The sequence below is a fragment of the Streptomyces sp. GDS52 genome (assembly GCF_052246875.1).
Lineage (GTDB): Bacteria > Actinomycetota > Actinomycetes > Streptomycetales > Streptomycetaceae > Streptomyces > Streptomyces cathayae.
In genome coordinates, this window is the sequence record NZ_CM125966.1 from 2,897,822 (window position 1) to 3,356,112 (window position 458,291).

At 70.6% G+C, this 458,291-nt stretch carries 406 protein-coding genes, 6 tRNA genes, 3 rRNA genes, 14 pseudogenes and 1 riboswitch (2 of these 430 running past the window's edge); of the genes and pseudogenes, 160 read left to right on the forward strand and 269 right to left on the reverse strand.

Annotated elements, in window-relative coordinates:
* The 4 genes in view from rplW to rpsJ are tightly spaced (at most 18 nt apart) and all read right to left on the reverse strand, a layout consistent with a single transcriptional unit that may run on beyond the window.
* Positions 1-235: the 5' portion of a 50S ribosomal protein L23 gene (gene rplW, locus ACTWJ9_RS13065; RefSeq protein WP_202275738.1), read on the reverse strand. 185 nt of this gene lie to the left of the window's left edge; only the first 235 of its 420 coding nucleotides appear in the window; it begins with the start codon at positions 233-235; its stop codon lies off the left edge, out of view.
* Complete coding sequence (rplD, locus tag ACTWJ9_RS13070) at positions 235-894, reverse strand: 50S ribosomal protein L4 (RefSeq protein WP_109381517.1); 660 nt, start codon at positions 892-894, stop codon at positions 235-237. Before rplD ends, rplW begins: the two co-directional genes overlap by 1 nt.
* A 7-nt stretch (positions 895-901) precedes the next feature.
* Positions 902-1,546: a 50S ribosomal protein L3 gene (gene rplC / locus ACTWJ9_RS13075; protein ID WP_279334426.1), complete on the reverse strand. Its 645-nt coding sequence runs from the start codon at positions 1,544-1,546 to the stop codon at positions 902-904.
* An 18-nt stretch (positions 1,547-1,564) separates the two neighbouring features.
* On the reverse strand, positions 1,565-1,873 hold the full coding sequence (gene rpsJ / locus ACTWJ9_RS13080; RefSeq protein ID WP_003948644.1) for a 30S ribosomal protein S10: 309 nt from the start codon (positions 1,871-1,873) through the stop codon (positions 1,565-1,567).
* A gap of 464 nt (positions 1,874-2,337) precedes the next feature.
* Between rpsJ and ACTWJ9_RS13085 the strand changes: the two genes are divergently transcribed.
* Positions 2,338-4,095: a hypothetical protein gene (locus ACTWJ9_RS13085; protein WP_387036768.1), complete on the forward strand. Its 1,758-nt coding sequence runs from the start codon at positions 2,338-2,340 to the stop codon at positions 4,093-4,095.
* 133 nt (positions 4,096-4,228) lie between these two features.
* Here ACTWJ9_RS13085 and ACTWJ9_RS13090 read toward each other — a convergent pair whose 3' ends face one another.
* Together ACTWJ9_RS13090 and gdhA are read right to left on the reverse strand one after the other, a co-directional pair.
* Positions 4,229-4,561, reverse strand: coding sequence for a cupin domain-containing protein (locus tag ACTWJ9_RS13090; protein ID WP_443295737.1), 333 nt, complete (start codon positions 4,559-4,561; stop codon positions 4,229-4,231).
* A 118-nt stretch (positions 4,562-4,679) separates the two neighbouring features.
* A complete protein-coding gene (gene gdhA / locus ACTWJ9_RS13095; RefSeq protein ID WP_279334429.1) occupies positions 4,680-6,038 on the reverse strand; it encodes an NADP-specific glutamate dehydrogenase in 1,359 nt (452 codons plus the stop codon).
* Between the two features lie 279 nt (positions 6,039-6,317).
* Between gdhA and ACTWJ9_RS13100 the strand changes: the two genes are divergently transcribed.
* A complete protein-coding gene (locus tag ACTWJ9_RS13100; protein WP_443295738.1) occupies positions 6,318-7,781 on the forward strand; it encodes an FAD-binding oxidoreductase in 1,464 nt (487 codons plus the stop codon).
* Between the two features lie 25 nt (positions 7,782-7,806).
* Here the strand turns inward: ACTWJ9_RS13100 and ACTWJ9_RS13105 are convergent, their stop codons facing one another.
* Positions 7,807-8,211: a hypothetical protein gene (locus ACTWJ9_RS13105; RefSeq protein WP_279334431.1), complete on the reverse strand. Its 405-nt coding sequence runs from the start codon at positions 8,209-8,211 to the stop codon at positions 7,807-7,809.
* Positions 8,212-8,335: 124 nt separating this feature from the next.
* On the opposite strand from ACTWJ9_RS13105, the gene ACTWJ9_RS13110 reads away from it, so the two are divergent.
* Complete coding sequence (locus ACTWJ9_RS13110; protein ID WP_279334432.1) at positions 8,336-8,662, forward strand: YrhB domain-containing protein; 327 nt, start codon at positions 8,336-8,338, stop codon at positions 8,660-8,662.
* A gap of 55 nt (positions 8,663-8,717) precedes the next feature.
* Here ACTWJ9_RS13110 and ACTWJ9_RS13115 read toward each other — a convergent pair whose 3' ends face one another.
* Both ACTWJ9_RS13115 and ACTWJ9_RS13120 read right to left on the reverse strand, forming a co-directional pair.
* Positions 8,718-8,927, reverse strand: coding sequence for a DUF397 domain-containing protein (locus ACTWJ9_RS13115; protein ID WP_388704636.1), 210 nt, complete (start codon positions 8,925-8,927; stop codon positions 8,718-8,720).
* Positions 8,924-9,793 carry a helix-turn-helix domain-containing protein gene (locus tag ACTWJ9_RS13120; RefSeq protein ID WP_387036792.1) on the reverse strand — a complete coding sequence of 290 codons (870 nt, stop codon included), beginning with the start codon at positions 9,791-9,793 and terminating at the stop codon, positions 8,924-8,926. The genes ACTWJ9_RS13115 and ACTWJ9_RS13120 overlap by 4 nt, the downstream gene beginning before the upstream one ends.
* Positions 9,794-11,360: 1,567 nt before the next feature.
* Between ACTWJ9_RS13120 and ACTWJ9_RS13125 the strand changes: the two genes are divergently transcribed.
* From ACTWJ9_RS13125 to ACTWJ9_RS13150, 6 genes are all read left to right on the forward strand, one after another.
* Positions 11,361-12,182 (forward strand): SAM-dependent methyltransferase, encoded by an 822-nt coding sequence (locus tag ACTWJ9_RS13125; protein ID WP_443295881.1) that lies wholly within the window; start codon positions 11,361-11,363, stop codon positions 12,180-12,182.
* 165 nt (positions 12,183-12,347) lie between these two features.
* The gene (locus ACTWJ9_RS13130) at positions 12,348-12,905 is read left to right on the forward strand and encodes a hypothetical protein (protein ID WP_443295739.1); all 558 of its coding nucleotides are present in this window, start codon (positions 12,348-12,350) and stop codon (positions 12,903-12,905) included.
* A complete protein-coding gene (locus ACTWJ9_RS13135; protein ID WP_443295740.1) occupies positions 12,902-13,567 on the forward strand; it encodes a hypothetical protein in 666 nt (221 codons plus the stop codon). The genes ACTWJ9_RS13130 and ACTWJ9_RS13135 overlap by 4 nt, the downstream gene beginning before the upstream one ends.
* The gene (locus tag ACTWJ9_RS13140) at positions 13,567-15,516 is read left to right on the forward strand and encodes a putative T7SS-secreted protein (RefSeq protein ID WP_443295741.1); all 1,950 of its coding nucleotides are present in this window, start codon (positions 13,567-13,569) and stop codon (positions 15,514-15,516) included. The genes ACTWJ9_RS13135 and ACTWJ9_RS13140 overlap by 1 nt, the downstream gene beginning before the upstream one ends.
* A 387-nt stretch (positions 15,517-15,903) precedes the next feature.
* Positions 15,904-17,076, forward strand: coding sequence for an ADP-ribosylglycohydrolase family protein (locus ACTWJ9_RS13145; RefSeq protein ID WP_279334441.1), 1,173 nt, complete (start codon positions 15,904-15,906; stop codon positions 17,074-17,076).
* Complete coding sequence (locus tag ACTWJ9_RS13150; RefSeq protein ID WP_279334442.1) at positions 17,073-17,750, forward strand: toxin glutamine deamidase domain-containing protein; 678 nt, start codon at positions 17,073-17,075, stop codon at positions 17,748-17,750. Before ACTWJ9_RS13145 ends, ACTWJ9_RS13150 begins: the two co-directional genes overlap by 4 nt.
* A 182-nt stretch (positions 17,751-17,932) precedes the next feature.
* Here ACTWJ9_RS13150 and ACTWJ9_RS13155 read toward each other — a convergent pair whose 3' ends face one another.
* Positions 17,933-18,586, reverse strand: a complete 654-nt coding sequence (locus ACTWJ9_RS13155) for a response regulator (RefSeq protein ID WP_443295742.1) — start codon at positions 18,584-18,586, stop codon at positions 17,933-17,935.
* Complete coding sequence (locus ACTWJ9_RS13160; RefSeq protein WP_443295743.1) at positions 18,565-19,854, reverse strand: sensor domain-containing protein; 1,290 nt, start codon at positions 19,852-19,854, stop codon at positions 18,565-18,567. The genes ACTWJ9_RS13155 and ACTWJ9_RS13160 overlap by 22 nt, the downstream gene beginning before the upstream one ends.
* Positions 19,855-20,050: 196 nt before the next feature.
* Here ACTWJ9_RS13160 and ACTWJ9_RS13165 point away from each other — a divergent pair, with 196 nt between their 5' ends.
* Together ACTWJ9_RS13165 and ACTWJ9_RS13170 are read left to right on the forward strand one after the other, a co-directional pair.
* Positions 20,051-20,788, forward strand: a complete 738-nt coding sequence (locus ACTWJ9_RS13165) for an ABC transporter ATP-binding protein (protein ID WP_387036784.1) — start codon at positions 20,051-20,053, stop codon at positions 20,786-20,788.
* Positions 20,782-23,242 (forward strand): annotated as a pseudogene (locus tag ACTWJ9_RS13170) (FtsX-like permease family protein). The gene ACTWJ9_RS13165 and the pseudogene ACTWJ9_RS13170 overlap by 7 nt, the downstream one beginning before the upstream one ends.
* Positions 23,243-23,283: 41 nt before the next feature.
* Here ACTWJ9_RS13170 and ACTWJ9_RS13175 read toward each other — a convergent pair.
* From ACTWJ9_RS13175 to ACTWJ9_RS13255, 17 genes are all read right to left on the reverse strand, one after another.
* Positions 23,284-24,171 (reverse strand): hypothetical protein, encoded by an 888-nt coding sequence (locus tag ACTWJ9_RS13175; protein WP_387036788.1) that lies wholly within the window; start codon positions 24,169-24,171, stop codon positions 23,284-23,286.
* 208 nt (positions 24,172-24,379) lie between these two features.
* On the reverse strand, positions 24,380-25,573 hold the full coding sequence (gene tuf / locus ACTWJ9_RS13180; protein WP_279334448.1) for an elongation factor Tu: 1,194 nt from the start codon (positions 25,571-25,573) through the stop codon (positions 24,380-24,382).
* 155 nt (positions 25,574-25,728) lie between these two features.
* A complete protein-coding gene (gene fusA / locus ACTWJ9_RS13185; protein ID WP_279334449.1) occupies positions 25,729-27,855 on the reverse strand; it encodes an elongation factor G in 2,127 nt (708 codons plus the stop codon).
* Positions 27,856-27,894: 39 nt separating this feature from the next.
* The gene (rpsG, locus tag ACTWJ9_RS13190) at positions 27,895-28,365 is read right to left on the reverse strand and encodes a 30S ribosomal protein S7 (protein ID WP_003974303.1); all 471 of its coding nucleotides are present in this window, start codon (positions 28,363-28,365) and stop codon (positions 27,895-27,897) included.
* A 2-nt stretch (positions 28,366-28,367) separates the two neighbouring features.
* The gene (rpsL, locus tag ACTWJ9_RS13195; protein ID WP_003948652.1) at positions 28,368-28,739 is read right to left on the reverse strand and encodes a 30S ribosomal protein S12; all 372 of its coding nucleotides are present in this window, start codon (positions 28,737-28,739) and stop codon (positions 28,368-28,370) included.
* Between the two features lie 343 nt (positions 28,740-29,082).
* Complete coding sequence (locus ACTWJ9_RS13200) at positions 29,083-29,652, reverse strand: DUF1707 and DUF4190 domain-containing protein (RefSeq protein WP_279334450.1); 570 nt, start codon at positions 29,650-29,652, stop codon at positions 29,083-29,085.
* 201 nt (positions 29,653-29,853) lie between these two features.
* On the reverse strand, positions 29,854-33,753 hold the full coding sequence (locus ACTWJ9_RS13205) for a DNA-directed RNA polymerase subunit beta' (protein ID WP_279334451.1): 3,900 nt from the start codon (positions 33,751-33,753) through the stop codon (positions 29,854-29,856).
* A 111-nt stretch (positions 33,754-33,864) separates the two neighbouring features.
* Positions 33,865-37,350, reverse strand: coding sequence for a DNA-directed RNA polymerase subunit beta (gene rpoB, locus ACTWJ9_RS13210; RefSeq protein ID WP_279334452.1), 3,486 nt, complete (start codon positions 37,348-37,350; stop codon positions 33,865-33,867).
* Positions 37,351-37,976: 626 nt separating this feature from the next.
* Positions 37,977-38,360, reverse strand: coding sequence for a 50S ribosomal protein L7/L12 (rplL, locus tag ACTWJ9_RS13215; protein ID WP_279334453.1), 384 nt, complete (start codon positions 38,358-38,360; stop codon positions 37,977-37,979).
* Positions 38,361-38,498: 138 nt separating this feature from the next.
* Positions 38,499-39,029, reverse strand: coding sequence for a 50S ribosomal protein L10 (gene rplJ / locus ACTWJ9_RS13220; protein ID WP_279334454.1), 531 nt, complete (start codon positions 39,027-39,029; stop codon positions 38,499-38,501).
* A gap of 318 nt (positions 39,030-39,347) precedes the next feature.
* Entirely contained in the window at positions 39,348-40,181 is an 834-nt protein-coding gene (locus ACTWJ9_RS13225; RefSeq protein ID WP_279334455.1) for an LppX_LprAFG lipoprotein, read from the reverse strand.
* A gap of 146 nt (positions 40,182-40,327) precedes the next feature.
* A complete protein-coding gene (locus ACTWJ9_RS13230; RefSeq protein WP_443295744.1) occupies positions 40,328-41,299 on the reverse strand; it encodes a hypothetical protein in 972 nt (323 codons plus the stop codon).
* A 169-nt stretch (positions 41,300-41,468) separates the two neighbouring features.
* Entirely contained in the window at positions 41,469-42,194 is a 726-nt protein-coding gene (gene rplA, locus ACTWJ9_RS13235) for a 50S ribosomal protein L1 (protein ID WP_279334457.1), read from the reverse strand.
* An 84-nt stretch (positions 42,195-42,278) separates the two neighbouring features.
* Positions 42,279-42,713: a 50S ribosomal protein L11 gene (gene rplK / locus ACTWJ9_RS13240; RefSeq protein WP_279334458.1), complete on the reverse strand. Its 435-nt coding sequence runs from the start codon at positions 42,711-42,713 to the stop codon at positions 42,279-42,281.
* 207 nt (positions 42,714-42,920) lie between these two features.
* A complete protein-coding gene (nusG, locus tag ACTWJ9_RS13245) occupies positions 42,921-43,757 on the reverse strand; it encodes a transcription termination/antitermination protein NusG (protein ID WP_279334459.1) in 837 nt (278 codons plus the stop codon).
* Between the two features lie 81 nt (positions 43,758-43,838).
* A complete protein-coding gene (secE, locus tag ACTWJ9_RS13250; RefSeq protein WP_279334460.1) occupies positions 43,839-44,126 on the reverse strand; it encodes a preprotein translocase subunit SecE in 288 nt (95 codons plus the stop codon).
* Positions 44,127-44,234: 108 nt separating this feature from the next.
* Positions 44,235-44,307 (reverse strand) — tRNA-Trp (locus ACTWJ9_RS13255).
* A gap of 270 nt (positions 44,308-44,577) precedes the next feature.
* Here ACTWJ9_RS13255 and ACTWJ9_RS13260 point away from each other — a divergent pair.
* Both ACTWJ9_RS13260 and ACTWJ9_RS13265 read left to right on the forward strand, forming a co-directional pair.
* Positions 44,578-45,804: a pyridoxal phosphate-dependent aminotransferase gene (locus ACTWJ9_RS13260; RefSeq protein ID WP_279334461.1), complete on the forward strand. Its 1,227-nt coding sequence runs from the start codon at positions 44,578-44,580 to the stop codon at positions 45,802-45,804.
* A 143-nt stretch (positions 45,805-45,947) separates the two neighbouring features.
* Positions 45,948-46,988, forward strand: a complete 1,041-nt coding sequence (locus ACTWJ9_RS13265) for an adenosine deaminase (protein WP_279334462.1) — start codon at positions 45,948-45,950, stop codon at positions 46,986-46,988.
* Positions 46,989-47,026: 38 nt separating this feature from the next.
* On the opposite strand, the gene ACTWJ9_RS13270 is transcribed toward ACTWJ9_RS13265, so the two are convergent.
* The 9 genes from ACTWJ9_RS13270 to ACTWJ9_RS13310 all read right to left on the reverse strand — a co-directional run bounded on the left by ACTWJ9_RS13270 (position 47,027) and on the right by ACTWJ9_RS13310 (position 52,392).
* Positions 47,027-48,082: a UDP-N-acetylmuramate dehydrogenase gene (locus ACTWJ9_RS13270; protein WP_279334463.1), complete on the reverse strand. Its 1,056-nt coding sequence runs from the start codon at positions 48,080-48,082 to the stop codon at positions 47,027-47,029.
* Between the two features lie 86 nt (positions 48,083-48,168).
* Complete coding sequence (locus ACTWJ9_RS13275) at positions 48,169-48,549, reverse strand: DUF3291 domain-containing protein (RefSeq protein ID WP_279334464.1); 381 nt, start codon at positions 48,547-48,549, stop codon at positions 48,169-48,171.
* Positions 48,550-48,611: 62 nt separating this feature from the next.
* Positions 48,612-50,054 (reverse strand): DHA2 family efflux MFS transporter permease subunit, encoded by a 1,443-nt coding sequence (locus tag ACTWJ9_RS13280; protein WP_443295882.1) that lies wholly within the window; start codon positions 50,052-50,054, stop codon positions 48,612-48,614.
* Positions 50,055-50,153: 99 nt separating this feature from the next.
* Positions 50,154-50,723 (reverse strand): TetR/AcrR family transcriptional regulator, encoded by a 570-nt coding sequence (locus ACTWJ9_RS13285; RefSeq protein ID WP_279334465.1) that lies wholly within the window; start codon positions 50,721-50,723, stop codon positions 50,154-50,156.
* Positions 50,724-50,922: 199 nt separating this feature from the next.
* Positions 50,923-51,357, reverse strand: a complete 435-nt coding sequence (locus tag ACTWJ9_RS13290) for a MaoC family dehydratase (protein WP_279337957.1) — start codon at positions 51,355-51,357, stop codon at positions 50,923-50,925.
* An 8-nt stretch (positions 51,358-51,365) separates the two neighbouring features.
* Entirely contained in the window at positions 51,366-51,818 is a 453-nt protein-coding gene (locus tag ACTWJ9_RS13295; RefSeq protein ID WP_279334466.1) for a MaoC family dehydratase N-terminal domain-containing protein, read from the reverse strand.
* 129 nt (positions 51,819-51,947) lie between these two features.
* Positions 51,948-52,112 carry a 50S ribosomal protein L33 gene (gene rpmG, locus ACTWJ9_RS13300; RefSeq protein ID WP_003948671.1) on the reverse strand — a complete coding sequence of 55 codons (165 nt, stop codon included), beginning with the start codon at positions 52,110-52,112 and terminating at the stop codon, positions 51,948-51,950.
* An 88-nt stretch (positions 52,113-52,200) separates the two neighbouring features.
* Positions 52,201-52,273, reverse strand: a tRNA-Met gene (locus ACTWJ9_RS13305).
* Between the two features lie 46 nt (positions 52,274-52,319).
* Positions 52,320-52,392, reverse strand: a tRNA-Thr gene (locus ACTWJ9_RS13310).
* A 240-nt stretch (positions 52,393-52,632) separates the two neighbouring features.
* Between ACTWJ9_RS13310 and ACTWJ9_RS13315 the strand changes: the two genes are divergently transcribed.
* Positions 52,633-53,910: an amidohydrolase family protein gene (locus ACTWJ9_RS13315; RefSeq protein WP_279334467.1), complete on the forward strand. Its 1,278-nt coding sequence runs from the start codon at positions 52,633-52,635 to the stop codon at positions 53,908-53,910.
* A 94-nt stretch (positions 53,911-54,004) separates the two neighbouring features.
* Entirely contained in the window at positions 54,005-54,661 is a 657-nt protein-coding gene (locus ACTWJ9_RS13320; protein WP_279334468.1) for an NAD(P)H-binding protein, read from the forward strand.
* 33 nt (positions 54,662-54,694) lie between these two features.
* Here ACTWJ9_RS13320 and ACTWJ9_RS13325 read toward each other — a convergent pair whose 3' ends face one another.
* Together ACTWJ9_RS13325 and ACTWJ9_RS13330 are read right to left on the reverse strand one after the other, a co-directional pair.
* Entirely contained in the window at positions 54,695-54,907 is a 213-nt protein-coding gene (locus ACTWJ9_RS13325; RefSeq protein ID WP_279334469.1) for a hypothetical protein, read from the reverse strand.
* A 98-nt stretch (positions 54,908-55,005) separates the two neighbouring features.
* A tRNA-Tyr gene (locus ACTWJ9_RS13330) sits at positions 55,006-55,087 on the reverse strand.
* 253 nt (positions 55,088-55,340) lie between these two features.
* Here ACTWJ9_RS13330 and ACTWJ9_RS13335 point away from each other — a divergent pair.
* Positions 55,341-55,829, forward strand: coding sequence for a YajQ family cyclic di-GMP-binding protein (locus ACTWJ9_RS13335; protein ID WP_279334470.1), 489 nt, complete (start codon positions 55,341-55,343; stop codon positions 55,827-55,829).
* Between the two features lie 158 nt (positions 55,830-55,987).
* On the opposite strand, the gene ACTWJ9_RS13340 is transcribed toward ACTWJ9_RS13335, so the two are convergent.
* The gene (locus tag ACTWJ9_RS13340) at positions 55,988-56,254 is read right to left on the reverse strand and encodes a GlsB/YeaQ/YmgE family stress response membrane protein (protein WP_279334471.1); all 267 of its coding nucleotides are present in this window, start codon (positions 56,252-56,254) and stop codon (positions 55,988-55,990) included.
* A gap of 137 nt (positions 56,255-56,391) precedes the next feature.
* On the opposite strand from ACTWJ9_RS13340, the gene ACTWJ9_RS13345 reads away from it, so the two are divergent.
* Complete coding sequence (locus ACTWJ9_RS13345; protein ID WP_443295745.1) at positions 56,392-57,651, forward strand: APC family permease; 1,260 nt, start codon at positions 56,392-56,394, stop codon at positions 57,649-57,651.
* A gap of 105 nt (positions 57,652-57,756) precedes the next feature.
* Here the strand turns inward: ACTWJ9_RS13345 and ACTWJ9_RS13350 are convergent.
* From ACTWJ9_RS13350 to ACTWJ9_RS13410, 13 genes and pseudogenes are all read right to left on the reverse strand, one after another.
* Positions 57,757-58,319: pseudogene (locus ACTWJ9_RS13350) on the reverse strand (SMI1/KNR4 family protein).
* A gap of 131 nt (positions 58,320-58,450) precedes the next feature.
* A complete protein-coding gene (locus tag ACTWJ9_RS13355; RefSeq protein ID WP_279334473.1) occupies positions 58,451-58,846 on the reverse strand; it encodes a YccF domain-containing protein in 396 nt (131 codons plus the stop codon).
* Positions 58,843-59,706 (reverse strand): zinc metalloprotease HtpX, encoded by an 864-nt coding sequence (gene htpX, locus ACTWJ9_RS13360; protein WP_279334474.1) that lies wholly within the window; start codon positions 59,704-59,706, stop codon positions 58,843-58,845. Before htpX ends, ACTWJ9_RS13355 begins: the two co-directional genes overlap by 4 nt.
* A 249-nt stretch (positions 59,707-59,955) precedes the next feature.
* Complete coding sequence (locus ACTWJ9_RS13365; RefSeq protein WP_279334475.1) at positions 59,956-61,455, reverse strand: NADH-quinone oxidoreductase subunit N; 1,500 nt, start codon at positions 61,453-61,455, stop codon at positions 59,956-59,958.
* Positions 61,452-63,050, reverse strand: a complete 1,599-nt coding sequence (locus tag ACTWJ9_RS13370; RefSeq protein ID WP_279334476.1) for a complex I subunit 4 family protein — start codon at positions 63,048-63,050, stop codon at positions 61,452-61,454. The genes ACTWJ9_RS13365 and ACTWJ9_RS13370 overlap by 4 nt, the downstream gene beginning before the upstream one ends.
* A gap of 6 nt (positions 63,051-63,056) precedes the next feature.
* Positions 63,057-65,051 (reverse strand): NADH-quinone oxidoreductase subunit 5 family protein, encoded by a 1,995-nt coding sequence (locus ACTWJ9_RS13375; protein WP_279334477.1) that lies wholly within the window; start codon positions 65,049-65,051, stop codon positions 63,057-63,059.
* Positions 65,048-65,527 (reverse strand): NADH-quinone oxidoreductase subunit NuoK, encoded by a 480-nt coding sequence (gene nuoK / locus ACTWJ9_RS13380; RefSeq protein WP_279334478.1) that lies wholly within the window; start codon positions 65,525-65,527, stop codon positions 65,048-65,050. The genes ACTWJ9_RS13375 and nuoK (ACTWJ9_RS13380) overlap by 4 nt, the downstream gene beginning before the upstream one ends.
* On the reverse strand, positions 65,527-66,132 hold the full coding sequence (locus ACTWJ9_RS13385; RefSeq protein WP_279334479.1) for an NADH-quinone oxidoreductase subunit J family protein: 606 nt from the start codon (positions 66,130-66,132) through the stop codon (positions 65,527-65,529). The genes nuoK (ACTWJ9_RS13380) and ACTWJ9_RS13385 overlap by 1 nt, the downstream gene beginning before the upstream one ends.
* Positions 66,129-66,764 (reverse strand): NuoI/complex I 23 kDa subunit family protein, encoded by a 636-nt coding sequence (locus ACTWJ9_RS13390; RefSeq protein ID WP_279334480.1) that lies wholly within the window; start codon positions 66,762-66,764, stop codon positions 66,129-66,131. Before ACTWJ9_RS13390 ends, ACTWJ9_RS13385 begins: the two co-directional genes overlap by 4 nt.
* Before the next feature lie 3 nt (positions 66,765-66,767).
* Complete coding sequence (locus tag ACTWJ9_RS13395) at positions 66,768-67,736, reverse strand: complex I subunit 1/NuoH family protein (protein ID WP_387040755.1); 969 nt, start codon at positions 67,734-67,736, stop codon at positions 66,768-66,770.
* Positions 67,736-68,974, reverse strand: coding sequence for an NADH-quinone oxidoreductase subunit C (locus ACTWJ9_RS13400; RefSeq protein ID WP_443295746.1), 1,239 nt, complete (start codon positions 68,972-68,974; stop codon positions 67,736-67,738). The genes ACTWJ9_RS13395 and ACTWJ9_RS13400 overlap by 1 nt, the downstream gene beginning before the upstream one ends.
* Positions 68,971-69,681, reverse strand: coding sequence for an NADH-quinone oxidoreductase subunit B (locus tag ACTWJ9_RS13405; protein ID WP_279334483.1), 711 nt, complete (start codon positions 69,679-69,681; stop codon positions 68,971-68,973). Before ACTWJ9_RS13405 ends, ACTWJ9_RS13400 begins: the two co-directional genes overlap by 4 nt.
* Entirely contained in the window at positions 69,672-70,094 is a 423-nt protein-coding gene (locus tag ACTWJ9_RS13410) for an NADH-quinone oxidoreductase subunit A (protein WP_279334484.1), read from the reverse strand. Before ACTWJ9_RS13410 ends, ACTWJ9_RS13405 begins: the two co-directional genes overlap by 10 nt.
* A gap of 165 nt (positions 70,095-70,259) precedes the next feature.
* Here ACTWJ9_RS13410 and ACTWJ9_RS13415 point away from each other — a divergent pair, with 165 nt between their 5' ends.
* The 5 genes from ACTWJ9_RS13415 (at position 70,260) to ACTWJ9_RS13435 (ending at position 77,287) form a co-directional block, all read left to right on the forward strand.
* The gene (locus ACTWJ9_RS13415) at positions 70,260-71,465 is read left to right on the forward strand and encodes a sensor histidine kinase (RefSeq protein WP_443295747.1); all 1,206 of its coding nucleotides are present in this window, start codon (positions 70,260-70,262) and stop codon (positions 71,463-71,465) included.
* Between the two features lie 164 nt (positions 71,466-71,629).
* Positions 71,630-73,033: a sensor histidine kinase gene (locus ACTWJ9_RS13420; RefSeq protein ID WP_279334486.1), complete on the forward strand. Its 1,404-nt coding sequence runs from the start codon at positions 71,630-71,632 to the stop codon at positions 73,031-73,033.
* Positions 73,034-73,342: 309 nt separating this feature from the next.
* Complete coding sequence (locus tag ACTWJ9_RS13425) at positions 73,343-74,014, forward strand: response regulator transcription factor (RefSeq protein ID WP_279334487.1); 672 nt, start codon at positions 73,343-73,345, stop codon at positions 74,012-74,014.
* Between the two features lie 266 nt (positions 74,015-74,280).
* On the forward strand, positions 74,281-76,212 hold the full coding sequence (locus tag ACTWJ9_RS13430; RefSeq protein WP_279334488.1) for a 2-oxoacid:acceptor oxidoreductase subunit alpha: 1,932 nt from the start codon (positions 74,281-74,283) through the stop codon (positions 76,210-76,212).
* The gene (locus ACTWJ9_RS13435) at positions 76,205-77,287 is read left to right on the forward strand and encodes a 2-oxoacid:ferredoxin oxidoreductase subunit beta (RefSeq protein ID WP_279334489.1); all 1,083 of its coding nucleotides are present in this window, start codon (positions 76,205-76,207) and stop codon (positions 77,285-77,287) included. The genes ACTWJ9_RS13430 and ACTWJ9_RS13435 overlap by 8 nt, the downstream gene beginning before the upstream one ends.
* 59 nt (positions 77,288-77,346) lie before the next feature.
* Here ACTWJ9_RS13435 and ACTWJ9_RS13440 read toward each other — a convergent pair whose 3' ends face one another.
* Complete coding sequence (locus ACTWJ9_RS13440; RefSeq protein WP_279334490.1) at positions 77,347-77,745, reverse strand: winged helix-turn-helix transcriptional regulator; 399 nt, start codon at positions 77,743-77,745, stop codon at positions 77,347-77,349.
* 91 nt (positions 77,746-77,836) lie between these two features.
* On the opposite strand from ACTWJ9_RS13440, the gene ACTWJ9_RS13445 reads away from it, so the two are divergent.
* Together ACTWJ9_RS13445 and rarD are read left to right on the forward strand one after the other, a co-directional pair.
* Positions 77,837-78,691 (forward strand): SDR family oxidoreductase, encoded by an 855-nt coding sequence (locus ACTWJ9_RS13445; protein WP_279334491.1) that lies wholly within the window; start codon positions 77,837-77,839, stop codon positions 78,689-78,691.
* 198 nt (positions 78,692-78,889) lie between these two features.
* Positions 78,890-79,954 (forward strand): EamA family transporter RarD, encoded by a 1,065-nt coding sequence (gene rarD / locus ACTWJ9_RS13450; RefSeq protein ID WP_443295748.1) that lies wholly within the window; start codon positions 78,890-78,892, stop codon positions 79,952-79,954.
* A gap of 44 nt (positions 79,955-79,998) precedes the next feature.
* Here the strand turns inward: rarD and ACTWJ9_RS13455 are convergent, their stop codons facing one another.
* Positions 79,999-81,321 carry a tetratricopeptide repeat protein gene (locus ACTWJ9_RS13455; protein WP_443295749.1) on the reverse strand — a complete coding sequence of 441 codons (1,323 nt, stop codon included), beginning with the start codon at positions 81,319-81,321 and terminating at the stop codon, positions 79,999-80,001.
* 303 nt (positions 81,322-81,624) lie between these two features.
* Between ACTWJ9_RS13455 and ACTWJ9_RS13460 the strand changes: the two genes are divergently transcribed.
* Complete coding sequence (locus ACTWJ9_RS13460; protein ID WP_279334494.1) at positions 81,625-82,827, forward strand: amidase; 1,203 nt, start codon at positions 81,625-81,627, stop codon at positions 82,825-82,827.
* Between the two features lie 57 nt (positions 82,828-82,884).
* On the opposite strand, the gene ACTWJ9_RS13465 is transcribed toward ACTWJ9_RS13460, so the two are convergent.
* A complete protein-coding gene (locus tag ACTWJ9_RS13465; protein WP_279334495.1) occupies positions 82,885-84,117 on the reverse strand; it encodes a LolA family protein in 1,233 nt (410 codons plus the stop codon).
* Positions 84,118-84,364: 247 nt separating this feature from the next.
* Positions 84,365-85,375, reverse strand: coding sequence for a polyprenyl synthetase family protein (locus ACTWJ9_RS13470; RefSeq protein ID WP_279334496.1), 1,011 nt, complete (start codon positions 85,373-85,375; stop codon positions 84,365-84,367).
* 632 nt (positions 85,376-86,007) lie between these two features.
* Positions 86,008-86,171: riboswitch (cyclic di-AMP (ydaO/yuaA leader) on the forward strand.
* Between the two features lie 12 nt (positions 86,172-86,183).
* Between ACTWJ9_RS13470 and ACTWJ9_RS13475 the strand changes: the two genes are divergently transcribed.
* Entirely contained in the window at positions 86,184-86,675 is a 492-nt protein-coding gene (locus ACTWJ9_RS13475; protein ID WP_279337958.1) for a transglycosylase SLT domain-containing protein, read from the forward strand.
* 38 nt (positions 86,676-86,713) lie between these two features.
* Here the strand turns inward: ACTWJ9_RS13475 and ACTWJ9_RS13480 are convergent, their stop codons facing one another.
* Positions 86,714-87,589, reverse strand: coding sequence for an HAD family hydrolase (locus ACTWJ9_RS13480; RefSeq protein ID WP_279334497.1), 876 nt, complete (start codon positions 87,587-87,589; stop codon positions 86,714-86,716).
* Positions 87,590-87,932: 343 nt separating this feature from the next.
* Between ACTWJ9_RS13480 and ACTWJ9_RS13485 the strand changes: the two genes are divergently transcribed.
* The 3 genes from ACTWJ9_RS13485 (at position 87,933) to ACTWJ9_RS13495 (ending at position 91,249) form a co-directional block, all read left to right on the forward strand.
* On the forward strand, positions 87,933-89,006 hold the full coding sequence (locus ACTWJ9_RS13485; RefSeq protein ID WP_279334498.1) for a GNAT family N-acetyltransferase: 1,074 nt from the start codon (positions 87,933-87,935) through the stop codon (positions 89,004-89,006).
* Positions 89,007-89,087: 81 nt separating this feature from the next.
* On the forward strand, positions 89,088-90,440 hold the full coding sequence (locus tag ACTWJ9_RS13490) for a glycosyltransferase (protein ID WP_443295750.1): 1,353 nt from the start codon (positions 89,088-89,090) through the stop codon (positions 90,438-90,440).
* On the forward strand, positions 90,437-91,249 hold the full coding sequence (locus ACTWJ9_RS13495) for a polysaccharide deacetylase family protein (RefSeq protein ID WP_443295751.1): 813 nt from the start codon (positions 90,437-90,439) through the stop codon (positions 91,247-91,249). The genes ACTWJ9_RS13490 and ACTWJ9_RS13495 overlap by 4 nt, the downstream gene beginning before the upstream one ends.
* A 142-nt stretch (positions 91,250-91,391) precedes the next feature.
* Here the strand turns inward: ACTWJ9_RS13495 and ACTWJ9_RS13500 are convergent, their stop codons facing one another.
* The 5 genes from ACTWJ9_RS13500 to ACTWJ9_RS13520 all read right to left on the reverse strand — a co-directional run bounded on the left by ACTWJ9_RS13500 (position 91,392) and on the right by ACTWJ9_RS13520 (position 99,039).
* Positions 91,392-92,585, reverse strand: coding sequence for a glycosyl hydrolase (locus ACTWJ9_RS13500; RefSeq protein ID WP_388704722.1), 1,194 nt, complete (start codon positions 92,583-92,585; stop codon positions 91,392-91,394).
* On the reverse strand, positions 92,582-93,007 hold the full coding sequence (locus ACTWJ9_RS13505; RefSeq protein WP_279334502.1) for a hypothetical protein: 426 nt from the start codon (positions 93,005-93,007) through the stop codon (positions 92,582-92,584). The genes ACTWJ9_RS13500 and ACTWJ9_RS13505 overlap by 4 nt, the downstream gene beginning before the upstream one ends.
* A complete protein-coding gene (locus ACTWJ9_RS13510; RefSeq protein ID WP_443295752.1) occupies positions 93,004-94,914 on the reverse strand; it encodes a glycosyltransferase in 1,911 nt (636 codons plus the stop codon). The genes ACTWJ9_RS13505 and ACTWJ9_RS13510 overlap by 4 nt, the downstream gene beginning before the upstream one ends.
* A 260-nt stretch (positions 94,915-95,174) precedes the next feature.
* Positions 95,175-97,700, reverse strand: a complete 2,526-nt coding sequence (locus ACTWJ9_RS13515; RefSeq protein ID WP_423836089.1) for a lipopolysaccharide biosynthesis protein — start codon at positions 97,698-97,700, stop codon at positions 95,175-95,177.
* Entirely contained in the window at positions 97,693-99,039 is a 1,347-nt protein-coding gene (locus tag ACTWJ9_RS13520; RefSeq protein ID WP_443295753.1) for a DegT/DnrJ/EryC1/StrS family aminotransferase, read from the reverse strand. The genes ACTWJ9_RS13515 and ACTWJ9_RS13520 overlap by 8 nt, the downstream gene beginning before the upstream one ends.
* Before the next feature lie 292 nt (positions 99,040-99,331).
* On the opposite strand from ACTWJ9_RS13520, the gene fahA reads away from it, so the two are divergent.
* Positions 99,332-100,546 carry a fumarylacetoacetase gene (gene fahA / locus ACTWJ9_RS13525; protein ID WP_443295754.1) on the forward strand — a complete coding sequence of 405 codons (1,215 nt, stop codon included), beginning with the start codon at positions 99,332-99,334 and terminating at the stop codon, positions 100,544-100,546.
* Positions 100,547-100,774: 228 nt separating this feature from the next.
* Complete coding sequence (locus ACTWJ9_RS13530; RefSeq protein WP_388704736.1) at positions 100,775-101,713, forward strand: M56 family metallopeptidase; 939 nt, start codon at positions 100,775-100,777, stop codon at positions 101,711-101,713.
* 58 nt (positions 101,714-101,771) lie between these two features.
* On the opposite strand, the gene recQ is transcribed toward ACTWJ9_RS13530, so the two are convergent.
* The 15 genes from recQ to ACTWJ9_RS13605 all read right to left on the reverse strand — a co-directional run bounded on the left by recQ (position 101,772) and on the right by ACTWJ9_RS13605 (position 120,218).
* Complete coding sequence (recQ, locus tag ACTWJ9_RS13535) at positions 101,772-103,784, reverse strand: DNA helicase RecQ (RefSeq protein WP_388704739.1); 2,013 nt, start codon at positions 103,782-103,784, stop codon at positions 101,772-101,774.
* Positions 103,785-104,051: 267 nt separating this feature from the next.
* Complete coding sequence (nuoN, locus tag ACTWJ9_RS13540) at positions 104,052-105,701, reverse strand: NADH-quinone oxidoreductase subunit NuoN (protein ID WP_279334508.1); 1,650 nt, start codon at positions 105,699-105,701, stop codon at positions 104,052-104,054.
* The gene (locus tag ACTWJ9_RS13545; protein WP_279334509.1) at positions 105,698-107,269 is read right to left on the reverse strand and encodes an NADH-quinone oxidoreductase subunit M; all 1,572 of its coding nucleotides are present in this window, start codon (positions 107,267-107,269) and stop codon (positions 105,698-105,700) included. Before ACTWJ9_RS13545 ends, nuoN begins: the two co-directional genes overlap by 4 nt.
* A 5-nt stretch (positions 107,270-107,274) precedes the next feature.
* Positions 107,275-109,248, reverse strand: coding sequence for an NADH-quinone oxidoreductase subunit L (nuoL, locus tag ACTWJ9_RS13550; RefSeq protein WP_387040020.1), 1,974 nt, complete (start codon positions 109,246-109,248; stop codon positions 107,275-107,277).
* A 14-nt stretch (positions 109,249-109,262) separates the two neighbouring features.
* Positions 109,263-109,562, reverse strand: coding sequence for an NADH-quinone oxidoreductase subunit NuoK (nuoK, locus tag ACTWJ9_RS13555; RefSeq protein WP_053760538.1), 300 nt, complete (start codon positions 109,560-109,562; stop codon positions 109,263-109,265).
* Complete coding sequence (locus ACTWJ9_RS13560; protein ID WP_279334511.1) at positions 109,559-110,437, reverse strand: NADH-quinone oxidoreductase subunit J; 879 nt, start codon at positions 110,435-110,437, stop codon at positions 109,559-109,561. Before ACTWJ9_RS13560 ends, nuoK (ACTWJ9_RS13555) begins: the two co-directional genes overlap by 4 nt.
* Positions 110,434-111,084 (reverse strand): NADH-quinone oxidoreductase subunit NuoI, encoded by a 651-nt coding sequence (nuoI, locus tag ACTWJ9_RS13565; protein WP_279334512.1) that lies wholly within the window; start codon positions 111,082-111,084, stop codon positions 110,434-110,436. Before nuoI ends, ACTWJ9_RS13560 begins: the two co-directional genes overlap by 4 nt.
* On the reverse strand, positions 111,077-112,468 hold the full coding sequence (nuoH, locus tag ACTWJ9_RS13570; RefSeq protein ID WP_279334513.1) for an NADH-quinone oxidoreductase subunit NuoH: 1,392 nt from the start codon (positions 112,466-112,468) through the stop codon (positions 111,077-111,079). The genes nuoI and nuoH overlap by 8 nt, the downstream gene beginning before the upstream one ends.
* A complete protein-coding gene (locus tag ACTWJ9_RS13575; RefSeq protein WP_443295755.1) occupies positions 112,465-114,990 on the reverse strand; it encodes an NADH-quinone oxidoreductase subunit G in 2,526 nt (841 codons plus the stop codon). Before ACTWJ9_RS13575 ends, nuoH begins: the two co-directional genes overlap by 4 nt.
* Positions 114,987-116,339 carry an NADH-quinone oxidoreductase subunit NuoF gene (gene nuoF / locus ACTWJ9_RS13580; RefSeq protein ID WP_279334515.1) on the reverse strand — a complete coding sequence of 451 codons (1,353 nt, stop codon included), beginning with the start codon at positions 116,337-116,339 and terminating at the stop codon, positions 114,987-114,989. Before nuoF ends, ACTWJ9_RS13575 begins: the two co-directional genes overlap by 4 nt.
* Positions 116,336-117,196: an NADH-quinone oxidoreductase subunit NuoE gene (nuoE, locus tag ACTWJ9_RS13585; protein ID WP_279334516.1), complete on the reverse strand. Its 861-nt coding sequence runs from the start codon at positions 117,194-117,196 to the stop codon at positions 116,336-116,338. The genes nuoF and nuoE overlap by 4 nt, the downstream gene beginning before the upstream one ends.
* Entirely contained in the window at positions 117,193-118,548 is a 1,356-nt protein-coding gene (locus ACTWJ9_RS13590) for an NADH-quinone oxidoreductase subunit D (RefSeq protein WP_279334517.1), read from the reverse strand. The genes nuoE and ACTWJ9_RS13590 overlap by 4 nt, the downstream gene beginning before the upstream one ends.
* On the reverse strand, positions 118,545-119,294 hold the full coding sequence (locus ACTWJ9_RS13595) for an NADH-quinone oxidoreductase subunit C (protein ID WP_279334518.1): 750 nt from the start codon (positions 119,292-119,294) through the stop codon (positions 118,545-118,547). The genes ACTWJ9_RS13590 and ACTWJ9_RS13595 overlap by 4 nt, the downstream gene beginning before the upstream one ends.
* Complete coding sequence (locus ACTWJ9_RS13600; RefSeq protein WP_279334519.1) at positions 119,291-119,845, reverse strand: NuoB/complex I 20 kDa subunit family protein; 555 nt, start codon at positions 119,843-119,845, stop codon at positions 119,291-119,293. Before ACTWJ9_RS13600 ends, ACTWJ9_RS13595 begins: the two co-directional genes overlap by 4 nt.
* 13 nt (positions 119,846-119,858) lie before the next feature.
* Positions 119,859-120,218, reverse strand: coding sequence for an NADH-quinone oxidoreductase subunit A (locus tag ACTWJ9_RS13605; RefSeq protein ID WP_055570452.1), 360 nt, complete (start codon positions 120,216-120,218; stop codon positions 119,859-119,861).
* Positions 120,219-121,152: 934 nt separating this feature from the next.
* Here ACTWJ9_RS13605 and ACTWJ9_RS13610 point away from each other — a divergent pair.
* Positions 121,153-122,013 (forward strand): C40 family peptidase, encoded by an 861-nt coding sequence (locus ACTWJ9_RS13610; protein ID WP_279334520.1) that lies wholly within the window; start codon positions 121,153-121,155, stop codon positions 122,011-122,013.
* A gap of 323 nt (positions 122,014-122,336) precedes the next feature.
* Here ACTWJ9_RS13610 and ACTWJ9_RS13615 read toward each other — a convergent pair whose 3' ends face one another.
* Positions 122,337-123,620, reverse strand: a complete 1,284-nt coding sequence (locus ACTWJ9_RS13615; RefSeq protein WP_279334521.1) for a geranylgeranyl reductase family protein — start codon at positions 123,618-123,620, stop codon at positions 122,337-122,339.
* Positions 123,621-123,718: 98 nt separating this feature from the next.
* On the opposite strand from ACTWJ9_RS13615, the gene ACTWJ9_RS13620 reads away from it, so the two are divergent.
* Positions 123,719-124,225 (forward strand): GNAT family N-acetyltransferase, encoded by a 507-nt coding sequence (locus ACTWJ9_RS13620; protein ID WP_387042203.1) that lies wholly within the window; start codon positions 123,719-123,721, stop codon positions 124,223-124,225.
* Positions 124,226-124,415: 190 nt separating this feature from the next.
* Complete coding sequence (locus ACTWJ9_RS13625) at positions 124,416-124,712, forward strand: PASTA domain protein (RefSeq protein ID WP_443295883.1); 297 nt, start codon at positions 124,416-124,418, stop codon at positions 124,710-124,712.
* Here the strand turns inward: ACTWJ9_RS13625 and ACTWJ9_RS13630 are convergent.
* The 8 genes and pseudogenes from ACTWJ9_RS13630 to ACTWJ9_RS13665 all read right to left on the reverse strand — a co-directional run bounded on the left by ACTWJ9_RS13630 (position 124,699) and on the right by ACTWJ9_RS13665 (position 132,319).
* Positions 124,699-125,394 carry a demethylmenaquinone methyltransferase gene (locus ACTWJ9_RS13630; RefSeq protein WP_279334524.1) on the reverse strand — a complete coding sequence of 232 codons (696 nt, stop codon included), beginning with the start codon at positions 125,392-125,394 and terminating at the stop codon, positions 124,699-124,701. The genes ACTWJ9_RS13625 and ACTWJ9_RS13630 overlap by 14 nt on opposite strands.
* 120 nt (positions 125,395-125,514) lie before the next feature.
* Complete coding sequence (locus ACTWJ9_RS13635) at positions 125,515-126,114, reverse strand: hypothetical protein (RefSeq protein WP_279334525.1); 600 nt, start codon at positions 126,112-126,114, stop codon at positions 125,515-125,517.
* A gap of 7 nt (positions 126,115-126,121) precedes the next feature.
* A complete protein-coding gene (gene mqnC, locus ACTWJ9_RS13640; RefSeq protein WP_384212770.1) occupies positions 126,122-127,321 on the reverse strand; it encodes a cyclic dehypoxanthinyl futalosine synthase in 1,200 nt (399 codons plus the stop codon).
* Between the two features lie 116 nt (positions 127,322-127,437).
* Positions 127,438-128,166, reverse strand: coding sequence for a prepilin peptidase (locus ACTWJ9_RS13645; RefSeq protein ID WP_279334527.1), 729 nt, complete (start codon positions 128,164-128,166; stop codon positions 127,438-127,440).
* A 942-nt stretch (positions 128,167-129,108) separates the two neighbouring features.
* Positions 129,109-129,348 (reverse strand): hypothetical protein, encoded by a 240-nt coding sequence (locus ACTWJ9_RS13650; RefSeq protein ID WP_279334528.1) that lies wholly within the window; start codon positions 129,346-129,348, stop codon positions 129,109-129,111.
* 781 nt (positions 129,349-130,129) lie between these two features.
* Positions 130,130-130,333, reverse strand: a complete 204-nt coding sequence (locus tag ACTWJ9_RS13655) for a hypothetical protein (protein ID WP_443295756.1) — start codon at positions 130,331-130,333, stop codon at positions 130,130-130,132.
* A gap of 189 nt (positions 130,334-130,522) precedes the next feature.
* Positions 130,523-131,389 (reverse strand): annotated as a pseudogene (locus tag ACTWJ9_RS13660) (serine/threonine-protein kinase); the annotation flags it as partial.
* 81 nt (positions 131,390-131,470) lie between these two features.
* Positions 131,471-132,319 (reverse strand): menaquinone biosynthetic enzyme MqnA/MqnD family protein, encoded by an 849-nt coding sequence (locus ACTWJ9_RS13665; RefSeq protein ID WP_384212759.1) that lies wholly within the window; start codon positions 132,317-132,319, stop codon positions 131,471-131,473.
* A 411-nt stretch (positions 132,320-132,730) separates the two neighbouring features.
* Between ACTWJ9_RS13665 and ACTWJ9_RS13670 the strand changes: the two genes are divergently transcribed.
* The 3 genes and pseudogenes from ACTWJ9_RS13670 to ACTWJ9_RS13680 all read left to right on the forward strand — a co-directional run.
* Entirely contained in the window at positions 132,731-132,934 is a 204-nt protein-coding gene (locus ACTWJ9_RS13670; protein WP_003992177.1) for a cold-shock protein, read from the forward strand.
* 161 nt (positions 132,935-133,095) lie between these two features.
* Positions 133,096-133,212, forward strand: a pseudogene (locus ACTWJ9_RS13675) (SAM-dependent methyltransferase); the annotation flags it as partial.
* Between the two features lie 134 nt (positions 133,213-133,346).
* Positions 133,347-133,543 (forward strand): annotated as a pseudogene (locus ACTWJ9_RS13680) (hypothetical protein); the annotation flags it as partial.
* Here the strand turns inward: ACTWJ9_RS13680 and ACTWJ9_RS13685 are convergent.
* The 8 genes and pseudogenes from ACTWJ9_RS13685 to ACTWJ9_RS13720 all read right to left on the reverse strand — a co-directional run bounded on the left by ACTWJ9_RS13685 (position 133,490) and on the right by ACTWJ9_RS13720 (position 139,701).
* Positions 133,490-134,268, reverse strand: a pseudogene (locus ACTWJ9_RS13685) (TetR/AcrR family transcriptional regulator). The pseudogenes ACTWJ9_RS13680 and ACTWJ9_RS13685 sit on opposite strands and share 54 nt — an antisense overlap.
* 132 nt (positions 134,269-134,400) lie before the next feature.
* Positions 134,401-135,723: a dicarboxylate/amino acid:cation symporter gene (locus ACTWJ9_RS13690; RefSeq protein WP_388704756.1), complete on the reverse strand. Its 1,323-nt coding sequence runs from the start codon at positions 135,721-135,723 to the stop codon at positions 134,401-134,403.
* A 139-nt stretch (positions 135,724-135,862) separates the two neighbouring features.
* The gene (locus tag ACTWJ9_RS13695) at positions 135,863-135,964 is read right to left on the reverse strand and encodes a putative leader peptide (RefSeq protein WP_341483685.1); all 102 of its coding nucleotides are present in this window, start codon (positions 135,962-135,964) and stop codon (positions 135,863-135,865) included.
* 170 nt (positions 135,965-136,134) lie between these two features.
* Positions 136,135-136,467 (reverse strand): DUF4229 domain-containing protein, encoded by a 333-nt coding sequence (locus ACTWJ9_RS13700; RefSeq protein ID WP_279334532.1) that lies wholly within the window; start codon positions 136,465-136,467, stop codon positions 136,135-136,137.
* A gap of 92 nt (positions 136,468-136,559) precedes the next feature.
* Positions 136,560-137,084 carry a GNAT family N-acetyltransferase gene (locus ACTWJ9_RS13705; RefSeq protein WP_279334533.1) on the reverse strand — a complete coding sequence of 175 codons (525 nt, stop codon included), beginning with the start codon at positions 137,082-137,084 and terminating at the stop codon, positions 136,560-136,562.
* A gap of 51 nt (positions 137,085-137,135) precedes the next feature.
* Positions 137,136-138,299 carry an aminofutalosine synthase MqnE gene (gene mqnE, locus ACTWJ9_RS13710; RefSeq protein ID WP_279334534.1) on the reverse strand — a complete coding sequence of 388 codons (1,164 nt, stop codon included), beginning with the start codon at positions 138,297-138,299 and terminating at the stop codon, positions 137,136-137,138.
* A gap of 75 nt (positions 138,300-138,374) precedes the next feature.
* On the reverse strand, positions 138,375-138,833 hold the full coding sequence (locus tag ACTWJ9_RS13715) for an Lrp/AsnC family transcriptional regulator (protein ID WP_279334535.1): 459 nt from the start codon (positions 138,831-138,833) through the stop codon (positions 138,375-138,377).
* Positions 138,834-138,993: 160 nt separating this feature from the next.
* On the reverse strand, positions 138,994-139,701 hold the full coding sequence (locus ACTWJ9_RS13720; protein WP_279334536.1) for a UbiX family flavin prenyltransferase: 708 nt from the start codon (positions 139,699-139,701) through the stop codon (positions 138,994-138,996).
* A gap of 70 nt (positions 139,702-139,771) precedes the next feature.
* Between ACTWJ9_RS13720 and ACTWJ9_RS13725 the strand changes: the two genes are divergently transcribed.
* Entirely contained in the window at positions 139,772-140,377 is a 606-nt protein-coding gene (locus ACTWJ9_RS13725) for a rhomboid family intramembrane serine protease (protein ID WP_388704764.1), read from the forward strand.
* A gap of 36 nt (positions 140,378-140,413) precedes the next feature.
* Here ACTWJ9_RS13725 and ACTWJ9_RS13730 read toward each other — a convergent pair whose 3' ends face one another.
* Both ACTWJ9_RS13730 and ACTWJ9_RS13735 read right to left on the reverse strand, forming a co-directional pair.
* Positions 140,414-140,701, reverse strand: coding sequence for a hypothetical protein (locus ACTWJ9_RS13730; RefSeq protein WP_443295757.1), 288 nt, complete (start codon positions 140,699-140,701; stop codon positions 140,414-140,416).
* Complete coding sequence (locus ACTWJ9_RS13735; protein ID WP_443295758.1) at positions 140,698-141,024, reverse strand: hypothetical protein; 327 nt, start codon at positions 141,022-141,024, stop codon at positions 140,698-140,700. The genes ACTWJ9_RS13730 and ACTWJ9_RS13735 overlap by 4 nt, the downstream gene beginning before the upstream one ends.
* Positions 141,025-141,175: 151 nt before the next feature.
* On the opposite strand from ACTWJ9_RS13735, the gene ACTWJ9_RS13740 reads away from it, so the two are divergent.
* Positions 141,176-141,451 (forward strand): GntR family transcriptional regulator, encoded by a 276-nt coding sequence (locus tag ACTWJ9_RS13740; protein WP_387039542.1) that lies wholly within the window; start codon positions 141,176-141,178, stop codon positions 141,449-141,451.
* 204 nt (positions 141,452-141,655) lie between these two features.
* Here the strand turns inward: ACTWJ9_RS13740 and mqnP are convergent, their stop codons facing one another.
* Positions 141,656-142,561, reverse strand: coding sequence for a menaquinone biosynthesis prenyltransferase MqnP (mqnP, locus tag ACTWJ9_RS13745; protein ID WP_384212409.1), 906 nt, complete (start codon positions 142,559-142,561; stop codon positions 141,656-141,658).
* Positions 142,558-144,009, reverse strand: coding sequence for a menaquinone biosynthesis decarboxylase (locus tag ACTWJ9_RS13750; RefSeq protein WP_279334541.1), 1,452 nt, complete (start codon positions 144,007-144,009; stop codon positions 142,558-142,560). The genes mqnP and ACTWJ9_RS13750 overlap by 4 nt, the downstream gene beginning before the upstream one ends.
* A gap of 87 nt (positions 144,010-144,096) precedes the next feature.
* On the opposite strand from ACTWJ9_RS13750, the gene ACTWJ9_RS13755 reads away from it, so the two are divergent.
* The 6 genes from ACTWJ9_RS13755 (at position 144,097) to ACTWJ9_RS13780 (ending at position 152,015) form a co-directional block, all read left to right on the forward strand.
* Complete coding sequence (locus ACTWJ9_RS13755; RefSeq protein WP_279334542.1) at positions 144,097-144,456, forward strand: PLD nuclease N-terminal domain-containing protein; 360 nt, start codon at positions 144,097-144,099, stop codon at positions 144,454-144,456.
* A 177-nt stretch (positions 144,457-144,633) separates the two neighbouring features.
* Positions 144,634-146,040 carry a condensation domain-containing protein gene (locus tag ACTWJ9_RS13760; protein ID WP_279334543.1) on the forward strand — a complete coding sequence of 469 codons (1,407 nt, stop codon included), beginning with the start codon at positions 144,634-144,636 and terminating at the stop codon, positions 146,038-146,040.
* An 863-nt stretch (positions 146,041-146,903) separates the two neighbouring features.
* Complete coding sequence (locus ACTWJ9_RS13765) at positions 146,904-148,025, forward strand: hypothetical protein (RefSeq protein ID WP_384211572.1); 1,122 nt, start codon at positions 146,904-146,906, stop codon at positions 148,023-148,025.
* Between the two features lie 256 nt (positions 148,026-148,281).
* Positions 148,282-149,457 carry a glutathione-independent formaldehyde dehydrogenase gene (locus ACTWJ9_RS13770; protein WP_384211574.1) on the forward strand — a complete coding sequence of 392 codons (1,176 nt, stop codon included), beginning with the start codon at positions 148,282-148,284 and terminating at the stop codon, positions 149,455-149,457.
* Between the two features lie 447 nt (positions 149,458-149,904).
* Positions 149,905-150,843 carry an SRPBCC family protein gene (locus ACTWJ9_RS13775; RefSeq protein ID WP_384211577.1) on the forward strand — a complete coding sequence of 313 codons (939 nt, stop codon included), beginning with the start codon at positions 149,905-149,907 and terminating at the stop codon, positions 150,841-150,843.
* On the forward strand, positions 150,840-152,015 hold the full coding sequence (locus ACTWJ9_RS13780; protein ID WP_387039534.1) for a zinc-dependent alcohol dehydrogenase: 1,176 nt from the start codon (positions 150,840-150,842) through the stop codon (positions 152,013-152,015). Before ACTWJ9_RS13775 ends, ACTWJ9_RS13780 begins: the two co-directional genes overlap by 4 nt.
* 95 nt (positions 152,016-152,110) lie before the next feature.
* On the opposite strand, the gene ACTWJ9_RS13785 is transcribed toward ACTWJ9_RS13780, so the two are convergent.
* From ACTWJ9_RS13785 to ACTWJ9_RS13830, 10 genes are all read right to left on the reverse strand, one after another.
* Entirely contained in the window at positions 152,111-153,865 is a 1,755-nt protein-coding gene (locus ACTWJ9_RS13785) for an FAD-dependent oxidoreductase (RefSeq protein WP_387039532.1), read from the reverse strand.
* Positions 153,865-154,128: a UBP-type zinc finger domain-containing protein gene (locus ACTWJ9_RS13790; RefSeq protein WP_109377547.1), complete on the reverse strand. Its 264-nt coding sequence runs from the start codon at positions 154,126-154,128 to the stop codon at positions 153,865-153,867. The genes ACTWJ9_RS13785 and ACTWJ9_RS13790 overlap by 1 nt, the downstream gene beginning before the upstream one ends.
* Before the next feature lie 195 nt (positions 154,129-154,323).
* On the reverse strand, positions 154,324-154,533 hold the full coding sequence (locus ACTWJ9_RS13795; RefSeq protein WP_387039552.1) for a hypothetical protein: 210 nt from the start codon (positions 154,531-154,533) through the stop codon (positions 154,324-154,326).
* A 5-nt stretch (positions 154,534-154,538) separates the two neighbouring features.
* Entirely contained in the window at positions 154,539-154,997 is a 459-nt protein-coding gene (gene trxA / locus ACTWJ9_RS13800) for a thioredoxin (protein ID WP_387039530.1), read from the reverse strand.
* Positions 154,994-157,633 carry an ATP-dependent chaperone ClpB gene (clpB, locus tag ACTWJ9_RS13805; protein ID WP_384211589.1) on the reverse strand — a complete coding sequence of 880 codons (2,640 nt, stop codon included), beginning with the start codon at positions 157,631-157,633 and terminating at the stop codon, positions 154,994-154,996. Before clpB ends, trxA begins: the two co-directional genes overlap by 4 nt.
* The gene (locus ACTWJ9_RS13810) at positions 157,624-158,031 is read right to left on the reverse strand and encodes a chaperone modulator CbpM (RefSeq protein ID WP_443295759.1); all 408 of its coding nucleotides are present in this window, start codon (positions 158,029-158,031) and stop codon (positions 157,624-157,626) included. The genes clpB and ACTWJ9_RS13810 overlap by 10 nt, the downstream gene beginning before the upstream one ends.
* Positions 158,028-158,981, reverse strand: coding sequence for a DnaJ C-terminal domain-containing protein (locus ACTWJ9_RS13815; RefSeq protein ID WP_443295760.1), 954 nt, complete (start codon positions 158,979-158,981; stop codon positions 158,028-158,030). Before ACTWJ9_RS13815 ends, ACTWJ9_RS13810 begins: the two co-directional genes overlap by 4 nt.
* A gap of 6 nt (positions 158,982-158,987) precedes the next feature.
* The gene (locus tag ACTWJ9_RS13820; protein ID WP_443295761.1) at positions 158,988-159,599 is read right to left on the reverse strand and encodes a nucleotide exchange factor GrpE; all 612 of its coding nucleotides are present in this window, start codon (positions 159,597-159,599) and stop codon (positions 158,988-158,990) included.
* 8 nt (positions 159,600-159,607) lie between these two features.
* Positions 159,608-161,512, reverse strand: a complete 1,905-nt coding sequence (gene dnaK, locus ACTWJ9_RS13825; RefSeq protein ID WP_387041778.1) for a molecular chaperone DnaK — start codon at positions 161,510-161,512, stop codon at positions 159,608-159,610.
* A 51-nt stretch (positions 161,513-161,563) separates the two neighbouring features.
* On the reverse strand, positions 161,564-162,046 hold the full coding sequence (locus ACTWJ9_RS13830; RefSeq protein ID WP_384213365.1) for a general stress protein: 483 nt from the start codon (positions 162,044-162,046) through the stop codon (positions 161,564-161,566).
* A gap of 222 nt (positions 162,047-162,268) precedes the next feature.
* Between ACTWJ9_RS13830 and ACTWJ9_RS13835 the strand changes: the two genes are divergently transcribed.
* The 4 genes and pseudogenes from ACTWJ9_RS13835 (at position 162,269) to ACTWJ9_RS13850 (ending at position 164,879) form a co-directional block, all read left to right on the forward strand.
* Entirely contained in the window at positions 162,269-164,050 is a 1,782-nt protein-coding gene (locus ACTWJ9_RS13835) for a PucR family transcriptional regulator (RefSeq protein ID WP_443295762.1), read from the forward strand.
* A gap of 72 nt (positions 164,051-164,122) precedes the next feature.
* Positions 164,123-164,323, forward strand: coding sequence for a Scr1 family TA system antitoxin-like transcriptional regulator (locus ACTWJ9_RS13840; protein WP_443295763.1), 201 nt, complete (start codon positions 164,123-164,125; stop codon positions 164,321-164,323).
* A complete protein-coding gene (locus ACTWJ9_RS13845) occupies positions 164,320-164,550 on the forward strand; it encodes a DUF397 domain-containing protein (protein ID WP_387041774.1) in 231 nt (76 codons plus the stop codon). The genes ACTWJ9_RS13840 and ACTWJ9_RS13845 overlap by 4 nt, the downstream gene beginning before the upstream one ends.
* Before the next feature lie 45 nt (positions 164,551-164,595).
* Positions 164,596-164,879: pseudogene (locus ACTWJ9_RS13850) on the forward strand (hypothetical protein).
* On the opposite strand, the gene ACTWJ9_RS13855 reads toward ACTWJ9_RS13850, so the two are convergent.
* From ACTWJ9_RS13855 to ACTWJ9_RS13870, 4 genes are all read right to left on the reverse strand, one after another.
* The gene (locus tag ACTWJ9_RS13855; RefSeq protein WP_387041771.1) at positions 164,880-166,598 is read right to left on the reverse strand and encodes a relaxase/mobilization nuclease domain-containing protein; all 1,719 of its coding nucleotides are present in this window, start codon (positions 166,596-166,598) and stop codon (positions 164,880-164,882) included.
* On the reverse strand, positions 166,595-167,113 hold the full coding sequence (gene mobC, locus ACTWJ9_RS13860; protein ID WP_443295764.1) for a plasmid mobilization relaxosome protein MobC: 519 nt from the start codon (positions 167,111-167,113) through the stop codon (positions 166,595-166,597). Before mobC ends, ACTWJ9_RS13855 begins: the two co-directional genes overlap by 4 nt.
* Positions 167,114-167,434: 321 nt before the next feature.
* Positions 167,435-168,700: a DUF3631 domain-containing protein gene (locus ACTWJ9_RS13865; protein WP_443295765.1), complete on the reverse strand. Its 1,266-nt coding sequence runs from the start codon at positions 168,698-168,700 to the stop codon at positions 167,435-167,437.
* A 736-nt stretch (positions 168,701-169,436) separates the two neighbouring features.
* Positions 169,437-169,673 carry a helix-turn-helix transcriptional regulator gene (locus ACTWJ9_RS13870; RefSeq protein ID WP_202279900.1) on the reverse strand — a complete coding sequence of 79 codons (237 nt, stop codon included), beginning with the start codon at positions 169,671-169,673 and terminating at the stop codon, positions 169,437-169,439.
* A 386-nt stretch (positions 169,674-170,059) separates the two neighbouring features.
* Here ACTWJ9_RS13870 and ACTWJ9_RS13875 point away from each other — a divergent pair, with 386 nt between their 5' ends.
* Both ACTWJ9_RS13875 and ACTWJ9_RS13880 read left to right on the forward strand, forming a co-directional pair.
* Entirely contained in the window at positions 170,060-170,377 is a 318-nt protein-coding gene (locus ACTWJ9_RS13875; protein WP_202279898.1) for a helix-turn-helix domain-containing protein, read from the forward strand.
* Positions 170,340-171,719 carry a tyrosine-type recombinase/integrase gene (locus ACTWJ9_RS13880; protein WP_387040622.1) on the forward strand — a complete coding sequence of 460 codons (1,380 nt, stop codon included), beginning with the start codon at positions 170,340-170,342 and terminating at the stop codon, positions 171,717-171,719. The genes ACTWJ9_RS13875 and ACTWJ9_RS13880 overlap by 38 nt, the downstream gene beginning before the upstream one ends.
* Before the next feature lie 67 nt (positions 171,720-171,786).
* On the opposite strand, the gene ACTWJ9_RS13885 is transcribed toward ACTWJ9_RS13880, so the two are convergent.
* Entirely contained in the window at positions 171,787-172,401 is a 615-nt protein-coding gene (locus tag ACTWJ9_RS13885; RefSeq protein WP_279334544.1) for a hypothetical protein, read from the reverse strand.
* 472 nt (positions 172,402-172,873) lie between these two features.
* Between ACTWJ9_RS13885 and hemL the strand changes: the two genes are divergently transcribed.
* The 7 genes from hemL (at position 172,874) to ccsB (ending at position 180,893) form a co-directional block, all read left to right on the forward strand.
* Positions 172,874-174,190, forward strand: coding sequence for a glutamate-1-semialdehyde 2,1-aminomutase (gene hemL / locus ACTWJ9_RS13890; protein WP_279334545.1), 1,317 nt, complete (start codon positions 172,874-172,876; stop codon positions 174,188-174,190).
* 80 nt (positions 174,191-174,270) lie between these two features.
* Entirely contained in the window at positions 174,271-174,921 is a 651-nt protein-coding gene (locus tag ACTWJ9_RS13895) for a histidine phosphatase family protein (RefSeq protein ID WP_279337960.1), read from the forward strand.
* A gap of 199 nt (positions 174,922-175,120) precedes the next feature.
* Positions 175,121-176,428 carry a hypothetical protein gene (locus ACTWJ9_RS13900; RefSeq protein WP_443295884.1) on the forward strand — a complete coding sequence of 436 codons (1,308 nt, stop codon included), beginning with the start codon at positions 175,121-175,123 and terminating at the stop codon, positions 176,426-176,428.
* 89 nt (positions 176,429-176,517) lie between these two features.
* On the forward strand, positions 176,518-177,147 hold the full coding sequence (locus ACTWJ9_RS13905) for a TlpA family protein disulfide reductase (protein ID WP_279334546.1): 630 nt from the start codon (positions 176,518-176,520) through the stop codon (positions 177,145-177,147).
* Position 177,148: 1 nt separating this feature from the next.
* Complete coding sequence (locus ACTWJ9_RS13910) at positions 177,149-177,943, forward strand: cytochrome c biogenesis CcdA family protein (RefSeq protein WP_387040627.1); 795 nt, start codon at positions 177,149-177,151, stop codon at positions 177,941-177,943.
* A gap of 5 nt (positions 177,944-177,948) precedes the next feature.
* The gene (gene resB / locus ACTWJ9_RS13915) at positions 177,949-179,736 is read left to right on the forward strand and encodes a cytochrome c biogenesis protein ResB (protein ID WP_443295766.1); all 1,788 of its coding nucleotides are present in this window, start codon (positions 177,949-177,951) and stop codon (positions 179,734-179,736) included.
* Positions 179,733-180,893, forward strand: a complete 1,161-nt coding sequence (gene ccsB, locus ACTWJ9_RS13920; RefSeq protein ID WP_387040633.1) for a c-type cytochrome biogenesis protein CcsB — start codon at positions 179,733-179,735, stop codon at positions 180,891-180,893. Before resB ends, ccsB begins: the two co-directional genes overlap by 4 nt.
* 106 nt (positions 180,894-180,999) lie before the next feature.
* On the opposite strand, the gene ACTWJ9_RS13925 is transcribed toward ccsB, so the two are convergent.
* Complete coding sequence (locus ACTWJ9_RS13925) at positions 181,000-181,545, reverse strand: GNAT family N-acetyltransferase (protein ID WP_443295767.1); 546 nt, start codon at positions 181,543-181,545, stop codon at positions 181,000-181,002.
* Between the two features lie 508 nt (positions 181,546-182,053).
* Between ACTWJ9_RS13925 and ACTWJ9_RS13930 the strand changes: the two genes are divergently transcribed.
* On the forward strand, positions 182,054-182,518 hold the full coding sequence (locus ACTWJ9_RS13930) for a hypothetical protein (RefSeq protein ID WP_279334550.1): 465 nt from the start codon (positions 182,054-182,056) through the stop codon (positions 182,516-182,518).
* Complete coding sequence (locus ACTWJ9_RS13935) at positions 182,515-182,832, forward strand: transcriptional regulator (RefSeq protein WP_279334551.1); 318 nt, start codon at positions 182,515-182,517, stop codon at positions 182,830-182,832. Before ACTWJ9_RS13930 ends, ACTWJ9_RS13935 begins: the two co-directional genes overlap by 4 nt.
* Positions 182,833-182,938: 106 nt before the next feature.
* On the opposite strand, the gene ACTWJ9_RS13940 is transcribed toward ACTWJ9_RS13935, so the two are convergent.
* On the reverse strand, positions 182,939-183,604 hold the full coding sequence (locus ACTWJ9_RS13940; RefSeq protein ID WP_387042020.1) for a sigma-70 family RNA polymerase sigma factor: 666 nt from the start codon (positions 183,602-183,604) through the stop codon (positions 182,939-182,941).
* Positions 183,605-183,818: 214 nt separating this feature from the next.
* Positions 183,819-184,514: a hypothetical protein gene (locus ACTWJ9_RS13945; RefSeq protein WP_387042023.1), complete on the reverse strand. Its 696-nt coding sequence runs from the start codon at positions 184,512-184,514 to the stop codon at positions 183,819-183,821.
* Positions 184,515-184,754: 240 nt separating this feature from the next.
* Here ACTWJ9_RS13945 and ACTWJ9_RS13950 point away from each other — a divergent pair, with 240 nt between their 5' ends.
* Positions 184,755-185,396 carry a hypothetical protein gene (locus tag ACTWJ9_RS13950; protein ID WP_443295943.1) on the forward strand — a complete coding sequence of 214 codons (642 nt, stop codon included), beginning with the start codon at positions 184,755-184,757 and terminating at the stop codon, positions 185,394-185,396.
* 115 nt (positions 185,397-185,511) lie between these two features.
* Here ACTWJ9_RS13950 and ACTWJ9_RS13955 read toward each other — a convergent pair.
* The 6 genes and pseudogenes from ACTWJ9_RS13955 to ACTWJ9_RS13980 form a co-directional block, all read right to left on the reverse strand.
* Positions 185,512-185,769 (reverse strand): annotated as a pseudogene (locus ACTWJ9_RS13955) (acyl-CoA dehydrogenase family protein); the annotation flags it as partial.
* A 128-nt stretch (positions 185,770-185,897) separates the two neighbouring features.
* A complete protein-coding gene (locus ACTWJ9_RS13960; RefSeq protein ID WP_423836092.1) occupies positions 185,898-186,203 on the reverse strand; it encodes an acyl-CoA dehydrogenase family protein in 306 nt (101 codons plus the stop codon).
* A 149-nt stretch (positions 186,204-186,352) separates the two neighbouring features.
* Positions 186,353-187,804 carry an ATP-binding protein gene (locus ACTWJ9_RS13965; protein WP_443295768.1) on the reverse strand — a complete coding sequence of 484 codons (1,452 nt, stop codon included), beginning with the start codon at positions 187,802-187,804 and terminating at the stop codon, positions 186,353-186,355.
* Positions 187,805-188,623, reverse strand: a complete 819-nt coding sequence (locus ACTWJ9_RS13970) for a response regulator transcription factor (RefSeq protein ID WP_279334555.1) — start codon at positions 188,621-188,623, stop codon at positions 187,805-187,807.
* A gap of 207 nt (positions 188,624-188,830) precedes the next feature.
* Entirely contained in the window at positions 188,831-189,523 is a 693-nt protein-coding gene (locus ACTWJ9_RS13975) for a CE1759 family FMN reductase (RefSeq protein ID WP_423836159.1), read from the reverse strand.
* 23 nt (positions 189,524-189,546) lie between these two features.
* Positions 189,547-190,632 (reverse strand): LLM class flavin-dependent oxidoreductase, encoded by a 1,086-nt coding sequence (locus tag ACTWJ9_RS13980; protein ID WP_387041036.1) that lies wholly within the window; start codon positions 190,630-190,632, stop codon positions 189,547-189,549.
* A gap of 105 nt (positions 190,633-190,737) precedes the next feature.
* Here ACTWJ9_RS13980 and ACTWJ9_RS13985 point away from each other — a divergent pair, with 105 nt between their 5' ends.
* Entirely contained in the window at positions 190,738-191,073 is a 336-nt protein-coding gene (locus tag ACTWJ9_RS13985) for a YnfA family protein (RefSeq protein WP_387041039.1), read from the forward strand.
* Positions 191,074-191,176: 103 nt separating this feature from the next.
* Complete coding sequence (locus tag ACTWJ9_RS13990; protein WP_279334559.1) at positions 191,177-191,953, forward strand: SDR family NAD(P)-dependent oxidoreductase; 777 nt, start codon at positions 191,177-191,179, stop codon at positions 191,951-191,953.
* A 36-nt stretch (positions 191,954-191,989) separates the two neighbouring features.
* Here ACTWJ9_RS13990 and ACTWJ9_RS13995 read toward each other — a convergent pair whose 3' ends face one another.
* Positions 191,990-193,183 carry an RtcB family protein gene (locus ACTWJ9_RS13995; RefSeq protein ID WP_387041043.1) on the reverse strand — a complete coding sequence of 398 codons (1,194 nt, stop codon included), beginning with the start codon at positions 193,181-193,183 and terminating at the stop codon, positions 191,990-191,992.
* 215 nt (positions 193,184-193,398) lie between these two features.
* Here ACTWJ9_RS13995 and ACTWJ9_RS14000 point away from each other — a divergent pair, with 215 nt between their 5' ends.
* From ACTWJ9_RS14000 to ACTWJ9_RS14010, 3 genes are all read left to right on the forward strand, one after another.
* Complete coding sequence (locus ACTWJ9_RS14000) at positions 193,399-194,325, forward strand: DUF3558 domain-containing protein (RefSeq protein WP_443295769.1); 927 nt, start codon at positions 193,399-193,401, stop codon at positions 194,323-194,325.
* A gap of 143 nt (positions 194,326-194,468) precedes the next feature.
* The gene (locus tag ACTWJ9_RS14005) at positions 194,469-195,371 is read left to right on the forward strand and encodes a DUF3558 family protein (RefSeq protein ID WP_423836093.1); all 903 of its coding nucleotides are present in this window, start codon (positions 194,469-194,471) and stop codon (positions 195,369-195,371) included.
* Between the two features lie 149 nt (positions 195,372-195,520).
* Positions 195,521-196,951, forward strand: coding sequence for a DUF2637 domain-containing protein (locus ACTWJ9_RS14010; protein ID WP_443295770.1), 1,431 nt, complete (start codon positions 195,521-195,523; stop codon positions 196,949-196,951).
* A 108-nt stretch (positions 196,952-197,059) separates the two neighbouring features.
* On the opposite strand, the gene lysS is transcribed toward ACTWJ9_RS14010, so the two are convergent.
* Positions 197,060-198,808: a lysine--tRNA ligase gene (gene lysS, locus ACTWJ9_RS14015; protein WP_279334564.1), complete on the reverse strand. Its 1,749-nt coding sequence runs from the start codon at positions 198,806-198,808 to the stop codon at positions 197,060-197,062.
* A gap of 245 nt (positions 198,809-199,053) precedes the next feature.
* Between lysS and argS the strand changes: the two genes are divergently transcribed.
* The gene (argS, locus tag ACTWJ9_RS14020) at positions 199,054-200,811 is read left to right on the forward strand and encodes an arginine--tRNA ligase (protein ID WP_279334565.1); all 1,758 of its coding nucleotides are present in this window, start codon (positions 199,054-199,056) and stop codon (positions 200,809-200,811) included.
* Positions 200,812-200,953: 142 nt separating this feature from the next.
* On the opposite strand, the gene hemB is transcribed toward argS, so the two are convergent.
* Both hemB and ACTWJ9_RS14030 read right to left on the reverse strand, forming a co-directional pair.
* Complete coding sequence (gene hemB, locus ACTWJ9_RS14025) at positions 200,954-201,949, reverse strand: porphobilinogen synthase (RefSeq protein WP_279334566.1); 996 nt, start codon at positions 201,947-201,949, stop codon at positions 200,954-200,956.
* 63 nt (positions 201,950-202,012) lie between these two features.
* Entirely contained in the window at positions 202,013-202,663 is a 651-nt protein-coding gene (locus ACTWJ9_RS14030; RefSeq protein WP_443295771.1) for a TetR/AcrR family transcriptional regulator, read from the reverse strand.
* Between the two features lie 165 nt (positions 202,664-202,828).
* On the opposite strand from ACTWJ9_RS14030, the gene ACTWJ9_RS14035 reads away from it, so the two are divergent.
* Positions 202,829-204,163, forward strand: a complete 1,335-nt coding sequence (locus tag ACTWJ9_RS14035; protein ID WP_388704806.1) for an NAD-dependent succinate-semialdehyde dehydrogenase — start codon at positions 202,829-202,831, stop codon at positions 204,161-204,163.
* A 102-nt stretch (positions 204,164-204,265) separates the two neighbouring features.
* On the opposite strand, the gene ACTWJ9_RS14040 is transcribed toward ACTWJ9_RS14035, so the two are convergent.
* Entirely contained in the window at positions 204,266-204,886 is a 621-nt protein-coding gene (locus ACTWJ9_RS14040) for a lamin tail domain-containing protein (protein ID WP_443295772.1), read from the reverse strand.
* Between the two features lie 600 nt (positions 204,887-205,486).
* Here ACTWJ9_RS14040 and helR point away from each other — a divergent pair.
* A complete protein-coding gene (gene helR, locus ACTWJ9_RS14045; protein WP_443295773.1) occupies positions 205,487-207,631 on the forward strand; it encodes an RNA polymerase recycling motor ATPase HelR in 2,145 nt (714 codons plus the stop codon).
* Here the strand turns inward: helR and ACTWJ9_RS14050 are convergent.
* Both ACTWJ9_RS14050 and ACTWJ9_RS14055 read right to left on the reverse strand, forming a co-directional pair.
* Positions 207,624-207,809 (reverse strand): type II toxin-antitoxin system HicB family antitoxin, encoded by a 186-nt coding sequence (locus ACTWJ9_RS14050; RefSeq protein ID WP_443295774.1) that lies wholly within the window; start codon positions 207,807-207,809, stop codon positions 207,624-207,626. The genes helR and ACTWJ9_RS14050 overlap by 8 nt on opposite strands.
* A gap of 91 nt (positions 207,810-207,900) precedes the next feature.
* Positions 207,901-208,896 (reverse strand): helix-turn-helix domain-containing protein, encoded by a 996-nt coding sequence (locus tag ACTWJ9_RS14055; RefSeq protein WP_443295775.1) that lies wholly within the window; start codon positions 208,894-208,896, stop codon positions 207,901-207,903.
* Between the two features lie 353 nt (positions 208,897-209,249).
* On the opposite strand from ACTWJ9_RS14055, the gene ACTWJ9_RS14060 reads away from it, so the two are divergent.
* Together ACTWJ9_RS14060 and ACTWJ9_RS14065 are read left to right on the forward strand one after the other, a co-directional pair.
* Positions 209,250-209,777 (forward strand): SMI1/KNR4 family protein, encoded by a 528-nt coding sequence (locus tag ACTWJ9_RS14060; RefSeq protein ID WP_443295776.1) that lies wholly within the window; start codon positions 209,250-209,252, stop codon positions 209,775-209,777.
* A gap of 196 nt (positions 209,778-209,973) precedes the next feature.
* Positions 209,974-210,702: a TSUP family transporter gene (locus tag ACTWJ9_RS14065; RefSeq protein ID WP_443295777.1), complete on the forward strand. Its 729-nt coding sequence runs from the start codon at positions 209,974-209,976 to the stop codon at positions 210,700-210,702.
* Positions 210,703-211,288: 586 nt separating this feature from the next.
* Here the strand turns inward: ACTWJ9_RS14065 and ACTWJ9_RS14070 are convergent.
* From ACTWJ9_RS14070 to ACTWJ9_RS14090, 5 genes are all read right to left on the reverse strand, one after another.
* A complete protein-coding gene (locus tag ACTWJ9_RS14070; RefSeq protein WP_443295778.1) occupies positions 211,289-211,639 on the reverse strand; it encodes a hypothetical protein in 351 nt (116 codons plus the stop codon).
* Entirely contained in the window at positions 211,636-212,094 is a 459-nt protein-coding gene (locus ACTWJ9_RS14075) for an ATP-binding protein (protein WP_443295779.1), read from the reverse strand. The genes ACTWJ9_RS14070 and ACTWJ9_RS14075 overlap by 4 nt, the downstream gene beginning before the upstream one ends.
* Before the next feature lie 120 nt (positions 212,095-212,214).
* Positions 212,215-213,417: an ATP-grasp peptide maturase system methyltransferase gene (gene tgmC, locus ACTWJ9_RS14080; protein WP_443295780.1), complete on the reverse strand. Its 1,203-nt coding sequence runs from the start codon at positions 213,415-213,417 to the stop codon at positions 212,215-212,217.
* Positions 213,414-214,394, reverse strand: coding sequence for an ATP-grasp ribosomal peptide maturase (tgmB, locus tag ACTWJ9_RS14085; protein WP_443295781.1), 981 nt, complete (start codon positions 214,392-214,394; stop codon positions 213,414-213,416). The genes tgmC and tgmB overlap by 4 nt, the downstream gene beginning before the upstream one ends.
* Positions 214,395-214,398: 4 nt before the next feature.
* On the reverse strand, positions 214,399-214,665 hold the full coding sequence (locus ACTWJ9_RS14090) for a putative ATP-grasp-modified RiPP (protein ID WP_443295782.1): 267 nt from the start codon (positions 214,663-214,665) through the stop codon (positions 214,399-214,401).
* Between the two features lie 204 nt (positions 214,666-214,869).
* On the opposite strand from ACTWJ9_RS14090, the gene ACTWJ9_RS14095 reads away from it, so the two are divergent.
* Genes ACTWJ9_RS14095 through ACTWJ9_RS14105 form a run of 3 tightly spaced genes read left to right on the forward strand, consistent with a single transcriptional unit; the run spans position 214,870 to position 216,584 of the window.
* The gene (locus tag ACTWJ9_RS14095; RefSeq protein WP_443295783.1) at positions 214,870-215,700 is read left to right on the forward strand and encodes a helix-turn-helix domain-containing protein; all 831 of its coding nucleotides are present in this window, start codon (positions 214,870-214,872) and stop codon (positions 215,698-215,700) included.
* Positions 215,697-215,912, forward strand: a complete 216-nt coding sequence (locus ACTWJ9_RS14100; RefSeq protein WP_443295784.1) for a DUF397 domain-containing protein — start codon at positions 215,697-215,699, stop codon at positions 215,910-215,912. Before ACTWJ9_RS14095 ends, ACTWJ9_RS14100 begins: the two co-directional genes overlap by 4 nt.
* 60 nt (positions 215,913-215,972) lie before the next feature.
* Entirely contained in the window at positions 215,973-216,584 is a 612-nt protein-coding gene (locus tag ACTWJ9_RS14105; protein WP_443295785.1) for a nucleotidyltransferase family protein, read from the forward strand.
* Between the two features lie 109 nt (positions 216,585-216,693).
* Here the strand turns inward: ACTWJ9_RS14105 and ACTWJ9_RS14110 are convergent, their stop codons facing one another.
* From ACTWJ9_RS14110 to ACTWJ9_RS14130, 5 genes are all read right to left on the reverse strand, one after another.
* Positions 216,694-218,409: a uroporphyrinogen-III synthase gene (locus tag ACTWJ9_RS14110; protein ID WP_279334577.1), complete on the reverse strand. Its 1,716-nt coding sequence runs from the start codon at positions 218,407-218,409 to the stop codon at positions 216,694-216,696.
* Positions 218,406-219,365, reverse strand: coding sequence for a hydroxymethylbilane synthase (gene hemC, locus ACTWJ9_RS14115; protein WP_279334578.1), 960 nt, complete (start codon positions 219,363-219,365; stop codon positions 218,406-218,408). Before hemC ends, ACTWJ9_RS14110 begins: the two co-directional genes overlap by 4 nt.
* Positions 219,362-221,203 carry a glutamyl-tRNA reductase gene (locus tag ACTWJ9_RS14120; RefSeq protein WP_279334579.1) on the reverse strand — a complete coding sequence of 614 codons (1,842 nt, stop codon included), beginning with the start codon at positions 221,201-221,203 and terminating at the stop codon, positions 219,362-219,364. The genes hemC and ACTWJ9_RS14120 overlap by 4 nt, the downstream gene beginning before the upstream one ends.
* A complete protein-coding gene (locus ACTWJ9_RS14125) occupies positions 221,200-222,003 on the reverse strand; it encodes a redox-sensing transcriptional repressor Rex (protein ID WP_279334580.1) in 804 nt (267 codons plus the stop codon). Before ACTWJ9_RS14125 ends, ACTWJ9_RS14120 begins: the two co-directional genes overlap by 4 nt.
* Positions 222,004-222,338: 335 nt before the next feature.
* Positions 222,339-222,617 carry a glutaredoxin family protein gene (locus tag ACTWJ9_RS14130; protein WP_279334581.1) on the reverse strand — a complete coding sequence of 93 codons (279 nt, stop codon included), beginning with the start codon at positions 222,615-222,617 and terminating at the stop codon, positions 222,339-222,341.
* A gap of 217 nt (positions 222,618-222,834) precedes the next feature.
* Here ACTWJ9_RS14130 and ACTWJ9_RS14135 point away from each other — a divergent pair, with 217 nt between their 5' ends.
* The 3 genes from ACTWJ9_RS14135 (at position 222,835) to ACTWJ9_RS14145 (ending at position 226,541) form a co-directional block, all read left to right on the forward strand.
* Entirely contained in the window at positions 222,835-223,746 is a 912-nt protein-coding gene (locus ACTWJ9_RS14135) for an HAD family hydrolase (RefSeq protein WP_279334582.1), read from the forward strand.
* 476 nt (positions 223,747-224,222) lie between these two features.
* Positions 224,223-225,032: an ECF subfamily RNA polymerase sigma factor, BldN family gene (locus ACTWJ9_RS14140; protein ID WP_279334583.1), complete on the forward strand. Its 810-nt coding sequence runs from the start codon at positions 224,223-224,225 to the stop codon at positions 225,030-225,032.
* Between the two features lie 252 nt (positions 225,033-225,284).
* Positions 225,285-226,541 carry a DUF5667 domain-containing protein gene (locus ACTWJ9_RS14145; protein WP_387041561.1) on the forward strand — a complete coding sequence of 419 codons (1,257 nt, stop codon included), beginning with the start codon at positions 225,285-225,287 and terminating at the stop codon, positions 226,539-226,541.
* A gap of 117 nt (positions 226,542-226,658) precedes the next feature.
* Here the strand turns inward: ACTWJ9_RS14145 and ACTWJ9_RS14150 are convergent, their stop codons facing one another.
* From ACTWJ9_RS14150 to ACTWJ9_RS14200, 11 genes are all read right to left on the reverse strand, one after another.
* Entirely contained in the window at positions 226,659-227,798 is a 1,140-nt protein-coding gene (locus ACTWJ9_RS14150) for a lysophospholipid acyltransferase family protein (RefSeq protein ID WP_279334585.1), read from the reverse strand.
* Between the two features lie 14 nt (positions 227,799-227,812).
* Positions 227,813-228,877 (reverse strand): NAD-dependent epimerase/dehydratase family protein, encoded by a 1,065-nt coding sequence (locus ACTWJ9_RS14155; RefSeq protein ID WP_279334586.1) that lies wholly within the window; start codon positions 228,875-228,877, stop codon positions 227,813-227,815.
* 186 nt (positions 228,878-229,063) lie between these two features.
* Positions 229,064-229,162, reverse strand: coding sequence for a 30S ribosomal protein bS22 (locus ACTWJ9_RS14160; protein WP_003948845.1), 99 nt, complete (start codon positions 229,160-229,162; stop codon positions 229,064-229,066).
* A 155-nt stretch (positions 229,163-229,317) separates the two neighbouring features.
* Positions 229,318-229,530 carry a helix-turn-helix domain-containing protein gene (locus ACTWJ9_RS14165; RefSeq protein ID WP_157842153.1) on the reverse strand — a complete coding sequence of 71 codons (213 nt, stop codon included), beginning with the start codon at positions 229,528-229,530 and terminating at the stop codon, positions 229,318-229,320.
* 129 nt (positions 229,531-229,659) lie between these two features.
* The gene (locus tag ACTWJ9_RS14170; RefSeq protein WP_279334587.1) at positions 229,660-230,502 is read right to left on the reverse strand and encodes a phosphatase; all 843 of its coding nucleotides are present in this window, start codon (positions 230,500-230,502) and stop codon (positions 229,660-229,662) included.
* Positions 230,503-230,628: 126 nt separating this feature from the next.
* Positions 230,629-231,801: an acetoin utilization protein AcuC gene (locus ACTWJ9_RS14175; protein WP_279334588.1), complete on the reverse strand. Its 1,173-nt coding sequence runs from the start codon at positions 231,799-231,801 to the stop codon at positions 230,629-230,631.
* Positions 231,752-233,020: an MFS transporter gene (locus tag ACTWJ9_RS14180; RefSeq protein ID WP_443295786.1), complete on the reverse strand. Its 1,269-nt coding sequence runs from the start codon at positions 233,018-233,020 to the stop codon at positions 231,752-231,754. Before ACTWJ9_RS14180 ends, ACTWJ9_RS14175 begins: the two co-directional genes overlap by 50 nt.
* Before the next feature lie 66 nt (positions 233,021-233,086).
* Positions 233,087-233,731, reverse strand: coding sequence for an HAD family hydrolase (locus ACTWJ9_RS14185; protein WP_279334590.1), 645 nt, complete (start codon positions 233,729-233,731; stop codon positions 233,087-233,089).
* 61 nt (positions 233,732-233,792) lie between these two features.
* Positions 233,793-233,909, reverse strand: a 5S ribosomal RNA gene (gene rrf / locus ACTWJ9_RS14190).
* Positions 233,910-233,997: 88 nt separating this feature from the next.
* A 23S ribosomal RNA gene (locus ACTWJ9_RS14195) occupies positions 233,998-237,122 on the reverse strand.
* 305 nt (positions 237,123-237,427) lie between these two features.
* A 16S ribosomal RNA gene (locus ACTWJ9_RS14200) occupies positions 237,428-238,956 on the reverse strand.
* The 16S, 23S and 5S rRNA genes sit together here, the layout of an rRNA operon.
* A gap of 837 nt (positions 238,957-239,793) precedes the next feature.
* Here ACTWJ9_RS14200 and trpS point away from each other — a divergent pair.
* Complete coding sequence (gene trpS, locus ACTWJ9_RS14205; RefSeq protein ID WP_279334591.1) at positions 239,794-240,798, forward strand: tryptophan--tRNA ligase; 1,005 nt, start codon at positions 239,794-239,796, stop codon at positions 240,796-240,798.
* A gap of 52 nt (positions 240,799-240,850) precedes the next feature.
* On the opposite strand, the gene proC is transcribed toward trpS, so the two are convergent.
* From proC to ACTWJ9_RS14230, 5 genes are all read right to left on the reverse strand, one after another.
* Positions 240,851-241,663 carry a pyrroline-5-carboxylate reductase gene (gene proC / locus ACTWJ9_RS14210; protein ID WP_279334592.1) on the reverse strand — a complete coding sequence of 271 codons (813 nt, stop codon included), beginning with the start codon at positions 241,661-241,663 and terminating at the stop codon, positions 240,851-240,853.
* Between the two features lie 152 nt (positions 241,664-241,815).
* On the reverse strand, positions 241,816-242,601 hold the full coding sequence (locus ACTWJ9_RS14215; RefSeq protein WP_387036836.1) for an ABC transporter permease: 786 nt from the start codon (positions 242,599-242,601) through the stop codon (positions 241,816-241,818).
* Positions 242,598-243,401 carry an ABC transporter ATP-binding protein gene (locus ACTWJ9_RS14220; protein ID WP_279334594.1) on the reverse strand — a complete coding sequence of 268 codons (804 nt, stop codon included), beginning with the start codon at positions 243,399-243,401 and terminating at the stop codon, positions 242,598-242,600. Before ACTWJ9_RS14220 ends, ACTWJ9_RS14215 begins: the two co-directional genes overlap by 4 nt.
* A 191-nt stretch (positions 243,402-243,592) precedes the next feature.
* The gene (locus ACTWJ9_RS14225) at positions 243,593-244,105 is read right to left on the reverse strand and encodes an EamA/RhaT family transporter (RefSeq protein ID WP_279334595.1); all 513 of its coding nucleotides are present in this window, start codon (positions 244,103-244,105) and stop codon (positions 243,593-243,595) included.
* Positions 244,106-244,170: 65 nt separating this feature from the next.
* Complete coding sequence (locus ACTWJ9_RS14230) at positions 244,171-244,485, reverse strand: SH3 domain-containing protein (RefSeq protein WP_443295787.1); 315 nt, start codon at positions 244,483-244,485, stop codon at positions 244,171-244,173.
* 182 nt (positions 244,486-244,667) lie between these two features.
* On the opposite strand from ACTWJ9_RS14230, the gene ACTWJ9_RS14235 reads away from it, so the two are divergent.
* Positions 244,668-246,866 carry a serine/threonine-protein kinase gene (locus ACTWJ9_RS14235; RefSeq protein ID WP_279334598.1) on the forward strand — a complete coding sequence of 733 codons (2,199 nt, stop codon included), beginning with the start codon at positions 244,668-244,670 and terminating at the stop codon, positions 246,864-246,866.
* Positions 246,867-246,935: 69 nt separating this feature from the next.
* On the opposite strand, the gene ilvD is transcribed toward ACTWJ9_RS14235, so the two are convergent.
* From ilvD to ACTWJ9_RS14255, 4 genes are all read right to left on the reverse strand, one after another.
* Complete coding sequence (ilvD, locus tag ACTWJ9_RS14240; RefSeq protein WP_279334599.1) at positions 246,936-248,789, reverse strand: dihydroxy-acid dehydratase; 1,854 nt, start codon at positions 248,787-248,789, stop codon at positions 246,936-246,938.
* A 149-nt stretch (positions 248,790-248,938) separates the two neighbouring features.
* Complete coding sequence (locus ACTWJ9_RS14245; protein ID WP_387036830.1) at positions 248,939-249,598, reverse strand: TetR/AcrR family transcriptional regulator; 660 nt, start codon at positions 249,596-249,598, stop codon at positions 248,939-248,941.
* On the reverse strand, positions 249,595-250,473 hold the full coding sequence (locus tag ACTWJ9_RS14250; RefSeq protein WP_387036828.1) for a sugar phosphate isomerase/epimerase family protein: 879 nt from the start codon (positions 250,471-250,473) through the stop codon (positions 249,595-249,597). Before ACTWJ9_RS14250 ends, ACTWJ9_RS14245 begins: the two co-directional genes overlap by 4 nt.
* A 213-nt stretch (positions 250,474-250,686) precedes the next feature.
* The gene (locus ACTWJ9_RS14255; RefSeq protein ID WP_279334602.1) at positions 250,687-251,619 is read right to left on the reverse strand and encodes a Ppx/GppA phosphatase family protein; all 933 of its coding nucleotides are present in this window, start codon (positions 251,617-251,619) and stop codon (positions 250,687-250,689) included.
* 95 nt (positions 251,620-251,714) lie between these two features.
* On the opposite strand from ACTWJ9_RS14255, the gene ACTWJ9_RS14260 reads away from it, so the two are divergent.
* Positions 251,715-252,563 carry a hypothetical protein gene (locus ACTWJ9_RS14260; protein WP_279334603.1) on the forward strand — a complete coding sequence of 283 codons (849 nt, stop codon included), beginning with the start codon at positions 251,715-251,717 and terminating at the stop codon, positions 252,561-252,563.
* Positions 252,564-252,638: 75 nt separating this feature from the next.
* Here ACTWJ9_RS14260 and ACTWJ9_RS14265 read toward each other — a convergent pair whose 3' ends face one another.
* Complete coding sequence (locus ACTWJ9_RS14265; protein ID WP_443295788.1) at positions 252,639-254,531, reverse strand: BACON domain-containing protein; 1,893 nt, start codon at positions 254,529-254,531, stop codon at positions 252,639-252,641.
* 176 nt (positions 254,532-254,707) lie between these two features.
* Between ACTWJ9_RS14265 and radA the strand changes: the two genes are divergently transcribed.
* Positions 254,708-256,117: a DNA repair protein RadA gene (gene radA / locus ACTWJ9_RS14270; protein ID WP_279334605.1), complete on the forward strand. Its 1,410-nt coding sequence runs from the start codon at positions 254,708-254,710 to the stop codon at positions 256,115-256,117.
* Positions 256,118-256,199: 82 nt separating this feature from the next.
* Positions 256,200-257,324 (forward strand): DNA integrity scanning diadenylate cyclase DisA, encoded by a 1,125-nt coding sequence (disA, locus tag ACTWJ9_RS14275; RefSeq protein WP_279334606.1) that lies wholly within the window; start codon positions 256,200-256,202, stop codon positions 257,322-257,324.
* A 69-nt stretch (positions 257,325-257,393) separates the two neighbouring features.
* On the opposite strand, the gene ACTWJ9_RS14280 is transcribed toward disA, so the two are convergent.
* A complete protein-coding gene (locus ACTWJ9_RS14280; RefSeq protein WP_388707568.1) occupies positions 257,394-258,230 on the reverse strand; it encodes a hypothetical protein in 837 nt (278 codons plus the stop codon).
* Between the two features lie 348 nt (positions 258,231-258,578).
* Between ACTWJ9_RS14280 and ACTWJ9_RS14285 the strand changes: the two genes are divergently transcribed.
* The 5 genes from ACTWJ9_RS14285 (at position 258,579) to cseC (ending at position 263,119) form a co-directional block, all read left to right on the forward strand.
* Positions 258,579-259,565, forward strand: coding sequence for an A/G-specific adenine glycosylase (locus tag ACTWJ9_RS14285; RefSeq protein WP_443295789.1), 987 nt, complete (start codon positions 258,579-258,581; stop codon positions 259,563-259,565).
* A gap of 293 nt (positions 259,566-259,858) precedes the next feature.
* Positions 259,859-260,398, forward strand: coding sequence for a SigE family RNA polymerase sigma factor (locus tag ACTWJ9_RS14290; protein ID WP_279334609.1), 540 nt, complete (start codon positions 259,859-259,861; stop codon positions 260,396-260,398).
* A complete protein-coding gene (locus ACTWJ9_RS14295; protein WP_387036820.1) occupies positions 260,386-261,054 on the forward strand; it encodes a hypothetical protein in 669 nt (222 codons plus the stop codon). The genes ACTWJ9_RS14290 and ACTWJ9_RS14295 overlap by 13 nt, the downstream gene beginning before the upstream one ends.
* An 11-nt stretch (positions 261,055-261,065) precedes the next feature.
* Positions 261,066-261,764 (forward strand): two-component system response regulator CseB, encoded by a 699-nt coding sequence (gene cseB / locus ACTWJ9_RS14300; protein ID WP_279334611.1) that lies wholly within the window; start codon positions 261,066-261,068, stop codon positions 261,762-261,764.
* 8 nt (positions 261,765-261,772) lie between these two features.
* Positions 261,773-263,119 (forward strand): two-component system sensor histidine kinase CseC, encoded by a 1,347-nt coding sequence (gene cseC, locus ACTWJ9_RS14305; protein ID WP_387036817.1) that lies wholly within the window; start codon positions 261,773-261,775, stop codon positions 263,117-263,119.
* A gap of 271 nt (positions 263,120-263,390) precedes the next feature.
* Here cseC and ACTWJ9_RS14310 read toward each other — a convergent pair whose 3' ends face one another.
* Positions 263,391-264,137, reverse strand: coding sequence for a M23 family metallopeptidase (locus ACTWJ9_RS14310; RefSeq protein ID WP_443295790.1), 747 nt, complete (start codon positions 264,135-264,137; stop codon positions 263,391-263,393).
* 443 nt (positions 264,138-264,580) lie between these two features.
* Here ACTWJ9_RS14310 and ACTWJ9_RS14315 point away from each other — a divergent pair, with 443 nt between their 5' ends.
* Positions 264,581-265,267: an HAD family acid phosphatase gene (locus ACTWJ9_RS14315; protein WP_279334614.1), complete on the forward strand. Its 687-nt coding sequence runs from the start codon at positions 264,581-264,583 to the stop codon at positions 265,265-265,267.
* A gap of 90 nt (positions 265,268-265,357) precedes the next feature.
* On the opposite strand, the gene ACTWJ9_RS14320 is transcribed toward ACTWJ9_RS14315, so the two are convergent.
* Positions 265,358-267,883 (reverse strand): ATP-dependent Clp protease ATP-binding subunit, encoded by a 2,526-nt coding sequence (locus tag ACTWJ9_RS14320; RefSeq protein ID WP_279334615.1) that lies wholly within the window; start codon positions 267,881-267,883, stop codon positions 265,358-265,360.
* Between the two features lie 430 nt (positions 267,884-268,313).
* Between ACTWJ9_RS14320 and ACTWJ9_RS14325 the strand changes: the two genes are divergently transcribed.
* The gene (locus ACTWJ9_RS14325; RefSeq protein ID WP_279334616.1) at positions 268,314-268,985 is read left to right on the forward strand and encodes an SCO3374 family protein; all 672 of its coding nucleotides are present in this window, start codon (positions 268,314-268,316) and stop codon (positions 268,983-268,985) included.
* Here the strand turns inward: ACTWJ9_RS14325 and ACTWJ9_RS14330 are convergent.
* The 10 genes from ACTWJ9_RS14330 to ACTWJ9_RS14375 all read right to left on the reverse strand — a co-directional run bounded on the left by ACTWJ9_RS14330 (position 268,964) and on the right by ACTWJ9_RS14375 (position 277,410).
* A complete protein-coding gene (locus ACTWJ9_RS14330; RefSeq protein WP_279334617.1) occupies positions 268,964-269,299 on the reverse strand; it encodes a histone-like nucleoid-structuring protein Lsr2 in 336 nt (111 codons plus the stop codon). The two genes, ACTWJ9_RS14325 and ACTWJ9_RS14330, sit on opposite strands and share 22 nt — an antisense overlap.
* Positions 269,300-269,586: 287 nt before the next feature.
* The gene (locus tag ACTWJ9_RS14335; protein ID WP_279334618.1) at positions 269,587-270,120 is read right to left on the reverse strand and encodes an amino-acid N-acetyltransferase; all 534 of its coding nucleotides are present in this window, start codon (positions 270,118-270,120) and stop codon (positions 269,587-269,589) included.
* A gap of 9 nt (positions 270,121-270,129) precedes the next feature.
* On the reverse strand, positions 270,130-270,585 hold the full coding sequence (locus tag ACTWJ9_RS14340; RefSeq protein ID WP_388707553.1) for a BlaI/MecI/CopY family transcriptional regulator: 456 nt from the start codon (positions 270,583-270,585) through the stop codon (positions 270,130-270,132).
* Positions 270,586-270,803: 218 nt separating this feature from the next.
* Positions 270,804-270,983 (reverse strand): hypothetical protein, encoded by a 180-nt coding sequence (locus tag ACTWJ9_RS14345; RefSeq protein WP_387036809.1) that lies wholly within the window; start codon positions 270,981-270,983, stop codon positions 270,804-270,806.
* Positions 270,984-271,047: 64 nt separating this feature from the next.
* Entirely contained in the window at positions 271,048-271,794 is a 747-nt protein-coding gene (locus ACTWJ9_RS14350) for a hypothetical protein (protein ID WP_443295885.1), read from the reverse strand.
* A 123-nt stretch (positions 271,795-271,917) separates the two neighbouring features.
* Entirely contained in the window at positions 271,918-272,715 is a 798-nt protein-coding gene (locus tag ACTWJ9_RS14355) for a type III pantothenate kinase (RefSeq protein ID WP_279334621.1), read from the reverse strand.
* 9 nt (positions 272,716-272,724) lie between these two features.
* Positions 272,725-273,717: a carboxylating nicotinate-nucleotide diphosphorylase gene (gene nadC / locus ACTWJ9_RS14360; protein WP_387036806.1), complete on the reverse strand. Its 993-nt coding sequence runs from the start codon at positions 273,715-273,717 to the stop codon at positions 272,725-272,727.
* Positions 273,718-273,722: 5 nt separating this feature from the next.
* Entirely contained in the window at positions 273,723-275,444 is a 1,722-nt protein-coding gene (locus tag ACTWJ9_RS14365) for an L-aspartate oxidase (protein WP_443295791.1), read from the reverse strand.
* Positions 275,441-276,436, reverse strand: a complete 996-nt coding sequence (gene panC / locus ACTWJ9_RS14370; protein ID WP_279334624.1) for a pantoate--beta-alanine ligase — start codon at positions 276,434-276,436, stop codon at positions 275,441-275,443. The genes ACTWJ9_RS14365 and panC overlap by 4 nt, the downstream gene beginning before the upstream one ends.
* Positions 276,433-277,410 carry a Rossmann-like and DUF2520 domain-containing protein gene (locus ACTWJ9_RS14375; protein WP_279334625.1) on the reverse strand — a complete coding sequence of 326 codons (978 nt, stop codon included), beginning with the start codon at positions 277,408-277,410 and terminating at the stop codon, positions 276,433-276,435. The genes panC and ACTWJ9_RS14375 overlap by 4 nt, the downstream gene beginning before the upstream one ends.
* A 189-nt stretch (positions 277,411-277,599) precedes the next feature.
* Between ACTWJ9_RS14375 and ACTWJ9_RS14380 the strand changes: the two genes are divergently transcribed.
* Complete coding sequence (locus tag ACTWJ9_RS14380; RefSeq protein WP_387036800.1) at positions 277,600-278,823, forward strand: threonine aldolase family protein; 1,224 nt, start codon at positions 277,600-277,602, stop codon at positions 278,821-278,823.
* Between the two features lie 49 nt (positions 278,824-278,872).
* Here the strand turns inward: ACTWJ9_RS14380 and ACTWJ9_RS14385 are convergent, their stop codons facing one another.
* The 3 genes from ACTWJ9_RS14385 to ACTWJ9_RS14395 form a co-directional block, all read right to left on the reverse strand.
* Complete coding sequence (locus ACTWJ9_RS14385; protein ID WP_279334626.1) at positions 278,873-279,505, reverse strand: AAA family ATPase; 633 nt, start codon at positions 279,503-279,505, stop codon at positions 278,873-278,875.
* Positions 279,506-279,536: 31 nt separating this feature from the next.
* On the reverse strand, positions 279,537-280,208 hold the full coding sequence (locus ACTWJ9_RS14390) for a response regulator transcription factor (protein WP_279334627.1): 672 nt from the start codon (positions 280,206-280,208) through the stop codon (positions 279,537-279,539).
* Positions 280,209-280,281: 73 nt separating this feature from the next.
* Positions 280,282-281,484, reverse strand: coding sequence for a sensor histidine kinase (locus tag ACTWJ9_RS14395; protein ID WP_279334628.1), 1,203 nt, complete (start codon positions 281,482-281,484; stop codon positions 280,282-280,284).
* Positions 281,485-281,634: 150 nt separating this feature from the next.
* On the opposite strand from ACTWJ9_RS14395, the gene ACTWJ9_RS14400 reads away from it, so the two are divergent.
* On the forward strand, positions 281,635-282,639 hold the full coding sequence (locus tag ACTWJ9_RS14400) for an SAM-dependent methyltransferase (RefSeq protein ID WP_279334629.1): 1,005 nt from the start codon (positions 281,635-281,637) through the stop codon (positions 282,637-282,639).
* Positions 282,640-282,731: 92 nt separating this feature from the next.
* Here the strand turns inward: ACTWJ9_RS14400 and ACTWJ9_RS14405 are convergent, their stop codons facing one another.
* The gene (locus tag ACTWJ9_RS14405) at positions 282,732-283,883 is read right to left on the reverse strand and encodes an NADH-quinone oxidoreductase subunit D (RefSeq protein ID WP_279334630.1); all 1,152 of its coding nucleotides are present in this window, start codon (positions 283,881-283,883) and stop codon (positions 282,732-282,734) included.
* A 63-nt stretch (positions 283,884-283,946) separates the two neighbouring features.
* On the opposite strand from ACTWJ9_RS14405, the gene ACTWJ9_RS14410 reads away from it, so the two are divergent.
* Positions 283,947-284,468 (forward strand): PH domain-containing protein, encoded by a 522-nt coding sequence (locus tag ACTWJ9_RS14410; RefSeq protein ID WP_279334631.1) that lies wholly within the window; start codon positions 283,947-283,949, stop codon positions 284,466-284,468.
* Complete coding sequence (locus tag ACTWJ9_RS14415; RefSeq protein WP_279334632.1) at positions 284,465-285,799, forward strand: PH domain-containing protein; 1,335 nt, start codon at positions 284,465-284,467, stop codon at positions 285,797-285,799. The genes ACTWJ9_RS14410 and ACTWJ9_RS14415 overlap by 4 nt, the downstream gene beginning before the upstream one ends.
* 30 nt (positions 285,800-285,829) lie before the next feature.
* Here ACTWJ9_RS14415 and ACTWJ9_RS14420 read toward each other — a convergent pair whose 3' ends face one another.
* Positions 285,830-287,212, reverse strand: a complete 1,383-nt coding sequence (locus ACTWJ9_RS14420; protein WP_443295792.1) for a hypothetical protein — start codon at positions 287,210-287,212, stop codon at positions 285,830-285,832.
* Between the two features lie 326 nt (positions 287,213-287,538).
* Between ACTWJ9_RS14420 and folP the strand changes: the two genes are divergently transcribed.
* The 5 genes from folP (at position 287,539) to ACTWJ9_RS14445 (ending at position 290,674) form a co-directional block, all read left to right on the forward strand.
* Entirely contained in the window at positions 287,539-288,453 is a 915-nt protein-coding gene (folP, locus tag ACTWJ9_RS14425) for a dihydropteroate synthase (RefSeq protein WP_443295793.1), read from the forward strand.
* Positions 288,450-288,971, forward strand: coding sequence for a nuclear transport factor 2 family protein (locus ACTWJ9_RS14430; RefSeq protein WP_279334635.1), 522 nt, complete (start codon positions 288,450-288,452; stop codon positions 288,969-288,971). The genes folP and ACTWJ9_RS14430 overlap by 4 nt, the downstream gene beginning before the upstream one ends.
* A 190-nt stretch (positions 288,972-289,161) precedes the next feature.
* Positions 289,162-289,521 carry a dihydroneopterin aldolase gene (folB, locus tag ACTWJ9_RS14435; protein ID WP_279334636.1) on the forward strand — a complete coding sequence of 120 codons (360 nt, stop codon included), beginning with the start codon at positions 289,162-289,164 and terminating at the stop codon, positions 289,519-289,521.
* Entirely contained in the window at positions 289,518-290,129 is a 612-nt protein-coding gene (gene folK / locus ACTWJ9_RS14440; protein ID WP_279334637.1) for a 2-amino-4-hydroxy-6-hydroxymethyldihydropteridine diphosphokinase, read from the forward strand. The genes folB and folK overlap by 4 nt, the downstream gene beginning before the upstream one ends.
* A 53-nt stretch (positions 290,130-290,182) precedes the next feature.
* Complete coding sequence (locus ACTWJ9_RS14445; protein ID WP_279334638.1) at positions 290,183-290,674, forward strand: DUF3180 domain-containing protein; 492 nt, start codon at positions 290,183-290,185, stop codon at positions 290,672-290,674.
* 71 nt (positions 290,675-290,745) lie between these two features.
* On the opposite strand, the gene folE is transcribed toward ACTWJ9_RS14445, so the two are convergent.
* The 6 genes from folE to dacB form a co-directional block, all read right to left on the reverse strand.
* Positions 290,746-291,351, reverse strand: a complete 606-nt coding sequence (folE, locus tag ACTWJ9_RS14450; protein WP_279334639.1) for a GTP cyclohydrolase I FolE — start codon at positions 291,349-291,351, stop codon at positions 290,746-290,748.
* 136 nt (positions 291,352-291,487) lie between these two features.
* The gene (gene ftsH, locus ACTWJ9_RS14455; protein WP_384208303.1) at positions 291,488-293,527 is read right to left on the reverse strand and encodes an ATP-dependent zinc metalloprotease FtsH; all 2,040 of its coding nucleotides are present in this window, start codon (positions 293,525-293,527) and stop codon (positions 291,488-291,490) included.
* A gap of 188 nt (positions 293,528-293,715) precedes the next feature.
* Entirely contained in the window at positions 293,716-294,276 is a 561-nt protein-coding gene (hpt, locus tag ACTWJ9_RS14460; protein WP_279334641.1) for a hypoxanthine phosphoribosyltransferase, read from the reverse strand.
* A 61-nt stretch (positions 294,277-294,337) separates the two neighbouring features.
* A complete protein-coding gene (tilS, locus tag ACTWJ9_RS14465; RefSeq protein ID WP_279334642.1) occupies positions 294,338-295,408 on the reverse strand; it encodes a tRNA lysidine(34) synthetase TilS in 1,071 nt (356 codons plus the stop codon).
* A 257-nt stretch (positions 295,409-295,665) separates the two neighbouring features.
* Positions 295,666-296,823 carry a zinc-dependent metalloprotease gene (locus ACTWJ9_RS14470; RefSeq protein ID WP_279334643.1) on the reverse strand — a complete coding sequence of 386 codons (1,158 nt, stop codon included), beginning with the start codon at positions 296,821-296,823 and terminating at the stop codon, positions 295,666-295,668.
* Positions 296,824-296,893: 70 nt separating this feature from the next.
* The gene (gene dacB, locus ACTWJ9_RS14475) at positions 296,894-298,453 is read right to left on the reverse strand and encodes a D-alanyl-D-alanine carboxypeptidase/D-alanyl-D-alanine endopeptidase (RefSeq protein ID WP_443295794.1); all 1,560 of its coding nucleotides are present in this window, start codon (positions 298,451-298,453) and stop codon (positions 296,894-296,896) included.
* A gap of 127 nt (positions 298,454-298,580) precedes the next feature.
* Here dacB and ACTWJ9_RS14480 point away from each other — a divergent pair, with 127 nt between their 5' ends.
* On the forward strand, positions 298,581-299,072 hold the full coding sequence (locus ACTWJ9_RS14480) for an inorganic diphosphatase (RefSeq protein ID WP_064731883.1): 492 nt from the start codon (positions 298,581-298,583) through the stop codon (positions 299,070-299,072).
* Between the two features lie 155 nt (positions 299,073-299,227).
* Positions 299,228-300,985, forward strand: coding sequence for a threonine/serine ThrE exporter family protein (locus tag ACTWJ9_RS14485; RefSeq protein WP_279334645.1), 1,758 nt, complete (start codon positions 299,228-299,230; stop codon positions 300,983-300,985).
* A 71-nt stretch (positions 300,986-301,056) separates the two neighbouring features.
* On the opposite strand, the gene ACTWJ9_RS14490 is transcribed toward ACTWJ9_RS14485, so the two are convergent.
* On the reverse strand, positions 301,057-302,037 hold the full coding sequence (locus ACTWJ9_RS14490) for a DedA family protein (protein WP_279334646.1): 981 nt from the start codon (positions 302,035-302,037) through the stop codon (positions 301,057-301,059).
* Positions 302,038-302,173: 136 nt separating this feature from the next.
* Here ACTWJ9_RS14490 and ACTWJ9_RS14495 point away from each other — a divergent pair, with 136 nt between their 5' ends.
* The gene (locus tag ACTWJ9_RS14495) at positions 302,174-302,539 is read left to right on the forward strand and encodes a YbjQ family protein (RefSeq protein ID WP_279334647.1); all 366 of its coding nucleotides are present in this window, start codon (positions 302,174-302,176) and stop codon (positions 302,537-302,539) included.
* A gap of 63 nt (positions 302,540-302,602) precedes the next feature.
* On the opposite strand, the gene ACTWJ9_RS14500 is transcribed toward ACTWJ9_RS14495, so the two are convergent.
* Complete coding sequence (locus tag ACTWJ9_RS14500) at positions 302,603-303,373, reverse strand: MerR family transcriptional regulator (protein ID WP_279334648.1); 771 nt, start codon at positions 303,371-303,373, stop codon at positions 302,603-302,605.
* Positions 303,374-303,521: 148 nt separating this feature from the next.
* Between ACTWJ9_RS14500 and ACTWJ9_RS14505 the strand changes: the two genes are divergently transcribed.
* Positions 303,522-304,808: an ion channel protein gene (locus tag ACTWJ9_RS14505; RefSeq protein WP_443295795.1), complete on the forward strand. Its 1,287-nt coding sequence runs from the start codon at positions 303,522-303,524 to the stop codon at positions 304,806-304,808.
* 78 nt (positions 304,809-304,886) lie between these two features.
* Complete coding sequence (locus ACTWJ9_RS14510; RefSeq protein ID WP_443295796.1) at positions 304,887-306,296, forward strand: glutamate decarboxylase; 1,410 nt, start codon at positions 304,887-304,889, stop codon at positions 306,294-306,296.
* Between the two features lie 3 nt (positions 306,297-306,299).
* On the opposite strand, the gene ACTWJ9_RS14515 is transcribed toward ACTWJ9_RS14510, so the two are convergent.
* From ACTWJ9_RS14515 to ACTWJ9_RS14540, 6 genes are all read right to left on the reverse strand, one after another.
* Entirely contained in the window at positions 306,300-307,058 is a 759-nt protein-coding gene (locus ACTWJ9_RS14515) for an ABC transporter permease (protein WP_279337967.1), read from the reverse strand.
* Between the two features lie 5 nt (positions 307,059-307,063).
* A complete protein-coding gene (locus ACTWJ9_RS14520) occupies positions 307,064-308,029 on the reverse strand; it encodes an ATP-binding cassette domain-containing protein (protein ID WP_388707518.1) in 966 nt (321 codons plus the stop codon).
* A gap of 74 nt (positions 308,030-308,103) precedes the next feature.
* Positions 308,104-308,745: a PadR family transcriptional regulator gene (locus ACTWJ9_RS14525; RefSeq protein ID WP_279334652.1), complete on the reverse strand. Its 642-nt coding sequence runs from the start codon at positions 308,743-308,745 to the stop codon at positions 308,104-308,106.
* A 25-nt stretch (positions 308,746-308,770) separates the two neighbouring features.
* Positions 308,771-309,319, reverse strand: a complete 549-nt coding sequence (locus ACTWJ9_RS14530; RefSeq protein WP_384202649.1) for a DinB family protein — start codon at positions 309,317-309,319, stop codon at positions 308,771-308,773.
* Positions 309,320-309,458: 139 nt separating this feature from the next.
* Complete coding sequence (locus ACTWJ9_RS14535) at positions 309,459-310,919, reverse strand: aldehyde dehydrogenase family protein (RefSeq protein WP_279334654.1); 1,461 nt, start codon at positions 310,917-310,919, stop codon at positions 309,459-309,461.
* Positions 310,920-311,010: 91 nt separating this feature from the next.
* Entirely contained in the window at positions 311,011-311,835 is an 825-nt protein-coding gene (locus ACTWJ9_RS14540; protein WP_279337968.1) for a helix-turn-helix domain-containing protein, read from the reverse strand.
* A gap of 383 nt (positions 311,836-312,218) precedes the next feature.
* Between ACTWJ9_RS14540 and ACTWJ9_RS14545 the strand changes: the two genes are divergently transcribed.
* Positions 312,219-312,698, forward strand: a complete 480-nt coding sequence (locus tag ACTWJ9_RS14545; protein WP_443295797.1) for an ATP-binding protein — start codon at positions 312,219-312,221, stop codon at positions 312,696-312,698.
* Between the two features lie 78 nt (positions 312,699-312,776).
* Here the strand turns inward: ACTWJ9_RS14545 and ACTWJ9_RS14550 are convergent, their stop codons facing one another.
* On the reverse strand, positions 312,777-313,076 hold the full coding sequence (locus tag ACTWJ9_RS14550; RefSeq protein WP_279334656.1) for a DUF397 domain-containing protein: 300 nt from the start codon (positions 313,074-313,076) through the stop codon (positions 312,777-312,779).
* Between the two features lie 355 nt (positions 313,077-313,431).
* Here ACTWJ9_RS14550 and ACTWJ9_RS14555 point away from each other — a divergent pair, with 355 nt between their 5' ends.
* Positions 313,432-314,001 (forward strand): hypothetical protein, encoded by a 570-nt coding sequence (locus tag ACTWJ9_RS14555; RefSeq protein WP_443295798.1) that lies wholly within the window; start codon positions 313,432-313,434, stop codon positions 313,999-314,001.
* Positions 314,002-314,095: 94 nt separating this feature from the next.
* Entirely contained in the window at positions 314,096-314,656 is a 561-nt protein-coding gene (locus tag ACTWJ9_RS14560; RefSeq protein WP_443295799.1) for a DUF4232 domain-containing protein, read from the forward strand.
* 307 nt (positions 314,657-314,963) lie between these two features.
* Here ACTWJ9_RS14560 and ACTWJ9_RS14565 read toward each other — a convergent pair whose 3' ends face one another.
* On the reverse strand, positions 314,964-316,103 hold the full coding sequence (locus ACTWJ9_RS14565; RefSeq protein WP_443295800.1) for a DUF2786 domain-containing protein: 1,140 nt from the start codon (positions 316,101-316,103) through the stop codon (positions 314,964-314,966).
* A gap of 109 nt (positions 316,104-316,212) precedes the next feature.
* On the opposite strand from ACTWJ9_RS14565, the gene ACTWJ9_RS14570 reads away from it, so the two are divergent.
* Genes ACTWJ9_RS14570 through ACTWJ9_RS14590 form a run of 5 tightly spaced genes read left to right on the forward strand, consistent with a single transcriptional unit; the run spans position 316,213 to position 319,801 of the window.
* The gene (locus tag ACTWJ9_RS14570) at positions 316,213-316,992 is read left to right on the forward strand and encodes a Clp protease N-terminal domain-containing protein (protein WP_443295801.1); all 780 of its coding nucleotides are present in this window, start codon (positions 316,213-316,215) and stop codon (positions 316,990-316,992) included.
* Positions 316,993-317,049: 57 nt separating this feature from the next.
* The gene (locus ACTWJ9_RS14575) at positions 317,050-318,738 is read left to right on the forward strand and encodes a bifunctional 3'-5' exonuclease/DNA polymerase (RefSeq protein ID WP_443295886.1); all 1,689 of its coding nucleotides are present in this window, start codon (positions 317,050-317,052) and stop codon (positions 318,736-318,738) included.
* A 59-nt stretch (positions 318,739-318,797) separates the two neighbouring features.
* Positions 318,798-319,109: a hypothetical protein gene (locus ACTWJ9_RS14580; protein WP_279334660.1), complete on the forward strand. Its 312-nt coding sequence runs from the start codon at positions 318,798-318,800 to the stop codon at positions 319,107-319,109.
* Between the two features lie 24 nt (positions 319,110-319,133).
* On the forward strand, positions 319,134-319,412 hold the full coding sequence (locus ACTWJ9_RS14585; protein ID WP_279334661.1) for a hypothetical protein: 279 nt from the start codon (positions 319,134-319,136) through the stop codon (positions 319,410-319,412).
* Complete coding sequence (locus ACTWJ9_RS14590; RefSeq protein WP_279334662.1) at positions 319,409-319,801, forward strand: type II toxin-antitoxin system VapC family toxin; 393 nt, start codon at positions 319,409-319,411, stop codon at positions 319,799-319,801. Before ACTWJ9_RS14585 ends, ACTWJ9_RS14590 begins: the two co-directional genes overlap by 4 nt.
* Before the next feature lie 43 nt (positions 319,802-319,844).
* On the opposite strand, the gene ACTWJ9_RS14595 is transcribed toward ACTWJ9_RS14590, so the two are convergent.
* Both ACTWJ9_RS14595 and ACTWJ9_RS14600 read right to left on the reverse strand, forming a co-directional pair.
* Positions 319,845-320,864, reverse strand: a complete 1,020-nt coding sequence (locus ACTWJ9_RS14595; protein ID WP_443295802.1) for a hypothetical protein — start codon at positions 320,862-320,864, stop codon at positions 319,845-319,847.
* 61 nt (positions 320,865-320,925) lie between these two features.
* Positions 320,926-322,251, reverse strand: coding sequence for an RNA-guided endonuclease InsQ/TnpB family protein (locus ACTWJ9_RS14600; RefSeq protein WP_443295803.1), 1,326 nt, complete (start codon positions 322,249-322,251; stop codon positions 320,926-320,928).
* Between the two features lie 59 nt (positions 322,252-322,310).
* Here ACTWJ9_RS14600 and tnpA point away from each other — a divergent pair.
* The 6 genes and pseudogenes from tnpA to ACTWJ9_RS14630 form a co-directional block, all read left to right on the forward strand.
* Positions 322,311-322,652, forward strand: a pseudogene (gene tnpA, locus ACTWJ9_RS14605) (IS200/IS605 family transposase); the annotation flags it as partial.
* A gap of 230 nt (positions 322,653-322,882) precedes the next feature.
* Positions 322,883-323,353, forward strand: coding sequence for a hypothetical protein (locus ACTWJ9_RS14610; protein ID WP_443295804.1), 471 nt, complete (start codon positions 322,883-322,885; stop codon positions 323,351-323,353).
* A gap of 10 nt (positions 323,354-323,363) precedes the next feature.
* A complete protein-coding gene (locus ACTWJ9_RS14615) occupies positions 323,364-324,317 on the forward strand; it encodes an FAD-dependent oxidoreductase (protein ID WP_443295805.1) in 954 nt (317 codons plus the stop codon).
* A gap of 397 nt (positions 324,318-324,714) precedes the next feature.
* Positions 324,715-325,191, forward strand: coding sequence for a hypothetical protein (locus ACTWJ9_RS14620; protein ID WP_443295806.1), 477 nt, complete (start codon positions 324,715-324,717; stop codon positions 325,189-325,191).
* 5 nt (positions 325,192-325,196) lie between these two features.
* Entirely contained in the window at positions 325,197-327,326 is a 2,130-nt protein-coding gene (locus tag ACTWJ9_RS14625; RefSeq protein WP_443295807.1) for a hypothetical protein, read from the forward strand.
* Positions 327,323-327,835 (forward strand): hypothetical protein, encoded by a 513-nt coding sequence (locus ACTWJ9_RS14630; protein ID WP_443295808.1) that lies wholly within the window; start codon positions 327,323-327,325, stop codon positions 327,833-327,835. The genes ACTWJ9_RS14625 and ACTWJ9_RS14630 overlap by 4 nt, the downstream gene beginning before the upstream one ends.
* Positions 327,836-328,133: 298 nt before the next feature.
* Here ACTWJ9_RS14630 and ACTWJ9_RS14635 read toward each other — a convergent pair.
* The 12 genes and pseudogenes from ACTWJ9_RS14635 to bldG form a co-directional block, all read right to left on the reverse strand.
* Positions 328,134-328,305, reverse strand: a pseudogene (locus tag ACTWJ9_RS14635) (IS5/IS1182 family transposase); the annotation flags it as partial.
* Positions 328,306-328,415: 110 nt separating this feature from the next.
* Positions 328,416-328,489, reverse strand: a tRNA-Thr gene (locus ACTWJ9_RS14640).
* Between the two features lie 120 nt (positions 328,490-328,609).
* Positions 328,610-330,205 carry an alpha/beta hydrolase gene (locus ACTWJ9_RS14645; RefSeq protein ID WP_443295809.1) on the reverse strand — a complete coding sequence of 532 codons (1,596 nt, stop codon included), beginning with the start codon at positions 330,203-330,205 and terminating at the stop codon, positions 328,610-328,612.
* Between the two features lie 80 nt (positions 330,206-330,285).
* A complete protein-coding gene (locus ACTWJ9_RS14650) occupies positions 330,286-331,491 on the reverse strand; it encodes a DNA polymerase III subunit delta' (protein ID WP_443295810.1) in 1,206 nt (401 codons plus the stop codon).
* An 89-nt stretch (positions 331,492-331,580) separates the two neighbouring features.
* Positions 331,581-334,700 (reverse strand): dTMP kinase, encoded by a 3,120-nt coding sequence (tmk, locus tag ACTWJ9_RS14655; RefSeq protein ID WP_443295811.1) that lies wholly within the window; start codon positions 334,698-334,700, stop codon positions 331,581-331,583.
* 166 nt (positions 334,701-334,866) lie between these two features.
* Positions 334,867-337,800 (reverse strand): type I DNA topoisomerase, encoded by a 2,934-nt coding sequence (gene topA / locus ACTWJ9_RS14660; protein WP_443295812.1) that lies wholly within the window; start codon positions 337,798-337,800, stop codon positions 334,867-334,869.
* 256 nt (positions 337,801-338,056) lie between these two features.
* On the reverse strand, positions 338,057-338,254 hold the full coding sequence (locus ACTWJ9_RS14665; RefSeq protein ID WP_443295813.1) for a hypothetical protein: 198 nt from the start codon (positions 338,252-338,254) through the stop codon (positions 338,057-338,059).
* 290 nt (positions 338,255-338,544) lie between these two features.
* Entirely contained in the window at positions 338,545-340,110 is a 1,566-nt protein-coding gene (locus tag ACTWJ9_RS14670) for a DUF7059 domain-containing protein (RefSeq protein WP_443295814.1), read from the reverse strand.
* Positions 340,111-340,218: 108 nt separating this feature from the next.
* Entirely contained in the window at positions 340,219-340,791 is a 573-nt protein-coding gene (locus tag ACTWJ9_RS14675; protein ID WP_279334675.1) for a small secreted protein, read from the reverse strand.
* A 166-nt stretch (positions 340,792-340,957) separates the two neighbouring features.
* On the reverse strand, positions 340,958-343,363 hold the full coding sequence (locus ACTWJ9_RS14680; protein ID WP_279334676.1) for a sodium-translocating pyrophosphatase: 2,406 nt from the start codon (positions 343,361-343,363) through the stop codon (positions 340,958-340,960).
* Between the two features lie 353 nt (positions 343,364-343,716).
* Positions 343,717-344,154 (reverse strand): ATP-binding protein, encoded by a 438-nt coding sequence (locus ACTWJ9_RS14685; protein WP_279334677.1) that lies wholly within the window; start codon positions 344,152-344,154, stop codon positions 343,717-343,719.
* A 111-nt stretch (positions 344,155-344,265) separates the two neighbouring features.
* Positions 344,266-344,607 (reverse strand): anti-sigma factor antagonist BldG, encoded by a 342-nt coding sequence (gene bldG / locus ACTWJ9_RS14690; protein ID WP_003991900.1) that lies wholly within the window; start codon positions 344,605-344,607, stop codon positions 344,266-344,268.
* Between the two features lie 79 nt (positions 344,608-344,686).
* Between bldG and ACTWJ9_RS14695 the strand changes: the two genes are divergently transcribed.
* Positions 344,687-347,215 carry a DEAD/DEAH box helicase gene (locus tag ACTWJ9_RS14695; protein WP_279334678.1) on the forward strand — a complete coding sequence of 843 codons (2,529 nt, stop codon included), beginning with the start codon at positions 344,687-344,689 and terminating at the stop codon, positions 347,213-347,215.
* Here ACTWJ9_RS14695 and ACTWJ9_RS14700 read toward each other — a convergent pair.
* The 7 genes from ACTWJ9_RS14700 to ssd all read right to left on the reverse strand — a co-directional run bounded on the left by ACTWJ9_RS14700 (position 347,130) and on the right by ssd (position 352,448).
* Entirely contained in the window at positions 347,130-347,624 is a 495-nt protein-coding gene (locus ACTWJ9_RS14700; RefSeq protein WP_387037805.1) for an Rv3654c family TadE-like protein, read from the reverse strand. The genes ACTWJ9_RS14695 and ACTWJ9_RS14700 overlap by 86 nt on opposite strands.
* Entirely contained in the window at positions 347,621-348,022 is a 402-nt protein-coding gene (locus ACTWJ9_RS14705; protein WP_279334680.1) for a TadE family type IV pilus minor pilin, read from the reverse strand. The genes ACTWJ9_RS14700 and ACTWJ9_RS14705 overlap by 4 nt, the downstream gene beginning before the upstream one ends.
* A complete protein-coding gene (locus ACTWJ9_RS14710) occupies positions 348,009-348,218 on the reverse strand; it encodes a DUF4244 domain-containing protein (RefSeq protein WP_279334681.1) in 210 nt (69 codons plus the stop codon). The genes ACTWJ9_RS14705 and ACTWJ9_RS14710 overlap by 14 nt, the downstream gene beginning before the upstream one ends.
* Before the next feature lie 70 nt (positions 348,219-348,288).
* Complete coding sequence (locus ACTWJ9_RS14715; protein WP_387037808.1) at positions 348,289-349,086, reverse strand: type II secretion system F family protein; 798 nt, start codon at positions 349,084-349,086, stop codon at positions 348,289-348,291.
* Positions 349,083-349,940 (reverse strand): type II secretion system F family protein, encoded by an 858-nt coding sequence (locus tag ACTWJ9_RS14720; protein ID WP_279337971.1) that lies wholly within the window; start codon positions 349,938-349,940, stop codon positions 349,083-349,085. The genes ACTWJ9_RS14715 and ACTWJ9_RS14720 overlap by 4 nt, the downstream gene beginning before the upstream one ends.
* Positions 349,941-350,007: 67 nt before the next feature.
* On the reverse strand, positions 350,008-351,210 hold the full coding sequence (locus ACTWJ9_RS14725; protein WP_443295887.1) for a TadA family conjugal transfer-associated ATPase: 1,203 nt from the start codon (positions 351,208-351,210) through the stop codon (positions 350,008-350,010).
* Positions 351,211-351,341: 131 nt separating this feature from the next.
* Positions 351,342-352,448 (reverse strand): septum site-determining protein Ssd, encoded by a 1,107-nt coding sequence (gene ssd, locus ACTWJ9_RS14730; protein WP_388707472.1) that lies wholly within the window; start codon positions 352,446-352,448, stop codon positions 351,342-351,344.
* A 566-nt stretch (positions 352,449-353,014) separates the two neighbouring features.
* On the opposite strand from ssd, the gene ACTWJ9_RS14735 reads away from it, so the two are divergent.
* A complete protein-coding gene (locus ACTWJ9_RS14735; RefSeq protein ID WP_387037813.1) occupies positions 353,015-353,860 on the forward strand; it encodes an HAD family hydrolase in 846 nt (281 codons plus the stop codon).
* Between the two features lie 378 nt (positions 353,861-354,238).
* Here ACTWJ9_RS14735 and ACTWJ9_RS14740 read toward each other — a convergent pair whose 3' ends face one another.
* Together ACTWJ9_RS14740 and ACTWJ9_RS14745 are read right to left on the reverse strand one after the other, a co-directional pair.
* The gene (locus ACTWJ9_RS14740) at positions 354,239-355,102 is read right to left on the reverse strand and encodes an oxidoreductase (protein WP_279334686.1); all 864 of its coding nucleotides are present in this window, start codon (positions 355,100-355,102) and stop codon (positions 354,239-354,241) included.
* Positions 355,103-355,207: 105 nt separating this feature from the next.
* A complete protein-coding gene (locus ACTWJ9_RS14745; protein ID WP_279334687.1) occupies positions 355,208-356,473 on the reverse strand; it encodes a hypothetical protein in 1,266 nt (421 codons plus the stop codon).
* A 387-nt stretch (positions 356,474-356,860) separates the two neighbouring features.
* Here ACTWJ9_RS14745 and ACTWJ9_RS14750 point away from each other — a divergent pair, with 387 nt between their 5' ends.
* The 6 genes from ACTWJ9_RS14750 (at position 356,861) to ACTWJ9_RS14775 (ending at position 365,313) form a co-directional block, all read left to right on the forward strand.
* Positions 356,861-359,467 carry a SulP family inorganic anion transporter gene (locus ACTWJ9_RS14750; RefSeq protein WP_443295815.1) on the forward strand — a complete coding sequence of 869 codons (2,607 nt, stop codon included), beginning with the start codon at positions 356,861-356,863 and terminating at the stop codon, positions 359,465-359,467.
* A gap of 220 nt (positions 359,468-359,687) precedes the next feature.
* Positions 359,688-361,643, forward strand: coding sequence for an acetate--CoA ligase (acs, locus tag ACTWJ9_RS14755; protein ID WP_279334689.1), 1,956 nt, complete (start codon positions 359,688-359,690; stop codon positions 361,641-361,643).
* Between the two features lie 264 nt (positions 361,644-361,907).
* The gene (gene nhaA / locus ACTWJ9_RS14760; RefSeq protein WP_279334690.1) at positions 361,908-363,344 is read left to right on the forward strand and encodes a Na+/H+ antiporter NhaA; all 1,437 of its coding nucleotides are present in this window, start codon (positions 361,908-361,910) and stop codon (positions 363,342-363,344) included.
* Positions 363,345-363,554: 210 nt separating this feature from the next.
* Entirely contained in the window at positions 363,555-364,049 is a 495-nt protein-coding gene (locus ACTWJ9_RS14765; RefSeq protein WP_279334691.1) for a phage holin family protein, read from the forward strand.
* Positions 364,046-365,008, forward strand: a complete 963-nt coding sequence (locus ACTWJ9_RS14770; protein WP_279334692.1) for an alpha/beta fold hydrolase — start codon at positions 364,046-364,048, stop codon at positions 365,006-365,008. Before ACTWJ9_RS14765 ends, ACTWJ9_RS14770 begins: the two co-directional genes overlap by 4 nt.
* A gap of 122 nt (positions 365,009-365,130) precedes the next feature.
* Positions 365,131-365,313 (forward strand): hypothetical protein, encoded by a 183-nt coding sequence (locus ACTWJ9_RS14775; protein WP_279334693.1) that lies wholly within the window; start codon positions 365,131-365,133, stop codon positions 365,311-365,313.
* 37 nt (positions 365,314-365,350) lie between these two features.
* Here ACTWJ9_RS14775 and ACTWJ9_RS14780 read toward each other — a convergent pair whose 3' ends face one another.
* The 3 genes from ACTWJ9_RS14780 to nth form a co-directional block, all read right to left on the reverse strand.
* Positions 365,351-366,550 carry a MarP family serine protease gene (locus ACTWJ9_RS14780; protein ID WP_279334694.1) on the reverse strand — a complete coding sequence of 400 codons (1,200 nt, stop codon included), beginning with the start codon at positions 366,548-366,550 and terminating at the stop codon, positions 365,351-365,353.
* Positions 366,551-366,668: 118 nt separating this feature from the next.
* A complete protein-coding gene (locus ACTWJ9_RS14785) occupies positions 366,669-367,364 on the reverse strand; it encodes an NUDIX hydrolase (RefSeq protein ID WP_279337972.1) in 696 nt (231 codons plus the stop codon).
* Positions 367,365-367,482: 118 nt separating this feature from the next.
* Positions 367,483-368,430 carry an endonuclease III gene (gene nth / locus ACTWJ9_RS14790; protein WP_279334695.1) on the reverse strand — a complete coding sequence of 316 codons (948 nt, stop codon included), beginning with the start codon at positions 368,428-368,430 and terminating at the stop codon, positions 367,483-367,485.
* Between the two features lie 334 nt (positions 368,431-368,764).
* Here nth and ACTWJ9_RS14795 point away from each other — a divergent pair, with 334 nt between their 5' ends.
* Complete coding sequence (locus ACTWJ9_RS14795; RefSeq protein ID WP_109377225.1) at positions 368,765-369,439, forward strand: Crp/Fnr family transcriptional regulator; 675 nt, start codon at positions 368,765-368,767, stop codon at positions 369,437-369,439.
* A gap of 173 nt (positions 369,440-369,612) precedes the next feature.
* Here ACTWJ9_RS14795 and ACTWJ9_RS14800 read toward each other — a convergent pair whose 3' ends face one another.
* The 4 genes from ACTWJ9_RS14800 to ACTWJ9_RS14815 all read right to left on the reverse strand — a co-directional run bounded on the left by ACTWJ9_RS14800 (position 369,613) and on the right by ACTWJ9_RS14815 (position 372,234).
* Positions 369,613-370,443 carry an MBL fold metallo-hydrolase gene (locus ACTWJ9_RS14800; protein ID WP_279334696.1) on the reverse strand — a complete coding sequence of 277 codons (831 nt, stop codon included), beginning with the start codon at positions 370,441-370,443 and terminating at the stop codon, positions 369,613-369,615.
* Positions 370,440-371,321 (reverse strand): NUDIX hydrolase, encoded by an 882-nt coding sequence (locus ACTWJ9_RS14805; RefSeq protein ID WP_279334697.1) that lies wholly within the window; start codon positions 371,319-371,321, stop codon positions 370,440-370,442. The genes ACTWJ9_RS14800 and ACTWJ9_RS14805 overlap by 4 nt, the downstream gene beginning before the upstream one ends.
* Positions 371,322-371,605: 284 nt before the next feature.
* On the reverse strand, positions 371,606-372,076 hold the full coding sequence (locus ACTWJ9_RS14810) for a RidA family protein (protein ID WP_443295816.1): 471 nt from the start codon (positions 372,074-372,076) through the stop codon (positions 371,606-371,608).
* Entirely contained in the window at positions 372,073-372,234 is a 162-nt protein-coding gene (locus ACTWJ9_RS14815; protein ID WP_019355547.1) for a DUF4177 domain-containing protein, read from the reverse strand. The genes ACTWJ9_RS14810 and ACTWJ9_RS14815 overlap by 4 nt, the downstream gene beginning before the upstream one ends.
* Positions 372,235-372,391: 157 nt before the next feature.
* On the opposite strand from ACTWJ9_RS14815, the gene ACTWJ9_RS14820 reads away from it, so the two are divergent.
* Complete coding sequence (locus tag ACTWJ9_RS14820; protein WP_388707456.1) at positions 372,392-373,369, forward strand: ArsA family ATPase; 978 nt, start codon at positions 372,392-372,394, stop codon at positions 373,367-373,369.
* A 184-nt stretch (positions 373,370-373,553) separates the two neighbouring features.
* Positions 373,554-374,960 carry an ArsA family ATPase gene (locus ACTWJ9_RS14825; protein ID WP_279334700.1) on the forward strand — a complete coding sequence of 469 codons (1,407 nt, stop codon included), beginning with the start codon at positions 373,554-373,556 and terminating at the stop codon, positions 374,958-374,960.
* An 85-nt stretch (positions 374,961-375,045) separates the two neighbouring features.
* Here the strand turns inward: ACTWJ9_RS14825 and wblA are convergent, their stop codons facing one another.
* Entirely contained in the window at positions 375,046-375,384 is a 339-nt protein-coding gene (gene wblA, locus ACTWJ9_RS14830; protein ID WP_181383401.1) for a transcriptional regulator WblA, read from the reverse strand.
* Positions 375,385-375,802: 418 nt separating this feature from the next.
* Here wblA and ACTWJ9_RS14835 point away from each other — a divergent pair, with 418 nt between their 5' ends.
* Positions 375,803-378,127 (forward strand): transglycosylase domain-containing protein, encoded by a 2,325-nt coding sequence (locus tag ACTWJ9_RS14835; RefSeq protein ID WP_443295817.1) that lies wholly within the window; start codon positions 375,803-375,805, stop codon positions 378,125-378,127.
* Positions 378,128-378,257: 130 nt separating this feature from the next.
* Here ACTWJ9_RS14835 and ACTWJ9_RS14840 read toward each other — a convergent pair whose 3' ends face one another.
* On the reverse strand, positions 378,258-378,722 hold the full coding sequence (locus ACTWJ9_RS14840) for a GatB/YqeY domain-containing protein (RefSeq protein WP_279334702.1): 465 nt from the start codon (positions 378,720-378,722) through the stop codon (positions 378,258-378,260).
* Positions 378,723-378,875: 153 nt separating this feature from the next.
* On the opposite strand from ACTWJ9_RS14840, the gene ACTWJ9_RS14845 reads away from it, so the two are divergent.
* The 7 genes from ACTWJ9_RS14845 (at position 378,876) to ACTWJ9_RS14875 (ending at position 391,216) form a co-directional block, all read left to right on the forward strand.
* Positions 378,876-379,802 (forward strand): metallophosphoesterase, encoded by a 927-nt coding sequence (locus ACTWJ9_RS14845; protein WP_387039996.1) that lies wholly within the window; start codon positions 378,876-378,878, stop codon positions 379,800-379,802.
* Between the two features lie 143 nt (positions 379,803-379,945).
* Positions 379,946-380,019 (forward strand) — tRNA-Pro (locus ACTWJ9_RS14850).
* A 576-nt stretch (positions 380,020-380,595) separates the two neighbouring features.
* Positions 380,596-382,509, forward strand: a complete 1,914-nt coding sequence (locus tag ACTWJ9_RS14855) for a hypothetical protein (protein ID WP_443295818.1) — start codon at positions 380,596-380,598, stop codon at positions 382,507-382,509.
* A 945-nt stretch (positions 382,510-383,454) separates the two neighbouring features.
* Positions 383,455-388,836 (forward strand): DEAD/DEAH box helicase, encoded by a 5,382-nt coding sequence (locus tag ACTWJ9_RS14860; RefSeq protein WP_443295819.1) that lies wholly within the window; start codon positions 383,455-383,457, stop codon positions 388,834-388,836.
* A gap of 163 nt (positions 388,837-388,999) precedes the next feature.
* Positions 389,000-389,335 carry a hypothetical protein gene (locus ACTWJ9_RS14865; RefSeq protein ID WP_443295820.1) on the forward strand — a complete coding sequence of 112 codons (336 nt, stop codon included), beginning with the start codon at positions 389,000-389,002 and terminating at the stop codon, positions 389,333-389,335.
* Between the two features lie 437 nt (positions 389,336-389,772).
* On the forward strand, positions 389,773-389,991 hold the full coding sequence (locus ACTWJ9_RS14870) for a hypothetical protein (RefSeq protein WP_443295821.1): 219 nt from the start codon (positions 389,773-389,775) through the stop codon (positions 389,989-389,991).
* Positions 389,984-391,216 carry a helix-turn-helix domain-containing protein gene (locus ACTWJ9_RS14875; RefSeq protein WP_443295822.1) on the forward strand — a complete coding sequence of 411 codons (1,233 nt, stop codon included), beginning with the start codon at positions 389,984-389,986 and terminating at the stop codon, positions 391,214-391,216. The genes ACTWJ9_RS14870 and ACTWJ9_RS14875 overlap by 8 nt, the downstream gene beginning before the upstream one ends.
* Before the next feature lie 242 nt (positions 391,217-391,458).
* Here the strand turns inward: ACTWJ9_RS14875 and ACTWJ9_RS14880 are convergent, their stop codons facing one another.
* The 4 genes from ACTWJ9_RS14880 to ACTWJ9_RS14895 form a co-directional block, all read right to left on the reverse strand.
* On the reverse strand, positions 391,459-393,057 hold the full coding sequence (locus tag ACTWJ9_RS14880; RefSeq protein ID WP_443295823.1) for an IS1634 family transposase: 1,599 nt from the start codon (positions 393,055-393,057) through the stop codon (positions 391,459-391,461).
* Between the two features lie 152 nt (positions 393,058-393,209).
* Positions 393,210-394,715 (reverse strand): LacI family DNA-binding transcriptional regulator, encoded by a 1,506-nt coding sequence (locus tag ACTWJ9_RS14885; RefSeq protein WP_443295824.1) that lies wholly within the window; start codon positions 394,713-394,715, stop codon positions 393,210-393,212.
* A gap of 27 nt (positions 394,716-394,742) precedes the next feature.
* On the reverse strand, positions 394,743-395,117 hold the full coding sequence (locus ACTWJ9_RS14890; protein ID WP_443295825.1) for a helix-turn-helix domain-containing protein: 375 nt from the start codon (positions 395,115-395,117) through the stop codon (positions 394,743-394,745).
* Positions 395,118-395,245: 128 nt separating this feature from the next.
* Entirely contained in the window at positions 395,246-395,800 is a 555-nt protein-coding gene (locus ACTWJ9_RS14895) for a helix-turn-helix domain-containing protein (RefSeq protein WP_202281140.1), read from the reverse strand.
* A 302-nt stretch (positions 395,801-396,102) separates the two neighbouring features.
* On the opposite strand from ACTWJ9_RS14895, the gene ACTWJ9_RS14900 reads away from it, so the two are divergent.
* The 5 genes from ACTWJ9_RS14900 to ACTWJ9_RS14920 all read left to right on the forward strand — a co-directional run bounded on the left by ACTWJ9_RS14900 (position 396,103) and on the right by ACTWJ9_RS14920 (position 402,821).
* The gene (locus tag ACTWJ9_RS14900) at positions 396,103-397,590 is read left to right on the forward strand and encodes a DnaB-like helicase N-terminal domain-containing protein (RefSeq protein WP_055609970.1); all 1,488 of its coding nucleotides are present in this window, start codon (positions 396,103-396,105) and stop codon (positions 397,588-397,590) included.
* 394 nt (positions 397,591-397,984) lie between these two features.
* Entirely contained in the window at positions 397,985-399,202 is a 1,218-nt protein-coding gene (locus tag ACTWJ9_RS14905; RefSeq protein ID WP_443295888.1) for a hypothetical protein, read from the forward strand.
* 47 nt (positions 399,203-399,249) lie between these two features.
* Positions 399,250-399,876, forward strand: a complete 627-nt coding sequence (locus ACTWJ9_RS14910) for a mobilization protein (protein ID WP_443295826.1) — start codon at positions 399,250-399,252, stop codon at positions 399,874-399,876.
* Entirely contained in the window at positions 399,873-401,606 is a 1,734-nt protein-coding gene (locus tag ACTWJ9_RS14915) for a relaxase/mobilization nuclease domain-containing protein (RefSeq protein ID WP_443295827.1), read from the forward strand. Before ACTWJ9_RS14910 ends, ACTWJ9_RS14915 begins: the two co-directional genes overlap by 4 nt.
* Positions 401,607-401,963: 357 nt before the next feature.
* On the forward strand, positions 401,964-402,821 hold the full coding sequence (locus tag ACTWJ9_RS14920; RefSeq protein WP_443295828.1) for a hypothetical protein: 858 nt from the start codon (positions 401,964-401,966) through the stop codon (positions 402,819-402,821).
* Here ACTWJ9_RS14920 and ACTWJ9_RS14925 read toward each other — a convergent pair.
* From ACTWJ9_RS14925 to ACTWJ9_RS14945, 5 genes are all read right to left on the reverse strand, one after another.
* Positions 402,809-403,666 carry an aldo/keto reductase gene (locus tag ACTWJ9_RS14925; protein WP_443295829.1) on the reverse strand — a complete coding sequence of 286 codons (858 nt, stop codon included), beginning with the start codon at positions 403,664-403,666 and terminating at the stop codon, positions 402,809-402,811. The genes ACTWJ9_RS14920 and ACTWJ9_RS14925 overlap by 13 nt on opposite strands.
* Positions 403,600-404,796, reverse strand: coding sequence for a JmjC domain-containing protein (locus tag ACTWJ9_RS14930; protein ID WP_443295830.1), 1,197 nt, complete (start codon positions 404,794-404,796; stop codon positions 403,600-403,602). The genes ACTWJ9_RS14925 and ACTWJ9_RS14930 overlap by 67 nt, the downstream gene beginning before the upstream one ends.
* A gap of 85 nt (positions 404,797-404,881) precedes the next feature.
* Positions 404,882-405,049 carry a hypothetical protein gene (locus ACTWJ9_RS14935; protein WP_198668281.1) on the reverse strand — a complete coding sequence of 56 codons (168 nt, stop codon included), beginning with the start codon at positions 405,047-405,049 and terminating at the stop codon, positions 404,882-404,884.
* Between the two features lie 126 nt (positions 405,050-405,175).
* On the reverse strand, positions 405,176-405,469 hold the full coding sequence (locus ACTWJ9_RS14940; RefSeq protein WP_443295831.1) for a hypothetical protein: 294 nt from the start codon (positions 405,467-405,469) through the stop codon (positions 405,176-405,178).
* Between the two features lie 44 nt (positions 405,470-405,513).
* Positions 405,514-406,005 (reverse strand): ATP-binding protein, encoded by a 492-nt coding sequence (locus ACTWJ9_RS14945; protein ID WP_443295832.1) that lies wholly within the window; start codon positions 406,003-406,005, stop codon positions 405,514-405,516.
* 256 nt (positions 406,006-406,261) lie between these two features.
* Between ACTWJ9_RS14945 and ACTWJ9_RS14950 the strand changes: the two genes are divergently transcribed.
* The 3 genes from ACTWJ9_RS14950 to ACTWJ9_RS14960 all read left to right on the forward strand — a co-directional run bounded on the left by ACTWJ9_RS14950 (position 406,262) and on the right by ACTWJ9_RS14960 (position 410,792).
* The gene (locus ACTWJ9_RS14950) at positions 406,262-407,605 is read left to right on the forward strand and encodes a transcriptional regulator (protein ID WP_443295833.1); all 1,344 of its coding nucleotides are present in this window, start codon (positions 406,262-406,264) and stop codon (positions 407,603-407,605) included.
* Between the two features lie 73 nt (positions 407,606-407,678).
* A complete protein-coding gene (locus ACTWJ9_RS14955; protein WP_443295834.1) occupies positions 407,679-408,854 on the forward strand; it encodes a serine hydrolase domain-containing protein in 1,176 nt (391 codons plus the stop codon).
* 663 nt (positions 408,855-409,517) lie between these two features.
* Entirely contained in the window at positions 409,518-410,792 is a 1,275-nt protein-coding gene (locus ACTWJ9_RS14960; RefSeq protein ID WP_443295835.1) for a DNA cytosine methyltransferase, read from the forward strand.
* Positions 410,793-410,816: 24 nt separating this feature from the next.
* Here the strand turns inward: ACTWJ9_RS14960 and ACTWJ9_RS14965 are convergent, their stop codons facing one another.
* Positions 410,817-411,317: a very short patch repair endonuclease gene (locus ACTWJ9_RS14965; protein ID WP_079060871.1), complete on the reverse strand. Its 501-nt coding sequence runs from the start codon at positions 411,315-411,317 to the stop codon at positions 410,817-410,819.
* Positions 411,314-412,276 carry a NaeI family type II restriction endonuclease gene (locus tag ACTWJ9_RS14970; RefSeq protein WP_386535960.1) on the reverse strand — a complete coding sequence of 321 codons (963 nt, stop codon included), beginning with the start codon at positions 412,274-412,276 and terminating at the stop codon, positions 411,314-411,316. Before ACTWJ9_RS14970 ends, ACTWJ9_RS14965 begins: the two co-directional genes overlap by 4 nt.
* 70 nt (positions 412,277-412,346) lie before the next feature.
* On the opposite strand from ACTWJ9_RS14970, the gene ACTWJ9_RS14975 reads away from it, so the two are divergent.
* On the forward strand, positions 412,347-412,535 hold the full coding sequence (locus ACTWJ9_RS14975) for a hypothetical protein (RefSeq protein ID WP_040906548.1): 189 nt from the start codon (positions 412,347-412,349) through the stop codon (positions 412,533-412,535).
* A gap of 9 nt (positions 412,536-412,544) precedes the next feature.
* On the opposite strand, the gene ACTWJ9_RS14980 is transcribed toward ACTWJ9_RS14975, so the two are convergent.
* The 3 genes from ACTWJ9_RS14980 to ACTWJ9_RS14990 all read right to left on the reverse strand — a co-directional run bounded on the left by ACTWJ9_RS14980 (position 412,545) and on the right by ACTWJ9_RS14990 (position 416,538).
* A complete protein-coding gene (locus ACTWJ9_RS14980) occupies positions 412,545-414,371 on the reverse strand; it encodes a DEAD/DEAH box helicase (RefSeq protein WP_386535956.1) in 1,827 nt (608 codons plus the stop codon).
* The gene (locus tag ACTWJ9_RS14985) at positions 414,372-415,787 is read right to left on the reverse strand and encodes a transcriptional regulator (RefSeq protein WP_443295836.1); all 1,416 of its coding nucleotides are present in this window, start codon (positions 415,785-415,787) and stop codon (positions 414,372-414,374) included.
* Between the two features lie 61 nt (positions 415,788-415,848).
* Positions 415,849-416,538, reverse strand: a complete 690-nt coding sequence (locus ACTWJ9_RS14990) for an HNH endonuclease (protein WP_386535950.1) — start codon at positions 416,536-416,538, stop codon at positions 415,849-415,851.
* Between the two features lie 494 nt (positions 416,539-417,032).
* Here ACTWJ9_RS14990 and ACTWJ9_RS14995 point away from each other — a divergent pair, with 494 nt between their 5' ends.
* On the forward strand, positions 417,033-417,491 hold the full coding sequence (locus tag ACTWJ9_RS14995; protein WP_443295837.1) for a hypothetical protein: 459 nt from the start codon (positions 417,033-417,035) through the stop codon (positions 417,489-417,491).
* A 189-nt stretch (positions 417,492-417,680) separates the two neighbouring features.
* Positions 417,681-417,929 (forward strand): hypothetical protein, encoded by a 249-nt coding sequence (locus ACTWJ9_RS15000; RefSeq protein WP_040906552.1) that lies wholly within the window; start codon positions 417,681-417,683, stop codon positions 417,927-417,929.
* 328 nt (positions 417,930-418,257) lie between these two features.
* On the opposite strand, the pseudogene ACTWJ9_RS15005 reads toward ACTWJ9_RS15000, so the two are convergent.
* A pseudogene (locus ACTWJ9_RS15005) lies at positions 418,258-418,521 on the reverse strand (site-specific integrase); the annotation flags it as partial.
* Between the two features lie 512 nt (positions 418,522-419,033).
* On the opposite strand from ACTWJ9_RS15005, the gene ACTWJ9_RS15010 reads away from it, so the two are divergent.
* Positions 419,034-419,459 (forward strand): hypothetical protein, encoded by a 426-nt coding sequence (locus ACTWJ9_RS15010; RefSeq protein WP_443295838.1) that lies wholly within the window; start codon positions 419,034-419,036, stop codon positions 419,457-419,459.
* A gap of 304 nt (positions 419,460-419,763) precedes the next feature.
* Here the strand turns inward: ACTWJ9_RS15010 and ACTWJ9_RS15015 are convergent, their stop codons facing one another.
* Together ACTWJ9_RS15015 and ACTWJ9_RS15020 are read right to left on the reverse strand one after the other, a co-directional pair.
* Positions 419,764-420,657, reverse strand: coding sequence for a prohibitin family protein (locus tag ACTWJ9_RS15015; RefSeq protein ID WP_443295839.1), 894 nt, complete (start codon positions 420,655-420,657; stop codon positions 419,764-419,766).
* 202 nt (positions 420,658-420,859) lie between these two features.
* Positions 420,860-421,249, reverse strand: coding sequence for an ArsR/SmtB family transcription factor (locus tag ACTWJ9_RS15020; RefSeq protein WP_387040009.1), 390 nt, complete (start codon positions 421,247-421,249; stop codon positions 420,860-420,862).
* 95 nt (positions 421,250-421,344) lie between these two features.
* Between ACTWJ9_RS15020 and ACTWJ9_RS15025 the strand changes: the two genes are divergently transcribed.
* The gene (locus ACTWJ9_RS15025) at positions 421,345-423,330 is read left to right on the forward strand and encodes a heavy metal translocating P-type ATPase (RefSeq protein WP_443295840.1); all 1,986 of its coding nucleotides are present in this window, start codon (positions 421,345-421,347) and stop codon (positions 423,328-423,330) included.
* 211 nt (positions 423,331-423,541) lie between these two features.
* On the opposite strand, the pseudogene ACTWJ9_RS15030 reads toward ACTWJ9_RS15025, so the two are convergent.
* A pseudogene (locus tag ACTWJ9_RS15030) lies at positions 423,542-423,787 on the reverse strand (hypothetical protein); the annotation flags it as partial.
* 152 nt (positions 423,788-423,939) lie between these two features.
* On the opposite strand from ACTWJ9_RS15030, the gene ACTWJ9_RS15035 reads away from it, so the two are divergent.
* Both ACTWJ9_RS15035 and ACTWJ9_RS15040 read left to right on the forward strand, forming a co-directional pair.
* The gene (locus ACTWJ9_RS15035) at positions 423,940-424,161 is read left to right on the forward strand and encodes a hypothetical protein (protein ID WP_279334731.1); all 222 of its coding nucleotides are present in this window, start codon (positions 423,940-423,942) and stop codon (positions 424,159-424,161) included.
* A gap of 1,158 nt (positions 424,162-425,319) precedes the next feature.
* Entirely contained in the window at positions 425,320-426,624 is a 1,305-nt protein-coding gene (locus tag ACTWJ9_RS15040) for a cation:proton antiporter (RefSeq protein WP_279334732.1), read from the forward strand.
* A gap of 139 nt (positions 426,625-426,763) precedes the next feature.
* Here the strand turns inward: ACTWJ9_RS15040 and ACTWJ9_RS15045 are convergent, their stop codons facing one another.
* On the reverse strand, positions 426,764-427,042 hold the full coding sequence (locus ACTWJ9_RS15045; protein ID WP_279334733.1) for a hypothetical protein: 279 nt from the start codon (positions 427,040-427,042) through the stop codon (positions 426,764-426,766).
* Positions 427,043-427,294: 252 nt separating this feature from the next.
* Here ACTWJ9_RS15045 and ACTWJ9_RS15050 point away from each other — a divergent pair, with 252 nt between their 5' ends.
* Positions 427,295-427,429: a hypothetical protein gene (locus ACTWJ9_RS15050; RefSeq protein WP_279334734.1), complete on the forward strand. Its 135-nt coding sequence runs from the start codon at positions 427,295-427,297 to the stop codon at positions 427,427-427,429.
* A gap of 32 nt (positions 427,430-427,461) precedes the next feature.
* Here the strand turns inward: ACTWJ9_RS15050 and ACTWJ9_RS15055 are convergent, their stop codons facing one another.
* From ACTWJ9_RS15055 to ACTWJ9_RS15090, 8 genes are all read right to left on the reverse strand, one after another.
* Positions 427,462-427,914 (reverse strand): DUF5615 family PIN-like protein, encoded by a 453-nt coding sequence (locus ACTWJ9_RS15055; protein ID WP_279334735.1) that lies wholly within the window; start codon positions 427,912-427,914, stop codon positions 427,462-427,464.
* Positions 427,911-428,552: a DUF433 domain-containing protein gene (locus ACTWJ9_RS15060; protein WP_279334736.1), complete on the reverse strand. Its 642-nt coding sequence runs from the start codon at positions 428,550-428,552 to the stop codon at positions 427,911-427,913. Before ACTWJ9_RS15060 ends, ACTWJ9_RS15055 begins: the two co-directional genes overlap by 4 nt.
* Before the next feature lie 365 nt (positions 428,553-428,917).
* Entirely contained in the window at positions 428,918-429,460 is a 543-nt protein-coding gene (locus ACTWJ9_RS15065) for a Pycsar system effector family protein (protein ID WP_279334737.1), read from the reverse strand.
* An 84-nt stretch (positions 429,461-429,544) separates the two neighbouring features.
* Positions 429,545-430,963 carry a DUF4407 domain-containing protein gene (locus ACTWJ9_RS15070; protein ID WP_279334738.1) on the reverse strand — a complete coding sequence of 473 codons (1,419 nt, stop codon included), beginning with the start codon at positions 430,961-430,963 and terminating at the stop codon, positions 429,545-429,547.
* Positions 430,956-432,032: a hypothetical protein gene (locus ACTWJ9_RS15075; protein WP_388703870.1), complete on the reverse strand. Its 1,077-nt coding sequence runs from the start codon at positions 432,030-432,032 to the stop codon at positions 430,956-430,958. Before ACTWJ9_RS15075 ends, ACTWJ9_RS15070 begins: the two co-directional genes overlap by 8 nt.
* Complete coding sequence (locus tag ACTWJ9_RS15080; protein WP_443295841.1) at positions 432,029-434,305, reverse strand: hypothetical protein; 2,277 nt, start codon at positions 434,303-434,305, stop codon at positions 432,029-432,031. The genes ACTWJ9_RS15075 and ACTWJ9_RS15080 overlap by 4 nt, the downstream gene beginning before the upstream one ends.
* A complete protein-coding gene (locus ACTWJ9_RS15085; protein WP_443295842.1) occupies positions 434,298-435,107 on the reverse strand; it encodes a hypothetical protein in 810 nt (269 codons plus the stop codon). Before ACTWJ9_RS15085 ends, ACTWJ9_RS15080 begins: the two co-directional genes overlap by 8 nt.
* Positions 435,108-435,200: 93 nt before the next feature.
* Positions 435,201-435,824: a Crp/Fnr family transcriptional regulator gene (locus ACTWJ9_RS15090; protein ID WP_279334742.1), complete on the reverse strand. Its 624-nt coding sequence runs from the start codon at positions 435,822-435,824 to the stop codon at positions 435,201-435,203.
* Positions 435,825-436,319: 495 nt separating this feature from the next.
* On the opposite strand from ACTWJ9_RS15090, the pseudogene ACTWJ9_RS15095 reads away from it, so the two are divergent.
* The 4 genes and pseudogenes from ACTWJ9_RS15095 to ACTWJ9_RS15110 all read left to right on the forward strand — a co-directional run.
* Positions 436,320-436,466, forward strand: a pseudogene (locus ACTWJ9_RS15095) (sensor histidine kinase); the annotation flags it as partial.
* Between the two features lie 367 nt (positions 436,467-436,833).
* Positions 436,834-437,464 (forward strand): annotated as a pseudogene (locus ACTWJ9_RS15100) (response regulator).
* 277 nt (positions 437,465-437,741) lie between these two features.
* Positions 437,742-438,812, forward strand: a complete 1,071-nt coding sequence (locus ACTWJ9_RS15105) for a hypothetical protein (protein ID WP_443295843.1) — start codon at positions 437,742-437,744, stop codon at positions 438,810-438,812.
* A 492-nt stretch (positions 438,813-439,304) separates the two neighbouring features.
* Positions 439,305-439,604, forward strand: a complete 300-nt coding sequence (locus ACTWJ9_RS15110) for a zinc-ribbon domain-containing protein (protein WP_279334744.1) — start codon at positions 439,305-439,307, stop codon at positions 439,602-439,604.
* 157 nt (positions 439,605-439,761) lie between these two features.
* On the opposite strand, the gene ACTWJ9_RS15115 is transcribed toward ACTWJ9_RS15110, so the two are convergent.
* Positions 439,762-440,715: a M56 family metallopeptidase gene (locus tag ACTWJ9_RS15115; RefSeq protein ID WP_279334745.1), complete on the reverse strand. Its 954-nt coding sequence runs from the start codon at positions 440,713-440,715 to the stop codon at positions 439,762-439,764.
* Between the two features lie 6 nt (positions 440,716-440,721).
* Positions 440,722-441,123: a BlaI/MecI/CopY family transcriptional regulator gene (locus ACTWJ9_RS15120; RefSeq protein WP_279334746.1), complete on the reverse strand. Its 402-nt coding sequence runs from the start codon at positions 441,121-441,123 to the stop codon at positions 440,722-440,724.
* A gap of 135 nt (positions 441,124-441,258) precedes the next feature.
* Here ACTWJ9_RS15120 and ACTWJ9_RS15125 point away from each other — a divergent pair, with 135 nt between their 5' ends.
* Entirely contained in the window at positions 441,259-441,504 is a 246-nt protein-coding gene (locus tag ACTWJ9_RS15125) for a Sec-independent protein translocase subunit TatA/TatB (protein WP_388703885.1), read from the forward strand.
* Positions 441,505-441,519: 15 nt separating this feature from the next.
* Here the strand turns inward: ACTWJ9_RS15125 and ACTWJ9_RS15130 are convergent, their stop codons facing one another.
* Both ACTWJ9_RS15130 and ACTWJ9_RS15135 read right to left on the reverse strand, forming a co-directional pair.
* The gene (locus ACTWJ9_RS15130) at positions 441,520-442,266 is read right to left on the reverse strand and encodes a TIGR03943 family putative permease subunit (protein WP_279337974.1); all 747 of its coding nucleotides are present in this window, start codon (positions 442,264-442,266) and stop codon (positions 441,520-441,522) included.
* Positions 442,267-442,298: 32 nt separating this feature from the next.
* Positions 442,299-443,354, reverse strand: a complete 1,056-nt coding sequence (locus ACTWJ9_RS15135) for a permease (protein WP_388703888.1) — start codon at positions 443,352-443,354, stop codon at positions 442,299-442,301.
* A 209-nt stretch (positions 443,355-443,563) separates the two neighbouring features.
* On the opposite strand from ACTWJ9_RS15135, the gene ACTWJ9_RS15140 reads away from it, so the two are divergent.
* A complete protein-coding gene (locus ACTWJ9_RS15140) occupies positions 443,564-445,594 on the forward strand; it encodes a potassium channel family protein (protein ID WP_387036070.1) in 2,031 nt (676 codons plus the stop codon).
* A 127-nt stretch (positions 445,595-445,721) separates the two neighbouring features.
* Here ACTWJ9_RS15140 and ACTWJ9_RS15145 read toward each other — a convergent pair whose 3' ends face one another.
* Complete coding sequence (locus ACTWJ9_RS15145; RefSeq protein ID WP_279334749.1) at positions 445,722-447,575, reverse strand: S9 family peptidase; 1,854 nt, start codon at positions 447,573-447,575, stop codon at positions 445,722-445,724.
* Between the two features lie 223 nt (positions 447,576-447,798).
* On the opposite strand from ACTWJ9_RS15145, the gene ACTWJ9_RS15150 reads away from it, so the two are divergent.
* Positions 447,799-448,617, forward strand: coding sequence for an SURF1 family protein (locus ACTWJ9_RS15150; RefSeq protein WP_387036007.1), 819 nt, complete (start codon positions 447,799-447,801; stop codon positions 448,615-448,617).
* A 46-nt stretch (positions 448,618-448,663) separates the two neighbouring features.
* Here the strand turns inward: ACTWJ9_RS15150 and ACTWJ9_RS15155 are convergent, their stop codons facing one another.
* The 9 genes from ACTWJ9_RS15155 to ACTWJ9_RS15195 all read right to left on the reverse strand — a co-directional run bounded on the left by ACTWJ9_RS15155 (position 448,664) and on the right by ACTWJ9_RS15195 (position 456,356).
* The gene (locus ACTWJ9_RS15155; RefSeq protein ID WP_443295844.1) at positions 448,664-450,199 is read right to left on the reverse strand and encodes a hypothetical protein; all 1,536 of its coding nucleotides are present in this window, start codon (positions 450,197-450,199) and stop codon (positions 448,664-448,666) included.
* The gene (locus ACTWJ9_RS15160) at positions 450,196-450,870 is read right to left on the reverse strand and encodes a SigE family RNA polymerase sigma factor (RefSeq protein ID WP_387036011.1); all 675 of its coding nucleotides are present in this window, start codon (positions 450,868-450,870) and stop codon (positions 450,196-450,198) included. Before ACTWJ9_RS15160 ends, ACTWJ9_RS15155 begins: the two co-directional genes overlap by 4 nt.
* Before the next feature lie 392 nt (positions 450,871-451,262).
* Complete coding sequence (locus tag ACTWJ9_RS15165) at positions 451,263-452,318, reverse strand: aspartate-semialdehyde dehydrogenase (RefSeq protein ID WP_279334753.1); 1,056 nt, start codon at positions 452,316-452,318, stop codon at positions 451,263-451,265.
* A complete protein-coding gene (locus ACTWJ9_RS15170) occupies positions 452,318-453,595 on the reverse strand; it encodes an aspartate kinase (RefSeq protein WP_279334754.1) in 1,278 nt (425 codons plus the stop codon). The genes ACTWJ9_RS15165 and ACTWJ9_RS15170 overlap by 1 nt, the downstream gene beginning before the upstream one ends.
* Before the next feature lie 248 nt (positions 453,596-453,843).
* A complete protein-coding gene (locus ACTWJ9_RS15175; protein WP_279334755.1) occupies positions 453,844-454,176 on the reverse strand; it encodes a helix-turn-helix domain-containing protein in 333 nt (110 codons plus the stop codon).
* A complete protein-coding gene (locus tag ACTWJ9_RS15180; RefSeq protein WP_279334756.1) occupies positions 454,176-454,553 on the reverse strand; it encodes a signal peptidase I in 378 nt (125 codons plus the stop codon). The genes ACTWJ9_RS15175 and ACTWJ9_RS15180 overlap by 1 nt, the downstream gene beginning before the upstream one ends.
* A gap of 151 nt (positions 454,554-454,704) precedes the next feature.
* Positions 454,705-455,364: a DUF5063 domain-containing protein gene (locus tag ACTWJ9_RS15185; protein WP_279334757.1), complete on the reverse strand. Its 660-nt coding sequence runs from the start codon at positions 455,362-455,364 to the stop codon at positions 454,705-454,707.
* The gene (gene recR / locus ACTWJ9_RS15190; protein WP_109377195.1) at positions 455,357-455,956 is read right to left on the reverse strand and encodes a recombination mediator RecR; all 600 of its coding nucleotides are present in this window, start codon (positions 455,954-455,956) and stop codon (positions 455,357-455,359) included. Before recR ends, ACTWJ9_RS15185 begins: the two co-directional genes overlap by 8 nt.
* 58 nt (positions 455,957-456,014) lie before the next feature.
* Positions 456,015-456,356: a YbaB/EbfC family nucleoid-associated protein gene (locus ACTWJ9_RS15195; RefSeq protein ID WP_279334758.1), complete on the reverse strand. Its 342-nt coding sequence runs from the start codon at positions 456,354-456,356 to the stop codon at positions 456,015-456,017.
* A gap of 290 nt (positions 456,357-456,646) precedes the next feature.
* On the opposite strand from ACTWJ9_RS15195, the gene ACTWJ9_RS15200 reads away from it, so the two are divergent.
* A complete protein-coding gene (locus ACTWJ9_RS15200) occupies positions 456,647-457,393 on the forward strand; it encodes an SLATT domain-containing protein (RefSeq protein ID WP_279334759.1) in 747 nt (248 codons plus the stop codon).
* A gap of 37 nt (positions 457,394-457,430) precedes the next feature.
* On the opposite strand, the gene ACTWJ9_RS15205 is transcribed toward ACTWJ9_RS15200, so the two are convergent.
* Positions 457,431-458,291, reverse strand: the 3' portion of a protein-coding gene (locus ACTWJ9_RS15205) for a serine/threonine-protein kinase (RefSeq protein WP_443295889.1). The gene runs 1,248 nt beyond the window's last position; the window shows 861 of its 2,109 coding nt (coding positions 1,249-2,109); the start codon falls outside the window, past its right edge; its stop codon occupies positions 457,431-457,433.

The window sequence follows — 458,291 nt, forward strand, 5'->3', positions numbered from 1 at the left end:
TCTTGTTGGAGCCCGGAGCGACGATGAACGTGTACTTGTTCTCGTCGATGAGCGCGTAGCTCTTCTCCGACACGACCGGCTTGATCAGGACGTCACGGGGGTCCGTGAACGACTTGCTCACCGGGGTGATGACGGTGTTCTTGCCTTCGGTGGCGTGGCGGCGTGCCTTCTTGAGGCGCGCCTCCTTGGCCTTCTTCGCCGCCTTGGAGGCGACGGAGGGGTGACGGACAGCCATCAGACCTCGCTCCCTTCGTTGTCGTTGGCCTTGTTCGGGCCGGCGACGAAGGACTCGAAAGCGGCCTTGGTGAAGACCACGTCGTCCGAGACGAGAACGTCGTACGTGTTCAGCTGGCCCGGCTCCAGGATGTGCACCTGGGGCAGGTTGCGGGCGGACAGCCACGCGGCCTCGTCGGCGCGGTCGACGACCAGGAGCAGGTTCTTGCGCTCCGAGATCTTGCCGAACAGCGTCTTGGCGGCCTTCGTGGAGGGGGTCTCGCCCTCGATCACGCCGGTGACGACGTGAATGCGGTCGTGGCGGGCCCGGTCGGTGAGGGCGTGGCGCAGGGCCGCGGCCTTCATCTTCTTCGGGGTCCGCTGCGAGTAGTCGCGCGGCTGCGGGCCGTGGACGACGCCACCGCCGGCGAACTGCGGCGCACGGGTCGAACCCTGACGGGCGCGGCCGGTGCCCTTCTGGCGGTACGGCTTCCTGCCGCCACCACGGACTTCACCGCGGGTCTTGGTCTTGTGCGTGCCCTGGCGGGCAGCGGCCAGCTGAGCGACGACGACCTGGTGGATCAGCGGAATGCTGACCTTCTCCACGCCGAAGATCTCCGCGGGGAGCTCGACGGTACCGGCCTTGTCGCCTGCCGGCGAAAGGATGTCAACAGTGCTCATCTTTACCTCAGGCCCCCTTGGCCGCGGTGCGGACCAGGACGAGGCCGCCGTTCGGACCGGGGACCGCGCCCTTGATGAGCAGCAGACCCTTCTCCGCGTCAACGGCGTGGACGGTCAGGTTCTGGGTGGTGACCCGCTCGTTGCCCATGCGGCCCGCCATGCGCTGGCCCTTGAACACACGACCCGGCGTGGCGCAACCGCCGATGGAACCGGGCATGCGGTGCACACGCTTGGCACCGTGCGAGGAGTTGTTGCCCTTGAAGTTGTGGCGCTTCATGACGCCACTGAAGCCCTTGCCCTTGCTCTTCGCGGTCACGTCGACCTTCACGCCGGCCTCGAACACCTCAGCGGTGACTTCCTGGCCCAGCGTGTACTCGGAGGCGTCCGCAGTGCGGAGCTCGACGAGGTGGCGACGGGGGGTGACGTCGGCCTTCGCGAAGTGGCCCTTGAGGGGCTTGTTCACCTTGCGCGGGTCGATCTCACCGAAGGCGATCTGCACGGACTCGTAGCCGTCGACGTCGTTCGTACGGACCTGGGTGACGACGTTGGGCCCGGCCTTGAGGACGGTGACGGGAACAACACGGTTGTTCTCGTCCCACACCTGCGTCATGCCGAGCTTCTCGCCCAGGATGCCCTTGATCTGCTTGCTCATCTCTCAGATCACCGGCCCTCAGAGCTTGATCTCGATGTCGACACCGGCCGGGAGGTCGAGTCGCATCAGAGAGTCAACGGTCTTGGGAGTCGGGTCGAGGATGTCGATGAGGCGCTTGTGCGTGCGCATCTCGAAGTGCTCGCGCGAGTCCTTGTACTTGTGCGGCGACTTGATGACGCAGTACACGTTCTTCTCAGTGGGCAGCGGCACCGGGCCCGCGACCGACGCACCAGTACGCGTCACCGTCTCGACGATCTTCTTCGCCGAGGAATCGATGACCTCGTGGTCGTAGGCCTTGAGCCGGATGCGGATCTTCTGTCCCGCCATGGCTGCTTCGTATTCCTGTCTCTCGTAAACGCTCCGGAACCCGGTGTTCCCGCCCTCCCCTCCGACCCACGCGGTCGGGCGTGTCGCGCTCCCGCTGACACAGATGTCCCTTGTCGGAACTTCCCTGTATGGGGAGTGCGGACCCTTCCGGAACCGCGGCTGGGGGCGAGAGGCCCACCGGGCGCCTGGCCTGCACCCCGCTGACACTTCCCGGAAGATTCCCGTACGTCCGCCCCTGCACCTCTCGGCGCAATGCGTGGGACGACGAGTACTGTGGGACTCGCTTCCGGTCCCCCCGACGGGAGGCGCGCAGCATCGGCACTCGACCGAGCAACCCCGCTAGTTTGCCACAAAGGGCGGGGGGCTGGCCAATCGGGCGGATGAGAATACCCCGGGAGTGGCGCGAGCCAAACACTGATCGCTCGGGGTAGGCGCGGAACCCCTTAACAGTGATCATGACTGCCATGTCGAACACCTCACGGCGCAGTGTCCTCGCCGTCTTCGCCGCCTCCGCCGCCTCCCTCCCGCTGGCCGGCACGGCCACCGCACCGGCCCATGCCGCCGGCGCGGCCTCACCTACCGAGCCGCTCGCGGCTCCGTCGGGGCTGGGTTCTGCCCCCTCCTCCGTCACGACGGCGCCGCTGGACGCCAGCCACTTCATCCGCGAGACACTGCGGTCGCCCCTCACCGCGACCGTGCTGCCGGGCACTCCACGCCGTACCGAGATCACCTCGGGCGGCAGACGCGTCGCCCTCCTGACGCACGGCGCACGGACCGTGCTGCTGCCGGGCCCCGAACGGACGTTCACGGAGAACAAGAGACCCTTCGCGGACCTCTTCGAGCGCACTCTGCCCGACCTCAAGCTCCCCGTGGACAAGCGCTCGTACTGGGGCAGTTCCCCGGGCGGCGGCAGCTGGTCCACCCTCGGTCCCGTCGACTCCGACTACTCGGTGGTCCAGGACACCGGTGTCATCAACCTGACCACCGCCAACGCCAGCCGCCACGCCAGCGTCCGTGACGACGCCATCGCCGACGTGGACGTCCGGTCCGTCGCGCGCTTCGACAAGGTGCCCACCGGAGAGGCATGCTCCTACGCGCTGTCCTTCGGCTACGAGGACCCCCGCAACAACTACCGGGCCCGGCTGTCCTTCGTCACCTCCGGCGCGGTGCAACTGCGGGTGGAGAAGGAGGTCAAGGACGTCGTCACCCAGTTGACGACCTCGGCCCTCACCCTCGCCACGGGCGTGCCCGCGGGCACGGACTGGACGATCCGGGTGCGCCGCGAGGGCAGCCGGATCCGCGTCAAGGCCTGGGCGTCCGCGTCGGCTGAGCCGTCCAAGTGGCTGGTCGACGTGACCGACTCGGACCTCGGCGCCGGACGGGTCGGCCTGCGCGCGCTGGCCAACCAGGGCTGCACCAGCCTGCCGATGAAGCTGCTCGTCAGCCGCTTCCAGGTGACCGAGGCCACCTGGGCCGAACCCCCGACCGTCACGCACGGGGACTGGGTGCGGGTGCTGCCCGAGCCCTTCGACGGGAACTGGACACCGGAACTGGAGAGCACCGTCCGCGCCTGGTCCGGCTCCACCGCGCCGGACGTCCTGGCCTACTCGGCCATGTTCCTGCCCGGCGCCCCCGAGGTGATCTCCGGCTCCGGACCGGCGGAGGGCAAGAAGGTCCTGGGCGCGGCGAAGTACGGCTACGAGAACGCGGGGGGCTACCGCGTCGAGGGCGCCGACTTCCACGAGTACATGGACATCGGCTGGACCTTCCCCGACGGCGCCCACACGGGTCCGCACAGCGCTCAGAAGGGCGCTCTCGACTGCTCGGGCTACACGCGCATGGTGTACGGCTACCACATGGGGGTGCCGATGGCCGCGAAGGAGGACACTTCCGGCACCCGGATACCCCGGCGTTCCCGCGACATGGCCGACTACACCCCGGGGGTGCGCATCGCCCGCACCGACGGGGTGAACCCGCCCGCAGCGGAGCTTCTTCAGCCGGGCGATCTCGTGCTGTTCAACGCGGACTCGGGCGACGACGGCCCTACGGCCACGGCAGACCACGTCGGCATCCACCTCGGCACGGACACGGCCGGCAAGCGCCGCTTCCTGTCCAGCCGCAAGACGATCAACGGCCCCACCATGTCGGACCTGGGGGGCGCTTCCCTCCTGGACGGCACGGGCACTTATGCCCGGACCCTGCACACCGTCCACCGCATCTGACGACCCCTGCCGACGCCTCCGGGCCGCACGCCGTACACGCTCCCCACTCCGGAAGCGTGTACGGGAAGCGGGGCCGGCCGGCGCACCGCTGACTTCCCGCACGCCGTGCGCCGCTGTGCTCCTCGCAGGCTCCTCAGCCCTTTTTGGCGACCGTGAGGATCACCGCCGCGTCCTCCAGTGCCTCCAGGCCGTGGCGGGCCGGTGGGATGGTGAGCAGGTCGCCGGTCCGGCCCTCCCACAAGGTGTCGCCGCTGGTGAGGCGGACGCGACCGCTCAGGACCAGCAGGGTCGCCTCGCCGGGGCTGTCGTGCTCGGCGAGGGAGGTACCGGCGGTCAGGGCGAGGAGGGTCTGGCGCAGGACGTGCTCGTGGCCGCCGTAGACCGTGCTCGCACTGCGGCCGGTGGAGGCGGCGGCAGCGTGTTCGAGGTGCTCGCGGGCGAGGGCGTCGAGGGAGAGCTTCTGCATGCCTCCCAGTCTTCCCGGCCGCACGAGGCGCACACCAGGGCCATGTGGGGTACTCCCCCTCAGCCCGAGCGGGGAAGGGCCCTCGGCCCTTCCCCGCTCGGCACCGACCTCGGCACCGTCAGATGACGCCCTGCGCCAGGACCGCGTCCGCGACCCGCTCGAAGCCGGCGATGTTCGCGCCCGTGACGTAGTCGCCGGGGGAGCCGTAACGCTCGGCGGTCTCGGCACACGTGTTGTGGATGTCGGTCATGATGCGGGCCAGCTCGTTCTCGACCTGGTCGGCCTTCCACGTCGTGCGCGACGCGTTCTGCGTCATCTCCAGCGCGCTGACCGCGACCCCGCCCGCGTTCGCGGCCTTGCCGGGCCCGAAGGCGACTCCGGCCTTCTGGAAGAGCTGTACGGCGTCCGGCGTCGTCGGCATGTTCGCGCCCTCCGACACCGCCTTCACGCCGTTGCGGATGAGTACGGCGGCGGCGTCCGCGTTCAGCTCGTTCTGCGTCGCCGACGGCAGGGCGATGTCGGCCGGGACCTCCCAGACCCGCCCACCGGGCACGAACCGCGCGGAGGCGCCGCGCCGCTCGGCGTACGTGCTCACCCGGCCGCGCTCGACCTCCTTGATCTGGCACAGCAGCTCCAGGTCGATGCCCTTCTCGTCGACCACGTAGCCGCTGGAGTCGGAGCAGGTCACCGGGTTGGCGCCGAGGGCCGTCAGCTTCTGGATGGTGTAGAGCGCGACGTTTCCGGATCCGGAGACGACCGCGGTCTGGCCCTCCAGTTCCTCGCCACGCTCGTGCAGCATCGCCTCCGCGAACAGCACGTTGCCGTATCCGGTCGCCTCCGGCCGTATCAGCGAGCCGCCCCAGCCGGCGCGCTTGCCGGTCAGGACGCCGCCCTCCCAGCGGTTGGTGATCCGCCGGTACTGGCCGAACAGGTAGCCGATCTCGCGGGCGCCGACACCGATGTCGCCCGCCGGTACGTCGGTGTACTCACCGATGTGCCGGTACAGCTCCGTCATGAACGACTGGCAGAAGCGCATGACCTCCGCGTCGCTGCGGCCCTGCGGGTCGAAGTCGCTGCCGCCCTTGCCGCCGCCGATGCCGAGCCCGGTCAGCGCGTTCTTGAAGACCTGCTCGAAACCGAGGAACTTGATGATCCCGAGGTTCACCGAGGGGTGGAAGCGCAGACCGCCCTTGTACGGGCCGAGGGCGCTGTTGTATTCGATCCGGAATCCGCGGTTGACGTGAACGCACCCCTGGTCGTCCTGCCACGGCACCCGGAAGATGATCTGCCGCTCCGGCTCGATGAGCCGCTCGACGAGCCCCGGTTCCGCGTACTCCGGACGCGCCCTGAACACCGGCCCGAGGGTGTCCAGTACCTCGCGCGCGGCCTGGTGGAACTCGGGTTCGGCCGGATTGCGGCGCAGGATCTCGGTACGCAACTGCTCGAGCGAGGAGGTGAAGTCGGGTCGTGAAGTCACGGGGTCCCTTTCTGGCGCGGCTGACACCGGAACGGGCCCGGTGGTGGGCGCGCGGCGCCATTGCCTCGCGCAGGACGGCGACCGCCTCGTGGATTCTCGATACAGCAGTCGACCCTTCAGTGTTACTCATGTGTTAAGCAGAAGGCCAAGGGCCTCGCACAATTGTCCGCCATTCGAGACCCTTCGGACGAAGCGCGGGACGGTCGGCGCGGTGCGCCGAGAACTCACATGGCGGCTCCTCCCGCCAGGCGTGATGCTGAAAGCCGGGAGGTGATCCCCATGGGCGGGAGTCACAGCCACGGCCACAGCGGCACGCCGGTCAAGGGGGAGGAGGGACGGCGCCACAGGCAGGCGGACGTTCCGAACTCCCTGGTGGACGCGTTGGCCTCCAGGGTGCGGGGCCGGATCGTCCGGCCCGGGGAGGCCGACTACGAGCCTGTCCGACAGCTCTGGAACGGCATGATCGACAGGCGTCCGGCGCTGGTGGTCCGGTGCGCGGGCGACGAGGACGTGGTCGCCGCGGTCGACTTCGCCCGCGACAACGAGCTGCTCGTCGCCGTGCGCGGCGGCGGACACGGCGTCGCCGGTCAGGCGGTCTGCGACGGTGGTCTGGTCATCGACCTGTCGGAGATGCGAGGGGTCGATGTCGACCCGGAGCGGCGCAGGGCGGTCGCACAGGGCGGCTGCACGTTGGGGGACATCGACCGGGCGACCCAGCGCCATGGGCTCGCCGCTCCGCTGGGCGTGGTGACGGAGACGGGGGTGGCGGGCCTGACCTTGTCCGGGGGCATGGGCTGGCTCCGACGTAAACACGGGTTGAGCTGCGACAATCTCCTGTCCGTACGGGTGGTCACCGCGGACGGGCGCCTCCTGGTCGCCGACGAGAGCCAGCACCAGGACCTCTTCTGGGCGGTCCGGGGCGGTGGCGGCAACTTCGGCGTCGTCACCTCGTTCGAGTACCGCCTGCACCCCCTCGGGCCGGAGGTCTTCCTCTGCTTCGTGCTCTACCCCGCGGACCGCACCCGGGAGGTGCTGCGAGCCTGCGAGCACTACCTGTCCCGGCATCCGGACGACTTCGCCCCGATCGGAGTCCTCGGGAAGGTCCCGGCGGTGGAGCCCTTCCCGCCCGAGGCGCACGGGAAGGACTTCACCGCCCTGCTCGCGCCGTACCCGGGCGACCCGGTGGAAGGAGAGCGGCTGCTGCGGCCGCTGCGGGAGATCGCCGACCCGATCCTCGACCTCAGCGGCCCCATGCCCTACACCGAGGTCCAGGCGATCCTGGACGAGGACTACCCCGACGGCCTGCACTACTACTGGAAGTCCGTGAACGTGCCCGAACTCGGCGACGAGCTGATCGAGCGGCTCGCCGAGCGCGCCGCCTCGGCGCCTTCGCCCCGGAGCACCATCGACGTCTGGTATCAGGGCGGCGCCATGGCCCGCGTCGGCGAGGAGGAGACCGCCTTCGCCAACCGCGGCGCCCCCTACCTGCTCGGAATCGAGGCGAACTGGGAGGCGGAGGCCGACTCGGCCGAGAACATGACCTGGGTGCGCGGCACCTTCGCCGACCTGAGCTCGTTCTCCACCGGAGGCGTCTACCTCAACTTCCCCGGCTTCCTCGAGGAGGGCGAGCAGCTGCTGCGCGAGGGCTACGGCACGAACTACGAACGCCTCTCGACGGTCAAGGCGAAGTACGACCCCGCGAACCTCTTCCACCTCAACGCCAACATCAAGCCGAAGAGTTGAGGGCGTCCCATGTCGGGGGTGTCCGTCAGTTCAGCCGGCGGCGGATCCACCAGGCGCAGAATCCGGTCAGGGCCAGGGCGAGGCCGAGGTAGATCCCGGTCTCGGCCCATTGCAGGGCCCAGAAGTCACCGGCGGGATGGTACGTCACCTGTTGCTGGTAGCCCTGGGCCCCGAGGTCGGTGATGCAGCGGTCGACGTGCTGCAGGCTGGGGATGTCCGACTCGCCGTACAGGCAGTCGCCGAAGGACGACGGCGGGGAGGACGGCTGACCGGCGGCGTCCAGTGTCCGTTGGGAGGTGATCCAGGCACCGGGTAGATCGGGGTGCACGACGATCTCTCTGGCGCTCTCGTCCTGGATGCTGATGGGGATGCCGGACTCGATCGGCACGGTGGTCCGGTCCGGGGTGACCAGATGGGGCCGGACCCACATCGGCACGGTGATCTGGACGGCGGCGTAAAGGACGGGCGTGGTCGAGGTTTGATGGGCCCCGGGAGAAGGCGGCCCGGGCCAGGGCGCCGAGGGACATGTTCCATACCGCGATGGAGCCGAAGAAATGGTGACCAAGGAGGAGGCAGTAGCAGCTGCCTTCCACTTCGTGAAGAGCGGCCCCTGTCAGGAGCAAGCAGATTCGGTGGTCATGCTCCCGGACACGGCCGTCGAGTTCACCTACGGATGGACCGTGTGCTTCGACCTGAAGGAGCACATCGAGACGGGCGACTTCACGAAGAAGCCATTCAGCCCGGTCGTCGTTGTGCCACATGACGGCACGCCTGCCCACATGGCGCCGACATTCCCCGCGACCGAGCAGTACATGGAGATGCGCGCATCCGGCAGCTGGCCTCCGAAGAGGGGCCATCGAGATGCCGGGACGCCTGGTTGACGGCCTGCCGTCCGTGAGGCCAGGGCGAAGGCGCGGGGAGCGTGCCGTTGGGGTGTCAGCGCTCCGACGCGTACGTCACGAAGCTCGTCCACGCGCCCGGCGCGAGGGCGAGCCGAGGACCTGCCACGTTCTTGGAGTCGCGGACGTGGACGGTGCGGTGCGCTATCGCGATCTCCACGCAGGAGTCGCCCTCGGGGCCGTCGCTGTAACTGCTCTTGAACCATCCCAGTTCGGAGGCCTCACCGGCAGCGGTCTCGTGGATCATTCTTCTCCCAGCAGTTGCTCGATGAAGGCCAGGGACTCCCTCGGACAAAGAGCCTGAGCCCGAATGGTGCTGTACCTCAGTTCAAGGATGCGGAGCTGCTTCAGTTCAGAGGTCGGGCGACCATTGAACGCTCCATCAGAGCGCCCCACTGCCGTACCGTCCCCGAACTTCAGCACCTCGATCTTGCCGCTCAGCCCAGGGTGCTCCCCCGCGCCCGTCGGCATCACCTGAAAAGTGACGTTGCGCCGCTGCGCCACCTCCAGCAGGTGTTCGAGTTGCTGACGCCACACCATTGTGCCCCCAACCCGTCGGCGCAGCGCCACCTCTTCTTGGACGAAGCTGAGCATCGGGGCCGGACTCCGCTCGAAGATCGACTTACGTCCCATGCGCGCGGCCACCAGCTCATCCAACTCTTCGTCCGAGTGGGCGGACTGGGACACCTCGAACAAAGCTCGCGCATGCTCCGGTGTCTGCAACAACCCATGGATGCTGAGTCCGACGTACACGCCCAGCTCGACCGCCCTGGCCTCCAGCTCCGCCAGCGCCCGCACGCTCTTCGGATACCGGACCTTCTTCACGTCCTCCCAGGCCGCCGAGAGCAGCCCGTCCGCTCCCAACACCTCGTCGGCCCTGTCCAGATACTCCGGCTGAGGAATCCGCTTCCCACTCTCGACCTTGTAGACCAGGTCGTCCCCGTACCCGACCGCCGCCCCGAACTCGCCGACCCGCATCCCCCTCGCTTCCCGCCGCAGCTTCAACTGACGGCCCACCGTGGTGATGACCGCGACGCCCCACTCGTCCTCCGGATCCACCTCCCATCCCGGCTCGTCCGCCTCACTCCTGCTTCGTACCGCCTCGCCATCCATCGTCATGCCACACCCCTCCGTCGTCCCGCGCCGTACCGCGACGCCCTACCCATACCAACCGCCCCGACGGCCCGGACAGCACCGGACAACCAACCGACAGTCGCCACACGTAGCCGATCCGTCACAACTCACGATAGATCGCGACAGCCCTCCCTGGTGAACCAAAGGCGCAATTCACACTTTCGAGCGTCACTACGCCATACCGGTCACCCGCGACCGACGACACTCAACGACGACGGACCACCGGCACAGACACAGAAGGCGTCCCGCCGGGCGACACATGGGATCTTCACGGCCCCGGCATTGCAGGGCCGGAGAGACATGCCTCGCGGAAAAGCGTGAGCAGTCGGCAGACATGTGTCACGCAAGCGCTCAAACGAGCGCCGTGAGGGTAGTTGCCGTCGAAATGCTCACGCTTTTGGGACAGTGTGTCCTCCCGGAAAGCGGGCGCGCGACCTTCAGCGTCCAGCCGGTCAGGAATACGGACGGTGCATTCGGCCTCGTCCAGTCCACCCACCACGCTGCGCGCCGCCCCTCCCCCACTTCAGCATGCTGCTGCCTTCCACCTCACGGCCGTGTCCCCGGCCGGGATTTCCGCCTCGTGCTTCACGCGGTCGACGGCACGCTCCGCATCGAGGTGACCGATACCCGCTGCGAACGCCCGCCCGAGCTTCAACCGCCCTCTGCCGAAACCGAGTCGGGCCGCAGCCTGATCCTCCTGGACGCGCTCGCGGACCGCGGCGGCGGCGTCATCCACGAGAACACCCGCCACACCGCCCGCTTCGTGCTGATCGGCAACCACCTCGCCCAACACCAGCAGTTGTCACTGCTCGCGATCGGCCTCGGCTGCCACATCCAGTCGCTGCCCAGCGGCACCCCCGTGGACATCAAGAGCCTCGCCGCCCACTTCCAGGAGGGCACCACCCGCATCTCCGTCGCCCTGCGGGGGCCGGAGACCCACGGCTACCTGCGTCGCGAACGCGTCCGCACACCCTCCGGCCGCATCGTCACCCGCACGATCTCCTGCAACCAGCCGAGGCCCCGGCGCGAGACGGCGGACACCGGCTGCCCCGCCCGGCAACCGCGTTTTACCCCGCGACCCCGGCCGGCGGCGGAGCGCACGCCCCAGCCCGACTGCACCGCCCCCGCACTCCTCCAGCAGGCCACCGACCTCCTCACCGGCCTACGGCGACACAACCCCCGTCCGCCTTCCTCTCCGAAGTGGAACACAAGGCCGCTGAACTGGTCAGAGCGGCCGAAGTACGGTACCTGCACGGCCGCGCGTACGACAGTGACGACCCGAAGGGCGGCGACGTCACCGTTCACGGCGGGATGTTCACGTACCAGATCGTCGTGCGCAGCGAACGCGTCTACGTCGTCCAGGTCACCTACCTGGGCTGGTGCCCCCGCCCCGACGCGCCTATGTCCGGGGCGCCTGATCGCCCCGCACTCTGCCGTCAGCCGCTCCGCCCGCCCGGGGTTCCCGGCGGTCCGCGTCGATCGGGAACTGGCTATCGTGACCACCACTTTCACAGGTCAACTCCCGTGCGCGGCAAGGGTAATCACGATGGAGCAGCAGGACACAGGCTTGGACACCCCCGCGCGGATCGACACCGGCAAGCCGCATCCGGCGCGGATGTACGACTGGTTCCTCGGCGGCAAGGACAACTACCCGGCGGACGAGGAACTGGGCAGGCAGTTGGTGGGGTTCGCGCCGGACATCCCGGTCATGGCGCGGATGAACCGGGCTTTCATGCACCGCGCCACACGCTGGGTGGCCGGCCAGGGCGTGCGCCAGTTCCTCGACATCGGCACCGGCATCCCCACCGAGCCCAACCTCCACCAGGTCGCCCAGGAGATCGCACCCGACGCGCGCGTCGTCTACTGCGACAACGACCCGATCGTGCTGGCCCACTCCGAAGCGCTGCTCCGGGGCACCTCTGAAGGGGGCGTCGACTACGTGCAGGCGGACGCCCGTGACACCGCCGCCATCCTGGAACACGCCCGTAGGACCCTGGACTTCGACCGGCCGATCGCGCTCTCGCTGATCGCACTGCTGCACTTCATCAGCAACGAGGACGGCGCCTACGAACTGGTCGAACACCTCAAGGAAGCCCTGGCTCCAGGAAGTTACCTGATCATTTCCCACCTCACCCCCGATTTCCACCCGGAGGAGGCTTCGCGGAAGGTCACCGACCTGTACAAGGCGGGCGGGCTCACCATGGACATGCGCAGCCGGGAGCGCTTCGCCCGCTTCTTCGAGGGTCTGGAGCCCGTGGCCCCGGGCATCGTGGCCGCCGAGGACTGGCACCCGGAACTCGGAGAGCCGGTTCCCGGCCAGGAAGACGTCCGCAGCGGGGCCTACGTGGCGGTGGCACGCAAGAGCTGACCCCGCCCCGAGCAGGCCCGGCGAGCACCAGATCCGCACCCATGCCCTGCCGCCCGACACGGCACCCGGCGGGACTTCGCCACGGCGGGCCACTGCAGCCGGAGCAGCGAGAGGTCAACTGGGCTGCTGGGGCAGCAGTGGTGGGTGATGTGCCAAGGTTGTGCGATGACAGATTCCGGTGGCGGCACGGGGGTGCCGGTACGGCGTTCCCGACTTGCCGAGTACGCGGAAATGACCGGGCAACCACCAAAGACTTCCCGCCAGTCGGAGGTTTCCAGGAGCGCCACGGCGTCCGAGCGTCCCGGCCTGGTGGAGACGGACCGGGGCGCCGAGCCCTCCGACGCGGAAGTCGCGGCCCGACGACGGGAGTTCACCATGTTGCTGGAGGTCTTCCGTGACACGGCGGTCCTGGTCCCGCTGCGGAGCGGCGGGTGGCTCACCGCCGACTTCGGCGGTGTGCGCTGGATCCTGGCCTTCTCCGACGAATCGGCCTTGGCCCGGTACGCGTCGGCCCGTGACGAGGCCCACCAGGAGTGGACGTATCAGACCGTGCTCGGGGCGCGACTGCTGGACGTGGCGGTGCCGGAGGCCAAAGTTCCCTGCGGCGTGGCCCTGGACGTGGCCGACGGCGCCGAGCACGCGGTGCTGTTTCCGCCGGTGTCGGGAGTGGTGCCCGACGCCTTCGCCGTGGATCACATACATCGGGGGGGTGCGCCTCGATGACGGGAGGCGGCGACGGCAAGGACCTGGCGGCGATCGGTCTCGACGAGATCGCCAAGGGACTGACGCTCGCTCTGGGCGAGCTGAAGGAACTCGGCATGGTCGGCGAGGCCGGCACCGGCCGTGGCTTCGGCGACATCGCGCTGTCCGGGCTCGAACTGGGTGCGGCGGGCCTCACCAGTGCCTTCGACTCCTTCTGCGAGCGGTGGGAGTGGGGCGTGCGTTCCCTGGTCAACGAGGGGAACGGGTTCGCTCTCAAGACCGGGCTGGCGGCCGGCACGTACTACGAGGTCGACCAGTACGTGGAAGGCGCCATGAAGATCGGCGTCAACTCCGTCATGGGCAACCCGTACGCCTCCGAGGAGGAGATCACCGGCAAGGACTGGGGGCAGGTCCTGTCGAGCAACGCGTACACCCACATCAGGGACGCCGACTACAGCAAGGAGTCCTTCGACCGCGCTTGGGAGAACAGTGCCCAGGGGTGGAAGGACGCGGGCCGGGACGTGATGACCTCCGAGAACCTCGGTCTGCCAGGGGCGGGCCCGGAGAGCGTGCGCGAGCGCCTGGGGATTTCGGAAGCCCAGTACGAGCGGATGCTGGACGAGCAGTTCGGCCCTTCGCCCGAGGAGCGCGCCCGTGTGCAGAGTGACGGGAGCGCTGACTGATGGGCGTCCTCGGCGACCTCGGCGACGACCTGGGCAAGCTGAAGGACGGTCTCAACAGCGGCCTGAAGGTCGTCGAACACGGCATCGACGCGGGCAAGAGGATCGTCGGCGAAGGCGTCGACTGGGGCACCGACCGGCTCGGCGAGGGCCTGGACGGGGTCGGCCTGAAAGGTGCCGCGGACGCGGTGGAGGACTGGGGCGACGAGCTCGCCTCCGACCTCGGCGCCACACCGGGCGAACAGCAGCTCGGCCAGACCGAGGAAGCCGACGAACTCGTCCACGGGAACCCCGAAAGGATCCGGAGCAGCGCCAAGCACCTCCGCGACTTCTCCACCGCCTTCGACAAGGTCGGCTCGGGGATGAAGAAGGTCGACTCCTCCAGCTGGCGCGGCGAGGGCGGAGACACCTTCCGCGAGAAGTTCGGCGTCCACCCCGTGAAGTGGCTTCGGGCCGCCGACGCCTGTGAGACGGCCGCGGGCGCACTGGAGTCCTACGCCGACACCGTCACCTGGGCACAGGGGCAGGCGCAGGAAGCGATCGCGCTCTACAAGCGGGGCAAACGCGCCTCCGAGCAGGCCGTCGAGGACCACAACAGACAGGTCGACGCGTACAACGCCAGGATCAAGGCCGAGCAGAGCCCCGGACCGCCGCCCGGGCCGTTCCGCGATCCCGGCGAGGAGACCGTCCGGCAGGCGCGCGAGAAGCTCGCCGAGGCGCGCAAGCAGCGCAACACCGCGGCCTCGGACGCCGAGCGGAGCATCAGAAAAGCCCTGGCCCACGCCCCGGCCGAGCCGCCGCCGCTGGAACGCATCGGCAACAACATGGTCGACGGCTTCATCGCGGGGAACATCGAATCCACCCACCTCGTCGGCGGTGTGGTCAAGGGCACGGCGGGTCTGCTCAACTTCGTCCGCGGCATCAACCCCGCGGACCCCTACAACCTGACCCACCCGGCGGAGTACCTCGAGAACACCTCGATGACGCTCTCCGGCCTGGTCTCCACCGTGGCCCACCCCGACCGGGCGGTGACCGCCGCGGTGGAGGGCTTCAAGAAGGACCCCTCCGAGTTCATCGGCCGCCTGGTTCCCGAACTGCTCGGCACCAAGGGCGCGGGGGTGGCCCGCGGCGGCCTCCGGCTCGCGGTGAAGGAGGGCGTGGAGGGCGGCGTCAAAACCGGTCTCCGGGAGGGTGTGGAGGCCGGGACACGTCCTCGCTCGCCGCTCGACGACGCGGCCGGCACACACCGGCCGGACTCACCGGGCGACGGCTTCGGCTACCGGCCCCAGGTCACGAACGACGGGTGGAGCGGGCTGAGTGCCGAACAACGGCACCAGGTGGCGGCCGCAGAACTGGAACGGGGCGCGCGCTCGTTCGCGGACCCCGACGCGGCCATTTCCTACGGCAGGGACAACTGGAACCGCTACGTGGACGATCTGCCGCCGGAGACGCGCCAGGCGCTCCGGGATTACACGGGTGAGCCGCCTTACCCGGGGGCACCGGGCTATGCGACCTACCGGGAGATGAACGGCTTTCTTCGGGGTGATCCGCAACTGGGCACACCTGAAGTGCTCAACAACATTCGCGAAGTGGACAGGGCCTTGGCCGGGAACCCCCTGCCGGAGGACGTGATGGTCGTGCGCGGCAGCGGTACCGACCATATGCATTTCAAACGTCCGGAAGACCTGATCGGCCGGACGATGAGCGACTCCGGATATATGTCCTCCTCACTGGGCAATCACCCGGTTCCGAGCTTCGAGGGCAAAGAGGCGATCCTGCGCCTGCGTGTCCCGGAGGGCACGCACGCAGCGTGGGTGGAGAGAGTGAGCGACTTCGGTGTCACGGAGCGGGAGCTCCTGCTCGGACGGGACACGAACTACCGCGTGACACGTGCCTTCTTGGACGAGAAGGGACAGGTTCAGATCTACGGCGAAGTCCTGCCGCGTGATTGACTGCCCGCTGTATGACCGACGCAAGTTGCCCGCGCTGAGCACCTCGACGTAGCACCCGATCAGGAAAGACCAACCAGCATGAGCTCCGAACACCCTGACCGCCGGATCAACCCACGCTTCGCCGAGAGCGTCGGCGGCCACATCGTGCCAGGAGGACCACCGCGTTATGCCCTTCATACCGGACGCCCCGTGCAGTACGTGGCATTCGCCGACACCGAGAACCGAGTGCTCGGTTACGTATGGGCGAACGACGAGGACGATGCCGCCGGCGTAGAACTACACAGCGCTGCAGGTCCTGATGCTTCCAACAGCGCTGGCGCTTGGGTGTTGCACCTGCATTCGGCCAAGGAGCGGGGCATCGCGCCAACTCAGGCCCTGACGGAAATCATGACGCAGCCGATCGCCGTCCACGGTCTCCACATCGTGCCGGACTCCCTCTCCCAGGCCGAGAGTCTCGCCGTCCTCGACGAACTCACCGAGCGGGAGTGGCGCAGGGACACCGTCAAGGGTGGATCGACGGCAGCGATCTTCGGTCTCGCCATCGGTGACGCTCTGGGCTATCCCACCGAGTTCCTCGACATCGCCCGGCTCACCAGCCGATACGGCTCCTGGCGACAGCTGGAGCTGCCCGTCCACTCCGGTGTGGCCCGGGTCTCGGACGACACCCAGATGACTCTGGCGGTGATCGAGGCGCTGGCGGACGTCGCGGAGCACGGCGTCTCCTCCCTGACGGCCGCGACCGTCGAGCCGGCCCTGCGGGCACGCTTCGTGGCCTGGCTCCGCTCGCCGGACAACAACCGCGCTCCGGGGCGGACCTGCCTGGACGCGTGCGCGGCCCTGGAACGCGGTGTGCCGTGGCAGGAGGCCACCGTGATGGCCTCCAAGGGGTGCGGGGCGAACATGCGGGTGGCGCCCGTCGGTCTGCTGCCGGGGCTGACGGCGGAACAGCGCGCCGGTACGGCCCAGTTGCAGGCCGCGCTGACCCACGGCCATCCCACCGCGCTCGCAGCCAGCGACCTCACCGCACACGCCGTGTGGCTGCTCACGCACAACTGCCACCCCTCGGAGTTGCTGCCGCGGCTGCGCCACTACGGCCGGTCCGCACGCCGGACGTATCACGGAGACTGGCTCGACGACCTGGCGCAGCGGGCGGGTGCGGCCGACCCCGCCGCATTCATCGCACACGGCTGGGACGAGACCCTGGCGGCTCTCGACACCGTTTCCGCCGCTCTCGACCGGCCCGACCCGGAACGCGACCCCTGCGAGGTGGTCGGCGCGGGCTGGATCGCCGAGGAGGCTCTGGCCACTGCCCTCTACTGCTTCCTGCTCTTCCCCGAGGAACCCGTGGCGGTCGTCCAGCGAGCGGCGTTCTCCTCCGGCGACTCCGACTCCGTCGCCGCACTGGCCGGAGCGTTCGCCGGGGCGTCGGTCGGCGGCTCGGCCTGGCCCGCCGACTGGGTACGCGCGCTCGAGTACGGGGACCGGGTGCGCCCCCTCGTCTCCTTCTGGGACTCGGGCAACCCGAAGAGCTACCGCGGCCCGTCGGGGCGCCGCGCATGAGCCGACCCGTACGGCTGGCCACCGAATGGCTTCAGCAGACGTACAAGGGCCTGGTGGAACTGTCCGGCCCCGACGTCGTGCACGAGACGCCCACCGCGTGGCTGCTCGGCTGCCGGTCCGTGGCGCAGCCCGGTTTCCCCCGCACTCCCATGCTCGCGGCGTCGATCGTCGTGCCCAGGTACAACGGTCTGCCCTACCACCCCGCCCCCGGCGCTCCGCTGGCCGACCTGGAGCCCGCTCCGAGCTGGAAGCTGGCCGACCGGCTGGTTTCCCAGCCGCGCAGGCTCAACGTGCGCGGCCGGGTGGTGGCCCTGCACCACCGGATCGACGGCACCTTGGTGACTCCCCTGCCGTGGGAACCGGGCCACGAGGCTCCGGGGTGGTGGGGCAGGTTGGTCCGGCGCTATTTCCCGGAGTTCGAGCCGAGGGCGGTGAACGACTGGGACGACATCATCCGCGCGGTCGGCACCACGGGGCCGGACTCCCGAGGTCTGGTCTGGGTCCGACGTGAACTCGGCGGCCGGGAGATCACCGGCCATCTCGTCCACGTGCACAACAACGCCGGCCACGTGGTCTTCCTCGACCCGATGACCGCCTCGTCGGCCACGCTGGAGACCACCGGTGTTCGCGAGCTTCGCCTGTTGCGCTCGCTGCCCGGTGACCGGGAGCAATAGACCAGGTCAGGCCCACGTACCGGACACCCTGCGACGGTCCATCGGTCGGGGCCCGCACGAGGGGGCCGAGGCAGCCGCGTACCGACGGCCGCCTCGGCCCCCTCTCAGTCCGTCTGGTGACGGCACGGGGCGGACAGTCCCGTGTCACGGACCGGTTGCCGGATTGCTCACGGTGCGCCGCGTCAGGCCCTCAGATACGCCAGGACCGCCAGCACCCTGCGGTGCGTCTCGGTCGCCGGGGGCAGGTCGAGCTTGGTGAGGATGCTGCCGATGTGCTTGCCCACGGCCGCCTCGGAGACGACGAGTTCACGGGCGATGGCGCCGTTGGACCTGCCCTCCGCGATCAGGGCCAGCACCTGCCGCTCGCGCGGGCTGAGCCGCTCCAGGGGGTCGCGGCGGCGGCGCAGCAACTGGCGTACCACCTCCGGGTCGACGACCGTGCCGCCGTCCGCGACCTCGGCCAGCGCGTCGACGAACTCCTCGACCTGGCCGACGCGGTCCTTCAGCAGGTAGCCGACGCCCGTGCCGTCGCCGGAGTCCAGCAGTTCGGCGGCGTACGCCCGCTGCACGTACTGGCTGAGGACGAGGACGGGCAGAGTGGGGCGCTTCTCCCGCAGCCGTACCGCCGCGTGCAGGCCCTCGTCCTGGAAGCCGGGCGGCATGCGGACGTCCGTGACGACGATGTCCGGGACGTGTTCCTCCACGGCGGCGACGAGCTCCTCCGCGTCGCCCACGGCCGCCACGACCTCGTGGCCGAAGCGGGCGAGCAGGCCGGTCAGCCCGTCCCGGAGCAGCACGCTGTCCTCGGCCAGTACTACGCGAAGCGTTCGGTCCACTCGCAAGGAATCTCCACGCACAACAGGGTCGGGCCGCCCGGCGGACTGGACAGGGAGAGTCTGCCATCCAGTACGGACACCCGGTCGGCGAGTCCGGTCAGTCCACTGCCCGCCCCGGCCTCGGCGCCGCCCCGGCCGTCGTCGCGGACCTGCAGGAAGAGCCGTCCGTCGCGGTGCCCTCCGGTCACCTCCGCGCGGTCGGCTCCGCTGTGCCTGGCGACGTTGGCGAGGGCCTCGCAGACCACGAAGTAGGCGGCGGCCTCGACCGCCCGGGGCAACCGCCCGGACAGCTCCAGGCAGACGTCGACGGGAACGGCGGACCGGTCGGCGGCGTCGGCGACGGCCGCCTCCAGGCCGTAGTCGGCGAGCACCTTGGGGTGGACGCCGTGGATCAGCTCACGCAGTTCCTCCAGCGCCTTGCCCGCCTCCCCGTGGGCCTTGGCCAACTGGTCGGCGAGAGCGCCGGGCGGTGCATCGAGGCGTGCCAGACCGAGGGTCATCGTCAGGGCGACGAGGCGCTGTTGGGCGCCGTCGTGCAGATCGCGTTCGATCCGGCGTCGCTCGGCGTCGAAGGCATCCACCAACCGCACCCGGGAGCGCGTGAGTTCGACGACCCTGGCGCCCAGGTCGCCCTCGCGCGGGGCGATGAGGACCCGGGTGAGTTCGGCCCGCGCGCCCGCCGCCAGGCCCAGCGCGTAGGCGCCCAGGGCGAGGAACAGAAGCCCCAGCACCGCCACGCCGAACGCGGTCGGCCAGGTGGTGACCGTCCACTGCTTGAGCACCTTCGTCTCCTCGCCCTCGCCGACGGTGGCCATCAGCAGCGGGGTGGCGACCGTGGCAAGCGGTAGGGCCAGGGCGGCGGTGACGGCGAGGGCGTCCACCGGCCAGAGCAGGCCGGCGAACAGCAGGGCGTAGCCGAGTTCCTGCCAGGTCGCCCGCTCCCGCAGCCGGGTGGTCAGCCAGGCCCACAGGCCCGCGGCGGTGGGCTGCCGGGGCCGGCCGGGCGCGGGATCACGGTCGACCAGACACAGGCGCCGCCGTTCCACCTGGGCGACGGGGATGCCCGCAAGGGCGGTGAGGACCAGCAGCGGCAGACCCACCACGACGACGGCGAGGACACCGCCGGCGGCAGCCGCGACCACGATCCCCACCAGGGTCGCGGCACCGGCCACCGCCCCGGTCACCAGGTAGACGACCGCGCGCCAGGGCCACGCCGACAGCAGGAAGCTGGGGCCGGACATGGCCTGCCACACGTTCCGAGGGTGCATGCGGATCACCGTAGAACTCCCGTGCGCGGCGAGACCATCGGTCCAGGGGGTGTCCTGGGGGTATGGCAGGCCCTACCCGGTTTCTCGCCCCTGCCGCACTGCGCCGGGGTGATCGCGGACGGTTTCGTGGAGTCACCACGGAGAAGCCGTTCCGCCGAACACGGCGGGAGGCCCGACACCCGACGAGTGGGGACAGATGAACGACGACGCGATCCAGGTGCGCTCCGTCAGCAGGCGGTACGGTTCGGGCGACAGCGCGGTGACGGCCCTCGACGAGGTCTCCCTCGCCTTCCCCAGGGGCACCTTCACCGCCGTGATGGGCCCCTCCGGCTCGGGCAAGTCGACCCTCCTGCAGTGCGCCGCCGGCCTGGAGCGGCCCACGTCGGGATCGGTGGTCGTCGGTGGCACCGAGCTGACCGGGCTGAGCGAGACCAGGCTGACCCTGCTGCGCCGTGAGCGCATCGGGTTCGTGTTCCAGGCGTTCAACCTGCTGCCGTCGCTGACCGCCGAGCAGAACGTGGCGCTCCCCCTGCGCCTGGCCGGCCGTCGCCCCTCCCGGGCCCGGGTGCGCGAGGCGCTTGCGAGGGTCGGCCTCGGCGACCGGGCCCGGCACCGGCCCACAGAGCTGTCGGGCGGTCAACAGCAGCGGGTCGCCCTGGCCCGCGCACTGATCACCCGCCCCGAGGTGCTGTTCGGCGACGAACCGACCGGTGCCCTGGACTCGCAGACCAGCCGCGAGGTGCTGGCACTGCTGCGCGACATGGTCGACCGCGAGGGCCAGACCGTCATCATGGTCACGCACGACCCGGTGGCCGCCTCCTACGCCGACCGCGTGGTCTTCCTCGTCGACGGCCGGGTCCACGGCGAGCTGGCCGGGGCCGGAGCCGACGGCATCACCGCGCACATGACCAAGCTGGAGTCCGTGCCGTGCTGACTGTCGCCCTGCATACCCTGCGCACGCGCTGGGTCACCTTCCTCGGCAGCTTCGTCGCACTGTCGCTCGGCGTCGCCCTGCTCACCGTCATGGGGCTGGTCCTGGCCGCCTCGCTGGACGCTCCGGCCCGCACGCCGGAGCGGTTCGCCGCCGCGCCGGTCGTGGTCCGGGGCCAGGACATTCTGCGGGTGCCGACGCCGGCCGGCGACCGTACGCAGGAACTCGCGCAGCCGCGTGCCGTGCCCGCCCCGACCGTGGCGAAGCTGGAGCGGCTCGGCACCGTCGTCGAGGACCGGTCCTTCCCGGTAAGGGTCCACGGCGGGCCCGGTGACCTGGTGGGCCACCCCTGGTCCACCGCCGCGTTCGCCCCGTACCGGATCGACGCGGGCCACGCGCCGCGCACGGCCGACGAGGTCGTCGTCACCGGCGACTGGGCGGCGCCGGGCGAGCGCGTGCGGACGGACCGGGGCACCCTGCGGATCGTGGGCATCGTACCCGACCGCGGCTTCGAGGACGCCGTCTTCTTCACCGACGCACGCGCCGCCCGACTCTCCCCGTCCAGCGCGCAGTTGGTGGTCGACGCGGAGGTTTCCGCGGTACGGGAGGCGGTGCGGGGCAGCGCGGGTGTGCAGGTGCTCACCGGGGACGACCGACGGTACGCGGACGCCGACCCCGACCGGGACAGCGAGGCGCTGACCGCGATGAACGCCCTGTTCGGCACGGCCGGCGGCGTCACCGCGTTCGTCTCGGTGTTCGTCGTGGCGTCCACGTTCGCCTTCGCGGTCGCCCAGCGACGCCGGGAGTTCGGGCTGCTGCGCACGGCCGGGGCGACGCCGGGTCAGCTCCGCCGGACGGTGTTCGCCGAGGCCCTCCTGGTCGGCGTGCTCGCCTCGGCCTCGGGCTGCGTACTGGGTTCCTACGGTGCGCCGCGGCTGGCGGAGTGGGTGGTCGACTGCGGACTGGCACCGGCCTGGTTCACCATCGGCGACCACACCTGGCCCTGCCACGCGGCCTTCTGGACCGGCCTCGTCGTCGCCCTGTGCGGCGTGGTCGCCGCGTCCTGGCGGGCAGGCCGGACCGGCCCCACCGAGGCCCTGCGCGAGGCGTTCGTGGACGCCGGGGCGATGACCCCGGGCCGGTGGCTGTTCGGTCTCGGGCTGCTGCTGACCGCCCTGGTGACGCTCGGCATCGCCCTGGCCTATGACCCCGGCGACCTGCTGCACCGCAAGACCTATGTGAGCCGGCCGATGCTGCTGATCACCGCGGTCGCGCTGCTCGCACCGGTCGTGGTGCGCCCGCTGATCCGGCTGCTGGCCTGGCTGCCGGCCCGGTTGCCGGGTGCCATGGGCATGCTGGTGGGCGAGAACGCGGCCGCCGGCGTGCGCCGCACCGCGACCGTCGCGGCACCGGTGCTGGTCACGGTCGCTCTCGCGGGCTCGCTGCTCGGTGCCACCACTACGTTGAACGAGGCGAAGGCCACCGAGACCCGCGAACGGACCGCTGCCGTCTTCGTGGTCACCGCGCCGGACGGCACGGGGTTCGACGAGCGGACCGTGAAACGGCTGCGTGCCGTACCCGGGGCGGAGGTGTCGCCGTCCTCGTCGAGCGCGGTGTACGTCCTGGAGGAAGGCGCGGCACTCATCAAGTCCGAGGCACGCGCCGTCACCGGCCCCGAGGCCCTCGTCGCCACCACCAGGCTGCCGCTCGCCGCGGGGAGGGTGTCCGACCTCGACGACGGTTCGATCATCGTCAACGAGGAGTGGGAACGGCACTCGGTGGGCCGCAGCGTGCGGGTGTGGCTCGGGGACGGCACGGAGAGGACACTGCGTATCGCTGCGGTGATGACCACCGGCACCGGCAACAGCGGCGTCTACGTCACCGCGGCCAACGCCCCCGGCGCCCCCGTCGACCGGGTGGACGTCGCCCTCGCCGACGGCGCCGACAGCGGGGCCGTGGCCGCCGGGCTGCGCGAGGCGGTGCGGTCGGCAGACGGTCAGGTGCTCGGCAAGGACGAGTGGGTCGCGGACACCCGTCCGGGGACCAACCGTTCGACCCGGCTCGGCCTTCTGCTGGTCCTCGGCATCGCCCTGCTCTACACCGGCATCTCCCTGGTCAACACGATGGTGATTGGCCACCTCCGACCGGATCCGTGACCTGGCGGTGCTGCGACTGGCCGGGGCCACCCACTGGCAGGTACTGCGGCTGATGTGCGCCGAGTCGCTGCTGGTCGTCGCAGTCGGAGCGCTCCTGGGACTGGCCGTCACCACGCTCAACCTGGCCGGGATGTGGGCGGCCCTGGGCCTGCTCTCGGTACGCCCCACACCCGTGCTGCCGTGGCCGGAGATCGGTGCGGTCGTCGGCGCCTGCGCGTTCCTCGCGGTACTCGCATCGGTCGTCCCGGCCGGCCTGGCCCTACGGCGCCGTGCGGTGGAACTCACGGGCATCCGCTCATGACCACCCGTCTCGACGCGCCGCCGCCGCGCCGCCGAACCGGCTCAGCCCGCCTCGTCGCCCTCGAAGACCTCCGCCGCCGACGTGGCCGTGATCGCCCGGGTGAACCAGACGTCCAACGTGTCCAGGTCACCGCACCCGGCAATACGCTCCAGCTCCTCCGCGGACACCTCGATGCCCCGGCCGTCGAGCAGGCGCAGGATGTCCTCCGTCCGGCCCTCGATCCGGCCCTCGCCCCGGAGCCTCTGAGCAGTCTCCGACTGGAAGAAAGAGAGGTCGACAGCCATCAGATGCCTCCAGAGATCCGCGGCCGGCGTCTTACCGAGGCCTTGTCCGGTGAGTTCGATGAAGGTGCCCGCGGTGTCCTCGTCGTCGGCCGACAAGCCCTTCAGCGCCTTTGCCAGCGCGTTCAGTCTGGCATCGGCGTCCGGATCCCGGCGGTGCAGAGCCGCCGACAGGACCGTGAGCGGAATGTCGCGAGCGGCCTCGTCGGGGCTGGCGATCACCGGCAGACTGTCCGGCCCCAGGACCAGCGGACGCAGGGTGAGCGAGGGCCACTGCGGCGGGCCGATGTCCACCTGCCGGGCGGCCCAGGCCGCGGTGGACCGGTCCGCGCAGACGACGAGGAGGACCGGGGGGATGCCGTACTCGGCGTACAGGTGGGAGAGACAGTACGCCCAGCTCGCGGGCTTGTCGGAGGCCCGTTTCCCCTGGGACTCGACCGCCAGGATGAACTCGCCGTCCTCGGTGTCCATCCTCAGCAGCGTGTCCACCCGGCGCTCCATCGGACGGTTCTCCGTGAGGTCGGTGGGAAGCGGGGAGGCGGAAACAGGCGGCGGAAAGGAAACACCGAGCCCTCTGACGGCACGGGCGAAGAGGCCCGGGTCCTCCTGGAAGATCCGGTGCAGGGCCTCATGGGATGAGCTGAGCATGATCCGAAACTAGGACCGTCTCCCGCTCCACGGCGCGCATATGCCAACCTTTCCCGTGATCAGGTGACATGCCGGACGTGGAGGTTGACACCGCCCGCCAGTCCCCCAGTCCCCTGCGACGCGAAAAGGCCCGCACGACCGAAGTCGTGCGGGCCCTCTCAGGTGCTCGCGGTGGAGCTACCAGGTCGGATCAGCAAGCAGCCGGAGCTTACTTGTTGATCTTGGTGACCTGGCCGGCGCCCACGGTCCGTCCACCCTCACGGATGGCGAACTTCAGGCCCTCTTCCATGGCGATGGGCTGGATGAGCTGCACCGACATCTCGGTGTTGTCACCCGGCATGACCATCTCGGTGCCCTCGGGGAGGGTCACGACGCCGGTCACGTCCGTCGTACGGAAGTAGAACTGCGGGCGGTAGTTGTTGAAGAAGGGGGTGTGACGGCCACCCTCGTCCTTCGACAGGATGTAGGCCTGGGCCTCGAACTCGGTGTGCGGGGTGACCGAACCGGGCTTGATGATGACCTGGCCGCGCTCGACGTCCTCGCGCTTGATGCCGCGGAGCAGCAGACCGACGTTCTCACCGGCCTGGCCCTCGTCGAGCAGCTTCCGGAACATCTCGATACCGGTGACCGTGGTGGTGGTCTTGTCCTGCTTGATACCGATGATGTCGACGGTCTCGTTGACCTTCAGGACACCACGCTCGATACGGCCGGTGACGACCGTACCGCGACCGGTGATCGTGAAGACGTCCTCGACCGGCATGAGGAACGGCTTGTCGACGTCACGCTCGGGCTGCGGGATGGCCTCGTCCACGGCCTTCATGAGCTCGAGGACCGAGTTGCCCCACTCCTTGTCGCCCTCGAGGGCCTTCAGAGCGGAGACCTTGACGACGGGAACGTCGTCGCCCGGGAACTCGTACTCGGAGAGGAGCTCACGGACCTCGAGCTCGACGAGCTCCAGGATCTCCTCGTCGTCCACCATGTCGGCCTTGTTCAGGGCGACGACGATGTACGGAACGCCGACCTGGCGGGCCAGGAGGACGTGCTCCTTGGTCTGCGGCATCGGGCCGTCGGTCGCGGCGACCACGAGGATGGCGCCGTCCATCTGCGCCGCACCCGTGATCATGTTCTTGATGTAGTCCGCGTGACCGGGGCAGTCGACGTGGGCGTAGTGACGCTGCTCGGTCTGGTACTCGACGTGCGAGATCGAGATCGTGATACCACGCTGGCGCTCCTCGGGCGCCTTGTCGATCATGTCGAAGGCCGAGGCCTCGTTCAGGTCCGGGTACGCGTCGTGCAGCACCTTGGTAATGGCGGCCGTGAGGGTCGTCTTACCGTGGTCGATGTGACCGATGGTGCCGATGTTGACGTGCGGCTTAGTCCGCTCGAACTTCGCCTTCGCCACTGGGGTCCTCCTGTGGAGTGGTTCTGTACGCCTTACTCATCGGCGCCAGGTGATCTTTGCTGGAAAGCCCGGGGCCGGGGGCATTCCACCGGTTTTGCGGCGGAATGCCCCGAGCAGGCTCCGGGGTCAAGCCTAAAGCGTGTGAACGGAGTCCGTTACTCGCCCTTGGCCTTCGCGATGATCTCCTCGGCGACGTTCCGCGGAACCTCGGCGTAGGAGTCGAACTGCATCGAGTAGCTTGCGCGACCCGACGTCTTGCTGCGGAGGTCCCCGACGTAGCCGAACATCTCCGAAAGGGGCACGAGGCCCTTCACGACGCGAGCACCGGCCCGCTCCTCCATGGCCTGGATCTGGCCACGGCGGGAGTTGATGTCGCCGATGACCTCACCCATGTAGTCCTCGGGCGTGGTGACCTCGACGGCCATCATCGGCTCGAGGAGCACGGGCGAAGCCTTGCGCGCGGCCTCCTTGAAGGCCTGCGAGCCGGCGATCTTGAACGCGAGCTCGGAGGAGTCCACCTCGTGGTAGCCACCGTCGAGAAGCGTGACGCGGACGCCCGTCATCTCGTAGCCGGCGAGGATACCGAACTGCATGGCCTCCTGCGCACCGGCGTCCACCGAAGGAATGTACTCCTTCGGCACACGGCCACCGGTCACCTTGTTCACGAACTCGTACGAGGTGTCGCCGCCCTCGATGGGCTCGATCGCGATCTGCACCTTGGCGAACTGACCGGTACCACCGGTCTGCTTCTTGTGGGTGTAGTCCACGCGCTCGACGGCCTTGCGGATCGTCTCGCGGTAGGCGACCTGCGGCTTGCCGACGTTGGCCTCGACCTTGAACTCACGGCGCATACGGTCGACCAGCACCTCGAGGTGCAGCTCGCCCATACCGCCGATGATGGTCTGGCCGGTCTCCTCGTCCGAGTGGACCTGGAAGGAGGGGTCCTCCTCGGCCAGGCGCTGGATCGCGACGCCCAGCTTCTCCTGGTCACCCTTCGACTTGGGCTCGATGGCGACCTGGATGACCGGCGCCGGGAAGTCCATGGACTCCAGGATCACCGGGTTCTTGTCGTCGGACAGCGTCTCACCGGTGGTGGTCTGCTTCAGGCCCATGACGGCGACGATGTCGCCGGCGGTCACCGACTCGATCTCCTCACGCTTGTTGGCGTGCATGCGGTAGATCTTGCCGATGCGCTCCTTCTTGCCCTTGACGGAGTTCAGCACGGCGGTGCCGGACACCAGGCGGCCCGAGTAGACCCGGACGTAGGTGAGCTTGCCGAGGTGCGGGTCACTCGCGATCTTGAACGCGAGGGCCGACAGCGGCTCGTCCACGGACGGCTTGCGCGTGATCACGACCTCGGGGTCCTTGACGTCGTGGCCCTCGATGGCCTCGATGTCGAGCGGGGTCGGGAGGTAGCGCACGACCGCGTCGAGCAGGGGCTGAACGCCCTTGTTCTTGAACGCGGTGCCGCAGAACACCGGGGTGATGGTGGTGTCGGTGGACTTGCCGGACGCGATGGTGATGCGACGGATCGCGGCGTGCAGCTGCTCCTGGGTGGGCTCCTGGCCCTCCAGGTACAGCTCCATGATCTCTTCGTCGTTCTCCGCGACGGCCTCGATCAGCTTGCCGTGCCACTCCTCGGCGGCCTCGGTGTGCGTGGCCGGGATGTCGACGACGTCGTACATCTCGCCCTTGGCGGCCTCGGCGGACCACACGAGCGCCTTCATGCGGACCAGGTCCACGACGCCGTTGAAGTCGGCCTCGGCACCGATCGGCAGCTGCATGACCAGCGGCTGCGCACCCAGGCGGTCCTTGATCATGCCGACACAGCGGTGGAAGTCCGCGCCGGTACGGTCCAGCTTGTTGACGAAGCAGATACGCGGCACGCCGTAACGGTCGGCCTGACGCCACACCGTCTCGGACTGCGGCTCGACACCGGCGACACCGTCGAACACGGTCACGGCACCGTCGAGCACTCGCAGGGAACGCTCCACCTCTACGGTGAAGTCGACGTGCCCCGGGGTGTCGATGATGTTGATCGTGTAGTCGTTGTCCTCGAGCGGCCAGTGGCAGGTGGTCGCAGCAGAGGTGATCGTGATGCCACGCTCCTGCTCCTGCTCCATCCAGTCCATCGTGGCGGAACCCTCGTGGGTCTCGCCGATCTTGTACGACACGCCGGTGTAGAACAGGATCCGCTCGGTGGTGGTCGTCTTGCCCGCGTCGATGTGGGCCATGATCCCGATGTTGCGGACCTTGGCCAGGTCAAGTGAAGTGGTAGCCATAAGGCTTCAGTCTTCTCTCGGTCTCGATGTGGGTAGCGACTACCAGCGGTAGTGCGCGAAGGCCTTGTTGGACTCGGCCATCTTGTGCGTGTCCTCGCGCTTCTTCACAGCGGCACCGAGGCCGTTGGAGGCGTCGAGGAGCTCGTTGAGCAGGCGCTCGGTCATGGTCTTCTCGCGACGGGCGCGGGAGTAACCGACCAGCCAGCGCAGCGCCAGGGTGTTGGCACGACCGGGCTTGACCTCGATCGGAACCTGGTACGTGGCGCCACCGACACGGCGGGACTTGACCTCGAGGGTCGGCTTGATGTTCTCGAGAGCGCGCTTCAGCGTGATGACCGGGTCGTTGCCGGTCTTCTCGCGAAGGCCCTCCATGGCGCCGTAGACGATGCGCTCGGCGGTGGAGCGCTTGCCGTTCAGCAGCACCTTGTTGATCAGGGAGGTCACCAGAGGAGAACCGTAGACCGGGTCGATGATGACCGGGCGCTTCGGGGCGGGGCCCTTACGAGGCATTCTTACTTCTCCTTCTTGGCGCCGTAGCGGCTGCGGGCCTGCTTGCGGTTCTTGACACCCTGGGTGTCGAGGGAGCCGCGGATGATCTTGTAGCGAACACCCGGCAGGTCCTTCACACGGCCGCCGCGCACGAGCACGATGGAGTGCTCCTGCAGGTTGTGCCCCTCACCCGGAATGTAAGCAGTGACCTCGATACCGCTGGTCAGACGCACACGCGCGACCTTACGGAGGGCCGAGTTCGGCTTCTTCGGGGTGGTGGTGAACACACGCGTGCAGACGCCGCGACGCTGAGGGGAACCCTCGAGTGCGGGCGTCTTGTTCTTCTCGACCTTGTCCTGCCGGCCCTTACGGACCAGCTGCTGGATCGTAGGCACTACTTCTCCGGTTTCTGTGTGCCGATAGGTACAGCTAACCTGGAACGTCACCGACCCACGCGGTCGGGTGTGTCGAATCCCGCGGACTCCCGGCGCAAGGCAGAAAGAAGCGCATGATCGCGGTGGCCGTTCACAGCCCCCGGCGCGGTCTGACGGCACACGCGGAAGCCAGGGCACACCCCAGGCACAAGGTCTGAGCGTACCTATAGCATTGGCTGCGGTCAAAACAAATGGGCTGTCGCCCCGCCCCCGCGCGCAGCGGGTGAAGCCCGCGAAAGGGAACGATCTTCGAAAGGGCGGCTCCGGCCCCTTTCCGTTCCCCTCACGCGTCGGCCCCCACGCGTCAGCCCGACGCGACACCGAACATGATCAGAAGGAACAGGAAAGCGGCCCAGCCGGCCGTGGACAGCCAGCCGAGCACCAGTCCGGCCACCGCGAGCCCGTCCCCCTGCTCCCCCGTGCGCCGGATCTCCGCACGGGCCATGTGCCCCAGCACCACGGCCGGGATGCCGGTCACCCCGCCCGTCGCCAGGCACAGCACCCCGCACACCATCGACCCGATCGCCTTGTCGTTGGTCTTCTGCCGGGGCAGGAACGTCGCCGGCGCCATGGGGACGTGCTGCTGCACCACCGCGGTCTGCGGCACGGGGCCCTGCGGCAGATCGGCCACCAGCAGCGAGAGATCCGCCACCGTACGGGCCTGATAGGCCCGCGCCACCCGCCGCTCGAGCTCCTGCTGGTCCAGACGGCCCTCCGCGTACCCGGCCCGGAGCACGTCCACGGTGCGCTCCCGGTCCGCGTGCGAGGCCAGCATCGGCGGCCCGCCCTGCTGCGGCCCACCCGGTCCACCCCACGGCTGCGGAGCGCCTCGCCCCTGCCAGGGCTGCCACGACGGATACGGCGACTGCGACACCAGGTACCTCCCCCGACTGCACACGTCATTCCATCATGCGCCCGCGCAAAGCCTTACGGCACGGGCTGCGCGTCACGAAACCGGTACAGGTCACCGGCACAGGTCACTCGCGCACCTCACCGGTACGGGTCGCGGAACGCCGCAGGGCGGCCACCCCGTTCTGTACGGGGTGGCCGCCCTGCGGTACGTCGGGCGACTCGCCTACTGGTTGTACGGACCGTAGTCGTAGTCCTCCAGCGGAACGGCCTGGCCGGAGCCCGTGCCGAACGGCGAGTAGTCGATGTCGTCGTAGCCGACGGCCGAGTACATCGCGGCCTTGGCCTCCTCGGTCGGCTCGACCCGGATGTTGCGGTAACGGGACAGGCCCGTACCGGCCGGGATGAGCTTACCGATGATGACGTTCTCCTTGAGGCCGATCAGGGAGTCGGACTTGGCGTTGATCGCCGCGTCCGTGAGGACCCTGGTCGTCTCCTGGAAGGACGCCGCCGACAGCCACGACTCGGTCGCCAGCGAGGCCTTGGTGATACCCATCAGCTGCGGACGGCCGGAGGCGGGGTGACCGCCCTCCTGCACCACACGACGGTTCTCGGCCTCGAACTTCGACCGCTCGACCAGCTCGCCGGGCAGCAGCTCGGCGTCGCCGGACTCGATGATCGTCACACGGCGCAGCATCTGCCGGATGATGATCTCGATGTGCTTGTCGTGGATCGACACACCCTGCGAGTCGTAGACCTTCTGCACCTCGTTGACCAGGTGGACCTGGACGGCCCGCTGACCCAGGATGCGCAGCACGTCGTGCGGGTTGGTGGCACCCACGGTGAGCTTCTGGCCCACCTCGACGTGATCGCCCTCGCCGACCAGCAGACGGGCGCGCTTCGAGATCGGGAACGCCGTCTCGTCGCTGCCGTCGTCCGGGGTGACGACGATCTTCTTCGTCTTCTCGGTCTCCTCGATCCGGACGCGGCCGGCGGCCTCGGAGATCGGGGCGACACCCTTCGGGGTACGGGCCTCGAAGAGCTCGACGACACGCGGCAGACCCTGGGTGATGTCGTCACCGGCCACACCACCGGTGTGGAAGGTACGCATCGTCAGCTGGGTGCCGGGCTCACCGATGGACTGGGCGGCGATGATGCCGACCGCCTCACCGATGTCGACCAGCTTGCCGGTGGCCAGCGAACGGCCGTAGCACATGGCGCAGGTGCCGACGGCGGACTCGCAGGTCAGGATCGAACGGGTCTTGACCTGCTCGACACCGTGGTGCACCAGCTGCTCGATGAGCACGTCACCGAGGTCGACGTTGGCCGGCGCGATCACCTTGCCGTCGATGACGACGTCCTCGGCGAGCATGCGGGCGTACACGCTGGTCTCGACGTCGTCGCCCTTGCGCAGGGTGCCGTCGGCCTCCCGCGTGGCGATCCGCAGCTTCAGACCGCGGTCGGTGCCGCAGTCCTCCTCGCGGATGATGACGTCCTGGGAGACGTCGACCAGACGACGGGTGAGGTAACCCGAGTCGGCGGTCCGCAGCGCGGTGTCCGCCAGACCCTTACGGGCACCGTGCGTGGCGATGAAGTACTCCAGCACGGACAGACCCTCACGGAACGAGGCCTTGATGGGCCGCGGGATCGTCTCGTTCTTCGCGTTCGACACCAGACCGCGCATACCGGCGATCTGACGCATCTGCATCATGTTGCCGCGCGCGCCCGAGTTCACCATCATGAAGATCGGGTTGGTCTTCGGGAAGTTGTCGTTCATCGCCTCGGCGACCTCGTTGGTCGCCTTGGTCCAGATCGCGATGAGTTCCTGCGTGCGCTCGTCCTTGGTGATCAGGCCGCGCTCGTACTGCTTCTGGACCTTCTCGTCCTGCGCCTCGTAACCGTGGACGATCTCCTTCTTCGCCTCGGGAACGACGACGTCGGAGATGGCGACGGTGACACCGGAACGGGTGGCCCAGTGGAAGCCGGCCGCCTTCAGGTTGTCGAGCGTCGCCGCCACGATGACCTTCGGGTAGCGCTCGGCGAGGTCGTTGACGATCTCGGAGAGCTGCTTCTTGCTGACCTCGTAGTCGACGAACGGGTAGTCCTCGGGCAGCAGCTCGTTGAAGAGCGCACGGCCCAGGGTGGTGTTCAGCCGGAAGCTGTCACCCTGCTGCCACTCCGGCTCGCCTTCCTCGCGCGTCGGCGGGATCCACCCACGCGGCGGGATGGTGCCGACCGGGAAGCGGACGTCGATCCTCGACTGGAGCGACAGCTCGCCCGCGTCGAAGGCCATGATCGCCTCGGCGACCGAGGCGAAGAACCGGCCCTCGCCCTTGGTGTCGCGCATCTCGCCGTCGGTGGTGAGGAAGAACAGACCGAGGACCATGTCCTGGGTCGGCATCGTCACCGGACGGCCGTCGGCCGGCTTGAGGATGTTGTTCGAGGACAGCATCAGGATGCGGGCCTCGGCCTGCGCCTCCGCGGACAGCGGCAGGTGCACGGCCATCTGGTCACCGTCGAAGTCCGCGTTGAACGCGGTGCAGACGAGCGGGTGGATCTGGATGGCCTTGCCCTCGACCAGCTGCGGCTCGAAGGCCTGGATGCCGAGGCGGTGCAGGGTGGGCGCACGGTTCAGCAGGACCGGGTGCTCGGCGATGACCTCTTCGAGGACGTCGTACACCACGGTGCGGCCGCGCTCGACCATGCGCTTGGCCGACTTGATGTTCTGCGCGTGGTTCAGGTCGACCAGGCGCTTCATCACGAACGGCTTGAACAGCTCCAGCGCCATCGCCTTCGGCAGTCCGCACTGGTGCAGCTTCAGCTGCGGACCGACGACGATCACGGAACGCGCGGAGTAGTCCACGCGCTTGCCGAGCAGGTTCTGACGGAAGCGTCCCTGCTTGCCCTTGAGCATGTCGGACAGCGACTTCAGCGGACGGTTGCCGGGGCCCGTCACCGGGCGACCGCGACGGCCGTTGTCGAAGAGCGCGTCGACGGCCTCCTGGAGCATGCGCTTCTCGTTGTTCACGATGATCTCGGGCGCGCCGAGGTCGAGAAGCCGCTTCAGGCGGTTGTTGCGGTTGATCACGCGGCGGTACAGGTCGTTCAGGTCGGAGGTCGCGAAGCGGCCACCGTCCAGCTGCACCATCGGACGCAGGTCCGGCGGGATGACCGGCACGCAGTCCAGCACCATGCCCTTGGGGCTGTTGCTGGTCTGCAGGAACGCGGAGACGACCTTGAGACGCTTGAGCGCACGGGTCTTCTTCTGGCCCTTGCCGGTGCGGATGATCTCGCGGAGGCGCTCGGCCTCCTCCTCGAGGTCGAAGGACTCCAGGCGCTTCTGCAGCGCCGCGGCACCCATCGAGCCGTCGAAGTACGTGCCGAAGCGGTCACGCAGCTCGCGGTAGAGCAGCTCGTCACCCTCCAGGTCCTGGACCTTGAGGTTCTTGAACCGGTTCCACACCTCGTCGAGACGGTCGATCTCGCGCTGCGCGCGGTCGCGCAGCTGCTTCATCTCACGCTCGGCGCCCTCGCGCACCTTGCGGCGCACATCCGCCTTGGCGCCCTCGGCCTCGAGCTCGGCCAGGTCGGTCTCGAGCTTCTTGGCGCGGGCCTCCAGGTCGGCGTCGCGACGGTTCTCCACCTGCTGGCGCTCGACGGAGACGTGCGCCTCCAGCGAGGGCAGGTCGCGGGTGCGGCGCTCCTCGTCGACGTACGTGATCATGTACGCCGCGAAGTAGATGACCTTCTCCAGGTCCTTCGGGGCGAGGTCGAGCAGGTAGCCGAGGCGCGACGGGACGCCCTTGAAGTACCAGATGTGCGTGACGGGCGCGGCCAGCTCGATGTGGCCCATCCGCTCACGGCGCACCTTGGCGCGCGTGACCTCGACGCCACAGCGCTCACAGATGATGCCCTTGAAACGGACGCGCTTGTACTTGCCGCAGTAGCACTCCCAGTCCCGGGTCGGACCGAAGATCTTCTCGCAGAAGAGTCCGTCCTTTTCCGGCTTGAGGGTGCGGTAGTTGATGGTCTCGGGCTTCTTGACCTCGCCGTGGCTCCACTGACGGATGTCGTCAGCGGTGGCCAGGCCGATCCGGAGCTCGTCGAAGAAGTTGACGTCGAGCACTATGCGTCAATCCCTCTCAGGGTCGTAAGTCGTGGGGTCTGAAACGGGGGTCCTGGGGCCGGCCGGAGGTTCAGGGATCTTCATCGCTGAACCTCCGGACCGAAACTCCCGTCAGACCTCTTCGACGCTGCTCGGCTCGCGCCGGGACAGGTCGATGCCGAGCTCCTCCGCAGCGCGGAAGACGTCCTCGTCGGTGTCACGCATCTCGATGGACATGCCGTCGCTGGACAGCACCTCCACGTTCAGGCACAGGGACTGCATCTCCTTGATGAGGACCTTGAAGGACTCGGGGATGCCCGGCTCGGGGATGTTCTCGCCCTTGACGATGGCCTCGTAGACCTTCACACGGCCGGTGACGTCGTCGGACTTGATGGTCAGCAGCTCCTGGAGGGCGTATGCGGCGCCGTACGCCTCCAGCGCCCACACCTCCATCTCACCGAAGCGCTGGCCACCGAACTGGGCCTTACCGCCCAGCGGCTGCTGGGTGATCATCGAGTACGGACCGGTCGAGCGGGCGTGCAGCTTGTCGTCGACCAGGTGGTGCAGCTTGAGGATGTACATGTAGCCGATCGAGATCGGCTCCGGGAACGGCTCACCGGAGCGGCCGTCGAACAGCCGCGCCTTACCGCTCGGGAGCACCATGCGCTCGCCGTCGCGGTTCGGGACGGTGTGCTCCAGCAGACCGCTGAGCTCGTCCTCACGGGCACCGTCGAAGACGGGGGTCGCCACGTTCGTCCGGGGCTCGACACGGTCGGCGCCGATCACCTGGAGGCGCTCGGCCCACTCCGCCTCGAGGCCGGAGACGTCCCAGCCCTGGCTGGCGAGCCAGCCGAGGTGGATCTCCAGTACCTGTCCCGGGTTCATTCGGGACGGCACACCCAGCGGGTTGAGGATGATGTCGACCGGGGTGCCGTCCTCCAGGAACGGCATGTCCTCGATCGGCAGGATCTTCGAGATGACGCCCTTGTTGCCGTGGCGGCCGGCGAGCTTGTCACCGTCGGTGATCTTGCGCTTCTGCGCGACGTAGACGCGCACCAGCTGGTTCACACCGGGGGGAAGCTCGTCGCCCTCCTCGCGGTCGAAGACGCGCACACCGATGATCTTGCCGATCTCGCCGTGCGGCACCTTCAGCGAGGTGTCACGGACCTCACGGGCCTTCTCACCGAAGATCGCGCGCAGCAGGCGCTCCTCGGGGGTCAGCTCGGTCTCACCCTTGGGCGTGACCTTGCCGACGAGGATGTCGCCGGCGACGACCTCGGCACCGATGCGGATGATGCCGCGCTCGTCGAGGTCGGCGAGGACCTCCTCGGAGACGTTCGGGATGTCCCGGGTGATCTCCTCGGGGCCGAGCTTGGTGTCACGGGCGTCGACCTCGTGCTCCTCGATGTGGATCGAGGAGAGGACGTCGTCCTGCACGAGGCGCTGCGACAGGATGATCGCGTCCTCGTAGTTGTGGCCCTCCCACGGCATGAACGCGACCAGCAGGTTCTTGCCGAGCGCCATCTCGCCGTTCTCGGTGGCCGGACCGTCGGCGAGGACCTGGCCCTCGACGACGCGGTCGCCCTCGTTGACGATGACCTTCTGGTTGACCGAGGTGCCCTGGTTGGAGCGGGCGAACTTGGCCAGACGGTACGTGATGTACGTGCCGTCGTCGTTGGTGGTGGTGATGTAGTCCGCGGAGACCTCCTGGACCACACCCGACTTCTCGGCCTTGACCACGTCACCGGCGTCGGCGGCGGAGCGGTACTCCATGCCGGTGCCGACGAGCGGGGCCTCGGACCTGATCAGCGGCACGGCCTGACGCATCATGTTCGCGCCCATGAGGGCACGGTTGGCGTCGTCGTGCTCGAGGAAGGGGATCATGGCGGTCGCGACCGACACCATCTGGCGCGGCGAGACGTCCATGTAGTCGACCTCGTCGGGGCTGACGTAGTCGACCTCGCCGCCCTTGCGGCGGACCAGCACGCGGGCCTCGGCGAACCGCAGGTCGTCGGTGAGCGGCGCGTTGGCCTGCGCGATGACGAAGCGGTCCTCCTCGTCGGCGGTCAGGTAGTCGACGTCGTCGGTGACCTGGCCGTCGCTCACGTTGCGGTAGGGGGTCTCGACGAAACCGAACGCGTTGACCCGGCCGTAGGAGGCGAGCGAGCCGATCAGACCGATGTTCGGGCCTTCGGGCGTCTCGATCGGGCACATGCGGCCGTAGTGCGAGGGGTGCACGTCACGGACCTCGAAGCCGGCCCGCTCACGGGAGAGACCACCCGGGCCGAGCGCGGACAGACGACGCTTGTGCGTCAGCCCGGACAGCGGGTTGTTCTGGTCCATGAACTGGGACAGCTGGCTGGTGCCGAAGAACTCCTTGATGGAGGCGACGACCGGCCGGATGTTGATCAGGGTCTGCGGCGTGATCGCCTCGACGTCCTGCGTGGTCATGCGCTCACGCACGACGCGCTCCATCCGGGCCAGACCCGTACGGACCTGGTTCTGGATGAGCTCGCCGACGCTGCGCAGGCGCCGGTTGCCGAAGTGGTCGATGTCGTCCGTCTCGACGACGATGGTCTGGCCGCTGTCACCGACGGTCTCGATCTCACCGGCGTGCAGCTTCACCAGGTACTTGATCGTCGAGATGACGTCCTCGACGGTCAGCACGCCCGCGTCGAGCGGCGCGTCGGCACCCAGCTTCTTGTTGACCTTGTAGCGGCCGACCTTGGCCAGGTCGTAGCGCTTGGGGTTGAAGTAGAGGTTCTCGAGCAGCGTCTGCGCGGCCTCGCGGGTGGGGGGCTCGCCCGGACGCAGCTTGCGGTAGATGTCGAGCAGCGCGTCGTCCTGGCCCTGGGTGTGGTCCTTCTCCAGGGTGGCGCGCATGGACTCGTACTCGCCGAACTCCTCGAGGATCTGCTCGGTGGTCCAGCCGAGCGCCTTGAGCAGGACGGTGACGGACTGCTTGCGCTTGCGGTCGACGCGGACGCCGACCATGTCGCGCTTGTCGATCTCCATCTCCAGCCAGGCACCCCGGGACGGGATGATCTTGGCGGAGAAGATGTCCTTGTCGGACGTCTTGTCGATGCTGGAGTCGAAGTAGACACCCGGCGAACGGACCAGCTGCGACACCACGACACGCTCGGTGCCGTTGATGACGAAGGTGCCCTTGTTCGTCATGAGCGGGAAGTCGCCCATGAAGACGGTCTGGGACTTGATCTCGCCGGTCTCGTTGTTGGTGAACTCGGCGGTGACGAAGAGCGGCGCCGCGTACGTGAAGTCACGGTCCTTGCACTCGTCGATGGAGTTCTTCGGCGGCTCGAAGCGGTGATCGCGGAAGGTCAGCGACATCGACCCGGAGAAGTCCTCGATCGGGGAGATCTCCTCGAAGATCTCCTCCAGACCGGACTTGGTGGGGACGTCCTGACCGCTGTCCAGAGCGGCCTCGACGCGAGCCTTCCAGGCGTCGTTGCCGAGCAGCCAGTCGAAGCTCTCGGTCTGCAGCGCGAGAAGGTTCGGAACCTCGAGGGGCTCCTTGATCTTTGCAAAGGAGATGCGCAGCGGGGCGGTGCTGGCAGCGTTGTTCGTATTCGCGGTCGAGGCATTGCGCGAGGCGGCCAAGAGGGGGTCCTTCCGAGGGCTCGGACTCACTACGCGCGTGCCGGCCCCCCACGGGACACGATGTCGGACGCTTCTCCGTCCGACCGGAAAAGGCCAGGTCAGAGAGGTCTGATCGTCTGTGCTCAAGTGAGGGCAGACCCCTGGTGACGGGCAGGGGACAGCTAACAGGCAGCGCAAAGGGTCAGTGTAGCCACTTGGCACACTGATGTCCAGTGCGGGTTTTCGAGACCCTCAAAGGCCCTCGTTGTTCTCAACTCCTGCGGCACGCTCGTGCCCTCGACGCACCGTGATCCTGCCCTCTTCGCCGTCGATCCATGCCTCGGATTCGGATCCTTGTGACGACGCGTCCTGAGAATTGCGCGCTGCGTGCGGTTCGTCAAGGCCCCCCTTGCCCGAACCGCCTCTCAACAGGCGATTCTTCGCGGCCCGCGGAGGTCCGCATCGAAGATCACCATACCCCCCGCCGTCCCGGGGGCAAGGCAGCCGCCGCCGGGCCCCGGACACACCGAGGAGCGACCACCCGGTTGGATGATCGCTCCTCGGCGCTTGCGCGTTACACGTCCCGCTGGACGCGGTGCGGAACCGGCTCAGCCGGGCCGCAGGAGTCCTGTCGGACCCGGAAGGTCTTACTTGACCTCGACGGAGGCGCCGGCGCCCTCGAGGGCCTCCTTGGCCTTGTCGGCGGCTTCCTTGTTGACCTTCTCGACGACGGGCTTCGGGGCGCCGTCGACCAGGTCCTTGGCCTCCTTCAGGCCGAGGGAGGTCAGCTCGCGCACGACCTTGATGACCTGGATCTTCTTGTCGCCGGCACCGGTGAGGATGACGTCGAACTCGTCCTTCTCCTCGGCCTGCTCGACCGGGGCGGCCGGGCCGGCCGGGCCGGCGACGGCGACCGCGGCGGCGGCGGTGACGTCGAACTTCTCCTCGAAGGCCTTCACGAACTCGGAGAGCTCGATGAGGGTCATGCCCTCGAACTGGGCCAGCAGCTCGTCCTGGGTGAGCTTCGCCATGATGGCGGTCCTTCCGCTAAATCGGCAGATGCCGGATGTACTGGGTGAGGCGGGCGTGTGCCTTACGGCATTACTGCGTAGACGTCGGGCCCGCGTCGACCCTCACCTCATGCGGTGAGGGTCGGAAAGCGAGCCGAATTACTCGGCACCGCCCTGCTCGTCCTGCTTGGCACGGAGCGCGTCCACGGTGCGGACGAGCTTCGACGGCAGCGCCTGGAAGAGCTGAGCAGCCTGGGACTGCTTGCCCTTGAAGGCACCGGCCAGCTTGGAGAGCAGAACCTCGCGGGACTCGAGGTCCGCAAGCTTCTTGATCTCGTCGGCGGACAGCGCCTTGCCGTCAAGGACACCGCCCTTGATGACGAGATTCGGGTTGTCCTTGGCGAAGTCACGGAGACCCTTCGCCGACTCCACCGGGTCACCGGTGACGAAGGCGACCGCCGTCGGACCAGCGAAGAGCTGGTCGTCCAGCGTGATCCCGGCCTCGTCGGCCGCAATCTTGGTCAGCGTGTTCTTCACCACGGCGTACTGGGCGTTCTCACCGAGCGAACGACGCAGCGTCTTGAGCTGCGCCACGGTGAGACCGCGGTACTCGGTCAGCACGGCGGCGTTGGAGCTGCGGAACTTGTCCGTCAGCTCGGCAACCGCAGCAGCCTTGTCGGGCCTCGCCATAGAGTCTCGGCCTCCTTCCGGGTGATTCGGACCGCGCGGACCCGAAGGAGGACTGGGAAAACGAAACGCCCCGGGCGCAGGCGCACGGGGCGAGGCTCAACCGGTGATTCGCATCCTCGCGGCAGCGAATTCCGGGAACTCTTCCACTGTCACCTGCGCGGGCCGTCCGCAGTTCAGCGGATCCTTCGGCCACCGCACTCCCTGACGAGGGCGCGGCAACAACCAGCGGTCTTTGGCTTCTTCAGGAGAGTACGGGAACGGATCGCCGCGAGGCAAATCCGTTCCCCGGGGCCGGTTCGCCGGTCCGGTCCGGGCCGGTCAGCCCTGCTCCGCTTCCTTCATCATCTCGGCCAGGTCGGCGGTCTCCTCGGCCGGCGGGGCCTCGACCGTCACCGGCTTGTTGACGTCGAGGAACTTGATGGTCATGTCCAGCGGGCCCTGGGTGGCGTCGCCGCGCATCCGGAACTGCTTGGTGTGGTCCTCACCGTCGACCCACATGTCCATCGTGAGCGACTCGACGCCCATCTTCTCGTACTGCTCGATGCTCTTCTCGCCGGTCTCGGCGGCCTTGGCGTCCTTCTTCTTGAGCGAGTCGCGCAGGTCGTCGAGGGTGATGGTGCCCGAGTAGTGGGTGGTCTCGACCCCGTCGATCTTCTCGGTGCCGACCTTCTTCACGTCCTTGGCGCCGGTGAGGAAGGTCGACTCGGCGGCCGGGTTCTGCTCGGCCTGGCCGGGGGTGCCGAGCTCGTTCAGCTCCGCGTCGGCGCCGAGTTCGGCCATGTCGAACTTCATCCAGCTCTTGCCGTCCATCTCCTTGGCCATCTCGGCGCCGCCGCCGATGTACATGGCCTTGTCGACGAGCCGGATCTCCACCTTGCCCTGGGTGCCCGCGTCGGGCGCCGTCATCTGCATGCTCATGGCGACATCGGGCTTGACCCGCATCGACGCCTCGGCCTCGATCTTGCCCTGTGCCGGGACCTGACCGGTCATCGTGTACCGGAAGGACGTGATGTCCTCGCTGTTCTTCGCCGCCTTGGCCACGGCCGCCGCCGGCGTCATCTCGGGCGACTCCTCGGAGCCACCGGAACAGCCGACCGCGCCGGCCGCAAGAACGAGTGCGGTGAGTCCGGCAGCAGGTACGGAATTTCTCATCGAATCCCCCAGGTCCTCGGTTCCCCCCAGGGAACACATAGCTTGTACACAGCAAGGGTTTTGACCCTATCCCACACCTCTGACAGCGGCCTTCGAGTTCTGCCGGAGGCTCCCGTAGGGCCCGGGGATGCGGCGGGCGGGCGGGCTCAGGGGGCGGCGCGAGGGCCGTCCAGGACGTCCGTGGCGTCCTGGGTGTCGGCGGCGGGGGGAGCCTCGGTCGTCACCTTCACGCCGTAGTCGGCGTAGTACGCGGTCTGGGTGAGCCGGCCCGTCGCCGTCTTCGCCCGTTCCACCTTCTTGACCAGCAGGTCCCGGTCGTCGACCCAGACGTCCACCGTCTGGGTGGTGACCCCGGCCCTGATCAACTGCTGCGTCAGATCCGCCAGTTCGGCCGAGCGTCCCGTCCCGGGGCCCGGGTTCCGGGTCTTCAGGCGGGCCGGCTCCACCGTGCCCGAGTAGCGCGTGGCGGGTGTGCCCCGTACCCGTTCCTCACCGACCCTCCGCACGTCGCCGGAGGCCAGCAGCAGCTTCACGCACTGCTGGGGGGTGAAGCCGCGGATCTGGTCCCCGAGACCGGCGGCTCCGCCGCCTGCGACGTCCTCGAGGTCGTCGTGGCCGTACCGGATCCAGGGCCCGCCGCCCGTCCGCGCGGCGAACGTGTCGCCCACGCGCGCGTAGTAGGCGTCGGGCAGATAGCGGGCCTCCATCGACGTGCTGCCGAGGCGGCGCATGGCGTCGGCCACCGCGCCGTCCGTGTACGTGATGGTCAGGGTGCCGACGAGGCCGTCACCCCAGGCGAGGGTGCCGTCGGCCGTCATGGACATCAGCGAGCCCATGGCCGTGGTGGACTCGACGCGGGCGGACCCGGCGCCGGCGGTGGAGCGTTCGGCGGACCGCAGCGCCATGACGGACCGCAGGCGGGACGCCTCGTCCCGCTGTCCGGCGCCGGTGTCGGTGTCGGTGTCGGCACCACGATCGCCGGAAGGGCCGGCCGAGCCGGAAGGGCCGAGGACGGCCGAGGAGGTGCAGGCGGAGATCACGGTCAGCGTGGTCAGCGCCGTGAGCGCGACCGTCGCCGCGAGCACGAGTCCCGTACGGCGCACGGTCGTGATCGTCATCGGTCCCGGTCCCACCCCTGCGCGCCCCCACTCTCTCCCGTGCGAACCCCGTGGTCGCACCGTAGCGCAGACCACCCGGCACACCTACCGGAACCGGAACGGGCCCCGCACCCGCAGCAGGGACGCTGCGGACACGGGGCCCGTGACCGATCGGGACGAGCCGTCAGGCTCAGACCGCCGCCGGGTCCTCCTCGACGAGGAGGTTGCGGGTGCGGTTCGGGTCGAGCGGAATGCCGGGACCCATCGTGGTGGTCATCCCGGCCTTCTTGATGTAGCGGCCCTTCGCGGCGGACGGCTTCAGACGGAGGATCTCGTCCAGCGCGGCGCCGTAGTTCTCCACCAGCTTGGTCTCGTCGAAGGACGTCTTGCCGATGATGAAGTGCAGGTTCGAGTGCTTGTCGACGCGGAACTCGATCTTGCCACCCTTGATCTCGGTGACGGCCTTGGTGACGTCCGGGGTCACGGTGCCGGTCTTGGGGTTCGGCATGAGACCACGGGGACCGAGCACGCGGCCGAGGCGGCCGACCTTGCCCATGAGGTCCGGGGTGGCGACGACGGCGTCGAAGTCCAGACGGCCCTTCGACACCTCGTCGATCAGTTCGTCGGCGCCGACGATGTCGGCGCCCGCGGCACGCGCGGCCTCGGCACGGTCGCCGGTCGCGAAGACCAGGACCCGGGCGGTCTTGCCGGTGCCGTGCGGGAGGTTCACGGTGCCACGGACCATCTGGTCGGCCTTACGCGGGTCGACACCCAGACGGAAGGCGACCTCGACGGTGCCGTCGAACTTGGACGTGGAGGTCTCCTTGGCGAGACGGACGGCCTCGAGCGGGGCGTACAGCTTCTCCCGGTCGATCTTGGCGTCCGCAGCGCGGAGAGACTTGCTGCGCTTGCTCACTTAAAGCTCCTGTGGGTTCTTAGGAGTCGTGGTCCGGGCCGAGCGGGCCCTTCCACACTTCTGCCTGGCTTACGGGGGTGGAGATCAGCCCTCGACCGTGACGCCCATGGAACGGGCGGTGCCGGCGATGATCTTCTCGGCGGCGTCCAGGTCGTTGGCGTTGAGGTCGGGCAGCTTGGTGGTGGCGATCTCGCGGACCTGGTCACGCGTGATCTTCGCGACCTTGGTCAGGTGCGGCTCGCCGGAGCCCTTGTCCACACCCGCGGCCTTGAGGATCATCTTGGCGGCCGGCGGAGTCTTGGTGATGAAGGTGAAGGAACGGTCCTCGTAGACCGTGATCTCCACCGGGATGACCCAGCCACGCTGCGACTCGGTCGCGGCGTTGTAGGCCTTGCAGAACTCCATGATGTTGACGCCGTGCTGACCCAGCGCGGGGCCGACCGGCGGAGCCGGGTTGGCGGCACCGGCCTGGATCTGGAGCTTGATGAGCCCCGTGACCTTCTTCTTCTTGGGAGGCATGGCTCTCCGGGTCCTTTCCATTCGGGTCCTGCCTGCGCGACGGGACCAGCCCGGACGCAGGCATACCGCACAACGATAGCGGGTATGGATGTGCGGCCAAAAACCGCGCAGGTCAGGCGGGCGCCTGAGCGTTCGCCTGACCTGCGCGGAAGCGGTTGTCCTGGACTCTGCCCAGCGGAGCCGGCAGAGCCGGCGGTTCGGGGTGGGTCAGTTCTTCTGGATCTGGTCGAAGGAGAGCTCGACCGGCGTCTCGCGGCCGAAGATCTCCACCAGGCCCTTGACCTTCTTGGAGTCCGGGTTGATCTCGTTGATGGTCGCCTGGAGCGTGGCGAACGGACCGTCGGTGACGGTGACCGAGTCGCCGACCTCGAAGTCCAGCACCTGGACCTCGACCTTGCGCTGCGGAACCGGCTTGCCCTCGGCCTCGGCGGCCTCACGGGCGGCCTTCTCCTCGGCCTCCGGGGCCAGCATCTTGACGATCTCGTCCAGGGTCAACGGGTACGGGTTGAAGGCGTCACCGACGAAGCCCGTGACACCCGGCGTGTGACGCACCGCGCCCCAGGACTGGTCGGTGAGGTCCATGCGGACCAGGACGTAGCCGGGCAGCTTGTTCTGCTTGACCGTCTTACGCTCGCCGTTCTTGATCTGGACGATCTCTTCCTCGGGCACCTCGGCCTGATAGACGAGGTCCTCGACGTTGAGCGAGACGGCCCGCTGCTCCAGGTTGGCCTTCACGCGCTTCTCGTAGCCCGCGTAGGTGTGGATGACGTACCACTCGCCGGGCAGTGCCCGCAGTTCCTCGCGGAGCTTCTCCACCGGGTCACGGACGTCCTCGACCTCCCCGGCGGCTTCCTCGGTTCCGTCGGTCTCCCCGGCGGCGTCGGCTTCCTCGGTCTCGTCCGCGGCGGCGTCGGCAGCCTCGACCTCGGCGGAGGTCCCGGAGACCTCGCTGTCCGCGTCCTCGACGGCGTCGAGCTCGTCCTCGACGGACTCGGCCCCTTCGCCGCGAGGCTCAACGGCGTCGTTCACGTTCGGGTCAGACACGGTGGCTGCTTCTTCCTGGATACATAGGGGTGGAACACGCGAAAATGAGCGCCGGGTACCTCGGCGCTCTTCGCTGGCGGCTCAGCCGAAGACGTACTTGGCGGCGTGACCGAAACCGTAGTCGAACAAAGTGACCAGGCCGATCATGAAGACCACGAAGATGATCACTGCGGTGGTGTACGACGACAACTGGCTACGGGTCGGCCAGACGACCTTACGAAGCTCCGCCACAATCTGCCGGTAGAAGAGCGCGAGACGCTTCAGTGGGCCCTTCTTGGCCCGCTTGCCGCCCCTGCGGTTCTTCTTCCTGGCGTCCGGCGTATCGTCCTCGGCATCAGGCATGTCGATGGAGCCCACGGCGTCCGTCACTCGTCCTCACCTGATTCCGGGTCGTGGCCGTGCCGCGCCCGGTATGAGCCGCACGGCGATGCATTGCTGTACGTACATGCGTACACATCCTGGCTGAGGTGTGTGCAGCAGGGCCGGAGGGACTCGAACCCCCAACCGCTGGTTTTGGAGACCAGTGCTCTACCAATTGAGCTACGACCCTTTGTGTGTCCCCCAACGTACCGCATTCACACGGATGCTTGGTGTGCACCCGGCGAGCGCGGCCGGAGAAGGCCAACGAGGTGTGAGTGTACGTGTTCCGGCGCCGGGCGTCGAACAGAAAGCGCCCGTGACGGGTCTTCCGATGCAAGATCGTCCAGGCCGCGGGGCTCCGGAAGAACGGATACGGACTGGTGTTCAGCGGTTTACCGGTACCTGTTCAGTCCGTGAAACCCCCGTGCCGGGTGGGTTTCCGGTCTGGAACGATGGGTCCATGAGCGCTGCAACCCCTCCCACCGAGCGCCGGGTCTCCGCCCGCGTCGGTGCGATCTCCGAGTCCGCCACCCTCGCCGTGGACGCCAAGGCCAAAGCCCTCAAGGCCGCCGGGCGTCCGGTGATCGGCTTCGGCGCCGGTGAACCCGACTTCCCGACTCCGGACTACATCGTCGACGCCGCGATCGAGGCGTGCAGGAACCCGAAGTACCACCGGTACACGCCGGCCGGCGGACTGCCCGAGCTGAAGGCCGCGATCGCCGCGAAGACGCTGCGCGACTCCGGCTACGAGGTGGACCCCGCGCAGGTCCTCGTCACCAACGGCGGCAAGCAGGCCATCTACGAGGCCTTCGCCGCGATCCTCGACCCGGGGGACGAGGTCATCGTCCCGGCGCCGTACTGGACGACGTACCCGGAGTCGATCCGGCTGGCCGGCGGTGTCCCGGTCGAGGTCGTCGCCGACGAGACGACCGGCTACCGGGTCAGCGTGGAGCAGCTGGAGGCCGCGCGGACGGAGAGGACCAAGGTCGTCCTGTTCGTCTCCCCCTCCAACCCCACCGGCGCGGTCTACAGCGCCGAGGACGCCGAGGCGATCGGCCGCTGGGCGGTCGAGCACGGGCTGTGGGTGCTGACCGACGAGATCTACGAGCACCTGGTCTACGGCGACGCCGTCTTCACCTCGCTGCCCGCCGTCCTGCCCGAGCTGCGGGACAAGTGCATCGTGGTCAACGGCGTCGCCAAGACGTACGCGATGACCGGCTGGCGGGTCGGCTGGATCATCGGCCCGAAGGACGTCGTGAAGGCGGCGACCAACCTCCAGTCCCACGCCACGTCGAACGTGTCCAACGTCGCCCAGGTGGCGGCGCTGGCCGCGGTCTCCGGCTCCCTGGACGCGGTCGCCACGATGCGTGAGGCCTTCGACCGCCGGCGCCGGACCATCGTGCGGATGCTCAACGAGATCGACGGCGTGGTCTGCCCGGAGCCCGAGGGCGCGTTCTACGCCTACCCGTCGGTGAAGGCCCTGATCGGCAAGGAGATCCGGGGCAAGCGGCCGCAGAACTCCGTCGAACTGGCCGCGCTCATCCTGGAGGAGGTCGAGGTCGCGGTCGTACCCGGTGAGGCCTTCGGCACCCCGGGGTACCTGCGGTTGTCCTACGCGCTGGGCGACGAGGACCTGGTGGAGGGCGTGAGCCGGATCCAGAAGCTGCTGGCGGAGGCACGGGACTGAACCCACCCACCGCGGTTGCCCCGGCGGGCCGCCTCCCCTCGCGGGAGGCGGCCCGCTTCCGTTCACTAGGGCTCGTGTGCGAGCAAGACCACGTTCAGGGAAAGCGCTACCGGGGCTGCCGGGACGTGCGGCACCATCCTGGAATGGAACGTGTACGTGATGTCTCCCTGCTGCCGAAAGCCCACCTGCACCTGCACTTCACCGGGTCGATGCGGCCCGCCACCGTGCTGGAGCTGGCCGACAAGTACGGCGTGCGCCTCCCCGAGACGCTGACCGAGGCGCTGACCAGCGGGGAACCACCGAGTCTGCGGGCCACGGACGAGCGGGGCTGGTTCCGGTTCCAGCGGCTGTACGACGCCGCCCGCTCCTGCCTGAGGGAGCCGGAGGACATCTACCGGCTGGTGCTGGAGGCGGCGGAGGAGGACCTGAAGGACGGCTCGGGCTGGCTGGAGATCCAGGTGGACCCCACGTCGTACGCACCGCGGCTGGGCGGGCTGATTCCGGCGCTGGAGATCATCCTGGACGCGGTGGACGTGGCGCGGCGGGACACCGGGCTCGGGATCAGGGTGCTGGTCGCCGCGAACCGGATGAAGCACCACCTGGACGCGCGCACGCTGGCCCGGCTGGCGGTGCGGTACGCCGACCGGGGGGTCGTCGGGTTCGGCCTGTCCAACGACGAGCGGCGCGGAATGGCCCGGGACTTCGACCGGGCGTTCGCCATCGCGCGCGACGGCGGGCTGCTGTCGGCGCCGCACGGGGGTGAGCTGACCGGACCCGCGTCCGTGCGCGACTGCCTGGACGACCTGGAGGCCGACCGGATCGGGCACGGGGTGCGGGCGGCGGAGGACCCTCGGCTGCTGCAGCGGCTCGCGGACCGGCAGGTGACGTGCGAGGTGTGCCCGGCGTCGAATGTGGCGCTGGGGGTGTACGAGAAGCCGGGGGACGTGCCGTTGCGGCGGCTGTTCGAGGCGGGCGTGCCGCTCGCGCTGGGGGCGGACGATCCGTTGCTGTTCGGCTCGCGGCTGGCGGCGCAGTACGAGATCGCGCGCCGGTACCACGGGTTCACGGACGCGGAGCTGGCGGAGCTGGCGCGGCAGTCGGTGCGGGGGTCAGTGGCACCGGAGGACGTCAAGGCGGAGCTGCTGGCGGGGATCGACGCGTGGCTGGTGGGGCCGGGGACATGAGGGCGCGGCGGAGGGGCCCTGGCTGAGGGGGCCGGCGGTCAGAGGGTGACGCCCACGGTCACCGGCTCGTTGGTGAGGGTGATGCCGAAGGTCCGGTGGACGCCGGCCACGACCTCGCGGGCGAGGGTCAGGAGGTCCTCGGTGGTCGCGTGGCCGCGGTTGGTGAGGGCGAGGGTGTGCTTGGTGGAGATGCGGGCCGGGCCGTCGCCGTAGCCCTTGGTGAAGCCGGCCTTGTCGATCAGCCAGGCGGCGGAGGTCTTGGTGCGGCCCTCGCCCGCGGGGTACGCGGGGGGCTCCGTGCCGGGGCCGAGGAGCTGCCGCGCCCGGGTCCGGAAGGCCGTGAACTCCGCCGTGGTCAGGATGGGGTTGGTGAAGAAGGAGCCGGCCGACCAGGTGTCGTGGTCCGCGGGGTCCAGGACCATGCCCTTGCCCGCGCGGAGCCCCAGCACCGTCTCGCGGGCCGCGGCCAGGGGGACGCGGTCGCCCTGTTCCACGCCGAGGGCGCGGGCCGTCTCGGCGTACTTCACGGGACCGGAGAGGCCGCCGGCGTCCTCCAGGTCGAAGCGGACCCGCAGGACGACGTAGCGCTCGGGGTGGGCCTTGAAGCGGCTGTGGCGGTAGGAGAAGGCGCACTCCTCGTTGGCCAGGGTGACCGTCTCACCGGTGGTGCGGTCGTAGGCGACCACCTCGGTGATCGTGGAGGAGACTTCCTGGCCGTACGCGCCGACGTTCTGGATCGGGGTCGCGCCCGCCGAGCCGGGGATGCCGGCCAGGCATTCGATGCCGGCCAGTCCGGCCTCCACGGTGCGGGCGACGGCGTCGGTCCACACCTCACCCGCCGCCAGTTCCAGGCGGGTGCCGTCGAGGGTGACGCCCTGGGTGGCGACGACGAGCGCGGTGCCGTCGAAGCCCTTGTCGCCGACGACCAGGTTCGAGCCGCCGCCGATGAGCAGCAGGGGCGTGCCGTCGGCGTCGGCCTGGCGGACGACGGCGATCACCTCGTCGTCGGTCGTCGCGGTGACCAGCCTGGTCGCGGGTCCGCCCAGGCGGAACGTGGTCAGCGGGGCGAGGGGAGCGTCGTGGAGTTCCTGCACGGGCTCAAGACTAAGGCCCCCGCCGGAACGGGCCGGCGGGGGCGGTGGGCACGCGCGTGCCTTCACACGCGTGCCTTCGCGTGTCTTCAGGAGAGGCGGCGCCGCACCTCGGTCCAGTCGACGGGGAGGTCCTCGCTCTTCGCGGTCCAGCCGGCGAACTCGGCGCCGCGCATCTGCGCGGCGAGCCCTCGGGCGGTCGGCCCGTGCGGGCCGGTACGGGCGAACTCGCCGAGGGCCTTCTCGGACTCCCAGGCGGACAGGGTCCAGAAGGTCCGGCGCAGCGGCTCCGCCTTCAAGGCGGCTCCGTACGCGCCGGGAGCCCTGCTGACCTGCCGCCACACTCCGGGCGTCCTGAGGAGGAAGCGCAGGGCTCCCCAGAGGGTGCGGGTCTCGAAGCGGGAGGCGAAGACGTGCACGTCGATGTGGGGCGGCGGGGTGTTCGGGACGGTCCAGGGGAGGGTGGGCATGGCCGGGTCCTTCCGTGGTGGGAGTGGGCGCGGGTGCGCGGGTGCGTGGCGCTTCGGGGTGTTCAGGAGGCCGTTTCCAGCGCCGTCTCCGGCATCGGAGCGGCCGAGGGCGGGCGGGGGGCGGCGGGCCTGCGGCCCGGTATGAACAGAGTCGCGATGCCCGCGAGGGCGACTGCCGCGGCGCCGGTGACCAGCGCCGGCCGCATGCCGTCGACGAAGGCCTGGCCGGACTCGTAGCCGCCCCGGCCCGCGAAGATCGACGCCATGATCGCGATGCCGAGTACGCCGCCCACCTCGCGCAGGGCGTTGTGGGCTCCGGAGGCGATGCCCTGTTCCTTCGGGCGGACGCTGGACATCATCAGGTTGGCGGCCGGGGCGAAGTACAGCGCCATGCCGATGCCGCTGACGACCAGGGCGGGCAGCTGGGCGGCATAGGAGGCGTCGGCCGTCGCCACCACCGCGAGGTGGGCGAGACCGAGCGCCTGCAGGAACAGGCCCGTGGCGACGACCGGACGGCCGCCGACGCGGTCGGAGAGGAGGCCGGCGATCGGGGCGACGAGCATCGGCATGCCGGTCCAGGGCAGCATCCGCAGGCCCGCCTCGGTGGGCGAGTAGCCGAGTACGCCCTGCATGTACTGGCTGAGCAGGAAGATCGAGCCGAACATGCCGAGGAACATCAGCAGGCTCGCCGCGTTGATGCCGGAGAAGGCGCGGGAGCGGAACAGCCGCATCGGCAGCATGGGGTTCTTGGCCCGGACGCCGTGGTGGACGAAGCCGACGAGCAGTGCCGTCCCGGTGAACAGGCCGGTCAGGACGACGGTGCCGGTCCAGCCGTCGACGGGCCCGCGGACCAGGCCGTAGACGATGCCGAAGAGGCCGCCACCGGCGAGCAGGGTGCCGGGCAGGTCGAGCGGGGCTCCGGTGCCGTGGGACTCGGCGAGGCGCAGGCGGGCCAGCGGGATGAGGGCCAGGCCGAGCGGGACGTTCAGCCAGAAGATCCACTGCCAGGAGATGTGCTCGGTGAGGCTGCCGCCGACCAGTGGCCCCGAGGCCACGGCGAGGCCGTGCACGGCACCCCAGATGCCGTACGCCGTGCCGCGCCGGGCTTCGGGCACGGCCGCCGTGAGCAGGGTGAGGGTGAGGGGCATCATGACCGCGGCGCCGGCGCCCTGCACCGCGCGGGCGGCGATCAGGGAGTCGATGCCGGGTGCCATGGCCGCTGCGGCGGAGGCCGCGGTGAAGACGGTGATTCCGGCGATGAAGAGCCGGCGGCGGCCGAAGCGGTCGCCGAGGGCCGCACCGAACATCAGCAGGACGGCGAAGGTGAGCGTGTAGGCGCTCACGGTCCATTCCAGGTCGTGCAGGGCGCCGCCCAGGTCCTCGCGGATGGAGGGCAGGGCGGTGGTGACGACGAGGTTGTCGAGGGCCGCCATGAAGCCGGCGACGCTGGTGATGACGAGGGCCCAGACGGCCGTCCCGTCGCGTGCGGTGGTCTGTCGTGTCATCTGTGTCATCGCCCCCAGGGGATGATCTTGTTAGTTATTGATGACTAACTTTCGTGCTCATGAAAAGGCGGCGCCGGCCTCCCGCCCCTTCCCCCTCCGCTATCCCTCCGGCGCGTCCCTGAGCAGCGCCGACGGATCGAGCCCTTCCCAGACCCGGTGCCCGGCCGGGAACCCCATGGCGGCCAGACAGTTGATGAGCATGCCGTGCGCCATGAAATCCGTCGTCTCGCCGACGTCGGCTCCCAGCGCGAGGTGGACGACGTCCCACAGCCGCAGCCAACCGGCACGGACCGTCTCGCCGAACTCGTGGTCGCCCTCCTGCTCGGCGGCCGCCACCGCGAGGTACATCTGCATCTGCATCATCAGCAGCTCGGGGCGTTCCGCGATGGTCCGCGTGTAGGCGCTCGCCATGGCGTGCAGGGCCGCCTCGCCCTCCAGCCCCTCGGACGCCTCCGTGAACATGCGGATGGTGTCCGCCACGCAGCGCTCCGCCGCGGCCAGGAAGATGGCCTTCTTGCCCGGGAAGAGCCGGAAGAGATACGGCTGCGAGACGCCGACCCGCCGGGCGATCGCCTCGGTCGACGTGCCGTGGTAGCCGCCGCGGGCGAACTCGGCGCTCGCCGCGCGGACGATGCTCTCGCGCCGCTCCTCCGCACTCATCCTGACCATGCAGCGAAGTTAGTACTCACTCACTAACTACGTCAAGAGGTGAGACTCGGCGGAAGGAACCGGAACGGCGGGCTCCGTGGTGCCGCGCACCCAGGACGACACAAGGGGCGTCCTCCGTGGAGAACGCCCCTTGCTCGAGGGCCTGCGGGACTCAGGAACCGGTGGGACCCGGGATCTGCGGGGCTCGGAGACCTGCGGGTCAGGCGAGTCGTACGACCGCCCGGGACATCCCCAGCACCTTCTGCCCGGCGCTGGTCGCCGTGAGGTCGACACGGACCGTGCGCTCGTGCTCGTCGAGCTTGGCCGCGACTTTGCCGCTGACCTCGATGACGGCGCCCTGTTCGTCGTTGGGGACGACGACCGGCCGGGTGAAGCGAACGCCGTACTCGACGACCGCACCCGGGTCGCCCACCCAGTCGGTGACCACGCGGATCGCCTCGGCCATGGTGAACATGCCGTGCCCGATGACGTCGGGCAGGCCGACCTCCTTGGCGAACTTCTCGTTCCAGTGAATGGGGTTGAAGTCACCGGAGGCACCCGCGTACTGGACGAGGGTGGCCCGGGTCACGGGGAACGTCTGTGCGGGCAGCTCGGTGCCGACCTCGACGTCGGCGTAGGAGATCTTCGCCGTCATGATGCTGCTCACGCCTCCTCGGCGGCACGGGCCACCAGCTTGGTCCAGGCGGTCACGACGTGCTCGCCGGCCTCGTCGTGCACCTCGCCGCGGATGTCCAGGATGTCGTTGCCCGCCATCGACTTGACCGCCTCGATGGTCGAGGTCACGGTGAGCCGGTCTCCGGCGCGCACCGGGCGGCGGTAGGCGAACCTCTGGTCGCCGTGCACCACCCTGCTGTAGTCCAGACCGAGCCGGGGATCGGCGACGACCTCGCCGGCGGCCTTGAAGGTGATCGCGAACACAAAGGTCGGCGGGGCGATCACATCGGGGTGGCCGAGCGCCTTGGCGGCCTCCGCGTCCGTGTACGCCGGATTGGCGTCGCCCACCGCTTCGGCGAACTCGCGGATCTTCTCCCGGCCCACCTCATAGGGATCGGTGGGCGGGTAGCTCCGCCCCACGAAGGACTGGTCGAGCGCCATGCGCGCGGTACCTCCTGTGTCTGGTCCGGCCCTGGTCGGCCTGAATGGGTACGGCCACGGTCGGCCGGTGAGCAGAACGACGCGAGGCCGCCCCCTGACAACGGGGACGGCCTCGCGTACGAGCCTGATTTATCGCGTTTCGCGGTGCGCGGTGTGCGCATTGCAACGCGGGCAGTGCTTCTTCATCTCAAGTCGGTCCGGGTTGTTACGCCGGTTCTTCTTGGTGATGTAGTTCCGCTCCTTGCACTCCACGCAGGCCAGCGTGATCTTCGGGCGGACGTCGGTGGCAGCCACGTGAGTGCTCCTTGACGAACGGATAGACGATTGAACACAGAAAAGAGTAGCCGACCGAAGGACCGACCCCGCAATCGGCTACTGTATGTAGCGGTGACCGGACTTGAACCGGTGACACAGCGATTATGAGCCGCTTGCTCTACCGACTGAGCTACACCGCTGCGATGCGATCGGGCCCCGTCTCGCGACGGGAACCTCACACACCAGAGCCCCAAAACGGAATCGAACCGTTGACCTTCTCCTTACCATGGAGACGCTCTGCCGACTGAGCTATTGGGGCGAGCGATGAAGACATTACACGCTCCGCCGCCGTTCACCCAAATCCGTTTCGCGGCCCCTGTCCCATCCTGTGGCGCGCCCTTCCCGCGAGCGAAGCAGCCCCCACCCGACCACGCCGGTACGACTATTGCGCTCCTCCCGGCGAGGGGCGGGCCACCGCCCTAGGCTCGACTCACTCTGCGTGATCTTCTCTCTGTGTGATCCTGCGACAACCGCTCGCAGTCCGAGCCCCAGGAGCGCGATGCCCGACAGCCGGCCTCAGCCGCCGCCCCCCTCGTCGCCCTCGTCCTCCTGTGGCCCGACCGGCCCGGAGCCGCTCCTGCTGTGCGGCGCGCGGCTCACCGACGGCCGGACCGTGGACGTGCGGCTGGGCGGCGGACGCATCGAGGCGGTCGGTACGGCCGGCAGCCTGGCCCTGGACGCCGCCCGCGGGGGCGGCACCCGGGTCGATCTCGCCGGCCATCTGCTCCTCCCTGCCCCCGCCGAGCCGCACAGCCACGCCGACACCGCCCTCTCCGCCGACGCCGACGGCCCCGTCTCCTACGAGCCCCAGGACGTCCGGCGCCGGGCGACGGAGGCCGCACTGCTCCAGCTCGGGCACGGGGCGACGGCGCTGCGGGCACATGTGCGCGTGGACGACGTGACCGGGCTCGGCGCGCTGACCGCCGTACTGCAGGTCGAACACGCGCTGCGCGGGCTGACCGAGCTGACGACGGCGGCGATGCCTCGCGTGCTGACCGGGGCGGCCGGAGCGGACGGGCTCGCGATGCTGCGGGACGCGGTGAAGATGGGCGCGTCGGTGGTGGGCGGCTGTCCGGACCTCGACCCCGATCCCACGGGGTACGTGGAGGCGGTCCTGGAGGTCGCCGCCGAGCACGGCGTCCCCGTCGACCTGCACACCGACACCGCCGACCCCGCCCGCCTGGCCCGGCTCGCGGCGATGGCGGGCGGGCTGCGGCCGGGGGTGACGCTCAGCCCGTGCGGCGGCCTCGGACGGCTGTCCGCCGAAGCGGCCTCGCGGACCGCGGACCAACTGGCGGCGGCCGGGGTGACCGTGGTGTGCCTGCCGCAGGGCGGCTGCGGCAGCGTCGACCGCCGGGGCACGGCTCCCGTGCGGCTGCTGCGCTCGGCGGGCGTCCGGGTGGTGGCCGGAAGCGGTGCCCTGCGGGACGTGTCGAACCCGGTCGGCCGAGGCGACCCGCTGGAGGCGGCGTACCTGCTGGCCTCCCGTCACGGGCTGTCCCCCGAGGACGCCTACGACGCGGTGAGCACCTCGGCACGGGCGGCCCTGGGGCTCCCCGAGGTACGGGTGGAGGCGGGTTTCCCGGCCGAGCTCCTCGCGGTCCGCGGCGACCGGCTGCCGGCGGCTCTGTCACTGGCGTACAGCCGGATCGTGGTGCACCGAGGACGCGTGGTGACCCGCACGAGCGCGGTACGCGAGTACTGCGGTCCGACGACGGCACCTCCCATGGAGCCGGGACGGGGGCTGCCCCGGCAGGGACGTGGTGAGACGCTGTAGGCCGTAGGCCCGCCGCGCTCGGCCCGCCGCGCTCAGGAGGCCGTGTTCGGTACGTCGCGGGCGGATGCGATCGTCACGGCGTACGGTCGAAGGCATGCGCATTGTCATCGCTGGTGGTCATGGTCAGATCGCACTGCGGCTGGAGCGGTTGCTCGCCGCGCGCGGGGACGAAGTGGCGGGCATCATCCGCAAGCCCGAACAGGCCGACGCGCTGCGGCAACTCGGTGCCGAACCGGTCGTACTCGACCTGGAGTCGGCGTCGGTGGAGGAGGTCGCCGAGCAACTCCGGGGCGCGGACGCCGCGGTGTTCGCCGCGGGCGCCGGTCCGGGCAGCGGCGCGGCACGCAAGGAGACGGTGGACAAGGCCGCGGCGGTCCTCTTCGCCGACGCCGCGGTCCGTGCGGGCGTACGGCGGTTCGTGGTCGTCTCCTCCATGGGCGCGGACCCCGCCCACGAGGGGGACGAGGTCTTCGACGTGTACCAGCGCGCGAAGGGCGAGGCCGACGCGTACGTGCGCGGCCTGGACGCCCTCGACTGGACGATCCTGCGCCCCGGCATGCTCACCGACGAAGCCGGCACCGGCCTGGTCCGGCTGGAGGCGCACACCGATCGCGGCCCGATCCCCCGGGACGACGTGGCCGCCGTCCTGGCGGAGCTGGTGGAGAACGCCGCGACAGCGGGCCTGACCCTGGAACTGATCAGCGGGCCCGTACCGGTCTCGGTGGCGGTGAAGTCGGTCGCCGGCAACTGAGCCGCTCAGCCGCCGGCAGGCTTCCCGGGGCGGCTAGAACAGCGGCATCTGTCCCGGGAACTCCGGTACGGCGTATCCGTCCAGCGCGGGCTGCCCGGCACCGAGCCCGGCGTGTCGGCGGGACCCCGCGCACGAGGTGAGTTCCCCGCTCCCCCGGGCGCCGGGCGGATCGTGACGTGCGTACCGCCCGGCCACGACGGCGATCTCACGACGGCACTCGGGGCACTGCCTACGACGGGACGACATGGCGCCAGTGTCCCCCGCCCCTCGCCCCACAGCACACCCCATAAGCCGAAGACCCCCTCTGCACCGCGTTCCCGCGGTGCAGAGGGGGTCTTCCCTTGTGGCGGCGCCAGGATTCGAACCTGGGAAGGCTGAGCCGGCAGATTTACAGTCTGCTCCCTTTGGCCGCTCGGGCACACCGCCAAGGTTGCCGCCTCGAACCGCCTTGCGGTGGCGCTCCGTGGCAACGACGTAAACGATACCTGATGAGCAGGGGTGCTTCGCCACCCGATTGATCGCCGCCCGGAGGCCCGGGGGGTGACTAGGCTTGTGCGGATGGCGGCCCGGGACCGATGCCGGGCCCGAGGGCCGCCCACGTATGCCGGTAGCCGGTACGCATCCGGGTCGCAGCCCGATCGCGGCCCGATACGGACCCTGATACAAGGAGCCACAGGACATGGCCGACTCCAGTTTCGACATCGTCTCGAAGGTCGAGCGGCAGGAGGTCGACAACGCCCTCAACCAGGCCGCCAAGGAGATCTCGCAGCGCTACGACTTCAAGGGCGTGGGTGCCTCGATCTCGTGGTCCGGGGAGAAGATCCTCCTGGAGGCGAACTCCGAGGACCGGGTGAAGGCCGTCCTCGACGTCTTCCAGTCCAAGCTGATCAAGCGGGGCATCTCGCTGAAGGCCCTGGACGCCGGTGAGCCGCAGCTCTCGGGCAAGGAGTACAAGATCTTCGCGTCGATCCAGGAGGGCATCTCCCAGGAGAACGCGAAGAAGGTGGCGAAGCTCATCCGCGACGAGGGCCCCAAGGGTGTGAAGGCCCAGGTGCAGGGCGAGGAACTGCGGGTCAGCTCCAAGAGCCGTGACGACCTGCAGGCCGTCATCGCCCTGCTCAAGGGACAGGACTTCGACTTCGCCCTGCAGTTCATCAACTACCGCTAGGCGGAAGGGTCACGGGCGTGGGGTGAGGGCGGGCGTGGGCTCTCGCCGGTGACGTCCGTGGGCGACGCGTGCGTCTCGCGCACCGCGTGTGTGAGGAGGGCGGGGGCGCCTTGGTGCGCCCGCCCTCCTCGCCCGTGGGGCGGGTCTCCGGAGCGCGGTCAGTCGCGTGAGTGGCCGAACAGGAGGCGGTACGCGACCAGGAGGACCAGTGAGCCGCCGATCGCGGCGGCCCAGGTGGCACCGTCGTAGAAGTCCCTGGTGATCGGGTGGTCGAGCCAGCGGGCCGATATCCAGCCACCGATGAACGCACCGGCGACACCGATCAGGGTCGTGCCGATGAAGCCGCCCGGGTCTCGGCCCGGGAGCAGGAACTTCGCGATCGCTCCGGCCAACAGCCCCAGAATGATCCAGCTGATGATCGTCATACCGTGAACCCTGCCCTCTCGCTCCGTGCTCTCACCTGCTCCGGCCGGTGCGTCCGATCCGGGTGTTCGTGCTGTCTTGGTATGCAGGACGACATCCGGATATGTGGCGGTTGCCGTGATCAGTAGGGTGCGACTTCATGAGCACCCACTCCGGTTCCGAACTGCGCCGCACGCTCGGCGTGGGCGACGCCGTCATCATCGGTCTCGGCTCCATGGTGGGGGCCGGGATCTTCGCCGCCCTGGCGCCCGCCGCGCAGGCGGCAGGATCCGGGCTGCTCCTCGGGCTGGCGGTCGCCGCCGTGGTCGCCTACTGCAACGCCACGTCCTCGGCCCGCCTCGCCGCCCTGTATCCGGCCTCCGGTGGCACCTACGTCTACGGGCGGGAACGGCTGGGGGAGTTCTGGGGTTACCTCGCGGGCTGGGCGTTCGTGGTCGGTAAGACCGCCTCCTGTGCGGCGATGGCGCTCACCGTCGGCGCGTACGTCTGGCCGGGGCAGGCCCACGCCGTGGCGGTCGCCGCCGTCGTGGCGCTGACCGCGGTGAACTACGGCGGTGTGCAGAAGTCGGCGTGGCTGACCCGGGTGATCGTGACCGTGGTCCTGGCCGTCCTCGCTTTCGTGGTGGTCGTGTCCCTGACCTCGGGGCAGGCCGATGCCGGGCGCCTGACCGCCGGGGCGTCGGGCGGCGTGGGCGGGGTGCTCCAGGCGGCCAGCCTGCTGTTCTTCGCCTTCGCCGGCTACGCCCGGATCGCGACCCTCGGTGAGGAGGTGCGGGATCCGGCACGCACCATCCCGCGCGCGATCCCGCTGGCGCTGGGTATCGCGCTGGTCGTGTACGCGGCTGTCGCGATCGCCGTCCTTTCGGTGCTGGGGGCGGAGGGACTCGGTGACGCCGGCGCGCCGCTGGCCGACGCGGTGCGGGCGGCCGGGGTCGGGGAGCTGACGCCGGTGGTACGGGTGGGGGCGGCCGCGGCCGCGCTGGGATCACTGCTCGCCCTGATCCTGGGCGTCTCACGGACCACGCTGGCCATGGCCCGGGACCGGCATCTGCCGGGCGCCCTGGCCGCCGTCCATCCCCGGTTCCAGGTGCCGCACCGGGCGGAGCTGGCCGTGGGAGTGGTGGTCGCCGTCCTGGCCGCGACGGTGGATGTGCGGGGTGCGATCGGGTTCTCCTCCTTCGGGGTGCTGGCGTACTACGCGGTGGCCAACGCGTCGGCCTGGACGCTTCGTCCGGGGCCGGCGGCCCGGGTACTGCCTGCTCTCGGACTGGCCGGGTGCCTGGTCCTGGCGTTCTCACTGCCCGGGGTCTCCGTGGCCGTCGGCGCGGGGGTGCTGGCGGTGGGCGCGGCGGCCTACGGGGTACGGCAGTGGCGCGGGTGGGGGACCACCGGGCGGTAGGACAGCCACCAGCAGGGCGAAGACGGCGAGTACGTCGGATGCCACGGGTACGGCGGGTACGACGAGTACGGCAGTGGCCACTGCCCCGCAGCCGGCCGGAGCCGCTCAGGACGTGTGCGCCGCTGTCACACGGTGGGAGTAGTCCGTCCACAGGGTGAGGTCCGTCCCCTCATTCTCCTCCTCGTACCAGCCCGTGCCGTCGGTCCAGGAGCGCAACCAGTCCGCGAGGCTCGGGGCGTCGACGAACCAGGCGTGGTGGGAGTCGTCCGCGTTGGGCTCGAAGAGGAGGACGGTGGCCTGCGGGGAACGGCGGTCCACACACGCGTACATCCCGCAGCCCCAGTGGGATATCGGCAGCACGCTCTCGGGCCAGGGCCAGGCGGGATCCTCGCGGCCGTTCTCGCGGTTGGCCAGGTACTGGGCCACGGCGGCGGGTTCGTCGTCGGACGGCGAACCGTCCAGCAGGGGCAGCAGACCGTACCCGGGACCGAATCCGCCGTCCGCCGGTAGAGCTCGGCGAGCAGTGGGGGCAGCTCGCATCCGAGGGCGGCTTCGGCTCGGGCCAGTGTGGCCGCGGCCACGGGCCCGGGAAGGACGGGGCGGCCCCACGGGCGGGTCTCGCGGGCCTTGGCCGCCACTTGTGCCAGCAACTGCTCGTACTCGGTCATGCGTTCATCATGCGGGCCGGCGCTGACATTCGGGGCGGCCTGTGGACAACCTCCGGGTTGTGGACATCCGGTCCGCTTCCTTGTCCGGCCCCCTCCTCGCCGTGCCGCTTCCCGCCCTACCGCTCCCCGCTCTACAGGCGGGCCGAGAACGGCTGGTCGGTCCGTACGATCTCGCGGCCCATCGGGAGCAACGAGACGGGGATCAGCTTGAAGTTGGCGATGCCGAGCGGGATGCCGATGATCGTCACGCACAGGGCGATACCGGTGGCGATGTGGCCGAGGGCCAGCCACCAGCCGGCGAGCACCAGCCACAGCACGTTCCCGATGCAGGAGGGGGCGCCCGCGTCCCGGCGCTCGACCGCCATGTACCCGAAGGGCCAGAGGGCGTAGACACCGATCCGGAAAGCGGCGATGCCGAACGGGATGCCGATGATCGTGATGCACAGGAGGACGCCCGCGAGCAGGTAGCCGAGGAACAGCCAGAAGCCGCTCAGGACGAGCCAAATGATGTTCAGGATGGTCTTCACTGCGGGCGACCTGCCATCTTCTCGAGTCGGGCGATGCGTTCGGTCATGGGCGGGTGGGTGGAGAACATCTTCGTGATTCCCTGCCCCGGGCGGAACGGGTTCGCGATCATCATGTGGCTGGCCGTCTCGATGCGGGGCTCGGACGGCAGGGGGAGCTGCTTGGTGCCCAGTTCCAGTTTGCGCAGTGCGCTGGCGAGGGCAAGGGGGTCGCCGGTCAGTTGGGCGCCGGAGGCGTCGGCCTCGTACTCCCTGGAGCGGCTGACGGCCAGTTGGATGAGGGAGGCGGCGAGCGGGCCCAGGATCATCAGCAGCAGCATGCCGAGGAGGCCGGGGCCGTCGTCGTCGTCGGAGCGGCCGATGGGGATCAGCCAGGCGAAGTTGACCAGGAACATGATCACGGAGGCCAGGGCTCCGGCGACCGAGGAGATCAGGATGTCGCGGTTGTGGACATGGCTGAGTTCGTGGCCGATGACGCCGCGCAGTTCACGCTCGTCCAGCAGGCGCAGGATGCCTTCGGTGCAGCACACGGCGGCGTTGCGCGGGTTGCGGCCGGTGGCGAACGCGTTCGGCGCCTCGGTCGGGGAGATGTACAGGCGTGGCATGGGCTGGCGGGCCTGGGTGGAGAGTTCGCGGACCATGCGGTAGAGCCCGGGGGCCTCGAACTCGCTCACCGGGCGGGCGCGCATCGCGCGCAGGGCGAGCTTGTCGCTGTTCCAGTACGCGTAGGCGTTGGTGCCCAGAGCGATCACGACGGCGACAACGAGCCCCGTGCGGCCGAAGAAGCTGCCGATGACGATGATGAGTGCGGACAGTCCCCCGAGGAGGAGCGCGGTCCTGAGCCCGTTGTGCCGGCGGTGCACGGTACGTCCTCCAAGTCGTGCGGCGGGGGAACCCTGGTTCGCTGATCTTCCTTCTGACCTGCAAGGGCCCCGGGTGTCCTGGCCTCACGTCCAGTGGACCCTCCCTGATTCGTCAACGCCAGGCGAAGGTCTCCAGTTCCCCCGTGCTCGCGGTGACGCGTGTGAACCGTCCGGGTGACGGCGGCTGTGACGCCGTGCTCACCGCTCGGTCCGGTGGCCGAAACCGGCGGTCGCCGGGCGCCCGGAACGTCAGAAGAGGGCGGTGTCGGTGAGGCGCAGGATCAGCTGGGGCGCGCCGGACAGGACGATGCCGAGGACTCCGGTGAGGGTGATCGCGGCGGTGAGCGGGACCGGGAAGCGGTGCTCGGCCGGTTCGCCCTCGGGGGCGCGGAACAGCAGTGCCGTCCACTGGAGGTAGTAGACCAGGGCGATGACCACGTTGACGGCCATGACGACGGCGAGCCAGCCGAGTCCGGCGTCGACGGCCGCGGAGAAGACGGTGACCTTGGCGAAGAGGCCGATGATGCCGGGCGGGAGTCCGGCGAGGCACAGCAGGAAGAAGGCCAGGAGCAGGGCGGTGAGCGGGGCGGAGGTGTACAGGCCGCGGTAGTCGGAGACCCGGTTGAGGGACCGCGTGCGGCCGACGAGGGCGGCGACGGCGAACGTTCCGAGGTTCACCGCGCCGTACATGAGGGCGTAGGCGAGCGTGGAGCCGATCGACTTCTCGGCGTCGCCGGAGTACGCGGCGGCGGCGATCGGCACCAGGAGGTAGCCGGCCTGTCCGACGGAGGACCAGGCGAGGAGGCGTACCGCGCTGTACGCGCGGGTGGCCTGCTGTCTGAGGGCACCGACGTTGCCGACGGTCATGGTGAGCGCGGCCAGCACGGCGAGCGCCGGACCCCAGACGTCGGCGTACGACGGGAGGGCGACGACGGTGACGAGGATCAGGCCGGTGAAGCCGACCGCCTTGCCGATGACGGACAGGTAGGCGGCGATGGGCAGGGGGGCTCCGACGTAGGTGTCGGGCACCCAGAAGTGGAAGGGGACGGCGGCCGTCTTGAAGGCGAAGCCGATGAGGGTGAGGACGACGCCGGTCTGGGCGAGCGTGTGGAGCTGTCCGTCGACGGTCTGGACGCGCTCGGCGATCAGGGTGAGGTGGAGGGTTCCGGTGGTGGCGTAGAGGAAGCTGACGCCGAGGAGGCTGACCGCGGTGGCGGTGACGGAGGACAGGAAGAACTTCAGGGCCGCTTCGGACGACTTCCGGTCGCCGTGGCGGAGGCCGACCAGGGCGAAGGCCGGCAGGGAGGCGACCTCCAGGGCGACGACGAGGGTCGCGAGGTCGCGGGCGGCGGGCAGCAGGGCGGCGCCCGCGGCGGAGGACAGGAGCAGGAACCAGTACTCGCCCTCGGGGATCCGCTTGTCGGCGTCCTTGAGGACGGTGGCCGACAGGAGGGCGGTCAGGAGCGCGCCGCCGAGCACCAGGAACTGGATGACGAGGGTGAAGCGGTCGACCGTGTAGCTGCACACTCCGGGGTCGCCGACCAGGCAGAACGTGCTGCGGTCGGCGTCGAGGAGGGGCAGCAGCATGAGCGTGGCGGCGGCGAGTCCGGCGACCGCGAGTCCGCCGAGCAGCTGTTTCCTGGCCTCGCTGACGAACAGGTCGGTGACGAGGACGACGAGTCCGACGACGGCCGCGATGGTGGGCGGTGCGATGGCCAGCCAGTCGACGGACTGGACGAGGGAGCTCATCGGTTGCCTCCTGCGAGGAGCTGCTGCACGGCCGGGTCGGTCAGTCCGATCAGGGCGCCGGGCCACAGTCCGGTGACGACGGTGAGGAGGACGAGCGGGGTCCAGGCCGCGAACTCGTAGCCGCGGACGTCGGGGAGGGCCGGGGCGTGCTGCGGCTCGGCGCCCATGCAGACCCTGCGGACCACGATCAGCAGGTACGCGGCGGTCAGCAGGGTGCCGAAGGCGCCGATCGACATGAAGGTGAGGAAGGCGGGGCGGCTGAGTCCGGTGGCGGGTTCGAAGGCGCCGAAGAGGGCCAGCATCTCGCCCCAGAATCCGGCGAGGCCGGGCAGGCCGAGGGAAGCGACGGCGCCGAAGGCGAGCAGCCCGCCGAGGCGTGGTGCCCTGCCGTAGAGGGCGGCGCCGGTCGCCGGGGCGTGCGGGTCAGAGGACGGGCGGGCCAGGGTGTCGAGGTCGACGGTGCCGGTGCGGTCCTTGAGTGCGCCGACCAGGAAGAAGAGCAGGCCGGTGACGAGGCCGTGGGCGATGTTGGCGAACAGGGCGCCGTTGACGCCGGTCGGGGTCATGGTGGCGATGCCGAGGAGGACGAAGCCCATGTGACCGACGGAGGAGTAGGCGATGAGTCGTTTGAGGTCGCCCTTGGCGCCTTCCTTGGCGAGGGCCAGGCAGGCGAGGGACCCGTAGACGATGCCGACGACGGCGAAGGCGCCGAGGTAGGGAGCGAAGGTGCGGAAACCGTCCGGTGCGACGGGGAGCAGGATCCGTACGAACCCGTAGGTGCCCATCTTCAGCAGGACGCCGGCCAGCAGGACCGAGCCGACGGTGGGGGCGGCGGTGTGGGCGTCGGGCAGCCAGCTGTGCAGCGGCCACATCGGGGTCTTGACCGCGAGCCCGATCCCGATCGCCAGAACGGCGATGACCTGCACGGATACGCTCAGTGACCGGCCGTTGTCAGTGGCGAGTGCCACCATGTCGAATGTGCCCGCCGTGATTCCGATCAGGAGCAGGCCGAGCAGCATGACCACGGAGCCGAGCAGCGTGTAGAGGATGAACTTCCAGGCGGCCTCGGCCCGGCCCTCACCGCCCCAGCGGGCGATGAGGAAGTACATCGGGATCAGGACCATCTCGAAGGCGAGGAAGAACAGGATCAGGTCCAGGACGGCGAAGGCCGCGAGGGTGCCGGATTCGAGGACGAGCAGCAGGGCGACGAATGCCTTCGGGGACGGGCCCGTGGGCGGTTTGAAGTAGGTGTACAGCGCGCTGAGGAAGGTGAGCAGCGCGGTCAGGACCAGAAGGGGGAGGGAGATGCCGTCGGTGCCGAGGTGGATTCGTACGTCGAGTGCGGGGATCCAGCTGATGTCGGTCGTGGCCTGCATCTTCGACGGCTGGTCGTGGTCGAAGCCGAGCGCGAGGACGATCGCCGCGACGAGGACGGCGCCGGTGACCGTCACGCCGTGCCGGAGCACGGCCTGGTCGGGTGATGTCCCCTTGAGTCCGGGCGGAGCCGGCAGGAGAGCGGCGGCGGCACCGAGGAGCGGGCCGACGACGAGAAACGCCAGGAGGAACTGCATCACGGACTCGCTGATATCGATCACGTCTGCTCACGCTCCCGTCGCGGCGAGGACGACGGCGACCGCGAGGATGACGGTGCCGGCGAGCAGCGCGCTCACATAGGTCTGCAGATTGCCGGTCTGGGCGCGTCGTACGGCGGTCCCGAGCCACCGGGGCAGCGTTCCCGCGCCGCGTACGTAGGTGTCGACGACCTCGCGGTCGAGGAACCGGACGAGAGAGGCCGCGGCCTGGACGGGGCGGACGAAGAGGGTCGTGTACACGGCGTCGAGGTGGAAGCCGACGGCCGCGTGGCGGTGCAGCGGGCCGAGCAGCAGCCGCCCGGGGTCCGAGGGGTCCGGTGCGTACGCGATGTCCCCGTAGGCGGGTTCGTGACTGGCGATGGCCTCCGCCTCGACCTGCCCGGCATCACCGTGCGGGTGGGCGGCGACGGCACCGAGGGGGATGCCGGCGGCGTGTGCGGTCGTGTGGCGCCAGGTGGCGTAGGTGACGATGCCGCCGACCAGGGCCATCCCCGTGCCGAGCACGGAGGTGGTGAGGGTCGGGGTCAGGTCGTGACCGTCGAACCAGTCGGGCAGTGCGCGGAAGGCGAAGCCGCCGAACGCGAGGGACGGGACGGCGAGCACCCACAGCACGGCGGTCATAGTGAAGGGCTGTCTGCCGTGGTCGGGGGCCTCGGGGCCGTGTCCGCGGAAGGCCAGTAGCCACAGGCGTACCGCGTACGCCGCGGTGAGCAGGGCGGTGGCCAGGCCGGCGAGGAGGACGATCCAGCCCGCGGCGGCGGGGGTCTGTCCGGTGTGGCCGATGACGACGTGTTCGGCGGCTCCGAGGACGGCCTCCTTGGAGAAGAAGCCGCTGAACGGCGGGATCGCGGCGAGCGCGAGGAGCGCCACGGTCATCGTCCAGTAGGCGTCGGGGACGCGGTCGCGCAGGTGGCTCATGCGGGACATGGCGGCCAGCGAGTTGGTGCCGGCGGCGTGGATGATCACGCCGGCGGCGAGGAACAGGAGCGCCTTGAAGGCGCCGTGGGACAGGAGGTGGAAGACGGCGGCTCCGCGGTCGCCGAGGGCGAGTGCGCCGGTCATGTAGCCGAGTTGGCCGATCGTCGAGTAGGCGAGGACCCGTTTGATGTCGTCCTGGGCGAGGGCGGCGAGCGCCGACCCGGCCATGGTGACGGCGGCCATGACGGCGAGGACGGTCATCGCGGCCCGGGATGCCTCGAAGAGCGGAAGGAGGCGGGCGACGAAGTAGACACCGGCGGCGACCATCGTCGCGGCGTGGATCAGCGCGGAGACGGGGGTCGGGCCCGCCATCGCGTCGGGGAGCCAGGTGTGCAGCGGGAACTGCGCCGACTTGCCGGCCACGCCCGCCAGGAGCAGCAGGGCGATCAGTGTGGGGTGTTCGATGCCGCCGTTCGCGACGGCGTCGAGGATGCGGGTGATGCGGAACGACCCGGCGTCGGTGGCCAGGGCGAACAGGCCGATGAGGAAGGGGACGTCGCCGAGCTTGGTGACCAGGAAGGCCTTGAGGGAGGCGGCGCGGGCCTCGGGGGTCTCCCAGTAGTGGCCGACCAGGAAGTAGGAGCAGATGCCCATGACCTCCCAGCCGACCAGCAGCACCATCAGGTCGCCGGAGTAGACGACGAGGAGCATCGCGGAGGTGAACAGGGAGACGAGAGCGGCGTAGGAGGGGTAGCGCGGGTCGTCACGGAGGTAGCCGGTCGAGTAGATCTGCACGCAGGTGGCGACGACACCGACGAGCACGGCGGTGAGGGCGGCGAAGCCGTCGATGTGCAGGGCGAGTTCGACGGGGACCGAACCGGTGGGGGTCAGCTCGGTGGCGGCGTCGACGGCCCGGTCACCTCCCTGGCGCGCGGCGACCGCGGCAGCCAGCGCGAGGGAGGCGACGGTCGGCAGGACGGCGAGCGGGCGGACGAAGCCGGGGGCCGTGCGGCCCAGGAGCAGTCCGGCGATCGCGCCGAGGAAGGGAAGGAGGGGGACTAGGGCGGCGAGGGTGGTCGTGGTCACGCGGTGGCCTCAGCCTTCGTGACGGCCGCCCGGGTCGTGGGGGCGTCGCTGTCGGGGGCGGGGCCGCCGGGGCCGCCCGGTCCGCCGAGGCCGCCCGGTCCGCCGGGGCCGCCCGGTCCGCCGGGGCCGCCCGTGCGGTCGGGGTCGTCGGGGTCGTGGCCCTCGGCGGTGTCGCGGAGCTTGTCGATGTCCGCGGTCCCGCGGCTGCGGTGGACGGCGAGGACGATCGCCAGGCCGATGCCGATCTCGGCGGCGGCGATGGCAATGGTGAACAGGGCGAGGGCCTGACCGGAGTGCAGGGTCTCCTCGGCGGCCTTGCTGAGCCAGACGTCGAAGGCGACCAGGTTCAGGTTGACGGCGTTGAGCATCAGCTCGACCGACATGAGGACCAGGATCGCGTTGCGGCGGGCGAGGACTCCGTACAGGCCGGTGCAGAACAGGAGGGCGGACAGTACGGCGGGATAGGCGAGGTGCATCAGCGGTCCCCCTCCGCGTCGCCCGGGGTGCCCGCCTTCGTGCCCGCCCTGGCGCCCGCCTTCGTCCGGCGGGAGAGGACGATCGCGCCGACGAGGGCGGCCAGGAGGAGGACGGAGAGGGCCTCGAAGGGGAGGACCCAGTGCTGGAAGAGGCTCGCGCCCATCACGTCGGTGGAGCCGGCGGGCGCGCCGTCCAGATCGATCCAGGTGGTACGGAAGGCGTCGACGACCACCCAGACCAGGGCGGCAGCGGCGGCGACGGCCACGGCGAGGGCGACCGGGCGGTTGCCGGAGTCGGCGTCCGGGGAGCGGCCGATGGGGGCTCTGGTGAGCATCAGACCGAACAGCAGGAGGACGATGACCGAACCCACATAGATGAGGACCTGTACCCAGGCGATGAACTCGGCCGTGAGCAGGAGGTATTCGACGGCGAGTCCGCCGAGGGCCACCACCAGCCACAGGGCGGCGTGCACCAGCTGCCGGGTGGTGACGGTGACGACGGCGGCGCCGAAGGTGACCAGGCCGACGAGGAGGAAGGCGATCTCCACACCGGTCGGGGAGAGGAAACCCTGCGGGGCCGTGCCGGCGGCTGCGGCGAGGGTCACGGCCCCTCCCTCTTCGGCCCGGTCGGGCCGGTGGTCGGCGGGTCGGGCTGCGGGTCGGCGGTCGGCGGCTCGGGCTGTGGCTCGGGCTCCGCGGCGGCCTGGGTGGCGGCCAGTTTGTCGGCCGTCTTGCGGGCGGCGGCGAGTTCCTTCGGTTCCTCTGCGGCGGGGTCGAGGGCCGGCGGGGCCGGGACCGTCCACATCCACTCGCGGAGCTTGTCGCGTTCGTGGGTGAGTTCGCGGATGTCGGTCTCGGCGTACTCGAACTCGGGCGACCAGAACAGGGCGTCGAAAGGACAGACCTCGATGCAGATACCGCAGTACATGCACAAGGAGAAGTCGATGGCGAAGCGGTCGAGGACGTTGCGGCTGCGGTCACGGCCGCCGGGCGTCGTCGCCGGGACGGTCTCCTTGTGGGAGTCGATGTAGATGCACCAGTCCGGGCACTCGCGGGCGCACAGCATGCAGACCGTGCAGTTCTCCTCGAACAGGCCGATCACACCGCGGGTGCGGGGCGCGAGGTCGGGCTGGGTGTCCGGGTACCGGCCGGTGACGGACTTCTTCGTCATCGTCCGCAGGGTGACGGCCAGGCCCTTGGCCAGGCCGGAGCCGGGAAAGCCAGGAGGGGGTGTCATGGCTTAGGAGATCACCACCTTGACGACGCCGGTGAGGGCGATCTGGGCGAGGGCGAGGGGAACGAGGAGGGTCCAGGAGAGTTTCTGCAACTGGTCCTCGCGCAGTCGGGGATAGGTGACGCGGAGCCAGATGACGACGAAGGCGAGGACCGCGGTCTTCAGCAGGGTCCAGACCCAGCCGAGGCCGTCGGCGCCCCATGGCCCGTGCCAGCCGCCCAGGAAGAGGACGGTGGTCAAGGCGCACAGGACGACGATCCCGGCGTACTCGGCGAGCAGGAAGAGCGCGAACCGCAGACCGGTGTACTCGGTGTACGCCCCGAAGATGATCTCCGAGTCGGCGACGGGCATGTCGAAGGGCGGACGCTGGAGTTCGGCGAGGCCGGCGACGAAGAAGACGATCGCGCCGACGATCTGCCAGGGCAGCCACCACCACTCGAAGGCGTCGAGGATGCCGACGAGGGAAACGGTGCCGGCCGCCATCGCCACCGAGGCGGCGGTGAGCAGCATCGGGAGTTCGTAGGCGAGCAGTTGGGCGGCGGTGCGCAGGCCACCGAGGAGGGAGTACTTGTTGGCGGAGGCCCACCCGGCCATCAGCGAGCCGAGGACACCGACGCCCATGACGGCGAGCACGAAGAACACGCCCGCGTCGATCACCTGGCCGACCGCGCCCTCGCCCGGGCCGATCGGGATGGCGAGCAGGACGAGGAGGTACGGCAGGAGGGCGACGGCGGGGGCGAGCTGGAAGACACGGCGGTCCGCGCCGGCCGGGACCACGTCCTCCTTCTGCGCGAACTTCACGCCGTCGGCGATGAGCTGGGCCCAGCCGTGGAAGCCACCCGCGTACATCGGGCCCAGACGGCCCTGCATGTGGGCCATCACCTTGTGCTCGGTCTGACCCACGATCAGGGGGAAGGTGAGGAAGACGACGAAGACGAGCAGGAGTCGCAGGGCGACGTCGAGTACGTCGTTCACTACGGACCTCCCGAGGGGTCGGGGTCGTCGGAAGTCGAGGGCCCCGGTTCCGACTTCGGTTCCGGTTCCGGTTCCGGTTCCGGTTCCGACTTCGGTTCCGGTTCCGAGTCGGACTTCGGGTCGCGTTCGGGGTGGGCGAAGGCGGGACGGGCGTGGTGCCAGGGGGCGTCCGGGTTGCGCGGTGCGGCAGCGGGCTCGGGGCCCGACGCCCCGGACCCGTCCGGCGCCTCTGTTCCGGTGGGCTCCGGCGGTGTCGCCTCGGCGCGCTGGGACGCCGACCCCTCGCTCGCGCTGCGGGCACGCCGCGGGGGCCGCGCGGGACGGCCGGGAGGCGTGGTCGGGATGGCCGGCGTGGCCGTTTCGGGCTGTGCCTCGGTGTCGGCGGCCGGTGCTTCGGGGGCGGCCCGGCCCGCCCGCTGGCTCGCGGAGCCCTCGGCGGCCGAGCGGCTGCGGCGCGGCGCCGGTGAGGGCCGGCCCTCGGACCGGTCCTCGGAGCCGTCCCCGGCAGGAACCGGCTCGGTTCCTGCCGGGGCGGACTGGCTCGCCGAGCCCTGCGCCGCCGTACGGGTGCGGCGGACCGGGCGTTCGCCGGGAGTGCGCCCCGTGCCGGCGGCCGCCCGGCCCACGGCGCGGGCCGGACGGGACGGAGCCGCGGGGAGCTTGCCCTTCAGAGGGCCCCACTCATTCGGGTCGGGGACGCCCGGGGGGAGCATCTGGCGGCGCTTCGGACCGCCGTGCTCGACGCCCGCCGCAGGCTCCCCGGGCTCCTTGGCCCCGGGCCATGCCTTGGCGACACGGGCGGCGAGGACGAAGTCCTTGCGCAGCGGGTGGCCCTCGAAGTTGTCCGGCAGGAGCAGGTGGTCCAGAGCCGGATGGCCGGCGAAGTCGACGCCGAACATCTCGTACGTCTCGCGCTCGTGCCAGGCGGCCCCCGCGTAGACGTCCACGGCGGAGGGCAGCGCCGGGGCGTCATGCGGGACCGTCGTGCGCAGCAGCAGGCGGCGTACCGGGGAGAGGGCGACGACGTGCGCGGTGACGCAGAAGCCCGTGCCGGGCTCGTCGACCGCGCTCAGCCAGTCGAAGTACGTGCAGCCGAGCCGGTCACGGGCGGCCTCCAGGGCGGGGATCCAGGAGGCCGGCGGGACGTCGACGGTCAGGACGTCGTACGACTCCTCGGCCGTGGCCTCCGTACCGAACAGTTCCTCGACGTCGGCGGGGAGCCAGCCGACCGCGGTCACCGGTCCTCCCCCTCGCCGGACGTCGCCGCACCGGACTCCCCCGGCGCGGGCGGCTTCACCAATCCGCTCCGCAGCGCCGCCGCCGACGCGCCCGGGGCGTCCCGCTCGCCCGCCCCGTACCTCTCTCCCAGCGACTCCCGCGCGATCTTCTCCTGGAGCTTCAGGACCCCCTGGAGCAGCGCCTCGGGCCGCGGCGGGCAGCCGGGGACATAGACGTCGACCGGGATGATCTGGTCGACGCCCTTGGTGACGGAGTAGGAGTCCCAGTACGGGCCGCCGCAGTTGCTGCAGGCGCCGAAGGAGATGACGTACTTCGGCTCGGGCATCTGCTCGTACAGGCGCTTCACCGCGGGCGCCATCTTGTCCGTGACCGTGCCGGAGACGACCATCAGGTCGGCCTGGCGCGGTCCCGGTGCGAAGGGGATGACACCGAGGCGGATGAAGTCGTGGCGGGCCATCGACGCGGCGATGAACTCGATCGCGCAGCAGGCGAGGCCGAAGTTGAAGACCCAGAGCGAGTAGCGGCGGCCCCAGTTGAGGATGACCTTCATCGGCTCGGGGGCGAGCCGGGAGAGCACGCCGAGCTTTCCCCCGCCCTCGGCGGGGAGCACGGCGGGATCCGGCAGCAGCACCGGTTCGGAGCCCGCCCCGGATGCCGCTCCGGGGCCGGTCCCGGAGCCCGTCGGGTGGGCAGGGGTCACGTCCATGTCAGGACGCCCTTCTTGTATGCGTACAGCAGGCCGACGGCGAGAAAGCCGAGGAAGATGAACATCTCCACCAGGGTGGTCGCGCCGTAACCGTCGACGGCGAAGACGGTGGCCCAGGGGAAGAGGAAGATCGAGTCGACAGCGAAGATCACGTAGAGGAAGGCGTAGACGTAGTAGCGGACCTGGGTGTGGGCCCAGCCCTCACCGACGGGGTCGACCCCGCACTCGTACGTCATGAGCTTCTCGGGGGTGGGAACCACCGGCCGCAGCAGGCGTCCCGCGCCGAAGGCGACGGCGACGAACAGCACACCGACGACGGCGAGCAGCCCGACGACCGAATACGCCTGGAAGTAGTCCGCCGCGACGTACTGTGAAGCGATCACGGCCGGATCGACGCTGATCGGTTCCCGCACGTCCGCCCCTCGCTGTCGACGATCTGTACGCACGGGAGTCTAGGCCCTTATAAGGAGGCCGTAAGCAGCCCGTCGCACCCGGATGTGGGAGGTGGGGATTTCCCCCGTGCATCTCAGGGGCCCACCTCATGGCGCGGGTCCCCCCGGCCCGGCACGCTAAGACCCATGACCGAACCTTTCCCCGCTGCCGACGACCGTCCGCCGCCGGTCCGCCTCGCCTACGACCGGCACACCTGGAAGGAGATCGCCCACCTCCTGGCGAACCTTCCGGTGGCGCTGGTGGGCTTCACCTATGTCACGACCGTACTGTTCACCGGCCTCGGGCTGACGGTCACGGTGATCGGGTTCCCGCTGCTCGCGGCCGGTCTGTCGGGTGCGCGGTGGCTGGGCAGGGCGGAGCGGGCGCGGGCCAGGGCACTGCTCGGGGTGCGGGTGGAGGAGCCGAGCCGGCTGCCGCTGCGTGGTGCCGGAGGGTTTCTGCCCCGGATGTGGATGGCGTTGAAGGACCCGGTGGGCTGGCGCACGATGCTCTACGAGGCGATACGGCTGCCGTGGGGCATCGTGACCTTCACCGTCACGCTGATCTCGCTGTTCGTGCTGTGGCCGGTGCTGCCGTTCCTCGCGCGGGGGCTCGCCAACGCGGACCGGGCCATGGTGCGCGGTCTGCTCTCCCCCTCCGACGAACTGGAGCGGCGCATAGCCGAGTTGGAGTCCGGCCGGGGCGTGGTGTTCGACACCGCCGCGGCGGATCTGCGGCGCATCGAGCGCGATCTGCACGACGGGGCGCAGGCCCGGCTGGTCAACCTGGCCATGGGGCTGGGCCTGGCCAAGGAGAAGCTGCTGGAGGATCCCGACACGGCGGCGTCGATGGTCGCGGAGGCGCACGGCGAGGTGAAGCTGGCGCTGCAGGAGCTGCGGGACCTGGCGCGCGGTATCCACCCGGCGGTCCTGACCGACCGGGGACTGGACGCGGCCCTGTCGTCGGTCGCCTCTCGCTGCACGGTGCCGGTGAAGGTGACGGTCGATCTCGCCGAGCGGCCGGCCGCGGCCATCGAGGGCATCGCGTACTTCACGGTCTCGGAGCTGCTGCAGAACGTCAGCAAGCACAGTGCGGCGCGTTCGGCCGCGGTCGACGTGTGGCGGGTGGACGGCCGGCTGCTCATCCAGGTGGAGGACGACGGCCGCGGGGGCGCGCGTCTGGACGGCGGTACGGGGATGCGGGGTCTCGCGGACCGGCTGGGCGCGGTGGACGGCCTGTTCGTCGTGGAGTCGCCGGAGGGCGGTCCGACGACGGTGACGGCGGAGCTGCCGTGGCGGGACCGCTCCGGTGCCCTTGCCGGGGAGGAGCGGACGGCCCACCCGCGGTCGTAGGCGACCCGCCCGCGAACGTGGGCGGGGAGGGGGGTCGTAGGCCGAGAGGGGTGGGGAAAACCCCCCGCCCAAGACTGCGACGTGCTCCATGGTCCGCGGACCTGCGGCCCAGCAGTCTGGGGATACGACAGCACCGCCGCCGGACGAGGAGAAGGACGACGCCGATGGCCACGGAGTACGGACAGGGCTACGGGCTCGACAGCACGCCCGCCGGGCACCCCAGGTACCCCAGGCACCCCGGTCGCCCCGGAAGGGCCGGTGAGCGGCGGCACCGGCTGCCGGCCGTGCTGCGGGCCCCGGTCGAGGGACGGGCCTGGCGCGAGCTGGGATATGTCCTGCTGAGTCTGCCGATCGGCATTCTGCTCTTCACCTACGCGGTCACGATGGTGTCGCTGGGCGCCGGTCTGCTGGTGACCTTCCTCGGCGTTCCGGTGCTGGCCGCCGGGCTCGCCGGATGCCGCGGGTTCGGGGCGCTGGAGCGGACGCGGGCCCGGGGTCTGCTGGACCTGGACGTGGCCGAGCCGGAGCCGCTGCGGATGAAGCGGCAGGGGTTCGCGGCCTGGATGGGGGCGGTGCTGAAGAGTGGCGCCTCGTGGCGGGCCCTGCTGTACGCGGTGCTGCATCTGCCGTGGGCGACGTTCTCCTTCGTCGTCTCGGTGACCGTCTGGACGATCGGCTGGTCACTGCTGACGTATCCGCTGTGGTTCTGGGTGTTCCCGATGTACGCCGGTCAGGGCGGGATCCAGCTGTACGGCGACGGACAGCACCGGATCTATCTGGACAACCCCTTCGAGATCACGGTGACCGCGCTGATCGGACTGCTGTTCACCATCGCCACGCCGTGGATCGTGCGCGCGCTGACCATGGTGGACCGGCTGCTGGTGCACGGCCTGCTCGGGCCGTCGCGGCTGGTGACGCGGGTGGTGGAGCTGGAGTCGGACCGGGGGGCCGTGGTGGACACGGCAGCGGCGGACCTGCGGCGCATCGAGCGCGATCTGCACGACGGGGCGCAGGCCCGGCTGGTGGCGCTGGCCATGGATCTGGGGCTGGCGAAGGAGAAGCTGCGGGAGGATCCGCGGGCCGCGGCGCACATGGTGGACGAGGCGCACGGCGAGGTGAAGACGGCGCTGCAGGAGCTGCGGGACCTGGCGCGCGGTATCCACCCGGCGGTCCTGACCGACCGGGGACTGGACGCGGCCCTGTCGTCGGTGGCCTCCCGGTGCACGGTCCCGGTGCGGGTGGAGGTGGACCTGACCGAGCGCCCGGCACCGGCGATCGAGGGCATCGCCTACTTCACGGTCTCGGAGCTGCTGCAGAACATCAGCAAGCACGCGCGGGCGACCTGGGCGTCCGTGGAGGTGTGGCGGACGGAGAGCCGGCTGATGGTGCAGGTCGAGGACAACGGGGTGGGTGGTGCCGACGTGTCCGACGCGTCCGGGGGGTCCGGACTCGCCGGGCTGACGGAGCGGCTGGAGGCGGTGGACGGAATCCTGGTCGTGGACTCACCGGCCGGCGGTCCGACCCGGGTGACGGCGGAGCTGCCGTGGCGGGCCGAGCGGACGCGATGAGCCGACGGTGAGCGGTGAGCGGAGCTGTACACATGGGCTGTGCGCATGAGCGGCGGCTGAGCTGCGCATGAGCAGCGGCTGAGCTGTGCGCATGAGGCGCGGGCAGGACACGGCCGAGCAGTGGCCGGGAGCGCCGAGAAGGAACCGGACGGCAGGTGTACGGCAGGCGTGCGGGGGCGGGCGGTGGGCCCGGCCCCGCACCTTCTCGCGTCACCCCCTCCGCATCGCCCGCCCGATGCTGGAATGCTGGTCCCGTCGACCGGGCCTGCCGTACGGGCGGGCGCGGAGGAGGGGTGGGGCCGAAAAGTCATGGAGGACAGGGTGCGCGTGGTCATCGCCGAGGATTCAGTGCTGCTGCGGGAGGGCCTGACCCGGCTGCTGACCGACCGGGGGCACGAGGTCGTGGCCGGGGTCGGCGACGGCGACGCGTTGCTCAAGACCATCACCGGGCTGGACGGTCAGGGCGAGCTCCCGGACGTCGTGGTGGCCGACGTCCGGATGCCGCCGACGCACACCGACGAGGGGGTGCGGGCCGCCATCCAGCTGCGCAAGGCGCATCCGGGTGTCGGGGTGCTGGTGCTGTCCCAGTACGTGGAGGAGCGCTACGCCACGGAGCTGCTCGCCGGCTCCAGCCGCGGCATCGGCTATCTGCTCAAGGACCGGGTGGCCGACGTGCGTGAGTTCGTGGACGCGGTGGTGCGCGTGGCCCAGGGCGGTACGGCCCTGGACCCGGAGGTGGTCGCGCAGCTGCTCGGCCGCAGCCGGAAGCAGGACGTCCTCGCGAGGCTCACCCCGCGCGAGCGGGAGGTCCTGGGGCTGATGGCCGAGGGGCGGACGAACTCGGCGATCGCCCGGCAGCTGGTGGTGAGCGACGGAGCCGTGGAGAAGCACGTCAGCAACATCTTCATGAAGCTGGGCCTGTCCCCCAGCGACGGCGATCACCGCCGGGTGCTGGCCGTGCTCACCTACCTCAACTCCTGACCGCCTGGTCCGCTCCCGGCCGAACCGCCGGCGAGCGGACGGCGTCCTCAGGAATGAGGGGCCGGGGCCGGCGGCCGGCCTCGGCGGCCCGCGGGAATCCGGGTAAAACCGGAAAAGGGGCGGGGCACGTCGGCCCGCCGGGAGCTCGAAGTCGTGTCCAAGATGCGAATGACCTGAGGAAGGCGACCCTTACGGACGTAGGGTTGATCCAGGGACGGCCTGCGGGAGGGCCGGTCCCGGACAGCGCCTCGAGGAGGTCCAGTTCAGTGACCAGCCAGGTCAGCAGCCCAGCGGAGCAGACCGACGGAACAGTCCTGGGAGAGCAGCGCAAACCGGCGGGAGCGAAGGACGTCCGTCGCCTCGACCGGGTGATCATCAGGTTCGCGGGCGACTCGGGTGACGGCATGCAGCTCACCGGTGACCGCTTCACCTCGGAGACGGCGTCGTTCGGCAACGATCTGTCGACGCTGCCGAACTTCCCGGCCGAGATCCGTGCTCCGGCCGGCACCCTGCCGGGTGTCTCGTCCTTCCAGCTCCACTTCGCCGACCACGACATCCTCACCCCCGGTGACGCGCCGAACGTGCTGGTGGCGATGAACCCTGCCGCGTTGAAGGCGAACATCGGGGACCTGCCGCGCGGCGCGGAGATCATCGTCAACACCGACGAGTTCACCAAGCGGGCGTTGCAGAAGGTCGGGTACGACGGCAACCCGCTGGAGGACGGTTCGCTCGACGGTTACAGCCTCCACCCGGTGCCGCTGACGACCCTGACGGTGGAGGCGCTGAAGGACTTCGACCTCAGCCGCAAGGAGGCCGAGCGCAGCAAGAACATGTTCGCGCTGGGGCTGCTGAGCTGGATGTACCACCGGCCCACCGAGGGCACGGAGAAGTTCCTGACCTCGAAGTTCGCCAAGAAGCCGGACATCGCGGCGGCCAACATCGCCGCGTACCGGGCGGGCTGGAACTTCGGCGAGACGACGGAGGACTTCGCCGTCTCCTACGAGGTGGCCCCGGCCACCACGGCGTTCCCGCCGGGCGTGTACCGCAACATCTCCGGGAACCTGGCCCTGGCGTACGGCCTGATCACGGCCTCCCGGCAGGCAGATCTGCCGTTGTTCCTGGGGTCGTACCCGATCACGCCGGCCTCGGACATCCTGCACGAGCTGAGCCGGCACAAGAACTTCGGTGTGCGGACCTTCCAGGCGGAGGACGAGATCGCGGGCATCGGCGCCGCGCTGGGCGCGGCCTTCGGCGGGTCGCTCGCGGTGACGACGACGTCCGGCCCCGGGGTGGCCCTGAAGTCCGAGACGATCGGTCTCGCGGTGTCGCTGGAGCTGCCGCTGCTGATCGTGGACATCCAGCGCGGCGGCCCGTCCACGGGCCTGCCCACCAAGACCGAGCAGGCGGACCTGCTCCAGGCGATGTACGGGCGCAACGGCGAGGCCCCGGTCCCGGTGGTCGCGCCGCGCACGCCGGCCGACTGCTTCGACGCGGCCCTGGAGGCGGCCCGGATCGCGCTGACCTACCGCACCCCGGTGTTCCTGCTCTCCGACGGCTATCTGGCCAACGGAAGCGAGCCGTGGCGCATCCCGGACCCGGAGGAGCTGCCGGATCTGCGGGTGCGGTTCGCGCAGGGCCCCAACCACACGATGGACGACGGCACCGAGGTGTTCTGGCCGTACCAGCGGGACCCGCACACCCTGGCCCGGCCGTGGGCGGTCCCGGGCACCCCGGGTCTGGAACACCGGATCGGCGGCATCGAGAAGCAGGACGGCACGGGAAACATCTCCTACGACCCGGCCAACCACGACTTCATGGTGCGTACCCGGCAGGCGAAGGTCGACGGCGTCGAGGTCCCCGACCTGGAGGTCGACGACCCGGACGGCGACGCCAGGGTGCTGGTCCTCGGCTGGGGGTCCACCTATGGGCCGATCACCGCGGCCGTACGGCGCATCAGGGGCGCGGGGGGCGCGATCGCCCAGGCCCATCTGCGCCATGTCAACCCCTTCCCGCGGAATCTCGGGGAGGTCCTGGAGCGTTACGAGAAGGTGGTCGTACCCGAGATGAACCTCGGCCAGCTCGCCACCCTGATCCGGGCGAAGTACCTGGTCGACGCGCGCTCGTACAACCAGGTCAACGGGATGCCGTTCAAGGCGGAGCAGCTTGCCGAGGTGCTGAAGGAGGCCATCGATGACTGAGACGATGCCGGGAGGCGGCCCGTCCTTCGGCGACGCGCTCTCCCTGGTGCCCAAGGCCGAGGGCAAGCAGTCCATGAAGGACTTCAAGTCCGACCAGGAAGTGCGCTGGTGCCCCGGCTGCGGCGACTACGCGGTCCTCGCCGCCGTGCAGGGCTTCATGCCCCAGCTCGGACTGGCGAGGGAGAACATCGTCTTCGTCTCCGGCATCGGCTGCTCGTCCCGCTTCCCGTACTACATGAACACCTACGGGATGCACTCCATCCACGGCCGCGCCCCCGCCATCGCGACGGGCCTGGCGACGTCCCGGCGCGACCTGAGCGTGTGGGTCGTCACGGGTGACGGGGACGCGCTGTCCATCGGCGGCAACCACCTGATCCACGCACTGCGCCGGAACGTCAATCTGAAGATCCTGCTGTTCAACAACCGGATCTACGGCCTGACCAAGGGCCAGTACTCGCCGACCTCCGAGATCGGCAAGATCACCAAGTCGACGCCGGTGGGTTCGCTGGACGCGCCGTTCAATCCGGTGTCGCTGGCCATCGGCGCGGAGGCGTCCTTCGTGGCCCGCACGGTCGACTCGGACCGCAAGCACCTCACCGAGGTACTGCGGCAGGCCGCCGCCCATCCGGGCACGGCACTGGTCGAGATCTACCAGAACTGCAACATCTTCAACGACGGCGCCTTCGAGGTCCTCAAGGACCGCCGGCAGGCCGAGGAGGCGGTGATCCGGCTGGAACACGGCAGCCCGATCCGTTTCGGCACCGACCTCGCGAAGGGCGTCGTGCGGGACCGGGCCACCGGCGATCTGAAGGTGGTCGCGGTGACGCCGGAGAACGAGGCGGAGATCCTGGTCCACGACGCGCACGCGGCGTCGGCGACCACCGCGTTCGCGCTGTCCCGGCTCGCCGATCCGGACACCCTGCACCAGACCCCGATCGGCGTCTTCCGCTCGGTGGACCGCCCGGTGTACGACACGCTGATGGCCGAGCAGTTGGACACCGCCGTCGAGCAGCACGGCAAGGGCGAGCTCGGCGCGCTGCTCGCGGGCAACGACACCTGGACGGTCGTCGGATGAGCACCGCCGGCTGACCGTCGTCGGCCACCCGCCCCTCAGGGGCCCGGGGCCCGGACGCCTCAGAGCGTCCGGGCCTCGTCGTACGCCTTGCGGGCGGTCAGTACGTCGTCCATGCGCCGTTCGGTCCACAGCGCCAGCGCGCTCACCTGTTCGGCCGCCTCCCGCCCCAGGTCGGTGAGGGAGTAGTCGACCCGCGGCGGGATCACCGGCTTGGCGTCACGGTGGACGAGCCCGTCCCGCTCCAGCGTCTGCAGGGTCTGGGTGAGCATCTTCTCGCTGACCCTGCCGATCGCGCGGCGCAGCTCGCTGAAGCGGTGGGGCCGCTCCTGGAGCCGGATCAGCACGAGCACCCCCCAGCGGCTGGTCACATGCTCCAGGACCAGGCGGTGCGGGCACAACGCCTCACGCTCGCCCCGCCGGTCCTCGCCGCTCCGTACGGGCACGTCACTTACTGCCATGCCAGTACCTTACTTCAAAGTGGGTACTTTCTATTAGTTAGCGCAACCCCTAGGGTTGGTGTCATCCGCACCCCCACAAGGAGTTCTGATCATGAGCATCGTCGTCACCGGAGCCACCGGAAACCTGGGCCGCCACGTCGTGGGGCAGCTCCTGGAGAAGGTTCCGGCCGAGCAGGTCACCGCCGTCGTACGCAGCGCGGAGAAGGCCGCGGACCTGGCGGAGCGCGGGGTGCGGATCGCGGTCGCCGACTACAGCGCTCCCGGAACCCTCGACGGCGTGTTCGCGGCCGGCGACAAGGTGCTGCTGATCTCCAGCAGCGAGGTCGGCGGGGACCGGGTGGGACAGCACACGGCCGTCATCGACGCCGCCAAGGCCGCCGGCGTCTCCCTGCTCGCCTACACCAGCGCCCCCGGAACGCTGACCGCCGCCCTCGCCGACGACCACCGCGGCACCGAGAAGGCCCTGCTGGCCTCCGGTCTCCCGTACGTCCTGCTGCGCAACGGCTGGTACCACGAGGTCTACACCGAGAACCTCGCCCCCGTGCTGGAGCACCACGCGGTCGTCTCCGCCGCCGGCGAGGGCCGTCTCTCCTCCGCCGCGCGCGCCGACTACGCGGCGGCCGCCGTCGCCGTACTGACCGGTGAGGGCCACGAGAACAAGACGTACGAGCTGGGCAGCGACGAGTCCTGGGACCTCGCCGAGTACGCGGCCGAGCTGAGCCGCCAGACCGGCAAGGAGATCGCCTACCGACCGGTCACGGTCGAGGAGCTCACCGGCATCCTGACCGGCGCCGGGCTCCCCGAGCCGGTGGCCGCCGTCTTCGCGGGCACGGACGTCTCCATCGAGAAGGGCGAACTGGTCGTCACCAGCGGCGACCTGGCCCGCCTGATCGGCCGCCCGGCCACCCCGATCGCGGACGCCATCGCCGCCGCGCTGAAGGCCTGACCCGGGGCCTGAGAGCCTGGCGGCCCGTGCCCTGAAAGCCTGGCACCCCATGCCCTGAAGGCCTGGCCCATGCCCGGACGCCCCGCTCGTCATGACCGTATTCCAGTACGGGAATGACGAGCGGGGCGTCCGGCGTTACGGTCGTCCGGGCGAGCGACGCTCGCCCGGACACGCGTCAGGCGAGAAGGAGGGCGGCCCGTGACCGAGAAGTCGGACGGCGAGCGGCGTACAGGACTGCTGAACGGCTTCGCGGCTTACGGCATGTGGGGGCTTGTTCCCCTCTTCTGGCCACTGCTGAAGCCCGCCGGAGCCGTGGAGATCCTGGCCCACCGGCTGGTCTGGTCGCTGCTCTTCGTGGCCGCCGCCCTCCTCTTCATACGTCGCTGGGCCTGGCTCGGCGAGCTGCTGCGGCAGCCGCGCAAGCTGGCCCTGATCACCGTCGCCGCGGCGGTCATCACCGTGAACTGGGGCGTCTACATCTGGGCGGTGAACTCCGGGCACGTCGTCGAGGCGTCCCTCGGCTACTTCATCAACCCGCTGGTCACCATCGCCCTAGGTGTCCTGCTGCTGAAGGAGCGGCTGCGGCCCGCGCAGTGGGCGGCGGTCGGGGTCAGCTTCGTGGCGGTGCTCGTCCTCACCGTCGGCTACGGCCGCCCGCCGTGGATCTCGCTCTGCCTCGCCTTCTCCTTCGCCACGTACGGACTGGTGAAGAAGAAGGTCAACCTCGGCGGCGTCGAATCGCTGGCCGCCGAGACGGCCATCCTGTTCCTTCCCGCCCTCTGCTATCTGCTCTGGCTGGGCAGCAGCGGCGAGTCCACCTTCGGTACCGAGGGAGCGGGACACGCGGCGCTGCTGGCCGCCACCGGCCTCGTCACCGCGCTCCCCATGGTCTGCTTCGGCGCCGCCGCGATCCGCGTGCCGCTGTCCACGATGGGGCTGCTCCAGTACCTGGCCCCGGTGTTCCAGTTCCTGCTCGGCGTCCTCTACTTCAAGGAGGCCATGCCGCCCGAGCGCTGGGCCGGATTCGCGCTGGTGTGGCTGGCGCTCATGCTGCTGACCTGGGACGCGCTGCGCACCGCCCACCGGTCCGCCCGCGTACTCGCCACCGAGCGCGCGAGGACTGCGAGCGCGGCCGGCGCTGCGATGAACCCGGTGGGCCCTGTGAGCCCTGTGAGCTCTGTGGACGCGGTGGATCCGGTGGTCGTGGCGAACCCGGCGGAAGTGGTGAGCACCGTGGACGCAGTGGACGCGCCGAAGGCCTGACCGGAGCGCTCCTCAGCGCGTTGCACGGCTCCGTCCACGCCCGCTCACCCGTGCCGGGCGTGGGCGCGGTCGGTCAGCCGGCCCATGCGGGTGCGGGCCGACTCCAACTCCTCGATCTCGTCGGCCGCCGGGCCGCCCTCGGCGGCGAGTCCGGTCCACAGCTCGATCAGTTCGCGTCCCAGCTCCAGCCCGCGCAGCGGATCACGCACCGCGCGCCAGGCGGTGGCCGCGCTGCGGACGTTGCCGTAGGCGGCCTCCGCGTCGCCCGCCCCGCGGTGGACCCCGGCGAGGTCGAGGGAGAGCCGGAAGGCGTGCAGCGGCTCGTCACTCAGGTAGGCGATGTACGCGGACAGCTCGCGCAGCTTGAGCACCTCCGGGTGTTCGGGCCCCAGCGTCCGCGACGCCTCGGTCACCGTCTCCCCGGCCAGTCGCGCCGCCGTGTCGATCCGGCCCGCCCGGACGGCCTCGTTGATCCGGCCCATGGGCTCGGCCAAGCGGGTCTCGCCCGGGACGGCGGGCGGCTCGTCCCCGAGCACCGCCTCCGCCACGGCGTCGAAACCGCGGGACGGGGGCGGCTTGAAGTCGAGGGCGGGTTCGTGCTCGTGCTCGGGCTCGGCCTCCGCAACCGGTTCGGGGATACGGGGAGGGACGGCCACCGGGGCCAGGGCCGGGGGCGGTGTCCGGTCGGCCGAGGGCAGCGGGCCCGGTGTCCGGTAGGCCGGAGGTACGGGAAGCGCTGAGGGCATCGGAGGTATCAGGGGTGCCTGAGGCATCTGCGGCGTTCGAGCGGGTGCCGGGTGCCGGCGGTGGTCGGCTTCGGGAGCGGGGTGGGGCCTCGTGCCCATGAGCGGGGGCGGGCCGAACTCGCCCGTCGGCGGCACGACCGTGCCGGGAGGCACGGCTTCCACCGGCTCGGGCGCCGACCGCAGCCGAAGGGTGAGCGTGCTGTCACGCACGGGGATCGGGGCCGGGGCCGGAGCCGGAGCCAGCATCGGGGCCGGGGGCAGCGTCGGAGCCGGCGTCGGGGCCGGGGCTGCCGGCTTCATGAGGGCCGGTTCTCCGGTGAAGTGGCTGGCACCGTCGGGGTCGACCCGGAGCGGGACGACGTACCCGGTGCCCTCGTCGTGGATGGTGGCGAGGACGGCGTGTCCCGAGGCGAGGGCGATGCGGTGGAGGCGGTTCAGCACCGCCTGCTGCACCTCCTCGTCGGGTCCGGCCACCACCGGTACCCCGCCGACCGACGCCTTCCGTGAGCCGGTACCCGCCACAGGGGCGGGAACATGGACGTCGATCGGCACTGCCGCACGGTTCGCCGCGTCTGCGGTCTGCTGCTGTTCCGGCTTCTTCTCGCGGCTGAGTCGCGCCATCGTCCCCTCATTCGGGTCGTGAACCTACCGACGAGTCTGTCCGCATATCCCCGTTTCTCACGTCACCGCGTTGTCACAGGCTCGTCCCAACAGCCGTCCGCCCGGTTCCGTCCCGCCGGCCGGTATGAGGATCCGGGTGACGTGGCAGGAGAGGGGCATGGGTACAGACATGCGGCAGGGGTCGGAGATCCGGGCCCGAGGCCCGGTGGCCGTGGTCCGCGGCGGTCACCAGGCGGGCCGCGTCCTGCCTGCCCGCCCGACGGGATCACTGCGCTGACCGGCGCCGAGGCACGGTCCGGGACGGTGGCGGAGATCGCCGCCGCGGTGCGCGCCCGAAGGCTGCGGGCCGTCGATGTGGTCGCGGGGGCGCTGGCGCGGATCGAGCGGGCCGATCCGGTGCTGTGCGCGTTCACCGAGGTGTGGGCCGAGGAGGCGCTGCGTCGGGCGGCCGGGGTGGACGCCCGGGTCGACGCGGGTCCGCCCGGCCCGGGTGAGTGGCTGCCGCTGGCCGGGGTGCCGATCGCCGTGAAGGGGAGGCACGGGCTCCGGGCGGCGGGTCCGTTGCTCGCGGCCGGTGGTGTGGCCGTGGGCGCCACCGCCGTACCCGGGCCCGGCACCCCCTGGCAGACCTGGGGGCTCGGCGCGCACGGACGGACCGTCAACCCGTGGCGGGCGGACCGCACTCCGGGCGGTTCCTCGGCCGGGGCCGCAGTCGCGGTGGCGGCGGGGCTGGTGCCGCTGGCGACGGGCGGCGACGGCGCGGGGTCGGTGCGCATCCCGGCGGCGTGGTGCGGGGTCGTCGGTCTGAAGGTCACCAACGGCCGCCTCCCGTCGCCCGACCGCACGGGTCTCGCGGCACCCGGCGTCCTCACCCGGACGGCGGCGGACGCGGTGGCCTGGTGGCGGGCCGTGTCGCCGCCGCCCACCGCCGCCGAGGTGCCGCCGTCCGGTCCCCGCACCGCGATCTGGTCCCCCGACCTCGGCTTCGCCGATCCCGACGAGGAGCCCGTCGCGCTGGCCCGAGCCGCGGTCGACCGGCTCGTCGACGCCGGAGTCGTACGGCTCGTCCGGCCCCCGCGAGCCCCGCGCCCCGTACGAGCCGTACGGTCGGCGGAGCCTCCGCTGCTTCTGGACCCCGCGCCGGCCTGGCTCGCCCTGCGCGCCCCCGGCGGGCCCCGCCCCGACCTCGCCGAGGCCCACCGCGTCCGGGAGGCGAACGACCGGCGCCTGGCCCGTCTCTTCGCCCACGCCGAGTTGCTGCTGACGCCCACGGCGCCCACCGCGCCGCACGGCCACGAGGGACCCGGCGACGTCTACTCCACCGCGCTCACCTGGGCGTTCAACGTGAGCGGGCACCCCGCGCTGAGCCTCCCGGCCGGGTTCGGCAGCGACGGCTGCCCGGCCGGGCTCCAACTGGTGGCACCGCACGGGCGGGAGGCGCTGCTGCTCGCCGTGGCACGGGCGGCGGAGCCGCGGCCGCCGCCGGCCCCGGTCGCCTCGCCATGAGGCCCCGGGACCCGATCCCCGTCCCTTCCCCTGTTGCTTCGCCCGTCGCTTCGCCCGTTACTTCGCCTCGTTGGCGGCCTTCACCAGCGCGTCCTTCGTGACGGCACCGACGTAGACCTTGCCGTCCTCGGTGAACAGGGCGTTTACCAGGCGGGTGCTGAACACGGTGCCCGTGCCGAACTCGCCCTTCACCTGGTCGCCGAGCGAGCCCAGGAAGCCGCCGAGGTCACCGCCCTCGGAGCCGGTCGGCAGACCCCCCTCGGCGCCGGTGTCGAAGGCGGCGACGGAGTTCCAGCCCTCTCCGAGCACCTTCAGCCCGTCGAGCCCCTTGGAGAGGTCCTCCTCGGACTTCGGGGCGGCCTCCGGCCGGCCGGTGGGCTCCCCGCCCTTCTTCCCGTCCTCCAGGGCGCCTTCCTCGGTCACCTTGGCGCCCTTGGGCGGGGTGAAGTCGAAGGTCGACGCGGCCGGCCGGTCGAAGCTGACCTTGGTGAAGCCGACGTCCACGACGGCGGCACCACCGGTGGCCGGGGTCAGCGTGAACTTCAGCGGCGTCCCGGTCTCGTGGTCCACCGCGATGCTGATCGCACCGACCGTGGAACCGGACTGCTTGGGCTTGACGACCAGCTTGTAGGCGTCGCGGCCGGCCACCTGCGCGGTGCCGTCGACGGTGACGGACGTGGTGTCGTCGACCGCCTTCAGCGCCTCCTCGGCGAAGCCCTTCGGCGTGGCCGGGGGCTGCTGCTTCCGGTCCTCGCCCTCGTCGGACTCGTCGGCCGTGCCGTGGTAGACCTCGTTGGACGCGCTGTCGTAGCCCCAGACGTCCTTGCCGTTGTGGATCAGGCTGTACTCGGCGGCGTTCTCGAGCAGCGACACCTTCTGCCGGTCGGGGCCGTCGACCGCGACGCGCAGGGTGTGCGTACCGGAGGCCAGCTCGGTGAGCTTGGCGGACGGGTCGGCGGACGAGCCGCCCTCGCCGCCGCCCAGGGCGCCGGAGGCCAGGCTGCTCTCCAGGCCGCCGAGGTCCGGCAGTCCGAGGTCGGTGGTGATCTTCACGGTGCCGGACAGCCGCTCGGTGTCCGACTCGGCCATCTTCTCGATGAGCTGCGCGGCGGTGATCTCCGGCAGGTCCGGGTCGCCGGAGTTCGCGATCGCGGGGACGAGCCCGATGGTCGCGACCGCCACTCCCATCACCGTGACCGGGACGATGTACCGCGCGGCCCTGCGCCGGCCCGCGCCCGGCTCGCGGGTCGCCCCCGCGGTCGTCGTGTCGTCGGATTCGTACGGTGCCATGTGTGCCCTACCTCCGTGGTCGGCGGCGGCCTGCGTCTCGTGTTCCTCGCACCAGTCACACCCTGAGCCGCCCTTCTCACCCGAATCGGTGAGGAGTGGTGTCCGTCATGGTCCATCTGACCAAACACCACACGAGGAAGCGTCAGACCCCGGACTCAACTCCGTGTACTGCTGCGGTATGACACGAGGAGGTGTTCCCTCCCCCGACCAGTAGGGGTCGGAGTCGGGGACGGGGACGGCGGGCGGGTCAGCCGGCCCGGTGCACCACCGCGTCGCACAGGTCGACCAGGGCCGTCTTCGATTCGCACTCCGGCAGCGGTGCCAGCACCGCGCGCGCCTCCTGCGCATAGCGCACGGTGTCCCGGCGGGCCTGCTCCAACGCGGGGTGCGCGCGCAGCAGTCGCAGTGCCTCGGCGTGCCGGTCGTCGTCACTGAGGTCGGAGTCCAGCAGCTCGCACAGCGCGATGTCCTCGGGCAGACCCTGCCGGGCCGCCCGCTCGCGCAGCCGCAGCACGGGCAGGGTCGGAATGCCCTCGCGCAGGTCGGTGCCCGGGGTCTTGCCGGACTCGTGGGAGTCGGAGGCGATGTCCAGCACGTCGTCGGCGAGCTGGAAGGCGATCCCGAGCCGCTCGCCGTACTGGGTCAGCACGTCCACGACCGCGTCGTCCGCCCCGGACATCATGGCGCCGAACCGGCACGAGACGGCGACCAGTGAGCCGGTCTTGCCACCGAGGACGTCCAGGTAGTGGTCGACCGGATCGCGTCCGTCCTGCGGCCCCGCGGTCTCCAGGATCTGACCGGAGACCAGCCGCTCGAACGCCTCCGCCTGCACCCGTACGGCCTCCGGCCCGAGGTCGGCCAGGATGTGCGAGGCGCGCGCGAAGAGGAAGTCGCCGGTGAGGACCGCGACGGAGTTGCCCCAGCGGGTGTTCGCGCTGGGCACCCCGCGCCGCACACCCGCGTCGTCCATCACGTCGTCGTGGTACAGCGTGGCCAGGTGGGTCAGCTCCACGACCACGGCGGACGGTACGACGCCGGGCGCGTGGGGGTCCCCGAACTGGGCGGCGAGCATCACGAGCAGCGGCCGGAACCGCTTGCCGCCGGCCCGCACCAGGTGCTGGGCGGCGCCCGTGATGAAGGGGACCTCACTCTTGGTGGCCTCGAGCAACCCTTCCTCGACAGCCGTCATCCCGGCCCGGACATCGGCTTCCAGAGCCTGGTCCCGCACGCTCAGCCCGAATGGCCCGACGACGGTCACGAGGGGTCTCCTGTCTGCTGGTGTCCACTGACGCTCAGACGTCTTGCACCGTTCACCACTGGGTCGCTGGTTGTCGATAGGTCGCTGACATCACTCGAGTCAGCGTATCCGGTCATGTTTCGATCACCGCCAGCACCCACATTCCCCGAACTCACCCACAGCACGCACGGACGGCACGTCACGGCACCCTCCGATATCGGATCACCATCAGATCGTTTTCGACCAGTCGACGGCAAAGGACATCAGGCGGCTTTCCGGGCACACCTCACCCATCCTCCGGGCACACCCCGGACCGCATCTCGACACACGGCCCATCCTGCCCGCCCCGTTGACCGATTTGCCGCAATTGCCAAACAGGTTCCCGTTGGCGGCAAATGCGCCCACGCGGTGCGGCCAGTGAGGTCGGTCACGCGCGCCCCGACCCGCCCACGACTCCCCCGAGGAGACGCTTCCCCTTGCCCCGAACGTGAGTTGGCCGTCGGCACCCACAAAGGATCAAGTCCCCCAAATAGCCCAAGACAAGATCAAACGGCGTCATACGTGACGCTCGCACTTGTTCCCGACATGCGCTCTCGCATACGTTCCCGGCCTGTCGGGCGGACGCCGAATCCTGCCACCGCCCGCACCACCCGTCGATCAACTCACTCACGCACGGCAGGAGCGGGGGACCCAGGTAAGTCGCCGGACCGGTCCGCACCGGGACGGCTCGGGGTGAAGCCACGCCCGCAGGGGCGCGGCCGGGCACTCTCCCGCCCGAACCCGACAGCTCACCTCGCAGGCGTAGGAGAGGAACGCACCCATGTCCGCCATGCCCGCATCCGGTCGGCGCCGCTTCGGCCGCACCCGCCTCGTCCGCTCCCTCGCCGTCGCCGCCGTCGCAGCGATCGCCCTTCCGGTGTTCGGCGCCACCAGCGCCTCCGCCGCTCCCGCCGCCCCCGTGTCGTCCGCCCCGGCCGCCGTCGGCACCGCGACGGCGTACCCCGACACCCTCGACGGCTGGATCCGCGAGTCGCTGTCGATCATGGCGCAGCACGGCATCCCCGGCAGCTACGACTCCATCCACCGCAACATCATGCGCGAGTCCTCCGGCAACCCGCAGGCCATCAACCTGTGGGACTCCAACGCCGTCGCCGGCACCCCGTCGAAGGGCCTGCTGCAGGTCATCGACCCGACCTTCCGGGCGTACCACGTGCCCGGCACGGCCCTCGACCCGTTCGACCCGGTCGCGAACATCACGGCCGCCTGCAACTACGCGGCGGACCGCTACGGCTCGATCGACAACGTCTTCGGCGCCTACTGAGACGTCCGGGCGCACCGGGACACGCCCGGCCCACGGGGTCACCCGTGGGGGTGGAGACCGGAACGGCACGCGTGGGGGCGCGTGCCGCCCCGCCCCGCCCCGCCCGTCCCGCCGAACAACCGCTCGAGGACGACGGCCACGCCGTCGTCCTCGTTCGTCGTGGTGATCTCGTCGGCCACCGCCTTCAGCTCGGGGTGCGCGTTGGCCATGGCGACACCGTGGGCCGCCCAGTGGAACATCGGGACGTCGTTGGGCATGTCGCCGAAGGCGACGGTCCGTTCCCGGCTCAGTCCCAGGTGCTCGGCGGCCAGCGCCAGTCCCGTCGCCTTGGTGACACCGCACGGCTGGAGCTCCACGGTGCCCGGTCCCGACATGGTGACCGTGGCCAGCGAACCGACCACCGAACGCGCCGTCGCCGCCAACTCGTCGTCACTCAGGAAGGGGTGGCGCAACAGCACCTTGGTGATCGGCAGCACCCACAGATCGTCCCGTCGTCCGATCCGGACGGCGGGCAGCGTCGGGTGCGGCATCCGGTAGCCCGGCTCGATCAGGGTGAGTCCGTCGACCCCGTCCTGGTCGACCGCGGCGTACACCTCCCCCACCTCGGCCTCGATCTTGCCGAGCGCGGTCTCCGCCAGTTCCCGGTCCAGCGTGACGGAGTGGAGCAGCCGGTTCGCGCCGGCGTCGTACACCTGCGCGCCCTGTCCGCACACCGCGAGCCCCGTGCTCCCCAGTCTGTCCAGGAGCGGCCGCACTCCGGGCGCCGGGCGGCCCGTCACCACGAGATGCCGGGCACCGGCCCGCGTCGCCAGCGCCAGTGCGGCGAGAGACCGGTCGGAGAGAGAGTCGTCGCCGCGCAGCAGCGTCCCGTCCAGGTCGGTGGCGATGAGTGAACAATCGGTGGGTGCGGCCATGATCAGAGAATACGGACACCGCGCCCACCCGACTCACCCTCGACCGGAACGCCTCCGTCCGCACACCCGCACCCCTTATCCTGCGCACCCCCACCGCCGGGCCGGCGCCGCGCCACCACCGGGCCGTCGCCGCGCGTCCGTCTCGCCACAGCACGCGTCCGTCTCACCACAGCCGCGTGCCCGGCCGTTACCGTCATCAGCGGGTACGGACCTGTTAAAGGCCTCTGCACCACTTGGCAACAACATGGTCTGCTACCTACCGTCCTGGGGGTCCCGGGCGGTACCTTCCAAGGGTCCAGGGGGGACTTGATCGGGGGGTCAGGTGAGCAGTGGACGCACACGTGTGCTGAGGCTCGAGGAGCTCGGCGAGGGGGAGCGGGAACGCTGGCGTGAGCTGCGCGCCGCGACGGACGCGCCCCGCAGCCCTTTCATGGAACCGGAGTTCGCCACCGCCGTGTCCCGGGTGCGGCCGCAGGCCCGGGTGGCGGTCCTGTACGAGGGGACGTCCGCCGAACCCGCCGGCTTCCTGCCGTACGAGCGGGGCGCGTGGGGGCAGGGCCGGGCGATCGGACTCGGGGTGTCGGACTGCCAGGGCGCCGTCCTGCGTCCGGGCCTCGTCCCGGAGACCGGTGAACTGCTGCGCGCCTGCTCGGTGTCGAGCTTCGCCTTCGACAACCTGGAGGCGGACCAGGCCCTGTTCGTCCCGCACGCGGCCGAGGAACACACCACCTACGTCATCGACGTGGAGAAGGGCTACGAGACCTACGAGTCCGTCCTGCGCACCCAGTCGCCCAAGTTCCTGAAGACCACACTGGCCAAGGAGCGCAGGCTCGGCCGTCAGGCGGACGGACCGGTGCGGTTCGTCTTCGACGAACGCGAGCCCGCCGCGCTGCGCGCTCTCATCGAGTGGAAATCGGCCCAGTACCGCAGGACCGGGCGGCGCGACCGGTTCGCGCAGGAGTGGATCACGCGGCTCGTGGGCCGCCTGGCCGAGACCCGGGCACCGGAGTGCACGGGCACGCTGTCCGTCCTGTACGCCGGGGACCGCCCCGTCGCCGCGCACTTCGGCCTGCGCTCGGCCTCGGTCCTGGCCTGCTGGTTCCCGGCGTACGACGTGGAGTTCGCGAAGTACTCGCCGGGGCTCGTGCTGCATCTGCGCATGGCGGAGGCGGCGGCCGGCCAGGGCATCGGCCTGCTCGACATGGGGCGTGGCCCGGCCGAGTACAAGGACTCGCTGAAGACGGGCGAACTCGCCGTCTACGAGGGGGAGGCGATGCGTCCGGGCCTGGGCGCCGCGCTGCACCTGCTGCGCCGCGAGCCCGTACGCCGTGCGCACGGCTTCGTCCGCGCCCACCCGCGTCTCGCGTCGCTGGCGTCGAGGGCGTTGAAGGGGGCGGGACGGTTGCGCCGGTCATGAGGGGCCGCTCGTGGGGACAGTTCGTAAGGGCAGTTCGCGAGGACCGTTCATGAGGAGCGTTCATGAGGAGGGGAAGGGCTCATGGCCCGTACGGCACGTACGCAGGAGGAGATACAACGGTTCCTGGGCATCGGAGCGGTTCAGGTCGCCGAACTGGACCTGAACGGTGAGGAGGCCGCCCTCAGACCCGGCCCGGGCAGCCCACCGGTGACGCACGGAGAGGTGTTCGTCCTGGTCAGGCGGGCCGGACGGCCGGTGGGCACGCTGTTGGGGCGGGTGCCGGAGGGGGCCGATCCGGCAACGGTCCTGACGGCACTCGCACGGCAGGAGCACGGGCAAGAACACGGGCAGGAGCCGGCCGAGGAGCGCGGGCAGGGGCGGGTCGCGGAGAGGTCCGGGGCCACCGGACCGCCGCCGCCCCACACCTCGGTCGTCGTGGCCACCCGGGAGCGGGCCGGACAGCTCGCCCGCGCGCTCGACTCGCTCCTCGCACAGGACCATCCGGACTTCGAGATCGTCGTCGTCGACAACGCACCCGTGACGGACGAGACGCGTGACCTGGTGGAGCGGAAGTACGGGGAGCGCGTGCGGTACGTCTGCGAACCGGTCGCCGGACTCGCGACCGCGCACAACACCGGGCTCGCCGCCGCCCTCGGCACGGTGGTCGCGTTCACCGACGACGACGTCGTCGCCGACCCCCGCTGGCTCACCGAGCTGACCACGCCCTTCGCCGTCGATCCCGGACTCGGCTGCGCCACCGGCCTGATCCTGCCCGCCCGGCTCCGCACCCCGGCCCAGGTCCTGCTGGAGAGCCACGGCGGTTTCGCGAAGGGGTTCACCCCGACGACGTACGACCCGAAGGACCCGCCCCGGGACGAGCCTCTGTTCCCCTTCACCGCGGGCCGGTTCGGCTCCGGTGCGAACATGGCGTTCCGTGCGGAGGTGCTGCGCGGGGTCGGCGGCTTCGACCCGGCCACCGGCGCCGGGACGCCCGCCCGGGGCGGCGACGACCTCTACGGGTTCGTCCGGGTCCTCACCCAGGGGCACAGGCTTCACTACACGCCCGGCGCGCTGGTGTGGCACCACCACCGGGAGAGCTGGGCCGACCTGGAGACCCAGGCGTTCGGCTACGGCGCCGGACTCACCGCCTACCTCACCGCGATCCTGGTCAACCGGCCCGCCCTGCTGCCGGCGTTCCTCGCCCGGGTGCCCCGCGGCCTGTCCCACGCCCGCGGGCTGACCGCCGTACGGAACACCGGCGGGGATGCCCCCGGTGACCGGGGGGCCGCACCGGGCGACCACGACACCCGCACGCATCCCTGGCCGCGCCGCCTCTCGCGTCTGCAGCGCAAGGGGATGCTGTACGGCCCGGTCGGCTATCTGCGGGCCCGGCGGACGGCAGGGAGCCGGACGACGGGGAGGGGGACGAGATGACGGCGTCCTCGCAGGGCCCGGCGGCCGTCCCCGTCTTCCTCTACCACGCCGTGACGGACGATCCGCCCGACTGGATCGCCGAGTTCACCGTCACGCCCCGGGAGTTCGCGGCCCATCTGGACGCCGTCGTGGACAGCGGCCGCACGCCCGTCACCATCAGCGCGCTCGCCGACCATCTGGCCGGGCGCGCGCCGCTGCCGCCCCGTCCGGTGCTCCTCACCTTCGACGACGGTTTCGCGGATCTGCCCGGCCCCACCGCGGAGGCACTGGCCGAACGCGCCCTGCCCTCCACCGCGTACCTCACCACCGGCGCCATCACCCCGGGCGGCCGCAGCCTGCTCCCGCCGGCGCCGATGATGACCCTGGACCGGGTGGCGGAGCTGGAACGTTCCGGCATGGAGATCGGCAGCCATACGGTCAGCCACGCCCAGCTGGACACCCTGACCGCCGGGCGGCTGCGTGCCGAACTGGCCGACTCCAAGGCTGTGCTGGAGGACGCCCTCGGCCATCCCGTCCCCCACCTCGCCTACCCGCACGGCTACAACAGCCCCCGGGTGCGGGCCATGGCGTCCCGCGCCGGCTACGAGACGGCGACCGCGGTACGGCACGCGCTCAGTTCGGACCGCGACGAGCGCTACCGCATCGCCCGTCTCATCGTCCGCCGCGGCCACACCCTCGCCGACGTCACCACCTGGCTGGCGGGCGGCGGCGCCCGGGTCGCCCCCTACCGCGACGGCCCGAAGACGATCGGCTGGCGCTGGTACCGGCACGCCCGAGCGACCCTGCGCGGAGCGGAGTTCGCGGGCTGAACGGACCCGGGCGGTCGTCTTCGGGCCGTCGTCTTCGGACCGTCGCTCCGGCGGTCGTCTTCGGAGCATCGCTCCGGCGGTCACCGCGGCGGGCCGCTCCGGCGGGCCGCCGCGGCCGTGCCGGGGCGGCCGCCCGGTCAGGTCACTTCGTCGGCTGGTTCAGGTACGGGTCGGACACCACCTCGCGCAGGCTTTCCCACGCCGCCTCGTTGGCCACGGCCAGATCGCAGTGCGGTCCGGGATCGCGGTAGTTCCACTGGAGCGCGGCCTTGACCCCGTCCAGCCCCTTCAGGACGGGCGGCACCCGCGCGTACCACTCGGCCTGCCGCTCCGGTCGCGAGTCGTCGGCCGCCGAGCCGAACTCGGAGAGCATCAACGGCTTGTCGGCGGAGATGTTCTCGCGTATCCAGTCGTGCGTGGCCGTCTGGGTCTGTTCGAAGGTCAGCCACTTCGTCTTGTGGCAGCGGTAGTAGTTGTACTGGTTGTAGCCGATCCAGTCGACGTACTCGTCCCCCGGGTACATCCCCTTGAACAGGTCACCGTGGTTCAGGTACCCGGTGACGATCCAGGTCCACACCACGTTGTCCACGCCCAGCTCCCGGAACCGGTCGTGGATGTGCCGGTACGCCTTCACGTACTGGGCCGGTGTGCCGTTGTCCGGGGTGCGCGTGTCCATCTCCAGGTCGAAGGAGAGGAAGACCTTCTTCCCGGTGCGCTGCCCGTAGTCCTTGACGCGCCGGGCCTGGACGTCGATCACGGTCGCGTCCAGGCCGCCGTCGGCGATCTCCTTCCACGTCGGCTGCTGTCCCTTCGTGCCGCCCCACCACTTGCTCTCCCAGGACAGCAGCAGCATGCGGTCCTCGCCGACCCGTTGTTCCTCCGGGCTCAGCAACTGCCCCTCCCTGCGGGCGCCTTCGGGCAGGGACATGTCGTGGTACGTGTACACGATGTCGAGCTTGCGGCCCACTTTCCGCTCGTAGGCCCTCACCCTCTCCTCCAGGTCGGCCCGTTCGTGCGGCACGAACGCCCCGAACCAGGCGCCGCACGGCGGTTCGAGCAGTTCCGTGGGCCGGCACTCCTCGCCCATCCCGGAGGGCTCCGAACCGGACGGCCCGGAGGCGTCGCGCAGCGCGAGTACGGCGACCAGCACCGCGCAGACGACCGCGACGGAGGTGATCAACGGCCGCCGGCGGCTCGCGGCCGACCTGGCTCCGGGGATGCGGTGCCGACCGGTGCCGGTGCCGGGCCCCGGGTGCGCGGTGGTGTTCGTACCGGTGGAACGCCGGGCGCGGCGCAGGGCGGCGGCGATACGGTGAAAGGGACGGGCGAACCTCACAGGGCGGAACCCTTCCGTGTCCTCGGCGGGGAGGCACGCAGCCGAGGGAAGAAGGCGGCGAGCGTGGTGAGCAGCGTCAGGGCCAGCAGCACGCGCTGCGCGCTGAAGGCATGGGTCGCGATCAGCACCGTCGCGACGATCATCACCGCGCCGATGCTGACGAACACGACCAGCATCAGTCGTTCCAGCAGGTCGGAGTGGCGGGCGAAGTCGGGGGCGCGCTGCTCGACGGGCCCCCGCGCCGTGCGTATGCGCAGGGCGGGGCCGCAGAGGCCGACCAGGGCGGCACCGGGCCCCGCCGCCAGGAAGACGACGACGGCCGCACCCCGCAGCGGCGATCCGCCGGGGAGGGCGAGCGCGGCCAGCGCCAGCCAGCCGCCGAACGGCGGGAGCATCCTGATCACGAAGTCCTGCGGTGTCATCGCCCCGCCCCCTCTGCTCCGCCGTCCCCTGCGCTCGCTCTGTCGTCCCCTGCTCCGCCGTCCCCTGCTCCGTCGTCCTCTGTCTGTCTCAGCTCGTAGACCACTCCCGCGCCGGTCTCCGCCACCAGCCGGAACCGCGGCGACGCGGCGACGGCCTCCCGGATACGGTCCAGCTGGGCCCCGGTGAGCTGCCCGTTCATCTCGGAGTTGGCCGACTGGCCCTGGGTGAACAGGAAGTAGGCCCGAGCGGGAGGCTCCACCCCGGCCATGTCGGTGGCGAGGGTGCGGGCCGGGTCCCGCACGATCTCGTCGACGTGCCTCCGGTCGTCCTCGAGGAACCAGTAGTGGTCGACGCTCCCGTACGAGGCGTGGGCGAGCGGGTAGTTGCGGTTGGCGGCGACGACCAGCGAGCCCTCGGGCGCCTCGTCGAAGAGCCGCTGCACCAGGGCCACCTCCTGCGGCGGGAAGTAGCTGATCCTGTCCTTGCCCGAGTAGCTCGGGACGAACGCCAGGGTTCCGGCGAGCAGCACCGGCAGCGGGCCCCAGACCCGGACGCCGAAGCCGCTGCGGAGGCCGAAGCCGCGGCGCGTACGGGCTTCGCCCTTCCGGCGGGCCTCGGCCGCCGCCTCCGCCGCCGCCTCGGTGGCGGCGAGGGTACGCACCTTGGGCAGCAGGGCGGCGGCGCCGAAGAAGGCGACGCCGGGCAGCATGAACATCAGCACCCGGAAGACCATCTCGCTGCCGTAGCTGCTCGCCACGAACATCGGCAGCGGTGCCGCCGTGATCACCAGCAGCGGCATCGCGCGGTACCGCAGCACGGGCTGCCGCCACACTCCGGCCACCGCCAGCAGCAGGACGGCACCCGACAGCAGCCGGGCCGCCCACGAGGTCACCACCGCCCCGGTGCCGGTCGGGGTGGCGCCGTACCCCGTCTCGACGTTGCCGCCGACGTCGCCCACCGCGCGGACCATGTCCGGCAGCGCGGCGGACAGGAAGGGCAGCGCGGCCGTCAGACACCAGGCCAGGAAGATGACGACCGTGGTGGCCACCGGCACCCAGTCCCGGTGGCGGCGCAGCAGCCACAACGCGAGCAGTGACACGATCAGCATGCCGGGGGTGAGCTGGTGCGAGATGACGATCGCCGTCACCAGCAGGGTGACCAGGGCGGTCCAGACGGCCTGCCCGCGCCGCCCGCCGCCCTCACCGGAACGGCCGTATCTGCGCAGCACCACGGCCAGCACACCGAGATGCAGCGCGAAGGCGACGGACTGGGGGGAGAAGTAGTCCTGGCCCACCCAGTTGGCGACGTGGAAGAGCCAGACCGCGGTCCAGATCAGTCGCCGGTCCTCGGTGAAGGTGCGGTAGATCAGCAGCAGCGGGAGCAGCAGCGTCAGACTGGACGCCAGCGGCCACCACGCCATGTACATCGCCGCCGAGTCCACGCCCAGCAGCCGCACCAGCGCCGCCTGCGCGGCGAAGAAGCCCGGCCACTGGTCGTAGACCGCCATGTCGCCGATCTGGTCGGCGTTCTGGAGCCCGCCGGCCGTCAGCAGGTGGTCGACGACGCCGTCGTGCTTCCACGCCCAGGCGTACAGCGGGGTCGGGTAGAGCACGGCCTGGGTGGCCCGCTCCATCACCAGCAGGCCGAGCACGTACGCGGCGGACCAGCCGCCGGGTCGCCGCGGGTCGCGGACCGTGAACCAGAAACCGGCGGTGAGCACGGCGAGGCCGGCCCAGAAGCCCGGGTGGAGCGCGGTGACCAGGCCGTAGTCGTCGAGGTGCGACACATCGGTGTGCCGGACCGCGTACAGCCACAGCGCCAGCGCCGTCACCAGCGGTAGCGCGGGCCGGAGCGCGAGGGCACGGGGCACGGACCAGAAGGGCGGCAGGTCGGAAAGATCCGTCACGGGCTCATGGGCGGGGGTCGACGACTCCGAGGAGGGATCGGTCCGCGCATCGGTCCGCGACTCGCTGTGCGACTCGGTGGGTGACTGGCTGTGCGACCCGGTCCGCGCAGGCGGTCCGGCAGGGGTGGCCGACGCCGATGTGCTCCCGGGTACGGGCTCGGACGCGGGTCTCTCGCGTGGAGTGGCTGGCGGACGCACGGTGGTTCCCCCCTGACGGTTCGGCTCCGGAACGTGATCGGTCGTTTCGGTCGGTCGTTGGTTCAGCCGTTCGGTTCTCCGCGGCCGGGCGGCCGTGCCGCCGACACGGCACGGCGCAGCGGCGGGAGGTGGAGGAGAGGCAGCAGGAGAAGCAGCGCGCCGAGCAGGGGCGGGGCCACCGGTGCGAGCGCGTCCCGCCACACCCAGCCGGCCACGGCGACGAGATACAGCGCCCCCCAGCGCCCCGGCCAGGACAGCCTGCCGCCCGCGCGCGCCGACAGCAGCCACAGCGGGACGAGACACAGCAGCTGGCAGACCGGCGGTGTCCAGCGCAGCAGGGGCTCGGGGCCGGCGAGTCCCATCGCGTCCGCGAGGAACACGGCCGGCTGCGAGTACAACGCCCCGCCCACCGGTCTCGGTTCCCGGCCGAGGACGACAGGTGCGGCGTACAGGGCGGACAGGGCGGAGCCCAGCGCGGTGCCGGGGAGCCAGGGGTCGGGCCGCGTGCACAGCGTCACCGAGGCGACGAAGACCAGGAGCAGCACTCCCCCGGCGGCGAGCGCCGAGAGCGGCAGCCCTTCCAGTAACAGGCGTCCCGTCAGTTCTCCCGGTTCCTCCCGCTCGGATCCGTCGAACCGGGGCAGCGAGCGCACCGACACCCAGAAGACGACGGTGGCGAGTCCGAGCAGCACCCAGAGGACGTCACGCAGGCGCCGCTCGGTCTCGTCACCGGCCGACGACGACGGGAGCACACGGCGTGCACCGGCCCAGGCGGGGCGAACGTCCTCCACACCGTCCCGCGGCGCGTCTCCCGCGGACCGCCGCTCCCTCCGCTCCGCGGACTCCTCGTACTTCTTCCGCTCCTCGTGTTTCTCCGTCTCGTGCGGCCCGTGCGGCCCGTGCCGCTCATGCGGTGCGTCGTCCCGGCCCGGTGCGTCCCGTGGAGCGGGCGTCTCCCCGGCTCCCGCCCCCGCCCCGGGGCCGGTGGCCTCCTCCGCGTCCCCCCGCCCGTCCGCGTCGACGGGGCGGGGCCGCACGATGAACGCCAGCGTGTCCGCCTGGAGCGCCTCCCGTTCGTAACCGGGGCGGCCGATGAACAACGTGACGGTGTCGTCGCCGCCCTGCCCGGGGCCCGCCCTGCCCTCGTGGGCGGCCCGGCGGGCCCAGCCCGTGCCGTACCCGGCGGTGGCGTTCAGCTTCGCCCAGCGGGTGCCGTAGGCGGACCCGGCAGGAGCCGGGGCGGCCCGGTCCGGCCCGTCCTGCTCCAGGGGCCCGCCGTGCGTGCCGCGCAGCGCCGACCGCAGTCCGAACACCGAGACGACGGCGATCAACATCATGCTGATCAGCACCGCCCACCCGGCCCCCGCGATCCCCGCGGAGCTGAACAGCACGGCCGCGCTGCCCAGTACCAGCACGCACATGGCCCCCTGGAGGGCGGCGAGCACACCGGTACGCCCCTGCACCCGCAGCACCCCGATGTACAGCTCCACGACCACCCGGGGCAGCGCACCGAGCGCGAGCAGCCGCAGTACGGCCGAGCCGTGCTCGGCGTAGTCCGCGCTGAACGGGGTGAGGATCTGCGGTGCGAAGACCACGAGCACCAGCACCACCGGCACCAGCAGCAACGTCATCCGGCGCAGTGCCCCCCGGACCCCCTCCGCGAGTTGCCGTGGGTCGTGCGAGGCGTGGGCGGTGAGTGACGAGGCCATGTTGATGGCCATGAACTCCATGGTGCCGCCGACGGTGTACGCCACGTAGAAGTAGCCGTTGTCGGCGGCGCTGAAGCGCACCGCGACCATCACCGGCAGCAGGTTGATCATCGCCAGGCTGAACAGGGCGCCGAGCGAGTCTCCGGCCAGGAAACGGCCCATGTCCCGGACCTTGGGCGGTTCCCGGTCACGGTCGGCGGCGGCCTGACGCGGAACGAGCCGGCGGAAGATCAGCCAGCCGAGCGGCAGCGTGGAGAACGCGATCGCCACGGCCCAGGACACGAAGATGCCCAGTACCGGCAGCGCGCTCGCGAAGACGGCCAGCAGGACCAGCTTCCCGGTGGAGAAGACGGCGTTCCCGACGGGCACCCACTCCGTCTTCCGCAGGCCCGTGAGCACCCCGTCCTGCAGGGTGAGCAGCGCCCACGCCACGCACGCCGCGACGAACAGCGCGCCCGCCAGCGGTGTGCCGAGGGGTTCGTACGACGCGCCCCACAGATCCAGCGTGAGCAGGAAGACGCCCGCGGCCAGGGCGACGACCAGCGAACTCGCCCCGTACACGCTCCACACCAGACGCCCGGTCTCGCGGCCGGCACGCGGCACGAAGCGGACCACGGCACCGATCATCGTGGTCGCGGTGATGCTGGCGAGCAGCCGCATCGCGGCGATGGCGGCGGAGCCCTGGCCGACCGCCTCCTCGGAGTAGTAGCGCGCGGCCACGAGCCAGAAGCCCAGCCCTAGGACCGCGGAGACGCCGGTGCTGAGCATCAGGAAGTAGGCGTTCTTGAACAGCGAGTCGGAGCCGGGTCTGCGGTCGGCGGGTTCGGGGGCGCCGCCGCCGCGTACCACGGCGGGCTCGTGCACCTGGATCTCAGTCACGGGGCGGCCCCAGCCCTCTCACCGTGTCCCCCGGCCGTACCGCCCCGCGCCGCGCCGGCCCCTCCGGTGCCGCTGACCCTTCCGGTCCCTCCGCCGTCTCCGGTTCCTCCGCCGTCTCCGGTTCGGCCCGTGCCCCGGGCGGCTCGGCCGGCCGTGCCCCGGACTGTTCCAGCACCTCGACGGCCTCCCGTGCCCGCAGCGGATCCACCGGCAGCGCGTGCCGCGCGAACCAGCGAGCGCCCTCGGGCGCGGGCGACGGGTCCGTGAACTCCGCTCCCGCGTAGTCGTCCAGGGGCGGATCGTAGAGGTAGCCGACGACGATGCCGCGCCGCGCCAGCGCCTCGATCGCGGCGTCCCGGTCCGCCACGAGCAGCGGCACCCGGAACAGCGGCTGCGCCGCACCGCCCGGACGCGGCCGGGCCCACCGCGTCGACAGCAGCAGTTCCGTACCCGCGCGGGAGGCCGCCAGGACGTCGTCCAGCCGCCCGAGCCCGCGCCGGACCCGGCGCAGGCGCACGGGGCCGGGCGTCAGCCGGTAGTCGTGCATGTCGACCCTGACCCAGGGATCGTGCGCGGCCAGATCCGGTGCGGAGCGCACCGCGTCGGCCAGCGCGTCCGGACGCAGCGGCATGCGGATCCCCTCACGCTCCGTCAGCCCCAGCCGCCCCATCGCGGCCCAGGCCGCCCGGCGCAGCCCGAGCCCCCGCACCGCGGCCTCGGCGTACGGCCGTACCGCGTAGGTGAGTTCGGACGCCATCCGGCGCGGGGCGAGCAGTTCGGCGCAGGTCTCCCGCACCGCTGCGCTCCGGCCCGGGTCGGCCAGCGCGAGAATGCCCCCCGTCTGGGCGCCGACGTGCTTGGAAAGGCTGAAAACAGACGCATCGCCCCAGGCGCCGACCGGCCGCCCGCCGACCTCGCTGCCGATCGCGTGCGCCCCGTCCTCAAACAGCGGGATGCCCAACGCATCGCAACGGGACCGCAGTTCCGGTGCCGGATCCGGGTTGCCGTACAGGTTCGTGGTCAGTACGGCGGACAGCGAGCCCCACACCTCCTCGGGCACGGCATCGGTGTCGATGGACGCGTCGAGCGGGTTCAGCGGCGCCTGCACCGGGCGCAGCCCCGCCGCGAGCACCACGAAGAAGATGACGTCGTCGTTGACCGGCGACATCAACACCCTGCCGCCGGGCGGGCACCAGTGGCGCAACGCCACGAACAGCCCGAACCTGCATGACGGCACGTACACGCATTCCCGGCCGAGCCGGCCGCGCATGACCTCTTCCAGCCTCTTCGGCTGCGAGCCAGAGCGCGCCGAGCCCGGACCGGCCTCCCCTATGGCCATCCGTCCCCCTGATGTGCCATCGGAACGCCCCCTCCCCGAGGCCTTCCGGCACCCGCCCAGAGTCGCCCTGTTCGCACCGCTCCGTCAAGATTGCGTCGCGTCCTGTGGATAACTTCCGGTACGCAGGAGGAAGCGGCACATGCCCCCTCCTCTCCGCCGCCCGTCGCCCCGGGCCCGTCCTTCCACCTCTGCCCAAGAGCACCGCGGCACCCGTAACGTGTGGCACGACCACGAACACGTGAAGCACCAGAGCACCAGAGCACCTGCGCACACGAAAGCGAGGCAGCACCCGATGCCCCCCTTCGATGTCCCCGAGGGCGATCCCTTCGGCCCGCACAATCTGCCGTACGGCGTGTTCTCTCCCCCCGGCTCGACCGAGCAGAGGGTGGGCGTCCGGCTCGGCGATCACGTTCTCGACGCCGGAGCGGCAGCACACGCCCTGGGCTCCCCGTACGCCTCCCTGCTCGCCCGCCCGACCCTCAACCCGCTGCTGGCGGCGGGCCGGACGGCCTGGTCCGACGTGCGGCGGGCGCTCACCGCCTGGGTGACCGTCCCGGCGCACCGGGAGACCGTCGGGCCGCTGTTCCACCCGCTGTCCTCGGTGACCCTGCACCTCCCCTTCGACGTCGCGGACTACGTCGACTTCTACGCCTCCGAGAACCACGCACGGAACGTCGGCCGGATCTTCCGCCCCGACGCGGCCGACTCCCTCACCCCGAACTGGAAGCACCTGCCGATCGGTTACCACGGCCGTTCCGGCACGGTGGTGGTGTCCGGCACGGAGGTCGTACGGCCCTCGGGGCAGCGCAAGGCGCCGGCCGACCCGGCCCCGGTCTTCGGTCCGTCGGTCCGGCTGGACATCGAGGCCGAGGTCGGCTTCGTGGTCGGGGCGCCGTCCGAGCAGGGCCGGCCGGTACCGCTCGGCGACTTCCGTGACCACGTCTTCGGCCTCTGCCTCCTCAACGACTGGTCCGCACGCGACGTCCAGGCCTGGGAGTACGTCCCCCTCGGCCCGTTCCTCGGCAAGTCCTTCGCCACCTCGGTGTCGGCCTGGATCACCCCCCTGGACGCCCTGGAAGAGGCCCGGGTGGCGCCACCGCGGCGCACGCACGGGCTGCTGCCGTACCTGGACGACACGGACGAGGAACCCGGCGGTTACGACCTGCGGATCTCCGTGGCCGTCAACGGCCACGTCGTCTCCGAGCCCCCCTTCTCCACCATGTACTGGACGGCCGCCCAGCAGCTCGCCCACATGACCGTGAACGGCGCTTCCCTGCGCACCGGCGACCTCTACGGCTCCGGCACGGTGAGCGGCCCCACCGAGCGGGAGCGCGGGTCCCTGCTGGAACTGACGTGGAACGGGCGGGACGCCCTCGAACTCCCCGACGGCAAGCGGACGTTCCTGGAGGACGGCGACGTGGTGACGCTGTCGGCCTGGGCCCCGGGACCGGACGGTGTCCGGGTCGGCCTCGGCGAGGTCACGGGGCGGGTGACGCCCGCGGGCTGACCCGGCGACCGGGCCGGGCCGATCCCGTTAATTCCGTTAATTCCGTCGATCCCGGTGATCTCGGGGGTGCCTCCCGCAGGGTGTCCTTCCGCGCGCCCTCCGATCTTCGTCGCCCCCCTGCCTCACACCGTCCTTCGCCGTCATACTTGGTGCCGGGCGGTGTGCGGCTCCCGCACGTCCCGCACGATCCGAAGTCCCCTTCCGCCGACAGGATCCGGAACCCTTGGCATGACCTTCTGCCTGCTCCTGCTGAGCGTTGTCGCCGTGACGGCCGCCGGACCCGTCCCCCGCGCGCTGACCCGGGCCGATTGGCCGGAGCGGGAACCGGTGGTCGCCCTGTGGGTCTGGCAGTGCCTCGTCGCCACGGTCCTGCTGTGCTGCGTGACCGCCCTCACCCTGGGCGCCGCGGCCGTCTTCGGCACCGTCCGCGCCCAGCTCTTCGCGCCGGCCCCGCCCGCGGTGACCGCGGCGTACGACCTGTCCGCCGCCCCGCCGTGGACGGCCGCCCTCACCCTGCTGCTGGCCTGCGGTGCCGCCTGGACCACGGCCATGCTCGTACGGGAGCTGGTCGACGCCCGCCGTCGCCGCGCCCAGGCCCGCGCCCACCTGCTGGAGCGCGCCCCCGACCTGCCCGCCGGTCTCCCCGCCGCCCGCGGCCCTCTGCTGGTGCTGGAGGACGAGTACCCCGACGCCTGGTGGATGCCGGGCAGCCCGCCCCAGCTGATCGTCACCACCGGTGCCCTGCGCCGCCTCACCGACCACCAGATCGACGCCGTCCTCACCCACGAACGCGGCCACGCCCGCGCCCATCACGACTGGCTGCTGCACCTCTCCACCGCTCTGGCCACCGGCTTCCCCCGCGTCCCGCTGTTCACCCACTTCTGCGACCAGACCCACCGCCTGGTCGAACTGGCCGCCGACGACACCGCCTCCCGCCGCTGCGGCCACCTGACCACGGCACTGGCGCTGATCGAGCTCAACCAGCACCGTGGCGTCCTGTCCTGCGCCTCCAGCCACCGCCTGCTCGGCGAGCGTGTCGACCGCCTGCTGAAGCCCCCGCCCCGCCTCGGCCGCCGTGACCGCGCCCTGACGACGACGGCGGCGGCCCTGGTCCCGCTCCTCCCCCTGCTGATCACCTTCGCCCCGGGCCTCACCGCCCTGCCCTAGGCGTACCGGCCCGCAAGGCCGGGGACGCGGCCGGGACCAGGACCTGTCCTGCGCTGGACTACATCCAGTCGTCCGGCTCCGGTTCGGCGTCCATCTCCGGCCAGTCGTCCGGCTCCGGTTCGGCGTCCGTCTCCGGCCAGTCGTCCGGCGCGGAACCGCCGTCGTCCGCAGCCGCGCCCTGCGACCCGGCCCGGACCTCGGCCCCCTGCCGCCCGTCCAGCTCCGCCAGCGCCGCCAGTACGCCCTCCCCGTACGTCGCGAGCTTCTTCTCGCCCACCCCGCTGATCCCGCCGAGCTCGGCCACCGAACCGGGCCGGACCGTGACGATCTCCCGGAGCGTGGCGTCGTGGAAGATGACGTACGCGGGGACACCCTGCTCGCGGGCCTGCTCGGCACGCCAGGCGCGCAGCGCCTCGAAGGCCGGCACGAGTTCCTCGGGCAGCTCGGCCGCAGCGGCCTTGGCCTTGCCCCGCCCGGAGCCCGACGACCCCGAGGAGCCCGACCGGGAAGTCACCGGCTTCTTCGGCTCCTTGCGCAGCGGCACCTCACGCTCGCGGCGCAGCACCGCCCCGCTGGCCTCGGTCAGCACCAGCGTGCCGTAGTCGCCCTCGACCGCCAGCAGCCCCTGGGCCAGCAACTGCCGGACCACGCCCCGCCACTCGCCCTCGCTGAGGTCCTCGCCGATCCCGAACACGGACAGCTGGTCGTGGTCGAACTGGATGACCTTGGCGGTGCGCTTCCCCAGCAGGATGTCGACGATCTGCACCGTGCCGAACTTCTGCCCGCGCTCCCGCTTCAGCCGGACCACCGCCGACAGCACCTTCTGGGCCGCGACGGTGCCGTCCCAGGTCTCCGGCGGGGTGAGGCAGGTGTCGCAGTTGCCGCAGCCCGCCGGGGCGTCGTCGTCCTGGCCGAAGTAGGCCAGGAGCCGGGAACGCCGGCACCCGGCCGTCTCGCACAGGGCGAGCATCGCGTCCAGGTGCTGGGCGGCCCGCCGCCGGAAGGCCTCGTCCCCCTCGCCGGAGTGGATCAGCTTGCGCTGCTGCACGACGTCGTTCAGTCCGTACGCCATCCAGGCCGTGGACGGCAGCCCGTCACGGCCGGCGCGGCCCGTCTCCTGGTAGTAGCCCTCGACGGACTTGGGCAGGTCGAGATGGGCGACGAACCGGACGTCCGGCTTGTCGATGCCCATCCCGAAGGCGATGGTCGCCACCACGACCAGGCCGTCCTCCCGGAGGAAACGGGCCTGGTGCGCGGCGCGCGTCCCCGCGTCCAGCCCCGCGTGGTAGGGCACCGCCTCGATGCCGTTGCGGCTGAGGAACTCGGCTGTCTTCTCGACGGAGTTGCGGGAGAGGCAGTAGACGATGCCCGCGTCGCCGGCGTGCTCCTCGCGCAGGAAGCCCAGCAGCTGCTTCTTGGGGTCGGCCTTCGGAACGATCCGGTACTGGATGTTGGGCCGGTCGAAGCTCGCCACGAAGTGCCGGGCGTCCGGCATGGCCAGCCGCTCGGTGATCTCCCGGTGCGTGGCGTGCGTGGCCGTCGCGGTGAGCGCGATCCGGGGCACGTCCGGCCAGCGCTCCCCGAGCAGGGACAGCGTGAGGTAGTCCGGCCGGAAGTCGTGTCCCCACTGGGACACGCAGTGCGCCTCGTCGATCGCGAAGACGGAGATCTTCCCCCGCGAGAGCAGCTCCAGCGAACTGTCCAGCCGCAGCCGCTCCGGCGCGAGGTACAACAGGTCCAGCTCGCCCGCCAGGAACTCGGCCTCCACCACCCGGCGCTCGTCGAAGTCCTGCGTGGAGTTCATGAACCCGGCGCGCACACCGAGCGCCCGCAGCGCGTCCACCTGGTCCTGCATCAACGCGATCAGCGGGGAGACGACGACTCCCGTACCCGGTCTGACCAGGGCCGGAATCTGGTAGCACAGGGACTTGCCGCCACCGGTCGGCATGAGGACCACGGCGTCCCCGCCCGCGATCACATGCTCGATCACCGCTTCCTGCTCACCGCGGAAGGCCTCGAACCCGAACACCCGCCGCAGCGCCGCCAGCGCCTCGCTCTCCATCACTGCCATCCCGCCACTACCGCCCGTTCCGCCCATCGTCCCGCCCCCCGTACACCGCGCTCGTTCACTCTCGGTCACTACGTCCGCTGCACCCACTGCACCCAGTGTGCCCGCTGTGTCCACTGCACCCGCTGTGTCCACCGTGCCCACGATAGGTGCCCGCACCGACACCCCCGGAGTTGTCCACAGGCCCCGTCGGCCCGTCCCCGCCGACGACAGGGCGGCCCGGCACCCCCCGAGCGGGTGCCGGGCCGCCCTGTCGTCGGCGGAGCCCGGTCAGCGCACGAACACTCCCGCGTCGCCCGCCAGCTCCAGGAAGTACTGCGGTGCCACACCGAGCACCACCGTGACCACCACGCCCACTGCGATCGCCGTCATCGTCAGCGGCGACGGCACCGCGACGGTCGGGCCCTCGGGCCGCGGCTCACTGAAGAACATCAGGACGATCACCCGGATGTAGAAGAACGCCGCGATCGCCGACGCGATCACACCGACCACGACCAGCGGCACCGCGCCGCCCTCCGCCGCCGCCTTGAACACGGCGAACTTCCCGGCGAAGCCGGAGGTCAGCGGAATGCCCGCGAAGGCGAGCAGGAACACCGCGAACACCGCCGCCACCAGGGGTGAACGGCGGCCGAGCCCCGCCCACTTGGACAGGTGCGTCGCCTCGCCCCCGGCGTCCCGCACCAGCGTCACCACCGCGAACGCGCCGATCGTCACGAACGAGTACGCCGCCAGGTAGAAGAGGACGGACGAGATGCCGGACGGCGTGGTCGCGATGACACCCGCGAGGATGAAACCCGCGTGCGAGATCGCCGAGTACGCCAGCAGCCGCTTGATGTCGGTCTGGGTGATCGCCAGGATCGCGCCGCCCAGCATGGTGACGATGGCCACGGCCCACATGACCGGCCGCCAGTCCCAGCGCAGACCGGGGAGCAGAACGTACAGCACCCGCAGCAGGGCGCCGAACGCCGCCACCTTGGTCGCCGCCGCCATCAGGCCCGTCACCGGGGTGGGCGCGCCCTGGTACACGTCCGGCGTCCACATGTGGAAGGGGACGGCACCGACCTTGAACAGCAGGCCCATGATCAGCAGGCCCGCGCCCACCAGCAGCAGCACGTCGTTGCCCATGGTGTTGACGAGGGCCGGGTCGACCTCCGGGATCGTGCCGTCGACGACCTGCGCGATCCTCGCGTACGACATCGAGCCCGCGTAGCCGTACAGCAGCGCGATGCCGAAGAGGAGGAACGCGGAGGCGAACGAGCCGAGCAGGAAGTACTTGACCGCGGCCTCCTGCGAGACGAGCCGCTTGCGGCGGGCCAGCGCGCAGAGCAGGTACAGCGGGAGGGAGAGGACCTCCAGGGCCACGAAGAGCGTCACCAGGTCGTTGGCCGCCGGGAAGACCAGCATGCCGGCGACGGCGAAGAGCAGCAGCGGGAACACCTCGGTGGTGGTGAACCCGGCCTTGACGGCCTGCTTCTCGTTCTCGCTGCCCGGCACGGCCGAGGCCTGCGCGGCGAACGAGTCGACGCGGTTGCCCTGCTCCTCCGGGTCGAGCCTGCGCTCGGCGAAGGTGAACAGGCCGACCAGGGCCGTCAGCAGGATCGTGCCCTGCAGGAACAGGGCCGGGCCGTCGACGGCGATCGCGCCCATCGCCGCGATGCCCGCCCTGGTCGTGCCGTACCCGTCGGCCGCGAGCGCCACCACCGCGGCGAACGCGGAGACCAGGGCGGCCGTCGCGACGAACATCTGTGCGTAGTAACGGAACTTGCGCGGTACGAAGCCCTCGACCAGGATCCCGACGACCGCCGCGCCGACGATGATCATGATGGGGGCGAGCTGGGCGTACTCGATCTTCGGCGCGTCGATCTTCGAGATCGGATCGGCCGCCGTTGTCCACAGGCTGTGGACGACTGATGCGCTCACTTGGCCGCCTCCACCTCGGGCTGGGGGTCCTTCTTCTGTACGTCGGACATGGTGTGCTGCACCGCCGGGTTCACGATGTCCGTGACGGGCTTCGGGTAGACGCCCAGGAAGACCAGCAGCACGATCAGCGGCGCGGCCACGGCGATCTCACGCACCCTCAGGTCGGGCATCCTGGCGAGCTCCGGCTTGAGGGGGCCCGTCATCGTCCGCTGGTAGAGGACCAGGACGTAGAGCGCGGCGAGCACGATGCCGAAGGTGGCGACGACGCCGATCACCGGGTAGCGCGTGAACGTGCCGACCAGGACCAGGAACTCGCTGACGAACGGCGCCAGTCCCGGCAGCGACAGCGTGGCCAGGCCGCCGATCAGGAACGTGCCGGCGAGGACCGGCGCGACCTTCTGCACACCGCCGTAGTCGGCGATGAGCCGGGAGCCGCGCCGCGAGATCAGGAACCCGGCCACCAGCAGCAGGACGGCGGTCGAGATCCCGTGGTTGACCATGTAGAGCGTCGCCCCGGACTGGCCCTGGCTGGTCATCGCGAAGATGCCCATGACGATGAAGCCGAAGTGCGAGATCGACGCGTACGCGATCAGCCGCTTGATGTCACGCTGGCCCACCGCGAGCAGCGCCCCGTAGATGACGCTGATGACGGCCAGCACCATGATCACGGGCGTCGCCCACTTGCTGGCCTCCGGGAACAGCTGGAGGCAGAAGCGCAGCATCGCGAAGGTGCCCACCTTGTCCACGACGGCCGTGATGAGCACGGCGACCGGAGCGGTGGACTCCTGCATGGCGTTGGGCAGCCAGGTGTGCAGCGGCCACATCGGCGCCTTCACCGCGAAGGCGAGGAAGAACCCGAGGAACAGCCAGCGCTCGGTGCTCGTCGACATCTCGAGCGAGCCGTTGGCCCGCGCCTCGGCGATCTCCGTGAGGGAGAAGTTCCCCGCGACCACGTACAGCCCGATCACCGCGGCCAGCATGACCAGACCGCCGGCCAGGTTGTAGAGCAGGAACTTCACCGCCGCGTAGGAACGCTGCGTCGTGGCCGCCTGCTCGCCGTGCTCGTGGGCCCGGTCCCCGAAGCCGCCGATCAGGAAGTACAGCGGGATCAGCATGGCTTCGAAGAAGATGTAGAAGAGGAAGACGTCGGTGGCCTCGAAGGAGAGGATCACCATCGCCTCGACGGCCAGGATCAGGGCGAAGAAGCCCTGCGTCGGCCGCCACCGCCTGCTCCCCGTTTCCAGGGGGTCGGCGTCGTGCCAGCCCGCGAGGATGATGAACGGGATCAGCAGGGCGGTCAGCGCGATCAGCGCGACCCCGATGCCGTCCACCCCGAGCTCGTAGCGGACGCCGAAGTCCGCGATCCAGGCGTGCGATTCGGTGAGCTGGTAGCGGTCGCCGCCCGGGTCGAAGCGCACCAGGACGACGATCGCCAGCGCCAGGGTGGCGATCGAGACCAGCAGGGCCAGCCACTTGGCGACCGTGCGTTTCGCGGCCGGCACGGCGGCCGTGGCGATCGCCCCGATGGCCGGGAGCGCCGCCGTCGCTGTCAGCAGAGGAAAGGACATCGGTATCAGACCGCCCTCATCAGCAGGGTCGCGGCGACCAGGACCACCGCGCCGCCGAACATCGAGACCGCATACGACCGCGCGAAGCCGTTCTGCAGCTTGCGCATCCGTCCGGACAGACCGCCGAACGCGGCCGCCGTCCCGTTGACGACCCCGTCGACCAGGGTGTGGTCGACGTACACCAGCGAACGCGTGAGGTGCTCGCCGCCGCGGACCAGGACCACATGGTTGAAGTCGTCCTGGAGCAGGTCGCGCCGGGCGGCCCGGGTGAGCAGCGAGCCGCGCGGGGCGACGGCCGGGACCGGGCGGCGCCCGTACTGGCCCCAGGCGACCGCCACGCCGACGACCATCACGGCCACCGTGGCCACCGTGACCGTCAGGGGGCTGATCGGCGCCTGGCCGTGGTCGTACCCGGTGACGGGCTCCAGCCAGTTCAGGAACCGGTCGCCGATGCCGAAGACCGCGCCGGCGAACACCGAACCGAAGGCGAGCACGATCATCGGAATGGTCATGCTCTTCGGCGACTCGTGCGGGCTGGGCGGGGTGTACTCGCCGCGCGTCTCGGCGGCGGGCTCCACGTCCGGGGCGGCCGGGGACGGCGTCGGGGCGTTGCGCCAGCGTTCCTCGCCGAAGAACGTCATCAGCATCACGCGCGTCATGTAGTACGCGGTGATGGCGGCGCCCAGCAGGGCCGCGCCGCCGAGGATCCAGCCCTCGGTGCCGCCCTTGGCGAAGGCCGCCTCGATGATCTTGTCCTTGGAGAAGAAGCCGGACAGGCCCGGGAAGCCGATGATCGCGAGGTACCCGAGGCCGAAGGTGACGAAGGTGACCGGCATGTACGTGCGCAGTCCGCCGTAGCGGCGCATGTCGACCTCGTCGTTCATGCCGTGCATGACCGAACCGGCGCCGAGGAACAGGCCGGCCTTGAAGAAGCCGTGCGTCACCAGGTGCATGATCGCGAAGACGTAGCCGATGGGGCCGAGTCCCGCCGCGAGCACCATGTAGCCGATCTGCGACATCGTCGAACCGGCCAGCGCCTTCTTGATGTCGTCCTTCGCGCAACCGACGATCGCACCGAACAGCAGCGTGACCGCGCCGACGACGGTGACGACCAGCTGTGCGTCGGGGGCGCCGTTGAAGATGGCTCCGGAGCGGACGATCAGGTAGACGCCCGCCGTGACCATGGTCGCGGCGTGGATCAGGGCCGAGACCGGGGTCGGGCCCTCCATCGCGTCCCCGAGCCAGGACTGCAGCGGCACCTGGGCGGACTTGCCGCAGGCCGCGAGCAGCAGCATGAGGGCGATCACGGTGAGCTTGCCCTCGCTCGCGTCACCGGCGAGCCCGGCCTCCCCGTGGGTGCCGAGCACCGGCCCGAAGGCGAAGGTGCCGAACCACAGGAACATCAGCATGATCCCGATCGACAGACCCATGTCGCCGACGCGGTTGACCAGGAAGGCCTTCTTCGCCGCGGTCGCGGCGCTGGGCTTGTGCTGCCAGAAACCGATCAGCAGGTAGGAGGCGAGGCCGACGCCCTCCCAGCCCAGGTACAGCAGCAGGTAGTTGTCGGCGAGGACGAGGATCAGCATCGCCGCGAGGAACAGGTTCAGATAGCCGAAGAAGCGGCGGCGCCGCTCGTCGTGCTCCATGTACCCGATCGAGTACAGGTGGATGAGCGAGCCGACGCCGGTGATCAGCAGGACGAACGTCATCGACAACTGGTCGAGCTGGAAGGCGATGTCCGCCTGGAAGCCCTCCACCGGGATCCAGCTGAACAGGTACTGCGTCAGGGTGCGGTCGGCGGCGGCGCTGCCCAGCATGTCGGTGAAGAGGACGAGGCCGATCACGAAGGACGCGGCGGCGAGCGCCGTGCCGATCCAGTGGCCGACGGCGTCCAGCCGGCGGCCGCCGCACAGCAGGACCACCGCTCCGAGCAGGGGCGCCGCCACCAGCAGCGCGATCAGATTCTCTGTGTTAGTCACGGTCTACCGACCCCTCACAGCTTCATCAGGCTGGCGTCGTCGACCGAGGCCGAGTGGCGGGAACGGAACAGGGACACGATGATCGCCAGCCCGACCACGACCTCCGCCGCGGCGACGACCATCGTGAAGAAGGCGATGATCTGGCCGTCGAGGTTGCCGTGCATGCGGGAGAAGGCGACGAACGCGAGGTTGCAGGCGTTGAGCATGAGCTCGATGCACATGAAGAGGACGATCGCGTTGCGCCGGATGAGTACACCGGTGGCGCCGATCGTGAACAGCAGGGCGGCGAGGTACAGGTAGTTGACCGGGTTCACTTCGACGCCTCCTCGGCCCGCTCGTACGCCGACTTGAACGTGGGCTCGATCGCCGTGCGCTCGAGACGCTCCTCCGCGCGCCGCTCCAGCGCCCGCAGGTCGTTGAGCGCCTCCTGCGACACGTCCCGGATCTGACCCCGTTCGCGCAGCGTCTTGTTGACGGTGAGATCGGACGGTGTGCCGTCGGGCAGCAGGCCCGCGATGTCCACCGCGTTGTGCCGGGCGTACACGCCCGGGGCCGGCAGCGGCGGGAGGTGCTTGCCCTCGCGGACGCGCTGTTCGGAGAGCTCCCGCTGGGTGCGGGCCCGCTCGGTGCGCTCACGGTGGGTGAGCACCATGGCGCCGACGACGGCCGTGATGAGCAGGGCGCCGGTGATCTCGAAGGCGAACACGTACCGGGTGAAGAGGAGAGCGGCGAGGCCCTGGACGTTGCCGTTCGCGTTCGCCTGGCCGAGGCCGTTGAACTCGGTGAGCGCGGCGTTGCCGATGCCTCCGACCAGCAGGATGCCGAAGCCGAGCCCGCACAGCAGGGCGAGCCAGCGCTGGCCCTTGATGGTCTCCTTCAGGGAGTCCGCCGCGGTGACGCCGACCAGCATCACCACGAACAGGAACAGCATCATGATCGCGCCGGTGTAGACGATGATCTGGACGATGCCCAGGAAGTAGGCGCCGTTGGCGAGGTAGAACACCGCCAGGACGATCATGGTTCCGGCCAGGCAGAGCGCGCTGTGCACGGCCCGCCGCATCAGGATGGTGCACAGCGCGCCGATCACGGCGACCGTGCCGAGGACCCAGAACTGGACGGCCTCTCCGGTGGAGGTGGAGTAGGCGGCGAGGTGCGCGGCGTGCACGGCGTGCGCGGTGTACGCGGTCATCCCCGGATCACCTTCTCCGAGGCCGGTTCGTCCTCGCCGAAGGTCGAGTCCGCCTCCTGCACGACCTCGCCCTCCACGTGGGCGACCTGCTGCTCCGTGCCGGGCGCGGCCTCGGTCACCAGGCCCCGGTAGTAGTCCTGTTCGTCGGTGCCCGGGTACATGGCGTGCGGGCTGTCGACCATGCCCTCCTCCAGACCGGCGAGCAGCTGCTCCTTGGTGTAGATGAGGTCGGCGCGGCTGGAGTCGGCCAGCTCGAACTCGTTGGTCATCGTGAGCGCGCGTGTGGGGCACGCCTCGATGCACAGACCGCACAGGATGCAGCGGGCGTAGTTGATCTGGTAGACGCGGCCGTACCGCTCGCCGGGCGAGTAGCGCTCCTCCTCGGTGTTGTCCGCGCCCTCGACGTAGATCGCGTCGGCGGGACAGGCCCAGGCGCACAGTTCACAGCCGACGCACTTCTCCAGACCGTCCGGATGGCGGTTGAGCTGGTGCCTGCCGTGGAAGCGCGGGGCCGTGGTCTTCGGCTGCTCGGGGTACTGCTCGGTCAGCCGCTTCTTGAACATGGCCTTGAAGGTCACGCCGAAGCCGGCCACCGGGTTCAGGAAACCGGGCTTCGTCTGCCCGGCCTCCTTGGATTCCTCAGCCATCGGACGCCTCCTTTCCATCCAGAGATCCGTCACTGTGAGTATCGGGTCCGCCACTGGCGACGAGCTTGCGCTCCTGGCGCGAGGGCCGTCGCGGCACCGGCGGAAGCTCCTGTCCGGGCAGCGGCGGCACGGGGAATCCGCCCGCCATCGGATCGAAGGCGGCCGGGGCCTCGCCGGGCCCCCCGGGTTCTCCGGGTTCGCTAGGTTCTCCGGCTTTCCCGCCCTTCGCCCGGAACATGTCGACGACGAAGGACAGCACCAGCAGGCCGAGGACGGCCGCGGCGACGTAGAGGGCGATGTCGGCGAACCCGTAGTTCTCGTTCCGCAGGGCCCGCACCGTGGCGACGAGCATCAGCCACACCAGGGAGACCGGGATCAGGACCTTCCAGCCGAGCTTCATCAGCTGGTCGTAGCGGACCCGCGGGAGCGTGCCGCGCAGCCAGACGAACATGAACAGCAGCAGCTGGACCTTGACGATGAACCAGAGCATCGGCCACCAGCCGTGGTTCGCGCCCTCCCAGAAGGTGCTGATCGGCCACGGAGCGCGCCAGCCGCCCAGGAAGAGGGTGGTGGCGACGGCCGAGACGGTCACCATGTTGATGTACTCGGCGAGCATGAACATCGCGAACTTGATCGACGAGTACTCGGTGTTGAAGCCGCCGACCAGGTCGCCCTCGGACTCCGGCATGTCGAAGGGGGCGCGGTTGACCTCGCCGACCATCGTGACGATGTAGATGAGGAAGGAGACCGGCAGCAGCAGGATGTACCAGCGGTCGGCCTGCTGCTCGACGATCGCCGACGTCGACATCGACCCCGAGTAGAGGAACACGGAGGCGAAGGCGGCGCCCATGGCGATCTCGTAGGAGATCATCTGCGCGCAGGAGCGCAGACCGCCCAGCAGCGGGTAGGTGGATCCGGAGCTCCAGCCCGCCAGGACGATGCCGTAGATGCCGATCGAGGCGACCGCGAGGATGTAGAGCAGCGCGATCGGCAGGTCGGTGAGCTGCATCGTGGTCCGCTGGCCGAAGATCGAGATCTCGTTGCCGGACGGCCCGAAGGGGATCACCGCGATCGCCATGAAGGCCGGGACGGCCGCGACGATCGGCGCGAGGACGTACACCGCCTTGTCCGCGCGTTTGACGACGACGTCTTCCTTGAGCATCAGCTTCACGCCGTCGGCGAGCGACTGGAGCATGCCCCAGGGGCCGTTCCGGTTGGGGCCGATGCGCCGCTGCATCCAGGCGACGATCTTGCGTTCCATCACGATGGCGATCAGCACCGTCACCATGAGGAAGGCGAAGCAGAACACCGCCTTGATCGCAACCAGCCACCAGGGGTCGCGGCCGAACATCGAGAGGTCCTCAGCGGCGAAGTACAGGCTCATGCCTCCACCTCCTCGGGGGCTTCGCCGGCGAGTGCCGCCGGGCCGATACGGACGAGCGAGCCGGGCAGCGCCCCGGCGTCGGAGGCGACACCGCCGCCCGCGGAGTTCAGCGGGAGCCACACCACGCGGTCGGGCATCTCGGTGACGCTCAGGGGAAGTTCGACCGTTCCGGCGGTGCCGGTCACCGCGATCAGGTCGCCGTCCTCGACGCCGACCTCGACGGCCGTGGCGGCCGACAGGCGCGCGTGCGCGGCGTGCCGGGTGCCGGCGAGCGCCTCGTCGCCCTGCTGGAGGAGTCCCTGGTCCAGCAGCAGCCGGTGTCCGGCCAGCACCGCCTCCCCGGCGGCCGGCCGGGGCAGCGCGCCCGCGGTCTGCAGCGGTTCGGTGGCCCGCGGGCCGTCCCAGGTGCCGAGCCGCTCGAGCTCCGCGCGTACCGTGCGCAGATCCGGCAGGCCCAGGTGCACGTCCATGGCGTCGGCCAGCATCTGCAGCACACGCGCGTCGGTCGGCGGGAGGGGACGGGTCATCTGGTCGGGCTTGAGCGCCGACTCGAAGGGCCGCACCCTGCCCTCCCAGTTGAGGAAGGCACCGGCCTTCTCGACGACGGCCGCCACCGGCAGCACCACGTCGGCGAGTGCGGTGACCTCGCTGGGCCGCAGCTCCAGGGAGACCACGAACCCGGCCTCGGCGAGCGCCGCACGCGCACGCGCGGGGTCGGGCAGGTCGGCGACCTCCACGCCCGCGACCAGCAGCGCCTGCAGCTCGCCGGTCGCCGCGGCCTCGACGATCTCGCCGGTGTCGCGGCCGTAGCGGTGCGGGAGGGCGGCGACGCCCCAGACGGCGGCGACCTCCTCCCGCGCACGCGGGTCGGTCGCCGGGCGCCCGCCCGGCAGCAGCGACGGCAGCGCGCCAGCCTCGACGGCGCCCCGCTCCCCGGCCCGGCGCGGGATCCACACCAGCCGGGCACCGGTCGCGGTGGCGATCCGTACGGCGGCGGTCAGGCCGCCCTCGACGGCGGCGAGCCGCTCACCGACGACGATCACCGCGCCCTCGGTGCGCAGCGCTTCGGCCGCCCTGGCCCCGTCGCCCTCCAGGCCGACACCGCTCGCGAGCGCGTCCAGCCATTCGGTCTCGGTGCCGGGGGCCGCCGGCAGCAGCGTGCCGCCGGCCTTCTCCAGTCCGCGCGTGGTGTACGTGGCCAGGGCGAAGGTCCGCTGCCCGTGGGCGCGCCACGCCTTGCGCAGCCGCAGGAAGACGCCGGGCGCCTCCTCCTCCGACTCGAACCCGACCAGCAGGACGGCGGGCGCCTTCTCCAGGAAGGTGTACGTGACACCGCCCCCGGAGTGCGGGCCGGACGCGTCCTTGAGGTCGTGTCCGCGGCCCGCGACCCGCGCGGCGAGGAAGTCGGCCTCCTCGGCGCTGTGCACGCGCGCGCGGAAGTCGATGTCGTTGGTGTCGAGCGCCACGCGCGTGAACTTGCTGTACGCGTAGGCGTCCTCGACGGTGAGCCGGCCGCCGGTCAGGACGCCGGTGCGGCCGCGGGAGGCCAGCAGTCCCTGGGCCGCGATCTGCAGTGCCTCGGGCCAGGAGGCGGGCTCCAGTTCACCCTCGGCATTGCGCACGAGCGGGGTCTGCAGCCGGTCCCGCTGCTGCGCGTACCGGAACCCGAAGCGCCCCTTGTCGCACATCCACTCCTCGTTGACCTCGGGGTCGTTGTCGGCGAGCCGCCGCATGACCTTGCCGCGCCGGTGGTCGGTGCGGGTGGCGCAGCCGCCGGAGCAGTGCTCGCACACCGACGGCGAGGAGACCAGGTCGAAGGGGCGGGCGCGGAACCGGTAGGCCGCCGAGGTGAGCGCGCCGACCGGGCAGATCTGGATGGTGTTGCCGGAGAAGTACGACTCGAAGGGGTCGCCCTCACCGGTACCGACCTGCTGGAGCGCGCCCCGCTCGAGCAGTTCGATCATCGGGTCGCCCGCGATCTGGTTCGAGAACCGGGTGCAGCGGGCGCACAGGACGCACCGCTCGCGGTCGAGCAGCACCTGGGTGGAGATCGGGACGGGCTTCTCGTAGGTGCGCTTCTTGCCGTCGAAGCGGGAATCGGCGTGGCCGTGCGACATCGACTGGTTCTGCAGCGGGCACTCGCCGCCCTTGTCGCAGACCGGGCAGTCCAGCGGGTGGTTGATGAGCAGGAACTCCAGCATCCCCTTCTGCGCCTTCTCGGCCACAGGTGAGGTCAGCTGGGTCTTCACCACCATCCCGTCGGTGCAGGTGATGGTGCAGGAGGCCATGGGCTTGCGCTGGCCCTCGACCTCGACGATGCACTGGCGGCAGGCGCCGGCCGGGTCGAGGAGAGGGTGGTCGCAGAACCGGGGGATCTCGATGCCGAGCTGTTCGGCGGCCCGGATGACCAGGGTGCCCTTGGGCACGCTGATCTCGACGCCGTCGATCGTCAGCGTCACGAGGTCCTCGGGCGGGACCGCCGCCTCTCCCCCACCGGAGGGAGAGCTGGTGGTCACAGTCATGCGTGCACCTCCGTACGGTCGGCCCAGGCCGTCGACCTGGCCGGGTCGAACGGGCAGCCACGGCCCGTGATGTGCTGCTCGTACTCCTCGCGGAAGTACTTCAGCGAGGAGAAGATCGGCGAGGCGGCGCCGTCGCCGAGGGCGCAGAACGCCTTGCCGTTGATGTTGTCGGCGATGTCGTTCAGCTTGTCGAGGTCGGACATCCGGCCCTTGCCCGCCTCGATGTCGCGCATCAGCTGCACGAGCCAGTACGTCCCCTCGCGGCACGGCGTGCACTTGCCGCAGGACTCGTGGGCGTAGAACTCGGTCCAGCGGGTGACGGCCCGTACGACACAGGTCGTCTCGTCGAAGCACTGGAGCGCCTTCGTGCCGAGCATGGAACCGGCGGCGCCCACCCCTTCGTAGTCCAGGGGGACGTCGAGGTGCTCCTCGGTGAGCAACGGCGTGGAGGAGCCGCCCGGCGTCCAGAACTTCAGGCGGTGCCCCGGCCGCATGCCGCCGCTCATGTCGAGCAGCTGGCGCAGCGTGATGCCCATCGGCGCCTCGTACTGCCCGGGGCGTGCGACGTGGCCGCTGAGGGAGTAGAGGGTGAAGCCGGGTGACTTCTCGCTGCCCATCGAGCGGAACCAGTCCTTGCCCCGGTTCATGATGGCGGGAACCGAGGCGATCGACTCGACGTTGTTCACCACGGTGGGGCACGCGTAGAGGCCCGCGACGGCGGGGAAGGGAGGACGGAGCCGCGGCTGGCCACGGCGGCCTTCGAGCGAGTCGAGCAGTGCGGTCTCCTCACCGCAGATGTACGCGCCGGCGCCCGCGTGCACGGTGAGTTCGAGGTCGAGTCCGCTGCCCAGGATGTTCTCGCCGAGCAGGCCCGCCGCGTAGGCCTCGCGCACGGCCTCGTGCAGCCGCCGCAGCACGGGGACGACCTCACCGCGCAGATAGATGAAGGCGTGGGACGACCTGATGGCGTGACAGGCGATGACGATGCCCTCGATGAGGCTGTGCGGGTTCGCGAAGAGGAGCGGAATGTCCTTGCACGTTCCGGGCTCCGACTCGTCGGCGTTGACCACCAGGTAGTGAGGCTTGCCGTCTCCCTGGGGGATGAACTGCCATTTCATTCCCGTGGGGAAGCCAGCGCCGCCGCGCCCGCGCAGACCGGACTCCTTGACGTACGCGATGACGTCGTCCGGTGGCATGGCGAGGGCCTTGCGGAGCCCCTCGTACCCCTCGTGCCTCCGGTAGACGTCCAGGGTCCAGGACTCGTCCTCGTCCCAGAAGGCCGACAGCACGGGTGCGAGCAGCTTCTCCGGGCCGGTGTCCCTGAGTTCGGCGGGTGCCAAGGTCATCACTCCCCCTCCTCTGCGGCGGGTCCGGCCGGATGCTCCGGGTCGGAGGCCGATGTCTCCTGGGGCGCGTCGTGGGAGCTGAGGTGCTCCGTCGGCGACGGCTCGTGCGGCGGGGTGTCGGTGGGCGCCTCGCCGCGCGGGTGCACCACGCGTGCGGGGGCTGCCTCCCCCTTGGCCAGCTTCAGGCCGGACAGGGAGGCGGGTCCCGCGCTTCCCGTGGCCCGGGCGGCGCCCTCCCGCTCGTCGGGGAAACCGGCCAGGATCCGGGCGGTCTCCTTGAACGTGCACAGCGGCGCCCCGCGCGTGGGCGCGACCGGGCGGCCGGCCCGCAGGTCGTCGACCATGCGCTTGGCGCTCTGCGGGTCCTGGTTGTCGAAGAACTCCCAGTTGACCATCACGACGGGTGCGAAGTCGCAGGCCGCGTTGCACTCGATGTGCTCGAGGGTGACCTTGCCGTCCTCGGTGGTCTCGCCGTTGCCGATGCCGAGGTGCTCCTGGAGCTCCTCGAAGATGGCGTCGCCGCCCATGACGGCGCACAGGGTGTTGGTGCACACCCCGACCTGGTACTCACCGCTCGGTCGGCGCCGGTACATGGTGTAGAAGGTGGCGACGGCGGTGACCTCGGCCGTGGTCAGGCCGAGCACGTCCGCGCAGAACTGCATTCCGGTGCGCGTGACATGGCCCTCCTCCGACTGCACGAGGTGCAGCAGCGGCAGGAGGGCGGACCGGGAGTCCGGGTAGCGGGCGATGACCTCGCGCGCGTCGGTCTCCAGCCGGGCCCGGACCTCGTCCGGGTAGGCGGGCGCGGGCAGTTGGGGCATGCCCAGGCTGACGCCCCGCTCCGAAGGTGAGGTGGTCACCGGTCGACGCCTCCCATCACGGGGTCGAGGGATGCCACGGCGACGATGACGTCGGCGACCTGGCCGCCCTCGCACATCGCCGCCATGGACTGCAGGTTGGTGAAGGACGGGTCGCGGAAGTGGACCCGGTAGGGACGGGTGCCGCCGTCGGAGACGACGTGCACCCCGAGCTCGCCCTTGGGCGACTCGACCGCCGTGTACGTCTGTCCCGGCGGTACGCGGAAGCCCTCGGTGACCAGCTTGAAGTGGTGGATCAGGGCCTCCATGGAGGTGCCCATGATCTGCTTGATGTGGTCGAGGGAGTTGCCCAGTCCGTCCGGGCCCATGGCGAGCTGGGCGGGCCAGGCGATCTTCTTGTCGGCGACCATGACCGGACCGGGCTGGAGCCGGTCCAGGCACTGCTCGACGATGCGCAGCGACTGGCGCATCTCCTCCAGCCGGATCAGGAAGCGGCCGTAGGAGTCGCAGGTGTCCGCGGTGGGGACCTCGAAGTCGTACGTCTCGTACCCGCAGTACGGCTGCGCCTTGCGCAGGTCGTGCGGCAGGCCGGTGGAGCGCAGAACGGGGCCGGTGGCCCCGAGGGCCATGCAGCCGGCCAGGTCCAGGTAGCCGACGTCCTGCATACGGGCCTTGAAGATCGGGTTCCCGGTGGCGAGCGCGTCGTACTCCGGGAGGTTCTTGCGCAGCGTCTTCACGAGCTCGCGGATCTGGTCCACCGCTCCGGGCGGCAGGTCCTGGGCGAGTCCGCCGGGGCGGATGTACGCGTGGTTCATCCTGAGGCCCGTGATGAGCTCGAAGGCGTCGAGAATGAGTTCACGATCACGGAATCCGTAGATCATGATGGTGGTGGCGCCGAGCTCCATGCCGCCGGTCGCGATGCACACCAGGTGGGAGGAGAGCCGGTTCAGCTCCATCAGGAGCACCCGGATGACCGAGGCGCGGTCGGGGATCTGGTCCTCGATGCCGAGGAGCTTCTCGACGCCGAGGCAGTACGCCGCCTCGTTGAAGAACGGCGTCAGGTAGTCCATGCGCGTCACGAACGTGGTGCCCTGGGTCCAGGTCCGGTACTCGAGGTTCTTCTCGATGCCGGTGTGGAGGTAGCCGATGCCGCAGCGGGCCTCGGAGACGGTCTCGCCGTCGATCTCCAGGATCAGCCTGAGCACGCCGTGCGTGGACGGGTGCTGCGGGCCCATGTTGACGATGATGCGCTCGTCGTCACTGCGGACCGCCGTCTGGGCGACCTCGTCCCAGTCGCCGCCGGTGACGGTGTAGACGGTGCCTTCCGTGGTCTCGCGCGCCGAGGCGGCGGAAGCCCCTGACTCCGCGGATGCGGATGCGTTCGACCTGCTCATGAGTACGACCTCCGCTGGTCCGGAGCCGGGATCCGGGCGCCCTTGTACTCGACGGGGATTCCGCCGAGGGGATAGTCCTTGCGCTGCGGGTGGCCCTGCCAGTCGTCCGGCATCAGGATCCGCGTCAGGGCCGGGTGGCCGTCGAAGACGATGCCGAAGAAGTCGTACGTCTCGCGCTCGTGCCAGTCGTTCGTCGGATAGACGGAGACCAGCGACGGGATGTGCGGGTCGTCGTCGGGGGCGCTGACTTCCAGGCGGATCAACCGGTTGTGGGTGATCGAGCGCAGGTGGTACACGGCGTGCAGTTCGCGGCCCTTGTCGTTCGGATAGTGGGTGCCGCTGACGCCGGTGCACAGTTCGAAGCGGAGCGCCGGGTCGTCCCGCAGGGTCCTCGCGACCCGGACCAGGTGCTCGCGCTCGATGTGGAAGGTGAGTTCGCCGCGGTCGACGACCGTCTTCCCGATGGCGTTCCGGGGAAGCAGGCCCTGCTCCTCCAGGGCGCCCTCCAGTTCGTCGGCGACCTCGTCGAACCAGCCGCCGTAGGGGCGGTTCGACGGTCCCGGGAGCCGGACCGAGCGGACCAGGCCGCCGTAACCGGAGGTGTCGCCGCCCCTGTTGGCTCCGAACATGCCGCGCTGGACGCGGATCTCCTCACCGCCCTCGCCGCGCCGGCCGGGAAGGTTCTCCGCCGAGAGGTCCTTCTCGGGGTTCACGCCGTCGTCCGCGGCGTTCTTCGCGTCACTCATCGCAGCAGCCCCTTCATCTCGATGGTGGGCAGTGCCTTGAGCGCCGCCTCCTCCGCCTCCCGGGCCGCTTCCTCGGCGTTCACACCGAGCTTGGAGCTCTGGATCTTCTGGTGGAGCTTGAGGATCGCGTCGATCAGCATCTCGGGCCGGGGCGGACAGCCGGGGAGATAGATGTCGACCGGGACGACGTGGTCGACGCCCTGGACGATCGCGTAGTTGTTGAACATGCCGCCCGAGGAGGCGCAGACCCCCATGGAGATCACCCACTTGGGGTTCGGCATCTGGTCGTAGACCTGCCGCAGCACCGGCGCCATCTTCTGGCTGACCCGGCCGGCCACGATCATCAGGTCCGCCTGCCGCGGCGAGCCGCGGAAGACCTCCATGCCGAAACGCGCCAGGTCGTAGCGGCCGGCGCCGGTGGTCATCATCTCGATGGCACAACAGGCGAGTCCGAACGTGGCGGGGAACATGGACGACTTGCGCACCCAGCCCGCGGCCTGCTCGACGGTGGTCAGCAGGAATCCGCTCGGCAGCTTTTCTTCGAGTCCCATGGTCAAAGGCCCTTCAGTCCCATTCCAGGCCGCCGCGCCGCCATACGTACGCGTATGCGACGAAGACGGTGAGCACGAAGAGCAGCATCTCCACGAGCCCGAAAATCCCCAGCGCGTCGAAGCTGACGGCCCAGGGATAAAGGAAGACGATCTCGATGTCGAAGACGATGAAGAGCATCGCCGTCAGGTAGTACTTGATGGGGAAGCGCCCGCCGCCGGCCGGCGTGGGGGTCGGTTCGATACCGCACTCGTAGGCCTCGAGCCTGGCGCGGTTGTACCGCTTCGGACCGATCAGCGTGGCCATGACCACGGAGAAGATCGCAAAGCCTGCCCCGAGGGCTCCCAGTACGAGGATGGGCGCATACGCGTTCACCGCTCCTCGCTCCTCTCAGTCGGCACTGACTGCTGGCGAGTCGGGCTCACTTGCGTCCCACGCGTCCCGCGAACCACGCCCGCCCCGGCGAAGATCGAGAACATGTGAAGCGGGTCACAAGCCCAACCGCTCCGCATCCTATGCCCGCAGGTCTGTGATCTGCGACACGGGGTATTGCCAAAGCTTTGTGATCTCCACCACCTGACGAACGATCATGAAGCCGGATGAGCGGTGATCTTCATACGCGAAGCGTCCGCGCGGTCACCAGAAGTGACAATTTGCCGCGTCGGTGCAGGTCAGAGGGGTCGCCTCACTATCAAGAGGGTTCTCCTGCATGCAAATTGGTGCTGGACGCGATCTCTTGTTAGAGGAGGCATTCACACATCAGGGGGACGCGCGGCGCGATGTGGACGCGTGCACACGTTCACGAAGTCCCGGCGCCACGAGCCGGGTCGCGGCCGGGCCGCGGTCCGGTGGCCACCCGGTGGCCACCCGGCGGCCACCCGGCGGCAGCCCCCGCCCACGGTCCCGCCGCGACCCGCCTGCAGCCCGATCGCCATCCCGACGCAGCACCCGATGGTGACCCGGCGGCGACCCTCGCCCACGATCCCGTCGCGACCCGACCGCCATCCCGACGCGATCGGGGTGCGATCCCAGCGAAAACCGGCCGCGGCGCGCATTCCGGACGCGCCGGGGCGGGTGACCGTTCCGTGACCTCCGCCACACCCCTCGAAGCGGCGGGAGAAGGGGGCTTGGCCAATCGTTACAAAGGGTGGTAAGCGCCGGGCAATTCGGACGTAAAGATGAAAGACCGTGATCACGGGCCCATTACGGCCCGTCCGCTATGTCCGTTACGGCGTCAATAAGGAACGACACGCCCGGCGTTCACGACTGCCGTTGAACGAATGTGGCGCGGCACACGTTTCTTGTGGATATGAAGGAGCCCCTGGTACCGGTTGTTCCCATGTCCCACACCGCTCACATACGCAGCCACCGGAAACCCCGCCGCACCGCGCCGTCCACGATGGCGATGCGGGCCGGAGTCGCCAGTGGTGTTCTCAGCACCCTGGCAGTGGCCGGGGCGTCGGCGGCGAACGCCGCCGAGCCGGTGACGCAGACCCTCGAACTGCCCACCCTGACGGCCGACCTGTCCACTCAGGTCGCCCAGTCCGCGCAGGCCACCCAGCTGGCCGCCGCGAACTACCAACTGCAGGCCGAGCGGGACACCGCCGCGGCCGAGGCCGCCAAGGAGGCGAAGGCAGACCTCGCCGAGGCCAAGAAGAAGGCCGAGGCGAGGAAGAAGGCCGCCGAGGAGGCCCGCAAGGCCGCCGCCGAGCGCGCCACCCGTGACGCGGAGCGCGCCGTCCTCACCACCAACGCGGGCGCCACGAGCGCGACGGCCACCACGGCTTCCACGGCCACCGCCTCCGCGCCGGCCAGCGGCAGTGTCGCGACCGTCGTCGCCTTCCTCAAGGCGCAGGTGGGCGACGCCTACGTCATGGGCGCCACGGGTCCCAACGCCTGGGACTGCTCCAGCCTGGTGCAGGCCGCGTTCAAGCAGGTCGGCGTCGACCTGCCGCGCGTCTCGCAGGACCAGTCGACCGTCGGCACCGACGTCTCGCTGTCCAACCTCCAGGTCGGCGACATCCTGTACTGGGGCGGCAAGGGTTCCGCCTACCACACGGGCGTCTACATCGGTAACGGTCAGTACCTGGACGCCGCCAACCCGTCCAAGGGCGTCGTCATCCAGGATCTCTCCGGCTACCCCGCCTCGGGTGCCGTGCGCGTGCTCTGAGCCGCGCCCCCGCGGACAGATCGGGCTCGAACGGGCCCGGTTCGCACGGGTTGGAGGGCCGCTGCCACCGAGTGGCAGCGGCCCTCCAACCCGTGCGTTCCCCATGCAGCCGGACACCCGACCATCCGGTCGAGATGGCCTGTATGCCCGAATCGTCACTCACGTGGCGTGTGGTGACGGGGTGACATCTCATCGGCCGGGCGCCGTACGGCGCCGTGGCGGCCCCGCACGGCGCCCGGGACACGCGTCGGCGGCCGGGAGTCCGTCCGTCCGGCCCCGGCCGCCCACAGCGCCCCTCACGGCTCCCGCACGCGCGGGACGCCTCACGCCTTCGGCGCCACCTTGCTCAGACCGTTGATGACGCGGTCCATCGCGTCGCCGCCCGTCGGGTCGGTCAGGTTGGCGAGCAGCTTCAGGGTGAACTTCATCAGCATCGGGTGCGTCAGACCGCGCTGGGCCGCGATCTGCATGATCTTCGGATTGCCGATGAGCTTCACGAACGCGCGGCCGAGGGTGTAGTAGCCGCCGTAGGTGTCCTTCAGGACGCGCGGGTAACGCTGGAGGGCGATCTCCCGCTGGGCCGGAGTCGCCCGGGCGTGCGCCTGGACGATGACCTCGGCGGCGATCTGCGCGGACTCCATGGCGTAGGCGATGCCCTCGCCGTTGAAGGGGTTGACCAGACCGCCCGCGTCACCGACGAGCAACAGCCCGCGCGTGTAGTGCGGCTGGCGGTTGAAGGCCATCGGGAGCGCGGCGCCGCGGATCGGGCCGGTCATGTTGTCCGGGGTGTAGCCCCAGTCCTCGGGCAGCGAGGCGCACCAGGCCTTCAGGATCTCGCGCCAGTCCAGTTCCTTGAAGGAGGCAGAGGTGTTGAGCACGCCCAGGCCGACGTTGCTCGTCCCGTCGCCCATGCCGAAGATCCAGCCGTAGCCGGGCAGCAGCCGGTCCTGCGGACCGCGGCGGTCCCACAGTTCCAGCCAGGACTCCAGGTAGTCGTCGTCGTGGCGGGGCGAGGTGAAGTACGTACGGACCGCGACGCCCATCGGCCGGTCCTCGCGGCGGTGCAGCCCCATCCCCAGGGACAGCCGGGTGGAGTTGCCGTCGGCGGCCACCACCAGCGGGGCGTGGAAGGTGACGTCCCGCTTCTCCTCGCCGAGCCTCGCCTTCACACCGGTGATGCGGCCGGTGCGGTCGTCGATGATCGGCGCGCCCACGTTGCAGCGCTCGTACAGCCGCGCGCCGGCCTTCTGGGCCTGCCGGGCGAGCTGCTCGTCGAAGTCGTCGCGCTTGCGGACCAGGCCGTAGTCGGGGAAGGAGGCGAGTTCCGGCCAGTCGAGCTGGAGGCGGACCCCGCCGCCGATGATGCGCAGGCCCTTGTTGCGCAGCCAGCCCGCCTCCTCGGAGATGTCGATGCCCATCGCGACGAGTTGCTTGGTGGCGCGCGGGGTGAGGCCGTCGCCGCAGACCTTCTCCCGCGGAAACGCGGTCTTCTCCAGCAGGAGCACGTCGAGACCGGACCTGGCCAGGTGGTACGCGGTGGTGGAGCCGGCTGGCCCCGCGCCCACGACGATCACGTCGGCGGTGTTGTCGGAGAGGGGCTCGGTCACGGCGGGATCTCCCCAAGTTCGATATCTGCGTGCCGACAGGCACTGGACACGGGCAGTCTATGCAGCGGAATCGATCACCCGGCTGAAGGGCTGCTTCCGTGAACCGAGCTCTGCCCGCTGTACGGCTCCGTGTACCCACCCACGAGGACGCCTTCGCCTGGCACCGGGTCTTCGCCGATCCGGACGTCATGGAGTTCCACGGCGGCGAGGCCGCGGAGCTGTCGGTCTACGAGGAACTCACCGCCCGCCAGCGGCGGCACGACGCCGAGCGCGGGTTCTGCCTGTGGACCGTGGTCGACGAGTCGGACCGCGTCCTCGGCTTCACGGGCGCCCAGCCCTGGGAACGGGCCTGGGGCCCGACGGGCGAGATCGAGATCGGCTGGCGCCTCGGCCGGGAGCACTGGGGCAGGGGGTACGCGACCGCCGCCGCACGGCAGACCCTGGAACGGGTGCGCGCCACGGGCGTCTCGGACGTGGTCGCCATGGTCGACGCCCGCAACACCCGCTCGGCCGCGGTCACCCGGCGGCTCGGCATGCGTCTCGCCGGGACGTTCACCACCCCGGTCTCACGCCGGGAGGGACACTGCTACCGGCTGACCCTGTGAAACCGGAATCCTGAACCACCGTTTCGACTACGCGATGTGACTGATTGTCACAGATAGCCACGCATCGCTTCCTGTCGGCGCACGGCCGGGTCTACCCTGCCGGTACCGCTGGGGGGTGAGGTCCGTGCGTGTGACACCCAGAAGAACGGACAGGACGCCGGAAGTGCGTGTTCCGCTCCTGGTCGGCCTGATGGCCGTGGACGCGCGCGAGTCCGCCCGCACACACGACCTGCTCCTCGACGCGCCGGACCGGCCGGACTTCCGCCGCACCGTGGTCGACCACGTCGTGCGCCAGTATCCGCAGCCGGGCGTCGAGGTGCCCCGGGGCTCCCTGGTCCATGTGTGGTTCGACTTCGGTGAGGGGGACGGCGGCGGCGGGGTGCGCGAGCCGCGCGCACCCCTGCCGCCCGGCGGCGGCATCCGGCGCGAACGGGAGGAACCCCGTGAGCCGGCCGCCCCCTGCGCGGCCGTCCTCAGCCGGCCTTGAAGCCCCGGTGCAGCGCGACCACACCGCCCGTGAGGTTGCGCCACGCCACCTTCGTCCAGCCGGCGCCCTGCAGCCGCTCGGCCAGGGCGGGCTGGTCGGGCCAGGCCCGGATGGACTCGGCGAGGTAGACGTACGCGTCGGGGTTCGACGACACCGACCGCGCGACCGGCGGCAGCGCGCGCATCAGGTACTCGGTGTAGACGGTGCGGAACGGCGCCCATGTGGGGTGCGAGAACTCGCAGATGACGATCCGTCCGCCGGGCCGGGTCACCCGGTGCATCTCGCGCAGCGCGGCGTCCGTCTCCTGGACGTTGCGCAGCCCGAAGGAGATGGTGACGGCGTCGAAGACGTCGTCCTTGAACGGCAGCCGGGTGGCGTCGCCGGCCGTGTAGGGCAGCCAGTCCCGGCGCTGCTTGCCGACCCGGAGCATGCCGAGGGAGAAGTCGCAGGGGACGACGTAGGCACCGGCCCGCGCGAAGGGCTCCGAGGACGTGCCCGTGCCGGCCGCCAGGTCCAGGACCTTCTGCCCGGGGCGCGCGTCGACCGCCTTCGCCACCTCCTTGCGCCAGATCCGGTCCTGGCCGAGCGACAGCACGTCGTTCGTCAGGTCGTACCGTTCCGCCACGTCGTCGAACATCGAGGCGACTTCGTGCGGCTGCTTGTCCAGGGTTGCGCGGGTCACGGGAGTTCGGCCTCACTTGTCCGGGTACGGGGCTTTCTCAGGATCGGTGCGTGCGTCATTGTCTCAGTCGGCCCCCTCTGTCTCACTGCCCCGGTGCGTCCCCCGGCCCCGGTCGGTCCGTCAGCGGCGCCGGTGCACCAGCCGGCCGCCCACGACGGTGGCCACGCAGGTCGACGCCCCGGCACGGACCAGCTCGGCCCGGTCCGCCACGTCGAACACCGCGAACCGGGCGGGTCCGCCCGGAACCGGCTTCGGCAGCAGGACGAGCGGCACCGGCGAGAAGGACGGCGGCCCCGGCAGGCGCGCCGGACGAGCGCCCACCACGAGCCCGGCCCGGCGCACGGCGTCCAGGGCCGGCCGGCCGCGCAGCTCGCCCGCGACGGCGACCGTTCCGTGCGCCAGCAGCCGCTGCACCCCGCGGCGCGCGCTGGCGCCGCGCCGTGACGCGTCGGCGCGGAAGATCTCCTGCGCCCGCTCCCCGGTGATCGGCTCGGTGCCGAACTCGTCGGCCTCGCGCGGGTCCGGGTGGTAGGTCCCTTCGAGCAGCTCGGGCCCGTAGGGGTTGAGCAACCCGGGGGTGAGGATGCCGGGCCACCGCCGCACCCGCGCCTGCGGGCGGGCGGCGGCCAGCTCCTCGTACGGGCCGACGGCGGCGACGAGCGGGCCGTCGATCAGGACGGCCAGTTCGGGCGTGGCCTCGGCGACGTGGATCGTGAGCACGGTCGCGTCAGTTCGCGGGGAGCAGCTTCAGCTCCGGGTGGGCCGTGCCGCCCTCGATCGCCGTGGAGGAGATGTGGGAGACCACCCGGTCGTCGACGGGGTCGTTCGCCGGGTCGTCGTGCACCACGAGGTGCTCGTACGTCGTGCTCCGCTGGGCGGGGACCCGGCCCGCCTTGCGGATCAGGTCGATGATCTCCAGGCGGTTGGAGCGGTGCTTGGCGCCGGCCGAGGAGACGACGTTCTCCTCCAGCATGATCGAGCCGAGGTCGTCCGCCCCGTAGTGCATCGAGAGCTGGCCGACCTCCTTGCCGGTGGTCAGCCAGGAGCCCTGGATGTGGGCGACGTTGTCGAAGAACAGCCGGGCGATGGCGATCATCCGCAGGTACTCGAAGACCGTGGCCTGGGTGCGGCCCTTCAGGTGGTTGTTCTCGGGCTGGTAGGTGTACGGGATGAAGGCGCGGAAGCCGCCCGTGCGGTCCTGCACGTCCCGGATCATGCGCAGGTGCTCGATGCGCTCGGCGTTGGTCTCGCCGGTGCCCATCAGCATGGTGGACGTCGACTCGACGCCCAGCCCGTGCGCGATCTCCATGATCTCCAGCCAGCGTTCGCCGGACTCCTTCAGCGGCGCGATGGCCTTGCGCGGCCGCTCGGGCAGCAGTTCGGCGCCGGCCCCGGCGAAGGAGTCGAGCCCGGCCGCGTGGATCCGCGTGATGGCCTCCTCGACCGACACCTTCGAGATCCGGGCCATGTGCTCGACCTCGCTCGCCCCCAGGCTGTGGATGACGAGCTGCGGGAACTCCTTCTTGATGGCGGCGAAGTGCTTCTCGTAGTACTCGACGCCGTAGTCCGGGTGGTGGCCGCCCTGGAACATGATCTGCGTACCGCCGAGTTCGACGGTCTCGGCGCAGCGCCGCAGGATGTCGTCGAGGTCGCGGGTCCAGCCCTTGGCGGTGTCCTTGGGCGCGGCGTAGAAGGCGCAGAACCTGCACGCCGTGACGCACACGTTCGTGTAGTTGATGTTGCGCTCGATGATGTACGTCGCGATGTGCTCGGTCCCGGCGTACCGGCGGCGGCGTACGGCGTCGGCGGCGGCGCCCAGCGCGTGCAGCGGGGCGTCGCGGTAGAGGTCGAGCGCCTCTTCGGGGGTGATCCGCCCGCCTGCGGCAGCACGGTCGAGGAGGGGCTGGAGGTCGGCCTTCTCGGTCACCGGGCGTCCCTTTCGTCAGGTTCGTAAGGGTTGTGGACGGGCTGAACCAGCCTACGCCAGCGGCCCACGGCACCCGACGTCAGGCCGTACCCGCATCCGGTGCTCATGCCCCGGCCTCAGGCCGTGTACGCGCCGATCAGCAGCCCGGCGAACGCGCCGGCGATCAGGAACGGCCCGAACGGTATGGCCGTCCTGCGCCCCGCCCGCCGCGCGACGACGAGGGCACCGCCGTACAGCGCCCCGGACAGGAACCCGGCGAAGGTACCGAGCATCACGGTGGGCCAGCCGTACCAGCCGAGGACCGCGCCCGCGCCGAGGGCGAGCTTCACGTCGCCGAAGCCCATGCCGCCCGGGTTGACGAGGAACAGGACGAGGTAGCCGGCGCCGAGCGCGAGAGCACCCAGCAGGGCGGTCGTCCACTGGCCCGCGCGCTCGGGAACGAGGGCGACCAGGCCGAGCAGGGCGAGGGCCGCTCCGGCGAACGGGAGGGTGAGCGGGTCGGGCAGCCGCTGGACCCGCAAGTCGACGACCGCCAGCAGCACGCCGACGGGCGCGAGCAGCAGCCAGACGCCCACCTCGGGCCGCGTGCCGGTGGCGGCGGCGAGGACGGCGCAGACCAGGGCGGTGACGACGGCGAGGGCGGTGCTCGAGCCGTACGAGGGCGCCGTGGCACACCGCCCGCACCGGGCCGGCCCGAGCCAGCCCGCCAGCGGGTGTCCCGCGGGGCAGACCGCCCGCCACTCCTCCCCCGCCGGCACCGAGAACCGGTAGGCCGCCCGCGGCAGCAGCGCGCCCGCCCCCGCACCCCACAGCGCGGCGGCCGCGACCAGCAGACCGGTCGTCACCCTGTACTCATCCCCGCCGTGCTCATCCCCTCCATGTTCGTCCCCGTCCTACTCATCCCCTCCGTACCCATCCCTCCGCGCTCATCCCGCCGCTGCGGCCCATGAGGTCGGCGGCGAGGGCGGTGAGCCGTCCCAGGGCGCCGAGGTCCCTACCGGCCCGCACCCTCTCGCGGACGGTATCCGGCACCTCGACCCCACGCCAATGGAACAGCCGCAGAATGACGCTCCGCGCCGGCCCTTCACGGCAGCCCTGCTCAAAGCCCTCCGTGCCGGGGGCGGTCTGCCGCTCGTGCGGACGGTGTTCCGCGACCGCTCGGCAGGACGGCGGCCTCGCCGTGTGCGATGCCCGGGCGCTCGCCCACGCCCCGGGGAGGACACACCGCCCCAAAGGCGTGAACACTTTGGCCACCACTGTCCTGATATCGCTCATTCGAGCGCTTAAGCAACACATGTACGCCAACTGCTCACGGTTTTCGGCACGGCACCCACCTCCGGCCCCGCAGCGCAGGGACCGTAAAGGTCCCCCACACCACCCGGCGGGGCACCATCCGCATCCGGTCCCGTCTGCGACGAGCCGACCATGAGCCCCCTTCCTGGGAAGGACGAGAAAGTGACGATACCGGGGGTGCCATCGTCCGCCTCGGGAATATTCCAGTCCGTCAAGTCACCGGGAGTGAGCGGCTCCCCGCACAGGAACAGTCCCGCCCACCTCTGCAGACCTCGGAAAACGAAGCGACGCACGCCGCCGCTGCCGTCGTCGTCGAGTTCAAGAAACTCGACGACGAACTCACCCGTCAGGTCAAGGACACAATGAAGGCCAAGGACGAACGAGGCGGTAAGGGCGATAAGCAGCGCCTCTCCGGCGCATCTGTGGCGCACCGCCCCACAGATGCGCCGTGGGCCCGGCTCCAGGATGGAACCGGGCCCACGGCGCGTGTTCTGTCAGTACTGGGTGACGGCGAGACCACCGGCCGCCGAGAGACCCTCGGGGGAGACGGAGGCGCCCAGGCCCGCGGTGACGCCGATGTTGCCGACCTCGGCGTGGACACCGAGGCCACCCGCCTCGGCCGCGACGCCGAGACCTGCGTTGGCGGCGGCGCCGGCGCCCGCCTGGCCACCGGAGATGGAGTCCAGATCGGCGTCGGAGATCTCGGCGGTCGCGACCTGGGGGACGAGGTTCATGGCGCGCGTTTCCCTTCGTGTCAACAATGAGCGGCGGCGGAGTTCGCCCGATTCCCGAACCCGGGATTATCTTCCGGCGAAACCGCGCGACCTGATCAAAGCACGCCGGGAATGAAGCGACCAGCGTCGTACGAACCGCACTCCCCAGTCAGCTGTCGTGGAATTCACGAGTGTGGCGAAGCAGTCGGCCGAACCCCTCACTTCCTTCACTCGTACTCGCCCGTAATTCGCCCGCCGGCGGCACTTGAAGGAAATGCGAGGCGGCTTCACCGTGGGGTCGTGCCCGCCGCACGACCCCACGGTGAACGGTGTGCAGATCCTCGGGATGTTCCAGAACCGGGCCGCCTCGGAACACGGTTCTCCTGCCCCCGTGCACCCGACGTCCGGAATCCACCGCCGTGTGTCCGGTCTCCGGTGGCGGATGCCACGGCGTCGCCGCCCGCCGGTGGTGGTCGGCGGGCGGTACGGGCGCCTCGGGCAGCCAGTCCTCGACGTCGAAGCGGCCGATCAGCGCCCCGTCCCCGTCCTGCGGTTGCACCTCTCCCCCAGGATCCGGGGAGACCGGGTCCCCCGCGCGCCCTGCCCCCGCCCGCCGCGTCGATGCCCGCCGCGTCGATGAACACGGCACGAGCGATTCCGGTGGTTTCGCCGACCGGAAAGCGGCGGGCACGGCCGCGGGTGCGCAGGACGAGAGCGCCGTCCTGCACGAACAGCCGGGAGGCGTGGCACCGTTCCAGGCCGAGGCCTCGCGAGGCGGCCGGTCTGAGGGCGGGTTCGGGGATCACCGGGTGCCCCCGTCGTAGAGGGAGGTGGCGGTGCCGTAGCCACCCTCCGCGCCGGCGGTGACGCCGGTGAGGGCGGCGCCCACCCGGACGTCGGTCCGGCCGGTGAAGTCGTACGGCGCGCCGCCGGCCGCGAGCAGTTCCCGCACGACCGGTGAGACGCCGTCGAGACCGGCGGCCAGGTCCGCCTTCTGATCACCCATCGCGCACTCTCACTTCCTCTCTCGGCTCAGCCGACCGCGTTCTCCTCCACCGCCCGACCGTGGGCCATCACATCGCAGCCGTGGAACACCCCTGTGAACACTCGATCGCGGTCATGCCTGAACCGCCGACGGCCTTCCTCCCCGTCGGCTTCTGTTGCCGTGTTCGTCGCTCCGGCAACGGGGAGGGTGCGGCAGCCACCCGCCCGCCACCAGCCGGGCCGCACCGCCCTCGGGGGCCAGCCGCCGGGCCACCTCCGCCGGGGTCGGACGGGCGCCGGGGTCCTTGTCCAGGCAGGCGGCCACCAGTTCACGCACCTGGTCGCCCGAGCCGTCCCGTCCACCCAGGTCGCCCAAGTCGCCCAGTTCCGGAGGCTCGTGGACGACCTTGTAGAGCAGCGCCGCCGAGGAGTCACCGCGGAACGGCGGCTCGCCCGTCGCCGCGTACGCCAGCACGGCGCCCAGCGAGAAGACGTCCGCCGCGCCCGTGACTCCCTTGCCCAGGATCTGCTCGGGCGACATGTAGCCGGGCGAACCGACGGACACGCCGGTCGAGGTGAGGGAGGCCGTGCCGTCCATCGCCCGGGTGATGCCGAAGTCGATCAACAGCGGGCCGTCCAGGGTGAGGAGCACGTTCGACGGCTTCACGTCCCTGTGCACCAGGCCCAGTCCGTGCACCGCCGCCAGCGCCTCGCCCAGGCCCGCGCCCAACGCCCTTACGGTGTGGGCGGGCAGCGGGCCGCCGTGCGTGACCGCCGACGTGAGGGACGGGCCCGCCGCGTAGGCGGTGGCGACCCACGGCACCCGGGCGTCGGGGTCGGCGTCCAGGACGGGGGCCGTCCAGGCGCCGCCCACCCGGCGCGCGGCCTCGATCTCGCGCCGGAACCTGGCGCGGAACTCCTCGTCCAGCGCGAAGTGCGGGTGCACGATCTTGACCGCGACCGTGCGGCCGCCGGCGCTGCGGCCCAGGTAGACCCGGCCCATGCCGCCCGCGCCGAGTCTGCCGAGCAGCCGGTACGGTCCCACGGCCGCGGGCTCGTCGACGTCGAGCGGCCGCATGGAGTCCACCCCGTCCACCCCTCCCCCGTCCCGCCCGTGCGCGGGAACCTTTCAGCAGGGTAGTGGGCGGCCCCGGCGTCCTCACGGCTGCAGCAGGTCGACCTTCACGTCCGCCGCGAAGCCCGTCGTCGGCCCCACCCGGCGGGCGAACTCGGTGACCGCCGCCAGCTGCGGGGGCCCGAAACTGAAGTCGAGGGTGGTGAAGTACTGGGCCAGGGTCTTCTCGTCGAAGGCCTCCCAGCGGGCCGCCTGTTCGGCGACCTTGCCGACCTCCTCCAGGGAGAGGTTGCGCGAGGCGAGGAACGCCTCGTGCACCTGGCGGGTGATGGCCGGCTCGCGCTCCAGGTAGTCGCGACGCGCCGCCCAGACGGCGAACACGAACGGCAGCCCCGTCCACTCCTTCCACAGCGCGCCCAGGTCGTACACGTCGAGCCCGTAGCGGGGCGCCTCGACCATGTTCGCGCGCAGTGCCGCGTCGCCGATGAGGACGGCCGCGTCGGCCTCCTGCATCATCAGACTGAGGTCGGGCGGGCAGGTGTAGTAGTCGGGCTTCACGCCGTACCGCTCGGCGAGCAGGAGCTGGGCCAGGCGTACGGAGGTGCGCGAGGTCGAACCGAGGGCGACCCGGGCGCCGTCCAGCCGCTCCAGCGGGACCTGCGAGACGATCACACACGACATCACCGGGCCGTCGCAGCCGACGGCGATGTCGGGGAAGGCGACCAGCTGGTCGGCGTGCTTGAGGAACTCGACCAGGGTGATCGGCCCGATGTCGAGATCCCCCTGCACGAGCTTCTCGCTGAGCTTCTCGGGGGTGTCCTTCGACAGCTCGAAGTCGAGGAGAGTGCCCGTTCTCGCGAGCCCCCAGTAGAGGGGCATGCAGTTCAGGAACTGAATGTGTCCGACGCGCGGCCGGGTGCGAGGATTGTCCACATCGCGAGGCTAGCCCTCATGCCGTGGAGCAAGCGCTCCGGGCCCCGCCATCGACTCCGCGCCCCTCGGGCATATGCCGGCACCGGTCCGGCATACGCCTGACATCGCCCCGCCGCCATCATCCCGCCATCGACCTGACATCCGCCCGACAACCGTTCGACATCCGCCCCCACACGGGACGGCAGTGACGTTGAAACATTCGGGTGACGTGATCTTGACCTCTATTGCGCGCGGGCGGTCGCGTGCTAGGCTCGTCCGCAAGTTGCAGTTTGGTTTCCCTTGCAGTACAGAGCCTGCGGAGCATGTGACCGCGGGCTCTCGTCGTTCTCAGACGGATGCGATTGTGCGGAATTGGTCTTCACACTTGCTGGGTTCTGGAGCAGGGCAACCCTTTGGGCCCAAGGAGGGCTTATGGCTACCGGAACCGTGAAGTGGTTCAACGCCGAAAAGGGCTTTGGTTTCATCGCCCAGGAAGGCGGCGGCCCCGACGTCTTCGTCCACTACTCCGCGATCAACGCGAGCGGCTTCCGCTCCCTCGAGGAAAACCAGCAGGTGTCCTTCGACGTCACGCAGGGCCCCAAGGGTCCGCAGGCGGAGAACGTCACCCCGGTCTGATCCTCGCCGATCCGGGAACGACTAGCAGTACCCAAGGAGCCCCGCGCCGTCAGGCGAAAGGGGCTCCTGCCTTTTCCCCGGCTCCCGCGTCAGAGCCACACCCGCTCCCCTGTCAGCGGCGGCGGCCGGGCTCCCCGCCCATGACGGATGCCACCCGCGCCTTCGGCCTCGACCTGTCGGAATCGATGATCGGGATCGCCCGCCGCGAGAACCCGGGCCTGCGTTTCGAACAGGGCTCGACGCTGGAGCCGGACCTCCCCTCATACGGCGCCCGTGGGTGATGCCGCCGAGGTCCAGGGTGATCAGTGCGGAGCCGTAGGCGCGGCCGTCGCCCAGGACCGTGGCACGGGGAGATCAGGGGGTGTGCGAAGCCAGTTCTCCCACCGTGCCGGGGCGAGACCGGAGGGGCGGCGCGGTCGCGCACGGCAGGTGGACGGTGGCCCGCTGCCTCGCCGGGCACGGCTTCCCGGAGGCGGTGGTGGTACGCGCCGGGTTCAAGGCACCGGTCCTGCTCCGGGCGCGGTGACGTACGGGGCTCAGGACGGATGCTTCGCTCTACGCGGCCCCGGCGACCGCCTTCACCTGACCGGGGAGGTCCGCCCGGTGTGAGCTGACCGGGCCTGCGTCGACGCCACTGCCCTCCGCACCGTCCCCGCCCTCGGCCGGTGACCAGCGGCGGCCCGCCATCAGGTCGCCCAGCCCTTCCCGGGAGAAGTTCATCAGGATGGCCGACGCCTGCCGGGCCGTGACGCCGGGGTGGCGTTGGCCCGGTCGGCGAGCGCCTCGGCGGCACCGACCAGGGCCTCCGCCAGCCCGGAGACCTCACCCTCGGGGAGGTCCGGGTTCATGGGGGTCCCCCCTGCTCGAGCAAAGTCGAGGACGTGGGGGAGCGCCTCGCGGGCTGCGGCGAGGATCAGCTCGGTCACGAAGGCCACGATCTCCGCGCGCATCGTGGCGACCTCGGCGGCGAAGACCTCGCCGTGCGTGCGGGCCTGGAGGTGCAGTACGGCCCAGGCGTCCGGGTGCCGGGCGGTGTGGGTGAAGAACGCCGTCAGGCCCGACCAGAGTGGGCGGTCCGCGGGCAGCCCCGGGCTCGCGTCCGCGCGCACCGCCTCGACGAGCGCCGTCGCCTCACGGCGGATGCACGCGGTGAACAGCTCTTCCTCGGAGTTCAGCTACAGGTAGACCAACGGCTTGGACACACCCGTCAGTTCGGCGATCTCGTCCATCGACGCGGCCGTGTACCCGCGTCGACCGAAGGTCCGTACGGCAGAGTCCAGCATCTGCTGTTCGCGGACCGCCCGCGGCATCCGCTTGCTCTTCACGGCACCCATACGGGCCACCCCACGAGCCCGTGGTGTCCTCCCGGTCCCGCCGGGAGGACACCACGGGGCGACGGACGCCCCGGGCACGTCGGGACGCGCCCGTCGTGCGGGGCGCCCGTCGCGCGGGGCGTCCGGTGCCGGTCAGGCCGCGGCGGCCGACACCCGCCCGGACTCCTCGGCCAGGGTGGTGTCGACGGGCGAGGAGTGGACCGAGTCGTAGGCGTCACGGTCGAGCAGACCCTCGCGCGCGGAGACGACGACCGGGACCAGCGCCTGCCCGGCGACGTTGGTCGCGGTGCGGATCATGTCCACGATCGGGTCGATGGCGAGGAGCAGGCCGACGCCCTCCAGGGGCAGGCCGAGCGTGGAGAGGGTGAGGGTCAGCATCACCGTCGCGCCGGTGAGGCCGGCTGTGGCGGCGGAGCCGACCACCGAGACGAAGGCGATCAGCAGGTAGTCGCCCACGCCCAGCGGGACGTCGAAGATCTGGGCGACGAAGATCGCGGCGATGGCGGGGTAGACCGCGGCGCAGCCGTCCATCTTCGTGGTCGCCCCGAACGGGACGGCGAACGACGCGTACTCCTTGGGCACGCCGAGGCGCTCGGTGACCTTCTGGGTGAGCGGCATGGTGCCGACGGAGGAGCGGGAGACGAAGGCCAGCTGGATCGCGGGCCAGGCACCCTTGAAGAACTGGACCGGGTTGACCTTGGCGACGCCCGCGAGCAGCGCCGGGTAGACGCCGAACAGGATGATCAGGCAGCCGATGTAGACGTCGGCGGTGAAGGTCGCGTACTGGCCGATCAGGTCCCATCCGTAGGTCGCGATGGCGTTTCCGATGAGGCCGAGGGTGCCGAGCGGGGCGAGGCGGATGACCCACCACAGCGCCTTCTGGAGGAGTTCGAGGACGGACTCGCTCAGGGTGAGGATCGGCTGGGCCTTCTCGCCGAGCTGGAGGGCGGCGATACCGGCGACAGCGGCCAGGAAGACGATCTGCAGCACGTTCAGCTCGGTGAACGGTGTGATCACGTCGGTCGGCACGATGCCGGTGAGGAAGTCGAGCCAGGAGCCGGACTTCTCGGGCTTCCCGCCGTCCGCGGGGGTGAGTCCGGTGCCCGCGCCGGGGTTGGTGAGCAGGCCGATCACCAGGCCGACGGTCACCGCGATCAGCGAGGTGATCAGGAACCAGAGGAGGGTGCGCGAGGCCAGCCGGGCCGCGTTGTTGACCTTCCGCAGGTTGGTGATGGAGACCAGGATCGCGAAGAAGACGAGCGGCGCCACGGCCAGCTTGAGCAGGCCGATGAAGATGCCACCGGTCTTCTCCAGGGCCGTGACCAGCCAGGTGACGTCCTGGCTGCGGCCGAGCCAGCCGAGCAGGACGCCCAGGAACAGGCCGGCGAGTATCTGGACCCAGAAGGGGACCCTTATGGGCAGCCTGAAGGACTTCGTGTTCGTGGACACGGACATGCTCCGTCGGGGGGGGAGAAGGGGGATGCGTGAGGACAGGAGGTGGCGCCGGGGCAGCGGAGCGCCGCGGACGTGGGAAGTGCCGCGCACGGGAGGGCCGGGCCTCCGTGGGCGTCAGGACGTCAGGGCGCCGGAAACGTCAGGGGCGACAGTTCGCGGTGGTGACCCGGCAGAGGTCCACGTGCAGGCGTGCCACGAGGGGGACCCTCCGGGGCGTGGGGAACACGGCTGCTGACTTCACCCCTCGACCTTAACACCTGCCCTTTGAGACTCCCATAGCCTTACTTTGAGAGGCGGAGATCAAAAAGTACCCACACAACACAAAGCACCCCGGTTTCCATGGGTTTGACGGAAACCGGGGTGTCGGACGACGCGGACGGAGCGGCCCACGGGTGAGGGACCTCACACCGCCTACGAGGTCTGTGCCTGCCCCTGCTGGGTCTGGGCCTGGCTCTGCGTCTGGGTGCGGGCCGCGTCGTCGGCCACGTCCTCCTGGTTGCGGTCGGCCTCCAGCTTGGCCTTCGCCCGGTCGACCCGCCGCACGATCCGCTCCGAGGCCCGGTCCCGTTCCTTGCGCAGCACGACGAGGCTGATCGGGGCCGAGATCAGCATGGCGAGCAGGATCATCCACAGACCGTTGGAGTCGCCGAGGCCACGCGGGGCGAGGCCGGAGTAGACGAGCCCCCAGACGACCAGGAGGCAGCCCACGAAGATCCCGAAGCGCATCAACGTGTAGCGGAGCATCTCATCCACTCTCCCGGACGAACGGTCAGAACGTGTCCCAATGGGACATCCTCCAGTGAAGCACGCCCACCCCCGAAGCCCCCGGGCGGGGGTCAGGCCAGCGGCAGCAGCATGACGACGTCGTCCCGCTCGTCGCCCGGGGCCACCCGGATCGCGCCGGGGATCCGGCCGACCTCCTTGTAGCCGCAGGAGCCGTAGAACCGCTCCAGGCCGAGCCCGCCGCGGCAGGTGAGCCGTATCCCCTCGATGCCGGGGAGGGTGCGGGCGGCCCGTTCCGCGGCGGCGAGCAGGTCACGGCCGTACCCCTTGCCCTGGTGGCGGGGGTGGACCATCACCGTGTACAGCCAGAGCCAGTGGGTCATCAGCCGGTGGGCGTTGAGGGTGAGGAACGCCGTCGCGGCCACCCGCCCCTCCTCGTCGTACCCGACGAGCAGCCGGGACCGCTCCTCGGCCATCGCCACGAACTGCCGCACCAGCTCCGGACGGACCTCGTCCCGCGTCACCGGCGGCACGAAGCCGACGGCACCGCCCGCGTCGGTGACGTCGACCCACAACTCCAGGATGCCGTCACGGAGTTCCGGAGTGACGGGCGGATCCAGCGTGAAATCGAGAGGCACGGTACGGATTCTCCCTCTTCTCTTCGGAACTCGTCTTGAAACTCGTCTCCCTCAGACCCGCATCGGCTGCGGGGACTCGCGGCGGGCGGGGTCGGCGGCGTCGTACTCGCGGATGATCTCGTACCGCGTGTTGCGCTCCACCGGGCGGAAGCCGGCGTCGCGGATCAGGTCCAGCAGGTCCTCGCGGGTGAGCTTGTCCGGCGTGCCGAAGTCGTCCGCGTCGTGGGTGATCTTGTACTCGACGACGGAGCCGTCCATGTCGTCCGCGCCGTGCTGGAGGGCGAGTTGGGCGGTGTTGACGCCGTGCATCACCCAGAAGACCTTGACGTGCGGGACGTTGTCGAAGAGGAGCCGGGAGACGGCGAACGTCTTCAGCGCCTCGGCGCCGGTCGCCATCTGCGTCCTGGCCTGGAGGCGGTTGCGGACCTTGCCGTCCTTCATGTCCACGAAGTCGTGCTGGTAGCGCAGCGGGATGAAGACCTGGAAACCGCCGGTCTCGTCCTGGAGTTCACGCAGCCGCAGCACGTGGTCGACGCGGTGGCGGGGCTCCTCGATGTGGCCGTAGAGCATGGTGCAGGGCGTCTTCAGCCCCTTCTCGTGCGCCAGCCGGTGGATCCGCGACCAGTCCTCCCAGTGGGTGCGGTGGTCGACGATGTGCTGCCGGACCTCCCAGTCGAAGATCTCCGCGCCGCCGCCGGTGAGGGACTCGAGCCCGGCGTCGATCAGTTCGTCGAGGATCTCGGAGGCGGACATCCCGGAGATGGTCTCGAAGTGGTGGATCTCGGTGGCGGTGAACGCCTTCAGGGACACGTCCGGCAGCGCGGCCTTCAACTCGCGCAGGGAACGCGGGTAGTAGCGCCACGGCAGGTTCGGGTGGAGCCCGTTGACGATGTGCAGCTCGGTGAGGTTCTCCGCCTCCATCTCCTTCGCGAGCCTCACCGCCTCCTCGATGCGCATCGTGTACGCGTCCTTCTCCCCCGGCTTGCGCTGGAAGGAGCAGTACGCGCAGGAGGCGGTGCACACGTTGGTCATGTTGAGGTGGCGGTTGACGTTGAAGTGGACGACGTCGCCGTTCTTCCGCGTCCGCACCTCGTGCGCCAGCCCGCCCAGCCAGGCCAGGTCGTCCGACTCGTACAGCGCGATGCCGTCCTCGCGGGACAGCCGCTCACCGGAGCGGACCTTCTCCTCCAGCTCGCGCTTGAGCCCGACGTCCATGCCGATACCTCTTTCTGAGTTTCCCCGTTCCCCCGGGGGATCCTGCGACAGACTCCGCCCACCGTAACGCCCCGGCTACCGGACCTCTTCGGGCAGCTCACCGACGCGGTTCTCCCACTTCGTGGAGAGCACGATGGTGCTCCGGGTCCGGGAGACGCCCTTGGTGCCGGACAGCCGGCGGATGGTCCGCTCCAGCCCGTCCACGTCGGCCGCCCGCACCTTGAGCATGTAGGAGTCCTCGCCGGCGATGAACCAGCAGTCCTCGATCTCCCTCAGGTCCTTCAGCCGCTGCGCCACATCCTCGTGGTCGGCGGCGTCGGAGAGCGAGATGCCGATCAGGGCCGTCACCCCGAGGCCGAGCGAGGCGGCGTCCACGGTGGCGCGGTAGCCGGTGATCACGCCGGCCGCCTCCAGCCGGTTGATGCGGTCGGTGACGCTGGGGCCCGACAGTCCGACGAGGCGCCCCAGCTCGGCGTAGGAGGCACGGCCGTTCTCTCTCAGGGCCTGGATGAGCTGCCTGTCCACCGCGTCCATGCGATCGAAGCCTTCCGCTGAAGAGTCTGGAGTTTGCTGAGAGCTGAGAGGTGGTTCGAGTGGTGGTGCTGTGGGTGCTGTGGGTGCTGCCGTGGCTGCTGGTGTCGCGTCGGGCTTCATGGACTCGAAGGGCTCCAGGGAACCTCCGGCCTCCTCGGACTCACTCGGTCCGGGCGGACCCGCCGCCGAGTTCGCCCTTCCACCGGCGGTAGAGCCGGTGCTCGACGCCCGCCGCGTCGAGCACGCGTCCGGCGACGAAGTCCACCAGGTCCTGGATGTGCGTCGCGCCCGCGTAGAAGCCCGGCGAGGCGGGCACCACGGCCGCGCCCGCGTCGTCGAGGGTGACCAGGTGCCGCAGGGTCTGGCCGTTCAACGGGGTCTCCCGGACGGCCACGACCAGCTTGCGCCCCTCCTTCAGGGTCACGCTCGCCGCCCGCTGCAGCAGGTCCTTGGACAGCCCGAGCGCCACCCCGGCCACACAGGCCGTGGAGGCGGGCACGATCAGCATCCCCTTGTGCGGATACGAGCCGGAGGAGGGGCCCGCCGCGAGGTCGCCGGCGGCCCAGTGCCGTACGCCGTCGAGGTCCACGGCGAAGGTGCCGGGCTTGCCGTCCGCCCCCCGGGACAGCCATTCCCGCAGGTCGTCGCGCCAGTGGGCGTCCCTGAAGGAGATGCCGGTCTCGTCCAGCAGGGTGAGTCGCGAGGCACGGCTGACGACGAGGTCGACGCTCTCTCCCGCCTGGAGGAGCGCACGGAGCACGGCAGCCGCATACGGCGTGCCGGAAGCGCCGGACACCCCCAGGATCCAAGGCGTCCGGGTCGTCTCTCCTGGCTTGAGGTGGTTCACGACACCGAGCCTATCCGGCATGGTGGGGTGGGAACCGGGCAAGGGGGTCGGCCCGTTCCCCAGGCGGACGATTCAGACGGAGGGGGTTGCCGTGTCCAACACCGGTTCATCGTGGTCGGGACGCGAGCGGGCGAAGACGGCGGCCGTGGTGATGGCGGCCTGGGTGGCGCTGCTGTGGCTGCTGGAAGTGGTCGACACCGTCTTGGGCCACGCGCTGGACGACTTCGGCGTCGTACCGCGCACGGTCTCGGAGCTGACCGACGTCGTCCCCTCCGCCTTCATCCACTTCGGCTTCGCCCATGTCGCGGCGAACAGCCTGCCGCTGCTGGTGCTCGGCTTCCTCGCCGCCCTGGGCGGCCTGCGCCGGTTCGCCGCCGTGTGCGCGCTGATCATCGTCGCCGACGGGCTGGGGGTGTGGCTCATAGCCCCGGCGCACACCAACACGGCGGGCGCCTCCGGCCTGATCTTCGGCCTCTTCGGCTTCCTGCTGTGCAGCGGCTTCGTGGAGCGCCGGCCGATGGGCGTCGTCGTCGGGGTGCTGGTCGGCGCGGTCTGGGGCGGCTCGATCCTCGCGGGCATCGCCCCCGGCCAGGCCGGCGTCAGCTGGCAGGGCCACCTCATCGGCCTGCTGGCCGGCGTGGCCGCGGCCTTCCTGTTCCGCCGCACCCCCGAACGCCGGGACGCGCTCCCCGTGTGAGGCGGCGCGCTGAGGGCTCCGTGTGCTCCGGTGCCCTCAGGACCTCACGCGCAGCGCGATACGCAGGGTGTCGGTGAGCGCCCGCGTCAGCTCGGCCACGAGATACCGCAGCTCCGCCGGACCCGCCTCGTCCACCAGGTGCCGGGCGTGCCCCAGCAGCACGGCCGCCATCTCCAGCTGGGTGGCCTCCACCGCGTCGGCGCGGCGCGAGACGGGTCCGGGCCGCGCCGGATCGGCGATGACGTAGGCGCGCTTGCCGTCAGAACCGCACCAGGGCAGAAGGCGCGGCTCGCGCCTCTCTCCGGACGCCGGCTCGGCCGTCATGCGACCTCCACCCCGTACATCACGTACGGGCCGTGCCCGGCCGGCCCCAGTGCCACGAGCTCCGCCTCCCGCCGCCGGGCCGCCTGCTCGGCGGCGACGACGTACGGGCGCACCGCCCGGGTGTCCTCACCGGCGAGCGGCTCCTCCGGCCGCCGGGGGCACACACCGGTCCGGTGCACCAGGGTCGGCACGGTGCGCCTGTGCCGTCCGGCTGCCTGCTCCGGCGGGGCGGGCAGCACCGTACGGGCGAGGGCGAGCAGGACCGCGGCGGATGCGAGGAAGAGGGCCGCACAGGGCAGGAGGGCAGGGATAGGCTCGGACACGCGTCAGCTCCTTGTTGGCTGGTGCCGTGCCCCGGGACGGCCGCAATCCGTCGCCGGGGTCTTTCGTCGCGACAGTACTGCAAGTCCACTATGTATTCTAGGGGAACTACAGATCGACTAGCAGTCGTGCCAGACAGAGGATGGCGCGGTGATGGAGTTCGAACCCGAGATCCCCCGCTGGCGGCAAGTGGCCGCCGTAATCCGGTCACGTATCGAAGAAGGCGTCTATCCGCCACGCACGCGCGTCCCCTCGGTGCAGCAGATCGTGGAGGAGTTCGGCATCGCCACAGCCACGGCTCAGAAGGTCAACGTCGGCCTCAAGCGGGAGGGGCTCCTCTACACCGAACCCGGCATGGGTTCCTTCGTCACCGCAGACGCCCTGGACATCCTCAGGAACACCCGCGCCGAGGAAGAGACCACCACCTGACGCGCGAAGCCCCGGCACCGGTGCGGCCAAGGATGCCGTCCTTCGCTCCGGGGGACACACCGCACCAAAAAAGCGTGAGCACTCCGGCCGCAACTGCCCATCTGCCGCTCGTCTGAGCGCCAATGTGACATTCACCGGCCGACTGCTCACGCTTTTCAGCAAGGCCCCGCTCCCGCCCGGGCCCTGTTCCTTGCGAGGTTTCCGCTAGGGGGTCAGCCCCCGCACCAGCAGATCGAGCAGCGCGCAGACGAAAAGCGCGATGCCGATGAAGCCGTTGACGCTGAAGAACGCCCGGTTCAGGCGGGTCAGGTCGGTCGGGCGGACGATGGTGTGCTCGTAGACGAAGGCGGCCGCGACGATCAGCAGGCCGAGCCAGAAGAAGGCTCCGGCGTCGGTGAGGAGCGCGTACCAGACGAACAGGGCCGTCGTCACGGCGTGGCAGGCGCGGGCGCCCCAGACCGCGGCCGGGACGCCGAAGCGGGCCGGGACCGACTTCACGCCGACCTCGCGGTCGGATTCGACGTCCTGGCAGGCGTAGATCAGGTCGAAGCCGCCGATCCAGATGCCGACCGCGAGGCCGAGGACGACCGCCTCCCAGGACCAGGTGCCGGTGATCGCCAGCCAGCCGCCGATCGGCCCCATGGCCTGGGCGAGGCCCAGTATGGCCTGCGGGAAGTCGGTGAACCGCTTGCCGTACGGATAGACCACCATCGGGATCACCGCGATGGGCGCGAGGGCCAGGCAGAGCGGGTTGAGCAGGGCCGCCGCGGCCAGGAACACCACGAGGGCGATCAGCGCGCCGGTCCACGCGTGCTTCACCGACACCGCGCCGGTGACCAGTTCGCGGTGCGCGGTGCGCGGGTTACGGGCGTCGATCTCGCGGTCGATGATCCGGTTGGCGGCCATCGCGAAGGTGCGCAGGCCGACCATGGCGATCGTGACCAGGAGCAGCCGGCCCCAGTGGATGTTCCCGTCCCACTCGTACATCGCGGTGAGGGCCGCGATGTAGGCGAAGGGTAGGGCGAAGACCGAGTGCTCGATCATCACCAGGCGCAGGAACGCCCTCGTGCGCCCCGGCTGCCGCGGTAGCGCGGCGGAGGCCGACGTCACAGTCCGTACTCCTTCCAGCGGCGGTCGACCAGCGCCGCCGTGGCCGGGTCGGACTCGACCATGTCGGGCCAGCCGCCGTCGCGCGTGTATCCCTCCTCGGGCCACTTCTTCGTCGCGTCGATGCCCGCCTTGCCGCCCCAGAACTGCTGGTAGGAGGCGTGGTCGAGATGGTCGACGGGGCCTTCGACGAGGCTGAGGTCGCGGGCGTAGTCGGTGTTGCCGAGCGCGCGCCAGGCGACCTCGTGCAGGTCGTGCACGTCGCAGTCGGAGTCGACGACCACGATCAGCTTGGTCAGCGACATCATGTGGGCGCCCCAGACCGCGTGCATCACCTTCTGGGCGTGCTTGGGGTACTTCTTGTCGATCGAGATGATCGCGCAGTTGTGGAAGCCGCCCGCCTCGGGGAGGTGGTAGTCCACGATGTCCGGGATGATGATCTTGAGGAGGGGGAGGAAGAAGCGCTCGGTGGCGCGGCCCAGCGGACCGTCCTCCGTCGGCGGCCGGCCGACCACGATCGACTGGAGCAGCGGGCGCTTGCGCATGGTGACGCAGTCGATCTTCAGGGCGGGGAACGGCTCCTGCGGCGTGTAGAAGCCGGTGTGGTCGCCGAACGGGCCCTCGGGGAGCATCTCCCCCGGCTCCAGCCAGCCCTCGATGACGACCTCGGCCTGCGCCGGGACCTGGAGCGGGACCGTCTTGCAGTCGACCATCTCGATCCGCCTGCCCTGTACGAACCCGGCGAACAGGTACTCGTCGATGTCGCCGGGGAGCGGCGCCGTGGAGGCGTACGTCACGGCGGGCGGGCAGCCGAAGGCGATGGCGACCGGGAGCCGCTCACCGCGCCGGGCGGCCACCTGGTAGTGGTTGCGGCTGTCCTTGTGGATCTGCCAGTGCATGCCGATGGTGCGCTTGTCGTGGCGCTGGAGCCGGTACAGGCCGAGGTTGCGGATGCCCGTCTCGGGGTCCTTGGTGTGGGTGAGGCCCAGGTTGAAGAAGGAGCCGCCGTCCTTGGGCCAGGTGAACAGCGCGGGAAGCTGGTCGAGGTCCACGTCGTCGCCGTGCAGGACGACCTCGTGCACCGGGGCGTCCTTCACCTTCTTCGGCGGTACGTGGGTCATCGAGCCGAGCTTGCCGAACGCCTCGCGCACGCCGATGAAGCCCTGGGGGAGCTCGGGTTTGAGCAGACCGCCGATCTTCTCGCTGATCTCGCTGTACGACTTCAGGCCGAGCGCCTTCAGCAGCCGGCGGTCGGTGCCGTACACATTCATCGCGAGGGGCATGCTCGAGCCGCGCACGTTCTCGAAGAGCAGTGCGGGACCGCCGGCCTTCTGCACCCGGTCGACGATCTCACCGACCTCGAGATGCGGGTCGACCTCTGCCTTGACGCGCTTGAGGTCACCCTCGCGGTCCAGGGCCCTCAGCAGGGAGCGAAGATCGTCGTAAGCCATGGGGCCAAGTATCCCCGAACGGTTACCCTGGGCCTGTACCTGGGGGCTGTGCCGCCGTCCCCGACCACCCCTTCTCTGGAGAGGCCCATGCTCCGGGTGCTGATGTTCCTCGTTCCCCTCGCGCTGAGCGTCTACGCGTTCATCGACTGCATCAGCACGAAGGACGAGGACATTCGTCACATGCCCAAACCACTGTGGGCGATCCTCGTGCTGCTGTTCCCGCTCGTCGGCTCCATCTCGTGGATCATCGCGGGCAAGAAGCGGCACCCGATGGGCGCGGGCGGCCAGGTCGGTTCCGCCTGGAGCCGGGGTGGCGGCGGGCAGCAGTGGGTCGCCCCGGACGACAACCCCGACTTCCTCAAGTCGCTGAACGAGGAGAAGAACCGGGACCCGGACGAGGGCCAGGGCGACAAGGACGTCGACAAGGGCAAGGGCACGGACGGCTAGGGCACGGTCGGCCGGAGCCCGGTCGGCCAGGACACGGCCAACGGCGTCGGGCGTCCTTCGCACCGCCGTTCGGGGGACCATCCGTTCCGACGAAAAGCACCGACACGCCGCGTATCAGTTCGTGGAGACGGCATTCCCCTGATCGGGTCTGTCTCACCTGCGAACGGAGACGCCCCCGTGCGAATGACCGACATCCAACGGTGCGGAATCCGGCCGGGACGGCTCGTCGAGTGGACACTCAGTCCAAGGACCCTGGACATCGCTGCCGTGCTGCCGGAGGACGTGCGGCCACCGGCATACATCCAGGAGTCCCACATCAGGACGGCCCGGTCCGTCCGTGACGACGGCCTGTTCGTGCCGACCTGGCTCGGCGCGGCCTTCGACATCCCGGGCCCGGTCGACCTCGACGTGCTGCAGGAGGCCCTGCGCGACTGGACGCTGCGGCACGAGACGTTGCGCAGCGGCTTCCGCTGGACCGGCGACGCGGGCGCCCCGATGCGCCGGTTCACGCTCGCGCCGGAGGAGGTGTCGCTGCACCGCGAGGACGTCGGCGACTTCCCGGACGCGACCCGGCTGGCCCGCCACCTCCAGGACCGCTTCGACACGACGGCGGACGCGCTGCGCTGGCCCAACCTCATCTACACGGCGGTCGTCCACGACGACGGCACCAGCGTGTACATGGCCTTCGACCACAGCAACGTCGACGCCTACTCCCTCTACCGCATCCCCGCCGAGATCCACGAGCTGTACGCGGCCGGCCTCACGGGCCGGGCCGTGGAACGTCCCCCGGTCGGCAGCTACGTCGACTTCTGCCAGGCCGAGCGGGCGGAGGCGGACCGGATCGACGGCACCCACGACATCGTCGGCCGCTGGCGGGAGTTCATCCAGCGGTGCGACGGGCGGCTGCCCTCCTTCCCCGTCGACCTCGGCCTGACGCCCGGTGGCGGGCTGCCCGAGCAGAGGCTCATGCGGGAGCCGCTCGTGGGCGCGGCCGACGCCGCCGGGTTCGAGGCGTACTGCCGTCCCCAGGGCGGCAGCCTGGTCGGCATCCTGGCCGCCACCGCGCTCATCGTCCACGAGATCGGCGGGGAGCCCGTCTACCGCACGGTCGTGCCGTTCCACACCCGGACCAGGTCCCGGTGGTCGCAGTCCGTGGGCTGGTACGTCGGCGGCGCGCCGATCGAGATCCCCGTGGAGCGGGCGACCGACTTCCCGAGCGCGCTGCGCACCGTGCGCGAGGCGCTGCACGCCAACCGGCGGCTGTCCCGGATGCCCATCGACCGGGTGCTGCGCCTGCTCGGCACGGACTTCCGTCCCACCTCCCCGGACCTGTACTCGATCGTCTCGTACACGGACTCCCGCGACATCCCCGGTTCCGACCGCTGGACCGACCTGAACGCGTACGGGCTGCTCAGGGTGTCGTACGGCGACCAGGTGTGCGCGTGGGTCACCCGGCTCCGGGAGGGCCTGTGGTTCGCGAGCCGCCACCCGGACACCGAGATGGCGCACAAGAACCTGCGGCTGTACGCGGAGCGGCTGCGGGACGTCGTCACGAGCGCCGCCCGGGAAAAGGGCCCTGCCTGAGCCGGGCCTCGGCGTGCCCCGGCCGCCCGAGGGCCCTCTCGGGACATGCGGAGGGCGGGGCCCGAAAGCCCCGCCCAAGCCGTAAGAAACCCCAGGTCAGGGCCAGACCAGGCAGTACGCCTGGTGTCCCGCCTCGTGCAGGCGGTGGCTGAAGTCCTGCCACTCGTGCAGCGAATGGGAGGGGCGGGGCGCTGGCCTGGGGTCTTATGGGGGAATGTGCGTTGACCTGGGAAAACTTTTCTACGTAGTTCTCACCGGTCAACGCCGTTTTTCAGGCTCATGTGCCCTGGATGTGCCCTGGAGCGGCCGAGCCGCACCTACTGCGTGGCCGAGGTCGCCTGCGCTGTCGAAGCGCCCTATCTGCGACACCCGCTTCCAGGAGTTTCCCCAGGTGAGGGTCGTGACCTGCGGTAACGTCGGCGGTGGGGCGCGTGGGCTGCGAAAAGGTGCTCCCAAGTTCTCACGTGTGCACGAGCTTTCTCGACCTCGTGTGTGCTGAATACGTTCGAGCTGGGCGGCTGGGCCGTTTCGTTTGGATCAGCCGGTCGTTGGTTCGGGTGTGCCGTTGTCTGACGTGCAGTGGGCACGGACCGATCCGTCCTTCCGGGTTGGACACCGAACGGGCGGCCGGTGGCGCGGCGTGTGGTGCGGGCCGGGGTGGCGCCTGAGCGGGTGTTCGCGGTGGCGGACGCGATCGCGGCCCGGTGGTGGGAGCAGGCCCTGTGCTGGGAGGACGAGGAGATCCGGACGTACCGCCCGCACCTGCCGGCGGAGGCCAGCGTGTCACGCGGCGCCGACGCCACCCCGGGGGCATCCTGTGGGCACTTGCGATCGCGGGGGCAGCCGACGAGAAGGGTCCGGTCATGCGGGTGTCGTCGCAGGGCGTTACGGTCGTGGCTCTCCTGGCGGATCCGGACGCGCCGACGGAGATCGCGCAGCGCATGGCCCGGACACTGCCTGATCGGCTCGCCGACAAGTCGGGCCAGGGGCGACGGTTCGAGGTCGAGGTGGTCAGTGAGCCCTTCACCTCGGGGACGGAGGACCCGCCCACCTTGATGCGCCGGATGATGGACCGCGGAGGTGCGGAGAACTGGGACATCGTCGTGGCCCTCACCGACCTTCCGCTGCACTCACACGGGCGCAAGCTCGCTGTGGATCTGAGTCACGAACACGGCCTGGCGCTGCTCTCCCTCCCTTCGCTGGGGGGCCTGCGTCTGCAGACGAGGGCCCGGCGGGCGGTGGAAGAAGCCGTGCTCAGCTTGGCGGGTCCGCGAGCCACTGGGGCTGAAGGACCTCCGCAGAGTCAGCCGCTTCTGGGGCCCTTTGCCGGTCGTCTTGTGCCTATCCATCCGGGCCCGGTCGGTGAACAGGAGACCGCCGATCTGCGGTACGTCGTCAGCGGGCCACGCGGTTACCTGCGAGTGCTCGTCGGTATGGTCCGCGCCAACCGGCCGTGGCGGTTGGTGCCGGGTCTGTCGAAAGCCCTGGCGGCCGCACTCGCCACGGGGGCCATCGCCACCCTGGACTCCACCACCTGGAGCCTCGCTGAGGCCCTGAGCGCGCCACGCCTCGTGATCGCCATGGTCGGGTCGGTCGGGCTCATGATCGGCTGGCTGATCGTAGACGGGGAGCTGTGGCATCGATCAACAGAAGGCTCACCGGAGGCAAGGCAGAGGGCCAGGCTCTACAACGCCTCGACGGTCGTGACTGTGGGTATCGGGGTGCTCGTCTGCTACGTGGGTTTGATGGTCATCAACTTGGTGTGGGCGCTCTTCATCCTCAACGACCAAGTGTTCGCTTCCATGACGCGAACCCCGCTGCACGCCACGGAGTACTGGACGTTGTCCTGGTTCGTCGCTTCGGTCGCCACGGTGGGCGGCGCGCTGGGATCAGGCTTGGAGAGCGACGAGGCGATCCGGGCAGCCGCCTACTCCAAGCGCGAACAGGAACGTCGCCGCGTGCTGCAGGACGACCACGGTGACTAGTTCGTTTTCATCAGCTGATCGATCGGTGCGTGGTCGTTTCGCGTCGGGGGCCGACGGGGACCCGGACGCTATGCCGCCGGAGCTCCGCCTGGCGGGCCGGCGGCGGCACCACCGTTCCACCTGATCCGGGTGAACGGCCCGCAGAGGCGTGCCGGAGCCGCGGACCCCGTCGTACCAACTTCCGGGAGCTGGGCTCTTTGCGCCGCCTCCATCGCCGCCGTGTCGCGGTCATGCCGGGGCACCGAAGGAAGCAATCATGAAAGCAGCGGTATATGAAGGACCGCGAACGGTCACGGTGAAGGACGTACCGGACGCGAAGATCGAACACCCCTGCGACATCATCGTCAAGATCACCACTACCAACATCTGCGGTTCGGACCTGCACATGTACGAGGGCCGCACCTCGTTCGAGTCCGGCCGCGCCCTGGGACACGAGAACATGGGCCAGGTCGTGGAGGTCGGCTCGGCCGTGCGCAAGGTCCAGGTCGGCGAGTACGTGGTCCTGCCCTTCAACATCGCCTGCGGCTTCTGCAAGCAGTGCGAGCGGGGTCTGACCAACTACTGCCTGACCATGCAGCCGGAACCGGCCCTCGCCGGAGCCGCCTACGGATTCGCCGACATGGGCCCCTACCAGGGCGGCCAGGCGGAGCTGCTGCGCGTGCCCTACGGCGACTTCAACGCGCTGCGTCTGGGCGAGGATGCCGCCGACCGGCAGACCGACTACGTGATGCTCGCCGACATCTTCCCCACCGGGTATCACGCCACCGAGATGGCAGGCGTCAAACCGGGTGACCAAACAATCGTCTTCGGGGCCGGTCCCGTCGGGCTGATGGCGGCCTACTCGGCCCTCCTCAAGGGCGCCGGCCGCGTCTGGGTGGCCGACCACCAGCCCGACCGGCTGCGCAAGGCGGAGGAGATCGGGGCCATCCCGATCAACACCGCCGAGCAGAAGCCGGCGGAGGTCGTCAAGGAGGCCACCCTCGGTCTGGGCGCCGACAACGGCTGTGAATGCGTCGGCTACCAGGCGCACGACCCCGAGGGACACGAGGACGCCAGCCTCACGCTCAACGGCCTGATCGACTCGGTCAGGTTCACCGGCGACATCGGCGTGGTGGGCGTGTTCCTGCCCCAGGACCCCGGCGGCGCGGAGGCCCAGGGGGAGCTGGAGGCACAGGGCAAGGTCCCGATCGACTTCGGCATGATGTGGTTCAAGGGCCAGCACATGGGCACCGGGCAGGCGCCGGTGAAGAAGTACAACCGGGCGCTGCGGGACCTGATCGCCGGCGAGAAGGCGAAGCCGAGCTTCGTCGTCTCCCACGAGCTCAGCCTGGACGAGGCCCCCACCGCCTACGAGCACTTCGACGCCCGTGACGAGGGCTGGACCAAGGTGGTCCTGCATCCCGACGGACACGGCAACGGCCACAAGCGGTGAGGGACCCCAGGGCCGCCGTCCGCCTGGCTCCCCCGGACCGGTCCGGGGGACGGGCGGCTATCGGCCCTGGCTTCGGCCGGGGTTGGACGGGCAGTTGTCGCCTGCGCCCCGGTCGGACCTGAACCAGCGGCGATCGGCCGCGTCCGGCCCGGTAGGACGGATGGCGGACCCCGCCCGCCCAGCTTGACGGGCGCGTACTCGACAGGCCGGGTCTGAACCCGCTCCTGAAGTCAAAGCCATGGATTCGCCGGTGATAACACCCGTCAAGCCCATGGCGCGCGTCACGTCCACGCCGCGACCGGACGGCTGCGCCGGTTCGGGTGACGGGAGTTGAGGATTGTATGCGGGCCAAGCGGAAACTCCGGAGTCGTCTGCTATGCGCGCTTCGCCTTCTCGCTCGAGTGACCCGACGCCTTCCGTTCACCTCACCGCACGTGGGGAGCGCTCATGAAAACAGACACCCGCTCCACCTCCCGCCTCCGGCACGATCCGCTCGTACGTGGCCTCGGCTGGGGCAGTGCGCTCCTGGGCGTGCCCCAGGTCGTCGCCCCGGCAGGCTTCGCCCGGGCACTGGGTGTGGGCGACACCTCCCGGCACCGCTCGGCCACGACCGCCGTCGGAGTGCGCGAGCTGGCGGCGGCGACCGGGCTGCTGGGGCGGCCCTATCCGGCCTGGCTCTGGGGCCGCGTCGGCGGCGACCTCATGGACCTGGCGGCGCTGGCCCGGGCCCTGAAGAACCACAACGGCCGCGGCCTCGGCCGCACCGTCGCCGCGACCGCCGCGGTCACCGCCATCACGGCCACGGACGTCTACGCGGCCGTGACCCGCACCCGTGGGAGCACCCCTATGGAACTGACCGCGGCCACCACCGTCACCCGGCCCCCGGACGAGGCCTACGGCCTCTGGAGCGACCTGGAGCGACTGCCGGACTTCATGGCGCACGTGGACGAGGTGCGCGTCACCGGCCCGCGCACCACCCACTGGCGGGCCGGCGCGCCGTTCGGCAAGGCGGTCGAATGGGACGCCGAGACCACTCAGGACGTCCCCGGCCGGCTGATCGCCTGGCGGTCGGCAGACGGTGCCGACATCGGCAACTCCGGCGAGGTCCGCTTCGTGCCTGCCCCCGGCGACCGGGGCACGGAGATCCGGGTGACCCTGCGCTACGACCTGCCCGGCGGGGCGCTGGGCGAGGCCGCGGCGCGCTACTTCGGCGAGGAACCGCACCAGCAGTTGGACGACGACCTGCGCCGCTTCAAGCAGATCGCGGAGACCGGCGAGGTCGTCCGCTCCGAGGGCGCACCCGGCGGCAAGCGGGCCCGCGGGGAGTTCCCGCAGCACCCGGCCCGACCGCTGACCGAGGACGAACTGAAGGAGGCCCTGGCATGAAGGCGAACTGCTGGACGGGACGCAACTCGGTCGAGGTGCAGGACGTCCCCGAACCGTCGATCCTGAACAGCCGCGACGCCATCGTGAAGATCACCTCGACGGCGATCTGCGGCTCCGACCTCCATCTGCTCGACGGCTACGTCCCCACCATGGAAAAGGGCGACATCATGGGCCATGAGTTCATGGGGGATGTCGTCGAGGTCGGCCCCGGCATCAGCGATGACAAACTGCGCGTCGGCGACCGGGTCGTCGTGCCCTTCCCGATCGCCTGCGGCGCCTGCGGGGCGTGCCGCGCGGAGCTGTACTCGTGCTGCGAGAACAGCAACCCCAACGCCGGCATGTCGGAGAAGTTCTTCGGTCACCCCACCGCCGGCATCTACGGCTACTCCCACCTCACCGGTGGCTTCGCCGGCGGCCAGGCCGAGCACGCCCGGGTGGTGCTCGCCGACGCCAACGCCCTCAAAATCGAGTCGGACCTCAGCGACAAGCAGGTGCTGTTCCTGTCCGACATCCTGCCGACCGGGTACATGGGCGCCGACATGTGCGACATCCAGGAAGGTGACGCCGTCGCCGTCTGGGGCGCCGGGCCGGTCGGCCAGTTCGCCATGGACAGCGCCCGGGTCCTGGGCGCGGAGAAGGTCATCGCGATCGACAAGGAGACCTACCGGCTCGACATGGCCGCCACCCAGGGGTACACGACCATCGACTTCGAAGACACCGACGTACGGTCGGCACTGCTCGAACTCACCGGCGGCCGGGGCCCCGACAAGTGCATCGACGCGGTCGGGCTGGAGGCCACACACGGTGCCTCCCACGTGCACCTCTACGACCGGGCCAAGCAGGCGGTCCGCTCCGAGACCGACCGGCCACACGCTCTGCGCCAGGCCATCCTGTCCTGCCGGAGCGGCGGCGTGGTGTCGGTCATCGGCGTCTACGGCGGGCTGATCGACAAGTTCCCGGCGGGTGCCTGGATGAACAGGTCCCTGACCCTGCGCACCGGGCAGTGCCACGTGCAGAAGTACATGAAGCCGCTGCTGGGTCTGATCGAGCAGGGCAAGATCGACCCCACCAGGGTCATCACCCACCGGCTGCCCCTGAGCGAGGCAGTGACCGGCTACGACCTGTTCAAGAACAAGAAGGACCGCTGCGAGAAGGTCGTCCTCACGCCGTGAGGGCCGCGCGGAACCGTCAGCGGTGCGCTGGGCGCCGGCTGGGAGGACGACCGTGTGGTGGGTCGGGCCGCCTCCGGGGTCCGTCAGGGGGAGGGTCAGCGCCAGGACACGGACTGGCCCGCCACCGGCCGACGCCCCTCGGGGCCAGCGGTGCGAACCAGGTTGCCCGTCTGCTCCCGGTGCTCGTGCACGAGGCGGATCGCCATGGCACCCTCACCGGCCGCCGAGGCCACCCGTTTGACCGAGCCGCTCCTGACGTCGCCGGCGGCGAAGACCCCGGGAAGGGTGGTCTCCAGCAGCAAAGGACCACGGCCGAGCGAGGCCCACCGGGTCGCGTCGGCCGCCGCCTGGGCGTCGGCGCCGGTGAGGACGAAGCCCTTCTCGTCCAGGGCCAGCACGCCCCTGAGCCATTCCGTGCGCGGCCGGGCCCCGATGAACACGAACAGCGCCGCGGCCCGCAGCTCCCGGCGCTCACTGCTTGCGTTGTCCTCCACGATCAGCGACTCCAGCTTCTCCTCCCCGGAGACGCCCCGGACTTCGGTGTGGAGCAGTACCTCGATCTTCGGGTGCCGTTCCACCTGGTCCACCAGGTAGCGCGACATGTCCGCGTTGAGGTCACCGCCCCGGACGAGGAGGTGGACCCTGGACGCGTGGTTCGCGAGGAACAGCGCCGCCTGCCCGGCGGAGTTCCCGCCGCCGACCACGGCGACCGGGTCCGCCTGGCAGAGACTGGCCTCGTGGACCGTCGCCGCGTAGTAGACGCTGATACCCTCCAGGCGGTCGATGCCAGGCACCTCGAGCCTGCGGTACCACACGCCCGCGGCGAGCACCACGGCGCCCGCCCGGGCCCGGGACCCGTCTGTGAAGGTGACTACGTACTCGTCGTCCTGCGGGGTGAGCCCGCTGACCTGGGCCGGCACCATGAGGCGGGCGCCGAACTTGTGGGCCTGGAGCACCGCGCGTTCGATGAGCTCGCCCCCGGAGATGCCCGACGGGAAGCCAAGGTAGTTCTCGATTCGAGACGAGGTACCGGCCTGGCCTCCGGTGGCCACGGCGTCGACGGTGACCGTGGTGAGGCCGTCGGAGGCACCGTACACGGCGGCGGCGAGTCCCGCGGGGCCCGCACCGACCACCATGACGTCGTACCGCCCGGCCTCCGGTGAGGGGGCGGGCAGCCCGATGAGCCGGGCGAGTTCGGCGTTGCTCGGATTGCGCAGCACCCGCTCGCCCTCCCAGAGGACTACCGGAGTCTCCTCGGGACGGATGGCGAACCGACGCAGCAGCGCCTCCGCCTCCTTGTCCTTCTCCAGATCCACCCAGCGGTGGGGCAGCCGGTTGCGGGCGGCGAACTCACGCAGCCGCAGCGTGTCCGGTGAATAACACGACCCCAGGATCCGGAAGCCGGCGCCGAGGCCGATGAGCAGATACCTGCGGCCCAGGTAAGCGCGGAGGATCAGGTCGCCGAGAACGGGGTCGCGGCCGACCAGGGCGCGTTGCCGCTCCACCGGTACGGCCAGGATCTCGCCCGCCCCGCGCACCACGGCGGTGTCGAACGCCGCCTGGCCCTCCAGCAGCCCGAGTTCACCCAGGAACCTGCCGGGTCCGTGCACCGCCACCGTGCGCTCGTCGGGCCCGCCGTGGTCATGGAGGATCTCGACGGTCCCGCTGAGGATCGCGAGGAACTCCCGGAACGGCTCGCCCTCCCGGTACAGCACCTCGCCCTCGGCGGTCCTGCGGCGCTCACCGTGCGCGGTCAGGTGCTGGAGCTGCTCCGGTGTCAGGCGCGGGAACGCCCCGTACCGGTCCGGTGTCTCGCGGACCGCACCATGCTTGTGCTCGGCCGCGCTCATCAGACCAGGACCTCGTGGACGTAGCACCAGCGCCAGTCCTCTCCCGGCTGGAAGGACTGCACGACGGGGTGACCGGCGCTGCCCGCGTGCCGCCTGGCGTGCTTGAGGGGCGAGGAGTCGCAGCAGCCGACGTGCCCGCAGGTGAGGCAGAGCCGCAGGTGCACCCACGGGGAATGCTCCATGAGGCACTCCTCGCAGCCCTCCGGGGTACGCGGCGTCACTGGGCGCACCATCGCCAGGTGCGGGTCGGGAATCGTGGCCATGAGGGTTCTCCTTCCGTGAATGGGACCACTCAGCCGCGGCCCGCGATGATCTCCTCCACTGCGGTGGCTCCGGACGGGCAAGGTCATCGCCCATCACCTCCGTCTTTTCGTGGGTTCGCGGCAGTACCGCCTTCTTCGCCCGGCGCGGCGGACTGGTCGGGCGAAGGTGCCTGTTTCCGTGGAGGCGGTCATGGTTCACACCTCGATCGCCGAGCCGGCGGCGGTATGGCCGAGGTGCTCGTGGACGTGATGGACGGCCATCGCTCCCTCGCCGACCGCGGAGGCGACCCGCTTCGCGGAGCCGCGGCGGACGTCGCCCGCCGCGAAGACCCCGGGCAGTCCGGTCCCGAGGGACGCGCAGTTCCGTACTGCGGTTTCGTGGGGCTCCCGCGGTGGCCGGTCCATCGTGTTCACCCTCCTGCAGTGGTTTGCCGGCTCACCATCGCCTGCTCGACCCACGAGCGCAGGACGTGCGCGGGTGCCGCCCCGGCCTGCCGGGCGACCGTCTCGCCCTGGTCCAGGACGAGCAGGGTCGGCACCGCCTGCACCTCGAACCGCCGGCTGAGCCGCGGGTTCTTGTCGACGTCGACCTTGACGAGCTTGATCTGTCCGGCGAGGTCGCGGGCGACCTGTTCGAGGGCGGGGCTGACCATGCGGCAGGGGCCGCACCAGGTGGCCCAGAGGTCGACGACGACGGGCTGGGCGGCGTTGTCGGCGACCTCGGCGAAGTCGTCGTCGCCCGCGTCGACGATCCAGGGCAGGGGCTGCTTGCAGTGGCCGCATTTGGGGCGGCCCTCGGCGGCCACGGGAATCCGGTTGCCGCGCCCGCACTTCGGGCAGGTCACCGTCGTCGTCCGGGTGGTGTTCACGCCGCCCTCGCTTCCCGGGCCCCCTCCTGCTGGTCGTAGGTGACCACCAGCTCTCCGTGCTCGGCGTCGACGCGGACCGTCGCGCCGTCCTGGACGTCGCCGCGCAGCAGGGCGCGTCCGACCAGTGTCTCGACCTCGTGGGAGATGTAGCGCCGCAGCGGCCGGGCCCCGTACACCGGGTCGTAGCCCTGGTGGGCGATCAGCTCGCGTGCTGCATCGGTGAGTTCGACGGTGATGCGGCGTTCAGCGACCCGCCGCCGCAGCTCGTCGAACTGCAGCTCCACGATCCGCTCGATCTGGCGCTCACCGAGCGGTTTGAACAGCACGATGTCGTCGACGCGGTTGAGGAACTCCGGGCGGAAGTGCCCGCGCAGCTCGCCCATCACCAGGGCGCGGGCGTCGGGCTTGATCTCACCCTCGGCGGTGGCGCCGTCGAGGAGGTGCTCGGAGCCGATGTTGGACGTCATGATGATCACGGTGTTGCGGAAGTCGACGGTGTGGCCCTGAGCATCGGTGATGCGGCCGTCGTCGAGGATCTGCAGCAGGGTGTTGAAGACATCGGTGTGCGCCTTCTCGATCTCGTCGAACAGCACAACCGAGTACGGCTTGCGGCGTACGGCCTCGGTGAGCTGGCCGCCTTCCTCGTAGCCGACGTATCCGGGCGGTGCGCCCATGAGCCGGCTGACGGTGTGCCGCTCCTGGTACTCACTCATGTCGAGGCGGACCATGTTCTCCTCGGAGTCGAACAGGGCCCGGGCGAGGGTCTTGGCCAGCTCGGTCTTCCCGACGCCGGTGGGGCCGAGGAAGATGAACGAGCCGATGGGGCGGCGAGGGTCGCGGATGCCGGAGCGGGCGCGGATGATGGCGTCGGCGACGAGCTTGACGGCCTCGTCCTGGCCGATGACGCGCTCGCGCAGGATCTCGTCGAGGCGCAGCAGTTTCTCGCGTTCGCCCTCCTGGAGGCGGGCGACCGGGATGCCGGTCCAGGCGGCGACGATCTCGGCGATCTCCTCCTCGGTGACGACCTCGCGCAGCAGCCGGTTCTGCCCTTGTTTGGCGGCCAGTTGGTCCTCCTCTGCGGCAAGTCGGCGCTCCAGGTCCTGGAGGCGGCCGTAGCGGAGTTCGGCGGCGCGGTTGAGGTCGTAGGCGCGTTCGGCCTCCTCCGCCTCGTGGCGGACCTGCTCCAGTTCCTGGCGCAGTTCCTGCACGCGGCGGATCGCCTGCCGTTCGGCCTCCCACTGGGCGTGTTTGGCGTCGGCCTCGCCGCGCAGGTCGGCCAGTTCCCTGCGCAGTTCCTCCAGGCGGGCTTTGCTGGCGGGATCGGTCTCCTTGGACAGGGCCGCCTCCTCGATCTCCAGGCGGGTGACACGGCGGGTGATCTCGTCGAGTTCGGCGGGCATGGAGTCGATCTCGGTACGCAGCCGGGCGCACGCCTCGTCGACGAGGTCGATGGCCTTGTCGGGCAGGAACCGGTCGGTGATGTAGCGGTGGCTGAGGGTGGCCGCGGAGACCAGCGCGGTGTCCTGGATCTTCACGCCGTGGAAGACCTCCAGGCGTTCGCGCAGTCCGCGCAGGATGGAGATGGTGTCCTCCACGCTCGGCTCGTCGACCAGCACCTGCTGGAAGCGGCGTTCGAGGGCAGCGTCCTTCTCGATGTGCTTGCGGTACTCGTCGAGGGTGGTGGCGCCGATCATGTGCAGTTCGCCGCGGGCGAGCATCGGCTTGAGCATGTTGCCCGCGTCCATGGCCCCTTCGGCGGCGCCCGCGCCGACGACGGTGTGCAGTTCGTCGACGAAGAGCAGGATGCGCCCCTGGGCGGCCTTGACCTCGCTGAGCACGGCCTTGAGGCGTTCCTCGAACTCACCGCGGTACTTGGCGCCGGCGACCAGGGAGCCCATGTCGAGGGCGAACACAGTCTTGTCGCGCAGCCCTTCGGGCACGTCGCCGCGGACGATGCGCTGGGCGAGACCCTCGACGATGGCGGTCTTGCCGACGCCGGGGTCGCCGATGAGGACCGGGTTGTTCTTGGACTTGCGGCTGAGGATCTGGGTGACGCGGCGGATCTCGGCGTCCCGGCCGATGACCGGGTCGAGCCTGCCGTCCCTGGCCTCGGCGACGAGATCGCGGCCGTACTTCTCCAGAGCCTCGTAGGCCACTTCGGGGTTGGCCGAGGTGACGCGCTGGTTGCCGCGGACCTGGGTGAGCGCGCTCAGGAACGAGTCCCGGGTGATGCCGGCCTCCTTGAGCAGCCGCCCGGCGGCGGTTGAAGGGCCCTCCTCAGCCAGGGCGAGCAGGAGGTGCTCCACGGACACGTACTCGTCCTTGAGGCGTTTGGCCTCCCGTTCGGCCGCGTCGAGCAGGCGGGCGAGGCGCTGAGTGACGAAGACCTGGCCGGGTGCCGCGCCGGGGCCGGTGACCTTCGGGCGGCGGGAGAGTTCCTCGCGCACGGCCGCGCGCAGTTCCTTCGGCTCGGTGCCGGCCTCTTGCAGCAACCGCGGGATCAGACCGTCCTCCTGATCGAGAAGTGCGAGCAGCAGGTGTTCCCCGTCGACCTCGGTCTGTCCCATGCGGACGGCCGCGGTCTGGGCCTCCTGGAGGGCTTCCTGGGACTTCTGGGTGAGACGGTTCATGTCCATGGGGGTGTTTCACTCCTCGTGCCGCGGCCGCGCAGGGCGGCTTCGAGCAGGCTGATGCGGTCCAGCAGGTCCAGCACCAGGCCGATGGATGCGTAGTTGAGGCAGAGTCCGGAGCGCAGCCGCTGGATGCGGGCGAGGACCGCCGGCGCCGTGGGGTCGAACACCAGGTGCCCCGCGGCATCGCGCTCGGCGTCGACCAGGCCGAGGGCGACGAACCGGCGGATCAGATCGGGGTGAAGGCCCGAGCGACGGGCCACGGCGTCCAGCGAGAGCCTGGGGACGGGCACGAGCGCGTACCGGACAGCCGCCGAGGCGGTGGCGTGGGCGCCCGTCCGTACCGGACGGGCGCCCACGCCGTCCCGGCCGATGCCTGCCGCTCCCGCGGGTCGGTCGTTCATCGCGTCCTCCTGGGGTCGAACGAGGAGGTGGCGGCGAGCTCCTCGAACAGTTCGCGCTCCCGGTCGCCGAGGGCGGGCGGCACCATGACGCGGAGTTCGGCGTACAGGTCGCCGTTCGCGCCGCGCGGGTTCGGCATGCCCTCGCCGCGCAGCCGCAGCCGCCGGCCGCTGGACGAGCCCGCGGGCACCGTGACCTTGGCCGTGCCACCGCCGGGGGTGGGCACCGGCACGGTCGCACCCAGGGCCGCCTCCCAGGGGGCGACCGGGACCTGGACGTACACGTCGCGGCCGTCCAGCCGGAACCGGGGGTGGGGCTGGATACGCACCCGCAGGTACAGGTCGCCCGCGGGGGCGGCACCATTGCCCCGGCCGCCCTCCCCCGCCAGCCGGATGCGCTGCCCGTCGGTGACGCCCGGCGGCACGACGACCTCGTACCGCCGCGGCTGCCCCGTGGGACCGGCGAGCGTGACGGTGCGACGGCCGCCTCGGTACGCCTCCTCGACGGTGAGCGGCAGTTCGGCCTCCTGGTCCGCTCCGGGGACGCCGCCTTGGGCGGCGCCGGCTCCGAACATGGAGCCGAGCAGGTCCTCGATGTCGATGCCCTCCGCTGCGAAGTCGTCGCCGAAGCCGGTGGTGTACCGGACGCGGGGGCCGCCCGCGCCCGCGGTCCTCCGAGCGCGGAAGCCGCCGCCCGCTCCGGCCGCGACCCGTTCGTCGAAGTCCTCGGGGATCTTGCGGAAGTCCTCGCCGAAGCGGTCGTAACGGGCCCGGGTCTTCGGGTCCGACAAGACGCTGTATGCCTCGTTGAGGTCCTTGAAGCGTTCCTCCGCCCCCGGGTCCTTGTTGACGTCGGGGTGGTACTTGCGGGCGAGCTTGCGATATGCCTGCTGGATCTCGTCCTGGCTCGCGGTCCGCGACACGCCCAGCACCTCGTAGAAGTCCCGTGCCATGACCGGTCACTCCCGCTTCGCGACCGTCACGGCGGCGGGCCTGAGCTGCCGTTCGCCGTCCCCGTAGCCCGGGCGCAGCACCTCGACGACCGTGCCCGGTGCGGCGTCGGGGTCCTGGACGACGCCGACCACCTCGTGCCGGGCCGGGTCGAAGGCGACGCCGGTCTCCGCGTGCCGCGGGTAGCCGAGCAGTTCGAGGACGTTCACCGCCTGGTCGTGGACCGCCCGGATGCCCTCCACGATCGCGCCGGGGTCGGCTCCGGCATGGGTCAGGGCGAGCTCGAGGTTGTCCAGGACGGGCAGGAAGACGGCCGCCGTACGGGAACGCTCGACCGTCCGCTCCCGCTCCAGTTCCCTGGCGTGGCGCTTGCGGAGGTTGTCGAGGTCGGCGAGCGCGCGCCGCCAGCGGTCCTCCAGTTCCTGGATCGCGGTCGTGTACTCGTCCTCGGCAGGCGTGGGGCCGGCGGCGTCGGGTCCCGGTTCGTCGTGCGCCGCTTCCGGCCGGGGCGGCGGGCCCGGTTGCGGCAAATCCCCGCGAGGAGGGCGTACGGCGCCTTCCGGGACCGGTTCGACCGGCTCCGACGCGGCCCGGTCGGGTTCCTGGGGGTGGCTGGGCATGGCGCACCTCAGTCCTTGTCGAACTCGGCGTCGATGACGTCGTCGTCACCGCCACCGCCACTCGGGCCACCGGTCGCGCCGCCCCCGGTGGTGTCCTGGCCGGAACCGCCCGTGGCGGCGGCCTGATGGGCCGCCAGCCCGGCGAGCACCTGCTGGAGTTCGGAGGCCAGGGGCCGCACGCGCTCCACGCCCGCCTCTTCCTTGACCGCCGCCCGGGCGTCGGACACGAGCATCTCGGCGCGTGCCTTCTCGTGCGTGGGCGCTGCGTCGCCCAGTTCGGCGAGGCGCTTCTCGACCTGGTAGGCGACGGCGTCGAGCTCGTTGCGGGCGTCGACGGCCTCGCGGAGTGCCTGGTCCTGGCCCCGGTTGCGCTCGGCCTCCTGGACCATGCGTTCGACCTCACTGCGGTCCAGGTTGGAGCTCTCGCTGATGGTGATGCCCTGTTCCTTGCCGGTGTCCCGGTCGCGGGCCCTGACGTTGAGGATGCCGTTGGCGTCGATGTCGAAGGTGACCTCGATCTGTGGTTCGCCCCGCGGCGCCGGCCGGATGTCGGTGAGCTGGAACCGGCCGAGCACCCGGTTGTCGGCGGCCCGCTCGCGCTCGCCCTGGAGGACCACCACATCGACGGCCGGCTGGTTGTCCTCGGCGGTGGAGAAGGTCTCGGTACGGCGCACCGGGATGGTGGTGTTCCGCTCGATGATCTTCGTCATCACTCCGCCGCGCGTCTCTATGCCCAGCGACAAGGGTGTGACGTCGAGCAGCAGGACGTCCTTGACCTCGCCCTTGAGCACCCCGGCCTGGATCGCGGCGCCCAGGGCCACGACCTCATCGGGGTTGACGCTCATGTTGGGTTCCTTGCCGCCGGTCAGCCGGCGGACCAGGGCCTGGACCGCCGGGATACGTGTGGAGCCGCCTACGAGGATGACCTCGTCGATGTCGCTCTCGCCGGCCTTGGCGTCGGCCAGTGCCTGCTGGAGCGGTCCCAGGCAACGCTCCACCAGGTCGCCGGTGATCTGCTCGAACGTGGACCGCATGATCGAGTCGGTGAGGTGCTTGGGGCCCGAGGCGTCGGCGGTGATGAACGGCAGGCTGACCTGCGTCTGCGTCACCGAACTGAGCTCGGTCTTGGCCTTCTCCGACGCCTCGAACAGTCGTTGCAGCGCCTGCGGGTCCTTGCGCAGGTCGATGCCGTTCTCCTTCTGGAAGTCGTCCGCGAGGTAATCCACCAGACGCCGGTCGAAGTCGTCGCCGCCCAGGTGGCTGTCGCCGGCGGTGGAGCGCACCTCCACCACGCCGTCGCCGACGTCGAGGATGCTCACGTCGAAGGTGCCGCCGCCCAGGTCGAAGACGAGGACGGTCTCGTGCTGCTTCTTGTCCATGCCGTACGCGAGGGCGGCCGCCGTCGGCTCGTTGATGATCCGCAGCACCTCCAGTCCCGCGATCCGTCCGGCGTCCTTGGTGGCGGTGCGCTGAGCGTCGTTGAAGTAGGCGGGCACCGTGATGACCGCCTCCGTGACCCGTTCCCCCAGCTGCTTGGAGGCGTCGTCGGCGAGTTTGCGCAGCACCTGTGCGCTGATCTCCTCAGGCGCGTACAGCTTGTCGCGCACCTTGAAGCGGGCCGCCCCGCCGTCGCCCTCGACGACGTCGTACGCCACCGCCCTGGCCTCGTCGGAGATCTCGTCGAAGTGCCGGCCGATGAACCGCTTGGCCGAGTAGATGGTCCCCTTGGGGTTGAGGATCGCCTGGCGCCGGGCCAGCTGGCCCACCAGGCGCTCGCCGGTATCGGTGAAGGCCACCACGGACGGTGTCGTGCGGTTGCCCTCGCTGTTGGGCACGACGGACGGCTCGCCGCCCTCCCACACGGCGATCACCGAGTTGGTGGTGCCCAGGTCGATGCCCACTGCCTTCGCCATGAGGAACTCCTCCCGGTCCGGCGCCTGCGCCGACTTTCCGGATCACGTTTTTCAGGTACGAGTGGGACCTCCGCCGGTGGTCTGCATCGCGCCGATCAGCCGTACAGCCTCATCGGCGACCGCCTCGTCCACGACGACCTCGTACCGGCTCGGCTGCATCGAGCGGAGCGAGGCGAAATCCCGGCGACCGCCCTGCAGGGCGTGCAGCAGCATGCCGAACAGCGCGCCGACGATCGCTCCGAAGATCAGCCCGTACAGGGCGAGGAGCAGGACGGAGACGACGGGGTCGAGCCAGTTCACAAGGCCGAACAGCCAGCCGATCAGGACACCGGGGAGCGCACCGCTCGCCGCTCCGTGAAGGGCGGCCCTGCCGTAGTCCATCCGGCCGATCACTTGCTCGACCAGGCGCACGTCCTGGCCGATGATCGCCACCCTCTCCACGGGAAATCCATGGTCAGAGAGATGGTCAACGGCGCGTTCGGCTTCCCCGTACGTCTCGTACGAGGCAACCGGCCTGCGATGCTGCTCGGTCATCGCCCAGTCCTTCCTGCCGGTGCGCACGGAGGGTTCCGAACACTCCCCAGAGTGGCCAGCCGAGTGGCTCCACGCCTGCGCCTGGCGAGTCAGAAATGCACGGGTCCGGTCGCCCCACGAGTACGAGAGGAAGAATCCGAACATCTCGGATGAGCCGACCCGCGAGCGGGTACCCGGAACACCGCTCGCCCCCTGAAGGCTCGGCGAGAACGGAGTGATCGCATGGCCGGCAGCCGGGCGCACCACCTGTACCGCCGCCGCTCCGACCGGGAGAGCAGCCTTCCGCGGGGCAGCGCCGGGCGGCAGCTCACGGCCGCGCGGAGAGGGCCCCGCCCACCCGTTCCCACCCCAGCCGACCACGCCCTCCACGAACTGATGGCGCTCTCCCGCGCCCTGTTCGACGCCCGGGACGAAGGCGAGATCCTGCGCCTGGCCATGGACCACATAGCCACCGCAGGGCCATACAGCGCCGAGGCCGGATACCTCAGGGTGGACGGCGACCTGGTCCCCAGCCCGTGGGTCGGGCAGATCCATGACTTGGCCGTGGACCGGAGGGTGCGGGAGCTGGCCGGGCAAGACGGCCCTGTGACCGTACCCGGCAGCCCCTGGGGCCGGGCCCTGGGGCTGCGCGGACGTGAGGGACTCCACGGCTACCTCGTGGTGACGTCCCGCTCCCGGCCCACCGAGGCCGAGCGCTCCCTGCTCGCCACGCTCGTCCGGCACACCGCTGCTGCTCTGTCAGTCGCCTTCGCACACCGCCGCCAACGCGAGGACGCGCTGGAGCTGCACCGGCTGAGGGCGGAACGGACAGCCCTCCAGCGACAGCTGATCTCCGTCGCGGCTGAGCTGGGGTACCTGCGGGCCGTTCACGCGCTCATGGTCGACATCGCTGCCTCGGGCGGCGGCGAGGAAGCCATCACCCGCGCACTGCACGGGCTCACCGGACTCCCCGCGTTGGTCGAGGACCGCTTCGGTCGGCTGAGGTCCTGGACCGGCCCCAGCCGCCCCGACCCCTATCCGGAACCGGACCCCGTGCGCCAGGACGAAATGCTGCACGCCGTCGCCCGGGAGATCGGGCCGGTGCGGATAAAGGACCGGCTGATCACCCTGGTCCGCCCGCACGGCGAGATCCTGGGCGTGCTGGCCCTGGTCGATGCCCGGAACGAGGCCGACGAGCACACCGTGCTCGCGCTGGAACACGCCGCCATGTCGCTCGCCCTGGAGCTGGCGCACCTGCGTGATCTGGCCGAAGTGGAGCTGAGGCTGCACCGCGAACTGGTCGACGACCTCCTGGCAGGGACGGACGAGGCGAGCGCCTACGCTCGGTCCGAGGCAGTCGGACACGACCTGCACCGCAGCCACTACATCGTCGTGGTGCAGTGGTCGAACCGGACTGCGGACGATTCCTTCGCGCAGACCGTGGGCCGGGCGGCCTCTGCCGTGGGCATGCGCGCGCTGCTGACCCGACGTTCCGACCACGTGGTCCTGGTCGCCGACGACAGGCCGCACGCCCGCGCGCTGTACGAGGCGCTCGCCCGGGAGACCGGGACACGGTCCGGGACGATCGGGGTGAGCGCCCCTTCCGACTCCGTGGACGGCATCCCCCACCGCTACCAGGAGGCGCAGCGCGCCCTGGAAGTGCGCCGCCACTCCCGCGAGCGCTACGGCACGACGTTCTTCGACGAGCTTGGCCTCTACCGCATCCTGGGACCTGGCAACGATTACCGGGAACTGGAGACGTTCGTCCACGAGTGGCTCGGGCAGCTCATCGACTACGACTCCCGGCACCACGCGACCATGGTGGAGACCCTGACCCGGTACTTCGACTGCGGCGGCAACTACGACGAGACCGCCGAATCCCTCGCGATCCACCGCAGCACGCTGCGCTATCGACTCCAGCGCATCCGCGACATCAGCGGCAACGACCTCGCGAACGTCGAGGACCGGCTCAACCTCCAGGTGGCGACCCGAGTATGGAAGATCGTGCTGGGCGGACCCGTCTGATGCCCCGATAGAACTGTTGTGCGGACAGCGTCGGCGGCAGTTGGTGGGAGTGACTGATCAACGGCGGATCTGATGATCAAGGAGACTCCAGTCCCCCCCCAGCCCACAGCCCCGCTGGTCTGGCTGGAGAACCCCAACAACTCCGTGTACCTGGAGTCCGAGAGCGACATCCAGAACTACACGGACATCTTCGACCAGCTCAGGGCTTCTGCCCTGAGCCCGGCCGAGACCCGTACCCACCTCACCCGCACTGCCGAGGAGCTCGAACCATGAGCACGACCCCGCCCCGCCGCCCCCGCGCAGAGGACCTTCACAAGGCGCGCTGGCGCAAGAGCTCCTACAGCGGAGGCGCCAACGACTGCGTGGAGATCGCCGACCTCGGTGCATACGCGGCGGTGCGCGATTCCAAGGACCTCGACCGGTCACCTGTGATCCTCAACCGCTCCGCCCTGGGTGATCTGCTGGGCCATTACACCGACGGCGAGACTCGCGTCGGCTGAGACCCTGCCCGAGCCGCACGTGCACATGCCAGCCGCCAAGTAGGAGTGCCCCGCGCGAGTGATCAGCACGACAAGTCGTTCCTCCGGATCGTGGCCTGCGCGGCCGGGGTCGCAGCCGACGTCGGCCTGCTGATCACCGCGGCACAGGAGCGGCACTGGGACGTCGGTTCGGTAACTTCGCGCTGGGCATCTTGCACGAGGCGCCCGCCATGGGCGTCCTGATCGGCTCCTACGAGCCTCACCGGCCGAAGGCGGGCGGCGGGGCCGACCGGTATCGCTGGGAGGAACTGCTGGAGCTGCTTACTTCCAGGCTGTCTGTGCCATCGTGATCAGCGCCGCCGTGCCTGGGGCGGGCGCGGGAGCGAGGCCGCGGCTGCTTCGTGGGTCGGCGTGTTGGGGCGCTGTGGTGTCTCTTCGGGCCGTGCTTCGCTGCGGGCCTGGGCTGCGCGAGCGCGTGAGCTGGGCGCGGGCCGTGCGCTGAAGCGCTGCATACGCCAGGCCAAGGTCCTTGCGGGGAAGCGGGCGTCATCCAGAGCACGTTGGTCGGCGGCCTGCCGGAGGAGTCGCTCCGGGTCGTGCCCCAGTGCTTCCGCTTCGGCGAGCGCGGCAGTGAGGGCGTCGACAGCGGGGTCTTTGAGGACCTGCTCCGCGTGCTCGGGCACGGCCCTACGGATGTGGTGGATGTGCCGGTCCACAGTCTGTTGGGGCGGTCGGCGCTGGGCGAGGACCGCCAGGGGAACAGCTGCAGCTTGGTCGTAGGCGGCTTGGAGGTGGAGCAGAGTCTGCTGGGCGGCGGCGACCTGTTGGTCGTGGTGGCGGAGCTGGTGCCAGCGGGCGGCGGTTATGGCGACGAGGATCGCGGCATCGAGGAACATCGCCAGAGCCGTGCCGTCCCTGGGTGCGGGCTCGCGGAGCATCGCCCGTACGGCGCCTCGCAGGGCGCGGGCGTGGTGGTGTTCGGCCTGGATGCGGGAGCGGGTGGCGCGCTCGAACGAGGAGGCTGCTGCGCGGAGCTGGGCGCGGATGGGTGCGGGGGCGAGGAGGGGCAGGGCGTCGAGGGCTTCGCCGAAGGCGGCGAGGTGGGCCTGGGAGGCTCGGTCGTCGTTTCCGGTGAGGTGCTGGGGGATGCGTTCGGCGGCGGCGGTGGCCTGGTGCCAGGGGTTGGGCCTGCGCCTGCCCGGCTGGATGGTCGGCTGCGGGTCGGTGGCCTCCAGGCGTGCTCGGATCTTGGGGAAGGACAGGTCCGGCGCGAGTTCGGAGCCGGAGTACCAGACGGGTTCCTTGCCGGCGGTGGTGGTGTCTTCGCTGGCGACCTTGTAGCCGCGTACGTCGCCGGAGGGGAAGTGCACGATTTCGACCAGCACGCCGTCGGTGTGGCTGAGCAGGCGGATGAACTCCTCGGTGCTGGTGGTGGCGGCCACGGCGGTGCGGACGATGGTGCGCAGGCGTTCGCGAGCCGGCTTGTCCTGACCTTGCCGGCGGGCCTTTTCCTGTTCGGCGCGAGAGGTTCGCTTGGCGGCGGTGCGGTCTCCGCGGACGACTTGGAAGAGGCCGTATTCCTTCTCGATGGTGGCGAGTTCGCGGTCGGCGGTGAGGTAGTCGTTCCAGTGGCGTGCGGTGCGCAGGTCGCCGCGGACCTTGGTGGCGGCGATGTGGATGTGGTCGGGAGCGTGGCGGACGGCGACCCAGCGGCAGCCGTCCGGGTCGTCCTGTGGCGCGATGCCGGTGGCGGCCACGACGCGGCGGGCTATGTCGCCCCACTCCTCGTCGCTCAGGTGGCGGTCGGTTGTGGCGGCGCGGAGGGAGCAGTGCCAGACGTGCCGCTCGGGTGCCCGGCCGAGTCGGCGGGCTTGCTTGACACGGAGGTCGAGGTCGGCCACCAGGAGCTTCTTCGTCGCGGCGAAGTCGTTGCTGCGGCCGGGGTCGGGGGCGAAGCCGTCCCAGGAGGCGACGAGATGGGGGTCGGTGTGGTCTTTGGCCTTCTTGGTGTCGAACAGATAGCGGATCAGGCCGGCCGTGTCCTTGCCGCTGCTGATCTTGGCGATCACCGGGCGGCCTTGGTGGTGACGGTCTGGTTTGCGGCTGCAGCGATCTCGCTGATGGCAGCGCGGACCGCGCCCAGGGTGCGTTCGGTCTGGGCGAGGGCGGCGGTATCCCCAGGATGTGGATGGCCGTCGGAGTTGAGCTTGCGGGCGATCTGATTGGCGTTGTTGCCGATCTTGGCGACCTGCTCGCGCAGGGCGGTCAGCTCGTCGATGTAGTCGTCCAGCGGGGTGCGCTGGCCGGGCAGGGCGAGGTCGCCGTGGAGGTGGGCCATGACGACGGCGCCGACGTAGTGGGCGCCGGCGATGTTGAGCGATCGGGCCCTGGCGAGGATGGCGGTCTTCTCTTCGACGCTGTAGCGCACGTCGACGCGTTCCTTGCGCTGGGTGTCTTTGCGCTTGCGGCGACGGGCGATGCGGTGCAGGGCGGCGGCTTCGGCGGCGCGCGGCAGGACGACGACCGCGGCCTCGGCGCGCTGGTCATCCTCGGGCGCCCCCTGGCGCCCGAGGATCTCCGCCACCCCTGGGGCGGAGTCCCCGTTGGACCGGCCCTTGGACGGTCCAACGGCATACCTTGCTGCTGCTCGGTGGGCGGGCCCGAGGAGCTCCCCGCGGGGGCGGAAGGGGGCGTCGTCTGCGGGGTCATCGTGCACAGTCGTGCTCCAGTGGTGTGTGGGCAGGGCTTCGTCACGTCCGTCGCATCCGTCCCGTGGCTGGTCAGGACAGGTACGGACCGGCATGCAGGTACGGATCGATCCGTTGCGGCGAGGAAGTCCGTCCCCGCACTGACCTGCGCGGGGACGGATGGGACGGACTGAGACGGTCCCAGAGGGGGAGGCGGGTCAGCGGGCGTGCTTGGGGCCGGTGGCGCCGGGTAGGCCGATGGGCAGCGACCCGGCCGGAGGAGTGGGCGGTTTGCCCGGGGCCGGACGTGCGGGCATGAACTCGTGCCCACCTGTGTGGGCCGGCTGCGCGGGAGTGGTGGTGGGGTCGGGGCAGTAGCGGGCCCAGGCGTCGAGGAACTGGTTGCGGGCGTATGCCTTGGCCTGACGGCCCTGTTCGAAGCGGTAGTTGGCCGGGCGGATGCCGAAGTCCCTGAGTAGCGCCGACAAGTGGTAGGCGTTCAGCCCCTTGGAGCCGTAGTCCGGCCATGGGGACTCGGCGTCCGTCAGCAGCGCGGCGAGCAGGTCCTGCGAGCGCAGGGCCTCTTTGTTGCCCTCCTGTTCGAAGATGCGGCGGATGTCGCGCAGCAGTCGCGTTTTCAGGGTCGTCTGCTCGTCCTGGACGGCTTCGTGCCGGGTCATTGCCAGGCAGGCGGCGCGGGCCTGCGCGGGCCAGTGGCCGCCGGCCAGGTCGGCGACGATGACCAGCGGCTCCCAGGTGTCCGCGGCGCGGTCCTCGACCGGCATCGTCGGCACCAGAGCGGCGGCGGTGCCGCGCAGCGGGGTCAGCCAGGCGGCCAGCCGGTCGCGCAGTGCGTTCAGTTCGGGCACGGAGTAGCGCGAGCGGAACGGGGTGATCCGCTCGCCGGGCTTGCGCTTCTGCATGCGGAGCACGACCGCCCGGTCCATGATCGTGTCGGGCAGGTCGCCGATCCCGGCCAGCGCGGCCATGGCGAAGGTGGGGAAGGCGGTCGGCTTGTGCTCCGGTCCGGAGATCCGCCAGGCGGGCCGGTTGCGCTGGTGCCCGGCGTTGAGCAGGCCGCGCAGGTCCTCTTTCTCGCCGGCCTTGGGGCCGAAGATGGTGTCGGCCTCGTCGACCAGCAGCGTCGGCGGGTTCTTGCCGATGACGCGGAAGACCACGGCGGGGGAGGTGTTCACCGTCATCATCGGCTGGTGCGCCGTCTCGTGGAGCACGTCCAGGACGCGGGACTTGCCGCATCCCTTGGTCGGGCCGACCACCGCCAGCCGCGGCGCGTGCTGGAGGGCGGGCTGGATGTGGGAGGCCGCCACCCACAGCGTGACCGCGGTCAGCGCCTCCTGGCTCGGCAGCACCACGTACCGGCCGATCGTCGACCGCACCTTGTCCAGCAGCACGGCCCCGTCCTCCGCCGCCCCGCCGCCGGCGCTTCCATGGTCCCCGGTCCCCGGACCGTCGTCCGGGACCACGGTCCCGCCCTTCGCCTGCCCGGTCCCGGTCCCCGCGGTCTCTCGGGGGCCACGGTCCCCTGCCGCACGGTCCCCCCGGGCGATGCCCGCATCCTGGGGACCGGTCCCCCCGTCGGGGACCAGGGGGCCGGGACCGGGCTCTTGGTCCCGCTCCGGGGACGGGACCGGTCCGCCCGGACCGGTCCCGTCCCCAGCCTGCGGTCCGGTCCCCACGCCGCCGGCCTGCATCTCTCCTACACCGACGGATATCCGGTCCCCGGACCGTGCCCGGTCGCGGGACGGGACCGCGCCCTCCGGCGGCCACGGAGCAGCTCCATGGTGCGGTCGGTCCCCGGTCCCCGCACGAGGGGGCCGGCCCCGGGGGTTCGGTCCCAAGGGACGGGCCCCACTGCGGGGACCGTCTTCGGATTCGACGCGGGGGCCGGCCCCGGTCCCCTGACGTGGGGACCGTGACTCGGCCCGGTCCCCATTGCGACGGTCCCCGTTGCGCGGGCCCGTCCCCTGCCCGGGGACTGTTACGGGCGGCCAGACGACCTTGGGCCCGGCCTCCGCGCCGGCGGGCGCACTCGCCGCGTCCGAGGACGTAGCGTCCTCCATAGACGTTCCTTTCTGGTGAGGGGCAGGACGGACTGGGTCCCGCCCCTCACCGGTTCGTTCGTTCAGGGATGAGCGATGCGCAGGGGAATCTCCGGCCCTCGGCGTTGGCGCGCCGGGGACCGCTCTGTTCCCCCGTGAGTCATGCCGTGAGGTCGTACGCGGTCTGCCGGTCGAGCCAGGCGTCGACCTCGTGCCAGCGGTAGCGCAGGTGACGGCCGACCTTGTGCACGTTGGGGCCGATGCCCCGGTACTTCCACTGGTAGAGCGTCTTCACCGGCACCCCGAGGTACTCGGCGACTTCCGCCGGGGTGGCCAGGGGGCCGCGTCGGGAGGCGTCGGCGGCGGTGTGGGCAGGACGGGGGGAAAGGCTCGGCATAGGGCTCCATTTTCGGTTTCGGACAACAGTGTGGACAACACAGCCACATCCCGGGCGAAGAAGTCCAGAGTTGGTTCTAGAACTCTCCAGCAGTTCCCGTTGGGCGGCCGGGGAGTCATAACCGTAAGGGCGAATCGCCGGTCAACCAAAAAGTTAGTGCTGGTGCGATGGGCGGCTCGTAACCGCAGGTGGTGACCCCCACCGGATGCTGCTGCAAGCTACACTGCGCTCGCTTTCCAAATCGCGCCAAAACCGCAGTGCGGCTTTCGGGCGTCTTGCGTCGGGTAATCTCCAGACCAATTCGCGACCCGGCGGGCAGAGACTTCTGTAGAGTTCGTGAACCAACTATTGCCAAAGGCTCCGGCTGCAAGTTACAGCTACCTGTCATGGCAACTCGACCTCTTGAAATAGGCCCAGCCGGCCTCCACGCCGCCCGCGCCATCGAACACATACGACTGGCGCTCGGCCTCACCCAGCATCAACTGGCCGCCCGTTGCACCGCGATGGGACGCCCGATGACCAACACCGCACTCAGCCGTACCGAGCGCGCCCATCGGCGTTGCGACATCGACGACCTCGCCGTGATCGCCGCAGCCCTCGGTGTCCCGCCGACGGCTCTGTTGCCCGTTGGGGCCCGCCCCGCCCCTCCTCGCCACGCCGAAGCAGATGCCCGCGGCCGAGCGCAGGAGGCCCTTCTTGGCTGACGTATACGACCGCTGGCACAAGTCCCACCCCAAGCCGGACGAGACCCAGTGCGGCGAGCACAAGAGCCGCACCCGGCGAATGGTGCCGACATCGGATCATGGGATCGGCAAGCGCTGGCAGGTCCGGTATCGCGACCTGGACGGCCACCAGCGCAAGGAGAACTTCCACACGAGGGCCGAAGCCGACAAGCGGGCGGCCGAGGTCGATGTCGAGATCCGGAGCGGCAGTTACGTCGTTCCCGCCGAGACGAAGCAGACGCTCGGCGCCTATGCCCAGAAGTGGCTCGACGCGAACTCGGTGGGCCCGACCACGGCCCTCCGCTACGAGGCCATCGTCCGCAACCACATCGTCGCCCACCTCGGCCGGCGCGAGCTGCGGTCCCTGAACAAGCCCTCGGTCATTCAGGGCTGGGTCCGCACGCTTCAGGACGGCGGCTTCGAGGTGTCGACGATCGAGGGCATCTTCGACATCCTCTCCAGCATCCTCGGCATGGCCGTGGAGGACGGGCTGCTGCCGAAGAACCCGTGCAAGTCGAAGGCGGTCAAGCTGCCGACCGCGACCAAGAAGAAGATCGTCCCCTGGTCCCTGGATCGCGTACGCGCCGTCATCGCCGGACTGCCCAAACGCTTCCAGGCCGGCGGCCGGCTCGCCTTCGGCTGCGGTCTGCGCCAGGGCGAGGTCTTCGGCTTCGCCGTCGAGGACATCGACTTCAAGGGCGGCTGGATCCACGTCAACCGGCAAGTGCGACTCGTCGGCACGAAGCCCGTCTTCGCCCTGCCCAAGGGCAACAAGATCCGGTCCGTGCCGCTGCCGACTCAGCTGGCGGCTGCCCTCAAGGCCCACATGAGGCAATTCCCGCCGACGGCGGTCACTCTGCCCTGGGCGAAGCCCGACGGCGAGCCCAAGACCTTCCGCCTGCTCTTCGTCGACGAGAAGGACCGGGCCTACAACCGCAGCGTCTTCAACATGGGTGCCTGGAAGCTCGCCCTGGCCGCCGCCGGCGTGATCCCTCCCCGCGAGCGTGGGGCGAGGTACCTCCAGGCGGCGCCGGACGACGGCATGCACGCCCTCCGGCACGCCTACGCCTCCGTGCTCCTGGACGCGGGGGAGAGCATCAAGGCGCTCTCCGAGTACCTCGGCCACTCGGACCCCGGCTTCACGCTCCGGACGTACACGCACCTTCTGCCGTCCAGCGAGACCCGCACCCGCAAGGCGATCGACGACGCCTTCACCGAAGCCGAAGAAGCCGAAGCCGAGGACGACGGCGCTCCGCCCGCAGCCCAGGGCACATCAGAACCCCCAGCAAAACCCATGTGCCCTCAATGTGCCCTGGCCGCCTGACGGCCCCTCTCCGGCACTGAGAAGGGCGAGGCCCGAAGACCCCGCCCAACGCCAGTAAAACCCCAGGTCAGGGCCACACAAGGCAGTACGCCTGGTGCCCCGCCTCGTGCAGCCGGTGCGAGAAGTCCTGCCACTCGTGCAGCAGCCGGTAGACGTTGAAGGCGTCGTTGGGGCCGCCGCGGTCGGGGACCGTGGACCAGATGAAGGCCGCCGCGCCCACCGCCTCCTCGCCGATGCCGCGGAGCGGGTCGACGACCGTCATGGGGAGTTTCACGACCGCGTAGTCGGGGTGCAGGACGACCAGTTCCAGGGGTGGCACCTTGTGCAGGGGGACGCCTTCGATGCCGGTGAGGACCATGGCGGCCATCGTCTCCGGCTTGATCTTGGTGAACATGCCGCCCATGCCGAGCTCGTCGCCGCCGAGTTCCTCGGGCCGCATCGAGATCGGGACGCGGGCGGCGGTGGCGCCGTCCGGCGCGCCGAAATACTTGTAGGTCACCCCCACCCGACCACCATTCCTGCTTCCCGCGCTCGACGGGTCGATCGACTCGGCCTCGCCCGGAACACCGTGTGCCCGACGGGCCTTGTCCGCCTCTTCCGCCTCGCGCCGGTGCCTTCCCCGCCGGGAACGTCGAGGACCGAGGTCGTCAGTCCCCTCGCCCAGTCCGCCACCGCGATGCATATCTCCACCCGACTGCTTTTCTAGGCCGTGTGGCGCCGCCACGCAACCCGATCATCGTGTCAGTGACCTCCCCCACGGCCGCTCGCCGAAACGTGCGGTGGTGCATCTGCCCGGGGGACCTTCCCAGCGTCCGGCTGCTCGGGGCCGGGTGAGCTGTGTCTACTCGGACGCCAGTTTCGCAGATCACGGGCGATCCGGGGCCGGGTGTCCCCGCAGGTGGCTGGATACCCGAGCCCGTGACCGGCCGCGTGAGGCAACCGTACGAAACAGGCGTACGAAATGGTTGTACGAACGGGCGGGGTGGATCACTCAGCCGACGGGCCCGCCGCCGACCCGGCCGACGGTCGCCCGGACCCGCCCGGACCCGCTTCGCGCCCCGGCCTCCGGCCCCCCGCTCCCGCCTGGCCTACCCTGAACAGGTCACTCGCACCCCGAGTCCGAGATGTCGGAGAGGTCGGAGAAGTCGCAGGTCATGAGCGAACTGCCATACCCATACGAAGCCCAAGCCTCGCAGGCGCTGTTCGACCGTGCCGCGGCCGTCACCCCCGGTGGCGTGAACTCGCCGGTGCGCGCCTTCCGCGCCGTCGGCGGCACGCCCCGGTTCATGGTGTCCGGCACCGGCCCGTACCTGACCGACGCCGACGGACGGGAGTACGTCGACCTGGTCTGCTCCTGGGGGCCGATGATCCTCGGGCACGCGCACCCCGAGGTGGTCGCCGCCGTGCAGGAGGCCGTCACGCGCGGAACCTCCTTCGGCACGCCCGGTGAGGGCGAGGTCGCGCTCGCCGAGGAGATGGTCGCCCGGGTCGAGCCGCTGGAGCAGGTCCGGCTGGTGTCCAGCGGCACCGAGGCCACCATGTCGGCGATCCGGCTCGCCCGCGGCTTCACGCGGCGCGCCAAGGTGATCAAGTTCGCCGGGTGCTACCACGGCCACGTCGACGCGCTGCTGGCCGCCGCGGGGTCGGGCCTCGCCACGTTCGCGCTGCCGGACACCCCCGGCGTCACGGGGGCGCAGGCCGGCGACACGATCGTCCTGCCGTACAACGACCTCGACGCCGTGCACGCGGCCTTCGCCGCGCACCCCGGTGAGATCGCCTGTGTGATCACCGAGGCGTCCCCGGGCAACATGGGCGTCGTACCGCCGCTGCCCGGCTTCAACCAGGGCCTCAAGGACGCCTGCGCCGCCGACGGCGCGCTGTACATCTCCGACGAGGTGATGACCGGGTTCCGCACCAGCCGCGCCGGGTGGTACGGCGTCGACGGTGTGCGGCCCGACCTGATGACTTTCGGCAAGGTGATGGGCGGCGGCTTCCCGGCCGCGGCCTTCGGCGGGCGGGCCGACGTCATGGCGCACCTCGCCCCCGCCGGGCCCGTCTACCAGGCCGGCACCCTCTCCGGGAACCCCGTCGCCACCGCCGCCGGGCTCGCCCAGCTCCGGCTGCTCGACGACGCCGCCTACGCCACGGTCGACGCCGTCTCCGCGCGGATCCAGTCCCTGGTCACCGAGGCGCTGACCAAGGAGGGCGTGGCGCACACGCTGCAGAACGCCTCCAACATGTTCTCGGTGTTCTTCACCGACCGGCCGGTGCGCACCTACGAGGACGCCAAGGCGCAGGAGTCCTTCCGCTACACCGCCTTCTTCCACTCCCTCCTCGCGCACGGCGTCCACCTGCCGCCCTCGTCCTTCGAGGCCTGGTTCGTGTCCACCGCGCACGACGACCGGGCCGTCCAGCGGATCGCCGACGCCCTCCCGGCGGCGGCCCGAGCGGCGGCGGAGGCGACGGCGTGAGCACGGAGAACGCGAACACGGAGAACGCGAACGCAGAGAACGCGAGCACGGGGAAGAAGAACGACCTCACCGTCGTCCACCTGCTGCGGCACGGCGAGGTCGCCAACCCGGACGGCGTCCTCTACGGCCGGCTCCCCGGCTACCAGCTCTCCGAGCTGGGCCGGCGGATGGCCGAACGGGTCGGCGAGCACCTCGCCTCCCGGGACGTCGTCCATGTCGGCGCCTCCCCGCTGGAGCGGGCGCAGGAGACGGCCCAGCCGATCGCCAAGGCGCACGGCCTGGACATCGCCACCGACGAGCGGCTGATCGAGGCCGACAACGTCTTCCAGGGCAAGACCTTCGGCGTCGGCGACGGCGCGCTGCGCCGGCCGGAGAACTGGAAGCACCTCGTCAACCCGTTCAAGCCGTCCTGGGGCGAGCCGTACATCGAGCAGGTCGTCCGCATGATGGGCGCGCTGGACGCGGCCAAGGACGCGGCGCGCGGTCACGAGGCGGTGCTGGTCAGCCATCAGCTGCCGATCTGGATCGTGCGGTCCTACGTCGAGAAGCGGCGGCTGTGGCACGACCCGCGCAAGCGGCAGTGCACGCTGGCCTCGCTGACCACCTTCACCTACCGGGGGGACAGGATCGTCTCCGTCGGCTACAGCGAGCCGGCCCGCGATCTCGTCCCCGCCCATCTCCTCGCCGGCGCCAAGCCGGTGAAGGGGAAGGGGAAGGCCTTCGGGGCCTAGGGACCAGGAGGACCCGGGCTCCGAGCCCCGGGGCCCCGGGCAGGGCAGGCGTCCCGGCGGCCCCATGACACCCCCGTGACGATCGTTGCCAAACCTCCGCACCACGCGGGAACCCCCGTTCGCGTCACGTCCTCTGAAGGAGTGACCACCAGAGGACGTGACGAACGGGGATGCCATGCGCACTCTCACCCGCAGGGGAATGATCGGGCTCGGCGCGGGGGCCGCCGCGGCGGTGTCGCTGGCCGGCTGCGGCGGCGCCACCGGCCCGAGCGGCACGAGCCGTGCCGAGGGTTCCGGCGGGAGCGGCGAGGGAGGCGACGGCGGCCGCACCGGCACCCCCGAGCCGACGAGGACCGTCCGGCCGATCGGTGACGGCTCCACCGCCTTCACCGGCAAGCAGCCCCATCAGCCTGCCAGGCCGGTGCCGCTGGAGCCGGGGCAGACCCCGCCGCAGTTCGTCGTCTTCTCCTGGGACGGGGCCGGCGAGGTCGGCAACGGGCTCTTCCCGCGCTTCCTGGACCTCGCCAAGGAGCACGAGGCGCACATGACGTTCTTCCTCTCCGGGCTGTATCTGCTGCCCGAGTCGAAGAAGCGGCTGTACGAGCCGCCGAACAACCCGCGCGGCGCCTCCGACATCGGCTACCTCACCGACGACCACATCAAGGACACGCTGAAGAACGTCCGCCGCGCCTGGCTCGAGGGCCATGAGATCGGCACCCACTTCAACGGCCACTTCTGCGCCGGCTCCGGCAGCGTCGGCAACTGGACGCCGCAGCAGTGGCGCAGCGAGACAGAGCAGGCGAAGAAGTTCGTGAAGGAGTGGCGGACCAACTCCGGCTGGACCGACCTGCCGCCGCTGCCGTTCGACTACGACAAGGAACTCGTCGGCGGCCGTACGCCCTGTCTGCTCGGCCAGGACAACCTGCTGACCACCGCCCGCGAGCTCGGCTGGCGCTACGACTCCTCCTCGCCCGGCGGCCGTCAGGTCTGGCCGTCGAAGCGGAACGGCATCTGGGACCTCCCGCTGCAGCAGATACCTTTTCCCGGGCGTTCCTTCGAGGTCCTGTCGATGGACTACAACATCCTCGCCAACCAGTCCGTCAACTCCACCAACGCGCCCGCCCACCACCACCCGGGCTGGCGCAAGCAGGCGACCCAGGCGTACATATCGGGCTTCGAGCGGGCATATGGAACGAACCGGGCGCCCTTCTTCGTCGGCAACCACTTCGAGCAGTGGAACGGCGGCATCTACATGGACGCGGTGGAGGAGTCCCTCCGGCACATCGCGCGGGCGAGGGAGAAGGGCGGCGACGTACGTATCGTCTCCTTCCGCCAGTTCACCGACTGGCTGGACGTCCAGCGGCCCGAGGTGCTGGAGCGGCTGCGCACCCTGGACGTCGGGCAGGAACCGGCCGGCGGCTGGCGGGGCTTCCTGAAGGACGCCGGCGACGCCGCCGGGACCGGAGAACCGAGCGGCGCCGGGACGGGGGACCCGAGCGGCGCCTGACGAGGCATCCGCGCCGGGCCGATATGCGGGTTTCCGTCCGCAAGGGGGGGTGGGCAAGATCCCCAGAACGGGCATGCGAAACTTTTCACATGAGTGCCGCCAGCCGTGCCCCCCAGCGCGCGAATCGCGCCACCCGCGTCCACCGCCGTGCCGTCCTGACCGTCGGCACCGCAGTGACCGCCCTGCTGGTCTCCGCGTGCGGTTCCGGCGGAACCTCGGGCGGGGGTGGCAACACCAACTTCGTCACCAGCAACGAAGGCATCTCCACCGTCGCCAGGGGTGAGCGCGCCACCGCGCCCGACCTGTCCGGCGAGACGCTCGAGGGCGAGCCCCTCGACGTCGCCGACTTCCAGGGCAAGGTCGTCGTCCTCAACGTCTGGGGCTCCTGGTGCAACCCGTGCCGCGCGGAGGCCAAGCACTTCGCCAAGGTGTCCGAGGACTACGCCGACCAGGGCGTGCAGTTCGTCGGCATCAACACCCGCGACAGCAGTGCCGGCTCGGCGCTCGCCTTCGAGAAGGACTTCGGCATCACCTACCCGAGCCTGTACGACCCCACGGGCAAGCTGATGCTCCGCTTCGAGAAGGGCACCCTCAACCCGCAGGCGATCCCCTCCACCCTGATCCTGGACCGCGAGGGGAAGATCGCGGCCCGCTCGCTGACCGCGCTCAGCGAGGAACGGCTGCTGAAGATGCTCGAGCCGGTCGTCGCGGAGAAGTGACGTGACCCCCCTCACCGCGCTCGCCGCCGGGACCGCCTCCCTCGCCGCCGACTCCGCCTACAACGGCACGGTGCTCAACGGCGCCCTGCTGGTGGCGCTGCCCATCGCCCTGCTCGGCGGGCTCGTCTCCTTCTTCTCGCCCTGCGTCCTGCCGCTGGTCCCCGGCTACCTCTCCTACGTCACCGGCGTGTCCGGCACCGATCTGGCCGAGGCCCGGCGCGGCCGGATGGTCACCGGCGCCTCGCTGTTCGTCCTCGGCTTCACCGTCGTGTTCGTCTCCGGCGGCGCCTTCTTCGGCTACTTCGGCCAGACGCTGCAGGAACAGTCCGGCATCCTGACCAAGGTGCTCGGCGTCCTCATGATCCTCATGGGCGTCTTCTTCATGGGGATGATGCCCTGGCTGACCCAGCGTGAGTTCCGCTTCCACAAGCGTCCGGCGGCCGGCCTGGCCGGCGCGCCCGTCCTCGGTGCCCTGTTCGGCATCGGCTGGACCCCCTGCATCGGCCCCACCCTCGCCTCCGTACTGACGCTCTCCGCGCAGCAGGAGAGCGCCGGACGCGGCGCCGTGCTGACCGTCGCGTACTGTCTGGGGCTGGGTCTGCCCTTCGTCCTCGCGGCCGTCGCCTTCCGCAAGGCGCTCGGCGCCTTCGGCTGGGTCAAGCGGCACTACGTCTGGGTCATGCGGATCGGCGGCACGATGATGATCCTGACCGGGGTGCTGCTGCTCACCGGCGTGTGGGACCACCTCGTGACGCAGATGCAGACCTGGTCCAACGGCTTCACTGTGGGGATCTGACCTCGATGAGTACGACTTCCGGAACCGGGTCCGAAGCAACCCCGGCGGGGCCCGAAGAGTCCGCGGCCGGTTCCGGCACCGGCGACCAGGAGCTGGGCGTCGCCGGTGCCCAGCTGTCCACCGCGCCCACGGAGGAGCCGCCGAACCTGCCCGCCCTGGGCGTCATCGGCTGGGCCCGCTGGTTCTGGCGGCAGCTCACGTCCATGCGGGTCGCGCTGCTGCTGCTGCTCCTGCTGTCGCTCGCCGCGATCCCCGGCTCGCTCATCCCGCAGACCGGCATCGACAGGACCCGGGTCGACGACTTCCGCGAGCAGCACGACGTCCTCGCACCGATCTACGACACGCTCGGCCTGTTCAACGTCTACAGCTCGGTGTGGTTCTCGGCGATCTACATCCTGCTGTTCGTCTCCCTCATCGGCTGCATCGTGCCCCGCACCTGGCAGTTCGTCGGCCAGCTGCGCGGCCGTCCGCCGGGCGCCCCGCGGCGGCTGACCCGGCTGCCCGCCTACACCACCTGGCGCACCGAGGCCGAGCCCGAGCAGGTCCGTGAGGCCGCCCTGGCCCTGCTGCGGAAGCGCCGCTTCCGCGCCCACCGGGCCGGGGACGCCGTCGCCGCCGAGAAGGGCTATCTGCGGGAGGTCGGCAACCTCACCTTCCACATCGCCCTGATCGTGATGCTGATCGCCTTCGCCTGGGGCCAGCTGTTCAAGTCCGAGGGCAACAAGCTGATCGTCGAGGGCCAGGGCTTCGCCAACACGCTCTCGCAGTACGACGACTTCAAGTCCGGCAACCTCTTCGACGTCGCCGACCTGGAGCCGTTCAGCTTCACCGTGAAGTCCTTCACCGGCACGTACGAGCCCTCCGGCCCCAACAAGGGCACCCCGCGCACCTACGAGACCGAGCTGGTCCACAGCGAGGGCGCCTACGGCAAGGAGAAGACGACCAAGGTCGAGGTGAACAAGCCGCTGAAGGTCGGCGACGCCAAGGTCTACCTCGTCAGCCACGGCTACGCGCCCGTCGTCACCGTCCGCGACGGCGAGGGCAAGGTCGTCTTCAAGGACGCCGTGCCGCTGCTGCCGCTCGACGCGAACGTCACCTCCTCCGGTGTGGTCAAGGTCCTCGACGGCTACCGCAACCCCGAGGGCGAGAAGGAGCAGCTCGGCTTCAACGCCTTCTTCGTGCCCACCTTCGGCGGCTCGGCCGTCGGCACGATGCTCTCCCAGTTCCCGGCACTGGACTACCCGGTGCTCGCACTCTCCGCCTACCACGGCGACCTGAAGGCCGACGCCGGCATTCCGCAGAGCGTCTACCAGATGGACAAGACGAAGATGAAGGAGTTCAAGGACTCCGAGGGCGAGCTGTTCAAGAAGCTGCTGATGCCCGGCGAGACCATGACCCTCCCGGACGGTGCCGGCTCGGTCACCTTCGAGAAGGAGATCAAGGAGTGGGCCGGCTTCCAGATCGTCCAGGAGCCGGGCGGCGGCTGGGCCCTCGCCGGTTCCCTCTTCGCGATCGGCGGCCTCGCCTGCTCCCTGTTCATCCAGCGGCGCCGCGTGTGGGTGCGGGCGGTCGAGGGCCCCGACGGCGTCACCGTCGTCGAGATGGCCGGGCTCGGCCGCAGCGAGTCCGCCAAGGTGCCCGAGGAACTCGGCGACCTGGCCGGAATCCTCTACGACCAGGCTCCCGGCGTCCCCGACGCCGATGACGCCGACGCCGATGACGCCGCCCCCGCAGCATCCGTCGATTCCCCCGACCCCCAAGCCGCATCTGCCGAAGGGGCTGAGAAGCCTTGACTCTCGCCGCCGCAACCGATCTGGCCACCGCCACGAGCCTGGCCGCCGCGAACAACGAGAACCTCGCGGAGATCAGCAATGTGCTGATCTACTCCGCGATGGCTGTCTACACCCTGGCCTTCCTGGCGTACATCGCCGAATGGATCTTCGGCAGCCGCAGCAAGGTCGCCCGCACCGCCGCCGCGCTCACCCCCCGGGCGCAGGCGGCCGGGAAGGCGGCCGGTAAGAGCCCCGCCGTCACCGTCGACACGGCGGGCGGCACCGCCGTGCTGGAGCGGCCGAAGGTCGTCGTACGGGCCGGGGCCGGCACCCGTGACGTGCCCGACGGGCCCGGGGCGCACGGCGGGGACGAGCAGGGCGACCTCTTCGGGCGGATCGCCGTCTCCTTCACGGTGCTCGCCTTCCTGGTCCAGTTCGGTGGTGTGCTCACCCGGGCGCTGTCCGTGCAGCGGGCGCCCTGGGGCAACATGTACGAGTTCAACATCACCTTCACCACCACCGCCGTCGGCGTGTACCTCCTGCTGCTGGTGCTGAAGAAGAACGTGCGCTGGCTCGGGCTGTTCCTGACCACGACCGTGCTGCTCGACCTCGGTGTCGCCATCACCGTCCTGTACACCGAGAGCGACCAGCTGGTCCCCGCGCTCGACTCGTACTGGATGTACATCCACGTCTCCACCGCGATCCTGTGCGGCGCGGTCTTCTACGTCGGCGCGGTCGGCACGATCCTGTACCTGTTCAAGGACTCCTACGAGGGCAAGCTCGCGCGCGGCGGCAAGCCCGGCTCCTTCGCCACCTCCGTCATGGAGCGGCTGCCCGCCTCCGCCTCGCTCGACAAGTTCGCCTACCGCGTCAACGCGGCCGTCTTCCCGCTGTGGACGTTCACGATCATCGCGGGCGCCATCTGGGCCGGCGACGCCTGGGGCCGCTACTGGGGCTGGGACCCCAAGGAGACCTGGTCCTTCATCACCTGGGTCGCCTACGCCGGCTACCTGCACGCCCGCGCCACCGCCGGCTGGAAGGGCCGCAAGGCCGCCTACCTGGCGCTGGCCGCCTTCTGCTGCTGGCTGTTCAACTACTACGGCGTGAACATCTTCGTCTCCGGCAAGCACTCCTACGCCGACGTCGGCCTGGGCGTCCTGCACTCCATCGGGTTCTGAACGCCGTCAGGTTCTGAACGACCCCGGCGCACCGCCCGCGAAGGCCGGTCGCCGTGACCCGGTCTCCGATCCCGGGTCGCGGCGACCGGCCTTCGTCATCACCGCATCACCCCGACACGGGCTCCGGGTCCGTCGCCAGGCGGGCGTGGAGTTCCACGTCGTGGCGGACACCGTCGTATGCGAGCTTCTGCCGTTGCCGTCCTTCCACCGCGAAGCCGGCGGCGCGCGCCACTGCGCACGAGGCGGGATTGTTCACCCGGTGCCCGAGCTCCAGCCGGAAGAGTTCCGCGTCGTCGAAGGCCCAGCGGGCCACAGCACGGCAGGCACGGGAAGCCGTGCCCCGGCCACGAGCCGTCGCCGTCGTCCAGGAGGAGACCCATCCGGTGGCATGACGCCGGTCCACCGGGCCGACACACACCTGGCCGAGCACGAGGCCACCGCCGTCGACGACGGCGAAGGAAAAGGCGGAGCCCGCGGCCCACTGCTCATCACGGGCCGTCGTCCACCGCTCGGCGGCCCGGACGGAGTCGACCGGCTCGCCGGACTGGCCGCGCATGAGCGGATCCGCGAACGCGGTCGTCACCGCCCGGACGTCCTCGGCCCTCCATCTCCGCAGCACCAGGCCGGAGGAGGCATCCACACGATCGCGCACGACGCGAGTCTTCCTCGGCGTTCCTCGCCTGTCACGTCGGTTTCCCCGACCGCCCGGGGCACCGAGAGGTCGTGTCCCGCCATGTGGTGTGGGGCCTTTGCGGCCCCTGCGCTGCGGGACCGGAGGGGGGTGCCGTGCGGAAAACCGTGAGCAGTCGGCGGGCAGGTGTCACTCAAGCGCTCAGATGAGCGGCATCAGGACAGTGGTGGCCGAAGTGCTCACGGCTTCGGGACGGTGTGTCCTCCCCGGGGCATGGAGGCGTGTCCCGGCATCGCCCACGTCGAGCCCGCCGGCAGCGCGACCGACCTCCGGCCCGCGACGCCGCCTTCAGACCCCTTGCACCACCCGGAGGGACACCGTCCGGGGCACCCGACGTGACAGCGCCACAGAACGTGCAGCGCCACAGACGGGGAGCGGAAACCGGGAAACGACGTCGCCCCCCGCCCCTTGACTTTCCCAGTGGGAAAGTGAGACTCTCACTTTCCTACTAGGAAAGTGAGGTGTTGCCATGGACGACATCGCTCCGGAGCAGGCGCGCACCGCCCTCGACGCAGCCGACCGCGCTCGACGCCAAGTGGCCGGGGAAGTCGGCCTGCCCCGCGGCTACTGGTGGGCGATGGCGGCCGGCTGGATCCTGCTGGGCGTGCTCAGCAGCGTGGCGCCACCGTGGCCGGCCGGGATCGCGACCCTGTGCTTCGGCATGGGGCACGCAGTGCTCGCGTCACGTCTGCTCGACGGACGCCGGCGCACGGATCGGCTGCGGGTGAGCGCCGCGGTCGCCGGCCGTCGCATCCCGCTGGTCGTGGTCGGCATGCTGCTCGGGCTCGTCGGGGTCACCGTCCTCGCGGCGCTCGCGCTCGACGCCGACGGCTCCGGTCATGCCGGCATCTGGGCGGCGGTGCTGGTCGCGGCTGTCGTCGGGTTCGGTGGGCCGGACATCCTGCGTGTTCTGCGTCGTTGGGTACGGGCGTGACGAAAGCACGTTTCGACGAGTTGATCCATCCCAGCACCCGTCTGTCTCTGGTGGCGACACTGGCGGCGGCCGACTGGGCCGAGTTCGCCTTCCTCAAGGACCGGTTGGGACTGTCCGACTCCGCGCTGTCCAAGCAGCTCACGACGCTCGAGGAAGCCGGGTACGTCACCACGGAACGCCGCCTCAGCGGCAGCCGCCGGAAGGTACGCGCCCGGCTCACCGGCGCCGGCCGGGATGCCTTCGACGGCCACATCGCGGCGCTGCGGGACATCATCGCCGACGCCGCGACATCGTCCGAAAGCCCTCCGGTGTGAAGCCGCCTCCGCCGCCCCCGAGGACCGGTCCGGCCGGTTGTCCTGCCTCCGGGGCACAGGGAGAGGGCCGGGCCCCGGGGCGGTGGCCGCTCCGGGGCCCGGTGCGTCAGGCTGCCGCGCTCAGCGGTTCGGCCCGGTCGGCGTCGTGCAGGGACCGGATCAGTGCGGAGCGGGCCCGGGCGACGCGGGAACGGACCGTACCGACCGGGCAGTCGCTGAGTTCGGCCGCCTCCGCGTAGGGCAGGCCGAGGAGTTGGGTGAGGACGAACGCCTCACGGCGTTCCGCGGGCAGCGCGTCCAGCAGTTCGGTGAGCGCGATGCCGTCGTCGAAGCCGGGCAGACCGCGCTCCTGGGCGCCCTCGGCGGCGGCCTGCCAGTCGTCGGTGTCGAGGAGACGGGGGCGGGCGGAGGCGTGCCGGTAGCTGTCGATCACCGCGCGTCGGGCGATGGACAGCAGCCAGGTGCGGGCGGAGGAACGCCCCTCGAAACGGTGCAGGCTGCCGAGGGCCCGCAGGAAGGTGTCCTGGGCGAGGTCGTCGGCGGCCTGGGGATCGGCGCTGAGGTAGGTGACGAAGTGGCGGACGTCTCGGTGCAGGGCGCGGACGAGGTTCTCCACGGCCTCCGGGTCGCCGGCGCGGGCGGCGAGTGCCCAGGTCGTGGTCGACTCGTCGAGGGCCGTCCTCTCGGCACGTGTTCTCGCGGTGTGCGGCGTCGTGTCGGATGCGACAGGTGATGCGGCAGACGATGCGGCAGACAGGGCAGGACTGGTCACCTGATGTCCTTCTCGGGAGTCCGGAGGTCCGGCACGGGAACCCGGCGAGCAGAGCGGAGATCCGGCGTGCGGACCGGCCGCGCACGGCGCGCGGCGGATCCGGTGGTGGGGTGGGGGGCGGACCTACGCACAGCGCGCACGGCGGCGTACGTCCGTTGCCCGAGCCGCCGTCCGGGCGCGGGGCGCCCTGGGCGGTGTCGGGGAACCGGCTGTCTCAGACGACAGCGGTCCCCGCCGGCGGGCCCCGAGGAGTGATCGCGTACACGAGGAACAGCCGCTGCGGCCGGTGGGCCGTGCGGCGGTGGCGGGGGGTGACGCGCGGGCGGCGCGGTGGTGCGGCGGGAGCGAGCGGCAGCCGCAGCGGTGCGGCCAGCCATCCGGCGACGGCCCGCAGGATGCGGAAGGCTGCGCGTTCGCCGTACGCGAGCCACAGGCCGCTCAGGAGTGCGGCCAGCAGGTGGGCGGCGAGCATGCCCGCGGAGGACAGGGACGTCCCGTCCATGGTGTGGCCCACCATGTGGCCCGCCCCCGCCATGGAGTCCATCGCGCCCATGGGGCCCGTCGGCTCCGCGACGGAGCTTCCGTGACCCCTGTGGGGCACATGGAGCATGGAGTGCGTGGCGGCCGTCGTGCCGTCCGTGGTGGACGTCGTCGCGCGTTCCTGCGCGTACGAGAACCACAGGTGGAGTGCCGCCTGCGCGGCCGTCACGACGGAGGGGACGAGGACGAGCCCGCGCTCCCGGTCGGCCAGACACCACGCCGCGCCGCCGGTCACCGCCGCTCCGGCGGCGAGGGACCACCACGGCACTCCGGTGCCCGACATCAGGACGTGCCCCAGGGCGGCGAGCAGCACGCAGACGGCCGCGAACACCGCGGCCCGTGTCGTGCGGAAGCACCACCCGGCAGTCATGGCGGCTCATCCTCGCATTCCGGCCTCGCTGTCACGCGGGGGTACGGAAACTTCCCCGGCCCGGCACTCAGCACTCCTCAGGTGATTCACCTCACACCAATAGGCGTGAATCCGCGAGGAGTTGAGCCCGACTTCTGTCCCCGGAGGTGCGTCTGTGACAACGGATCGGACGGGGCGGGCCGGACGGGGCGGGACCCGTCGGGGGACCGACGGGGCGGCGGGCCGCGGCTGCGGGCCCGCGTGGACGGCGTACCCGGCATGGTGCCGTTGCTGGCCGCCGCGGACCCGGAGGCGGCCCGGTCCCCTCTGCGTCGGCACCTCGAACTGTGCCTGGGCGAGCGCCCGTTCCACTGGTCGTGGCGGTACGCACCGGGTGCCGGCCGGCTCGCCGACACTGATCCGCCGCCGGGCTGGAGCCGGGATCCGGCGTGGCTGCTGCTCGCACTCGCCGAGGCCGCGTGCCTGCCGGGCGGCGACGAATTCGCCGGACACGTGGCCTCGTTGGTGCCGGAGCACCTCGTGCCGCCCGCCGACACCGCTCGCCCCGACGGCCCTCGGGACACCTCTGCCGCCGCCGTCACCGCCTCGGCACTGCTCCTGCTGGGCCACCGGGACCGGGCCGTCGCCGTCCTCGAAGAGCTCGTCGGCGGGCAGCTGACCGCCGACGGGCGGCTCCTGGACGGCTGTTACGACCTGGCGGCCGGAACAGCCGTCCGGCACGAGCCGATCTGGGGCACCTTCTTCCTGGCGTACGCCCTCGCGGAGCTCGTCGGCCCGCCGGCTGCCGAAACCGTCCAACCGGCGGTCGGCACCGGCCAGACGGCCACCGGTACCAGCCGACCAGCGGTCGGCACCGGCCAGACGGCCGCCGATACCGGTTGAGGCCGTCTGTCGTCCGTGCGCAGCACGCGGCGCACCACCGACGTGATGTGCAGTGCGTCGGGCCGTCGAGGATGCGGGCCGCGCGGCCGGTGCGGAAGAGGGCGGGCAGGTCGGTGTCCGGGCCGAGGCCCGCCGCACCGTGGACCTGGATCGCCGCGCCGGCCACCTGCCGGAGCGTGCGCGCGGCCGCGACCTCGGCCAGGCCCACCTCCACAGGGGCGTCGTCGCCCGCGTCCAGCAGGGCCACGGCCTCGTGGACGAGCGGCCGGGTGGTCCGCAGGGCGAGCAGCGACTCGAAGACGTGCCGCTGGACGAGTCGCAGGTCGCCGAGCGGGCCGCGGGAGCGGGTGCGGGCGGCGGCCCGGTCCCGCATGAGCTCGAAGGCACGGCCCGCCTGGCCGAGTCAGCGCAGGCTGCGCAGGGTGCGGCCGAGCTGGAGGCGTTCGGCGGCGCCGGCGAGGGCCTTCCCGCGTGCGCCGATCAGGTGGCCGGCGTCCACCGCTACGCCGTCGAGGGCGATCTCCGCCTGCCCCGCCGCACCGAGCACGGGCAGCTCGCGGACCACCCGGAAACCGGGGCGGCGGTGGGGACCAGCAGCAGGGACAGGCCGTCCCGGTCCGGAGCCTCGCCGTCCGTGCGGACGAGGACCGTGACGAGGTCGGCGTCGGCGGCCCCACTGACGAACCACTTGCGTCCGGTCAGCGCCACCCGCTGACCGGACGCTGTCTCCAGGTCGACGTCGCACACGGCCTCGGCCCTGCCGTGCCGGCACACCACGTCGGACATCCGGACGTCCAGTCCTCCCATCCCACCTCCCTGCCGTCCCCCAGCAGTCGGACGGGGGAGGCGGTCGGTTCCCGCGCATCGCGCGGAATCCGGCCGGGGAGCCGTGGCCGTCGAGGCCGTGGTCGGGCCCGTCGTCACCGGGGCGGCGGGGCGGCGGCCCCGCTCACCCGTCAGGGGCCCGGTTCCGTGTCGTGGTGGGTCAGGGGGACGCCGCCCACCGTGAAGCCGATCACCGTGCCGCCGCCGGCCCGGCGTACCGCGTACGGTGCGCCCCCGTGGGCCAGGGCCACCTCGCGCACGATGGACAGGCCGAGGCCCGAACCGGGCAGGGAGCGGGCGTCGGCGGCGCGGTAGAAGCGGTCGAAGACGCGGATCAGGTCGGCGGCCGCGATACCGGGCCCCCGGTCGCGGACCTCCACCCGCACCGTGCCCGGTCGCGCGGGTCCCGCGACGGTGATGTCGATGGGCGCCGTGCCGCCCCGGTCGAACTTGACCGCGTTCTCGACCAGGTTGGACACCGCCCGGGTGAGCATCCCGGGCCGTCCGTCGGTCGTGGTGTCGCCGCTCCTATGGACGACGATCTCCCGTCCGTTGCGGCGCCGGGCCAGTTCCGCCACGTCGTGGGCGATGCCGGCGAGGTCGACGCGCCGCGGCGGCTCGGTGTCGGACTGGCCGGCCGCCAGCTCGACGAGTTCGTTGACCAGGTCGGTCAGCTCACGGGCCTCCTGGGAGAGGTCGGCGACGAGTTCCTCACGGGTGTCCGGCGGGAGTTCGTCGATGCGCCGCAGCAGGGAGATGTTGGTCCGCAACGAGGTGAGCGGGGTGCGCAGTTCGTGCCCCGCGTCCTGGACGAGCCGGCGCTGGTCGTCCTCGGACTGGGCGAGCCGGCCCAGCATCCGGTCGAAGGCGCGGCCGAGCCGGCCCACCTCGTCCCGGCCGGCCACAGGCACCTGGATGTCGAGCCTGCGGGTGCGGGCGACGTCCTCGGCGGCGTCGGTGAGGACGACCAGGCGGCGGGTGATGCGCCGGGCCAGCCACCAGCCGAAGAGACCGGCCCCGACCACCACCGCCGCCATCAGGACGAGGGTGCGCCGCTGGAGGGTCCGCAACAGGTCCTCGGTGTCGCTGAACTCCTGCGCGATCTGGACCGCGCCCCGGCCCTCGCCCAGCGCGACGGTCGCGACGCGGTAGATGTCGTCGCCGACGTCGACGTCCGCGTGCTCGACCACCCGCCCGGCCGTGGCGGCCCCCGCGACCGCGCGGTCGGCGTCGACCACCGGCAGCCCCGGATCACCCGGGTCGACGATCCGGCCGTCCGGCCCCAGCACCTGGACGTCCGTCCGGGCGGGCCGCACCAGGTCGTGGCCGGGGGCGTCGGAGGAGAAGTCGAGCGGTGACATCCGGTTCGACCTGACCTCGCCGCGCAGGTCCTCCACGACCTCGTCGAACACGCTCTGCTGGTCCACCCGGACCAGTCGCGCGGCGGCGCTGTACGACAGGATGCCGACCAGGACGGTGACCGTGGCCGTCACGGCGGCGAACGCCACCGTGAACCTGGTGCCCAGCGACAGCAGCGGCAGCCGGCACCGCCGGGCCCGTGACGCGGGCCGGTCCGGCGCCACTCAGTCCTCCCGCAGCACGTAACCCACCCCGCGCACCGTGTGGATCAGCTGCGGCGCGCCGGGCTCGTCGAGTTTGCGGCGCAGGTAGCCGACGTAGACGGCGAGGTTCTTGGAGCCGGGGCCGAAGTCGTAGCCCCAGATACGGTCGTAGATGGTGGAGTGGTCGAGGACGATGCCCGCGTTGCGGATCAGCAGCTCCAGCAGTTCGAACTCGGTGCGGGTCAGCTCCAGTTCGCGCCGTCCGCGCCAGGCCCGGCGTGCCTGCGGGTCCATGCGCACCCCGGCCGCGGCGAGGTGCCGCCCCAAAGCGGCGTTCGGGGTCTCCCCCGGCTTCCCCTGGTCCCTCGGCTCCCGCGTCTCCCGCGTCGTCCGGGAGTCCGGCTGCTCCTGCGCCGTCGGCGTCCCGTCGGGCGCGGAGGCAGATGCCGGGGCCGGGGCTGCCCGGCGGAGCAGGGCTCGCAGCCGGGCGAAGACCTCCTCGACGTCGAACGGCTTGACGACGTAGTCGTCGGCGCCCGCGTCCAGCCCGGCGATCCGGTCGGCGGTCTCCACCAGTGCCGTCAGCATCAGCACGGGGGTGCGGTCTCCCTCGGCGCGCAGCGCCCGGCAGACCTGGAGGCCGTCGATGCCGGGCATCATCACGTCCAGCAGCAGGACGTCGGGCCGGCTGCGACGGGTCTGTGCCAGCGCCTCGACGCCGTCGGCGACCGCCGTGACCCGGTAGCCCTCCAGGGTCAGGGCGCGTTCCAGGGCGTTGCGGATGGCCCGGTCGTCTTCGGCGAGCAGCACGGTGGGGGTGCGGGGCGCGGTAGGGGACACGGTGCCAGTGTGCCAAGCACCTCCGTCCGGCGGACGGAGCAGTGACCGAAGAGGTGCCTTCTCACCCTGCTCTCACCCCGCCGTGGTCCGGTCGCGGGTGTCCCTTCCCGCGACCGGACCCTCGCGAACGACCGGACCCGGTCGTCTCACCCGGCGGCCGCTGTCCATGGAAGACCGCCGGGAGTCGTGGGGGCTGTGGAGGGCCCCTCAGCCTGCCGACCGCAGCGCGGCCAGCTGCTCCTCGAACGGCACCACGTTGCGCGCGTCGAACTTGTCGTCGACGGCACCCCCGCGTGTGACACGGATCGCGTCACCGCCCGCCGCGCCGCCGTTGCCGTTGACCGTCCCGTTGCCGTTGACCGTCCCGTGGCCGGCGGCCGGCAGGGCGCCCGCCAGGGCGGCCAGCTCACCCGCCGCCCGGTCGATCCGGGCGTCCAGGCCCTTGTCCCCCCAGTCCTGGGACGCGGCGTACACCCCGGTGGGGACGACGACCGCGCGCAGGTGGGCGAAGAGGGGCCGCAGGGAGTGCTCCAGCACCAGCGAGTGCCGGGGCGTGCCCCCGGTCGCGGCGATCAGCACCGGCTTGCCGGCCAGGGCCTCCCGGTCCCGTGCGCCGAGCACGTCGAAGAACGACTTGAACAGCCCGCTGTACGACGCCGAGAACACCGGGGTGACCACGATCACCCCGTCCGCCCCGGTCACCGCGTCCATCGCCGCGGCGAGCGCCGGAGCCGGGAAACCGCTGGTGAAGTTGTGCGCGATGTCCACCGCGAGGTCCCGCAGTTCGATCACCGGTACCTCGGACGGAGCCTGCCCGGTGGCCGCGGCGGCCAGCCGCTCCCCGAGCAGGCGGGTGGACGACGGCACGCTCAGCCCGGCCGACACCACGACGATGTTCACGGCGTTCACGGCGTTCATGTCGTTCATGCCTTGCTCGCTTCCCGGCCGGCCAGCCGCGAGGAGTGCGTCGGCGCGGCCGGCACGTCGGCCGGGCGGTCCTTGGCGAACTCCTTGCGCAGCACCGGCACCACTTCCTCGCCGAGCAGGTCGAGCTGCTCGAGCACGGTCTTCAGCGGCAGTCCCGCGTGGTCCATGAGGAACAGCTGGCGCTGGTAGTCACCCGCGTAGTCGCGGAAGGACAGCGTCTTCTCGATGACCTGCTGCGGGGAGCCCACGGTCAGCGGGGTCTGCGCGGTGAACTCCTCCAACGAGGGCCCGTGCCCGTAGACGGGGGCGACGTCGAAGTACGGACGGAACTCGCGCACGGCGTCCTGCGAGTTCTTCCGCATGAACACCTGACCGCCGAGGCCGACGATCGCCTGCTCGGCCGTGCCGTGCCCGTAGTGCGCGTACCGGGTCCGGTAGAGCTCGATCATCCGCTTGGTGTGGTCGGCCGGCCAGAAGATGTTGTTGTGGAAGAAGCCGTCACCGTAGTAGGCGGCCTGCTCGGCGATCTCGGGCGAGCGGATCGACCCGTGCCAGACGAACGGCGGCACCTCGTCCAGCGGGCGGGGCGTGGAGGTGAAGCCCTGCAGCGGGGTGCGGAACTTGCCCTCCCAGTTGACGACGTCCTCGCGCCACAGCCGGTGCAGCAGGGCGTAGTTCTCGATGGCGAGGTTGATGCCCTGGCGGATGTCCTGGCCGAACCAGGGGTAGACCGGTCCGGTGTTGCCGCGCCCCATCATCACGTCCATCCGGCCGTCGGCCAGGTGCTGGAGCATGGCGAAGTCCTCGGCGATCTTCACCGGGTCGTTGGTGGTGATGAGGGTGGTGGAGGTGGAGAGGATCAGCCGCTCCGTGCGCGCGGCGATGTAGCCGAGCATGGTCGTCGGCGAGGACGGGACGAACGGCGGGTTGTGGTGCTCGCCGGTCGCGAACACGTCCAGGCCCACCTCCTCGGCCTTCAGCGCGATGGCGACCATGGCCTTGATCCGCTCGCGCTCGGTGGGGGTACGCCCCGTCGTGGGGTCGGGCGTGACGTCGCCGACGCTGAAGATCCCGAACTGCATGGCCGTTCACCCTCCAAATTGGTTTACGGTTCAACTATACCGGCTCAACCACTCCCCCTCCCCCCTTATTCCGGTATCCCGCATCCGGTCTGCGAAGCTGCCCCCATGCTCATCGCCCGCTCCGCCGCCCTGTTCGTCCTCGCCGCGATCCTGGAGATCGGGGGCGCCTGGCTGGTCTGGCAGGGCGTGCGGGAACAACGCGGCTGGATGTGGGCGACCGGCGGCGTCCTCGCCCTCGGCGCGTACGGGTTCGTCGCCACCTTCCAGCCCGACGCGCACTTCGGCCGCGTGCTCGCCGCGTACGGGGGCATCTTCGTCGCCGGGTCGATCCTGTGGGGCGCGCTCGCGGACGGCTACCGCCCGGACCGCTGGGACATCACCGGCGCCCTGATCTGCCTGGCCGGAATGGCCGTGATCATGTGGGCGCCGCGCAGCGGCTGACCGCGCGCCCGCGCGCCCGGACGGCTCCGGACACTCCCCGGCGGCCCGCATATGCTGGCCCGGCACGGCACCGTCCGCACGGATCCACCCGGAGGAGCACCCCATGGCCACCGCCGCACCGCCCGCAGCGTCTCGTATCGCCGTCGTCACCGGCGCGAGCAGCGGTATCGGCGCCGCCACGGCCCGCGGGCTCGCCGAGGCCGGTTACCGCGTCGTCCTCACCGCCCGCCGCAAGGACCGTATCGAGGCGCTCGCCGAGGAGATCAACGCGGCCGGCCACGCGGCCACCGCGTACCCGCTCGACGTCACCGACCGCGCGGCCGTCGACGAGTTCGCCACCGCGTTCAAGACCATCGGCGTCCTGGTCAACAACGCGGGCGGCGCGCTGGGCGCCGACCCGGTCGCGACCGGCGACCCGGACGACTGGCGCCGGATGTACGAGACCAACGTCATCGGCACCCTCCACCTCACCCAGGCCCTGCTGCCCCGGCTGGAGGCGAGCGGCGACGGCACGGTCGTCGTCGTCTCCTCGACGGCCGGCCACGCCACCTACGAGGGCGGCGCGGGCTACGTCGCCGCCAAGCACGCCCAGCACGTCCTGGCCGAGACCCTCCGCCTGGAGATCGTCGGCCGGCCCGTGCGCGTCGTCGAGATCGCGCCGGGCATGGTGAAGACCGAGGAGTTCGCCCTCACCCGCTTCGACGGCGACACGGAGAAGGCCGCCCGGGTGTACGAGGGCGTCGCCGAGCCGCTCACCGCGGACGACGTCGCCGACACCATCACCTGGGCGGTGACCCGCCCGAGCCATGTCAACATCGACCTGCTGGTCGTGCGCCCCCGGGCCCAGGCGTCGAACACCAAGGTCCACCGGGAGCCGTGACGGCCGCGACCCGCGGGCCGGTCAGCCCTTCACCGGTCAGCCCTTCACACAGACGACCTGCTTCAGCTTCGCCACGACCTCCACGAGGTCCCGCTGCTGGTCGATGACCTGCTCGATCGGCTTGTACGCGCCCGGGATCTCGTCCACGACACCGGAGTCCTTGCGGCACTCCACGCCCCGTGTCTGCTCCTCCAGGTCCTTCGTCGAGAAGCGCCGCTTCGCCGCGTTGCGGCTCATGCGCCGGCCGGCGCCGTGCGACGCCGAGTTGAACGAATCGGCGTTCCCGAGGCCCTTGACGATGTACGAGCCCGTGCCCATGGAGCCCGGGATGATCCCGAACTCGCCGGAGCCCGCGCGGATCGCCCCCTTGCGGGTGACGAGCAGGTCCATGCCGTCGTAGCGCTCCTCGGCCACGTAGTTGTGGTGCGCGCTGATCTCCGCCTCGAAGGCCGGCTTCGCCTTCTTGAACTCCTTGCGGATCACGTCCTTCAGCAACGCCATCATGATCGAACGGTTTCGCTTCGCGTACTCCTGCGCCCAGAACAGGTCGTTCCGGTAGGCCGCCATCTGCGGGGTGTCCGCCACGAAGACGGCGAGGTCACGGTCGACCAGGCCCTGGTTGTGCGGGAGCTTCTGCGCCACCCCGATGTGGTGCTCGGCCAGTTCCTTGCCGATGTTCCGGGAACCGGAGTGCAGCATCAGCCAGACCGCACCGGTCGTGTCCGTGCAGACCTCGACGAAGTGGTTGCCCGAGCCAAGCGTTCCCATCTGCTTCGTGGCCCGCTCCTGACGGAACCTGACCGCTTCCGCCACGCCGTCGAAGCGCCCCCAGAAGTCGTCCCAGCCGCCGGTCGTGAAGCCGTGCAGCCGGGCCGGGTCCACGGGGGAATCGTGCATCCCGCGCCCGACCGGGATCATCTGCTCGATCCTCGAGCGCAGCCGGGACAGGTCGCCCGGCAGGTCGTCGGCCGTCAGGGACGTCCGCACCGCCGACATGCCGCAGCCGATGTCGACCCCGACCGCCGCAGGACACACCGCGCCCCGCATCGCGATGACCGAGCCGACCGTCGCGCCCTTCCCGTAGTGCACGTCCGGCATCACGGCGAGGCCCTTGATCCAGGGCAGGGTCGCCACGTTCCGCAACTGCTGGAGGGCGCCCTCCTCCACCGTCGCCGGGTCCGTCCACAGACGGATCGGCACCTTCGCACCCGGTATCTCCACGTACGGCATATCGTCCTCATTCCCCCGAAAAACAGCATAAGCACAAAAGAGCAAAAGCCGTCGTTCAGGTCGACGAAGCGGACTTCGGACCGGCGTTCACGGCAGTGCGTGCGATACACATTGTCTGCCGGGGGTGCCCCCGTGCGGCAAGCGATTAACCAGCGGGGACACTGAGAGACCCGGCGGGCTGCGGCCCGCACCCGCCCGTCGAGAGGAGCCCGGCCGTGCAGCGGAGGGCCTACGTACCCGGCGTCGCCGCGCTCCTCGCGGCCCTGCTGGCCGGATGCACCGGAAGTTCGGGCAGCGGAAGCCAGTCGGACAACTCCAACCCGGGCAGCGCCGGTACGGCCTCCCCGGTGGCCCAGCCGGGCAGATACGCCACGCTCCCCGAGCCCTGCGGCGCGATCGGCCCCAAGACGCTCGACGAACTCCTGCCCGGCATCAGGGAGATGGCCGATCAGCCGCAGCGCGAGAAGGCGTACGCGGGCGAGCCGGCCCTCACGTACGACACCGACCGCAAGGTGGGCTGCCGTTGGAAGGTGGAGTCGTCCCAGGCCACCGGTCGCCTGGTGATCGACCTCGAGCGGGTCGTCTCCTACGACAACGCCGTCAGCGACGACAACCAGGCCCAGCAACTCTTCGCGACGAAGCAGGAGGCGGCCGACCTCCCGGAACCGACGACCACGGAGTCCGGTTCCGCTTCCCCGGACACCTCCCCCTCACCGGGTTCCTCCGACTCCCCCGACCCCACCGGCTCTTCCGACCCCACCGGCTCTTCCGACCCCACTGGTTCTTCCGGCTCTTCCGGTTCTTCTGGTTCCTCCGCACCGTCCGACGCCGCGTCCTCGGCTTCCGGCTCACCGTCCGACGGCGGCTCCTCCCCCGCGTCGCCGTCCACCTCGCCCTCCGGCCTCCAGCCCCGCGTCCTGGAGGAGTTCGGCGACGAGGCCTTCATCGACGACGAGCTGAGCAGCTCCGGTTCGACCGCGGAGCAGCGCACGGTGACTGTGGCGTTTCGCACGTCCAACGTGATCGTGACGATCGAGTACACGGAGCAGCCGGCGACCGTCGGTGCCGTCCCGGACAGCAAGGAAATGCAGGACAGGGCAAGGAAACTGGCGTCCCTGCTGGCCGATTCGCTGAGCGGCTGAGCCCCGCTCGCACTTCCTCCACCGCCCTGCGCGAAACGCCCGAAGGAAGACCACACGAACGGCGCACCGCGTACGGTGACCCCTCGGACCCCTTTTCGACCGCAGGTTCGACCACGGGTTCGACCGCAGGGAACACGAGCGTCATGAGTGAAGGAACCATGCAGCGACGAGCAGAGTGTGACATGGGGGTACCGCCCACGCCGTCCGGGCAGCGGGGGAGAGCCAAGCGCCTCAACCGCGTTCTTGTCTGCGCGGCGGCCGTCCCCGCGATGCTGATCGCCGCCGGCTGCTCCTCGGACTCCGGCTCCGACGGCGGCGAGGACAAGGCGGCCGGCGCCTCCGCGTCGGCGTCCGCGAGCCCGTCCCCGACGGTGCGGGCGGCGGTGTACACGGACCTCCCGGAGGCGTGCGGCGCCCTGTCGGAGAAGACCCTGGACGACCTCGTGCCCAAGGCGAAGTCGGGCAAGGAGAGCCAGTCCGACGACATCGCCACGCGTGCCGGCTGCTCCTGGGACAGCCTCACCAACAACGGTGTGGACGGCTCGCAGTTCCGCTGGCTGAACGTGTCGATGCTGCGCTTCGACTCGGACGTCGCACGCGGCGCGGGCGACGAACTGGCCAAGGAGTACTACGCCAAGCAGGTCAAGGACGTCCAGGCCACCGACGGCGCCAAGGGCCTCGAGGCGGAGCCGCTCTCCGGCACCGGCGACGAGGCGACGGCCGTGCGCTACGACCTGAAGAAGAAGGAAGGCACCTTCAAGCAGCAGACGGTGGTGGCGCGCGTCGAGAACGTGGTCATCACCCTCGACTACAACGGGGCGGGCCTCGCCGGGGACAAGACGCCGAGCGCCGACGACCTGATGAAGGACGCGAAGAAGGCGGCCGCGGAAGCGGTGACGTCCGTGACCGGGACCAAGGACGGCAAGGACGACAAGGGCAGCAAGGACGACAAGGCCGACGAGGGCGACAAGAACAGCAAGAACGGCAAGGACGACGGAGACGGCGGGGCCCCCGGGAGCGGCGCGCCGCTGGAGTCGAAGAGCTGACGAACGGGCACAGAAGCGTGCACGGAGACGTACCCGAAAGCGCACACGGGACCGTGCGGTGAGGCTCTGGTACCGAACCGGCCACCCGTCCTCCGCACACATGTGCCACTCTGTTGCGCGCAACAACACGCAAGAGGAGGGGAGTACGGGTGGCCGCGCCCATTCAGCTGACTCGCACGCACCGGATACTCATCGGCGTGGTCGTCGCCGGAGCCGTGGTCATCGCCGGGATCGGCTTCGCGGGTTCGTACGCGGCCGTCCGTGAACTGGCCCTGCAGAAGGGCTTCGGCAACTTCAGCTACGTGTTCCCGATCGGCATCGACGCCGGCATCTGCGTCCTGCTGGCCCTGGACCTGCTGCTGACCTGGATCCGCATCCCCTTCCCGCTGCTGCGGCAGACGGCGTGGCTGCTGACGGCGGCCACGATCGCCTTCAACGGCGCGGCGGCCTGGCCGGATCCGCTCGGCGTGGGGATGCACAGCGTGATCCCCGTCCTGTTCGTGGTGTCGGTGGAGGCCGCCCGGCACGCGGTCGGCCGGATCGCCGACATCACCGCGGACAAGCACATGGAGGGCGTCCGCCTCACCCGGTGGGTGTTGTCGCCGATCCCCACGTTCCTGCTGTGGCGGCGGATGAAGCTGTGGGAGCTGCGGTCCTACGAGCAGGTCATCAAGCTGGAGCAGGAACGTCTCGTCTACCAGGCCCGGATGCGCTCCCGCTTCGGCCGGAGCTGGCGCCGCAAGGCCCCGGTGGAGTCCCTGATGCCGCTGCGCCTGGCCAAGTACGGCGTCCCCCTCGCCGAGACGGCCCCGGCGGGCCTGGCGGCGGCCGGCATCGAACCGGCCGTGCTCCCGCCGGCCCCCGAGCACCGGACGGCCGTGGACGGCGGCCCGGCCATGACGTCACCGGCGCCCGCCCTGCAGCAGGCGGCCCCGCCCACCGAGCGGCGCCCCGAGCTGACGGGCGACCCCGACACCGCGGCCCCCCGAAACCCCCAGGCTCTTCCGGACTCCCAGGACCTCCAGGACCTCCGCACCCCCCAGGGCCCCCCGGACCTCCGCAAGTCCCCGGACGCGCAGGAGCCCGCGGCACAGCCCCCGTCCGACCGGCAGCCCGCCCCGGACCAGAACCAGTGGCTGCACTCCCGGCACCCGCAGACCGTCGAGTACCACGGCGGCTACGACCCCACGTACGACCCGGACACCGCGTACGCCCAGTGGTACGCGGAGCAGGAGCAGGCCGAGCAGTACCGCCGGCAGTTCGAGGAGGCGCCCCCGCTGCGGGAGCCGTCCCCGGAGGACACCGGCACCTTCCCCATCCCGGTCGGCCCGGGCCGCACCCGTGAACTGGGCGACGGCGGCGGCCCTCCGGAGCCCCAGGTCCAGGCCCCTGACACCGAGGACTACTACAGGCTGTTCAAGCAGTCGATAAGTGGCGGCGGCTACCCGACTCCGCGCGAGTTCGGCGAATACGTCGAGGCGACGTACGGCCACGCCCTGCTGGACGCCGACGCCAAGCGCATGGTCCTGGACTTCCAGAACCGCCACTCCGTCGAGCTGGAGGAAGAACACATCGCGTGACCCGCAGGTCCGCATGCCCCGCACGCGGACGAGCACGCGGTGGAACGGCGACGGGGGCGCCCGGTGGAACACCGGGCGCCCCCGTCCTCGTACGTGTCGCTGTGCCGGTCAGTGACCGAGCAGCCTCCGCACCCGGTCCTGGCCCACCGCGAGCAGCAGGGTGGGCAGGCGCGGGCCGGTGTCACGGCCGACCAGCAGGTGGTAGAGCAGCGCGAAGAAGGACCGCTGCGCAGTCTTGATCTCCGCCGGCAGCTCCTTCGGCGTGGCGTCCGCGGGGAAACCGGCCTGCACCTTGGGAACCCCGTACACGTGGTGCGTGAGCCCGTCCAGCGACCAGTGGTCGGCCAGCCCGTCGACCAGCAGCCGCAGGGACTCCCTGCCCTGCTCGTCGAGCGACTTCAGCAGCTCCTCGTCCGGCTCCGTACGGACGATGGTGCGCTGGTCGGCGGGGACGTGGAGGGAGATCCACGCCTCGGCCTTGTCGTAGCGCGGCCGCGCCTCGTCCAGGGAACCCAGCGGGTTCGCGGGGTCGAAGTCGCTGAGGATGCGCAGCGCCTGGTCCGGGTGCCCGCCGGTGATGTCGGCGACGGAGGCGAGGGTGCGGTACGGCAGCGGCCGGGGCGTCCTCGGCAGCGCGCCGCTCGCCGTGCCCACCGCGCGGGAGTGCGCGGCGACGTCGGCGGGCAGCCCGGTGCCCTCGGCAACCTTGGCGTCGAGCCGGTCCCACTCGTCGTAGAGGCGCTGGATCTCCTGGTCGAAGGCGATCTTGAAGGACTGGTTGGGCCGGCGGCGGGCGTACAGCCAGCGCAGCAGCTGCGGCTCCATGATCTTCAGCGCGTCGGCGGGGGTCGGCACGCCACCGCGCGAGGACGACATCTTCGCCATGCCGCTGATCCCGACGAACGCGTACATCGGGCCGATCGGCTGCTTGCCGCCGAAGATCCCGACGATCTGCCCGCCGACCTGGAACGACGACCCCGGCGACGAGTGGTCGACGCCGGACGGCTCGAAGATCACGCCCTCGTACGCCCAGCGCATCGGCCAGTCGACCTTCCAGACCAGCTTGCCGCGGTTGAACTCGCTCAGCCGGACCGTCTCCGAGAAGCCGCACTCGGTGCAGGCGTAGGTCAGCTCGGTGGAGTCGTCGTCGTAGGCGGTGACGGTGGTGAGGTCCTTCCCGCAGTTGCCGCAGAACGGCTTGTACGGGAAGTAGCCGGCGGAGCCGAGGCTGCCGTCGTCCTCGGCGGCCGCGCCGGAGCCCTCCGCCGCCTCCAGCTCCGCCTCGTCGACCGGCTTCTGCTGCTGCTTCTTCGCCGGGGCCGGGGCCTTCTTGGTGCGGTACTGCGCGAGGATCGCGTCGATGTCGCCGCGGTGCTTCATGGCGTGCAGGATCTGCTCGCGGTAGGCACCGGAGGTGTACTGCTCCGTCTGGCTGATCCCGTCGAACTCCACGCCCAGCTCGGCGAGCGACTCGACCATGGCGGCCTTGAAGTGCTCGGCCCAGCTCGGGTACGGGGAGCCCTTGGGAGCGGGGACCGAGGTGAGCGGCTTGCCGATGTGCTCGGCCCACGTCTCGTCGACGCCCTCGACCCCGGCGGGGACCTTGCGGTACCGGTCGTAGTCGTCCCAGGAGATCAGGTGCCGCACCTGGTGGCCGCGGCGGCGGATCTCGTCGGCGACCAGGTGCGGGGTCATGACCTCGCGGAGGTTCCCGAGGTGGATCGGGCCCGACGGTGACAGTCCGGACGCGACGACGACGGGTTTGCCCGGGGCCCGACGCTCCGATTCCTCGATGACGTCATCCGCGAAACGGGAGACCCAGTCGGTGGTCTCGGTGCTCTGAGCCACGATCGGCACGTCCTTCTTTCTGCTCGGGCAGCCGGTACGGTCGCACGGCTGACCCCTCCATTCTCCCAGCCCGGACCGCATCCGCGAAAACCGCTTTTCACCGGCGCCCCGGAACACGGGTCCGTGCCGGCGTACGGCTCCGCCCCGCGGGCCCGACGAGCCCCCGCCGGCCCGCGGCCAGGAAAACGCCGTGCCACCCGTGGGATACTGACCAGGTCTATCTGAACCCACGAGGAGAACGGGCACACCCTCCTATGGCCTCGGTCACATCGCTCACCGATCTCGTCAACCAGCAGCTCTCGTCCGCCCTCTCCGCCACCCGGCCGGAGGCGTCCGCGGACCCGCTGCTGCGACGAAGCGACCGGGCGGACTACCAGGCCAACGGCATCCTGGCGCTGGCCAAGAAGGCGAAGGCCAACCCGCGGGAGCTGGCCACCGAGGTCGTGGCGCACCTCACGACAGGTGACCTGATCAAGGACGTCGAGGTCTCCGGCCCCGGCTTCCTCAACATCACCGTCGCCGACCGGGCGATCACCGGGAACCTCGCCGCGCGGCACGCGGACGGCGAGCGCCTCGGCGTGCCGCTGAAGGAGAACGCGGGCGTCACGGTCGTCGACTACGCCCAGCCGAACGTGGCGAAGGAGATGCACGTCGGTCACCTGCGGTCGGCGGTCATCGGCGACGCCCTGCGCGCCCTGCTCGACTTCACCGGCGAGAAGACGATCGGCCGGCACCACATCGGCGACTGGGGCACCCAGTTCGGCATGCTCATCCAGTACCTGTTCGAGCACCCGGGTGAGCTGGCCCCCGCGGACGAGGTCGACGGCACGCAGGCCATGAGCAACCTGAACCGCGTGTACAAGGCGTCGCGCGCGCTCTTCGACTCGGACGACGAGTTCAAGGAGCGGGCCCGCAAGCGGGTCGTCGCCCTCCAGTCCGGTGACAAGGAGACGCTCGAGCTGTGGCAGCAGTTCGTGGACGAGTCGAAGGTCTACTTCTACTCCGTCTTCGAGAAGCTCGACATGGAGGTCCGCGACGAGGAGATCGTCGGGGAGTCCGCGTACAACGAGGGCATGCCCGAGACCGCCCGGCTCCTGGAGGAGATGGGCGTCGCGGTGCGTTCCGAGGGCGCGCTCGTGGTGTTCTTCGACGAGATCCGCGGCAAGGACGACCAGCCGGTCCCGCTGATCGTGCAGAAGGCCGACGGCGGTTTCGGCTACGCGGCCTCGGACCTGACGGCGATCCGCGACCGCGTCGTCGACCTGCACGCGACCACGCTGCTGTACGTCGTCGACGTGCGCCAGTCGCTGCACTTCAGGATGGTCTTCGAGACGGCCCGCCGGGCCGGCTGGCTCAGCGACGACGTCACCGCGCACAACATGGGCTACGGCACGGTGCTCGGCGCGGACGGCAAGCCGTTCAAGACGCGTGAGGGCGAGACCGTGCGGCTGGAGGACCTGCTGGACGAGGCGGTGCAGCGGGCCGCGGAGGTCGTGCGGGAGAAGGCTCGGGACCTCACCGAGGACGAGATCCGGGAGCGGGCCGCGCAGGTCGGCATCGGAGCCGTGAAGTACGCGGACCTGTCGACGTCGCCGAACCGGGACTACAAGTTCGACCTCGACCAGATGGTCTCCCTGAACGGCGACACGTCCGTCTACCTCCAGTACGCCTACGCCCGTATCCAGTCGATCCTGCGCAAGGCCCCCGACGGCGTACGCCCCTCGGCGCACCCGGAGTTGGCCCTGCACGAGGCCGAGCGGGCGCTGGGCCTGCACCTGGACGGGTTCGCGGAGACGGTGGCGGACGCGGCGCGGGAGTACGCCCCGCACAAGCTGGCCGCCTACCTGTACCAGCTGGCGTCCCTGTACACGTCGTTCTACGACAAGTGCCCGGTGCTGAAGGCCGAGTCGCCCGAGCAGGTGGCCAACCGCCTGTTCCTGTGCGACATCACGGCCCGCACCCTGCACCGGGGCATGGCCCTGCTGGGCATCCGGACCCCCGAGCGGCTCTGACCCGCACCGACGCACGAGCCGCGGCCCGTCCTCTCCTCGGGAGGAGAGGACGGGCCGCGGCCGTTCACGCGATCGACCGGCTCCGCTGCGTCCGGCCGGACGCAGCGGAGCCGGTCCTGCCTCGAGACCACCGTGGGCTGAGCTACTCCCCCAGCTTCCGGGCGACTTCGGTGGCCCAGTAGGTGAGGATGTTCTGCGCGCCGGCCCGCCTGATGCCGGTCAGGGTCTCCAGGATCGCCCGGTCGCGGTCGATCCAGCCCTTCTCTGCGGCGGCCTCGATCATCGAGTACTCACCGGAGATCTGGTACGCGGCCACCGGCACGTCCACGGCGTCGGCGACCCGGGCGAGGATGTCCAGATACGGACCCGCCGGCTTGACCATCACCAGGTCGGCGCCCTCCGCCAGGTCCAGCGCCAACTCCCGCATCGACTCACGGACGTTGGCCGGGTCCTGCTGATACGTCTTGCGGTCGCCCCGCAGCGACGAACCGACGGCCTCACGGAACGGCCCGTAGAAGGCGGAGGCGTACTTGGCGGTGTAGGCGAGGATCGCGACGTCCTCGCGGCCGATCTGGTCGAGAGCGTCACGGATGACGCCGATCTGCCCGTCCATCATCCCGCTGGGCCCCACGACATGGGCGCCCGCGTCGGCCTGCACCTGCGCCATCTCGGCGTACCGCTCGAGGGTCGCGTCGTTGTCGACCCGCCCCTGGTCGTCCAGCACCCCGCAGTGCCCGTGGTCCGTCGTCTCGTCGAGACAGAGGTCGGACATGACGAGCAGGTCGTCGCCGACCTCGGCCCGCACGTCCCGCAGGGCGACCTGGAGAATCCCGTCCGGGTCGGTGCCCGCCGTGCCCAGGGCGTCCTTCTTCGACTCCTCCGGAACCCCGAACAGCATGATCCCGGAGACTCCGGCCGCCACGGCCTCGGCCGCCGCCTTCTTCAGGGTGTCGCGCGTGTGCTGCACCACCCCCGGCATCGCCTCGATCGGCACCGGCTCGGTGACCCCCTCGCGGACGAAGGCCGGGAGGATGAGGTCGGCGGGGTGCAACCGCGTCTCGGCGACCATCCGGCGCATGGCGGGGCTGGTGCGCAGACGCCGGGGCCGGGTACCGGGAAAAGATCCGTACGTCGTCATACCTCCCACGCTACGCCCGCCCGCCCCGTACCTTTACCGACGCCGAGTCGGCCCGGCTCGCCGTCAGCGCGGCCCGAGGGCTCCGGACGCCAGCCCCAGCTCGGCCTCCGCGAGGGTACGGGCCATGTCCGCGATCGGGGCGGCACGGTGCCCCACGCCGGTGTTGACGTAGGCGCTGGTCCCGTCGATCGCGACGTGGATGCGGACGGCGGACGCCCAGGGGTCGGCGCAGCGGAAGTCTCCCGCCGCCACCCCGGTGGCGACCACCCGCTCGATACGCCGGCACCAGAGCAGGTCCTGCTCGACGACGTGCTCGCGGAGGACGGGCCGGTAGCGCGCCAGGTGCCGGGCGTTGAGCCAGATCCTGCTGACGTCGTCGAAGTCGGCGCTCGAGGTGAGCGAGAAGAGCCGCCGCAGCGCGCGCACCGCAACGCCGGGGCCGGAGTCGGGGCCCGGGCCGGCGGGCAGCTCCGGCAGCAGACCGTCGAGCTCCGCCAGGGTGGCGCTGGTGAAGGCCTCGGCGACGAGCCTGTCGGCCGCGGGGAAGTAGTGGCCGACGAGCCCGGGCCGGACGCCGAGCTCGTCGGCGACCCGGCGCAGGGTGACGCACTCCAGCCCTTCGGCGAGCCCGACCCGTGCGGCGGCGGTGACCATCTCGCTGCGGCGCTCGGCCGGCGCCTTGCGGACACGCTTTTCCGGACCCCTTGACGTCATGACCGGGAATGTTATTGAGTGAACGACCAATAAGACAATCGGACAATGAGGCACCAGGGCACACACTCCCCTGTGCGCGGCCGCCCTGTGCCGCCTCAGCCACCCCGGAGCCCCACCCGCACCCCTCTCCTCACTCTTCCTCTCCCCCGGAGCACTGGAGCACTGATGTACGCCGTCACCGACCCCACCACCGGCGAAGTCGCCGAGCTCTACCCGACCGCCGGTGAGGCCGAGGTCGAGGCGGCCCTCACCGCCGCCCACGCCGCCACCGCGTGGGGCCGTACCAGCACCGTCGCCGAACGCTCCACCCTGCTGCGCCGGCTCGGCGACCTCCACGCGGAGCACCGGGCCGAGCTGGCGGCGAGCATCGTACGCGAGATGGGCAAGCCGCTCGCGGAGGCCGAGGGCGAGGTCGACTTCTGCGTCGACATCTACCGCTACTACGCCGACCACGCCGAGGAGTTCCTCGCCGACGAACCGCTCGACGTCACCTCCGGCCCCGGCAGCGCCGTCATCCGGCGCAGCCCGCTGGGCGTCCTGCTCGGGATCATGCCGTGGAACTTCCCGGCCTACCAGGTGGCCCGCTTCGCCGCCCCGAACCTCGCCCTCGGCAACACCATCGTCCTCAAGCACGCCCCGCAGTGCCCGGCCACCGCTGCACTGCTGGAGCGGCTGTTCACCAAGGCGGGCTTCCCGGAGGGCGCGTACGTCAACCTCTACGCCACCAACGAGCAGATCGCCGAGGTCATCGCCGACCCGCGCGTCCAGGGCGTCTCGCTCACCGGCTCGGAGCGGGCCGGTTCCGCCGTCGCCGAGATCGCCGGACGCCACCTGAAGAAGGTCGTCCTCGAACTCGGCGGCTCGGACCCGTTCCTCGTGCTGTCCACCGACGACCTCGACGCGGTCGTCGACGCCGCCGTCGCCGCCCGCCTGGACAACACCGGCCAGGCCTGCAACGCCGCCAAGCGGTTCGTCGTCGTCCAGGACCTCTACGACGCGTTCGTCGAGAAGTTCACCGCCCGCCTGCTCGCCGGCGCGACCGGCGCCCCCCTGTCGTCGGCCGCCGCCGCCGAGAACCTGGGCCGCCAGGTCGACGCGGCCGTCGCCGAGGGCGCCACCCTGCACACCGAGGGCGAGCGGCACGGCGCCTACTTCCCGGCCGGGGTCCTCACGGGCCTCACCACCGACCACACCGCCGCCCGCCGGGAACTCTTCGGCCCGGTCGCCATGGTCTTCCCGGCCGCCGACGAGGACGACGCCGTCCGCATCGCCAACGACACCCCCTACGGCCTCGGCTCCTACGTCTTCACCACCGACCCCGCCCAGGCCGAACGCGTCGCCGACCGCATCGAGGCCGGCATGGTCTTCGTCAACGGCGTCGGCGCCGAGGGCGCGGAACTCCCCTTCGGCGGCATCAAGCGCTCCGGCTTCGGCCGCGAACTCGGCCGCCCGGGTACCGAGGAGTTCGTCAACAAGAAGCTGATCCGCACCGTGGCCTGACCGAGCTGCCGGCCGTGGGCCCGGACCGCCCCGGTCCGGGCCCGGAAAACGCCCGAGGGCGTGTCACGGCCGGCTGCCGTGACACGCCCTCGGGGCGGTGAATCAGCGCTGGTGGCGCCCGTTGTCGTTACCGCGCTCGCCGGCCCGGTTGTTGCTGCGGTCGTGGCCGCGGTCACGGTCGTTGCCGCGGTTGTGGCCGCGGTCAAGGTTGTCACCACGGTCGCGGTCGTGGCCGCGGTCACGGTCACGGTCGCGGTCATGGCCGTGACCACGGCCCCAGCTCTCGGTGTCGACGACCGAGCCACGGCGGTCCGACAGGGTGGCCCGGTCGGAGTGGTTGTCCCAGATGTGGTGGCGGCGGTCCTGGTAGACGTCGTGGCGGGTGTCACGGCCGGATCCCGTGTGCACCGTGACCGTCGAGCGGCCGTTCAACCGCAGGTGGCGGAAGGTGTACTTGTCGCCCTTGCTGTTGCGCAGGGTCCAGCCCCTCAGGTCGACGCTGTGGCGGGACCGGTTGGTGATGTTCACCCACTCGCCGTTCAGCGAACGGTTGCTGCGGGTGTCCGGGCCGGGAGCGTTGTACTGGACGTCGCTGATGACGACCTGCCGGCGGTCGGGGGCCCTGTCCTGGACGGCGGACGCCGGCAGGGCGGCGGCCGCCACGACGGAACCGGTCACCAGGGCGACGGCGGTCAGACGGCGAGCGGCGGAAGAAGCAGACATGCGGTCCCCTTCGCATTGGTGCGCCGGCCCGCCCCGGGTACGGACGGGCGGCGCTCTCCGAGTGGTACGTCCCGGCTGGCTGCCGAGGTCTCACACCCTGCCGCCACGACAGCCCCTTTCACAGGAAGTCCCGCCACAGGTGACGTAATGCAGACATGTCCGAAACAGTCGGTTGCCGGATGCACACATATCGTTCGAATACGGGGTTCGGATCGATGCACCACGCACCGACCCGTGGCCTGTCCGGGTCCCTCACCGTTCCACCAGGCCCACGCCCCGCCACGCCACCGCACGCGCCACCCTGCCGTTCCCCTGAAAGTGGGTAACAGGGCCGTCCGGGCACAGGGGGTGAAGGACGTGAGCACGCGAGGCGCACTCGAAGCCCACACAAGGCGCCGCTCCACGGCGAAGAAGGTACTGCCTCTCCGCGGTGCCGATCGAAGCGACGACGAGGGCCGGTGGTGGAACGCCACGCGAGGGCTGCGGGAAAACAAAAAGGCAAGGAGGCGAACCCACTCCCTGCCACTCTCAACCTATAGCGCACCGGGGGGCTTGCGGCAAGGCCCCCGTCATGGCGCAGAATCACTGACCGTGAACCCGATGAACCACCCGATGACCAGTGTGTTCGCCCTCCCCGAACGCCTCTCCGCCAAAGCCGACCCGCATCTGATCGCCGGGGACGAGCAGCACTTCGCGGCCCTCGCGGAGAGCCTCGAGCAGACGATCACCGAGCTCTCCGACCGCCGCGACGCCACCCTCAGGGCGCCCGGCGGGGTCGGCCGGGAGGCCATGGACCGGGACATCGAGGTGCACCGGTTGACCTCCCGCCTGCGCGCCCTGCGCCGCTTCGGCCTGGACCTGTGCCTCGGACACATCGTCGGCGCGGACGACGGCGAGCCCGTGTACATCGGCCGGCTCGGCCTCACCGACAACGCGGGCCGTCGCCTGCTGCTCGACTGGCGTTCCCCCGCCGCCGAACCGTTCTTCGCGGCGACCCACGCCCACCCGATGGGTCTCGCGAGCCGCCGCAGGTACCGCTGGACCGGTGGCCGCATCAGCGACTACTGGGACGAGGTGTTCACCGCCGACGGGCTGGAAGGGCACGCCGCGCTCGACGACCACTCCGCCTTCATCGCCAGTCTGGGCGGCAACCGGTCGGCCCGGATGCGGGACGTGCTCGGCACCATCCAGGCCGACCAGGACGCCGTCATCCGCGCGGGCTCACGCGGCGCGCTCGTCGTCGACGGCGGCCCGGGTACGGGCAAGACCGTCGTCGCCCTGCACCGCTCCGCGTACCTCCTCTACTCCGACCCGCGCCTCGGACACCGCAGGGGCGGCGTGCTGTTCGTCGGCCCGCACCAGCCCTACCTGGCCTACGTCGCCGACGTCCTGCCCGGCCTCGGCGAGGAGGGCGTACAGACCTGCACCCTGCGGGACCTCGTCCCCGAGGGGGCCGCGGCAACGGCCGAGACCGACCCGGAGGCGGCCCGTCTGAAGTCGTCCGCGGACCTGGTGAAGGCGATCGAGACCGCCGTCCGCTTCTACGAGGAACCGCCCACCCGGGCCATGACGGTCACCACCCCCTGGTCGGACGTCCGCCTGACCGCCGACGACTGGGCCGAGGCCTTCGAGGCGGCGGAACCGGGCATCCCGCACAACGAGGCACGCGACCACATCTGGGACGAGCTGGTCACGATGCTGCTGGACAGGCAGAGCCGCGACGACGTCTCCCCCACCCTGTTCCGCAAGGCCCTGGCCCAGAACAAGCAGCTGCTCACCGCCCTCAACAACGCCTGGCCGCTCCTCGAACCCACCGACCTCGTCTCCGACCTCTGGTCGGTCCCCGCCTACCTGCGCCTGTGCGCCCCCTGGCTCGCCCCCGACGAGGTGCGCGCACTCCAACGCGCGGACGCCCAGGCCTGGACGGTGTCCGACCTGCCGCTCCTGGACGCGGCCCGGCAGCGGCTCGGCGACCCGAAGGCGTCCCTGCGCAAGCGCCGCCACGACGCCTCGGTCGCCGCCCAGCGCGAGCGGATGGCCGCCGTCATCGACAACGTCATCGCCTCCGACGACGACGGCGAGGGCGCGGTGACCATGCTGCACGGCCAGGACCTCCAGGACACCCTGATCGACGAGAGCGCCCTGCCCACCCCCGAACCGGACGCGCTCGCCGGCCCGTTCGCCCACATCGTCGTCGACGAGGCCCAGGAACTGACCGACGCCCAATGGCAGATGCTGCTCCTGCGCTGCCCGTCCCGCAGCTTCACCGTCGTCGGCGACCGCGCCCAGGCCAGACACGGCTTCACCGAGTCCTGGCGGGAACGACTCCGACGAGTCGGCCTCAACCGCGTCGACGTGGCCACCCTGAACATCAACTACCGCACACCGGAAGAGGTCATGACGGAGGCCGAGCCGGTCATCCGCGCCGCCCTCCCGGACGCCAACGTCCCGACCTCCATCCGCAGCAACGGCATCCCCGTCGTCCACGGACCCCTCTCCGACCTGGACTCGATCCTCGACACCTGGCTCACCGCCCACGACGACGGAATCGCCTGCGTCATCGGCCACCCCACGTTCCGCTCCACGCCCCGCGTCCTGTCCCTGACCCCGGAACTGTCCAAGGGCCTGGAGTTCGACCTTGTCGTCCTCGTCAATCCGGACTCGTTCGGCGAGGGCATCGAGGGAGCCGTCGACCGCTACGTCGCGATGACCAGAACGACCCGGCAACTCGTCATCCTCACCTGAACCTCACCGAGAAGCCGTCGGGCTCGGAGCCGAGCATGACGGCGATGGCCTCCCGCACAGCCGCGTCCGCCTGCTCCAATCGCTTGACCTGGCTGAAGACGCCGGGCAGGTCAGGCACCTCCAGAGCCCACCATTCACCGATGCGGCGTGCGACAACGCGATAGACCTTGACCGCCACCACCTCTCTCCCCACTCCGACTCAAGGGTCTTGCAGATGTTCTCCGCGGTGATCTCGTTCACCTCGCTGTGCTGTACCGGGAGGCGCATACTCAGGCCGCGCGGGCACCCTGGCTCGTCACCATCGGGCCGGACCGGCAGTCGCGGCAGCGGCCCGGTTCCGGGGCGCGGAAGACCCGTTCGCAGCCGTCACAGTCCTGGAAGGGGTGCTGACGGTGAGCGCTGCTCGTGACCGCGGAGGGCGGGGGCGCCGGGGTCGCGGGAAGGGGCGGCGGCAGCAGTTCGCGGAGGCGGTAGGCGATCACACCGGCCGGGTGCTTCATGACTCCTGGGAGGTCGGCGGTCAGGGTGCGGTGCACCGCGGCGGGGGTGGTGCCTCGTTCGAGCCAGGCGACGACCCCCGGAGCCAGTCCGTGCACGTCCCGGAGGGACAGGACGATGCGCTCGTCGGTGCGGCGCAGGCCCGCGAGGAGGGTGACCGCCTCCTCGTACAGCGGGTCCCGGCGAGCCGGCTCTCGCGGCAGGTCCACAGGTGCGGGCGCGTCGGGGGCGGCCTCGGGCACCTTGGGGGCGACCGGCTCTCCAGCGGGTTGGTCGTCCTCCTGAGGTGTTTCCTGCGGGTCGGCACCCGCTACGGAGGCCCGGGTGCGGGCTCGTGCCGTCGCCGTCCGCCCAGCCGCACGCACAGGCGCGGGAACGGGTGGCGCGACTGTCCGAGTGGCGGAAAGCGGCGCGTGATGGGCGTACGTACGTGTCGCCAGGCGGCCCGTCTCCGTGTGCTCGCGGACCCGCTCCAGGTAGCCGTGCGTCTCCAACTCCCGTAGTGCGAGGGCGATCCGGTCCCGCCCTTCGGGGAAACGCTCGGTGAGGCTGCGGATGTCGACCAGGGTGCCCTCGGGCACCGAGAAGATGTGGGTCGCCAGTCCGATCGCGATCAGCGACAACTCGCTGTGCTGGGCGAGGTGGTTGCCCACCAGGACGTACTGCCCGGACTGGTACGTACGTACGTGCGTGACACCGGAGGGGGCGGCGCTTCGCCGAACACCCTGATTCTGACGCGGTACGGCATTAGGCTTCATCTCAGCCATGGGGAAGAGTCCTGTCTTCCTTCTTGGTCAGGCCCTCGCCCTGGGAGTGCTAGTCCCGGCGGGGGCCGACGTATGTGCAGGGATGGGGGAGCGGCGAGTCACCTCGCCCTCGTGCTGAGACTGCACGCCCGAACCACCGACACGCCAGCCAATCCGGCCGGTTTCACCCGCTCGAGTGACCTACGCGAGGTTTGGTTGGTTGGTTGGTTTTTTCCCAGGGTTCTTTGGTCTTTTACCGCCCGCATCCCCGCCCCGCGAACCGCCGCAGCCTGCGTTTCCCGGCGCCGGTGAGCCGCCCACCCGGGACACCGACACGAAGCTCGCATGTCAGTGCGGGCGGCTACGGTACGCCCGTGAACGAGATGCCCGGTGACGACCGCCGCCTTCCACCCGCCCTCGCCGACGTGGCCCGCGTCGAGTTCGACTACGCCGACGGTGACGGAATCGACTTCGAGCCCTACGACGCCTTCGACACGGCCGGGGAAACCACCGGCTGGCTACGCCAGTGGACCGGCAACCCCGAACTCGACGGCGGTGCCTACCGGCTGTTCGGCCAGGACGGCACCGGCGGTCTCGCGGCCCTCTGGTACGGGCGGCCCGGCCGGCCCCTCGCCGAGCAACCCGTGGTGTTCATGGGCTCGGAGGGCGAGTGCGGCGTGGTGGCCGGGAACCTGTCCGACTTCCTCTGGGTACTCGCCGACGGCATCGGACCACTGGAGTCCGTGCTGTACGACGAACACGAGGCACTCCCGAACCTGCAGCTCACCGAACTCGCCGAACGCCACGCCACCACCCCGCGCCGCCCGGCCCGGGACATCCTCACCGAGGCCCGCACCGAATTCCCCACCTTCACCGACGCCATCGACGCGCTCTGCCGCTGAGCCGGTAAGGGGCCCCGCACACTCGACCGGTCCCGCACCTCCTCCGGTTCACGCGGCTGACAGGAAACCAGTCACCGGCCCAGGGCCGTGGTGGTCGAGGGGTATCCCTTGGGCGGCCGGCGTTCGCCCGGCCGGTAGTGTGCGAGGGAAGTACGGGGCGGACGGGTCACCCCGGGGCAGTGGGCCGGGGGTGCACGTGACGACGACCCTGATCACCGAGGTGGCGCTGATCATCGCGCTGGCGTCGTTCGCGCAGGCGCTGAGCGGCTTCGGGTTCGCGCTGGTGGCCGTGCCGCTGCTGGCCCTGCTGACCAGCCCCCAGAACGCCATCGTCGTGGTCACCTCGCTGGGGCTGGTGCTCTCGCTGACGGTCTGCGTCCACCAGAGGGACCACGTCAATGTGCGCACCGCGAGCCTGGTGAGCGGAGCGGGCCTCGTGGGCATGCCGCTCGGGCTGCTCGCGGTGACGGTGCTCAGCGCGGGTGCGCTGTCCGTCCTCATCGCCGGTGCCGTGCTGGTGTCCGCCGTCCTGATCGGCCGTGGCATGACCTTCCGGCACGGGACGGGCCCCACGGTTGCCGCGGGTTTCGCCAGCGGGGCGCTGCTGACCTCGACCGGGATGAACGGGCCACCGTTGGTCGCCGCTTTCCAGGCCATGGGGCTGGCGCCCCGTGAGTTTCGGGCGACGCTCCAGGCCACGTTCTGCGTACAGAACGTCCTGGCCCTCGCGGGATTCTTCGCCGTCGGCCGGCTGACCGCGGACAGTCTGCTGCTGGCCGGCGCGGGGCTCCCCGGCCTGCTGGCGGGCTGGTGGTGCGGGGACCGCGTCTTCGCCCGTACGGATTCGGCGCGCTTCAAGAAGATCGTCCTGGGGGTGCTGGTCGCCAGCGCCTGCGTGTCGCTGTACCAGGCCGCGCTGAGCTGACGCGCAAGGCCGGCACACCGCCGACCGCTCCGGCGTCCGGCCCCGAGCCGGATCCGGGCCGGGCCCCACCGCCACGCGTGTCTGCCACCTCGATGCGAAGGGCGACGGTCGCGACCACTCGGTGGACGCGGCCTCGCGGTGTGCGGTGTCCAGGCGGCCACTCGTACCCCCGGGTGGGACCACCCGTCCAGAAGCGTGAGCACTTCGGCCGCTCCTGTCCACATGGCGCTCATCTGAGCGCTTACGCAACACTTTCCCGCCAACTGCTCACGCTTTCCAACGGGGCACTCCCCTCCAGCCGCACACGTCGCCGTCAGGTTCCCCTCGACCCAGGCGGCGACGCAGCCGACGCAGCGGGCGTCGACTCCTGAACCGGCATCAGTGCGCAGCCGGACTCGCGGGGGCGTCGCCTTCCTTCCCGCACTACGGTCGATGGTCGCCCCGTGTGCCGGCCGGCTCGATGCGGAACACCACCGGCAAGGAAAGCACGAGGGCAAGGGGGAGACGAAAACGCAGCCACGCACAACGGCGTTCAATGGCATTCACGGTGGGACGGCGTGATCAGCCGAGCCGGCTTCGGAAAAGGTCAGAGCTCCGGTGCAAGCAGGGTGAGCCGCAGCAGCGCGCCAACGGCCAGCATCACAGGGATGGCGTACCACCACCTGCGCAACCACTCGGCCTTGACGAACACCCACGTCAGCAGCGCCATCACGACGGAGAAGGCCAAGCCGATACCGGCCGCGAAGCCGGAATCGGTGACGGCTTGCTCGTCCCAGGGGCCATCCGGCTCGACCACGTAGGCCGTGAGCACGACATAGCCCGTCACCAGGGTCGCCAGAGCGAGAACGACCGCACACACTCCAGTGCCGACCCAACTGAAGGACCTGGGCTGCCGGGCCTGGGGCACCGAGGGCGTCGAACGTCCGCCCGGGCTCATCTCAAGGCCTCCTTCACGTCATCGAAGTTCCGAGGAGGGACAAGATCCAGTTCCGCCCACACCGCCTTGCACGGCGCCGGACCGCTCCGCACGCCCCAGCGGTCGGCCAACTCCTCGACCAGCAGCAGACCGTAGCCGGACTCGGCGGGTTCCACAGGGGCGCTCCGACGTGTAGGCAGACGCTCGCCCCGGGTGTCGGTGACCTCGATGCGCAGTACCCCGCACGCTGTGACCGTGAGACCGAGCCGGAAGCTCCGTCCGGGGACGCGGCCGTGCACGGCGGCGTTCGTGGCGAGTTCGGCGACGATCAACCGGGCCGGGTCCAACGGGATTTCCCAGGAACGCAGTTGCTCCGCGGCGAGCAGCCAGGCGAGACGGGCGCCCCGACGGGTGGCGGAGAGCGGCACGGTGAACTGGTGGAGTGGGGTGCGCGGTGCGGCGGTTTCCTGATTCACATCACTCAGAGTGTTCACATCCGTGCTCTTTGTGAAGGCGGGCGGCCCGTGCGACCGGTGGTTGTCCGTGGGGTGTCCGGTCCCCTCCATGCTGCCCGGAGGGGACCGGACCGTACCCCGTCAGGACGACGGCAGCGACAGACAGGGGAGCTGCGGGTGCCGCAGGTGCTGTCCGCCGTCGTGGACGCACAGGGTGAAGGCCCCCGGCCCCGGCTGTCCGGCCGCGTCGTAGGCGTCGAGAACCTGCTCGACGCTCTCCCACAACCTGACCGGTCCGCCCTCCCGCACCCACCACCCACCGTCACCGTCCGGGGTCAGCACGGCGGCCGACCCGCTCACCACGTCGACGAGGTGCACGGCATCGCCGACGGTGGTCGACTGCACGTCGGGCAGGGCGCTCTGCACGAGGAAACGCAGGTGGAAGGCCGCCTCGGTCACGGCGTTGATCCGCTCGGGACCGTGCCGGGCGACCCTCGCCTCCTTCGGCAACCCCGCCGCCCAGTGGGCGGGGTTGCCGAAGGCCGGTGCCGCGTGCGTGCGCGCCGGCATGAAGGAGACGGTGCCGCCCAGCAGGCGGCCCTCGGCGGTGCCGTCCCCGGCGACCGTGAGCAGGACGCGGGCGTACCCGTACAGCCAGCCGGAGAGCGTCAGCAGGATCTTTCCGCCCGGCCGGGTCTGGGCGACCAGGGCCGGGGGCACGGCACGGAAGGAGCAGGCGGCGACGATCCGGTCGAACGGGGCCTCGGGCCAGTACCCGTACAGCCCGTCCGCGACCGCGAGGGTCGGCGTGTAACCGCAGGCGTGCAGCGCGCTCGCCGCCTGCTCCAGCCGGTGCGGGTCCACCTCGATGCTCGTGACGCCCCCGAATCCGAGGCGTTCGCAGGCGAGCGCGGTCGAGTATCCCGTCCCCGTGCCGATCTCCAGCACCGTGTGCCCTTCGCGGACATCGGCGTCGGCCCACATCCGCAGCACGAGCGACGGCAGGGTGGAGGACGAGGTCGGGGCCCCTCCAAGCCGCTCGGCCGGGCTCTCCCAGCCAGGCTCGTCACCGTCGAACTGGGTGATGAGCGTGGCGTCGGAGTACGCGGCGGCCAGCCAGCGCCCGTGGTCGCGTGCGGCGGTGACAGGCTGCCACCGGGTCAGCCCCTGCCCGTCGCACTCGTCGGCGGGCAGGTAGAAGCCGGGCACGAACCGGTGCCGGGGCACCGTCTCCACCGCCGCGCGCCAGCCCGGATCGTCCAGGAACCCGCGTGCGGCGAGGTCCTCCGCCATGGCCCCGCGCAGCCGCGCGGCGTCGGTTTCGAGGTCGATGGGCATCGTCATGAACGGCCCTCTCTTTCCATGGTGAGGAGGTCGGCGAACGCCTCGGTGATGTCCTCGGCGTCGGGAAGCCAGCCCCACTGTCCGTTCGGGTTGCACTCGATCGCCGTCCAGTGTTCCGGGTCGTCCCCGTCACCGGTGAGCGCGAAGTCGAAACAGCCGAAGACCAGACCGAACGAGGCCAGGTAGGCGTGCAGCGCCGCCTCGACGGGCGGCGGCACGGTGATGGGGGCGTGGAGCAGTGCGTCCCAGTCACCCCGGCGCCAGTCCAGCGCGCCGTCGGGTGCGGCGACCCGCTGGGCGAAAACACGACGGCCGACCACGGTGACGCGCACGTCCCCGGTCTTGGGGATCTCGGCCTGGAACAGGTGGGCGGTCACGGTGAGCGTGTCGTCGAAGGCCGCCGGGTCGACCCGCTGGGCCCAGATCGCCCCGGCGCGTCCGTCGTCACCGACGGGCAGGCCGCGGAACGTCTTGCAGACGACGGGGCCGTGCGAGGCGGCGAACTCCTCCGCGGCCGGAAGGTCGTTGGTGATCAGCGTCGGAGGAGTCCTCAACCCGAGCCGGGCGAGCCTGCGGAGCTGGGCGGGCTTGGACTCCGCTCGGGCCACCGCGACCGGGTGGTTGACGTACCGGGCGCCGGACAGGACGTTCAGGACACCGCCGAGCCCGTGCCGCGCCTCGGTGGCGGAGAAGTCCCGCTGCTGCCGGGGCAGATGCGCGAACCGGGTGCCGTAGGGAGTGGGGCGGCGGTAGTACACCGCCGCCACCTCCCCCAGCTCCACCTCCCGGCTCGCCGTACGCAGCCGCCCGCGCCACGCCGGACGGTCCCCGTCGATGCGGAAGCCGAACGTCAGGCCGGGCCCGATGTCGGCGGGGTCGACGCGGACGACGGGGGCCCCGCGCTCGTTCAGCGTGGCGATGACCAGGTCCGCAGTGACGTCCTCCAGTGCGGTGACGACCAGGACGGTGGAGGCCACCCGGTCAGTCCGATTCGTAGTCGGTGGTGCTGTCGTCCTGCTTCTGGGGCTGCGGACCGTTCCCGTCACCGCCCCCGGACACGGACGCGGTACCGGTCGTCTTCGACGTCCCGTGCTTGCCCATCTCGACCGCCCTCCCGGCCGCGTCGGTGTAGCGGGCTGTCTGCGTGACGGGGTCGAGCGTCACCGCCGCGTACGGCGGCGGCCCGACCGGAAGCCGGTCGGTGACCAGGCGCAGCGCCCAGGGGGCCTCGGGTGCGAGCGTCGTCATGCGGTGTCCCTTCTCTGTGGTGTGGTGTTTCCCTGATTCACATCACTCATTGTGTTCACTCGTGCGTACTGTGCGAAGACAAATGGCCCGTACGGCTGGTGGCTGTCCGTGAGGCGTCCGGTTCTGTACGGGCTGCCCGGGGTGACCGGCTGCTGACGTGCGGAGTTGGTCCGGGGAAGGGCGCACGACGGGAGGACGACGGACATGAGCGGGTGGGAAGCGGGGCTGGACGACGAGGCCGGGGCCGTGATGCGCACGGTCGTAAGGCAGTTGAAGCTGTGGCGGGAGGCAGCCGGCCTCACCCAGGCGGAATTCGGGGCGGCTATCGGGTACGGGGAGGAGCTGGTTTCGTCCGTGGAGCGGGGGCGGCGGATTCCCCGGCCCGAGTATCTGGACGCGGCAGATGAGGTGTTGGCCGCGGGCGGCAGGATCGCTGCGATGAAGGGGGACGTGGCGGAGGCCCGGTACCCGAAAACGGTGCGGGACGTGAAGCGCCTGGAGACGGATGCCGTCGAGATCTGCTCCTATAACAACTGTGTCATCGACGGGCTGTTGCAGACCGAGGCATACGCGCGGGCCGTTTTCAGCTCCCGGCGACCGCAGTTCACGGAAGAGGAGCTGGAGCAGCGGGTAGCCGCTCGCCTGGATCGTCAGGAGATCTTCTGCGCCCCAACAGCTCGCCCCCTCTTCAGCTTTGTGCTGTGCGAAGCGACGCTGCGCCGCTTGATCGGGGGCAAGATGGTGATGCGCAACCAGCTCGAACGGTTGTTGGAAGTGGCCCGGCTGCGGAACATCGACCTGCAAGTGTTGCCTCTGAGCCGGGAGGAGAACTCGGGTCTCGGTGGCCCCTTCCGACTACTCAAGCTCAAAGACGGAGCGACCGTGGGTCTGAACGAAGTCCAGCTCACCAACCGGGTGATCACCGAGCCCAAGGAGACCACGGTCCTCGACATGCGCTATGGGATCATCCGGGCGCAGGCTCTCACACCACGAGAGTCACTGGCCTTCATCGAGAAAGCGCTGGGAGAGTTATGACCCTCAAGCCCGCTGGCGGAGCCGACGGCAAACTGGAGTGGATAAAGAGCAGCTACAGCTCGGACGACGGTCCGTCCTGCGTCGAGGTCGCCACCACTTCGGCAACCATCCATGTGCGCGACTCCAAGAACCCGAACGGGCCCCGCCTCGCCCTCGCCCCCACCACCTGGGCGACCTTCCTGCCGTACGCCTCGGATGCCTCGGAGGGCTGACGCGCACGGGCCGCCCTGCCGCCCGCAGGGCACCCGCTTTCGTCGTGGTAGGCATGTGCGGTGATCGGTCGCCTTCCGCTGGACGAGCAACTCACTGCCCTGAGAACTACGTTGTCCCGCAACGAGACCCTGCTGGAGGTGCTCGACCGGACCGCGGCGCTGGATCTGCCCGGCTGGTACCTGACGGCGGGCTGCCTCTTTCAGACCGTGTGGAACGTCGTCACGGACAGGCCTCCCACCGAGGGGATCAAGGACTACGACGTCTTCTACTTCGACGACCGCGACCTGTCGTGGGAGGCGGAGGACGCGGTGATCAGCGCGGCGGCGCAGGCCTTCGCCGACCTCCCGGCCAAGGCCGAGGTCGAGGTCGAGGTCCGCAACGAGGCCCGCGTCCACCTCTGGTACGAACAGAAGTTCGGCGTCCCGTGTCCCCCGCACACGTCGACCGAGGCGGCGATCGACAGCTTCGCCGCGACCACCTGCTGCCTGGGCGTGCGGCTGGAGCCCGGTGGCCGGTGGCGCGTCTACGCGCCGCACGGACTCTCCGACGTGTTCCGGCTCGTCGTGCGCCCCAACCCGGTTCTCGCGCCGCGTGCCGTGTACGAGGCCAAGACGGCACGCTGGCGTCGGCAGTGGCCCGAGCTGACCGTAATGGAGTGGCCCGCGGCCTGAGCCAGGGCGGGCGGGGCGCTCGTCAGGGGCCGCACGAGAAGTGGCGGGGTGCGCCTCACGGCACACCCCGCCACCACCTCACGCGTACTGCCTCACGCCGTTGCGCGGCTCACGTCGTCGACCGGCGTCTCCGGGATCCCGGGCGGCGTTCGCTCGGGCGGGTGACCGGGTCGCCCGCCTCGATCGCCGCCAGCCGGCGACGCGCACCGAAGTCCGCCAGGGCCGCCGCCAGCTTGTGCACCGACGGCTCCGGAGCCATGACGTCGACGCGCAGCCCGTGCTCCTCGGCCGTCTTCGCCGTCGCCGGACCGATGCAGGCGATGACCGTCACGTTGTGCGGCTTGCCCGCGATGCCGACCAGGTTCCGGACCGTCGACGACGAGGTGAAGAGCACCGCGTCGAAGCCGCCGCCCTTGATGGCCTCCCGCGTCTCCGCCGGCGGGGGCGAGGCGCGCACGGTCCGGTACGCCGTGACGTCGTCGACCTCCCAGCCCAGCTCGATGAGACCCGCCACCAGCGTCTCCGTGGCGATGTCCGCGCGCGGCAGGAACACCCGGTCGATCGGGTCGAAGACCGGGTCGTACGGCGGCCAGTCCTCCACCAGCCCGCGGGCCGACTGCTCGCCGCTCGGGAGCAGGTCCGGCCGCACGCCGAAGTCGATCAGCGCCTTGGCGGTCTGGTCGCCGACCGCGGCGACCTTGATCCCGGCGAAGGCGCGGGCGTCGAGACCGTACTCCTCGAACTTCTCCCGCACCGCCTTGACCGCGTTGACGGAGGTGAAGGCGATCCACTCGTAGCGGCCCGTCACCAGGCCCTTGACCGCGCGCTCCATCTGCTGCGGGGTGCGCGGGGGCTCGACGGCGATGGTCGGCACCTCGTGCGGCACCGCGCCGTAGGACCGCAACTGGTCGGAGAGCGAGGCCGCCTGCTCCCGGGTACGCGGCACGAGCACCTTCCAGCCGAACATCGGCTTGGACTCGAACCACGCGAGCCGGTCACGCTGGGCGGGGGCGGAACGCTCACCGACCACGGCTATCACCGGCCGGCCGCCGTCGGGCGACGGCAGCACCTTCGCCTGCTTCAGCGTCTGCGCGATCGTGCCGAGCGTCGCCGTCCAGGTCCGCTGCCGGGTCGTCGTACCGGCGACCGTCACCGTCAGGGAGGTGTCGGGCTTGCGACCGGCGGACACCAGTTCGCCCGCCGCGGCGGCCACCGAGTCCAGCGTGGCGGAGACGACCACCGTGCCGTCCGACGCCCCGACCTCGGTCCAGCACCGGTCCGACGCGGTACGCGCGTCCACGAACCGCACGTCCGCGCCCTCGGCGTCCCGCAGCGGCACACCGGCGTACGCGGGCACGCCGACCGCGGCCGCGATACCGGGGACGACCTCGAAGATCACCCCGGCCGCCACGCACGCCAGCATCTCCTCGGTGGCGTACGCGTCGAGGCCGGGATCACCGGACACCGCACGCACGACCCGCCTGCCGCCCCGCGCGGCCTCCATGACAAGATGTGCGGCATCCCGCACCGCGGGGGCGCCGACGGTTGTTGACGTTCCGTCAACAACCTTCAGCTGAGGCGTGCCTGTGCCCGGAGCGGACGGCGCGGAGGAGTCCGCCGCGTCCGTGTCCGTCGGCACCTCGGCGACGCCCTGCCTGGCGTGCCGGCGTACGACGTCGAGCACATCGTGCTCGGCGACGAGAACGTCCGCGTTCGCCAGCGCCTCCACGGCGCGCAGAGTGAGCAGTCCCGGATCCCCGGGTCCGGCACCGAGGAAGGTGACGTGCCCGTGTTCCGGAGGGGGTGGAAGGGTGGTGGGGCTCAATGTGCTCGCTCCCCCATCAGACCGGCCGCGCCCTGCGCGAGCATCTCGGTGGCGAGTTCGCGACCGAGCGCCATCGCCGCCTCATGCGTCTCGGGCACGGGACCGGTGGTGGACAGCTGCACCAGCGTGGTGCCGTCGGTCGTGCCGACGACGCCCCGAAGGCGCATTTCCTTGACAATCGGCCCGTCCGCCAGCAAGTCGGCCAGCGCCCCCACAGGGGCGGTGCAGCCGGCTTCCAGGGCGGCGAGCAGTGACCGCTCCGCCGTCACGGCGGCCCGGGTGAGCGGGTCGTCCAGCTCGGCGAGCGCGGCGGTCAGCTCCGTGTTGCGCACGGTGCACTCGACCGCCAGGGCCCCCTGGCCGGGAGCGGGCAAAACCGTGTCGACCGACAGGAAGTCGGTCACCTCGTCGCTGCGTCCGACCCGGTTCATCCCGGCGGCGGCCAGCACGACGGCGTCCAGCTCACCACTCTTGACGTACCCGATCCGGGTGTCGACGTTGCCGCGGATCGGCACGGTCGTGATCTCCATGCCGTGGCCGCGTGCGTACGCGTTCAGCTGGGCCATGCGACGCGCCGAACCGGTGCCGATGCGGGCGCCGCGCGGCAGGTCGGTGAACTTGAGCGCGTCCCGCGCGATGATCACGTCCCGCGGGTCCTCGCGCTCCGGTACGGCGGCCAGGACCAGCTCGTCGTGGGGTGCGGTCGGCAGGTCCTTCAGCGAGTGCACCGCGAAGTCCACCTCGCCGCGCACCAGTGCCTCGCGCAGCGCGGCCACGAAGACGCCCGTGCCGCCGATCTGCGCGAGATGCTCGCGTGACGTGTCGCCGTACGTGGTGATCGGAACGAGCTCGACAGGCCGTCCGGTCACCTGGCTCACGGCATCCGCCACCTGCCCGGACTGGGACATGGCGAGCTTGCTCCGCCTGGTCCCGAGCCTCAGTGCCTTCTCAGTCATGCCGGCCCTCGGTTTTCTGCGTCGCCCGCGTTCTGTGCGGACTTCGCGGTTTTCACGTTCTTCTCAGTGCTTTCCCCGGCGCGGGAGACGGAGGCCACCGTCTCCGGGTCGAGGTCGAACAGGGTGCGCAGCGCGTCCGCGTAACCGGCGCCGCCGGGTTCGGCCGCGAGCTGTTTGACCCGCACGGTCGGCGAGTGCAGCAGCTTGTCGACCACGCGCCGCACGGTCTGGGTGATCTCCGCGCGGTGCTTGTCGTCCAGGCCGGGCAGCCGCCCTTCCAGGCGGGCCAGCTCACCGGCCACCACGTCCGCGGCCATGGTGCGCAGGGCGACCACGGTCGGCGTGATGTGCGCGGCCCGCTGCGCCGCCCCGAACGCCGCGACCTCGTCGGAAACGATACGCCGGACCTGGTCCACATCGGCAGCCATCGGAGCGTCCGCCGACGCCTCCGCGAGCGCCTCGATGTCGACCAGCCGCACCCCGGGGATGCGGTGCGCGGCCGCGTCGACGTCGCGCGGCATCGCGAGGTCCAGCAGGAAGAGCACGGGCTCCGGGCGCGGCGGCTCGGCCACCGGCTCCGGACGGCGCCGCTCGGGGATCCGGCCGGCGCTCGCCGCGGTCGCGGCCAGCGCGCCGATCAGCTCGGTGTCCGCCTCGGGACCCGCACCGCGCCGGCCGCCCTGGCGGCGGTCGACGGCGCCGCTCGCGGCCCAGGCCGCGTGCTGCTCCAGCGTCGCCGCGTCCATACCGGCGACGGCCGCCTCGCCCATCACGGAGAAACCGGACGGTACGGAGGCCAGGTCCAGCGGGCAGTCCTCGTCGGTGCTGGTGGCGGCCATGGGAGCGGGGGGCAGGGCCGTCGTCCGCGCGGTCGGCGCCCTGCGCGCGTCGTGCGCCGACGCCTCCGCGGCCCCGACGGCCGCGGTGACTCCGGCGCGTCCCGTCTCCGGCTGCTGTCCGACGCGGCCCTCGACACCGGCGGCGATCGCGTCGGCCGTCAGGACGAGGCCGGTCGCGCCGGTGCAGGAGACGACGATGTCTGCACGTGTCAGTTCGTCCGCCACCGATCCCATCGGTACCGCGCGGGCGGACACACCCGTGTTCTCGGCGTGCTCAGTGTTCTCAGCGTGCTCGGCGTGCTCGGCCTCGGTGAGGATCTGCACGAGGCGCTCGGCGCGGTCGGCGGTGCGGTTGGCGATCGCGATCTCGGCGACACCGGCCCGCGCGAGCGTGGCTGCGGCCAGCGAGGACATCGATCCGGCACCGATGACCAGGGCCTTCTTGCCCCGCGCCCAGCTGTCGACGGGCGAGCCGGCGGCCAGCTGCTCCAGGCCGAAGGTCACCAGGGACTGCCCGGCGCGGTCGATGCCGGTCTCCGTGTGGGCGCGCTTGCCGACCCGGAGCGACTGCTGGAACACGTCGTTCATCAGCCGCCCGGCAGTGTGCAGTTCCTGCGCACGCGCCAGGGCGTCCTTGATCTGGCCGAGGACCTGCCCCTCGCCCACCACCATCGAGTCCAGCCCGCAGGCCACCGAGAACATGTGGTGGACGGCGCGGTCCTCGTAGTGCACGTAGAGATAGGGCGTGAGCTCCTCCAGGCCGACCCCGCTGTGCTGGGCCAGCAGCGTGGACAGCTCGGCGACGCCGGCGTGGAACTTGTCCACGTCGGCGTACAGCTCGATGCGGTTGCAGGTGGCGAGCACCGCGGCCTCACTGGCCGGTTCGGCGGCGACCGTGTCCTGCAACAGCTTGACCTGCGCGTCCATGCTCAGCGAGGCCCGGTCCAGCACGCTGACCGGCGCGCTGCGGTGGCTCAGTCCGACGACGAGAAGGCTCATGTCGGCATCACCGCGGGTACGTCCCCGTCGGGCCCCTGGTCTGTGGCGGCATCCTGTCCGGCGGCGGACGCCCGGCGCGCGGCGACGGGCTCCGGACCGGAGCCGACAGGCGGGACGACGGCCCCGGCCGCGGCCACCTCGCCGGCCTTGCGCTGCTCGTGGAAGGCGAGGATCTGCAGCTCGATGGAGAGGTCCACCTTGCGCACGTCGACACCGTCCGGGACGGTCAGCACGGTCGGCGCGAAGTTCAGGATGGAGGTGACACCGGCGGCCACCAGCCGGTCGCAGACCTGCTGCGCGGCACCGGCGGGGGTCGCGATCACGCCGATCGACACACCCTCGCCCTGGATGATCCCCTCGAGCTGGTCGGTGTGCTGCACCGGGATGCCGGCGACGGGCTTCCCGGCCATCGCGGGGTCGGCGTCTATGAGCGCGGCGACCCGGAAACCGCGGGAGGCGAACCCGCCGTAGTTGGCGAGCGCGGCACCGAGGTTACCGATGCCGACGATCACAACCGGCCAGTCCTGGGTGAGGCCGAGTTCACGCGAGATCTGGTACACGAGATACTCGACGTCGTAGCCCACACCCCGGGTCCCGTAGGAACCCAGGTAGGAGAAGTCCTTACGAAGCTTCGCGGAGTTGACGCCCGCGGCCGCCGCCAGCTCCTCGGAGGAGACGGTGGGCACCGAGCGCTCGGAGAGCGCGGTGAGGGCGCGGAGGTACAGCGGAAGCCTGGCGACAGTGGCCTCGGGAATCCCTCGGCTACGGGTCGCCGGTCGGTGAGATCGGCCAGTTGCCACGGTGCTCCTGCGGGTAGAGCGGGGCTGCAGGCGGTCATACGTCCCCGGACCGCCCGGTCGAGTGCAGGCTATGTCTTTGTGAACGCGTGCACAAAGATGGTGTCCGATTTGCCCACCCAACGTGACCGGGGTCACGCGTCCCCGGCGCAGCCGTGTGGAACCGACGCGCGGGCACCATCGCTCCCTTTGTTCTGGGGGCAAAACAGCACACCCTCCTCTGTGTATCCCGCCCCCGAGACCAAGCTGCCATCGATTCTAAGCGACTTTTCCGCCGCTTTGGACTGGTTGGTCAGTTGCGGATCAGTGGTTCTGGCCACTCCCGGCCGGGCGGCCGGTCAGCCGGTCAGGGCTTTACGGAGGCGGCCCTCGTCGACGCGCCAGAACGTGTGCTGGCGGCCGTCGACGAGAACCACGGGGATCTGCTCCCAGTACCGCTCATGCAGTTCCGGGTCCTCGGTGATGTCCTTGCCCTCCCACGCGACCCCGAGATCACCGCACACCTTCTCCACCACGACCTGCGCGTCGTCGCACAGGTGACAGCCGGGCTTACGGACGAGGGTGACGAGACGATCCTGCGGGGCTTTGCGGCGAAAGAGCGGACTCATGTCAGCCATTCTCGCCCTGCGGCGGTGCGGGGGAACCCCTCTGCGGCCACTGTGACGCTGAGTGCCGGACGAGGCCCGCGCCCCGGGGCCCGGGGGACCCCGGGCCCCGGGCCGAGCCGGTCCCGTCCGCCGGGAGGGGTGCTTTAACGACACGGACGTGCAGAGTTCACGGTGTTCAAACCTCTCGGGTCCGGAATCGCCGACCGGAATGGCTATGCTCAACGCCATGGCCGCTCTCGGATGGCTCACCCCCCGTAGGCGCTCCGCCACGGCGCGGAGCGTGTTGGCAGGCGAGGCCTCGGCGGAGGCTGCCCGCAAATCCACTCAGGAAATTTCCGCCCGCGAACCGGAGTTCCCGGTGCACGGCGACGACCGGGCCGCCGCGTTCTTCGACCTGGACAACACGGTGATGCAGGGCGCGGCCCTGTTCCACTTCGGGCGGGGCCTGTACAAGCGGAAGTTCTTCGAGACGCGCGACCTCGCCCGGTTCGCGTGGCAGCAGACGTGGTTCCGGCTGGCCGGCGTCGAGGACCCCGAGCACATGCAGGACGCACGCGACTCGGCGCTCTCCATCGTCAAGGGCCACCGGGTCTCCGAGCTGAAGTCCATCGGCGAGGAGATCTACGACGAGTACATGGCCGGGCGGATCTGGCCGGGTACGCGGGCACTGGCCCAGGCGCACCTGGACGCCGGGCAGCGGGTGTGGCTGGTCACGGCGGCGCCGGTGGAGATCGCCCAGGTGATCGCGCGGCGCCTGGGCCTGACCGGGGCGCTGGGGACGGTGGCCGAGTCCATCGGCGGCGTGTACACCGGCAAACTCGTGGGCGAGCCGCTGCACGGTCCGGCGAAGGCGGAGGCCGTACGCGCGCTGGCCGCGGCGGAGAACCTGGCCCTGGACCACTGCGCCGCGTACAGCGACTCGCACAACGACATCCCGATGCTCTCGCTGGTCGGGCACCCGTACGCGATCAACCCGGACTCCAAGCTGCGCAAGCACGCCCGCGCGATGGACTGGCGCCTGCGCGACTACCGGACGGGCCGCAAGGCGGCGAAGGTCGGCATCCCGGCGGCCGCGGGGGTGGGCGCGGTGGCCGGCGGCACGGCGGCGGCCATCGCGATGCACCGCCGCCGGCGCTGAACCCGGATGCGCTGAACCCGGCCACGCCGAGCCTGACGGCCCTGAACCTGACGGCCCCGAGCCCGGCGGCGCTCCCGCGCACACCGGGCGACCGGTCAACTCGGCGGCGACGGACACCCGTACGGCCGCAGGCCTGATCAGTGGGGAACAAAAGTGGCGCCCCGCCCGCAACCCGGCCAATCCAACCGCTGTACCCCGCAACCCCGCTGTCCAGTCCTCTTGGCTGCACACGGCCACAACATGCCCCGTACCGAACCGGGAAGCGAAGCTTTTCGGTCAATATTCGGTCAACATCGGTTGCTTGAATGTGTGTCAACAGGCCACGGAAACGACGTAACCGATGATTTGAGCAACTCGGTGTAGCAGTGCCTGCACGAAGCGTTATTCTCCTCAGACGCATTCGGGTACCCCTCCGTCGCTACGACGGGTGAACAGCCCGTACTGCACGTGATGGAAGCTCTGCCTCTGGGAGTCCCGTGTACCCACACGTCGGGGTTGACGACTCGGGCCTGACCGCACTGCGCACCGCAGTCGTCACGGCCCGGGAGTTGTTGCGCGGCTTCGTCCCCACCGCGTACGCCGTCCCCGCTTTCGCCACCGCCACCGTCGGCCCCTGCTACGCCCTCGCCGACCCACCCGTCGGCCCCAGCTACGCCCTCGCCGACGACAGCGCCACGGCGGCCAGGCGCGGGCGCTCCTCGGGCTCGACCACCGCACGCCGTCCCGCCGCGGACAGTGACAGCGCCCGGATGATGGACCTCGTGGAGCGCGCCCAGGCCGGCGAGGCCGAGGCCTTCGGACGGCTCTACGACCAGTACAGCGACACCGTGTACCGCTACATCTACTACCGGGTGAGCAACAAGGCGACCGCCGAGGACCTCACCAGCGAGACCTTCCTGCGGGCGCTCCGCCGCATCGGCACCTTCACCTGGCAGGGGCGCGACTTCGGCGCCTGGCTCGTCACCATCGCCCGCAACCTGGTCGCCGACCACTTCAAGTCCAGCCGCTTCCGCCTCGAGATCACCACCGGGGAGATGCTCGACGCCAACGAGGTCGAACGCTCCCCGGAGGACTCCGTCCTCGAGTACCTCTCCAACGCCGCCCTCCTCGATGCCGTACGACGACTCAACCCCCAACAGCGCGAATGCGTCACGCTCCGATTTCTCCAGGGCCTCTCCGTCGCGGAGACCGCCCGTGTGATGGGCAAGAACGAGGGGGCGATCAAGACCCTCCAGTACCGGGCCGTCCGCACCCTCGCCCGGCTCCTCCCGGAGGACACCCGCTGAGCGAAACGGTCCCGCACCGACGACACACCTTCTGTGACAGCCAACTCACCTTCAGTGAGACTCCGTTGACTCCCTCAACCGATCCTCCGGCGCGCGTAACCCAAGTACCGCGCCGCTCGTTGTGCGGGATACAGGCTCCCTGTGGTCACTCCCCACCGACTCCGATCACCCGATCGTGTGGACAAGGTCGGGGAACGGAACCCTCAGGACCCCCTGGGGAGTCGATCGTCATGACGAGAGGAGGTGCCGCCAGTGATCGCGAAGGTATCGGCACACCGGCGGGCGAACGCCTTCGCCCAGGCCGTGGAGGAGCAGTCCGACCGGGTCACAGCGGCCGACCAGCCCGAAGGACCGGCGCCGGGACCGGCCGCCGCGGAGACGGAACAGGGGCGGCTGCTCACGCTCGCCGCCGGTCTCGGCGCGCTGCCCAAACCGGAGCTGGACCCCGAGGTGAAGGTCGTCCAGCGGGCCCGGATGGTGGCCGCCTTCGAGGCCATGCTCCAGGAAGGCACCGCCGCGGGCGAGGCAGCGGATGCGTTCGCGCCCGAACAGCGTTCACGCCGCGCCCGGGGCACTCACCGGGCGACCCCCCTGGGGAAGCTCAGACCGCGCTCACGACTGGCCAAGGGGCTCACCGCGGGCGGGCTCGGCCTCACCGTGGCCGCCGGCGCCCTCGGCGGAGTCTCCGCCGCCAGCTCCGACGCCCTGCCCGGTGACTCGCTCTACGGCCTCAAGCGCGGCATAGAGGACGTCAAGCTCGGCCTGGCCGACGGCAACGACGAGCGCGGCCGCGTCCTCCTCGACCACGCCTCCACCCGCCTCAGTGAGGCCCGCCGGCTGATGGAGCGCGAACGCAGCGGCTCCCTCGACCACGAATCGGTCGGCGAGATCCGCCGCGCCCTGTCCGGCATGCGGCACGACGCGTCCGAGGGCCATCGGCTGCTGCGCGAGGCGTACCGCCTCGCTCCGGACTCCCTGGGTCCCATGCAGGCCCTCTCCTCCTTCTCCCACTCGCACCGGCAGACCTGGGGCTCCCTGCGCGACAGGCTGCCCGCGCAGCTCGGGGACGTCAGCGAGCAGGTGTCGTCGGTGTTCGACGCCATAGACGAGGACGTCGCCCCGCTGCAGTCCCTGCTCCCCGAGTCACCGGCCCGGGACAGCGGCGACAACGGCGAGCCGCAGGACGGCTCCGGGGCCACCCCCGGCGCCCCGTCCGGTGCCGACCGCTCCCCGGCGCCCGGCACTGACACCGGCACCGACAGCCCGGACCGGGACAGCACCACCAGCAGCAGCGCCCCCAGCCGGTCCGCCGGCTCCGGGGACGAGAGCGACAGCCTGCTCGGCGGCAACGACGGCGGGCTGCTCGACCCGCCGAAGGAGACCGGCGCCGGCACCCCACCGCCGTCCGCCGGCGGCACCACCGCGCCCGCCCGGCCCGACGTCACCCTCCCGCCCCTCCTGCCGGGCCTGCTCCCGGGGTTGGGCATCGACAGCGAGTCCGTCGACTAGAGCGGACCGGAGCCGACCGGAGCGAGCTGGAACGGACCGAGCGGTAAGGCCGTACGTGGCCGGGGTGCCCCTTGCGACAAGGGGCACCCCGGCCGCGTACGCATGTCCGTCCGTGCTCTAGAAGAACACCGACCTCCGCTGGACCAGCAGCTTGTAGAGGGTGTGCTGGATCTGCTCCCGGACCTGGTCGGTCAGGTTGAACATCAGCATCGGGTCCTCGGCCGCCTCCGGCGGATAGTTCTCCGTGTGGATCGGCTCGCCGAACTGGATCGTCCACTTCGTCGGCAGCGGGATCGCGCCGAGCGGGCCGAGCCACGGGAAGGTCGGCGTCAGCGGGAAGTACGGAAGGCCGAGCAGCCGGGCGACGGTCCGGCCGTTGCCGATCATCGGGTAGATCTCCTCCGCCCCGACGATCGAGCACGGGATGATCGGCGTCCGCGCGCGCAGCGCCGTGGACACGAAACCGCCGCGTCCGAAGCGCTGGAGCTTGTAGCGGTCGGCGAAGGGCTTGCCGAGGCCCTTGAAGCCCTCCGGCATCACCCCGACCAGCTCCCCCTGCTCCAGCAGTCGTGCCGCGTCCTCGGCACAGGCCAGGGTGTGGCCGAGCTTGCGGGCGAGTTCGTTGACCACCGGCAGCATGAACACCAGGTCCGCCGCGAGCAGCCGCAGATGCCGGTCGGCCGGGTGGTTGTCGTGGACGGCGACCTGCATCATCAGACCGTCCATCGGCAACGTCCCGGAGTGGTTGGCGACGATCAGGGCGCCGCCCTCCGAGGGGATGTTCTCGATGCCCTTCACCTCGACCCGGAAGTACTTCTCGTACACCGGGCGCAGCAGCGACATCAGGACCTGGTCGGTGAGCTCCTCGTCGTAGCCGAAGTCGTCGACCGCGTAGTCCCCCGTGAGCCGGCGGCGCAGGAAGGCCAGGCCACTGGCGACACGCCGGTCCAGGCCGCCTTCGCCGTCTGTCTCCGGGCGTGCGCCGCCGCCTGCGTCACCGCCGTCGGTGACCGGCTCCCGGGGCCGTTGCGCCCGGGGTTCACGGTGCCCGCCGGGCGCCGGAGCGTCGTCCTTCGCGGACGCCCGGCCCGGCAGGGACTGGACCTCACCCATCGAGGCGGCCCCGGCGCCCTTGCGTCGGCTGCCCGCGCCACGGCGGCGCGACGGGCGCGGCGCAGCGCCCCCCGCACCGCCCGTGCCCCCCGCACCCCCGCGGGAACGGTCGTCGTCGAACGGAATGACCTTGGCGTCCGCCATCGTTGCTGCGCTCCTCAGTTGGCGCTCTGCTTCGGGGGGTGACCGCTGCCCGGCAGGGGCAGTGCGGCGATCCGGTCGACGGTCCTCGCGAGGACCTCCGGCGGAAGCAGTCCGGGGCCACGGCTGCGCACGAAGTCCGTGAACGTTTCTGCAGTCGTGTGCTTCGGTGTGAAGCCCAGTGTCTCGCGCATCTGGTCCGTCGCCACCACCCGGCCGTGTGTGAGCAGCCGGATCTGTTCCGGCGAGAAGTCCGACATCCCCAGCGTACGCACCAGCGAGCCCGCCCAGGTGACCGCCGGGAGCAGCAGCGGCACGATGGGCCGGCCGAGCCGCCGCGCGCACTGGGACAGCAGCAGGACACCGTCGCCGGCGATGTTGAAGGTGCCGCTGTTGAGCGTGCCCCGCCGGGGCTCACGCGCGGCCAGGCGCAGCACTTCGAGCACATCGTCCTCGTGCACGAACTGCAGCCGCGGGTCGTAGCCGAACACGGTCGGCAGGACCGGCAGCGAGAGGTACGAGGCGAGCGGACTGTCCGCGGCGGGGCCCAGGATGTTGGCGAACCTGAGCACGCACACGGCGACATCCGGGCGGCGGCGCGCGAAGCCGCGCACATAGCCCTCGACCTCGACCGCGTCCTTCGCGAACCCGCCGCCGGGCAGGGACTTGGGCGAGGTCGTCTCGGTGAAGACCGCCGGGTCGCGGGGCGCGGAGCCGTAGACGTTCGTACTGGACTTCACCACCAGACGTTCGACGCGCGGGGACTTCTGGCAGGCACCGAGCAGCTGCATGGTGCCGATGACGTTGGTCTCCTTGAGCGCCGTCCGGCTGCTGCCGCCGCCGCGCGGCGTGCCCGTCACGTCCAGGTGCACGACGGTGTCGGCCCCGGCCTCCGCGAGCACGCGCGCGACGGTGGGCTGCCGGATGTCGGTCTGGACGAAGTCGGCGTCACCCAGGGGGTGCGCGGGCCGGACCGCGTCCACGGCGACGACCCGTTCCACATCCGGGTCACGCTGGATCCGTCGGACGAAACGGCCTCCCAAAGGGCGGGCCACTCCCGTCACGAGCACGACCTTTCCCAAGACCAGTGCCTTCCTCTTGCCTACGTCCTGCCCGCCAACCTAACGGGTCACGGTCGCTCTGCGGTGCCCGCCCGGTACTTGAAGTGACGACGACCGGGGAGGGGCGAACAAACCCGGCCAGACGTAAAGACAGTGGCCCCCCACCTCATCGGTGGGGGGCCACTGGACACGCTTCCGCGACGTCGCTTACTTCTTGTTGCGACGCTGAACGCGCGTGCGCTTGAGCAGCTTGCGGTGCTTCTTCTTGGCCATCCGCTTGCGCCGCTTCTTGATAACAGAGCCCACGACTACCCTCGCTCACTTCTCATCACTCGGTGTTTGGGCGCCATGGGCCCACACGACCTACGAGGGGCCAGCCTACCCGCCCGAGCGCTGAGGTCGTAATCGAGGAGATCGGGGAGGCCCGCGAGTGTCCGGTACGGGTCCTCCCCGGTCCGCCGTCAGGCCGTGTCCACCCCCACGTAGCTCTCGCGGAGGTACTCGTGAACCGCTTGCTCCGGGACGCGGAAGGACCGCCCCACCCGGATCGCGGGCAGATGACCACTGTGCACCAGCCGGTACACGGTCATCTTCGACACTCGCATCACCGAGGCGACCTCCGCCACGGTAAGGAACTGAACCTCGTTCAGAGGCCTTTCGCCAGCTGCAGCCATGACACACCTGAACCTTCCGCACTCGACGGCCACCGGCTTCCCCTTCCGGTGACTCTTCGTCGTTGCGTGCTCACTCCCCAATGTAGGGGCGGGTGATGCGAGTGGGGAAGAGGTGTACCCATCGGCGGCCTACTGTGACAGACAGGCCCGATTGAGTACGTAGCGGATCAGCGGCGCATAGTGATCGGACCGCGCGCCGTCATCAAGTGGAACCACCACCGACAGGCACCCCTCGGCCTCCCCCACGAACGGGGCGGGGTCGTTCACATCGGCCAGCGCGACGGCCTCGAACCCCAGCTGACCTGCCCCGCAGGCCCATCCGTGGTCTCCGATCACCAGCCCGGGAAGCGGCCCGCCGGCCTCGGCGGCGCCGGCGAGCGCGGTCCGGACCGGGAGCGGGGAGTGCGTGTGTGCGCCGGGCTCACCACCGGGGCGTTCGGGATCCGCGCCCCTGACGAGCGCGACTCCCCGGACGTAGTCGAGGCGGTGCGTGCGTAGACCGAACCGGGTCGTTATGTCGACAGAGCGACCCCGCGCCGGGGTGAGGACGTCACATCCCGCCGCCGACAGGGCGTCTGCCAGCGCGGCGTAGAAACCGAGGAGCCGGTGCGGGTGGCCGGTGCCGAGCAGCACGGGCACACCCCTTCGGGCGGCGACCGCGAGACGCTCCGCACAGGCGTCCAGGGCCGCCAGGGTCCGCTCCGGGTCGATCACATCATGCCCGGAAACCTGGCGAGGATCGGCCGAAACACCACACCTGTCCGCCATCAACTCGATCAATTCCCGCTGGCTCCACGCCCGTTCCGGGTCCAGGCCGATCAGCAGGCGTGGATCCCGGGCGGCGAAGAGCCGGTAACTGCGCAGGCTCTCCTCCCGCGTGGTGGCCACGATCCCGGCCAGCCGGACGGCCAGCAGATGCGCGCGCAGACCGACGCGGTCGGCGGAGTCAGTGGGGCCAGTGGGGGTCGGCACGGGAGCGATGGTGCGCGGCCCGGAGCCCGGGCGCCCCGGAAAACGGGAAACACCGCACGGTTGGAGTAAGAGCCCCGAGCCTGACCCGCTGCGGAGGACAGGCCGCGGAGCCCGGCTCCGGCCCGTTCACGCCAGCAGCCCCCGCAGCGGGAACACCGCTCGGCGGGTCGCCAGCACCGCCTGGTCCAGCCGGTCCGCCGGGTCGTAGCCTGCCTCCCAGGACGCCCAGGACACCGGCCACCGGCCGTCGGTCATCCGCACCGGACCCAGTTGCCGGGTCCGGGCGTACACCTCCTGCCGCCAGCTCTCGGGGATCACCGTCGCCGGGTCCACCGGCCGCTCGGCCGCGATCGCCACCAGATGGGTCCAGGACCGCGGCACGACCTCCACCACCGCGTACCCGCCGCCGCCCAGAGCCACCCAGCGCCCGTCGGAGTGCTCGTGCGCCAGCTCGTGGCACGCCGCCTGCACCGCGCGCTGCGCGTCCAACGACACCGCCAGATGCGCCAGCGGATCCTCGAAGTGCGTGTCGGCGCCGTGCTGGGTCACCAGCACCTGCGGCCGGAAGTCCGCGAGCAGCTCCGGCACCACGGCGTGGAACGCCCGCAACCATCCCGCGTCCCCGGTCCCGGCCGGCAGGGCCACATTGACCGCGCTGCCCTCCGCGCTCTCCGCCCCCGTCTCCTCCGGCCATCCGGTCTGCGGGAACAACGTCCGGGGATGCTCGTGCAACGACACCGTCAGCACCCGCGGGTCCTCCCAGAACGCCGCCTGCACGCCGTCCCCGTGATGCACGTCCACGTCCACGTACGCGACCCGCTCGGCCCCCAGCTCCAGCAGCCGGGCGATGGCCAGCGCGGCGTCGTTGTACACGCAGAAACCCGAGGCAGCCCCCGGCATCGCGTGGTGCAGTCCGCCGGCGAAGTTCACCGCGTGCAGCGCGTCCCCGCGCCACACCGCCTCCGCCGCGCCCACCGACTGCCCCGCGATCAGCGCCGACACCTCGTGCATCCCGGTGAAGGCGGGATCGTCCGTCGTCCCCAGCCCGTACGACGGGTCCGCCGCCGCCGGATCCGCCGAGGCCGCCCGCACCGCGCGGATGTAGTCCTCGCGGTGCACCAGCCGCAGCGTCGAGTCCCCGGCCGTCTTCGCGGCGACCACCGCCACCTCGCGGTCCAGCCCGAACGCGCCCACCAGGCTCCGGGTCAGCGCGAGCCGCACCGGGTCCATCGGATGGTCCCGGCCGAAGTCATAGCCCGTTACTGCCTCGTCCCACATCAGCTGTGTGCGGCCGCTCATGCCCGCCACCGTACCGGTCGGATTCGGGCGCGAACGACCTGGCGTACACCAATGTCACCAGCACCAACACCATCGGCACCAGCATCGCCCCGCGATAACTCCAGGCATCCCCGAGCGCCCCGACCAACGGGGAACCGATCAGGAACCCCACGTAATTGAAGACGTTGAGGCGTGCCACGGCCGCGTCCGAAGCCTCCGGGCCGCCCAGCACGAAAGCACGCCGCCCCGCCGCCGCGAAGGTCTGCGGCACCAGCACACAGAGCCCCAGCCCCAGCAGTGTGAACCCCAGCATCCCCGCCCACGCCCCGGGCGCCCCGGCCACCACGGCGAACCCCGCCGCCGCCACCAGCGCCCCCACCCGCACCACCACCACGGCCCCGAACCGCCGCACCCCGAAGTCGCCGAGCGTCCGCCCCAACAGCGTGGTGACCATGTAGACGTTGTACGGAACGGTCGCCAGCTGCTCCGAACTCCCCAGCACGTCCTGCAGGTACTTCGCGCTCCAGTTCGAGACCGTCGAGTCCCCGATGTACGCCGCCGTCATCACCACACACAGCGGCAACAGCAGCTTGAAGGTGACAGCCCCGCCCGCGCCCCCGGCCTTCCCCACCGCCTCCGTCACGGGCGTGTCGGGCCCGCCTCCCCCGTCGGGCCCGCCGCCCTCACCGTCGACGTACCACCGGCTCCCGGCCAACACCGCCGGCATCAGCACCAGCACCACCGGCAGATACGACACCCACAGCGCCCACTGCCCGTGCGCCCCCACCCATGCGAGCGACGCCCCGGCGATCCCGCCCAGACTGTAGGCGGCATGGAAACTCAGCATGATGCTGCGCCCGTACGCCCGCTGCAGACTCACCCCCAGCATGTTCATCGAGGCGTCCAACGCCCCCACCGCCAGCCCGAACACGGCCAGCGACACGGCCAGCCCGGCCAGTCGCTCCCCGGCCCCGACCCCGAGCAGCGCCAGCAGCACGACCGGCTGCGACCACCGCAGCACCCGGCTCGCCGGCACCCGCCGCACCAGCCGCTCCGTCGTCACACTCCCGATACCGGCCAGGACGGGCACCGCGGCGAGGAAAACCGGCAGCAACGCGTCGGGGACCCCGTACCTGTTCTGGATGGCCGGAATCCGCGTCACGAGCAGAGCGAAGGCGACGCCCTGCACGAGGAAACCGAACGCCAACGAGGCCCTGCCGCGCCGCAGCACATCAGTCATGGCGGCGAGCGTAGGGCCCCGGTGTACTGGTGGGTAGATCCGGCCAGAGATGAATTCCGCCCGGTCTCAGCGGAGCAGTTCCGCCAACTCCCGCATGTCGGTGAAGAGTCGGGTGGCCCCGTTGAGCTTCTCGGCCGGTGTCATCGAGGCGAACCCGTACACGTCCATCCCGGCCGCGACCGCGGCCTGTACGCCAAGAGGGCTGTCCTCGACCACGACACACCTCTCCGGTGCGACACCCATCCGCTCGGCGGCGTACAGGAAGAGGTCCGGCGCCGGCTTGCCCCGTCCCACATCCTGCGAGCTGAAGATCCGCTCGTCGTCGAACCACCGGTCCAGCCCGGTCGTGCGGTGTCCCACCCGGATCCGCTCATGGCTCCCGGACGAGGCCACGCAGTACGGCACACCGTCGGCGTCCAGCCGCTCCAGTACCTCCACGGCACCGGTGACCGGCTTCAACTCCCGCTCGAACGCGGCGAAGACACGGGTGTGGAACACGTCGTCGAAGTCGGTCGGCAACCGCTGCCCGGTCCTCTGCTCCACCAGGTCGTGCACCCGGTGCATGGCGGCTCCCATGTAGTCATGGAGGGAGTCCTCGTACGACGTCGGATGCCCGAGCTCGGTGAGATAGCCGGCCAACAGCCGGTTGGAAATGGGCTCGCTGTCGACGAGGACACCGTCGTTGTCAAAAATGACCAGGTCATAGTGCATGCCCTCGACCCTAAATGCAGAAAGCCCCGCACCATATCGGTGCGGGGCTCTCCCACAATTTGTTCGGCGGCGTCCTACTCTCCCACAGGGTCCCCCCTGCAGTACCATCGGCGCTATAAGGCTTAGCTTCCGGGTTCGGAATGTAACCGGGCGTTTCCCCTACGCTATGACCACCGAAACACTATGAAACACTCAACCGCACCACGCCGTGGCCCGGCATGGGGTCGTTCGTGGTTTCAGAACCAACACAGTGGACGCGAGCAACTGAGGACAAGCCCTCGGCCTATTAGTACCGGTCAACTCCACACCTTACGGCGCTTCCATATCCGGCCTATCAACCCAGTCGTCTACTGGGAGCCTTACCCCATCAAGTGGGTGGGAGCCCTCATCTCGAAGCAGGCTTCCCGCTTAGATGCTTTCAGCGGTTATCCCTCCCGAACGTAGCCAACCAGCCATGCCCTTGGCAGGACAACTGGCACACCAGAGGTTCGTCCGTCCCGGTCCTCTCGTACTAGGGACAGCCCTTCTCAAGACTCCTGCGCGCGCAGCGGATAGGGACCGAACTGTCTCACGACGTTCTAAACCCAGCTCGCGTACCGCTTTAATGGGCGAACAGCCCAACCCTTGGGACCGACTCCAGCCCCAGGATGCGACGAGCCGACATCGAGGTGCCAAACCATCCCGTCGATATGGACTCTTGGGGAAGATCAGCCTGTTATCCCCGGGGTACCTTTTATCCGTTGAGCGACGGCGCTTCCACAAGCCACCGCCGGATCACTAGTCCCGACTTTCGTCCCTGCTCGACCCGTCGGTCTCACAGTCAAGCTCCCTTGTGCACTTACACTCACCACCTGATTGCCAACCAGGCTGAGGGAACCTTTGGGCGCCTCCGTTACTCTTTAGGAGGCAACCGCCCCAGTTAAACTACCCATCAGACACTGTCCCTGATCCGGATCACGGACCCAGGTTAGACATCCAGCACGACCAGACTGGTATTTCAACGACGACTCCCCCACCACTGGCGTGGCGGGCTCACAGTCTCCCAGCTATCCTACACAAGCCGAACCGAACACCAATATCAAACTGTAGTAAAGGTCCCGGGGTCTTTCCGTCCTGCTGCGCGAAACGAGCATCTTTACTCGTAGTGCAATTTCACCGGGCCTATGGTTGAGACAGTCGAGAAGTCGTTACGCCATTCGTGCAGGTCGGAACTTACCCGACAAGGAATTTCGCTACCTTAGGATGGTTATAGTTACCACCGCCGTTTACTGGCGCTTAAGTTCTCAGCTTCGCCCCACCGAAATGGAGCTGACCGGTCCCCTTAACGTTCCAGCACCGGGCAGGCGTCAGTCCGTATACCTCGCCTTACGGCTTCGCACGGACCTGTGTTTTTAGTAAACAGTCGCTTCTCGCTGGTCTCTGCGGCCACCCCCAGCTCACACTGCAAGAGTGCTCACCGGTGATGGCCCCCCTTCTCCCGAAGTTACGGGGGCATTTTGCCGAGTTCCTTAACCATAGTTCACCCGAACGCCTCGGTATTCTCTACCTGACCACCTGAGTCGGTTTAGGGTACGGGCCGCCATGAAACTCGCTAGAGGCTTTTCTCGACAGCATAGGATCATCCACTTCGCCACAATCGGCTCGGCATCGGGTCTCACCCTGGATGAGTGGCGGATTTGCCTACCACTCGGGCTACACCCTTACCCCGGGACAACCACCGCCCGGGCTGGACTGCCTTCCTGCGTCACCCCATCACTCACCTACTGCAGGTCTGGTCCGTCGGCTCCACCACTCCCCTCAACTCCGAAGAGATCGGGGCGGCTTCACGGACTTAGCATCGCCTGGTTCGATGTCTTGCGCTTCACAGCGGGTACCGGAATATCAACCGGTTGTCCATCGACTACGCCTGTCGGCCTCGCCTTAGGTCCCGACTTACCCTGGGCAGATCAGCTTGACCCAGGAACCCTTGGTCAATCGGCGCACACGTTTCTCACGTGTGTATCGCTACTCATGCCTGCATTCTCACTCGTGAACCGTCCACAACTCGCTTCCGCGGCTGCTTCACCCGGCACACGACGCTCCCCTACCCATCACGATCCCCGTTGGGGGTTGATATCGCAATGACACGACTTCGGCGGTACGCTTGAGCCCCGCTACATTGTCGGCGCGGAATCACTAGACCAGTGAGCTATTACGCACTCTTTCAAGGATGGCTGCTTCTAAGCCAACCTCCTGGTTGTCTGTGCGACTCCACATCCTTTCCCACTTAGCGTACGCTTGGGGGCCTTAGTCGATGCTCTGGGCTGTTTCCCTCTCGACCATGGAGCTTATCCCCCACGGTCTCACTGCCGCGCTCTCACTTACCGGCATTCGGAGTTTGGCTAAGGTCAGTAACCCGGTAGGGCCCATCGCCTATCCAGTGCTCTACCTCCGGCAAGAAACACGCGACGCTGCACCTAAATGCATTTCGGGGAGAACCAGCTATCACGGAGTTTGATTGGCCTTTCACCCCTAACCACAGGTCATCCCCCAGGTTTTCAACCCTGGTGGGTTCGGTCCTCCACGAAGTCTTACCTCCGCTTCAACCTGCCCATGGCTAGATCACTCCGCTTCGGGTCTTGAGCGTGCTACTGAAGCGCCCTGTTCGGACTCGCTTTCGCTACGGCTTCCCCACCCGGGTTAACCTCGCAACACACCGCAAACTCGCAGGCTCATTCTTCAAAAGGCACGCAGTCACGACGTCGAGTGCACGCACTCGACGCGACGCTCCCACGGCTTGTAGGCACACGGTTTCAGGTACTATTTCACTCCGCTCCCGCGGTACTTTTCACCATTCCCTCACGGTACTGTCCGCTATCGGTCACCAGGGAATATTTAGGCTTGACGGGTGGTCCCGCCGGATTCACACGGGATTTCTCGGGCCCCGTGCTACTTGGGTGTCTCTCCAACGAGCCGCTGACGTTTCGACTACGGGGGTCTTACCCTCTGCGCCGGACCTTTCGCATGTCCTTCGTCTACCTCAGCGGTTTCTGACTCGTCCTGTTGCCGGCAGACAACAGAAGAGAGATCCCACAACCCCCACGACGCAACCCCTGCCGGGTCTCACACGTCGTAGGTTTGGCCTCGTCCGGTTTCGCTCGCCACTACTCCCGGAATCACGGTTGTTTTCTCTTCCTGCGGGTACTGAGATGTTTCACTTCCCCGCGTTCCCTCCGCTTGCCCTATGTGTTCAGGCAAGGGTGACAGCCCATGACGACTGCCGGGTTTCCCCATTCGGAAACCCCCGGATCACAGCCTGGTTGACGGCTCCCCGGGGACTATCGTGGCCTCCCACGTCCTTCATCGGTTCCTGGTGCCAAGGCATCCACCGTGCGCCCTTAAAAACTTGGCCACAGATGCTCGCGTCCACTGTGCAGTTCTCAAACAACGACCAACCACCCGTCACCCCACTGGAGATCCAGTGAGTACACCGGGGCCGGCAACTGAGGGTTCGTTCCCTCAGACACCCAACAGCGTGCCCGGCCCGGTCCCCGTCCGGTGATCATGCGTTCCACGCCCCGAAGGACAGTACTGGCAGCCACCGGCCCGAGATCCGGACCGACTAATCAACGTTCCACCCATGAGCAACCAGCACCGGACGTACGCCGGTGTACTGGCCCCTGACCGGCCCGGAGGCCGGTGAGAAGTGCTCCTTAGAAAGGAGGTGATCCAGCCGCACCTTCCGGTACGGCTACCTTGTTACGACTTCGTCCCAATCGCCAGTCCCACCTTCGACGGCTCCCTCCCGCAAGGGGTTGGGCCACCGGCTTCGGGTGTTACCGACTTTCGTGACGTGACGGGCGGTGTGTACAAGGCCCGGGAACGTATTCACCGCAGCGATGCTGATCTGCGATTACTAGCAACTCCGACTTCATGGGGTCGAGTTGCAGACCCCAATCCGAACTGAGACCGGCTTTTTGAGATTCGCTCCACCTCGCGGTATCGCAGCTCATTGTACCGGCCATTGTAGCACGTGTGCAGCCCAAGACATAAGGGGCATGATGACTTGACGTCGTCCCCACCTTCCTCCGAGTTGACCCCGGCGGTCTCCCGTGAGTCCCCACCACCCCCGAAGGGACGTGCTGGCAACACGGGACAAGGGTTGCGCTCGTTGCGGGACTTAACCCAACATCTCACGACACGAGCTGACGACAGCCATGCACCACCTGTACACCGACCACAAGGGGGCACCTGTCTCCAGGTGTTTCCGGTGTATGTCAAGCCTTGGTAAGGTTCTTCGCGTTGCGTCGAATTAAGCCACATGCTCCGCTGCTTGTGCGGGCCCCCGTCAATTCCTTTGAGTTTTAGCCTTGCGGCCGTACTCCCCAGGCGGGGCACTTAATGCGTTAGCTGCGGCGCGGACGACGTGGAATGTCGCCCACACCTAGTGCCCACCGTTTACGGCGTGGACTACCAGGGTATCTAATCCTGTTCGCTCCCCACGCTTTCGCTCCTCAGCGTCAGTGTCGGCCCAGAGATCCGCCTTCGCCACCGGTGTTCCTCCTGATATCTGCGCATTTCACCGCTACACCAGGAATTCCGATCTCCCCTACCGAACTCTAGCCTGCCCGTATCGACTGCAGACCCGGGGTTGAGCCCCGGGCTTTCACAATTGACGCGACAGGCCGCCTACGAGCTCTTTACGCCCAATAATTCCGGACAACGCTCGCGCCCTACGTATTACCGCGGCTGCTGGCACGTAGTTAGCCGGCGCTTCTTCTGCAGGTACCGTCACTTGCGCTTCTTCCCTGCTGAAAGAGGTTTACAACCCGAAGGCCGTCGTCCCTCACGCGGCGTCGCTGCATCAGGCTTGCGCCCATTGTGCAATATTCCCCACTGCTGCCTCCCGTAGGAGTCTGGGCCGTGTCTCAGTCCCAGTGTGGCCGGTCGCCCTCTCAGGCCGGCTACCCGTCGTCGCCTTGGTGAGCCGTTACCTCACCAACCAGCTGATAGGCCGCGGGCTCATCCTGCACCGCCGGAGCTTTCCGTTTCCGCAGATGCCTGCGGAAACGGGTATCCGGTATTAGACCCCGTTTCCAGGGCTTGTCCCGAAGTGCAGGGCAGATTGCCCACGTGTTACTCACCCGTTCGCCACTAATCCGCCCCGAGGGGCTTCATCGTTCGACTTGCATGTGTTAAGCACGCCGCCAGCGTTCGTCCTGAGCCAGGATCAAACTCTCCGTGAATGCTTCCCGGCGTTCCGGGGACACCACGGGAGCGGAACCGCCGGAGGAATGATCCGGCGGTTCACAGCGTCCTCGCTGTGTGTTTCAAAGGAACCGCGTCCCGGCCGGAGGCCGGAGACGGGGTATCAACATATCTGGCGTTGATTTTTGGCACGCTGTTGAGTTCTCAAGGAACGGACGCTTCCTTTGTACTCACCCTGGCGGGTTTTCCTCCGGGCGCTTCCCTTCGGTCTTGCGTTTCCGACTCTATCAGATCTTTCCGGTCCGATTTCCTCGGGGTTTCGCCTTCCGGGGCTGCGCTTTTCGCGTTTCCCTTTCCGGCGGCTCCGACTCTATCAGACCCTTTCGGGCCTGATTCCCGGTCAGAACGGGTTGTCTTCCCGGCTGTTGGGCCGTTCCGACGAGTGAGACTTTAGCGGATTCCCGGCCCCCGACCTAATCGGGGTCCTGCCCCCTTTCGGGTGCGGATTCCTCATTCCGCGAATACGCACACCATTGACGCGTCGGCAGACAGACTGCTGACGTCGATCAGGGGTGATGCTTGCGGAATGGCTGTCCGGGGACCGACCGGAGTCGGTGCTCACGTCGGACAACTCGGAGTACCTTACGGACCCGGCCGGGGTGTGTCAACCCGCTGCCGGCCCCACCCCCGCGGCGTACTGTGTTCCGCATGACGACGCGTACGTACAACCAGTTCTGGTGGGCCGCCTGACGGCGGCCGACGCTACGTACGCACTCGACGGCCGCCGCCTCGGCGGCCGTTCTGCGTTTCTCCCTCCAGGACTCCGAGGGGCGGCCGGCCGGGGACGGCGGCCTCCGTGAGGATAGGGAGAAGAGATGACACGGGTCTTCAGCGGGATCAAGCCGACCGGGCACCTGACACTGGGGAACTACCTGGGGGCCATGCGGCAGTGGGCCGCGGCCGACCAGCACCGGTCGGACGCGCTGTTCTGTGTGGTGGATCTGCATGCGCTGACCGTGGACCACGATCCCGCGCGGGTGCGCAGGCTGAGCAGGCAGGCGGCGACGTTGCTGCTGGCGTCGGGGCTGGATCCGGAGCTCTGCACGGTGTTCGTGCAGAGCCACGTAGACGAGCACGCGCGGCTGTCGTACCTGCTGGAGTGTGTGGCCACGGACGGCGAGATGCGCCGGATGATCCAGTACAAGGAGAAGGCGGCCCGGGAACAGCGGCGGGGCGGGAGCGTACGGCTGTCGCTGCTGACGTATCCGGTGCTGATGGCGGCGGACATCCTGGCCTACGGGACCGATGAGGTTCCGGTGGGGGACGACCAGGCACAGCATGTGGAGCTGACGCGGGATCTGGCGGTGCGCTTCAACCAGCGGTACGGGCACACCTTCGTGGTGCCGCGGGCCACGCATCCGCGGGTGGCGGCGCGGGTGATGAACCTGCAGGAGCCGATGTCGAAGATGGGGAAGAGCGACGACGTCGGGCCGGGGATCGTCTATCTGCTGGACGAGCCGGACGTGGTGCGGAAGAAGGTCATGCGGGCGGTGACCGACAGCGGGCGGGAGGTCGTGTACGACAGGGAGGCCCGGCCGGGGGTGGCGAACCTGCTGGAGATCCTCGCGGCGTGCTCGGGCGGGAACCCGGAGGCGTTGGCCGATGTGTACGAGTCGTACGGGTCTTTGAAGAAGGACACCGCGGAGGCCGTGGTCGAGGTGTTGAGGCCGGTGCGGGAGAAGCACAAGGAGCTGTGCGCGGATCCCGGCTACGTGGAGGGAGTGCTGCGGGAGGGCGCGGAGCGGGCGAGGGGCATGGCCCGGCCGACCGTGGATGCCGCCCATCGGGCGATCGGCCTGCTCCCGGCGGCCGAGGGGTAGCCGGCCCGGGGCCGCCCCGCCGGGCGGGGCGGCCACCCGGCGTCCCGGAGCCTCAGTCCTTGGTGCCGGAGGCGAGTTCGCGGCTGCGGTCGCGGGCGGCTTCGAGGGCGGCGATGAGGGCGGCTCGTACGCCGTGGTTCTCGAGTTCGCGGATGGCGTTGATGGTGGTGCCGGCGGGGGAGGTGACGTTCTCGCGGAGTCTCACCGGGTGCTCGCCGCTGTCGCGGAGCATCGTCGCGGCGCCGATCGCGGACTGGACGATCAGGTCGTGGGCCTTGTCGCGGGGCAGGCCGAGCAGGATGCCGGCGTCGGTCATGGCTTCGACCAGGTAGAAGAAGTACGCCGGGCCGGAGCCGGAGAGGGCGGTGCAGGCGTCCTGCTGGGATTCCGGGACGCGGAGGGTCTTGCCGACGGAACCGAAGATCTCCTCGGCGTGGGCGACGTGTTCGGGGGTGGCGTGGCTGCCGGCGGAGATGACCGACATGGCCTCGTCGACCAGGGCGGGGGTGTTGGTCATGACGCGCACCACCGGGGTGCCGGCGGCGAGGCGTTCCTCGTAGAAGGAGGTGGGGATGCCGGCGGCGCCGCTGATGACGAGACGGTCGGCGGGGAGGTGCGGGACGAGTTCGTCGAGGAGGGCTGCCATGTCCTGCGGTTTGACCGTGAGGATCAGGGTGTCGGCGGTCTTGGCGGCTTCGAGGTTGGAGACCGGGGTGACTCCGTGGCGGGCGCGGAGTTCGTCGGCCCGTTCCGGTCGGCGGGCGGTGACCAGGAGGTCGGCGGGGGTCCAGCCGCCGCGGATCATTCCGCTGAGCAGGGCCTCACCGATCTTGCCGGTGCCGAGGACTGCGACTTTCTGAGCCATGGCGGGGTGTGCCTTCCGGGGTGTGCGCGTCGTCCTGGTTCATCCTCGCACCCGGGTGGTCCGGGGGCGGGGTGTGTCCGGTGGGCGGACGACCGGACGACCGGTTCAGGGGCGTCCCGGGTGAGCCGCCCGGGTGGGGGCGGCCCATGGGGTCAGGCCGTCCTGCGTCGCAGGGTCGCCGCGCCCAGGGCGAGGACGAGCAGGGCGCAGCCGGTGACGATCAGGACGTCGCGTACGAAGGCGGTGGTCATGTCGGCGTGCATGAGGACCTCGTTCATGCCGTCCACGGCGTAGGACATGGGGAGGGCGTCGGAGATGCCCTCGAGGACGGGGTGCATGTTCTGGCGTGCGGTGAAGAGTCCGCAGAGGAGGAGCTGGGGGAAGATCACCGCCGGCATGAACTGGACCGCCTGGAATTCCGAGGCCGCGAAGGCCGAGACGAAGAGGCCGAGGGCCGTGCCGAGGAGGGCGTCGAGCAGGGCCACCAGGAGGAGCAGCCACGGGCTGCCGACGACGTCGAGGCCCAGGAACCAGACCGCCAGTCCGGTGGCCAGGGCCGACTGGACGATCGCGATCGCGCCGAAGGCGAGGGCGTAGCCGGCGATCAGGTCGCCCTTGCCGAGGGGCATGGCGAGGAGGCGTTCGAGGGTGCCGGAGGTGCGTTCGCGCAGGGTGGCGATGGAGGTGACCAGGAACATCGTGATCAGCGGGAAGATCCCGAGGAGCGAGGCGCCGATGTTGTCGAAGACGCGTGGGCTGCCGTCGAAGACGTAGCGGAGCAGGAGCAGCATCAGGCAGGGGACGAGCAGCATCAGCGCGATCGTGCGCGGGTCGTGGCGGAGCTGGCGCAGGACCCGGGCCGCGGTGGCGAGGACGCGGGAGATGTTCAGGGCGCTCGGCGGGGCGGAGGGGGGTGTCGTCGTACGGGTGGTGCTCATCGTGAGGTCTCCTTCGTGCGGCTTGCCGCGACCGCCGCGTCCACCAGGTGCAGGAAGGCGCCCTCGACGGTTTCGGAGCCGGTGCGGGTACGGAGGGCGTCGGGGGTGTCGTCGGCGAGGATCTCGCCCGCGCGCATGAGCAGGAGGCGGTGGCAGCGCTCGGCCTCGTCCATGACGTGGGAGGAGATCAGGAGGGTCGCTCCGCGTTCGGCGGCGAGGGTGTGGAAGAGCTGCCACAGGTCGCGGCGCAGGACCGGGTCGAGGCCGACGGTGGGTTCGTCGAGGACCAGCAGTTCGGGGGTGCCGAGGAGGGCGACGGCCAGGGAGACGCGGCTGCGCTGACCGCCGGAGAGGTTTCCGGCGAGGACGTCGGTGTGGGTGGTGAGGTCGACGTCGGTGATGGCCCGGGTGACGTTCTCGTGGCGGCGGGCGGCGGCTGCCCGGCCGGGGTCGAGGATCGCGGCGAAGTAGTCGAGGTTCTGGCGGACGGTCAGGTCGTCGTAGACGGAGGGGTCCTGGGTGACGTAGCCGATGCGGGTGCGCAGGGTGGGGTGGCCGGCGGGGTGGCCGAGGACGTCGAGGGTGCCGGTGACCTTGGCCTGGGTGCCGACGACGGCCCGCATCAGGGTCGACTTGCCGCAGCCGGAGGGGCCGAGGAGGCCGGTGACCTGGCCGTGCGGGACGGTGAAGTCGAGGCTGTGCAGGACGGTGCGGGGGCCTCGGACGACGGTGAGGTCCCGGGCGCGGACGGCGGGGGTGCCGTCGTCCGGGCGTGGAGGGCCGGAGCGGTAATTCATCATGTGATGAATAATCCTCTCGGGGGCGGTACACGTCAAGCGGCGGCGGGCGGAAGGCGGGGCGGCACGGGCTCGGGCATGCCAAAAGGACGCGTCGGCGCCTGACATCTGGCATGTCGAGGTCGTCGAACGCGTCCGAGGGGGTGCCGGGAAGGGCGGGGGCGGGGGCGGGGCCCGTGCTGCGGGGAGGGGCCCTACGGGCGGCGGCGCTTCCCGGGGTTGCCGGAGCGGCGGGAGATCCGCTTCTCGTACTGCTCGCGGGCCGTCCGGTACTCCTCGCGGTGGAGCTTCTCGCCGGGGGCCTCGGTGAGGGAGCGGAAGAAGTAGGCGAGGAGGGAGCCGACGAAGCCGACGCTGAGCAGACCGCGGAGGGACCGCTGCCGGTCGGGGTCGGGGCGGCGCTTGAACGCCTCCCAGGTGTGCCCGAACGCGAGGGCGCTGCAGACCGCGAACATCCCGACCGCGAGGATCCCGACGAAGCCGCCGACCTCGGCGATCTGAAGGCCCTGGTAGGCGAAGCGCAGGGCGAGGCAGGAGACGGCCGCGGCGGCGAGGGAGCCGACGGCGACGCCGATGCGGCGGGCCGCGTAGCCGTTGTCGTGGTCGACCCAGGTGGTGCCGAAGAAGCGGATGGGCTCGGGGCGGGGGCCCGCCGGGGCTCCCGTGGAGCCCGCGGTGCTGTCCGGGGTGCCGTTCTCTGCGCTCACGCATCGATTATGGCTCCGTCGGCACCCCGGGCTCCGGGCGGGCTACGAAAGGGACCCGGGCGGGGTCAGCCGCAGCGCGATGCGACGTAGCCGTCGCTGCCCGTCTTCACGTAGGCGTCCGAGACGTACTCTCCGTTGGCGATGCTGTCCCAGATCTTCGACGTGCCGTACGGGCCCGTGACCGTGGTCCCCGGGGTCTGGCAGGAGATGGGGACCTTCGCCCCCTCCGCCAGGACGCGGACGACGGTGTACCCGGTGCCCGGACCGCTGCGGACGTTGAGACGGACGCCCGGTGCGACCGGGTAGTAACGCAGGGCCGCCGTGCCGACGGACTCCGTCCCGCTGGTGCCCTCTGCCTCACCGACATGGTCAACTGACATGGAAAGCCTCCCCCGTTGTGCATCCCATGACTGTCATGGGGTCCGTTCCTTCCCCCAAAACACGCCACGCACACCTGTTCATTCATGGAACACGGACACCAGCGAGCCGCCTCGGACTCGTACGTGTCATCGACTAGGCTCCGTGCGTCGCGCGCGCGGACGAACAGCACGGGGGTGGTTCCATGGCGCCACAGCGGAACGCCGGAGCGGGCGCGGAAGCGGAACTTCCCGAGTACGCCGGTCACTACCGTCTCGAGTCGCGCCTCGGCTCCGGTGGAATGGGCGTGGTGCATCTGGCCCGGAGTACGTCCGGGCTGAAGCTCGCGGTGAAGGTCGTGCACGCCCAGTTCGCGCGGGACCGCGAGTTCAGAGGGCGTTTCCGGCAGGAGGTGGCGGCGGCCCGGCGGGTGAGCGGCGCTTTCACCGCGCCGGTCGTCGACGCCGACCCGGAGGCCGAACGGCCCTGGATGGCAACGTTGTTCATCCCCGGGCCGACCCTCGCCGAGCATGTGAAGCGGAACGGCCCGATGCCCTCGCCCCAGTTGCGCAGACTGATGGCCGGACTCGCGGAGGGGCTGCGGGACATCCACCGCGTCGGAGTGGTGCACCGCGATCTGAAGCCCAGCAACGTACTGCTCGCCGAGGACGGGCCGAAGGTCATCGATTTCGGTATCTCTCGGCCAAAGGACAGCGAACTGCGGACCGAGACGGGGAAGTTGATCGGCACTCCGCCCTTCATGGCACCCGAGCAGTTCCGGCGCCCTCGTGAAGTGGGGCCCTCCGCCGACATCTTCGCGCTCGGTTCGCTCCTGGTGCACGCGGCCACCGGACGCGGGCCGTTCGACTCCGACAGCCCGTACGTCGTCGCCTACCAGGTCGTGCACGACGAGCCCGACCTGACCGGCGTGCCGGAGGGAATCACCCCGCTGGTGCTGCGCTGCCTGGCCAAGGAACCCGAGGAGCGGCCCTCCCCGGACGAGCTGATGCGGGAGCTGCGGTCCGTCGCGGCCTCGTACGACACCCGGGCGTTCCTGGCCGAGGCCTTCATACCGGCACAGCGGACGGACCCGACGGCCTCCACGAGCACCGCACCCGGCCATCAGGCGGAACCGGAACCCGACGAACCCGAAACAGCAGAGCACGGCTCCGGGCCCGGGGCGGATGCCGAGGAGCCCCCCGCCGGGCAGGCGGCGGCCCGGCGCTCCGCACGGCCTCCGCTGAGCAAGCGGGTGCTGCTCGGGGGCGGGACGCTCGCCCTCGCCGTCTTCGGCACGCTCTTCTCCGTCCAACTGCTCGGCGACGAAGTCCCGGAAAAACGGACCACCGGCGTGCGGACCGCGGCGGCCTCGTTCCAGGCGTGGGAGGTGACGCCGTCCGGGGAGCAGAGCACCCCGCAGTGCTCGTACGGAGCCGGCCGGCTGTTCTGCGCCCTGCCGGGGCAGGTGTTCGCCCTCGATCCCGACGACGGCGGCACGCTGTGGCGGCACACCGTCGCGCGGACGGACCGGAGCGGGCCACCGGCCCTGTCGGGTGGCCTCGTGCAGCCCGCGCTCAACCAGCGCCGCGGCCTGGAGGCGCTCGACCCCGCCTCGGGGAAGCCGGTGTGGCGTCAGAACACCGCCGAGTACCGCGGGCTGGACAGCGCCGGGAGCACACTGCTGCTCACCGGCGACGACGGCACGGTCACCGGCGTGGACGCCGCCTCGGGCGACACGAGATGGAGCAGCCCGATACCCGGACACGACATGCCGTACTTCGACTCGTTCGCGGGGGATCCGCTCACGTACGCGACGAGCACCTCCGCGGACGGCTCCGGCACGCGGGTGACGGCGGTCGATCCGCAGACCGGTGAGGTGCGCTGGGACGCGCGGCTGACGGGAACGCTGAAACCGGTCGGCACCATGAACGACTCGGTCGTCCTCACCTCCGAGGACGCTGTCTACGGCGAGGTGGAGGCCCTCGTCCGCTACACACCGGGCACCCGGGAGGTGCGACGGGTGGAGCTGCCCGCCCCGCTGGCGCAGGTGCAGGGCACCGTGCACGAGGGGGTCGCCCACCTGGCGGGGACCGGCGGCAGGCTCGTGGCCGTCGACATGGGGGCGCTGCGACAGCGGTGGAGCCTGGAAACCGGTGTGGCCCGTACTTCCGCGCCGGTGGCCGACGCGCGGCATGTCTTTCTCACGGCGCCCGACGGGCGGTTGCTCGCTGTGGATGCGCGGGTGGGGCGCCTCGTCGGGCAGACGGGGCCCCGGATGGCGGCTGCCTCCGACCGGGTCGTCGCCGCGCTGCCCGAGCCGGTGCTCGCCGACGGCCACGTCTACGCCACCGCCCCCGACGGCACGGTCTTCGCCGTGGACGGCCGGGACCCGGCCACCTGGTAGGGAGCACCGACGCGCGCGTGCCCCGCGGATGAGGGGCCACGCGCGCGTGGTGATGCGGTCGGGCCGGTGTCAGGCGAGCTTCGAGATGTCCCGCACCGCGCCCTTGTCGGCGCTCGTGGCCATGGCCGCGTACGCCTTCAGGGCGGCGGAGACCTTGCGGTCGCGGTTCTTCGGGGCGTACGTGCCGTTCAGCGCCTGCTCGCGGCGGGCCAGCTCGGCGTCGTCCACCAGCAGCTCGATGGAGCGGTTGGGGATGTCGATGCGGATGCGGTCGCCCTCCTCGACCAGGGCGATGGTGCCGCCCGAGGCCGCCTCCGGGGAGGCGTGGCCGATGGAGAGGCCGGACGTGCCGCCGGAGAAGCGGCCGTCGGTGATCAGGGCGCAGGCCTTACCGAGGCCGCGGCTCTTCAGGTACGACGTCGGGTAGAGCATCTCCTGCATGCCGGGGCCGCCCTTGGGGCCCTCGTAGCGGATGACGACGACGTCGCCCTCCGCGACCTGCTTGGTGAGGATCTTCTCGACGGCCTCCTCCTGCGACTCGCAGACGACCGCCGGGCCCTCGAAGGTCCAGATGGACTCGTCGACGCCGGCCGTCTTGACCACACAGCCGTCCACGGCGAGGTTGCCGCGCAGCACGGCCAGGCCGCCGTCCTTGGAGTAGGCGTGCTCGGCGGAGCGGATGCAGCCGCCCTCGGCGTCCTCGTCGAGGGCGTCCCAGCGTTCGGACTGGGAGAAGGCCTCGGCGGAGCGGACGCAGCCGGGGGCCGCGTGCCACATCTCCACCGCCTCCGGGGACGGGGAGCCGCCGCGGATGTCCCAGGTCTTCAGCCAGTCGGCCAGGGACGGGCTGTGGACCGAGTACACGTCCTCGTTCAGCATGCCCGCGCGGTGCAGTTCGCCGAGCAGGGCGGGGATGCCGCCCGCGCGGTGCACGTCCTCCATGTAGTACGTGCGGTCCCCGGCGACGTTGGGCGCCACCTTGGCCAGGCAGGGGACGCGGCGCGAGAGGGCGTCGATCTCGGTCAGACCGAACGGGACCTCGGCCTCCTGGGCGGCGGCCAGCAGGTGCAGGATCGTGTTGGTCGAGCCGCCCATGGCGATGTCCAGCGCCATCGCGTTCTCGAACGCGGCGACGGTGGCGATGCCGCGCGGCAGGACCGTCTCGTCGTCCTGCTCGTAGTAGCGGCGGGTGATGTCCATGACCGTGCGGGCGGCGTTCTCGTAGAGCGCCTTGCGGGCCGTGTGGGTGGCGAGGACCGAGCCGTTGCCGGGGAGGGAGAGGCCCATGGCCTCGGTGAGGCAGTTCATCGAGTTGGCGGTGAACATGCCGGAACAGCTGCCGCAGGTCGGGCAGGCGTTCTCCTCGATGCGCAGGACGTCGGCGTCGGAGATCCGGTCGTCGGCGGCGTCCACCATCGCGTCGATCAGGTCCAGCGTGCGGACCGTGCCGTCGACCAGGGTGGCCCGGCCGGCCTCCATCGGGCCGCCGGAGACGAAGACCGTCGGGATGTTCAGCCGCAGGGCGGCGTTGAGCATGCCCGGGGTGATCTTGTCGCAGTTGGAGATGCAGATCAGGGCGTCGGCGCAGTGGGCCTCGACCATGTACTCCACGCTGTCCGCGATCAGGTCGCGGGAGGGGAGCGAGTAGAGCATGCCGCCGTGGCCCATCGCGATGCCGTCGTCGACGGCGATCGTGTTGAACTCGCGCGGGATGCCGCCGGCCGCGACGACCGCCTCGCTGACGATCCTGCCCACCGGCGCGAGGTGGGTGTGGCCGGGGACGAACTCCGTGAAGCTGTTGGCGACGGCGATGATCGGCTTGCGGCCGATGTCCGCGCCCGGCACACCGGAGGCTCGCATCAGGGCGCGCGCGCCCGCCATGTTGCGGCCGTGGGTGACTGTGCGGGACCTCAGCTCGGGCATCGTCGCTCGCTCCTTCAGACCTTGTCGGGGTGCCGGGGCCAGAGAGTTCTGACTCCGGTCGAGCGTACGCCGGTCATCCAGGGATCGGGACAGGCCGTCCGGACTGCGAGATACGTGTCTCAGTCCGGGAGCGGTGGGCCGCGGGTGCCTCAGGGGCCGGTCAGATGCCCCTGCACCACCGGCGCCACCCGTCTGATGATCTGTTCGGGGTCCGCCGAGGCCAGCGGCTCCATCTTGATCACGTACCGGATCATCGCGATCCCGACCAGCTGGGCGGCGGCGAGCTCGGCGCGCAGCTCCGCGTCCGGCAGGTCGAGCTGCCCCGCGATCCGGCGCAGCAGCTGACCGGCTACCAGACGGCGGAAGACGCCGGCCGCGGCCTCGTTGTTGACGGCGGAGCGGACGATCGCGAGCAGCGGGGTCCGGGTCACCGGGTTCTCCCACAGCCCGAGAATCATCCGGGTCATCCGCTCGCCGACCTCCTCGACGGGAGCGTCGAGGACGGCGTCCCGGCCCTTGAGCGCGGGGGCGAAGGCGACCTCGACGGCCGCCTCGAAGACCTGCTCCTTGGTGCCGAAGTAGTGGTGGACCAGTGCGGAGTCGACGCCGGCCGACTTGGCGATCCCCCGTACGGAGGTCTTCTCGTACCCGCGTTCGGAGAACTCCTCGCGGGCGGCGTCCAGGATGCGGTCGCGGGTGCCGGCCGACTCCGTACGCGGAGGACGGCCGCGGCGCCGAGCGGTGCCGGTGCCGCTACCGCTGCCGCCGGGGGACGCGTCCGGGCCGCCGGGCGCGCTGACGTCGGTCATCGCCGCGGCGTCCAGAGCGCCGAGGACCCGGTGGGCCCGGTGGCCCCTGCGGGCCCGGTCGATCCGGTGGGACCGGACGCCAGGTGCAGGCGGGTGAACGCGAGCGCCTCCGCCAGGTCGGCCTCGCGCTCCGCGCTGGACATGGCGCGGCGGGTGTTGACCTCGATGACGACATGGCCGTCGAAGCCGTCGGCCGCGAGGCGCTCCAGCACCTCGGCGCACGGCTGGTCGCCGCGGCCGGGCACGAGGTGCTCGTCCTTGGCCGAGCCCCGGCCGTCGGCGAGGTGGACGTGACCGAGGCGGTCGCCCATGCGGTCGAGCATCCCCAGGGCGTCGGTGCGGGCGGTCGAGGCGTGACTGAGATCGATCGTGAAGTGGCGGTAGTCGTCCTTGGTGACGTCCCAGTCGGGGGCGTAGGCGAGCATCTCGCGGTCCCGGTAGCGCCAGGGGTACATGTTCTCCACGGCGAACCGCACATCCGTCTCGTCCGCCATCCGCCAGACTCCCTCGACGAAGTCACGGGCGTAGTGGCGCTGCCAGCGGAAGGGCGGATGGACGACGATCGTGGTGGCCCCGAGCCGCTCGGCGGCGGAACGGGCCCGCTGGAGCTTGGTCCAGGGGTCGGTGGACCACACGCGCTGCGTGATGAGCAGGCAGGGGGCGTGCACGGCGAGGACGGGCATGTGGTGGTAGTCGCTGAGTCTGCGCAGCGCCTCGATGTCCTGGCTGACCGGGTCGGTCCACACCATGACCTCGACGCCGTCGTACCCGAGGCGTGCGGCGATCTCGAAGGCCGTCGCCGTCGACTCCGGATAGACGGAGGCCGTCGACAGAGCGACCTTCGCATCCGGGATGCGCACCGCTGGTTCTGCCACGAGGGACAGCGTACGGGGTGTGTTCGACGGGCGGGACGCGAGCGATGTGCTTCGGCCGGAGCCGTTCGCCCCCGCCGAAACGGCATGTCCGCAGGGCACGGGGCGCTTGTCCGGCGCCCTCGGCCGCCGGTCCGGGCGCCGGTCCGGGCGCCCGCCGTGTGACCGACCTAACCGGACACGGGACGGCCCGCACCCCTCCGCCGCGCGGACTCGCTACACCGGACCCATGTGGTCCAGACGGCGCAGTATGACGCCCTCGCGCAGGGCCCAGGGGCAGATCTCCAGGCACTCCACGTCGAACAGGTCCATCGCGGCCTCCGCCACCAGGGCCCCTGCGACCAGCTGGCCCGCGCGGCCCTCGGAGACGCCGGGAAGCCCGGCGCGCTCGGCGGTGGTCATACCGGACAGCCGCGGCACCCAGCCCTCCAGGGACTGGCGCTTGAGCTCACGCGGGACGTACGGACCCTCGACGGAGCGGGCGGCGCCCGTGATGCGGGCGAGCTGCCTGAAGGTCTTGGAGGTGGCCACCACGCGGTCCGGCGGGCCGAGGCGGCTGAACTCGCCGACCGTACGGGCGATCTCCGCGCGGACGTGCCGGCGCAGCGCGCGGACGTCGTCCGGTACCGGCGGGTCACCGGGCAGCCGGGCGAGGGTGAGACGGCCGGCGCCCAGCGGCAGCGACACCGCGGCGTCGGGCTCCTCGTCGAGACCGAAGGCGACCTCCAGGGAGCCGCCGCCGATGTCGATGACCAGCAGCTTTCCCGCCGACCAGCCGAACCAGCGACGGGCGGCGAGGAAGGTGAGCCGGGCCTCCTCCGCGCCGGTGAGGACCTGGAGCTTGACGCCGGTCTCCTCCCGCACGCGCGCGAGGACGTCCTCGGCGTTGCGGGCGTCACGCACCGCCGACGTCGCGAACGGCAGCAGTTCCTCGACGCCTTTGTCCTCGGCGGCCTGAAGTGCTTCCCGGACGACCGAGACCAGCAGGTCCGCCCCGTCGGCACTGATCGCCCCGTCGGCGTCCAGCAGCTGGGCGAGGCGCAGGTCCGCCTTGTGCGAGTGGGCGGGCAGCGGGCACGCCCCGGGGTGCGCGTCCACCACCAGCAGATGCACCGTGTTCGAGCCCACGTCGAGGACACCGAGTCTCATGTACGGCACGCTACTGCCCGCCGGACGGCGTGAACCCCGCTCCGCGGAACTCGAGCCGGTGCCGGACCGTGAGATGGGCGACTTACCCTGGACGGGTGCCAAAGACGAAAAAGGCGAAGAATGAGAAGACGGACATGAAGGCCAAGAAGGCCAAAAAGGCCGCCGGTCCTTCCCAGGTGCCGTCGGATGTTCCGCCGAACGACGAGAAGGGCCTCGACTTCGCGCGGGCATGGGTGGAGTTCCCCGATCCGGCCGACGACGAGCAGCTGTTCCGCTGCGATCTGACCTGGCTGACCTCCCGCTGGAACTGCGTTTTCGGCAGCGGCTGCCAGGGCATCCAGGCGGGCCGCGCGGACGACGGATGCTGCACCCTGGGCGCGCATTTCTCGGAGGAGGACGACGAGAAGCGGGTCGCGGGGCACGTCGCGCGGCTCACTCCGGACATCTGGCAGCACCACGCCGAGGGCACCCGGAACGGCTGGGTCTCCGAGGACGAGGACGGCGACCGGCAGACCCGGCCGTTCCAGGGCTCGTGCATCTTCCAGAACCGGCCGGGCTTCGCCGGTGGCATGGGCTGCTCGCTGCACATCCTCGCCCTGAAGGAGGGCCGCGAGCCGCTGGAGACCAAGCCGGACGTGTGCTGGCAGCTTCCGATCCGGCGGACCTACGACTGGATCGACCGGCCCGACGACACGCGCGTGCTGCAGGTCTCCATCGGCGAGTACGACCGCCGCGGCTGGGGGTCGGGCGGCCACGACCTGCACTGGTGGTGCACATCGGCGACCTCGGCGCACGGCGCGGGTGATCCGGTGTACGTCTCCTACCGGGCGGAGCTGACCGAGCTGATGGGCAAGGCCGGCTACGACCGGCTGGCCGAGCTGTGCGAGGAACGGCTGGCCTCGCAGTTGCCGCTGGTGGCACCGCATCCGGCGGATCCGGCCTGATCCTCGTCACGTCTCCCGGGGCGCCGGGCTCCGGGCCTGCGGGGCACGGAGCACACGGCGCACGCGGTGCACGCGTCAGGACGCGGACGGGCTCGCGTCGCCGCCGGCGGCGGACGGTGACGCCGAGTCCGCCGGGGTGGTGGAGGCCGGGCCCGTCGAGGCCGGGTCGCCCGGTGTCGGGCCGGGAGGCTCCGGCTCGATGAATTCCGGGTCGGCGGGTTCCGGCTCGGGGGACGGGGGCGGCCCGCTCGGGCCGGGCTCCGACGGGGCCGGTGACGTGGGCGTCGGATCCGGGGCCCGGGACGGCGGCGGCGGCCCTTCCGGCTCGCCGGAGCTCGGGGGAGGGGCGCTCGGGGAGCCGGGGTGCGCGGACCCCGGGCTTCCGGGATGGCCGGGGCCACCGGAGTGCGACCCGCCGGGGGCGGAGGGGCCGGGGGCCGGACCGTGGCCGGTGATGGTCACCACCGCGCCGGCGGGTGAGACCGCCACCCGCGCGCTCCAGTGGCCGGACGGCTCGCGCAACTGGTCGACGTACACCCTGATCGTCCATGACTGGCCCGGTCGGAGCGTCCCCGACGACTGGCTCAGGTACAGCCAGGACACACCCGTCGACGCGGACCAGCGGACCGGGGCGGAGCCCCTGGCGGTCAGCGTGATCAGCGTGGTGTCACCGCTGCGAGCGGCTGTGACGCCCAACGCGTCGGCGCCCGTACGGCCGTCCCCGGCGACGCCGACGACCTCCACGGACACGTCGGCGTCGCCGTCCCCGCCGTCCTCGCCGTCCCTGCCCTTCTTACCGTTCCTGCCCACCTTGCCGAAAGGGCCGTCCGGCCGGGTGCTGGCGTTGCCGGCGTTCTCGTAGCCGCCCGCTCCCTCGCCGTCGAGGTCGACGGGCGTGTCGGCCTCCCGCGCGGAGGCGGAGCGGCCGTCCCCGGCCTCACCGACCGAGGTGCCTCGGTAGGCGGCCCACAGCGCGAGCACGGGGGCCGCGACGACGGTGGCGACGACGGTCGTCGTGACGGCGCGCGCGCGCAGCCGCTCTCTTCGCGCGATCCGGTCCCTGGGATCCATCGGGAAGCCGCGCCGGTCGAAGCGGGGCGCGGCACCACGCGCGCGTCGCTGCCGCGCCATCGCCGCGTGCAGGGCGGCGTCGGGAACCGCCAGGACGGGCAGTTCGTCGGGGGTGACGCTGGTGCCGGGCCAGCGGCCGGGGACGGCGTGCTCGGCGGTACGGCGGCAGCGCGGGCAGTCGTCGACGTGCCGGACGAGTTCGCGGCGCAGCGTACTGCTGAGCACGAGCCGGTCGTCGCCGGCGAGGTGCGCCACGCCCCGGCAGGCACCGGACTCGACGACGGCGAGCGCCGCGCGGGTGCGCTCGACCTCGCAGGCGGCGGAGGCGAGCAGTTCGCGGGCGGCGACGGGTTCCATGCCGAGCACGGCGGCGACCTCGTGGGCCCCGAGGTGGTGGCGGACGGCGAGTTCGAGCACCTCGCGCTGCTCCGGTGCGGTGCCCGCGGCCTCCGGCCAGGCCAGCAGGGCCAGCTCACCGCGCCGCTGCTCCTGGACCTCCTCGGAGACGGCCGGGGCGGTGGCGGTCCGGTCCGGTCCTCTCCGGCCGCCGCGGCCCGCCGCATGGGTGACCTGCCGTTCCTGCCGGGCCTCGGCCAGCTTGCGCAGACACGCCCAGCGGGCCAGCGCGTACAGCCAGGCCCTGCGCTCCCCGGCCGCGTCCGGCACCTGCCGTCCGCGGCGCTCCGCGAGCGTGAGGACCTCGGCCAGGGCGGCGGTCGCCGCGTCGTGGTCGCACAGCACGGAGAGGCAGTAGGTGAACAGGCCGTCCAGGTACGGTTCGTGGCATACCGACGGCCGGTGCGCCAGCGTGCGGGCGGCCCCCCGGTCGCGCACCTCCCGGTGCGCCCGGTGTACGCCGGTCATGCGGGTCGGGATCTCCGGGCCACTGCTCATCATTCGGCGACCGTAGGCGGCCGGGGGTGGCCCCTTCCGGAGCCCTGCGCAGTTTTAATCCGTACGGGTGAAACGATCCCTCAATCGGGGACAGGAACCTTTCGCCTCACGGCCGGCGTGGGTTCCGTGCGGCGGGCTCCGGTCCCCGGTTGTCAGTGACGGGGGCTACCGTTTCGACCATGGCTGCCCGTACCAAGACCACCAAGGACCGACCGTCCTACCGCTGCACCGAGTGCGGCTGGCAGACGGCCAAATGGCTCGGCCGCTGCCCCGAGTGCCACGCCTGGGGGACGGTCGAGGAGTACGGCGTGCCCGCGGTCCGTACGACGACCCCGGGGCGGGTCACCACCTCCGCCCTGCCCATCGGCCAGGTCGACGGCCGTCAGGCCACGGCCCGCTCCACCGGTGTCCCCGAGCTGGACCGGGTGCTCGGCGGCGGGCTGGTCCCGGGCGCCGTCGTCCTCGTCGCGGGCGAGCCGGGCGTCGGCAAGTCCACGCTCCTGCTGGACGTCGCGGCCAAGTCGGCGAGCGACGAGCACCGCACGCTCTACGTGACGGGCGAGGAGTCGGCGAGTCAGGTCCGGCTGCGGGCCGACCGCATCCACGCCATCGACGACCATCTGTACCTCGCCGCCGAGACGGACCTGTCCGCCGTGCTCGGCCACCTCGACGCGGTGAAGCCGTCCCTGCTGATCCTCGACTCGGTGCAGACGGTCGCCTCCCCGGAGATCGACGGGGCGCCGGGCGGCATGGCCCAGGTCCGTGAGGTGGCCGGCGCGCTGATCCGGGCCTCCAAGGACCGCGGGATGTCCACCCTCCTGGTGGGCCACGTCACCAAGGACGGCGCGATCGCGGGCCCGCGGCTGCTGGAGCACCTGGTGGACGTGGTCCTGAGCTTCGAGGGCGACCGGCACGCGCGCCTGCGCCTGGTCCGGGGCGTCAAGAACCGCTACGGCACGACCGACGAGGTCGGCTGCTTCGAACTGCACGACGAGGGCATCACGGGCCTGGCCGACCCCAGCGGGCTGTTCCTCACCCGCCGTGCGGAGCCGGTCCCGGGCACCTGTCTGACGGTGACGCTGGAGGGCCGCCGCCCCCTGGTCGCCGAGGTGCAGGCGCTCACGGTCGACTCGCAGATCCCCTCCCCCCGCCGCACCACGTCCGGACTGGAGACCTCACGCGTCTCGATGATGCTCGCGGTCCTCGAACAGCGCGGCCGCATCAGCGCCTTGGGCAAGCGCGACATCTACTCCGCGACGGTCGGCGGGGTGAAACTCTCCGAACCGGCGGCGGATCTGGCCGTCGCGCTCGCCCTGGCGTCGGCGGCGAGCGACACCCCGTTGCCCAAGAACCTGGTCGCGATCGGCGAGGTCGGCCTCGCGGGCGAGGTGAGGCGGGTCACGGGCGTGCAGCGCAGACTCTCCGAGGCACACCGCCTGGGCTTCACGCACGCGCTCGTGCCGGGCGATCCGGGCAAAATCCCGTCAGGAATGAAGGTTCTGGAAGTCGCGGACATAGGGGACGCCCTGCGCGTCCTTCCCCGCTCCCGTCGCCGAGAGGCCCCACGGGACGAGGAGGACCGCCGGTAGACTTTGCCCTGGTCTCGCCCGTCCGTACGAACCGAGTGCGCGAAACAGGGGCGCCCCAGTACATCGCGACCGGAGGAGTGCAGTGGCAGCCAACGACCGGGCAGCAGCTCCCGGAAAGTCCGGCGGGAGCGCCGGTTCCGATCGCCAGATGCGCGCCTCACTGAGTGCCGTGGCACCCGGTACCGCCCTCCGTGACGGTCTGGAGCGCGTCCTGAGGGGCAACACCGGTGGTCTCATCGTGCTCGGTTCCGACAAGACCGTGGAGACGCTGTGCAGTGGCGGCTTCGTCCTGGACGTCGAGTTCACCGCGACCCGGCTGCGTGAGCTGTGCAAACTGGACGGCGGCATCGTCCTGTCGTCCGATCTGTCGAAGATCCTCCGGGCCGGCGTCCAGCTGGTGCCGGACCCGACGATCCCGACCGAGGAGACCGGTACCAGGCACCGCACCGCCGACCGCGTCTCCAAGCAGGTCGGCTTCCCGATCGTCTCGGTCTCCCAGTCGATGCGCCTGATCGCGCTGTACGTCGACGGCCACCGCCGCGTCCTGGAGGACTCGGCGGCGATCCTGTCCCGCGCCAACCAGGCGCTCGCGACGCTGGAGCGCTACAAACTCCGCCTCGACGAGGTCGCCGGCACCCTGTCGGCGCTGGAGATCGAGGACCTGGTGACCGTGCGGGACGTGTCGGCGGTCGCGCAGCGGCTGGAGATGGTGCGCCGCATCGCCACCGAGATCACCGAATACGTGGTCGAACTGGGCACCGACGGCCGCCTCCTCTCCCTCCAGCTCGACGAGTTGATCGCGGGAGTGGAGCCGGAGCGCGAGCTGGTCGTGCGGGACTACGTCCCCGAGCCCACCGCCAAGCGCGCCCGCACCGTCGACCAGGCCCTGCACGAGCTGAACGCGCTCCCCCAGGCCGAGCTCCTGGAACTGTCGACGGTGGCCCGTGCCCTGGGGTACACCGGGTCCCCCGAGACACTGGACTCGGCGGTCTCCCCGCGCGGCTTCCGGCTGCTGGCCAAGGTGCCGAGGCTGCCCGGAGCGATCATCGACCGCCTGGTGGAGCACTTCGGCGGCCTGCAGAAGCTGCTCGCCGCCAGTGTGGACGACCTCCAGACGGTGGACGGCGTCGGCGAGGCCCGCGCCCGCAGCGTCCGGGAGGGCCTGTCGAGGCTGGCGGAGAGTTCGATCCTGGAGCGGTACGTCTAGCGGTCGGCCCGGCCCGTCCGGACCGCTCCCGGATCCGGCCCGCTCCGGCCGCTCCGGTCCGGGTGAACCTCAGGCGTTCTCCAGCACGAAGGACGTCTGCACCTTCGCGAACCCCGGTGCCTTCGCCTCCACCAGATACGTACCGGCCTTCGCCGACCCCGCCGGCGGCGTCGCGCACTGCGCGGCGCTCGGCTTGCGGTCCCACTTCACGCCGTACGTGATGCTGTCGCCGGCGGGCACCCGGAAGACGAGGCTCCGCGGGCCCTTCGGACAGTCGTCCGACGCCCAGTACGCCTCGTCACCGTCCGCCTGAGTGATCGTCAGCACCGCGCTCTCCGGCCCGAGGTCGACCTTGCAGTCGCTGCCGGAGATGTTCCGCGCGGTCAGCCGGAAGGCGGGCTCCGCGTCGGGCTCGTAGGCGTTGCGGACGCTGCGCAGACTGAACTTCACCGCGCTCGGGGTGCAGTCGGGCAGTCCGGACCCGGCCGGCAGCGCGTCCCCCGCGCCGACCCCCGCCGAGGCACCGCCCGCGGAACCGTCGGCATCGCCACCACCGGTACCGCCGTCCGAGCCGCCGCCGGAGTCACCGGGGTCGCCGTTCGCCCCGTCGTCCTCCGCACCGGCCCCGGACGAGGCGCCGCCCGAGCCCTCACCGCCCGACTCGTCCCGTCCGCCCGGCGCCTGACTGATCGCCGGCCCCGAACTCGAGGGCCCCGGGGCGATGGTGGACGGCGCGGGATTCTTGCCGTTGGCCCCGTTCTCGTGTCCCCCGTCGCCCCCGTCGCCGGAGACGACGATCCAGGTGACGAGCAACGCCAACACCCCCAGCAAGGACAGCAGTACTGCCCTCCTACGCCAATAGATGGAGGAGGGAAGCGGCCCGACCGGATTGCGCAGAGATCCCACGGCGCAAACTGTACGAGAGATCCGGGCCGGCACCGGCCCCACCCGCCGCCAAGAGCCACAACTTTTCAGGATCATCATCCCGGAAACCGCCCGCTGCCCCTGCCTCTCGCCGGGCGCGGTGCGCGATGATCGCACGGTGTGACCGTTTCGGCATCCTGGACACGATCCGTGACCGCGGGCTTCGCGGGCGGCGAGCGGCACCGTCGACGCGGCACTCCGACGCGGCACTCCGACCCCCCACGCGTTCGCGATCGCGGCGCTTGCACCTCTGGCCAGAACCCTGTCGCCCGCTTGACGGGGTGGCGGAGTGCCCGTTCCCGTGGGTGGTCGTGGCAGGATCGAGGTGCCATGACTGCTCCCACCAGGCCCCCGCACAGCGGCACCGCCGAGACCACCGAGCCCACCCGGACCACCGAGACCGCCGACACCTCCGCCGACGACACAGCGCTTCAGCGTGCTCCCGGAGAGCCGCTGCACTCCCCCGTCATCGACTGGTTCGACGAGCACGCCCGGGATCTTCCGTGGCGGCGCCCGGAGGCCGGCGCGTGGGGGGTGATGGTCAGCGAGTTCATGCTCCAGCAGACCCCGGTGAACCGGGTCCTGCCCGTCTACGAACAGTGGCTGGCCCGCTGGCCGCGCCCCGCCGACCTCGCCGCCGAGGCACCCGGTGAGGCCGTCCGCGCCTGGGGCCGGCTCGGTTACCCGCGCCGCGCACTGCGGCTGCACGGCGCCGCCGCCGCCATAACGGAACGGCACGGTGGCGACGTGCCCACCGACCACGCGCAACTCCTGGCGCTGCCCGGCATCGGCGAGTACACGGCGGCCGCCGTGGCGTCGTTCGCGTACGGGCAGCGGCACGCGGTGCTGGACACCAATGTCCGCCGGGTGTTCGCCCGCGCGGTCACCGGTGTGCAGTACCCGCCGAACGCCACCACCGCCGCCGAACGCCGGCTCGCCCGCGCGCTGCTGCCCGAGGACGAGTCGACCGCCGCGCGGTGGGCCGCCGCTTCCATGGAGCTGGGGGCGCTGGTGTGCACGGCGAAGAACGAGGCGTGCCACCACTGTCCGATCGCCGCGCAGTGCGCCTGGCGGCTCGCGGGCAAGCCGGCGCACCAGGGACCGCCACGCCGGGGCCAGACGTACGCGGGCACGGACCGTCAGGTCCGCGGGCGGCTGCTGGCCGTGCTGCGGGAGGCGCACGGCCCTGTCCCGCAGGGGGTCCTGGACCGGGTGTGGCACGAGCCGGTGCAGCGCGCGCGTGCGCTGGACAGCCTCGTCGCCGACGGCCTGGTCGAACCCCTGCCCGGCGGGCTGTACCGGCTGCCGCTGACCTGACGCGCCGGCGGGCCGCCCGCTCCCCGCGTACGGGGGTCCGCCGGCACCCCGGCGCGGCCATATCGCCCCACACTCCCCCCAACCGCCCCACTCCTTTACCTCGTTCCTACTTCCGTTACACAACCGACGGACAGCCGACGGCCGGCCGCAGGCTGCCCCGCACAGTGCCGTGACAACACCTCCGTAACTTCGTTCCCGTGCCCTCCAGTCAGGGACACGACGACCGCGGATCACAGCGGTGGGGACCGGACCGCACGGGCGGGCCGGCGCGGGGAGCGGAAGGGCGGAACACCATGACGCAGGGCGAGGTGCTCGGGTTCGAGGAGTACGTCCGCACCCGGCAGGACGCGCTGCTGCGCAGCGCCCGCCGTCTGGTGCCGGACCCCGTCGAGGCGCAGGACCTGCTGCAGACCGCGCTGGCCCGGACCTACGGCCGCTGGGACGGCATCGCCGACAAGCGGCTGGCCGACGCCTACCTGCGCCGCGTCATGATCAACACGCGGACCGAGTGGTGGCGCGCCCGCAAGCTGGAGGAGGTGCCGACCGAGCAGCTCCCGGACGCCCGCGTGGACGACGCCACCGAGCAGCACGCCGACCGCGCACTCCTGATGGACGTGCTGAAGGTGCTCGCCCCGAAGCAGCGCAGTGTGGTGGTGCTGCGACACTGGGAGCAGATGTCCACGGAGGAGACGGCCGCCGCCCTCGGCATGTCGGCGGGAACGGTCAAGAGCACGCTGCACCGGGCGCTCGCCCGGCTCCGCGAGGAGCTGGAGGCCCGCGAACTGAACGCACGCGCGCTGGAGCATGAGGAGCGGGAGCGTTGCGCGGCCTGACCGGCGCGGGGCCCGACCGGGCCCGGAAGACCGCCCGGGCGGCGACCACGGTGACGTCCGTGCTCGCCGCTCTCGGCCTTGTCGCCACCGCCTGCGGTACGGGCGGCACCGGCGCACGGGACGAGGGGCCCGCGCACGCGGAGTCGACGGCCGGCGGCCGGCCCTCGGCTCCGTCCTACGCGGCCTCGCGCATGCCGGTCACGTCCGGTGCCCGCGTGGACGCGGTGCGGCTGGTCAAGGGCGACCCGACGGTCTCGGCGGCGGTCAAACAGGAGCTGAAGCCGTGCGTGGCCGACGAGTACCCCGTCGACGTGAGCTACGGGAACCTCACCGGAGGGACCGTGGACGATGTCGTCGTCAACGTGCTGACCTGCAGCGACGCGGTGGGCGTCGGCTCGTACGTGTACCGCGGCCAGGGCGGCGCGTACCGGAACGTGTTCAGGACCGAGGAGCCGCCGGTGTACGCGGAGATCGACCGCGGGGACCTGGTGGTGACCCTGCAGGTGTACGAGCGGGGCGACCCCGTGTCGAGTCCCTCCGGCGAGAACGTCATCACCTACCGCTGGACCTCGGACCGGTTCGCCGAGAAGTTCCGCACCCACAACGACTACGGCAAGGTGGCGGGCACGGAGCCGACGCCGGTGCCCGACAGCTGAGGAGCACCGGTATGGCAGACCAGACCCACGTGCTGTTCGTCGAGGACGACGACGTCATCCGTGAGGCCACCCAACTCGCCCTGGAGCGGGACGGTTTCGCGGTCACCGCGATGCCCGACGGGCTGTCCGGCCTGGAGGCGTTCCGGGCGGACCGGCCCGACATCGCGCTGCTGGACGTCATGGTCCCCGGCCTCGACGGGGTCAGCCTGTGCCGGAGCATCCGCGACGAGTCGATGGTTCCGGTGATCATGCTGTCGGCGCGCGCGGACTCCATCGACGTCGTCCTGGGCCTGGAGGCGGGCGCCGACGACTACGTGACCAAGCCGTTCGACGGCGCCGTCCTGGTCGCCCGCATCCGTGCGGTGCTGCGCCGCTTCGACCGGGCGAACGGCGGCCGGCGGGATCCGGCGGCCGCGGACGACGGGGGCGTCCTGGCCTTCGGCGAGCTGGAGATCGACACCGTGGGCATGGAGGTGCGGCGGGCCGGGGAGCCCGTGTCCCTGACACCGACCGAGATGCGGCTGCTGCTGGAGTTCTCGTCGGCGCCGGGCACCGTGCTCTCCCGCGACCGACTGCTCGAACGCGTGTGGGAGTACGGCTGGGGCGGCGACACCCGGGTCGTCGACGTCCATGTGCAGCGGCTGCGCGGGAAGATCGGCCAGGACCGCCTCGAGACGGTCCGCGGCTTCGGCTACAAACTGAAGGCCTGAGCAGGGACATGCGGGGGTACTTCCGGCGCCCGGTGCGAGCGGTTCTCGACCGGGCGGGCATCCGGACCGGTCTGCGATGGAAACTCAGTGCCGCCATCGCCCTGGTCGGCGCGCTGGTGGCGCTCGCGCTGAGCCTGGTGGTGCACAACGCGGCCCGGGTGTCGATGCTGGACAACGCGCGCGATCTCGCCGACGAACGCATCATGATCGCCCAGCGCAACTACGAGCTGTCCGGGCGGCTGAACTTCCCCAACACCAGGATCGACGACCCCGAGCTGCCGGCCGAGCTGCGGGCCAAGGTCGAGGCGGGCCGGCGCGCGACGTACGTGGCCGACCGGCCGGGCGGGACGCCGGACATCTGGGCGGCCGTACCGCTGCAGGACGGGCATGTCATGTCCCTGCACTCGGGCTTCACCGACCGCAGCTCGAACATCCTCAGGGACCTCGACCGGGCCCTGGTGATCGGCTCCATCGCGGTCGTCCTAGGCGGCAGCGCGCTCGGGGTGCTGATCGGCGGCCATCTGTCCCGTCGGCTGCGCAACGCGGCGAGCGCCGCCCACCGGGTCGCCAAGGGGGAGACGGACGTCCGGGTGCGCGAGGCCATCGGCGGGGTCGTCCTGGACGAGACCGACGACCTGGCCAGCGCGGTGGACGCGATGGCGGACGCGCTGCGGCAGCGGCTGGAGGCCGAGCGCCGGGTCACCGCCGACATCGCGCACGAACTGCGCACCCCGGTGACCGGTCTGCTGACCGCCGCCGAACTGCTGCCGCCGGGCCGGCCGACCGAACTGGTGCTGGACCGGGCGAAGGCCATGCGCACCCTGGTCGAGGACGTCCTGGAGGTGGCCCGGCTGGACGGCGCCTCCGAGCGGGCCGAACTGCAGGACATCCTGCTGGCCCGGTTCGTCACCCGGCGGATCGCGGCGAAGGACCCGGACGTCACGGTGCACGTGGTGCACGAGTCGGAGGTCACCACCGACCCGCGGCGGCTGGAGCGGGTGCTCTTCAACCTCCTCGCCAACGCCGCCCGGCACGGCAGGCCGCCCATCGAGGTCTCCGTCGAGGGGCGGGTCGTCCGGGTCCGCGACCACGGGCCCGGCTTTCCCGCGGACCTGCTCGCCGAGGGGCCGAGCCGGTTCCGCACCGGCAGCGCGGACCGGGCCGGCCGCGGCCACGGCCTGGGGCTGACCATCGCGGCCGGGCAGGCCCGGGTGCTGGGGGCGCGGCTCACCTTCCGCAACGTACGACCGGCCGGAGCCCCGAAGGACGCGCCGGCCGAGGGCGCGCTCGCCGTACTGTGGCTGCCGGAACACGCGCCGACGGACACGGGGAGCTATCCGATGCTGTCCCAGTGAGGGACCGCCGCGGCGGGCACGCGGGTGCCGAAAGCCCTCCGGACGGGAGAACCCGACGGAGGGCTTGGAAGACATGCGCGGACGGTCGGACCGGCTCGCTCATCGCGGTGCCGGGACCGGATCGCCGTCCTTCGATCCGGTCGCTCAGGCCCTCCGGGGCACCGGAGGGTCCTGAGACCCCGGGTGCCGGGTGGGCCGGGCCACCCGGGAGGGTGCGCAGCACCGGGTACACGACACTGGGTACCCGGGGCCGGCTCTCACCACGGGGTTCTCAGAGCCGGACGCCCTTGCCACTCAGGAACTTCACCGGGTCGATGGCGGAGCCGTAGCCCGAGCTGGTCCGGATCTCGAAGTGCAGGTGGGGACCGCTGGAGTTGCCCGTGTTGCCGGACAGGGCGATCTTCTGGCCGGTCTTGACGACCTGGCCGGGCTGCACGTTCACCTGGGAGAGGTGGGCGTACTGGGAGTACGTGCCGTCGCCGTGGTTGACGACGACGGCGTTGCCGTACGCCGGACCGTCGCCGGCGCCGTTGCCGCCCGCCTTCACGATCGTGCCGCCGTGCGTGGCCACGACCTCGGTGCCGCTCGGCACGGCGTAGTCCTGGCCGCTGTGGGCGGACTGCCACATGCCGCCGGCCTGGGCGTAGCTCGCGGAGACCGTGTAGCTCTTCACCGGGCTGACCCAGGACGCCGCCTTCTTGGCGGGCTGGGCGGCCTTCTTCGCCTCGGCCGCCTTCTTCGCCTCGGCCGTCTTCTTCGCCTCGACGGCCTTGGTCTGCGCGGCCTTGGCCTGCGCGGCCTTGGCCTGCGCGGCCTTGGCCTGGGCGGTCGCCTGGGCCTGCACGGCGGTGGCGCTGGCGCTGGTGGTGGCGGTGGTGGCGGTGGCGGCCGTGTTGCTGGCGGCGGCCGCGATCCCGACTCCCGCGACAGCCGAGACCCCGACACCGGCGGCCAGCACGGCAGCACGGGTGCGGAGGTGGGAGGCGAGGAAGGAACGGGACGTGACGCGCTGGAACATCGAAACCTCATGGGGGAGGGAGCAGAGGAAAACCACCCGGCGAACAGGTCCGCGCTGCAGTGGCCATTCCTTGGTAACCCGACCACCCACAAAGCCACAAAGGGGGTCATCTACGACGGAAGTTCGTACTTCTGTAGTGAGATGCACGTCTCTTGACACAGCCGACAGGCGGGTCGAAAGCCCCATTTAAGGCTGATCGATCAGAGATTTAACCCAAATATCCGCTTTGCCCCATAGCCTCTTGCCACTATTTCGGCTAGTACCGGACAAAACGCCTGTGCAGCATGTCACCGGGAGCCCGGAGCGGACATTCCATAAATGTGGCGTACGCCTCTAGCCGCCTACCGCCCGGTAACCCTACGGTTCCCCTCGCGCCACCCTCGCAGACGAGCATGCACACGACATGTTGACAGCGTTATGAGCGTGAGAGGACCCCTCACCCCATGAGAAGCCGACGCCCCTGGCTGCGCCGTGCATCGGTGACCGCCGTGTCCGCCGCGGCCCTGATGGCCCTGGCCGTCCCCGCCCAGGCCGCAAGCACCTCCGGCACTCCCGCGACCACCACCACGACGGCTGCCGACTCGACCACCACCCCGGCAGCCACCACCGCCGCCGCGGCCACGACGGCCGCCGCAGCCGTCGACCACGAGACCTGGCAGCGGGACTGCCGGGCGGTCATGGACCAGGCCCTGCCCCAGCTGAAGCAGCGCATCGCGGCCCCGCGGCCGGGCGAGAAGCAGGCGATCGTCCTCGACATCGACAACACCGCGCTGGAGACCGACTTCGGGTTCAGCTTCCCGCAACCGGCCAACAAGCCGGTCCTGGAGGTCGCCGAGTACGCCCAGGAGCGCGGTGTCGCGGTGTTCTTCGTGACCGCCCGGCCGGGCATCATCCACGCCCCCACCGCCTTCAACCTCGACCACGCCGGATACGAGTCCGCCGGGCTCTACGTCCGCGGCTTCTTCGACCTGTTCCGGAACGTGGCCGAGTACAAGACGGCACAGCGCGTCGACATCGAGTCGAAGGGCTACACGATCATCGCCAACATCGGCAACAGCGCCACCGATCTGTCGGGCGGCCATGCCGAGAGGACCTACAAGCTGCCGGACTACGACGGCCGGCTGTCGTAGGCACGGGGCGTCCGGACATCCGGGCGTCCGGGCATGCGAGAGGGGCCGGTGCCCTGCTCGGGCACCGGCCCCTCTCGGCTGCCGTGACGCTTACGCTTCCTTGCTGAGGTTCGGGCCGGCTCCACCGGCCGCCTGCTCGATCGGCGGGACGTCGGGCAGGGCCGACTTCTCCTCACCGCGGAAGGTGAAGGTGGCGGTCTCGCCCTCGCCCTCGATGTCCACGACCACGATGTGACCGGGACGCAGCTCGCCGAAGAGGATCTTCTCCGACAGCGAGTCCTCGATCTCGCGCTGGATGGTCCGGCGCAGCGGCCGGGCGCCCAGCACGGGGTCGTAGCCCCTCTTGGACAGCAGCTCCTTGGCGGACTGGGAGAGCTCGATGCCCATGTCCCGGTCCTTCAGGCGCTCGTCCACCTTGTCGATCATCAGGTCGACGATCTTGAGGATGTCGTCCGGGGTGAGCTGCGGGAAGACGACCACGTCGTCGACGCGGTTGAGGAACTCGGGACGGAAGTGCTGCTTGAGCTCGTCCGACACCTTGTTCTTCATGCGCTCGTAGTTGGTCTTCTTGTCGCCCGCGGCGGCGAAGCCCAGGTTGAAGCCCTTGGAGATGTCCCGGGTGCCGAGGTTGGTCGTCATGATGATGACCGTGTTCTTGAAGTCCACGACCCGGCCCTGGGAGTCGGTCAGGCGACCGTCCTCCAGGATCTGCAGCAGCGAGTTGAAGATGTCCGGGTGGGCCTTCTCGACCTCGTCGAAGAGGACGACCGAGAACGGCTTGCGACGCACCTTCTCCGTCAGCTGACCGCCCTCCTCGTAGCCCACGTAGCCGGGGGGCGAACCGAAGAGGCGCGAGACCGTGTGCTTCTCGCTGAACTCCGACATGTCGAGGGAGATCAGCGCGTCCTCGTCACCGAAGAGGAACTCGGCGAGGGCCTTGGACAGCTCGGTCTTACCGACACCGGACGGACCGGCGAAGATGAACGAGCCACCGGGACGCTTCGGGTCCTTCAGGCCGGCACGCGTACGGCGGATCGCCTTGGACAGCGCCTTGACGGCGTCGATCTGGCCGATGACCCGCTTGTGGAGCTCGTCCTCCATGCGCAGCAGACGCGAGGACTCCTCCTCGGTCAGCTTGAAGACCGGGATGCCGGTGGCCGTGGCGAGGACCTCGGCGATCAGGTCACCGTCGACCTCGGCGACGACGTCCATGTCGCCGGCCTTCCACTCCTTCTCCCGCTTCGCCTTGGCGGACAGGAGCTGCTTCTCCTTGTCCCGCAGCGAGGCGGCCTTCTCGAAGTCCTGCGAGTCGATCGCGGACTCCTTGTCCCGGCGGACGCCGGCGATCTTCTCGTCGAACTCGCGCAGGTCCGGCGGCGCGGTCATCCGGCGGATGCGCATCCGGGAACCGGCCTCGTCGATCAGGTCGATCGCCTTGTCCGGGAGGAAGCGGTCCGAGATGTACCGGTCGGCCAGCGTGGCCGCCTGGACCAGCGCCTCGTCGGTGATGGAGACGCGGTGGTGCGCCTCGTACCGGTCGCGCAGACCCTTGAGGATCTCGATGGTGTGCGGCAGGGACGGCTCGGCGACCTGGATCGGCTGGAAGCGGCGCTCCAGGGCCGCGTCCTTCTCCAGGTGCTTGCGGTACTCGTCCAGCGTGGTCGCGCCGATGGTCTGCAGCTCACCGCGGGCCAGCATCGGCTTCAGGATGGAGGCCGCGTCGATGGCGCCCTCGGCGGCACCCGCACCGACCAGCGTGTGCAGCTCGTCGATGAACAGGATGATGTCGCCGCGGGTGCGGATCTCCTTGAGCACCTTCTTCAGGCGCTCCTCGAAGTCACCGCGGTAGCGGGAGCCGGCGACCAGGGCACCGAGGTCCAGGGTGTAGAGGTGCTTGTCCTTGAGGGTCTCGGGCACCTCGCCCTTGACGATGGCCTGGGCGAGGCCCTCGACGACGGCGGTCTTGCCGACGCCGGGCTCACCGATCAGCACCGGGTTGTTCTTGGTGCGGCGGGACAGCACCTGCATGACCCGCTCGATCTCCTTCTCGCGCCCGATGACCGGGTCGAGCTTGGACTCACGAGCGGCCTGGGTGAGGTTCCGGCCGAACTGGTCGAGGACCAGGGACGTGGAGGGGGTGCCCTCGGCAGGACCGCCGGCGGTGGCGGTCTCCTTGCCCTGGTAACCGGAGAGCAGCTGGATGACCTGCTGCCGCACCCGGTTGAGATCTGCGCCCAGCTTGACCAGGACCTGGGCGGCGACGCCCTCGCCCTCGCGGATCAGGCCGAGCAGGATGTGCTCCGTGCCGATGTAGTTGTGACCCAGCTGCAGCGCCTCGCGGAGCGACAGCTCGAGCACCTTCTTGGCACGGGGAGTGAAGGGGATGTGGCCGGAGGGCGCCTGCTGCCCCTGGCCGATGATCTCCTCCACCTGCTGGCGGACCGCCTCGAGCGAAATCCCGAGGCTCTCAAGGGCCTTGGCGGCGACACCCTCACCCTCGTGGATCAGGCCCAGGAGAATGTGCTCGGTGCCGATGTAGTTGTGGTTGAGCATCCGGGCTTCTTCCTGAGCCAGGACGACAACCCGCCGCGCGCGGTCGGTGAACCTCTCGAACATCGTTAATCGCTCCTCAGAGCGGTCAGGCAGTGGGGGGAACTTCCCCTCCCTGTCCTTCCGCAGCTTAGTCCCGCAAGCGGGGACCGCTCATTCCTACTGCCGACACCCTCGATGGCCTCCTGACCCCGAACGCCGACATATGCTTCAACCCGATGGTGCGAGACGATGTTCCCGCAGGCCAGGTAGTTACCCCCATCTCCAGTACGCCCATGGCGAACGGAATGCGTCCCCGCCCTGCGTGTCGTCCCCTCCCACTAGGGATGTCTTACCCGCTGCCACCGACCATCCATGCCGAGTGCACGGGTTCCCTCCGCTACGGGCGAACAGCCTTGTGTCTCCCCACATCCCCTCACAGCCCTCATTCGACACTCTGTGCGCATATGCGTACACCTAGCGTAACCCGAATGGTCTTCCGACGGTTGCACTTGGCATGGTCGGCCCGAGCACGCCAGGCGAACCGAACGGACCCAGCGGCCCGGTCGGACCGGTCGATCCGGTCCGGCACTGGTACGAGAACGAACAGGGCTGGCCGACGGTGCCCGGGGACCCGGTCCGACTGGCGGTGGGAGTGCGCTTCGACGTCCTGGACGTACCCGCCGAGGCGGGACACGCGGCACTGGAGCGCCTGCGGGGGGACGGGCGGACGGGACCGGCGGCCGCGGGTTTTCCGGTGGCCCTGCAGCGCGGCCGGATGCTGCTGCTGATGGCCGCGGGCAGCGCGGAGGAACTGCCGGGACTGCTCGACTGGCTGGAGTGGGGCACGCTGGCCCTGGATCTCACCGCGATCGGCGCGGGCGGCCTCATCGACGCTCCGCCGCCCCCCGCGGCCGGCCCCGGTGCTCTCCGGCCGCCTGCGGTCCGCGCCGGTTCACAGGGGGCCGCCGTCTGGCTGCGACCCCCCGGTCCGGGGCGTGAGGGCGAGGCCTCGCTGCCGGCACTGTCGGCGACGGGGGGCCGGGGCGACGCCCCCGATCTCGTACGACTGGTGAGCACGGTGGCCACTCAGTGCCACCGCGTTCGACTGCTGCGCGCCTGCGACCGGCCGCCGGCCGGCATGCGCGAGGCCGGTCGAACCGACGCTCAGCCGTTCGCCCGCTCGTAGGCCTCGCGAATGGCCGCGGGTACACGGCCGCGGTCGTTGACCTCGTGGCCGTTCGCCTTCGCCCAGGCGCGGATCGCCGCGGTGTCCTGGTTGCCGGCGGAAGAGGCGCGGGCCTTTCCACGCCCGCCCGAAGCACGGCCTCCCGTCCGACGGCCGCCCTTCACGTAAGGCTCGAGAAGGCCGCGGAGCTTGTCCGCATTGGCGGTGGTGAGATCGATCTCGTATGTCTTGCCGTCCAACGCGAACGTCACGGTCTCGTCCGCCTCGCCGCCGTCGAGGTCGTCGACAAGAAGGACCTGAACCTTCTGTGCCACCGGATTTCCTTTCATCGACAACTTGAGGACCGGGATGTACCGGCATCCGCCGTATCGCCGTCCCCTTGTTATATGAACTACTGCAGTACCTCGGAAAGCAAACCGCTTTTGACGAAAAAACACAAACCCCGGGGAGAGGTCCGTCGCCGTCCGACGGCCCGGAAACGTGCGCGTTTCGGACATAGGGAACGAGGTCAAGGCACGATGCGGAATACGTCTTGGCGTTGTGCGCGGGGCCCTCCGCCGCATGGCATCGGGCACGGAACACGGGCCCGGAACGGCGACGATCACAGATGCAGAAGCATGCGGCTGTTGCCCAGGGTGTTCGGTTTCACTCGTTCGAGACCAAGGAACTCCGCGACTCCCTCGTCATAGGAACGCAGCAGCTCGGCGTACACATCGGTGTCGACCGGCGTCTCACCGATCTCCACGAAGCCGTGGCTGCCGAAGAAGTCGACTTCGAAGGTCAGACAGAAAACCCGGCGAACACCGAGCCAGCGGGCGGTCTGCAGCAACTTCTCCAGCAAGTGGTGGCCCACACCGGCGCCCTTCAGACCGGGCTTCACGGCGAGAGTACGGACTTCCGCGAGGTCTTCCCACATCACATGCAGCGCGCCGCAGCCGACCACCTCGGCGTTGTCGTCCCGTTCCGCGATCCAGAACTCCTGGATCGCCTCGTAAAGCGTCACCGTTGCTTTGTCGAGCAGGATGCCCTTGCGGACGTAGGCGTCCAGGAGGCGGCGCACGGCCGGGACGTCGCTGGTGCGGGCCCGGCGGACGGTGATGGCTTTTGCGGTGACATCGGGGCTGTCTGCTGACATGAGCGGACGCTATCGCCCGCTGCGGCCCTCTGCGGAGGCGGGGTTCTCACCCGGGGGTTCCGCCGGGCCGGATCGTGGAACGGATCCGGGTTGTTCGGCCGGGCGGGGTTGTTCGGCCGGGCGGGGTTGTTCCGTCGTTTCCGGCAGCCCGACAACGCGTACCGCGTCCCGGAGGGACTGACGCTGTTCCTCGCTCATCATGCCGAAGAAGGCGACGAGTGCGGCGGCCCCGTTGTCGCTCTGCGACCACGCCTCGTTCATCAGCGCGGCGGCGTAGGCGGCGCGGGTGGAGACCGCCTCATATCGATAGGCCCGGCCTTCCGCCTCACGGCGCACCCAGCCCTTCTGATGGAGATTGTCCAGAACGGTCATCACCGTGGTGTACGCGATGGACCGTTCCTTCTGCAGATCTTCCAGGACTTCCCGAACGGTCACCGGGCGGTTCCACTTCCACACCCGCGTCATGACCGCGTCTTCGAGTTCTCCCAATGGGCGAGGCACAACTGCACAGTAGTGGGAAATACCGCCCGCTGCTTACCGAACGCACTTGAACACTGGTGAACACCGGTGAACGCGGACAAAAAGGGCGCACGGTCCGCGCCCGACCACGCCCGAGCCGTACGCCCGGACCGGCCCGCCTCGCCCGCCGCGCCTGTCGCGTTTCCGCGCTCTCGCGCTCCCGGTCAGCCGTCGGCCCTGGTGGAGGGCTGCCGGGCGCTCTCCGCGCGGGCGAGGGCCGCGTCCACGGCGGCGTCCTCCTTGGCCTTGTTGGCGCCGCCCTGGGTTTTCACGATCACCCGGATCACAGCGATGAAGAGGGCGGCCATGACGGCCGAGGGCAGCAGCGCGGCGACGTATTCCATGGGTCCAGAGTAGCCAGGGCGCGGCGGACGGCCGGGTCGGGGTGGGCGCGGTGCGGCGGGTTTTTCAGCCCGCGGCCAGCCGCCGGCCCGACGGGGGCGGAACCGGCTTGCGGCGGGGGAAGACCTCGCCCGGGGTGGGAAAGGGCCGGCCGGGCTTCGGCGCACCGGGGGCGGGGGCCGGGTCGGGGACGGGCTCGGGCCGCGGGGCGGACGGCTCGCGCTCCGGCTTCTTCTTGCCCCTCTCGGACTTCTCGGCCTTCTCGGGCTTCTCGGCCTTCTCGATCTTCTCGGACCGCTCCGGCTTCTCCGAGCTCTCGCCGCCCTCGGCACCCTCGGCACCCTCCACCCCTTCGGCCCCCTCAGTCTGGCCGCCCGGCAGGGCGAGGAGCCGGAGGCGGGAGACCGGGGCGCCGGGCAGGGGGTCGGCGACAGGGACCGCGCGGCCGGCCAGGCGGGCGCGTACGTCCTGCTCGGCGAGGAGCCGGCAGCGGTCCAGGAGGGCGGCGGCGGTGGGGTTGCCGCGCAGCGCCCGGAGCGCGGCGAGATCGTCGGGGTCGGGGCGGTATCCGGCGCCCAGCGCCTCCTCCAGGAGCACGAGATAGCCGGCGGCTGTTCCGGGCAGGGCGGCGCGGTAGCGGCCGAGGTCGGCCACCAGGAAGGCGCGCAGCCTGGCGCACTCCCGCATCGCCTCGTCGAGGGAGTCGGCGAGGCGGAGGCAGTCCTGGACGTCTTCGGCCGAGGCGGACATGGGGTGCAGGGCGAGGGCGAGGGCGCGGCGGAGCACACGCAGCTCCTCCGCGCCGAACACCATGCCGCCGCGCGTTCCGTAGGGCGTGGGCATGCCGTGACGATACGCGCTAATCAGACAAACCCCGCATAACGGACGGGTGTGGCGTGGGGCGGCCACCCGGGTGGAAGGCGTCCGCCCGCTCCCTCACATCCGCGACACGTTCCGTTCGTAGACCAGGCGCAGGCCGATGAGGGTCAGCCAGGGCTCGTGCTCGTCGATGACCTCGCTCTCGCCCAGGACCATCGGCGCCAGTCCGCCCGTCGCGATGACGGTCACCTGCTCGGGGTCGTCGGAGAGCTCACGGGCCATCCGGCGGGCCACACCGTCCACCTGGCCGGCGAAGCCGTAGACGATGCCGGACTGCATCGCCTCGACCGTGTTCTTGCCGATCACGCTCCGGGGCCGCGCCACCTCGATCTTGCGCAGTTGCGCGGCCCTGACCCCGAGGGCCTCCACCGAGATCTCGATGCCGGGGGCGATGACCCCGCCGACGTACTCCCCGCGCACCGAGATCGCGTCGAAGGTGGTGGCGGTGCCGAAGTCGACGACGATCGCCGGACCGCCGTAGAGCTCGTTCGCCGCGACCGCGTTGATGATGCGGTCGGCGCCGACCTCCTTGGGGTGGTCGAACTGGATCGGCACGCCCGTCTTCACGCCCGGCTCGACCAGTACCGCGGGCACGTCGCCGTAGTAACGGCGGGTCACCTCACGGAGTTCGTGCAGGACGGAGGGGACCGTCGCGCAGATGGCGATGCCGTCGATACCGTCCCCCAGTTCGTCGCCGAGCAGGGGGTGCATGCCCATCAGGCCCTGGAGCAGGACCGCGAACTCGTCGGCCGTGCGGCGCGGATCGGTGGAGATCCGCCAGTGTTCGACGATGTCCTCGCCGTCGAACAGACCCAGGACGGTGTGCGTGTTGCCCACGTCGATCGTCAGCAGCATGGCCGGCCCCTACTCCGCTGCCCGCAGGTCCAGGCCGATGTCCAGGATCGGCGAGGAGTGGGTGAGGGCTCCCACGGCGAGGTAGTCGACTCCCGTGTCGGCGTACGCCTTGGCGTTGCCGAGGGTGAGCCGGCCGGACGCCTCCAGCGCGGCCCGGCCGGCGACGACGGCCACGGCCTCCTCGCACTCACCGGGCGTGAAGTTGTCCAGCAGGATCAGGTCGGCGCCGGCGTCCACGACCTCACGGAGCTGGTGCAGGGTGTCGACCTCGACCTCGATCGGTACGTCGGGGAAGCGCTCCCGGACCGCCTGGAAGGCCTGGGCGACACCGCCCGCGGCGACGACGTGGTTGTCCTTGACCAGGGCCGCGTCGGAGAGCGACATGCGGTGGTTGACGCCGCCGCCGCAGCGCACGGCGAACTTCTCCAGGGAACGCAGGCCCGGGGTGGTCTTGCGGGTGTCGCGGACCTCGGCCCGGGTGCCCTCCAGGGCGTCCGCCCACGCGCGCGTGGCCGTCGCGATGCCCGACAGACGGCACAGGAGGTTCAGGGCGCTGCGCTCCGCCGTGAGGAGGTCCCGGGTGCGGGCGGTGACGGAGAGCAGCTTGTCACCGGCCTCCACCCGGTCGCCGTCCTCCACGTGCCGTTCGACCTCGAACTCCGACGTGCAGACCACCGACATGACGGCCTCGGCGATCCTCAGGCCCGCCACGACGCCCGCTTCCCGCGCGGTGAAGTCGGCGGTGGCGACGGCGTCCTCCGGGATGGTCGCGACCGTCGTCACGTCCACACCGCCCGCCAGGTCCTCCTGGATGGCGACCTGGGCGATGTCCTCGACCTCCACCGGGTCCAGACCGGAATCGGCCAGGAGCTGGGCGAGCGCGGGGTCGAGGCCGCACTCCGTGTAATCGTCATAGCTGTCGTATCCGTCGGGGGCTTCGCCGCAGGCGCAGCCGTCACCGCAGCCACCGGACGGGGCGAGGGGAAGATCTGGGGTGGTCACGGCAGTCACTGCTCCTGAGGGGCCTGAAGGGGGAGGGTCGGGGGGAAGTCTGTGGTGTCGGTGGTGTGCGCCGCCAGCGTGCGGTCCGGATTCAGCCGTACGACGATGTGCCGGCGCCAGGCGGTGTCGTCGCGCTCGGGCCGGTCCTCGCGCCAGTGGCAGCCGCGGGTCTCCTCGCGCTGCCGCGCGGCGGCGACCAGGACGCGGGCCACGCACAGGAGGTTGGTGGCCTCCCAGGTGTCGACGCCGGGCTCGGCGGTCTTGCCGTTCTCGTCGAGGGCGTCGCGGGCGTCGGCGTGCAGCCGCCGGAGCCCGTCGGCGGCCCGGTCGAGCGAGTCGGCGGAGCGCAGCACACCGGCGCCCCGGGTCATGATCCGCTGGATGGTGAAGCGGGCCTCCGGGGGGAGCAGGGGGTGCCGGGGGCGGCCGGCCTGCGGGAGGGGCTGGGGCACGCGCGCGTGGAGGGTGTCCCCGGTCCGGCTCGCGGCGATGTCGGCGACGATGCGCTCGGCGTAGACCAGGCCCTCCAGGAGGGAGTTGGAGGCGAGCCGGTTGGCGCCGTGCACGCCGGTGCAGGCTACCTCCCCGCACGCGTACAGACCGGGGACGGTGGTGCGGCCCCGGGAGTCGGTGCGGACGCCGCCGGAGGCGTAGTGGGCGGCCGGGGCGACCGGGACGGGCTCAATGACCGGGTCGATGCCGTGGGCGCGGCAGGCGGCGAGGATCGTCGGGAAGCGGTGCTCCCACATCTCGGCACCGAAGTGGCGGGCGTCGAGGTACATGTGCTCGGCGTCCCGCTCCCGCATCCGGCGCATGATGCCCTTGGCGACGATGTCGCGCGGGGCGAGTTCGGCGAGCTCGTGCTGCCCCGTCATGAAGCGCACGCCGTCGGCGTCGACCAGGTGGGCGCCCTCGCCGCGTACCGCCTCGGAGACCAGGGGCTGCTGGCCCTCCGCGTCGGGGCCGAGGAACAGGACGGTCGGGTGGAACTGGACGAACTCGAGGTCGCTGACCTCGGCGCCCGCGCGCAGGGCCAGCGCCACACCGTCGCCGGTGGAGACGGAGGGGTTCGTGGTCGCGCTGAACACCTGGCCCATGCCACCGGTCGCGAGCACCACCGCGGGGGCGTGCACGGCCCCCACGCCGTCGTGCTGGCCCTCCCCCATGACGTGCAGGGTCACACCCGCAGTGCGGCCCTCGGCGTCCGTCAGCAGGTCCAGGACGAGCGCGTTCTCGATGGTGCGCGTTCCGGCCGCGCGCACGGCCTCCACCAGCGCGCGGGAGATCTCCGCGCCGGTGGCGTCCCCGCCCGCGTGCGCGATGCGCCGGCGGTGGTGACCGCCCTCCCGGGTCAGTTCCAGGCCGCCCTCGGAGGACTCGTCGAAGTGGGCGCCGGTGGCGATGAGACGGCGTACCGCGTCGGGGCCCTCGGTGACGAGGAGGCGGACCGCTTCCTCGTCGCACAGGCCCGCGCCGGCCACCAGGGTGTCGTCCCGGTGCTGCTCGGGGGTGTCGCCCTCGCCGAGGGCGGCGGCGATGCCGCCCTGGGCCCAGCGGGTGGAGCCGTCGTCGAGCCGGGCCTTGGTGACCACGACGGTGGTCAGTCCGGCGGCCTCGCAGCGCAGCGCCGCGGTCAGTCCGGCGACACCGGAGCCGACGACCACGACGTCGGCGTCGATGGACCACCCGGGCGCGGGCGCGTGCAGTCGTATGCCGGTGCTGGTCACGAGGTGGCTCCGAGGGTGCCGAAGGTCAGGGGGAGGTTGTCGATCAGGCGGGTCGTCCCGACCCGGGCGGCCACCGCGAGGACGGCCTCGCCGGTGAAGTCGGCGCCGATCCCGGTGAAGTCCGAGGGGTCGACCAGGGCCAGGTAGTCCAGGGTGAGCGGCGGGGTGAGGCGGGCTGCCCCGTCGAGGACCTGGCGGGCGGCGGCGAGGACGGCCGCCGGGCCGGCCGCCGTGGCGACGGCGTGCGCGTCGGCCGCCGCGCGGGACTCGCCCAGCGCGTTGAGCGCCTCGGCCCGCGCGTGCGTGGAGGGCACTTCGCGGGCCCGCGCGCGCAGTGCCTCCTGCGCGGCGTGCCGGTCCCGGCCGGCGAACAGCGCCCCGGACAGCGCGAGGGCGGTGCGCCGCTCCGCGGCGGAGAGGTAGCGGTTGCGGCTGGACAGGGCCAGTCCGTCCTCCTCGCGGACGGTGGGGACCGCGACGATGTCGACGCCGAAGTTCAGGTCGCGCACCATGCGGCGGATCAGGGCGAGCTGCTGGGCGTCCTTCTGGCCGTACAGGGCGACGTCGGGGCGCGTGAGGTGCAGCAGTTTGGCGACGACGGTGAGCATGCCGTCGAAGTGACCGGGGCGGGTGGCGCCCTCCAGGCGTTCGCCCATGGGGCCGGCGCTGATCCGGACCTGGGGCTCGCCGCCCGGGTAGACCTCGTCGGCCGACGGGGCGAAGACGGCGTCGGCGCCCGCCCGCCCGGCGACGTCGAGGTCGGCGTCCAGGGTGCGCGGGTACCGGTCGAGGTCCTCGCCCTCGCCGAACTGCAGCGGGTTGACGAAGACGGTGGTCACCACCTCGCCGTCGGCGCCCACGAGGTCGCGGGCGGCGCGGATCAGGGTGGCGTGGCCCTCGTGCAGGGCGCCCATGGTCATCACCACGGCGCGGCGGCCCGTGCGCGCGCGTGCGTGCAGTTCCCCGGCGGTGCGCAGCAGGGTGGTCGTCATCGGGATTCCCCTCCGCCGTCGCCTTCGCCGTCGCCTTCGCCGGGGGCTCCCGTGCCGCCGGTGGTGTCCGTCGTCCCGCCGGCGAGTACCCCGAGCAGGTCCTCGGCGAGCTCCGGCTTCAGCAGGCCGTGGGCGAGGGCGCGGTCCGCGGTCGCGCGGGCCATCGCCAGGTAGCCGGCGACGGCCTGCGGGGCGTGCCGCCGCAACTCGGCGACGTGCGCGGAGACGGTGCCGGCGTCACCGCGCGCGACGGGGCCGGTGAGGGCCGCGTCGCCGGAGCGCAGGGCGTTGTCCAGGGCCGCGCCGAGCAGCGGGCCGAGCATCCGGTCGGGTGCCTCGACCCCGGCGGTGCGCAGCAGTTCCAGGGACTGCGCGACCAGGGTGACCAGGTGGTTGGCGCCCAGGGCGAGGGCCGCGTGGTAGAGCGGGCGGTTCTCCTCGGCGATCCACTCCGGTTCGCCGCCCATCTCGATCACCAGCGCCTCGGCGGCCAGCCGCAGCTCCCCGGGCGCCGTCACGCCGAAGGAGCACCCGGCGAGCCGCTGCACGTCCACGGGGGTGCCGGTGAACGTCATCGCCGGGTGCAGGGCCAGCGGCAGCGCCCCGGCCCGCAGGGCGGGGTCCAGCACCTTCGCGCCGTACCGCCCGGAGGTGTGCACGAGGAGTTGGCCCGGCCGTACCGCCCCCGTCCCGGCGAGTCCGGAGACCAGCTCGGGCAGCGCGTCGTCCGGGACGGTCAGCAGCACCAGCTCGGCCCGCGCCAGCACCTCGGCGGGCGGGACCACCGGTACGCCGGGGAGCAGTTGCTCGGCCCGCCCCCTGGACGCGGCGGAGACGGCGGAGACGGCCACCGGTCGGTGTCCGGCGAGTCGGAGGGACGCGGCCAGGGCCGGGCCCACCCGCCCGGCGCCGACGACGCCGACGGTGAGCCGCGCGGGGCGGTCCCTGGGATCCGGTTGTGGGGCTGTGTTCACGCGACGGCGGCCTTCCCGTTCCAGTCCGCTCGGGGTACCGGACGATTTCTCGTCATGTTAACGCGATCGGTTCCCCGGGTGTTCGGTCGCGCCGTCGTGTGCGGAACGCGGAACGCAGAACACGGAGCGCAGAACTCAGAACGCAAACCCTGATGCCCCCGCTCCCCCGCGCGGGGGATGATCCCGGGCATGGGTGATACGGCGGACAACGGCATGGCACCAGCGGAACAGGACGAGCGGCGCACCGGTGGGGAGGGGCACCGCGAGCTCCGCGAACGGCGGGTCGCCGCCTATCGCGCCGCCCCGCGCGTCCTCGCCCGCCCCGGGTTCCTGGGCACGCTCCGGGAACGGCTGGCGCTGCTGGCGGAGGCGGACGGCCGGTACGACCTGGACGAGGCGTCCGACCTGTACGGCGACGGTGTCGTCGAGGCGCTGGAGGAGCGGGTCGCCGGGCTCCTCGGCACCGAGGCGGCCGCGTTCTTCCCGACCGGCACGATGGCCCAGCAGGTGGCGCTGCGCTGCTGGGCGGGCCGTACCGGCAGTCCCGTCGTCGCCCTGCACGGGCTCAGCCACCCCGAGGTCCACGAGCGGAACGCGTTCAGCCGGGTCGCCGGGCTGCGTCCGGTGCGGGTGACGAGCGAGCCCAGGACGCCGACCGCCGCCGAGGTGCGGGACTTCGATGAGCCCTTCGGCGCGCTGATGCTGGAGCTCCCCCTCCGGGACGCCGGTTTCCTGCTGCCCACCTGGGAGGAGCTCACCGAGGTGGTGGCCGCCGCGCGGGAACGCGAGGCCGTGGTGCACTTCGACGGGGCCCGGCTGTGGGAGTGCGTCGTCCACTTCGGCCGGCCGCTGGACGAGATCGCCGGCCTGGCGGACAGCGTCTACGTGTCGTTCTACAAGTCGCTCGACGGCTTCGGCGGCGCGGCCCTCGCCGGTCCCGGGGCGCTGGTGGCGGAGGCGAAGGCCTGGCGGCACCGGTACGGCGGCACCGCCTTCCAGCAGTTCCCGACCGCGCTGTCGGCCCTGATCGGTCTGGAGCGGGAGCTGCCCCGGCTGCCGGAGTACGTCACCCACGCGCGGGTGGTGGCCGCCGCGCTGCGCGAGGGCCTGGCCACGGCCGGGGTGCCGTGGGCCCGCGTCCATCCCGAGGTGCCGCACACCCACGACTTCCAGGTGTGGCTACCGTACGACGCGGAGACCCTCGCACAGTCGGCGATCCGCACGGCCGAGGAGACGGGGACCATGCTGTTCGCCAACGGCTGGGATCAGCGGGGCCCCGGCCTGGCGCTCACCGAGGTGTACGTGCGGGCGGCCGGCCTGGAGTGGACCCCCGACGACGTGCGGACGGCGGCCGCGGAGTTCGTGAACCGGCTGACGGAGACGGTGCCGACGCCGGGGACGGCCGGAGGGTAGTGCCCGCGGGGCCGGCGGCGCCCGCATCGCCGCGGCGCCGGCGGGAGCCTCAGTCGAAGCGGATGTGCCGGAGCCCGACGCGCGCCTGCCGCAGCCGGGTGCGCAGCGGGCCCTCGTGGTGGGGGCGCAGCTCCAGCCCCGCCAGTACGGCGATGCGGTCCGCCGTCTTCGGCACGGTGGTGCGGTCCGTCCACAAATGCTCGGCGAACTCCGGTCCGGCGAGCCGCTCCAGACAGTGATCGAGCTGCTGCACGGCCCGACTCTCCCGGTGCGGGCCCGCGTTCTTTCCCGCGACGGAGCGCAGCAGGCGTCCGAGGCCGCGTTCGCGCAGCCGCCTCAGCACCGTCTCCCGTTCGGCGAGGAGGGCGAAGTGGTGGACGTCGTGGCCGAGTTCGCGCAGCCGGCCGACCGTCTCGGCGAAGTGGCCGGAGTCCGTGACCGTCATCGGCGCGATCACGACGCCGTCGTGCCGGGTGAGGACGAGGTCGAGGACCTCGACGACGCCCTGCCGCCAGGAGGTCAGCTCCCGGAAGTCTTCCCGCAGTTCGGGCGGCAGCATGCGGCGCAGCCCGAAACCGGCGTGCTCCGGGTCGCAGACGACGCTGCCCGGGAGACGACGGTGTATCTCGTACGCGGTGTGTGTCTTACCGCCCCCGAAAGGGCCGTTGATCCACAGCAGCATGCGCCGACCCTACCGACGCCGGGGCCCCCGGTCAGCCGTTTCCGCCGGCCCGTACCAGTCCCGTCTCGTAGGCGAGGACCACCACCTGCACCCGGTCCCGCAGCCCCAGCTTGGTCAGGATGCGGCCCACGTGCGTCTTCACCGTCGCCTCCGACAGCACCAGCCGGGCCGCGATCTCGCCGTTGGACAGGCCCTGCGCGACCAGCACCATGACCTCCCGCTCCCGCCCGGTGAGCCGCTCCAGCGCCTTGTGCCGGGGCTGCTCGGCGGTGGTCGGCAGCATGGGGGCGAAGCGGTTCAGGAGCCGGCGGGTGGTGGACGGCGCGACCACGGCGTCGCCGCTGTGCACCGCGCGGATCGCGGCGAGCAGTTCGCCGGGGGGCACGTCCTTGAGCATGAAGCCGGAGGCGCCCGCCTTCAGCCCGGAGAAGGCGTACTCGTCGAGGTCGAAGGTGGTCAGGATCAGCACCTTCGGCGGGTCGGTGTCCGCGCAGATCCGGCGGGTCGCCTCCACCCCGTCCAGCTTCGGCATCCGGACGTCCATGAGCACCACGTCGACGGCGGTGGCGCGCAGCACCTGGAGGGCCTCCACACCGTCGCCCGCCTCCGCCACGACCTCCATGTCCGGTTGGGCGTCGAGCACCATCCGGAACCCGGTGCGCAGCAGCACCTGGTCGTCGACGAGCATCACGCGGATCGCCATCGGGTCCTCTTCCAGTCCGGTTCCAGGCCAGTGTCGCAGTGGTCGGCACAGGGCGTGCGCGAGCGTCCGGGTGTCAGGGGCCGGGTTTGAGCGGCAGCAGGACACTGATGCGGAATCCTCCGCCCGGCCGCGGACCCGCGTCCAGGGTGCCGCCGACCATACCGACCCGCTCGCGCATGCCGATCAGACCGTGGCCCTGGCCGTCGAACCCGCCCTCCTCGTACAGCTCGTGCGGGGCGCCCTTGCCGTCGTCCTCCACCAGCAGGCCGAGACCGTCGTCGAAGTACACCAGGCGCACGCTGGCGCCCGTGTCGGGCCCGCCGTGCTTGCGGGTGTTGGTGAGCGCCTCCTGCACGATGCGGTACGCGGTGAGTTCCACACCGCTGGGCAGCGGACGCGGGGTGCCCTCGATCTTGAAGTCCACCGGCAGTCCGGCCTCCCGGCACTGCTCGACGAGGTCCTCGATCTGCTGCGCGTCGGGCTGCGGCACGTACTCGCCGGCCTCCTCGTGCTCGCCGGTGCGCAGCACGCCGAGCAGGCGGCGCATCTCGGCGAGGGCCTGGCGGCCGGTGGAGGAGATGGTCTCCAGGGCCTTCTTCGCCTGGTCGGGCGCGGCGTCGAGGACGTAGGCGGCGCCGTCGGCCTGGACCACCATCACCGACACGTTGTGGGCGACCACGTCGTGCAGTTCACGGGCTATGCGGGCGCGTTCGGCGGCGACCGCGACCTTGGCCTGCGCCTCGCGCTCCTTCTCCAGCCGGGCGGCGCGCTCCTCCAGTTGGGCGAAGTAGGCACGCCGGGTGCGCATGGAGTCGCCGAGCACCCAGGCGAGGGCGAAGGGCACGGTCTGGAAGATCACCATGGCGATGTTGCCCGCCACGCTCACGTCCTCGAACGGCCAGCGCGCCTGCGCCACGGGAGCCGCGCACAGGCCGGCGACCAGCGCCAGCCGGGAGGCCCAGCGGGCGCCGACGGTGGCGACCGTGTAGACGATCACCAGCAGGGCGAAGTCGGCGGGCACCGTCGCCACGTTCAGGATCACCTGGAGCACGCCCAGCACGACGGCCAGGACCAGCATCCGCTCCGGCATCCGGCGGCGCAGCGCGACGACCAGCGACAGCAGCAGCGTGACCGTCACGGCCAGGGCCGTCGGCGGGGTCCCGTGGCCCTCCTCGACGGGTGCTCCGCTGAACAACGAAATCCCGAACAGGACCACGGCCCAGAAGCCGTCCACCCCTGTCGGGTGTCTGCGGAGAAAATCATAGAAGCGCTGCACGTGACCCAGCGTAGGGAAGCAAACTGCGTGCAGGGGTCAACCGGAGGGCCGATCCCCGGTCGGCACGTGTACTCCGCAAGGTGGAGGCCCGGCATATCCGCGCGCTTAACCTGGCTCCGTGACAGCGACGACGAGCGGCGGGGGGCGCCGGTGACGGCGGTGACGGAAGGCGGCTGGCGCGGTTGGGGAGCGGCGGCCCGGGCCGCCCTGTACGGGCCGGACGGCTTCTACCGTCGGCCGGAGGGCCCCGCCGGGCACTTCCGTACGTCGGTGCACGCCTCACCGCTGTTCGCCGGGGCCGTGGCACGGCTGCTGTGCCGGGTCGACGAGGTGCTGGGCCGGCCCGCGGTGCTCGACTTCGTGGACATGGGGGCGGGCCGGGGCGAACTGGTCACGGGCGTCCTCGCCGCGCTGCCCGCCGGGGTGGCGGCGCGCGTGCGGGCGTACGCCGTCGAACTCGCCGGCCGTCCCGGCGGACTCGACCGCGGCATCGAGTGGCGGACCGAGCCCCCGGAAGGGATCACCGGGCTGCTGTTCGCCAACGAGTGGCTGGACAACGTGCCCCTGGAGGTCGCCGAGGTGGACCCGGCGGGCGCCTTGCGCCGGGTGCTGGTGCGGAAGGACGGCACGGAACGGCTCGGGGCGCCGGTCACCGGTCCGGAGGCCGAGTGGCTGGCCCGCTGGTGGCCGCTGCCGGGCGGGGAGGGGCTGCGGGCGGAGATCGGGCTGCCCCGGGACCTGGCGTGGGCGGCGGCGGTCGGGACGCTCGAGCGGGGGCTCGCCGTCGCCGTGGACTACGCGCACTCGGCGGACGCGCGCCCGCCGTTCGGGACCCTCACGGGCTTCCGGGAGGGGCGGGAGACGACGCCCGTGCCGGACGGGTCGTGCGACATCACCGCGCACGTCGCCCTCGACTCCTGCGCGGCGGCCTGCGCGCTCCCCGGTGCCCGCCTGCTCCCTCAGCGGGCGGCCCTGCGCTCCCTGGGCCTCACCGGCGCGCGCCCCCCGCTCACGCTGGCGTCCGCCGACCCCGCCGGCTACGTACGCGCCCTCGCGGGCGCCTCCCAGGCCGCCGAACTCACCGCGACGGGCGGACTCGGCGACTTCGGGTGGCTGCTGCAGCCCGTGGGCATCCCGGACGTCCTCGCGGACTGACCCCCGCGGGCCGGCACTGTTCTTCGATCACCCGGAGCACCCGAACTGCTCGGATGATCCGGATCACCCGGATCACCCGCCGTTGCCTGTCCCTACTTGTCGATGTCTCCCACCACGAAGAACATCGACCCCAGGATCGCCACCATGTCCGAGACCAGCGTCCCCGGCAGCAGTTCGGTGAGCGCCTGGATGTTGTTGTACGACGCCGAGCGCAGCTTCAGCCGGTACGGCGTCTTCTCGCCCTTGCTGACCAGGTAGTACCCGTTGATGCCGAGCGGGTTTTCGGTCCACGCGTAGGTGTGCCCCTCGGGTGCCTTGAGGACCTTCGGGAGCCGCTGGTTGACCGGTCCCGGCGGCAGGCCGGCGAGCCGGTCGAGACAGGCGTCGGCGAGGTCGAGGGAGTTGTAGGTCTGCTCCAGGAGGCACTCGAAGCGGGCGAGGCAGTCGCCCTCCTCGCGGGTCACGACCTTCAGGACGTCCCCCAGTTCGCCGTAGGCGAGATACGGCTCGTCGCGGCGCAGGTCGAAGTCGACGCCCGAGGCACGGGCGATCGGTCCGCTCACGCCGTACGCGTGCACGACGTCCGCGGAGAGGACGCCCACCCCGCGGGTGCGGCCCCGGAAGATCTCGTTGCCGAGCACCAGGTCGTCGAAGCGGTTCATGCGGGAGCGCACGTCGGCGACCGCGTCGCGCGCGCGGGTGGTCCATCCCGCCGGCAGGTCCTCCTTGAGGCCGCCCACGCGGTTGAACATGTAGTGCATGCGACCGCCGGAGACCTCCTCCATGACGTGCTGGAGCTCCTCGCGCTCGTGGAAGGCGTAGAAGATCGGCGTGATGCCGCCGAGCTCCAGCGGATAGGAACCGAGGAACATCAGGTGGTTGAGCACCCGGTTCAGCTCCGCGAGCAGCGTGCGCAGCCACACCGCGCGCTCGGGGACCTCCATGCCGAGCATCCGCTCCACCCCGAGGACCACGCCCAGCTCGTTGGAGAACGCCGACAGCCAGTCGTGGCGGTTGGCCAGCATGATGATCTGGCGGTAGTCGCGCGCCTCGAACAGCTTCTCCGCGCCCCGGTGCATGTAGCCGATCACGGGCTCCGCGTGGTGGATGAGCTCGCCGTCCAGGACGAGCTTCAGCCGCAGCACGCCGTGCGTGGACGGATGCTGGGGCCCGATGTTGAGCACCATGTCGGTGCTCTCCGCGGCGCCGCCGATGCCGACCGTGGTCTCCGTCGTGGGAGTCATGACCCCAGTCTCCCCCACGTACGCCGGGGCGTACGCACTCCGGGGCCTACGTACGCTGGGGCCATGGAGACGGGCAACCCGCACGACACGGGGACAGCGGTGGAGCCGGTGGGCCCCGGCGACGGACCGCAGTGGATCGCGCTGCCGCCAGGGCTGTTGAAGCTGCGCCGGCTGATGCTCGTGGTGTGGCTGGGGCTGCTCGCCCTGGCCGCCGGGCTGGTCCCGGGCCTGCTGGCCGGGCCCGTCTGGGCCGGCTTCGCCGTGCTGCCGCTGGCCGTGCTGGCCTGGGGCTGGGTGATGCTGGAGCGCAACTGGCGCTCCTGGCGGTACGCCGAGCGCGCCGACGACCTGCTGATCAGCCGGGGCGTCCTGTGGCGCCAGGAGACGATCGTGCCGTACGGGCGGATGCAGCTGGTCGAGGTCACCTCCGGTCCCGTCGAACGGCACTTCGGGCTGGCCAGCGTGCAGCTGCACACGGCGGCCGCGGCGACCGACGCCACCATCCCCGGCCTCGACCCGGCCGAGGCCGAACGGCTGCGCGACCGGCTCACGGAGCTGGGCGAGGCCCGATCGGCGGGGCTGTGACGGCCCCGGAGGTCCACGAGGACGTACGCGAGCGGCGCCCGGTGACCGAGCGCCGGCTGCACCCCGTCACGCCGCTCAGGCGGGCGTGGGCGCCCATAGCGGTCGTCATCGGGTGGGCGCTGCACGATCCGGACCAGGCGCAGCGTCAGCTGACCCGGCTGACCACGACGACCCTGCTGATCGGTCTCGGCGTCCTCATCCCGGCCGCCGCCCTCTACGGCTTCCTGACCTGGTGGTTCACCCATTTCGCGGTGACCGACAGCGAACTGCGCATCCGCACCGGGCTGTTGTTCCGCCGCACCGTCCACATCCGGCTGGAGCGGATCCAGGCCATCGACGTCACCCAGCCGCTGCTCGCCCGGGTCGCGGGCGTGTCGAAACTCAGACTCGACGTCATCGGCACCGACAAGAAGGACGAGCTGGCCTTCCTGGGTGCCGACCACGCCCGCGCGCTGCGCGCCGAACTGCTCGCGCGGGCGGCGGGTTTCGCCCCCGAGACGGCGCACGAGGTCGGCGAGGCGCCGTCCCGGCAGCTGCTGCGCGTGCCGCCCGGTGTCCTCGCCCTCTCCCTCGTGCTGACCGGCGGGACCTGGGTCTGGCTGATCGCCGCCCTCCTCGTGGTGCCGCCGCTGTGGATGGCCACCCACAACCTGTGGACGCTCCTCGCCGCCGCCGTACCGCTGTTCGGCGCGGCGGGCGCGAGCAGCGTCGGCCGGTTCGTCACCGAGTACGACTGGACCCTGGGCGAGTCGCCCGACGGACTGCGGATCGACCACGGGCTGCTGGACCGGGCGCACGAGACGGTGCCGCCGGGGCGGGTGCAGACCGTGCGGATCGTGGAGCCGCTGCTGTGGCGGCGCCGGGGCTGGGTGCGGGTCGAACTCGACGTGGCCGGCTCGTCCAACTCCCTGCTGCTGCCGGTCGCTCCGCGCGAGATCGCCGAGTCCGTCGTCGCGCGCGTGCTCCCCGGCGTCCGCGTGCCGTCGCACGCGGAACTGTCCCGGCCGCCGCGGCGCGCCCGGTGGTGTATGCCGGTGTGGTGGCGCGGCTACGGGCTCGCCGTCACCGACACCGTGTTCGCCGCGCGGCACGGTCTGCTGAGCCGGACCGTCGCCCTGGTGCCGCACGCCAAGGTGCAGAGCGTACGGCTGACCCAGGGGCCCTGGGAGCGCGCCCGGGGTGTCGCGGACGTCCATGTGGACACCGGGGCCGACAAGTCCGTGACGGCCCGGCTGCGGGACGCCGACGAGGCGGCGGAGCTGCTGCGGGCCCAGGCGGAACGTTCCCGGACCGGCCGCAGGGACGCCCGCCCGGACCGCTGGATGGCCTGACCCCAGAACCCCAGAAACGCGTGCGGTGCCTCAGGAGACCGCGCTGCGCAGTCCCTTGGTGCCGGCCGCGTCGGCTGTGCCGACTGTGCCGGCCGTACCGTGCGGGTCGGCGGTGGCGTCCGGGCCGGTCTCTTCCGGCTCGTCGTGCGCGGTCAGGTCGATGACCCGGCCGACGGTCCGCGCGTCCTCGCCGGACGGCTCGGACTCGGTATCGGTCTCGGCATCGGCCTCGGTCTCGTGCAGAGCCAGGGCCTCCTGTCCGACGACATCGGCGAGGTCCTCGCCCTGGACGCCCTCCCGGCCGGGCTCCTCCTCCTTCTGCGTACCGAAGAAGTCGAACCCTCCGTCGGTCACCGGACGCCGGACGGGCTCCGTCGGCGGTACGACCGCGACCGCGGTCGGCACGGTGAAGTGCCCGGGGGGCCGCACCGAGCGGCCGGACGGGACCGGCGGGGCCGACTGCTCGGGCCGGGACGGCTCCTCGGGCGCGGTGCCGGTGGTGGTGTCGGTGCCGGTAGCGGTGCCGGTGTCCGGGCCGGAGGAGGCCGCGCGCCCGTGCTCGCCGACCGCTCCCGGCTGCCCCTCCGTCCCGTCCTCCTGCGGCTGCTCCGGCTTCCGCTTCTTCGCGGGCTCGGGGCCGTCGTCCTCGGGGGAGTCGTCCTCGGAGGCGTGGTTCTCCGAGGCGTCGTCCTCGGGAGTGCCGTGGTGCTTGTCCTGCGCACCGTCGCCGAGCCGGTCCAGCGCCGCCTCGGCCCGCAGGAACAGCTCGGAACCCTCGGGTGAGAAGACCGAGGGAACCGTCGGCTCCGCCCCGACCGCTTCCGCCCCGGTCGTTTCCTCCACCGGGGCCCCGCCCCCGGTTCCGTCCTCGCTCCTGGCCGCCGGCACGGACGCCGTCCCGGCGGTCTCGTCACCGGACCGCGCCGAAGGCCCGGCCGGCAGCGCGCGGGCCGGGACCGCCGCCTCTATCTCGAGCACCCGGCGCTCCTCCAGCACGCTCGCCCGCCCGGTCTCCGCGGCGGCGTACCGCCGGAGCAGTGCCGCGTGCTCGGTGCGCAGTCCGGTCAGCTCCGTGCGCTTGGCGCGCATCCGCTGCTCCAGCTTGACCCGCAGTTCGCGCGACTCCTCGAGCTCGGCCTCCAGTTCGGCGACCCGCTCCTCGAACCGCCACTCGTCACCGGCCCGCGCGCGCGTGAGGTCGGCGACCTGCTTGCCGGCCAGGGTGTCCCAGTGCCGCATGACGACCGCACCGGTGATCGCCGTGGCCGCCGCGACGGCGGCCAGCAGGCGAAGCGTCGTCGGTTGTGTGAACACCCAGGGCCCCAGGGCGCAGACGAGGGAGACGCCTGCGATCGCCGACGGGGGCAGCATCCTGTGCAGGGGCGGGGAATGACGGTGACGTCCACGTGGCATGGCCAGAAACTTACCGCGCGTAGGCGAATGATGGGGCCCCGCCCCGTGAAAACAAAGCCACACCGGGGCTTTCACAGGACGTCAGGGAACTTCGCCGAACCGTGAATAGACCCGGCACGCGAATATGCAAGATCATTTTGCGGCGAGGGGCGGGTTACCGCTTTCCGGGAAGACCGACGAGATCCGCCGGGGAAATACCGGACGGGGGCACGGACCCCGCTCCCTTCCGGGCTTTCCGGGTCTTTTGGACCGTCCAGATCTTCCGGACCGTCCGGGTCCCCAGGGTCCGGGTCTCCCGGGCCACGCCCGGGGCATACGCTGAACATATGAGCAGCAGCAGCGGACAGCTCCACGTCGCGGGCCTTCCCCACTGGGACCGCTGCGCGGTCATGGGCGTGGTGAACGTGACCCCCGACTCCTTCTCCGACGGTGGCCGCTGGTTCGACACGACGACCGCCGTCAAGCGCGGCCTCGACCTGGTCGCCCAGGGCGCCGACCTGATAGACGTCGGCGGCGAGTCCACCCGCCCCGGCGCCACCCGCGTCGACGAGGCCGAGGAGCTCAAGCGCGTCATCCCCGTGATCCGCGGTCTCGCCTCCGAGGGCGTCACGATCTCCGTCGACACCATGCGCGCCTCGGTCGCCGAGCAGTCCCTCGTGGCCGGCGCCGCGCTCGTCAACGACGTGAGCGGCGGTCTCGCCGACCCCGACATGCTCCGCGTCGTCGCCGCCTCCGGCGCCCCCTTCGTCGTCATGCACTGGCGCGGCCTGCTGGAGGGCGGCAACGTCAAGGGCGCGTACGACGACATCGTCACCGAGGTCGTCGACGAGCTCCACGCGCGTGTGGCGGCGGTGCTGGAGAGCGGCGTCGCGGCCGACCGCGTGATCGTCGACCCCGGACTCGGCTTCTCCAAGGACACCGACCACGACCTCGCCCTCCTCGCCCGGCTCGACCGCCTGCGGGCACTCGGCCACCCGCTGCTCGTGGCCGCGTCCCGCAAGCGGTTCCTCGGCCGGGTCCTGGCCGGACCCGGCGGCACGCCCCCGCCCGCCCGGGAACGGGACGCGGCCACCGCCGCCGTCTCCGCCCTCGCCGCACAGGGCGGCGCCTGGGCGGTCCGCGTGCACGAGGTGCGCGCCACCGCGGACGCCGTACGGGTCGTACGCGCCGTCGAACAGGCGCGCACCCCGGACGGCACGCGCTCCGAACCCGCCCCGCACGGTGCGGAAGGAGCCCGGTGAGCGCGCCTCACACCGACGTCGAGCAGGTCGAGGCCACCAACGCCGCCTTCTACGAGGCACTCGAGCAGGGTGACTTCGAGGAGGTGGCGTCGCTCTGGCTCACCCCGGCCGACCTGGGCGTCGACGAGACCTACCACGACCCGGCGGACGCCGGGGTGGTCTCCTGCGTGCACCCCGGCTGGCCGGTGCTCACCGGCCGCGGCGAGGTGCTCCGGTCGTACGCCCTGATCATGGCGAACACCGACTACATCCAGTTCTTCCTCACCGACGTGCACGTCTCCGTCACCGGCGACACCGCCCTGGTGACCTGCACCGAGAACATCCTCAGCGGCGGTCCCGCGCCGAAGGCGGGCGAGGAGCTCGGCCCCCTGGTCGGCCAGCTGGTCGTCGCCACCAACATCTACCGGCGCACCCCGGCGGGCTGGAAGCTCTGGTCCCACCACGCCTCCCCCGTCCTCGCCGAGAACGGCGAGGACGAGCCCCCCGCCTCCCCCGACGACACCGACACCCCCACCTGAGACCCGCCCGGGGGGAAACGCGGGGTGAATCCTCCCGTGCCGGTCCGGACCGACGCCCCCTCGGGGCCGGTGCTGTCGGTGCCCGCGGGTAGATTCGACCGCGGCAACCGAGGCAGGGGTGCCACCCGGACGGCACCGACCGGCCGGACGGCTGACCGACCAGTTGAACGACTGACAGGAGTGGATTCGTGTGGATCGTGTCGCGCTGCACGGCCTGAAGGCCCGTGGACACCACGGGGTGTTCCCCAAGGAACGCGAGGAGGGCCAGACCTTCGTCGTCGACCTCGTCCTCGGCCTGGACACCCGGCCGGCCGCGACCGACGACGACCTGACGCGGACCGTGCACTACGGAATCGTGGCGGAGGAGGTCGTGGCGGTCGTCGAGGGCGAACCGGTGAACCTCATCGAGACGCTCGCCGAGCGCATCGCCCGGGTCTGCCTCGAGCACGCCGTGGTCCAGGAGGTCGAGGTCCGCGTCCACAAGCCGGACGCGCCGATCACCGTACCCTTCGACGACGTGACCGTCACCATCACCCGGAGCCGCGTATGACCAGGCCTTCCGCCCAGGGCCACACCGACCCGACCGTTCAGCCGGTCCCCGCCTCCGTGACGGAGCGGGTCGACGCCGCCGACAGCACCCTGCAGAACCCGAAGCGGGCCGTGGTCGCCCTCGGCGCCAACCTCGGCAACCGGCTGGAGACCCTCCAGGGGGCCGTCGACGCCCTGGAGGACACCCCGGGCATCCGTGTCAGAGCGGTGTCCCCCGTGTACGAGACGGAGCCGTGGGGCGTCGAGCCCGGCAGCCAGCCCTCGTACTTCAACGCGGTGGTGGTCCTGCAGACCACCCTCCCCCCGTCCTCCCTGCTGGAGCGGGCGCACGCGGTCGAGGAGGCCTTCCACCGGGTCCGCGACGAGCGCTGGGGCCCGCGCACCCTGGACGTGGACATCGTCGCCTACGCGGACCTCCTGTCCGACGACCCGCGGCTGACCCTTCCCCATCCCCGCGCCCACGAGCGCGCCTTCGTCCTGGCCCCCTGGCACGACGTCGACCCCGAGGCCGTTCTCCCCGGACGCGGCCCGGTCGCCGCCCTGCTGGGCGCGGTCGGCCGAGAAGGCGTCCTGTCCCGGGCCGACCTGGAACTCCGGCTGCCCGAATAGCCGTTAAGGTCGACACGACCGCATTCCGGGGCACCGGGAACCGAAGGGACACCGTGAGAGAGCTGCGCATCAGGGTGCTGGCCGGCGTCTTCGTCGTGGCCGGGATCCTGTCCTGGGCCGTCGCCCGCCTCTGGAACTCCCTCGGCACGCTGCCGAGCGTCCCGGTGGCCGCGCCCATCGTCCTCGCCCTGATCGCCGTGGTCCTCACGGCCACGGCGCTCTCTCTCCGCGCCCGCCTCAAGGCCCAGCGCGAGCGCCGTCCCGAAGCCAAGGGCGTCGACCCCATGATGGCGGCCCGCGCGGTCGTCTTCGGCCAGGCCAGCGCCCTGGTCGCCGCCCTGGTCGCCGGGATGTACGGCGGCACCGGCGTCTTCCTCCTGGGAGCCCTCGACATTCCGGCCCGCCGCGACCAGGCCATCTACGCCGGCGCCTCGGTCCTGGCGGGGATCGCCGTCATAGCGGCCGCCATCTTCCTGGAGCGGGTCTGCAAGCTCCCGGAGGACGACGACGACCACAACGGCAGGGGCACGGCCCCGGCGGCCTGAGACGCGTTCCGGAGAACGGCCCCGGCCCCCCAGGGGGCCGGGGCCGTTCCCGCGCGGGCGCCCCGCCCCGGTCAGCGCGCCATGATCAGGCTCATCGCCTCGTTGCGCGTCGCCGCGTCCCGCAGCTGGCCGCGCACGGCCGAGGTGAGGGTCTTCGCGCCGGGCTTGCGGATGCCCCGCATCGACATGCACATGTGCTCGCACTCCACGACCACGATCACTCCGCGCGGCTCCAGGATCTTCATCAGGGAGTCCGCGATCTGAGTGGTGAGCCGTTCCTGCACCTGCGGCCGCCGGGCGTAGACGTCCACGAGCCGGGCCAGCTTCGACAACCCCGTGATCTTGCCGCTGGTGGCCGGGATGTAGCCGACGTGGGCCACACCGCGGAACGGCACCAGATGGTGCTCACACGTCGAGTACACCTCGATGTCCTTCACGAGCACCATCTCGTCGTGCCCGAGGTCGAACGTGGTCGTCAGCACGTCCTCGGGCTTCTGCCACAGGCCGGCGAATATCTCCTTGTACGCCCGTGCCACCCGAGCCGGGGTCTCCTGCAGCCCCTCCCGGTCGGGGTCCTCACCGACCGCGATCAGCAGCTCGCGTACGGCGTTCTCGGCTCGCTTCTCGTCGAACTCGCCGAAGGTGAAATCGCCGTCCAGCGTCACGGGGTCGGTCATGTGGTGCCTCGTTCCTGTGCCTGCGCGCGTCAGGGGTACGCGTCTCGACTGCGGATACACAAAAGCCGCGCCCCCCAGGCTAGAACCTGGGGGGCGCGGCGTTCATTCCGGGCCCGGGGGCCGCCGGGAGAGCCGGTCAGCTCTCGGGGCGGTCCTCCGGGGTCCGCTCGGGCGCCGGCGCGGGTTCCGCGGCGGTGCTCTTCACGGTGGAGATGGCCGGCGTCGCACCGTTCGCCCCGTTCGTCAGTGCCAGCTCCTTGGGGGAGAGCACCGGCGGACGGGTGGACGGCGTACGGCGGGAGGAACCGGTCCAGGCGGGCCGGGGCGGGCGCTTGACGATCGGCGCGAAGATCTCGGCGATCTCCTCCTTGCCCAGCGTCTCCCGCTCCAGGAGCGCGAGGACCAGGTTGTCGAGCACGTCCCGGTTCTCGACCAGCATCTCCCACGCCTCGTTGTGCGCGGTCTCGATGAGCTTCTTGACCTCTTCGTCGACCAGCGCGGCGATCTCTTCCGAGTAGTCGCGCTGGTGAGCCATCTCACGTCCGAGGAACGGCTCGGAGTTGTCTCCGCCGAACTTGATCGCGCCGAGACGCTCGGTCATGCCGTACTGCGTGACCATCGCGCGGGCCAGACCGGTGGCCTTCTCGATGTCGTTGGCCGCACCGGTCGTCGGGTCGTGGAAGACGAGCTCCTCGGCCGCCCGGCCGCCCAGCATGTAGGCCAGCTGGTCCAGCATCTCGTTGCGCGTGGTCGAGTACTTGTCCTCGTCCGGCAGCACCATCGTGTAGCCGAGGGCACGGCCCCTCGACAGGATCGTGATCTTGTGGACGGGGTCGGCGTTCGGGGAGGCCGCCGCGACCAGGGCGTGTCCGCCCTCGTGGTACGCGGTGATCTTCTTCTCCTTGTCCGACATGATCCGGCTCCGCTTCTGCGGGCCCGCGACCACACGGTCGATCGCCTCGTCCAGCATGTGGTTGTCGACCAGCTTCTGATCGCTGCGCGCGGTCAGCAGCGCGGCCTCGTTCAGCACGTTGGCCAGGTCGGCACCGGTCATGCCGGGGGTGCGCCGGGCGACGGCCGCCAGGTCGACGTCCGGGGCGACCGGCTTGCCCTTCTGGTGGACCTTGAGGATCTCCAGCCGGCCCTGCATGTCCGGGCGGTCGACCGCGATCTGGCGGTCGAAACGGCCGGGCCGCAGAAGGGCCGGGTCGAGGATGTCGGGCCGGTTCGTCGCGGCGATGAGGATCACACCGCCCTTGACGTCGAAGCCGTCCATCTCGACGAGGAGCTGGTTCAGGGTCTGCTCGCGCTCGTCGTGACCACCGCCGAGGCCGGCGCCGCGGTGGCGGCCGACCGCGTCGATCTCGTCGACGAAGACGATCGCCGGGGCGTTGGCCTTGGCCTGCTCGAACAGGTCACGGACCCGGGAGGCACCGACACCGACGAACATCTCGACGAAGTCGGAACCGGAGATCGAGTAGAAGGGGACCCCGGCCTCGCCCGCGACGGCACGCGCGAGCAGGGTCTTGCCGGTTCCGGGCGGGCCGTACAGCAGCACGCCCTTGGGGATCTTCGCCCCGACGGCCTGGAACTTCGCCGGCTCCTGCAGGAACTCCTTGATCTCGTGGAGTTCCTCGACCGCCTCGTCCGAGCCCGCGACGTCGGCGAACGTCGTCTTCGGGGTGTCCTTGGTGATGAGCTTCGCCTTGGACTTGCCGAACTGCATGACGCGGGAGCCGCCGCCCTGCATCTGGTTCATCAGGAACAGGAAGACCACGACGATGAGGACGAAGGGCAGCAGCGACAGCAGAATGCTGACGAACGGGTTCTGCTTGGACGGCGAAACCGTGTAGCCGTCCGGGATCTGCTTGTTCTGGTACTTGTCCTGCAGCGTGTTGGCGATGGTGACGCCCTGGTCACCGATGTAGCTCGCCTGGATCTTCGAGCTGTCCTCGATCTTCTCACCGGACTTGAGCTCGACCTTGATGATCTGCTCGTCGCCGGTGGTCAGCTTGGCCGACTCGACTTTGTTCTGGTTGATCGCCTGGACCACCTGGCCGGTGTCCACCGTCTTGTAGCCGCCGGACGAGCCGACGACCTGCATCAACACGACCACGGCGAGGACGGCCAGCACGATCCACATGACCGGCCCACGGAAGTATCGCTTCACGTCCATCCATACGGAGCGGTGCCGCCCCGTCCCTCCTGCCATAGTGAGTTTGATAAAGACTGTTCTTCGGACGGTACCCCAGCATCACCCGCCGAAGCGGCGTGAGACTGCCGACAATCGCGTCCACGCATGCTCCAACGGAGCGGAACCCGCCGGGGTTCCCGATCTGCATACGGCGTTCCGGGCCGGGTGACTCAGCCGCCGTAGACGTGAGGCGCGAGCGTACCGACGAACGGGAGGTTGCGGTACTTCTCGGCGTAGTCGAGGCCGTATCCGACGACGAACTCGTTGGGAATGTCGAAACCGACCCATTCCACGTCGATGTTGACCTTGGCGGCCTCGGGCTTGCGCAGCAGCGTGCACACCTTGAGGGAGGCGGGCTCGCGCGAGCCGAGGTTCGAGATCAGCCACGACAGGGTCAGGCCGGAGTCGATGATGTCCTCGACGACCAGGACGTGCTTGCCCTTGATGTCGGTGTCGAGGTCCTTGAGGATCCGCACCACACCGGAGGACTGGGTGCCCGCCCCGTACGAGGATACGGCCATCCAGTCCATGGTGACGGGGGTGGACAGCGCTCGGGCGAGGTCGGCCATGACCATCACGGCGCCCTTGAGAACTCCGACGATCAGCAGTTCCTTGCCCGCGTACTCCGCGTCGATCTTCGCGGCCAGCTCAGCCAGCTTGGCGTCGATCTCTTCCTTGCTGATGAGCACCTTCTCGAGGTCGGCACCCATGTCTTTCGCGTCCACCCGCATCACTTTCGGTCGTCCCAGCGGCTGTCCCGTACCGTCCGCGGCGTTGCCGGGGGTACGTTTTTCAGCCTTGCCGAATCACCAGTCTGCCACCCTGGCGGCGGGCGACGACCCGGCCGGGCAGATTGATGGCCCCCTGACCGCGCCAACCGGTGATCAGCCGGTCGACCTCCTCGATGTGCCGGGCGAACAGCGAACCGGCCGGGGCTCCCGCGTCGATGGCGGCCCGGCGCAGCACACGGCGGCGCACGGCGGGCGGGAGGGCGTGGAGCCCGGCGCATTCCAGGCGGCCGTCCGCGTCGCGGACGCCGGCCTCGGCCCGGCCGGCCCAGGCGTCGAGTGCGTCGGCGTCGTCGCGGGAGAGCTGGGCCGTCCGGGCGAGCGCCTCGACGACGCCCTTGCCGAGCGCCTTCTCCAGGGCGGGCAGGCCCTCGTGACGCAGTCGGGAACGGGTGTAGGCGGGGTCGGTGTTGTGCGGGTCGTCCCAGACGGGGAGAGACTGGGCCAGGCAGGCCGTGCGGGCCGTCTGCCGGTCGAGCCGGAGGAACGGCCTGCGGTAACGGCCGGCGGCCCCCGAGACCGCGGCCATTCCGGACAGGGAACGGATGCCGGAGCCGCGGGCGAGGCCCAGCAGGACGGTTTCCGCCTGGTCGTCGCGGGTGTGTCCGAGCAGGACGGCGGCGGCCCCGTGCCGTTCGGCCGCGGCGTCGAGGGCGGCGTAGCGGGCGTCGCGGGCGGCCGCCTCGGGTCCGCCTTCGCGGCCGACGGTGACGGCGACGGACTCGGCGGGTGCGAGGCCCAGTTCGCGCAGGCGCAGGATCACTTCGGCGGCGCGCAGATCGGAGCCGGCCTGGAGGCCGTGGTCGACGGTGACGCCGCCGGCCCGCAGGCCCAGCCGCGGGGCCTCGAAGGCGAGGGCGGAGGCGAGGGCCATGGAGTCGGCGCCGCCGGAGCAGGCCACGAGCACGAGGGGGGACGGCTCTCGGTTGTACGGGGGGGCGTACGCGGGGTCGTGCGGGGACCGGCCGGGGGTGCGGCCGGTTTCGTCGGGGGTTCGGCTGTGTTCGTCGAGGATGTCGTGGAGGACGCGGCGGACCGCCAGGCGTATCGCCGCGACCGCAGGATGGGGACCCATGTCCGGTTCCCTTCATGAAGTTGTCAGAGGGCGTGGGCTCGAGTCGGTCACTCAGAGTGTGTAGATGGTGACAGAGTCGGGCCGTTACCCGAGCATTGCACGCCTACTCTTCGCTCACGGTCCCTCGGACGGGTGATTACCGGGTCATCCGCCTGCCGTCGGCCGGATCGGCTCCCTGGCGGACGCGCGCCGACTGCACGAGGAGGGACGCGCGCCTGCCTCGCGCCGGGCGCGCGCCGGGTCCACGACCACCGGGTTCACGATTCGGGTTTGCGGTGCACGCGCGTGATCCATTCCGCCGGTTTGGCGATCTCCGCCTTGGTGGGGAGCGTGTTGGGCGAGGTCCACACCCGGTTGAAGCCGTCCATGCCGGCCTCGTCGACGACCGCGCGGACGAAGCGTTCGCCGTCGCGGTACTGACGGAGCTTGGCGTCCAGGCCGAGCAGTTTGCGCAGCGCCAGGTCCAGGCGGGAGGCGCCCTTCGCACGGCGCTGCTGGAACTTCTCGCGGATCTCGGCGACGCTCGGCACGACCTCGGGTCCGACGCCGTCCATCACGAAGTCGGCGTGCCCCTCCAGCAGGGACATCACCGCCGTGAGGCGGCCGAGGATCTCCCGCTGGGCGGGGGTCTGCACGAGTTCGACCAGGGAGCGTCCCTCGTCGGCCGCCTCGCCCTCCTCCCCCTCGGGGCGGCCTCCGGCGAAGGACTGGACGGCCTGGCGGACGCGCTCCAGAACGGTCATCGGGTCGACGTCGGTCTCCGCCAGGAACGACTGGATCTCGCCCTCCAGGTGGTCCCGCAGCCAGGGCACGGCGGAGAACTGGGTGCGGTGCGTCTCCTCGTGCAGGCACACCCACAGCCGGAAGTCGTGCGGGTGCACGTCGAGTTCGCGTTCGACGTGGACGATGTTGGGGGCGACGAGCAGCAGCCGGCCGCCGCCGTTCGGGGCGTCGGCGGGGCCGCCGGCCGGCAGGTCGCGGGTGGCGGGGGCGAAGGTCTCGTACTGGCCGAGGACGCGTGAGGCCAGGAAGGACAGCAGCATGCCCAGTTCGACGCCGGTGACCTTGCCGCCGACGGTGCCGAGGAGCGCCCCGCCGGGGGAACCGCCGCGCCGTTCCTGCATCTTGTCGAGCAGCGGTTTGAGGAGTTCGCGGAAACCGGCGACGTTGGCCCGCACCCAGCCCGGGCGGTCGACGACGAGGACCGGGGTGTCGTGGATCTCCTCGGTGCCCAGCCGGGTGAAGCCCCGGACGTGCTCCTCGGACGCCTTCGCGTGCCGGCGCAGTTCCGTGACGACGGCCCTGGCGTCGTCACGGCTCACATCGGGGCCCGGCCGCATGAGCCGGGTCGCGGTCGCGACCGCGAGATCCCAGTCGACCATCCCGGAAGAGGCAGCACCACCGAAACTCGTCATGGTGCAACGGTACGTGAGTACGGCGGTGCGGGGCAGGGCGAAGAGGCGGCCGTCCCGGCCGCCCCGCGGGTCACCGGCAGCCGCACGCCGCCAGGGCCGTGGCCGCCCTGTCCAGGGCCGTCTGGGCCGCCGTGAGGTCGCTGGTGCCGGTCGCCAGGAAGGCGAAGGCGAGCAGTCGGCCCTCCTCGTCGACGACGGTGCCCGCCAGGGTGTTGACGCCGGTGAGGGTGCCCGTCTTGGCGCGGACGAGGCCGGCCGCCCCGTCGGCGTAGCGGCCGGTGAGGGTGCCGGTGAAGCCCGCGACGGGCAGGCCGGTGAGGACGGACCGCAGCTCGGGGCGGGCGGGGTCGGCGGACTTCACCAGCAGCGCGGTGAGGAGGCGGGCGGTGAGCCGGTTGTTGCGGTCGAGCCCGCTGCCGTCCTTGAGCACGGTCCCCTCCAGGGGGACCCGGAGCTCGGCGAGCCGGGTGCGGAGGGCGGCCGCGGCGCCCGCGAAGTCGGCGCGTTCGCCGGTCGCGATCGCGGTATGGCGGGCGAGGGCCTCGGCGAGGTCGTTGTCGCTGTTGGTGAGCATCCGTTCGACCAGGGTGGCGAGCGGAGGAGAGGACACCGTGGCGAGGGTGCCGGCCCGGGTCGTGGACTTCGACGGGCCGGGCGGTGTGGCCTTGACGCCGTGCGCCTTCAGGAACTCGCCGAACTTCCGCGCCGCGTCGGCCGCGGGGTCGGCGACGCGGTTCGCGGGGCCGCTGACGGAGTCGTCGACCCGGGCCTCGTCGGCCATCAGGGGGGTGACGGTGGCGATGTTGGGGTTGATTCCGATCGGGTGCCTGTCGCCGCCCGGGTAGAGGGTGGTGTCGTAGGACAGGGTCACCTCGCGTACGCCGCGTTCGGCCAGGGCGGCGGCGGTCCGCCCGGCGAGGTCGCGCAGGCTCGCCGAGCCCGTGTCGTTCTTCTCCCGGGCGGTGAGGGTGGGGTCGCCGCCGCCGACGAGGATGACCTCCTTCGTGTCGGGTTCGAAGGTGGTGCGGGTGGTCAGGCGGTGGTCGGGGCCCAGCGCGGTGAGGACCGCGGCGGCGGTGACGATCTTCGTGGTGGAGGCGGGGGTGAGCGCGTCGCCGGAGCCCTGGGCGTACAGCTCTCCGCCGGTGGAGACGTCGACCACGACGGCGGAGTGACGGCCCAGCTCCGGGGCCTTCAGCAGCGGGGTGAGGATGCCGGCGAGGGCCTTGCCGCCGGGCGCCGACCGCGCGGTGGCGGCGCCGCCGAGACCGGCGAGCACGGAGGGGGCGCTGGGCGCCGCCCGGGGGCCGCGCGGCGGCGTGCCGGCGTTGCCGCGGGTGCCACCGTGATCTGTGCCACGCACGGCCCCCAGGGCCACGGCCCGGTCCCGCTCGGCCGTACGCTGACCGGTGGAGTCCCAGGGACCCGCGGCGGTCACCGCACCGGCGGCCAGTGCCATCCCGGTGGCGGCCGCGACCACGGTGAACCGCCAGGTCTTCGGCCAGGTGCCCGGCCAGGCCACCGGCCGCGCGATCCGTGGCCCGGCGGCCGTGACGACACGCGCCAGACGCGGCCGTACGGTCGCCGCGACCCGTGCGAGACGCGGTCGTACGGCGTCCGCGACCCGCACGACATGCGGTCTCGCGGCCCGCCAAGGCCTCAGCTCTGGCACGACCACCAGCCCCTTTCGCGATCACACACCTGCGTGAGGGACACTTAATCACCAGAACTATGTGCTGATCATGGAGGAGCGTCCGGTGGAGTTCGACGTCACGATCGAGATCCCGAAGGGTTCGCGGAACAAGTACGAGGTGGACCACGAGACGGGTCGGATCCGCTTGGACCGTCGACTCTTCACCTCGACCGCCTACCCGACCGACTACGGCTTCGTCGAGAACACCCTCGGCGAGGACGGCGATCCGCTGGACGCGCTGGTCATCCTCGACGAACCGACGTTCCCCGGCTGCCTGATCCGCTGCCGCGCGATCGGCATGTTCCGGATGACGGACGAGGCCGGCGGCGACGACAAGCTGCTCTGCGTCCCCTCGACGGACCCGCGCGTGGAGCACCTGCGTGACATCCACCACGTGTCGGAGTTCGACCGTCTGGAGATCCAGCACTTCTTCGAGGTCTACAAGGACCTGGAGCCGGGCAAGTCGGTGGAGGGCGCCAACTGGGTCGGCCGGACCGACGCCGAGATCGAGATCGAGCGGTCCTACAAGCGCTTCAAGGAGCAGGGCGGCCACTGAGCCCGTTCCCCACGAGACGCGCGACGGGGCGCACGCGGACGCGTGCGCCCCGTCGCGCGTCTCCGTGCGCATACTGGCCCCTGGGGGTCCGTGCACCGGGCCCCGACGGGGAAGGCAGGGCCCACGGACGGCGTCGTACAGGGAGCGCAACGCAGGTGAGGGACACGCAGGAGCGCAAGCCGCAGTCGGACGAGGCGAGGAGTGCCTTCAACGCTCCCGCGGGGGCGGCGGCCCCGGCCGACTCGGAGTCGGCGACGACGTCGGAGTTCGCCGTCCCGGAGGGACTGGAGGTCTCCCCGGCCGGCACGGAGTCCGAGACGACCTCCGAGTTCACCGTTCCGGAGGGACTGGAGCTCCCCCCGGTCGGCACGGAGCCCGACACCACCTCCGAGTTCACCGTTCCGGAAGGGCTGGAAACCGCCCCGCAGCCGGCCGAGGTGGAGGGGTCGGCGTTCAACCCGCCGAGCACGTACAGCGCCCAGCAGGCGCCGGCGGCGTTCACCCCGCCCGGCGGGATGCCGTCCATCGCCCTGCACCGGGACGTGCCCTGGCAGGACCGGATGCGCACGATGCTGCGCATGCCGGTGACCGAGCGGCCGGCGCCGGAGCAGGTGCAGCGGCACGACGAGGCGGGGCCGGCCGTGCCGCGCGTACTCGACCTGACGCTGCGTATCGGTGAGTTGCTGCTGGCGGGCGGCGAGGGCGCGGAGGACGTGGAGGCGGCGATGTTCGCCGTCTGCCGCTCCTACGGCCTGGACCGCTGCGAACCGACCGTCACCTTCACCCTGCTGTCGATCTCCCATCAGCCGTCCCTGGTGGACGACCCGGTGACCGCGTCGCGCACGGTGCGCCGCCGCGGCACCGACTACACCCGCCTCGCGGCCGTGTACCAGCTGGTGGACGACCTCAGCGACGACGAGACGCACATCTCCCTGGAGGAGGCCTACCGGCGCCTCGCGGAGATACGCCGCAACCGGCACCCCTACCCCGTCTGGGTGCTGAACGCGGCGAGCGGACTGCTGGCGGGCTCGGCCTCGATGCTGGTGGGCGGCGGGTTCCTGGTGTTCATCGCCGCCGCGGGCGGTGCGATGCTCGGCGACCGGCTGGCCTGGCTGCTCGCCGGGCGCGGGCTGCCGGAGTTCTACCAGTTCACGGTGGCCGCGATGCCGCCGGCCGCGATGGGCGTCGCGCTGACGCTGGCCCACGCGGACGTGAAGGCCTCGGCGGTGATCACCGGCGGGCTGTTCGCCCTGCTGCCCGGACGGGCCCTCGTCGCGGGGGTGCAGGACGGTCTGACCGGCTTCTACATCACCGCCTCCGCGCGGCTCCTGGAGGTCCTGTACTTCTTCGTGGGCATCGTGACCGGCGTGCTGGTGGTGCTCTACTTCGGGGTTCAGCTGGGCGCCCAGCTGAGCCCGGACGCGGCACTCGTCCTCACCGAGCGGCCGGTGTGGCAGATCGCCGCGTCGCTCGGGCTGTCGCTGGCCTTCGCGGTGCTGCTCCAGCAGGAGCGGTCCACGGTGCTGATGGTCACCCTCAACGGCGGGGTCGCCTGGGTGGTGTACGGCGCGATGTACTACGCGGGCGACATCTCACCGGTGGCCTCCACGGCCGTGGCGGCGGGGCTCGTGGGGCTGTTCGGGCAGTTGCTGGCCCGGTACCGGTTCGTTTCGGCGCTGCCCTACACCACGGCGGCCATCGGCCCCCTGCTGCCCGGTTCCGCCACGTACTTCGGTCTGCTGGCGATCGCCCAGAACGAGGTGGACGCGGGGCTGGTGTCCCTCTCGAAGGCGGTGGCGCTCGCGCTGGCCATCGCGATCGGGGTGAACCTCGGTTCGGAGATCTCCCGGCTGTTCCTGCGGATCGGCTCCGCCGAGAAGCGCAGGGCGGCGAAGCGGACCCGCGGCTTCTGACGCCGGATGCCCGGGTCCTCGGGACCCGGGCATCCGGCGGTGCGTTCGGCGGTGCTGTTCGGCGGTGCGGCTCAGTAGCCCTGGTTGTAGGGCTGCTGCCGGTTCTGGTCCGGCCCGTGGCCCTGGGGGTGCCCCTGACCCTGGCCCTGGGGGTGCCGCGGGTCGAAGTACGGGTCGTAGCCGCCCTGGCCGTTGCCGTACGGCGGCTGGGGCTGCGGGCTCTGGGGCTGGGGGCTCTGCTGCTGCGGGTAGCCCTGGTTGCCGTAGGGCTGCTGGGGCTGCTGGGCCCGCTGCGGCGGCTGACCGTCCGGGGTGATGCGGCGCAGCTGGGTCGTGGCGTCGTCCATGACCGGCGGCTGGGCGTACGGGGTCTGCTGGTCGTACCGGTTGTGCTGGTCGTGCTGCGGGGCGGCCGGGTCCTCGGCGGCGGCGCGCTTCTTCTTGCCGCGTTCCCGCAGGTACTCGACGATGATCGGGACCACCGAGAGGAAGACGATCAGGATGAGGATCGACTCGACGTTGTTCTTGATGAAGGAGATCTGGCCCAGCCAGTAGCCGGCGACCGTGATGCCCGAGCCCCAGGCGACGCCGCCGATGACGTTGTACGTGAGGAACGTGCGGTACTTCATACGGCCGGCGCCGGCCGTGATGGGGGCGAAGGTGCGCACGATCGGCACGAAGCGGGCCAGGACGATCGCCTTGGGGCCGTACTTCTCCATGAACTCGTGGGCCTTCTCCAGGTTCTCCTGTTTGAAGAGCTTGGAGTTGGGACGGCTGAAGAGCTTGGGTCCGAAGAACTTGCCGATCATGTAGCCGACCTGGTCACCCAGGACGGCGGCGATCACGATCAGCGTGCACACCAGCCACAGCGGCTGGCTGATGTAGCTGCCCTCCGCCACGAAGAGGCCCGCCGTGAACAGCAGGGAGTCACCGGGCAGGAACGCGAAGAATCCGGACTCGGCGAAGACGATCAGCAGGATGCCGGTCAGGCTGAAGGTCTCGATCAGATAGTCCGGGCTCAGCCACTCGGGGCCGAGCGCAAGGGTGGTCACGGGATTGTGGCTCCTGCTGCTTGAGGGGGACGGGCGAGGCTGGCTGCCAAAACCTATCAACGCAGCCGTCCCGGCCCGGGTTCCACGGGGCGTACCCAGGATTGCACCGTGCCTCCTCCCCGGCGAAGCTGGGGCCATGGGCATCGAAGAGTACGGCGGTGGGCAGGGCCCCGGGCCCGACGTCCTGGTGGTCACGACGAACGACGTCCCGGGGCACCGGGTGCAGGAGGTCATCGGCGAGGTCTTCGGGCTGACCGTGCGGTCCCGGCACCTCGGCAGCCAGATCGGCGCCGGTCTGAAGTCGATGATCGGCGGCGAGCTCAAGGGGCTGACCAAGACGCTGGTGGAGACCCGGAACCAGGCCATGGAGCGCCTGATCGAGCAGGCACGCGCGCGGGGCGCCAACGGCGTACTGGCGTTCCGTTTCGACGTCACGGAGGCGGCGGACGTGGGCACCGAGGTGTGCGCGTACGGCACGGCGGTGGTGCTCGTGCGCGAATGACGACCGCGCGGGTGCGCCGCCCGTCCCCCGACAGGACGGGCGGCGCACCCGCGCGGTACGGGCTCAGCCTCCGTGCCGGGCCGCGTTCGCGACGATCGCGTCGCGCAGGTAGACCGCCAGACCGGGCCGGATGTCCTCGTACGTCCGGGTGAAGCGCGGGTCGGCGACGTACATCTCGCCCAGGCCGGTGTGCATCTCGTGCCCGCAGTCGTAGTACGCGCGGGTGATGAACCGCCGGTGCTCCTCCGCCGTGTCCATCGCCTCCTCGGCGTCGGCCGGCACCCCGGCCGCCATCAGGTCGGCCATGCGCAGATGGAGGGCGTCGAACTCCTCGGTGACGCGTTTCCAGTCGTCCTTGGTGTAGGACGCGGTCCGCTGCCGGGACTGCCGGTAGGCGTCGGTGCCGCCCCAGCGCTCCCGCACCTCGTCCTCGTACTGGTCCGGGTCGAAGTCCCCGAACACCTCGAACTTCTCCTCGGGCGTGAGATCGATGCCCATGTGGTGTGCCTCCATGGCGTGCTCCACGGCCGCCGCCATCTTCCGCAGCCTTTCGATCCGGGCGGTCAGCAGGTCGTGCTGCCGGCGCAGGTGCGCGCGCGGGTCTGCCTTTCCGGTGGCCTGATCGTCGAGCAGGGCGGCGACCTCCTCGAGCGGGAAGCCGAGCTCCCGGTAGAACAGGATCTGCTGCAGCCGGTCGAGGTCGGCGTCGCTGTAGCGCCGGTGCCCCGCGCGGTTGCGCTCGCTCGGGGCGAGCAGGCCGATGTCGTCGTAGTGGTGCAGGGTGCGCACCGTGATCCCGGCGAAACCGGCGACCTGTCCCACGGAGTAGCTCACTTCCGCTCCCTTCTCGGTACGCACTCCACCCTGGGACCTCACGCCACGTGAGGTGCAAGTCGGTTTCCCGGACTTGACACCACAACCGCCTCATCCGTTTCGTTCGCTTTGCCCGCATGTGGCGGCTTGATCCGTCTATCGTGTGCGCGTGGCCCAGGACAGCGTGCAGCAGGAACCCTCCACCGCCCCGGCGACCCGGGCACGCGACCTGCTGCCGACCGTCGTCCCCGCGCTGGTCGTGGGGGTGGCGGCGAGCCTGCTGCTGGTGGGCGTGAGCCGGGCGGCCGAGGAACTCCAGGACGTGCTGTGGCAGAACCTGCCGGACGCGCTCGGGGTCGGCGGGTACTCCGTGCTGTGGATGTTCGTGATGCTCGTCGCCACCGGGATCGCGGTCGGTCTGGTGGTGTGGAAGGTGCCGGGCCACGCCGGCCCCGATCCGGCGACCACCGGCCTCGAGGCCCCCGTGCTGCCGCCCGTGGTGCTGCCGGGGCTGCTGCTGGCCACCGCCCTGATGCTGGCCGGCGGGCCGAGCCTCGGGCCCGAGAACCCGATCATCGCCGTGAACGTCTCCCTGGCGGTCCTGCTGGGCACCAGGGCGTTCCCCCGGACCCAGGAGCACGGCTGGGTGGCGTTGGCGGAGGCGGCGACGATCGGCGCGCTCTTCGGTACGCCGGTGGCCGCGGCGCTCGTCATCTCCGAGGCGCTGACGGGCCGGCAGGTCAGGGGACAGCTCTGGGACAGTCTCTTCGCGCCGCTGGCCGCCGCGGGGGCCGGTGCGCTCACCGTCTCCCTGGTGTCGCGGCCGAGCTTCGACCTGGACCTGCCGCCGTTCGGCCGGCCCGGCTGGGCGGACCTGCTGTCGTCGCTCGCCGTCGCCTCGGCGGGCGCGCTGCTCGGCCTGTGCGCCGTCTACGCCTTCCCGTACGTCCACGGGGCGTTCCGGCGGCTGCGGCACCCCTTGCTGATGCTTCCGGCCGGCGGGGTGGTGCTGGGCGCGCTGGCGGCCCTGGGCGGGCATCTGACGCTGTTCAAGGGGCTCGACGAGATCACCGTGCTGGCGGCCGACCCCGGAGGCTGGTCGGCGGGCCAGTTCGCCACGATGACGGTGGTGAAGCTGGCCGCCCTGCTCGTCGCCGCGTCCTGCGGGTTCCGGGGCGGGCGGATCTTCCCGGCCGTGTTCGTCGGCACCGCGCTCGGGCTGTGCGCCCACGCCCTGGTGCCCGGGGTGCATCCGGCGGTCGGTGTGTCGGCGGGGGTGCTGGGGGTCCTGCTGGCCATCACCCGCCAGGGCTGGGTGAGCCTGTTCGTCGCCGCCTTCCTGGTCGCCTCGCCGGGCATCCTCGCCCTCCTGTGCATCGCCTCGCTCCCGGCCTGGCTGCTGGTGACGGGACGCCCGCTGATGCAGCTGCGACCGGACGGAACCTCCGCCCGATGACCCCCCGCCCTCCCCCTCTCACCCCTCTCGCCCCTCTCACTTCTTTCACCGTCACCGCACGAACCCCCGGAGGCACCCATGCCGCTGCACACCAAACCCCGGCGCGACGAGCGCCCCTTGTCCGTCAACCCCTTCCTGGGGGCGGCGAACCCCGTCGGGGACATGACCGAGGCGCCGCCCAAGCACCGGATGCCCGACACTCCGATGGCGCCCTCGACGGCGTATCAGCTGGTGCACGACGAGCTGATGCTGGACGGCAACGCGCGGCTGAACCTGGCCACCTTCGTCACCACCTGGATGGAGCCGGAGGCCGGCGCCCTGATGGCGGAGTGCCGGGACAAGAACATGATCGACAAGGACGAGTACCCGCGCACCGCCGAGCTGGAACGGCGGTGCGTGTCGATGCTCGCGGACCTGTGGCACGCGCCCGACCCGGCGGCCGCCGTGGGCTGTTCGACGACCGGCTCGAGCGAGGCCTGCATGCTCGCCGGGATGGCGCTCAAGCGCCGCTGGACGCGGGACAACGCCGGCCGGTACCCGTCGAAGGACGCCCGGCCGAACCTCGTCATGGGCGTCAACGTCCAGGTCTGCTGGGACAAGTTCTGCACCTTCTGGGAGGTGGAGGCCCGCCAGGTGCCCATGGAGGGCGACCGGTTCCACCTCGACCCGCGGGCCGCCGCCGAACTGTGCGACGAGAACACCATCGGCGTCGTCGGCGTCCTGGGCTCCACCTTCGACGGGTCCTACGAGCCGATCGCGGACCTGTGCGCGGCGCTGGACGAGCTCCAGGAGCGCACCGGCCTCGACGTCCCGGTGCACGTCGACGGGGCATCCGGCGCGATGGTCGCGCCCTTCCTCGACGAGGACCTGGTGTGGGACTTCCGCCTCCCGCGCGTGGCCTCGATCAACACCTCGGGGCACAAGTACGGACTGGTCTACCCGGGCGTCGGCTGGGCGCTCTGGCGGAACGCGGACGCCCTGCCCGAGGAACTGGTCTTCCGGGTGAACTACCTGGGCGGCGACATGCCGACGTTCGCCCTGAACTTCTCCCGGCCGGGCGCCCAGGTCGTCGCGCAGTACTACACCTTCCTGCGGCTGGGCCGCGACGGCTACCGGGCCGTGCAGCAGGCCGCGCGGGACGTGGCCACGGGCCTCGCCGAGCGGATCGGGGCACTCGGCGACTTCCGGCTGCTGACCCGGGGCGACGAACTGCCGGTGTTCGCGTTCACCACCGCGCCGGAGGTGACGGCGTTCGACGTCTTCGACGTGTCCCGGCGACTGCGGGAGAACGGCTGGCTGGTGCCCGCGTACACCTTCCCGGCGAACCGTCAGGACCTGTCGGTGCTGCGGGTGGTGTGCCGCAACGGCTTCTCCGAGGACCTCGCCGACCTGTTCGTCGAGGACCTGACCCGTCTCCTCCCGGACCTGCGCCGGCAGCCGCGCCCCCTCACCCACGACAGGAACGCGGCCACCGGGTTCCACCACTGACCGTCACCGGCTGAGCCGCGCGAACCTCCGTACCGCCAGCGGGAAGAACACGGCGAGCAGGGCCAGGGGCCAGGCGACGGCCGCCCACACGTGCCCCGGCTCGCCGTCGGAGCCGCCGAACAGGTCGCGTACGGCCGTGGCGGTGTGGGACATCGGGTTCCACTGGACGACCGCGCCGAGCCAGCCGGGCATGGACTCGGGCGTGGCGATGGCGTTGGACAGGAAACCGACCGGCCAGACCAGGATCTGTACCGCCTGCACCATCTCCGGCTTCCCGGCCACCAGCGCCAGGTGGATGCCGATCCAGAGCATCGCGAAACGGAACAGCAGGAGCAGTCCCACGGCGCCCAGGAAGCCGGCCGCACTGCCGTGAGCGCGCCAGCCGAGCGCGGTGGCGACGGCGAGGAGCACCGCCAGTCCGAGCGCCGACTGCAGCATGTCGGCGGCGGAACGGCCCACCAGGACCGCGCCGTCGGCCATGGGCATCGAGCGGAAGCGGTCGATGACGCCCTTGTTCAGGTCCTGGGTGACGGCGATCATCGTGCCCTCCAGGCCGAAGGCCATGGTGAGCGCGAGCACGCCGGGGAGCAGGTAGTCGAGGTAGTCGCCGCTCACGCCCCGGCCGCCGCCGATCAGGTAGCCGAACATCAGCAGCAGCATCACGGGGAAGACCAGGTTCACCACCACCGCCACCGGCTGGCGGCCCCAGCGGGCGAGTTCGCGGCGGGTCATGGTCCAGGAGTCGGTCAGGGCGTACGTCATGGTGGTCAAGCGGCCTCCTTCACTCGGTCGTCACGCCCGGTCAGGCGCAGGAACACCTCGTCGAGCGTGGGCCTGCGCAGGGCGATGTCCTCGGCCTCGATGCCCGCCGCCTCCAACGCCCGGACGACGCCGGCGAGGGCCGCCATGCGGTCGGTGACTGGGGCGCTGAGCAGCCGTCGGTCCGGATCCACGGTCACCGTGTCCTTCGGTACGGGCAGCAGGGCGACGGCCGCGCCCAGCTGCCCGGCGTCGCGCAGGACGACATCGATGCGGTCGCCGCCCGTGGCTGTCTTGAGCTCGTCCGCGGTGCCGTCGGCGATGACCCGGCCGGTGTCGACCAGCGAGATGCGGTCGGCGAGCTGGTCGGCCTCCTCCAGGTACTGGGTGGTGAGCAGGACGGTCGTCCCGCCGTCGACCAGGGAACGGACCGAGTCCCACACCTCCGCACGGCCGCGCGGGTCCAGGCCGGTGGTCGGTTCGTCCAGGAAGAGCACCTCCGGTTCGGTGATCAGGGAGGCGGCGAGGTCCAGGCGGCGCCGCATGCCTCCGCTGTACTGCCGTACCGCCTTGCGGCCGGTGTCGGCGAGGTCGAAGCGCGCCAGGAGTTCATCGGCCCGCACGCGGGCGCGCCGCGCGCCCAGGTGGTGCAGCCGGCCGAACAGTTCGAGGTTCTGCCGGCCGCCGAGTTCCTCGTCGAGGGCCGCGTGCTGGCCGAGCAGGCCGATGCGCCGCCGTACCGCGTACGCCTCGCGCACCACGTCGTGGCCCGCCACCTCGACCCGGCCCGCGTCGGGGCGCAGCAGGGTGGCCAGGATCCGGACCAGGGTGGTCTTGCCCGCGCCGTTCGGGCCGAGCACCCCGTGCACCGTGCCGCGCGCGACCGTGAGGTCGAGCCCGTCCAGCGCGGGGCCACTGCTGCCGCCCCGGTATGTCTTGCGTGCTTCCTCGACGATGATCGCCGCGTCGGACACAGAAACTCCCTCACTAGTCAAAGTTGACTACGAATGCGGACCGTACAACCCGACCACCTATTGGTCAAACTTGATTAGCGGGAATCTCCGGGGTGCCGCTCCTCCGTCGCGTACGGGTTCTCCTGGTCCTCGGCCAGGACGCCGACGAACGGCTCGCCCTCCCCGGCGAAGGTGTAGGCCCCGGCCTCGATCCGTCCGACCAGCCCTCTGGTCCACGCGGCCTCGGCGTCGGCCGTGTGCACCCACAGGTTCATGATCTCGCCGATGTGCCCCAGCTGCTCGGGGCCCTCCTCGGGCACGTAGTGCTCGAGGACGGCGGCCCGCCACTCCTCGATGCGCCGGGTCCGCTCCTCGAGCAGCGCCGTCGCCTCCTGTCGTGGCAGATCGACGACGAAGCCGATGGCCGCCGACTTCACGTCCATCTTCTGGTCGTAGGAGACGAGGGCCTCGCGCAGCAGCCTGAAGTACTCCTCGTCGCCCGCCGCCGTGATCTCGTACTCGGTGCGCGGCGGGCCGCCGGCCGTCGAGGGCGCGATCTCGTGCGCGTGCAGCAGTCCCTGCTTCGCCATCTGCTTCAGGGCGTGGTAGATCGAGCCGGGCTTGGCGTTGGACCACTCGTGCGCGCCCCAGTACTCCAGGTCGTTGCGCACCTGGTAGCCGTGGGCCCGCCCGTGCTGACGCACCGCGCCGAGCACGAGGAGACGGATCGCTGACATGCGCCCCAGCGTAGGACGCCACGGCTCACTCCCAGGAGCTGCCCTGCTCCTTGGCGACCAGTTCGAAGGCCGTGGCCCCGTCCAGGGATTCGCGGACGATGTCGGCGTGGCCGGCGTGCCGGGCGGTCTCGCGGATCAGGTGCAGGCACAGCCAGCGCATCGAGAGCCACTCGTCCTTCGGGTTCCAGGACGTCCTCTCCAGCAGGAAGGTGTCGTCGAGGCTGGGCACCGAGCGGATGAACGACTCCGTCTCGGCGGCCACCTTCTCGTAGGACGCGAGAGTGGACTCCACGGTCTCGTCGCCGACCAGTCGGAAGCACTCGTGCCAGTTCGACTCGTCCCGGTGGACGGCCGGCGGCTCGCCCTTGGCCCGGGCGATCCAGCCCTGCTCGACCTCGGCGACGTGCTTGAGCAGCCCGGCCAGGGACAGTTCACTGGCACTGGGGCGGGAGGACGCCTGCTCCTCCGTGAGGCCGAGCAGTGCCCGCCGGATGCCGCCGCGCTGCTCGGCGATGAAGGACAGGAGCGCGCCCCGCTCGTCGCCCCGCTCCTCTGGACCCACGTGAGTGACCATAACCGTCTGCCTTCCGTCGTTCCGCCGCAGGTGGCCCCTGCCGGCTGACACCGACGACGCTAGGGGCCGATGAGGACAGATGCTGTCCTCATCGGCCCGGGCGGGAGGAGAAGGGAGTCAGAAGGAGGTCAGAGGGGGATCAGAACGGGAATCCGCTGCGGCCGTGCTGCACCGAGATCCACTTCGTCGTGGTGAAGGCGTCCAGCATCGTGTCGCCGTTCAGCCGGCCGATGCCCGAGTGCTTCTCGCCGCCGAAGGGGACGATCGGCTCGTCGTGCACGGTGCCGTCGTTCACGTGGAACATCCCGGTGTCGACCTGCTTGGCGAAGTTCACCCCGCGCTCGATGTCACCAGTGTGCACGGCCCCGCTCAGGCCGTACGGGGTGTCGTTGACGAGGCGGACGGCCTCCTCCTCCCCGTCGAAGGGGATCAGGAAGACGACCGGGCCGAACACCTCCTGCTGGAGCAGGGCCGAGTCGGCGGGGACACCGGTGAGCACGGACGGCTCCAGCAGGTTGTCGGTCCGCGTGCCGTGCACCGGCGCGGTCGCGCCCTCGGCGAGCGCCTGCTCGACGACACCGGCCAGGGCGTCCGCCTGCTGCGAGTTGATCACCGGGCCGATGACGGTCTCGGGGTCGCGCGGGTCGCCGACCTTGAGGGACTTCACCTTGGCGACGAACTTCTCGGTGAACTCGTCGGCCACCGCGCGGTCCACCAGCACCCGGTTGGCGGCCATGCAGACCTGCCCCTGGTGGACGTACCGGCTGAAGACGGCCGCGTCGACGGCGTAGTCGACGTCCGCGTCGTCGAGGACCACCAGTGCGCTGTTGCCGCCGAGTTCAAGGACCGAGCGCTTGAACAGGGAGGCGCAGACGGTGGCGACATGACGGCCGACCTTGTCGGAGCCGGTGAAGGAGATGACCTTCGGGACCGGGTGCTCCAGGAAGGCGTCGCCGATCTCCGCGATGTCGGTGATCACGACGTTCAGCAGGCCGCCCGGCAGGCCGGCGTCCTCGAAGATCCTGGCGATCAGCGAGCCGCCGACGATCGGGGTGTTCTGGTGCGGCTTGAGCACCACGCCGTTGCCGAGCGCCAGCGCCGGGGCGACCGACTTCAGCGACAGCAGGAACGGGAAGTTGAAGGGGCTGATCACACCCACGACGCCGACGGGCACGCGGTAGACGCGGTTCTCCTTGCCGTCCACCGGCGAGGGGATGATCCGGCCCTCCGGACTCAACGCCAGGTGCACCGCCTCGCGCAGGAACTCCTTGGCGAGGTGGAGCTCGAAGGCGGCCTTCAGGCGCGTACCGCCGAGTTCGGCGACGATCGCGTCGGAGATCTCCTCCTCGCGCTCCTCGACCAGCCTGAGCGCCTTCTCGAACACCGCGCGGCGGGCGTAGGGGTTGGTCACCGCCCACTGCTTCTGCGCGCGGGCCGCCGCACGGTACGCCTCGTCGACCTCGTCGACGGTGGCTATCGTGATCGACGCCAGCTTCTCGTCGTCGTACGGATTGAAGTCGATGATGTCCCAGGAACCGGTTCCCGGGCGCCACTCACCGTCGATGTACTGCTGGGCCAGGTCGGTGAAGTACGACGACATGTGATCCCTCAACCCCTCGATCCCTCGCTGCCGGACCGGGCCCGCCCCGACCGGCCTCATGCTGCTGATCGTTCGTCATCGTACTTGTGTTTCAAGAGAGTTGAAGGAGTCCTCGGAGAAGGTCCCGGCTCTCCGAGAGCCCCGGGCTGTCCTGCTGGAGCTCCTTGAGCGCCTTCTCGTACTGGGCGACGTCCTCGGCCTTGTCGAGGTACAGCGCGCTCGTCAGCTGCTCCAGGTAGACGACGTCCGACAGGTCGGACTCGGGGAAGCTGAGGATGGTGAACGCGCCGGACTCGCCGGAGTGGCCGCCGAGGCCGAACGGCATGACCTGCAGCCGGACGTTGGGCCGCTCGGAGACCTCGATCAGATGCTGGAGCTGGCCCCGCATCACCTCGCGGTCCCCGTACGGGCGGCGCAACGCGGCCTCGTCGAGGATGATGTGGAACTCGGGGGCGTTCTCGGAGAGCAGGTACTTCTGCCGCTCCAGGCGCAGCGCCACCCGCCGTTCGACGTCGGCCTCGCTCGCGCCCTGCATGCCGCGCCGGACCACCGCGCGCGCGTACCCCTCGGTCTGCAACAGGCCGTGCACGAACTGCACCTCGTACACCCTGATCAGCGTGGCGGCGCCCTCGAGGCCCACATAGGTGGGGAACCAGCTGGGCAGCACGTCCGAGTAACTGTGCCACCAGCCCGCGACGTTGGCCTCCCGGGCCAGGGCGAGGAGCGAGGCGCGCTCCTGCTCGTCCGCGATGCCGTACAGCGTCAGCAGGTCCTCCACGTCCCTGGTCTTGAAGCTCACCCGGCCCAACTCCATCCGGCTGATCTTCGATTCGGAGGCGCGGATCGAATACCCCGCGGCCTCTCGCGTGATCCCCCGAGCCTCACGCAGTCGCCTGAGTTGTGATCCGAGCAGCATGCGCCGCACCACCGATCCCGGCTCTCCCGCGCTCACGTTCGCCAGCCTCCCCAACGTCTGCCAGGGCCCGAAGTCTGCCACTAAAACACTCCGAGCAGTACTCGGGCGGTTACGGAAACGGAATCGAGCCAGGGGTTCCGTTCGGGAAGGAACACGGTTCGGACAACAGGAGGGGCTGAGGGGACGGAAAGACGACGGAAAGGTGACGGAAAAATTGACCAACAAGCGGTACGGGAGGGGCGATTTCGGTCAGCTGCACGTGCATCTGCCCTTGCATCTGCCTTGCGCATCCGAAACCATGGCCTTCGCACCACCGCCGTATCGCCGTATCGCTACGACCGCGAATTCCGGGAGTGCCTCGCATGGGGACGAATGGATCGACCATGCTCGAGCCGTTACGGCAGGGCCTTCCGCCGCTGGACCCCGCGGCCGTGTCCGACGCCGCCTCCTGCTCCTTCCCCGCCCGCTACGAGGCGGTGCGCGAGGCCCGCCGGTTCACCCGGAAGACCTGTGACCAGTGGGACGTGGGCGACCGTTTCGACGATGCGTGTCTGGTCGTCTCCGAGCTGGTGACCAACGCCCTGCGGCACGGCATGCCGGCCGCGGCGCCACGGCTGACGGGGCAGGAACCGCCGGTGCGGCTGCACCTGATGCGGTGGACCGGGCGGCTGGTGTGCGCGGTGCGCGACCCCAGCCACGACAGTCCCGTCGCCGGTGCGGCGGGCGACTTCTCCGCCGAGTCGGGCCGCGGACTGCTGCTGGTCGAATCGCTCAGCGACAGCTGGGGCTGGCAGCCGACGAGGGGGGCGCTCGGCGGCAAGGTGGTCTGGGCCCTGTTCCGGCTGCGCGATCCCGTCGTGTGACGCGACGCCGCGCGCCTGGACACCGTCTTCCCTCTACGCGCGTCACCGCCCCGGAGCCGGGGACGGAGGGCCGCCGGGTCAGCCGGCGACGAGGTGGTCGAACTCGCCGTCCTTGACGCCGAGCAGCATCGCCTCGATCTCCGCGCGGGTGTAGACGAGCGCGGGCCCCTCGGGAAAGCGGGAGTTGCGCACCGCCACCTCACCCCCGGGCAGCCGGGCGAACTCCACGCAGGATCCCTGCGAATTGCTGTGCCGGCTCTTCTGCCAGACCACGCCGTCCAGCCCGGTGGCCGCCATGCCGTTGTACACGCGGGACGCGCCGGCGCCGTCGTACACGTCCCCCTCGTACACGTCGCCGTCGTACACGTCGTGGTCCACAGGTCGCTCCCCGGTGTGCACTGGCTGGTGTGGCCATCGATGCAGTGGTCAACTGATCCGGATCATAGCTTTGTTCATGTGCAAACGCATGGGCAGATGCACGTGCACGCGGGGTGCTCCTGCGGTTACAGCGTTGCCGCCGGGCCTGCCGGTCCCCGTCTGGAAGTGAGACGCACACAAGGGCTCTCCTGTTCCCTTGTGTGTCTTCGTGTGTCCTTCAGTGCCCTGCTTAGTCCTGCAAGCGGTCTCTTTTTCGGTGCGCGGTGTCACCGGGGTGGTCGGGCGCCGGGTACGTCCTGTTAGCTGACTCCGGCCGTTCCGGCCGACGGGGCCGACCACAGCTAGGGGGCTTGCGGTGACATCGGTGGATCAGGGCATCGCGGGGGCGTGCGCCGCGTCGGGCCGACGCATGCGGATCGCGTACGCGGCCCTGGGGCTGGCCGGCGCGCTGGTGCTCGCCGGGTGCGGCGGTGACGGCGGCTCCCGCGACGACTCCGCGCCCGGCGCCACGCCGTCCGCGCCGGCCACACCGTCCACGTCGGCCGCCACGGCCGCCCCCGGGTCCGGCGGCACCGGGTCCGGCGGTCCGGACGCGACCGGCGTCCCCGCGGGCAGACTGGAGGGCAGCTGGCTCACCACGGCCGGGGGCAAGGCCGTGATCCTGATGTTCACCGGCGACCAGGCGGCCCTTTTCACCATGGGCGGCACCGTGTGCAGCGGCACCGCGCGGGAGGACACCGGGGCCTCGACGATCAGCCTGAAGTGCCCGGACGGCAAGGCGGACCGGACGAGCGGCACGGTCACCTCCGTGAGCGGGTCCACCCTGAAGGTCACCTGGCAGAGCCCCCTCGGCACCGAGACGTTCACCAAGGCCGAGGGCGGCCGGATGCCGCAGGGGCTGCCGACCGCGGGGCTGGGGTCGTAGGGCCCGCCCGGCGGGCTCTGCCCTCCGGGTGCGCCGGAAGGGCTTCCCGGGTGTGATGATCTGGGGGCTGCTCCACGACCTCAGGGGAATCATCATGCGCGCCATGCCGACCACCGTCACCGCCGTCACCGCCCTCCTCCTGCTGACCGCCTGCGGCGGCGAGGGCGGTGGAGACAAGGCGAAGGACGACGCGAAGCAGAAGCAGGAGAGCGTGGCCTGTTCGATGGCGAAGGTGAGCCTGGAAGTCGGCCCCGCGAGCGAGGCCCCGGCCGCCGGTGACACCGGCGAGGTCCCCGTGGACCTCGTCAACCAGGGCCCCGCCTGCATCCTGGACGGCTTCCCCGAGGCGAGCCTGGTGGCGGCGGAGGGCGAGCCTGTCGCGCTGTCACCGACGGACGGCGCCACGGCCCAGAAGCTGACCCTGGCCGAGGGCGGGTCCGCCTCCTTCACCGTCACCTATGTGCGCGGACCGGAGGACGCCGGCCAGAGCCTGGACGTGAAGACCCTGGAGATCGGCCTCCCCGGCGCCACCGACACCCGCGCGTTCCCCTGGTCGTACGGCCCGGTGGCGCACCAGGGCGAGGGCGAAGGCTCGGGAACGGGAACGGGCGCGGCCGACGCGTCCGTGAGCGCCTTCCAGCGGTCGGGGGACTGAGCGGCCAGGAGACCGGACAGGCGGCGTCTGGGCGGGCGATGACCGGACAGGCGATGACCGGGCGGGCTGCGACCAGGCAGGCGGTGACTGGCGGGCAGTGTCCGGGCGGGCAGTGACGAGCAGGCAGCGCCTGAGCAGGCGGTGACCGGGCCGACGACGACCGGGCTGGCGGTGACTGGGCCGGCAGCGACCGGGCAGACGGTGACCGGGCAGACGGTGACCGGGCCGGCGATGACCGGCGGGCAGTGTCCGGGCGGACAGTACCTGGACGGGCTGCGACCGGGCCGGCAGCGACCGGGGCCCCGGTTCAGGGGCGCCGTCCGGAAAGCCGTCCGCGCGCTTCGACCTGGGCGTCGTCCGCCGCCCGCGCGCCCTCCTCCCATCCCGCCGCGTCGCTCACCCCGCGCAGCCGGGTGGTCGTCGTCTCCGGGAACAGGCGGTCCAGCCGTTCGGTGACCGCGACGTCGCGGGAGGCGAGCACCGGCAGCAGATCGTCCGTCACCTGCCCCTCGGCGGCCGCCGCGAGACGCGCGCCCACGCGGTGGACGTACGCCGCGAGGAAGGACTGCCGGAAGGTCTTGGTCCGCTTGCGTCCCCCGGCCCGCTGAGCCGCCTCCGCCTTCGCCATGGCCGTACCGGCCTGCACGAGCAGTGAGGTGTGCAGGAGTTCGACCGCCTCCAGGTCGGAGGCGAAGCCGACCACGGTGGAGAAGCCGAGGGCCTCGTTCCACACGGCCCGGCAGTGGTTCGCGGTGGCGATCGCGTCCAGCAGCACGGCCTTGGTCTGCTCGTACGGCGGCTCCACACCGATCCGGCAGGCGCCCGGAGCCGTCGCCGAGGGGGCCCGCACCGCGAGCAGCGCCTCGTCGACACTGTGCCGTGCCATCAGCTCCTGTGCCTTGGCGGTGAGGGCCTCCGCCTCCTCCGGGAACCCGGTCGCCTCCGCCTTGGCCAGCAGCGCGCGGATGCGGCCCAGCGTGCGGGACTCCGGGTTCCGTTCCCGCCCGGATGAGCCCGTGTCCCCGTCGGGCTCGTCGAGGGGTTCGAGGGCGGGCAGGCGCAGCAGCAGCCGGTACAGCTCCAGTACGGCGGTGGCGTGCGAGAAGCGGTCGGTGCGTTCACCGAGGCCGCCGAGAGCGCCGAGATCGCCGAGCTGGGCGTGCCAGCGAGGGCCGCGGGGCCGGTCGTGCGGTGCCTGCGCGTGGATCAGCACCGCGACCAGCCGCACGTGCACGTCGTCCAGTTCGCGCCGGACGATCCGTACGAGGTCGGCGGGCTGCCAGCCGCGCCGCCAGGCCGTCGCCACGAACTCCTCGCCCCGCCCGGCGAGTTCGGCGTCCGCCGCCGGATCGGAGGCGAGCAGGGACGCGCCGGTGTCGAGGGCGTCGTCGGTGGTGGCGTACAAGGCGGCCCCGAAGGCGCGGTCGACGGTGCTGGACGTGCTCACGGACCGATCGTGCCATGCCCCCTCTCCCCGCCGAGCCCTCGGCCTGACACACCCACCCACATGTCAACTCGCGGTTGACACCCTTCCACTGTCAACCTACGGTTGACACATGACGACGAACCCCGGCATCAAGTCATCCGTACGTCTCGACGACCTCATCGCGGCCATCAAGAAGGTCCACGAGGAACCCCTCCAGCAGCTTCAGGACGCGGTGCTCGCGGGAGAGCACCTCGGCGACGTGGCGGACCACCTGATCGGCCACTTCGTGGACCAGGCCCGGCGCTCGGGCGCCTCCTGGACGGACATCGGCAAGAGCATGGGCGTCACCCGCCAGGCGGCCCAGAAGCGTTTCGTGACCAAGGACTCGGCCCCGCTCGACCCGAACGAGGGCTTCCACCGCTACACGCCCCGCGCCCGCAACGTGGTGATGGCCTCGCACAACGAGGCCAAGGCCGCGCGGAACGCCGAGGGCCTGCCCGAGCACCTGGTCCTCGGACTGCTGGCCGAGCCGGGCAGCCTGGCCGCGAAGGCGATCACCGAACAGGGCGTCACCCTGGAAGCGGTCCGCGCGGCCGCGACCGCGCTGCTCCCGCCGCCCGCCGAAGAGGCCCCCGAGCTGGTGCCGTACGGCGCGGCGGCCAAGAAGGTCCTGGAGCTCACCTTCCGCGAGGCCCTCCGCCTCGGCCACAACTACGTCGGCACCGAACACCTCCTGCTCGCCCTGCTGGAACACGAGAACGGCGAGGGCCTCCTCAGCGGCCTCGGCATCGACAAGACCACCACCGAGCGGTACGTCACCGAGATGCTGGCGGAGTTCCTGGAGACCCAGGAACCGGAGGCGGCGGACGGCCGGCCCACGAAGCCCGAGTCCGAGCCCGGTCAGGGCTGACCCGGACATCCGGGCCCGGGGGGTGTTGTCAGACCCTCCTGCCACACTCGCAGCATGGTGGCCGACCGGTGGGCACTCGCTCCGGCCGAGGACGGCGGCGTGGACCTCGCCCCCCTCGGTCCGGACGGGCTGCCCGCCGCTCCGGTGCGGCGGGAGGCGGATCCCGCCGAGGCCGTGCGGAGCCGTCCCGGAGTCACGCGGTGGGTGTGGCGGTCCACCGCCGAGATCCATCCGCGCCTGCTCGCCGCGGGGGTGCGAGTGGCGCGGTGCCACGACGTCGAGGCCGCCGAGACGCTCCTGCTCGGCCACGAGGGGCGGTACGGGGAGCCCCGTTCCGCCGCGGCCGCCCTGGCCCGGCTGCGCGGCGGCCCCGTACCGCCCGATCCACCGCAGCGCCCGGCCGATCCGGGCGCGCAGCCCTCCCTCTTCGAACCCCGCGACGCACACATACCGCTGGCGGACCTCCTCGCGGTCTACGCCGAGCAGCAGCGCCGGCTCGGGGCGACGGCGCATCCGGACAGGATGCGGCTGCTCGTGGCCGCCGAGTCGGCCGGGATGCTCGTCGCCGCCGAGATGAACCGCGCGGGGGTGCCCTGGCGGGCGGACGTGCACCGCGCGGTCCTGCACGACCTTCTCGGCGAGCGGTACGCGGGCGGCGGCGAGCCGCGCAGACTCGCCGAACTCGCCGACGAGGTGTCCGCCGCCTTCGGCCGCCGGGTGCGGCCCGACCTGCCCGCCGACGTCGTCAAGGCGTTCGCACAGGCCGGGATCAAGGTCTCCTCGACCCGCCGCTGGGAGCTCGAGTCCCTCGACCATCCGGCGGTGAAACCGCTGATCGAGTACAAGAAGCTGTACCGCATCCGGGTCGCCCACGGCTGGTCCTGGCTCCAGGACTGGGTGCGCGACGGCCGCTTCCGGCCCGAGTTCCTGGCAGGCGGGACGGTGACGGGCCGTTGGGTGACCAACGGCGGGGGCGCGCTGCAGATCCCCAAGGTGATCCGCCGCGCGGTGGTCGCCGACCCGGGCTGGCGGCTGGTCGTCGCCGACGCCGCCCAGATGGAGCCACGGGTCCTGGCCGCGATCTCCCGCGACCCCGGACTGATGGAGGTGGCCGGCCGGGAGACCGACCTCTACCAGTCGGTGTCCGACCGCGTCTTCTCCGGCGACCGCGCGCAGGCCAAGCTCGCCGTCCTCGGAGCGGTCTACGGCCAGACCTCCGGCGACGGCCTGAAGAACCTCGCCGCCCTCCGGCGCCGCTTCCCCCAGGCGGTCGCCTACGTCGACGAGGCCGCCCGCGCGGGCGAGGAGGGCAGGCTCGTACGGACCTGGCTGGGCCGCACCTGCCCACCCGCGGCCCGTACGGCGGACGACGCGGCGGAGGAGGCGGGCATCCCGGCCGCGGAGGAGGAACCCGACGCCGCCCGGCAGTGGGTGCCGGGCTATGCCTCGACCGACGCCCGCGCGCGGGGGCGCTTCACCCGCAACTTCGTCGTCCAGGGCAGCGCCGCCGACTGGACCCTGCTGCTGCTCGCCGCACTGCGGCAGACCCTGACGGACATGGCCGCCGAACTGGTCTTCTTCCAGCACGACGAGGTGATCGTGCACTGCCCCGAACAGGAGGCGCAGACGGTGGCGGACGCGATCCGCGACGCCGCCACCCTCGCGGGCCGGCTGACGTTCGGACAGACCCCCGTCCGCTTCCCGTTCACGACGGCGGTGGTGGAGTGCTACGCGGACGCCGAATGAGACTTCGAGAAACCGGAAAATGAGACCGTTCGAGTCGGCCGAAAACCCAAGGAGCCAGCATGGCCAGGACGGTCATCAAACTCGACGAAGCCACGCGCTCCTTCGACACCAGAACGAAGGCCCAGGCCGTGCAGCTCGCCATGGAGGACGCCGTCAAACGCCATCTGCGGCAAGAGGGCTTCGACGCCATGGCCGCCGGCGAGTTCGACTTCAGTGAGATCGTCGAGAGCACAGGCCCCGCAACGCCGACGGAACCCTCAAGCGCAAAGACGGCTGGGCCACCTGATGCAAGATCTCCGCCTGATCGACGAGTCCGCTCTCGCTCGCTGAACGGAACCCACCGTGGGGGCATGAACCACCCAGCCCGATAACAAGAGTTTTGTTAAACTGGTTCCATGGCCTCCTCCCCCGACCCCGCTCCCGGCGAAGGCCCCGTTCGCCCGGTCTCCGTCTCCCTTCATGAAGGCACCATCGCGGCTCTCAAGGCACGTACCGGCAAGCGCGGGATGTCCGCCTACGTCGAAGCCCTCATCCAGCGCCAACTGGAACGCGACCGGCTGCGTGAACTCATCGAAGACGCGGAAGCCGAACACGGACCGGTCGACCAGTCAGCGGTCGAGGCCAGGCGGGCGATCCTGCGCGGTGACGCGGTCAGCTCAGCGGACGCCGCGTGAGCGGCACCCTCGTCCTCGACTGCGAGGGCCTGTCCAAACTCGTACGACGCACAGCCGAACTCACCGAGTGGCTGGCCGCGGCCGAGGCGGAAGACATCCGCGTCATCACCAGCTCCGTCACCCTCGTCGAAGCCCGCGACCCCAGGACCAACCAGGCCCGCTTCGACTACGCCGTCTCCCGCCTGAACATCGTTCCGCCCACCGAAGCCATCGCCCGCCACGCCAGCAAGCTCCTCGCCGCAGCCGGGCTTCACGGCCACAAGTACGCCCTCGATGCGATCGTCGCCGCCACCGCCCTCGCCTCACCCGCCCCGGTGACCGTCCTGACCTCGGATCCCGAAGACCTCCACCTGCTCTGCGGCCCCGTCATCCGCATTGCCAAGGTCTGACACAGCGCGCCGCCGGGGGCGCCGGTGACCCGCGTTGCTCCGGTCAGCGGCGCCGCTTGCGGGTGTTCTTGCCGGTGGGGCGCCCGCGCTTGCGGGAGCGAACGGTGCGGGCGGTGGGAGAGCGCAGCGCCCTGGCCGCCAGTTGCCTGAGTTCGTCGAGTCCGGCCCGGTCCGGGTGCGCGGAGGCCAGGGCGGCGGCAACCGCCTCCCTGACCTCGGGGCCCTGGGCGCGCAGCGCCTCCTCGGCGCCGTCCCGGCCGCCCGCCAGCTCCACGAGCTGAAGCAGGCTCTCGGCGAGCACCAGCAGATGCTCGGCATCGGTCATGTCCTCGGGGGACAGCAGTTCACGCTGCGCCAGCGTGTTCAGCGCCGGCGGCGCCAACCGGCTGTCACCCCGCAGCCGGTGCAACAGCCGCTCGCCCTCACCGTCCGGCAACGCCACCTGCAGCACGTCGAGCATCGCCTGTGCACGGGTGCGGAAGGCCATGTTCCCCACGGCGTCCGTCAGTTGCCGCAGAGCGGCCTCCCGCTCCCCGCGGGCCGAAAGCCAGTCGGCCAGCTCCACACGGGCGGTGTCCAGGTCGTAGTCCTCGGCCAGTGCCCCCAGCAGACCGGCCGCCGGCGCCTGAGCCAGCTCACCGACCAGCGGCGCGTCCCGGCCGACCGCCAGCAGTCGCTGCCGTACGGCCCGGGTGCCCAGTCCGGTGAGACGGATGAGCTCCACCGGCCCCGCCGTCAGCTCCGCACGCCGGGCATCGGCACGCTCCTGCGCCGCCGGATCCGCTGCCGCCCCCGCGACGCCCAGCAGTTCCGCAAGCTCCGGCGGCATGTCCGCGGGCAGTTCGGGTCCGGCATCGGGGAGATCGACTCCCAGGAACACCGGATCGGCCATCCCCTGGTCACGCTCGATCGCCCCCAGGTCGTCCAGCACGTCGAGCACCGTGCGCAGGTCCCGGTCGGCATGCTCGAACCACATCCGGTGCCGGAGGTCCGACCCCTCGTCCAGCTGGAAACGGGCCCGGTAGGCCAGGCGCACGGAGTCGCGCAGCCGCGGCCAGGGCATCGGGTACGGCAGGCTTTGAAGAGCTCTCCTCCCTTCGCAAGCTCAGGGAGGAGATTCCCACCTACATTGCTGCGGCGGGCTTGACGGTGTTACCCGCCCTGCGACCCCTACTTCCAAGGGCCGGAACCTCCACGATGACGTGGCCGATCCGGTACAGGTGCAAGATATTCCGGGCTGCGTTCCAGTCGGCGTTCGCCTCGAAGCCGCAGCCGGGGTTCTTGCATACGAACGTGGCCTGGTCTTCCCGGCTGCCGGGCGTGATGGTTCCGCAGGCGGAGCAGCGCCGGGAGGTGTTCGGGGCGGGAACCTTGACAAGCTCGCCGCCGTGGCGGGCGAGCTTGTACGCCAGCATCGTGACCGTTCGGCCCCATGCCTCCTGGCTGATGGAGCGGTTCAGACCGGCCTTGGCCTTGACGTTCTTGCCCGGCTCCTCGACGGTGCCCCGAGCGGACTTGACCATGTTCGTGATGTTGAGCTGTTCGACCACGATCACGCCATAGGTGCGGGCGAGGCGGGTGGTCGTCTGGTGCTGCCAGTCAAGTGCCCGTCGCGTGGCTTTTGCTCGGAGCTGCTTGATCTGGTCGTAGGTGTGCCGCAGGCGGCGGGAAGTCTTCTCGCCGCGCTTGCGGAAGGTCTTGCGGTGTGCGGCTTCCCTCTCCAGACGCAGGAGCTTGGCCTTCTCCTTCGGGGTGAGCCACTTGTCGCGGTCGGCGGTGCCGTCCGGGAGCCGGGGCGGCCGGCCGTGGTCCTGGTGGTCCTCGTTGGAGAGAGCGAGGGGCACGGTGACGCCCACGTCGATGCCGACCTCGGCGCCCTGGTGGGGATCCGGCCTGCCCTGAAGGGCCTGGACGCGGAAGGCGATGTGCCAGCCGAGCACGTCCTTGACCAGCCGGGCGCCGGTGATCCGGTTCTCCGCGTCGGCACGCTTGCCCACCGGGAGGTCCTTGGTCCAGCGGAAGCGGACCCGGCCCACCTTGGGGATGTTGACCATGCCCCAGCGGCGGTGCACGCGGACGATGTTCAGGTCGCGGCCCTGCGGGATGTCCACGGACATCACGGCGCGGAAGCGGGCTTTGAAGTTCGGGGCGTCGGCCCGGCCCTCCCAACAGTTCTTCCACGCCTGGTGGTACGTCTTGAGCACTGCCTGCGCGGCCTGCGCGGGGAGAACGGCAAGGAAGTCGATCTCCTTACGGGCTTGCCGTATCGCCGCGTCAGCGGCGGCCAGAGTGCGCTTGTCCTTCGGCATCATCTGCCACCAGGCGTGCAGGCAGTTCCACAGGGTGCGGGCCGCGTGCGCCTGGCCGTCGGTCTTCGACACCTCGGCGGGCGACAGCGCCAGCCGGGCACGGTGCCCGAACTGCCGCTTGACCAGGGTGTCCTGACTCATGAACGCGAGAATAGCCAGGGTGGGTGCCACCGCGCTGGATTCCTGACTCCGATGTCGGAATGGGTCGCCTTGTTGTCTACAACCTGCACGTTCACTTGGTTTTTGTCGCCAAGGGGCGGCGGAAGGTGTTCACCGGCGCCATACTGACCCGCACCGAAGAGATCATGCGGGAGGTCTGCACCGGCTTCGAGGCCGAGCTGAAGCAGTTCAACGGCGAGCAGGACCACGTCCACCTGCTCGTGCACCACCCGCCGAAAGTCCGGCTCTCCCAGCTGGTCAACTCCCTCAAGGGCGTCTCCGCTCGCCTGCTGCGCAAGGAGTACGACGCCCACGTCCGCCGGTATCTGTGGGGCGGCCACTTCTGGTCCGGCTCCTACTTCGCCGGAAGCTGCGGCGGGGCATCAGGTCAACGATCTGCCCCTGTGCGCCCACATCCTCGGGGGACCTCTCCTTCCAAGCAGCGAGCCGGGGCCACCCGGCGGACGCTATCGCCCTCGGCGAAGCCGCCCGCCGCGCCGGCGACGCCGCCCCACCGGTCGTACGGGCATCCGTTCTGTCCCGGCTCGCGTACGCGTACGCCGCCGCCGGCCGTGACAACGACTTCGCCCACACCCGTGGGACCGCCCGCGAAATGATCACCAGCCGGGACAGCAGCCAGGAGAAACCCCGCTGGATGTACTTCCTCACCGACAACCACCTGGACTGCCAGGCTGGTTACGGATTCATTCACATGGGTCGCGCCCAGCTGAAAGCGGAGAGTGGCACGCGGGGACGACGCTTCCTCGCCCAGGGTGCGGAGATGCTCCGCTCCGGGGCATACGAGGTTCCGCGCGGTGACCCCAGCCAGCGCAGGGCCATGTTCGAAGGAGCCTGGCTGGCCCTGGGCCACAGCGCGCATGGTGACCTTGAGGCCGCCTGCGAGGTCGGCCAGATCGTCGCTGACCGCCTCGACGTCGTACGCTCGCCTCGCAGCGCGGCCCTGCTCCACCAACTCGCCGCAGACCTGCGCCGCCGACAGCGCAACGCCCACGTGCGCAGCTTCCTGCCCACCCTGGAGCACGCCCTCGCCGAGCATGCCCCGTCGACGCCACCCGGCCGTTAGAGTCAGGATCATGGCCGCAGGGGAGCGCGTTGTCATTGTCGGCGCTGGAGTGGCAGGGCTCACCACCGCCGTCGTTCTCGCCGAGGCCGGTGCTTCGGTGCACGTGATCGCCGAGCAGGTACCGGGTGTCACCTCGCTGGCGGCCGGGGCGATGTGGGGGCCGTACCTGGTCGAGCCCAAGATCAAGGTCGACCAGTGGGGACAACGGTCGCTGGAGGTCTTTCGTAGGCTGGCCGAGGTTCCGGCCACAGGCGTCCGGCTCACCAGCGGTATAGAGGCGTCCCGTACCGCCGAGACCCCACCGGACTGGGCCACCACCCTGCCCGGCTTCCGGCCGTGCGGGCCGACAGAACTGCCGACCGGGTTCTCGGCCGGCTACCGATTCACGGTGCCGCTGATCGACATGCCCACCTACCTCAGCTACCTCCTACGTCGTCTCGATGCCGCTGAGGGAACAGTCGAGAGGCGACGGCTGGCCTCGCTCGCGGACGCCGGCCCGGCCACCGTGACCGTCAACTGCACGGGCCTCGGTGCCAAGGATCTACTCCCGGACCCTGACCTTCGGCCCATCCGCGGTCAGCACGTCGTCGTCACCAATCCGGGGCTGGCCGAGTTCTTCTCCGAGGACACCGGCCCCTCACCAGACCTGCTGTGTTTCTACCCCCACGGCGACACCGTCGTCCTAGGCGGCACGGCGATCGACGGAGAGGGTGGCCTAGTCCCCGACGACACGGCGGCGGCCAACATCCTGGCCCGCTGCGCCGAGGTCGAACCCCGTCTCGCCACAGCCCGCGTTCTGGAGCATCGGGTCGGTGCCCGGCCCACCCGGGCCACGGTCCGGGTGGAGGTTGACCGGCGGGAGGATGGCGCTGTGGTCGTGCACAACTACGGGCACGGCGGCGCCGGCGTCACGCTGTCATGGGGCTGCGCTGAGGAAGCTCACAGGCTGCTCGCGAGCAAGTGAGGCAAGACGTACCAGGACCCAGGTGAACCGTTCCGGGTTCGGCAGGGACTCGATCGTTGGAAAGGATCGAGTCATGGCACGTCAGGCGGGGGCCACGGCTGTGGGGATCCGTGGGCCTCAGTCGGCTTCCCCCGCGAACGTCGGCAACAGGGGCGGGCGCCCGCCCGTGTGACCGAGGCCGAAGAGTGGCCAGGGGCCGGAGGGTGCGTGAACGGGACTTCCCGGCTCCGAAGGGTGGCTCCCGGAGGGGGGCCTCGCCCTCATGGACTGTGAAGACGCCGTGCACAAGGGCGATGTCTGAGTGACGTCGCGTCACCGCATGAAAGAGTGTTCGAAGCCGAGTGGAAGCACACCGGTGTGTCGGGCGAAGTCGCATACGGGGAGGGGGCTCGTCCGCATGGCGTGGGACGAATGGGAGCAGATCAAGGCCGAGGTCGCCCAGAAGCAGGCGGCGTCGATGCAGTTGAACGGGATCGCTCCCGACACGGGCCCTGGTGGCGGAGGCACTGCACCGGACCTGGTGGTGCATGACGACCAGTTGGGCAAGCTCGGGAACATGGCCTACGACCTGCGCGAACGGCTGACGGTGGACGGCGACCTCGCGCGGCCGAGCACGTTCACGGCCTCCATCGACCTCTTCAACGACGGCCTGGACATGGGCTCCGCGCTCACCGAACTGCACGACGCGTGGAACACCCAGCTGGGCACCCTGAAGGAGGCGTGCGCCCACATCTCCAACCACCTGGACTTCACACGGGCCCAGCACGCGAAGGACGAGGACCACGTCGTGACCGGCATGCGGAACGCGGCGGGTCACCTGATGACGGTGTCGCGGATCAACGACTACTACGCTCCGAAGTCCGCGGAGGCCTGAGGCTCATGGCGACGGACATGCTGACGGTGGAAGAACTCAACAGCCTGCGCCTGGGCACCCTGAAGACCTCGGTGGACGACTGGCGGACCATGGTCGGCCGACTGGAGAAGCTGGCCACGGGCGGTGACGGCCAGGTCAGCGCGGAGGGTCTGCAGAAGAAGGCCTATGCGGCGGACTGGGTGGGCGTCAACGCCACGGTGTCGCGGCAGTTCGTGACCAGGACCGCGGCGCAGTTCGACGACGCGGCCTCCGAGGCCAAGAGCGTGCTCGCCATCCTGAGCGACGCGCACGCCGCGTTCACGCAGCACAAGCAGGACCTGCGGACCGCGATCGACGAGCTGGCGAAGCGCAGCATCTACGTCAACGGCAACGGGAGTGTGATCGCCTCGGCGCCCCCTCCCGCGGTTGCGGGAAAGGCCGACATCCCCAGGCCGACGGACCAGGAGTTGGAGGTCGCGCAGCGCAGGATCACCAGGATCCTGTGGGAGGCGACCGAGACCGACCGTATCGCCGCCCGCGCCCTGCGCCTGCTCGCCAAGGACAAGTACGACTTCACCGACCAGGGTTCGACCGGGCTGGAAGACGCCGACCACGACCAGGGCAGGGCAGACGCCGAGTACTGGCGCAAGGAGATCGCCAAGGGCAACGTCGAGGACTGGAGCGAGGAGAAACTGGCCCGCTTCAACGAGACGCTGAAGAACCAGCGGGACAACCCCGGCTTCACCGAGACCCTCGCCCTCGACCTGGGCGCGGACGGCACGCTCCAGTTCTGGCGCGACCTGGCCGACCCCGGCCAGGGCAGGACGCCCGACGGCGACCGCGCCAAGCTCCTGGGTGACGTCCAGAAGAACCTCAGCATGTCTCTCGCCGGCGCCTCCCACGGCACCTCACCGGAGATGGAGGCATGGAAGAAGGACCTGATTGCCGCCGGCGGCAAGCTGTACGGGCACGAGGGCATCATGGCGAAGACGTACGGCTTCCAGATCATGAGCAACCTCATGGTCAAGGGGAAGTTCGACGAGGGCTTCCTGGACGACTACTACAAGGGCCTGCGCACCTTCGAGGCGGAGAAGAAACCCTTCGATCCCGCCTCGATCTGGGGTAACCCCGCCCTCGGAGGGGCCCAGCTCGACTACACGGCCAAGGGGCCCGACGGCGACTACGGAACAACCGGCAGCGACCCGATGGCCGGCTTCCTCAAGGCCGTCTCCCACAACCCCGACTACGCCACCGAGCTGTTCAGCCGCGAGGACGTGGCCGACTACCTCCTCACGGAGCGCGAGTACTACGACGAGGACGACCCCTACGGCAAGGGCGACGGCACGGTCCAGTCCCGCGACGCACTCGGCAAGTCATTGCTGGCAGCGGGCACCGGCTTGAACCCGGACCAGCCACACGTCATCACCTCGTACGACCACACCGACGCACAGCGGCAGGCCTTCGACGGCACCCTGAGACGCCTGGCCGAAAAGGGCGACGACTTCCCGCCCGAACTGCGGGACGACATGGCAGTGCTCCTGGGGAACTGGGGAGCAGACGTCCACCAGACCACCAGTGAGTTGGATCCCGACGAAGGACCACTCGACTACGAGGACCTGCTCGAGGTGTCCAAGCAGGTCTCGCGTGATCAGAACGCCTACGGCACGCTGATGGAAAGCGTAAATCAGGCTGTTGTCGCTGACATCCACGCTGAGCATAAAGGCAACCCGAAAGAAGAGCTCATCCGGGCAGGACACACCGTCGGGTTCATGGAGTCCGTCCGTTACCACGCGCTGGAGACCGACAAGGAAGACCCCTCTTGGTCGGCAAAGTGGGGCTATCACGTGGTCGGCGGCGCGGCCAACTTCATACCGGTGGTCGGTGATGCGGTGCAGCGAGGAGTGGATTCCGCGGCCTACGCCTGGCAATTGGAAGAGCAGGGTCGCATCGATGATGAACTCGCTACAGAAAACAGGAAAACTTTCAACTCGCGCATAAAGTACCTGAATGCGCTCGGCGAGGAATGGTCTCGCATCAACCCCGATCACGAACTATCCCTGGGAGACGATAGGCTATTGCGACAGGAAGCAATCGGAAATAGCGCCTTCAATGGGAACGAAACGGCGAACAGGGTGGCGAGAGGCAATTCACAATGAAAATTGAAGCGCTACGGCCATCATTTCTGTTGACGTCGAGCCTCACGCTCCTGCTCCTCGCAGTTGCAGGGTGCGACAACCCCGCCGAATACCAAATCCCCAACACCATCTGCGGCAGAGACATCGAGCCGTCCGCATTGGAACCACTGCTGCCTTCAGGTCAGAAATTCGAGGCCAACCAGGAGTCATTCGAGGAGAACAAATCAGAATGCGTAATCTCCGTGGACGACTCCACCGCACTCAGGATCGACGAGTATCGAGACCAAAACAAATTCGATATAATGGAAAACACGAGGAGATATAACAATCCTGCAAAGTCCGACGTCGGCGAAGAAACCTTGACTTCCGATGACTGGCTCAGGTCGATGAATGCTTGCCCCAAGCGGGGCAAATACTACTTCCTGGACGTGATTGTGACCGGAGTAGCCGAAGCAAAGCCTAAAGAGCTTGAGCGATTCGCCCAGACTTACCTGCCGGAAGGGATGAAGAAGATGGGTTGCACGCAGTGAGCCCACGCCAGAGACGGCATGTGCCATTCCGTCAGTCGAGTCGATACTGAACGCTTCTGGGCACAGGCCACCTCCCCCGTCGGCCGGCGGTCGCGCGGCGGGCTTCTGGAACATCGGGAACCGTCTCCGCGGACGACTTCGTCCTCGCTCAGATCGATCGCCATCGGTACCGGCCGCCGCTCTGCGCGCCGGCCGGTGATCCCGCGCGATTGCTGCCGACTGCCACCCGCTGACGCACAGAAATAACCTGGGCACTCATCGGGTCGATCCGAAGACCGAAGCCGATCAGTGAGCCCCTTCAGCGTTGCCCCTCCAGGGCAAGGGAAGACCTGGCGACCGGCGTCATGCGGTGTGGGCTGCATCGGCGTCCGTTCGAGATCCGCCAGGACTCCAGGCGGGCGACTCCGTTCTGCTGGTGCTCGTGCTGCGGGCAGGGTCCGGTCGACGGCCTTCTCGACGGAAGTGAGTTCCGCATTGCTCACGCAGGCAATGCCTCGGTGGCCCGGGCACAGCGCCGTCGGCGCATCCGCTGAACGGAAAAGGCCCAGCTCATGGGTACGGAGCTGGACCTTTTCCGGAGAGCCGCCTTCGGGATTCGAACCCGAGACCTACGCATTACGAGTGCGTTGCTCTGGCCATCTGAGCTAAGGCGGCGCACGCTGTCGGCACCATGGTGCGATCAGCGACGTCGGTAAGTCTACACAGTTTCGGATGGTGCTTCGCACCTGCCCCGGAGGCGGGCCGGGGGGCCTGCCTCCGGGGTGGGCGCACCGGCTATGAGCAGCGCTTTCCGTTCGTGGGCGGGGTGCCGCGGAGGAGGTAGGTGTTGATCGCGGAGTCGATGCAGTCGCTGCCCCGGCCGTAGGCGGTGTGGCCGTCGCCCTCGTAGGTGAGCAGGCGGGCCGAGGAGAGCTGGCCGGCGAGGGACTTGGCCCAGCGGTAGGGGGTGGCGGGGTCGCGGGTGGTGCCGACGACGACGATCGGGGCCGCACCCTTCGCCTCGATGCGCTGGGGCTTGCCCGTGGCGGCGACCGGCCAGTACTCGCAGTTCAGGGCGGCCCAGGCGAAGCTCTCGCCGAAGACCGGGGATGCCTTCTCGAAGTCGGGGAGGGCGCCCCGTACCTGGTCCGGGGAGGTGAAGGCGGGCGGGAGGTCCAGGCAGTTCACGGCGGCGTTGGCGAACATCAGGTTCGCGTAGTCGCCCTTGGCGTCGCGTTCGTAGTAGCTGTCGGAGAGGGCCAGGAGTCCGGCGCCGTCGTTCTTCTTCATCGCCGCCGTCAGTGCCGCGCGCAGCCGTGGCCAGGCGCCCTCGTCGTACATGGCCGCGATCACGCCGGTGGTGGCCAGCGACTCGGTGAGCCTGCGGCCCGCGGTGTCCCCGGTGGGGATCGGCCGGGCGTCGAGTTCGGCGAAGAACTCCTTCAGGTTCTCGCCGACCTGTTCGACACCGGTGTTCCGGCCGCCGAGGGGGCAGTCGCTCTGTCGTACGCAGTCCTTCGCGAAGGCCGTGAACGCCGTGTCGAAGCCCGCCGTCTGCTCGATGTTGAGCTGCCGCGCCGACAGCGAGGGGTCCAGCGCGCCGTCCAGCACCAGCCGGCCCGTCCGGTCCGGGAAGAGCCCCGCGTACGTCGCCCCGAGGAAGGTGCCGTAGGAGGCACCCACGTAGTTCAGCTTCTCGTCGCCCAGCGCCGCCCGCACGATGTCCATGTCCCGGGCCGCCTCGACGGTCGACACATGGCGCAGCAGCTTCGGCGCGTCCGCCCCGCAGCCCTCGGCGAACTTCCGGTACGCGGCGACCAGCCTGCCGGTCTCCTTCGCGTCGTCCGGTGTGACGTCCGTCTGTGTGTACGTGTCCATCTCGGGGCCGTCCAGGCACTCGACGGGTTCGCTGCGGGCCACGCCCCGCGGGTCGACGGCCACCATGTCGTAGCGGGCGCGCACCTCGGCGGGGTAGCCGATGCCGGCGTACGCCTGGAGGTAGCCGATCGCCGAGCCGCCCGGCCCGCCGGGGTTGATCAGCAGCGAGCCCAGCCGCTCCCCCGGGCCCGTGGCCTTCTTCCGGGACACGGCGAGGCGGATGTCACCGGCGGACGGGTCGGCGTAGTCGAGCGGGGCCTTCAGCGTGGCGCACTGGAAGCCGGGCGCCCCGCAGTCGCGCCACTTCGGCTTCTGCTCGTAGTACGGAGTGAGCGCCGCGGGTGTGGCGCGGGGCAGTGCGGCCAGTGTCGCCGTCTCCTTCGCCGCCGACTTCGCGGAACCGGTGGTGCTCGTCGTACTCCCGGAGGAGCAGCCGGAGACCAGGAGCGCGGCGGCGGCGAGCAGCGTGGCTGCGGTGCGGGTCCTGCGGTGAAGGGTGCGCCGTGTGTGCATGATGCGAGCGTAACTGTGAGCGACGGCCCGAGTGCTTTGTGTGCGCCCCGTGCCCCGTACGAGTTACGGGGCGCGCGGATTCAGCCCGCTCTGAGTGCCATGGTCATCGCCTCCACGGCCAGCAGCGGGGCCACGTTGCGGTCGAGGGCGTGGCGGCAGGCGGCGATCGACTCGAGGCGGCGGAGTGTGGACTCGGGGGAGCTGCCGCGCGCCAGGCGCTCCAGGGCCTCCTCGGCGTCCGTGTTGGCGAGGGCGACGCGGGAGCCGAGCTGAAGCGCGAGGACGTCGCGGTAGAAGCTGGTGAGGTCGGTCAGGGCCACGTCGAGGCTGTCCCGCTGCGTACGCGTTCGGCGGCGCTTCTGCATGTCCTCCAGGTCCTTGACCACACCCGCCGTACCGCGGGGCAGCCGACCGCCCTGGACCGCGCCGAGCGCCGCCTTCAGCTCGTCGGTCTCCTTGGTGTCCATCTGCTCGGCCAGTTGTCTGGCGTCCTCGGCGGCGGCGTCGACGAGCTCCTGGGCCGCCTTGAGCGCGCTCCCCACGTCGTCGACCCGCAGTGGCAGCTTCAGCACGGCGGCGCGGCGCTCGCGGGCCGCCGGGTCGGTGGCCAGGCGGCGGGCCCGGTCGACATGGCCCTGGGTGGCGCGGGCGACGGCGGCCGCCACGTCCGGCTCGACGCCCTCGCGTCGTACGAGCAGGTCGGCGACGGCGTCCACGGAGGGCGTGCTCAGGTTGAGGTGGCGGCAGCGGGAGCGGATCGTCGGCAGGACGTCCTCGACCGACGGGGCGCAGAGCATCCAGACCGTACGGGGGGCGGGCTCCTCCACGGCCTTGAGGACGGCGTTGGCGGAGCTCTCGTTCAGCCGCTCGGCGTCCTCGACGAGGATCACCTGCCAGCGGCCGTTCGCCGGGGCGGTGAACGACTTGCGGACGGTGTCGCGCATGTCGCGCACCAGGATCATCGCGCCGACGGCGGTGATCGTGCTCACGTCGGCGTGGGTGCCGATCAGGGCGGTGTGGCAGCCGTCGCAGAATCCGCAGCCCGGGACTCCGCCGAGGGCACGGTCGGGGCTGACGCACTGCAGCGCGGCGGCGAAGGCGCGCGCCGTCTGGTGGCGTCCGGCGCCGGGCGGGCCCGTGAACAGCCAGGCGTGGGTCATCTTCGACGCCGCCGGCGCGGGAGCGCCGGCCGCCGCGGCGGTGACGAGGGCATCGGCGTCCCGGGCGGCGGCGGTGAGCTGTTCACTCACCCGCTGCTGCCCGACGAGGTCGTCCCACACGGTCATGGGTCACGCCGCCCTTCCATCCGCCGCGTCTTCGTCACGTCCACCGCACCTCCGTCACGTCCACCGCGTACGAGGCACCGCCACTCCTGTCAGCGGCCCCGGCCCCGGCCACCCTCGTCGCCGCGCCCGCCCTGGCCGTCGCCGCGCGGGCCCAGCAGTTCGTCCGCCAGCGTCGGCAGGTCGTCCAGCGGGGTCTCCTCGGCCCAGTCCGGACGCTGCCTGTTCCGGCCCGGCATGTTCTCGAGGTCGACCTGGGGCAGCTCGCGTGTGCTCACCTCATTGTCGTCCCGTGGGACCGCGGGCAGTACCGCCGTCTCCTCCACGTCACCCCGCGGCGGCACAGCGGGCAGCACCTCGGTCTCGTCGGCCGCCCGGGGCGGAACCGACACCTGCGGCAGCTCGGTGGTCACCTCGGCCGCGGAAGGCCCGGACGAAGCCGACGGCACCGGCGGCACCGACGCCCCGGAGGAACCGGGAGGCCCTGCGTCACGCCGGCCCGTGCCCGGCACCCTCGGCAGCACCGCCGTCTCGTCCGTGGCGCCCGGCGCCGCCCCGAAGGGACCGGCCCCGTCCGTCGCCTTGGGGCCCGTCTCCGCCGCGGCCGCGGCCCGTTCCGCGCTGCGCCGGGCCTCCTCGGCCCGCCGCAGCGCGTCCTCGGCCTTGCGCTGCTTCTCCAGGCGCAGCGCCTCGGCCTCGGCGTGCAGCCGCTCCGCCTCCTCGGCCTGCTTGCGGCGGCGCTCCTCCTCGGCCCTGCGCCGGGTCTCCTCCTCCGCCCGTGCCTTCTCCTCGGCGAGGAGCCGCCGGCGCTCCTCCTCGGCTCGGCGGGCGGCCTCCTCGGCACGCTGCCGGGCCTCCTCCGCCTGCCGTTCGGCCTCGCGCCGCTGTGCCTCCTCCAGCTCGCGCCGCTTGCGCTCCTCCTCCTCGGCACGCAGCCGTTCCATCAGCTCCTGGCGCTCGCGCTCCAGGCGCTCCTCCTCGGCCTTGCGCGCCGCTTCCTCCTCCGCCTTGCGGCGGGCCTCCTCCTCGGCCTTGCGCCGCGCCTCCTCACGGGCCCGGATCTCGGCCTCGGAGAGCGGCAGCACCTGGTCGAGCCGGTGCCGGATCACGGTGCCGACCGTGTCCGGCTCCTGGCCGGCGTCGACCACCAGGTACCGGCCGGGGTCGGCCGCGGCCAGGGTGAGGAAACCGGCCCGCACGCGTGCGTGGAACTCGGCGGGCTCCGACTCCAGCCGGTCCGGTGCCTCGGTGAACCTCTCGCGCGCGGTCTCCGGCGCCACGTCCAGCAGCACGGTGAGGTGCGGCACGAGGCCGTTGGTCGCCCAGCGGTTGATGCGGGCGATCTCGGTCGGGGACAGGTCGCGTCCGGCGCCCTGGTAGGCCACCGAGGAGTCGATGTAGCGGTCCGAGACGACGACGGCACCGCGCTCCAGTGCGGGCCGTACGACCGTGTCGATGTGCTCGGCGCGGTCCGCCGCGTACAGCAGCGCCTCCGCGCGGTGGGACAGCCCGGCGCTGGAGACGTCCAGCAGGATCGACCGCAGCCGCTTGCCGACGGGGGTCGCCCCCGGCTCGCGCGTGAGCACGACCTCGTGGCCCTTGGCCCGGATCCACTCGGCGAGCGCCTCGGCCTGGGTGGACTTCCCGGCCCCGTCGCCGCCCTCCAGGGCGATGAAGAAGCCGGCGCCCGCCGGGACCGGTACCGGGTCGTCGCCGCCGAGCAGCGCGTCCCGCAGATCCTGGCGCAGCGGCACCCCGGAACGGTCGTCGACCTTGGCCAGCACCAGCGCGGCCACCGGCAGCAGCAGCGCGCCCACCAGCATCAGCGTGAACGCGGCACCGCCGTGCGCGAAGACGAACCGGCCGCTCTCCAGCCGGTGCGGCCCGATGGCCGCGGCCACCAGCGGGGCGATCACCGCGCCGAGTGCCACGAAGACGCGGACGACCGCGTGCAGGTGCTCCGTCGTACGGGCCCGCCGCTGGTCCTCGATCTCCTGGTCGAGCAGCGTGTGCCCGGTGTTGGCCGCGATGCCCGCGCCCACGCCGGCCAGCACGATGATCAGCAGCACGCTGGTGACGTCCGGCACCAGACCGGCGGCCAGCAGCGCGACGCCGGTGAAGGCGAGCGCCAGGGCGAGCAGGCGGCGCCGCGACAGCGACGGCAGCAGGGAGGGCGCCGTCCGTATGCCGACGACGACACCGCCGGTCAGCGCGCCCACCAGCAGGCCGTACAGCACGGGCCCGCCGCCCAGGTCCGTGGCGTGCAGCACGAACACCGCGACGGCGGCCGACACCGCGGCGGCCACCAGGCCGGACGCCAGCACCAGCAGCGGCATCACGCCGGTGCGGCCCTTGTCGGGACCGGCGCCGGCGGCGCTCTTCGGGCGGCGCAGCCCCTCCAGCGGTGAGCGCGGGCGCGGGGTGCGCACGGCGGGCAGCTCGAGGAAGGTCAGGATCGACAGCGACGCGGCGAACAGTCCGGCCGCGACGTACGAGGCGAGGGCCGCCTGGTGCTGGGCGAACCAGTCGACGCCCGTGCCCAGCAGGTTGTTGAACAGCCCGGCGACGACGAGTACGAGGGCCGCGACCGGCACCACCACGAAGGTCGTGCGCAGCGACAGGCGGCGCAGCGCGTCCATGTGGTCCGGCAACGGCCGCACCGTCGCGCCCTCCGGGGGCGGGGCGGGCAGCAGCGCGGGGGCCGCGCCCTCCCGGCACACCGTCCAGAACCGCTCGGCGACCGATGTCACGAAGGCGGTGACGAGGAGGACGGCCAGGGCGTTTTCGGGCATCCAGTCGATCCACAGCGGGGCGACGATGAGCAGGGCCGCCCGCAGCCCGTCCGCGCCGGCCATGGTCCAGCGGCGGTCCAGCGGTCCGTCCGGCGAGGTGAGCGCCGTGAGCGGGCCGAGGAGAACGGCGCCGAACAGCAGCGTCGCGAGGATCCGCACCCCGAAAACGGTCGCCACTGCGAACGCGGCGCCCCGGGAGCCGCCGCCGAACGAACCTTCGGCGATCGTCGCCTGGAGGACGAGGAGGACCAGTACGAGGAGGGCGAGGATGTCACCGACGCCGCCCACGAACTGCGCGCTCCACAGCCGTTTCAGCTGCGGACGGCGCAGCAGGGCGCGGACGGCGCGCTCGCGGGAGTCCGCGACCAGTGCGTCGTCGGGGGCCGGTTGAGGGGCCGCTGGCGGTTCGGCTCGCATCATGCGTTCAGCCTATCGGCCCGCGCCGACATCACGGCGCTTCACCCTGGCATGCGCACGCCCCGGCACCGAAGTGGTGCCGGGGCGTTCGCATTCCGAACCCTTGGCGAAGATCCACACCTGGGAGCGGACGACGGACCGCCGTGCCGCACGGGGTCCCGAGGGCGCCTCAGTCCTCGGCGCCGTTCACGGCCGTCGCCTTCTTCGCGGCGGCCTTGGTCGCCGTCGTCTTCTTCGCCGTCGTGGTCTTCGCTGTCGTGGACTTCGCCGCGGTCTTCTTCGCCGCCGCCGTCTTCTTCGCCGGGGCCTTCTTGGCGGCCGTCTTCTTGGCCGGGGTCTTCTTGGCGGCCGTCTTCTTGGCGGCCGTCTTCTTGGCGGGCCCCTTGGCGCGCTTCTCGGCCAGCAGCTCGAAGCCGCGCTCCCGGGTGATCGTCTCGACGCTGTCACCGGAGCGCAGGGTCGCGTTGGTCTCGCCGTCGGTGACGTACGGACCGAAGCGGCCGTCCTTCACCACGACCGGCTTCCCGCTGACCGGGTCCTCACCCAGCTCCTTCAGCGGCGGCTTGGCCGCGGCCCGGCCACGCTGCTTGGGCTGGGCGTAGATCGCCAGCGCCTCCTCCAGCGTGATCGTGAAGAGCTGCTCCTCGGACTGCAGCGACCGCGAGTCGGTGCCCTTCTTCAGATACGGCCCGTAGCGGCCGTTCTGCGCGGTGATCTCCACGCCCTCGGCGTCGGCGCCGACCACGCGCGGCAGCGACATCAGCTTCAGCGCGTCGTCGAGCGTCACCGTGTCCAGGGACATCGACTTGAAGAGGGAGGCGGTGCGCGGCTTGACCGCGTTCTTGCCGGTCTTCGGCGTGCCCTCGGGGAGGATCTCCGTGACGTACGGCCCGTAGCGGCCGTCCTTGGCGACGATCGGGCGGCCGGTCGCCGGGTCGGTGCCCAGCTCGAAGTCGCCGCTCGGCTTGGCGAGCAGTTCCTCGGCCAGTTCGACGGTCAGCTCGTCGGGCGCCAGGTCCTCGGGGACGTCGGCCCGCTGGTGACCCTCCGCGTCCTTCTCACCGCGCTCGACGTACGGGCCGTAGCGCCCGACCCGCAGCACGATGCCGTCGCCCACCGGGAACGACGACACCTCGCGGGCGTCGATCGCGCCCAGGTCGGTCACCAGTTCCTTGAGGCCGCCGAGGTGGTCCCCGTCGCCGTTGCCCGCCTCGGCCGCGCCACCGTTGTCGGTGCCGGTGCCGCCCGCGGCGAAGCCGCTGTCGGGCACGGTCTCGCCGAAGTAGAACCGCTTCAGCCACGGCACGGACTGCGCCTCACCGCGTGCGATGCGGTCGAGGTCGTCCTCCATCTTGGCGGTGAAGTCGTAGTCGACGAGCCGGCCGAAGTGCTTCTCCAGCAGGTTGACCACGGCGAAGGAGAGGAAGGACGGCACCAGGGCCGTGCCCTTCTTGAACACATAGCCGCGGTCGAGGATCGTGCCGATGATCGACGCGTACGTCGACGGGCGGCCGATCTCCCGCTCCTCCAGCTCCTTGACCAGCGACGCCTCGGTGTAGCGGGCCGGCGGCTTGGTGGCGTGGCCGTCGACCGAGATCTTCTCGGCGGTCAGGGCGTCGCCCTCGGCGACCTGCGGCAGCCGGCGCTCGCGGTCGTCGAGCTCGGCGTTCGGGTCGTCCGCGCCCTCGACGTACGCCTTCAGGAAGCCGTGGAAGGTGATGGTCTTGCCGGACGCGGTGAACTCGACGTCCCGGCCGTCGGACGCGGTGCCGCCGATCTTCACGGTGACGGAGTTACCGGTGGCGTCCTTCATCTGGGAGGCGACGGTCCGCTTCCAGATCAGCTCGTAGAGCCGGAACTGGTCGCCGGTCAGGCCGGTCTCGGCCGGGGTGCGGAAACGGTCGCCGGAGGGGCGGATCGCCTCGTGCGCCTCCTGGGCGTTCTTCACCTTCCCGGCGTAGGTGCGCGGCTGCGGCGGCAGGTAGTCGGCGCCGTACAGCTGCGTGACCTGGGCGCGGGCGGCGGCGACCGCCGTCTCGCTCAGCGTCGTCGAGTCCGTACGCATGTAGGTGATGTAGCCGTTCTCGTACAGCTTCTGCGCGATCTGCATGGTGGCCTTCGCGCCGTAGCCGAGCTTGCGGCTCGCCTCCTGCTGCAGTGTCGTCGTACGGAACGGGGCGTACGGCGAGCGGCGGTACGGCTTGGACTCGACGGACCGCACGGAGAACCGCGTGTTCTCCAGGGCGGCGGCCAGGGCGCGGGCGTTCGCCTCGTCGAGCTGGAGGGTGTTCGCGCTCTTGAGCCGGCCCAGGGAGTCGAAGTCGCGGCCCTGAGCGACGCGCCTGCCGTCGACGCTCTGGAGACGGGCGACCAGCGACGCCGGATCGGAGGCGTCCCCCGCGCGGCCGGATGGGGGTCCCCCCGCCGGAGCGAAGCCGGAGGTGGGGGAAAAGGTGCCCGTCAGGTCCCAGTACTCGGCGGAACGGAAGGCGATGCGCTCGCGTTCCCGCTCGACCACCAGCCGGGTGGCGACGGACTGGACACGGCCGGCGGACAGCCGGGGCATGACCTTCTTCCACAGGACCGGCGAGACCTCGTAGCCGTAGAGGCGGTCGAGGATGCGGCGGGTCTCCTGGGCGTCGACCAGCTTCTGGTTGAGCTGGCGCGGGTTGGCCACGGCCTCGCGGATCGCGTCCTTGGTGATCTCGTGGAAGACCATCCGCTTGACCGGGATCTTCGGCTTGAGGACTTCCTGGAGGTGCCAGGCGATGGCCTCGCCCTCGCGGTCCTCATCGGTGGCGAGGAAGAGCTCGTCGGACTCCTTCAGCAGGTCCTTGAGCTTCTTGACCTGGGCCCTTTTGTCGGCGTTGACCACATAGATCGGCTGGAAGTCGTGTTCGACGTCCACACCGAGACGGCGGACCTCACCGGTGTACTTCTCGGGCACCTCCGCGGCGCCGTTGGGAAGGTCGCGAATATGCCCGACGCTCGCCTCGACGATGTAGCCAGGGCCGAGATAGCCCTTGATCGTCTTCGCCTTGGCAGGCGACTCGACGATGACGAGTCGGCGGCCGCCCTTCGCGGTCTCGCTGGTCGGGGACAACTTCGCTCTTCTCTCCGGTCGACACTGGGGCCTCCCCGGGCTCTCGTCCCGGGGTCGGGTCTGCATTCACGGCTCGTGACGCTGCGGAGTGTGACGGTACCTCCCGCCCCCGTGTCAAACGGGAAAAGCCCGCAACGGCCACTCGAACGGTAACCCGACTTGCACCGTTCCTGCCGCCCGGACTGTCCGGACCCGGCCCGCTCCTCTGCGGAGCGCGACCTCTCGATTACCCGAATCCCCAGTTCGCCGACGGTCCTCAGAAGCGGGTGAGACACCACACGCCGAGGACGAGGGAGATCAGCGAGACGAGGCTCGCGACGCCGGCCGATGCGACGGGGCTCACACCCTGGGCCACCGGGCGACCGCGGCGGACGCCCGTCATGGTCCAGGCCAGCAACCCGCCCCCGAACAGGCAGAACACCAGCCCCGCGAAGATCGCCGGTCCGCTCTCCATGGTTCCCTGAGCCCCTTCCCCCGGGCCGCTGACGCCGGCCCGAAGATGAGGCTGACACGCACGAGCGGCGCGTAGGCGAACCGGAGGTGAACGCGGGGACGACGGGGGTGGGTGGGACGGCGGCCGGCGCGGCCCGGCTCCCGGTGAAGGTGTCCGGAACGACTCGAAAGTTGGCGAACCGAACACTTCTCCGAACAGTTCTCCGAGCACCTGCCGGGCACGCTCCCCGCACCGCACGCACCGTGTACCGCACCACTGGGCACCCGCCGTCCTCGCCACTCCGCCACCGGTCACCCGACCGGTTCCAGGAACCCCTGTTCCACCAGCAGCCGGATCTGGGCGGGCGTGCGGTCGCGCAGCAGCACCGGGTCCTCGCCGAGGAGCTGGGCGATGGCGTCCAGGATGCGGCCCGCGCCCATCGTGCCGTCGCACACGCCCGCGAAGCCCGCGCCGATCGTGTCCACCCGGGTGGCCCGGCGCATCCCTCGGTTCTGGCGCAGCACCACATGCTCCGGGTCCTCCGCGCCGGGCAGCCCGACCTGCTCCTGCACGACCTCGTCGACCAACCGGAAGCTCGCCTCGAGCAGCGCCGCGTCGTCGTGCGCACGGAGGTAGTCGAGCCGCTCGAAGTGGGCCCGCACCGTGTCCCCGAGCGGCTGCTCGACCGGATGCGGCCACTCCTCCACCGTGACCGACGGCAGGGCGGCGCCCGACTTGCGCAGGGTGATCCAGCCGAAGCCGACGGCCTTCACGTCGCGCGCCTCGAACTCGTCCAGCCAGGCGTCGTAGCGTGCCTGGTAGTCGGCCGCGTCGCCGCGGTGGTCGCCGGCGTCCCGGAGCCACAGCTCGGCGTACTGGGTGACGTCCTGCACCTCACGCTGCACGATCCAGGCATCGCACCCGCGGGGCACCCATGACCTGAGCCTGTCCTGCCAGTCCTCCCCTTCGACGTGCTGCCAGTTGGCGAGGAACTGCGCGAACCCGCCTTCACGCAGTCGTTCCCCCGCCTCCTGAACGAGCGTGCGGCACAGATCGTCCCCGCCCATCCCGCCGTCGCGGTAGGTGAGCCGCGCGCCCGGCGAGATCACGAAGGGCGGGTTGGAGACGATCAGGTCGTACGTCTCGTCCTCCCGGACCGGTGCGAACAGCGACCCCTCGCGCAGCTCGGCGGCCGGGGCCCCGGAGAGGGCCAGGGTGAGCGCGGTGATGCGCAGCGCGCGCGGGTTGACGTCCGTCGCCGTCACGCGCGTGGCGTGCCGGGTGGCGTGCAGTGCCTGGATGCCGGAGCCGGTGCCGAGGTCGAGCGCGGAGGCGGCGGGCGTGCGGACGGTGATCCCGGCCAGGGTCATGGACGCCCCGCCGACGCCGAGGACGACTCCCTCCTCCCGGCTGCCGATGCCGCCGGCGCCGCCGACCGCGCAGCCCAGGTCGGACACGATGAACCAGTCCTCGCCCGCGGGCCCGCCGTACGGCCGTACGTCCACGGTCGCGGTGAGCTCGTCCGCGCCGACCCGCGCCAGCCACCCGTCCGCCAGGCAGGCGTCGACCGGCAGAACGTCCGCCACGCGTGCGCGGGGCACGGGTTGCTGCAACAGGAACAGCCGTACGAGTGTCTCCAGCGGCGTGTCACCGCGCGTCGCCCGGAACGCGGGCACGGTCTCGCTGCGGGCCAGCGCCGCGTACGCGGGAGCGCCGAGCAGTTCGAGCAGTCCGTCGGCGGTGAAGGAGGCCTTGAGCAGCGCGTCGCGGAGACGGGCGGCGGTGTCGGAACGGCCGGGTGACGGAGCCGGAGGAGCCGAGGGGGCTGAGGGGACCGAGGGGGGCAGGGGCAAGGGCGGCAGGCCGGTGTTACTCACACTCTCCATTGTGGCCGCCGCCCTCGCCCCCCGCGTGCCGTGGCCCCCACGACCGCCGTGGCCCCCACGACCGCCACGACCTCCGTGACGGCCTCGGCTGCCGCGCCGTCAGCCCTGCGTGGCCTGGCCCGGAGCGGTGGCCGTCTTGCAGCTGGGCTGGCGGGCCATCGCCTTGCCGACCTCGCCCTCCTCCAGTGTCTTGAGGGCGTTGTTGCCGCTCTTGCTGAGCTTGTCCAGCTCGGTGGCGATGTCCTTCAGGCCGTCGGCGAACTTCGCCTGGTCGTCCGTGTCGAGATCGTCGACCTGCTTCTTCAGGGAGGCGTACGACGCGGAGATGCCGTTGAGTTCCTTGACGGCGTCCGTCTGCTTCTTCTCGCCGTTCTCGACGTCCGGCGCCCCCGCCTTGTTCACGGCCGCGCCGATCGCCTTGTAGGCGTCGGACATGTCCTGGAAGGCCTTCGAGTCGGTCTTCTGGACATCCTCCGGTGTGCTGTTGTCCGAGGTCTCCTTCTGGATCGCGGCGTTGGCGGCCGCGATCTTCTTCGCCTGCGGCTGCACCGCGTCACAGACCTGGTTCGCCCAGGAATCCAGCTTCTCGTTGCCGTCGTCGCCGCCGCATCCCGTCAGCGCCAGCACCAGTACCGCACCGCCGGACAGCGCGGCCGCGAGCTTCTTGTTCACCGGATTGGCCCCTTCCTTGGCTCCCGGCCCCGGAACATACACGCCAGATGGGCGACACCCCCCTGCCGGGCGTCCGTCAAGGCGAGTTTTGAAGCCATTTGCACCAAGCGAGAGAAGGCTCACGGCAAGGAGGCGCGCACCGTGAGCATGCCTTCGGTGACTGGACCTACGAAACCACCGCCGGGTCGACCGACTTGGGGTCGGGTTCGGAGTTGCCTTCGTCACCCATGGCGATACCGCGCCGTTTGGACACGTACACCGAACCGGCGATCACGGCCAGCGCCAGGACCGCGATCAGCACCCGTACGGCGACGCTCTTGTCCGCGCCGTAGGAGAACTGGATGACCGCGGGCGCGATGAGCAGCGCCACCAGGTTCATCACCTTCAGCAGGGGGTTGATGGCCGGCCCCGCGGTGTCCTTGAAGGGGTCGCCGACGGTGTCACCGATGACGGTGGCCTCGTGGGCCTCGCTGCCCTTGCCGCCGTGGTGGCCGTCCTCGACGAGCTTCTTCGCGTTGTCCCACGCGCCACCGGAGTTGGCGAGGAACACCGCCATCAGTGTGCCCGTGCCGATCGCGCCCGCGAGGAAGGCGCCGAGCGCTCCGACGCCGAGCGTGAACCCGATGAAGATGGGCGCCATCACGGCCAGCAGACCGGGTGTGGCGAGTTCGCGCAGGGCGTCCCTGGTACAGATGTCGACGACCTTGCCGTACTCCGGTTTCTCGCTGTAATCCATGATGCCGGGCTTCTCGCGGAACTGCCGCCGCACCTCGTAGACCACCGAACCCGCCGACCGCGAGACCGCGTTGATCGCCAGCCCCGAGAAGAGGAAGACGACCGCCGCGCCCGCGATGAGCCCGACGAGGTTGTTGGGCTGCGAGATGTCCATCATCAGGCTCATCGGCGCGCCCTCGCCGCTGAGCCGTTCGCCCACTTCCCTCGCGCCGGTGGTGATGGCGTCACGGTAGGAGCCGAACAGCGCCGCCGCCGCGAGCACGGCCGTGGCGATGGCGATGCCCTTGGTGATGGCCTTGGTGGTGTTGCCGACGGCGTCCAGGTCGGTGAGCACCTGGGCGCCCGCGCCCTCGACGTCGCCGGACATCTCGGCGATGCCCTGCGCGTTGTCGGAGACCGGTCCGAAGGTGTCCATCGCGACGATCACACCGACCGTGGTGAGCAGGCCGGTGCCGGCCAGCGCCACCGCGAACAGCGCCAGCATGATCGACGTACCGCCGAGCAGGAAGGCCCCGTACACGCCGAGGCCGATCAACAGGGCGGTGTAGACGGCCGATTCGAGCCCGAGGGAGATACCGGCGAGGACGACGGTGGCCGGGCCGGTGAGCGAGGTCTTGCCGATGTCCCTGACGGGACGCCGGGTGGTCTCGGTGAAGTAGCCGGTGAGCTGCTGGATCAGGGCGGCGAGCACGATGCCGATGGCCACCGCGACGAGTGCGAGGATCCGCGGGTCGCCGTCCATGCCCTGGATCGCCTCGTCGGTGACGCCGTCGAGGCCGGCGTAGGACGACGGCAGATAGATGAACACGGCGATCGCGACCAGGACGAGGGAGATCACCGCGGAGATGAAGAACCCGCGGTTGATCGCGCTCATGCCGCTGCGGTCGGAACGTCTCGGAGCCACCGCGAAGATGCCGACCATCGCGGTGAGGACGCCGATCGCGGGCACCAGCAGCGGGAAGGCCAGTCCGGCGTTACCGAAGGCGGCCGAGCCCAGGATCAGCGCGGCCACCAGCGTCACGGCGTACGACTCGAACAGGTCGGCCGCCATGCCCGCGCAGTCACCGACGTTGTCACCCACGTTGTCGGCGATGGTCGCGGCATTGCGCGGATCGTCCTCCGGAATGCCCTTCTCGACCTTGCCGACCAGGTCGGCACCGACGTCGGCGGCCTTGGTGAAGATGCCGCCGCCGACCCGCATGAACATCGCGATCAGCGCGGCCCCGAGCCCGAATCCCTCGAGCACCTTCGGCGCGTCGGCCGCGTACACGAGCACCACGCAGGTGGCGCCCAGCAGGCCGAGCCCGACGGTGAACATGCCGACCACGCCGCCCGTGCGAAAAGCGATCTTCATCGCTTTGTGCGAGACGGCGGTGAGATCCCTTTCCGGCTCTCCGGGAGCCGGTGTCGCCTCGCGGGCCGCCGCGGCGACTCGCACGTTGGTGCGCACGGCGAGCCACATACCGATATATCCGGTGGCCGCCGAGAACGCTGCTCCGATCAAGAAGAACACCGATCGCCCGGCACGCTGATTCCAGTCGTCCGCGGGCAGCAGCATGAGCAGGAAGAACACGACGACGGCGAAAACGCCGAGTGTGCGCAGCTGGCGGGCCAGGTAGGCGTTCGCGCCCTCCTGGACCGCTGCGGCGATCTCCTTCATGCTGTCGGTGCCCTCGCCGGCCGCGAGTACCTGGCGCACCAGGACGCCCGCGACCACCAGTGCCGCCAGTGCCACGACCCCGATGACCACCACGAGCACACGGTTGTCGTCGGTCAGCACGGCTGCTGCGAGAGAGATGGGTTGGCCCGACTGATGTGAGACGGAAAGCCCCGCCATTCGTCCTCCTTGACGCTTGGGCTGAGCTCAAGATGTGGACGGGATTCTAGGTACCCGGAACCTGATCGAAACAGAGCGCGTTAAATGTAAATCGCCGCACATCCTCTTCACGCCATGATCACCTGTAATGCCTCTGGAGCATTCACCGATCGCCCGATGGATCGTGAATGAATTCACGCGGTGAACCGCACGGGAACGGCGGAACAGAAACCACAGTAAGCGTGGGTGGTGACGCCCGCACATGCCGAAGGGCCCCACGGGTGGGGCCCTTCGGAAAAGAAGTCGCTGTTCGGGTGACTCGGGTCGGGCGGCCGGGCGCTCAGGCGGCCGGCCGGGGCGAGCGGTCGGGCGGGTCAGCCGTGGAAGGTGGCCGGCGGCGTGGTGGACCACCTCATACGGATCGTCCCGCCGTGCTCCCCGGAGCTGACCTCGACGTCGTCGACGAGTCCGCTGATGACCGCGAGGCCCATCGCGTCCTCCTCGCTCTCGGCCTCGGCGCCTCCCGGCCCGTCGCCGGGCGTCCGCCCGCCGGGAGCCGGATGGGGTGCCTCGTCACCGACCTCGATGGAGAACTGCTTCTCCTCCTCGGTCAGCAGCACCTTCACGGGGGCCGAGATTCCACCGTTCCGGTGGAGTCCGACGGCCCGGGTGCACGCCTCCCCGACGGCGAGCCGGACCTCGTCGAGGACCGTCTCGTCCACTCCGGCCCTACGCGCCACCGCCGCCGCCACCAGCCGGGCGGTCCTGACATGCTCGGGCAGCGCGCTGAAGCGGAGCTCAACGGTGGCCATGCATCCCCCTCGCAGACTTCGGGCGTGCGGTGGAGAGGCCGGGCTGCCGAAGAGCCCGGTCCTCCTCCTACTTCACTGCTCTGCCCGGACGCGGACGCCCGGACCCGATGATCAGTCGGTGGCCGCCACCGCTTCCTCGACCGAGGTGTGAATCGGGAACACCTTGGTGAGGCCGGTGATACGGAAGATCTTGAGAATGCGCTCCTGGTTGCAGACCAGGCGCAGCGAGCCCTCATGGGCACGCACCCGCTTCAGTCCGCCGACCAGCACGCCGAGTCCGGTTGAATCCAGGAAGTCCACACCCTCCATGTCGACGACAAGGTGGAAACTGCCGTCATTCACCAACTCGACCAGCTGCTCGCGCAGCTTGGGCGCGGTATATACGTCGATTTCGCCACCGACCCTGACGATCGTGCGATCGCCCATGGTCTCGGTCGACAGGGACAGGTCCACGGATCCTCCAGCACCTAGCTATCGAGCGGTCGCCCTTGGGGCATCTCGGCTCAGCCCCCGGGACGGTTCGCCAGCCGCGATGGCATTCAATCACTTACCGGCAGGCGTGCACGACGCCTTGGTCCCATTGTCCGTCATGCCGGTGACACACTCGGTGCCGATGGCCAAGAATCTCCGACCCGATCGGCCCCTGACGGACAGCGCCTCCCGGCCCGCGCCGGGGGCGCTCCTGTCCCGGCTCGCCGCCGGGCCGAGCCGGGCTTCGCGCATCACACATACGGAGCACTTGCCCCCGCGAGCGGGTCGCCATGCCCTCTGGCCGGACCGGATTCGCCCGGAGGTGCTCGCCGCCGTGCGGGCGGCGGGCATCGACCGTCCCTGGGCCCACCAGGCACGGGCCGCCGAGCACGCCCTGGACGGCGAGTCGGTCGTGGTCGCCACCGGTACCGCCTCCGGCAAGTCCCTGGCGTACCTCACGCCCGTCCTGTCGGCGCTCCTGGACGGCTCCGAGGCTCCGAACGGCCGGGGGGCGACCGCCCTCTACCTCGCTCCCACCAAGGCCCTCGCGGCCGACCAGTGCCGCGCTGTGAAGGAACTTTCACAACCTCTGGGCCATTCGGTGCGCGCGGCGGTCCACGACGGCGACACTCCGTTCGAGGAACGCGAGTGGATCCGCCTGCACGCCAACTACGTGCTGACCAACCCGGACATGCTGCACCGGGCCGTGCTCCCGTCCCACCCCCGCTGGTCCTCCTTCCTGAAGTCGCTGAAGTACGTCGTCGTCGACGAGTGCCACACCTACCGGGGCGTCTTCGGCTCGCACGTCGCCCAGGTGCTGCGCCGGCTGCGCCGCCTCTGTGCACGTTACGGCTCCTCGCCCGTCTTCCTGCTGGCCTCCGCGACCGCCGCCGAGCCCGCGGTCGCCGCCCGCCGGCTCACCGGACTGCCGGTGGTCGAGGTCGCCGACGACGCCTCACCGCGCGGTGAACTGGTGTTCGCCCTCTGGGAGCCCCCGCTGACCGAACTGCACGGCGAGAAGGGCGCCCCCGTGCGCCGCACGGCCACCGCCGAGGCCGCCGACCTGCTGACCGACCTCACCGTGCAGGGCGTCCGCTCGGTCACCTTCGTACGCTCCCGGCGCGGCGCCGAGCTCATCTCGGTGATCGCCCAGGAACGCCTCGCCGAAGTGGCATCAGCGGCCGGCGCCGCGGGCGACCGCTCCCTGGCCCGGCGCGTGGCGGCCTACCGGGGCGGCTACCTCCCCGAGGAGCGCCGTGCCCTCGAACGCGCCCTGCACTCCGGCGAACTCCTCGGACTCGCCGCGACGAACGCCCTGGAACTCGGCGTGGACATCTCCGGCCTGGACGCCGTCGTGATCGCCGGCTACCCGGGCACCCGGGCGTCCCTGTGGCAGCAGGCCGGCCGCGCGGGACGCTCCGGGCAGGGTGCCCTCGCCATCCTGGTCGCCCGCGACGACCCCCTGGACACCTTCCTCGTCCACCACCCCGAAGCCCTGTTCGACCGGCCCGTGGAATCCACCGTCCTCGACCCAGACAACCCCTACGTGCTCGCCCCGCACCTGTGCGCGGCGGCCGAGGAACTGCCCCTGACGGACGAGGACCTGGCACTGTTCGGACCCGCCGCCGGGGAACTCCTGCCGCAACTGGAGGCCGCGAAGCTGCTCCGCCGCCGGACGAAGGCCTGGCACTGGACCCGCCGGGAGCGGGCCGCCGACCTGACCGACATCCGCGGGGAGGGCGGCCGGCCGGTCCAGGTCGTCGAGTCCGGTACCGGACGACTGCTCGGCACGGTGGACGCGAGCGCCGCGCACACGGCCGTCCACGAGGGCGCGGTCCACCTCCACCAGGGCCGCACCTATCTCGTCCGCTCCCTCGACCTGGACGATTCCGTCGCCCTGGTCGAGCAGGCCGCCCCGTCCTACACGACGGTCGCCCGCGACACCACGTCCATCTCCGTGCTGGAGACGGACACCGAGGTCCCGTGGGGCGACGGCCGCCTGTGCTTCGGTTCCGTCGAGGTCACCAACCAGGTGGTCTCCTTCCTTCGTCGACGGGTCGTCACCGGCGAGGTGCTGGGCGAGACGAAACTCGACCTGCCTCCTCGTACGCTGCGCACCCGCGCGGTGTGGTGGACGGTCACCGAGGACCAGTTGGACCGGGCCAGGATCAACCCGGAGATCCTCGGCGGTGCCCTGCACGCCGCCGAGCACGCGTCGATCGGCATGCTGCCCCTCTTCGCGACCTGCGACCGCTGGGACATCGGCGGCGTCTCCGTCCCCCTGCACCCCGACACCCTGCTGCCCACCGTCTTCGTCTACGACGGGCATCCGGGCGGGGCGGGTTTCGCGGAGCGTGCCTTCCACACCGCCGGTGACTGGCTCACCGCCACCCGGCAGGCCATCGCGTCCTGCGAGTGCGAGGCCGGGTGCCCCTCCTGCATCCAGTCCCCCAAGTGCGGCAACGGCAACGACCCTCTGCACAAGCGGGGCGCGGTGCGGCTGCTCACGGTGCTGCTGGAGGGGGCCCCGGCGCAGGCGGGGGAACCGCCGGCGGGGGAGGCGGACCGGCAGGCCCCGCCCGTGCCCTGATCTCCGCCGCGAACGGCTCTCGTCCGGAGGCCACCGACACGTCCGAGACCTCGCCGTCGACGGCGCACCGCACGAGGCGGGTGTTCTGCGCCCGTGCCACCCGGTCGGCCCGTGCGCAGGCCGCCGCCTCGCCGTCCCTCCACCGGTCCGCCGCCGCCAGCGCGGCGAGGTCCGCGCCCCCGGCCGCCCGATGCCGGACCACGGCGGCCTGGCCGAGAGCGAGGACGACGCCGAAGACGACACACAGCACGGCGATCACCCCGACGCTCCAGACGGTCGCGGACCCTCGGTCGCGTCCGCGTCCGCGGACCCCGCCGAGGACCCCGGCGGGGAGCCGGCCGTCCGGCCATCGGCGCCGGCGCCGGGGGCTGTGGCTGTGGCTGTGGTTACAGAGCCCCCCTCTCCTCATGTGCCCGCCCCCACCGTCTCCTCCACGGCGGCCACCGCCTCCTCCCGTACGTCGAAGGGCAGCCCGCTCAGCACCGGGAGCCTGGCCACGACGACCACACGGGCCCACGCCCCCTCCCGGCTCACGGTGACCTCCGCCCCGGACGGCGCCGCCCGGCGGGCCACCTCGACGACCGCGCCGGGGGGATCCTGCCGGGCCGCCGCGCGGGCACCCGTGCGGGCCGCGTCCACGCACTGGATCTGCGCCGCCACCACCAGCAGCCCCCACACCAGCGCCATCGTGAACGTCACCAGCACAGGCAGCACCATCGCCGCCTCCGCCGTCACGAACCCCCGGTCCGCACGCCACGCACGCCGCGCACAGGGCTCGTCGTACGTCCGGCGCTCACATCCGGCCATCGAGCGCCTGCTCCACGATCCTCGTCAGCGCCGCGTCGACCGGTCCGCTCGTCACCACCTTGTAGAGCACCACGGCGAACGCCACCGCCGCCACGATGCCCATCGCGTACTCGGAAGTGACCATTCCGGCGTCCCTCCGCGTCGCCCGCATCCCGCACACCAGGGCACGCAGCCGTGCCCGTACCAGCTGATACATCTCAACTCCCCTACAGATACAGATCCCCTACAGAAAAGCTCTGTCGAAACCACCCGACTGTTCGTCCCGCTCACCGCCCCGGCGGCTCACCCCCTCCCAGCACCCCGCCGGCGAGCCCGATCACCACGGGCAGCACGCCGACCGCGATGAAGGCGGGCAGAAAGCACAGCCCCACGGGTGCGGTGACCATGACGGCCGCCCGCCGCGCCCGTGCCGTCGCCGCCCGTCCCCACTGCGCACGGGACTCCGCGGCGAGCCGCGCGACGGGCGCGGCCATGGGGAGCCCGGACACATCGGCCCGTTCCAGCAGCCGGGCCAGGGCAGCGGCTCCCGGCACGGAGGCCAGCCGCCGCCAGGCCGCACCCGGTTCACCGCCGAGCCGTACCTCTGCCGCGCCCTGTGCCAGCGCGGCCCCGACCGGCCCGCCCAGGGCCTCACCGACGGCCTGCGCGGCCGGTACCGGACCGGCGCCCGCCGCGATGCAGGCGGCCAGCAGATCGGCGGCGAGGGGCAGTTGCCGTGCCGCGCCGGCTGCCTCGCGCTCCCGCACGTGCGCTCCGGCAGCCGTCTGCCGCAGTCGCCACCGCCACAGTCCGGCGGCGCAGGCCAACCCCACCAGCACCCCGGTGAGGCCGCCCACCAGCGCCCACCCCGCGCACGCCACGCCCACCGGGGGCAACCAACGCCGCGCGGTTCCCGGCACGGCGAGGCGCGGCCGGGAGGCCGGCGGTTCCACGGCCGACAGGCCGGCCAGCCGTCGTCGCACCCGGTGCTCGCGCCGCGTCCGGCACAGCCACCGGGCCGTCCAGCCGATCACCGGCACCATCCCCACGAACACCCCCAGCCCGTGGACGACCTCGCCGCTCATCGCGATGCCTCCTCTGCTCCCCGCGTGATCCGCAACACCCACCACAGCCCCAGACCCTCCAGAACCCCGCCGGCCACGAGGCAGCCGAACCCCGACGCGGTGTGCAGCAGGATGTGCAGCGGGTCGGCCCCGAGGGCCACGCCGAGTCCGAGCCCCAGAGCCGGGAGCCCGGCGAGCATCACCGCGGTGGCACGGGCGCCGGCCAGCTGGGCGCGCAGATCGTCGCGCTGGTCCCGTTCGGCACGCAGCGCCGCTTCCAGCCGGTCGAGTCCGGCCGCGAGCCCCGCCCCCTGGTCGACGGCGACCCGCCAGCACGCGGCGAGCCCTCGAAGCCCCTCGGCGCCCGGCTGCCGCGCCGCCGCCGCGAGCCCGTCCGGGACGTCCCCGCCGAACCGCGCCGCCGCCAGCACCGCCGCCTGCGCTTCGCCGAGCCCGCCGGAATCACGCGCGGCCGGCGACAGCGCCTCACCCGGCTGCCGCCCGGCACGCACCTCACCGGCGAGCGCCCCGCACAGCGCGATCACCGCGTCGGCCCGGTTCTCGCGGGCCCGGCGCTCCCGAGCGGCCAGCCGAACCCGCCGCAGCAACGGCACCCCGGCCACCCCGACGACGACCGGCACCACCGACGAACCCAGCAGCGCCAGCACCGCCCCGGCGGCCGGCGCCCACCATTCGGCGCGCAGCCGTCCACGGATCCGCCCCCACTCGCGGACCACCCGGGGCCACCCCGGCGGCCCGTTCCCGACGGCTCCCCCGCCGGCCAGCAGCAGTCGCGCCCGCCTGACTCCGGCCCGTCTGCCACCCAGCAGCCACGCGGCGCCCCCGAGGCACACCGTGGCCGCCCCGATCGACATCCCGGCAGTCCCGCTCACCCTCGCTCCCCTCTCCCGCTCGACCGCGCCCTCGACCGCACCCACTCGCTCACCGTCCACCGCCCCCGCCCCCCTGCCGGAGCAGCTCCCGCAGCCGCTCCCACCCCGGCTCGTGGGCGAAGGCGTCCGGACCCCACCGCAGCGCGGGCACCGTCCGCACCAGCCCCGACGGGTCCCGTTCCAGCACGTGCACCTCCGCGATCCGCCGCCGGCCGCCCCGCTCACGTACGAGGTGCAGCACCACGGACAGGGCGGCCGCCAGTTGGCTGTGCAGCGCGAACCGGTCGAGCCCGGCAGCCGTGCCGAGCGCTTCCAGCCGGGCGGGTACGTCCGCAGCGGCATTGGCGTGGACGGTCCCCGAGCCTTCGTGTCCCGTGTTGAGGGCGGCCAGGAGGTGGACCACCTCGGGGCCGCGCACCTCGCCCACGACCAGCCGGTCCGGCCGCATCCGCAGTGCCTGGCGCACCAGGTCCTCGAGCGTGACGAGTCCGGCGCCCTCCTGGTTCGCGGGCCTGCTCTCCAGGCGTACGACGTGTGGATGGTCGGGCCGCAGTTCGGCCGAGTCCTCGGCGAGGACGATCCGCTCGTCCGGTCCGACCAGTCCCAGCAGAGCGCTGAGCAGGGTCGTCTTCCCGGTTCCGGTGCCGCCGCTGACCAGGAAGGACAGTCGCGCGTCGAGCAGTGCGCGCAGGATCCGGTCGCCGCCCGGTGGCACCGTTCCCGCCGCCGTGAGTTCGTCCAGGGTGAAGGCGCGGGGCCGTACGACCCGCAGGGACAGGCAGGTGCAGCCGACGGCCACCGGGGGGAGCACCGCGTGGAGCCGTGTCCCGTCGGGCAGCCGCGCGTCCACCCACGGCCGGGCGTCGTCCAGGCGCCGGCCGGCGACGGCGGCGAGCCGCTGGGCGAGCCGCCGTACGGCGGCCGCGTCCGGAAAGGAGACGCGGGTGAGTTCCAGTCCGCCGCCGCGGTCCACCCAGACCCGGTCCGGTGCCGACACCAGTACGTCGGTCACCGACCGGTCGGTGAGGAGTGGATCCAGCGGGCCGCTGCCGATCAGCTCGGACCGCAGGTGTTCGGCGGCCCTCAGCACCTCGGCGTCGCCGAGGACCCGCCCCTGCTCCCGCAGCGCCTGCGCCACCCGCGCGGGCGTCGGCTCGGACCCGCTCTCCGCGAGCCACCGCCGCACCCCGTCGAGCATGTCCGGAGGCGCCTTCGGCCCGCCCACCGGCGTGCCGGAGGCCTCACCCCTCATCGGCGCCCCGACCCCGGCCACGCCCCGCAGGCCCGTCGGCGGCACACCGTGTGTCCCGTCGGGCGCCGCGCTCTCCGGGCCGCCCGCCGGCGCGTGGCGCGGCCTCTCCGCCCTCCTGATGCCCCTGATATTCATGCCGTCCTCGCCTCCACCAGCGCCCGCTCCCAGAACTCCTTGCAGAAGCGGGCCAGCGGGCCCCGGCCGGACGCCGCAGGTGGTTGTCCCGATCCGGACGGACGCTGCAGGGCGGGCTCGACGGGCACGTCGCCGACGAGGGGCAGCCCGAGCAGCCGGGCGACCTCCCGGTCGTCGAGGCCGGGCATGTACGGGCCGCGCACCGCCACCCGCAGGTCGCGCAGGACCATGCCGACGGCGGAGGCGACCCGTCCGGCCGCCGCGACGGCGCGCAGCTCGGCGGGGACGACCAGGAGCCCGAGGTCGAGTTGCGCGAGGGCTTCGGCCACCCCGCTGTCGACGCGGCGGGGCAGGTCGACCACGACCGTGCCGCCTCCTCGCCGGGCCGCGGCGAGCACCGCCCGTACGGCCTGGGGCGGTACGGCGACGCAGTCGCCCCGGTCCCAGCTGAGCACCCGCAGCGAGTGCAGTTCGGGCAGCGACTCCTCCAGGGCTCCACCGCCGACCCGCCCCCGTGAGGCGGCGAACGCGGGCCAGCGCAGTCCTTCCGCCGTTTCGCCCCCGAGGACCACGTCGAGTCCGCCGCCCAGCGGATCCGCGTCCACCAGGAGGGTGCGCAATCCCTCCCGCGCCGAGGTGACGGCGAGCGCGCACGCCAGGGTGGAGGCTCCGGCTCCGCCGCGGCCGCCGAGGACCCCGACGGTCAGGGCCGGCCGGCCGACGCCCTCGGCCACGTCGGCGATACGGTCGACCAGCCACTGCTCGCCGTCGGGCAGCATCAGCACATGGTCGGCGCCGATCTCCACGGCCCTGCGCCAGACCCCGGAGTCGTCCTGGTCGCGGCCGACCAGCACGACTCCTCGCCGACGCGCGGCACCGCGTACGCGCCGAGCGGCGTCGTCGCCGACGAGGACGAGCGGCGCGGCCTCCCAACTGCCTCTCGGTTCCGGAACTCCGTGGTGGACCTCCGGGGTGGCGCCGGCCGCGGCGCACAGACGCAGCAGATCGTCGAGAAGTCCGGGGTCCTCGGTGACGATCAGCGGCCCGCCCGGCCTGTCTCCTCCGGCGGCGGGTGGCGGATCGTGTGTGACGGTTCCTGCCATGGTCGTCCCCCTTCGCTGCATCTCGCGGCGCCCCTGCGGCCCCGCGATTCCCAAACGTGTGAAGAACCGGCAAGCGGTCTCCATATGAACGGCCGCCAGAAACCGGCCGTACGCGACTCGACAAAACAGAACCGGCGATGAACTCGCCGCGAGCGGGACGCGCTGGAATCACGGTGCAGCGATCCGGGAAATCGTGTGGATCTTGGTCGAAAACTGTGGACGGGCCACCGGTTGTGAATATCGCCGTCACCCATACCGGCGAGCCCGGCACACACCCCGCGTGACCTCCGCAGAGCAATCCATCCACTACACAGAGTCAATAGGCGTGAGCATGTCAAACCCTGACTCGTCCCGGTCGACTGATCACGCCTCGACCATGAAGAGAAGGAGAAAACCCACCCGGACATGCGACGACCCCCGCCGGGGGGGAGAGCGGGGGTCGTCCCCACGGCCGACTCGGGGGGGGAGGAGCCGGACCGGGTTAGCACGGTCGCGAACGATCCGTGACTTCCATGGTGTACCCGAGAGGCCTCTCAGGCAAACCCACGCGCCACATCTTACGCCGAATGGGCTGCGCCTATGCTCAAGGCGTGGAAAACCACTCACTGCCCCGCACAGCCGCCTTCTTCGATCTGGACAAGACGGTCATCGCGAAGTCGAGCACGCTCACGTTCAGCAAGTCGTTCTACCAAGGCGGCCTGATCAACCGCAGGGCAGCCTTGCGCACCGCATACGCCCAGTTCGTCTTCCTGGCCGGCGGCGCGGACCACGACCAGATGGAACGGATGCGCAAGTACCTGTCCGCAATGTGCCGCGGCTGGAACGTCCAACAGGTCAAGGAGATCGTCGCAGAGACCCTGCACGACCTGATCGACCCGATCATCTACGACGAGGCCGCCACTCTCATCGAACAGCACCACACCGCCGGCCGCGACGTGGTAATCGTGTCCACCTCGGGCGCCGAGGTGGTCGAGCCGATCGGCGAGCTGCTCGGAGCGGACCGGGTCGTGGCCACCCGCATGGTGGTGGGCGACGACGGATGCTTCACCGGGGAGGTGGAGTACTACGCGTACGGTCCGACCAAGGCCGAGGCGATCAGGGAACTGGCCGAATCCGAGGGCTACGACCTCGCCCGCTGCTACGCCTACAGCGACTCGGCGACCGATCTGCCGATGCTGGAGTCCGTGGGCCATCCGCACGCCGTGAACCCGGACCGGGCACTGCGCCGCGAAGCGGTCGCGCGCGAGTGGCCGGTCCTGGACTTCCACCGGCCGGTACGGCTCAAGCAGCGCCTGCCCGCACTCTCCGTACCTCCTCGCCCGGCCCTCGTGGCGGCCGCCGCCATAGGCGCCGCCGCGGCCACCGCGGGTCTGGTCTGGTACGCGAGCCGACGCCGGTCGACGGTGGCCTGACCGGCCACCCCGCACGACGCGCCGACAGGCCGGATTCCCCTTCGCCGGACGGGCGTCCGATTGACGCGTATTTGAACCTAAAAGTAAAGAAGCGGACCCAGCACTTCCGCTTGCTTCGAACCTGGAGTACAAAGGACTCAACGGCCCGCGAGACCAAGGACATCCGAGAGGATCCCCTTCAGAACGCATTTGGCCCCACGGACCGAGCATGGCCACAGGGCACCCACGCGACGTCGACCCGTCGATTACGGGCCAGCCGCACCAGGGACGGGCAAAGTTCCCGACCTGATGGGCATATATCGAGGACGCTTGGTAACCAGGTGGGCATGCCAGCGGCGGTACGAGTTCTCGTACCGCCGCATCTCTGCGCGACCGCGCCTACGCCGCCCCGCGCTGTAGCGCCTCACACACCGCCGTGGACTCACGCGCCCCCAGTTCGACCGCGCGTCCGCAGTGGGCGATCCAGGAGGCCACGCCCTCGGGGGTGCCCGAGACATAACCCGCCAGAGCGGCCAGATAGGCATCCCGTCCCAGTTCGGCATGGCCGACCTCGGCCGGGCAGACCGACTTCGGGTCCAGCCCGCTGCCGACCAGCACGATGCGTTCGGCCGTACGCGCGAGAAGGCCGTTGTGAGAGGTGAAAGGGCGCAGTGCGAGCAGTTCACCGTGCACGACGGCGGCCGTCACCAGCGCCGGGGCGGAACTGCCCGCGATGACCAGTTCCGCCAGGCCCTCCAGCCGGCCGTGCGCCTCCGCCGCGGCGGGCAGCGGAAGCCCGATCAGGGGCTCGTCGACCGACTCGCCCTCCTTCCGCGGCCGCCCGACCTGGTCGGCCTGGTCGGCCGCCGCGACCAGATGCAGCCGGGCGAGCACCCGCAGCGGCGACTGGCGCCAGATGGACAGCAGTTGCCCCGCCTCGGCCGACAGCCGCAGGGCCGCTCCCATCGTGCGCGCCTCGTCGCCGCTGCCGAAGTCGCTGCGCCGGCGCACCTCCTCCAGAGCCCAGTCCGCCCCGGACAGCGCCGCCGAGCCGCGGGCGCCGCGCAGGGCCGCCTCAGAGGTGATCTCGTTGCTGCGCCGTCGCATGACCCGGTGCTTGTAGACCCGGTCCACGGCCTTGCGGACGGATTCCACGGAGTCGGACACACCGGGCAGCGAGCCCAGGGCCGCGAGGGGGTCCCCGCTGCTCGAACTCTTCCGAGAGCCCGGGGGAGGATCGGCGGTCGCGCCTGTCGTACTCATGAGTACGACATTACGCACCCGGGGCGCTCGTCCTGCGCGGGAGTGGCCTTCCTCACGCCGTACCGCCCGCCGAAGCCGCGGCGAAGCCACAGCGAAGACCGCCGCTCACCCCTTCGCCGCGGGCGCTCCGGGCACACCCCTGGGGGCCGGGGCGGGGGCGCCGGACAGGAAGGACTTCCAACCCTGCTTCGGGGCCTCGCCCACGGTCAGGGTGCGCAGTTTCGCCAGGGACTTCGGGTCCTGGACGTCCAGCCAGTCCACGAGCTGCCGGAAGGAGACACAGCGCACGTCCGGCTTGGTGCACACCTCCTCGACGACCTCCTCGACGGCCCGCATGTAGGTGCCTCCGTTCCAGGACTCGAAGTGGTTGCCGATGATCAGAGGTGCCCGGTTGCCGTCGTAGGCCCGCCGGAAGCCCGCGAGCAGGCCGTCCCGCATCTCGTCACCCCACTGCGCGTGCTTGGCGGGGTCGCCCTGGGTTTCGGTGCCGGACTGGTTGACCATGAAGTTGTAGTCCATGGCGAGCTGCTCGAAGGAGCGCCCGGGGAACGGGACGAGTTGCAGCGGCAGATCCCACAGCCCTTGTTTCCTCTCCGGCCACACCTGGTTGTCGACACCACTGGTGTCGTAGCGGAAGCCCAGCTCTCTCGCCGCCTTCGTGAAGTTCTCCTGACCCTCCAGACAGGGGGTGCGGGCCCCGATGAGTTCCTTGTCGTAGTCGAAGGGGAGAGGGGCCTTGTTCTTCATGCCGGTGTGGGTCTTCCACTCCTTCACGAACGATTTGGCCTGGGCGATCTCGTCCTTCCACTCCGCCACCGACCACTCGCCGACCCCGCCGTCGGGACCGCAGAAGTGACCGTTGAAGTGGGTGCCGATCTCGTTGCCCTCGAGCCATGCCAGGCGCAGCTGCTCCACGGTGGCGGCGATGCCCTCGGCGTCGTTGAAGCCGATGTCGGACCGGCCCGGTGAGTGCTGCGGCGGGCGGTAGAGGTCACGCTTCCCCTCCGGGAGCATGTACACGCCGCTCAGGAAGTACGTCATGGTCGCGTCGTTCTCCTTGGCGACCTTGCGGAAGTGGGAGAAGAGCTTCTGGCTGTCCTCACCCGCACCGTCCCACGAGAAGACGACGAACTGCGGGGGCTTCTCGCCCGGCTCCAGCCGCTCGGGCTCGGGCAGGTGCGGCTGGGCCCCGGTGTACGCGGTGGAGCCGTCGCCGATCAGCCGGACCACGTTCTTCGGCGCCGGCGCCGCCTTTTTCTGGTCCTGGGATTCCTTGCCGAAACCGTCGGCGCCGGCCCCGCAGCCGGCGAGCGGGACGACACAGACCGCGGCGATCACGGCGCCCACGGCGATCCTTCGGGTGGCGGCCATGCCCGCCCACCTGCTTCCTTCTCTCGGGCCGGCCCCGTGGGCGGCGATGTCGGATGCCTGCCGGTCCACGCCGACAACGCCGCCAAAGTCGCATGGGACCGAGAAGGAATTAATACGACAAGCCGATGAAACGCCTAGTTCACCCGTGGGGAGTATTCGTTAGGTCATTTGCCCGAAAAGCAAAGACTCGTCCTTTACTCTGAATTACGATTCGTTTACTGATGGTTGGGGTTCTTGCCGCCGAGGTTCCTCGCCGCCGTTGACCGATCCCGCCGTTCTGACTCCGTGACCCACGGCCGCGACCGCGACTGCGACCGCCCCGCCGCCGCCGCCGAGCGATTCACCCCCCACTTCCGCGACCGCGCAGCCCCGGAGGAGACGGGAAGCATGCCAACCTGTGTTCCCACCACCCACGCCAGCGATCCGAACCGGACCGGGCGTGCCCACCCGCCCCACAGCCCGCCGCCGACCGGGCCCCGTCGGCTCCGCATCGCGGGCGCCGATCTGTCGGCCGCCGTCGCGGTCTTCCTGATCGCTCTGCCCCTGTCCCTCGGCATCGCCCTCGCCACCGGAGCACCGCTTCAGGCCGGCCTGGTCGCCGCCGCCGTGGGCGGACTCGTCGCCGGACGGCTCGGCGGCTCCCCGCTCCAGGTCAGCGGCCCGGCCGCCGGACTCACCGTCGTCACCGCCGACATCATCCAGCAGTACGGCTGGCGGACGACCTGTGCCATCACCGTTCTCGCCGGGCTCTCCCAACTCGGCCTGGGCTGTCTGCGGGTGGCACGCGGCGCACTCGCCGTCAGCCCCGCCATCGTGCACGGGATGCTCGCCGGTATCGGCGTCACCATCGCCGTCGCCCAGGTCCACATCGTCCTCGGCGGCACCCCGCAGAGCTCCGTCCCCGACAACCTCCGTGCGCTTCCTGCCCAGTTGGCGAACCTGGACCCCGCTGCCGTCGCGGTGAGCGTGCTCACCCTGACCCTGCTCCTGCTGTGGCCCCGGATCCCCGGCAGAGCTGGACGCCTTCTGCGCAGGGTCCCGGCCGCGCTCGTCGCCGTCACCGGGGCCACCGCGGTCGCGACCGCGGCCGGTCTCGTCCTGGCCGAGGTCGACCTGCCGTCCTGGCGCAGCCACGCACTGGCCGGGCTGCCCGAGGGGCCCGTACTCGGCCTCGTCGCCGCTGTGCTCACCACCACACTGGTGTGCAGCGTGCAGTCGCTGCTGGGCGCGGTCGCCGTGGACAAAATGGTCTCCCGCCGCCCCGGTCCGGGCCACGGCCCCCGCTCCGACCTGGACCGCGAACTGCTCGGTCAGGGCACCGCGAACATCGCCTCCGGCTGCCTCGGCGGACTGCCCGTGGCCGGGGTGGCGGTGCGCAGTTCCGCGAATGTCAACGCGGGCGCCGTGAGCCGGAACTCCACGATGCTGCACGGCGTTCTCGTCGTGGTCGCCGCGTTGCTGATGGTCCCGATCCTGGAGTTCATCCCGCTCGCCTCACTCGCCGCCCTGGTGATGGCCGTCGGCACCCAGATGGTGTCCCTGCACCACATCCGTACGGTGACCCGGCACCGCGAAGTCCTCGTCTACGCCGTGACCGCCCTCGGCGTGGTGTCCGCGGGCGTCCTGGAGGGCGTCGCCCTCGGCATCGCCGCGGCCGTCGGCGTGGCCCTGCACCGCCTCACCCGCACCCGGATCACGCATGAGGAGAAGAAAGGAGTCCATCACGTACATGTCCGAGGGCAGTTGACGTTCCTCGCCGTACCCCGGCTCAGCCGGTCCCTGCATCTCGTACCCCCGGGGGCCACCACCGTCGTGACGCTGGACGGGTCGTTCATGGACCACGCGGCGTACGAGGCCCTGCAGGACTGGCAGAACACGCACACCGCCCGGGGCGGCGCGGTCGAGATCACCGGCCGCCGACCCGGAGCCGGAGTCCGGATCGCCGAGCCCGCGGTCCTCGCCGCCGCACCCGCCGCCTCTACTCCGGACGGCACCGACGCGGCGGACCCGACCACCGGCGCCGAGTGCCGTTGCCGGCCCTGGACGGCCTGGCGCAACCACCAGTGCGAGCCCCCACGATCCGTACTCCCGGGCGACTTCGTACCCACGGGCGGCTCCGTACCGAACGACGACCGCAGCGTCCACGACATGCACGGCGTCCACGACGTCCCCGGGGCTCCCGGTGCCCCCGGCAGCCCGGGATTCCACAGCGGCTCGGGCGGACGGGCGATCCGCTCCGGCACCGGAGGCTTGCTCCATGAGGGCGACGCACCCCGTGCGGTCGGCACCTCTGGTGCGGGCGGGCCGGAGGTGCCCCGGGCCGAGACCGGCCAGGAACTGGTGCGTGGTCTCAGCACCTTCCAGCGGAGCACCGCCCCCCTGGTGCGCGGTGAGCCGGCGCGGCTGGCGCGCGAGGGGCAGCAGCCGACCCAACTGTTCCTCACCTGTGCCGACTCACGGCTGGTCACATCGATGATCACCTCCAGCGGTCCGGGAGACCTCTTCGTGGTCCGCAACGTCGGCAACCTCGTACCGCCGCCCGGCGAGGAGAGCGGCGACGACTCGGTGGCGGCCGCCCTCGAGTACGCCGTGGAGGTGCTCGCGGTGCGGTCCATCACGGTCTGCGGGCACTCCGGGTGCGGTGCCGTGCAGGCCCTGCTCGATCCGGAGCCGGACGGTGCCCGCACTCCGCTGAGACGGTGGCTGCGGCACGGGCTGCCGAGCCTGGAGCGGGCCGGCGGCGGACACGGGCCCTGGGCGCGCCTCGGCGAACGGGCGTCGGCCGACCCGGCTGAGCGGCTCTGCCTGGCCAACGTCGTCCAGCAGCTCGACCATCTGCGCGCCCACGAGTCGGTGGCCCGTGCTCTGAAGGACGGGAACCTGACGCTCCACGGCATGTACTTCCATGTGGGTGAGGCGCAGGCGTACCTCCTCACCGAGACGGCGGGAGAGGGCAGGTTCGACCGGGTGAGGGCGGCGGATCTGGCGCGGTGAGGGGCCGTCGCGGGTATGAGTGGCGTGACAGAGACTGAACCGCGTGCCCTCGGCGTCCGTGGGTACGGATGACCCCCGGGCCACGGAAACGGTCGGTTGACCTCAGAGAGTTGACCTCAAAAGGTCTAAACCATTTCGCCATCGGCCCTTGTCAGCCCACCCCCGGGTCTGATGAGCTGTGGCCCGGGACACAACGGACACTCCGGGAAAGGCAGATGCCGTGAGCAACGAAAGCCTGGCCAACCTGCTCAAGGAAGAACGCAGGTTCGCACCCCCCGCCGACCTGGCCGCCAACGCCAACGTCACCGCGGAGGCGTACGAACAGGCCAAGGCTGACAGGCTCGGCTTCTGGGCCGAGCAGGCCCGCCGACTGACCTGGGCCAAGGAACCCACCGAAACGCTCGACTGGTCGAACCCGCCGTTCGCCAAGTGGTTCAAGGACGGCGAACTCAACGTCGCCTACAACTGCGTGGACCGGCATGTGGAGGCCGGGCACGGCGACCGGGTCGCCATCCACTTCGAGGGCGAGCCCGGCGACAGCCGCACGATCACCTACGCCCAGCTCAAGGACGAGGTCTCCCAGGCCGCCAACGCCCTGCTGGAGCTGGGCGTCCGCAAGGGCGACCGGGTGGCGATCTACATGCCGATGATCCCCGAGACGGCGGTCGCCATGCTGGCCTGCGCCCGTATCGGCGCCGCGCACTCCGTCGTCTTCGGCGGCTTCTCGGCGGACGCGCTCGCGACCCGTATCCAGGACGCCGACGCCAAGGTCGTCATCACCGCCGACGGCGGCTACCGGCGCGGCAAGCCGTCCGCGCTCAAGCCCGCCGTGGACGAGGCGGCCGACCGCGCCGACACCGTGCGGCACGTCCTCGTCGTCCGCCGCACCGGCCAGGACGTCGCCTGGACCGAGGGCCGCGACCTGTGGTGGCACGAGGCGGTGGGACGCCAGAGCACCGAGCACACCCCGGAGGCGTTCGAGGCCGAGCAGCCGCTGTTCATCCTCTACACCTCCGGCACCACGGGTAAGCCGAAGGGCATCCTGCACACCTCCGGCGGCTTCCTCACGCAGACGGCGTACACGCACTGGGCGGTCTTCGACCTCAAGCCGGAGACGGACGTGTTCTGGTGCACGGCCGACGTCGGCTGGGTCACCGGGCACTCGTACATCGTCTACGGGCCGCTCGCCAACGGCGCGACCCAGGTCATGTACGAGGGCACGCCCGACACCCCGCACCAGGGCCGCTTCTGGGAGATCGTGCAGAAGTACGGCGTGACGATCCTCTACACGGCGCCCACCGCGATCCGGACGTTCATGAAGTGGGGCGACGACATCCCCGCGAAGTTCGACCTGTCCTCGCTGCGGGTCCTCGGCTCCGTCGGTGAGCCGATCAACCCCGAGGCGTGGATCTGGTACCGCAAGAACATCGGCGCGGACCGCACCCCCGTGGTGGACACCTGGTGGCAGACCGAGACCGGCGGCATCATGGTCTCGCCGCTGCCCGGCGTGACCGGCGCCAAGCCGGGCTCCGCCCAGACCCCGCTGCCCGGCATCGCCGCGACCGTCGTCGACGACGAGGCGCGCGAGGTGTCCGCCGGCGGTGGCGGCTACCTGGTCCTCACCGAGCCGTGGCCGGCGATGCTGCGCACCATCTGGGGCGACGACCAGCGGTACATCGACACGTACTGGTCACGGTTCGAGGGCAAGTACTTCGCCGGCGACGGCGCCAAGAAGGACGACGACGGCGACATCTGGCTGCTCGGCCGGGTCGACGACGTGATGCTGGTCTCCGGGCACAACATCTCCACCACCGAGGTGGAGTCGGCGCTCGTCTCCCACCCGTCGGTCGCCGAGGCGGCCGTGGTCGGCGCGGCGGACGAGACGACCGGGCAGGCCATCGTCGCCTTCGTGATCCTGCGCGGCACGGCGGCGGAGACCGAGCAGCTGGTCGCCGAGCTGCGCGACCACGTGGGCGCCACACTCGGCCCGATCGCCAAGCCCAAGCGGATCCTGCCGGTCAACGAGCTGCCGAAGACCCGCTCCGGCAAGATCATGCGCCGGCTGCTGCGGGACGTCGCGGAGAACCGTCAGCTCGGTGACGTGACCACGCTGACCGACTCCACCGTGATGGACCTGATCCAGGCGAAGCTGCCCCAGGCGCCCGGCGAGGGCTGAGCAGAGGGCTGAGCACAGGTCGGCCGGCCGCCGGAACACGGGGTCGCCCGACCGCAAGCACACGGGGTGCCCGGCGCGACGCACGCGCCGGGCACCCCCGCGGCGTCCGTCACCGGAAGCCCTCGGTGCGGCCCGGAAGCACGTTGGCTACAGTGGTCACGAAGGTGGCCGCTGCAGGCCACCCGCACACAAGCTGTCTCATGGAGCGCCGGGAAGTCTGGTCGGCACACGATTCGTGCTGCCCGACGATCAGAGGACCACCCCGTGACCGCGCCCCGCACCCCCAGCCCCCGCAAGGCCCTCGGCCGCCTCTCCCTGCCCGAGCGGAACTTCGTCGCGGACGCGCTGCGTACCGAGACCGTCGGCGGCATGCTGCTGCTCGTCGCCGCGATCACCGCGCTGATCTGGGCGAACGTGCCCGCCCTGCGGGACAGCTACGAGAGCGTCAGCCACTTCCGCCTCGGCCCCGAGTCGCTCGGCCTGAACCTGTCCGTCGCGCACTGGGCCGCCGACGGACTGCTCGCGGTCTTCTTCTTCGTCGCCGGAGCGGAACTCAAGCGCGAACTCGTCGCCGGTGATCTGCGCGACCCCCGGGCCGCCGCGCTCCCCGTCGTCGCCGCCCTGTGCGGCATGGCCGTACCGGCGCTCGTCTACACGCTCACCAGCGGCATCGGCGGCGGCTCACTGGCCGGCTGGGCCGTGCCCACCGCCACCGACATCGCCTTCGCGCTCGCCGTGCTCGCCGTCATCGGCACCTCCCTGCCGAGCGCGCTGCGCGCCTTCCTGCTCACCCTCGCCGTCGTCGACGACCTCTTCGCGATTCTGATCATCGCGGTCTTCTTCACCGCCGACCTGGACTTCGCCGCGCTCGGCGGTGCCGTGGCGGGCCTGGCCGTCTTCTGGCTGCTGCTCCGCAAGAGCGTGCGCGGCTGGTACGTGTACGTGCCGCTCGCCCTCGTCGTCTGGGGCCTGATGTACAACAGCGGCATCCACGCCACCATCGCCGGTGTCGCCATGGGCCTGATGCTGCGATGCCACCGCCACGAGGGTGAGGAGCAGTCCCCCGGTGAGCGCGTCGAGCACCTCGTCCGGCCCCTCTCCTCGGGCCTCGCCGTCCCGCTGTTCGCCCTGTTCAGCGCGGGTGTGGTGGTCTCCGGCGGCGCACTCGCGGACGTGTTCACCACGCCCGAGACGCTCGGCGTCGTCCTCGGCCTCGTCGTCGGCAAGACGGTCGGCATCTTCGGCGGCACCTGGCTGACCACACGCTTCACCAGGGCCTCGCTCAGCGAGGACCTCGCCTGGGCGGACGTGTTCGCGGTGGCGATGCTGGCCGGGATCGGGTTCACCGTCTCCCTGCTCATCGGTGAACTCGCCTTCGAGGGCGACGCGGCGATGACGGACGGCGTCAAGGCCGCCGTGCTGACCGGTTCGCTGATCGCGACCGTGGTGGCGACCGTGCTGCTGAAGATCCGGAACGCCGAGTACCGCAGGCTGGCCCAGGAGGAGGAGCGCGACGACGACCTCAGCGGCATCCCCGACGTGTACGAGGAGGACGACCCGGCCCACCACCTGCGGATGGCGGAGATCCACGACCGCAAGGCCGCCGAGCACCGGCGGCTCGCCCGGGAGAAGGCCGAACAGCGGCACGGGCTTGCCGAAGTGCCGGGCGGGGCAGGCGAGGACCACGACGGTCCGGCATGATCTGACGAGACGGTACAAAAGTCAGGACAGTCGGACGCCCGCAGGCACACGCGGACACACGCGATCGGCCATGCCACGCCCGGCCCACGGGGTCGGACCCACGTGGCCGGACGTGGCGACCGACCGGACAGGAACCGTCAGACGGCAGACTGAACCGTACACAGCGACACACAGTGGCACGCGATACGTACGCAGAAGAGGGAGACCGCGATGAGCGCACCCGACGGCAGCCCGGTCGGCGCCGAACGCAGCATCGGCGAGCTGTTCGCCTCGGCGACGGAGAACATGTCGGCGCTGGTGCACGACGAGATCGCGCTGGCGAAGGCGCAGCTCAAGCAGGACGCGAAGCGGGGCGCGAGGAGCGGCGTGGTGCTGACCCTGGCCGGCCTCATCCTGCTGTTCTCCCTGCCGATGCTGAGCTTCGCCCTGGCCTACGGCATCCACACCTGGAGCGACTGGAACCTCGCCCTCTGCTTCCTGCTGTCCTTCGTGGCGAACTGCCTCGTCGCCGGCGTCCTCGCGCTGATCGGCGTCGTCTTCGCGAAGAAGGCGAAGAAGAGCCGGGGCCCGCAGAAGGTCGCCGCCTCCATGAAGGAGACCGCGGGCGTGCTGCAGAAGGCCAAGCCGCACCCGCGTCCCGAACTCGACCTGCCCAAGAACCGGACCCCCGCGGCGATCGAAGCTGTGGGACGCTCGTCCTCATGACGGGCTCCTCCCTCCCTTCGGGGCAACCTCCCTCGGCGCACCCCCTCTCGGCCGTGCGCCTCGACATCCCGGGCGCCGAGGTGACCCACCGGGACGTGGCCGCCAACGGCGCACGCTTCCACATCGCGGAGCTCGGCGACGGACCGCTGGTGCTGCTGCTGCACGGCTTCCCGCAGTTCTGGTGGACCTGGCGGCACCAGCTGACGGCACTCGCCGACGCGGGGTTCCGCGCCGTCGCCATGGACCTGCGGGGTGTCGGGGGCAGCGACCGCACACCGCGCGGTTACGACCCGGCCAACCTCGCGCTGGACATCACCGGAGTGGTCCGCTCCCTCGGCGAGCCGGACGCCGCGCTGGTGGGGCACGACCTGGGCGGCTACCTGGCCTGGACGGCGGCGGCGATGCGCCCCAAGCTCGTACGGCGGCTCGCGGTCTCGTCCATGCCGCATCCGCGGCGCTGGCGGTCGGCCATGCTCGCGGACGTCAGGCAGTCCTCCGCCATGTCCCACATCTGGGGGTTCCAGCGGCCCTGGGTCCCGGAGCGGCAGCTCACCGCCGACGACGGGGCGCTGGTGGCCCGACTCATCCAGGACTGGTCCGGGCCGCGCCCGCCCGAGGAGGAGGCGCTGGAGAACTACCGGCGCGCCATGTGCATCCCGTCCACGGCGCACTGCTCGATCGAGCCGTACCGCTGGATGATGCGCTCCATGGCCCGGCCCGACGGCATCCAGTTCAACCGCCGGATGAAGCGTCCGGTGCGGGTGCCGACGCTGCATCTGCACGGCTCGCTGGATCCCGTGGTACGCACCCGGAGCGCCGCAGGGTCCGGACAGTACGTCGAAGCGCCGTACCGCTGGCGGCTGTTCGACGGGCTCGGGCACTTCCCGCACGAGGAGGACCCGGTCACCTTCTCCACCGAGCTGATCAACTGGCTGAAGGACCCGGAGCCCGACCGCTGAGCGAAGACGCCCCCACGACGGAAGTGAACACCTGTCCTACGAAGGGCCATGTGCCTCGCGCATAGGCCAATTGGCTGCGCCTGAGGCGATTATCGACCATGAGGCGGGGGCACCGTCGGAATATGGGCTGGACGCACGACTACAGTGACGCAGGCCGCGACCGCAGTTCGGCGGGCGGCAGGGGACCCCACCAGCGAGGCGGTGCACCGCACATGGCGGGTACGGACCTCAGGGTGGGGATCCCCCATATCCTCCGCCGCCGGGCCCGCTGGGTCTCGGCACGGCTGCTTCACCCACGCGGGTGATCCGACAGCGGTGCGCGGGCCCTGTCCCGCGCGCCGCTCAGAGCGCGCAACTGTCGCTGTCCACCTGCTGGTTCGCGGCACGGCCCTGGGTGATGTCGTCCTGGATCTCGTCGACGGTGAGCGCGTACCCCGTCTCGGCGTCGTCGAGGGACTTGGCGAACACCACGCCGTAGACCCGACCCTCGGGTGTGAGCAGCGGGCCGCCGGAGTTTCCCTGACGGACCGTCGCGTACAGGGAGTAGACGTCACGGCGGACCGTGCCCCGGTGGTAGATGTCCGGGCCGTTGGCCGTGATCCGCCCCCGGACCCGCGCGGACCTGACGTCGTACGCGCCGTTCTCCGGGAAGCCGGCGACGATGGCGCTGTCCCCGCTGCCCGCGTCGTCGGTCGTGAACCGCAGCGCCGGCGCCTTCAGGTCCGGGACGTCGAGGACCGCGATGTCGCGCTTCCAGTCGTAGAGGACGACCGTCGCGTCGTACTTCCTGCCCTCGCCGCCTATCTGCACGGTCGGCTCGTCGACGCCGCCCACGACGTGCGCGTTGGTCATGACGCGGCGTTCGGAGAACACGAAGCCCGTGCCCTCCAGGACCTTGCCGCACTGCGGTGCGGTGCCCATGACCTTGACGATGGACCGCTGGGCCCGGGCGGCCACGGGGCTGCCGACCAGGGCGGGGTCGGGGGGCTGGACATCGGTGATCGGCTCGTTCGCGAACGGGCTGAAGACCTGCGGGAAGCCGTTCTGCGCGAGGACGGAGGAGAAGTCGGCGAACCAGGTGTCGGCCTGGTCGGGCAGCGCGCGGGAGACACCGAGCAGGACCTTGGAGCCGCGGACCTCCTTGCCGAGCGTCGGCAGCGTCGTACCGGCGAGGGCGGAGCCGATCAGCCAGGCGACCAGGAGCATGGCGACGACGTTGACCAGGACACCGCCGGTCGCGTCGAGCGCCCGGGCCGGGGACCAGGTGATGTGACGGCGCAGTTTGTTGCCGAGGTGCGTGGTCAGCGCCTGGCCGACGGAGGCGCAGACTATGACGACGACGACCGCGACAACGGCCGCGGTCGTGCCGACCTCGGCGTTGTCCGTCAGGACGTCCCAGATGACGGGGAGCAGGTAGACGGCGACGAGACCGCCGCCCAGGAACCCGATCACCGACAGGATGCCGACGACGAACCCCTGGCGGTAGCCGACGATCGCGAACCAGACGGCGGCGACCAGCAACAGGATGTCCAGCACGTTCACTGCTTCCAGCCTCGCCTCGTCACTCCGGTCGCTCCCGTCCGGCCGGAGTCCGGAGGCGTACGGCACGAACCACCGTCGTCACCAGCCCCCGTACCGCAACGGCACCGCGCCCACCCTGTCATGACCTCTGGTCCAGCGGGACCCGCTTGTCCCGGTCCCAGGGGCGCTCCCACCCCGCGTAGTGGAGCAGCCGGTCGATGACCCCGGCCGTGAAACCCCAGACAAGAGCCGATTCGACCAGGAACGCCGGGCCTTGGTGGCCGCTGGGATGGACCGCGGTCGCCCGGTTGCCCGGATCGGTGAGATCCGCCACCGGGACCGTGAAGACCCGGGCGGTCTCGTTGGGATCCACGACGCCGACCGGGCTGGGGACCCGCCACCAGCCCAGCACCGGGGTGACGACGAATCCGCTGACGGGGATGTAGAGCTTGGGCAGGACACCGAAGAGCTGGACACCGGCCGGATCGAGCCCGGTCTCCTCCTCGGCCTCGCGCAGCGCGGCCCACAACGGCCCGTCGGCCAGCGGGTCGCCGTCCTCGGGGTCGAGGGCGCCACCGGGGAAGGCCGGCTGCCCGGCATGCGAACGCAGCGCCGCCGAGCGCTCCATGAGCAGCAGTTCCGGACCGTACGCGCCCTCGCCGAACAGGATCAGGACCGCGGACTGGCGCCCCGAGCCGTTCGCCGGCGGCAGGAAGCGGCTCAACTGCCCCGGCGCGACCGTCTCCGCCGCCCGTACCACCGGGTCCAGCCAGGAGGGCAGACCCTCCTGGCTGAGCGTCGCCCGGCCACCCCGGATATCGCCCGCCCGCATCATCGCCACCCCCGTCGTCCCGCCCCCTGCCCGTCCGCTCCCGGCGACAGGTCCAACGCCCGGCGGCCCCTGGAACGTTCCACCAAAGATCGTTCCACCCGCGGCCGCCGGGTATGCCCCGTCATCCGGCGCCCAGCGGCGGGGCCGGCCGGCCGCCCGCGTCGAGGTAGGCCTGCGGGGGGTTCAGACGCTGGCCCGGGAAACCGCCCTTCTCGTACTTCAGCAGCTTCTGCGCCTTCTCCGGGTCCGTCTCCCCCTCGCCGTACGCCGGGCAGAGCGGGGCGACGGGGCAGGCTCCGCAGGCGGGCTTGCGGGCGTGACAGATGCGGCGGCCGTGCCAGACCACATGGTGCGAGAGATCGGTCCAGTCACTCTTCGGGAAGAGCGCGCCGACGGCCGCCTCGATCTTGTCGGGGTCGGTCTCCTGCGTCCACTTCCAACGGCGCACCAGGCGCTGGAAGTGCGTGTCCACGGTGATCCCCGGGCGGCCGAAGGCGTTGCCGAGGACGACGAAGGCCGTCTTGCGGCCCACACCGGGCAGCCTGACGAGATCCTCGAGCCGCCCCGGCACCTCGCCGCCGAACTCCTCCGCCAGCATCTTCGAAAGGCCTATCACCGACCTGGTCTTGGCCCGGAAGAACCCGGTGGGGCGGAGGATCTCCTCCACCTCCTCCGGGACGGCGGCGGCCAGGTCCTCGGGGGTGGGGTACTTCGCGAAGAGGGCGGGGGTCGTCTGGTTGACCCGCAGGTCGGTGGTCTGGGCGGACAGGACCGTGGCGACCACCAGTTGGAAGGGGTTCTCGAAGTCCAGCTCGGGGTGGGCGTACGGGTACAGCTCGGCGAGCTCCCGGTTGATCCGCCGGGCCCGGCGGACCAGCGCGGTACGCGACTCGGCCCCGGGCCGCCCGGCGGCGGCCTTCTTCGCGGACGCCGCCTTCTTCCCGGGCTTCTTCCCGGGCGCGGGGCTCTGCGCGGACGCCGTCTTCCGCGCAGGCGCGGAGCCCTTCGCGGAGGCGGGCCTCACCTCGGCCGCCGCTTCGCTCGCACTCGCGGTCGAATCCTTCTTCACCGGTGCCTTCTTTGTCGGTTTCGCCGTTTCCCCACCGCCGCCGGAGCCCTGTTCGCCCACAGCGGAATCATGATGTACCGCCACCCGCGCAGCCCCCTGAGCACGCACTCCCACCGGCGATTTGGACACCCGACCAGCCTACGGCCCGGCACCGACATCCGCCCCGGCCCCTGAAGATCAGCGCCCAATTGGACCCCTGCCGCTTACCCGGGCACACCTGTGCGGCATCCTTGTGACAGATCACACTGTTTGGACTGTCCGGCAAAATGGGCACCTCGGTCCCCTGGTACGCGGGGAACAAGATCCCCTGAGCAGGTCGACAAGGAGAGAACACGTGGACGACGTTCTGCGGCGGAACCCGCTCTTCGCGGCGCTCGATGACGAGCAGGCCGCGGAGCTTCGCGCCTCGCTGAGCGAGGTGACCCTCGCACGGGGCGACTCCCTGTTCCACGAGGGCGACCCCGGAGACCGGCTCTACGTGGTCACCGAGGGCAAGGTCAAGCTCCACCGGACCTCCCCCGACGGCCGCGAGAACATGCTGGCCGTCGTCGGCCCCGGCGAGCTCATCGGTGAGCTGTCGCTCTTCGACCCGGGCCCGCGCACCGCGACCGCCACGGCGCTGACCGAGGTCAAGCTGCTCGCCCTGGGCCACAGCGACCTCCAGCCCTGGCTGAACGCCCGCCCCGAGGTGGCCACGGCGCTGCTGCGGGCCGTCGCGCGCCGGCTGCGCAAGACCAACGACGCCATGTCGGACCTGGTCTTCTCCGACGTCCCGGGCCGGGTCGCCCGCGCCCTGCTGGACCTCTCCCGCCGCTTCGGGGTGCAGTCCGAGGAGGGCATCCACGTCGTCCACGACCTCACGCAGGAGGAGCTGGCCCAGCTGGTCGGCGCGTCCCGCGAGACGGTCAACAAGGCCCTGGCGGACTTCGCGCAGCGCGGCTGGCTCCGTCTGGAGGCCCGCGCGGTGATCCTCCTGGACGTCGAGCGCCTCGCGAAGCGCTCCCGCTGACGGGATTCCCGGCACGCGTGCCGAAAGCCCCGGTGCCCCGCAGGCCTCAGCGCCTGCCGGGCGCCGGGGCTTTCGGGTGAAGCCCCGTACCCCGCCGGACGAGCCCGTGCCCCACCGAGTGAACCGCGCCCCACCGGGTGAGCCGTGCTCGCGCCGACCGAGCCCGCGCCCCGCTAGATGAGCCCGTGTTCCCGCAGGTATTCCAGTTGCGCGCGGACCGACAGTTCCGCGGCCGGCCACAGGGAGCGGTCCACGTCGGCGTAGACGTGGGCGACGACCTCGGACGGGGCGAGCAGGCCGTTCTCGACGGCCGTCTCCACCTGGGCGAGGCGGTGGGCCCGGTGCGCCAGGTAGTACTCGACCGCGCCCTGGGCGTCCTCCAGCACGGGCCCGTGGCCGGGCAGGACCGTGTGGACGCCGTCGTCGACCGTGAGCGAGCGCAGGCGGCGCAGGGTGTCCAGGTAGTCGCCGAGGCGGCCGTCGGGGTGGGACACGACGGTCGTACCGCGTCCCAGGACGGTGTCGCCGGTGAGGACGGCCCCGTCGGCCGGCAGGTGGAAGGACAGGGAGTCGGCGGTGTGGCCGGGGGTGGGGACGACCCGCAGTTCCAGACCGCCCACGTCGATGACGTCCCCGCCGGACAGGCCCTCGTCCCCCAGCCGCAGCTCCGGGTCCAGCGCCCGTACCTTCGTGCCGGTCAGCTCGGCGAAGCGGGTGGCGCCCTCGGCGTGGTCGGGGTGACCGTGCGTCAGCAGGATGAGGGCGACGCGCTTGCCGGCCCGCTCGGCCGTGTCGACGACGCTGTGCAGATGCCCCTCGTCCAGCGGGCCGGGGTCGACGACGACCGCCCGCGCGGAGCCGGGTTCCGAGAGGATCCAGGTGTTGGTGCCGTCCAGGGTCATGGCCGAGGCGTTCGGAGCCAGGACGTTGACCGCGCGCGCGGTGGCGGGTCCGGAGAGGACCCCGCCGCGCGGTTGGCCGGGAAGGGCTGCCGCGTCCGTCATGCGGGTGCTCCACCGGTCGGGATGTGCTGGGTGAACTCGTCGTGCCCGGGCCAGGACAGCACGATCTTCTCCTCCTCCAGGCGCGCGGTGGCCAGTACCGGCGTGAGGTCCCGCGCGGACGCCGCGTCGAGCGCCTGCGCCGCCGCCGGGTACACCGCCAGCTGGCGCAGGGTCGCGATCGTCGGCGGCATCATCAGCAGCTCGCCCCGGTCGTACGCGGCGGCCGCCTCGCGCGGGGCGATCCACACCGTGCGGTCGGCCTCCGTGGAGGCGTTGCGGGTGCGCTGCCCCTCGGGGAGCGCGGCGACGAAGAACCAGGTGTCGTAGCGGCGGGGCTCGAACTCCGGGGTGATCCACCGGGTCCACGCGCCGAGCAGGTCCGAGCGCAGGACCAGCCCTCGGCGGTCGAGGAACTCCGCGAAGGACGTCCTCCGCTCGACGAGCGCCGCGCGGTCCGCCTCCCAGTCCGCGCCCGTGGTGTCACCGACCACGGAGTCGGGCGTCGGACCGGCGAGCAGCACACCGGCCTCCTCGTACGTCTCGCGTACGGCGGCGCAGACGATCGCCTGGGCGTCGGTCTCCTCGACGCCGAGCCGGTCCGCCCACCACGCGCGCGGGGGGCCCGCCCAGCGGACGTGGTGGTCGTCGTCCCGCGGGTCGACGCCGCCGCCGGGGTAGGCGTAGGCGCCTCCGGCGAAGGCCATGGAGGCGCTTCGGCGCAGCATGTGGACGGCGCAGCCGTCACCGGCGTCCCTCAGGAGCATCACGGTGGCGGCCCGCTTGGCCGGGACCGGGGTGAGGGTGCCCTCCGCGAGCGCGCGGATGCGGACCGGCCACTCGGGTGGGTACCACTGCCCACCAGCCTGCGCATTCACCATGGCCGGAGGCTATCCCGGGACGGGCGGATGTTCGAGTGGCCGGCGGGAGAAGAAGAGGAGGGAAGGGCAAGGGGAGGGAAGGGGGCGGAAGCGGATGAAAGCGGGTGAAAGCAGGTGAGAGGGCGCGCGGTCCCGGGAAGCGGCAGGGGAACGCGGCGAGGAGGGGTGGCGGACCCGGCGGCCCGCACGGGCCACGCGGCCCTCCGCCGAGCCCGGGCCCGCCCCCGCCTTCGCCGGACGCGTCGGACGCGCGCTGCCTGCCCGCGTCCGTCAGCGTGCGTCCGTCAGGCCTCGTCCGTCAGCTCCACCTGGATCTCGACCTCCACCGGCGCGTCGAGGGGCAGTACCGCGACGCCCACCGCGCTGCGGGCGTGGACGCCCTTGTCGCCGAGGACCTCGACCAGCAGCTCGCTCGCACCGTTGAGGACGCCCGGCTGGCCCGTGAAGTCCGCGGCCGAGGCCACGAACCCGACGACCTTCACCACGCGCGCGACGCGGTCCAGATCACCGGCGACGGACTTCACGGCGGCGAGGGCGTTCAGCGCACAGGTGCGCGCCAGCTCCCTCGCCTCCTCGGCCGTGACCTCGGCACCGACCTTTCCGGTCAGCGGAAGCTCGCCGTCCACCATGGGAAGCTGGCCGGCGGTGTGCACGTACCGCCCCGACCGCACGGCCGGGCAGTACGCGGCCAGCGGCGGGACGACCTCCGGGAGGCTCAGGCCGAGTTCGGCCAGTCTGACCTCGACCGCGCTCACGCCTGCTTCTCCCGCTTCAGGTAGGCGACCAGCTGCTCGGGGTTGTTCGGGCCCGGCACGACCTGCACGAGCTCCCAGCCGTCCTCGCCCCAGGTGTCCAGAATCTGCTTCGTGGCGTGGACCAGCAGCGGAACCGTGGAGTACTCCCATTTCGTCATGCGGCGACTCTAGCCGTTGCCGTCCCCCGCGCGGGAAGCACGGGAAGTCTGGAAAGCCCGGGAAACCCAGGGGCCCCGAGTGCCCGGGAGCACGGGAAGCCCGGCAACTCGCCCCCGGAGCCGCCGGGGCGCGCGGGGAGCAATTAGGCTCAAAGGCGTGAGCAGGCTTCAGGTGGTCAGTGGCAAGGGCGGAACCGGCAAGACCACGGTGGCCGCGGCCCTCGCGCTGGCCCTGGCCACGGAGGGGAAGCGGACGCTTCTCGTCGAGGTCGAGGGTCGCCAGGGCATCGCGCAGGTCTTCGAGACGGAGGCGCTGCCGTACGAGGAGCGGAAGATCGCCGTCGCTCCCGGGGGCGGGGAGGTGCATGCCCTCGCCATAGACGCCGAGCGGGCCCTTCTGGACTACCTCCAGATGTTCTACAAGCTGGGCAGCGCCGGGCGGGCGCTGAAGAAGCTCGGCGCGATCGACTTCGCGACCACCATCGCGCCCGGTGTGCGGGACGTCCTGCTGACCGGCAAGGCGTGCGAGGCGGTGCGGCGCAAGGACCGCACCGGGCGGTTCGTCTACGACTACGTCGTGATGGACGCCCCGCCGACCGGGCGCATCACCCGTTTCCTCAACGTCAACGACGAGGTCGCCGGGCTCGCGAAGATCGGGCCGATACACAATCAGGCCCAGGCCGTGATGCGGGTGCTGAAATCACCGGAGACGGCGGTGCACCTGGTCGCCCTGTTGGAGGAGATGCCGGTCCAGGAGACCGTGGACGGCATCGCCGAGCTGCGGGGGGCCCGGCTCCCGGTGGGGCGGATCATCGTGAACATGGTGCGGCCCGAGGTGCTGGACGCGACCGACCTGGAACTCATGGGGGCGGTCGAACGTTCCTCTGTCGCGCGGGCACTGTCGTCCGCCGGTCTCGGCGGCGCGCGGCGCGGCGGGCACGCCGAGCAGCTGGTGGACCCGTTGCTCGCGCAGGCCAAGGAGTACGCCGAGCGGTACACGCTGGAGGCCGAACAGCGCGCCGCGCTGGCCGAGGTGGGCCTGCCCCTGCACGAGCTGCCGCTGCTCGCGGAGGGCATGGACCTGGCGGGCCTGTACGAACTGGCCGAGGAACTCCGCGCGCAGGGCGTGTCATGACCGGCGGAGACCTGCCCATGTCCGCGGCCATATCCGCATCCGTGCCCGTACCCGGCGGGAACGCTCCCGGCGTTCCCGTCATGCCCGCCGCTCCCGTCAGATCCGCCATGCCCACCACGCCCGCCACGCCCATCAGGTCCGCCACGCCCGTCACGAGTCGGAAGTATCGGAAGCAGGGGATGTCATGAGCCGTCACCCGGAACCGGCCCACCCGGTCCACCCGGCCCGCCACCACCTCTCCCCCGTGCGCACGCTCGACATCGACCCGCTGATCGAGGACCGGGCCACCCGGATCGTGGTGTGCTGCGGCTCGGGCGGGGTCGGCAAGACGACCACCGCCGCGGCCCTGGGACTGCGCGCGGCCGAACGGGGACGCAAGGTGGTCGTCCTCACCATCGACCCCGCCCGCCGGCTCGCCCAGTCCATGGGCATCGACTCGCTCGACAACGTCCCCCGCCGGGTGAAGGGCATCGACGACTCCGCCGGCGGCGAACTGCACGCCATGATGCTCGACATGAAGCGCACCTTCGACGAGATCGTCGAGGCGCACGCGGACCCGGAGCGCGCCTCCGCGATCCTCGGCAACCCCTTCTACCAGTCCCTCTCGGCGGGCTTCGCGGGCACGCAGGAGTACATGGCGATGGAGAAGCTGGGGCAGCTGCGGGCCCGCGACGAGTGGGACCTCATCGTCGTCGACACGCCGCCCTCCCGCTCCGCACTGGACTTCCTGGACGCGCCCAAGCGGCTCGGCTCCTTCCTCGACGGCAAACTCATCCGCGTCCTGCTGACCCCGGCGAAGGTCGGCGGTCGTGCGGGGATGAAGTTCCTGAACGTCGGGATGTCCATGATGACCGGCGTCCTGGGCAAGGTGCTCGGGGGGCAACTGCTGCGGGACGTCCAGACGTTCGTGGCGGCGATGGACTCCATGTTCGGCGGGTTCCGTACGCGCGCGGACGCCACGTTCAAACTGCTCCAGGCGCCCGGGACGGCGTTCCTGGTGGTCGCGGCCCCGGAGCGGGACGCACTGCGCGAGGCCGCGTACTTCGTGGAACGGCTGGCCGCGGAGGACATGCCGCTGGCCGGTCTGGTGCTCAACCGGGTCCACGGCAGCGGCGCCGACCGGCTGTCGGCCGAGCGGGCACTCGCCGCCGCGGAAAATCTTGAGGACTCCCGCATTGTGGATCAGGAGGACGGGAAAGCTGGAGTTCGTAACTCCCCTGACACACACACCAGTTCAGACGTCCCCGACGGAGGCTCCCCCGCCACCGCGGACGACACGGACACGGACACCAGCACCACCGAGACCAGCACAGACACCGACGGGGTGGACGCGGAGCGGTCCGTCGACCAGCTCACCGCGGGCCTGCTGCGACTGCACGTCGAGCGGATGCGGCTGCTCTCCCGCGAGCAGCGCACACGCGACCGCTTCACCGCGCTCCATCCCGAGGTGGCGGTGACGGAAGTGGCCGCGCTGCCCGGCGACGTGCACGACCTCGCAGGCCTGCGGGACATCGGCGACCGGCTCGCGACCAACAGGCCGGAGCTGCCCGAGACACCCGAGGCGCCCGCCCCACCCGAGGCAACCGCCTGACGCACGCCGACCCGCCCCACGCCGGGACGGCCCAAGGCGCCCCGACACAGCCCGAGACGCCCCGCCGAGGACCCCCCGAGAGCCCTCAGCTCACCGCCGCGTAGTTCGCGTACACCTCGTCGTCGTCGAGGGGCACGACGCCCGTCCCCCGCTCGTACTCCGTGCGCGCGGTCTCCAGCAGCCGGCGCCAGGACGTCACGGTGGGCCGCCGGCGCAGCAGTGCGCGGCGTTCACGTTCCGTCATGCCTCCCCACACGCCGAACTCGACGCGGTTGTCGAGCGCGTCGGCCAGGCACTCGGTACGCACCGGGCAGCCGGTGCACACCGCCTTGGCCCTGTTCTGCGCTGCTCCTTGAACGAACAGTTCATCCGGATCAGTAGTGCGGCAGGCGGCCTGCGCACTCCAGTCGGTAACCCAGCCCATACCGGCGCCGTCCTCTCCCGAATCGAGGCTCCCCCACGGCGGCAGCGGCATATTCACCGCCGCCAGTTGAGGACGTTACGGAAGGTGGGCACAGCGCAACACCCCCAGCGGGCCCAATCTTGAATGGCCCGAACGGACTATGGGTAAGCGGCAGATCACCCAGGGGAGTGACCTGGCGACATGCGCGACAACCCCGACGTTTCGGGTCAGTTCCATTGCGCCACAACGGACACCGAGTGACACACGAGGCGGATCCGGACACGCACCCACCACACCCCGACGAAGAAAGTCGAGAAGATCCGGAACGATTCGGGGTCGCCGGACGTATTGATACGTGGCCTCGCTGCTGTGACAGTTGTGAGCAGCTTAGGCCAAGGCCTGTACGCCTGTCCGGTAAATGAGAACGTAGGCTGCTCCCATGCCAAAGAAGCGCTCGGGCGGTGGTCTGTCGTCAACGCAGCAGGCCGCCAAGTTCCTCGGTGTCAGTGTCCTCGCGGGTGCCGTCCTGGCCGGTATCGCACTGCCCGCCGTGGGTGCGCTGGGCCTGGCCGCCAAGGGCTCGGTGGAGAGTTTCGACGAGCTCCCCGCCAACCTCAAGACGCCCCCGCTGAGCCAGCGCACCACCATCCTGGACGCGAAGGGCGGTCAGATCGCCACCGTCTACTCGCGCGACCGCACGGTGGTCGACCTCAAGGACATCTCGCCGTACCTCCAGAAGGCGATCGTCGCGATCGAGGACTCCCGCTTCTACGAGCACGGAGCGGTCGACCTGAAGGGCGTGCTGCGCGCGATGAACCGCAACGCGCAGAGCGGCGGTGTCTCCCAGGGCGCGTCCACCCTGACGCAGCAGTACGTGAAGAACGTCTTCGTGGAGGAGGCCGGCGACGACGCGACGAAGGTCGCGCAGGCCACCCAGCAGACGATCGGCCGCAAGATCCGCGAGCTGAAGTTCGCGATCCAGGTCGAGGAGGAGCTGGGCAAGAAGAAGATCCTCGAGAACTACCTGAACATCACGTTCTTCGGCCAGCAGGCCTACGGTGTCGAGGCCGCCGCCCAGCGCTACTTCTCCAAGTCCGCCAAGGACCTCAACCTCCAGGAGGCCGCCCTCCTCGCCGGCCTCGTCCAGTCGCCGAGCCGGTACGACCCGGTCAACGACGAGACGGAGGCCACCAAGCGGCGCAACGTCGTCCTGGCGCGGATGGCCCAGGTCGGCGACATCTCCCAGGAGGAGGCCGCCGAGGCGTCGAAGGCACCGCTGGGACTGAAGGTCAGCAAGCCGAACAACGGCTGCATCACGGCGGTCGCCGATTCGGCCTTCTTCTGTGACTACGTACGCGAGGTGTTCCTGAGCGACCCGGTCTTCGGGAAGAAGAAGGAGGACCGGGCCAAGATCTGGAACCAGGGCGGTCTGACGATCCGGACCACCCTCGACCCCCAGGCACAGCGGTCGGTCCACACCTCGCTCAAGGGGCACGTCAACAAGGGCGACTCGGTCGCCGCGGCGATCACCCTGGTCGAGCCCGGCACCGGCAAGGTCCTCGGCATGGGCCAGTCGAAGCCCTACGGCTACGACAAGAACGAGACCGAGATCAACTATTCGGTCGACCACAGCATGGGCGGCTCCAACTTCGGCTTCCCGACCGGTTCGACGTTCAAGCCCTTCGTCGCGGCGGCCGCGCTCGAGGAGGGGCGACCGCCCATCCAGGAGTACTCGTCGCCGTACGAGATGCCCTACCCCGACCCCGTCCAGACGTGCAGTGGCAAGCCCTGGATGAACCAGGAGGGTGCCACCGTCCCCAACGAGGACAGGTCGGAGGTCGGCCCGTACCGGTTGAAGGAGGCGATGGCCCTCTCGGTCAACACCTACTTCGTGCAGATGGTCGCCGACATCGGCCTGTGCCCGTTGGTGAAGATGACGGACGCCCTGCACGTCGTGGAGGGCAACGGCCAGAAGCTTCCGGAGGTCCCCGCCGTCTCCCTCGGCTCCAGGGGCGTCGCCCCGCTGACGATGGCCTCCGCGTACGCCGCCTTCGCCTCCCGTGGCATGTACTGCACGCCGGTCGTCATCGAGTCGATCACCCAGAAGGTCGGCGAGCAGCAGAAGTCGCTGGAGGTACCGAAGTCGACGTGCTCGCGGGCGATGAGCGAGAAGACCGCGGACACGGTGAACACCCTGCTGCAGGGTGTGGTCGACTCCGGTACGGGCCAGGCGTCCGGCCTCACGGACCGCGCCAACGCCGGCAAGACGGGAACGACGGACGAGCGCAAGAACGCCTGGTTCGTCGGCTACACGCCGAACCTGTCGGGAGCGGTCTGGGTCGGCAGCGCCACCCAGCAGGTCAAGATGGTCAACATCAACGTCGGGGGCACCTACCACGCCAAGGTCTACGGCGGCTCGGTGCCGGGCCCCATCTGGCGGGACGCGATGACCGGCGCCCTCTCGGGCAAGGGCTCCCCGTCCTTCAACCTCGTCCACATCCCGGAACCCGAAAAGGAAAAGCCCGACAAGGACCGTGACCGTGACGACAAGGACGGCGACGACCGTGGCGACGGCAACCGCGGCAACGGCGGCCGTAGCGGCGGCAACGACGGTTTCATCGGCGGCCTGACCGGCGGCGGCAACGGCGGCCAGAACAGCAACGGTGGTCAGAACGGCGGCGGCGGAGCCGAACCGGACCCGACCTTCTCCCTCCCCGAGGGCTTCTTCCAGGGCCAGGGCAACGGCCCGGGCGGCCGACGCTGACGGCCCGCGCCCCTGGTCCGACGACAGCGGAGGGCCCCTCCTTCCCTCGCGGGAAGGAGGGGCCCTCCGCTGTCGTCCGCCGTACCCGACCGACCCGGACCGACCGACCCGGACCGATCGGACCGGCAGATCAGCCGGCGAGCAGCTTCTTCACCGCGGCGGCCACCCGGCCGCCTTCGGCCTGCCCTGCCACCTTGGGGTTGACGATCTTCATGACCGCACCCATGGCCCGCGGGCCCTCGGCGCCCGCCGCCTGCGCCTCCTCGACGGCCTGGGCGACGATCGCGTCCAGCTCCTCGTCGGACATCGGCCGGGGCAGGTACCGGGCCAGCAGCTCGCCCTCCGCCTTCTCCCGCTCGGCCTGCTCGGGACGCCCGCCCTGCGCGAAGGCGTCCGCCGCCTCACGGCGCTTCTTCGCCTCACGGGTGATCACCTTGAGCACCTCGTCGTCGGAGAGCTGACGCTTCTCCTTGCCCGCGACCTCCTCCTTGGTGATCGCGGTGAGCGTCAGTCGGAGCGTCGAGGAACTGAGCTCGTCGCGCTCCCTGATCGCAACGTTGAGGTCGTCCTGCAGCTTGGACTTGAGCGTGGTCATGCCTTGATTGTCGCAGGAACAGGCGGAAAGACGCCCGTACATTTAACGCCTGCCGCTCCAGGAGGCGTTCGGACGAACCCGCAAGCCCTGCCGCAGCTCCGGGGAGAAGGGACCGCGGGACGCCCCCGCCCCCGGGTCTGACACGATGGGCGTATGCGCGCGCGATACGGAATCCCCCTGGGAATCACGGCGGCCGGTGCCGCCGGTCTGGTGTACGCGGCGGGCTTCGAGGCCCGCTCCTTCCGGCTGCGACGGGTGACGATCCCCGTCCTGCCCGCCGGGATGCGCCCCCTGCGCGTGCTGCAGGTCTCCGACATCCACCTGGTGAGCGGCCAGCGCAAGAAGCAGCGCTGGCTGCGTTCGCTGGCGGGCCTGCGCCCCGACTTCGTGATCAACACGGGCGACAACCTGTCCGACCCCGAGGGCGTACCGGAGGTCCTGGACGCACTGGGCCCGCTGATGGAGTTCCCGGGCGCGTACGTCTTCGGCTCCAACGACTACTACGGCCCCAAGCTGCGCAACCCCGCCCGCTACCTGATCGAGAAGGCCACCGGCCGGCACGGCCTGAACGGCAACGCCCCGGCCGTCGGCGTGATCCACAACCCGTGGGAGGACCTGCGGGACGGTTTCGACGGCGCGGGCTGGCTGAACCTCACGAACACCAGGGGCACCCTGAAGGTCGAGGGCGTCGCGGTCGAGCTGACCGGCCTGGACGACCCGCACATCAAGCGGGACCGCTACACGGAGGTGGCGGGCGGCCCGTCGAACGCGGCGGACTTCTCGATGGGCGTCGTCCACGCCCCCTACCTGCGCGTCCTGGACTCCTTCACGTCCGACGGCTACCCCCTGGTCCTGGCCGGTCACACCCACGGCGGCCAGCTCTGCATCCCCTTCTACGGCGCCCTGGTCACCAACTGCGACCTGGACACCGACCGGGTGAAGGGCCTGTCCACCCACACGTCCGAGGGCCGCACCTCCTACCTCCACGTCTCCGCGGGCTGCGGCACCAACCGCTACACCCCGGTCCGCTTCGCCTGCCCCCCGGAGGCGACGCTGATGACCCTGGTGAGCCGGGAGTAGCGGAGCACCTGTGTCCCGCGGGGGCCGACGGCACCGGTCGGCGCCGTCGGCCCCCGCGTGTCCAGCCGTGGCACCCAAACCGGATTTCGCCTCTGGCCACCGGTGGGCTAAAGTAAACGTCGTCGCCGCGAGAGCAGCGACACCGGGGTGTGGCGCAGCTTGGCAGCGCGCTTCGTTCGGGACGAAGAGGTCGTGGGTTCAAATCCCGCCACCCCGACAGTGAAGTACCAGGTCAGGGGCCTGATCCGCTCAGCGGGTCGGGCCCCTGAGTGGTTCCGGGGACCGTCTTGGGAGCTATTTGGGAGCCAAACCCGGTAGACGGCTCGCCATCCCCTGGGCCGGACTATCGGTGCCTTGCCCTCGCGTCGATGCAAGATGGCGGTTCGGGCAAGCCACCCCACTGGGTCAGGCAGCAGTGTCGAGCAGTGGGCATTCGATGGTGGCGGAGGACGACCTAGCGAGGGCGAGCCGCCGCCCCTACACGCCCAGCGGATCAAGTCACCTGGTTCTCAAATGGCCTTTCGGTATCGGAGGGGGTGTTCAGGTGATAGATCTGTGACGTGCTGTCTGCCCATCAGCACGATTCGTGAGGCCCGGGGGGGTTGTGTGCAAGTGCACGTAGTTGTTCTGCTGGTTCGGGTAGAGCTAGGCCACAGATCAGCAGTTGCAGCTCCGGCAGCGGGGTGAGTGGATGAGCGTGGGGAATGGGCCTCAGGGGAAGAGCGCGTGGCACTCGTTTGAGTGGTGGCAGTCCCGCCTGGCCCGAGAATTCTTCGGTGAAGATCGCAGCGGTATGCCCGTTCTCTTCTTCATCGACGAGGCAGAGCTGCTCACCCTGCACGACCAAGAGCAGGTGCCGGAACTGCGCATCGCGGTCAGTTCTGTGCTCGCCTGGCATGGAAACCCGTACGAGCCGGTCTCTGCGCGTTGCCGTGCCTGGGAGCGGGGGACGCGCCAGGACCCTCCCCCCTGCCTGCCCCTGCTGGCGGCTACCGTCTTGGCAGCCGCCAATATGCGGCGGACCGAACTGGGACCCGGAGCACCGGCGTACTATGCGCGCCTCGCCGAGGTCCTCCAGCCCCCTTGGGGCAATGGAGCACAACACAAGCACCGGCTTCAGCAGCATTACGACACTGTCGTCGAACTTTGGGTCTGCCTGGATCAATGGCTTCGCGAGAAGGCCGGGGCGCGCGGCCTCAGCACGATCAAGAAGAACCCCACGTACACGAAGATCGGCTATGCCCAGTCGCAGGCGCTGGTCAGGGCTTCGGATCACGCCGCCCTCACGTCCTTCTTCCGGTCTGCCGGCCTGTCACCGGGTCAGCCGGTGGCTGGTGCGACATTGCTGAGGGACCTCGCCGTGTGGAGCACCCGCCATCCGCAGGGCCTATCCCAGGGGCTGCGCCGGGCCCTCGTTTCTGACAGTGAGAGGCCACTGCTGGAGCCCTTGCTGGTTGCCCTGCTCGAAAGCTGGGACGCCACGACTCAGGGTTCCCTCGACGGCCTCCGACGGGTGCCGTTGCGTGTGGTGGTCGAAGACGGATGGACAGGATGGGAGATCCGCTGGCACGCGGATACCGTGCCAGGAGTGGAAGCGGACGTACTGAAGCATCCCAACGGGGAGCTGAACCTTGCGTCCGGCACCGAGGATCAAGCGTATGTGCTGTCCGGAGCGATACCTGAGGTGGCGGACGCGCTTCAATCCGGGTTCACCGCGCGTGGTCAGAAAACCGCCGTGCGCGTGGAAAGCGGGCGGAAGCTTATGGCGCTGCGGGAAGACCCGGTGGCGGGAGGCTGGGTGGAAACCGATGTGCTGGCGGTATCCGAGCCCTACGTCTTCCTGTTCACCCCATCCGGCCAGCGCCAGCTCCAGGCGTTCCTGGATGATGCCGGCCTGCGGTGGTACCGACCCGAGGCTGTGCCGCTTCCGGGCTGGCAGATCACCCCAGCGATGGAGTTCAAGGACGCACCAGCGCTAGCTGAAGCTCTGGCCCGATCGGGAATCCAGAACGTCCGCCACACCACGGCCAATCTGCTGAGCCTCCGCAACGGCCTGCGTGTACGGCCAGAGTGGCGCCAGCGGTCGCACTTCCTGCTAGGCGGCGAGCCGGACCTGATGGTGCCGAAGGAGCTCCGCAAGTCTGGTTTGGTCACCCTGGACGGAGACCAGCTCGATGTACCCGCTGAGGGCCTGGTTGAGCTACGCGGGCGGGGCTTAAAGCCAGGTCGGCACGTACTGGCTGCTGATGGGACGGAGCTCACCTTTTATCTGGAGCGGCTCATAGCTCCGCAGTCTGACAGGGCAACCGCGCCCACCCCCGCAGAGCCCGTTGCCACTGTTGTCGTGCCGCTGGCCGGAGACTCGCGTTTCCTCACCGCCCAAGGCCGGTTCCTCACCATCCCGCGCGCGCAGGAGCCTGCCTGGTGGCGCGAACGTGCACCCGACTTGTGCGGTGGCGGGGCAGTCCGAGTGCCGATCCCACCCACGGCTGTATGGCTGGTGACCATGCCTGCGTCCGGGGCGCCTTCTGTGAAGCTGCTGCGGCGGGAGGAGCCTGACATCGGCTCTCTGAGTCGGCCTGCCAAGGAGTTCTGGAGCAAGATCGTGCTGTTCGACCAGGCGGGAACCTCGCATGCCACTCTATGGCGCCGCTACCGAGAAGCGGTCCTAAGCCAGTTCCCACGGGGGGGGTTCGGACGTGTTTGACCCCGACCTCTTCGTGGCCTGGATGGCTGACCAGCGCACCGGCGCGCTCTCCGCGCTCGTCCGGGATGCCGCATGGGCGAGCGGCGCTGCCCGCCCGGCGGTCAACAGATGGCTCGGTCGCCTGCAGGCTCTCGGAGTCGCTGACATCGATTGGCGTACGGGCCAGTGGTGCACGAAGCCCTGCGTGGTGACAGGTCTGCCCGGAGACACCCAAACGGCCGTACTCCTCGGTGCACGGCCCGTCGGTCCTGACTTCTACCGAGAGCTGGGAGCGGTAGTCGCACATCAGCAGCCCGAAGATTCGCAGATCCCACTGCCGACCACTGTGTGGCTGCAGTACGAAGAGCAGTCCCGGCTCTACGACTTCGCCGCAGCCGTCGGTGCTGAGGTCACGGCGTGTGCCGCGCAGGCCCTCACCACGTCTCTCGCCCCGTTCGACCCCGGGCCGCCGACTGCCCCTCCCGCCCGCGGCACTCCCCTGGAGTTGCTGGACCCCGTCACGGGGCGGTTCAGGCCCGCAGCCCCAGCAAGCCGTAGATCGCTCCCTGGTCTGTACAGGTACACGCTGTACGGACGGCTGCACCGGTACGCACTACTGCGCCAACCGCCCCGGCAGGCATCGGGGCACCGGCCTCACCCAACCCTTTCCCCAGAGCGGACCTGGCACTCGGTCGACCTGCGAGAGGGAATCCATCACGTTCTTCCTCCCGGTGCGTTTCGGCTGCGGTGGAAGGCAGACCGGGCTGCCGACCCCACTCGCCGAGGCACCCTCGGGTGCCTGACGACCGACTTAAAAGCCCCGCTTCCGCTGGCTCAGGAACGCGCCGCCGTCCTGTGCACAGGACTCGTCGGCGTACGTACCGCAGACGCGGAACGCTACGACGGCGTGCCCCTCTACATCGCTGACCGCATCGCCCACTCTCTGCGCCGCCGCCTGGAGATCACATGAGCACGCCCCCGTCTGGCCTGGACGCTTTCGCCACGCACGACGCTCTGCGTGAGGCATACCTGCGTTACTACGACACGGCCTTCCGACTACGCGACGATGCACTCCAGGCCGAGCGCCGGGCCCTGCTAGACCGGCCCGGCGGCATCTACGCCGACCCGTTCGTCGAGTTGCGCCCCGAGTACGCTCTTACCGGGCGCACCCTGGCCGAGTCAGCAGAGGCCGCAGGCGCTCCCGAAGAACTGGCTGCGTTCGCCGAATGCGGGCTCTTCGAACCGGGAATGCAGCTCTACACCCATCAGGAAGAGGCGCTAGCCAGCACGATGCAGGCTGGGCAGAACGCGGTGGTCACCGCGGGCACTGGATCCGGGAAGACCGAAGCGTTCCTGCTCCCCATCCTTGCCGATCTGCTGTGTGAATCACGTGACTGGAAGGGCGGCCCTGCAGCGCATCTGCCGTGGTGGGAGCGCGCTTCAGCGGACTACCGGCCTCAAAGGGAGGGCGAGCAGGGGCACACCCCTGCCGTCCGCGCCATGATCCTCTACCCGATGAACGCTCTCGTCGATGACCAGCTCGTGCGGCTCAGGCGCACCCTGGACAGCGACCTAGCCCGCGAGTGGCTCAATGAACACCGAAACGGCCACCGCTTCTACTTCGGGCGCTTCACCGGCAACACCCCCGTGAGGGGGAACCCTCACCAGCATTTCGCTGTCGAGGAGCTGCGCACCTATCTGAAGGCGACTGCCGCACGCGGCCAGCGCGCCCGCGAAGCAGCTGACAAGAACCCCGGCAGGGACAAGGACACGCGCTACTTCGCGCCGCGCCTGGACGGCGCAGAAATGCGCAGTCGGTGGGATATGTATGACGCGCCTCCCGACATCCTCATCACCAACTACTCGATGCTCAACGTGATGCTTCAGCGCAGCCGCGATGAAGACTTCTTCCGCAGCACCGCGCAGTGGCTCGAGTCATGCAGTAACGCCCGGTTCACCCTGGTGCTGGATGAACTCCATATGTACCGGGGAACTCAGGGGACTGAGACCGCCTACCTGATCCGCAACCTCATCCACCGGCTCAACCTGCGCGGACGCCCGGAGAAGCTTCGCATCCTCGCCGCTTCGGCTTCCTTGGACAACACACGGGAGGAAGACCGCCGGTTCCTCCAGGAGTTCTTCGCCGCAGAAGCGGACTTCTTCCACTTCATCCCAGGCAAAGCCGCGCCCCGCGCGCAAGGTCCCGGAGACGTTTCTGCCGCGGCCCCAGAGCTGGCACGGTCCTACAGCGCTCCGCCGATGCCGTCCGACGCTGTGCGCCTGCTCGCTTCCACCGGGGCGGCACTTGCCCTGTCCAAAGTCCTCTCTGCCGGGACCAGCGCACCCACCTCCCCGGCCATGCCCGCCTCCGTCCTGGCCCGGAAGCTCTTCCCTGCCAGCAGCCAAGCGGAAGCAGACCTGGCCCTGCGCGGCACGACGACCGCGATCAAGACAGCGGCTGCATCGAAGACCCTCAGCCTGCCTCGAATCCGTATTCATCTCTTCTTCCGCAACGTCGCCGGCATGTGGGCCTGCACTGACCCCCAGTGCCCGGAGGTCCCCGCTTCCCCAGGCTCTCCCGAGCGCGCCATTGGCAAGATCTTCTCCGTCCCGCGAACCGCTTGTAACTGTGGCGCTCGCGTTCTGGAGCTGCTCTACTGCCAGTCCTGCGGCGAGGCAATGCTCGGTGGCTACGCCCCGCGAAACGCCTTCACGAGCAAGGTATTCAATTCTGTCCTCCTGCCTGACAGTCCTGATCTCTCACGCGTCCCCGATCAGTCAGGCAGAGATCGAACGGCGGCCAACTACATCGTCTACTGGCCTTCCACAAAGCCCCAGCGCGCCGACGACGACGCCCGGTGGAGCGCTGGCAGCGGCAGCGCCCTCTTCACCTTCCGGCGCAGCATTTACGACCCCTCCAGCGGGCGCCTTCATAACCGGGAAGTCGGCGCGACCGGCTGGAGCTTCCACACCAACAGCCCTATAGAGAAGAAAACCGGCCAGCCGAAACTGGACACCTCGCTGCTCCCTCCCTTCCCCACCCGCAGCCCCTGCTGCGGGGCGGACTGGGAACGCCGGTACACCAAGGACCGCAAGCTCCGCCCTCTCACGGATCCTGCCCGTCTGACCTCCCCGGTACGGACCATGCGAACCGGCTTCGAAAAAATCAACCAGGTCCTATCAGACGAACTTGCCGAGCAGTTCACCGATCCCGGCGAGCGCAAGCTCATCGTTTTCACCGACAGTCGCCAGGACGCCGCCAAACTCTCTGCCGGCATGGCGCTCCGCCACTACCAGGACCTCGTCCGACTCCTCGCCCTTGATGAGCTGCGGGCCTCTGCTGTCTCCCAGCAAGATCTGGACGCCGTCCGCGCTCAGGTCAGCGGGGAGAAGTCAGAAGCAATCAGCGCTTCAATCGAGAAGCTGCGCAAGCGCAGCAAGAGCGACCTGAACAGTCTGCGCGGCGCTTTGATGGACGGGGACGAAGACGCCGCTACCGCAGCGGCGGCGCGGCTTTCGTCGCCTCCGGCTCTGGAGTTCCTAGCCAAGGTCAAAGTCAACGCGCGTCTTCTAACCCTGGGCGTCAATCCCGCTGGTCCGAAACCCAGCATGCAGAGCGTCGGCACCCTCCAGTGGCACGAACTGTACGACTGGGACGAGAAGCCTCCCCTGCTGAGGGCCGACACTTCAGCAGCCCAGGAGGCGGCGCTCACTTCCGAGGACGGACTCCTGGAGAACACTCTCGAAGCCCTCTTCTCCGGTGCAGGCCGCGACATCGAATCCCTCGGCATGGGAGCGATCACTCCCGCAAAGGCCGCACCTGACCCCGACGGACTCGGCCAGGCAAGCCTGCGCATCCTCGCCGAACTCCGCCGGTTCTTCACACTGCGCGACCCCAAGGATGATGCTCCGCCTCGGCTGAAGGAGTACTGGCGAAGCGTCGCCGCACACCGAGACATGGACTACGACGATGTCCAGGCGGACGCCGAAGCAGCCTGGGGTGACACGGTCAGCAGCTACCTGATCGACCCGCGCAAAGCCGCCGTGCAGCCATCACCCGGTCACACCTGGTTGTGCCCCTGCTGCGGACGCCGCCACCTCACACGGAGTGCCGGCGTCTGCACGCGGTGCCGCAGCGGGCTCCCTGCCGAGCCTGTAACGGACAGCACTCCTGAAGACAGCGACTACTACGCCTGGAAGGCTGCCAGCGACCGGGCCGCTTTCCGCCTGAACTGCGCCGAGCTCACCGGCCAGACCGGGCGGATCGAAGCCCAGACCCGCCAGGCGCGGTTCCAGCAGGTCTTCCTCAGTGATCCGCCCGAAGTCCCCCTCGTGCACGAAATCGACCTCTTGTCGGTCACCACCACTATGGAAGCCGGCGTGGATATCGGACCGCTCTCCGCCGTCCTGATGGCCAACATGCCGCCCAGCCGCTTCAATTACCAGCAGCGTGTCGGCCGCGCCGGCCGACGTTCCTCCCCGGTCGCGGTCGCCTTGACCGTCTGCCGCGGACGAAGCCACGATGAGCACTACTTCGGGGACCCTTCAGCTATCACCAACGACCCCACCCCGCCGCCCTACCTCACCCTGGAGCGCCCGGAGATCCTGAAGAGGGCCATGGCTGCTGAGATTCTTCGGCTCGCCTTCCGCCATCTCGAAGACCACGGCGGCACAGGAAGCGTGCATGGCGAATTCGGCCGAGCCCAGGACTGGGCCACTGCCTTGCCCGACGTCCGCGGCTGGCTCACCCAGCACACCGATCTTCTGGCCAGGACGGCACAGGCCCTCACCGCTTTCACCCCGCTGCAGCCCGACCAAATCCTCGACACCCGGTGGATGGAAGACCTGTTGCAGCGCATCACTGATATCGCCAGCTCCCCAACCGGGGCCGAGGAACTCAGCGAACGGCTGGCGCACGCGGGCATCCTGCCCATGTTCGGCTTCCCTACCCGGGTAAGGCAGCTCTACCTGGAAGTCCCCAAGAAGCGGCAGCCCTGGCCGCCTGATGCAGCCATCGACCGGGATATCGCCATGGCCGTCTCGCAGTTCGCACCGGGTGGCGAGGTTGTCCGGGACGGCAAGGTGTACACCGTCACCGGAATCACCGAATTCGAGCCCTTGCCCGGAGGGCCGAGGCCCGTAGCGGAGCCTCTGGAGCATCCCCGCACGGTGGGACTGTGTCGCGTCTGCAATCACGTTGAGGAGGCGCCATCCGAGCAGGGCCCCTGCCCAATCTGCCGAGCCGACAACTACAGCGTCGTCGATCTACGGGAACCTGCGGGTTTCCGCGCCAGCGAAGCGCGCGACTTCGACGGAGTCTTCGCCTGGTCGCCTTACACCATCTCCTCCCGGGCAGCAGCCGACCTCTCCACGCTCCGCTTCACGCCCTGGGAGGGAGCGCACATCCATGCCGGTCCCGGCAAGCGCTACGTCGTCAATGACAACAACGGTGACCTGTTCTCGCTGCACCGCGCCTCAGGCCCCTGGGGCGGGTATCTCGCGGCTGGCGCCGCAGGCAGCAGCTACGGCAAACCAATCCACGTAGCCGTCGGAGCTGTACTGCCTACCGACTTCTTCTTCCTCGGCCCCGCCACCGCCACCGATCAGACCCAGGGCTACCGCCTCAACCTCACGGCCGTACACCCCGCCTACGGAGCCGACATCAGCGAGGGCCGCCGGGCTGCCTGGTACTCGCTTGCGTTCCTGCTCCGCAGCGCTGCCGCCCAGTACCTGGACGTCGGCCGCCAGGAACTGCTCGCCGGCATCCACCCCGGCCCGCACCGCGACGGCCACGTGGTCTACGCCTTCCTCGCAGACGCCCTTGAAAACGGCGCCGGTTTCAGCACCCACCTCGGCAGCCCGCAGGTCATCACCAAATACATGCAGGCCGTGCACGACTACTTGGAGACACTGCGCGAAGCTGAGCACTCGGGCATCTGCACCTCCTCGTGTCCCCGCTGCCTGCGCGACTACTCGAACATGGCCTACCACCCCCTGCTCGACTGGCGGCTGGCAGGCGACCTGCTGGGACTCCTATCCCGCAACCCCGTTGACGCCTCCACCACCCGTGCCCGCAGCTCCCTGGATGTACTCAGAAGCCTGTACAACGGCAGCTTGATGGACGGCGATCTGCCCGGTCTGACCTTCACGGCCAAGGGACAGCCCTACGCCGTGGTAGCCAAGCACCCACTCCACGCGTGTGAGCAGGACCTGGTCAACGCGGACCTTCAACCAGCTTTGGACACCGCGCTGCAGCACACTCAAGACGCGGGACGGATCGTCGTCGCAGACTGGTTCACGCTGGAAAAGAGCCCAATGCACATTATTGAACGGCTACGGACGACCTGAAACTGCCTGATTTACCCAGATTTCTGCCCGTAGGCCGCCGAGGAACTGGATGACGGCCGATTGTGCGGCTGATTGGGGAGACGACGTCAAGGTGCGGCTCCCCGATCAGCAGCGACCGCCTCACCCACCGAGGACTGTCAGTGCCGATCGCTAGCCTGGTGCTATGCCCATCCAGACCCTCACGTTGAGCGTCCTGATCGCGTCTCCGGGCGACACCGCTGCTGATCGCAATGTTGTAGAGGACGCCATCCGCAGCTGGAACAGCGTTCACACCATGCGGCGCAAAATCCACCTGCTCCCTCTCCGGTGGGAACTGGGTGTGGTGCCGCTAGTAGGCCAGGGGGACGCGCAGGAGGTGATCAATCAGCAATTCGCTGACGAGGCGGACATCGTCATCGCAGTGTTCAACAGCCGCCTCGGCCAGGCGACGAAGCGCGCCGTCTCCAGTACAGCCGAAGAAATCCTCGGGAGCGGGGCACAGCCCGCACGCGTTCGGTGAACTGACTGCTAGGCGCATCCCTCCCAATTCCCACGTCAGCTTTCCCCTCGCCTTGGACATGGGCACGGCCCAGCAAGGAATGATCACTCACCGCTGGACAGAAGCCGACCAGCAGTACTCGGAGGAACAGACAATTTCGTGGTCGTGAAAGGCTGGCGTGCTCTTCCAATCGCGGTCGGCACGGCCTCTGCTGCCACCTGCGCATAACGCGCTGCGCGCTGTCCAGGCGTCACCGGACAGCATGCAGCGAGGCGTTCATCTTCGCCGACGGCAGAGCAGGAACTTGTCGAGACCACGCTAGTGTCCTGCGGCTCAGGCGGTCCCAGACGCTGAGCATGTCGCCGTTGCAGTTGGTTTCGCCATAGTGCGGACACCGCACACTAAGTGACGCTATGTTGCACACGCGCAGGCGCATCAGCGACGAAAGGTCCACTGCCATGTCTCGCCTCAACCTCGCCCACCTGACCCTCACTGCCGCTCAGAACATCCAGACCGCCGACGAAGTCCGTCGTGACCCGGCCGTTGTCAAGGCGGCCAAGCAGTTCGCGGAAGACAGCGCCCAGGCTTTCCGCTCCGGTGGTGCGCTGGTACGTGAGGCTCAGTCCTCCTGGCGTCGCCACAGCCCGTCGGCCAAGGGGACCGGAACCGGTGAATGATTTCAGCGCAGAGGCGATGGGGCTCGTGATCCGCGAGCACCGCCAGGCCCAGAGACCCTCGATGACCCAGGAAGAGTTGGCTGAGCGGGCCGAATACGGGAAGGGTGGCGCAGTTTCGATCTCCCGGATCGAGCGCGGGCTCGTAAGCCCCGGGGAGCACCGTCTGGCCGCCATCGCCCTCGCGCTCCAACTGACACCCGGGCAACTCAAGCAGGAGGCGGAGGACCGAACCAGGTCTCTCGCTCGTCAGCAGGGCCATCGGCCGGTGAAGTTGCGCGACCAAGTCGCGGAGACGAAAAGACGTCACGCCGAGATCAACGAGAAGGTGGCCCAGCGGTCGAAGATCACCCAAGAACACGGGGAAGCCTTCAACCATGTCCATGATGTTGCCCGCGACGGGTTTTTCCTGAGGTTCGTGGAGCTGGCCGAGAGCATCAGCGGGGCGCCCGAGCCAGAGAGGCCCAGTGAGGAGGAGAGCGAGAGCACGGGCGAGATCCCTGCTGCGATACGTATCGAGGCCATGTCCGCCGGGATCGCCAACGCGATCCGCGGTGCGGCCGCTGGAGCCGCTGGAGGTGCGGTCGGGGCAGCAGCCGGCGGCGCCGCGGCCTACGGTGCGTTCACTGCCGCCGCGTTGTTCGGGACCGCCTCCACTGGAACCGCTATTTCGACGCTGTCCGGGGTTGCCGCGACCAACGCGACTCTGGCCCTCCTGGGAGGAGGCACGCTGGCTGCAGGCGGTGCGGGCATGGCGGGTGGAATTCTCCTGCTCACAGGCATGGTCGCCGCCCCGGCGGCAGCACTGGCGGCAGCCGGCTTCTACGTCTTGAGGCAGCGCCGGAACAAGAAGGAGGAGGAGCGTCTCCGAACCGAGGTCGAGGCTGCAGAGGCGGCTCTGGATCAGTCACAGCAAGGCTTCGACGCGATGATCGACGTACTACATCGCGCCACGGACATCATGGAATACGTCAGCGTTCACGGCACCCACGCCCTTGAGAAGTGGAAGGTAAGTCTGCCGCCGGAGCCCCGGGACTGGGAATCGCTCGGGCATGAGGGGCAGGAACGGTACAAGGAGTTCCTCACCGTGGCGGGATGCCTCCTCGCCGTGAGCAGCATCAACGTCAGTGCTCTCCTCACGGCACAGCCCGACGCTTTGCGCGAGATGGACAAGGCCATCGACGAGACGCTGCGGTACGCGGACAAGGCCATCAAGTCGATCGTCTGAGTCCCGAAGTCGTTGCCACACGCAGACATAGCTAGTGCAGCGTGCCGCAAAGCCCTTTCCGGTTGCCGGTGACGGTGGGTGAGGGCATGCGGCCTGGTCGAACCATTGGAGGCTCCTCCACGTCTTGGCCACCGCCTCCCTCATCCACCTCGCCGACTACACCAGGTGACTGAATCGTACGATCGCAACCAGCAAATGACTGCGGCGCGCTGCACTAGTCCCGTACTTCGCGGGTCGTCGTTTCAGGTCTGTGGCCAGCGGGTCCGCGTGATGTCTGTTTCGAGGAGATCGAGGAGGTGGAGTTGGACACCGCGGGTGATCTGGACGGTGGGCGGATCGGTGGTGTTGCCGATCCGCAGGGTGAGTTCGCCGAGATGGTAGAAGATCATGCGGCCGGTGGGGCGGACCCGGCGCTGGTCCGGGTAGAGGCCGACCATGGTCTGCTCGGACCCCAGAGCGCGTCTGACCTGCCGTTCGATCAGGCTGAAGACGAGCAGGGCCAGGCAGATGACCTGGATGAGAGCGGCGACACGCCGGTTGTGCTGCACGAAGACCGGCGCGACCGCCAGGGGGCCTTTGAAGTCGTGGTAACGGCGTTCGACCGCGCCCTGGCCTTTGTAGTGGACAAGGATCTGGCCCGGGTCGGCCTGCTCGGCCGGGATGCTCGTCAGCAGCGCCCACCAGCCGTCCACCGCAGCCTCGGCCGCCAGGACGTCCTGGTCGAAGTGCCACTGAAGGGCGGGAGGTTCGCCTTCGCCTCCGGTGATCGTCCAGCGCAGGCAGGAGGTGACGTGCCGCTTGGCTGTGATGACCCCGATCCGGGCCATGATCTTCTGGTGGGTGCCGTAGTGCCGGCCGCCCGCCGCGCCGGCGAGCTTGTCCATCTCCTCGCCGGCCCGGGCCAGTCGCTTCTCGCGAGCCCGGCGCTGGCCCGCCGAGACAGCGGTGGAGTGCACCAGGATCCGGCGCACCCGGTGCACCGGATCCCGCTTGCGGCGCCCGGCCATGGTGTGGACGTCCTCCAGCACCCGGTAGCTCTCCCGCTCGGCGGCCGGTTTGTGCACGTCCCGCTCGGGCACCCAGTCCACCGCCTGTGCCCGTGCAACGTCCAAGGCCGCGTAGACCTCGTCCTTGACCTGGGCAGCCGGGACCGGCGCGATGAAATCCACCCCGGCCGCGAGCAGTGCGGCGACATTCGTATAGGACACCAGCTTGGAATCGGCGACCAGCAAGAACTCCCGTGCACCAGCCATGCCTTGCAGGTCCTTCATCGCGCCGACGACCTGGCTGACCTCGGCCGCACCCCCGTCGAAGACACGGGCGTGGACAGGAATGCCGCCGTCGGCGGACACCGCGAGTCCGGCCTGGACCTGCTTCAGGTCCACCCGCCGGTCCTTGGGGCGCCCGTAGCTGACGACCGGGTACTGATCATCCTGGTCCTCGGCAGGGAAGGCACCATGGACAGACATGCTGGTCATGTCCCAGTGCAGCCTCGACACGTCGATCCCGAACTCGGCGATCGCCCGGGCGCCGACCGTCCCCGCGATTCTGTCCAGCTCCGGCGCGACCGCATCCAGGGCCCTGGCCAGACGGTCGTCGTTGAGCAGGGCCGGCTCGATGCCGAACACCTCCTCCACCGCCCAGGTACGGGCCCAGTCACCGACCCGCACCAGCGGCGCGGGCGAGGTCAGCCGGTTGACCACCAGCGCCTCGATCACCTGCCCGTGGGTCAGATGCGCGCTCGCGCCTCCCGGACACACCTCGTCGACGATCCCTGCGACATCCAGCCGGCGCAGAAACTCGGCAGCGACAGGCAGAGCGCCCAGACGCTTCTCCACCACGGACGTCACCACCACATCAAGGCGCTGACGCTGAGACCGAGGCCGCGGAGAGCGGGAAGTCATCGACACACCCCACCCAACGCCACACCACCGGCCCAGGACACCCCCGGACCGGTCACGTCATACGAATCAACGACCCGCGAAGTACGGGACTAGTGCCGCGCTCGTAGAAGAGTGTCGAGAACCCGTACCGGTGAGCGAGCGCACATCGCCAGCCGGGCTTCGAGTGCCGCATCCCACTGCTCGGTCAGGCCGAACATGAGGCGCCTGCGCATGCCAGGGGTCACGTGGGCGTAGCGCGCGGAGACGGAGCCGTCGATGTGGCCCATGCGCTCGTCCATGAGGACCTTCTCCGTGCCGAGGTCCTCCATCACGGTCCGGTGGGTGTGACGCAGGCCGTGAGGGGTGAGGCCCTTGGCGATTGGGAGCCAGCAGGCGTCGGCCCGCTCACTGGCACCACGCCCTCGTGCGGGCACACCAGGCCGCGGCTCGCCGAGCAGCGGTACGGGGCGGGCCTCCTGCGGTGCCTTCTTCGGGTACCAGCCGGAGACCGCCGGGGTGAACAGCCACGTCGCAAAGCCGTTTCGGCGCCAGTGGGCAGCGTGCTCCGATACCGCGCCACCCCGCACGAACCCCAGGTCCGCGATGGCCTGCTCCACCCTCACTCGCTTGGCTTCGGTGACGCGGTCGGGGTAGTTGAGGACGTTGGACACCGTGCCCGTCGAAACTTCGGCACGGCGCGCGACGTCGACGAGCTTCGCGCCCTGGTGGCCACCTGTGCGAGCCGCGCCCTTCCCCCGGAAAACGTAGGTCTTGCCGTGACACGGGCAGGGTGTTGGCTTCGTACGGGCGACATGGTTGGCGACCAGGGCCGACAGCCAGTCCATGGAGTCGATGGTGCGATAGCTGTCGTCCTTGGGAGGGCAACGCACCAGTTCCCCCGAGTCGAGCTCGTACAGCTGCCACTCGACGCGGACGACCCCGGGGCGCGCGTACGCGGTTTCCAGACCCACGATTTCGCCCCAGCGCATGCCGGTGTACCCCTTGAGGACCACGGCGACGAACTCGTCGTCGCGGCCGGAGAGCAGGGCGGCCCGTTCGGCGGTCAGCAGGATGCCGAGCGGGTCGGTGACGACCTTCTCCGGGCCGCGGTCGCGGGAGCGGCCGGCGCGCTTGCCGCGCCCGCGCCGTCGCGCGGCCGGGTTGGACGTGATCAACCCCTCGTCGATCGCGTCCTCGAAGATCAGGTGGAGAGTCGAGCGCCAGGTCTTGACGCTGGAGGCCGCGTAGACGGCCTTCTCCTTCTTCTCCCACAGGTCGACGTCCGTACGCAGGATGCCGGCGAGCGCCTTGTCCTCGAACTCGGGGAGCAGGTGCTCCTCGATGTGGCGCTTGTAGTTCTGCATGGTCGAGGCGGCCAGGTCCTGGGCCTCGTACCAGCGGTTCGCGTACTCCCCGAAGGTCTCCTGGCCGAGTGCCGGGTCGCGCCAGTCGCCGCGCCGGTACTTGTTCTCGGCCTCGCTCGCGGCGCGCTGGGCCTCTCCCTTGGTGGCGAACCGGATCGCCTTGCCGTTGCCGTCGGCCACCGTGAGGTGCTTGCCAGGCGCGGTCTTGTACCGGCCGCGCCAGTAGTTTCCGCGCTTCTCCGCGAAACCCACGTGTATCTTCCTTTCCCTGTCGTCGTCCTAAGCGGCGGTCCCGAACTGGCTCTCGCGTGCGCGGCGTGGGGGCCGCGCACGCAGTCGAGCCGTGGGCACGGCAGTCGACGGGGCGGGTTGGGGAGTTGGGGGCTTGGGAGCGCGAGCTGTCGCCGGGTGCTGCTGGGGGGAGGCAGGTCGGGCCTCGTGCATGCGGATGATCTCCACGAGGTGCTCGCCGGTGAAGCGGTAGGCGCGGCCTACGCGCGTGAAGGGGATGAGCCGCCGGCGGGCACGGTCCTTGACCCACCAGGCAGAGCAGCCGAGGACGGCCGCAACCTCCTCCGGGACGTAGAGGCGGGGCAGGGCGGCGTCCGAGTACGGGGTCGGTGCGGAGGCAGGGGGTATCGCGGGTTGGCGCAAGGGGTGGTTCCTCTTCTGGCGGGCATGGTGCGGCAACACCAGCCCGCCGGTCGATCGCTGGGGATGAGGGTGAGGTGCCCGTGCTGGGGGTTTGCGGGCCCAGGACGGGATTGGATGGAAGCGGGAGGCTATGCCTCGTCGGAGGTGTCGGCCTCGCCGTGGTGCGCGGCGGTCGGCGGTCCGTACGCCTTCAGCAGATGCTTGGCGGACTCCTCGGCCATGGCGTTGGAGACCATCACGTCCGCTTCCTCGCGGATGTCGGGGTGCTCGGCGAGGTAGGCGTCCAGGGCGTCGCGCGCCTGGGTGTAGGCGGCGTTGGCGTGCTGGGTCTCGCGGAAGGCGTCCACGACGGCGTCGATGAGCTCCATGGCTCGGGCCTGGGCGGCGAGCTGGGGCGGGCCGACGAGGTTGCGCAGGTCGATGCCGAAGACCTCGGCGAAGCCGATGGCCTCGTCGAGGTTGATGCGGCGCTTGCCGTTCTCGATGCGCCAGACCGCCGATGGGTTCATCTCGAAGCCGGCCTCGTTCAGGCGGTCGGACAGGGCGTTGGTGCTCCAGCCGCGCGCCTCGCGCTCAAGCTTGATGCGCACGGCGACGTTCGCCTCGCCGCTGAGCAGCACGCCCTGTGGGGCGTCTTCATCTGCCACAGCCACCTCCTTCCGTTCGTAGCGAGTCACTGCCATTTGCAGCAACCTCTGAACAGTAGCATGCTTCCTGCGAGATGCAGAACACTTCTGCAATCGGCAATTCGTGTGGCATGGTGGTAGCCCCACCCCCCACCAGCCCGAGGAACCCCCGCGACCCGCCCCGCGTAGCACCGCATGCAAAAAGCCCCCGGCTGTCACCGGGGGCCAAGCGCAAACCTCTCAACCGCCATCCCTAGCGATCGACCCGCGTGGCCGGGATTGCCGTCCCGTATGGCCCGCGAGCAGAGGAGCTGATGCCCAGTATGACCGATGCCCAACCGAATACGCCATCCCGCTCCATGGACATCCACGCGTCAGCGCCGGAAGGGCCCACACAGCCTTTCAACGTGGAGGCCGAGCGCGCGGTGCTCGGCGCCTGCATGCACCACAGCGACGTCATCGACGCGGTGCGGCCCGTCCTGGGCGACGACGCCTTCTACCGGCCCGCGCACGAGACGGTCTGGCGGGCACTGCTCGCCCAGCACCGCGAGGGCAGGCCGACCGACCCGATCGTCCTGACCGAGCTGCTCCAGGAGCAGGGCGATCTGCAGCGTGTCGGCGGCCCCGCCTACCTGCACCAGCTCGCCGACGCGCTCTACGGCACCGGCAACGCGGAGTACCACGCGGAGATCATCCGCAAGAAGGCCGACCTGCGCCGGCTGCTGGCCTCCGCCGTACGCACCGTCCAGCGCGCCCAGGAGCCCGGCGCCGATCCTGACGAGATACGCAGCGACATCGAGGCGACGGTGCGTGCCGAACGCGAGCGCGCGCTCGCCTCGGGTCAAGGCCGCCTGTCTCGCTTCGCCGTCGACGGATGGTGCTTCGTCAAGGAGACCGGGGCCGACACCGAACCCCTGTGGGGGACCCGCGACAAGACCGTTTGGGCATCGGGCGAGAGCCTCATGATCGTCGGCGCTCCCGGCGTCGGTAAGACCACCCTGGCCCACCAGGTCGTCTTCGCGCGCCTCGGCCTCCAGGAGACGGTCCTGGAGATGCCGGTCGCGCCCAGCAGGCGGGTGCTCTACCTGGCCATGGACCGCCCCAAGCAGATCGCCAAGGCCATGGACCGCCGTGTCTTCCCCACCGACGAGAAGATTCTGCGGGACCGGCTCGTCGTCTGGCAGGGCCCGCTGCCCGCCAGCCTGGACAAGGAGCCCGACCTCCTCGCCGACCTCGCCACCGCCCACCGGGCCGACACCATCGTGATCGACAGCCTCAAGGACGCGGTCAGCACGATGGTCGACGACAGCCTCGCGGTCGCCTTCCACAACGCCCGCAACCGCGCGCTGCGCAACGGCGTGGAGATCATGGAGCTGCACCACCAGCGCAAGGCCACCGCCGACGCCCCACGCGGTCAGCGCCCCAGCCTGGACCAGGTCTACGGCTCCACCTGGTACGTCTCCGGCGCGGGCAGCGTCCTGTTCGTCACCGGCAAGGCCGGCGACCCCGCCGTCACCCTCCACCACCTCAAGACCCCCACCGGGGAGATCGGCCCGCTGGATGTCACCCACGACCACGTGCGCGGCACCACCACGGTCGACCCCAGCAAGGACCCCGCCGTCCTGCTCCGCAACGCCCCGAACGGGCTGAGCGCCCGTGACCTGGCAGCGGTCCTGATCGGCGGAGGCGACCCCGACCGCGCCGACGTGGAGAAGGCACGACGCCACCTGGCCCGCCTCGTCGACAGCGGCCTGGCCACCAAGGCCGACGGCATCGCCGGAGGAGCCGGAGGCGGACAGCAGACCCGCTACTACGCCTCCGCCCGCCACCTCACCGCCGTCGGCTGAGCTCCCGCAGGCCCACGCGAAGCGATCACGCGACCGTACACGCGGCCCGCACGCGAACACCCCGCAGTGAACCGCTCACAGCGCACACGCTCACCGCAAAACCGCAGGTCAAGCGATCACGCGAGCGTCCATGCCGTACACGCGCCCGAGCGATCACGCGCGGGGCCCCCCTTAGAAGGGGGCCCGCGTGTACGCCCCCTCCGTGAACGCCCCTCACTACCGCCCCACAAGCCCCACCGCACCCCTGGAGAGACCTGACTTGCCCTCCCCCGCCTCGACAGCCCAGGCCACGGAACACGGCAGTGCCTCGCTCCTGCCGGACTGGGCTGCCTCGCCTGCACTGACAGCGGTGCTGCTCGTCCTGCTCGTGCTACTCGCCCTGTTCACCGGGTGGATGATCCGCCAGCAGCGCCGGCAGCCGCCCGGCGCCAACAGGTGGCGCGGGACCGTCGCAGTGCGCGTCGCTGCCGTGGCCGCGATCGGCTGCACCGCCTACAGCGCGGACACCAGCTGGCGGTTCGCCGCCGACTACCTCGACATGGGCAGCACCGCCGAGCGCGTCGCGATGTTCGCCGTCGCCGAGCTGGCCCTGTTCGCCACCGCGCTGATGGCGCGCCAGAACCTGAACGGCCCGAAGCAGGCACCCGGCCTGCCCGGCACCCTCACCTGGGTCATCACCGCCGTCCAGATCCTGCCCGCCTACGCCGAGTCCGGGCTGGTCGGCGGCACGGTGCGCGCCTTCGTCGGCCCGGTCATGGCCGCGATGCTGTGGCACCTGGCCATGGGCATCGAGCTGCGCCACCGCACCCCCGACGCCGCCTCACGCAGCCTGGCCGCCGTCCTCGTCCGCCAGGCACGCGAACGCCTGCTGGCCCGACTGGGCATCGCCGACCAGGACGCGGATGCCGCCCGGCTCATCCGCGAGCGCGCGCTGAGCGAATCCGTCGCCCTGATCCTCCGCGCCGAGGCGATGACCGACCGGCAGCGCGGCAGGCGACGGGGACGACGCCTGGCAGAGCGCCTGCACCAGGCCCTGGAACAGGCCGACGTCGACGGTGATCCACTCCAGGACGAACTGCTGCTGCGCAAGCTCGCCACCCGCAAGCAGGCCCTCGACCTCGCGTCTGTCACGCTGCCGCCGCGCTGGCACGCCCCGGCCTCGTACACCGCCCGTGGATCCGGGCACAACAGTCTGGGCACCGCCCGCCTGGAACCAGCGCCACGGGCAGGGGACGCTGCCCGCCCGCATTCATCAGACCCGGGCGACGACGAGGTGCCCCCAGCTGCCCGCCTTGCGCCAGGACTGCCCACACGGGCAGCAACCGAAGACTGCCCGCCGCTCACGGGCAACACCTCGGGCAGCGCTCCGGGCAGGCCCAAGCGAAAACCGGCTGCCCCGAAGAAACACGAGGCCCGTAAATCTCGCGCCTCCGACGAGGTCATCCTCAGCTTCACCCACCGCATGTACGAGGAGACCGGCAGCGTCGGACGCGACCGGGTCGAGAACGCCCTGCGCGCCGCCGGCTACACCGTCTCCAGCGACGACGTCGGACGGATCGTCCGCGAGTTCAAGGCCCAACTCAAGGCCGCAGCCAGCGATCAACCCCGCTGATCCCCACAGCTTCAGCGCTCCCAACCACGCCCCGACACGGAGGAACAATGCACACCCCGCACCACCACGACCCCACCACCCACGAGGACCTCCTGCCGACCACCCCTGCCCCAGGCGGAGCAAGTTGGAGGTCCGGACACTCCCCCGTTGGGGGAGCGCCCGAACCCGACCCCGCCCCGGGGGCGGCGGGGCCCGACCGGCGCCAGGGGGCACCGGACGGAAACGCTGCGACCGAGGGCGGATCGCAGCCGGGCAGGGCCGGCCACAAGGGCAAGTCCAAGACGGGGAAGTCGCGCCCGCGCGACAAGAAGCAGCGTCCCGCCCACAGCGTCCGCCTCAACGAACACGAACTCGCCAACATCCAGGCCGGCGCCGAGCACGTCGGCATGAGCGTGGCCGGATTCCTCGCCTACTCCGCCCTTGCCGCGGCCCGTGACCAGTCCCGCACCGCGGCCGCCATCGCCACCGAGCGCGATGTCCTGACCGCGCTGTTCGGCGTACGCCGCCAGCTCGGCTGGGCCGGCAGCAACGTCAACCAGATCGCCAAGGCCCTCAACTCCGATGCTGACGCACCGCACTTCGCCGCCGCTCTCACCGACCTGCGACGCGCCGCGCAGGCCGTCCAACGGGCGGCCGACAGGATCACCAACCGGCGGGAGGATCAGGCGGCTTGATCCCCCGGATCCACCAGCAGGGCAGCAACACCCTCGGCCTCCTGCACTACCTGTACGGCAGGGGCACCCACGAGGAACACATCGACCCCCACCTGGTCGCCTCCTTCGACGGCATGACCCCCGACCCCGGCCGCGACCCCTCGGTGACGAAGAAGGACCTCCAGCACCTCCTCGACCAGCCCCTGGCCCTCCTCGGCTCCGGGCAGCGCCCGGACAAGCACGTCTGGCACTGCTCCGTGCGCGCCGCCCCTGGCGACCCGATCCTGTCCGACGGGCAGTGGGCCGAGATCGCCCGCCGCATGGTCGCCGCCACAGGCATCGACCCCGGCGACGGCGCCGGCTGCCGATGGGCCGCCGTCCGCCACGCCGACGACCACATCCACATCATCGCCACCCTCATCCGCGAGGACGGCCGCCGCCCCAACCACCACCGCTCCGGCAAACGCGCCCAGACCGAGGCCCGCCTCATCGAAGCCGAGTACGGCCTGCACCGTGTCACCCCTGGTGACGGCACCGCCGCCAAGCGGCCCACCAGCGCCGAACGCCACAAGGCCGAGCGCCAGGGCCGCGAGCGCACCGTGCGGGAGGAGCTGCGCGAAACCGTCCGCCGCGCAGTGGCCGGCGCCGCCACCGAGACCGAGTTCTTCGACCGGCTCAAGGCCGCCGGGCTTCTGGTCCGCACCAGCGTGCTGCCCTCCGGTGACCTGCGCGGCTATACCGTCGCGATGCCCGGCGATCGCAACAAGGACGACGAACCGGTCTTCTACGCAGGCTCGACGCTCGCCCCCGACCTGTCCCTGCCCCGCATCCTGGACCGCTTCAACACAGCTGCCGTCGCGTCGGCGCCGGGCAGCACCGGCCGCCAGGACCATGGGGCCGCACAGCAGCCAGCGCCGTCCGCCGCACGGCGCACCGCCACACACGCGGCATGGGCGGCCCTGCTCGTCATCGACCACGGCGACGACGGCGCCGCGGCAGCGCAGATCGCCGCCACCGGCGAGGTCCTCGACGCCCTCGCCAAGACCTCCGCCCTCCACACCCGCCAGCAGCTACGCGAAGCGGCCTGGGCGTTCGAACGGGCCTCCCGCTCCCACACCCGAGCAGAGTTCTGCCACAGCCAGCAGCTGCGACGCGCAGCCCGGGACCTGGTCCGTAGCGGCCCGGCACTCGGCCGGGGCGAGGACGGCGCCACCACCGCCATGGTGATCGACACGCTCTTCTTCCTCGCCCTCGCCGCCACACACTGGCACGCCCAGCGCCAGCACGCCCAGCAAGCCGCAGCCGCACGGCAGGCCGCCACCCACCTCCAGGCCGCGTACGCCGCGGCCAGCGAGGAATCGATGGCCCGCCTGCGAGCCCAGGGCCTGCGCCTGGCCCAGCCCGTACGCGACTGGTCCGCCGCCCTTCTGCGCACCACCGCGCCACAGATCGCCGAGCGGGTGCTCGGCGAACCGGGCTGGTCCGCCCTGGCAGCCACCATCACGCACGCCTACCAGGCCGGCCATGACCCACAAGCGCTGCTGCACGAAGCCGTCGCCCAACGTGAACTGCACACCGCCGAGTCCGTCAGCGACGTCCTCGTCTGGCGTCTGCGACGCATGGCCGATCTGCCCGCCAACGTGACGGTGATCTCCCAGCACAGCACCCGGGCCACGGACTCACTGCCCTACGCTGCCCCGCTCGGACCCGTCTCCATCGCCGTCGACCAGCACCGCCGACACCGCAGGTAATCACCAGCAACCGCGGGGCCGTTCACCGCAAGGAACGGCCCCGCGGGAAAGACAAACACAAGCTGGTCCCCTCCAGTCGGCTACCGGTGCCCTACGGTCACGTCGACCCCTCACGCGAACAAGGCCGGTCTCCAGTCCACCCACCGCACAACCCGGACTACAGGGACGGCCTGGTCGATAACCGTGACGACGTCTTCGGGGACGCCGGGGCAGAACTGGCGGTAGTACCTAGTGGTTCCGGTGAACAGGCTCATGTGGGCCGCCGTCCTGTGAGGTGCTGGATGGATGTAGCTGACGGTTGCCGCCGGTTCCTCGTGTCGGACTGCCTCCCGCCGCCCCGCTGCTACGGTCGCGTGCATGACGCTCTCGGTCTCCACGGGTCAGGCTGTTGACCTACGGGTGCAGCCGGTTGACGAGGTTCTTGATCGCGTCGCGCGGTCTCTCCAGGTGCGCCTGCTCCCGGATACGGTGGTGCGCAAACGCCGGTCTGTGGGAGCCCGGACAGACCGCGATACCTGGGTCCGGGTCGAGCGGCGCTCGCCTGACAAGATCGCCGATCAAGGGTGGAACGGCACCGAGTGTGCCGCCCGTCTGGAAGGCGTCGCCCAGCCGACATGGCAGGGATGTGTGGTCTGGCGGGACGCGGATGGACCGGTGATGTGGCGGGCCGACGAAACCAGCCTCCTGCCGGCCGCTCCCGTCGGAAGCGCCGTCTTGAGCGAAGCCCCGGAACTGCCGGATGAGTGGTGGGAGGCGTTGAACGCCTCGCTGGACGCGCTGGCGGCTCATAGGACGAGGCGGACCGCCACACCGGACACCGACACCATCACCCAGGAACTGGTCACCGAGTCCATTCGCGGTGTCTTCCCCGGCGACTTCGATACGACCGTCCAGCAATGGGTGCCGGCCCATGCGGACCTGAACTGGGCCAACCTGACTGCTCCGGTGTTCAACCTCTTCGACTGGGAGGACTGGGGAAACGCACCGCAGGGGCTGGACTCCGCATCACTTTGGGCGAGTTCGCTTGCCGTCCCCGCTCTGGCCGATCGCGTACGGCAGGAGCGCCGACGCGACTTCGAGAGCCGGGACGGCAAGCTGATGACGTTGTTCGTCTGCTCGAAGATCCTCGGACCGTACGCGCATCCGGAGGACCCTCGGCTGGAACCCGCGCGACGCATGGCCGAGCAGGTCATCGAGGAGCTTCAGGCGGGCTGACCCCGTGAGCGGTCACGAAGGAGTCTCCGGTACTCCTGGATGGTCCGCTCCTCGACCTCGCCGGTCAGGGCGCCGACGAGCTCGCCCAGATGGGCGGGTTCGTCGGCGCCCACCGCAACGGAGCCAACCCGCGGGAGGTGATAGGCCGCCCGGAAGGCTGCCTGCACGCGGGAGAGCCGACTGCTGTCCCGTAGGAAGACGCGCGGGTCGATCCTGGCCCACACCGGGGCGCTGGTGCTGCCTCCGAAGGGGCTCATCCCCCACACCGCACCGTCGCCCAGGTCCCATGCCTTGATGAGGGCGTCCGCGGCATCGAGCGTTCCGACTCCGACCAGCAGGCCGGCGCGGAGCATGAGGGCCGACGGCCTCGGTGCGGTCGGGTCGATCAGGTTCAGCAGCGGTGACGGGTCCCAGGACGCGACGCCCCAGGCGGCGCACAGCCCCTTCGCCGCAGCGTCGTCGAGGACGGTGCACGCCTGCGCCAGTACGTCCCGGTCACGAGGGGCGGCCTCACGGAGCGAGTGTTCCGGGTTGTGTAGGAACACCAGGTCGGGCTCCCGCCCGAGGTCCTCGGCCGCCTGTTCCACAGCCGCGTGCAGCCGTACGGGATCCAGGCAGTGCTCCCCGCCGTTCCGCCCCGGGAAGTATCCGACCTTCGTGGAGACCGTGAACTTCGGCAGCAGATCACCGGCTGTCCGCGCCAGGATCCGATGCGAGCGGAAGCCGAGGTAGTTGGTGCTGGTGTCGAGTGCGGTGACACCGAGATCAAGCGCTCCGGTCAGGAGACGGCGTTCGTGACGAGACCGGTGTAGCCCGAGGACAACTCGGGTGTCAGCACCGCGCACAGCTCCTCCTTCACCAGGATCTCGGCCAGCTCCGTTACTTCGGCCCCGACGGCGGCCGCGGCCGACTCCAGCGGGACCGGCCTGCCGCTCAGCAGCGTCCGCAGCGCGGGCAGGGCCTTGGCCGTGAGGGTGAGCTTCTTCCCTGCGGCCACCACGTCGACGGTCGCCCCGTTCTCCAGGACCCGGGGAGGGAAGTGAGTGGTGCACACCACGCCATCGAGGGGCCCGAGAATGTCGAGGAACGGCACGTGGCGCGGCAGCGCCGTCTCCTGCTCGTACGCGGCCAGGAAGTCGGCTGGAGACCGTTCGCCGACCAGCATTGCGGCGGCCGTGGTCAGGGCCTCGCTGTCGGGCTCGTGCCAGCGGTCCAGGTCGTGCCGGAAGATCTCGTGTCCGCGGCACCAGTCGGCCAGCCAGGCGAGCCAGCTCGCTCCCGTGCGTTTGGTGATGCCGAACGTGACGTGAAGGCTCTTTCCCGAGCCGCTGCCAGTCCGGGTCGCCTGATGCCAGTGCCCTCGGGGGATGTGCATGACGTCGCCGGTCTTCAGGAGGCCGGACCAGATGATCTCGTCGCTCGGGGTGTTGTTGGGGTCGGAGTCCCGGTACATGGGGACCTTGCGCGAAGTCGAGCGCACCTCCCACTCCTTCTCGCCCGCGAGCTGCACGATCACGACATCGTGGTCGTCCCAGTGCAGGGGGAAGCCGTCGGCGTCGTTCGTCGTCAGGTACGCGTTGACCTGCACGCGCTCATGGGACCACCACTGCAGCGCCCGGCACGCGACCTCCATCGTCGGATCGAAGACGTTGGCCTGGTCGAGGATGAGCGTCGCACCTTCCCGCAGGAGCCTTCCGAGGCTGCGCATGTTGACCATGGGGATGCTCTGGCCCCGGGGGCTGACGCTGTCGGTGTAGTAGACGGCCGGGTGCGCCTCCTCGCCCTTCTGGAAGCACCGGAACTGCGGGCGGTTGAGGCTCCTGCGCATCGCGATGTCGAGCAGGCGGTTCGGAGTCAGAAGGCGGGAGACGAGTGCGGGGTCGTCCATGCTCCCCCGTACGAAGCTCTTGCCCAGCTCCTCCGCTCCGCTCCACCCGAGCGCTGTCTCGATAGCGCTGATCAATCGATGTTCCATCGCTGCGTCCTCCATGGGTTCGACCACGTGATGCGGGCACGGTGGGGCCGGCACGGCCAGTCGTGCCGGCCCCACCGCTTGGTGCCTACTCGCTGTCGTGCAGGTTGCCGTCGCCTCCCGGCCACGGCGCGTCGCCGGAACTTCCGGCGTTGTCGGACCGGAGGCTGTCGTACCGGTCGTGGACGGCGGTCAGCTCCTCCACCGCCACCAGGAGGCCGCTTTGGGCCGGAGGTGGTGTCGTGCGCTCTGCCACCTCGTGCTCCTTCCTCTTCGGTTCTCCCGCCGGGGCTCCGGCGGGAGGTCGTGACCGCCCCACGGCCGTGGGAGAAGTGGATTTCCGTGGGGCGGCGGTCATTGGATGACGCGATGAGCCGCAGCGCTACACCGGCGGCCGGGCAGCCCGGCCGTTCATCGGCAGGACGTCCGCGTCCTGGCGCATGCTGGCCTCCAGGACGCGCTGGTCCAGTTCGTACAGACACGCGCGGCAGGCGTAGAGGGCCGCGTGCATACCGCTCGACCGGACGGGACCGATCCACGTCACCTCGACGTCGTCACGTCCGCACCACAGCCAGCACTCACCACGCGAGTGCCATTCATGGCGGTCCCACAGGGCGTAAGCAGTGGGCTCCCCTGTGACGGGGTCGATGTCGCGGCGGGTGGGCCGGAACACCACATCAGGACCAGAAGGCGGAGCCGCTCGTACTGCGTGCCGTCCCATCACGCGACTGCCAGAACGAGCGACTTGGACTCGGCTACGACTCCACGCTTCGGCCGCAACGCGAATAACTTGCGCAGAACGGCAGCTCGGATGGCAGGCGCCGCCGTAGGAAGCACGATCTCCGCCCATACGCGCTTCCCATGGTCGGAGGGCTCCCAGGTACACCGCGCCGCGAGAAGGCCGACCAGCGCCAGGCCGCGCCCGCTCTCGTCGTCGGCCTGAGCACAACCCATCTGCGGGGCGGATGGGTTGCCGTCAAGGACGTCGATCACCAAGCGACCGGGCCGGTGGTACAACGTGACGGTGACCGGCCCCGCCCCATGGACTACGGCGTTGGTGATGAGCTCGGAGGCGACGAGGCGAACGGCGTCAGCTGCCTCCTCATCCAGCGGCACACCCCACGTGCGCACTTTGTCGACGACTACGCGCCGGGCGAGGGGCACTTCCCTTTCCGTACCCGCGAGGACGAACCGATGGACGAGCGTGGGCATGGCGGACGCCTCCGAAGAGCTGGAGAGCGGCTCCACCCCTGACAGGGACACGGGAATGGAACCGCCGATCTGAGGAGCCGTTACGAGAGCGAGCACCCTGGGCGTGCTCCATGGACGGCTGATACTCAGTCAACGGCGCCAGCACGCACGTCGGAACGTTTCTAGGGGGTTTCTCCTGGGGCGCCCTCCCCATACACGGACACGAGAAGTAACCTCCCAACTACGCCGTGGGGGGGGGGATGACGGGAGTGATGACGTGCCTGGTGAGCCGTTAGCAGTTCATCCGCTGAGCTTCGTCCTCCAGACGCGCGGGTGGGGGAAGGCCGAATTCGCCCGGCTCATGCAGAAGCACGGGAGGTCGCTCGGGACCCCCCTGGCGACCAACCGGACGACCGTATGGAAGTGGGAGCAGGGGCAGGAGCCGGATGCGGATGCCCAGCGTGTCCTCGCCGACTTGCTGCGCGTCCCGGACGAACAGGTGCGCGCGGAAGGATGGCCCCGGTGGCTCCCGGTCTGGGAGGTGACGGGGCTCACCGCTCCGTGGACCGAGGCCGGTACGGTCGAGGCGTTGTCCGATCTGGTGGGAAGTGGCCGCATGGACCGCCGGGGCTTTCTCACCATTACCGGCGCCGCCTTGACGGGGATCGCGGCGAGCTGGGTGGACGCGCCCTCCGCCTTCGCCTCGGCGCTCAACGGCGATCGGGTCACAGACACGATGGTCTCGACGATCGAGCAGCGCATCAGCACCCTCCGTACACTCGACGACCAGCTCGGAGGCGCTCGGCTTCTGGAGCAGGCACGCGGCGATCTCGCCCTGGTCACTGGTCTCCTCAGCGCCGGCCGGTACACGGACAGGATCCGCGTCCGCTTGTACGCGCTGGCGGCCCGGGTGTCGCACCTGACCGGCTGGATGGCCTACGACGCTGGTCTGCGATCCGCCGGCCAGAGCTACTACGTTGGTGCCCTGCGCAGCGCCCGTACCGCTGGGGACGACGCCTTTGGCGCCTTCATCCTCGCGGAGATGGGAGTTCATGTCTCCGAGGCCGGACGCACCGCCGAGCGGGTCGACCTCATCTCGACCGCCATCGACAATGCTCCCCGTTCGCTGTCACCCTGTACCCAGTCCTTCCTCTACCTGCACAAGGCCGAGGCGCTGTCACGCGACGGCGACCACCGCAAGGGCGACACGGCGCTCAACCGTGCCGCTTCCCTCTGGGAGCGCCATGCAGCGGAGGAGAACCCGGATTGGCTCGACTGGTTCGGTGAGGCGCAGTTGAGGTCGACCGAGGGCAAGGTCCTGTTGCGCTCTGGGCAAGTGGAGCGCGCGACGAGTTCCCTGCAGACCTCCGTGGAAAGCGCGGCTCCCCGGGACAAGGCCGTACGGTCCAGCCGCCTGGCTGAGGCACGGCTCGTCGGCGGTGACCTGGAGGGAGCGCTGGACGCCGCGAACTACGGCGCCGGACTCCTGGAGGACAGTGTCAGCTCCGTACGGGCTCTGGACCGCCTGAAGGAGTTCTCTGCGCGGCTCGAACCGCACAAGTCCGTCCCTTCTGTCCGCGAGTTCCGCGAGCGCCTACAGGAACTGCCCGTTGCCGTCTGACAGGCACCGCCTTGGACGCCGAGGACAAGCCCGCCTCGCCGGAGAGGGCAGCCAAACTGCCAGGATGAATGGCATGACGACGATCGGCGGTGAGGTGGCGCCCGGGTTCGAACCGGTGCGTGAGGCATTCGCGGCGAACTTCGCCCAACATGGGGACATCGGTGCGGCGGTATGCGTGTACCAGTACGGCCAGCCGGTGGTGGACCTGTGGGGCGGCGTCGCCGACCCCGAAACCGGTCGTCCGTGGACACGGGACACGCTGCAACTGGTCTACTCGGCGACCAAGGGAGCGACCGCAACCGCGGCGCACATGCTGGCCCAACGCGGCGCACTGGACCTGGACGCGCCGGTGGCGAAGTACTGGCCGGAGTTCGCCGCGAACGGCAAGGCGGACATCCTGGTGCGCTGGCTCCTGTCCCACCAAGCCGGCTTGGTCGCGCTGGATCAACCAGTGCCGCTGAAGGAGGCGTTGTCCTGGCAGCCGATGGCGGCCGCACTGGCCGCCCAGCGCCCTCTTTGGACTCCGGGCACGGCGCACGGGTACCACGGACGGACCTGGGGCTGGCTGATCGGCGAAGTGATCCGCCGGGTGTCCGGCCGCACACCGGGCCGCTTCTTCGCCGCCGAGATCGCGGCCCCCCTCGGGCTGGACTTCTTCATCGGCTTGCCGGCGGGTGAACGCGACCGGGTCAGCCGCATGGTGTACCAGCGGCCGGACGTCGACCTCACCACCGTGCCCGCCGAGTCGCTTCCCGAGGAACTCCGCGAACTGGTCGCTGCCTGGCGCGACCCGGACTCATTCAGCAACAGGGCGTACGCGGTCACCGACCCCGCCGAGATCGGCTTCGACTCACCGGAGGTGCAGGCCGCGGAACTCCCGGCCTCCAATGGCATCGGCACCGCGCGCGCACTTGCGCGCATGTACGCCGCGCTGATCGGCGAGGTGGACGGCGTGCGCCTACTCGCCCCAGCAACCCTGGCGTCGGCGACCAGGGAACAGGCCGGCGGGAAGGACCAGGTGATGCTGATCCCGAGCCGCTTCAGCGCCGGATACATGCTGCCCACCGAGGCCAACCCCATGACCGGCCCGAACGCCTTCGGCCACACCGGCCGAGGCGGCTCGCTCGGCTTCGCCGACCCGGAACGCGGCATCGCCTTCGGCTACGTGATGAACCACATCATCGGAGGACCCGACGATGTGCGTGCGACGTCACTGGTCGACGCAGTGCGGAGGTCGCTAGGTAAATGATCAGGGCCGGAACTGGGACACCGACTCAGTCCAATCCCAGCAGCTAGGGTCCTATCGCCGGTATGCGGGGCGGGAAGCCTCAATGGGGCCGCCTCACTGCAAGGTGGACGTGCCACTCTGCCGCTGAGCACGGGTATCCATCTGTATGGCTACTCTGTGCGACGGGTTTCCGGGGTCAGTAGCTGGCACTGCAGCGGACGCCGATAAGAGCTGCTTGCAGCAGCGGACCGCCAAGACGTACGCAGGAGCAGGTATCCAGGTAACGACGCGGCCAGGCGCGGAGCGAGGCAAAGGTTGCTCGGCTTCTCGATGTTCGACAGCAGTCAAAGCCCGGATTGAGCCGTGCCCGCGCGCGCTCATGCCTGGAAGCAGTATCGGACTGCTTCCAGGCAACGCAGCCAGGGACGACTCAGGTGTGAGGTGGTCCTCTGTTTCTTTCGTGTGAGGCGGCAGGAAGGCCAGGATCCACAGGGTTCCGGCCCTCTAGACTGGGGCTTCTCACTGGTCGCGTTCGCGGTCAGCTGTACATGCCCGTCTCAGTGGACTTGCTGACTCCTTCCTGGGATGTTCGTACGCAGAGACGGACTCGCTAACGTGTTCGAGTCCGGCCTGCCGCGAGTGCAACCGAGCGTGCGGCGGGCGGTGCGCACGTATGGAGGACGAATGACGGATCTGCAGGCTGTCGAGATCTGCGCAGGTGCGGGCGGGCAGGCCCTCGGGTTGGAGCGCGCTGGGTTCGGGCACGCCCTGGCCGTGGAGCTCGACACGCATGCCGTCGCCACACTGCGCAGGAATCGGCCAGACTGGGATGTGCGGCAAGGCGATGTGGCCGATCCGGAGGTGTGGGAGCCCGAGAAGTTCGGCGGCGTGGACCTAATCGCCGGCGGCGTGCCCTGCCCGCCCTTCACCATTGCCGGCAAGCAGCTGGGGGCGACTGACGAGCGCGATCTCTTCGCTTGGGCCGTGCGTCTAGCCGAGAGGGCCAAGCCCAAGGCACTTCTTCTGGAGAACGTCCGCGGACTCAGCGCCAATCGCTTCACGGCCTATCGGCAGAACGTCCTCGACACCCTGCAGAGCGCTGGCTACATCGCCCAGTGGGAGCTCCTCCACGCCGCCGATTTCGGCGTGCCGCAGCTGCGCCCGCGTTTCGTACTCGTAGCGCTACTCCCTGAATACGCTGAATACTTCGCCTGGCCCGAACCGCTGCCTGGCAAGCGCCCGACGGTGGGCGAAACCCTGCGTGGCCTGATGGGTGCCAGGGGCTGGGAGGGCGCTGAAAGCTGGGCCGAAAAGGCCAACGACATCGCTCCCACAATCGTCGGAGGATCGAAGAAGCACGGTGGAGCCGATCTGGGCCCTACGCGCGCCAAGGCAGCCTGGGCGAAGCTGGGGGTGGACGCCCTCGGAGTCAGCGACCATGCCCCAGAACCTGGCTGGGAGCCGGCCGAAGGCAAGCCAGGACCGAAGCTGACCGTCGAGATGGTCGCCCGGATCCAGGGCTGGAAGCCCGAAGACAAGTGGGTATTCGAGGGCCGGAAGACCAGTACATACCGACAGGTAGGCAATGCCTTCCCGCCGCCGGTTGCGGAAGCAGTAGGCCGATCCATCGCGCGAGCGCTGCGGAAGGAAGGGCCCCGCACCGAGCTGGTGGAGACCACAGAGGTAGTCCATGATCCCGTCTACAAGCTACTTCGGGGGATGGAGCGCCCCATCGGCGTCGACCAGATCATCAGCCGATTGGAGAAGGCGGGGCAGCGCATGTCAGAGCCGGAAGTCGAACGGCACATTGCCCACCTCGAGCGCGACTTCGTGATCCAGAGGGTGAAGCGCTCCAGCGGCGCCCTCGGCTACAAGCTCGGCGAGTTCAAGGCATTCGTCGGACAGGAGGGCCACCAGCGGCATGAGCTCTTCTCCCTGAACCAGGCGAAGATCAGCTGACGGCTACCACTCGCAAGACGGCGGTCAGGGGGCCTTCCTGCCACGCTTGGCAGCTGCGGCCTCCTGCCGCCGGACGGTCACTGCCTCAATGACGGTACTGGCACACGCCTCTGGCTCGAGGTGCTCCCAGAAGCGGAGCACTAGCCAGCCAGCCTCCGCAAGGCGGTCGTCCGTGTCCCGGTCACGCTTGATGTTCCGGCCGATCTTGTCCTCCCAGTACGGCCGGTTCGTCTTGGGCATCACGAAGTGCTCCGGGCAGCCGTGCCAGAAGCAGCCGTCGATGAAGACGGCCACCTTCACTGGGCGGAAGACCATGTCGGCCGTACGGCGCATCTTCGGAAGCGGCTTGGCGGCCACGCGGTAGCGGAGTCCCGCAGCGTGTACGAGCGAGCGGAGGAGCAGCTCGGGTGCGGTGTCGCGGTTCCGGTTTCCGAGCATGCTCCGCCGGTTCGCTGCCGACGAGGCCCACGAACCCTCGGGGGGCTCCCATTGCGGGAGAGCCCCCGCTGCTTCCTGCTTGCTCATATCTCCGGCAGCTTCGGTACTGATTCCTCTGGGTCATCGGGCCCGGCTAGGACCCACTCCCGTCCGTCGAGCGCCACTCGCGGAGCTGCACCATGCTCAGGCCGCGCCTCCGCGAGCCGCGCACTCACCGACTCCCCTGGACCAGGCACTGGCAGTGCGAGCGTTTCAGCGATCCGGCCGTGGCTGGAGTAGTGGCCCAGGATAACGATGCCGCGGGGTTGGAGCCGCGAACGCGACCCTCCGTTGTAGCGGACCCGCTTCATGTAGTCCTCCTGCATAGCCACGGTCGCGACGACCGTCCGGCTGACCCGTCGGCCTTGGGCGCGCAGGAAGAGCTCGTCCACCCTCCGCTGCCCGCTCTTGTGGGAGAAGATCGCGTCGATGTCCGCCTTGGACAACCGCAGCAGCATGTTCTCCTGGAGCGGAGCGCGGACGAACAGCCACCTCACGGCCTGACGCCCCGCTGCATTCAGCGTCTTCTTGGCATCGCGGTTGCCGCCGCTGTTCAGCCGGTCAGGCAGGGCACGCACCAGGCCAGCGGACCAGCTCGACCGCTCGTCGCTGGCCCAAACCACGAGCAGCAGGTGGCCGAGCGCTTCCGGGGGGATCATCCAGGCGCCCAGGGTCTGGGAGTACTTGCAGTCGACGTCGGTTCCGGCGATCGAGTAGTCCATGTCGCGGCCGTCGGCGAACCCGAATTCGCGCTGCAGGTTGATCTCGATCAGCGTGCCGAGGTGCGCCTTCTCCGTCTTGTACAGCTGACCCCAGCGGTAGCGGCCTGTGTGCTGGCCGTCCAGCAGCATGTCGATGCTCCGCCGGACCGCTGCGGCCATCCTGCGGCCGTCCGGATCGGCCGCAAGGAGGTACCGCGTTACAGCAGCCAGCTCGGGATCTGCCTCATTGCCGTCGTCACCGAGAAGCCACAGCGGCGCCTGCGTACTCGTTCCGTCACCATCCACGGCGGGACTCTATCCGTGCTGCGGGCAGGCAGGGCAGCCCCATCCGCCACAGCAGTGGCACACTTCGGCTGTGATTCGGGAACCAGCTGAGCTCAGCATCGACGAAGACGGGAAGGTCTCGCTGCCTATCGGACTCCTGGCGGAGGCCGGCCTTGGCACCGGGGCCCGCATCATGGCGTTCAGCGACGGGGACGGCCGCATCGTGCTCCAACGGGAGGCAGATGCCTTGGAGAAGCTGCTGCAGGACGGGACTCTGTGAGCTGAACTCCTACGGCGCGCCCGTTTCAAGATGCTCGAGGACGGCCCGCATATCGGCCGCGTCCATCCCTGCGGCAACAGGGGCTTCTTCCTCCGGATCGCTGAGCTCGCGCACTGCCGAGTCGTCCAGGATCCTGCCCATGAATTCCAGCTTCTTCGCCAGCCTCATAGCGACGATCTCGTCGACCGTGCCCGCGGCTGCGAGCACGGTGATCCTGGTCTCGACGTCAGGACTCAGCCCGAGGCGGTGGATGCGGTCCAGGCTCTGCAGAAAGCGGCCGGCCTGGAAATCGCGATCGATGTAGACCGCATCATGGCAGTCCTGGTGCAGGCTGATGCCCTCGCCGAGGGTCGCAGGGTTCGAGATGAGGACGTAGCAATCAGGATCCTCCCTGAACCGGCGGAGCTCTGCCTCTCGATCCTGGGTGCCACCGTGGACCGCAGCGGGCTGGAAGGGCGCCAGCAGCCGCTGCAAAGAGGTGATGCTGCGGACGAAGCTCGCCCAGACCAGGGTCTTCCGCCCCAGTGAGGCATTCTCCGCAACGATGGCCAAGGCTTCCTTGTACTTGGGTGGCACCTCGTACTCCGGAAGGCGGTGGAGGAGTTCCGATAGAGGGGCGTTCTCCGCAGCCTGCAATGGCGGGACGCGGAACTCGAGAGGCTCGTACCGAGTGGACCCGCCCACCAGAAGGGCAGGGCTGGTCGCAGCCATCAACATGCGCAGCACCGCTTTGCCGAGAGCCTGGAAGTCCATGCGGTCGGCAGCGGCCCTCGCAGAGACCTTGCCTCCGGCCTTGAGAGCCTCGTAGATCTCTTCGTGCAGAGGCGGCATCACCAGCCGCCGCAGTCGGAGCTCTACCGGCGGCAGCCCCAGCTCTGCTTTCGTCGTGCGCGTAAACATGGGCCTCAGCACCTGGCTCGCATAGGCGAGGTCGCCGCCGTCGACGGCCTGGGTCACTACCCTGCGCCCGTGGCCTGGCCACACGAAGGACAGGAGGTTCTCCAAGTCCTTGGCACCGTTCGGCGCCGGTGTGCCGCTGAGGATCATCCGAACGCGGCTGAGCGGACCGAGTGCGAGGCAGGCTGCGCCCCAGACGCCGGCACCCCCCAACTTCATCCGGTGGGCTTCGTCGACGATAAGCATTGCGGGAGCTGCTCTGAGCCAATCGGAGAGCGCAGGCAGCGCCCCGTGGAGGCGCTCGTAGTTGACGATGAGGAGGTCGGCAGAAGGTGGAGCACCCTTGTCCATCACATGCACCTGGAGCGGCTCAGCAAAGCACGCATCGGCTTCGTACCGCCACGCTTCGAAAGCCGACCTCGGGCTGACCACGAGGATCCGAGATACCTCGCCCCGCTCCCTCAGCGCTGAGAAGACGGCCAGGGAGACCCGGGTCTTCCCAGCTCCGGGCACGCTGAAGTTGGCCCCGTTACCCATCGAGAGCAGCCGGGCCGTGTCTCGCAGCTGGAACGGGGCCAGAGGGGCTTTCCAGCCTGCCCCGAGCAGAGCGGGAGTTTGGTCGGCAGTGACGGCGTCCTCACCGACCTCACCGCTGAGCAGCCTCTCGGCCGCGTCAGCGGTGTCGAGCATCTCCGTGACAAGACGCCGGAAGTCGTCCTCCCAGACAACGCTTTCCGGTTCAGGCCAGGAAGCCAACGCGCTGATGCTCGCAAGGAAGCTGTCTACGGGGACTGCGGCCGACAACCGGTCTGTCATCCGTCCGCTGGGAAAGTTGGCGATCATCTGCCCGAGAGCACTGCGGCAGGTCGGCACCGTCCTCAGTGACGCCTGCGTACGTGTGATGTCGAACCCGATCGTCAGACTGGGCTCGCCAGCCATCTAGCGAGCCCTCCCAAGGGTCTCGATGAGCCAGGTCACCCCGTCACCGGGATCCTGCACAGTGCGCTTGGCTTCAAGCGCAAGCTTCTGCAGCTTCTTCCGGAGATCGGTGACGGCATCGTCGAAGGCATCCTCGTCAAGGCTGCTCTGAGCCCGGGACATGACCAGATCCGTGACGCACTGCTCAATGTCCCTGCCGGCATCGGCAAGGCGGGCGGGCGCTGCCTGCTTGCGCTTCTGAATGCGCGCATCACGGCCGGCAAGTGAGATGGCCTCATCCATCGCCTCACGCAGCTTTTTCGCCTCCTTCTGCGCTTCATCGGCAGCATCCTGCGCAACAGATCCGCCAGGCTGCATAGCGACCCGCAGGCGCAGGACGGTGTCGGTCAGCGATTTGGCCGTACTGAGGTCGGCAGAGGGGCCCTTAACCGCTCTGCCCAAACCCGGGATGGCGGTACTCGCAGCAGGCTCGGCCGGTGCACTGTCCTCAGGAAGCACCTTCGACAGGTAGCGTTTGTTGAAGTCGTGGTCGATGAAGCGCACGTCAGTCTTGGCAAAGCCGAACAGCATGGCAGCCAGACGGTTCTCTAGCAGCAGCTCGGCCTTCTCCGGGTTCGTCGCGTACTGCTTGACGTAGGCACGGTGGAGTTCGCGAAACTTCTCTGCCTGTTCCTCGAACGCCACCAGAGACAGATGGCCGCCAGCCGACCGGCTGCGTTCGATCAGCGACTCGATGTTCGCCAGCACCCACTGATCCTGTCGGCACCGCTCCGCAGTTGTACGGAAGGTCGAGGCGATCACCGCCAAGGGCGTCCCTCGGTCAACGAGTTCCTGCACCGCAAGGAGCCGGTTGATGTACGAGTAGGCGCGACGGTGCTCCTTGCGCAGCTGCAGGGACAGCTCGATTGCCGCGATGTCCTGCCAGTCGCAGCTCTCCGGCAGGACGGCCACGCGCATCTCGTGCGTGGGGCCGTACAACTGCACCAGACCTGCGCGGCGGGTGTTGCCGTTGACGAGGATGCCCTCGCGGGTAATCAGGCCGGGATCTGTCTGGCCGTACTCCTTCAGGCTGGCGACCAGTTCGTCGAACTCCGGGTCCGTCCTTGCCGGATCCGCGGGAAGTACCTGCAGCAGCCGGCCCAAGTACGCCTGGCTCTCGCTGCTCCAGGGATCGTCAGCCAGTGCCGCCGCCTGCTTGGGGTCGTGGCTGGACTGTGCGCGGATGCGATGGGTGGCAGGGTTGTAGTAGAGGTTCCCCGCCGGCATCTGAATGACTTCCAGGTGCTCAGGCTGCCCGCGCCACTCCACCGTCAGCGACTCGCGAGGACCGCTGCCGGCCTCGACTTCCCGCAAACGAGACCGGACCAGCGCGCGGTTCTCCTCAGCAATCGGCGGCAGACCGTAGTCCTGTGCCATTTCCTTGTTCCTGCTTCCCTACGTCTCGTTGTCCAGGGGCCTCTGTGTGCTGAGACCGGCTTCAGGTAGCACCAAGCTGCGAGCGCAGCTGCGTTCGCGACTCTTCAGGCAGGGAGCGGTAAGCACTCCAGAGCCAATCCAGCGCGGTGAACTCCCGCTGGTCGTCATCCAACCAGCCCTCCAGGACGCGGCGATCCGAAGGGCTGAGCGCCGCCGCTGCCCTGACGACCTCGCCAAGATCCGCCACTAGCGCACGGCCGCCGACTCTGCACCGCCGGCACTCAGTGACCAACTCCGTCGTCCGGCCTCCACCGGGCTTGACGACTTCTCTCCGAGCGATGTCGAGCTTGGCGGCTTCGTCTGTGCCGTCGTACAGCTCGCCGGGTGTGATACCGCAGGAGCGGCACATGTTCCCGTCCCTCGCCAGAACCTCCCGCCGCCGTCCGGCGCCGATGGCTGCAGTGCCGGCCCTGCGTGTTGCCCGGCCAGGCAACCAGACCGGATCGCCCTGCTCGACGAAGCGCTGCTCGTGCGAGTCCAGCGTCGCGTCCTCGCGGTTCGTGTCGATTCGCCACCCGAAGTCCCGCAGGTCCCTCATGCGGCGGTCGACCTGCGAGACGCCGGGGAAGGCGGCACGGAGCTGCTCTTTGGTGAACGTCTTGCCTACTCCGACCTCGGACACGAGCCACAGCGCAGCACGCTTCATCGTCCCTAGGCCGGGATCCAGCCAAGAGGGCAGGGGTGCTTCCATTCGAGCCAAACCTCCTCGGGAGGGCAGTGAAAGGCGCCATACAACCACCCATTACTAGCACAGAAAGTGCTATCGATTCCAGTGATCAGACATCTTTACAACCCCAGTAAAGACGGCCATCCGAATTGCCCGGAATGCGACGTTTCAGCCACTTCGACCCCTCGTTGAAAATAGTCCGCCCGATGACCGGAGAACCCGAGACCTCGCGCCCCGCGAACGGATAGGCTCAGTCCGATTGATCGTCTCCGTGCGCAGCCCCGGCAACCGGAAGGGGTCCCTTCGCTGTGCCAGCTTCAGGCCATATCGGAAGTTCCTACGCATCCGGCACCACTGGCGAGGTAAAGGAGTTCGCTGCAGCCCTACGGATCGTTATCCAGTACGTCCAGCCGGGCGCCGCCCTGCATGTCGCAGCGGAGGTCCTGCACATTTCACCATCCCAGCTATCCCACTGGCTCCACGGGCGGCGGCTTCCCGACAGGGAGGCGGTCCACCTCATGTCCGAGCTGGCACAACAGGGCGCCCACCGCATGGGAGTTGCGCTTGAACTCGGCCCCGCCGAACTCCAAGCACTGCTGTGTGCAGCCCGGCGGTCGAAGGGGCACCCTTCAGCCGACTGCACCTGTTCGGAAGGGGACCGGCGCAACGGTGCGGCATCCAGCAAAGGGGACCGGCGCAACAGTCACACCGCTTCACCGGTGGGTGCCAACCGGCTCGACACACCTCCAGACCTCCTCGGACTGCTGGCCGAAATGAAGGCCGACCAGAGGATCGCCCTGCTTGCCGACCTGGCCGCCTCATGGGAAGAATCGGAAATCGCCCACGCAGCCGACAAACTGGCACGCGCCGGGATGGAGGCGGAAATGGAGGCACTTATCCGTTACGCGAGAAGGGCGGGAAAGGATTCGACAGAGGTGGCGGTCGCCCTCGCCATGCGTCGCGTTCGGCTAGGATGATCCGCGTCGCAAATCCTCACAAGTGACAAAATGAGTCCGAGTGCGTTTTCATTCGGTTCCACTGCTCCATGCGCGCCATTGCATATCGTCAGTCACAACACGGGAAAGGCCCGGCCGCCTGGCTACCAACCTGAGCCGGTGCCTTCCCCGCGGAAACATCCCGACTAGTTCACTGATCAGGAGCTTCGTGTGAAGTGTAAGGCTGTCCTGGCACTCCTTGCCAGGAAGATCAAGGCTGCCCTGCACCGCCCTCCCCGCGTCGGCGGCGCCTCCGAAGAAGCGGGGCAGGGGTGGCCCTCGCCGCGGGCACGGCGCCGGCTGCGGTTCCTCCGCTGGGTGCTCACCGTCCAGGCGCTCAAGGGCGCGGTGTCAGCAGTAGCAGGTGTAGCAGCCCTCTGGCTGCTGCGGTCCTCCATCGATTTGATCCTGCACCTCTGACCGGAGGAGGGGCAGGAGGGCGGACTGCCGGCAGCGACAGGCGCCTGATGCTGGCGGCGGTCTTCCCGGGAGCCATCTGGGAGCCGACCCGCTCCCCAAGCCCCTCCCAAACCCTCCGAGGCCACCCCACGCCAGCCACCTGACCAGGCAAAACAGCAAGGCAGCAGGCACGAGCCGCGCCCGAACCTCATTCGGGACGAAGAGGTCGTGGGTTCAAATCCCGCCACCCCGACAGCCGAAACACCAGGTGAGGCACCTACTCAGTTGAGTAGGTGCCTCACCTGTTTCGTCTGCATGCCCATCTGCATGACCACCGGTTCCCCCGTCTCTACGGCCGCTGCGGATCAGCACCGAAGATCCCGTCCATGACCACGGCGCCGGTCTGGATCACGGGCCGGATCTGCTTCCGGTGGACCTCCTCGGTCACGGCCGTCCCGGAGTGCCCGACGAGCCGGGAGATCACTTCCAACGGGACGCCACCATCAGAGGACAGCAGGAACACAAAGCTGCCCCGGAGCTCCCGACGCGTCGACCCGTCGGCGTTGATCCCGTCGATGCCCTTGAGCGCCTGACCGAAGGCGCGGCTGACGTTAGTGGTGGCCCGGATCACCGGAGAGGCAGACCGTCAGTCCTTCGAGATCTTCAAACATATAGAGGATGTGCCTGCCGTCGTGGTGCTGGCTGAGATCACGGCCATGCCATCACGGTATGGATCTGCCTGCGCTCGGGGCCTCCGTCACGGGCGAGGTCCACTGGCACGCCCACAGCCATCAAACGTGGGGCCGGCTCGATGAGCGGCTGGCGGAGAACGAGTGATCGTCTCTGGGCCGTGCGAGGGTGCCCGAGGCCGACCGACGGCGACCGACAGTGACAGGCGTGCCACGAGCCACCGCCGGCGAACCCCCAGGCCAGGGCGCCCAGACTGATCGGGTTTCCATCCAGGGGTGGCAGTCAGACAAGATGGATGTATCTCTCCAAGCTCCTGATCGCCAGTCACGACCGCGCCTCAAGTGGCAGCAGGGGTAAGCCCATCGGGCGATTGTGAGCACTCAGCCGGCAGAGTACGTTCGCGCCCACGAACCGGTTCGACTCGGAGGGGGCGGGATGTCCGCATACGGCCGCGAGGACAGCGAGTGGGACTTGCTGGTAGAAGCTGGACGTGAGTTCCTCATTGAGCGGGCGAAGCTAGGCAAGCTCACCTCGTACACAGAGCTCAACGTCACCTTGGCCAGGCGAACCGGCTGCCATGCCTTCGACTTCGAGCGCGCCGACGAGCGAGCGGCCATGGGGCACCTCCTGGGGCTGATCGTGGAACGAGACCAGCAGATCGCCCCCTCTGACCCCCCGCTGATGCTCTCAGCTCTGGTGAACTACTTGACTGCCAACGACGCTGGGCCCGGCTTCTACCAGCTGGCTAAAGAGCTTCAGCTTCTCACCATGAGTGCGTCCAAGGGGGAGAAGGACAGCTTCTGGATCAAGCAAGTACGACGGCTCCATGAACGCCACGGGGCAAGGTCACCCCTGGCCTGAGGCGACCCACCTGCGTGTCTGACTGCGTGACAACCACGTCGAACAGGGGCGGACAAGTACGGACCGTCTGTGGACCATCGCAGCAGGTTAGAGGCACGGCAGCTCAAGGTCAGACACCTGTTCAGGTCGCTTCGGGACGAAGAGGCCGTGGGTTCGAATACCCCACCCCGACAGTGAAGTAGCAGGTCGGCCGCCTGCTCATGTGAGTAGGCAGCCAACCTGCTTCGTCTGCGTGACTACCGCTTCCCGGGGAGAACGAGGGGTGCGGGCCCGGTCGTACCTCCCGTGCGGTCCGCGGGAGGGATCAGTTCCGGCGGCTGCCGTCCACGATGACCGGGGTGCCGTTGCCCGAGCCGCAGGGTACGGCGTAGACCGGGTTCTCCTTGGCCGCTTCCCTGTACGCGTCGATGCACTGGTTCGTCAGGACCTTGTCGGTCAGGGAGTCGTCGAGGATCTCGTTGGCGCGGGCGATGCCCTCGGCTTCGATCTTGCGGCGCTTGGCCTCCTCCTCCGCCGTGCGGGTCGCCTCGACGGCCCGCTCGGTGGCCTCCTTCTGCTGGATCTTGCGGTCGATCTGCTTCTGGAGGGAGTCCGAAGGCTTGACGTTGCGCAGGTTCACGGCGGTGATGTCGATGCCGCGGGGCGCGAGTCGCTCCTTGACCAACGTGCCGATCTCCGCGTTGATCTCCTCCCGGGCCGAGGCATAGCCCTGCTCGCTGGTGTAGCGGGCGAAGACGTTCCGGACGATCTCCCGGCTGTCCGGGTAGACCAGCCGCTGCTGGATGGCCTCCTCGCTCCCTGCCAGCCGGTACAGCTCCGCCGCCTTGCCCGGGGTGACCGCCCACTTCACGGTCACCTCCGTGTACATCACACCCCCCTGGGAGGACCGCACCTCGACGACGTCCTTGTCGGAGAGGTTGAGGTCGACCGGACGGGTCGAGAAGGGCGTGACATCGGTGAAGGGCGACTTCAGGTGCATCCCGGACGTCATCGGCGCACCCACCCGGCCGAACGTCACCGGCACCCCGACCTCGTAGGCACTGACGACGTACACAGTGCTGGCTATGCCGGAGAGCACGCTGCCGAGCAGTGCGGCGCCGGCACCCAGCCGAAGCCGGAGCCGGAGCGAGCTCTTGGCGCGGGCGGCGAAGAACATCACCCCGGCGGCGACGGCGAGCAGAACTGACAGTACGAGCACGGTGGCTCCCCCCTGAGAGATCCTGAGCAGCACCCCCCGGCACCGCTTGCCAGCGGAGGATATGACACCCGATGTGCGGGGAGAACAGCGGCCTTCACCTGTTCCGACGGCAGCGAGTGCCCCCACTCGCGCCGGACTCTTCAGGCCCGTCACCGGCATGGCGCCGCCGCCCGGAACGCCGGCCGCGCCCTTGCTCCCCGGGTCAGCCGGACGTGGCATCCTCCGCGCCGTCCGCGTCCGTGGCGTCGTTGAGCCCGAGGCGCAGGTGCTCGATGTGGTGGACGGCCTGGTCGAGGAGTTCGGCGACATGGTTGTCGTAGAGCGCGTAGATCACCGAACGGCCCTGGCGTCGGCCTACGACCAGGCCGAGGTTGCGCAGCAGCCGTAGCTGATGCGAGCAGGCGGACTGTTCCATGCCGACCTCGGCGGCGAGTTCGGTGGCGGCGCAGGGGCCTTCCCGCAGGCGGGAGAGGATCAGCAGGCGGGAGGGGGTGGCCAGGGCCTGGAGGGTGGTGGCCACCCGGGCAGCACTGTCCGCGTCCAGGCGGGTGCGCGGGACGGCGTCTTTGGCGGGAGCTGCTCCATGACCCATGCCGGCCATCATACAAGCGATACTTGAACAGCTCTTCATATGTACCTGTATGGTGATTGCGTCGATCCGTTCCGCCCTCCGAAGGGTTCTTCGTCATGCCTCCCACCCTGACCGAGCGGCCCGCGCCCGCCGCGACCGCGCCCCCGGACGCCGCCCCGCGGCGGCGGACCCGGCTCCTCGCGCTGCCCGAGGTCCGCTGGGCCGCAGCGGCCACGGTGCTGTTCCTGCTCGCGCTCCCGCTGCAACTGACCGGCGCGCCCGCCTGGACCTGGGGCGTGCTGTACGCGCTCGCCTACCTCGCCGGCGGCTGGGAACCCGCGCTGGCCGGACTGCGGGCGCTGCGGGAGAGGACCCTCGACGTCGACCTGCTGATGATCGTCGCGGCGCTGGGTGCGGCATCCGTGGGCCAGGTGATGGACGGTGCCCTGCTGATCGTCATCTTCGCCACCTCCGGCGCCCTGGAGGCCCTCGCCACCGCGCGCACCGCCGACTCGGTGCGCGGCCTGCTCGACCTCGCCCCGGCCACCGCGACCCGGCTGCGCGCCGACGGCGCCGACGGCGCCGAGGAGACCGTGCCCACCGCCGACCTCGCCGTCGGCGACACGGTCCTGGTGCGGCCCGGCGAGCGGATCGGCGCCGACGGCCGGGTACTGAACGGGGCGAGCGAGGTGGACCAGGCCACCATCACCGGCGAACCGCTGCCCGTCGCGAAGGAGCCCGGCGACGAGGTGTTCGCCGGCACCCTCAACGGCACCGGCGCACTCCGCGTGGAGGTCGAGCGGGACGCCTCCGACTCGGTGATCGCCCGGATCGTTCAGATGGTCGAGGAGGCGTCCGAGACCAAGGCGCCGACCCAGTTGTTCATCGAGAAGGTCGAACAGCGCTACTCGGTCGGCATGGTGGTGGCCACGCTGGCCGTGTTCGCAGTGCCGCTCGCCTTCGGCGCAGCGCTGACCGACTCGCTGCTGCGGGCCATGACCTTCATGATCGTCGCTTCGCCGTGCGCGGTGGTGCTGGCGACCATGCCGCCCCTGCTGTCGGCGATCGCCAACGCCGGGCGGCACGGCGTGCTGGTGAAGTCCGCCGTGGTGATGGAGCGTCTGGGCCAGGTCGACGCGGTCGCCCTGGACAAGACCGGCACGCTCACCGAGGGCACGCCGCGCGTGACCGACGTCCGGCCGCTGCCCGGATCCGGTGGGGGCGAGGCGGAACTGCTGGTCCTCGCCGCGGCGGCCGAGCACCCCAGCGAGCACCCGCTGGCCCGCGCCGTCGTGGACGCCGCCCGCGCCCGCGGTCTCGCCCTGCCCGTCGCGGAGGACTTCACGTCCACGCCCGGCGTCGGAGTCACCGCCACCGTCGACGGCCGCAAGATCGCGGTCGGCGTCCCCGCCCGGCTGCTGTCCGGCGCCGAGGACGCGCACACCGCCGTCGCCGCCGACCTGGAGGACGGCGGGCGCACCGCGGTCCTGGTGGTGGCCGACGGCGCGCCGGTGGGAGTCCTGGGCATCGCCGACCGACTGCGGCCGGACGCCACCGCCACCGTCGCCTCGCTCACCGCGCTCACCGGCCACGCGCCGACGCTGGTCACCGGCGACAACCCCCGTGCCGCCGCCCGCCTGGCCGCCGAGGTCGGCATCACCGACGTACGCGCCGGACTGCTGCCGCAGGACAAGGTGGCCGCGGTCAGGGAACTGGAGCAGGCCGGCCGCAGGCTTCTGGTCGTGGGCGACGGCGTCAACGACGCGCCCGCCCTGGCCGCCGCCCACACCGGCATCGCCATGGGCCGGGCCGGCTCCGATCTGGCCCTGGAGACCGCCGACGCGGTGATCGTCCGTGACGAACTGGCCACCGTGCCCGCCGTGGTGGCCCTCTCCCGCCGGGCCCGCCGCCTGGTCGTGCAGAACCTGGTCATCGCCGGCGTGTTCATCTCCGTCCTGGTCGTATGGGACCTGGCCGGCACCCTGCCGCTGCCGCTCGGCGTCCTCGGCCACGAGGGCTCGACCGTCATCGTCGCCCTCAACGGCCTGCGGTTGCTGCGCGAGTCCGCCTGGACCCGGGCCCGCGAGGAGAGTCTCCGCTGACCCGTTGCGCCCGCGCCGGCGGTGCCGTCGCCGCCGGACTGCTCCGACGGCACCGCCGGCGCGGGAGACGCCCCCGGGCAGCACGTGCGTGCGTACGCGGGCGCGCCTGCCGCCCGTCGATCCGTTCCCCGCCTGCCACGCCCAGGGCTTCGGCCGGCAGAGCCGGGGTGACCACCTCGGCCGGGGGGCCGTCCGCCGCCACTCGGCCGTGCCGCAGCAGTTCGGGGACGAGGTCCTCCCGCAGCGCGCAGCACGCACAGTCGTTCACCAGCGGTGCGTCACCGCTGCCCAGCAGACCGCCGGCATCGCGTACGGTGCGGTGCACCGCGCTGTCGGCGGCGGACGTCAGGTCGTGGTGCAGCGCGACCGAGCCGGGCACCGTGCGCAGGATCTCCTCGACGGCGGCCCGGCGGGCGTCGGCGTGCAACCCGCACCAAGCCCTTTTCGTCGTCCGCAGCGGCCTCCCCTTCCTGCCCTTTCCTGCCCTACAACGAAAATGTCCCTTACCAGGTCTCGAAACCGCAGGTCAGTGGCGTGACGCGGTCGTTCCCGTCTGGATCTGTGCCGACGGTCACAGCAAGCGGGGGACGCGTAGGCCCATACTGGGCCATGACAAAGCCTGCTGCACCGAAGCGTCGTCTGCCTACCAGCCCCTTCAAGGCCCCGGCCACACCGGCTCCCAAGCACTTCGCCATGGGCGACCAGGTCACACACGACGTGTACGGCCTCGGCCGGGTGATCGGCATCGAGGATGACATCGCGGTGCTCGTGGATTTCGGCTCGGCGCAGATGCGGATCCTGAGCCCGTACGCCAAGATGACCAAGCTGTAGGACCGCTGTGCCCGGTCACGGCACACCAGGACCCTTCGGGGACCTGTAACGAAAGAGAGACCTCCCATCGATCTGACATCGCTGTTCTCCGCCCCGGAAGGGCAACCCCGCTGCCCCACCGCGGCATCGCCGCCTCCGGCGACGAACCCCTTCCAGGCCCCGTCCTTCGGGGAGGACGACACCTTCCCGTTCGAGGATGCACAGGAGTCCGCCTCGGGCATGCGTGCGACGCGACCCGAGGCGGCTTAGTTCCACGAGTGACGGTGGCTTCGACAACTGGCCGCGGGCCGTCTCCGGCACTGCGGTGAGGAGTGCGGCCGTCTCGGTTTCCGTCTCGTTCAGCCCTGTTCACCGTCGTTCAGACGCGATCGTGCGCCGGCCCCCCTCCCGTAGCCGGGCCACCCACCGAAACAGGGGGAAAGCGTGCGCGTCAAGACACGCTGGATGTACCGGCCCGTGTGCGCGTGGAGCTCTGATGCTGCTTGCCATGCGCCCTGTCCCGGGCTGCGCGGTCACGCACGCTGCCACCTCCATCAAGGTGTGTGGACGAAACGTGGCCAGGCCGAACTGAAGAAGAAGGTGGGCAGGCGCCGCAGGAAGTGAGCCGGGGGCACGGGGTGAGCGTCTGACCGCGCGACAGCGCCAACGGGCAGCGGCGGTCTCGACGACGGGCGAGCACGGACACCGACGAGTCGTCCGCGCAGGTGAGAGCTGCACCGGTCCCGGACGGCGTCCCCGCCCAAGGCGCTTCGGGTGAGGAGGCCGTGGGGCCACATCCCGCCACCCCGACAGTGAAGCACCAGGTCAGGGGCCTGATCCGTATCGCGGGTCGGGCCCCTGACCTGGTACCGGGGGGACTTTCGGGAGCCGGCTTCGGACAGCGCTCACACCACCCACCGGTCCCGCCGCCCAGGTGGGTGCGGAGCAGGACGATGCCACCCACCATCCGGCGGTCGAAGAAGGCTGCCGCCGGTGACCGGAGTTCCCCTTCCCGGCTCCGCGTGCCGGGGCCGGGAGTCCCCGGCTCGACCGGCCCGACACGTAGAGTGAGCGGTCGTGTCACTGTGTGAGCATGGTGGGTGGCGTGGTCGGACATGTGGCGCGTCGTCCCGGCACAGCTGCCCGGGTGGTCACCCCGGTCCCGGGTGAGGAGTGCGGATGAGCCAGTGGAGTGTGGTGGTGGCCGGTGGCGTGGTCGTCGGCTACGGGGCGCTCTCGCGGCGGCTGTCGACGACGGTGCTGTCCGGGCCCCTGGTGTTCGTCGTGTGCGGGCTGGCGATCGGGCCTCCGGGCCTGGACCTGCTGAACGCGGACCGGGATCCGGAGGTCGTCCGGACGCTGCTGGAGAGCGCGCTCGTCCTTGTGCTGTTCACGGACGCGGCGGCGATCAGGATCGAGGACCTGCGCAGGGAGGGGTTCCTGCCGTTGCGGCTGCTCGTGGTCGGGCTGCCCCTCACGATGGTGCTGGGGTGGCTGGTGGCCTGGCCCCTCCTGCCCGGTCTGGGGGTGTGGGAGCTGGCACTGGTCGGCGTCATCCTGGCCCCGACGGATGCCGCGCTCGGACAGCAGGCTTTCTCCAACGAGCGGGTGCCGGCGCTGGTCCGAGGCGGCCTGGGCGTCGAATCGGGTCTGAACGACGGTCTGGTGCTCCCGTTCTTCGTGCTGGCGCTGGCGGCGGCGGGTGAGGCGGAGGGGCATCCGGGGGTCGTCGTGACGTTTCTGCGTGCGCTGCTGCTGAGCGGTGCGATCGGACTCGCCGCCGGTTGGGCCGGGGCGGACGTGTTGCGCCGGTCGGTCGCCCGGGACTGGAGCACTCCCGCATGGCGGCAGTTCCTGACACTCGCCGTTCCCGTGATCACCTACGCGCTGTGTACCGCGGTCGAAGGCAGCGGCTTCATCGGCGCCTGGGTCGCCGGTCTGGCCTTCGGAAGCCGGCTGCGTGGCGCGCCGTCAGGGCATGTCGCTCGTGCCGAAGGCCCGGGTGCCGCGCAGAGCGCGAAGTTCAGCGAGCGGCTCGGGCTCCTGCTCGCCTCGGTGAGCTTCCTGGTCTTCGGCGCGGTCATCCTGGGGCCGGCCCTTCAGCACCTGACGTGGCGGATGGTGGCCTACGCGCTGATCAGCCTGACCGCGGTCCGGATGCTGCCGGTCGCCCTGGCCATGGCCGGCACCGGTCTGCGGGCCGCATCCGTCGCCTACATCGGGTGGTTCGGTCCACGCGGGCTCGCCTCCCTGGTCTTCGGCCTGCTGGCCTTCGAGGAGCACCTGCCCGGGACGACGCAGCTGAACGGCGTCATCGCCGTGACCGTGGGGCTGAGCGTTCTCCTCCACGGCGCCACGGCCCCGTTTCTGGGAAACCGCTACGGCGACTGGTTCACCAGGACGCTCCGTACCGAACCGGGCCTGCGGGAGAACGCCCTCAGCGCCGACAACGCCCCGGGCGCGCGAGGCCCCCACAGCCCTTGACGAACACGGCGACTGCGCCACCCGTGGCGTTCGGGCTCGCCGAGGACGGACCCCGGGTCGTCCTGGACAGCCCCGCTCCGAGTGCTTCCGCAGGCGTCGGCGGGTGCAGCGGTTCTCCTTCCGCCCCTCGCCCGGTCGGCTAGGGGGCGAGCGACCCGTGCTGGTCGCCGGAAGCGGACTGCCAGGCCTGCATGCCCGCTCGGGACGCCTCCTTGGCCTGCCGCCATTTCATGGCCGCCTGCTGGGCCGGAGGCACGTCCATGGCGCGGACCATGCGCCGGCCTGCGGCGAACACGGCGACGGCCATGACGCCCATGCCGGTGCACGCCACCACGGCACCCGCCGCAGTGAGCACGGCACCGACCGTGACGAGCCGGGTGTCGATGTCGATCGAGTGCAGGGGCTGGTGATGGTTCATGACTCCACCATCCGACAGCAGGTGACCACCTGCATCCCGGGCAACGGCACAAGAAGCAGGAACGCCCCCGCACTGGTGGGCGCGGCCCCGGCGGCAGACGAGGGGGCGCCGGGGACCTGGGCCGGTGGCGACACGTGCCGGCGATCGTCGTGGTGCCGGGCATCACCACCGGCGCGGTCACCGCACGGGGGCCCCGTCCGGTGTGGGGGCCGGGTCCGGTGCAAGTCGCCGGGAACGCCGCCCGGGGCTACGTTGAAGCTGAACTTCCGGCTGCAGGCATCGCCGGAACGCCGCCTGGTGTTCGACAGCAACGACTTCGTCGATGTGCCCCATGCGCTCATCCATCACGAGCGCTACGTATCGAGCCCGGGCGGTCGGCCCGGCTGATGTCGGCGGCGCAGCCGTCGTACAGCCCGTGCTCAGCGACCTGGCCAGTGCTTCGGCGGCTCAACAGCGGGGTCCGTGACCTGCAATCGGCTCCGTCGGGAGGGATCGACGGCCGTAAGAGAAACGAGCAACTGCCCCTCTGCCTCCTCCAGCTCGGCCAGGGCATGCGGAAGCGCCGCACATACAGTGGCTATGGCGGTGCCGAGGCCGACCAGACCTCCGTGCTTGTTGTTCTGGCGGTACTGGATGCGATGGAGCCCCGATCGTGCGATCGCCTCGACTTCCATGGGCCGGCTCAGTTGCTTGACATCGTTGGTGATGATCGCTTGGAAGCCTTCAGCTTTGGCTTTCGCGTACAGCGCGATGTCCTTCGTGCCGGCCCAACCCGCCAGTTCGTGCACGTGCACCACGTCGTGCGCGGTCAGCAGGATGCGCACGATTTCGACCATGGGCCTGGGGACGTTCTCGTCGAGCAGCAGCTTCAAGCGGCGACCTGCTGAGAGCTGTCCACGTAGCTGTCCACATAGTCGCTGAAGTCGACCGCGTCACGTGCCGCCGCAGCACTGACGCCAGGGTAGAAGTCGCTGACCCGGTCCGGCGGAACGCCGTCCCGGACCAGTGCGGCCACCTCGGCCGCGGGGATCCGTGTCCCTTCGATGACCGGCTCACCGCCGCGTACGGCGGAGTCGACGGCGACGTGGTCACGCGGCTTCAGCAGGTCGGGGATGTGACGGCCGTCCTTGTAGAAGGGCGCAAGCACATCCACCAGCTGGTGGATGACCACGTTTCCGCCTCTGATCAGATCGACTGCCTGCTCAGGCGCCGCCAGATAGATCGTGTCCGGCCCCGCGACGAGAGCGTAGGCGGACAGATGCTCCCGCTCCCCCAGGTCTTCCCGGAGCGTGTCCACGGCCCTGCGGATCTTCTGCAGCGACGTCTCCTTGCGAAGCTTCACGCAGGCCCGCAGGGCCACCACGTCACGGAAGGAGTACAGGATGGGACGTGAGTCGGAGATCTCCGGCACAAGGAGCGCGCCCTGTTTACCGGAGGCACGGCGCCAGTGAGAGAGCTGTCGCAGCGTGGCGCCGGAAAGGGCTGCGGCCAGCTTGGGCTCGTACGACACCGCATTCCTCCTCTCCGTCCCCGCCGAATACGTGGCGACCGTACTTCATTCTCGCGCCTACCACCGAGATCGGGAAAGACAGGCCCCGTTCGGGGGGAAACGGAACCTGTCTCCGACCATCAGGCCATCGTCGTGGTAGTAGCGCGCGGGTGCAGGCCCCGGCGGACATCGAGCGCTGCTTTCCATGGGCTGTGTGGTCGCGATGCAAGCGGAGTCCGGCCGATCTCACCACCGGTACGGTCGACCGGCTGGACACCCTGGTCCGCGGCCGGATCGGACGCCTGCGGTACAGGCCCGCGACACTCGACGGCTTCGTGACCGGGACCGCAATCGGCCTGCCGCCCCCTGACCTCAAAGCACCGAAGTCAGTAAGCCGACGCTCCCGTCACTATGCCCAGCAGCGTGAGCGTGCAGAAGACCGTGCCCCAGGCCAGTGCGTGGCGTATGCAGCGATATTTGGTCCAGACGATCCGGGACAGGGTCGCCAGTTGGCTCAGGTCCCGGGACATGAGGTCGGTGCGGTGGACCGTTCGTTCCAGATGCGCGGCCGACACCGCGAGCCTCACGTCGCCGAAGTAGTGGGTACGGGAGTAGCGGGGGTTCCCGAGCCGTGGAGTCAGGGCCAGGCCCAGCAGGACGAGTGCCGGTACGCAGGCGGCGCAGCCCACCCAGAGGAGGAGCTGCGGGACGACGGCGTACTGCCGTGGGGCGACGACGCCGCTGCCGATCGCGCCGAGCAGGGCGGTCAGGGCTGCGCCCAGGGACGCCAGCATGAGGCCGGCCTTGTTGTCGGCCCTCATGAGCTCCTCACGGACCTCGGTCAGCAGGACCCTGGCGACTTCCGTCCTCCGCTCGGCTGCGGTGTCGATGTCCGGGGCCATGTCGGCGTCGTCTCCGGGTGTGGTCATGCTTCCCCTCCGTTCCGTCGGTGTCAGGCGGCCGCCCGGCGTGCGGGGCGGCCGTGGTGCTGTGTTCCTGGTGCAGACCTGGCGTCAGACCGTCGACGAGCGGCGGATCTCGTCCTCCAGCGAGTTCACCGCCTGCCGGACCCGGATGTTCATCGCTGCCGTGTGCTCCCGGAACGTCGCCTCCGACTCGGCTCGGTGACGCCGGACCTCCTGTTCGATGGTGTCCTGGGCGATCTCGAGGTTCGCCATGGCCCGACGCTCGGCGAACCGGACTTCCTCGTCGTGGAGCTTGACCGCGCTGTTGCTCGCGCTGGTGAGCATCCGGTCATACGCGGACTCGCCGCTCAGGTACTTCACCAGCACGGGGAGTACGTCGAGGAAGACGAACAGCAGGCGGACGAGCCAGATGCCCACGAACAGCACCGGGTTCCCGGCCGCGAGTTGATCAAGTGCCCTCATCCGCTCCAGGACACCGATCTCCTTCTGCTTGGCGCGTTCCTGGTCCAGCCGTTGCTCGATGCCCTCGGCCCGGGCCTCAAGGAAGTCGCCGCGTGACACGGTCTGTTCGGCCTCGATCTCCGAGATGCGGCTGTTCATGCGGGCCAGTCGCTTCTCGTTCTCATCGGTACGGTGGGTCGTCCGGTAGTCCTGGGCCTTGTCGCGCAGGCGCAAGCACTCGGACGTCCGCTGATACAACCCGGTGGCGGCTATACGGACCAGTCGGCGGCACTCGTCCCGTACCTCGGAATCGATGGCCTCCAGCCTGGTCGTATCCCGGTCCACTCGCTTCTGCAGAGTGGCAGCGTCCGAGCGCAAGGCGGTCAGTTCCTCGGCCCGTTCGCCGGGCGTCTCACCGAAGGAGAGGACGTACGTCCTGTCGCAGCCCTCCGGGGTGACGGTCTGCGTCGTGGAGGGCACGGGGTTGCAGCGGACCAGGTTCGTGCGCAACCGGTCTATCGCGTCCGTGCGTTCGTCGGCGACGTGTTCTTCGATGGCCGTCTGGAAGATGCGCAGCACCAGGGGCTCGGCGATCACCGCGCCGAGCATCAGGGCGATCAGCAGGCGCGTGAGGAGAGGGCCGACCCGTCGTCGCGCGTTCGGCTGTGGAGTGACCAGCCAGCGGTCGAGGTTGAGTACGAACAGCATCCAGATGACCGTCGGGACGAGGGCCACGAGGGAGACCCTGCCGAGTGCCTCGGTCGCGAAGTTCCACATGGAGAACGCCGCGATGACGGAGGTTCCGAGCACCACCCCGCCGAGGGCCGTGTACTTGCTCCGCTCGTACCTGACCCTGGCCAGCAGTTCCTCGTCGACGCCGGTCAGGGCACGCAGCCGTCGTGCGACGTCGAAGCCGAAGGGACTGCGGGTGGTACGGGCAAGGTCCCAGTCACCGGTGGTGCGGGTGGTGCCCCGGCCATGTGGAGTACGCGCAGCGGCATCGTCCGTGCCCTGGCCGTCCGCCGTGCCAGGGGCCGTCACATGATCCGTCAGGAAGTCAGTCAACGAGATCGTCCTCGTCCTTGACGAAACCACCCTGCGGGTCGTACGAGCCGCCCCGGCCCGTTTTCGTGCGACTGGGGCGTGCCGGCCCCGGCTCGACCATGCGAGTGGTGCCAGTGGTGGTTCCGAGGCCGGGCGCTGCCTGGCCGCCCGTCTCCCGCAGGACCTGGTCCAGGACCTGGTGGTAGTCGACACCGTACTCACTGCCGCCCATCTGCCGCAGCAGCGTCAGCAGCACCTCGCGGCGTACCTGCGCCGCCGTCGTCTCCAGCGACTGCGCGTGGTCCCGCTCCGCCGTCTCGGCCTTGTGGCGGCGAACCGATTCCTCCTCGGTGTTCCGGTGGATGCGGGCCGCCACCTCCGTGACGTCGATCTCCTTCCGAGCGATGCCGAAGGCGTCCACGTGGTCGGATCCCTGGGAGAACAGTTCCGCAATCTGGTGTGCGGCCTGGGTCTCGAAGTCACGCTGCCCCCGCTGGAGTTCCCGGGAGCGCCGCTCGTCGCGCAGTTTCTGTTCCCAGTCCCGCAGGTCGTCCGACGCGTGCACCTCGGCGCTGACGAACTCCACGTTCATGCCCGCGACCCGCGGCGGCACGATCGTGCTGTAGGCGGTCATACGGTGGCCGACCTCGGTCCGTACCGCGTTGACCTCCTCCACGCGGTACCCGGCGCTCACCCTCGGCAGGTCGCCGTCGCCCATCAGATAGGCGCGCAACGGAACCGTGACATCGATGATGCCCTGCCGAGCGATGACGGTCGGGTCGGTCACCTGGCAGGTGAAAGACGCCCGCACCGTGAAGTTGTCCGCCTCGCTCACCGACGGGAGCATGCGTTCCACGTCGACCAGGCGCGCCCGGGTGTCGACCAGGCTGACCGAGGAGGCGTCGAGCACATCAGGGTGGGACGGGTCGAACACCATGCCCTCGGGGAACTGGCGGTAGTTCCCGCCGACCCTGAAGACATGGACCGCGCCGGGCGGCAACTGTGGCACGTCGTCGCGACGGCGGCGCCGAGACCACCAGGCGCCCTGCACCGTGGCCAGAATGTGCTCGGCGATGACCGGGTAGTTCACTTGCTTCGGCCTCCTTGGGAGGAAGTGAAGGGAGGGGTGGGTATGAGGGACGCGGTGGAGCGCCGGGAGTCCGCCGGCGGTCGGCCGTGCAGTGATCCGATGAGCACCTGTGCCAGTCGGCGGGTGCCGGGGATCGCGTGGTCGGGGTGGTTCAGGGCGATGGACAGGTGGTGGCACAGTGCGGTCCACTGGCGCACGCTCATGGCGTTCCGCATGGCCTCGCCGAGTTCGCGTACGGCACCGGTGACGGACGGGTCGTCCCGCAACTGCGCCAGCGTCCGGCACAGCGCGCCGACCGCCCGGCTCCGGTTGCCACTGTGCAGGACATCCGCCCACAGAGACCCGAGGTGGCGGGCACTGTCCGGGACGGTGCGCAGGAGTGCCGCGGTGACGGGTTCGGGAGCCTCCAGCCGGACGGTTTCCAGAAGCTGAACGGCGGTCCGCAGCGCGATCGACCGCTCTCGGGACCTTGGCGCCGCCTTGGCGATCACGGTCCGTACGTACCGGAGGATGAACAGCACGCGTTCCGGGTCATGTTCGGCGGTCTGCAGCAGCAGAACCAGCGAACGACGGGCTGAGAACGCGATTCGCTCCCCGCGTTGTGTCAGAAACCAGAGCCCGTTGAGCGCCTTCAGGCGGTAGAGGGAACCCAGGCGGCCCGTCAGTGCCATGGCCGCCGTCACCGCACGGCCCGGCCCGCTGTTGTCCGTCCAGCTCAGGGCGATGTACAGGGCCTGCGGCGCGAGATGCTCGACGTCGCACATGAACTGCAGCGTCAGCGCGGCGGTCACCCGCTGACTGGTGAGCCCTTCGGACCACACTTTCAACATGGTCTCGTCGACCTCGACAAGCGCGTGCCGGGCCAGGAGAGCGACGCCCCGGGCCACCTCCGTCCGGGTGTCCAGGTCGCCCAGCAGGGCCAGCTCGCCCAGCCACTGGCGCAACGGATACCAGAGCTCGTAGCCGTACAGGTCGTGCAACTCCGCAATGACGAGCTCGCGGATGCGCGGCGAGGTGAAGACCAGGCACCGCTCGCTGCGCCCGGCATCCCGGCTCGGGCCGAGCCGGAACTCGGTTGTCACGAGCTCCACCGCCCGTTCTCGCCACCGGGCCCGGGACTGGTCGGCCACCGCACGGCTCAACCGCACTCCGGTCGAGCCGTCCGGCTCCGCGACCGGCGTCTCGCCGCTCTGCTCCCAGTTGCGCACATGAGCGGCGAAAGCGGCGCACTCCTTCTCGAACGTCCGCTCAGGAATGCCCTCCAGGAAGGCCAGGGCGGCGAGCGGGAGCAGGTCGTCCGCAGCCGGCCGCTTGCGGAACCAGTCCTGGACCCGCTCCCGGTGCCGGTCCCGCAGGGTGTCCAGTGCTGTCTCCACGCCCTCCCGGGACAGGGCCACGGCCGCTTCGACCACGTCCGCCGGTCGTCGCTGTTCGCCGACCCGCTCCAGCAGTTCCTTTTCGATGTCCGGGTCAAGACCGGTGTGTGGCAGCTTCCCCCTGCAGTGCTCGAACAGCTCCTCGAGGTCCGGGGTCTGCCACGGCACGCAGTGGGCGCGCAGCGCCAGCCGCCGACGGACCGTGTCGCCCGCGGTGATCACCAGGTACGACCCCTTACGGCCGAGTTCCTCACTCAGCCGCCCGATCTCGTACGCCTGTACGGCCTCGGGACGCAGCTCGCCTACGTAGTCGAGGATGACGTATCCCTGCCCCGGCTTGAGGTCCCTCGACTCGGCCAGCTCGGCGAGGGCGTTGGCGGGCGACAGACTGTGCAGCCTGGCCTTCTCCCCCAGGATTTCCCTGAGCAGGGCGAGGGAGCCCGCGCCCCGGCCGCAGTTGTCCTGACCGGTGAGCACTACGAGAGCATCCTCGCGCAGTCTGCCGAGCGCCTCGTCGAAGCAGGGCTGCGGCGGGACGTAGAACCGCAGGGCGCGGTCCGTCTCCTCGTGCTCGATGGTGCCGGGGGCGAGGCCGGTGGACGAGACGGCACCAAAGCCGAACGCGGCTCCGGAGGCGTCGACACCGCCGTAGAAGTTGTTGTTGACGAGTTGGTGGACGCGACGCAGATCGTCGTAGCCCCGGTCGTCCTCCTCCCGTTCGTCCGGCTCCTGACCCCGTTCGGGAGCCGCGTCCGGTCCGGCATCCGGGCCGAGGGTGCCCTCCCCGGCTTCCGGCGTACCGCCGGCGTCGTCCGGTGCGGGCTGCGCAACGTCCTCATCGAAAGCGGGTACGGGCGGTACGGCCGGTCCGTCGTCCAGGTCCGGTTCGTCAGCCACCGGTGCTCCCGAAGCCGAAGACGGCGCCCCGGGCGTCCACGGGACCGGCGACATTGGTGACGTTGATGTTGTCGGCCCGGTACTCGTTGCTGATCTCCGCCCCACCGGCTCCGCCCGCGGCGGCCGGTCCGGGCCGGACCGCCGCGGGCTCCCCCGACTCCGGGGCCGCGGGTCTTCCCATCCCCGCGGTCCCGGGCTCGTGTGAGGCGGTGACCGGTGCGCCGAGTGCCGGCACGCGCAGCCAGGCCGTGGCCTCGTACTCCTTCACCTGAACGGTGACGTGGGTGAAGTCCTTGGGGGTCAGAGTCGTGTGACCGCCCGCCACCGTGGACCGGAAGACGTCGTCGGACAGCAGCAGCACCAGGTCGGCCCCGGGATGTGCGGCCAGGGCGTCGTAGAGCGGACGTGCGTTCAGCAGCCGCGCCGTGGCCACCACTGCCGTGCCGGCGAAGCCGTTGTCGGCCAGCTCCACCAGTCCTTGGTGGATGACGGCCCTCAGTCGCATGCGGGCCTCAGGAACTCGCTGGGCGTTGTACTCGCGCAGCTCGGCGACGAGATGGCGGACGTAGTCGTCGACCAGGCGCGGTTCCTTGCCGTCGACGGGCCGCACTGCCAGCTGTTCATCGCCCTTGCGCTGGATCTGCCACTGCGCGCGGTCCAGGCCGGCACCTCTGGCGGCGCGATCGAGGAGCCGCGGCAGATCGTGCTGGATTTCGGACTGCCTACGGTCGCTGTTGCTTCCGTAGGCCTGTGCGTCCACGGCTATGCAGGTGCAGGGATGGAAGTCAGGCCACGCAGCCACCCGATCATTTCCTCTCTGGGCAGGCGGTGGGCAGACACTGCCCACAAAGTGCTGCTCGAGAGGCTAGGAGAGAGTGCTCGAAGTGACCCCGTATCAGTACGGGTTGTCAGCAGCGACTTTGGCGAATTCGAGCAACTTCGGAACGTCACAGATGGTTATGGTCCGGTAACTGCGTTCCACCAGTCCCTGAGCTGTCAGTGCGGCCAGGCTCTTTTCGGCCGTGTTCAGTTTCAGGCCGGCCAGCGACGCGAGTTCCTTTTGTGTCAGCGTCACGCCGAGGTCGCACCGCTTGCCGTCGCTGTCCGGCTCGGGCTGGGCATAGGCCTGGCACAACTCGGCCAGGACCCGGGCCAGCCGGGTCAGCGAGTCGTAGGCCTGGAAGTCGATCCGGCGCCGGTTGGCCCAGCGCAGCCGGGCGCACAGCATGTGGAGGATGGCCCGCATGGCGTCCGGACGGTCGGAGAGGAAGGTCTCCAGCGCCCGCACCTGGATGATCCGCGCGGTCACGTCACTGCACGCGACCACCGTGCCGGACCTGGGGCGCTCCTCGAAGGCCGCCATCTCACCGACCAGGTCACCTGCTATGCGGACGGCGAGCAGCATGTCGTAACCGCTCTCCGCACTGGCGACGATCTTCACGACACCGCTCGTGAGCAACAGGACGTGTCGGCTCTCGTCGCCCTGCTGGAGCAGAGCACGATGCGGCGGATAGGCCATTGGGGTGCCCTGACCCAGGAGTTCTTTCCGCGTCGCATCCCGCAACCGGCCAAGAAATGTGGACGGCGGCCACGCTTGATTCACCAACACCCCCGACGATCTCACTCCGCGGCGCAGCGCGCCGTTCAAGCCCGACCATGCTGTCGTCGAACCGAGTTCCGGCAAACAGACAGGACGAAATGTGGCCTGTTTTCTTGCTTCTCAGCCAGAATTGACCGAACATGCATTCCCCATGCGAACGATCGACCCGATCACGATCTTTCACGCGCCCAGCACGCTGGAGAACTTGACGGCCCCTGCCTGCTTGCCGGTGACCGTTCGGGAGGGGGCCGGGGGAAGGGCCCTGCTCGAGCTCTCCCGGTTGTTCAGCCGCCGGTCCACCCTGCGGAAAACCGCAGGGTGCGGAAAACCGTACTTGTTCGACGGTAACTCTCATACCGGCGCTGACCTGCGGTTTCTAGGGTGGTTGTGGAGCATGACCTGCAGCACGACGGGGTGCAGCAGCGCCTGGTGGCGCCGGCCATGCTCCTCGGGCGCGCCCGTCGGGGCCGTACACCCGAGCAGGCGAAGGGCCTGCTGGAGCAGTCCCACAAGGAGTCACAGGACGTCCTGACCGAGCTGCCTGAAGTGGCCTGGCGGGTGTATCCGACGGTGCTGGACAATCTGGGGCTGAGGGAGGCGCTCGCCGGGGTTTCCGAGCAGTGCGGCATCCCCGTCCGGATGGACCTCGCCCTCACCAGGCTGTTGCCCTCCTCCGTCGAGACCGCCGCCTACTTCGTCGTGTCGGAGCCCGGGACGAACGCCGCCAAGCACTTGGCCGCGACGGAGATCCTCGTGAGCGCACGGCGGCACGGGACCGTCCGCGTCGTACGCGTCGAGGACGACGGCGTCGGCGGCGCGGATCCGCCGGGCAGCGGGCTGACCGGGTGCACAGCCGGGTCGGCGCTGTGGGACAGCCTGCTACACGTCCACAGTCCCTCCGGAGGGCCCACCAGCTGCCGTGTGCGCAATGCTGGCCGAGGACTCGACATGTTGCGGAAGGACCGGTCCGGCTGCTCGTCGAGGAGGGACACGAGGTCCTGGCCGCGGTGGGCTACGCCGTCACCCTGCTGCGGGAGGTCGAGGCACGGCCGCCGGACATGGTCGTCGTGGACATCTGGATGCCCCCACCCACACGAACGAGGGGCTGCGGGACGCACTCGAGACCCGCGAGCGGTGGCCCGGGGTCGGCGTCATGGTGCTGTCCCAGCACATGGAGCGCGACTACGCGGCGCAGTTGCTGACCGCGAACGCGGAACGGGTCGGTTACCTGCTCAAGGACCGGGTCGCCCAGGTCGAGGAGTTCCTCGACGCGCTGGAGCGGATCCGGGAGGGCTGCGCCGCCCTCGACCCGTAGGGCGTACGGCAGTTGGTGATCCGTACGACGCACAGCGATCCGCCGGACCGGCTGCCCCCGGGAACGCAGCATCCTGGAGACCCCGGCCGAGAAACACATCAACGCGGCCATCGCGGAGAAGCTGCGCATCTCCCTGAGCACGGTCGAGAAGAACCTCGACACGATCTTCGACAAGCTCGAACTCGCGCGCACGACGGACTACCACCGCGGGGTCCTGGCCGTACTGCGTTACCTGGAGTCGTGACGGCAGCCACGCCTGCCGCGGTGAGCGACCGCGCCGGGCCGGCAGGACGCGACACCCCGACCACCACGAGCGTCACCACGTACCGGGACCGGGACCGGCCACAGGGAACCGTCGGGGGCCGGGCGCACTCTGTGTGGTGGTGGAGCCTTTGAGGAAGACGGCCCGGCGTTCCCGGGCGGAGTGGCCCGCCCGTCCGTGGGGGTGTCTTGAAGGCTTACCGTCGGCAGCCGGGGCGCAGAAGCGTTCTGGTACTCGGACATTCGGTATGGGGGATGGTGTGAGCCTGCCGCTGCTCTATGACGAACGGTCGCGGAATCCGCTGGCGCGGACCGTGCGGCTGACCGAGGACCGTCTGCGGAGGGGCGGACGCACCACTCCGTTGAGCGAGCTGAACCTCGGCGCCATGGCCGAGGCGTTCCAGCGCGGGTGCTGGCTCGGGGGCGGCGGGACGGAGCGCCCGCTGGCGTGGCTCGCGCAGGGACCAGGGGTCGTCCCGGTGATCCGCGTCACCGGTAGCGCCACACCGGTGAAGGTGCGCCAAGCCGCCGAATTCGCCCACCGGCTGGGGGAACTCGCGGTCCGGCAGTGCGGTGGGCCCGGCCCGGTGGCCGCCCTCGCGGACCGGGCCAGGTCCGAGGGCGTACCGCTGTGGATCGCGCGGCGCTCCGCGCCGGGGCCCGCCGGACCGGTCACGGTCGCTGTGGACCGGCGCCTGATACGCGTGGACGTGTGGGGGCCACACGCGCCCGTGGTACGGATCCGGGCGCCGTACGGCTTCGACCGCGACGCCCCCGAGCCGTCCAAGGGGCTGCGCCTGACGGTCGGCGAGGTGACGGCGGAACTCGGCCTCCGGACGCGACTGCGCAAGTCCAGGAGTGCTGTGGAGGTACGGCTGCCCGGGCAGCACTGGGTGCTGCGGAGGGAGAACTCGGCGAGTTCGTGGCTCCTGCGCGACGAACGCCGCGTCGCCCTGCTGACGCGTCCCCCGCGCTGGGCGGCACCCGCGCCGGACACGGTCCTGCTGCCGCTGAGCCCCGTGCGGTACGAGAGCACCGACCCGCTGGATGCCGTCATGGCCCACGCCTTCGCCGTCGCCTTCGGGCTCGGGGACACGACGGGGTCGGCGCGGTTCCCGTCGGACCGGCGCCCGGTGAACGGGGGTGAGCCGCTCGCCGCCGACAAGGAGTGGGACCGCCCCTGGTTCACCCATCTCGGCAGAGGCCGCGACGACAACGAGCCCGGCAGCGGCGGCGGGGACGGCTGGGGTTCCGACGGTGGTGGCGGCGACGGCGGCGACGGCGGCGGGGGTGGGGGCGGCGGTGACGGCGGGGGTGGTGGGGGCGATTAGAGCCTGTCCGGCGGGCGAGCCGTCGGGCAGTCGGCCGGGCGGCTGACCGCTGGTATCCCTGAGGGGTGCGCGGTGGATCGTCGGAGCCACCGGAGTCCTCTGGCGCGCCTGTCGCACCTGGATCGGCTGAGCCGACGGGTTCGGCGGATTCGGCGGGTTCTGCAGGTTCTGCGGGTTCTGCCGTGCTTCCGGTGAGGGGCAGCCCGGGGCCGGGGGTGGCGGAGGGATCCGGGGGCAGGTGCTCGGGGGCCGCGGTGAGGCGTTCCGCGGGGATCGGCTTCGCCGCGGAACGGCCCGGGCCCGTGAGGGCCCACACCAGCGCGGCCGTGCCCGCCGGGGCGGAGCCCGGCAGTTTCACGGCAGGACACATTGCCGATAGCTCACCCGGGCAGCCGGTGACATGGTGGCAGCAGAAGCAGCGACGAGAGCAGCGGCAACGGCGGCGGCGGCGGTGGCGGCGGCGGCGGACATCGTTCACGGAAGGGGCATCACATGATCATCTTCGGCACCAAGGGGTATCTGTACCAGCTCGCGATGCTGACCCTGGTGTGCACCCGGTGCGGGAATCCCTCCGCGCACGCGCTCAGGAAGCGGATCACGAAGTTCACCCTGTTCTTCGTTCCGCTGTTCCCGGTCTCGACGAAGTACTCGACCCAGTGCACCTTCTGCGGCGCGGAGTCGAAGCTCTCCCAGGAGCAGGCCGAACAGTTGCAGGCGCAGGACGCGGGCGGTCCCGGCGGGCAGCCGTACGGGCAGCCGCCCCAGCAGCACCAGCAGCCGTACCGGCCGTGAGGGAGCCGACGACCAGCCGTCTCACCCTGCCGGTGAAACGGCCCACGTCGAGCACCCGGTCCGGTGTGTTCATGGCCGGATGACAGCCAGGCCCCACGAACACGAACACGAACACGAACACGAACACGGACGGCGGCCCGGCGCCGGGCCGCCGCGCTCACAGCGCCGTCGCCGTGCGGAGGATCCAGAACAGGGTCACGGCCGCGTTGGCCGAGGACATCGCCGACATCGCCGTACCGGCGGCCGCTCCCCAGGCCGCCAGGCCCACCGAGGTGAACACCGTCGGCCAGGGCCCCGTGGCCGGAGCCGGGCCGAGCAGCGCGGCCACCCGGCGGGGAACCGGTCCCGGCGCCGCGAACGGCGCTCCGGACGCCGCGAACGCCGGCGGGGGCGGGCCGGACCGGGAGGCGAGCGCCGCCTTGCCGATGGCGGTGGCGACGGTACGGCGGTCGCCGACCGTACGGGCCGCCTCCTCGTCCGCCCAGCGTTCCGCCGCGTACGCCACCGCCGTGCGCAGCGGGCGCAGGAACGGGTTGGCGTGCGCGGCCAGCCGGACGGCCAGCAGGTAGCGGTGATGGCGCGCGGTCAGGTGGGCGCGCTCGTGGGCGAACAGGGCACGGCGTTCGCCGGAGTCCAGACGGTCGAGGAGAGCGGTGGTGACCACGACCCGGTCCCGGCTCGCTCCGCCGCCCGGGAGCGCGTACGCGTACGGGGTGCCGTCGGGAAGGACCGCCACCTCCGTGTCCGGCAGGCCGGCCAGGGCGCGGTGGGCGCGTCGGCGGGCGCGGACGTGCCGCCACAGCGTGCGCGCACAGACCAGCAGGACCGCGCACAGGGCCGGGATGGCCGCCTTGCCCACGACCTCGTCGTAGGGGACCGCCGCCCGCACCTCCGGGTCCGACCAGCCGTCGGGCAGCGGGTTGCCGGGCAGGGTGGCGGTGCCGACCACCATCACCAGGCACAGGCACACCGTGCTGCACACCGCCATCACCACCGCGACCCAGGTCAGCATCCGGGCCGCGGTCCGCGGGTGCAGATGCTGTTCGGCGAGCCGGGCGATCGGCCAAGCCGTCAGCGGCAGAACGAGCGGAAGGAAGACGAACACCCCCATGAGGTTTCAGTCTTCCCCGTCGCCCCGGGGCTGACCCAGCAGTACCCGCAACAGCCGTTCGTCGTCCGGGCCCAGACCGGTGACGAAGCTGGCCAGGACCGCCTCCCGGTCGCTCTCGGCGTCCAGCACCCTGCGCATCCGGTGCGCCGCGAGTCCGGCGTGGTCGGCGGCGGGCGTCCAGGCGAAGGAGCGGCCCGCGCGTTCACGGGTGACCGCGCCCTTGGCCAGCAGCCTGGTCAGGATCGTGATGACCGTCGTGTAGGCCAGGTCCTGGCCCAGACGCTCCTGCACCCAGCCGGCCGTCGCCGGGCCGCCCGCCTCCCGGAGCGCCGACAGCACGAGTGCCTCCAACTCGCCCTGCCCCCGCCGTCGGTGACGCTGACCACGCCCCTGATCGCCCTCGACCACGGCCCGTCTCCCTTCCGCCGCCCTCCCGTTCCCGGGCGGTCATCGTATAGACACGTGCACGCCGTCAAATTCTCTACATTGCTGTAGATTCTACGGGCGGCATCCGGCAACGGCTCACGAGAAGGACGGACCCCCATGTTCGGGTTGAGCGAACTCGCGATCATCCTCATCGTCGTCATCGCCGTTCTCGGTGCGAAGAAGCTGCCCGAGCTGGCCCGCTCGGCCGGCAAGTCCGCCCGCATCCTCAAGGCCGAGGCCCGTGCGGCCAAGGAGGAGGAGCGGGTCGAGCAGGCGCGGGAGCAGGGCCGGCAGCCAAAGGCCCCTCGCGTCATCCAGGGCGAGGCCGTCACCCGGGACACGGCCGCCGACGGCCGCCCCTGAGAGCCCTGAGCCCCCTCAGCCGTTCCAGACCTCGTCGTACGGGTCGCGCGGGACCGGGACCGGCTGGGCGGCCGTGACCTCGAAGTAGGGGACGGGGCCGCCGTTGACCGGGTCCTTCGTCCGGCGCGGGGTGTAGGTGCCGCTGACCTCCAGCCAGGCGTCCGGCCGCAGGACCGGGGGGACCTCGCCGGTCAGGGCGATCTTGACCGGCTGGGCGTCCGCGGCGCAGCAGCTGAGGGACATCCGGACCAGCTGGGGCGTCCCGGCCCGGTCCAGGGCGACGAAACCGGTGAGCCTGATGGTGCGGTCGCCGAGGTGGCGGCCGTCGTCGTAGACCGCGCGGGCCGCGTACTCGCCGACCCCGAGGCGGAGCGTGTCCCCGGCGGGAAGGTCCGGGAACCCGAACGGTTTCTGCAGCGCCGTGCCCGTGTGGGTGGCGCTGTACGAACCGAGGGCCGGCGGCGCCACCAGGATCAGGGCGAGGACGGGGAGGGCCAGGAGCCAGGCGACCCGGGGCTCCCGATGGCCGTGACCATGACCGTCTTCCCGGTCCTGGTCACGGTCCTGCTCGCGCCTTCGGTGGGTGCCGCGCCACTCGTACCAGACCGTCGCCGCCGCCGTCACGACGAGTACCGCGCCGGACAGCAGGAGCAGCGGACGCAGGCCCGCCTTGACGTAGCGCAGATGGAGGTCGGTCAGGCCCGCGTGCAGCACGGTCGCGCCCAGGAGGAAGAGGAGAGCCGCCTGGGCCTGGCGGTTCAGGTTCAGGTTCGAATTCGGTTTCGGGTTCGGGTTCACAGCAGGACCGCTCCGGTCAGGGCCGAGACCGCCACCGCCAGGACGAGGGTCGCGGGGGCGAAGCGCAGGGCGAAGCCGCGGCCGAACGTGCCCGCCTGCATGGCGAAGAGCTTGAGGTCGATCACGGGACCCACCACGAGGAAGGTGAGCCGGGCCGTGAGCGAGAACTGGGTCAGGGAGGCGGCCACGAACGCGTCCGCCTCCGAGCAGAGCGACAGGAGGACGGCCAGCGCCGCCAGCACCAGCACCGACAGCACGGGGTGGTCGGCCGCCAGGCGCAGCCAGTCGGCCGGGACCACCGCCTTCAGCGTCGCCGCGGCCATCGCGCCGACCACCAGGAAGCCACCGGCGTGCATCACGTCGTGCCGGACCGAACCCCAGAACGCGGCGCCCCGGCTCTGCCCCTCGGAGGACGAACGGGCCGGCGGACGCAGCCACTCCGCGCGGCCGTGGCGCTGCCACAGCCAGCCCGTCGCACACGCCACCAGCAGGCTCGCCACGAAACGGGCGAGGACCATCATGGGGACGTTCGGAAAGGCGACCGCCGTCGCCGTCAGCACGATCGGGTTGATCGCGGGGGCGGACAGCAGGAACGCCAGCGCCGCCGCCGGTGCCACTCCCCTGCGCACCAGCGCCCCCGCCACCGGGACGGACGCGCACTCGCAGCCGGGGAGCACCGCGCCCGCCGCGCCCGCGACCGGGACCGCCAGGGACGGGCGTTTCGGCAGGGCACGGGCGAAGAAGGACGGCGGGACGAACACGGCGATCGCCGCGGAGAGCAGGACACCGAGCACCAGGAAGGGCAGGGCCTGGATCAGCACCGCGACGAACACCGTCATCCAGCTCTGCATCACGGGTGCGGCCAGGGCGCGGCGGACGGAGTCCTGGAACATCACGGCGAAAAGCAGGAACAGGACGAGCAGGAGAGGGGAGTTGACGTGGCGGGACTCCCCCGAGGGCCCGGTCTCCCCGGAGGGCCCGGTCTCCCCCGAGGGCCCGGAGTCCTCTGCCGGCCCGGGCGCCCCGGCGGCGGGCAACTTGGTGACGGCCACGGACCGGGTACCTCCCCCATCGCACACGAGGGCGGAGCAGGGCCGCTCCCGCCCCGCCCCGCCTTCTTGCCCCCTGGTACGAAGCGAAGTACGTCACCGTTCAACGCCGTTCGCCGAGTGTTCCTGGAACCGCCTGCGTGTATACGGCAGTCTTTCCTCTCGTGGTGAGCCTTCCGAATCAGACCCCGCCGGACGATCCCCCCGCACACATGGTGGTGTGCGGGGACGACGGACTCGCGCATCGGCTCGCCGCCGAACTGCGGGGCGTGTACGGCGAACAAGTCACCCTCGTCGTGCCGCCCTCCGGACTCCGGGTGCGGGAACCCGTGGTCGGGCGGGCCCGCGCGGCCTCCGCCGCCCTGCTCGACCGGTTCGTGAACGCCACCGTCAACCGCGGAAACGGCAACGGCAACGGCAACGGCGGTTCCGACGGCGCGTCCGACCAGCGGCGGGTGGAGGCCGCCGAGCCGACCGACGCCGTGCTCGCCGAGGTGGGCGTGGCGCGGGCCGCCGCACTGGCCCTGGTGTACGACGACGACGAGACCAACATCCGTGCCGCCCTCACCGCCCGCCGGATCAACCCCCGGCTGCGTCTCGTGCTGCGCCTCTACAACCGCCGCCTGGGCCGGCACATAGAGGAACTGCTCGACCAGGCAGCCGAGTTGGCCGGCGGCGACCCGCACGGGAACGGGTACCCCGGCGCCGACATCTCCACCACCGTGCTGTCCGACGCCGACACGGCCGCGCCCGCCCTGGCCGCCACCGCGCTCGTCGGCACCAGCAAGATCGTCGACACCGACGGGCTGATGCTGCGCGCGGTGGAACGGCGCCCGCCGCGCCCCGGCGAGGTGGCCGATCCCGGGCTGTGCACCCTGGCACTGCTCTCCGCGACGAGCCACGACCCGGGTGGGGCAGAGGGTTCGGAGGACAGCGGCGACCAGGGGCCGCAGATGCTGCCCGACGCGGACGCCGTCGCGGCGGCGACCGGACGCGGCACGATGGTGCTGGAGCAGGTGTCGTACTCCGGACCGCCGTTGCCGGTGGTGCGGGCCCAGGTGCCGCCCTTCGCCTCCCTGTTCTCGCGGCGGCTGCGGTGGTCGCTGGCGGGGCTGGCGGCGGCCGTGGTGGCGCTGACGGTGACCCTCACCCTGGTCACGAAGGACGATCCGCTGCACGCCACCTACGTCACCCTGCTGGACCTCTTCTCGATCAACGATCCCGCGCACAACGCGTCCATGAGCGAGCAGATCCTGCAACTGCTGTCGGGGATAGTCGGGTTGCTGATGCTGCCGGTGATGGTGGCGGCGGTACTGGAGGCGCTGGGGACGTTCCGTACCGCCTCGACGGTGCGGAAGCCGCCGCGCGGGCTGAGCGGGCATCTGGTGCTGCTGGGGCTCGGCAAGATCGGCACCCGGGTGCTGACGCGGCTGCACGAGTTGCACATCCCCGTGGTGTGCGTCGAGGCCGACCCGGAGGCACGGGGCATGGCCACGGCGCGGCGGCTGGGCGTGCCGGTGGTGCTCGGGGACGTCACGCAGGAGGGCGTGCTGGAGGCCGCGAAGATCCAGCGGGCCGACGCGCTGCTCGCGCTGACCAGCGCCGACACCACGAATCTGGAGGCCGTGCTGTACGCGCGGTCCCTGCGGTCCGATCTGCGGGTCGTCCTGCGGCTGTACGACGACGAGTTCGCGACGGCCGTGTACCGCACCCTGCGGGCCGCGCATCCCGGCGCCCTGACCCGGAGCCGCAGCGTCTCCCACCTGGCCGCGCCCGCGTTCGCGGGGGCGATGATGGGCCGGCAGATCCTGGGGGCGATCCCGGTCGAGCGGCGGGTGCTGGTGTTCGCGGCGCTGACCGTGGGCGGGCATCCGCAGTTGGAGGGCAGGACGGTCGGTGAGGCGTTCCGGGCCGGGGCGTGGCGGGTGCTGGCCCTGGACACGGCGGCCACGGGGGTACGCCCGCCGGGCACGGGCGGGGACGGACACCGCGGCGGAAACGGGCCCGGGAATCCCGGAGCCCCGGGAGCCCCCGGAACCCCCGGGCCTCCCGGGGGTTCCGGACACAGGGACAGGGGCGCGAACGGCGGCGCCGGTCCGGCGGGGGCGGAGGCGTCGGGGCTGATCTGGGACCTGCCCGACACGTACGTCTTGCGCAGCGAGGACCGGGTGGTGCTGGGCGCCACCCGGCGAGGGCTGGCGGAACTGCTCCGGCGCAGGGGGAGGGAGCGGTCCGGGTCGTGACGTGACCCGGGGCGGCCGGTGCTCCCCGGGCCGCAGCCCGGAAAGCGCCTCGCCCCTCAGCCGCCCCGGCCCTCCCCGCTCCTCCTCCCGCTCCCTGCCTGCTCCCTGCCTGCTCAGCCCTGCCCGCTCAGCCCTGCTTCCCCAGGTACCGTTCCGCGAAGTCCAGCTCCAGGCGTACCTGCTTGATCCGCTCGTCGACCACCAGGGAGCCGTGGCCCGCGTCGTAGCGGTAGACCTCGTGGGGGGCGTCGCGGGACTGGAGGCGGTGGACGTAGTTCTCGATCTGGCGGATCGGGCAGCGCGGGTCGTTCACCCCGGCCGAGATGTAGACCGGTGCCTTCACCCGGTCGACGTAGGTGATCGGGGAGGACGCCTCGAACCGCTCGGGAACCTCCTCGGGGGTGCCGCCGAGGAGCGTACGGTCCATGGCCTTCAGCGCCTCCATCTCGTCGTGGTACGCCGTGACGTAGTCGGCGACCGGGACCACCGCGATGCCCAGCGTCCACGCGTCGGGCTGGGTGCCCAGGCCCAGGAGGGTGAGGTAGCCGCCCCAGGAACCGCCGGTGAGGACGAGACGCTCCGGGTCCGCGAGGCCCGAGGTGATCGCCCACTCGCGGACCGCGGCGATGTCCTCCAGCTCGATCAGACCGACCCGGTGCTTCAGCGCGTCGGTCCAGGCGCGGCCGTAGCCCGTGGAACCGCGGTAGTTGACGCGGACCACCGCGTAGCCGTGGTCGACCCAGGCGGCCGGGCCCGCGGCGAAGGAGTCGCTGTCGTGCCAGGTGGGGCCGCCGTGGATGTCGAAGACCGTGGGCAGCGGGCCGCTCGCGCCCGCGGGCTTCTGGACCAGGGCGTGGATCCGGCCGCCGGGGCCCTCCACCCACACGTCCTCCACCGGCACCGAACCGGGCGACTTCATGCCCGGCGGGTCCAGGACGACCCCGCCGGCCGTGGAGCGGACCGCCGACGGCTGGGCCGACGACGACCACAGGTACTCCACGCTGCCGTCCGGGCGGGCCGTCGCGCCCGAGACCGTGCCGGGCGGGGTGTCGATCTCCAGCAGCTCGGGGCCCGCCAGGTCGTAGCGGAACAGTTCGCTGCGGGCCTCGAAGCTGTGCGCGATCAGCAGGCCCGTGCCGTCCGGGAACCACTCGGCGCTCACGTCACCCGGCAGCTCCAGGGCGAGGTCCGTCTCCTCGCCCGTCGCCACGTCCCACACCAGGGGCTCCCAGCGGCCGCGCCGCTGATGGCCGATGAGCAGCCGCGTGTCGCCGTCGAGCGGGGCGAAGCCCAGCACCTCCAGACCCAGTTCCTCGGTGCCGCCCTTGGTGTCGTCCAGTTCGGCGACCGGCGTGCCGTCGGGGCGCAGCACACGCAGCGCGGAGTGCATCGCGTCGCCGTGCTCCGTGTGCTCGAGGGCGATGAGCGAGCCGTCGTGGGAGAGGTCGCCGACCCCCGCCGACTCGCGGTGCCGGTAGATCTCCACGGGCTCCTCGCCGGTGCGCACGAGGTGGATCGTCGTACCGTCCTCGTCCGTGGAACGGCCCACGACCGCCGTACGCCCGTCCCGGGCGAGGGCGAGACCGGCCGGGTACGAGGCGTGCAGGCCCTCGGCGGCGAGTTCGTCGGGGCCGCCCGCGAACCGCTGCCGGCGCCAGACGCCGAACTCGTCGCCGTCCTTGTCGTCGAACCACCAGATCCACTCGCCGTCCGGCGAGAGCACGCCGTCCGTGGTCCCGTTGGGCCGGTCCGTCACCTGGCGCTGCTCGCCCGTCGACCGGTCCCAGGCGTACAGCTCGTACGTCCCCGTCGCGTTCGACACGAACAGGGAACGGTCGGGGGCGTCCTCCGCCCAGTCGGGCAGGGAGACCCGGGGCGCCCGGAAGCGCTTCTCCCAGTCGGGCATCCGCTCGCCCTGTCGTACTGGCTCGGTCCGGTCCGTCCGCCGCGCCGCTGCGCCGGACTCGTTGCTCTCAGTCATGGCCCCATACTGCCCGCCCCGGAGGGTGTCGCGCCGCCGAGGTCCCCAGCCTGTGGACAACCCGCACCGGATCTCCCCCCGGGGCCGGCTCCCCCGTCGCCGCCACGGGTCACCCCGGAGCCTCACCCGTCCCGGTGACCACGGGGCCGCGGGGGGGGGCGCGTGGAGCCTCGAGGGCCGCCCCGCGAACCGGTCTTTCCACCCGGCCCCGTACCGTAAGGGTGTGTACCGGTTTCTGCTGACGCCCCGCTGGTGGGGGATCAACGTCTTCGTGCTGCTCGCCATCCCCTTCTGCATCTTCATGGGTTCCTGGCAGCTGAGCCGCTTCGAGGACCGTGTCGACAGCCACCGCGGAGCCGAGGAGCAGGCCGCCGCCTCCCAGCAGGAGAAGGCCCGGCCGCTGGACACACTGCTGCCGGTGACCAAGGCGACCTCCGGCAAGCAGGCCACGACGAGCGGCCGCTACGAGGAACAGCTCCTCGTGCCCGACCGGAACCTCGACGGCGCACCCGGCCACTACGTCCTGACCCTGCTGCACACCGACCACGGCAAGGTGCTGCCCGTCGTCCGCGGCTGGCTGCCCGGCGAGCCCGACCCGGCCGGGGCGCCCGCGCCGCCGGACGGCGAGGTCACCGTCACCGGGGCGCTCCAGGCGTCCGAGACCCCCGGCAGCCACGGCGTCAGCGCCCGCAGCGGCCTGCCGGAGGGGCAGATCGCCGCGATCAGCGCGGCGTCGCTGGTGAACCTGGTGCCGCACGACATGTACGAAGCGTGGATCACCCTCAACGAGGGCGACGCGGGGATGCGGCCGGTGCCCGCGGTCGCGGCCGGCGGTACCGGGCTGGACCTCAAGGCGTTCCAGAACCTCGGCTACACCGCCGAGTGGTTCGCCTTCGTGGGCTTCGTCGTCTTCATGTGGTTCCGCCTGCTGCGTCGCGAGGTGGAGCTCGCCCGGGACGCGGAACTGGGCCTGGCCCCGGACGAGCCGCAGGAGCGCGAGCCGGAAGCGGACGAGAGGCAGTCCAGCCCGTCAGGGGTGTGACTCGGGGGTGTGACCGGACCGGGACGTCCGTCCCGGTCCGCCCGCGTCAGCTCGTCAGCAGCCCCGTCCAGTAGACGGTGCCCGCGCAGGCGTTGGCCACCGTGACGGTCGCCGTGCCCCCCGTCGCCGCGGTGTACGTCACGGTCACACTTCCCTCGACCGGGCCGTCCGCCTTGAGGAGCTGGGCCGCCGTTCCGGTGCTGCCGCCCGTGGACGTGCCGCTGTTGGTCGTGGGCTCCTCCTGCGAGGGGCTCGGGTCGGGCGTGGGTTCCTCGGTGTCGCCCCCCGTCTCGCCACCGGTCCCGCCGTCCGTGGGACAGGTCTCGGAAGGCACCCAGGCGAACTTCACGTCGTACGCCTCACCCGGCTTGAGCACCAGCGGCGCCGACTCCAGGGACGGGTCGGGCAGACCGGCCGCCGCGTCCCCCGCCACATGCCGGGCCGAGCCCACCTTGGCGGGGTCGGCCGCGCCCAGCGGAGCCGCGTTCACGCTTCCGGGCCCGCCGACGGTACAGCTCGCCGCGGACACGTTGGCGACCCGGAAGGAGCCGTAGACCGCACCGGTCGAGTCGGGGGCGACGCTGCTCGCGACGGCCGGTCCGAGCTGTGCGGCCGTGCAGGCGGTCACCCCGGTCGCCGCGCTCGACGAGGGGTCCGCCTTCTCCGGCTCACCCGTGCTCGAGCCGGGCCCCGCGCCCTTCTCCTTGCCCTTCTCGCCCTTGCCGTTCTTGTCGGTCCCCTCGACCTGGTTCGAGGTACCGCCCGCGGTGGTCTCGCCGCCGCCGGTCTTCTTGCCCTCGCCGGTGCTGCCCTCCGTCTCCGAAGCATGGCCGATGGCGAACGGGTTGGCGTCCGAACCGGTGACGTTCGAGACGTGCACCAGGGCCGGGACGGCCGTACCGAGGAAGAGGGCCGCGGCCGCCGCGCCGACGAGGATCTGCCGCTTGCGCGCCCGGCGGGCGGGGACCGCGCGCTGCAGGTATTCCAGCGAGCCCTCGCGCGGCTCCATCTCACCCACCGAGCGGTGCAGCAGACTCCGCACGTCCAGCTCGGCCGACTCGTCCAGCTCAGCCGACTCGGTCAGTCCGGCCGACTCAACGGACTCGGGCGACTCGGCCGACTCGACCGGCTCGGCGGGCTCGGCGGGCTCGGCGGGCTCGGCGAGACGGTCCGAGTCAGCCGACTCGACCGACCGGTCCGACCGACCCGAACGGTCCGAGTCCCTCAGCCGGTCCGAGCCGGTCGGCTCGGCGGAGTCGAGCCGCTCCGTGCCCTGGTCGGGCCCCTGTTCGGGCCCCTGGTCGTCCAGGCCGTCGTTCACAGTTCCGTTCCCAGCGTGCGATTGCTTCGACTGCTGCCCGGTCGGGAACACCAACCCACGCAGTACGCGCAGGCCGTCCCCGTCGGACGGTCCGGGACCGTCGGCCCCGGACACACGTTCGTCGGGCTCACGTTCCCCGGCCTCGGCCGCGCTCTCCCCGGCCGTGCTCTCCTCAGCCACCCGCTTCTCAGCCGCGCGCTTCTCGGGCCCGTCCTCCTCCGGCCCGCGCTCCTCGCCGCGAGTGCCCCTGTCGCCGCTCATACCGACGCCCCCATGGCCACTCGCAGCGCCGCGATCCCGCGCGAGCCGTACGCCTTCACCGAGCCCAGCGAGACACCGAGCGTCGCCGCCACCTGCGCCTCGGTCATGTCCGCGAAGTACCGCAGCACCAGCACCTCGCGCTGACGGCGCTGCAGCCCCTTCATCGCCTTGATGAGGGAGTCGCGCTCCAGCAGGTCGTAGGCGCCTTCCTCCGCGCTCGCCATGTCGGGCATGGGCTTGGAGAGCAGCTTCAGGCCGATGATGCGGCGACGCAGCGTGGAACGGGAGAGGTTGACGACCGTCTGACGCAGATACGCCAGGGTCTTCTCCGGGTCCCGGACGCGTTTACGGGCGGAGTGGACGCGGATGAACGCCTCCTGGACGACGTCCTCGCAGGAGGCGGTGTCGTCGAGGAGCAGCGCCGCGAGACCCAGCAGCGAGCGGTAGTGCGCGCGGTAGGTCTCGGTGAGATGGTCGACGGTCGTGCCGGCCGCCACGATGTCGTCGGCACCGCCGTCACGCTGACTCGGTATGCGGGCAGGCCGCGTCGCTGGCATCGGCGCGATCACCGGCATGCCACCGGACGCACCGGCCCTGCGGGGTCGGAGAGCCTGGCGGGGCGGGCGTAGAGCCGGGCCACGCGGCGTTGCGAAGTCGAGTACCTCAGCCACGCCAGTTGGACACACTTCCCCCCATGAGGGTTGTACGTGTCGCGCGTCACGTTTACCGCGCCCGGCGCCGGCCGACCGCCCTCCGTACCGGGCAGCACCCTCGACAGCACACCGAATGCCCTCATGTGTCCGCTCTTCCCCTATGCCTCATATGAACGGACGTCCCCACGTCCGGCTCCGGACGTCCCCACGCCCGGAAAGACCACCGCACCCCCACGCACCCGACAACAGGGGTGACCGCAAAGACGCTTCTCGCCCCACGCTCGGTTGCGTGGGGCGGGAAAGTAAATCTTCGGCTGTCGGCCGGGAAGGATCAAGAGGTCTGAACCATCCCGGTCGGATCGCACGGCGCACGAAGATCCTACAAAGCCCTCTCCGTGACCACGGATCATTTATGCCTCGGCCACCACCAGCTCGGCTGTCTGCACGCTGTTGAGCGCGGCGCCCTTGCGCAAGTTGTCACCGCAGACGAAGAGTTCGAGCGCCGTCGGGTCGTCCAGCGCCCGCCGTACCCGCCCCACCCACGTCGGATCGGTGCCGACGACGTCGGCGGGCGTGGGGAACTCGCCCGCGGCGGGGTTGTCGTACAGCACGACGCCGGGTGCCGTGGCGAGGATCTCACGGGCCGCGTCGACGGTGACCTCGTCCTCGAAGCGGGCGTGCACGGTGAGCGAGTGCGTGGTGATCACCGGCACCCGTACGCAGGTCACGGCGACCGGGAGCCGCACCAGGCCGAGGATCTTGCGGGACTCGTCGCGGAGCTTCATCTCCTCCGAGGACCAGCCGTCCTCGCGCAGCGTCCCGGCCCACGGCACGACGTTCAGCGCGACCGGCTCCGCGAAGGGGCCCGTGTTGTCCCCCACCGCCCGCCGTACGTCACCGGGGCCGGTCCCCAGCTCCGTACCCGCCACCAGGGACAGCTGCTCCCGCAGGGTGCGCACGCCCTCGTACCCGGCGCCGCTGACCGCCTGGTACGAGGAGACGACCAGTTCGCGCAGCCCGAACTCGGCGTGCAGCGCGCCCACCGCGACGATCATCGACAGGGTGGTGCAGTTCGGGTTGGCGACGATCCCGCGCGGGCGCGTCCGCACGGCGTGCGGGTTGACCTCGGGGACGACGAGCGGCACCTGAGGGTTCATCCGGAAGGCGCCGGAGTTGTCGACCACCACCGCACCCCGTGCGACGGCGACGGGCGCCCACCGCTCGGCGACCTCCTCGGGGACGTCGAACAGCGCGACGTCGATCCCGTCGAAGGCCTCCTCGGTGAGCGCCACGACCTCGACCTGTTCACCGCGCACGGTCAGCTTGCGGCCGGCCGAGCGCGGGGAGGCGATCAGCCGGATCTCGCCCCAGATGTCCGCCCGCTGGGACAGGATCTGGAGCATCACCGTGCCGACGGCCCCGGTCGCTCCCACGACCGCGAGTGCCGGCCGTCCGGACCGCCCCATCAGCGGCCGGTGCCCCCGTAGACGACGGCCTCGTCGCTGTCGGAGTCCAGCCCGAAGGCGGTGTGCACGGCGCGGACGGCATCGTCCACGGCGTCCTTGCGGGTGACGACCGAGATACGGATCTCGGAGGTCGAGATCAGCTCGATGTTCACGCCCGCGTCGGACAGCGCGGTGAAGAAGTCGGCGGTGACCCCGGGGTTGGTCTTCATACCGGCACCGACCAGCGAGATCTTGCCGATCTGGTCGTCGTAGCGCAGGGACTCGAAGCCGATGGCGTCCTTGTTCTTCTCCAGGGCCTCGATGGCCTTGGGGCCCTCGGTCTCCGGCAGCGTGAACGAGATGTCCGTCAGGCCCGTGGAGGCCGCCGACACGTTCTGCACGACCATGTCGATGTTGATCTCGGCGTCGGCGATCGTACGGAAGATCGAGGCCGCCTCGCCCGGCTTGTCCGGCACGCCGACGACCGTGACCTTGGCCTCGGAGGTGTCGTGCGCGACACCGGAGATGAGCGCCTGCTCCACCTTCTTGTCCCCTCGCTGAATCGGCTCACTGCTGACCCACGTGCCCGGCAGCCCACTGAAGGACGAGCGGACGTGGATCGGGATGTTGTACCGGCGGGCGTACTCCACACAGCGGTGGAGCAGCACCTTCGACCCGGAGGCCGCCAGTTCGAGCATGTCGCCGGTGGAGATCCAGTCGATCTTCCGGGCCTTCGGCACCACGCGCGGGTCGGCGGTGAACACGCCGTCGACGTCGGTGTAGATCTCGCACACCTCGGCCTCGAGGGCGGCCGCCAGGGCCACCGCGGTGGTGTCGGAGCCGCCGCGGCCGAGCGTGGTGATGTTCTTGCCCTGCTGGCTGACGCCCTGGAAACCGGCGACGATGGCGATGTTGCCCTCGTCCACCGAGGCACGGATCCGGCCGGGTGTGACGTCGATGATGCGGGCTTTGTTGTGGACCGAGTCGGTGATGACACCTGCCTGGCTGCCGGTGAAGCTCTGGGCGTTGTGGCCCAGGTTTTTGATCGCCATGGCCAGCAGGGCCATGGAGATCCGCTCTCCCGCGGTCAGCAGCATGTCGAGCTCGCGCCCGGCAGGCATCGGGGAAACCTGCTCGGCGAGATCGATCAACTCGTCCGTCGTGTCGCCCATCGCGGAAACCACGACGACCACCTGGTGGCCGTTCTGCTTGGCTTCCACGACCCTCTTGGCGACGCGCTTGATGCCTTCGGCATCGGCTACGGAGGAGCCTCCGTACTTCTGCACGACAAGGCCCACGTGCGCTCCTCGCTCATTCCGTCGTTGTCCCACGTTCTGCGCACATGTGCGCACACCGTGATCGGCTCATTCTATCGGGCACCCGAAAAACGCCTCGCCGATACCGCATCGTGAGACTCCCGGGCACCCGTACAGGAGGGCTCATGCCCCACCCGAAGCCCCCCACTCGGAAAAGCGACCCGCGTCACACCCTCACGGCCACCCCACGACCACGTCCTCCCGCCCCGTACCGGCGGCCGACGCCTCGGTCAGGCCACACCCGCCGTTCGGTCGCGGTACTCGATCGTCACCGTGATCCTGGCCCCGAGTGCCTCCGCGTACGTGCGCATGGACTCCAGGTTGTGGATCTCTCCCCGCTCGATCTGGGAGGCCCTGGCCTGGGAGATTCCCACCGCCGCGGCCGCCTGCGCCTGCGTCAGCCCTTGCTCCTCGCGGATCTCACGCAGGTGGTGACCCACCACGTAGGCCTCGGTCGCCGTACGCGCGGCCTGCTTGCGGGCCGCCCGTTCGGCGTCGGACACCTCGGGCTGGTTCTCCCGGATCCGGCGCTTGGCATCCGTCCAGCTGCTGTACCGGCTCATCAGGTTTCCTCGCTCTCTGCCACTGCGTAGCCGGGGACGGACGGCCAGCGGACGGTCAGTACCACCGACTCCTCCTCCGCGTACCAGGAGTGGTCGACTCCCCGCCCCCACACGACGTAATCGCCCTGCTCCTCCAGCAGGACGCTGCGGCCGGGAAGTTCCACCCGGAAACGGCCGCTGACGAGCACCAGGAGGGCTGTGCGTTCCTCGCCCCGCACCCACCGCACCCGCTCGTCGCCGCGAGGGTGGACACCCCACTTGATCTCCACGGCCTCGCTGTGGCGCGGATCGTCGAGGTCCTTGAAGTGCCCGAGGATCCAGCCCCGGTCCAGCGCCGCGTCCTTGCCCGCGTTGCCGACGTACACGCGGTCGTCCATGCCGCCCACCCGCTGCAAGACGTGAGCACTTCGGCCGGAACTGCCCCCATGGCGCTCATCTGAGCGGCGAAGTGACACCTTCCCGCCGATTGCTCACGTCTTCAGCGAAGAGGTCCCTCCCCCGCCCACCGTTTCGGGAACACCGGCTCCTTCATATGACCGGGCGCATGCCCAGGGGGGTGCCGATCTCCTCCGCCATGACCTTGCCCGCCTCGAACTCGAGGGTGTCGTCGCCCATGCCCTGGTCGGTGTCGAGGCCGTCGAGGGCGGGCAGGGGCTGGTCGAGGCGGACGTGGGCGACGACGGACTGGAGGGCGCGCAGGGTCGCCGACGCGGTGGAGCCCCAGTTGGAGAAGTAGGAGAACTGCCACCACCACAGCGCTTCGGTGGTACGGCCAGCCCGGTAGTGGACCATGCCGTGGCGGAGGTCGGTGATGACGTCGGTGAGGTCGTCGGAGATCCGGGCCGGGACGGGCGCCGTGCGGGGCTCGTAGGGGTCGAAGACCTCGGAGTAGACGTCGACCGGCTCCAGCAGCCGGGCGAGGTTCTCGCGGAGTTCGTCCACGTCGGCCTCCGGGCCCGGGTCGGGCTCGTACCGTTCCTCGGGGAGGATGTCCTCGTGGGCGCCCAGCCGGCCGCCGGCCAGCATGAGCTGGGAGACCTCCAGCAGGAGGAAGGGAACCGTCGAGTCGGGCTCGTCGCCCTTGGCGACCTCCGTGACGGCGACCAGGAAGCTCTCGATCTGATCCGCGATCTGGACCGAGAAGTCGTCCGGGTCCCGGTCGGTCGCGTGCAGCGTGGCGTCAGACATCTAGGAGTCGTCTCCCCTCGAAGGCCCGCCCGAGAGTGACCTCGTCCGCGTACTCCAGGTCGCCGCCCACCGGGAGGCCGCTGGCCAGACGGGTGACCTTCAGGCCCATGGGCTTGATCATGCGGGCGAGGTACGTGGCCGTGGCCTCGCCCTCCAGATTCGGGTCCGTGGCCAGGATCAGCTCGGTGACCGTGCCGTCGGCCAGCCGGGCCAGCAGTTCCCGGATGCGCAGATCGTCGGGGCCCACCCCGTCGATCGGGCTGATCGCGCCGCCCAGGACGTGGTAGCGGCCCCGGAACTCGCGGGTGCGCTCGATGGCCACAACGTCCTTGGGCTCCTCCACGACACAGATGACCGCGCGGTCGCGGCGGGTGTCACGGCAGATGTTGCAGAACTCCTCCTGCGCCACGTTGCCGCAGGTCGCGCAGAAGCGGACCTTCGCCTTCACTTCCATCAGGGCGTGGGCGAGACGCCGTACGTCCGTCGGCTCCGCCTGGAGGATGTGGAAGGCGATCCGCTGGGCGCTCTTCGGACCGACGCCGGGCAGCCGCCCGAGTTCGTCGATGAGATCCTGCACCACGCCTTCGTACAACGGACTGCCGTCCTTCCTGGTTTTCTTCAGTACGTACCGTAGAGGCCCGCGCCCCGTCTTAGAAGGGCAGACCGGGAATGCCGCCGCCGCCCAAACCCTGGGCCAGCGGGCCGAGCTTCTGCTGCTGGATGGTCTGAGCGTTCTCGTTGGCCGCCTGGACGGCCGCGACGATCAGGTCCGCGAGGGTCTCGGTGTCCTCGGGGTCCACCGCCTTCGGGTCGATCTTCAGCGCCCGGAGTTCGCCACCGCCGGTGACGGTCGCCGTCACCAGGCCGCCGCCCGCCTTGCCGTCGATCTCCGTCTGCGCGAGTTCCTCCTGCGCCTTGGCCAGGTCCTGCTGCATCTTCTGGGCCTGCTGGAGCAACTGCTGCATGTTGGGCTGGCCACCACCGGGGATCACGATTCAGCTCCTTGGTCGGTCCGTCCGTACGGGATTTTCCCGCTCGGCACGAGCCTACGTGGTCCGGGCGGCCGTCGCCCCAGCACTCTTTCGAGTGAGTCCCGGTCGGGCCCTCTACCTGATCACGGCCCTCTTTCGGGCGGAAGAGCGGCCGAACCCCCGACGCGCCCCACCCGTTGGGCGATAGGAAGGGCCGGGCACGTCCGCGCCGGACGTCGAGCAGACGCCGGGCCGGCGTCGAGCAGGAGTCGGCAGGAGTCGGCAGGGGTCAGGTCAGTAGGGAGTACGGGGTGGGTCAGCCGGAGATGCAGCCCGAGGACCGTCCGCAGGACGGTCCCGGCGAGGGGGCGGCCGGGCTGCGGCCGGGCGATCTGGCCGGGCGGGTGTTTCCGCTCGGGGACTGGGGCGAGCCCGCGCTCCGGCTGGACGAGCTGTACCGGTGGGTGGAGCGGGGGGCCCTGGACACCGCCGCCTGGTACCTCGCGGACCGGGTGTGGAAGCGGCGCTGCGCGCGGGCCCTGCGCGCCGGGACCGCGGCGGGGACGGTCACCGGGGCGGCGCTGCTGCTGCTGGATCTGACCCGGGTGGCCGTCGGGGCCACTCCCTGGGGGTACCTGGCGCTGCTGCTGGCGGTCGCGTGTGCGGTCGCCGACCGGTTCTTCGGGGTGACGTCCGGCTGGATGCGGGACGTGGCGACCGCGCAGGCGGTGCAGCGGCGGCTCCAGGCGTTCCAGTTCGACTGGGCGTCGGAGTGCGTCCGTGAGGTGCTGGGACCGGCCGAGGGCACCGCGAGCGAGGCGGCCGAGCGGTGCCTGTCGGTGCTGCGGCGGTTCTCGGAGGACGTGAGCGAGCTGGTGCGGGCCGAGACGGAGGACTGGATGACGGACTTCCGCGGCGGGATCGTGCCACCGGGCGTCCGGAGGGCCGCGGCGGGCCCGGTCCGCCCCGATGCGGCCGCGCCGCACGGCCGCTTCCCCGCCCCGCCGGGCCCGGCCCGGCCGAACATGCCCCGGCAGCGCCCGCCGGAGCCGAGGTAGGCCGAGGTGAGCCGAGGCAGGGGGACGGCCGGGTGTCTCAGTCCCGGGTGTAGACGAGCTGCTCGCCGTTGCTGGTGTTCACGCGCTGGAGGGAACCGTCGGGGCGGAGGGTGATCTCGGTGGCGGACCCCGGGGTGCAGGCGCTGCGCGGCTGGCCGACCGTCACGCTGGACGGGCCGATCCGCAGCCGGTCGCCGGAGCCCGGGGCGTCGGAGAGGCTGCCCTCGAACACGCAGTGGTAGGTGCCGTTGCCGGTGGGTCCGTCGGCGACGAGGGACATGACCGTGTCCCCCACCTCGCCCTGCTGGAGGGTCAGCGTGCGGGTGTGCAGGCCGCTCGCGTTGTCGATGGTCGTGGACCAACTGCCCAGGTAGCCGGTCGGGATCGCCCCGTCCGTCGGCGCGGAGGTGCCGGGCCGCGTCGGGTCGCCCGTGTCTCCCGCACCACCTGATCCGTCCGGGCCGGGCGAGGCCTTGCCGTCGGCGGTCGGGTCGGTGCCCCGGGACGTGTCGTCGGTCGCCGCGGTCGTGGGGTCGCCGCCGGCGCTGTTGCCGCCGTCGTTGCCGCTCATCAGCGCGTACACCGTGCCACCGGCGGCGATCGCGACGACCAGCGCGATGACGACGAGCAGCGCGGTGGAACGGTCGCTCCGCGGTGCCTGCGCCGGGCCGTACGGGGGCGGGGTGGAGCCGAAGGGCGGCGGGCCGTAGGGCGGGGTGGAGCCGGCGGCCCCGTAGGCGTTGTACGGGTAGCCGTAGCCGGGGGGCTGGGGGTGCTGCTGGGGGTGCTGCTGGGGATGGCCGTAGGCGGCGGGGGCCTGCCCCATCGCCGGGTTGCCCGGGTTGGGGCCCGGGGGCGGTGTGGTGCTCTGGCCGACGACCAGGGTGGGCAGGTGGTT

Coding starts and splice junctions, on each gene's coding strand:
- rplD (WP_109381517.1), bottom strand. CDS start 894: ATGAGCACTGTTGACATCCTTTCGCCGGCAGGCGACAAGGCCGGTACC.
- rplC (WP_279334426.1), bottom strand. CDS start 1,546: ATGAGCAAGCAGATCAAGGGCATCCTGGGCGAGAAGCTCGGCATGACG.
- rpsJ (WP_003948644.1), bottom strand. CDS start 1,873: ATGGCGGGACAGAAGATCCGCATCCGGCTCAAGGCCTACGACCACGAG.
- ACTWJ9_RS13085 (WP_387036768.1), top strand. CDS start 2,338: ATGTCGAACACCTCACGGCGCAGTGTCCTCGCCGTCTTCGCCGCCTCC.
- ACTWJ9_RS13090 (WP_443295737.1), bottom strand. CDS start 4,561: ATGCAGAAGCTCTCCCTCGACGCCCTCGCCCGCGAGCACCTCGAACAC.
- ACTWJ9_RS13100 (WP_443295738.1), top strand. CDS start 6,318: ATGGGCGGGAGTCACAGCCACGGCCACAGCGGCACGCCGGTCAAGGGG.
- ACTWJ9_RS13105 (WP_279334431.1), bottom strand. CDS start 8,211: ATGTGGGTCCGGCCCCATCTGGTCACCCCGGACCGGACCACCGTGCCG.
- ACTWJ9_RS13110 (WP_279334432.1), top strand. CDS start 8,336: ATGGTGACCAAGGAGGAGGCAGTAGCAGCTGCCTTCCACTTCGTGAAG.
- ACTWJ9_RS13115 (WP_388704636.1), bottom strand. CDS start 8,927: ATGATCCACGAGACCGCTGCCGGTGAGGCCTCCGAACTGGGATGGTTC.
- ACTWJ9_RS13120 (WP_387036792.1), bottom strand. CDS start 9,793: ATGGATGGCGAGGCGGTACGAAGCAGGAGTGAGGCGGACGAGCCGGGA.
- ACTWJ9_RS13125 (WP_443295881.1), top strand. CDS start 11,361: ATGGAGCAGCAGGACACAGGCTTGGACACCCCCGCGCGGATCGACACC.
- ACTWJ9_RS13130 (WP_443295739.1), top strand. CDS start 12,348: ATGACAGATTCCGGTGGCGGCACGGGGGTGCCGGTACGGCGTTCCCGA.
- ACTWJ9_RS13135 (WP_443295740.1), top strand. CDS start 12,902: ATGACGGGAGGCGGCGACGGCAAGGACCTGGCGGCGATCGGTCTCGAC.
- ACTWJ9_RS13140 (WP_443295741.1), top strand. CDS start 13,567: ATGGGCGTCCTCGGCGACCTCGGCGACGACCTGGGCAAGCTGAAGGAC.
- ACTWJ9_RS13145 (WP_279334441.1), top strand. CDS start 15,904: ATGACGCAGCCGATCGCCGTCCACGGTCTCCACATCGTGCCGGACTCC.
- ACTWJ9_RS13150 (WP_279334442.1), top strand. CDS start 17,073: ATGAGCCGACCCGTACGGCTGGCCACCGAATGGCTTCAGCAGACGTAC.
- ACTWJ9_RS13160 (WP_443295743.1), bottom strand. CDS start 19,854: ATGCACCCTCGGAACGTGTGGCAGGCCATGTCCGGCCCCAGCTTCCTG.
- ACTWJ9_RS13165 (WP_387036784.1), top strand. CDS start 20,051: ATGAACGACGACGCGATCCAGGTGCGCTCCGTCAGCAGGCGGTACGGT.
- ACTWJ9_RS13175 (WP_387036788.1), bottom strand. CDS start 24,171: ATGCTCAGCTCATCCCATGAGGCCCTGCACCGGATCTTCCAGGAGGAC.
- fusA (WP_279334449.1), bottom strand. CDS start 27,855: ATGGCTACCACTTCACTTGACCTGGCCAAGGTCCGCAACATCGGGATC.
- rpsG (WP_003974303.1), bottom strand. CDS start 28,365: ATGCCTCGTAAGGGCCCCGCCCCGAAGCGCCCGGTCATCATCGACCCG.
- rplL (WP_279334453.1), bottom strand. CDS start 38,360: ATGGCGAAGCTCACCCAGGACGAGCTGCTGGCCCAGTTCGAGGGCATG.
- rplJ (WP_279334454.1), bottom strand. CDS start 39,029: ATGGCGAGGCCCGACAAGGCTGCTGCGGTTGCCGAGCTGACGGACAAG.
- ACTWJ9_RS13225 (WP_279334455.1), bottom strand. CDS start 40,181: ATGAGAAATTCCGTACCTGCTGCCGGACTCACCGCACTCGTTCTTGCG.
- ACTWJ9_RS13230 (WP_443295744.1), bottom strand. CDS start 41,299: ATGACGATCACGACCGTGCGCCGTACGGGACTCGTGCTCGCGGCGACG.
- rplK (WP_279334458.1), bottom strand. CDS start 42,713: ATGCCTCCCAAGAAGAAGAAGGTCACGGGGCTCATCAAGCTCCAGATC.
- ACTWJ9_RS13260 (WP_279334461.1), top strand. CDS start 44,578: ATGAGCGCTGCAACCCCTCCCACCGAGCGCCGGGTCTCCGCCCGCGTC.
- ACTWJ9_RS13265 (WP_279334462.1), top strand. CDS start 45,948: ATGGAACGTGTACGTGATGTCTCCCTGCTGCCGAAAGCCCACCTGCAC.
- ACTWJ9_RS13275 (WP_279334464.1), bottom strand. CDS start 48,549: ATGCCCACCCTCCCCTGGACCGTCCCGAACACCCCGCCGCCCCACATC.
- ACTWJ9_RS13280 (WP_443295882.1), bottom strand. CDS start 50,054: ATGACACGACAGACCACCGCACGCGACGGGACGGCCGTCTGGGCCCTC.
- ACTWJ9_RS13285 (WP_279334465.1), bottom strand. CDS start 50,723: ATGGTCAGGATGAGTGCGGAGGAGCGGCGCGAGAGCATCGTCCGCGCG.
- ACTWJ9_RS13290 (WP_279337957.1), bottom strand. CDS start 51,357: ATGACGGCGAAGATCTCCTACGCCGACGTCGAGGTCGGCACCGAGCTG.
- ACTWJ9_RS13295 (WP_279334466.1), bottom strand. CDS start 51,818: ATGGCGCTCGACCAGTCCTTCGTGGGGCGGAGCTACCCGCCCACCGAT.
- ACTWJ9_RS13315 (WP_279334467.1), top strand. CDS start 52,633: ATGCCCGACAGCCGGCCTCAGCCGCCGCCCCCCTCGTCGCCCTCGTCC.
- ACTWJ9_RS13320 (WP_279334468.1), top strand. CDS start 54,005: ATGCGCATTGTCATCGCTGGTGGTCATGGTCAGATCGCACTGCGGCTG.
- ACTWJ9_RS13325 (WP_279334469.1), bottom strand. CDS start 54,907: ATGTCGTCCCGTCGTAGGCAGTGCCCCGAGTGCCGTCGTGAGATCGCC.
- ACTWJ9_RS13335 (WP_279334470.1), top strand. CDS start 55,341: ATGGCCGACTCCAGTTTCGACATCGTCTCGAAGGTCGAGCGGCAGGAG.
- ACTWJ9_RS13340 (WP_279334471.1), bottom strand. CDS start 56,254: ATGACGATCATCAGCTGGATCATTCTGGGGCTGTTGGCCGGAGCGATC.
- ACTWJ9_RS13345 (WP_443295745.1), top strand. CDS start 56,392: ATGAGCACCCACTCCGGTTCCGAACTGCGCCGCACGCTCGGCGTGGGC.
- ACTWJ9_RS13365 (WP_279334475.1), bottom strand. CDS start 61,455: ATGAGCTCCCTCGTCCAGTCCGTCGACTGGCTGGCCATCGCACCGCCC.
- nuoK (WP_279334478.1), bottom strand. CDS start 65,527: ATGCACCTCGCCTATCCCGCCGTACTGTCCGCCCTCCTGTTCTGCACC.
- ACTWJ9_RS13390 (WP_279334480.1), bottom strand. CDS start 66,764: ATGACACCCCCTCCTGGCTTTCCCGGCTCCGGCCTGGCCAAGGGCCTG.
- ACTWJ9_RS13405 (WP_279334483.1), bottom strand. CDS start 69,681: ATGGACGTGACCCCTGCCCACCCGACGGGCTCCGGGACCGGCCCCGGA.
- ACTWJ9_RS13415 (WP_443295747.1), top strand. CDS start 70,260: ATGACCGAACCTTTCCCCGCTGCCGACGACCGTCCGCCGCCGGTCCGC.
- ACTWJ9_RS13420 (WP_279334486.1), top strand. CDS start 71,630: ATGGCCACGGAGTACGGACAGGGCTACGGGCTCGACAGCACGCCCGCC.
- ACTWJ9_RS13425 (WP_279334487.1), top strand. CDS start 73,343: ATGGAGGACAGGGTGCGCGTGGTCATCGCCGAGGATTCAGTGCTGCTG.
- ACTWJ9_RS13435 (WP_279334489.1), top strand. CDS start 76,205: ATGACTGAGACGATGCCGGGAGGCGGCCCGTCCTTCGGCGACGCGCTC.
- ACTWJ9_RS13440 (WP_279334490.1), bottom strand. CDS start 77,745: ATGGCAGTAAGTGACGTGCCCGTACGGAGCGGCGAGGACCGGCGGGGC.
- ACTWJ9_RS13445 (WP_279334491.1), top strand. CDS start 77,837: ATGAGCATCGTCGTCACCGGAGCCACCGGAAACCTGGGCCGCCACGTC.
- ACTWJ9_RS13455 (WP_443295749.1), bottom strand. CDS start 81,321: ATGGCGCGACTCAGCCGCGAGAAGAAGCCGGAACAGCAGCAGACCGCA.
- ACTWJ9_RS13465 (WP_279334495.1), bottom strand. CDS start 84,117: ATGGCACCGTACGAATCCGACGACACGACGACCGCGGGGGCGACCCGC.
- ACTWJ9_RS13475 (WP_279337958.1), top strand. CDS start 86,184: ATGCCCGCATCCGGTCGGCGCCGCTTCGGCCGCACCCGCCTCGTCCGC.
- ACTWJ9_RS13480 (WP_279334497.1), bottom strand. CDS start 87,589: ATGGCCGCACCCACCGATTGTTCACTCATCGCCACCGACCTGGACGGG.
- ACTWJ9_RS13490 (WP_443295750.1), top strand. CDS start 89,088: ATGGCCCGTACGGCACGTACGCAGGAGGAGATACAACGGTTCCTGGGC.
- ACTWJ9_RS13495 (WP_443295751.1), top strand. CDS start 90,437: ATGACGGCGTCCTCGCAGGGCCCGGCGGCCGTCCCCGTCTTCCTCTAC.
- ACTWJ9_RS13505 (WP_279334502.1), bottom strand. CDS start 93,007: ATGACACCGCAGGACTTCGTGATCAGGATGCTCCCGCCGTTCGGCGGC.
- ACTWJ9_RS13520 (WP_443295753.1), bottom strand. CDS start 99,039: ATGGCCATAGGGGAGGCCGGTCCGGGCTCGGCGCGCTCTGGCTCGCAG.
- fahA (WP_443295754.1), top strand. CDS start 99,332: ATGCCCCCCTTCGATGTCCCCGAGGGCGATCCCTTCGGCCCGCACAAT.
- ACTWJ9_RS13530 (WP_388704736.1), top strand. CDS start 100,775: ATGACCTTCTGCCTGCTCCTGCTGAGCGTTGTCGCCGTGACGGCCGCC.
- recQ (WP_388704739.1), bottom strand. CDS start 103,784: ATGGCAGTGATGGAGAGCGAGGCGCTGGCGGCGCTGCGGCGGGTGTTC.
- ACTWJ9_RS13545 (WP_279334509.1), bottom strand. CDS start 107,269: ATGTCCTTTCCTCTGCTGACAGCGACGGCGGCGCTCCCGGCCATCGGG.
- ACTWJ9_RS13560 (WP_279334511.1), bottom strand. CDS start 110,437: ATGACCGCGTACACCGCGCACGCCGTGCACGCCGCGCACCTCGCCGCC.
- nuoI (WP_279334512.1), bottom strand. CDS start 111,084: ATGGCTGAGGAATCCAAGGAGGCCGGGCAGACGAAGCCCGGTTTCCTG.
- nuoH (WP_279334513.1), bottom strand. CDS start 112,468: ATGAGCCTGTACTTCGCCGCTGAGGACCTCTCGATGTTCGGCCGCGAC.
- ACTWJ9_RS13575 (WP_443295755.1), bottom strand. CDS start 114,990: ATGACTGTGACCACCAGCTCTCCCTCCGGTGGGGGAGAGGCGGCGGTC.
- ACTWJ9_RS13590 (WP_279334517.1), bottom strand. CDS start 118,548: ATGAGCAGGTCGAACGCATCCGCATCCGCGGAGTCAGGGGCTTCCGCC.
- ACTWJ9_RS13595 (WP_279334518.1), bottom strand. CDS start 119,294: ATGAGTGACGCGAAGAACGCCGCGGACGACGGCGTGAACCCCGAGAAG.
- ACTWJ9_RS13600 (WP_279334519.1), bottom strand. CDS start 119,845: ATGGGACTCGAAGAAAAGCTGCCGAGCGGATTCCTGCTGACCACCGTC.
- ACTWJ9_RS13610 (WP_279334520.1), top strand. CDS start 121,153: ATGAAGGAGCCCCTGGTACCGGTTGTTCCCATGTCCCACACCGCTCAC.
- ACTWJ9_RS13625 (WP_443295883.1), top strand. CDS start 124,416: ATGGCCGTGGACGCGCGCGAGTCCGCCCGCACACACGACCTGCTCCTC.
- ACTWJ9_RS13650 (WP_279334528.1), bottom strand. CDS start 129,348: ATGAACCTCGTCCCCCAGGTCGCGACCGCCGAGATCTCCGACGCCGAT.
- ACTWJ9_RS13655 (WP_443295756.1), bottom strand. CDS start 130,333: ATGGGTGATCAGAAGGCGGACCTGGCCGCCGGTCTCGACGGCGTCTCA.
- ACTWJ9_RS13670 (WP_003992177.1), top strand. CDS start 132,731: ATGGCTACCGGAACCGTGAAGTGGTTCAACGCCGAAAAGGGCTTTGGT.
- ACTWJ9_RS13690 (WP_388704756.1), bottom strand. CDS start 135,723: ATGTCCGTGTCCACGAACACGAAGTCCTTCAGGCTGCCCATAAGGGTC.
- ACTWJ9_RS13700 (WP_279334532.1), bottom strand. CDS start 136,467: ATGCTCCGCTACACGTTGATGCGCTTCGGGATCTTCGTGGGCTGCCTC.
- mqnE (WP_279334534.1), bottom strand. CDS start 138,299: ATGGACGTCGGGCTCAAGCGCGAGCTGGAGGAGAAGGTCCGCTCCGGT.
- ACTWJ9_RS13715 (WP_279334535.1), bottom strand. CDS start 138,833: ATGGACGCGGTGGACAGGCAGCTCATCCAGGCCCTGAGAGAGAACGGC.
- ACTWJ9_RS13720 (WP_279334536.1), bottom strand. CDS start 139,701: ATGCCGGATAGGCTCGGTGTCGTGAACCACCTCAAGCCAGGAGAGACG.
- ACTWJ9_RS13730 (WP_443295757.1), bottom strand. CDS start 140,701: ATGACGGCCGAGCCGGCGTCCGGAGAGAGGCGCGAGCCGCGCCTTCTG.
- ACTWJ9_RS13740 (WP_387039542.1), top strand. CDS start 141,176: ATGGAGTTCGAACCCGAGATCCCCCGCTGGCGGCAAGTGGCCGCCGTA.
- ACTWJ9_RS13750 (WP_279334541.1), bottom strand. CDS start 144,009: ATGGCTTACGACGATCTTCGCTCCCTGCTGAGGGCCCTGGACCGCGAG.
- ACTWJ9_RS13755 (WP_279334542.1), top strand. CDS start 144,097: ATGCTCCGGGTGCTGATGTTCCTCGTTCCCCTCGCGCTGAGCGTCTAC.
- ACTWJ9_RS13765 (WP_384211572.1), top strand. CDS start 146,904: ATGCGGGTGTCGTCGCAGGGCGTTACGGTCGTGGCTCTCCTGGCGGAT.
- ACTWJ9_RS13770 (WP_384211574.1), top strand. CDS start 148,282: ATGAAAGCAGCGGTATATGAAGGACCGCGAACGGTCACGGTGAAGGAC.
- ACTWJ9_RS13775 (WP_384211577.1), top strand. CDS start 149,905: ATGAAAACAGACACCCGCTCCACCTCCCGCCTCCGGCACGATCCGCTC.
- ACTWJ9_RS13780 (WP_387039534.1), top strand. CDS start 150,840: ATGAAGGCGAACTGCTGGACGGGACGCAACTCGGTCGAGGTGCAGGAC.
- ACTWJ9_RS13785 (WP_387039532.1), bottom strand. CDS start 153,865: ATGAGCGCGGCCGAGCACAAGCATGGTGCGGTCCGCGAGACACCGGAC.
- ACTWJ9_RS13790 (WP_109377547.1), bottom strand. CDS start 154,128: ATGGCCACGATTCCCGACCCGCACCTGGCGATGGTGCGCCCAGTGACG.
- ACTWJ9_RS13795 (WP_387039552.1), bottom strand. CDS start 154,533: ATGGACCGGCCACCGCGGGAGCCCCACGAAACCGCAGTACGGAACTGC.
- clpB (WP_384211589.1), bottom strand. CDS start 157,633: ATGGACATGAACCGTCTCACCCAGAAGTCCCAGGAAGCCCTCCAGGAG.
- ACTWJ9_RS13810 (WP_443295759.1), bottom strand. CDS start 158,031: ATGAACGACCGACCCGCGGGAGCGGCAGGCATCGGCCGGGACGGCGTG.
- ACTWJ9_RS13815 (WP_443295760.1), bottom strand. CDS start 158,981: ATGGCACGGGACTTCTACGAGGTGCTGGGCGTGTCGCGGACCGCGAGC.
- ACTWJ9_RS13820 (WP_443295761.1), bottom strand. CDS start 159,599: ATGCCCAGCCACCCCCAGGAACCCGACCGGGCCGCGTCGGAGCCGGTC.
- dnaK (WP_387041778.1), bottom strand. CDS start 161,512: ATGGCGAAGGCAGTGGGCATCGACCTGGGCACCACCAACTCGGTGATC.
- ACTWJ9_RS13830 (WP_384213365.1), bottom strand. CDS start 162,046: ATGACCGAGCAGCATCGCAGGCCGGTTGCCTCGTACGAGACGTACGGG.
- ACTWJ9_RS13835 (WP_443295762.1), top strand. CDS start 162,269: ATGGCCGGCAGCCGGGCGCACCACCTGTACCGCCGCCGCTCCGACCGG.
- ACTWJ9_RS13840 (WP_443295763.1), top strand. CDS start 164,123: ATGATCAAGGAGACTCCAGTCCCCCCCCAGCCCACAGCCCCGCTGGTC.
- ACTWJ9_RS13845 (WP_387041774.1), top strand. CDS start 164,320: ATGAGCACGACCCCGCCCCGCCGCCCCCGCGCAGAGGACCTTCACAAG.
- ACTWJ9_RS13870 (WP_202279900.1), bottom strand. CDS start 169,673: ATGCCGAGCCTTTCCCCCCGTCCTGCCCACACCGCCGCCGACGCCTCC.
- ACTWJ9_RS13875 (WP_202279898.1), top strand. CDS start 170,060: ATGGCAACTCGACCTCTTGAAATAGGCCCAGCCGGCCTCCACGCCGCC.
- ACTWJ9_RS13880 (WP_387040622.1), top strand. CDS start 170,340: ATGCCCGCGGCCGAGCGCAGGAGGCCCTTCTTGGCTGACGTATACGAC.
- ACTWJ9_RS13885 (WP_279334544.1), bottom strand. CDS start 172,401: ATGCATCGCGGTGGCGGACTGGGCGAGGGGACTGACGACCTCGGTCCT.
- hemL (WP_279334545.1), top strand. CDS start 172,874: ATGAGCGAACTGCCATACCCATACGAAGCCCAAGCCTCGCAGGCGCTG.
- ACTWJ9_RS13900 (WP_443295884.1), top strand. CDS start 175,121: ATGATCGGGCTCGGCGCGGGGGCCGCCGCGGCGGTGTCGCTGGCCGGC.
- ACTWJ9_RS13905 (WP_279334546.1), top strand. CDS start 176,518: ATGAGTGCCGCCAGCCGTGCCCCCCAGCGCGCGAATCGCGCCACCCGC.
- resB (WP_443295766.1), top strand. CDS start 177,949: ATGAGTACGACTTCCGGAACCGGGTCCGAAGCAACCCCGGCGGGGCCC.
- ACTWJ9_RS13930 (WP_279334550.1), top strand. CDS start 182,054: ATGGACGACATCGCTCCGGAGCAGGCGCGCACCGCCCTCGACGCAGCC.
- ACTWJ9_RS13945 (WP_387042023.1), bottom strand. CDS start 184,514: ATGACTGCCGGGTGGTGCTTCCGCACGACACGGGCCGCGGTGTTCGCG.
- ACTWJ9_RS13960 (WP_423836092.1), bottom strand. CDS start 186,203: ATGGGAGGACTGGACGTCCGGATGTCCGACGTGGTGTGCCGGCACGGC.
- ACTWJ9_RS13980 (WP_387041036.1), bottom strand. CDS start 190,632: ATGCAGTTCGGGATCTTCAGCGTCGGCGACGTCACGCCCGACCCCACG.
- ACTWJ9_RS13985 (WP_387041039.1), top strand. CDS start 190,738: ATGCTCATCGCCCGCTCCGCCGCCCTGTTCGTCCTCGCCGCGATCCTG.
- ACTWJ9_RS13990 (WP_279334559.1), top strand. CDS start 191,177: ATGGCCACCGCCGCACCGCCCGCAGCGTCTCGTATCGCCGTCGTCACC.
- ACTWJ9_RS13995 (WP_387041043.1), bottom strand. CDS start 193,183: ATGCCGTACGTGGAGATACCGGGTGCGAAGGTGCCGATCCGTCTGTGG.
- ACTWJ9_RS14005 (WP_423836093.1), top strand. CDS start 194,469: ATGAGTGAAGGAACCATGCAGCGACGAGCAGAGTGTGACATGGGGGTA.
- argS (WP_279334565.1), top strand. CDS start 199,054: ATGGCCTCGGTCACATCGCTCACCGATCTCGTCAACCAGCAGCTCTCG.
- hemB (WP_279334566.1), bottom strand. CDS start 201,949: ATGACGACGTACGGATCTTTTCCCGGTACCCGGCCCCGGCGTCTGCGC.
- ACTWJ9_RS14030 (WP_443295771.1), bottom strand. CDS start 202,663: ATGACGTCAAGGGGTCCGGAAAAGCGTGTCCGCAAGGCGCCGGCCGAG.
- ACTWJ9_RS14035 (WP_388704806.1), top strand. CDS start 202,829: ATGTACGCCGTCACCGACCCCACCACCGGCGAAGTCGCCGAGCTCTAC.
- ACTWJ9_RS14040 (WP_443295772.1), bottom strand. CDS start 204,886: ATGTCTGCTTCTTCCGCCGCTCGCCGTCTGACCGCCGTCGCCCTGGTG.
- helR (WP_443295773.1), top strand. CDS start 205,487: ATGAACCACCCGATGACCAGTGTGTTCGCCCTCCCCGAACGCCTCTCC.
- ACTWJ9_RS14055 (WP_443295775.1), bottom strand. CDS start 208,896: ATGGCTGAGATGAAGCCTAATGCCGTACCGCGTCAGAATCAGGGTGTT.
- ACTWJ9_RS14070 (WP_443295778.1), bottom strand. CDS start 211,639: ATGAGCCCGGGCGGACGTTCGACGCCCTCGGTGCCCCAGGCCCGGCAG.
- tgmC (WP_443295780.1), bottom strand. CDS start 213,417: ATGACGATGCCCATCGACCTCGAAACCGACGCCGCGCGGCTGCGCGGG.
- ACTWJ9_RS14090 (WP_443295782.1), bottom strand. CDS start 214,665: ATGACGACGCTCGCACCCGAGGCCCCCTGGGCGCTGCGCCTGGTCACC.
- ACTWJ9_RS14095 (WP_443295783.1), top strand. CDS start 214,870: ATGAGCGGGTGGGAAGCGGGGCTGGACGACGAGGCCGGGGCCGTGATG.
- ACTWJ9_RS14100 (WP_443295784.1), top strand. CDS start 215,697: ATGACCCTCAAGCCCGCTGGCGGAGCCGACGGCAAACTGGAGTGGATA.
- hemC (WP_279334578.1), bottom strand. CDS start 219,365: ATGACTGAGAAGGCACTGAGGCTCGGGACCAGGCGGAGCAAGCTCGCC.
- ACTWJ9_RS14120 (WP_279334579.1), bottom strand. CDS start 221,203: ATGAGCCTTCTCGTCGTCGGACTGAGCCACCGCAGCGCGCCGGTCAGC.
- ACTWJ9_RS14130 (WP_279334581.1), bottom strand. CDS start 222,617: ATGGCTGACATGAGTCCGCTCTTTCGCCGCAAAGCCCCGCAGGATCGT.
- ACTWJ9_RS14135 (WP_279334582.1), top strand. CDS start 222,835: ATGGCCGCTCTCGGATGGCTCACCCCCCGTAGGCGCTCCGCCACGGCG.
- ACTWJ9_RS14150 (WP_279334585.1), bottom strand. CDS start 227,798: ATGGCGGACGCCAAGGTCATTCCGTTCGACGACGACCGTTCCCGCGGG.
- ACTWJ9_RS14165 (WP_157842153.1), bottom strand. CDS start 229,530: ATGGCTGCAGCTGGCGAAAGGCCTCTGAACGAGGTTCAGTTCCTTACC.
- ACTWJ9_RS14175 (WP_279334588.1), bottom strand. CDS start 231,801: ATGAGCGGCCGCACACAGCTGATGTGGGACGAGGCAGTAACGGGCTAT.
- ACTWJ9_RS14180 (WP_443295786.1), bottom strand. CDS start 233,020: ATGACTGATGTGCTGCGGCGCGGCAGGGCCTCGTTGGCGTTCGGTTTC.
- ACTWJ9_RS14185 (WP_279334590.1), bottom strand. CDS start 233,731: ATGCACTATGACCTGGTCATTTTTGACAACGACGGTGTCCTCGTCGAC.
- trpS (WP_279334591.1), top strand. CDS start 239,794: ATGACACGGGTCTTCAGCGGGATCAAGCCGACCGGGCACCTGACACTG.
- proC (WP_279334592.1), bottom strand. CDS start 241,663: ATGGCTCAGAAAGTCGCAGTCCTCGGCACCGGCAAGATCGGTGAGGCC.
- ACTWJ9_RS14215 (WP_387036836.1), bottom strand. CDS start 242,601: ATGAGCACCACCCGTACGACGACACCCCCCTCCGCCCCGCCGAGCGCC.
- ACTWJ9_RS14220 (WP_279334594.1), bottom strand. CDS start 243,401: ATGATGAATTACCGCTCCGGCCCTCCACGCCCGGACGACGGCACCCCC.
- ACTWJ9_RS14230 (WP_443295787.1), bottom strand. CDS start 244,485: ATGTCAGTTGACCATGTCGGTGAGGCAGAGGGCACCAGCGGGACGGAG.
- ACTWJ9_RS14235 (WP_279334598.1), top strand. CDS start 244,668: ATGGCGCCACAGCGGAACGCCGGAGCGGGCGCGGAAGCGGAACTTCCC.
- ilvD (WP_279334599.1), bottom strand. CDS start 248,789: ATGCCCGAGCTGAGGTCCCGCACAGTCACCCACGGCCGCAACATGGCG.
- ACTWJ9_RS14245 (WP_387036830.1), bottom strand. CDS start 249,598: ATGACCGACGTCAGCGCGCCCGGCGGCCCGGACGCGTCCCCCGGCGGC.
- ACTWJ9_RS14255 (WP_279334602.1), bottom strand. CDS start 251,619: ATGAGACTCGGTGTCCTCGACGTGGGCTCGAACACGGTGCATCTGCTG.
- ACTWJ9_RS14265 (WP_443295788.1), bottom strand. CDS start 254,531: ATGATGAGCAGTGGCCCGGAGATCCCGACCCGCATGACCGGCGTACAC.
- radA (WP_279334605.1), top strand. CDS start 254,708: ATGGCTGCCCGTACCAAGACCACCAAGGACCGACCGTCCTACCGCTGC.
- ACTWJ9_RS14285 (WP_443295789.1), top strand. CDS start 258,579: ATGACTGCTCCCACCAGGCCCCCGCACAGCGGCACCGCCGAGACCACC.
- ACTWJ9_RS14290 (WP_279334609.1), top strand. CDS start 259,859: ATGACGCAGGGCGAGGTGCTCGGGTTCGAGGAGTACGTCCGCACCCGG.
- cseB (WP_279334611.1), top strand. CDS start 261,066: ATGGCAGACCAGACCCACGTGCTGTTCGTCGAGGACGACGACGTCATC.
- cseC (WP_387036817.1), top strand. CDS start 261,773: ATGCGGGGGTACTTCCGGCGCCCGGTGCGAGCGGTTCTCGACCGGGCG.
- ACTWJ9_RS14310 (WP_443295790.1), bottom strand. CDS start 264,137: ATGTTCCAGCGCGTCACGTCCCGTTCCTTCCTCGCCTCCCACCTCCGC.
- ACTWJ9_RS14315 (WP_279334614.1), top strand. CDS start 264,581: ATGAGAAGCCGACGCCCCTGGCTGCGCCGTGCATCGGTGACCGCCGTG.
- ACTWJ9_RS14320 (WP_279334615.1), bottom strand. CDS start 267,883: ATGTTCGAGAGGTTCACCGACCGCGCGCGGCGGGTTGTCGTCCTGGCT.
- ACTWJ9_RS14325 (WP_279334616.1), top strand. CDS start 268,314: ATGGTCGGCCCGAGCACGCCAGGCGAACCGAACGGACCCAGCGGCCCG.
- ACTWJ9_RS14335 (WP_279334618.1), bottom strand. CDS start 270,120: ATGTCAGCAGACAGCCCCGATGTCACCGCAAAAGCCATCACCGTCCGC.
- ACTWJ9_RS14340 (WP_388707553.1), bottom strand. CDS start 270,585: ATGACGCGGGTGTGGAAGTGGAACCGCCCGGTGACCGTTCGGGAAGTC.
- ACTWJ9_RS14345 (WP_387036809.1), bottom strand. CDS start 270,983: ATGGAATACGTCGCCGCGCTGCTGCCCTCGGCCGTCATGGCCGCCCTC.
- ACTWJ9_RS14350 (WP_443295885.1), bottom strand. CDS start 271,794: ATGGTGTTCGGCGCGGAGGAGCTGCGTGTGCTCCGCCGCGCCCTCGCC.
- ACTWJ9_RS14355 (WP_279334621.1), bottom strand. CDS start 272,715: ATGCTGCTGACGATCGACGTGGGCAACACGCACACCGTCCTGGGTCTG.
- panC (WP_279334624.1), bottom strand. CDS start 276,436: ATGACGACCACCCTGCTGCGCACCGCCGGGGAACTGCACGCACGCGCG.
- ACTWJ9_RS14380 (WP_387036800.1), top strand. CDS start 277,600: ATGGGTGATACGGCGGACAACGGCATGGCACCAGCGGAACAGGACGAG.
- ACTWJ9_RS14385 (WP_279334626.1), bottom strand. CDS start 279,505: ATGCTGCTGTGGATCAACGGCCCTTTCGGGGGCGGTAAGACACACACC.
- ACTWJ9_RS14390 (WP_279334627.1), bottom strand. CDS start 280,208: ATGGCGATCCGCGTGATGCTCGTCGACGACCAGGTGCTGCTGCGCACC.
- ACTWJ9_RS14405 (WP_279334630.1), bottom strand. CDS start 283,883: ATGACTCCCACGACGGAGACCACGGTCGGCATCGGCGGCGCCGCGGAG.
- ACTWJ9_RS14410 (WP_279334631.1), top strand. CDS start 283,947: ATGGAGACGGGCAACCCGCACGACACGGGGACAGCGGTGGAGCCGGTG.
- ACTWJ9_RS14420 (WP_443295792.1), bottom strand. CDS start 287,212: ATGCCACGTGGACGTCACCGTCATTCCCCGCCCCTGCACAGGATGCTG.
- folP (WP_443295793.1), top strand. CDS start 287,539: ATGAGCAGCAGCAGCGGACAGCTCCACGTCGCGGGCCTTCCCCACTGG.
- folK (WP_279334637.1), top strand. CDS start 289,518: ATGACCAGGCCTTCCGCCCAGGGCCACACCGACCCGACCGTTCAGCCG.
- folE (WP_279334639.1), bottom strand. CDS start 291,351: ATGACCGACCCCGTGACGCTGGACGGCGATTTCACCTTCGGCGAGTTC.
- ftsH (WP_384208303.1), bottom strand. CDS start 293,527: ATGGACGTGAAGCGATACTTCCGTGGGCCGGTCATGTGGATCGTGCTG.
- hpt (WP_279334641.1), bottom strand. CDS start 294,276: ATGCGGGTGGACGCGAAAGACATGGGTGCCGACCTCGAGAAGGTGCTC.
- tilS (WP_279334642.1), bottom strand. CDS start 295,408: ATGGGTCCCCATCCTGCGGTCGCGGCGATACGCCTGGCGGTCCGCCGC.
- ACTWJ9_RS14470 (WP_279334643.1), bottom strand. CDS start 296,823: ATGACGAGTTTCGGTGGTGCTGCCTCTTCCGGGATGGTCGACTGGGAT.
- ACTWJ9_RS14495 (WP_279334647.1), top strand. CDS start 302,174: ATGGGCATCGAAGAGTACGGCGGTGGGCAGGGCCCCGGGCCCGACGTC.
- ACTWJ9_RS14510 (WP_443295796.1), top strand. CDS start 304,887: ATGCCGCTGCACACCAAACCCCGGCGCGACGAGCGCCCCTTGTCCGTC.
- ACTWJ9_RS14515 (WP_279337967.1), bottom strand. CDS start 307,058: ATGACGTACGCCCTGACCGACTCCTGGACCATGACCCGCCGCGAACTC.
- ACTWJ9_RS14525 (WP_279334652.1), bottom strand. CDS start 308,745: ATGTCAGCGATCCGTCTCCTCGTGCTCGGCGCGGTGCGTCAGCACGGG.
- ACTWJ9_RS14530 (WP_384202649.1), bottom strand. CDS start 309,319: ATGGTCACTCACGTGGGTCCAGAGGAGCGGGGCGACGAGCGGGGCGCG.
- ACTWJ9_RS14535 (WP_279334654.1), bottom strand. CDS start 310,919: ATGTCGTCGTACTTCACCGACCTGGCCCAGCAGTACATCGACGGTGAG.
- ACTWJ9_RS14540 (WP_279337968.1), bottom strand. CDS start 311,835: ATGCTGCTCGGATCACAACTCAGGCGACTGCGTGAGGCTCGGGGGATC.
- ACTWJ9_RS14545 (WP_443295797.1), top strand. CDS start 312,219: ATGCTCGAGCCGTTACGGCAGGGCCTTCCGCCGCTGGACCCCGCGGCC.
- ACTWJ9_RS14560 (WP_443295799.1), top strand. CDS start 314,096: ATGCGCGCCATGCCGACCACCGTCACCGCCGTCACCGCCCTCCTCCTG.
- ACTWJ9_RS14570 (WP_443295801.1), top strand. CDS start 316,213: ATGACGACGAACCCCGGCATCAAGTCATCCGTACGTCTCGACGACCTC.
- ACTWJ9_RS14580 (WP_279334660.1), top strand. CDS start 318,798: ATGGCCAGGACGGTCATCAAACTCGACGAAGCCACGCGCTCCTTCGAC.
- ACTWJ9_RS14585 (WP_279334661.1), top strand. CDS start 319,134: ATGGCCTCCTCCCCCGACCCCGCTCCCGGCGAAGGCCCCGTTCGCCCG.
- ACTWJ9_RS14595 (WP_443295802.1), bottom strand. CDS start 320,864: ATGCCCTGGCCGCGGCTGCGCGACTCCGTGCGCCTGGCCTACCGGGCC.
- ACTWJ9_RS14600 (WP_443295803.1), bottom strand. CDS start 322,251: ATGAGTCAGGACACCCTGGTCAAGCGGCAGTTCGGGCACCGTGCCCGG.
- ACTWJ9_RS14610 (WP_443295804.1), top strand. CDS start 322,883: ATGATCACCAGCCGGGACAGCAGCCAGGAGAAACCCCGCTGGATGTAC.
- ACTWJ9_RS14615 (WP_443295805.1), top strand. CDS start 323,364: ATGGCCGCAGGGGAGCGCGTTGTCATTGTCGGCGCTGGAGTGGCAGGG.
- ACTWJ9_RS14620 (WP_443295806.1), top strand. CDS start 324,715: ATGGCGTGGGACGAATGGGAGCAGATCAAGGCCGAGGTCGCCCAGAAG.
- ACTWJ9_RS14625 (WP_443295807.1), top strand. CDS start 325,197: ATGGCGACGGACATGCTGACGGTGGAAGAACTCAACAGCCTGCGCCTG.
- ACTWJ9_RS14630 (WP_443295808.1), top strand. CDS start 327,323: ATGAAAATTGAAGCGCTACGGCCATCATTTCTGTTGACGTCGAGCCTC.
- ACTWJ9_RS14645 (WP_443295809.1), bottom strand. CDS start 330,205: ATGCACACACGGCGCACCCTTCACCGCAGGACCCGCACCGCAGCCACG.
- ACTWJ9_RS14650 (WP_443295810.1), bottom strand. CDS start 331,491: ATGACCGTGTGGGACGACCTCGTCGGGCAGCAGCGGGTGAGTGAACAG.
- tmk (WP_443295811.1), bottom strand. CDS start 334,700: ATGATGCGAGCCGAACCGCCAGCGGCCCCTCAACCGGCCCCCGACGAC.
- ACTWJ9_RS14665 (WP_443295813.1), bottom strand. CDS start 338,254: ATGGAGAGCGGACCGGCGATCTTCGCGGGGCTGGTGTTCTGCCTGTTC.
- ACTWJ9_RS14680 (WP_279334676.1), bottom strand. CDS start 343,363: ATGGCGGGGCTTTCCGTCTCACATCAGTCGGGCCAACCCATCTCTCTC.
- ACTWJ9_RS14685 (WP_279334677.1), bottom strand. CDS start 344,154: ATGGCCACCGTTGAGCTCCGCTTCAGCGCGCTGCCCGAGCATGTCAGG.
- ACTWJ9_RS14695 (WP_279334678.1), top strand. CDS start 344,687: ATGGCATTCAATCACTTACCGGCAGGCGTGCACGACGCCTTGGTCCCA.
- ACTWJ9_RS14700 (WP_387037805.1), bottom strand. CDS start 347,624: ATGAGGAGAGGGGGGCTCTGTAACCACAGCCACAGCCACAGCCCCCGG.
- ACTWJ9_RS14705 (WP_279334680.1), bottom strand. CDS start 348,022: ATGGCCGGATGTGAGCGCCGGACGTACGACGAGCCCTGTGCGCGGCGT.
- ACTWJ9_RS14710 (WP_279334681.1), bottom strand. CDS start 348,218: ATGTATCAGCTGGTACGGGCACGGCTGCGTGCCCTGGTGTGCGGGATG.
- ACTWJ9_RS14715 (WP_387037808.1), bottom strand. CDS start 349,086: ATGAGCGGCGAGGTCGTCCACGGGCTGGGGGTGTTCGTGGGGATGGTG.
- ACTWJ9_RS14720 (WP_279337971.1), bottom strand. CDS start 349,940: ATGTCGATCGGGGCGGCCACGGTGTGCCTCGGGGGCGCCGCGTGGCTG.
- ACTWJ9_RS14725 (WP_443295887.1), bottom strand. CDS start 351,210: ATGAGGGGTGAGGCCTCCGGCACGCCGGTGGGCGGGCCGAAGGCGCCT.
- ssd (WP_388707472.1), bottom strand. CDS start 352,448: ATGGCAGGAACCGTCACACACGATCCGCCACCCGCCGCCGGAGGAGAC.
- ACTWJ9_RS14735 (WP_387037813.1), top strand. CDS start 353,015: ATGGGCTGCGCCTATGCTCAAGGCGTGGAAAACCACTCACTGCCCCGC.
- ACTWJ9_RS14740 (WP_279334686.1), bottom strand. CDS start 355,102: ATGAGTACGACAGGCGCGACCGCCGATCCTCCCCCGGGCTCTCGGAAG.
- ACTWJ9_RS14745 (WP_279334687.1), bottom strand. CDS start 356,473: ATGGCCGCCACCCGAAGGATCGCCGTGGGCGCCGTGATCGCCGCGGTC.
- ACTWJ9_RS14750 (WP_443295815.1), top strand. CDS start 356,861: ATGCCAACCTGTGTTCCCACCACCCACGCCAGCGATCCGAACCGGACC.
- ACTWJ9_RS14765 (WP_279334691.1), top strand. CDS start 363,555: ATGAGCGCACCCGACGGCAGCCCGGTCGGCGCCGAACGCAGCATCGGC.
- ACTWJ9_RS14770 (WP_279334692.1), top strand. CDS start 364,046: ATGACGGGCTCCTCCCTCCCTTCGGGGCAACCTCCCTCGGCGCACCCC.
- ACTWJ9_RS14775 (WP_279334693.1), top strand. CDS start 365,131: ATGGGCTGGACGCACGACTACAGTGACGCAGGCCGCGACCGCAGTTCG.
- ACTWJ9_RS14785 (WP_279337972.1), bottom strand. CDS start 367,364: ATGATGCGGGCGGGCGATATCCGGGGTGGCCGGGCGACGCTCAGCCAG.
- ACTWJ9_RS14800 (WP_279334696.1), bottom strand. CDS start 370,443: ATGACGGACGCGGCAGCCCTTCCCGGCCAACCGCGCGGCGGGGTCCTC.
- ACTWJ9_RS14805 (WP_279334697.1), bottom strand. CDS start 371,321: ATGGTGAATGCGCAGGCTGGTGGGCAGTGGTACCCACCCGAGTGGCCG.
- ACTWJ9_RS14815 (WP_019355547.1), bottom strand. CDS start 372,234: ATGACGAAATGGGAGTACTCCACGGTTCCGCTGCTGGTCCACGCCACG.
- ACTWJ9_RS14825 (WP_279334700.1), top strand. CDS start 373,554: ATGAGCCGTCACCCGGAACCGGCCCACCCGGTCCACCCGGCCCGCCAC.
- wblA (WP_181383401.1), bottom strand. CDS start 375,384: ATGGGCTGGGTTACCGACTGGAGTGCGCAGGCCGCCTGCCGCACTACT.
- ACTWJ9_RS14835 (WP_443295817.1), top strand. CDS start 375,803: ATGCCAAAGAAGCGCTCGGGCGGTGGTCTGTCGTCAACGCAGCAGGCC.
- ACTWJ9_RS14840 (WP_279334702.1), bottom strand. CDS start 378,722: ATGACCACGCTCAAGTCCAAGCTGCAGGACGACCTCAACGTTGCGATC.
- ACTWJ9_RS14845 (WP_387039996.1), top strand. CDS start 378,876: ATGCGCGCGCGATACGGAATCCCCCTGGGAATCACGGCGGCCGGTGCC.
- ACTWJ9_RS14855 (WP_443295818.1), top strand. CDS start 380,596: ATGCCCGTTCTCTTCTTCATCGACGAGGCAGAGCTGCTCACCCTGCAC.
- ACTWJ9_RS14860 (WP_443295819.1), top strand. CDS start 383,455: ATGAGCACGCCCCCGTCTGGCCTGGACGCTTTCGCCACGCACGACGCT.
- ACTWJ9_RS14865 (WP_443295820.1), top strand. CDS start 389,000: ATGCCCATCCAGACCCTCACGTTGAGCGTCCTGATCGCGTCTCCGGGC.
- ACTWJ9_RS14870 (WP_443295821.1), top strand. CDS start 389,773: ATGTCTCGCCTCAACCTCGCCCACCTGACCCTCACTGCCGCTCAGAAC.
- ACTWJ9_RS14895 (WP_202281140.1), bottom strand. CDS start 395,800: ATGGCAGTGACTCGCTACGAACGGAAGGAGGTGGCTGTGGCAGATGAA.
- ACTWJ9_RS14900 (WP_055609970.1), top strand. CDS start 396,103: ATGGACATCCACGCGTCAGCGCCGGAAGGGCCCACACAGCCTTTCAAC.
- ACTWJ9_RS14905 (WP_443295888.1), top strand. CDS start 397,985: ATGATCCGCCAGCAGCGCCGGCAGCCGCCCGGCGCCAACAGGTGGCGC.
- ACTWJ9_RS14910 (WP_443295826.1), top strand. CDS start 399,250: ATGCACACCCCGCACCACCACGACCCCACCACCCACGAGGACCTCCTG.
- ACTWJ9_RS14920 (WP_443295828.1), top strand. CDS start 401,964: ATGACGCTCTCGGTCTCCACGGGTCAGGCTGTTGACCTACGGGTGCAG.
- ACTWJ9_RS14930 (WP_443295830.1), bottom strand. CDS start 404,796: ATGGAACATCGATTGATCAGCGCTATCGAGACAGCGCTCGGGTGGAGC.
- ACTWJ9_RS14945 (WP_443295832.1), bottom strand. CDS start 406,005: ATGCCCACGCTCGTCCATCGGTTCGTCCTCGCGGGTACGGAAAGGGAA.
- ACTWJ9_RS14955 (WP_443295834.1), top strand. CDS start 407,679: ATGACGACGATCGGCGGTGAGGTGGCGCCCGGGTTCGAACCGGTGCGT.
- ACTWJ9_RS14960 (WP_443295835.1), top strand. CDS start 409,518: ATGACGGATCTGCAGGCTGTCGAGATCTGCGCAGGTGCGGGCGGGCAG.
- ACTWJ9_RS14965 (WP_079060871.1), bottom strand. CDS start 411,317: ATGAGCAAGCAGGAAGCAGCGGGGGCTCTCCCGCAATGGGAGCCCCCC.
- ACTWJ9_RS14980 (WP_386535956.1), bottom strand. CDS start 414,371: ATGGCTGGCGAGCCCAGTCTGACGATCGGGTTCGACATCACACGTACG.
- ACTWJ9_RS14985 (WP_443295836.1), bottom strand. CDS start 415,787: ATGGCACAGGACTACGGTCTGCCGCCGATTGCTGAGGAGAACCGCGCG.
- ACTWJ9_RS14990 (WP_386535950.1), bottom strand. CDS start 416,538: ATGGAAGCACCCCTGCCCTCTTGGCTGGATCCCGGCCTAGGGACGATG.
- ACTWJ9_RS14995 (WP_443295837.1), top strand. CDS start 417,033: ATGTCCGAGCTGGCACAACAGGGCGCCCACCGCATGGGAGTTGCGCTT.
- ACTWJ9_RS15010 (WP_443295838.1), top strand. CDS start 419,034: ATGTCCGCATACGGCCGCGAGGACAGCGAGTGGGACTTGCTGGTAGAA.
- ACTWJ9_RS15020 (WP_387040009.1), bottom strand. CDS start 421,249: ATGGGTCATGGAGCAGCTCCCGCCAAAGACGCCGTCCCGCGCACCCGC.
- ACTWJ9_RS15025 (WP_443295840.1), top strand. CDS start 421,345: ATGCCTCCCACCCTGACCGAGCGGCCCGCGCCCGCCGCGACCGCGCCC.
- ACTWJ9_RS15035 (WP_279334731.1), top strand. CDS start 423,940: ATGACAAAGCCTGCTGCACCGAAGCGTCGTCTGCCTACCAGCCCCTTC.
- ACTWJ9_RS15040 (WP_279334732.1), top strand. CDS start 425,320: ATGAGCCAGTGGAGTGTGGTGGTGGCCGGTGGCGTGGTCGTCGGCTAC.
- ACTWJ9_RS15045 (WP_279334733.1), bottom strand. CDS start 427,042: ATGAACCATCACCAGCCCCTGCACTCGATCGACATCGACACCCGGCTC.
- ACTWJ9_RS15065 (WP_279334737.1), bottom strand. CDS start 429,460: ATGACCACACCCGGAGACGACGCCGACATGGCCCCGGACATCGACACC.
- ACTWJ9_RS15090 (WP_279334742.1), bottom strand. CDS start 435,824: ATGGCCTATCCGCCGCATCGTGCTCTGCTCCAGCAGGGCGACGAGAGC.
- ACTWJ9_RS15110 (WP_279334744.1), top strand. CDS start 439,305: ATGATCATCTTCGGCACCAAGGGGTATCTGTACCAGCTCGCGATGCTG.
- ACTWJ9_RS15115 (WP_279334745.1), bottom strand. CDS start 440,715: ATGGGGGTGTTCGTCTTCCTTCCGCTCGTTCTGCCGCTGACGGCTTGG.
- ACTWJ9_RS15125 (WP_388703885.1), top strand. CDS start 441,259: ATGTTCGGGTTGAGCGAACTCGCGATCATCCTCATCGTCGTCATCGCC.
- ACTWJ9_RS15140 (WP_387036070.1), top strand. CDS start 443,564: ATGGTGGTGTGCGGGGACGACGGACTCGCGCATCGGCTCGCCGCCGAA.
- ACTWJ9_RS15145 (WP_279334749.1), bottom strand. CDS start 447,575: ATGACTGAGAGCAACGAGTCCGGCGCAGCGGCGCGGCGGACGGACCGG.
- ACTWJ9_RS15155 (WP_443295844.1), bottom strand. CDS start 450,199: ATGAGCGGCGACAGGGGCACTCGCGGCGAGGAGCGCGGGCCGGAGGAG.
- ACTWJ9_RS15165 (WP_279334753.1), bottom strand. CDS start 452,318: ATGGGGCGGTCCGGACGGCCGGCACTCGCGGTCGTGGGAGCGACCGGG.
- ACTWJ9_RS15175 (WP_279334755.1), bottom strand. CDS start 454,176: ATGAGCCGGTACAGCAGCTGGACGGATGCCAAGCGCCGGATCCGGGAG.
- ACTWJ9_RS15180 (WP_279334756.1), bottom strand. CDS start 454,553: ATGGACGACCGCGTGTACGTCGGCAACGCGGGCAAGGACGCGGCGCTG.
- ACTWJ9_RS15185 (WP_279334757.1), bottom strand. CDS start 455,364: ATGTCTGACGCCACGCTGCACGCGACCGACCGGGACCCGGACGACTTC.